Origin of the sequence: Sporolactobacillus sp. STSJ-5 (genome assembly GCF_024385605.1) — a bacterium.
Taxonomy (GTDB): domain Bacteria; phylum Bacillota; class Bacilli; order Bacillales; family Sporolactobacillaceae; genus Sporolactobacillus.
Window position 1 is genome coordinate 1 of the sequence record NZ_JANFOJ010000001.1, and the last position, 444,538, is coordinate 444,538.

Annotated in this window: 422 protein-coding genes, 6 tRNA genes, 1 other RNA gene, 3 pseudogenes, 4 riboswitches and 3 other annotated features; of the genes and pseudogenes, 110 read left to right on the forward strand and 322 right to left on the reverse strand. The window is 43.5% G+C overall.

Translation table 11 applies throughout. From position 1 onward, the window contains the following. Positions 1-72: 72 nt before the first annotated feature. Together NOM01_RS00005 and NOM01_RS00010 are read right to left on the reverse strand one after the other, a co-directional pair. On the reverse strand, positions 73-531 hold the full coding sequence (locus NOM01_RS00005; protein WP_370645880.1) for a MarR family winged helix-turn-helix transcriptional regulator: 459 nt from the start codon (positions 529-531) through the stop codon (positions 73-75). Positions 532-690: 159 nt separating this feature from the next. Next, positions 691-2,103: an MFS transporter gene (locus tag NOM01_RS00010; protein ID WP_255745307.1), complete on the reverse strand. Its 1,413-nt coding sequence runs from the start codon at positions 2,101-2,103 to the stop codon at positions 691-693. Between the two features lie 650 nt (positions 2,104-2,753). On the opposite strand from NOM01_RS00010, the gene NOM01_RS00015 reads away from it, so the two are divergent. From NOM01_RS00015 to leuD, 5 genes are all read left to right on the forward strand, one after another. Continuing rightward, positions 2,754-2,888 carry a hypothetical protein gene (locus NOM01_RS00015; protein WP_255745308.1) on the forward strand — a complete coding sequence of 45 codons (135 nt, stop codon included), beginning with the start codon at positions 2,754-2,756 and terminating at the stop codon, positions 2,886-2,888. Between the two features lie 271 nt (positions 2,889-3,159). Further along, entirely contained in the window at positions 3,160-4,323 is a 1,164-nt protein-coding gene (locus NOM01_RS00020) for a 2-isopropylmalate synthase (protein ID WP_255745310.1), read from the forward strand. 38 nt (positions 4,324-4,361) lie between these two features. Then, positions 4,362-5,453: a 3-isopropylmalate dehydrogenase gene (gene leuB, locus NOM01_RS00025; protein WP_255745311.1), complete on the forward strand. Its 1,092-nt coding sequence runs from the start codon at positions 4,362-4,364 to the stop codon at positions 5,451-5,453. A gap of 31 nt (positions 5,454-5,484) precedes the next feature. Next, positions 5,485-6,894, forward strand: a complete 1,410-nt coding sequence (leuC, locus tag NOM01_RS00030) for a 3-isopropylmalate dehydratase large subunit (protein ID WP_255745312.1) — start codon at positions 5,485-5,487, stop codon at positions 6,892-6,894. Positions 6,895-6,926: 32 nt separating this feature from the next. After that, positions 6,927-7,517, forward strand: a complete 591-nt coding sequence (gene leuD / locus NOM01_RS00035) for a 3-isopropylmalate dehydratase small subunit (RefSeq protein ID WP_255745314.1) — start codon at positions 6,927-6,929, stop codon at positions 7,515-7,517. 207 nt (positions 7,518-7,724) lie between these two features. Here the strand turns inward: leuD and thiE are convergent, their stop codons facing one another. The 5 genes from thiE to NOM01_RS00060 form a co-directional block, all read right to left on the reverse strand. Further along, on the reverse strand, positions 7,725-8,381 hold the full coding sequence (thiE, locus tag NOM01_RS00040) for a thiamine phosphate synthase (RefSeq protein ID WP_255745316.1): 657 nt from the start codon (positions 8,379-8,381) through the stop codon (positions 7,725-7,727). Next, positions 8,374-9,186, reverse strand: a complete 813-nt coding sequence (thiD, locus tag NOM01_RS00045) for a bifunctional hydroxymethylpyrimidine kinase/phosphomethylpyrimidine kinase (RefSeq protein WP_255745317.1) — start codon at positions 9,184-9,186, stop codon at positions 8,374-8,376. The genes thiE and thiD overlap by 8 nt, the downstream gene beginning before the upstream one ends. After that, positions 9,183-9,995 (reverse strand): hydroxyethylthiazole kinase, encoded by an 813-nt coding sequence (thiM, locus tag NOM01_RS00050; protein WP_255745319.1) that lies wholly within the window; start codon positions 9,993-9,995, stop codon positions 9,183-9,185. The genes thiD and thiM overlap by 4 nt, the downstream gene beginning before the upstream one ends. Next, positions 9,970-10,680, reverse strand: coding sequence for a thiaminase II (gene tenA / locus NOM01_RS00055; protein WP_255745321.1), 711 nt, complete (start codon positions 10,678-10,680; stop codon positions 9,970-9,972). The genes thiM and tenA overlap by 26 nt, the downstream gene beginning before the upstream one ends. A 79-nt stretch (positions 10,681-10,759) precedes the next feature. Continuing rightward, positions 10,760-10,858, reverse strand: a riboswitch (TPP riboswitch). 76 nt (positions 10,859-10,934) lie between these two features. Next, positions 10,935-11,162 (reverse strand): DUF896 domain-containing protein, encoded by a 228-nt coding sequence (locus tag NOM01_RS00060; RefSeq protein WP_255745323.1) that lies wholly within the window; start codon positions 11,160-11,162, stop codon positions 10,935-10,937. 270 nt (positions 11,163-11,432) lie between these two features. Here NOM01_RS00060 and NOM01_RS00065 point away from each other — a divergent pair, with 270 nt between their 5' ends. Further along, positions 11,433-12,761: an IS1380 family transposase gene (locus tag NOM01_RS00065; RefSeq protein WP_255745324.1), complete on the forward strand. Its 1,329-nt coding sequence runs from the start codon at positions 11,433-11,435 to the stop codon at positions 12,759-12,761. A gap of 295 nt (positions 12,762-13,056) precedes the next feature. On the opposite strand, the gene NOM01_RS00070 is transcribed toward NOM01_RS00065, so the two are convergent. The 3 genes from NOM01_RS00070 to NOM01_RS00080 all read right to left on the reverse strand — a co-directional run bounded on the left by NOM01_RS00070 (position 13,057) and on the right by NOM01_RS00080 (position 15,432). Further along, a complete protein-coding gene (locus tag NOM01_RS00070; RefSeq protein WP_255745327.1) occupies positions 13,057-13,872 on the reverse strand; it encodes a lipid II flippase Amj family protein in 816 nt (271 codons plus the stop codon). Positions 13,873-13,915: 43 nt separating this feature from the next. Beyond that, positions 13,916-14,422, reverse strand: coding sequence for a hypothetical protein (locus NOM01_RS00075; RefSeq protein ID WP_255745328.1), 507 nt, complete (start codon positions 14,420-14,422; stop codon positions 13,916-13,918). A gap of 98 nt (positions 14,423-14,520) precedes the next feature. Then, positions 14,521-15,432 (reverse strand): proline-specific peptidase family protein, encoded by a 912-nt coding sequence (locus NOM01_RS00080; protein WP_255745330.1) that lies wholly within the window; start codon positions 15,430-15,432, stop codon positions 14,521-14,523. Between the two features lie 197 nt (positions 15,433-15,629). Here NOM01_RS00080 and NOM01_RS00085 point away from each other — a divergent pair, with 197 nt between their 5' ends. Both NOM01_RS00085 and NOM01_RS00090 read left to right on the forward strand, forming a co-directional pair. Next, a complete protein-coding gene (locus tag NOM01_RS00085) occupies positions 15,630-16,466 on the forward strand; it encodes a hypothetical protein (RefSeq protein ID WP_255745331.1) in 837 nt (278 codons plus the stop codon). A gap of 86 nt (positions 16,467-16,552) precedes the next feature. Further along, entirely contained in the window at positions 16,553-17,254 is a 702-nt protein-coding gene (locus NOM01_RS00090; RefSeq protein ID WP_255745333.1) for a hypothetical protein, read from the forward strand. 123 nt (positions 17,255-17,377) lie between these two features. On the opposite strand, the gene NOM01_RS00095 is transcribed toward NOM01_RS00090, so the two are convergent. Both NOM01_RS00095 and NOM01_RS00100 read right to left on the reverse strand, forming a co-directional pair. Next, complete coding sequence (locus NOM01_RS00095) at positions 17,378-17,680, reverse strand: rhodanese-like domain-containing protein (protein ID WP_255745336.1); 303 nt, start codon at positions 17,678-17,680, stop codon at positions 17,378-17,380. Between the two features lie 44 nt (positions 17,681-17,724). Continuing rightward, complete coding sequence (locus NOM01_RS00100) at positions 17,725-19,017, reverse strand: MDR family MFS transporter (protein ID WP_255745337.1); 1,293 nt, start codon at positions 19,015-19,017, stop codon at positions 17,725-17,727. 176 nt (positions 19,018-19,193) lie between these two features. Between NOM01_RS00100 and NOM01_RS00105 the strand changes: the two genes are divergently transcribed. Together NOM01_RS00105 and NOM01_RS00110 are read left to right on the forward strand one after the other, a co-directional pair. Next, a complete protein-coding gene (locus NOM01_RS00105) occupies positions 19,194-20,069 on the forward strand; it encodes a DMT family transporter (protein WP_255745989.1) in 876 nt (291 codons plus the stop codon). Positions 20,070-20,285: 216 nt separating this feature from the next. Continuing rightward, positions 20,286-21,470, forward strand: a complete 1,185-nt coding sequence (locus tag NOM01_RS00110; RefSeq protein WP_255745338.1) for a CDP-glycerol glycerophosphotransferase family protein — start codon at positions 20,286-20,288, stop codon at positions 21,468-21,470. A 31-nt stretch (positions 21,471-21,501) separates the two neighbouring features. On the opposite strand, the gene NOM01_RS00115 is transcribed toward NOM01_RS00110, so the two are convergent. After that, positions 21,502-22,068, reverse strand: coding sequence for an NAD(P)H-dependent oxidoreductase (locus NOM01_RS00115; RefSeq protein ID WP_255745340.1), 567 nt, complete (start codon positions 22,066-22,068; stop codon positions 21,502-21,504). A gap of 173 nt (positions 22,069-22,241) precedes the next feature. Continuing rightward, positions 22,242-23,492 carry a L,D-transpeptidase gene (locus NOM01_RS00120; protein ID WP_255745990.1) on the reverse strand — a complete coding sequence of 417 codons (1,251 nt, stop codon included), beginning with the start codon at positions 23,490-23,492 and terminating at the stop codon, positions 22,242-22,244. Positions 23,493-23,878: 386 nt separating this feature from the next. On the opposite strand from NOM01_RS00120, the gene NOM01_RS00125 reads away from it, so the two are divergent. Further along, the gene (locus NOM01_RS00125) at positions 23,879-24,181 is read left to right on the forward strand and encodes an iron-sulfur cluster assembly accessory protein (RefSeq protein WP_255745342.1); all 303 of its coding nucleotides are present in this window, start codon (positions 23,879-23,881) and stop codon (positions 24,179-24,181) included. A 79-nt stretch (positions 24,182-24,260) separates the two neighbouring features. Here NOM01_RS00125 and NOM01_RS00130 read toward each other — a convergent pair whose 3' ends face one another. Genes NOM01_RS00130 through NOM01_RS00140 form a run of 3 tightly spaced genes read right to left on the reverse strand, consistent with a single transcriptional unit; the run spans position 24,261 to position 27,062 of the window. Continuing rightward, positions 24,261-24,920 (reverse strand): DUF6320 domain-containing protein, encoded by a 660-nt coding sequence (locus tag NOM01_RS00130; protein WP_255745344.1) that lies wholly within the window; start codon positions 24,918-24,920, stop codon positions 24,261-24,263. A gap of 3 nt (positions 24,921-24,923) precedes the next feature. Further along, positions 24,924-26,192, reverse strand: a complete 1,269-nt coding sequence (locus NOM01_RS00135) for a condensation domain-containing protein (RefSeq protein ID WP_255745346.1) — start codon at positions 26,190-26,192, stop codon at positions 24,924-24,926. Next, complete coding sequence (locus NOM01_RS00140; protein ID WP_255745347.1) at positions 26,193-27,062, reverse strand: alpha/beta hydrolase; 870 nt, start codon at positions 27,060-27,062, stop codon at positions 26,193-26,195. A 194-nt stretch (positions 27,063-27,256) separates the two neighbouring features. Between NOM01_RS00140 and NOM01_RS00145 the strand changes: the two genes are divergently transcribed. After that, the gene (locus NOM01_RS00145; RefSeq protein ID WP_255745349.1) at positions 27,257-28,096 is read left to right on the forward strand and encodes an aldo/keto reductase; all 840 of its coding nucleotides are present in this window, start codon (positions 27,257-27,259) and stop codon (positions 28,094-28,096) included. Positions 28,097-28,222: 126 nt separating this feature from the next. Here NOM01_RS00145 and NOM01_RS00150 read toward each other — a convergent pair whose 3' ends face one another. After that, the gene (locus NOM01_RS00150) at positions 28,223-28,531 is read right to left on the reverse strand and encodes a DUF6506 family protein (RefSeq protein ID WP_255745351.1); all 309 of its coding nucleotides are present in this window, start codon (positions 28,529-28,531) and stop codon (positions 28,223-28,225) included. A 519-nt stretch (positions 28,532-29,050) separates the two neighbouring features. On the opposite strand from NOM01_RS00150, the gene comGC reads away from it, so the two are divergent. The 6 genes from comGC to NOM01_RS00180 all read left to right on the forward strand — a co-directional run bounded on the left by comGC (position 29,051) and on the right by NOM01_RS00180 (position 31,259). Further along, complete coding sequence (gene comGC, locus NOM01_RS00155) at positions 29,051-29,377, forward strand: competence type IV pilus major pilin ComGC (protein ID WP_255745352.1); 327 nt, start codon at positions 29,051-29,053, stop codon at positions 29,375-29,377. Then, on the forward strand, positions 29,358-29,816 hold the full coding sequence (gene comGD / locus NOM01_RS00160) for a competence type IV pilus minor pilin ComGD (protein WP_255745354.1): 459 nt from the start codon (positions 29,358-29,360) through the stop codon (positions 29,814-29,816). Before comGC ends, comGD begins: the two co-directional genes overlap by 20 nt. Beyond that, positions 29,800-30,129 carry a hypothetical protein gene (locus NOM01_RS00165; RefSeq protein ID WP_255745356.1) on the forward strand — a complete coding sequence of 110 codons (330 nt, stop codon included), beginning with the start codon at positions 29,800-29,802 and terminating at the stop codon, positions 30,127-30,129. The genes comGD and NOM01_RS00165 overlap by 17 nt, the downstream gene beginning before the upstream one ends. Continuing rightward, a complete protein-coding gene (comGF, locus tag NOM01_RS00170) occupies positions 30,126-30,566 on the forward strand; it encodes a competence type IV pilus minor pilin ComGF (RefSeq protein ID WP_255745357.1) in 441 nt (146 codons plus the stop codon). Before NOM01_RS00165 ends, comGF begins: the two co-directional genes overlap by 4 nt. After that, the gene (gene comGG / locus NOM01_RS00175; RefSeq protein ID WP_255745359.1) at positions 30,541-30,951 is read left to right on the forward strand and encodes a competence type IV pilus minor pilin ComGG; all 411 of its coding nucleotides are present in this window, start codon (positions 30,541-30,543) and stop codon (positions 30,949-30,951) included. Before comGF ends, comGG begins: the two co-directional genes overlap by 26 nt. A 104-nt stretch (positions 30,952-31,055) precedes the next feature. After that, positions 31,056-31,259: a YqzE family protein gene (locus NOM01_RS00180; RefSeq protein ID WP_255745361.1), complete on the forward strand. Its 204-nt coding sequence runs from the start codon at positions 31,056-31,058 to the stop codon at positions 31,257-31,259. Positions 31,260-31,302: 43 nt separating this feature from the next. On the opposite strand, the gene NOM01_RS00185 is transcribed toward NOM01_RS00180, so the two are convergent. The 3 genes from NOM01_RS00185 to NOM01_RS00195 all read right to left on the reverse strand — a co-directional run bounded on the left by NOM01_RS00185 (position 31,303) and on the right by NOM01_RS00195 (position 33,805). Further along, positions 31,303-32,025, reverse strand: coding sequence for a class I SAM-dependent methyltransferase (locus tag NOM01_RS00185; protein ID WP_255745362.1), 723 nt, complete (start codon positions 32,023-32,025; stop codon positions 31,303-31,305). Positions 32,026-32,161: 136 nt separating this feature from the next. Further along, a complete protein-coding gene (locus NOM01_RS00190; protein ID WP_255745363.1) occupies positions 32,162-32,794 on the reverse strand; it encodes an MBL fold metallo-hydrolase in 633 nt (210 codons plus the stop codon). 36 nt (positions 32,795-32,830) lie between these two features. Beyond that, positions 32,831-33,805: an ROK family glucokinase gene (locus NOM01_RS00195; protein WP_255745365.1), complete on the reverse strand. Its 975-nt coding sequence runs from the start codon at positions 33,803-33,805 to the stop codon at positions 32,831-32,833. Between the two features lie 200 nt (positions 33,806-34,005). Here NOM01_RS00195 and NOM01_RS00200 point away from each other — a divergent pair, with 200 nt between their 5' ends. After that, positions 34,006-34,854 carry a hypothetical protein gene (locus NOM01_RS00200; RefSeq protein WP_255745367.1) on the forward strand — a complete coding sequence of 283 codons (849 nt, stop codon included), beginning with the start codon at positions 34,006-34,008 and terminating at the stop codon, positions 34,852-34,854. A gap of 5 nt (positions 34,855-34,859) precedes the next feature. On the opposite strand, the gene NOM01_RS00205 is transcribed toward NOM01_RS00200, so the two are convergent. From NOM01_RS00205 to rpmG, 3 genes are all read right to left on the reverse strand, one after another. Beyond that, the gene (locus tag NOM01_RS00205) at positions 34,860-35,015 is read right to left on the reverse strand and encodes a hypothetical protein (protein WP_255745369.1); all 156 of its coding nucleotides are present in this window, start codon (positions 35,013-35,015) and stop codon (positions 34,860-34,862) included. A gap of 55 nt (positions 35,016-35,070) precedes the next feature. Beyond that, the gene (locus NOM01_RS00210) at positions 35,071-35,652 is read right to left on the reverse strand and encodes a 5-formyltetrahydrofolate cyclo-ligase (RefSeq protein ID WP_255745371.1); all 582 of its coding nucleotides are present in this window, start codon (positions 35,650-35,652) and stop codon (positions 35,071-35,073) included. 149 nt (positions 35,653-35,801) lie between these two features. Further along, positions 35,802-35,951 carry a 50S ribosomal protein L33 gene (gene rpmG, locus NOM01_RS00215; RefSeq protein WP_255745372.1) on the reverse strand — a complete coding sequence of 50 codons (150 nt, stop codon included), beginning with the start codon at positions 35,949-35,951 and terminating at the stop codon, positions 35,802-35,804. A 292-nt stretch (positions 35,952-36,243) separates the two neighbouring features. Between rpmG and NOM01_RS00220 the strand changes: the two genes are divergently transcribed. Both NOM01_RS00220 and NOM01_RS00225 read left to right on the forward strand, forming a co-directional pair. After that, entirely contained in the window at positions 36,244-36,450 is a 207-nt protein-coding gene (locus NOM01_RS00220) for a hypothetical protein (RefSeq protein ID WP_253065607.1), read from the forward strand. A gap of 5 nt (positions 36,451-36,455) precedes the next feature. Continuing rightward, entirely contained in the window at positions 36,456-36,995 is a 540-nt protein-coding gene (locus tag NOM01_RS00225) for a hypothetical protein (protein ID WP_255745375.1), read from the forward strand. A gap of 410 nt (positions 36,996-37,405) precedes the next feature. On the opposite strand, the gene NOM01_RS00230 is transcribed toward NOM01_RS00225, so the two are convergent. The 7 genes from NOM01_RS00230 to NOM01_RS00260 all read right to left on the reverse strand — a co-directional run bounded on the left by NOM01_RS00230 (position 37,406) and on the right by NOM01_RS00260 (position 41,241). Then, positions 37,406-39,475, reverse strand: a complete 2,070-nt coding sequence (locus NOM01_RS00230) for a peptidoglycan D,D-transpeptidase FtsI family protein (protein WP_255745377.1) — start codon at positions 39,473-39,475, stop codon at positions 37,406-37,408. A gap of 533 nt (positions 39,476-40,008) precedes the next feature. Then, a tRNA-Ser gene (locus tag NOM01_RS00235) sits at positions 40,009-40,098 on the reverse strand. Between the two features lie 8 nt (positions 40,099-40,106). Continuing rightward, positions 40,107-40,183 (reverse strand) — tRNA-Ile (locus NOM01_RS00240). A gap of 3 nt (positions 40,184-40,186) precedes the next feature. Then, a tRNA-His gene (locus NOM01_RS00245) sits at positions 40,187-40,259 on the reverse strand. A 23-nt stretch (positions 40,260-40,282) separates the two neighbouring features. Then, positions 40,283-40,356: transfer RNA gene (locus NOM01_RS00250), tRNA-Met, on the reverse strand. A 1-nt stretch (position 40,357) separates the two neighbouring features. Beyond that, positions 40,358-40,432, reverse strand: a tRNA-Asn gene (locus tag NOM01_RS00255). Positions 40,433-40,602: 170 nt separating this feature from the next. Continuing rightward, a complete protein-coding gene (locus NOM01_RS00260) occupies positions 40,603-41,241 on the reverse strand; it encodes an NfeD family protein (RefSeq protein WP_255745379.1) in 639 nt (212 codons plus the stop codon). Positions 41,242-41,469: 228 nt separating this feature from the next. On the opposite strand from NOM01_RS00260, the gene NOM01_RS00265 reads away from it, so the two are divergent. Together NOM01_RS00265 and ispG are read left to right on the forward strand one after the other, a co-directional pair. Further along, positions 41,470-41,820: a LysM peptidoglycan-binding domain-containing protein gene (locus tag NOM01_RS00265; RefSeq protein ID WP_255745380.1), complete on the forward strand. Its 351-nt coding sequence runs from the start codon at positions 41,470-41,472 to the stop codon at positions 41,818-41,820. Positions 41,821-41,951: 131 nt separating this feature from the next. After that, positions 41,952-43,061, forward strand: coding sequence for a flavodoxin-dependent (E)-4-hydroxy-3-methylbut-2-enyl-diphosphate synthase (ispG, locus tag NOM01_RS00270; protein ID WP_370645884.1), 1,110 nt, complete (start codon positions 41,952-41,954; stop codon positions 43,059-43,061). Positions 43,062-43,388: 327 nt separating this feature from the next. Here ispG and NOM01_RS00275 read toward each other — a convergent pair whose 3' ends face one another. The 4 genes from NOM01_RS00275 to NOM01_RS00290 form a co-directional block, all read right to left on the reverse strand. Next, on the reverse strand, positions 43,389-44,906 hold the full coding sequence (locus NOM01_RS00275) for a glycosyltransferase family 2 protein (RefSeq protein WP_255745381.1): 1,518 nt from the start codon (positions 44,904-44,906) through the stop codon (positions 43,389-43,391). A 164-nt stretch (positions 44,907-45,070) separates the two neighbouring features. Beyond that, positions 45,071-45,706: a nitroreductase family protein gene (locus NOM01_RS00280; RefSeq protein ID WP_255745382.1), complete on the reverse strand. Its 636-nt coding sequence runs from the start codon at positions 45,704-45,706 to the stop codon at positions 45,071-45,073. A gap of 71 nt (positions 45,707-45,777) precedes the next feature. Further along, a complete protein-coding gene (locus NOM01_RS00285; protein ID WP_255745383.1) occupies positions 45,778-46,140 on the reverse strand; it encodes a hypothetical protein in 363 nt (120 codons plus the stop codon). An 82-nt stretch (positions 46,141-46,222) separates the two neighbouring features. Continuing rightward, positions 46,223-47,212 (reverse strand): ATP-binding protein, encoded by a 990-nt coding sequence (locus tag NOM01_RS00290; RefSeq protein WP_255745384.1) that lies wholly within the window; start codon positions 47,210-47,212, stop codon positions 46,223-46,225. 320 nt (positions 47,213-47,532) lie between these two features. Between NOM01_RS00290 and NOM01_RS00295 the strand changes: the two genes are divergently transcribed. Next, entirely contained in the window at positions 47,533-47,796 is a 264-nt protein-coding gene (locus NOM01_RS00295) for a DUF2624 family protein (protein ID WP_255745385.1), read from the forward strand. A gap of 71 nt (positions 47,797-47,867) precedes the next feature. Here the strand turns inward: NOM01_RS00295 and NOM01_RS00300 are convergent, their stop codons facing one another. Continuing rightward, on the reverse strand, positions 47,868-48,764 hold the full coding sequence (locus tag NOM01_RS00300) for a deoxyribonuclease IV (protein WP_255745386.1): 897 nt from the start codon (positions 48,762-48,764) through the stop codon (positions 47,868-47,870). Between the two features lie 228 nt (positions 48,765-48,992). Between NOM01_RS00300 and NOM01_RS00305 the strand changes: the two genes are divergently transcribed. Further along, the gene (locus NOM01_RS00305; protein WP_255745387.1) at positions 48,993-49,595 is read left to right on the forward strand and encodes a YqfQ family protein; all 603 of its coding nucleotides are present in this window, start codon (positions 48,993-48,995) and stop codon (positions 49,593-49,595) included. 92 nt (positions 49,596-49,687) lie between these two features. Further along, positions 49,688-50,653, forward strand: a complete 966-nt coding sequence (locus tag NOM01_RS00310) for a 4-hydroxy-3-methylbut-2-enyl diphosphate reductase (RefSeq protein ID WP_255745388.1) — start codon at positions 49,688-49,690, stop codon at positions 50,651-50,653. Positions 50,654-50,748: 95 nt separating this feature from the next. On the opposite strand, the gene NOM01_RS00315 is transcribed toward NOM01_RS00310, so the two are convergent. The 20 genes from NOM01_RS00315 to rpsU form a co-directional block, all read right to left on the reverse strand. Next, a complete protein-coding gene (locus NOM01_RS00315) occupies positions 50,749-51,873 on the reverse strand; it encodes a Nif3-like dinuclear metal center hexameric protein (protein ID WP_255745390.1) in 1,125 nt (374 codons plus the stop codon). 26 nt (positions 51,874-51,899) lie between these two features. After that, positions 51,900-52,607: a tRNA (adenine(22)-N(1))-methyltransferase gene (locus NOM01_RS00320; protein WP_255745392.1), complete on the reverse strand. Its 708-nt coding sequence runs from the start codon at positions 52,605-52,607 to the stop codon at positions 51,900-51,902. Between the two features lie 290 nt (positions 52,608-52,897). Next, positions 52,898-54,004: an RNA polymerase sigma factor RpoD gene (gene rpoD / locus NOM01_RS00325; RefSeq protein WP_255745394.1), complete on the reverse strand. Its 1,107-nt coding sequence runs from the start codon at positions 54,002-54,004 to the stop codon at positions 52,898-52,900. Between the two features lie 21 nt (positions 54,005-54,025). Then, positions 54,026-55,834, reverse strand: coding sequence for a DNA primase (dnaG, locus tag NOM01_RS00330; RefSeq protein WP_255745396.1), 1,809 nt, complete (start codon positions 55,832-55,834; stop codon positions 54,026-54,028). 37 nt (positions 55,835-55,871) lie between these two features. Then, positions 55,872-56,321 carry a YaiI/YqxD family protein gene (locus NOM01_RS00335; protein ID WP_255745398.1) on the reverse strand — a complete coding sequence of 150 codons (450 nt, stop codon included), beginning with the start codon at positions 56,319-56,321 and terminating at the stop codon, positions 55,872-55,874. Between the two features lie 371 nt (positions 56,322-56,692). Continuing rightward, complete coding sequence (gene ccpN / locus NOM01_RS00340) at positions 56,693-57,328, reverse strand: transcriptional regulator CcpN (RefSeq protein WP_255745400.1); 636 nt, start codon at positions 57,326-57,328, stop codon at positions 56,693-56,695. Between the two features lie 42 nt (positions 57,329-57,370). Continuing rightward, positions 57,371-58,126 (reverse strand): DNA repair protein RecO, encoded by a 756-nt coding sequence (recO, locus tag NOM01_RS00345; RefSeq protein ID WP_255745402.1) that lies wholly within the window; start codon positions 58,124-58,126, stop codon positions 57,371-57,373. Positions 58,127-58,164: 38 nt separating this feature from the next. Further along, the gene (locus tag NOM01_RS00350) at positions 58,165-58,311 is read right to left on the reverse strand and encodes a YqzL family protein (RefSeq protein ID WP_255745404.1); all 147 of its coding nucleotides are present in this window, start codon (positions 58,309-58,311) and stop codon (positions 58,165-58,167) included. Between the two features lie 106 nt (positions 58,312-58,417). Continuing rightward, positions 58,418-59,323: a GTPase Era gene (gene era, locus NOM01_RS00355; RefSeq protein WP_255745406.1), complete on the reverse strand. Its 906-nt coding sequence runs from the start codon at positions 59,321-59,323 to the stop codon at positions 58,418-58,420. Further along, positions 59,320-59,715, reverse strand: coding sequence for a cytidine deaminase (locus NOM01_RS00360; protein ID WP_255745408.1), 396 nt, complete (start codon positions 59,713-59,715; stop codon positions 59,320-59,322). The genes era and NOM01_RS00360 overlap by 4 nt, the downstream gene beginning before the upstream one ends. A 23-nt stretch (positions 59,716-59,738) precedes the next feature. Next, positions 59,739-60,110 carry a diacylglycerol kinase family protein gene (locus NOM01_RS00365; RefSeq protein ID WP_255745410.1) on the reverse strand — a complete coding sequence of 124 codons (372 nt, stop codon included), beginning with the start codon at positions 60,108-60,110 and terminating at the stop codon, positions 59,739-59,741. Between the two features lies 1 nt (position 60,111). Next, positions 60,112-60,588 carry an rRNA maturation RNase YbeY gene (gene ybeY, locus NOM01_RS00370; RefSeq protein WP_255745411.1) on the reverse strand — a complete coding sequence of 159 codons (477 nt, stop codon included), beginning with the start codon at positions 60,586-60,588 and terminating at the stop codon, positions 60,112-60,114. Further along, the gene (locus tag NOM01_RS00375; protein ID WP_255745412.1) at positions 60,585-62,735 is read right to left on the reverse strand and encodes an HD family phosphohydrolase; all 2,151 of its coding nucleotides are present in this window, start codon (positions 62,733-62,735) and stop codon (positions 60,585-60,587) included. The genes ybeY and NOM01_RS00375 overlap by 4 nt, the downstream gene beginning before the upstream one ends. Positions 62,736-62,826: 91 nt before the next feature. Next, positions 62,827-63,786: a PhoH family protein gene (locus tag NOM01_RS00380; RefSeq protein WP_255745414.1), complete on the reverse strand. Its 960-nt coding sequence runs from the start codon at positions 63,784-63,786 to the stop codon at positions 62,827-62,829. Positions 63,787-63,912: 126 nt separating this feature from the next. Beyond that, complete coding sequence (gene yqfD / locus NOM01_RS00385; RefSeq protein ID WP_255745415.1) at positions 63,913-65,127, reverse strand: sporulation protein YqfD; 1,215 nt, start codon at positions 65,125-65,127, stop codon at positions 63,913-63,915. Positions 65,128-65,142: 15 nt separating this feature from the next. Continuing rightward, a complete protein-coding gene (gene yqfC, locus NOM01_RS00390; RefSeq protein ID WP_255745416.1) occupies positions 65,143-65,424 on the reverse strand; it encodes a sporulation protein YqfC in 282 nt (93 codons plus the stop codon). Positions 65,425-65,622: 198 nt separating this feature from the next. Next, a complete protein-coding gene (locus NOM01_RS00395) occupies positions 65,623-66,081 on the reverse strand; it encodes a hypothetical protein (RefSeq protein ID WP_255745417.1) in 459 nt (152 codons plus the stop codon). 29 nt (positions 66,082-66,110) lie between these two features. Continuing rightward, positions 66,111-67,115: a flotillin-like protein FloA gene (gene floA / locus NOM01_RS00400; protein WP_255745419.1), complete on the reverse strand. Its 1,005-nt coding sequence runs from the start codon at positions 67,113-67,115 to the stop codon at positions 66,111-66,113. 140 nt (positions 67,116-67,255) lie between these two features. After that, positions 67,256-67,699: a GatB/YqeY domain-containing protein gene (locus tag NOM01_RS00405; protein WP_255745420.1), complete on the reverse strand. Its 444-nt coding sequence runs from the start codon at positions 67,697-67,699 to the stop codon at positions 67,256-67,258. Positions 67,700-67,785: 86 nt separating this feature from the next. Beyond that, positions 67,786-67,965, reverse strand: a complete 180-nt coding sequence (gene rpsU / locus NOM01_RS00410) for a 30S ribosomal protein S21 (RefSeq protein ID WP_010025726.1) — start codon at positions 67,963-67,965, stop codon at positions 67,786-67,788. A gap of 279 nt (positions 67,966-68,244) precedes the next feature. Between rpsU and NOM01_RS00415 the strand changes: the two genes are divergently transcribed. Next, the gene (locus tag NOM01_RS00415; protein WP_255745422.1) at positions 68,245-69,165 is read left to right on the forward strand and encodes a Na/Pi symporter; all 921 of its coding nucleotides are present in this window, start codon (positions 68,245-68,247) and stop codon (positions 69,163-69,165) included. Positions 69,166-69,792: 627 nt separating this feature from the next. Here NOM01_RS00415 and mtaB read toward each other — a convergent pair. The 11 genes from mtaB to gpr form a co-directional block, all read right to left on the reverse strand. After that, positions 69,793-71,148, reverse strand: a complete 1,356-nt coding sequence (mtaB, locus tag NOM01_RS00420) for a tRNA (N(6)-L-threonylcarbamoyladenosine(37)-C(2))-methylthiotransferase MtaB (RefSeq protein WP_255745424.1) — start codon at positions 71,146-71,148, stop codon at positions 69,793-69,795. 2 nt (positions 71,149-71,150) lie between these two features. After that, entirely contained in the window at positions 71,151-71,918 is a 768-nt protein-coding gene (locus tag NOM01_RS00425; protein WP_255745426.1) for a 16S rRNA (uracil(1498)-N(3))-methyltransferase, read from the reverse strand. Position 71,919: 1 nt separating this feature from the next. After that, complete coding sequence (prmA, locus tag NOM01_RS00430; RefSeq protein ID WP_255745427.1) at positions 71,920-72,864, reverse strand: 50S ribosomal protein L11 methyltransferase; 945 nt, start codon at positions 72,862-72,864, stop codon at positions 71,920-71,922. Between the two features lie 62 nt (positions 72,865-72,926). Further along, positions 72,927-74,057, reverse strand: a complete 1,131-nt coding sequence (gene dnaJ / locus NOM01_RS00435; protein ID WP_255745428.1) for a molecular chaperone DnaJ — start codon at positions 74,055-74,057, stop codon at positions 72,927-72,929. Positions 74,058-74,243: 186 nt separating this feature from the next. Beyond that, positions 74,244-76,094 (reverse strand): molecular chaperone DnaK, encoded by a 1,851-nt coding sequence (gene dnaK / locus NOM01_RS00440; protein ID WP_255745430.1) that lies wholly within the window; start codon positions 76,092-76,094, stop codon positions 74,244-74,246. Between the two features lie 49 nt (positions 76,095-76,143). After that, positions 76,144-76,788 carry a nucleotide exchange factor GrpE gene (gene grpE / locus NOM01_RS00445; protein ID WP_255745432.1) on the reverse strand — a complete coding sequence of 215 codons (645 nt, stop codon included), beginning with the start codon at positions 76,786-76,788 and terminating at the stop codon, positions 76,144-76,146. A 29-nt stretch (positions 76,789-76,817) separates the two neighbouring features. After that, complete coding sequence (gene hrcA, locus NOM01_RS00450) at positions 76,818-77,852, reverse strand: heat-inducible transcriptional repressor HrcA (RefSeq protein ID WP_255745434.1); 1,035 nt, start codon at positions 77,850-77,852, stop codon at positions 76,818-76,820. Positions 77,853-77,952: 100 nt separating this feature from the next. Then, on the reverse strand, positions 77,953-79,095 hold the full coding sequence (hemW, locus tag NOM01_RS00455; protein WP_304654706.1) for a radical SAM family heme chaperone HemW: 1,143 nt from the start codon (positions 79,093-79,095) through the stop codon (positions 77,953-77,955). After that, a complete protein-coding gene (gene lepA / locus NOM01_RS00460) occupies positions 79,088-80,911 on the reverse strand; it encodes a translation elongation factor 4 (RefSeq protein ID WP_255745438.1) in 1,824 nt (607 codons plus the stop codon). The genes hemW and lepA overlap by 8 nt, the downstream gene beginning before the upstream one ends. Before the next feature lie 175 nt (positions 80,912-81,086). Continuing rightward, positions 81,087-81,404 (reverse strand): hypothetical protein, encoded by a 318-nt coding sequence (locus NOM01_RS00465; RefSeq protein WP_255745440.1) that lies wholly within the window; start codon positions 81,402-81,404, stop codon positions 81,087-81,089. A 79-nt stretch (positions 81,405-81,483) separates the two neighbouring features. Further along, positions 81,484-82,560 (reverse strand): GPR endopeptidase, encoded by a 1,077-nt coding sequence (gene gpr, locus NOM01_RS00470; protein ID WP_255745441.1) that lies wholly within the window; start codon positions 82,558-82,560, stop codon positions 81,484-81,486. A 276-nt stretch (positions 82,561-82,836) separates the two neighbouring features. Here gpr and rpsT point away from each other — a divergent pair, with 276 nt between their 5' ends. After that, positions 82,837-83,103, forward strand: coding sequence for a 30S ribosomal protein S20 (gene rpsT / locus NOM01_RS00475; protein ID WP_255745443.1), 267 nt, complete (start codon positions 82,837-82,839; stop codon positions 83,101-83,103). A 132-nt stretch (positions 83,104-83,235) separates the two neighbouring features. Here rpsT and holA read toward each other — a convergent pair whose 3' ends face one another. The 4 genes and pseudogenes from holA to NOM01_RS00495 form a co-directional block, all read right to left on the reverse strand. After that, on the reverse strand, positions 83,236-84,264 hold the full coding sequence (gene holA, locus NOM01_RS00480) for a DNA polymerase III subunit delta (RefSeq protein ID WP_255745444.1): 1,029 nt from the start codon (positions 84,262-84,264) through the stop codon (positions 83,236-83,238). Positions 84,265-84,594: 330 nt separating this feature from the next. Continuing rightward, entirely contained in the window at positions 84,595-86,913 is a 2,319-nt protein-coding gene (locus tag NOM01_RS00485; RefSeq protein WP_255745445.1) for a DNA internalization-related competence protein ComEC/Rec2, read from the reverse strand. Between the two features lie 74 nt (positions 86,914-86,987). Then, positions 86,988-87,449 (reverse strand): annotated as a pseudogene (locus NOM01_RS00490) (ComE operon protein 2); the annotation flags it as partial. 86 nt (positions 87,450-87,535) lie between these two features. After that, on the reverse strand, positions 87,536-88,180 hold the full coding sequence (locus NOM01_RS00495; RefSeq protein ID WP_255745447.1) for a helix-hairpin-helix domain-containing protein: 645 nt from the start codon (positions 88,178-88,180) through the stop codon (positions 87,536-87,538). A gap of 99 nt (positions 88,181-88,279) precedes the next feature. Here NOM01_RS00495 and comER point away from each other — a divergent pair, with 99 nt between their 5' ends. After that, positions 88,280-89,110: a late competence protein ComER gene (gene comER, locus NOM01_RS00500; RefSeq protein WP_255745448.1), complete on the forward strand. Its 831-nt coding sequence runs from the start codon at positions 88,280-88,282 to the stop codon at positions 89,108-89,110. Between the two features lie 175 nt (positions 89,111-89,285). Here comER and NOM01_RS00505 read toward each other — a convergent pair whose 3' ends face one another. From NOM01_RS00505 to NOM01_RS00540, 8 genes are all read right to left on the reverse strand, one after another. After that, complete coding sequence (locus NOM01_RS00505; protein WP_255745449.1) at positions 89,286-90,257, reverse strand: DMT family transporter; 972 nt, start codon at positions 90,255-90,257, stop codon at positions 89,286-89,288. A 112-nt stretch (positions 90,258-90,369) separates the two neighbouring features. After that, complete coding sequence (gene rsfS, locus NOM01_RS00510) at positions 90,370-90,723, reverse strand: ribosome silencing factor (RefSeq protein ID WP_255745451.1); 354 nt, start codon at positions 90,721-90,723, stop codon at positions 90,370-90,372. A gap of 19 nt (positions 90,724-90,742) precedes the next feature. Next, positions 90,743-91,312: a bis(5'-nucleosyl)-tetraphosphatase (symmetrical) YqeK gene (gene yqeK, locus NOM01_RS00515; protein ID WP_255745452.1), complete on the reverse strand. Its 570-nt coding sequence runs from the start codon at positions 91,310-91,312 to the stop codon at positions 90,743-90,745. Beyond that, a complete protein-coding gene (locus NOM01_RS00520; RefSeq protein ID WP_255745454.1) occupies positions 91,302-91,883 on the reverse strand; it encodes a nicotinate-nucleotide adenylyltransferase in 582 nt (193 codons plus the stop codon). The genes yqeK and NOM01_RS00520 overlap by 11 nt, the downstream gene beginning before the upstream one ends. Before the next feature lie 12 nt (positions 91,884-91,895). After that, a complete protein-coding gene (gene yhbY, locus NOM01_RS00525) occupies positions 91,896-92,192 on the reverse strand; it encodes a ribosome assembly RNA-binding protein YhbY (protein WP_255745456.1) in 297 nt (98 codons plus the stop codon). Between the two features lie 26 nt (positions 92,193-92,218). Continuing rightward, positions 92,219-93,055, reverse strand: coding sequence for a shikimate dehydrogenase (aroE, locus tag NOM01_RS00530; RefSeq protein WP_255745458.1), 837 nt, complete (start codon positions 93,053-93,055; stop codon positions 92,219-92,221). A gap of 6 nt (positions 93,056-93,061) precedes the next feature. Beyond that, positions 93,062-94,162 carry a ribosome biogenesis GTPase YqeH gene (gene yqeH, locus NOM01_RS00535; RefSeq protein WP_255745459.1) on the reverse strand — a complete coding sequence of 367 codons (1,101 nt, stop codon included), beginning with the start codon at positions 94,160-94,162 and terminating at the stop codon, positions 93,062-93,064. Positions 94,163-94,165: 3 nt separating this feature from the next. Next, positions 94,166-94,711 carry a YqeG family HAD IIIA-type phosphatase gene (locus tag NOM01_RS00540; RefSeq protein ID WP_255745461.1) on the reverse strand — a complete coding sequence of 182 codons (546 nt, stop codon included), beginning with the start codon at positions 94,709-94,711 and terminating at the stop codon, positions 94,166-94,168. A 547-nt stretch (positions 94,712-95,258) separates the two neighbouring features. Between NOM01_RS00540 and sda the strand changes: the two genes are divergently transcribed. The 3 genes from sda to NOM01_RS00555 all read left to right on the forward strand — a co-directional run bounded on the left by sda (position 95,259) and on the right by NOM01_RS00555 (position 96,713). Next, positions 95,259-95,399 (forward strand): sporulation histidine kinase inhibitor Sda, encoded by a 141-nt coding sequence (gene sda / locus NOM01_RS00545; RefSeq protein ID WP_255745992.1) that lies wholly within the window; start codon positions 95,259-95,261, stop codon positions 95,397-95,399. A 170-nt stretch (positions 95,400-95,569) separates the two neighbouring features. Then, positions 95,570-96,271: an RNA polymerase sporulation sigma factor SigK gene (gene sigK / locus NOM01_RS00550; protein ID WP_255745463.1), complete on the forward strand. Its 702-nt coding sequence runs from the start codon at positions 95,570-95,572 to the stop codon at positions 96,269-96,271. Between the two features lie 145 nt (positions 96,272-96,416). Beyond that, positions 96,417-96,713 (forward strand): acylphosphatase, encoded by a 297-nt coding sequence (locus tag NOM01_RS00555; protein ID WP_255745466.1) that lies wholly within the window; start codon positions 96,417-96,419, stop codon positions 96,711-96,713. A gap of 92 nt (positions 96,714-96,805) precedes the next feature. Here the strand turns inward: NOM01_RS00555 and NOM01_RS00560 are convergent, their stop codons facing one another. The 23 genes from NOM01_RS00560 to cymR all read right to left on the reverse strand — a co-directional run bounded on the left by NOM01_RS00560 (position 96,806) and on the right by cymR (position 117,329). Beyond that, positions 96,806-96,961, reverse strand: coding sequence for a hypothetical protein (locus NOM01_RS00560; protein WP_255745468.1), 156 nt, complete (start codon positions 96,959-96,961; stop codon positions 96,806-96,808). 206 nt (positions 96,962-97,167) lie between these two features. After that, positions 97,168-97,389, reverse strand: coding sequence for a YrhC family protein (locus NOM01_RS00565; RefSeq protein WP_255745469.1), 222 nt, complete (start codon positions 97,387-97,389; stop codon positions 97,168-97,170). Between the two features lie 125 nt (positions 97,390-97,514). Next, positions 97,515-98,648: a bifunctional cystathionine gamma-lyase/homocysteine desulfhydrase gene (locus NOM01_RS00570; protein ID WP_255745471.1), complete on the reverse strand. Its 1,134-nt coding sequence runs from the start codon at positions 98,646-98,648 to the stop codon at positions 97,515-97,517. A gap of 35 nt (positions 98,649-98,683) precedes the next feature. Then, entirely contained in the window at positions 98,684-99,598 is a 915-nt protein-coding gene (locus NOM01_RS00575) for a PLP-dependent cysteine synthase family protein (RefSeq protein ID WP_255745473.1), read from the reverse strand. Between the two features lie 54 nt (positions 99,599-99,652). Next, positions 99,653-99,823 carry a hypothetical protein gene (locus NOM01_RS00580; RefSeq protein ID WP_255745475.1) on the reverse strand — a complete coding sequence of 57 codons (171 nt, stop codon included), beginning with the start codon at positions 99,821-99,823 and terminating at the stop codon, positions 99,653-99,655. Position 99,824: 1 nt separating this feature from the next. Continuing rightward, positions 99,825-100,523: a 5'-methylthioadenosine/S-adenosylhomocysteine nucleosidase gene (gene mtnN, locus NOM01_RS00585; protein ID WP_255745476.1), complete on the reverse strand. Its 699-nt coding sequence runs from the start codon at positions 100,521-100,523 to the stop codon at positions 99,825-99,827. 19 nt (positions 100,524-100,542) lie between these two features. Continuing rightward, entirely contained in the window at positions 100,543-101,184 is a 642-nt protein-coding gene (locus tag NOM01_RS00590; protein ID WP_255745477.1) for a class I SAM-dependent DNA methyltransferase, read from the reverse strand. A gap of 267 nt (positions 101,185-101,451) precedes the next feature. Further along, positions 101,452-102,018, reverse strand: coding sequence for a YrrS family protein (locus NOM01_RS00595; protein ID WP_255745479.1), 567 nt, complete (start codon positions 102,016-102,018; stop codon positions 101,452-101,454). A gap of 377 nt (positions 102,019-102,395) precedes the next feature. Next, on the reverse strand, positions 102,396-102,866 hold the full coding sequence (greA, locus tag NOM01_RS00600; protein ID WP_304654708.1) for a transcription elongation factor GreA: 471 nt from the start codon (positions 102,864-102,866) through the stop codon (positions 102,396-102,398). 86 nt (positions 102,867-102,952) lie between these two features. Next, complete coding sequence (gene udk / locus NOM01_RS00605; RefSeq protein WP_255745481.1) at positions 102,953-103,594, reverse strand: uridine kinase; 642 nt, start codon at positions 103,592-103,594, stop codon at positions 102,953-102,955. Position 103,595: 1 nt separating this feature from the next. Further along, positions 103,596-104,264 carry an O-methyltransferase gene (locus NOM01_RS00610; RefSeq protein ID WP_255745483.1) on the reverse strand — a complete coding sequence of 223 codons (669 nt, stop codon included), beginning with the start codon at positions 104,262-104,264 and terminating at the stop codon, positions 103,596-103,598. A gap of 34 nt (positions 104,265-104,298) precedes the next feature. Then, positions 104,299-105,387 carry an endolytic transglycosylase MltG gene (gene mltG / locus NOM01_RS00615; RefSeq protein ID WP_255745485.1) on the reverse strand — a complete coding sequence of 363 codons (1,089 nt, stop codon included), beginning with the start codon at positions 105,385-105,387 and terminating at the stop codon, positions 104,299-104,301. A 137-nt stretch (positions 105,388-105,524) separates the two neighbouring features. Next, on the reverse strand, positions 105,525-105,845 hold the full coding sequence (locus NOM01_RS00620; protein WP_255745487.1) for a DUF1292 domain-containing protein: 321 nt from the start codon (positions 105,843-105,845) through the stop codon (positions 105,525-105,527). Then, positions 105,838-106,275 carry a Holliday junction resolvase RuvX gene (gene ruvX, locus NOM01_RS00625; RefSeq protein WP_255745490.1) on the reverse strand — a complete coding sequence of 146 codons (438 nt, stop codon included), beginning with the start codon at positions 106,273-106,275 and terminating at the stop codon, positions 105,838-105,840. Before ruvX ends, NOM01_RS00620 begins: the two co-directional genes overlap by 8 nt. Beyond that, positions 106,272-106,538, reverse strand: coding sequence for an IreB family regulatory phosphoprotein (locus NOM01_RS00630; RefSeq protein ID WP_255745491.1), 267 nt, complete (start codon positions 106,536-106,538; stop codon positions 106,272-106,274). The genes ruvX and NOM01_RS00630 overlap by 4 nt, the downstream gene beginning before the upstream one ends. 37 nt (positions 106,539-106,575) lie before the next feature. Then, positions 106,576-109,218, reverse strand: a complete 2,643-nt coding sequence (gene alaS / locus NOM01_RS00635; protein WP_255745493.1) for an alanine--tRNA ligase — start codon at positions 109,216-109,218, stop codon at positions 106,576-106,578. A gap of 330 nt (positions 109,219-109,548) precedes the next feature. Then, complete coding sequence (locus NOM01_RS00640; RefSeq protein ID WP_255745495.1) at positions 109,549-110,610, reverse strand: AI-2E family transporter; 1,062 nt, start codon at positions 110,608-110,610, stop codon at positions 109,549-109,551. 78 nt (positions 110,611-110,688) lie between these two features. Beyond that, positions 110,689-110,886 carry a hypothetical protein gene (locus NOM01_RS00645; RefSeq protein ID WP_255745496.1) on the reverse strand — a complete coding sequence of 66 codons (198 nt, stop codon included), beginning with the start codon at positions 110,884-110,886 and terminating at the stop codon, positions 110,689-110,691. A gap of 605 nt (positions 110,887-111,491) precedes the next feature. Beyond that, positions 111,492-113,813: an SF1B family DNA helicase RecD2 gene (recD2, locus tag NOM01_RS00650; protein ID WP_255745499.1), complete on the reverse strand. Its 2,322-nt coding sequence runs from the start codon at positions 113,811-113,813 to the stop codon at positions 111,492-111,494. 27 nt (positions 113,814-113,840) lie between these two features. Beyond that, complete coding sequence (locus NOM01_RS00655; RefSeq protein WP_255745501.1) at positions 113,841-114,497, reverse strand: tetratricopeptide repeat protein; 657 nt, start codon at positions 114,495-114,497, stop codon at positions 113,841-113,843. A gap of 39 nt (positions 114,498-114,536) precedes the next feature. Then, a complete protein-coding gene (mnmA, locus tag NOM01_RS00660) occupies positions 114,537-115,673 on the reverse strand; it encodes a tRNA 2-thiouridine(34) synthase MnmA (protein ID WP_255745502.1) in 1,137 nt (378 codons plus the stop codon). Further along, on the reverse strand, positions 115,670-116,836 hold the full coding sequence (locus tag NOM01_RS00665; protein ID WP_255745504.1) for a cysteine desulfurase family protein: 1,167 nt from the start codon (positions 116,834-116,836) through the stop codon (positions 115,670-115,672). Before NOM01_RS00665 ends, mnmA begins: the two co-directional genes overlap by 4 nt. Before the next feature lie 70 nt (positions 116,837-116,906). Then, on the reverse strand, positions 116,907-117,329 hold the full coding sequence (gene cymR / locus NOM01_RS00670; protein ID WP_255745505.1) for a cysteine metabolism transcriptional regulator CymR: 423 nt from the start codon (positions 117,327-117,329) through the stop codon (positions 116,907-116,909). A 496-nt stretch (positions 117,330-117,825) separates the two neighbouring features. Here cymR and NOM01_RS00675 point away from each other — a divergent pair, with 496 nt between their 5' ends. Together NOM01_RS00675 and NOM01_RS00680 are read left to right on the forward strand one after the other, a co-directional pair. Beyond that, positions 117,826-119,163: an AAA family ATPase gene (locus NOM01_RS00675; protein ID WP_255745507.1), complete on the forward strand. Its 1,338-nt coding sequence runs from the start codon at positions 117,826-117,828 to the stop codon at positions 119,161-119,163. 112 nt (positions 119,164-119,275) lie between these two features. Further along, entirely contained in the window at positions 119,276-119,974 is a 699-nt protein-coding gene (locus NOM01_RS00680) for an RsfA family transcriptional regulator (protein ID WP_255745510.1), read from the forward strand. 104 nt (positions 119,975-120,078) lie between these two features. Here NOM01_RS00680 and NOM01_RS00685 read toward each other — a convergent pair whose 3' ends face one another. The 3 genes from NOM01_RS00685 to NOM01_RS00695 are packed head-to-tail and all read right to left on the reverse strand — an operon-like array spanning position 120,079 to position 123,069. Beyond that, entirely contained in the window at positions 120,079-122,169 is a 2,091-nt protein-coding gene (locus NOM01_RS00685) for a type IV pilus modification PilV family protein (protein ID WP_255745511.1), read from the reverse strand. Further along, positions 122,166-122,639, reverse strand: a complete 474-nt coding sequence (locus tag NOM01_RS00690; protein ID WP_255745512.1) for a type II secretion system protein — start codon at positions 122,637-122,639, stop codon at positions 122,166-122,168. Before NOM01_RS00690 ends, NOM01_RS00685 begins: the two co-directional genes overlap by 4 nt. Before the next feature lie 13 nt (positions 122,640-122,652). Continuing rightward, the gene (locus tag NOM01_RS00695) at positions 122,653-123,069 is read right to left on the reverse strand and encodes a type IV pilus modification PilV family protein (RefSeq protein ID WP_255745514.1); all 417 of its coding nucleotides are present in this window, start codon (positions 123,067-123,069) and stop codon (positions 122,653-122,655) included. A 106-nt stretch (positions 123,070-123,175) separates the two neighbouring features. Between NOM01_RS00695 and NOM01_RS00700 the strand changes: the two genes are divergently transcribed. Genes NOM01_RS00700 through NOM01_RS00735 form a run of 8 tightly spaced genes read left to right on the forward strand, consistent with a single transcriptional unit; the run spans position 123,176 to position 130,699 of the window. Beyond that, positions 123,176-124,834, forward strand: a complete 1,659-nt coding sequence (locus NOM01_RS00700; protein ID WP_255745516.1) for a GspE/PulE family protein — start codon at positions 123,176-123,178, stop codon at positions 124,832-124,834. A 28-nt stretch (positions 124,835-124,862) separates the two neighbouring features. Beyond that, a complete protein-coding gene (locus NOM01_RS00705) occupies positions 124,863-125,897 on the forward strand; it encodes a type IV pilus twitching motility protein PilT (RefSeq protein ID WP_255745518.1) in 1,035 nt (344 codons plus the stop codon). 4 nt (positions 125,898-125,901) lie between these two features. Beyond that, a complete protein-coding gene (locus tag NOM01_RS00710) occupies positions 125,902-127,110 on the forward strand; it encodes a type II secretion system F family protein (protein ID WP_255745520.1) in 1,209 nt (402 codons plus the stop codon). Positions 127,111-127,130: 20 nt separating this feature from the next. Beyond that, a complete protein-coding gene (locus NOM01_RS17085; RefSeq protein WP_304654709.1) occupies positions 127,131-127,559 on the forward strand; it encodes a type II secretion system protein in 429 nt (142 codons plus the stop codon). 5 nt (positions 127,560-127,564) lie between these two features. Further along, complete coding sequence (locus tag NOM01_RS00720) at positions 127,565-128,320, forward strand: prepilin peptidase (RefSeq protein WP_255745522.1); 756 nt, start codon at positions 127,565-127,567, stop codon at positions 128,318-128,320. A 17-nt stretch (positions 128,321-128,337) separates the two neighbouring features. Beyond that, the gene (gene pilM / locus NOM01_RS00725; protein WP_370645886.1) at positions 128,338-129,288 is read left to right on the forward strand and encodes a type IV pilus biogenesis protein PilM; all 951 of its coding nucleotides are present in this window, start codon (positions 128,338-128,340) and stop codon (positions 129,286-129,288) included. Beyond that, positions 129,285-129,857, forward strand: a complete 573-nt coding sequence (locus NOM01_RS00730; RefSeq protein WP_255745525.1) for a PilN domain-containing protein — start codon at positions 129,285-129,287, stop codon at positions 129,855-129,857. The genes pilM and NOM01_RS00730 overlap by 4 nt, the downstream gene beginning before the upstream one ends. Before the next feature lie 2 nt (positions 129,858-129,859). Then, a complete protein-coding gene (locus tag NOM01_RS00735) occupies positions 129,860-130,699 on the forward strand; it encodes a hypothetical protein (RefSeq protein ID WP_255745527.1) in 840 nt (279 codons plus the stop codon). Positions 130,700-131,243: 544 nt separating this feature from the next. Here the strand turns inward: NOM01_RS00735 and ssrS are convergent. The 11 genes and pseudogenes from ssrS to NOM01_RS00790 form a co-directional block, all read right to left on the reverse strand. Then, positions 131,244-131,428, reverse strand: a non-coding RNA gene (ssrS, locus tag NOM01_RS00740) — 6S RNA. 76 nt (positions 131,429-131,504) lie between these two features. Next, positions 131,505-133,277 (reverse strand): aspartate--tRNA ligase, encoded by a 1,773-nt coding sequence (aspS, locus tag NOM01_RS00745; protein WP_255745528.1) that lies wholly within the window; start codon positions 133,275-133,277, stop codon positions 131,505-131,507. 23 nt (positions 133,278-133,300) lie between these two features. Next, positions 133,301-134,563: a histidine--tRNA ligase gene (gene hisS / locus NOM01_RS00750; RefSeq protein ID WP_255745529.1), complete on the reverse strand. Its 1,263-nt coding sequence runs from the start codon at positions 134,561-134,563 to the stop codon at positions 133,301-133,303. A gap of 106 nt (positions 134,564-134,669) precedes the next feature. Further along, positions 134,670-134,942, reverse strand: coding sequence for a hypothetical protein (locus NOM01_RS00755; protein WP_255745531.1), 273 nt, complete (start codon positions 134,940-134,942; stop codon positions 134,670-134,672). A 102-nt stretch (positions 134,943-135,044) separates the two neighbouring features. Next, positions 135,045-135,491 carry a D-aminoacyl-tRNA deacylase gene (dtd, locus tag NOM01_RS00760; RefSeq protein WP_255745532.1) on the reverse strand — a complete coding sequence of 149 codons (447 nt, stop codon included), beginning with the start codon at positions 135,489-135,491 and terminating at the stop codon, positions 135,045-135,047. A gap of 17 nt (positions 135,492-135,508) precedes the next feature. Continuing rightward, positions 135,509-137,686 carry a RelA/SpoT family protein gene (locus NOM01_RS00765; protein WP_304654710.1) on the reverse strand — a complete coding sequence of 726 codons (2,178 nt, stop codon included), beginning with the start codon at positions 137,684-137,686 and terminating at the stop codon, positions 135,509-135,511. Positions 137,687-137,960: 274 nt separating this feature from the next. Next, positions 137,961-138,473 (reverse strand): adenine phosphoribosyltransferase, encoded by a 513-nt coding sequence (locus tag NOM01_RS00770; protein WP_255745536.1) that lies wholly within the window; start codon positions 138,471-138,473, stop codon positions 137,961-137,963. 78 nt (positions 138,474-138,551) lie between these two features. Further along, positions 138,552-140,885 (reverse strand): single-stranded-DNA-specific exonuclease RecJ, encoded by a 2,334-nt coding sequence (gene recJ, locus NOM01_RS00775; RefSeq protein ID WP_255745538.1) that lies wholly within the window; start codon positions 140,883-140,885, stop codon positions 138,552-138,554. Between the two features lie 47 nt (positions 140,886-140,932). After that, positions 140,933-141,277, reverse strand: a complete 345-nt coding sequence (locus tag NOM01_RS00780; RefSeq protein WP_255745540.1) for a LapA family protein — start codon at positions 141,275-141,277, stop codon at positions 140,933-140,935. A 30-nt stretch (positions 141,278-141,307) separates the two neighbouring features. Next, positions 141,308-143,549 (reverse strand): annotated as a pseudogene (gene secD, locus NOM01_RS00785) (protein translocase subunit SecD). 72 nt (positions 143,550-143,621) lie between these two features. Continuing rightward, a complete protein-coding gene (locus NOM01_RS00790; protein ID WP_255745541.1) occupies positions 143,622-143,909 on the reverse strand; it encodes a post-transcriptional regulator in 288 nt (95 codons plus the stop codon). Between the two features lie 246 nt (positions 143,910-144,155). On the opposite strand from NOM01_RS00790, the gene spoVB reads away from it, so the two are divergent. Then, positions 144,156-145,709, forward strand: coding sequence for a stage V sporulation protein B (spoVB, locus tag NOM01_RS00795; RefSeq protein ID WP_255745543.1), 1,554 nt, complete (start codon positions 144,156-144,158; stop codon positions 145,707-145,709). Here spoVB and NOM01_RS00800 read toward each other — a convergent pair. Then, positions 145,706-146,248 (reverse strand): DUF421 domain-containing protein, encoded by a 543-nt coding sequence (locus NOM01_RS00800; RefSeq protein WP_255745545.1) that lies wholly within the window; start codon positions 146,246-146,248, stop codon positions 145,706-145,708. The genes spoVB and NOM01_RS00800 overlap by 4 nt on opposite strands. 181 nt (positions 146,249-146,429) lie before the next feature. On the opposite strand from NOM01_RS00800, the gene NOM01_RS00805 reads away from it, so the two are divergent. After that, positions 146,430-146,807 (forward strand): TIGR04086 family membrane protein, encoded by a 378-nt coding sequence (locus tag NOM01_RS00805; protein WP_255745547.1) that lies wholly within the window; start codon positions 146,430-146,432, stop codon positions 146,805-146,807. A gap of 49 nt (positions 146,808-146,856) precedes the next feature. On the opposite strand, the gene yajC is transcribed toward NOM01_RS00805, so the two are convergent. The 9 genes from yajC to NOM01_RS00850 all read right to left on the reverse strand — a co-directional run bounded on the left by yajC (position 146,857) and on the right by NOM01_RS00850 (position 154,810). Further along, a complete protein-coding gene (gene yajC, locus NOM01_RS00810) occupies positions 146,857-147,144 on the reverse strand; it encodes a preprotein translocase subunit YajC (RefSeq protein WP_255745994.1) in 288 nt (95 codons plus the stop codon). Positions 147,145-147,174: 30 nt separating this feature from the next. Beyond that, positions 147,175-148,320, reverse strand: a complete 1,146-nt coding sequence (tgt, locus tag NOM01_RS00815; RefSeq protein ID WP_255745549.1) for a tRNA guanosine(34) transglycosylase Tgt — start codon at positions 148,318-148,320, stop codon at positions 147,175-147,177. Then, a complete protein-coding gene (queA, locus tag NOM01_RS00820) occupies positions 148,320-149,363 on the reverse strand; it encodes a tRNA preQ1(34) S-adenosylmethionine ribosyltransferase-isomerase QueA (protein ID WP_255745551.1) in 1,044 nt (347 codons plus the stop codon). Before queA ends, tgt begins: the two co-directional genes overlap by 1 nt. Positions 149,364-149,495: 132 nt before the next feature. After that, positions 149,496-149,705: a DUF2905 domain-containing protein gene (locus tag NOM01_RS00825; RefSeq protein WP_255745555.1), complete on the reverse strand. Its 210-nt coding sequence runs from the start codon at positions 149,703-149,705 to the stop codon at positions 149,496-149,498. Next, on the reverse strand, positions 149,702-150,712 hold the full coding sequence (ruvB, locus tag NOM01_RS00830; RefSeq protein WP_255745556.1) for a Holliday junction branch migration DNA helicase RuvB: 1,011 nt from the start codon (positions 150,710-150,712) through the stop codon (positions 149,702-149,704). Before ruvB ends, NOM01_RS00825 begins: the two co-directional genes overlap by 4 nt. 16 nt (positions 150,713-150,728) lie before the next feature. Further along, positions 150,729-151,331 carry a Holliday junction branch migration protein RuvA gene (gene ruvA, locus NOM01_RS00835; protein WP_255745557.1) on the reverse strand — a complete coding sequence of 201 codons (603 nt, stop codon included), beginning with the start codon at positions 151,329-151,331 and terminating at the stop codon, positions 150,729-150,731. Between the two features lie 197 nt (positions 151,332-151,528). Then, positions 151,529-152,257: a YebC/PmpR family DNA-binding transcriptional regulator gene (locus NOM01_RS00840; RefSeq protein WP_255745558.1), complete on the reverse strand. Its 729-nt coding sequence runs from the start codon at positions 152,255-152,257 to the stop codon at positions 151,529-151,531. Between the two features lie 247 nt (positions 152,258-152,504). After that, the gene (locus NOM01_RS00845) at positions 152,505-153,080 is read right to left on the reverse strand and encodes a YhcN/YlaJ family sporulation lipoprotein (protein ID WP_255745560.1); all 576 of its coding nucleotides are present in this window, start codon (positions 153,078-153,080) and stop codon (positions 152,505-152,507) included. Between the two features lie 143 nt (positions 153,081-153,223). Next, positions 153,224-154,810 carry a LysM peptidoglycan-binding domain-containing protein gene (locus NOM01_RS00850; protein ID WP_255745562.1) on the reverse strand — a complete coding sequence of 529 codons (1,587 nt, stop codon included), beginning with the start codon at positions 154,808-154,810 and terminating at the stop codon, positions 153,224-153,226. A gap of 234 nt (positions 154,811-155,044) precedes the next feature. Between NOM01_RS00850 and NOM01_RS00855 the strand changes: the two genes are divergently transcribed. Next, the gene (locus NOM01_RS00855) at positions 155,045-155,581 is read left to right on the forward strand and encodes a transcription repressor NadR (RefSeq protein WP_255745564.1); all 537 of its coding nucleotides are present in this window, start codon (positions 155,045-155,047) and stop codon (positions 155,579-155,581) included. Positions 155,582-155,590: 9 nt separating this feature from the next. Here NOM01_RS00855 and obgE read toward each other — a convergent pair whose 3' ends face one another. The 18 genes from obgE to NOM01_RS00945 all read right to left on the reverse strand — a co-directional run bounded on the left by obgE (position 155,591) and on the right by NOM01_RS00945 (position 174,697). Further along, positions 155,591-156,874 carry a GTPase ObgE gene (gene obgE / locus NOM01_RS00860; RefSeq protein WP_255745995.1) on the reverse strand — a complete coding sequence of 428 codons (1,284 nt, stop codon included), beginning with the start codon at positions 156,872-156,874 and terminating at the stop codon, positions 155,591-155,593. 10 nt (positions 156,875-156,884) lie between these two features. Then, positions 156,885-157,406, reverse strand: a complete 522-nt coding sequence (locus tag NOM01_RS00865) for a Spo0B domain-containing protein (RefSeq protein ID WP_255745566.1) — start codon at positions 157,404-157,406, stop codon at positions 156,885-156,887. Positions 157,407-157,728: 322 nt separating this feature from the next. Beyond that, positions 157,729-158,025: a 50S ribosomal protein L27 gene (rpmA, locus tag NOM01_RS00870; protein WP_255745568.1), complete on the reverse strand. Its 297-nt coding sequence runs from the start codon at positions 158,023-158,025 to the stop codon at positions 157,729-157,731. 14 nt (positions 158,026-158,039) lie between these two features. Beyond that, entirely contained in the window at positions 158,040-158,369 is a 330-nt protein-coding gene (locus tag NOM01_RS00875) for a ribosomal-processing cysteine protease Prp (RefSeq protein WP_255745570.1), read from the reverse strand. Between the two features lie 11 nt (positions 158,370-158,380). After that, positions 158,381-158,689, reverse strand: coding sequence for a 50S ribosomal protein L21 (gene rplU / locus NOM01_RS00880; protein WP_255745572.1), 309 nt, complete (start codon positions 158,687-158,689; stop codon positions 158,381-158,383). Positions 158,690-158,738: 49 nt separating this feature from the next. Further along, positions 158,739-158,815 (reverse strand) — a sequence feature (ribosomal protein L21 leader region). 78 nt (positions 158,816-158,893) lie between these two features. Then, a complete protein-coding gene (locus tag NOM01_RS00885; protein ID WP_255745574.1) occupies positions 158,894-160,036 on the reverse strand; it encodes a ribonuclease E/G in 1,143 nt (380 codons plus the stop codon). Positions 160,037-160,106: 70 nt separating this feature from the next. Further along, entirely contained in the window at positions 160,107-160,946 is an 840-nt protein-coding gene (locus NOM01_RS00890; protein ID WP_255745575.1) for a M50 family metallopeptidase, read from the reverse strand. Next, positions 160,939-161,724: a M23 family metallopeptidase gene (locus NOM01_RS00895; RefSeq protein ID WP_255745576.1), complete on the reverse strand. Its 786-nt coding sequence runs from the start codon at positions 161,722-161,724 to the stop codon at positions 160,939-160,941. The genes NOM01_RS00890 and NOM01_RS00895 overlap by 8 nt, the downstream gene beginning before the upstream one ends. A 742-nt stretch (positions 161,725-162,466) precedes the next feature. Beyond that, positions 162,467-163,264 (reverse strand): septum site-determining protein MinD, encoded by a 798-nt coding sequence (gene minD / locus NOM01_RS00900; protein ID WP_255745577.1) that lies wholly within the window; start codon positions 163,262-163,264, stop codon positions 162,467-162,469. 25 nt (positions 163,265-163,289) lie between these two features. Then, on the reverse strand, positions 163,290-163,982 hold the full coding sequence (gene minC / locus NOM01_RS00905) for a septum site-determining protein MinC (RefSeq protein ID WP_255745578.1): 693 nt from the start codon (positions 163,980-163,982) through the stop codon (positions 163,290-163,292). Between the two features lie 134 nt (positions 163,983-164,116). After that, the gene (gene mreD / locus NOM01_RS00910; RefSeq protein WP_255745579.1) at positions 164,117-164,632 is read right to left on the reverse strand and encodes a rod shape-determining protein MreD; all 516 of its coding nucleotides are present in this window, start codon (positions 164,630-164,632) and stop codon (positions 164,117-164,119) included. Then, positions 164,629-165,498, reverse strand: coding sequence for a rod shape-determining protein MreC (gene mreC / locus NOM01_RS00915; protein ID WP_255745581.1), 870 nt, complete (start codon positions 165,496-165,498; stop codon positions 164,629-164,631). The genes mreD and mreC overlap by 4 nt, the downstream gene beginning before the upstream one ends. Before the next feature lie 35 nt (positions 165,499-165,533). Further along, complete coding sequence (locus tag NOM01_RS00920; protein WP_255745582.1) at positions 165,534-166,577, reverse strand: rod shape-determining protein; 1,044 nt, start codon at positions 166,575-166,577, stop codon at positions 165,534-165,536. 114 nt (positions 166,578-166,691) lie between these two features. Beyond that, a complete protein-coding gene (gene radC, locus NOM01_RS00925; protein WP_304654712.1) occupies positions 166,692-167,378 on the reverse strand; it encodes a RadC family protein in 687 nt (228 codons plus the stop codon). A 187-nt stretch (positions 167,379-167,565) separates the two neighbouring features. Further along, on the reverse strand, positions 167,566-168,570 hold the full coding sequence (locus NOM01_RS00930) for an SPOR domain-containing protein (RefSeq protein WP_255745584.1): 1,005 nt from the start codon (positions 168,568-168,570) through the stop codon (positions 167,566-167,568). 173 nt (positions 168,571-168,743) lie between these two features. Continuing rightward, a complete protein-coding gene (locus NOM01_RS00935; RefSeq protein ID WP_255745586.1) occupies positions 168,744-170,441 on the reverse strand; it encodes a sensor domain-containing diguanylate cyclase in 1,698 nt (565 codons plus the stop codon). Between the two features lie 191 nt (positions 170,442-170,632). After that, positions 170,633-171,946, reverse strand: a complete 1,314-nt coding sequence (locus tag NOM01_RS00940; protein WP_255745588.1) for a bifunctional folylpolyglutamate synthase/dihydrofolate synthase — start codon at positions 171,944-171,946, stop codon at positions 170,633-170,635. A 117-nt stretch (positions 171,947-172,063) separates the two neighbouring features. Beyond that, entirely contained in the window at positions 172,064-174,697 is a 2,634-nt protein-coding gene (locus NOM01_RS00945) for a valine--tRNA ligase (RefSeq protein ID WP_255745590.1), read from the reverse strand. 499 nt (positions 174,698-175,196) lie between these two features. Here NOM01_RS00945 and NOM01_RS00950 point away from each other — a divergent pair, with 499 nt between their 5' ends. Continuing rightward, positions 175,197-175,379 (forward strand): hypothetical protein, encoded by a 183-nt coding sequence (locus NOM01_RS00950; protein WP_255745592.1) that lies wholly within the window; start codon positions 175,197-175,199, stop codon positions 175,377-175,379. Between the two features lie 4 nt (positions 175,380-175,383). Here the strand turns inward: NOM01_RS00950 and NOM01_RS00955 are convergent, their stop codons facing one another. From NOM01_RS00955 to NOM01_RS01005, 11 genes are all read right to left on the reverse strand, one after another. Next, on the reverse strand, positions 175,384-176,436 hold the full coding sequence (locus tag NOM01_RS00955) for a protein kinase family protein (RefSeq protein ID WP_255745594.1): 1,053 nt from the start codon (positions 176,434-176,436) through the stop codon (positions 175,384-175,386). Continuing rightward, a complete protein-coding gene (locus NOM01_RS00960) occupies positions 176,408-177,379 on the reverse strand; it encodes a hypothetical protein (protein WP_255745596.1) in 972 nt (323 codons plus the stop codon). The genes NOM01_RS00955 and NOM01_RS00960 overlap by 29 nt, the downstream gene beginning before the upstream one ends. After that, positions 177,369-178,643 carry a LysM peptidoglycan-binding domain-containing protein gene (locus NOM01_RS00965; RefSeq protein WP_255745598.1) on the reverse strand — a complete coding sequence of 425 codons (1,275 nt, stop codon included), beginning with the start codon at positions 178,641-178,643 and terminating at the stop codon, positions 177,369-177,371. Before NOM01_RS00965 ends, NOM01_RS00960 begins: the two co-directional genes overlap by 11 nt. 330 nt (positions 178,644-178,973) lie before the next feature. Beyond that, positions 178,974-179,648, reverse strand: a complete 675-nt coding sequence (locus NOM01_RS00970; protein ID WP_255745599.1) for a DUF421 domain-containing protein — start codon at positions 179,646-179,648, stop codon at positions 178,974-178,976. A gap of 122 nt (positions 179,649-179,770) precedes the next feature. Beyond that, positions 179,771-181,063: a glutamate-1-semialdehyde 2,1-aminomutase gene (gene hemL, locus NOM01_RS00975; protein WP_255745601.1), complete on the reverse strand. Its 1,293-nt coding sequence runs from the start codon at positions 181,061-181,063 to the stop codon at positions 179,771-179,773. Between the two features lie 254 nt (positions 181,064-181,317). Then, positions 181,318-181,908, reverse strand: a complete 591-nt coding sequence (gene yihA / locus NOM01_RS00980) for a ribosome biogenesis GTP-binding protein YihA/YsxC (protein ID WP_370645888.1) — start codon at positions 181,906-181,908, stop codon at positions 181,318-181,320. A gap of 289 nt (positions 181,909-182,197) precedes the next feature. Next, entirely contained in the window at positions 182,198-183,916 is a 1,719-nt protein-coding gene (gene lonB / locus NOM01_RS00985) for an ATP-dependent protease LonB (RefSeq protein WP_255745603.1), read from the reverse strand. A gap of 750 nt (positions 183,917-184,666) precedes the next feature. Beyond that, on the reverse strand, positions 184,667-185,935 hold the full coding sequence (clpX, locus tag NOM01_RS00990) for an ATP-dependent protease ATP-binding subunit ClpX (protein WP_255745604.1): 1,269 nt from the start codon (positions 185,933-185,935) through the stop codon (positions 184,667-184,669). Positions 185,936-186,497: 562 nt separating this feature from the next. Further along, a complete protein-coding gene (gene tig, locus NOM01_RS00995) occupies positions 186,498-187,805 on the reverse strand; it encodes a trigger factor (protein WP_255745606.1) in 1,308 nt (435 codons plus the stop codon). A gap of 218 nt (positions 187,806-188,023) precedes the next feature. Further along, positions 188,024-189,082 (reverse strand): tetratricopeptide repeat protein, encoded by a 1,059-nt coding sequence (locus tag NOM01_RS01000; RefSeq protein ID WP_255745607.1) that lies wholly within the window; start codon positions 189,080-189,082, stop codon positions 188,024-188,026. 90 nt (positions 189,083-189,172) lie between these two features. After that, positions 189,173-190,417, reverse strand: coding sequence for an aminopeptidase (locus NOM01_RS01005; protein ID WP_255745608.1), 1,245 nt, complete (start codon positions 190,415-190,417; stop codon positions 189,173-189,175). A 176-nt stretch (positions 190,418-190,593) separates the two neighbouring features. On the opposite strand from NOM01_RS01005, the gene NOM01_RS01010 reads away from it, so the two are divergent. Continuing rightward, positions 190,594-190,941, forward strand: a complete 348-nt coding sequence (locus NOM01_RS01010) for a YolD-like family protein (protein WP_255745610.1) — start codon at positions 190,594-190,596, stop codon at positions 190,939-190,941. Between the two features lie 39 nt (positions 190,942-190,980). Here the strand turns inward: NOM01_RS01010 and NOM01_RS01015 are convergent, their stop codons facing one another. Beyond that, positions 190,981-191,472 carry a hypothetical protein gene (locus NOM01_RS01015; protein WP_255745611.1) on the reverse strand — a complete coding sequence of 164 codons (492 nt, stop codon included), beginning with the start codon at positions 191,470-191,472 and terminating at the stop codon, positions 190,981-190,983. 124 nt (positions 191,473-191,596) lie between these two features. Between NOM01_RS01015 and NOM01_RS01020 the strand changes: the two genes are divergently transcribed. Then, positions 191,597-192,268, forward strand: coding sequence for an SOS response-associated peptidase (locus tag NOM01_RS01020; protein ID WP_255745612.1), 672 nt, complete (start codon positions 191,597-191,599; stop codon positions 192,266-192,268). Positions 192,269-192,355: 87 nt separating this feature from the next. After that, positions 192,356-192,457, forward strand: coding sequence for a YjcZ family sporulation protein (locus tag NOM01_RS01025; RefSeq protein WP_253064976.1), 102 nt, complete (start codon positions 192,356-192,358; stop codon positions 192,455-192,457). Positions 192,458-192,610: 153 nt separating this feature from the next. On the opposite strand, the gene NOM01_RS01030 is transcribed toward NOM01_RS01025, so the two are convergent. Then, positions 192,611-193,774: an iron-containing alcohol dehydrogenase gene (locus NOM01_RS01030; RefSeq protein ID WP_255745615.1), complete on the reverse strand. Its 1,164-nt coding sequence runs from the start codon at positions 193,772-193,774 to the stop codon at positions 192,611-192,613. A 113-nt stretch (positions 193,775-193,887) separates the two neighbouring features. After that, complete coding sequence (locus NOM01_RS01035; RefSeq protein WP_255745617.1) at positions 193,888-194,412, reverse strand: cyclophilin-like fold protein; 525 nt, start codon at positions 194,410-194,412, stop codon at positions 193,888-193,890. A 214-nt stretch (positions 194,413-194,626) separates the two neighbouring features. Here NOM01_RS01035 and NOM01_RS01040 point away from each other — a divergent pair, with 214 nt between their 5' ends. Both NOM01_RS01040 and NOM01_RS01045 read left to right on the forward strand, forming a co-directional pair. After that, positions 194,627-195,268 carry a TIGR01906 family membrane protein gene (locus NOM01_RS01040; RefSeq protein WP_255745619.1) on the forward strand — a complete coding sequence of 214 codons (642 nt, stop codon included), beginning with the start codon at positions 194,627-194,629 and terminating at the stop codon, positions 195,266-195,268. 178 nt (positions 195,269-195,446) lie between these two features. Continuing rightward, positions 195,447-196,238, forward strand: coding sequence for an SDR family NAD(P)-dependent oxidoreductase (locus NOM01_RS01045; protein ID WP_255745620.1), 792 nt, complete (start codon positions 195,447-195,449; stop codon positions 196,236-196,238). Positions 196,239-196,351: 113 nt separating this feature from the next. Here NOM01_RS01045 and NOM01_RS01050 read toward each other — a convergent pair whose 3' ends face one another. After that, entirely contained in the window at positions 196,352-198,292 is a 1,941-nt protein-coding gene (locus NOM01_RS01050; RefSeq protein ID WP_255745621.1) for a fructose-1,6-bisphosphatase, read from the reverse strand. A gap of 596 nt (positions 198,293-198,888) precedes the next feature. On the opposite strand from NOM01_RS01050, the gene NOM01_RS01055 reads away from it, so the two are divergent. Both NOM01_RS01055 and NOM01_RS01060 read left to right on the forward strand, forming a co-directional pair. Next, positions 198,889-199,815 carry a YczE/YyaS/YitT family protein gene (locus tag NOM01_RS01055; RefSeq protein ID WP_255745623.1) on the forward strand — a complete coding sequence of 309 codons (927 nt, stop codon included), beginning with the start codon at positions 198,889-198,891 and terminating at the stop codon, positions 199,813-199,815. A 71-nt stretch (positions 199,816-199,886) separates the two neighbouring features. Continuing rightward, the gene (locus NOM01_RS01060) at positions 199,887-200,891 is read left to right on the forward strand and encodes a zinc-dependent alcohol dehydrogenase family protein (protein WP_255745625.1); all 1,005 of its coding nucleotides are present in this window, start codon (positions 199,887-199,889) and stop codon (positions 200,889-200,891) included. 87 nt (positions 200,892-200,978) lie between these two features. On the opposite strand, the gene scfB is transcribed toward NOM01_RS01060, so the two are convergent. From scfB to NOM01_RS01075, 3 genes are all read right to left on the reverse strand, one after another. Continuing rightward, positions 200,979-202,385, reverse strand: a complete 1,407-nt coding sequence (scfB, locus tag NOM01_RS01065; RefSeq protein ID WP_255745626.1) for a thioether cross-link-forming SCIFF peptide maturase — start codon at positions 202,383-202,385, stop codon at positions 200,979-200,981. A 74-nt stretch (positions 202,386-202,459) separates the two neighbouring features. Continuing rightward, positions 202,460-202,609: a six-cysteine ranthipeptide SCIFF gene (gene scfA / locus NOM01_RS01070; RefSeq protein ID WP_255745628.1), complete on the reverse strand. Its 150-nt coding sequence runs from the start codon at positions 202,607-202,609 to the stop codon at positions 202,460-202,462. A 216-nt stretch (positions 202,610-202,825) separates the two neighbouring features. Next, positions 202,826-202,966 (reverse strand): hypothetical protein, encoded by a 141-nt coding sequence (locus NOM01_RS01075; RefSeq protein ID WP_255745630.1) that lies wholly within the window; start codon positions 202,964-202,966, stop codon positions 202,826-202,828. A 748-nt stretch (positions 202,967-203,714) separates the two neighbouring features. On the opposite strand from NOM01_RS01075, the gene NOM01_RS01080 reads away from it, so the two are divergent. Continuing rightward, positions 203,715-204,347 (forward strand): DUF3862 domain-containing protein, encoded by a 633-nt coding sequence (locus NOM01_RS01080; protein ID WP_255745632.1) that lies wholly within the window; start codon positions 203,715-203,717, stop codon positions 204,345-204,347. A gap of 54 nt (positions 204,348-204,401) precedes the next feature. Further along, positions 204,402-204,740 carry a DUF4064 domain-containing protein gene (locus NOM01_RS01085; protein WP_255745634.1) on the forward strand — a complete coding sequence of 113 codons (339 nt, stop codon included), beginning with the start codon at positions 204,402-204,404 and terminating at the stop codon, positions 204,738-204,740. 206 nt (positions 204,741-204,946) lie between these two features. Here NOM01_RS01085 and NOM01_RS01090 read toward each other — a convergent pair. Further along, positions 204,947-205,020 (reverse strand) — tRNA-Arg (locus NOM01_RS01090). Positions 205,021-205,183: 163 nt separating this feature from the next. Here NOM01_RS01090 and NOM01_RS01095 point away from each other — a divergent pair. After that, positions 205,184-205,543: a hypothetical protein gene (locus tag NOM01_RS01095; protein WP_255745637.1), complete on the forward strand. Its 360-nt coding sequence runs from the start codon at positions 205,184-205,186 to the stop codon at positions 205,541-205,543. Positions 205,544-205,690: 147 nt separating this feature from the next. Further along, the gene (locus tag NOM01_RS01100; protein WP_255745639.1) at positions 205,691-206,461 is read left to right on the forward strand and encodes a 2-keto-4-pentenoate hydratase; all 771 of its coding nucleotides are present in this window, start codon (positions 205,691-205,693) and stop codon (positions 206,459-206,461) included. A 277-nt stretch (positions 206,462-206,738) separates the two neighbouring features. Here the strand turns inward: NOM01_RS01100 and NOM01_RS01105 are convergent, their stop codons facing one another. The 5 genes from NOM01_RS01105 to NOM01_RS01125 form a co-directional block, all read right to left on the reverse strand. After that, positions 206,739-208,316, reverse strand: a complete 1,578-nt coding sequence (locus tag NOM01_RS01105) for a DUF4153 domain-containing protein (RefSeq protein ID WP_255745641.1) — start codon at positions 208,314-208,316, stop codon at positions 206,739-206,741. Between the two features lie 56 nt (positions 208,317-208,372). Next, positions 208,373-208,585 carry a helix-turn-helix domain-containing protein gene (locus tag NOM01_RS01110; protein WP_255745642.1) on the reverse strand — a complete coding sequence of 71 codons (213 nt, stop codon included), beginning with the start codon at positions 208,583-208,585 and terminating at the stop codon, positions 208,373-208,375. An 11-nt stretch (positions 208,586-208,596) separates the two neighbouring features. Beyond that, on the reverse strand, positions 208,597-209,058 hold the full coding sequence (locus tag NOM01_RS01115) for a DUF2975 domain-containing protein (RefSeq protein WP_255745643.1): 462 nt from the start codon (positions 209,056-209,058) through the stop codon (positions 208,597-208,599). 168 nt (positions 209,059-209,226) lie between these two features. Further along, positions 209,227-210,969, reverse strand: coding sequence for a DUF4153 domain-containing protein (locus NOM01_RS01120; protein WP_255745644.1), 1,743 nt, complete (start codon positions 210,967-210,969; stop codon positions 209,227-209,229). Between the two features lie 421 nt (positions 210,970-211,390). Continuing rightward, positions 211,391-211,753, reverse strand: coding sequence for a 3D domain-containing protein (locus NOM01_RS01125; protein WP_255745646.1), 363 nt, complete (start codon positions 211,751-211,753; stop codon positions 211,391-211,393). Between the two features lie 215 nt (positions 211,754-211,968). Between NOM01_RS01125 and NOM01_RS01130 the strand changes: the two genes are divergently transcribed. Both NOM01_RS01130 and NOM01_RS01135 read left to right on the forward strand, forming a co-directional pair. Beyond that, positions 211,969-212,316 carry a hypothetical protein gene (locus tag NOM01_RS01130; RefSeq protein WP_255745647.1) on the forward strand — a complete coding sequence of 116 codons (348 nt, stop codon included), beginning with the start codon at positions 211,969-211,971 and terminating at the stop codon, positions 212,314-212,316. Positions 212,317-212,527: 211 nt separating this feature from the next. Next, positions 212,528-212,956: a hypothetical protein gene (locus NOM01_RS01135; protein WP_255745648.1), complete on the forward strand. Its 429-nt coding sequence runs from the start codon at positions 212,528-212,530 to the stop codon at positions 212,954-212,956. 156 nt (positions 212,957-213,112) lie between these two features. Here the strand turns inward: NOM01_RS01135 and bsh are convergent, their stop codons facing one another. From bsh to NOM01_RS01175, 8 genes are all read right to left on the reverse strand, one after another. Next, positions 213,113-214,102 (reverse strand): choloylglycine hydrolase, encoded by a 990-nt coding sequence (gene bsh / locus NOM01_RS01140; protein WP_255745649.1) that lies wholly within the window; start codon positions 214,100-214,102, stop codon positions 213,113-213,115. 79 nt (positions 214,103-214,181) lie between these two features. Then, positions 214,182-215,081, reverse strand: coding sequence for a non-homologous end-joining DNA ligase (ligD, locus tag NOM01_RS01145; protein WP_255745650.1), 900 nt, complete (start codon positions 215,079-215,081; stop codon positions 214,182-214,184). Next, positions 215,078-216,031: an ATP-dependent DNA ligase gene (locus NOM01_RS01150; RefSeq protein WP_255745652.1), complete on the reverse strand. Its 954-nt coding sequence runs from the start codon at positions 216,029-216,031 to the stop codon at positions 215,078-215,080. The genes ligD and NOM01_RS01150 overlap by 4 nt, the downstream gene beginning before the upstream one ends. 3 nt (positions 216,032-216,034) lie before the next feature. After that, positions 216,035-216,850 carry a non-homologous end joining protein Ku gene (gene ku / locus NOM01_RS01155; RefSeq protein ID WP_255745653.1) on the reverse strand — a complete coding sequence of 272 codons (816 nt, stop codon included), beginning with the start codon at positions 216,848-216,850 and terminating at the stop codon, positions 216,035-216,037. An 861-nt stretch (positions 216,851-217,711) separates the two neighbouring features. Then, positions 217,712-218,236, reverse strand: coding sequence for a metallophosphoesterase family protein (locus NOM01_RS01160; protein ID WP_255745654.1), 525 nt, complete (start codon positions 218,234-218,236; stop codon positions 217,712-217,714). Beyond that, positions 218,233-218,838, reverse strand: coding sequence for an XTP/dITP diphosphatase (locus NOM01_RS01165; RefSeq protein ID WP_255745655.1), 606 nt, complete (start codon positions 218,836-218,838; stop codon positions 218,233-218,235). Before NOM01_RS01165 ends, NOM01_RS01160 begins: the two co-directional genes overlap by 4 nt. Beyond that, positions 218,835-219,587: a ribonuclease PH gene (gene rph / locus NOM01_RS01170; RefSeq protein WP_255745997.1), complete on the reverse strand. Its 753-nt coding sequence runs from the start codon at positions 219,585-219,587 to the stop codon at positions 218,835-218,837. Before rph ends, NOM01_RS01165 begins: the two co-directional genes overlap by 4 nt. Positions 219,588-219,787: 200 nt before the next feature. Further along, positions 219,788-220,807 (reverse strand): GerMN domain-containing protein, encoded by a 1,020-nt coding sequence (locus tag NOM01_RS01175; RefSeq protein WP_255745656.1) that lies wholly within the window; start codon positions 220,805-220,807, stop codon positions 219,788-219,790. A gap of 311 nt (positions 220,808-221,118) precedes the next feature. Between NOM01_RS01175 and NOM01_RS01180 the strand changes: the two genes are divergently transcribed. Then, complete coding sequence (locus tag NOM01_RS01180) at positions 221,119-222,402, forward strand: methyl-accepting chemotaxis protein (protein WP_255745658.1); 1,284 nt, start codon at positions 221,119-221,121, stop codon at positions 222,400-222,402. Between the two features lie 438 nt (positions 222,403-222,840). On the opposite strand, the gene NOM01_RS01185 is transcribed toward NOM01_RS01180, so the two are convergent. The 5 genes from NOM01_RS01185 to NOM01_RS01205 all read right to left on the reverse strand — a co-directional run bounded on the left by NOM01_RS01185 (position 222,841) and on the right by NOM01_RS01205 (position 229,781). After that, positions 222,841-223,821, reverse strand: a complete 981-nt coding sequence (locus tag NOM01_RS01185; protein WP_255745660.1) for a glycosyltransferase family 2 protein — start codon at positions 223,819-223,821, stop codon at positions 222,841-222,843. Positions 223,822-223,857: 36 nt separating this feature from the next. Further along, a complete protein-coding gene (locus NOM01_RS01190) occupies positions 223,858-226,020 on the reverse strand; it encodes an ArnT family glycosyltransferase (RefSeq protein ID WP_255745661.1) in 2,163 nt (720 codons plus the stop codon). A 557-nt stretch (positions 226,021-226,577) separates the two neighbouring features. Further along, positions 226,578-226,832 carry a hypothetical protein gene (locus NOM01_RS01195; protein ID WP_255745664.1) on the reverse strand — a complete coding sequence of 85 codons (255 nt, stop codon included), beginning with the start codon at positions 226,830-226,832 and terminating at the stop codon, positions 226,578-226,580. Positions 226,833-227,023: 191 nt separating this feature from the next. Continuing rightward, positions 227,024-227,677 (reverse strand): hypothetical protein, encoded by a 654-nt coding sequence (locus NOM01_RS01200; RefSeq protein WP_255745666.1) that lies wholly within the window; start codon positions 227,675-227,677, stop codon positions 227,024-227,026. 463 nt (positions 227,678-228,140) lie between these two features. After that, on the reverse strand, positions 228,141-229,781 hold the full coding sequence (locus tag NOM01_RS01205; protein ID WP_255745669.1) for an L-lactate permease: 1,641 nt from the start codon (positions 229,779-229,781) through the stop codon (positions 228,141-228,143). 667 nt (positions 229,782-230,448) lie between these two features. Here NOM01_RS01205 and NOM01_RS01210 point away from each other — a divergent pair. Together NOM01_RS01210 and NOM01_RS01215 are read left to right on the forward strand one after the other, a co-directional pair. Then, positions 230,449-230,820: a hypothetical protein gene (locus NOM01_RS01210; protein WP_255745671.1), complete on the forward strand. Its 372-nt coding sequence runs from the start codon at positions 230,449-230,451 to the stop codon at positions 230,818-230,820. A 133-nt stretch (positions 230,821-230,953) separates the two neighbouring features. Further along, positions 230,954-231,328, forward strand: coding sequence for a FlxA-like family protein (locus tag NOM01_RS01215; RefSeq protein WP_255745673.1), 375 nt, complete (start codon positions 230,954-230,956; stop codon positions 231,326-231,328). A gap of 71 nt (positions 231,329-231,399) precedes the next feature. Here NOM01_RS01215 and NOM01_RS01220 read toward each other — a convergent pair whose 3' ends face one another. The 3 genes from NOM01_RS01220 to NOM01_RS01230 are packed head-to-tail and all read right to left on the reverse strand — an operon-like array spanning position 231,400 to position 233,202. Beyond that, on the reverse strand, positions 231,400-231,855 hold the full coding sequence (locus tag NOM01_RS01220; protein ID WP_255745674.1) for a 2-thiouracil desulfurase family protein: 456 nt from the start codon (positions 231,853-231,855) through the stop codon (positions 231,400-231,402). A gap of 33 nt (positions 231,856-231,888) precedes the next feature. Then, positions 231,889-232,470, reverse strand: coding sequence for a GNAT family N-acetyltransferase (locus NOM01_RS01225; RefSeq protein WP_255745677.1), 582 nt, complete (start codon positions 232,468-232,470; stop codon positions 231,889-231,891). Positions 232,471-232,488: 18 nt separating this feature from the next. Then, positions 232,489-233,202, reverse strand: a complete 714-nt coding sequence (locus tag NOM01_RS01230; protein ID WP_255745680.1) for an AraC family transcriptional regulator — start codon at positions 233,200-233,202, stop codon at positions 232,489-232,491. 494 nt (positions 233,203-233,696) lie between these two features. Here NOM01_RS01230 and NOM01_RS01235 point away from each other — a divergent pair, with 494 nt between their 5' ends. Next, the gene (locus NOM01_RS01235) at positions 233,697-235,298 is read left to right on the forward strand and encodes an AMP-binding protein (protein ID WP_255745998.1); all 1,602 of its coding nucleotides are present in this window, start codon (positions 233,697-233,699) and stop codon (positions 235,296-235,298) included. Positions 235,299-235,467: 169 nt separating this feature from the next. On the opposite strand, the gene NOM01_RS01240 is transcribed toward NOM01_RS01235, so the two are convergent. Together NOM01_RS01240 and fumC are read right to left on the reverse strand one after the other, a co-directional pair. Next, the gene (locus NOM01_RS01240) at positions 235,468-235,692 is read right to left on the reverse strand and encodes a helix-turn-helix domain-containing protein (protein ID WP_010026148.1); all 225 of its coding nucleotides are present in this window, start codon (positions 235,690-235,692) and stop codon (positions 235,468-235,470) included. A 306-nt stretch (positions 235,693-235,998) separates the two neighbouring features. Continuing rightward, the gene (gene fumC / locus NOM01_RS01245; protein ID WP_255745684.1) at positions 235,999-237,387 is read right to left on the reverse strand and encodes a class II fumarate hydratase; all 1,389 of its coding nucleotides are present in this window, start codon (positions 237,385-237,387) and stop codon (positions 235,999-236,001) included. Positions 237,388-237,583: 196 nt separating this feature from the next. Between fumC and NOM01_RS01250 the strand changes: the two genes are divergently transcribed. Continuing rightward, positions 237,584-238,051: a YslB family protein gene (locus NOM01_RS01250; protein WP_255745687.1), complete on the forward strand. Its 468-nt coding sequence runs from the start codon at positions 237,584-237,586 to the stop codon at positions 238,049-238,051. A 448-nt stretch (positions 238,052-238,499) separates the two neighbouring features. Here NOM01_RS01250 and NOM01_RS01255 read toward each other — a convergent pair whose 3' ends face one another. From NOM01_RS01255 to NOM01_RS01300, 10 genes are all read right to left on the reverse strand, one after another. Next, on the reverse strand, positions 238,500-239,732 hold the full coding sequence (locus NOM01_RS01255; protein WP_255745690.1) for an aspartate kinase: 1,233 nt from the start codon (positions 239,730-239,732) through the stop codon (positions 238,500-238,502). A 174-nt stretch (positions 239,733-239,906) separates the two neighbouring features. Then, positions 239,907-240,100: riboswitch (Lysine riboswitch) on the reverse strand. Between the two features lie 60 nt (positions 240,101-240,160). Next, complete coding sequence (uvrC, locus tag NOM01_RS01260; protein ID WP_255745693.1) at positions 240,161-241,942, reverse strand: excinuclease ABC subunit UvrC; 1,782 nt, start codon at positions 241,940-241,942, stop codon at positions 240,161-240,163. A gap of 150 nt (positions 241,943-242,092) precedes the next feature. Next, positions 242,093-243,028 (reverse strand): AEC family transporter, encoded by a 936-nt coding sequence (locus NOM01_RS01265; protein WP_255745696.1) that lies wholly within the window; start codon positions 243,026-243,028, stop codon positions 242,093-242,095. Between the two features lie 255 nt (positions 243,029-243,283). Continuing rightward, positions 243,284-243,601, reverse strand: coding sequence for a thioredoxin (gene trxA, locus NOM01_RS01270; RefSeq protein WP_253058713.1), 318 nt, complete (start codon positions 243,599-243,601; stop codon positions 243,284-243,286). Between the two features lie 95 nt (positions 243,602-243,696). Next, the gene (locus tag NOM01_RS01275; RefSeq protein ID WP_255745698.1) at positions 243,697-246,054 is read right to left on the reverse strand and encodes an endonuclease MutS2; all 2,358 of its coding nucleotides are present in this window, start codon (positions 246,052-246,054) and stop codon (positions 243,697-243,699) included. Between the two features lie 36 nt (positions 246,055-246,090). Then, the gene (polX, locus tag NOM01_RS01280) at positions 246,091-247,818 is read right to left on the reverse strand and encodes a DNA polymerase/3'-5' exonuclease PolX (protein ID WP_255745701.1); all 1,728 of its coding nucleotides are present in this window, start codon (positions 247,816-247,818) and stop codon (positions 246,091-246,093) included. Positions 247,819-247,851: 33 nt separating this feature from the next. Then, on the reverse strand, positions 247,852-248,403 hold the full coding sequence (locus NOM01_RS01285) for a CvpA family protein (RefSeq protein WP_255745704.1): 552 nt from the start codon (positions 248,401-248,403) through the stop codon (positions 247,852-247,854). A 326-nt stretch (positions 248,404-248,729) separates the two neighbouring features. Then, positions 248,730-249,437: a fructose-6-phosphate aldolase gene (locus NOM01_RS01290; protein WP_255745706.1), complete on the reverse strand. Its 708-nt coding sequence runs from the start codon at positions 249,435-249,437 to the stop codon at positions 248,730-248,732. 201 nt (positions 249,438-249,638) lie between these two features. Next, a complete protein-coding gene (locus tag NOM01_RS01295) occupies positions 249,639-250,592 on the reverse strand; it encodes a sugar-binding transcriptional regulator (RefSeq protein ID WP_255745709.1) in 954 nt (317 codons plus the stop codon). A gap of 78 nt (positions 250,593-250,670) precedes the next feature. Further along, positions 250,671-251,438 (reverse strand): DeoR/GlpR family DNA-binding transcription regulator, encoded by a 768-nt coding sequence (locus NOM01_RS01300; protein WP_255745712.1) that lies wholly within the window; start codon positions 251,436-251,438, stop codon positions 250,671-250,673. A 501-nt stretch (positions 251,439-251,939) separates the two neighbouring features. Here NOM01_RS01300 and NOM01_RS01305 point away from each other — a divergent pair. After that, entirely contained in the window at positions 251,940-254,285 is a 2,346-nt protein-coding gene (locus NOM01_RS01305; RefSeq protein ID WP_255745714.1) for a formate C-acetyltransferase, read from the forward strand. A 15-nt stretch (positions 254,286-254,300) separates the two neighbouring features. Then, positions 254,301-255,080: a glycyl-radical enzyme activating protein gene (locus NOM01_RS01310; RefSeq protein WP_255745716.1), complete on the forward strand. Its 780-nt coding sequence runs from the start codon at positions 254,301-254,303 to the stop codon at positions 255,078-255,080. Between the two features lie 120 nt (positions 255,081-255,200). Here the strand turns inward: NOM01_RS01310 and NOM01_RS01315 are convergent, their stop codons facing one another. Together NOM01_RS01315 and NOM01_RS01320 are read right to left on the reverse strand one after the other, a co-directional pair. Continuing rightward, positions 255,201-257,645 carry a glycyl radical protein gene (locus NOM01_RS01315; protein ID WP_255745718.1) on the reverse strand — a complete coding sequence of 815 codons (2,445 nt, stop codon included), beginning with the start codon at positions 257,643-257,645 and terminating at the stop codon, positions 255,201-255,203. Between the two features lie 147 nt (positions 257,646-257,792). Further along, positions 257,793-258,551 (reverse strand): DeoR/GlpR family DNA-binding transcription regulator, encoded by a 759-nt coding sequence (locus NOM01_RS01320; RefSeq protein ID WP_255745720.1) that lies wholly within the window; start codon positions 258,549-258,551, stop codon positions 257,793-257,795. A 140-nt stretch (positions 258,552-258,691) separates the two neighbouring features. Here NOM01_RS01320 and NOM01_RS01325 point away from each other — a divergent pair, with 140 nt between their 5' ends. Next, positions 258,692-259,504 (forward strand): glycyl-radical enzyme activating protein, encoded by an 813-nt coding sequence (locus tag NOM01_RS01325; RefSeq protein ID WP_255745722.1) that lies wholly within the window; start codon positions 258,692-258,694, stop codon positions 259,502-259,504. Between the two features lie 93 nt (positions 259,505-259,597). Here the strand turns inward: NOM01_RS01325 and pheT are convergent, their stop codons facing one another. From pheT to NOM01_RS01340, 3 genes are all read right to left on the reverse strand, one after another. Then, positions 259,598-262,015 (reverse strand): phenylalanine--tRNA ligase subunit beta, encoded by a 2,418-nt coding sequence (gene pheT, locus NOM01_RS01330; RefSeq protein ID WP_255745725.1) that lies wholly within the window; start codon positions 262,013-262,015, stop codon positions 259,598-259,600. Between the two features lie 15 nt (positions 262,016-262,030). Continuing rightward, positions 262,031-263,068 carry a phenylalanine--tRNA ligase subunit alpha gene (gene pheS / locus NOM01_RS01335; RefSeq protein WP_255745727.1) on the reverse strand — a complete coding sequence of 346 codons (1,038 nt, stop codon included), beginning with the start codon at positions 263,066-263,068 and terminating at the stop codon, positions 262,031-262,033. 646 nt (positions 263,069-263,714) lie between these two features. Beyond that, positions 263,715-264,473: a TrmH family RNA methyltransferase gene (locus NOM01_RS01340; protein ID WP_255745999.1), complete on the reverse strand. Its 759-nt coding sequence runs from the start codon at positions 264,471-264,473 to the stop codon at positions 263,715-263,717. Positions 264,474-264,583: 110 nt separating this feature from the next. Between NOM01_RS01340 and sspI the strand changes: the two genes are divergently transcribed. Continuing rightward, entirely contained in the window at positions 264,584-264,787 is a 204-nt protein-coding gene (gene sspI / locus NOM01_RS01345; protein WP_253058754.1) for a small acid-soluble spore protein SspI, read from the forward strand. 80 nt (positions 264,788-264,867) lie between these two features. On the opposite strand, the gene NOM01_RS01350 is transcribed toward sspI, so the two are convergent. Then, entirely contained in the window at positions 264,868-266,034 is a 1,167-nt protein-coding gene (locus tag NOM01_RS01350; RefSeq protein ID WP_255745730.1) for a GNAT family N-acetyltransferase, read from the reverse strand. Between the two features lie 539 nt (positions 266,035-266,573). Here NOM01_RS01350 and NOM01_RS01355 point away from each other — a divergent pair. From NOM01_RS01355 to NOM01_RS01370, 4 genes are all read left to right on the forward strand, one after another. Next, positions 266,574-267,290, forward strand: coding sequence for a LytR/AlgR family response regulator transcription factor (locus NOM01_RS01355; protein ID WP_255745732.1), 717 nt, complete (start codon positions 266,574-266,576; stop codon positions 267,288-267,290). Then, positions 267,287-268,015 carry a sensor histidine kinase gene (locus NOM01_RS17175; RefSeq protein WP_255745734.1) on the forward strand — a complete coding sequence of 243 codons (729 nt, stop codon included), beginning with the start codon at positions 267,287-267,289 and terminating at the stop codon, positions 268,013-268,015. The genes NOM01_RS01355 and NOM01_RS17175 overlap by 4 nt, the downstream gene beginning before the upstream one ends. Before the next feature lie 236 nt (positions 268,016-268,251). Then, positions 268,252-270,096 (forward strand): ABC transporter ATP-binding protein, encoded by a 1,845-nt coding sequence (locus NOM01_RS17180; RefSeq protein WP_255745736.1) that lies wholly within the window; start codon positions 268,252-268,254, stop codon positions 270,094-270,096. After that, positions 270,093-271,976: an ABC transporter ATP-binding protein gene (locus tag NOM01_RS01370; protein WP_255745738.1), complete on the forward strand. Its 1,884-nt coding sequence runs from the start codon at positions 270,093-270,095 to the stop codon at positions 271,974-271,976. The genes NOM01_RS17180 and NOM01_RS01370 overlap by 4 nt, the downstream gene beginning before the upstream one ends. A gap of 164 nt (positions 271,977-272,140) precedes the next feature. Here the strand turns inward: NOM01_RS01370 and rplT are convergent, their stop codons facing one another. From rplT to citZ, 20 genes are all read right to left on the reverse strand, one after another. Further along, a complete protein-coding gene (gene rplT / locus NOM01_RS01375; protein ID WP_255745739.1) occupies positions 272,141-272,497 on the reverse strand; it encodes a 50S ribosomal protein L20 in 357 nt (118 codons plus the stop codon). Positions 272,498-272,574: 77 nt separating this feature from the next. Beyond that, a complete protein-coding gene (gene rpmI, locus NOM01_RS01380; protein WP_255745741.1) occupies positions 272,575-272,769 on the reverse strand; it encodes a 50S ribosomal protein L35 in 195 nt (64 codons plus the stop codon). Positions 272,770-272,847: 78 nt separating this feature from the next. Then, positions 272,848-273,351 (reverse strand): translation initiation factor IF-3, encoded by a 504-nt coding sequence (infC, locus tag NOM01_RS01385; protein ID WP_255745744.1) that lies wholly within the window; start codon positions 273,349-273,351, stop codon positions 272,848-272,850. A gap of 56 nt (positions 273,352-273,407) precedes the next feature. Then, positions 273,408-273,526: a sequence feature (ribosomal protein L20 leader region), on the reverse strand. 59 nt (positions 273,527-273,585) lie between these two features. Next, positions 273,586-274,167, reverse strand: coding sequence for a DJ-1 family glyoxalase III (locus NOM01_RS01390; RefSeq protein ID WP_255745745.1), 582 nt, complete (start codon positions 274,165-274,167; stop codon positions 273,586-273,588). Between the two features lie 159 nt (positions 274,168-274,326). Beyond that, positions 274,327-274,479 (reverse strand): YrzI family small protein, encoded by a 153-nt coding sequence (locus NOM01_RS01395; RefSeq protein ID WP_255745746.1) that lies wholly within the window; start codon positions 274,477-274,479, stop codon positions 274,327-274,329. Positions 274,480-275,011: 532 nt separating this feature from the next. Continuing rightward, positions 275,012-275,839 carry a putative sporulation protein YtxC gene (locus NOM01_RS01400; RefSeq protein WP_255745747.1) on the reverse strand — a complete coding sequence of 276 codons (828 nt, stop codon included), beginning with the start codon at positions 275,837-275,839 and terminating at the stop codon, positions 275,012-275,014. A 143-nt stretch (positions 275,840-275,982) separates the two neighbouring features. After that, positions 275,983-276,915: a primosomal protein DnaI gene (dnaI, locus tag NOM01_RS01405; RefSeq protein ID WP_255745748.1), complete on the reverse strand. Its 933-nt coding sequence runs from the start codon at positions 276,913-276,915 to the stop codon at positions 275,983-275,985. Between the two features lie 27 nt (positions 276,916-276,942). Next, positions 276,943-278,325, reverse strand: coding sequence for a replication initiation and membrane attachment family protein (locus NOM01_RS01410; protein ID WP_255745749.1), 1,383 nt, complete (start codon positions 278,323-278,325; stop codon positions 276,943-276,945). A 71-nt stretch (positions 278,326-278,396) separates the two neighbouring features. Then, positions 278,397-278,876, reverse strand: coding sequence for a transcriptional regulator NrdR (nrdR, locus tag NOM01_RS01415; RefSeq protein ID WP_255745750.1), 480 nt, complete (start codon positions 278,874-278,876; stop codon positions 278,397-278,399). Between the two features lie 82 nt (positions 278,877-278,958). Then, positions 278,959-279,564, reverse strand: a complete 606-nt coding sequence (gene coaE / locus NOM01_RS01420) for a dephospho-CoA kinase (RefSeq protein WP_255745751.1) — start codon at positions 279,562-279,564, stop codon at positions 278,959-278,961. Beyond that, on the reverse strand, positions 279,561-280,400 hold the full coding sequence (gene mutM, locus NOM01_RS01425; protein WP_255745752.1) for a DNA-formamidopyrimidine glycosylase: 840 nt from the start codon (positions 280,398-280,400) through the stop codon (positions 279,561-279,563). The genes coaE and mutM overlap by 4 nt, the downstream gene beginning before the upstream one ends. 32 nt (positions 280,401-280,432) lie before the next feature. Next, the gene (gene polA, locus NOM01_RS01430; protein ID WP_255745753.1) at positions 280,433-283,063 is read right to left on the reverse strand and encodes a DNA polymerase I; all 2,631 of its coding nucleotides are present in this window, start codon (positions 283,061-283,063) and stop codon (positions 280,433-280,435) included. A 69-nt stretch (positions 283,064-283,132) separates the two neighbouring features. Continuing rightward, positions 283,133-284,845, reverse strand: a complete 1,713-nt coding sequence (pnpS, locus tag NOM01_RS01435) for a two-component system histidine kinase PnpS (RefSeq protein ID WP_255745754.1) — start codon at positions 284,843-284,845, stop codon at positions 283,133-283,135. After that, positions 284,826-285,521, reverse strand: coding sequence for a response regulator transcription factor (locus NOM01_RS01440; protein WP_255745755.1), 696 nt, complete (start codon positions 285,519-285,521; stop codon positions 284,826-284,828). Before NOM01_RS01440 ends, pnpS begins: the two co-directional genes overlap by 20 nt. Before the next feature lie 71 nt (positions 285,522-285,592). Further along, positions 285,593-286,396, reverse strand: a complete 804-nt coding sequence (gene pstB / locus NOM01_RS01445; RefSeq protein ID WP_255746000.1) for a phosphate ABC transporter ATP-binding protein PstB — start codon at positions 286,394-286,396, stop codon at positions 285,593-285,595. A gap of 24 nt (positions 286,397-286,420) precedes the next feature. Continuing rightward, the gene (pstA, locus tag NOM01_RS01450) at positions 286,421-287,305 is read right to left on the reverse strand and encodes a phosphate ABC transporter permease PstA (RefSeq protein ID WP_255745756.1); all 885 of its coding nucleotides are present in this window, start codon (positions 287,303-287,305) and stop codon (positions 286,421-286,423) included. Beyond that, on the reverse strand, positions 287,302-288,267 hold the full coding sequence (pstC, locus tag NOM01_RS01455; protein ID WP_255745758.1) for a phosphate ABC transporter permease subunit PstC: 966 nt from the start codon (positions 288,265-288,267) through the stop codon (positions 287,302-287,304). The genes pstA and pstC overlap by 4 nt, the downstream gene beginning before the upstream one ends. Positions 288,268-288,396: 129 nt before the next feature. Further along, the gene (locus NOM01_RS01460; protein WP_255745760.1) at positions 288,397-289,332 is read right to left on the reverse strand and encodes a phosphate ABC transporter substrate-binding protein; all 936 of its coding nucleotides are present in this window, start codon (positions 289,330-289,332) and stop codon (positions 288,397-288,399) included. A gap of 262 nt (positions 289,333-289,594) precedes the next feature. Continuing rightward, positions 289,595-290,878 carry an NADP-dependent isocitrate dehydrogenase gene (icd, locus tag NOM01_RS01465; protein WP_255745762.1) on the reverse strand — a complete coding sequence of 428 codons (1,284 nt, stop codon included), beginning with the start codon at positions 290,876-290,878 and terminating at the stop codon, positions 289,595-289,597. Between the two features lie 72 nt (positions 290,879-290,950). Next, positions 290,951-292,066, reverse strand: coding sequence for a citrate synthase (gene citZ / locus NOM01_RS01470; protein WP_304654715.1), 1,116 nt, complete (start codon positions 292,064-292,066; stop codon positions 290,951-290,953). Positions 292,067-292,429: 363 nt separating this feature from the next. On the opposite strand from citZ, the gene ytvI reads away from it, so the two are divergent. Next, positions 292,430-293,569, forward strand: a complete 1,140-nt coding sequence (ytvI, locus tag NOM01_RS01475) for a sporulation integral membrane protein YtvI (RefSeq protein WP_255745765.1) — start codon at positions 292,430-292,432, stop codon at positions 293,567-293,569. Between the two features lie 5 nt (positions 293,570-293,574). On the opposite strand, the gene NOM01_RS01480 is transcribed toward ytvI, so the two are convergent. The 10 genes and pseudogenes from NOM01_RS01480 to NOM01_RS01525 all read right to left on the reverse strand — a co-directional run bounded on the left by NOM01_RS01480 (position 293,575) and on the right by NOM01_RS01525 (position 305,796). Then, positions 293,575-293,976, reverse strand: coding sequence for an FxsA family protein (locus NOM01_RS01480; protein WP_255745767.1), 402 nt, complete (start codon positions 293,974-293,976; stop codon positions 293,575-293,577). Positions 293,977-293,995: 19 nt separating this feature from the next. Beyond that, positions 293,996-294,418, reverse strand: a complete 423-nt coding sequence (locus NOM01_RS01485; RefSeq protein WP_255745769.1) for an acyl-CoA thioesterase — start codon at positions 294,416-294,418, stop codon at positions 293,996-293,998. Between the two features lie 277 nt (positions 294,419-294,695). Further along, positions 294,696-296,132: pseudogene (pyk, locus tag NOM01_RS01490) on the reverse strand (pyruvate kinase); the annotation flags it as partial. Between the two features lie 21 nt (positions 296,133-296,153). Further along, positions 296,154-297,113, reverse strand: coding sequence for a 6-phosphofructokinase (pfkA, locus tag NOM01_RS01495; RefSeq protein WP_255746003.1), 960 nt, complete (start codon positions 297,111-297,113; stop codon positions 296,154-296,156). Between the two features lie 30 nt (positions 297,114-297,143). Next, positions 297,144-298,151: an acetyl-CoA carboxylase carboxyl transferase subunit alpha gene (gene accA / locus NOM01_RS01500; protein WP_255745771.1), complete on the reverse strand. Its 1,008-nt coding sequence runs from the start codon at positions 298,149-298,151 to the stop codon at positions 297,144-297,146. Beyond that, positions 298,151-299,008, reverse strand: coding sequence for an acetyl-CoA carboxylase, carboxyltransferase subunit beta (gene accD, locus NOM01_RS01505; RefSeq protein WP_255745774.1), 858 nt, complete (start codon positions 299,006-299,008; stop codon positions 298,151-298,153). The genes accA and accD overlap by 1 nt, the downstream gene beginning before the upstream one ends. 324 nt (positions 299,009-299,332) lie before the next feature. Continuing rightward, positions 299,333-302,725 (reverse strand): DNA polymerase III subunit alpha, encoded by a 3,393-nt coding sequence (dnaE, locus tag NOM01_RS01510; RefSeq protein ID WP_255745776.1) that lies wholly within the window; start codon positions 302,723-302,725, stop codon positions 299,333-299,335. Between the two features lie 62 nt (positions 302,726-302,787). Further along, the gene (locus NOM01_RS01515; RefSeq protein WP_255745778.1) at positions 302,788-303,717 is read right to left on the reverse strand and encodes a DHH family phosphoesterase; all 930 of its coding nucleotides are present in this window, start codon (positions 303,715-303,717) and stop codon (positions 302,788-302,790) included. A gap of 60 nt (positions 303,718-303,777) precedes the next feature. Continuing rightward, a complete protein-coding gene (locus NOM01_RS01520; protein WP_255745780.1) occupies positions 303,778-305,091 on the reverse strand; it encodes a DRTGG domain-containing protein in 1,314 nt (437 codons plus the stop codon). A 21-nt stretch (positions 305,092-305,112) separates the two neighbouring features. After that, entirely contained in the window at positions 305,113-305,796 is a 684-nt protein-coding gene (locus NOM01_RS01525) for a metal-dependent hydrolase (RefSeq protein ID WP_255745782.1), read from the reverse strand. Between the two features lie 253 nt (positions 305,797-306,049). Here NOM01_RS01525 and NOM01_RS01530 point away from each other — a divergent pair, with 253 nt between their 5' ends. Then, positions 306,050-307,147 (forward strand): M24 family metallopeptidase, encoded by a 1,098-nt coding sequence (locus tag NOM01_RS01530; RefSeq protein ID WP_255745784.1) that lies wholly within the window; start codon positions 306,050-306,052, stop codon positions 307,145-307,147. A 260-nt stretch (positions 307,148-307,407) separates the two neighbouring features. Here the strand turns inward: NOM01_RS01530 and NOM01_RS01535 are convergent, their stop codons facing one another. From NOM01_RS01535 to refZ, 17 genes are all read right to left on the reverse strand, one after another. After that, positions 307,408-308,610, reverse strand: coding sequence for an acetate/propionate family kinase (locus tag NOM01_RS01535; RefSeq protein ID WP_255745786.1), 1,203 nt, complete (start codon positions 308,608-308,610; stop codon positions 307,408-307,410). A 22-nt stretch (positions 308,611-308,632) separates the two neighbouring features. Next, on the reverse strand, positions 308,633-309,607 hold the full coding sequence (locus tag NOM01_RS01540) for a class I SAM-dependent methyltransferase (protein ID WP_255745788.1): 975 nt from the start codon (positions 309,605-309,607) through the stop codon (positions 308,633-308,635). A 550-nt stretch (positions 309,608-310,157) separates the two neighbouring features. Next, a complete protein-coding gene (gene ytfJ / locus NOM01_RS01545) occupies positions 310,158-310,619 on the reverse strand; it encodes a GerW family sporulation protein (protein WP_255745789.1) in 462 nt (153 codons plus the stop codon). A 4-nt stretch (positions 310,620-310,623) separates the two neighbouring features. Further along, a complete protein-coding gene (locus NOM01_RS01550; RefSeq protein ID WP_255745791.1) occupies positions 310,624-311,214 on the reverse strand; it encodes a DUF2953 domain-containing protein in 591 nt (196 codons plus the stop codon). A gap of 98 nt (positions 311,215-311,312) precedes the next feature. Beyond that, complete coding sequence (gene hisIE, locus NOM01_RS01555; protein WP_255745793.1) at positions 311,313-311,984, reverse strand: bifunctional phosphoribosyl-AMP cyclohydrolase/phosphoribosyl-ATP diphosphatase HisIE; 672 nt, start codon at positions 311,982-311,984, stop codon at positions 311,313-311,315. Then, a complete protein-coding gene (gene hisF, locus NOM01_RS01560; RefSeq protein WP_255745795.1) occupies positions 311,981-312,739 on the reverse strand; it encodes an imidazole glycerol phosphate synthase subunit HisF in 759 nt (252 codons plus the stop codon). The genes hisIE and hisF overlap by 4 nt, the downstream gene beginning before the upstream one ends. After that, a complete protein-coding gene (hisA, locus tag NOM01_RS01565) occupies positions 312,739-313,461 on the reverse strand; it encodes a 1-(5-phosphoribosyl)-5-[(5-phosphoribosylamino)methylideneamino]imidazole-4-carboxamide isomerase (RefSeq protein ID WP_255745797.1) in 723 nt (240 codons plus the stop codon). The genes hisF and hisA overlap by 1 nt, the downstream gene beginning before the upstream one ends. Continuing rightward, on the reverse strand, positions 313,461-314,120 hold the full coding sequence (gene hisH, locus NOM01_RS01570) for an imidazole glycerol phosphate synthase subunit HisH (protein WP_255745799.1): 660 nt from the start codon (positions 314,118-314,120) through the stop codon (positions 313,461-313,463). The genes hisA and hisH overlap by 1 nt, the downstream gene beginning before the upstream one ends. Continuing rightward, on the reverse strand, positions 314,117-314,710 hold the full coding sequence (gene hisB, locus NOM01_RS01575; RefSeq protein ID WP_255745801.1) for an imidazoleglycerol-phosphate dehydratase HisB: 594 nt from the start codon (positions 314,708-314,710) through the stop codon (positions 314,117-314,119). Before hisB ends, hisH begins: the two co-directional genes overlap by 4 nt. Further along, entirely contained in the window at positions 314,703-315,986 is a 1,284-nt protein-coding gene (hisD, locus tag NOM01_RS01580; RefSeq protein ID WP_255745803.1) for a histidinol dehydrogenase, read from the reverse strand. The genes hisB and hisD overlap by 8 nt, the downstream gene beginning before the upstream one ends. After that, positions 315,973-316,623: an ATP phosphoribosyltransferase gene (hisG, locus tag NOM01_RS01585; RefSeq protein WP_255745805.1), complete on the reverse strand. Its 651-nt coding sequence runs from the start codon at positions 316,621-316,623 to the stop codon at positions 315,973-315,975. The genes hisD and hisG overlap by 14 nt, the downstream gene beginning before the upstream one ends. After that, a complete protein-coding gene (locus tag NOM01_RS01590) occupies positions 316,620-317,816 on the reverse strand; it encodes an ATP phosphoribosyltransferase regulatory subunit (protein WP_255745806.1) in 1,197 nt (398 codons plus the stop codon). The genes hisG and NOM01_RS01590 overlap by 4 nt, the downstream gene beginning before the upstream one ends. A gap of 326 nt (positions 317,817-318,142) precedes the next feature. After that, positions 318,143-318,334 (reverse strand): alpha/beta-type small acid-soluble spore protein, encoded by a 192-nt coding sequence (locus NOM01_RS01595; protein ID WP_093671926.1) that lies wholly within the window; start codon positions 318,332-318,334, stop codon positions 318,143-318,145. Positions 318,335-318,440: 106 nt separating this feature from the next. Next, positions 318,441-319,640, reverse strand: coding sequence for a tRNA uracil 4-sulfurtransferase ThiI (gene thiI, locus NOM01_RS01600; RefSeq protein WP_255745811.1), 1,200 nt, complete (start codon positions 319,638-319,640; stop codon positions 318,441-318,443). 5 nt (positions 319,641-319,645) lie between these two features. Beyond that, entirely contained in the window at positions 319,646-320,788 is a 1,143-nt protein-coding gene (locus tag NOM01_RS01605) for a cysteine desulfurase family protein (RefSeq protein WP_255745813.1), read from the reverse strand. A 110-nt stretch (positions 320,789-320,898) separates the two neighbouring features. Beyond that, complete coding sequence (locus tag NOM01_RS01610) at positions 320,899-322,587, reverse strand: septation ring formation regulator EzrA (RefSeq protein ID WP_255745815.1); 1,689 nt, start codon at positions 322,585-322,587, stop codon at positions 320,899-320,901. 357 nt (positions 322,588-322,944) lie between these two features. Then, positions 322,945-323,583: a forespore capture DNA-binding protein RefZ gene (refZ, locus tag NOM01_RS01615; RefSeq protein WP_255745817.1), complete on the reverse strand. Its 639-nt coding sequence runs from the start codon at positions 323,581-323,583 to the stop codon at positions 322,945-322,947. 172 nt (positions 323,584-323,755) lie between these two features. Between refZ and NOM01_RS01620 the strand changes: the two genes are divergently transcribed. The 3 genes from NOM01_RS01620 (at position 323,756) to NOM01_RS01630 (ending at position 327,981) form a co-directional block, all read left to right on the forward strand. Next, positions 323,756-324,205 carry a GAF domain-containing protein gene (locus tag NOM01_RS01620; protein WP_255745819.1) on the forward strand — a complete coding sequence of 150 codons (450 nt, stop codon included), beginning with the start codon at positions 323,756-323,758 and terminating at the stop codon, positions 324,203-324,205. Positions 324,206-324,471: 266 nt separating this feature from the next. After that, a complete protein-coding gene (gene rpsD, locus NOM01_RS01625) occupies positions 324,472-325,074 on the forward strand; it encodes a 30S ribosomal protein S4 (RefSeq protein ID WP_255745821.1) in 603 nt (200 codons plus the stop codon). Positions 325,075-325,350: 276 nt separating this feature from the next. Further along, positions 325,351-327,981, forward strand: a complete 2,631-nt coding sequence (locus NOM01_RS01630) for a transglycosylase domain-containing protein (RefSeq protein WP_255745823.1) — start codon at positions 325,351-325,353, stop codon at positions 327,979-327,981. Positions 327,982-328,115: 134 nt separating this feature from the next. Here NOM01_RS01630 and ccpA read toward each other — a convergent pair whose 3' ends face one another. The 8 genes from ccpA to NOM01_RS01670 all read right to left on the reverse strand — a co-directional run bounded on the left by ccpA (position 328,116) and on the right by NOM01_RS01670 (position 336,337). Then, positions 328,116-329,114 carry a catabolite control protein A gene (gene ccpA, locus NOM01_RS01635; protein ID WP_255745825.1) on the reverse strand — a complete coding sequence of 333 codons (999 nt, stop codon included), beginning with the start codon at positions 329,112-329,114 and terminating at the stop codon, positions 328,116-328,118. 256 nt (positions 329,115-329,370) lie between these two features. Then, entirely contained in the window at positions 329,371-329,658 is a 288-nt protein-coding gene (locus NOM01_RS01640; RefSeq protein ID WP_255745828.1) for a YtxH domain-containing protein, read from the reverse strand. Between the two features lie 17 nt (positions 329,659-329,675). Beyond that, positions 329,676-330,101 carry a DUF948 domain-containing protein gene (locus NOM01_RS01645; protein WP_255745830.1) on the reverse strand — a complete coding sequence of 142 codons (426 nt, stop codon included), beginning with the start codon at positions 330,099-330,101 and terminating at the stop codon, positions 329,676-329,678. Between the two features lie 156 nt (positions 330,102-330,257). Beyond that, a complete protein-coding gene (gene murC / locus NOM01_RS01650; RefSeq protein ID WP_255745832.1) occupies positions 330,258-331,565 on the reverse strand; it encodes a UDP-N-acetylmuramate--L-alanine ligase in 1,308 nt (435 codons plus the stop codon). Positions 331,566-331,868: 303 nt separating this feature from the next. After that, positions 331,869-334,163 (reverse strand): DNA translocase FtsK, encoded by a 2,295-nt coding sequence (locus NOM01_RS01655; protein ID WP_304654716.1) that lies wholly within the window; start codon positions 334,161-334,163, stop codon positions 331,869-331,871. Positions 334,164-334,201: 38 nt separating this feature from the next. Then, positions 334,202-334,825 (reverse strand): YtpR family tRNA-binding protein, encoded by a 624-nt coding sequence (ytpR, locus tag NOM01_RS01660; protein WP_255745834.1) that lies wholly within the window; start codon positions 334,823-334,825, stop codon positions 334,202-334,204. A gap of 65 nt (positions 334,826-334,890) precedes the next feature. Continuing rightward, positions 334,891-335,706 carry a DUF1444 family protein gene (locus tag NOM01_RS01665; protein WP_255745836.1) on the reverse strand — a complete coding sequence of 272 codons (816 nt, stop codon included), beginning with the start codon at positions 335,704-335,706 and terminating at the stop codon, positions 334,891-334,893. Positions 335,707-335,815: 109 nt separating this feature from the next. Then, the gene (locus NOM01_RS01670) at positions 335,816-336,337 is read right to left on the reverse strand and encodes a DUF84 family protein (protein WP_255745838.1); all 522 of its coding nucleotides are present in this window, start codon (positions 336,335-336,337) and stop codon (positions 335,816-335,818) included. 223 nt (positions 336,338-336,560) lie between these two features. On the opposite strand from NOM01_RS01670, the gene NOM01_RS01675 reads away from it, so the two are divergent. Continuing rightward, entirely contained in the window at positions 336,561-336,884 is a 324-nt protein-coding gene (locus tag NOM01_RS01675) for a hypothetical protein (protein WP_255745840.1), read from the forward strand. A 42-nt stretch (positions 336,885-336,926) separates the two neighbouring features. Here NOM01_RS01675 and trmB read toward each other — a convergent pair whose 3' ends face one another. From trmB to thpR, 4 genes are all read right to left on the reverse strand, one after another. Continuing rightward, positions 336,927-337,568 carry a tRNA (guanosine(46)-N7)-methyltransferase TrmB gene (gene trmB, locus NOM01_RS01680; protein WP_255745842.1) on the reverse strand — a complete coding sequence of 214 codons (642 nt, stop codon included), beginning with the start codon at positions 337,566-337,568 and terminating at the stop codon, positions 336,927-336,929. A gap of 234 nt (positions 337,569-337,802) precedes the next feature. Then, entirely contained in the window at positions 337,803-338,534 is a 732-nt protein-coding gene (locus NOM01_RS01685) for a phosphotransferase family protein (RefSeq protein WP_255745843.1), read from the reverse strand. A 193-nt stretch (positions 338,535-338,727) separates the two neighbouring features. Next, positions 338,728-339,513: a hypothetical protein gene (locus NOM01_RS01690; RefSeq protein ID WP_255745844.1), complete on the reverse strand. Its 786-nt coding sequence runs from the start codon at positions 339,511-339,513 to the stop codon at positions 338,728-338,730. 160 nt (positions 339,514-339,673) lie between these two features. Next, positions 339,674-340,231, reverse strand: a complete 558-nt coding sequence (gene thpR / locus NOM01_RS01695) for an RNA 2',3'-cyclic phosphodiesterase (RefSeq protein WP_255745846.1) — start codon at positions 340,229-340,231, stop codon at positions 339,674-339,676. A 344-nt stretch (positions 340,232-340,575) separates the two neighbouring features. Between thpR and cysK the strand changes: the two genes are divergently transcribed. The 3 genes from cysK to NOM01_RS01710 all read left to right on the forward strand — a co-directional run bounded on the left by cysK (position 340,576) and on the right by NOM01_RS01710 (position 342,709). Further along, the gene (cysK, locus tag NOM01_RS01700) at positions 340,576-341,508 is read left to right on the forward strand and encodes a cysteine synthase A (protein ID WP_255745848.1); all 933 of its coding nucleotides are present in this window, start codon (positions 340,576-340,578) and stop codon (positions 341,506-341,508) included. Between the two features lie 426 nt (positions 341,509-341,934). Next, complete coding sequence (locus NOM01_RS01705; RefSeq protein WP_253058988.1) at positions 341,935-342,153, forward strand: DeoR family transcriptional regulator; 219 nt, start codon at positions 341,935-341,937, stop codon at positions 342,151-342,153. A gap of 121 nt (positions 342,154-342,274) precedes the next feature. Beyond that, on the forward strand, positions 342,275-342,709 hold the full coding sequence (locus tag NOM01_RS01710) for a hypothetical protein (RefSeq protein WP_255745850.1): 435 nt from the start codon (positions 342,275-342,277) through the stop codon (positions 342,707-342,709). 129 nt (positions 342,710-342,838) lie between these two features. On the opposite strand, the gene NOM01_RS01715 is transcribed toward NOM01_RS01710, so the two are convergent. Together NOM01_RS01715 and leuS are read right to left on the reverse strand one after the other, a co-directional pair. Continuing rightward, the gene (locus NOM01_RS01715; RefSeq protein ID WP_255745851.1) at positions 342,839-344,431 is read right to left on the reverse strand and encodes a putative polysaccharide biosynthesis protein; all 1,593 of its coding nucleotides are present in this window, start codon (positions 344,429-344,431) and stop codon (positions 342,839-342,841) included. A gap of 669 nt (positions 344,432-345,100) precedes the next feature. Beyond that, positions 345,101-347,521 carry a leucine--tRNA ligase gene (leuS, locus tag NOM01_RS01720; RefSeq protein WP_255746008.1) on the reverse strand — a complete coding sequence of 807 codons (2,421 nt, stop codon included), beginning with the start codon at positions 347,519-347,521 and terminating at the stop codon, positions 345,101-345,103. Positions 347,522-347,686: 165 nt separating this feature from the next. Then, positions 347,687-347,923, reverse strand: a binding site (T-box leader). A 317-nt stretch (positions 347,924-348,240) separates the two neighbouring features. On the opposite strand from leuS, the gene mnmL reads away from it, so the two are divergent. Beyond that, a complete protein-coding gene (gene mnmL / locus NOM01_RS01725) occupies positions 348,241-349,215 on the forward strand; it encodes a tRNA modification radical SAM protein MnmL/YtqA (RefSeq protein WP_255745852.1) in 975 nt (324 codons plus the stop codon). Here the strand turns inward: mnmL and NOM01_RS01730 are convergent. Further along, entirely contained in the window at positions 349,212-350,279 is a 1,068-nt protein-coding gene (locus NOM01_RS01730; protein WP_255745853.1) for a tetraprenyl-beta-curcumene synthase family protein, read from the reverse strand. The two genes, mnmL and NOM01_RS01730, sit on opposite strands and share 4 nt — an antisense overlap. A 166-nt stretch (positions 350,280-350,445) precedes the next feature. Continuing rightward, positions 350,446-351,666 carry a methionine adenosyltransferase gene (metK, locus tag NOM01_RS01735; protein WP_255745854.1) on the reverse strand — a complete coding sequence of 407 codons (1,221 nt, stop codon included), beginning with the start codon at positions 351,664-351,666 and terminating at the stop codon, positions 350,446-350,448. Between the two features lie 129 nt (positions 351,667-351,795). Next, positions 351,796-351,914: riboswitch (SAM riboswitch) on the reverse strand. 254 nt (positions 351,915-352,168) lie between these two features. On the opposite strand from metK, the gene pckA reads away from it, so the two are divergent. Beyond that, a complete protein-coding gene (gene pckA / locus NOM01_RS01740; RefSeq protein WP_255745855.1) occupies positions 352,169-353,752 on the forward strand; it encodes a phosphoenolpyruvate carboxykinase (ATP) in 1,584 nt (527 codons plus the stop codon). Positions 353,753-353,804: 52 nt separating this feature from the next. Here pckA and ytkD read toward each other — a convergent pair whose 3' ends face one another. The 4 genes from ytkD to NOM01_RS01760 form a co-directional block, all read right to left on the reverse strand. Then, the gene (gene ytkD / locus NOM01_RS01745) at positions 353,805-354,308 is read right to left on the reverse strand and encodes an RNA deprotection pyrophosphohydrolase (protein WP_255745856.1); all 504 of its coding nucleotides are present in this window, start codon (positions 354,306-354,308) and stop codon (positions 353,805-353,807) included. Positions 354,309-354,395: 87 nt separating this feature from the next. Continuing rightward, positions 354,396-354,572: a Fur-regulated basic protein FbpA gene (gene fbpA / locus NOM01_RS01750; RefSeq protein WP_255745857.1), complete on the reverse strand. Its 177-nt coding sequence runs from the start codon at positions 354,570-354,572 to the stop codon at positions 354,396-354,398. A 414-nt stretch (positions 354,573-354,986) separates the two neighbouring features. Next, the gene (tagH, locus tag NOM01_RS01755) at positions 354,987-355,781 is read right to left on the reverse strand and encodes a teichoic acids export ABC transporter ATP-binding subunit TagH (protein WP_255745858.1); all 795 of its coding nucleotides are present in this window, start codon (positions 355,779-355,781) and stop codon (positions 354,987-354,989) included. A gap of 14 nt (positions 355,782-355,795) precedes the next feature. After that, entirely contained in the window at positions 355,796-356,632 is an 837-nt protein-coding gene (locus NOM01_RS01760) for an ABC transporter permease (protein WP_255745860.1), read from the reverse strand. A 216-nt stretch (positions 356,633-356,848) separates the two neighbouring features. On the opposite strand from NOM01_RS01760, the gene NOM01_RS01765 reads away from it, so the two are divergent. The 8 genes from NOM01_RS01765 to NOM01_RS01800 all read left to right on the forward strand — a co-directional run bounded on the left by NOM01_RS01765 (position 356,849) and on the right by NOM01_RS01800 (position 362,669). After that, a complete protein-coding gene (locus NOM01_RS01765; protein WP_255745861.1) occupies positions 356,849-357,052 on the forward strand; it encodes a hypothetical protein in 204 nt (67 codons plus the stop codon). A gap of 19 nt (positions 357,053-357,071) precedes the next feature. Next, positions 357,072-358,577 (forward strand): spore germination protein, encoded by a 1,506-nt coding sequence (locus tag NOM01_RS01770; protein ID WP_255745862.1) that lies wholly within the window; start codon positions 357,072-357,074, stop codon positions 358,575-358,577. A 32-nt stretch (positions 358,578-358,609) separates the two neighbouring features. Beyond that, entirely contained in the window at positions 358,610-359,719 is a 1,110-nt protein-coding gene (locus NOM01_RS01775) for a GerAB/ArcD/ProY family transporter (protein ID WP_255745863.1), read from the forward strand. Continuing rightward, positions 359,716-360,831 carry a Ger(x)C family spore germination protein gene (locus NOM01_RS01780; protein ID WP_255745864.1) on the forward strand — a complete coding sequence of 372 codons (1,116 nt, stop codon included), beginning with the start codon at positions 359,716-359,718 and terminating at the stop codon, positions 360,829-360,831. The genes NOM01_RS01775 and NOM01_RS01780 overlap by 4 nt, the downstream gene beginning before the upstream one ends. Positions 360,832-360,944: 113 nt before the next feature. Beyond that, positions 360,945-361,127, forward strand: a complete 183-nt coding sequence (locus NOM01_RS01785) for a cold-shock protein (RefSeq protein WP_255745865.1) — start codon at positions 360,945-360,947, stop codon at positions 361,125-361,127. 311 nt (positions 361,128-361,438) lie between these two features. Then, positions 361,439-361,990, forward strand: a complete 552-nt coding sequence (locus tag NOM01_RS01790) for a ribonuclease FAU-1 family protein (protein WP_255745866.1) — start codon at positions 361,439-361,441, stop codon at positions 361,988-361,990. A gap of 21 nt (positions 361,991-362,011) precedes the next feature. Further along, on the forward strand, positions 362,012-362,476 hold the full coding sequence (locus NOM01_RS01795; protein ID WP_255745868.1) for a GNAT family N-acetyltransferase: 465 nt from the start codon (positions 362,012-362,014) through the stop codon (positions 362,474-362,476). A 55-nt stretch (positions 362,477-362,531) separates the two neighbouring features. After that, the gene (locus NOM01_RS01800) at positions 362,532-362,669 is read left to right on the forward strand and encodes a hypothetical protein (RefSeq protein ID WP_255745870.1); all 138 of its coding nucleotides are present in this window, start codon (positions 362,532-362,534) and stop codon (positions 362,667-362,669) included. A gap of 54 nt (positions 362,670-362,723) precedes the next feature. Here NOM01_RS01800 and NOM01_RS01805 read toward each other — a convergent pair whose 3' ends face one another. The 9 genes from NOM01_RS01805 to NOM01_RS01845 all read right to left on the reverse strand — a co-directional run bounded on the left by NOM01_RS01805 (position 362,724) and on the right by NOM01_RS01845 (position 374,060). Continuing rightward, on the reverse strand, positions 362,724-364,049 hold the full coding sequence (locus tag NOM01_RS01805) for a (Fe-S)-binding protein (RefSeq protein WP_255745872.1): 1,326 nt from the start codon (positions 364,047-364,049) through the stop codon (positions 362,724-362,726). After that, positions 364,046-365,476 (reverse strand): glycolate oxidase subunit GlcD, encoded by a 1,431-nt coding sequence (gene glcD, locus NOM01_RS01810; RefSeq protein WP_255745874.1) that lies wholly within the window; start codon positions 365,474-365,476, stop codon positions 364,046-364,048. Before glcD ends, NOM01_RS01805 begins: the two co-directional genes overlap by 4 nt. A gap of 235 nt (positions 365,477-365,711) precedes the next feature. Beyond that, complete coding sequence (copZ, locus tag NOM01_RS01815) at positions 365,712-365,921, reverse strand: copper chaperone CopZ (protein WP_255745876.1); 210 nt, start codon at positions 365,919-365,921, stop codon at positions 365,712-365,714. A gap of 34 nt (positions 365,922-365,955) precedes the next feature. After that, positions 365,956-368,367 carry a heavy metal translocating P-type ATPase gene (locus NOM01_RS01820; protein WP_255745877.1) on the reverse strand — a complete coding sequence of 804 codons (2,412 nt, stop codon included), beginning with the start codon at positions 368,365-368,367 and terminating at the stop codon, positions 365,956-365,958. 3 nt (positions 368,368-368,370) lie between these two features. Beyond that, positions 368,371-368,721, reverse strand: coding sequence for a metal-sensitive transcriptional regulator (locus NOM01_RS01825; RefSeq protein ID WP_255745878.1), 351 nt, complete (start codon positions 368,719-368,721; stop codon positions 368,371-368,373). A 207-nt stretch (positions 368,722-368,928) separates the two neighbouring features. Further along, complete coding sequence (locus tag NOM01_RS01830) at positions 368,929-370,623, reverse strand: glycerol-3-phosphate dehydrogenase/oxidase (protein WP_255745880.1); 1,695 nt, start codon at positions 370,621-370,623, stop codon at positions 368,929-368,931. Between the two features lie 181 nt (positions 370,624-370,804). Then, positions 370,805-372,295: a glycerol kinase GlpK gene (glpK, locus tag NOM01_RS01835; protein WP_255745882.1), complete on the reverse strand. Its 1,491-nt coding sequence runs from the start codon at positions 372,293-372,295 to the stop codon at positions 370,805-370,807. Positions 372,296-372,394: 99 nt separating this feature from the next. Further along, positions 372,395-373,237 (reverse strand): MIP/aquaporin family protein, encoded by an 843-nt coding sequence (locus tag NOM01_RS01840; RefSeq protein WP_255745883.1) that lies wholly within the window; start codon positions 373,235-373,237, stop codon positions 372,395-372,397. Positions 373,238-373,490: 253 nt separating this feature from the next. Then, a complete protein-coding gene (locus NOM01_RS01845) occupies positions 373,491-374,060 on the reverse strand; it encodes a glycerol-3-phosphate responsive antiterminator (RefSeq protein WP_255745884.1) in 570 nt (189 codons plus the stop codon). Between the two features lie 727 nt (positions 374,061-374,787). Here NOM01_RS01845 and NOM01_RS01850 point away from each other — a divergent pair. From NOM01_RS01850 to NOM01_RS01865, 4 genes are all read left to right on the forward strand, one after another. Then, positions 374,788-375,288: a cation:proton antiporter regulatory subunit gene (locus NOM01_RS01850; protein WP_255745886.1), complete on the forward strand. Its 501-nt coding sequence runs from the start codon at positions 374,788-374,790 to the stop codon at positions 375,286-375,288. Next, positions 375,289-376,512 carry a cation:proton antiporter gene (locus tag NOM01_RS01855; RefSeq protein WP_255745888.1) on the forward strand — a complete coding sequence of 408 codons (1,224 nt, stop codon included), beginning with the start codon at positions 375,289-375,291 and terminating at the stop codon, positions 376,510-376,512. Between the two features lie 141 nt (positions 376,513-376,653). Continuing rightward, a complete protein-coding gene (locus NOM01_RS01860) occupies positions 376,654-377,649 on the forward strand; it encodes an aldo/keto reductase (RefSeq protein ID WP_255745890.1) in 996 nt (331 codons plus the stop codon). Positions 377,650-377,735: 86 nt separating this feature from the next. Then, positions 377,736-378,632 (forward strand): YitT family protein, encoded by an 897-nt coding sequence (locus NOM01_RS01865; protein ID WP_255745892.1) that lies wholly within the window; start codon positions 377,736-377,738, stop codon positions 378,630-378,632. A 40-nt stretch (positions 378,633-378,672) separates the two neighbouring features. Here the strand turns inward: NOM01_RS01865 and NOM01_RS01870 are convergent, their stop codons facing one another. Beyond that, positions 378,673-379,902, reverse strand: coding sequence for a multidrug efflux MFS transporter (locus NOM01_RS01870; RefSeq protein WP_255745894.1), 1,230 nt, complete (start codon positions 379,900-379,902; stop codon positions 378,673-378,675). 203 nt (positions 379,903-380,105) lie between these two features. On the opposite strand from NOM01_RS01870, the gene NOM01_RS01875 reads away from it, so the two are divergent. Then, positions 380,106-381,008 (forward strand): LysR family transcriptional regulator, encoded by a 903-nt coding sequence (locus NOM01_RS01875; protein WP_255745896.1) that lies wholly within the window; start codon positions 380,106-380,108, stop codon positions 381,006-381,008. Between the two features lie 11 nt (positions 381,009-381,019). Here NOM01_RS01875 and NOM01_RS01880 read toward each other — a convergent pair whose 3' ends face one another. The 5 genes from NOM01_RS01880 to liaF form a co-directional block, all read right to left on the reverse strand. After that, positions 381,020-381,724, reverse strand: a complete 705-nt coding sequence (locus tag NOM01_RS01880) for a TerC family protein (RefSeq protein ID WP_255745898.1) — start codon at positions 381,722-381,724, stop codon at positions 381,020-381,022. Between the two features lie 104 nt (positions 381,725-381,828). Then, positions 381,829-382,530, reverse strand: coding sequence for a TerC family protein (locus tag NOM01_RS01885; protein ID WP_255745900.1), 702 nt, complete (start codon positions 382,528-382,530; stop codon positions 381,829-381,831). Positions 382,531-382,810: 280 nt separating this feature from the next. Beyond that, positions 382,811-383,449, reverse strand: coding sequence for a response regulator (locus NOM01_RS01890; RefSeq protein WP_255745902.1), 639 nt, complete (start codon positions 383,447-383,449; stop codon positions 382,811-382,813). Next, positions 383,446-384,483, reverse strand: a complete 1,038-nt coding sequence (locus NOM01_RS01895) for a sensor histidine kinase (protein WP_255745904.1) — start codon at positions 384,481-384,483, stop codon at positions 383,446-383,448. The genes NOM01_RS01890 and NOM01_RS01895 overlap by 4 nt, the downstream gene beginning before the upstream one ends. A gap of 3 nt (positions 384,484-384,486) precedes the next feature. Then, on the reverse strand, positions 384,487-385,305 hold the full coding sequence (gene liaF / locus NOM01_RS01900) for a cell wall-active antibiotics response protein LiaF (RefSeq protein ID WP_255745905.1): 819 nt from the start codon (positions 385,303-385,305) through the stop codon (positions 384,487-384,489). Positions 385,306-385,566: 261 nt separating this feature from the next. Between liaF and NOM01_RS01905 the strand changes: the two genes are divergently transcribed. Beyond that, positions 385,567-386,001, forward strand: a complete 435-nt coding sequence (locus NOM01_RS01905; protein ID WP_255745907.1) for a ferritin-like domain-containing protein — start codon at positions 385,567-385,569, stop codon at positions 385,999-386,001. A 55-nt stretch (positions 386,002-386,056) separates the two neighbouring features. Here NOM01_RS01905 and NOM01_RS01910 read toward each other — a convergent pair whose 3' ends face one another. From NOM01_RS01910 to NOM01_RS01920, 3 genes are read right to left on the reverse strand one after another with little or no spacing between them, the layout of a single operon-like run. After that, positions 386,057-387,277: an ABC transporter permease gene (locus NOM01_RS01910; protein ID WP_255745908.1), complete on the reverse strand. Its 1,221-nt coding sequence runs from the start codon at positions 387,275-387,277 to the stop codon at positions 386,057-386,059. After that, positions 387,265-388,017: an ABC transporter ATP-binding protein gene (locus NOM01_RS01915; RefSeq protein ID WP_255745909.1), complete on the reverse strand. Its 753-nt coding sequence runs from the start codon at positions 388,015-388,017 to the stop codon at positions 387,265-387,267. Before NOM01_RS01915 ends, NOM01_RS01910 begins: the two co-directional genes overlap by 13 nt. Before the next feature lie 14 nt (positions 388,018-388,031). Continuing rightward, the gene (locus NOM01_RS01920) at positions 388,032-389,708 is read right to left on the reverse strand and encodes a hypothetical protein (RefSeq protein ID WP_255745911.1); all 1,677 of its coding nucleotides are present in this window, start codon (positions 389,706-389,708) and stop codon (positions 388,032-388,034) included. Positions 389,709-389,903: 195 nt separating this feature from the next. On the opposite strand from NOM01_RS01920, the gene NOM01_RS01925 reads away from it, so the two are divergent. From NOM01_RS01925 to NOM01_RS01935, 3 genes are all read left to right on the forward strand, one after another. Then, entirely contained in the window at positions 389,904-390,335 is a 432-nt protein-coding gene (locus tag NOM01_RS01925) for an HIT family protein (protein WP_255745913.1), read from the forward strand. Between the two features lie 128 nt (positions 390,336-390,463). Beyond that, positions 390,464-391,012 carry a tryptophan transporter gene (locus NOM01_RS01930; protein WP_255745915.1) on the forward strand — a complete coding sequence of 183 codons (549 nt, stop codon included), beginning with the start codon at positions 390,464-390,466 and terminating at the stop codon, positions 391,010-391,012. 140 nt (positions 391,013-391,152) lie between these two features. After that, positions 391,153-391,557 (forward strand): YtxH domain-containing protein, encoded by a 405-nt coding sequence (locus NOM01_RS01935; protein ID WP_255745917.1) that lies wholly within the window; start codon positions 391,153-391,155, stop codon positions 391,555-391,557. A 99-nt stretch (positions 391,558-391,656) separates the two neighbouring features. Here NOM01_RS01935 and NOM01_RS01940 read toward each other — a convergent pair whose 3' ends face one another. After that, the gene (locus NOM01_RS01940) at positions 391,657-392,889 is read right to left on the reverse strand and encodes an aminopeptidase (protein ID WP_255745919.1); all 1,233 of its coding nucleotides are present in this window, start codon (positions 392,887-392,889) and stop codon (positions 391,657-391,659) included. 112 nt (positions 392,890-393,001) lie between these two features. Beyond that, the gene (locus NOM01_RS01945) at positions 393,002-393,601 is read right to left on the reverse strand and encodes a YpmS family protein (protein WP_255745921.1); all 600 of its coding nucleotides are present in this window, start codon (positions 393,599-393,601) and stop codon (positions 393,002-393,004) included. A gap of 338 nt (positions 393,602-393,939) precedes the next feature. Here NOM01_RS01945 and NOM01_RS01950 point away from each other — a divergent pair, with 338 nt between their 5' ends. Beyond that, positions 393,940-394,821, forward strand: a complete 882-nt coding sequence (locus NOM01_RS01950) for a peptidylprolyl isomerase (RefSeq protein ID WP_255745924.1) — start codon at positions 393,940-393,942, stop codon at positions 394,819-394,821. A 93-nt stretch (positions 394,822-394,914) separates the two neighbouring features. Here the strand turns inward: NOM01_RS01950 and NOM01_RS01955 are convergent, their stop codons facing one another. The 19 genes from NOM01_RS01955 to NOM01_RS02045 all read right to left on the reverse strand — a co-directional run bounded on the left by NOM01_RS01955 (position 394,915) and on the right by NOM01_RS02045 (position 414,715). Next, positions 394,915-395,448, reverse strand: a complete 534-nt coding sequence (locus tag NOM01_RS01955; protein WP_255745925.1) for a hypothetical protein — start codon at positions 395,446-395,448, stop codon at positions 394,915-394,917. A gap of 185 nt (positions 395,449-395,633) precedes the next feature. Beyond that, the gene (locus NOM01_RS01960) at positions 395,634-395,927 is read right to left on the reverse strand and encodes a sporulation YhaL family protein (RefSeq protein ID WP_370645899.1); all 294 of its coding nucleotides are present in this window, start codon (positions 395,925-395,927) and stop codon (positions 395,634-395,636) included. Between the two features lie 85 nt (positions 395,928-396,012). Then, positions 396,013-397,005 (reverse strand): 3'-5' exoribonuclease YhaM, encoded by a 993-nt coding sequence (gene yhaM, locus NOM01_RS01965; protein ID WP_255745927.1) that lies wholly within the window; start codon positions 397,003-397,005, stop codon positions 396,013-396,015. A 68-nt stretch (positions 397,006-397,073) separates the two neighbouring features. Beyond that, positions 397,074-398,465 (reverse strand): HAMP domain-containing sensor histidine kinase, encoded by a 1,392-nt coding sequence (locus tag NOM01_RS01970; RefSeq protein ID WP_255745929.1) that lies wholly within the window; start codon positions 398,463-398,465, stop codon positions 397,074-397,076. Beyond that, a complete protein-coding gene (locus tag NOM01_RS01975; RefSeq protein ID WP_255745931.1) occupies positions 398,462-399,139 on the reverse strand; it encodes a response regulator transcription factor in 678 nt (225 codons plus the stop codon). Before NOM01_RS01975 ends, NOM01_RS01970 begins: the two co-directional genes overlap by 4 nt. A 97-nt stretch (positions 399,140-399,236) precedes the next feature. Then, positions 399,237-402,044: an ATP-binding protein gene (locus NOM01_RS01980; RefSeq protein ID WP_255745933.1), complete on the reverse strand. Its 2,808-nt coding sequence runs from the start codon at positions 402,042-402,044 to the stop codon at positions 399,237-399,239. Positions 402,045-402,089: 45 nt separating this feature from the next. Next, positions 402,090-403,331: a metallophosphoesterase family protein gene (locus tag NOM01_RS01985; protein WP_255745935.1), complete on the reverse strand. Its 1,242-nt coding sequence runs from the start codon at positions 403,329-403,331 to the stop codon at positions 402,090-402,092. 229 nt (positions 403,332-403,560) lie between these two features. Beyond that, a complete protein-coding gene (locus NOM01_RS01990; protein ID WP_255745936.1) occupies positions 403,561-404,397 on the reverse strand; it encodes an HAD family hydrolase in 837 nt (278 codons plus the stop codon). 178 nt (positions 404,398-404,575) lie between these two features. Continuing rightward, positions 404,576-404,770, reverse strand: a complete 195-nt coding sequence (locus NOM01_RS01995) for an alpha/beta-type small acid-soluble spore protein (protein WP_253059171.1) — start codon at positions 404,768-404,770, stop codon at positions 404,576-404,578. 111 nt (positions 404,771-404,881) lie between these two features. Then, on the reverse strand, positions 404,882-405,421 hold the full coding sequence (locus tag NOM01_RS02000) for a beta-class carbonic anhydrase (protein WP_255745939.1): 540 nt from the start codon (positions 405,419-405,421) through the stop codon (positions 404,882-404,884). Between the two features lie 134 nt (positions 405,422-405,555). After that, complete coding sequence (locus tag NOM01_RS02005) at positions 405,556-405,756, reverse strand: cold-shock protein (protein ID WP_023511572.1); 201 nt, start codon at positions 405,754-405,756, stop codon at positions 405,556-405,558. A 571-nt stretch (positions 405,757-406,327) separates the two neighbouring features. Beyond that, a complete protein-coding gene (locus NOM01_RS02010; protein WP_255745944.1) occupies positions 406,328-406,786 on the reverse strand; it encodes a DUF986 family protein in 459 nt (152 codons plus the stop codon). 227 nt (positions 406,787-407,013) lie between these two features. Next, positions 407,014-407,340: a bacteriocin immunity family protein gene (locus NOM01_RS02015; protein ID WP_255745946.1), complete on the reverse strand. Its 327-nt coding sequence runs from the start codon at positions 407,338-407,340 to the stop codon at positions 407,014-407,016. A gap of 272 nt (positions 407,341-407,612) precedes the next feature. Next, positions 407,613-407,996: a DUF956 family protein gene (locus NOM01_RS02020; RefSeq protein ID WP_255745948.1), complete on the reverse strand. Its 384-nt coding sequence runs from the start codon at positions 407,994-407,996 to the stop codon at positions 407,613-407,615. A 227-nt stretch (positions 407,997-408,223) separates the two neighbouring features. Further along, positions 408,224-409,135, reverse strand: a complete 912-nt coding sequence (locus NOM01_RS02025) for a PTS system mannose/fructose/sorbose family transporter subunit IID (protein ID WP_255745950.1) — start codon at positions 409,133-409,135, stop codon at positions 408,224-408,226. Between the two features lie 19 nt (positions 409,136-409,154). After that, positions 409,155-409,961, reverse strand: coding sequence for a PTS mannose/fructose/sorbose transporter subunit IIC (locus NOM01_RS02030; RefSeq protein WP_255745952.1), 807 nt, complete (start codon positions 409,959-409,961; stop codon positions 409,155-409,157). Between the two features lie 35 nt (positions 409,962-409,996). Beyond that, positions 409,997-410,968 carry a mannose/fructose/sorbose PTS transporter subunit IIA gene (locus NOM01_RS02035; RefSeq protein ID WP_255745953.1) on the reverse strand — a complete coding sequence of 324 codons (972 nt, stop codon included), beginning with the start codon at positions 410,966-410,968 and terminating at the stop codon, positions 409,997-409,999. A 189-nt stretch (positions 410,969-411,157) separates the two neighbouring features. Beyond that, positions 411,158-411,655, reverse strand: a complete 498-nt coding sequence (locus NOM01_RS02040; RefSeq protein WP_255745955.1) for a PTS sugar transporter subunit IIB — start codon at positions 411,653-411,655, stop codon at positions 411,158-411,160. A 207-nt stretch (positions 411,656-411,862) separates the two neighbouring features. After that, the gene (locus NOM01_RS02045) at positions 411,863-414,715 is read right to left on the reverse strand and encodes a sigma 54-interacting transcriptional regulator (protein ID WP_255745956.1); all 2,853 of its coding nucleotides are present in this window, start codon (positions 414,713-414,715) and stop codon (positions 411,863-411,865) included. Positions 414,716-415,054: 339 nt separating this feature from the next. Between NOM01_RS02045 and NOM01_RS02050 the strand changes: the two genes are divergently transcribed. Both NOM01_RS02050 and NOM01_RS02055 read left to right on the forward strand, forming a co-directional pair. Next, positions 415,055-415,828 (forward strand): DeoR/GlpR family DNA-binding transcription regulator, encoded by a 774-nt coding sequence (locus tag NOM01_RS02050; protein WP_255745958.1) that lies wholly within the window; start codon positions 415,055-415,057, stop codon positions 415,826-415,828. A gap of 36 nt (positions 415,829-415,864) precedes the next feature. Next, entirely contained in the window at positions 415,865-416,692 is an 828-nt protein-coding gene (locus NOM01_RS02055) for a Cof-type HAD-IIB family hydrolase (protein WP_255745960.1), read from the forward strand. Here the strand turns inward: NOM01_RS02055 and NOM01_RS02060 are convergent. Both NOM01_RS02060 and NOM01_RS02065 read right to left on the reverse strand, forming a co-directional pair. Next, positions 416,686-417,396: a type 1 glutamine amidotransferase gene (locus NOM01_RS02060; RefSeq protein WP_255745961.1), complete on the reverse strand. Its 711-nt coding sequence runs from the start codon at positions 417,394-417,396 to the stop codon at positions 416,686-416,688. The two genes, NOM01_RS02055 and NOM01_RS02060, sit on opposite strands and share 7 nt — an antisense overlap. 112 nt (positions 417,397-417,508) lie before the next feature. Then, positions 417,509-417,826, reverse strand: coding sequence for a TFIIB-type zinc ribbon-containing protein (locus NOM01_RS02065; protein ID WP_255745962.1), 318 nt, complete (start codon positions 417,824-417,826; stop codon positions 417,509-417,511). Positions 417,827-418,068: 242 nt separating this feature from the next. Here NOM01_RS02065 and pflB point away from each other — a divergent pair, with 242 nt between their 5' ends. Both pflB and pflA read left to right on the forward strand, forming a co-directional pair. Then, entirely contained in the window at positions 418,069-420,324 is a 2,256-nt protein-coding gene (pflB, locus tag NOM01_RS02070) for a formate C-acetyltransferase (RefSeq protein ID WP_255745963.1), read from the forward strand. A 43-nt stretch (positions 420,325-420,367) separates the two neighbouring features. Further along, positions 420,368-421,129 carry a pyruvate formate-lyase-activating protein gene (gene pflA, locus NOM01_RS02075; RefSeq protein WP_255745964.1) on the forward strand — a complete coding sequence of 254 codons (762 nt, stop codon included), beginning with the start codon at positions 420,368-420,370 and terminating at the stop codon, positions 421,127-421,129. A gap of 62 nt (positions 421,130-421,191) precedes the next feature. Here the strand turns inward: pflA and NOM01_RS02080 are convergent, their stop codons facing one another. Then, complete coding sequence (locus NOM01_RS02080; RefSeq protein ID WP_255745966.1) at positions 421,192-421,764, reverse strand: LOG family protein; 573 nt, start codon at positions 421,762-421,764, stop codon at positions 421,192-421,194. Between the two features lie 182 nt (positions 421,765-421,946). On the opposite strand from NOM01_RS02080, the gene NOM01_RS02085 reads away from it, so the two are divergent. From NOM01_RS02085 to NOM01_RS02100, 4 genes are all read left to right on the forward strand, one after another. Next, positions 421,947-422,795, forward strand: coding sequence for a MurR/RpiR family transcriptional regulator (locus NOM01_RS02085; RefSeq protein ID WP_255745967.1), 849 nt, complete (start codon positions 421,947-421,949; stop codon positions 422,793-422,795). A gap of 134 nt (positions 422,796-422,929) precedes the next feature. Further along, positions 422,930-423,823 carry an N-acetylmuramic acid 6-phosphate etherase gene (murQ, locus tag NOM01_RS02090; protein ID WP_255745968.1) on the forward strand — a complete coding sequence of 298 codons (894 nt, stop codon included), beginning with the start codon at positions 422,930-422,932 and terminating at the stop codon, positions 423,821-423,823. A 5-nt stretch (positions 423,824-423,828) separates the two neighbouring features. Continuing rightward, positions 423,829-425,208 carry a PTS transporter subunit EIIC gene (locus tag NOM01_RS02095; RefSeq protein ID WP_255745970.1) on the forward strand — a complete coding sequence of 460 codons (1,380 nt, stop codon included), beginning with the start codon at positions 423,829-423,831 and terminating at the stop codon, positions 425,206-425,208. Positions 425,209-425,374: 166 nt separating this feature from the next. Continuing rightward, positions 425,375-426,439, forward strand: a complete 1,065-nt coding sequence (locus NOM01_RS02100) for a DUF871 domain-containing protein (protein ID WP_255745972.1) — start codon at positions 425,375-425,377, stop codon at positions 426,437-426,439. An 87-nt stretch (positions 426,440-426,526) separates the two neighbouring features. On the opposite strand, the gene NOM01_RS02105 is transcribed toward NOM01_RS02100, so the two are convergent. From NOM01_RS02105 to NOM01_RS02135, 7 genes are all read right to left on the reverse strand, one after another. Then, positions 426,527-426,754, reverse strand: a complete 228-nt coding sequence (locus tag NOM01_RS02105) for a hypothetical protein (protein ID WP_255745974.1) — start codon at positions 426,752-426,754, stop codon at positions 426,527-426,529. 151 nt (positions 426,755-426,905) lie between these two features. Then, complete coding sequence (locus tag NOM01_RS02110; RefSeq protein WP_255745976.1) at positions 426,906-428,324, reverse strand: SpoVR family protein; 1,419 nt, start codon at positions 428,322-428,324, stop codon at positions 426,906-426,908. 169 nt (positions 428,325-428,493) lie between these two features. Further along, positions 428,494-430,800: a transglutaminase TgpA family protein gene (locus tag NOM01_RS02115; protein ID WP_255745977.1), complete on the reverse strand. Its 2,307-nt coding sequence runs from the start codon at positions 430,798-430,800 to the stop codon at positions 428,494-428,496. A gap of 5 nt (positions 430,801-430,805) precedes the next feature. Beyond that, complete coding sequence (locus tag NOM01_RS02120) at positions 430,806-431,936, reverse strand: DUF58 domain-containing protein (protein ID WP_255745978.1); 1,131 nt, start codon at positions 431,934-431,936, stop codon at positions 430,806-430,808. Positions 431,937-431,959: 23 nt separating this feature from the next. Next, positions 431,960-432,925 carry an AAA family ATPase gene (locus NOM01_RS02125; RefSeq protein WP_255745980.1) on the reverse strand — a complete coding sequence of 322 codons (966 nt, stop codon included), beginning with the start codon at positions 432,923-432,925 and terminating at the stop codon, positions 431,960-431,962. A gap of 286 nt (positions 432,926-433,211) precedes the next feature. After that, the gene (locus NOM01_RS02130) at positions 433,212-434,498 is read right to left on the reverse strand and encodes a globin-coupled sensor protein (RefSeq protein ID WP_255745981.1); all 1,287 of its coding nucleotides are present in this window, start codon (positions 434,496-434,498) and stop codon (positions 433,212-433,214) included. Between the two features lie 148 nt (positions 434,499-434,646). Next, a complete protein-coding gene (locus NOM01_RS02135) occupies positions 434,647-436,503 on the reverse strand; it encodes a putative bifunctional diguanylate cyclase/phosphodiesterase (RefSeq protein WP_255745982.1) in 1,857 nt (618 codons plus the stop codon). A 220-nt stretch (positions 436,504-436,723) separates the two neighbouring features. Beyond that, positions 436,724-436,836: riboswitch (SAM riboswitch) on the forward strand. A 95-nt stretch (positions 436,837-436,931) separates the two neighbouring features. Between NOM01_RS02135 and metE the strand changes: the two genes are divergently transcribed. Further along, complete coding sequence (metE, locus tag NOM01_RS02140; protein ID WP_255745984.1) at positions 436,932-439,238, forward strand: 5-methyltetrahydropteroyltriglutamate--homocysteine S-methyltransferase; 2,307 nt, start codon at positions 436,932-436,934, stop codon at positions 439,236-439,238. A gap of 110 nt (positions 439,239-439,348) precedes the next feature. Here metE and NOM01_RS02145 read toward each other — a convergent pair whose 3' ends face one another. The 4 genes from NOM01_RS02145 to NOM01_RS02160 form a co-directional block, all read right to left on the reverse strand. Beyond that, complete coding sequence (locus tag NOM01_RS02145) at positions 439,349-439,993, reverse strand: class I SAM-dependent methyltransferase (protein WP_255745985.1); 645 nt, start codon at positions 439,991-439,993, stop codon at positions 439,349-439,351. 51 nt (positions 439,994-440,044) lie between these two features. Further along, positions 440,045-441,622: a peptide chain release factor 3 gene (locus NOM01_RS02150; protein WP_255745986.1), complete on the reverse strand. Its 1,578-nt coding sequence runs from the start codon at positions 441,620-441,622 to the stop codon at positions 440,045-440,047. A 213-nt stretch (positions 441,623-441,835) separates the two neighbouring features. Then, positions 441,836-443,575, reverse strand: coding sequence for a phospho-sugar mutase (locus NOM01_RS02155; RefSeq protein ID WP_255745987.1), 1,740 nt, complete (start codon positions 443,573-443,575; stop codon positions 441,836-441,838). A 132-nt stretch (positions 443,576-443,707) separates the two neighbouring features. Continuing rightward, complete coding sequence (locus NOM01_RS02160) at positions 443,708-444,382, reverse strand: HAD family hydrolase (RefSeq protein WP_255745988.1); 675 nt, start codon at positions 444,380-444,382, stop codon at positions 443,708-443,710. Positions 444,383-444,538 lie beyond the last annotated feature (156 nt).

The window sequence follows — 444,538 nt, forward strand, 5'->3', positions numbered from 1 at the left end:
TTAATTTTTAGCAGGCAGCACCTCCTTAAATTTTGCGAAATATAATTTCGCGAAATTTTTATGTTAAAAAAATTATTCACTTGGTCTGTTTTCACTAAAATTAGCAACGTGGTTGGTCAATATTTTGATCTTCTCGTTTAGTTTTTGTATCTCTTCCATCGTCATTCCACTTGATTGTGCCAGTGCTAAAGGAATGCACACAGCCTCTTTTTGGAGTGCGGTACCCTGGTTCGTCAAATGGATGTTCACCACTCGCTCATCTTCTTGAGTACGCTCCCGTAGAATAAGTCCTTTCCCTTCCATTCGTTTGAGCAGCGGTGTTAAAGTCCCGGAATCGAGTTCCAGTTTCTCACCCAATTGTTTCACAGAACGTTCACTGTTTTCCCATAGTACGAGTAAAACAAGATATTGAGGATAAGTAATTCCTAACTTCTTTAAAAGTGGCTGGTACATGCGTGAGATTGCACGTGAGCAAGCATATATGGAAAAGCATAAATGATCTTGAAGAGAAAACACTGGTTCCAATGACATCCCGCCTTATTAATTTTTCACAATTAAATTGTACACAATATTAATAGTAACTTCAATTTTTTTGATTTTCCTTTCATTATTAAACACAAATAAGCATCCACCGCTTAAAACTTAAACGATGAATGCTCATAATCACAACGAATCATTACTGATTCCATGTTATTTAAGAATTTGCAGCTTTGTTTCTGGGCCCCACATAACTGTTAAAAATGCAACGATTGCAAGAAAAATACCGATAAGAATAAATACAGAGAGAATGCCTTGATTGATGAGCAGCCAAGCAACTGCATAAGGCGTCACGATGGTAAAAAGTCGTCCGACAGCCTGAGCAGTTCCATTCCCACGCATACGAATCTGCGTTGAAAACAGTTCAGGCACATAAATTGAAAGTCCGACAGCCATGAGAATATAGAGACATACCGTCATAAGAAATCCAACCGTCATGATTGCAATCGGTTGATGCTGGAAGGCGTAAATGTAACCTAAAACGGCCGTCATAACAAATGCGCAGACAATTATCCATTTCCGACCAATTCGATCAACCATCATACGGCCAATCAGCGCACCGATTGGAGCACCAATCATCATGAGTGCTGTATAGCCGAGCGATTTTGAAACGGTAATACCACTGTTTACGAGCAGCGTCGGCACCCATGTGACGAAAGTATACGCTGCGGTGTTGATCGCAGCCAAGATCAGACATCCGAGAATGGTACGCCTGATCATTGTTTTACCAAATAGTTCACGATATCGTCCCTGCTTTGTAACAATCTGATTAACTGAATTTGTATCTGAATGCGCAGCACATATTCCTTTTTCCGCAGCCTCCTTCTCAAATAATTCGACAATCTGTTCCGCCTTTCTAAATTTTCCTTGAGAAAAATACCATCTCGGAGACTCAGGGAGACTGCGTCTGAAATACCAGACAATAATTGAGAGAACACCGGCAATTGCAAACATCCATCGCCACCCAATTGATGGAATAATCATGAACCCGAGAAAGGTAGCGATCGGGGCGGAACAATTAGCAAATACAGATAATCCGCCAACCCATTTTCCACGTGAACCGGCAGGCACAAATTCTGCTAGTAAAGCGAATCCCGTGACGATTTCAGCACCGAGACCTATGCCGCTGATTCCTCGAAGCACGATGAGTGTGGTCATATTCGGTGCAAAAAAGCTTGCGAGCGAAGCCAATCCAAAGATTAATAGATTGATTTGATAGGCAAACTGGCGTCCTTTCCAGTCTCCGATAAAACCTGTAATTATTGATCCAATAAACAAGCCGATAAATGTTGTCGAAATAAAAGTCGCGTTCAGTGCAAGCGACGACCACCCGGTTTGCACGAGCTGCCCAAGAACACCTCCTGCCAGGTAAACGTCAAAACCATCAAGCACCATTCCTAAGGTGATTAATGTGAAAATGCGATACATCGTTTTGGTCACGGGAAGATTATTAATGCGCGCTTCTAGTTCCTGTCTCTGCTGCTCTGAATAATGATCCTGTTCCATTTCATTAGTCTTTTGTTTGCTTCGTACCTTTTGACTGATTACTGCACCTTCCGAATTCATAACCAAACATCCTCTCTTTTTTGATCATCCTGTTAAGCGATCATTCTCTCTCTGATTTTCTCTGAATTGTTCAATAAAACTAAATGAGTCTTCCTATTTGCGGTTTTTCTGCCGCATATCTCCCCTCTCTGCACATAAAAGACAAAAAAAGTGTAAAAAAATAACCCATTCATGAATGAATGGGTAGTAAATACTAATCTTTTGTCCCACACAGAACATGAACAGGACACGAATCCTCCCGCTGCGTTCCGTACGGTTGCTGTGTCCTACTAATGAATGAAGTTAGGCTGCGGCAAATCAACTAGCCCTTGCAACAATTCAGTTAGCAGGTTTTGCAATCGACGGAACATGCTCATTGGTAGGCTTCCTTTCACAACGTTTTTTCGAGTAGTGTCAGTCTACTCCTTGCAATTTACATTTGTCAACAGCATTCTGAAAAACAAGTGGTTAATATTTTTTAACACAAGAACAATTAATCTTTTATTTAATTTTACATTTGAATTGAAATGCATTCATGTCAACAGTTACAACCAACGTTCATGATTAAGCACGCTCTATTTTTCTAAAGAGACTGTTGACAAAAAAATATATCTCTGTATTATTGGGAGCACAAACATTTTTTACGACAACTTAAACGAATGAGTAAAGCAATGAAAAGGAAAAAGCGATCAGATGAGAAGCTTGCAGAGAGCCGGAGTATGGTGGAATCCGGCAGCCTCGCTGATTGCGTACTCGCCTTTGAGCGCCGATTTGAAATGCATCTTAGTAGAATCGGCCAAGTGTGACCGCACTTGTTATCAAAACAGACATTCCGAATCATCGGATTGCCGTTGAGTCGATATTCATGAGAATATCGAAAAGCCGGGTGGTACCGTGAAATGAGTCCATACAAGTCCTTTCACCCCTGCATCTGATCGTTTTTTGCGATTAGTGCGTGGAGTGAAGGGACTTTTTTATTTATTTCGATGCGCCGAGAATTCAGCATTTTCGGATTCTCTGACTATAAAAAAATGCGCAAAACCAAAACAGAAACAATTCAAGGAAAGGAGAACGAAAATGGAAAAGGTTGAAATTTACGACACAACACTCCGTGACGGAGAGCAATCCCCAGGCTGCAGCCTGAATGAACATGAAAAAGTGCAGGTGGCTCAGCAATTGGAACGCCTGAATGTGGATGTCATTGAAGCCGGGTTTCCCGCAGCATCGCCTGATGACTTCAAAGCAGTTCATAACATCTCGAATATCGTTAAAAACAGTACTGTTACCGGTCTTGCCCGATCAAAAAAGGCTGATATTGATGCGGCATGGGAAGCCCTGAAACAGACCGCAAATCCACGCATTCACGTGTTTATAGCAACATCACCGGTACACATGACCTATAAACTGCGCATGAAGCCTGAAGAAGTTATGGAAACGGCAGCCGCATCGGTCAGATATGCACGCCAATACTTTCCACAGGTTGAGTTTTCTTGTGAGGATGCCACCCGCAGTGATTATGCCTTTATGTCACGAGTCGTCCAAGCGGCAATTGAGGCAGGTGCTTCAATTATTAATCTACCGGATACGGTGGGCTACTGCTCTCCTCAGGAATACGCAACAATGTTTCAATATGTTAAAAAGCATGTGCCGAACATCGATGAAGTTCGTCTTTCCTGCCATTGCCATAATGACTTAGGTATGGCCACAGCAAATACGCTTGCCTCTGTTAACGCAGGCGTGCGACAAATTGAATGCACCGTCAATGGTGTCGGTGAACGCGCCGGTAATGTTGCACTTGAAGAAATCGGTGTCGCGCTTCATGTTCGCCAAGACTTTTACAAAGTGAAGACCCAACTGAAACTTGATGAAATTGCAAAAACGAGCAGAATGGTCAGTCAATTAATGAATAGCCCTGTATCAGCCACCAAAGCAGTTGTCGGTGCCAATGCCTTTGCTCATGAAGCTGGGATCCATCAAGACGGCGTATTAAAGAATCCCAAAACCTACGAAATCATTTCACCGTCCCTGATCGGCCTTGATTCCGGAACGCTCGTGCTCGGCAAACATTCCGGACGCCACGCTTTCAGAAACAAGGCGATCGAAATGGGTGTTCATTTAACAGATCAGCAGATTGATCAATCTTTTCGAGAGTTTAAAAACCTCGCAGATCAAAAAAAACAACTCACAGATCATGACTTTCGATCACTTTTTTCCAAATATGAGAAAACGATGGCGCGTTAATACAGCCAACAATTTCAAGATAGAGAGAGTTGATTCAAATGACAAAAACTATTACTGTTCTGCCCGGTGACGGCATTGGTCCGGAAGTTACTGGATCTGCAGTACGCGTCCTTCGTTCCGTCTTGGACAAGAGCAGGAATAAGATCCGATTCGTGGAAAAGAAAATAGGCGGAGCTGCCATTGATGCTTATGGAACACCGCTTCCTCAAGACACTATTGATCAATGCAAGCAGTGTGATGCGATCCTGTTGGGGGCCGTCGGAGGACCAAAATGGAATCAGCAGTCTATGAAGTTGAGACCGGAGCAAGGCCTGCTTGGCATCCGGAAAACAATGGGCTTATTTGCCAATCTTCGTCCGGTAAAGGCCTTTCAGGCATTGATTCATTCCTCACCGATCAAACGTTCATTCGTTGAAAATGTCGATTTAGTCATCGTACGCGAATTAACCGGCGGTCTCTATTTCGGTCGTCCAAGCGAACGTCGAGGGACAAATAAAGAACAAGTTGTTGATACACTCGCCTACAGCCAATTCGAGATTGAGAGGGTTGTCGAAAAGGCTTTTCAATTGGCGATGAAAAGACGTAAAAAGCTAACTTCGATTGATAAAGCAAATGTATTGGAATCCAGCCGAATGTGGCGTGAAGTCGTAAATGAAACGGCAAAATGCTACCCGGAAGTAGAAGTCTATCATCAGCTCGTTGATTCAATGGCGATGCAGCTGATCACCAATCCGGCCCAATTTGATGTACTCGTCACCGAGAATATGTTCGGCGATATATTAAGCGACGAAGCATCCGTGATTACCGGCTCCTTAGGCATGATGCCTTCTGCCAGTCTCAGATCCGATAAAGTCGGTTTGTACGAACCGGCTCATGGATCAGCACCGGATATTGCCGGACAAGGAAAAGCGAATCCACTGGCAACCATTTTGTCGGCAGCCTTACTCCTTCGCTATTCGTTAGACATGGAGCAAGAAGCAGCGCGAATTGAGGAGGCTGTTCGTGATGTTCTGAACCAGGGCTACCGTACGTGTGATCTGCAGACAGGGCAACAGGATGAGAAAGTGTTAAATACAGAGGAAATGACTGATCGAGTGATTAACGAGATAAATAAGGCAACGATTGCTTAATAAACCAACATTTTACGAGGAGGAACAACATATGCAGCCCCGCAATATTATTGAAAAAATATGGGATCAGCATCTGATTCATAAAGAAGCCGGAAAACCGGATTTACTTTATATCGATCTTCATCTTGTTCACGAGGTCACGTCTCCGCAAGCGTTTGAAGGTCTTCGTATGAATCATCGAACCGTTAGACGCCCGGATCGAACATTTGCAACCGTCGATCATAATGTCCCGACATCAGAAAACAGAGAAACAAAAGATTCAGTTTCAAAGATTCAAATTGAAACGCTGCAAAAAAACTGCAAGGAATTTGGGGTTGAACTGGCTGATATATACAGTCCTTATCAAGGCATTGTTCATGTCATCGGTCCGCAACTCGGTCTGACGCAGCCTGGGAAAACCATTGTCTGCGGAGACAGCCATACCTCAACTCATGGCGCATTCGGTGCCATCGCCTTTGGGATCGGCACGAGTGAAGTGGAGCATGTTCTTGCGACTCAGACCTTATGGCAGAAACGTCCGAAAACGATGCAGATCAAGGTCAATGGTAAATTGGGAATCGGTGTAGGTGCCAAAGATTTGATTCTCGCGATTATTGCTAAATACGGTATTTCAGTGGGAACCGGACATATCGTCGAATATACGGGAGAAGCAATTCGGGATCTGTCAATGGAGGAACGTATGACCGTTTGCAATATGTCTATTGAAGCAGGCGCAAAAGCTGGTTTAATCAGTCCCGACCAGACCACGATTGACTATTTACGTGGCAGACGTTTCTCACCAAAAGGAGCCAAGTTTGATAAAGCTGCTCAGAAATGGCTGGCGCTCGCAAGCGATGACGATGCAGCCTACGATCGTACCATTGAAATCAATGCTGCTGAAATCGAGCCTCAAGTCACATGGGGAACCAACCCCTCAATGGGCGCTTCAGTTAATGATACGGTTCCGGATCCGGAAAGCTTTGACACGGAAGACAAAAGGCAGGCGGCAAAAAAAGCGCTCGCTTATATGGATCTCAAGCCGGGAACACCAATACACGCTATTCCAATTGATGTTGTATTTATCGGCTCCTGTACCAATAGCCGGATCAGCGATCTGCGCCAGGCTGCAGAAGTCGCGCGAGGAAAGCATGTCCATGAAGGTGTACGTGCATTGATTGTACCGGGTTCCTATGCAATTAAAAAACAGGCTGAATCTGAAGGTTTAGATCAAATTTTTAAATCCGCCGGTTTTGAATGGCGTCAAGCCGGATGCAGCATGTGCCTGGCAATGAACGATGACATTGTACCGGCAGGAAAGCGCTGTGCATCGACATCGAATCGTAATTTTGAAGGACGTCAGGGTACCGGATCACGCACACATCTTGTAAGTCCGGCTATGGCAGCAGCAGCAGCAATCAGTGGCCATTTTGCTGATATCCGTTCGTTTGCTGTTGCCCAATAAAATAATGAAAAATAGATTTGGAGGAACTAAAAATGGAACCCTTTCAAACGTTTGAAGGACTCGTCTGTCCACTTGATCGTACGAATGTAGATACAGATCAAATTATTCCGAAACAATTTCTGAAACGTGTCGAACGAAAAGGCTTCGGCTCCTGTCTTTTCTATAATTGGCGCTTCGATGAAAATGGAAACAAAAAAACAGATTTTGTTCTCAATCAGCCAAAGTATACTCAATCATCCATTCTTGTTGCTCGTGACAATTTCGGTTGCGGTTCGTCGCGGGAACATGCGCCATGGGCACTTCAAGATTATGGATTCCGAGTGATCATCGCGCCAAGCTTCGCTGACATTTTTTATAATAACTGTCAAAAGAACGGTATTCTTGCCATTCGGCTTGGCGCTGATCTTGTGAACAAACTTATTCAACATGCGACTCAAGAAACATTCAGGCTCACAGTGGACTTGAAGCAACAGAAACTATCAGCACCGGGCTTCGATGAATCCTTTACTGTTGATCCTTATCAAAAAGAACTGTTGCTGAAGGGCTTGGACGAGATCGCAATCACCATGACCTATGAAAATGAGATCACTGCTTACGAAAAAGAACAAGAAGTCGCTCAATAATGAGATAATAATCTTCCACCTCCTAATTAGGAGGTTTTTTTAATTTAAGTCTGCCACTCAACACGGGCTCTCTACATGCATCAACTCATGCTCATTCTTGAATTCGTGGATAGAGTCCTTGGTTTCTCCTAGCGTCACACAGTAATAATAAAAGCAGAACATTCTTCTAAAACGAATGCTCTGCTCAAATTGACGCTTCAATTAGAATCAAAACACATTCAATTCCGATAAAAAGCGGTCCACTGCTTTAGCAGGATCGGCACTTTTTGAGATGGCTGATATCACGGCGACTCCTGCTGCACCTGCTGAAAGAATGGTGGGCACATCATCTGGTGTTACACCCCCGATTGCAACCATAGGCAACGGGTAGCCTCCTTTTGTGAGCTCTTTGAACAGTTCACTGCCTACAGGCGACTCCGCGTCGGCTTTTGATTGTGTCGGCTTATAAGGACCGATACCAATATAATCAGCACCGTCGGCGCGTGCACGCTCAGCCTCCTCAAAAGAATGGGCAGAAACACCCAGCCACATATCTGCTCCAATTCTGTCCCGGACTGATTGTGCACCCTCGTCCTTTTGCCCAACATGCACGCCATCGGCTTCAAGCTCCAAGGCCAGTTCCACGTCGTCATCAATAAAAAAAGGAACATGATAATGATCACAGAGCTGACGCGCATCATGAGCAAACGCTATCCGTTTCATTCCTTTCAATGAATGAGGTCCTTTTTCTCGCCATTGATAGCAGCTGATTCCGGATTTCAGTGCTATTTCCAGCGTCGTCAATGGATCATAAAGACCCACATCCTGCGATCCCATGACAAAATATAGCTTTAGTGCTTGATTTAAATGTGAATCATCACTCATTTTTGCCACCGTCCTCCCGTAATGACCAATGCGCAACCGGCCCATGACCATGGCCGATTTCGGGTGCTTGAGCAATTGCACGTGTCAGAAGCTGTTTTGCAGTGCGGATGCTTGCCTCTAAACTATTGCCTTTAGCCAATTCTGCCGTAATTAAAGAGGATAGCGTGCAACCGGTGCCATGGGTATGCGGTGTATGAATGCGCTTTGCTTCAAGCCAAATCGTCTGATCCTTTGTTACAAGACAATCACGTGCCGTATCCGGATTTGCCTCGTCATGGCCGCCTTTCAGCAGCACCGCTTTTGCTCCGCGTTTGATGATTTGTTTTGCTGCATGTTCACGGTCTAAATTCGAATGAATCGTCAGCTCGGACAAGACTTCAGCTTCCGGAGTATTCGGTGTAATTAAATCTGCAAGCGGCAGCAATTTTTGGCTGAGTGTTTCAATGGCTTCAGGAGCGACAAGATAGGCTCCGCCCTTTGCGACCATGACTGGATCAACAACAAGAGGATGCCAGCCATAACGGCAAATCCCCTCTGCAACAATCTCAATCCGTTCTGCATCGACAAGCATGCCTGTTTTAACAGCAGATATGCTAAAATCATCGGCTAATGATTCCATTTGCTGAGCAATTGCTTCAACAGGCAAGGGGTAGACCCCCTGAACACCCTTAGTATTTTGCGCCGTGACCGCCACCACCACCGACATGCCAAACACGTTCCGTTCTTCAAATGTTTTTAAGTCAGCCTGAATGCCTGCTCCTCCACCACTGTCTGTTCCGGCAATTGTTACTACCTGCGGTCTCATGAATGCATCACTTCTTCAAAAGCGGCATAGTGAAGAATTTTATCTTCGTTTAACAAATACAGTTCATCCATTAATTGCTGACGGAACGAGCCGGGGCCGACACATTTTTCACCGGCGAGTTGACCCGCAATTGCGTAGTTAATTGAGGCGGCAACCGATGCCTCTAGATAATCTGACGAAACGGCAGCATAGGCAGCTTGAATAACACCATTTAAACAGCCTGAACCGGTCATATAGGGAAACAGCGGATGACCGTTTTGTATACAATACGTCTGTTGCCCATCTGTGATTGTATCTACAGCTCCAGATACCGCTACAACGGTGGACCATTTGCTTGCAACGCGTTCTGCTATCGCCAATAGATCACCATCCCCTTCACCGGCATCGACCCCTTTTGCTCCCCACTTTTCACCGGCAAGTGCGGCGATTTCTCCAGCATTACCGCGGATAATTGCAATGTCCAGCTCAGTTAGCAGCTTTTGTACCGTTTGAAGTCTAAAATCAGTTGCACCGGCTCCAACCGGATCAAGAACGACAGGAACACCCGCCTGATTTGCGGCATGTCCGGAAAGAAGCATACTCTTAATGGAGTACGGAGTGAGGTTCCCTATATTCAGTTCGAGAGCTCCGCTGATTGATGCAATCGATTCTACTTCTTCATGGGCTTCGGCCATGATCGGCGATGCACCAACGGCAAGGGCACCGTTTGCTGAATCATTAATAGCCACACGGTTGGTAATAACATGTAATAAAGGTTTTTGTTCTCTTACTTTCTGCATCAAATCAATGAATCGCTGAATTGAGATCATTGGCACGTTCCTCCCCTTCTTGTTTCAACCAATCATTTAACGATGCACCCATTTCCCAGAATTTAAGTTCATAGTAGCTGCTTTGCATGAAAATATGAATCATATCATGACGTTCGGACTCCGTTGCATTCTTACTTACCTCATCCCATAGTTCCCGCTCAATGCCTACATTTTTTTCTATGTCCTCACTGCTATATTCAGCAATCCATTCTTGAAAAATCTTTGCCTGTGGTCGTGCATCTTTTAATTGCAGTCCGATTTCATAGTAGAGCCAAGGGCAAGGCATCAATGCGGCAAGCGTATACCCTAACTTTCCTTTGCTTACCACATGATAGAGATGGCTGATATAGGCGTAAGCATCTGGAGCAGGCTGAAACGCCCTCCATTCCTGGTCACTGATTCCAAGTTTCTGAAATACACTTTGATGAAGCTGCAGTTCTCCTTCAGCCAAACCCAGTCCGATTTTAAGCAGCTTTGCAACACTTTGTGCATCATCCGTCTGTGCTGCTGCCCTACCGTGAAGCTTGGCAAACTCGCGCACATAGTACGCATCTTGTTTGATGTAAAAGCGAAATTGATCAGAAGCTAACGTTCCATTCTTAATCCCCTGCACAAACGGATGATTGAAACTCCTATTCCATAAATCATCGCTAAACTTTCTTGCAGCATTTGAGATACCCTCCATACCATCACACTCCTTAATAAAGACAAAATTAAAACCGCTTTCGTAATGAAAGCGGTTGATCACCCTGAGTGAAAAGCTGGATTTCGATCAGCCACTTCCCTACGCCGGCATCACCCGGATCAGGTTCAAAGGGTCTTGACGAAGTCAATCTCAGCTTAACGCTCCCCTAGTGGATCACTTATTTAATTGATTTTATCATAGCATAAGCGCTTACATCATTCAAAGAATAACGTCCGAAAATTAAACACGGGTGCTTACTCTTGATCAAATGATTCACGCAACGCTCTCGCTTTTTTCGGTGTGATGTCCTTTCCTTTTGGATCAACCACCTTAATTTGAGAAAGTTGCTTTTTAAACCGTTGACGAAAATTTTTCAAATACTGTTGCCGAAGCTCCGTCTGTCGTTTTTTTTCTTGTATGGTTAACGGCCTCTCTCTTGAGAGACGCGCCAGTTGATTAATTTCGTCGATCAATGCACTCATTTTTCCGTGAGCCACTCCTTTTTAAATCTCTTGTAGCATTATCGCATACCTGTCGACACGATTTCAAACCATTTATTATTAAATCTTAGACACTACTTTTTCCTGGATTATTCACAGTACTACACCTGAGAGGCGATAAACGCTGAGAGAACAAGGGTAACTTGCAACTTTACTGTTCACCCATTAGGTGAAAAAAGTTAATGAAAAAGGAACCATTCCTTTGTATGATAATAGGTGACCAAACCAACACCATACAAGGAGGTTCCTCATATGCTCAGTGTAGAGGAAAAGTCGTGTCAATTCAATAAGAAGATCAAGATCAATTTTACCGGTGGTGCACTTTCCTCAGATTCCGGCTTGCTTCTCTACCGTGAATTTGATGAAAAAATAGGCCTCAGTCAGCTTATTCATGAGCAACTGAACATTAACGATTCCGTTTCACATACACGTCATACCAATGCTGATGCGATTATTCAAAAAATCTACCAACATTTAGCCGGCTATCACACGGATGATCAAGCCGATGAACTCGGTACCGAGCCTATTTTTACGACACTTCTTGGGAAAGATCGTCTCGCTTCTCAACCGACTCTTTCCCGAGTTAATCAAAAAGTAGATGCGCAAACGGTTGCGTCCCTGAAAAGCATCAATCAAGCTTATCTGGATCGGCTTTTTTCCTTACGGAACTGCCAGCAGATGGTGCTTGACGTCGATTCAGCCAATTTCGAAACAGCCGGGAAACAAGAAGGATCTGCCTACAATGCCCATTACCAGGACAACGGATTCCACCCTCTATTCCTGTTTGACTCATTGACGGGTGCTTGCCTAAAAGCTGACCTGCGCTCCGGTAATGTCTATACGTCTCGCGGCGTGGTAGACTTTATCCGACCTGTGCTGGAGCATTATCGTTCGCTTGTCCCCGGACAGGATCTGGTACTCCGTGGCGACAGCGGATTCACCGTTCCTGGATTGTATACCTTGTGTGAGGAAAAAGCTGTTTTTTATGCGATTCGTCTGAAAGCCAATCACAGACTGAATGAAAAGGCGCAGAACTTGGCAGAAAAACTTCAAGAAAAGAAGCATTGTCCAGTCGGTACCTCCGCCATATTTTACACTGAGTTTTCGTATCAGGCCGCTTCCTGGGACACCTCCCGTCGGGTGGTGGTAAAACTGGAGCGCCCCGAAGGGGAACTGTTTTTTCAGCCAACATTTATTGTCACGAACATGAGCCTTTCGGCTAAACGTGTGGTCAAGTTCTATCAGAACCGGGGCACAATGGAGAACTTGATCAAGGAAGGTAAGCAAGGCTTTGCCTTTGACCAGTTGAGCAGCACTCGTTTTGAAGCGAACGCAACCAAACTGCAGATCCGGGTGCTCGCTAATAATTTTCAAGTCGGCTTCCATTTACTTTGCCTACCCAAGTCAATGAGGAAGAAAGTGCTGCGCATGGACACGGTCCGCCTTCGACTCGTCAAGATTGCCGGGAGGTTGATTCACTCCGGTCGCTACTTGATCTTTCGACTCTGCAGTCACTGTCTCTATCAAAAAGAGTTTTGGCAGATACTCGAACAGATCCGACAATTACCCGCACGGGTGTAATATCGTAAGAAAATCGAATTTAAGTCCATGTTTTACAGAAACACGGGATCAGTCTGTCTACGAAACAGGCAAATGGCTGTCTAACCGTTCTTGAGTAGGTATATTTTCCCTTAGATCATCAGAACGTCCGACTATTGACTCAAATTAAAAAGCGATAAAGGACAAATCACTCGATTCTTCAAATAATCGCCCCTTAAAAAGCGGTGAAATTATGCTTTATGAATAATTCAGGTTTTTAATGATTTTGATCATCTGCACTTTTCTATCTATTTTTACCTGTTTGTTTCGAATTCAGTTACATTAACCTCGCAAACCAGGCGACATAGTATGCGGCCGGAATAAAGATTGCCTGAGCTGCCAAGGTTCCAATCAATTTTGAACTGATCATCGTCAATGAATAGCTTTTTAAATAGATGTATCTGCTCTCTTTCTTAGCAACGCGATCAGCCAGTACAGAAGCTTTAGGATCAATAAACAAGGTGAGCAAAATGGTTGCAATGCCGTTAATTATTCCTGAAGACAGAACTGCTGCCTGCCCGTAATCTTTAGGAACGAGTAATGACGCATATAAAGAGGCAAGAATACCTACCGAATAGACAGCTGTGATCACAACATTAATGACAAAAAGTCGTTTCGGGATTGTTTGATAAGTGATCCCTTTTAAATCTTTAAAATGAGGCAGACGTACATAACTAATGAGTCTCTTCATGCCTTTGACATTGCTCCACTTCGCAAACAATGAGACGATCGATCCTCTTTCATTTGCCAACTGAATAATTGCTCGGGAAAAGACACCGATAAATGTCGGAAACAGAACAATCCCTAATATGACACCAATAGAGACAACAATGAGGAGAATACGATATTGTTCCTCGATAAACATCAGCTTTGTTGCAGCCGGCGCATCAGCAATTAGCTTTGCCGTGAGCGGTTGTTGAAACATAGTTGAAAACCGGGAAATCAGAACGATCGTGCTGAAGAGTGAAATGGCAGTCGCCATCAGTTTAACTCGTACGCCAGAAATTCGTATCGAGTAAGCAAGCGTTTCGATCATTGTAACCACAAGTAAAAGCAGTGCGATAATCATCAGTCTGCCGGTGATAAGAGACATACAGGTCGCTCCTTAAGAAACACAAAATTATGCATTAATCATGTCACTGGTTCAACCATTTGACAACTTGTTTATTGATTTTTTTTTGTAATGCTTGGGCGGCCGCCTGTCGGTTGTTGACATTCAGCACTTGATCCGCGTACTCTTTTGGAAACATTTCCTTAATTGAGTCTGTATATTTGCTGCCGTCTTCAGCCTCTTTATAACCAACAGCTTTATAACCGCCCTCTACTTTTTTTAATTTGAGTCGTACAGGAACTGAGCCGCCGCTTACACTTTCAGTCTTTGTATCTCGATTGAATCCCTCATAAAGATAGTAGAGGTAAACGTCGATGATTCCGCTATCTTTTTTTCTCGCTCCGTATAGTTTATGTGCTTCAAATTGCTGCTCGGTTTTTTCAAAAAGCGTTTTGTTATGAGCTAGGATGTAATCTGATATAACTTGATCCATCGGTTTTGTTACCTTCACAGGTTTGCCTTGATCGGAACAGCCGGTAATTAATAAACTGCTGACGAGAAAAAAAATGAACCAATTGATTTTCTTTTTCACGTTTTCTCCTCCTTTTGGAAAATAATAACATAAAAACATTGCATATGTTGCAAAAAAATTGATCCGCCCTTTTACTGGCGGATCAAAATGTTTATCTCTCAATCATGAAAATGATCGTTCTCAACATCTTTAATAAAGGTGGCGAGATGATCGAAATAAACCGGGGCGTTATCAATCATATGATGGTGTCCGCCTTCTGGTGTAGTCGCAAGTCGTGCATGCGGAATCGTTTTCGCCATGCGCCTTGCAGCTGCCAGCGGCATTGTTTCATGTTCGCCAAACGTAATTAGCGTTGGCACGGTAATGTTCTTCAATTGATCACGTACATCCCATTCCTTTAGCTTCCCGGTAACAACAAATTCATTGTCTCCTTGGAACGCGTTATAGACAGGAACCGCCATCGTTGGGGACAGATGCGAAATGGCCTTCGGCTGCTTGCGATCAACGTAGCCGTCGTTTAAAATATCCACATAGCTTTGATAACGATCATTATCGTAGTCATTAGTTGCTTCACACTGTTTCATAAAAGCAACTGCGTCTGCAGGCAGCGTGTCCTCGCGGATTTTGTTGATATTGGCAACATATTCATCGATATTATCCGTCATGGAGGAAATGATGGCTCCTTTTAAGTGCTTACCGTATTTCAACGCGTACATTTGGACAAGCGCGCCACCCCAGCTCTGACCAATCAAATAGAAATGATCCAATCCCAATTTTTGCCGTACCTCTTCGACTTCATCAAGAAAATAGTCATAGGTTAAATACTTCTCAGCAATCTTAGGATTCGAGTAATCCGGTTGATCCGAATACAAGGAGCCAAGCTGATCGTACATATGAACCTGAATGCTCAACCCTTGCTCTGCAAGCTTCTCTGCAAAATTTTCATAGTACTCATGATTGCCGCCTGGTCCTCCATGCAAACAGAGTAAATGAATATCGCCGCTTCCTTGGGTATTGGTCCATAAATGGTAACCATTGTCGAGCGTTATAATTGTTGTTCCTTTTTTCATCAAATCACCTGATTTTTCCATTAATGATTTTATAATAGCATAATAGCACGAATAGACTTGATAAGCTAAAATTCCTTATTTTTCATTTCGACACGTTCTCTGGCAAACAATAATCAATTTTATTATTTTCAAGATTTGAATCCATTGTTTTTAACTTATCCATTTAGGGAATTAATTAAAGGAAAGAAGGGATAAACATGAAAAAGCTGACGTTTATTGCTGCATTCCTGCTCACAGTTTCATTGATAGCCGGTTGTACGCAAGACACTGGAGACGGAAGTGCATCAGTTCATCAATCTTCATCAAGTCAGGCAGACAGTTCTTCGTCAAAAGCAAGCAGCAGCTCTAGTGTGCAAGATAACGCGAACAGCAGCACCGCGACGAAAAATAAACCAGAAAAAAAGCAAGTATCCGAGAAAACAGGCACACTGCAAAAGACGATAATGGACGTTAAATCTCTATTAAAAGGTCAGGCCCAACCGCTCCTTCCGCAAAAATTGCCAATTGAAAATGGAAGCTATATTTCAGCTGTCGTGAAAAATCAAGCAAGTGGGTATACGGTCACATTTAAACAAACCAGCACCCCTTTAAAGGTCAATGATAAGAGACTGTCAACTGCAAAAACAATCGCAGTGATTACTAGACACACCTATTCAAATGAGGCTCAAGCTGCCAAACAGATGACGTATCATAAATATGGAAGTTCTGATGGTGAAGCTGTTCCTCTCGGACATCAGATTACAGGGTATGCCGATGCTGGGGCAGGCACTGCAGGAATCTCTTGGAATGAAGGACGATGGACACTTGCATCTTTATCGCCGACTTCTGAATCCGCAAAAGGAGAACAATTAGCGCGGTCTATCGTTGACTATTTAGAAGTTCATTCTCTGCCTGTTCCTCATCAATACGGCAGAGTTCAGACATATACAGATAATCGCCAGAGTATGATCCGATGGCAAGATCGAAGCTCAATTTATGAACTAACCGGCAACGATCCATTGGCGCTTCTAGCAATTGCCGTATCAATGAAATAATCATGAATTTCTAAAAGATGACCTACTGCTTCCTTGCAGCTATAATTGGTTTATCTTGCCTAATATGATCTTGGAGGCTGCCACTCATGGCTGTTGACGATTTATATGAAGAAAAGTTGAGAAACCTAAGATGTGATTTTGAACAGAACAAACCGCAATCTATTCTGGATCGAATCCGCATGCTGCCCAGCAGCAGAACCCTTATTGAAAACAACGGGTTCGCATTGCTGATGGCTGTCATCGCCGATCAATCGGTAAAGTCAGAAATCGCTTGGAATCTTCCTAATAATTTAAGTAAGCGAATTGGTGCTGATCACTTCAATCCGCAATGGATGATTGAAAATAACTCAGCCGTCCAAAGCGCTATTGCTCAAAAACCGGCTTTGCATCGCTTTCCGAAGAAAATTTCTGATTATATCTTATCTTTATCGTTTGTCATTAATGACCACTATCATTCAGCAGACCAGCTGCTGCATCATTCATCAGATTATCGCACATTTGTTGCGGCGATTAAAGAGGTATCCGGAATTAGTGATAAAAAGGCAAATTTCTTATTTTTGATTCTTTCTCTCGATTTTGATTATCCGTTTATTAACAAGGAGCAGAGTGAAGCTTTGTTCGACTCGCATTTGGAAAAATGGCTCACCGCTTATTTTAATCGAAAAATCAGCAAAACGGAGGCAAACCGAATCTGCAGAGAGGTTTCTCCGGATAATCCCGCATTGCTCTGCCCCTATCTATGGAAGTTACATCGAAACGAACAAAGACGGCTCACAAATTCAAAGTGAATTTGAGCCGTCTTTATATTATGGCTTGTACTCATTTATAAAATGAAAAGTTACAACTAGTGATTTAACCGGATAACGATTTTTTTAGCTAGTCAATCGGTTGGCTGAATTTTTCTGGATCAATTAATAGGTAACTTGGCCATCCCAAGCGACCATTCCGCCGATCATATTTTTCACGTTATAGCCGTTTGCGGATAGCAGCTCAGCAGCAAACGCACTTCTCACACCTGCATGACAAACGAGAACATGTTCTTTCGTTTTATCAATTTGATTCATCCGCGACTGAATAATGTTAACCGATATATTAACTGCGCCGGGAATGTGCCCCTCATTAAATTCATCAGGTTCGCGTACATCAATGATGCTGGCGATTTTACCTTGTAAGCGCAATTGTTCCACTTTCTCAGCAGTGATTTCATTATACATTATATAGTCCTCCCAATCGTTCATTTATTCATTAGCACTTAATTTTACATTTCAGCATTTTTTGGTTCAACCCGCCGCGAAATAGTCCGTTTATCGACATGCGGCAAAATGGCCATGTAAAGTACGGTTCCGGTAAGTCCAATAACAGTGATGATCAGTGCTGTTGCAAGGGTTGATAAATAGGTGCCGATCATGATTGTTGCAGACGCGATCAGCATAGCAAGATTATATTTCAAACCGTTAATAGCCATATATATGCTCCGTGCATTTTCCGGCGGAATGGCCGCGGCATAGGATTGTTCTACCGGCACTCGAAAGACTTCGCCTACTGTTAGGATAAGCATGAATGTGACCAAAAGCCAAATATTATCCGTGTAGGCAAGCACGCCATAACCAATCGAAAAAAGTGCACAGCTGCCAATTAATGCTGTTTTATCATTCAGACGTTTACTCACACCCGACACAAATAACATGAGCAGTGCAACAAGTATCGTATTTTCACTGCGTAAAAAGCCAAGCATCGTTAATCCGTTGACCCTCCAGAAAAGAAATGACTGTGTCGGCATCTCCTCACTTAGACGAATTCCGATATAATTGGTCAGCTGCAGCTCCATTGAAAAAACGAGAACTCCGGCAATGACAAAAACGATGAAAAGCCGGTCCTGAAATACCCTGTGATAGCTGGAAAAAATATGTAATAGATGCTTATTTAACGACATTTGACTAGATTGATGATGAACATGGCTCTCTTGAATAAAGAACGCAACGAGAAAAACAACCCCTAGTTCCACAATACACAGAGCAACAAAGAGTTCGAATAAATAGTGCTGGAACAGTAAAGCGCCTAGAATTCCGCCAATGGCAATGGACAAATTGTTCGCCCAATACGTAATTGAATACATCAATTTACGCTGCTCCGGTGTGCTGACGTCGATCAGCATCGCATCATTAGCCGGTCCGGCAAGTCCCCAAGAAATGCTATTAACAATCATCATCATGAAGGTAAGTCCTGCCGATTCAAAAAAAGGTGAATTACTGACCATCATAACGGCAAATGCTGCAAAACGAGCGCATTCTGCATAAAACATTACTTTTTTTCGACCGAATTGATCCGATAAATAACCACCAATGAACGAATTTGTGATACCAATAAAAATGTTAATGAGCAACAATAAACCCGTCGTTTTTGCACCAAAATGCTGTGCTAAATATATGGTCATAAAAGGAAAAATCATCCCGCCTACAAACCGGCTGGTAAATGTTTCAATGATTCTTATTTTAATATTTTTGTGGAAGTCACGGAATCGCAAATTATGCCTCTTTTCTCTTAGATGCATGGTTTGTATTGATCATACTGTTCATTTTTAGAAAATGTGCATCAGGTCAACCAGTATACCATTACTTGATATTTTTTGTAACAAAAACTCAATGGTTTGCTAAATTTTTATGATAGAATCAATTTATGCATCTTTTGTCCAAACATCAAGAACGGAAGTGATTTTTTTTGGAAACAATGAACCGCAAGTACCTATATATTATTCTTTTCTTTGCCGCTTTCTCGCTTTCTACATCAGCTATTTTCGTAAAATTATCTGACGCCCCGTCGACGATTATTGCCGGTTATCGCATGCTTATCTCAACAGTCGTACTTTTGCCCTTTCTCCTATTCAATAAATCAAATCGCTCAGCATTACGAAAACTGTCCAAAAAGCAATGGTCTCTCGGCATGCTTTCCGGATTCTTTCTTGCTGCTCACTATGCCCTGTGGTTTGAATCGCTCAGATTCACTTCTGTCGCAAGCTCAACTGTGCTTGTCACCCTGCAGCCTTTGTTCGCTTTTATCGGAGGCTATTTTCTTTTCGGGGAAAAACTAACTCGCCAATCACTATTTGGTGGGCTTCTAGCGATCACAGGCAGTGTAATCATTGGTTGGCAAGACTTTCAGATAAGCGGTGTCGCTCTTTTCGGTGACTTACTCGCATTTATTGCCGCCGGATTGATTACCGGATACTTTTTTCTCGGCCAAGAACTTCGCAAAAAACTGTCCCTGCTTCCCTATGCGATTATTGGCTATGGCAGCAGTGCACTCTTTCTCTTCACTTATTCCGTGATCAGTGGATTCTCACTTACTGACTATTCTGCAAACAATTGGTTATGGTTTGTATGTCTCGCTCTCATTTCAACTATTCTCGGACAGACAATTTTCAATTGGCTGCTGAGATGGCTCAGCACATCTACAATATCTATGAGTATCGTTGGCGAACCGGTTGGAACCTGTATCCTTGCTTACTTCTTCTTAAGGCAAAGCGTCACCTTGCAGCAAGCCATTGGCATCACCACCATACTTGCAGGTATCGCGATCTTTCTAATGAAAAAGAAGCAGGCATAAATTTAATAAATGTTATTTTTATCTAACTACTGTCACTTTATAAACTGCCCGTATTGCTGAAAATTCCTCGTTTAATCCCTTTTCCGATTAACTTTTTCACAGCTTAAAAATCAATCATCATGAGCAATCTGATTGACCTGAGTTCCTCGTAATGCCCATACTGAATTAAAACGAATATCTATTATCTGCAATCCTAAAAGGACGGAATCCAAAACGATGCTTGCCAAAAAATCATTTTTATCACGTAGAAAAGGGTTCTTACGCTACTTGCCGGCTATGCTCTTGGCGGTACTGCTGAAGCCATTATTCTTCATTTACTTTAAAAAGAAAAAAATCGTGTTGATTGGCGGACATTGTGGTGAAAAATACGCGGATAACGCAGCCGCATTACATCGCTTTCTAATCAAAAATCACCCGGAGTACACGGTTTACTTTGGTTTGACTGATCGTAATGATACGCTTATGCGTACCATCGGAGGACCGACTTATCAGTTGGGTTCTGTATGGAATTATCTTCTTTATGGCTATGCCGTCATCTGCTATTATTCGCATTCACTTGAGTCTGATGTAGCTCCGGAGATTGATTTCACTCCTTTCGCCCGTACAAAATTGATTAAAGTGTATTTAGGGCACGGAATCGATGGTCTAAAACGTAACCTGTTTATTTTCGATACCCGACACAGTAATTATTTTGTCTGCTCCTCAAAGCAGGAAAAACTGATCAAGAAAAATGAATGGGGAATTCCGGAAAATAAGTTAATCGTCACAGGACTGCCGAGATACGATGAACTGTATCTCAAACATGATCAACCATCGACACGGACTATTCTTTACATGCCGACGTGGAGAGAATGGTTGAATGCCGATCAAAGCTTTTTCTTCAGCGATTTCTATAAACATGTGTCTGCATTGCTAAATAACCAACTGTTAGAACAAACGCTGCTGCACTACGGCTATCACTTAAAAGTTATGCTGCATCCTTTCCTCCATTCTGTATTTAAAAAGTTTATGGAGCAAAATCATCGTCTTCATTCCGTGTATTTTTGCAATCCTGATGAAGAGATTCAGAAATTGATACTCAGAAGTGATGTGCTGATCACTGATTATTCCAGTGTCTCATGGGACTTCTACTACTTGGACAAGCCTGTGCTCTTCTATCAATTCGATCAATCCGAGTATTTGGAAAAACGGGGATCCTACTTGGATTTTTCAAAGGATCTGTTTGGCAGTGTCACGTATAACGCTGACGATACAGTAAAAATGCTGGGTGAAATCCTCTCACTCAGCAAACACTCAGATTATTATCAAAACAAGGTCAATCAGAAAAACCATTTTGATTTTTATGATACAAACAATTGCCAACGTGTCGTTCAGCAAACCTTGCCAAATCTTAGAACATAAGAAAGGAACAGTGATTTTTCACCGATCGAGTTTACCCTTTGAAAATTTGGATCAAGTGCTTTTTAAGCTGGTCCGCATAGACTGATGCGTTGGGATTCTTTATAACATCATGAAAAGATATACTTGGCAATTTCGTTAAGCCAACGAAATCTTGAGTATCATGAAATGCTGAGAGCGCGTCATCGACAGTGCGACCATTAAAAAATGTCCCTGGTGTATCAAATACATCGTTCGGTGCATTCCATGTCGTGGATACGGAATAGCTTTTGCCTTTCAGCAAACCGCCTCTTCCATATTCGAATGTGCTGGAGTAGAAAACACCATAAGTGTAAACATCTTCGATATACCGCTTCAAGACAGCAGGAGCAGCAAACCAATAAATCGGAAATTGAAAAAGAATAAAGTCGGCCTTCTTCCATTTATTCTCTTCTTCGTTTACATCATATCCGTCCGCAACAGTAGTTGCCAGTATAGTGAATCCCTTATCCTTCAAATAACCGGCAGCAGTGTCTGAAAGAAACGTGTTTAAGTCACCTTTTGCAACATCATTGTAACGAGTGTCCATACCATTAATAATGAGCACAGTCTGATTTGACAAGATATGTTCCCCCTAACCGTGTCGTTGTAACCATTTTATTATCTCTCTATTGACTAATTCAGTAAAGCGCTATCATCTCTTAAAAAGGATGTTATGCAGAACATAAGCAAAATGAAACAGAGACCGCCTCATCAAAAAGATAGATTGATGAGACAGTCTCTTCAGATTCAAGATTAATAGATAATTACCGGCTCGTTTTGTTCGAGATTATCATAGACGGTTTTCATTACGGACGGAGGTGTATTGACACAGCCGCCTGATCCCTGTGTTAAGTATGCATCCTTTTTCCAGTTTCTTCTCCAGCTGGCATCATGAAAGCCACAACCGCTGAGTGTAAACGGTGCCCAATAGTCAACTTTTACCGAATAATGTGCGTTGCCGGCTTCGCTTCCTTCCAAAGTAGAAGGAGATTCTTTGTACATGACGTACCAAAGACCCTTTGGTGTATCTTCATTTGTATCATGTCGACCGGTCACTACATCTGTAGTAATGACGAGTTTGCCATTTTTATAGATCCATATTTTTTGTTCGGCAATAGATACTTCTGCATAGCTTGTTCCAATTCCGTTATTCGTCGTGTTATGGTAACCGATGCCGTAGGTGCTGTACCCAACACCATAGACATTGTAGGCTTTCAGTGACGTTGTTCCATTTTCAAACGCCTTCTGAATCCGGTCGGTTTCTTTACTTACGTTCAGCGCCCATCCATAGGATTGGCCCTGAACAGAGATAATTTTGCCTGTATGCGTCTTAAATTGAAATTTCTTATTTAAGGTCGATTGATTATTATTGATTTCTTCGATCTTATTTTTCAGCTCACTTGGATCAATCGTCACTTTCATCTTTGATGTTGCTTTTGCATTTTTGATCAACTCACTTGCATTTAAAGCGTAGACTTTATTTTGAACCGAATAATTTACACTCTGATTCATGAGCGACTTAAGTACTTTAGTTTTATCTTTAACTATTTTGCTATCTTCCTTAATTGGGTGCAGACGCGATAACGTTAGATGGATTTCACTGTTATACTCCTGTTTGTCATAATCGCTCATGATTTTTTCTATATCATATTGCTCGCCGGCTTCACTTTTAGATACCTTTAGATCACCATCTTCTATGTAAGCATAGGCGTCTTTAGGTGCTTTCAATTTTTTATTTAATTGTTTTAGCCGGTCTTCCACTTGTTTCTTCAGTGTGCTTGATCGATAATCGTCTTTTTCTGCTGGATTTAGTGCATAATTATTTGTCTTGAATGATGGTACCCATGTCTGTTGCTTTTTAAAAACTCGATTTACGGCTGATAAATCTTGTTTCGTAAATTTAGCTACTGTGTTCTTACCGTTGATGATCTTCTCATCTCCAATAAAGACATCATTTTTTAGGGTTTGCGAAGCCAATTTACTCACTACCTGTTCGGGCTTCAGATGTCCGACTTTGACACCATTTATCGTTACATTCGCATTAAAATGTGTCGCCTGATAGTAACCCATAATTCCAAAAACTAATGCCGCGATAATCACGACACTGCTACTTATAATAATGACATTACGCTTCAGAATGATCGCTCACCTCAAAAAGTATCAATTTAACAATTAACGTTCCATGTTATGTTTTGGTTTCACAAGATATTCGTTATCTATAAGATATATGAGTGGAAGCAATTTAACAAGAATTTATTAATAGAGAAGTTTCAGATAAACAAATGATATTTCAGCATCCATTGGAAAATATGGCCTTTTTGCACGACTTTTTCTTTCCAATTATGGCATAATAAGACAGTGATCTAGAAAATAAAAGAGGCGAATCGATAATGAAATGCAAAGTCAATCGAAATGCAGCAAAAGTAATGAAAACAATGCTTGAGAATGAGGATGCGCAAGGACAAATGCTGCGTGTGATCGTGACAGAGAATCATGGAGATCATGCCCATTATGCATTGACTTATGGGGTACCGACTGAACACGATGAAATTGTTTCTACAGACAAAGGAATCGACGTCCTATTAGATAAACGTGAGGCGCTCCTTGATGGCGTTTGGATTCAATTTTTTTATGTCCCTGAACCAGGATTTGAAATCATTAATCCATCAAAAGGAGATTACAACCATTTCTAATGAGACCGCAAGCACATGATACATGCGATTGTAACCAATGCGGGAACTGATAAGAACTTTTTCCTCATTGAATCAATCCTTATACATGAAAATTTTTCGCAATCTCCTGTAGTACGTTCTTACCTTCAAACAAAATGAGTGCCGATAGAGACAGTACACTTAGCGAAATACAAATAACGGATGGAATGATAAATCCGACTTGCCCCGTGAAGTAGAGGATAAGCGGTACAATTCCAAATACAATGTCGATGATAAAATAGACGATGTAATCCTCAGCCGGCATTTTCGTGACCTTAGCAATAATTGCAAGTGAAATCATTGCAACGCTGCAGGCAATAGGTATCACATAATTCAGCGACCATCCTCGCCAACTGGTAAACCAGTCCCATCCGAGGCTTAAGGCTGATAGAATAAAGACCTGAGCAGTGATGTTATTTGGGATATTGTCTTTTTTTTGCAGTGCATAAATCAAGCTGATCCAGAAACATCCGATTCCCACGGCGACAAACAGCGACCAAAAACCGCTATCAGGAAGAATAAGGTTGACAGCAACACATAGGACGCCAATCATAATAGTCACGAAAATCAGCAGTTTAAAAAACAGTTCGTACTGTCTGTAAATGGTGGGAACGAAAGGATAAAGCTCTTCTTCATCAGTTCCTGACAGCCTGCTTTGACACAAAGGACAATTTGCGTCTTTTCCACGAATGCTTACTTTGCATTTTCCGCAATATTTCATGTCTTAGCTTTCCCCTTCCTTCATATTACCCGTGGGACTCGTTGTGATTTCAACTTCAGCGCCCATACTCGTTAAGGTTCGAAAAAATCGTCTCTGAATCTCCGAACTGACAAAAGGTGATGAAAAACTGATACTCAAGCGATCTTGAAAAGAGCACATGCAGACTTGAAGTTGATTGCTCCCGTAACAAATGTCAAAGGATCGGATAAAGGCCTCCAACTCCTTTGGCATAGAAACAATGCCAAGATTTGAAAAACCGGCCGTCTTCCTGCGTGCCGCGTAGTGATAAGCCACTTTTAATGCAGGATCCTTCACGATAAGTGGTGTGATACGAGCAAAAATATTATGTTCCACCGCCGAATACGTTTCAATCACCTGAGAAAGCTTCTCTTTGGATAACCCAACACGCAAGTCATCACTGATCTTCTTCACAACATCCTCAAATGTCCCGTCATGGTGCCAGTAATCGTATCCGATTAACAGGACACTGAAAAAATTCCGTGCTGAAGCGGAAGGGAAATGGCTGCGCAGATTAACAGGAATATCAAGAACAATCGGCCTTTTCTTTGCCCGTTCGGGAACCGTTTCACTAATGGCATTCATCAGGCAAGCAGCTAGAAAAACAGTAAGTGTCGTGTGATGACGATGTGCCGCATCAAGCAATGGCTGAATTTTGATCAAGCCAGTCATGATTTTCAACCGATCCTCAGGGTATTTGTGACCGCGCAGACGACAAGCAAATACTCGTCTTGTCTGTTTCTTTCTTGAAGAACCCCGATAGTATTTGCGAAAACTATCGTCACTCATCTGCGTTGCTGAGGCATCGAAGTCTAGGCTCGGTTCATCTATTTGATGGTATTGAGACAAATACTTGGTAATCAGCGTCCGAAGAAAGTGCATCGCTCCCGTTCCATCCGAGAGCACATGGTAAACCTCCAAATTGATTCGATTTTTAAAGTAGCTCACATCAAAAAGCAGATTTTTGCTGTTTTTTCTGTACAGTGCCGCACATGGTTGCGTATTTTCCTCATGAACAACCGGCTTTCTATTCGTATTTTCAAGATAATACCAAAAGAAGCCGCGTTTCAATACCGACTGATAAACACGAAAAATTTGTATGGTTTCATCGAGCGCACTCTGCAAGCTCACCGGATCAATTTGTTCGTATAATTCGCAGGAGATTCGGAAAACCTGCGTGTCCGCTTTTTGTGCGGCGGCAGGAAAAATAAGTGCCGCATTATCCAGACTGCTCCAATTATGGTCCGTGTTCATTCACTCCTTAAGAAATACATTGATCAGTTGATAACACTGCTCTACTTGAGCAGTTTGCAGTGAAAAAGAAAAAAAGCCATGCAGAGCGTCTTTTATTCGATAAACAGCAACATCATTGCCAAACTCTTTTAATTTCTCTGCATAAGCTTCTCCTTCGTCCCGAAGCGGATCCAGTTCAGCAGTAATTATTAATGTCTTAGGCTGACCTTTCAGGTGATCAGATAACAGCGGTGCGAAATACGGACTGTTCCGATCCTCCTTATTTTGAACATACAGATCTTGATAATCCTGTATCTTCTTGGATGTCAACAAATAATCTGTACCGTTTTCGGTGATCGAAGGAAATGGAGAAACCTCGCTATGATCATTATAGGTAGACGGATAAAGCAATATTTGCTTCTCAACCTGAAACTCCTCTCGATCGGCCGCCATGAGACTGACCGCCGCAGCGAGCGACGCGCCGGCACTGTCACCCATCAGTACGACCTTTTCACCAGATGCTTCGAGCGGCTTGTCGTATAAAAAAAGTTCTCGGGCAGCCTGGTAGCAATCCTCAACAGCGTAAGGAAAAGGGTACTCAGGCGCGCGCCGATAATCCACCGAGAGCACCCGACGACCCGTCCTATCAGCAATATGAGCACAAATTTTAGTATAGCTGTCTATCGTTCCGCTCACCCATCCGCCGCCATGAAAAAAAAGGATCATTTCTTCTGTCTGGAGTACTTTAGGTGCAAAGAGTCGAACCGGTAAATCATAGCCATCAATCGTTATTTTATGATCCCACATTTTAAATCGCGGGTTAAACGATAAATGCAGGAGATTATTAATCATCCGGTCAACCCGGTAATATTTTTTAACATTTAACTCCATACGAGAGATCACCTTCAGCATCGCTCGTATCATTGGATTGATTGCGATCCGAATCAGCACCTTTCAAATGCACAGATATAGTTATTGTATCATCCTGCTCATTCGTTTGACAGAAGGTCATTTAATATGCACTTTGTTAGACTTGGAAAAATGAGGATGTTAAACTTAATGTGATGAAGGAGGAGAACTATTCAATGACAACCATTCCACAAAGAACACTTAACGATGGATTAGTATTGCCCGCTGTTGGTTTCGGTACATACCAACTCAACGGCGCATCAGGCATTAATTCCATATTAAGCGCAATTGACACAGGTTACCGTTTACTTGATTCAGCATTTAATTATGAAAATGAAGGTGCGCTTGGTGAAGCTGTACGCCGCAGCTCCGTATCACGTGAAGAATTGATCATTACCTCCAAATTACCCGGACGTCATCATAAATATGATGAAGCAATAACGACAATCCAAGAATCTCTCTTTCGTGCAGGGCTGGACTACTACGATCTGTATCTGGTCCACTGGCCGAATCCAAGCAAGGACTTGTATGTGGAAGCATGGCAGGCATTAATTGATGCACAGAAATGGGGCTTGATCCGCTCAATCGGTGTCTGCAACTTCTTGCCTGAGCACTTGGATCGACTCATTAAAGAAACGGGTGTCACCCCAAGCGTCAACCAGGTCGAACTGCACCCTTATTTTTCACAGGAAAAGCAGAGAGCCTATGACAAGGAACACGGAATTGTAACTGAATCCTGGAGTCCATTGGGGCGGGCAAATAAGTTGCTTCAAGATCCAAGCATTAAAGCAATTGCGGATACACACGAAAAATCCGTGCCACAAATTATTCTGCGCTGGCATTTACAACTCGATGCGTTGCCGTTGCCAAAATCGTCTTCACCAAAACGCCAATTGGAAAATCTTTCTTTATTTGATTTCTCACTCAGCGATGAAGAGATGCAAACCATCGGCAGACTAAGTCATCCGGATGGACGAACCTTTGATCAAGATCCCGCTCGCTATGAAGAATTTTAATGAATTTCAAAAGAACGACTGAATGGGCTTTATGCTCGTCAGTCGTTTTTTTATAAAGAGTTAGAGGAATAGTGTAAGTGCGACGGCGACTTCGCCAGAGGTTTGGCAAAGCCAAGTTTTCTAATATTAACTGAATATCTCGTCACCGTTCTTAAATCCAAGGCCAGGATGGTGATCAAAACGCACAACGCCAACTGAAGCCCTTCCCCTTACTGCTGCAGCAACCCTGCCAACGCCTTCATTGCCAAATCCACCGCAAAGTTCGATTGCCTCTACTCCTATATCTGCTAATTCAACCGCCGCTTTTACCGCTTCATCATACGATTTTACTCCGACAACGTTCAGTTTGATCACCGGCGTGTCAATCAGTGCTTTCGCTTGTGCTGTATCAATTTTTGGTCCGATAAAAAGAAAAGCTGCTTTTACTTCTGCCATTTCTCTCATCCTCTCAAAATATTAATTTCCCTATTTAGCATAGCATTAATGTATACGTTTACAATGTGATCTAATTCATAATTTTTATCTTAATTAGGTCACTCAGTTACCATGACATTGTTCAACTATTTGCCACATAATTTCTGTTTATGGAAAAGGTAATTGTCAGATGGTGTCGAATATTTTACATAGTAAACTATCTTTTTTGAAATCAAATAAATATTATGGAGGTGTTCCCATCCTTAGCATTCATATTCCAAATTAGTGAAGGAGTTGATACAACGTTCAGATTCTCACTTTGCGAATACCATCATTTCTTTCTTCTCTGCTTCTGCTTTTCACCCAACCACTTTTGCAACGCTCTCACTTGAAAAAAATTCCACTTTTAAAGTCCAAAAATAGGTAACTGTTGCTGCTGCATCAAGCACATCTGTAAAACAATTTCAACGTTCCAATGAGCTTCCATAGAGATTTTCATATACACTCCACTTTACATCCCACTATAAAGGAGTTCTTCGCATGCTAAAAATCTTCCGTAAATTCATTTTTATGTCACAACGCGGATTCACACTAATTGAAATGATGATCGTATTGTTTATCATATCCATCTTGCTTTTAATTGCGGTTCCGAATATGACCAAATCAAATGATGTTGTGATGAATAAAAGTACTGATGCAACGGTTAAGCTTGTTCAAAGCCAAATCGCCGCCTATCAAATGGACCATGATGGAGCTCTGCCTGAAAGTCTTGATGACCTCATGCCCGACTACGTCAACAGTATCAAGTCCTCAGATGGTACACCACTGAATTATGATGCGTCGACCGGTGAAGTCAGTGTACCATAAAGCATCCTTGACACATGATTTTGGATACACGCTGATTGAGGTATTGATTGTCCTATCAATTGCCTGCATCATTACCCCTATATCTTTTCTTGCTTTTTCCCATCTATCTGATGAAGTCACGCTCAAACATTTTATGAGTGAACTTGACGAAAAAATTCATGATACACAGATTGCCGCAATAAGTGAATCTGACGTCCCTCGGATTGTCTTTAATAACCCTGAACATTTTTATTATGTTTCGTTTAAGAACCGAATCGAACGCATACAAATGAACCCTCGAATTACGATCTACAGCGGCTATCAAGAGAATTCGATCATGATTAATCAGTTGGGGCATTTTACAAATATAAAGACATTCACTATAACATTGGGAAGCATTCGTTATCGACTCGTATTGCTTCTTGGTCAGGGAAGATATTACTATGAAAAGACAACGTAATGAACGTGGACTTTTTCTCCCCGAAGCGATGACCGCACTCGCCATTTTCACTATACTGATCCTTACTGCCGTTCCTTTATTAGTACGCGTAGATCAAGAACGGCAGCTCATCAAACAGAGCCATGAAGCGATCAGTTTGCTAAGCTATCACTTAATGTCGTGGAAATCGAATGGAGCGCTGTCTGCTGAACCGGAAACCTCACTAGATTTCCACATTGAGTGGATCGAACAAAGCGAACACTCAGCATATTTGAGCATCAGTTGGGATTACGAAGGACGCAAGCATAAGATCACTGGGGAAGCCAAACGATGAAGAATCAAGCGGGATATACTTTGCTGTCTATGATGCTGGCCCTCTCTATTTTCCTAATTATTATTAGCCTTGCAATTGGTGTGACTCAATTTATGAATCAGCGATTTCAACTACGACTGGATACACAAAAGGAAACACGCGTATTTTTCATGCAAACGGCAACAGAATTACATTTCTCTCAACACGTATCTTGTTCAACTGATCATCAGACGCTGACTATGAAAAAAGGTACAGACCGTGTAAGTTACACATTTTTGTCAAACGGACGTATCATCCGTCAGGTGAACGGCGCGGGTTATGAAATTGTTCTTCAGCAGGTCAAACATGCAGCGTTTCATTCTGACGGTGAATTTGTTTCAATTCGCGTAACAGATAAAGCAAACCGAAATTATTATTGGGATGATCGACTCTATGTCAAGGATGATGCCGGTGATTAAAGGACGTCAAAGTGATCAGAACGGATTTGTTTTACCATTAACGATGATCTTGTCGCTCATACTGCTCGCTTTTGTATTCCATGCACTGCTGGTGCTGACAAGCGATCGGAAATTTTATCAGCATTCATATGCTCAATTTCAGCTTCAACAAATACGTGAATGCGCGCTTATTGATTTTGAACACGAACTAGAGCAGCGATCGTTATCCGGACAAGGAACACTCATTTATCGCAACGGCACTGTCGCGTTTAATGTTACAGAAAATAAAGAAACAGTGATCATTAAATTTAAAGTTATTACTGACGATCGTAAAGAGATCGATCAAATCACTTATTCCAAAAAAAGTGGAAAACCAATCAAGTGGTCGGAACAATTAAACCAATGAACTCCTGCCTTCGAACGTCAAAAAGTAATTATGCTTGTCGATCATGAATCATCCGTTCTCTTTTTGGGCAAAATGAAACTAAAAAAGAGAAGGGGCAAGTGCTCATGAAATCCGAAGATTATGTTCGTTTTTTAACCGAGCAGTTTGTTCGCTATATGGAAACGCCTCGTGAAGAAAGAGAGAAGGCGCGCATGGAACACAAGGCGAAACGCCCGCCATTACGCAACCAGCTTTTCGGACAAATTCCCAATGCGATTGAGAGTTACACGGCGCAGATCAGCGAACACTTAAAAAAAAGAAAAAAATGACCCGGATACGTTTTGTTCGTATGCCGGGCATTTTCCGTTCTATTTAGTCACTTGGCTTGCTCATCGTGAATACGCGGTACGTAAGCACATCTTTAAATTTCTGCATCATTTGCATATGTTCAAGCCAAACTTCAATTGCTCCTTCATCAATGATGCTTGTCAAATTATAGGTTGGAAGTACGTCCCCTGAATGTGTTTTAATTTCATTGGCATGAAAGGATTTCAGGTTAATGAATCCTGCACTCTTCCAAATAGACAGCCACTCGTTTTCAGTCCGAACATCGCTCACACCGTATACAGATTCGATCAACCGTTTATCTTGCTCATTAGGCTGCTTCTCGACAGTCATTTCTATTGCAGCAAGCTGACCCTCAGGCTTCAATACTCGATAATATTCAGGCACTGAAAGCGATACATCGGTAAATGCTGTTACGGATTCTGACAATAAATAATCAAAATAGTTGGATTCAAACGGCAGTTGTTCAGCAGAGGCTAGAACAATTTTTGGAGCGGAAGTACTCACTGCCGCACGAGCCTTTGCGCGTTTCACCATACCCGGATGCAGATCAATACCTGTTACATCAGCATGCAATTTCTCGGCGATGAATACCGTGGTCGCACCGGTACCGCATCCTACATCAAGCAGGCTGCTATTCTTCCTTATTGACAGCTGCTCAATAATCGCTTCGGTCAGGCCATGACCTCCTGGATGTGCATTATCGACAGCCAATTTCGCAAGGAAATCAATATATCGATGGTTTGGCACACTACATACCTCCTTCGCTGCTTCTCATACTGCCTATCTTATGAAAAGCAATGGTTAGGTGCGCCTGCACTATGAAAGAAAAACAACGGCCCAGCCAATTATTATGGCTGAGTCGCTGTTTTTTGTATGTTTATATTTATGTCAAAAATGGATTGTTCTCCGCTTCGTCTTCGATTGTTGTCGATGGTCCGTGACCAGGACAGACTACAATTTCATCAGGCAGCGTCATGAGTTGCATTCGGAGGCTCGTCAGTAGTTGGTCATAATCTCCGCCATATTGATCTGTGCGCCCAATACTTCCTTTAAAAAGTGCATCACCGCAAAAAACAACTTGATCTTTTTCAAAATAAAAAGATACGCCACCAGGGGAATGACCCGGAGTATGCAGAACGGTGAATGAGAACGGACCAATGATTATTTTTTGATGATCCGTCAGCAAATGATCCGCCTTACGTGCCGTAATTGAACCAGTCACAGGAAAATAAGCGGATCCATTCTTTTTCGGATCTTGCAGCCAATCCGCTTCATTCTCATGAACGGAAACAGAGAGGTTCCAATGATCCCGTACATCATCCAGCGCGCCAATATGATCAAAATGTGCATGCGTCAGTAGAATGGCAATAGGATGCAACTGTTCTCGTCCAATGATGGACTTAATCTTCTCAAATTCTCCTCCAGGATCTATGATCAAACATTCTCTTGTTGTCTGATCAAACACCAAATAACAATTTGCTTGAATCGGACCAACGGGACATACAATCCATTTCATAGAAACCGACCTTTCCATTCAGTTAACGCAGATCATTTAGTTTATGGCGTTCTGCTTAATTTTCTGAATGCAGAGCCAAGCTGCACCGATTACACCTGCATCATTGCCTAATTTTGCAAGGTTGATCGTGCAAGCGTCAAACACTCGCGGCAATGAAAAGCGCTTAAAATATTTAGTCAGCGGATCAATAAGTGTATCCCCTGCATGTGACACTCCGCCACCAATAACAATTTTTTCCGGATTAATGGTCACTGCAATCGATCCAAGGGCAAATCCGAGGTAATAAGCTGCTTTTTCGGCGACCGTTGAGGAGAGTGGATCCTTCTTTGCGGCACAGTTAAAGACATCCTCAGCAGTAATGTCTCCTTTACTTTCAAAAATATCGCGAAGAATACTCACTGAGTCATTATAGTCAAGAGCGTCTAAAGCCAGTCTTCGAATGCCAGTCGCCGAAGATACTGTTTCAAGACAGCCTGTTTTCCCGCAGTTGCATGATGCGCCATCAGTTGGCATAACCGTGATATGTCCGATTTCACCCGCCATGCCGCTCACACCGTGCAGAATCTCACCATCACAGATAATGCCCCCGCCAACGCCTGTACCCAGTGTCACACAAATCAGGTTTTTAGCGCCTTGTCCAGCGCCGAGCCACATTTCTCCAAGTGCTGCCATGTTTGCGTCGTTATCAATCACAACCGGCAGTCCTATTGACTGCTCCAGCTCTTCTTTAAGCGGATAATCCTTCCAGCCTATATTAACAGCTTGATAAATAAAACCAGTGTCCATATTGATAAAGCCTGGAGCACCAATTCCAACGCCTCTAACTGTTGAACGTTCTAAATTAAATTGCTGCATTTTTTTAAGAACGCTTTCACTAATGTCGGAAGCAATGTGTCTCCCATTATCAATCGTATTCGTAGCGATTGCCCATTTGTCGATCATTTTCCCATGATCATCAATCAGAGCCATTTTTATTGTTGTACCGCCTAAATCCACACCAATATTAATCATATAAACGCACCGCCTATCAGAATAAATTCATCTTTTCATTTTCTCGCAAAAATCGATGTTTGCCAATATGTAACTTGTTAAGATTTATAGAAAAATAGTACTTGCTGAATCCAATCAACGAAATCAGTCCTGTCTTGGTCATGAAACGGACAAGTTTTGAATAGAGTAGACTATAGGTCTTGTCCGGAGGTTGTCTGATTATGCGCCCTAAAAAAGTACAAATCCTTACCCTGCTTATCACGGCAGCTGCTGTATTTTCATTGCTTGTTTTTCCATTTCTGCTTCTAGATCGTCCAACCATTACTTATTTCCCTGATAATCCGCGCATCAGCTTTGTAACAGCAGCGACGCATCTGGAATTTATTCCCGAGAATCAGCTTTTACGTATGCGAACTGCATCTGAAACGAAAGAACGCAACGATCTAATGCAGGATTTTTCTTTATTGTATCGTAATAATCAATTGGTTGCCATCGTAAACCGCTGGCAAAAAAATGTGCGGCAATTGTCTTCTTCCAAAGAATTGGACATGCTGCCGGGATTTTATGTTGGACTAACTGTTCACCAAGCCGAACAGCACATTGATCAATCGATTTTCGGTAAGGAACAGCTCTCCCAAGATTATCTCATGGCCATTAAAACAAATGGATCATTCCATCTTTATCGCGAACCGAGAACGCCGGAGGAAGCGAATCGACTTAGTAAGTATACACGTGAACTTGGCGTAAGTAGAGAGCAAATGCTTCGTCGTGCGGCCGCACAGTATGGCTTTCAAGTATCCGATTATCGAGTTATCCCTTTGGACGCATTAACCGGCGATTCGCTCACACATATTTTCCCTTTTGGAAAGGAAAAAGCTGAACGAATCACCGGTCAATTATGGGAAGGCCTTTATAAAAATTATGTACGCGGCATTCAACTTACTCAAACGCAGGCTGAATCCCCGCTCGGGAGTACGATGCCGCTTTTATTAGTTGCGCAAGATCATATGCTGATTATATTTGAAACAGCAAATCAGCAAATCATGCTACTGAAACAAAATTTTTCTTGATCTCATCATTCAGATTCGTGCTGTTTCTGAATATGCTTAAAGAAAAGAAGATGTCCGGCAGCCAACAGGGCGAACTCAAACAAAATTTGCCTTCGCTTCATAAGAAATAAGGCTGTGAATGCCCATAGAATAGTCTCGATGATCACATTTCTTTTTGCCACACTAAGCACCCCGCTCTCAACTTACTCTGCTTAGTGTGGCTTATGAGCTTGGCTTTCATTCCGTTTCTTTGCTCGTATCATAAATATTCTTCTCGGTGATCATCCAATCCACACGCTGATCATGTGGTTCAATCGGTATGTCACCAATCATTTGACTTTCAAGTAATAAGGATACCGTGACCCCCTCATAGTCAGAGAGAAGCCGATCATAATAACCTCCGCCATAGCCGATTCGATACCCTTGATGATTAAACACAATCCCAGGCACAATAAGTAAATCAAGTGAGTCCTGAGTAATTGCCTCTGTTTTTGATGTATTCGGTTCCATTAAACCGAAAAAACCGGATTCCAGCTGGCTGAAGGTTTGCAGTTCATAAAACGACAAAGTGCGGTTGTTCGGATTACATTTTGGGACAGCGATACGTTTTGCTTCAGTCCAGGCCTTTGTAATAATTGCCATCGTTTCTATTTCTCGGCCAATCGATAAGGTTACCCCAATCGTCCCTGCTCCATGCCACAACGATGTTGCAAACAAACGATTTCTGATCTTCTTACATTTTTCCGTAAATACATATTCATCTATTCTATCCATCTCATGGAGTATTCGGTTGCGTACTGCTTTTTTTTGTTTGTTCATTCTGTCCTCCATAGTTGAGATCTGATGAATTTAGAGCGATTGTTCAAAGACTGCGTTTCTCAAGTACAAATGGGACAATTCAAGTCGTCCATACAAAAAGCCGCAAAAAACCCATAAGAGGTCCTTCACGGCTCTTTATTCAATCCATCTTACTTTGTTTCGCGATAAGTCACATATCTTCTCAGTTTTGGGCTGTACTTTTTCAGCTCAAGACGTTCTGGGTTCTTTTGTTTGTTCTTCGACGTGATGTAATCGCGATCACCGGTTTCGGTATTTTCCAAAATAACCTTAACTCGCATATTTATCCCTCCATTGCACTAAAAATCATCGTGTACAAAAACATACACTTTATCTTAACAAAAAATATTAAATGCTTCAACCTTTTATAAACGCATGTTCCCTTTTATTTTTAAATTGTTTATAGCCGTTCTTCTCAGTTTCCCCCAATTTTTACTATTTATTTTACAATCTTCTTTCTTTTTCGCCATAATTCTTCCGTAACCATAGGAGATGTGTTATAAATAACTATGGTGATTGTCATGTGATCGTTACATCGCATGAACCTCAGACAATGGTGAGGGGGGTAATGAATTGGGGTTTGTCATCTTGATACTCATGATTGTTGGGTTGACCGCGCTTGCTGTTTCTTACTATAAGCAGGACAGTATTAAACAGGTAGAAGGTCAGCTTGAAGAAAATTCCATAACAATGATGCAAGAACTGTACAAGGTAAAGAAAAAAATTCGTGTGCTCGAAGAGGAAATCATGCTCGGGGACCAAGATCATTCTAAAGGGTGAACGCATTGACAAAAAATGAAATACGCGGTTTTGCCGCCGGCATCTTGCTGACATGCGCCGTTTTTGCTTTCTTCTATTACCTGATTTTCAATCAGGGAGAGCAGAAACCGGTAAAGAACGTAGCAAAGCAAACGCCGTTGACAGAAGCAACCGTAACTCAATATCTTGCCAGCCATCACCGTAAAGCGATTGATCTTGATGCCTACAATCAATGGCTGAGTGATACCCAGAAAGCTACGGAGCAAGCAAGCAAAGAAAAACCGAAGACGGACAGTGACAGCAGCAAGAAAAGCAGCGATAACTCTTCATCAAAGGCTAAGAAAACAACGTATAAGCTTCAAATTAAAAGTGGCATGACTCCTGGAGATATTTCAAGTGAGCTCGTTCGTGCGAAGATTCTTAAGTCGAATCAAAAACAGAATTTTGACTCCTATCTCCATAAAAATAAGCTTGAAAAATATGTACAGCTTGGCTCTTTCAGCGTTTCAAGCGATATGTCCATACAAAAGCTCGCTCAAGTAATTACGAAGAACCATAGCAATTAATTGAATAGACATTGCAAGGCAGGTTGATCAATAAATGATCAACCTGCCTTTTTGCGTACATATAGGAAGTGTCACAATTTCAAAAGTTGTACCAGAACATCACAACAGTTAACCAAAACAAATAAGAAGAACCGGGCAAAAAGCGCCCGGTCCTTAAATCATGCCGGATTTTGACTACGCTCCGGTTGCTCGCATCAACTGAGCGCGACCGCGGGCAGTCCGGGAGCCTCCTCAAGCAAACTAATACCTGCGGGGTCTCCCCTGGCCTGCGATCAACAGAGCCGCTCCGCAGGAGTCTCGCACCTGCGCGTTTGGCTCACAACCTTTGGCTTTGGCGAAAATCATATACTTTCTTTCCTTGTAAAAAGAAACCGCTTTGCTGTTACTGCAGCGAAGCGGTCCTTCTATTTTTATTTACTTGTGTAATGATAATACTTGTCATATTCCTTATACATCTCAAGAGCAATTTCCTGGTTTTGATGACCTGTTCGTACCTTTGGCACAACAACCGAAATTGCGACTTGCGGATCATCATACGGTGCGTACGAAACTAAGGTTTCGTTATAGAGACTTTTATCATTTTCATTAATCTGAGCCGTACCGGTTTTTGCCGCGACTTTATACTTTTGTCCTTGTGTATAAAAAACACTACCTGTCCCACCGGTTCCGTGAGTAACAAGATATAATCCATGTTGAACACGAGCTAAGTCATGTTTATTATTACCGATCGTATTTAGCACGTTTGGTGTAAAGCTGTACACTGTATTGCCAAGCTTATCAGGATCGCTGCCCGGTTCATGAACCGATTCAAGCAAATGCGGCTGCATCCGATAGCCGCCATTGGCAATGGTCGAAATATATTGAGCCATTTCAATCGGTGTGTACGTATCATACTGACCGATCGCAAACTGATGAATCAGCCCTGAGTTATCCGGCATTCCGCCATTATATCCGGTGCCTTCGGTTGGCAGATCGACTCCGGTTTTAACGCCCATTCCAAATTGACTGTATCCATTTCTCAAATCATTTATTGCTTTTACAAACTTTGAACTATACGGCGAAGGAAATCTCGCATTATAATGTCCTCCTGCCGAGGTTAAAGAAATACCTGCCATATTCGAAACAATTGCTGCCATAAATATGTTCGATGAGTGCTGCAGCGCCGTTTCCGGAGTCTGCATCCCCAGTCCGCCTTGTTCCCATGAAGAAAAGGAATGATTGCCGCTTCCTGGATAGTCAATCTGCATGTCGTAAAAATGTTCCGGAACGGCGTGATGCTGAAAGCCAATGAGTTCAGTTGCCCCTTTGACCGCGGATCCCATTTCAAATTGTGAGGTAATCGCATCACTTGAAACATCTTCAAACTTACCGTTCACATATTTCTTCCCGCCGATTGCTAAAATTGCGCCGGTCTTCGGATTCATCATCACGGCATAGGCACTGTTGTTCTGACTATTTCCAGCCATTGATCGGGCTTCTGATATTTTCTGTTCCAATACTTGATCGAGCTTATTTTGCAGCCTTATATCAATGGTCAGCTGTAAGTCATCACCACGCTGGCCTTCCTTAACCGTAGGATTCCCGACCGGAAGCCCTTTTTCAGTCTTATAAGTCAGCGTCATCGGAACGCCACGCAAATAATTTTCATATTGGTTTTCAAGATAGCTGATACCAACATCCGTGTTACGGCTGTATCCTTGAGCCAAATAACCGGTAATCTTATCCTCAGGTATCGGCCCCATCTTGCCGACGTAGAACGGTTTGTCTTTGACATACGTTCTTGAGGAAACATCAGCGGTCTGAATCGTTCCATTAAAATCGTTCAGGTGATCCACTACATCGATATATTCCTTATCAGCAACATTCAAGCCTCTTTTAATAATGTAAGGATTCAAATTTGATGCTTGATTAAATTCATGCTGGATCGCCATAATTTGAACGTCTTTTTTAGAATAGCCCTTTAGTTCGGACTTTGGGACTTTGGATAGAAGCAGCTTGTACAATTGACCTTGCTTCTTTGCATATTTTTTCTGTTCTGCAGGCGTCAAGTATTTATTATACGCATCACTTAACTTCTTGAATTTGGTAAGGATATAATACTCGCGCTTATCCCTCGTTGAAATGCGGGAAATCGCTTTTCCATCCAAAGTTAAATAGTTGGAAAGCTTTCGAGCAAGTTTCAACCCCTTTTCCGCACTGATTCCGGCATTGCGTATATACACAACCGCCAGTTCAGCTTTATTATCCGCGAGCGTCACCCCGTTCGTATCAAAAATCTTTCCTCGTGCCGATTCAATTCGTGCCGATTGCGTATTGTTATCTTTTGCAAGTGCTTTGTAATAATCTCCTCTGACAATTTGAATGTAGCCAAGTCGGAGAATTAATCCGGCAAACGCCACAAACACGACAAGAAAGAGTATATTCAGCCTCATTGGCAAATTGTGCTTTGTTCCTTTATTTTTCACTGTTTCCTTAGCCACTTCTTCCCCTCCTTGGCGGCAAGTCCCAAGTACATCATCTCTTTTTGATGTGTCATGTACCAGCCATATGTATTCGTTACTCATTCCTATTTTTAGAACACGAAACTAAGATCATTCGGAAAAAAACACAGTGATTTCTGTTCATCAATAAAAATCCAATGTTTCAATAGTTCATGGCAAACCTATGTTTTATTTTAAAGTCGCACCGAAAGCCTGTCAAAGAAATATCGCCTGTATTCTGACGTGAAATCGTATTATTTACGTATTTACCATCTTCAAGGTGAATAGAAACTGAGACCTGTCCACCAGACATGAAAACATGATCACGATACCGCATTCCCTATAACCATTTAGCTGAACGTGTTCAATGATATGACGGTTGACTTTTATCATGATAAAAAAATGCAAAATTTGCGCAAAATGATTTGATTTTCTTTGCTTTTCTTTGACAATCGGAAAATAATAAAACACCCGGAAGTGCCTTTAAATGGCTACTTCCAGGTGTTTGCAGGATAATACTTATGTATAACCAACGGAGGAAGAGGGATTCGAACCCCCGCGAGCCGTGAAGCCCCTGTCGGTTTTCAAGACCGATCCCTTCAGCCAAACTTGGGTATTCCTCCATGTTAAGTGGTGGACCCTGTAGGACTCGAACCTACAACCGGACGGTTATGAGCCGTCAGCTCTAACCAATTGAGCTAAGGGTCCACGGGCGGTTAGTGGGGATCGAACCCACGCATGCCGGAACCACAATCCGGTGTGTTAACCACTTCACCATAACCGCCATTGTGAAGTGAGGTAAAAAAATAGCGGCGGGGGGGATCGAACCCTCGACCTCACGGGTATGAACCGTACGCTCTAGCCAGCTGAGCTACACCGCCATGGCTCCACAGGTAGGATTCGAACCTACGACCGATCGGTTAACAGCCGATTGCTCTACCACTGAGCTACTGTGGAACAAAATCAGAACAAGAATTAATTTATCACAAGCGCTGAAGCTTGTCAATAAAATCTTTTAATCATTAATGCCTGTCCCAACGACAAGAAATAATATACCATAATTGGTTGTAAATGACAACATCTTTTTTTATAAAAAATCCATACTGTTCAATCACGCTCATAATGCCTTAGCTCTCCCTGTCAACCTGATCAATAAATATACGTGTTCCATCAACAGAGATCACCTTAACGGCAATATCCTTCTCCAAAAAGATACCATCAGTAATTGCACTATAATTTTTTCCATCAATTTTCACCGTGCCAACCGGGTGGAAAGGAGTCATTGTCTTCCCTTCCTTACCAATCAGTTCGTGATAATCACTGTTTATGGAATTATAGCCTTTATCGCTGGAAAGCTTGTCATGCAGCATCAATTTGCCTAAATAATCGCGTTGAGGCAATATTTTTCGAAAGAAAAGCGAGCCGCAGGATCCAATAACAAAGGCAATTCCAACCAGCATGCCATAAAGAAGCGATGGGGTCGGAAGCGCACATCCAAGCACCATGAGTATAAAACCAAATATACCTATGATTCCGGTTGTAAACAACTTGCCGTCAATGATAATGAGGAGCAGACCGCCTACGAGCAATAAAAAGATCCAAGGCGATGCTTGATCCGTAAGAAAATGTAAAAAATAGAAAATAAAAAGTCCGCTACCGGTCAGTGCAAGCAGCCCTTTTGCCTTGACAAGCAATTCTGCGAATAAAAAGCACGCAGCAAGCAAAATGACAATAAACCCTCCCGCTGGGTATGTGAGCAGTTCCATTGCGTTCCTCCTCTTTTATAGAAACAAACCATTTTTCTCTCTTATCTATGTTATGCACATATGTCTTTTTCTTCTATTATCAATTAAACCATACACCATGATTGAGGAAAAGGTTTTAAAAAAAATGTTGGATTTATTTCAAAAAACAAGCATATTAAACAGCAGCCCGGCATATAGATGTTAATAACGCCTTCTTTGGCGTAAATACGTTTTGAACGGAGCAAAAAAGTGATAAAAAAAAGATTCTTCACCATCCTGTTTATTATGATGTGTTGGACAAGCTATGCAGATCTGAGCTCGGGCTCTCTTCCTGCAGGGCAAGCAGCAGCTGAGCCGGCAAAGCCCGCGGCATCTGAGAAAGCAGCGATTGCCTATCAAAGAGTCACTGTTGCTCCCGGAGATACATTGCTCTCAATTACTGAGCGAATCAATGAAAATCAGCAATCAATAGAAAAAGTGCTGAAAGATTTCGCTGTACTTAACCCCTCTGTTGATCCCAACCATCTTCAGATCGGAAAAACTTATGCTTTTCCTAGTTATGACCAGACAGATGATTCATCGGCAGCATCAACTCCTTAATGAATGGGAATCAGTTGTGTAAAGTCTTTCATACGGGTATTATTTCAGGCAAACCGAGCAGATTCATGGTATACTGACCATACTGAAAGATTCACAAATCATTCACTTATTTATAAAGGAGCGAATCGCTCGTGTCTGAAATTACACATCGTACGAAAACGAGAAAAGTTAAGGTTGGCAACCTGACCATTGGCGGATCCAACGAAGTCATTATACAGAGTATGACGACAACGAAAACAAGAGATGTTGCGGCAACGGTCGCACAAATTCACCGTTTGGAAGATGCCGGCTGCCAAATGGTTCGCGTTGCATGTCCAAACATGGAAGATGCACTCGCAATTCCGGAAATAAAAAAACAGATTCATATCCCGCTTGTTGTGGACATTCATTTTAACTATAGATTGGCATTAAAAGCGATCGAAGGCGGCGCGGATAAGATCCGGATCAATCCGGGCAATATCGGCAAACAAGAAAATGTTGAAGCCGTTGTACGTGCAGCAAAAGAGAAGCATATTCCGATCCGTATCGGTGTGAATGCCGGTTCGCTTGAGAAACATATTTTGGATAAGTACGGCTACCCTACCGCGGACGGAATGGTTGAGAGTGCCCTTCATCATATCAAAATCCTTGAGGATCTTGATTTTCACGATATTATTGTTTCCCTTAAGGCATCGAACATTGATCTGGCAGTTCAAGCCTACGAAAAAGCAGCGCGTACATTTGATTACCCGCTTCATTTAGGTATTACCGAATCAGGTACATTATTTTCTGGGACAATCAAAAGTGCGGCAGGACTCGGTATCTTGCTGAACAAAGGGATTGGCAATACGATGCGTATTTCCCTTTCCGCGGATCCCGTAGAGGAAATTAAGGTATGCCGTGAATTATTGAAGACATTCGGGCTGACTAATGCTGCCACGTTAATCTCCTGCCCGACATGCGGACGAATTCAAATCGACTTAATCAAAATCGCAAATCAGGTGGAACAGTATATTTCTAAGATTAATGCTCCAATCAAAGTTTCTGTACTCGGATGCGCAGTCAACGGTCCGGGCGAAGCGCGTGAAGCCGATATCGGCATCGCCGGCGGTAAAGGTGAAGGCCTTTTATTCCGCCATGGCGAAGTGATTCGGAAGGTTCCTGAGGATCGCATGGTCGAAGAATTGAAAATTGAAATTGATAAACTGGCAGAAGAGTATTTTGCAAAAAAGAAAGCTGAGCAAGAAGAGGTCAATATTTAAGTCAAAATTAACTTGTTGCTAGTAAAAAGCCCGTCAGAACTGTTAAAAGCAGCTTTGACGGGCTTTTCATTACAAGAAAAAAGTATACAATTTTCTGACGAATAAAAAGTTAGAAACCAAACACGAAAGTGTAAGACGCCTGTGGACTCAGCATACCAGCGTGGCCCCTCAGATTCCTGCCTGACTGAAGAGGCTCGCGGTGCGCCAGCGACAAGCAAGTAACTGAGGTGTCGCTCAAAAGGAACTTCGGCTAACCGCGAGGGAATTTTCGCTAAGTACGCGTATTCATGTATGCAACGTATATTTTATTTTTTGTCCGGTTTTTCTTTACGCTTTATAAGGTCCTCTGAGCTTCCATAATTGATTCAGCATCACCGCAAATTCAAAAATCGTTAAAATGGTAAGAAGTACAAATCCCTGCATCAAATATGGATTGAGTGCCTGTTGAATTGTTGGACTGGTCAATAAACCGTAATTTACTTTTACAAAATAGATTGCAGCTGCGGCAAACAAAAAAAATAAAACAAAATACATTAATGCGTGAGAATGTGTTTGTCCGGTTTCTGCTCGATATTGATTTTCCCATCCATCCTGTTTGTTGATTCTGATCTTAGAAAGCCATACATTAATATGAATGCTGATTGTAATCCAGAGATAGATTTCCGGGCTGATGAGTAACGTCGCCAAGACAACATCTAGGAAACGACTATTCGGTGTTTTCAGTGTCAGCACTAAATTGAGAAGCGATGCAACAATAACAGGTGTAATCCAGATCCAGTTCCAATAGAACTGATCGGTCAGCAAGGATAAACCGACTAAGAGAACAAAAAATAAACGAATGATCAAATTAATAAAGAGCCCGGCCTCTTGTATCCATAATCTCCTGGAATATTTTGTTTTGAGTCCATCCTGAAGCATATAATCGGTTGTTCCGGACACCCATTTATTTCGTTGGCTTGAGTAAGTGTGAAGAGTCTTCATGCTGTCTACATAGCAACGCGCACTCTTACTGATCAGGCATACCCATCCGCATGCTCTAATATATTGCGTTAGTAACAGATCTTCGGTATCTGACTTATCATCATAGAGCCCGTTTAATTTGTAATCATTTCGGACCTCAATAGCCGCTTCCGGGCGAAAGATGCTGCATTGTCCTCCGGCAATCTCAGCAAAATGTCCGCAATATTTTTGTTTCATGGTCCATTGAGCGAACTCACGATTCTGCTGTGCGACCCACCAACGATTCAATGCATTGCCGAATTTTCCTTTTCTGACCAAGCGTTCTCGATTCGGATCGTTTCTTAATATGTGCCGGACGCTTTCCGGCATCAGACAAGTGTAGTTGGCTGAAACCGCCCCCACTTTATGATTGTGGCTGAGCTCAGACCATAACGTTCGTATACAGTCCTTATCAAGATAAACATCCGCATCAATTCCGACAAAGGCGACAATGCTTTTAGCGTAGGATTTCTGCTGCTTTCCTACTTCTTTGTTGTCTGGATCGTTCGGATTACCCCAGAAGAGCTGGTAAAGCTGATTCAGAGCACCAACTTTTCTCTGCCTATTCTTGACCGTGTTCAGGAGATAGATGGATAAATGATAGTCCTCATTACAGCGCACAACAACTTTCTCCGTATTATCAGTACAGTGATCCAGCGCAATGTAAATGTCCATTTTTAAACCTTTGGGAACCGACTGTTCAGACAAACTTTTGAGGACATCAGCAATTGAGTCCTCCTCATTGTGTGCAGGAATCATCACGACAATTCTCGAGGTAAAATGACCGGTAGTAAAAAGACGATTATTAACTGCATCGTCATATGTGACCACATGAGTATCCGTCATCGATCGAATCCTTTCTCTTTACATGTACAAGCTGTTTGTTACCATGCTATGAACACGAGCATTCGTTTATGACCATTGACCCATTAATAATTGAGTTAATTTTGAAACACAAAAAAGACCGGGAGTATCCGGTCTGGTGTTTTTAAGCTTATTTTCTATATCCCTTATGCGTCCACCCATTCAGTAATTTCTGCCACTGATTGACGTTCCGGAACTTTAGGAACAACTCCTTCAGCCGGATAGCCGAGATAAACAAAGCCGATAATGTGTCCTTTTTCAGATACACCGAACTGTTCTTTCGCTTCTTTAGTATAAGCTGCCCCGCCGGTTCTCAGAATGGATCCAAGACCAAGCGCGTGTGCAGCCAGCATCAAATTCTGAGTTGCAATGGCAGTCGCTTCGATGTCTTCAATTTCAAACGCACGTGGATTATCACTCGGTTCCATCGTAACAACAATGATAACCGGTGCGCGCTTAGCGCTTGATAGCCCTTTTTCATATGCAGCTTCCAAGGCGGCTTGGTCAGCATTTTCAAGATTTTTCTGATTCACCTTGCCATAGACTTCGCCAAGTTTATTCCGTCCCTCACCGGTTAGCACGATAAAGTGCCATGGTTCTGTATTCATATGATTAGGCGCTCTTCGCGCCGCATCAAGAATTTGTTCAATTAATTCTTTAGATGGTTCTCTGTCTGACACTTTACGTACCGATCGCCTTGTCTTGATTGCTTCAATTGTATCCATCGCACTCATTCCTTTTTTAAAAAAGTCAATTTCCCTAATGATAAGTGTATCATGCATCACATACATATCTCCATAAATATGCTTACAAACAAAAGAACCCTTACCTAAGTAAGGATTCTCTTGTTTTTTTACCAAAAGAGCGGTGAGAGCAACTGAATCAATACTGCTAGGCATCCGATACCAATTGCCCATCCGCCTAAAGTACGGGCGCCTTCTCTAAGTGCAATATAACCGATAATGATTCCGGCTATACCCAAAACGACCGGCAAAAAGAACAGGGCAATCACAGAACAAATCAGTGCAAGCCAGCCCACACCCTTGCCGCCTTCAACGATACGTCGATGGGACGAGTGATCACCATCTGCACGCGCTCTTTCCGCCTCCGGATCATATTGATCGGCAGCCAATTCTCTTGCGTACTCCTCATTATGATATGCACTTTGCTTATCGTATAATGAGTCTTCATTGTGATAATGATCCTTATCAGCCACAATGACCCCTCGCTTTCATTTTAGGATCAGATATAGTGTGACTCAGAATGAGCATTTTCACAGATGCACATTATGGAAAAAATTATGGCGAGATAAATGGAAGAAAAAAACTGACGGTTGTCCCTTTTCCCACGACACTGCTCACACAAAATGTACCGCGATGATCAGCGATAATTTTTTTGCAAAGGGATAAGCCTATTCCTGTCCCTTTCGATTTCGTTGTATATAAAGGCTGTCCCATATTTTTTAAAACATCGGTTTCAACACCCGGACCATTATCAATCAGCGAAAAGCGGTAACCTTTATCTTCAACACTGCCACGAAACATGATCTTTTTTTCGTGAAGATGTCCTTCAAGGGCCTCCAATGCATTGCGAAGCAAATTAATCAAGACTTGTTTGATCTTATCAAGATCAACTTTGCAAACGTTCTCAGAATAGGAAATATCATAATCAAAAGCGACTTTATGGACAGCACATTCTGATGACAGAAACGACACGAGCTTTTTGCAGAGTTCATCAGGATTCATGCTGCGATATACATTTTTTCTCAAAGACATGGTTAGGAAATTTTCTAAAATCGTATACATTCGTTCCACTTCTGATAAAATAATTGGCTGGAATTTGTCGTACTCTTTCGTATGATCGCATAATTGCATAAAACCTTTAATTATGGTCAACGGATTTCTTAATTCATGGACAAATTCACCGGCAAGACGTGACATCATTTGTGTTCGATAACCGACCAATATTATTTTTCCATCTTTAAAAAAACCATTATATAAGATACCTAAATCTCTGTCGCTTAATTTATCAGTAAGCAAAGCAGAAACGATATCGTTGCTTTCAATAATTGTATTCAAATAAACTTTTGCCTCGCCTGCAATTTGTTCTGTAAAAAAGCGGAGAAAATTCGGGCCAAATTGATCAACCAACAGTTGTCCCTTTTTATTGCATTCTATAATTCGCCCGTCAGGTTCAATACAGAAACGCATTTCCAAGGATAATTGTTCTTCAAATTGATACTTTTCGGAAACAGAAAGTAAGGAATCTCGGTAAATAATGGTTATCACTCCCTCTGCAATAGTAACAACGTTTCACCATTCCCCCAAATGAAAGCATACGATAATGTATCGTGCCCTTTTCGACTCGGTAAGTCTGCTTCTCACTGTTATGAGAATAAAATTATACGGACACTTTTCTATATTTTTATCCTTCTTAATGTCCTTAATTATACTTTAATCACTTACATTGTGACACATTTATTGGCAATTATTGTTAGACAAGTTCCGACATTTTTCAGAAAAGTCAACCATAAATCATCAGCATCAATTAACGTTTCGATTCATAATCTATTCAGTAAATCCAATCCACGAGAACAGGAGTGAAACATTTGAATCCTTTTATTGAGCAGCTTGTCATTCAAAAGATGAATCATTTGACTTCCGAAGAACTTTATAGATATGCTGTGCAATATGGTATTGCGGTAACCAAGCAGCAAACGGAGAATATTGCTCGTCGTGTCCAAAATCAAAACATTAATCCATTTCAGCCGCAAGGACAAAAGAAGCTTAGAAAAATTTTAGATGAAGAAATCGGTGTCGCACTGGCGGCGCGCTTAGAGAAGCAGTTCGAGCAACTGGCAAAAAATTTATAACCTGTTTATTAAAAAAATTCCGGAGTTCCTTAGTAAGGACTCCGGAATTGTTTCTAAAAGGTTGGAGATCATTAGTTTCCTGCTTCAATATCCTGTATCAATGATTCATTAAATTTCTGGTTTTTAAACATGTCGATTTCATATTTATAAGGCGGTTTTTTGCTTTTCTTATCCACACCCACATAAGGTGTTTCCAAAATTTTCGGCAATGCTTCAAGCTGTGGGTGGTGCACAATATAATTGAGTGTATTAAAACCGATGGTACCTAGACCGATATTTTCATGACGGTCCTTATGCGATCCCTCAGCATTTTTGCTGTCATTCACATGTACGACTTTAATCCGGTTAACACCGATGATCTGATCAAACTCGCTAAGAACGCCGTCAAAATCCTCTGCAACCGGATAACCTGCATCATTGGTATGGCATGTATCAAAGCAAATGGAGAGTTTCTCGTTCAAACGGACTTCATCGATGATTCGAGCAAGATGTTCAAATCGAAATCCACATTCGCTGCCTTTGCCTGCCATTGTTTCTAAAGCGATTTGCACGGTGTCTCGTGCTTCAAGAACTTCGTTCAAACCTTCAACAATTTTATTAATTCCCGCATCCACACCAGCTCCAACATGTGCGCCAGGATGCAGAACAATTTGTTTTGCACCAAGCGCTTCCGCCCGATCAATTTCTTTGCGCAGGAATGAAACCCCTAGTGCGAATGTTTCCGGCTTTACCGTATTCGCTATATTAATGATATACGGAGCATGAACGACGACTTCTTCCACGCCGTTTTCCTCCATATGTTTTCTCCCCGCCTCAATATTTAATTTCTCGATCGGCTTTCTCACTGTATTCTGTGGTGCACCTGTATAAATCATCATTACATTTTCTCCGAATGACACTGCCTCTTCACTGGCACCAAGAAGCATCTTAGCACCGGACATATGAACATGCGATCCAATTTTCAGCACAGACAACCCCTCCTTTTTCCTTCGCTATTTTACCACATATGGCGATTCGAATGCTTTGCAAAGGATCCGCTGTAGAGGCTGTCACCGAATAGGCGGCACAACATAAACTAAATATCAGCTAGTATCTCGTCTTTTATCATTACATTAAATGGACAGATGTTTGAAACACCACAAATTTTTTGAGCTATCGGAACACTTAATACCTACTAAAGAAAGGAAGGAATCAATATGCCACCGTTTGAGCATGGGCACGAGCAGCCATTCTACTGGAATTCCCCAACAACCAGCACTCCACCCATGACTCCTACCCGCGGTTTCCCGCCAATTTTTCCAAGAATGCCCGCACAGGCACCGCCGGTTCCCGTACCTGCACCTCAAGGAACCGGTGGTCTAAGCGGATTAATCGCTTCATTTCTTTCCCCCAGCGCTGCCGGTACAACGGGAAGTCTGAATTTGCTGGGAATGATCACAAATGCTCAAAAAGCGATTCAGACCGCCCAAACCGTTCTGCCAATGATTCAACAGTTCGGGCCGCTCGTTAAGAACGCTCCAGCCATCTTAAGCGCGTTGAAGGGAATGCAGGGAGACACAGCAAGCACCGAAACGGACAAATCAGACACAACAGAACAATTGGATACGCCAACTGCTGCTTCCGATACGAAATTAGATAATCATTCGAACAGCACCATTCATAAAACAGAACAATTAAATCATGAAAACACAACAAATGAGCAGACAGCGGCCGGTTCAGTCAAAACCAATGCCCCTGATTCTTTATTGAATAGTGAAAGCCTGCCAACCAAGCCGTCCGTACCGCGGATGTATATCTAGCGACTGCGGATTCATTGTGTTCGCATCCCACCTCATTTATAATAATTGAGTAAATCCAATTATTGCATGTATTGCAGAACGGGGAGAATGGCATGAACGTTATAAAAGTCTCGCCGCGAGGCTATTGTTACGGCGTTGTCGACGCTCTGGTCATTGCGAGACAAGCTGCGATGAATCCAGACCTGCCGAGGCCGATATATATACTTGGGATGATTGTCCATAATCATCATGTTACCGAGGCGTTGAAAGAAGACGGAGTGATCACGCTGGATGTCCGTGGGAAGAAACGAATTGAACTACTGGATGAAATCGATCATGGTACGGTCATTTTTACGGCTCATGGAGTTTCACCGGAAGTACGGCAGGTAGCAGAAAAAAAAGGTCTTACATCAATCGATGCAACATGCCCTGATGTTACAAAGACACATGATTTGATCGAAGAAAAGAAAAAAGATGGATATCATGTGATTTATATCGGGAAAAAAGGACATCCGGAGCCGGAGGGAGCGATTGGTGTTGCTCCTGACTCTGTTCATCTCGTTGAAACGCTCGAGGATGTCGATCAGCTTCACCTGAATACGGACAAGATCCTGATCACAAATCAAACAACTATGAGCCAATGGGACGTAATGGATATCATGAATTATATCAAAACGAAATATCCGCAGGCGGAAAATTGCAACGAGATCTGCCGAGCAACACAAACACGTCAGGAAGCGGTTGCCTCTCAAGCAAAGGAAGCAGATTTGCTGATTGTCGTTGGCGATCCACGCAGCAATAATTCAAATCGACTTGCACAAGTTTCCAAAGAAATTGCTCATACACGTGCATTCCGTATTGCCGATCTCTCAGAACTTCAGCTCGACTGGCTGAAAGGCGTAGAAACAGTTGCGGTAACTGCCGGTGCATCAACACCGACACAGTTGACAAAAGAAGTCATCCTCTTTCTCGATCAGTACGATCCGGATAATCCCGATACATGGTCGACAGACAGCCAAGCAGCAAAAAACAAAAATATTTTACCAAAAGTCAAAGTGAAACACTTAAAAAAAAGATAAATTCGAAAAGCAGGGAATTCCGTTTTTAAACGGATCTCCCTGCTTTTTTTTGCAGTTTCAACTCAGATTCTATCTCTCAGTTCTTTTATTGCTGCTTATACAACAAAATGAAACGGGTTGGTGACCGATTCTGAAACAAGTACCTCTGTGTCGCATTTTTCTTCTGCAATCACTTTAGTTAAATAGTCATGAACACCTTGCTTCATTACAGATTCAATATAATGTCCGGCATCAATGACGTTCAAGCCGCACAGCAGCGCGTCATGGGCCGTATGGTAATAGATGTCACCTGTAATCAAAACATCTGCTCCGCGATACTTGGCATAGGGAATCAAGCTGTTTCCATCGCCTCCAGAAATTGCAATGGTTCTTACCTTAGCATCTGCAGGTCCGATTGCCCGGAGACCTTCGAGGCCAAGCTGCTTTTTCACAATTTGGCAATAGGTTTCAAAAGGCAAAGCTTCAGGAAGCTTTCCAATTCTTCCAAGTCCATATGCTTTCCCTTCATTTTTTAATGGAATGGCCTGATAGACCGGCTCCTCATATGGATGTGCTTTGATCATTTTAGAAATGATTGATTGCAGCAAATGATCTGGTGCGATTGCTTCAATTCGTTCTTCCTCCGCCTTCTCAGCTTGTCCTATCTTCCCTAGAAAAGGCTGTGCGCCTGATTGGGGCAGAAATGTGCCTGTTCCCTTCACACTGAAGCTACAGCTGCTGTAACAGCCGATCTCTCCGGCACCTGCATCGCCCAGAACTTGCCGAATCGCTTCAGCATGGCTTTCCGGGGCGTATACAGTGATTTGATAAAGAGGCTCATGATAAGTAGGCTGAAGTATCTCGGTATCCGTCAGTCCAAGCTGAGCAGCTAACATATCGTTCACTCCTCCCTCTGCAATATCGAGATTGGTGTGTGCTGCATAAACAGCAATATCGTGTTTTACACATTTGGTGACAATTTTTCCCTGTCCTTCGTCAGAACGAACATAGTTAAGCGGATGAAAGATGAGCGGGTGATGAGCAATGATCAGATCGACATGTTTTTCAGCCGCTTCATCCGCAACATTCTCTAGTACGTCGAGCGTAACCATGACACGTTTTACTTTTTTATGCAAGCTGCCGACCAAGACACCAATTTTATCTTTTTCATAGGCTAGCTTTTTAGGTGCCCATTCTTCAAAACGCTGAATCAGCCGCTCTCCGGATATCCATTTTTCCAACTCAACCGCTCCTTTTTCAAAAAAGTCTAATTCTCGCTCAGACACATTCGGATTAAATGCAGCTCGCGTTCGCTTTCTTTCTTTTTTCGAGCAAGTTCAGCCGTTTGTTCTGCCTGGCTGAGTGCCTGTAAAATTCCGATTAACCGTTGCTCCCGTTTTTTCCATTTCTTAAGAAAAACTGATTCTTTTCTTGAGGACAGAATCGGGCCCATTTTCAATTCAAGCTCGGAAAGCTTTCGTACAGCCGTCTCTTGCCTTGCCTTAATGATTTCATAGATATGCGGCGATTCATCAACAATCGTTTCATTTACAATTGTCCATCCATTTTCATTCAACCAATTTCGGACGCGTGCTTCCCGAATATTAGGCTGCAAAATTAAGACGGTTTCTTTACCGATTTTCTCTTTACCGCGTTCCAAAATATCCGTAATCAGTTCGCCGCCCATTCCGGCAATGACAATTGTATCTGCTTCGCCAGGTTCACGGATGACATCAAGACCGTCTCCAAGTCGGACATCAATGTACTTTTGAAAACCAAGAGCCGCGATATTTGATGTCGATTGATGAAGCGGTTCTGAACGCACCTCGCCGGCAATGGCTTTTGCCGCTCGGCCATCTTGAATGGCTCGGCAAGGTAAATGTGCGTGATCCGATCCGATGTCTGCTAAGCATGAAGACTTAGAAATAAATTGAAGTACTGCTTCCAATCGAGGAGATAAATGTATCGTATCCATAATCACAATCCTTATATTTTTCATCACTATACCAACAGTTATCGTATCACAAACGCTTAAAAACCCCAATTCAAGTTCATCTGAAAAAAAATATGATGTTGAATAAAATTTGATAACGTTTTCATTTTATATTAAAATAAAAGAAAAAGGTATATTTAACCGCTACCTTTTCCAAATTAATCCAATTACTATTTGCATCTTCCTGTTAAACTCTTTAAAATAAATGACAAAGAGATCGTTGAAATTCGTGATCTAGGCTAAAAAAAATGCCCCCCGATGGGAGCAACCGCTCAGTCAAGAAAATCCTTCAATTGTTTGCTTCTGCTTGGATGGCGGAGCTTGCGCAATGCTTTAGCTTCGATCTGACGGATACGTTCCCTTGTGACTCCGAACACCTTGCCGACTTCTTCCAATGTCCGTGTTCGTCCGTCATCAAGACCGAATCGCAGCCGCAGTACATTTTCCTCGCGATCTGTGAGTGTATCGAGAACGTCTTCTAATTGTTCTTTTAACAGCTCATAAGCAGCCGCGTCAGAAGGTGCTTTCGCATCCTGGTCTTCAATAAAATCACCTAAATGCGAGTCGTCTTCTTCGCCGATCGGCGTTTCAAGCGAAACCGGCTCCTGCGCAATTTTCAAAATTTCTCGCACTTTATCCGGTGACAGTTCCATTTCTTTGCCAATTTCTTCAGGTGTTGGTTCGCGCCCCAAATCCTGAAGCTGCTGCCTCTGAACCCGAATCAGTTTATTAATGGTTTCCACCATGTGCACCGGAATACGAATGGTTCGCGCTTGATCAGCGATCGCCCGAGTAATTGCTTGACGAATCCACCATGTAGCATACGTACTGAATTTAAAACCCTTTGTATAATCAAATTTTTCAACGGCTTTCATTAAGCCCATATTGCCTTCTTGAATAAGATCGAGAAAAAGCATTCCTCGGCCAACATAGCGTTTTGCAATACTGACTACAAGTCGAAGATTTGCTTCAGCTAGTCTCCGCTTTGCGCTTTCGTCGCCGTCATTGATACGTTTTGCCAGCGTAATCTCCTCATCCGCAGACAAAAGATCAACACGCCCGATTTCTTTTAGATACATTCTAACGGGGTCGTTAATTTTGACACCCGGGGGAACGCTGAGATCGTTCAGATCAAATTCCTCTTCTTTATGCTTTTCACCGGAAGCCGGTCCTTCAGATTCATCCGAGACATCAATACCTTGATCGGCAAGAGCCTCATAAAATTCATCCATTTGTTCCGGTTCCTGATCAAATGGAGCAAGTCGGGTCGTGATTTCCTGGTAGGTGAGAGAACCTCTTTTTTTGCCAAGTTCAAGTAGTTGTTCTTTCTCCTGGTCCACTGTTAATTCTTGATCCGTCTTGCTGACTTTTCCAGCCATTTGACCCCCTCCTTCCAAATCCTAATCATCTTCCGCTTGATAATGGCCTAACTTTTTCTTCACACTGATCATCTCGGACAGCAACCGGGCAGCAAGTTCATAATTTCCGCTTTGCTCGGCTTTTTTTCTCTGCTCTTCCTTATCCGCAACCAGTGACGATTTAGAATGCCTGATGACTTGACGAATACAATCTTCAATTTCCCTCTCATCCACCTGATCACTCATCGGCATCAAGGACAGCTCCGTAACCTTGCGTTGCAGCGCCGGATCTTCCAGCTTTTGCAGAAAAAGTCCTTCATCCGGTGGATTTCCTTGTGCATAGTAAGCATAAAGATACGCAGCCAGGGCTTGATGGATATCATTGGTAAAAGAACCGCCTATTGTATCCTGAACTTGATCGGAAATCTCCCTGCTTCTCATCATTCTTGCGAGCAGTCTTCGCTCCGCCATCTCATAGGCAGGTGGGATCCGATTGCTCCGGACAAGCGGTGCGGTATGCGCAATTTTCTTTTCCCGCCTTTGTACCATGACGCTCATCTGGTGCAGCTGTTTTTTCAAGGAATCAAGAGAAATTGAAAATTCCTCCGAAAGCAATCTAAGATAGTGATCGCGTTCGACTGCACGATGCTGAGCAGTCAATTCTCTCAATACATCTTCAATATAGAGGAGGCGATCTCCTTCATCACTTAGATTCCTTTTTCTCCGGAGATAGTTCATTTTGAAAGTCATCAGTGTTTGACTTGCCCCTATTACATCACTTTTAAATCGATCGCCGCCAAACTTGCGAATGTAGTCATCGGGGTCCATACCTTCCGGCATCGTTGCTATTTTTATGACTTTACCATTTTTCTGAAGCATCTCGGCTGCTCGAAAGCTGGCTTCAATACCTGCAGTATCTGAGTCATAGCAGATAATGATTGTATCAGCCATTCGCGTCAGTGCCGCTGCTTGTGCCTCCGTTAGAGAAGTCCCCATCGATGCAACGCTGCAGGTTACCCCTGCTTGATGTGCGCGCACAACATCAACATAGCCTTCAAGAAGCACTGCCAGACTGTTTTTACGAATTTCCTGCCTAGCCAAATGATAGCCATAAAGTATATTGCCTTTATGAAAGACATCAGATTCAGGCGAATTCAAATATTTGGGTTTATCCTCTCCGAGTGTCCGCCCACCAAAGGCAACCGTTTTGCCTCTCATATTGAAAATCGGAAAAATAATTCGGTTTCGAAACCGATCAAAATATTTGTTGTCGAAACCGCGTTTCTTAATCAAACCAACATGCTCCATCAATTCAAGGCGGATGCCTCTCTTCTGAAGCAGTTTCGTAACAGCATCCCAACTTTCAACTGCGTAGCCAATACGGAATCGTTCGATCATTTCAGACGTAAATCCACGTTCCTTAAGATATTTAATTCCCGGCGAGCCATACTTTGCAGTTGTAAGTAAATAATGATAAAATTTTGTTAACAGTTCCAATCCTTCGGTGATTTGTTTCTTCTTTTGATCGTTTGGATTCGGACGATCATTTTTCGCAAAAGAAGGCCCTAAATCAATATTCGCACGATCCGCAAGAGATTGGGCGGCTTCCGAGAAAGACATACCTTCGATTTCCATAATGAATGTGAACAAATTGCCTCCGGCTCCGCACCCGAAACAGTGATAAAGCTGCTTATCCGGCGATACGGAAAAAGAAGGTGTACGTTCAGAATGGAATGGGCAAAGACCGGTATAATTCGTTCCTTGCTTTTTTAACTGCACATAGCTGCCAATTACATCAACAATATCCAGAGATTTCCTAATCTTTTCAATTACATGTTCCTGAAGTTGCAAAAGGCATGCACCACCAGCATTCTTACTTATTTATATCCTAATGATCGAGTTGGCATAACAGTTTTGTTAAAGCTTCGGAAAAATATTTCCGGTTTTGACTCGTAAATGGTCGAGGTCCCCTCACTTTTTTTCCGGCATTTAATGCTTGATATGCCTGATACCTGCGTTCAAGCAGCATATTCACGTTGCGCTCATCAATCAATAGACCGCGTATGTTCAGAACAAAAACACGGCGTTTGGTAAGCAATCCGGCAAGCCCCATATCTTGGGTTATGACAACATCATTAGCAGATACATGATTCACAATATATAGATCGGCAGCTTCCTTTTCTTGATCGACAAATACCCATGTTCCCTCCCTGTCCAGTGAATAACTGGCATAGGAAGCGACAAAAACGGGTTCCAAACCAAACGAGCGCGCAATCATTATTGTTTCTTTTTTTACAGGACATGCATCTGCATCGACAAATAACATGATTTTTTTCATCATATTAAGCATTCTCTATTTCCTGCCAAAAATCCTGCATGTACTTTTATGTTTTTATATTTTAAATAATGTCACAAATTGTCGAATAAAGTAGAGGACAACAAGATATTATTATAAACTAAATTTGATTATTAAGACAGAGAAAACCATTTTCTTTTTTTCTTATTAATAAATTTCATTATAATAGACAAGGCGGCGGACTATTAATCAATTGCTCAGAAAACCTTGAATAACTATGTAATTAATTCTTCCTCACGCGGCAAAAATTGAGTGAGGATAGTGTAACGAAACAGCATTTAATCTTCAAAAAGAAAGTTTAAACATGAACCGGCGTCAAAAATTTAGCCCGCCAATCGGCGAGTTTTTTTTATTTATTTTTTGAGATTGCCATTATTCGCAAGGCTTACAAAAGCCTTTGTGATATTTGTTTTCGTCATGCGGCCGATAACCTCAAATCCATTCGCTTTTGGACGCACAACAGGAACAGCATCAATTTCTTTCGTAATCAGCAGCAAAGCAACATCCAAGACTGTATCGGTATGTTTACAGTAGGCAATGTTCGGCATTCGCGACATAATGACACTGACCGGAACCTGATTCATGTCCTGCGAACCAATTGCAGTTCTCAGTAAATCCTTTCTTGATAGGACCCCTGCTAATAATCCGTCATCATTAACCACAAACAATGATCCGACGTCCTCAACAAACATCTCACACACTGCTCTGTATGCAGATGCATTTTCAGTTATGACAACGGGGGAGGAATGAAAATTCTTGACTTTAAGCTTGGCAATTTCTTCAGAAAGAATGGTTTCTGACGTTTGGCCTGTGTAAAAGTAACCTACTCTCGGGCGTGCTTCAAGAAATCCGGACATCGTAAGAATAGCCAAATCCGGCCTAAGCGTTGCACGTGTTACTTTTAAATGTTCTGCAATTTGTTCTCCAGTAATTGGTGCCTGATTTTTGACAATGTCTATAATTTTATGTTGTCGATCAGATAGATCCAAAACAGTCCCCTCCCCAATTGTTTTCGAACCTCTGTTTAATCGTTAATCATTCATCTGATCAAATTTAGATAATTGTTCGATAAAACGTCTCGAACGAAGTTTAATGCCTGCGTTTTGCTCATAATAAGCATATATGATTGATACGATCTCGCCAATAGTTTTTGCTTTTAAAGAGACTTTTCCTAATCTGTCGAGAGGCACGGCGCGTATTAACGGCAGTAATTTTTGAACCGTCCGGCTCATAACAAGAGCGTATTCATCCAATTTCGCACAATCTGCACACAGAAAACCGCCTTCAGAAATAGAAAAAAGATAATGTTCTTTTTTATTGCCGCAATGTATGCAACGCCCCAACTCAGGATCAATTCCGGCAAGAGGCATCATTTTCAATGCATACATCGATGACAGCACAGCGGGATCAGTACCTTTTTCCATCAGAAGTAGTGTATCACGCAGTAGATGATAATGGCCTTGTGAAGGGCGGCCGTCTTCTGTGAGCCGGTCTGTGAGTTCTAAAATCACTGCAGCATGTCCCATCTTCTCAATATTCTCTCTTATTGATCGGAACGGATTCAGCGTTTCAGCTTGATAAAGCACGCCAAGGCCTCTGCTTTTACTAAAAAGGCAGAGGCCGTAGAAGAGAACTTGACTCACCGCGGAAAGCGGATTTTTCGGTTTTTTGGCTCCTCTCGCCATTAACCCGATTTTGCCGAACTCTTTTGTGTATAGCGTTACTATTTTATTGGTTTCTCCATAATCGGTAGTACGAATGATAATGCCTTCCGCTTTGGACATCATCGTGATCACATCTTCCCTATTACTGGCCGATTGCCTGCTTAAGCCCCGGCATGTTCCTTCATTTCATCCATCCTGCAGTCCGGCTGAGTTTGCTCTTCGCCTTTGTCCTTTTCTATTTCTTTAATCAAAAGGTAAGATCCAATCGTTCCTGTCATACAAAATAACTTCCAACTGAGATCCAACATGTTTCTCATCCTTCCCATCTTTTCTCCTCACTAATAGCGTGGACGAAAAGCGCAGAAACATGTGAAGAAATGATTGTCAATTAAGTTATGGATGAGTGGGTACCCATTAATCATCTTGAATTGTGTAGCCGAAGTTCTTGAGTTCCTCTTCTTTATCGCGCCAATTCTTATCCACCTTTACCCACAGCTCCAGGAAAACTTTGGATCCAATTAAGGCTTCAATCTCCTTACGTGCCAACGTTCCGATTTCCTTTAGCATACTGCCTGACCTTCCAATAATAATCCCTTTTTGAGAAGATCGTTCAACCATAATTGTTGCTTGAATTTCTGTAAGATGCCACTTCTCATCCACTTTCATTTTGTCAATGACAACAGCGATGGCATGCGGCACTTCATCACGGGTCAGATGCAGAATCTTCTCACGTATTAATTCCGCGACAATAAAACGTTCCGGATGATCGGTAACCTGATCATCGGGATAATACTTTGGACCTTCTGGAAGATAATGGCTGATTTGATCCATGAGTGTTGTGACATTTTGGCCTTGAAGCGCTGAGATCGGTATAATTTCTTTAAAAGAATAGAGCTGACGATAACGATCAATAAGGGGCAGCAACTCGTCCGGGTGCACTTTATCAATTTTATTGACAATTAGAAATACAGGTGCATCTGTCTTTTTCAAAAAATCAATAATAAACTGATCGCCTCGCCCATAGCCTTGCTCAGCATCAATAAGAAATAGTACAAGATCTACTTCATTCAATGTAGCAAGTGCAAGCGAGGTCATCATCTGTCCAAGCTTGTGCTTCGGTTTATGTATACCCGGTGTGTCGATAAATACAACTTGCTCGTCATCGGTCGTGTAAATACCGTGAATCTTATTTCGTGTTGTCTGCGCTTTATCACTCATAATTGCAATTTTCTGTCCGAGTACACGGTTCAGCAAGGTTGATTTCCCTACGTTCGGCCGACCGACAATGGCTGCAAATCCTGATTTAAATACCTTACTCATTTCATGTCCTCCGATACGAATGCACCTGGCAGCAGCTGAGCAACCGTGGTGATTTCTGTAATACCTTCTGTGTTCGCCAAAATAACACGCATGTCAGCTGGACACAATTCACTCATGACTTGTCTGCACGCGCCGCACGGAGGCACAGGGCGGCGACTTTCAGCAATCACTGCAATAGCCGTATAATCATGTTCCCCCTCTGAAAATGCTTTAAAGATTGCTGTTCGTTCGGCGCAATTGCATACCGAATATGCAGCATTTTCAATATTGCATCCGGTAAACACTCTACCCGATTTTGTGAGCAGAGCGGCGCCAACTTGATAATGAGAATATGGCACATAAGCCATCTGCATCGCCCCGCGGGCAAGTGAAACAAGCTTTTTGTCATCCATCTATTTACACACTCCTATTATTTTTACGTTAACTTATTCACAACAATAACGATAAATACGGCTACTGAAACAACCGAGAACCACCAGACAGCAGCGGCTGCTGCGTCCTTAGCAGCCTTAGCCATCGGATGCTGCTCTTGCGTAACCAAGTCGACAACCCGCTCAATAGCCGTGTTAACAAGCTCCAGGCTGATCACTCCGCCAATTAAGAGAAACACAATCATTAATTCAATTGGCGACACATGAATGATGATCGAAAAGATAACAACAGCAACCGCAGCGAAAATCTGAATATGAATATTCCGTTCCTGCACAAATGCAAGAATGAAACCGGATATTGCATCCTTAAAACTCTCAACAAGATGTTTGTGTCTCCGAGGATGATGGCCGTTCATCTTAATTCCTGCTTAATCCGAACGAGGAGAGAATAGTTTCCTGAATGCCAAACATTTCTTTCTCCTGTTCCTTAGTTTGATGATCATAGCCGAGTAAGTGAAGCAAGCCATGAATCACGAGAAAGCCAAGTTCACGTTCAAATGAATGATTATATTCAGCTGCCTGTTCATGAGTGCGCTCAACCGAAATAATAATATCTCCAAGTACTCTTGGTTCTCCTTCTTCAGGCAGAATCGGCACCTCATCCTCTCCCATTTCTTCAAGTGCAAATGAGATCACATCGGTTGGACGGTCAATTCCGCGATAGTCGCGGTTAATAACCTGAATTCGTTCATTATCAACAAACGTGAGCGAACACTCAATTTCGCCCTCTAAATCCAAATAATCTGCTGCGTGATCAAGAAGACCGATCACACTTTCTTGTACTTTTTCATTAATTTCTCCAGTTTCATCATGCATATCAATTGTCATTGTCATTTTGTGTTCACCTTTTTCATTTTGAGGTCTTTGGGATATTCAATACGGGAATGGTAAACACCTCTCAGTGTTTCATCGATCGATTTCTCCACACTTTTCAGCTCTTTCAATGTAATTTTGCATTCATCAAACTGACCGTCGCTCAATCGATCATTAAAAATGCTTTTCACAAGATTGTTTACCTTAACCGGATTTGGTTTTTTCATGGCACGAACAGCAGCCTCTATACTGTCGGCAAGTTCGACAACTGCAGCTTCCTTCGTCTGTACTTTAGGACCCGGATATCGAAATTCACTTTCATCTATCGGCTTATCACTTTGTTCCTGCGCTTTCACATAAAAATATTTCAGCAAAGTGGTTCCGTGATGCTGCTCAGCAATGTCAATGATTTCTTTGGGCATACGATATTGGCGCAAAATATCAGCCCCATCATAGGGATGAGAAATAATAATCGTGCGGCTGAGTTGCGGCGAAATTTTGTCATGGGGATTGACCCCGTCCATCTGATTTTCAACGAAAAATTTCGGCCGTTTCGTTTTGCCTACATCATGATAATACGCTGCAACACGGGCAAGCAAACCATTTGCTCCAATGACTTCGCACGCACGTTCCGCTAAATTAGCTACCATGAGACTGTGATGATAAGTTCCCGGTGCTTCAATCAATATCTTTCTGAGCAGCGGATGATTCGGATTTGACAACTCGATCAAACGAATCGGCGAGAGAATGCTGAATCCTGTTTCAAATAGAGGCATCAAACCATTCGTAAGGATTGCCGATAGAAAACCAGATAATGCAGCAAAACCAAGGCTGAGGCCGGTGTTTAGCGGTGAGAACGGTGTGTTTTGGAACATTAATAATGAAAGAACAACGAGCACATTCACGAGGGCTATGAGCCCGCCGGTTTGGATAATTTTCGGGCGGGCCTGGCGCTTCCGCAAAACCATTGCACCTGCCAGCGAAGAAAAGAATAAATAAATACCTAATGTCGAATCAAAAATTGCTGCCTTTGCACTGATTCCGAACAAGACACTGCCGACCACTGAAAGAAGAAAGCCTGAGACAATGGCTATTCGTTCATTGAGCAGAATTCGTATCATCAGTGACGCCATGGCCAGTGGCACAAGAAAGCTGATCCCCGTTAAATTGGTGAGTTTAAGATAGCTGCAAAGCTTTATGAGCGCGGCAGCTCCTGAAAAAATGATTGCATAGATATATAAAAATTTCACTGAATACTGCGGATGCTTCTCTTTAAAACGATAATATTCGAACCAAAAAATAAACATAATAAAGCCGGTGAAAAGGAGAAGTCCGACAAAAGGAATGATATTAAAATGATCATCAAGCAAGCCGACCAGCTTAAGCTGACGTATCATATCATTTGTAATCAGTTCACCCTTTTTTACGATAACCTCGCCTTGGTGAATCACCACGTTGTCAACGTTTCTTGCAGCTTCCTGTTTATTCTGTTTTGTCGCGTTAGCATCAAAAGAATAATTAGCCGTGATGTAAGAATGCAGCACATCGTTCAAAGCACCTCGTATACTGTCGTTCAATACTGAGGACGGCAAGGAGGCCGATGCTTTGTCCTGAACACGTTCCAGATCATTCCAACCGACTTTATCGTTCATTGCTTCATAGATACCGGTGCTTGCAATATCCTCAGCAATTTGCAGATTATGGTCCGATGCCGTAAGCAGAGCAGTCAGTGTATTGTCTGATAAATGGGAATCAGCTGAATCTGAAAGACGTTCCGATATCATTTTAATCGCTGTATTGATCTGATCCTGATCCGAATCAGCAGATATCTTTTGCTCCTTTTTTACTGACGCAATTGTGTCAAACAGATCGCCGACTTTTTCAACCTGCATAAGCCCGAGATTTTTATTATAAGCGTAGGCGGACGGTGTTGATCCGATCGCTTCCTGCCGTTTCGCATGCGTTGCTTGAGTATCTACTGTATCAATTGGCGACTGTATATCGGTGGTTGCTATTTCATGAAGCTTCACATTCGGATTTTTGGGCAGGACACTGCCGATCATCAGCCCGTACAAAATGAGACCGACAATGAGCAGAATACTCCAATCAGCTAGATACGTTAGAGCAAATCGTTTTATTTTTTGTTTGAATTGGATTTGTGATGTCATTGCTGCGCCTCCGCAACTTGTTTCCACTGCTTAGCCGGCAAACAAACCGGACGAGCCTTTCTCAATTGCGAATCAGACGTCCTTTCAACAGTCAGTCGCCATATGCTTCAATAATTTTTTGCACAAGCGGATGCCTTACAACATCAGTGCGATTTAAATTAATAAAAGATATACCATCGACATGTTCCAGTAATTCTTTAGCCGTCTTCAGTCCTGACTTTTTTCCCTTCGGTAGGTCCACTTGGGTCACATCACCTGTAATAATCATTTTCGAGCCGAATCCAAGACGTGTCAGGAACATTTTCATTTGCTCCTGAGTTGTATTCTGTGCCTCATCCAAGATGACATAGGCATCTTCCAAGGTCCGCCCTCGCATATAAGCAAGCGGTGCTACTTCAATTGTCCCACGTTCAATTAAGCGGAGTGTGTGTTCCGAACCCAGCACGTCGTGAAGCGCATCGTACAGAGGCCGCAGATACGGATCGACCTTCTCTTTTAAATCTCCGGGAAGGAATCCAAGACTTTCTCCGGCTTCCACTGCCGGCCTTGTTAAAACGAGACGTTTGATTTTTCCCGCTTTCATTGCGGTCACCGCCATAACGACCGCCAAATATGTTTTTCCTGTTCCTGCTGGACCAATAGCAAACACCATGTCGTGTTTTCTGATTGCCTCAACATATTGCTTTTGACCAAGTGTTTTGACACGAATAGGTTTTCCTTTGCTGTTGGTCGTGATTTCATTCTCATATAAGCCGCCAAAGGCTTCCAACTGGCCGTTATCAGCCATTTTGAGCGCATAGACCGCATCTCGCCCTGTAATGGAGATTCCTCTTCTTATCAGGCTCAGAAGCGCACTCAGCACTTGTTCAACTTTACGTGCATCTGCCTCGCTCTCTGCTGAGACACTAACTGATCCGCCTCGCGTTACAATTGAAATACCAAGTGTCTGTTCAATTATTTTTAAATGTGCATCTCCTGGTCCGAAAAGCATCAGCGCTTCGTTTCCATTTTCAAAATCCAGTGTAATTTTATATAAATGGCGTTCTGGCAAGCTCTATGTGTCCTCCTCAAAAATCAGTAGCGTTTCCATCATTTTACCATATCTCGATGTTTAAATTCCAATCCGTTTTGATGTACATCTCCGAAGGCTCGCAAAAGAAAAACGGATGCACGTTTGTCAATCCGTTTTCTGCTTCATTTTTTTCGTCTCTTTTTTTACATCAATTGCTTTAGATTCGGCAATGTTCTCATTCACGACTTGGTGCGTTCGGATATAAAGAGTGTTATTCACGACTTTTTTATAATCGACTGCAGAAGTTATTATTTTCGATTCTTTTGGAAGGCTGTCCAGTAATTTTTTATCGGAAGACTCAATAGCATCCTTGATTGCCTGTTTCTGCGTTAGTTTACGTTCGACTGTCTTCTTTTGTCTGTAGTCTTCCCGAATAAACGCAAAGGGGGTCTTCCAGATCAGAAAACGAATCGGCTTTTTAGTGGTTTCACGATCGTACTGCTTGAAGGGCTTAGACTTGATTCCCCATAGCGGTATCTGTGCCTGCCACATCTTTACTTTATATTTAAAATAAACGTTGCCGGAATAAAGCGTATAATGGCTGACAAGCGGAATTTGTGCTTCTGAATGATACCAAGTTTCCCCGACTACTTTTCCTTTTGCGGAAACAAATCGAGAGAATTTCTCATTTCCAATCTTGCCGCTGACTAATACTTGGCCTTTTTTCACAAATTGGTCGCTTTCAACAACAGGTTGTCCGGTTTCAACAAATAAACGCTGAACAACCGCTTGCTTGGTTGCGACAAGATTTCTTGGCCCTGCAACCGATTTCGGCTTCGGATATTTCTTTTGTACAACGCTGACCTTATAGGTGGTACCCTCCTTTGAAACGCCGATCCATGTCACTTTAGTCAATTTTGTCGACAAGGCGCTTTCAAGATGACCGGTATCTGGAATAAACAGGTCAAGTGATCCCTCATATAAATGATTCTGTTTCAGAATGCTGCGGATTTGCGTCTCCAATTTAACATCTGCGCCGTCAATTCGGATCGACCACACCATGTTCGAAAGGATGAGCAGCAGCAGAATAAAGAATATAAAACCCACTGTAATTCCCAACCGCAGCTTTATTTTCTTCATAAAAAAGGGCAGGCCTGCTTTTCTAAGAATACGAATTCGGCAATCCGAGGCCTTGAGCCACTTCTTTAAAGTATTCGAGTCGGCAAGTTCTATAAAACAAATGAGGGTTGTCTCATTTTTGCGCACAATATGCCATATTTTCACGTGTTCGCGCATACATAGGCGGATAAATTTTTCGGGATCTTTACCAATGATCTCTGCTTTTAAATAGCCCTCTGCACGATGAAAAGTATGCTTCAACCTGCCAGCCTCCCTTCAGTTATCCACAAATCGAACATCATTCACCTGTCCTTGAAGAACGATTTCTTTCTCTAAAATAGTCTCCAGAACAAAATCATCACCCGCAATATGAAGCTCGCCTTTGCTCAGTGCGAGTCTCAGTTCAGTTTTTGAAAACGCGAGAACACTTTCGTAGTTTTCTATGGAGAGACGGAACTGGCCGATTAAGGTTAGACGAGGCACACCCAATACAACATCTTCAGGAATGTCGGACACTTCGGCAAACCATTTTTTAAACTGAGCGCTCCATTTTCTCATGATCTCTCTCCACCTCTTTACAACCTTATGAGCAAAGAATGGCGGCTAGCACTATGAATCTGCCAAATTGCCGAGAAAGTCTGATGAGAGTGTGACCTGGCTACGCCTTATATTATTTTTTTGATCTTTATATTTTCTTAGCTTGTATAACTAAAAAGATCCGTCAGCCATTTCGGCTGCGGATCTTATCGTTATTGGTTAACGTATTCGTTTTTTCACAAAAAAAGGATGCGGTTGAACGGCTCGCGGTTTCCCAATGCATTCTGAAAAAATAAAGGCTTGGCGCAGCGCATCTTGATTCCGGCTCCATCCCGTTCCAGAATTTCCAGATATAGAAGTTCTCGGTGTATCTCGCATCCCGCCTGCTGCTTTTTTGCTAGAAGACTGGTCGATGCGTTTCTTAGTTTCATAATATTGCTTCATGAATTCATTTTCTGCGGGAATATCAGCAGATGCCTGTTCAGTTACCGAATCAGATTTCCGCTGTGCTGTTCTGCTGGGCTCAGAACGTTGTCGTACGGTCCGTTGAACCTGAGGCCGTGCAGTTCCTGACCTTCCGCGTTCCTGACGACGTTTTTGTTCTTCAGCATTTTGCTTTTCAACAGACTTCGCTACATAAAAAACTAACAATATGACGAGTCCGATAACCCAAACCATTGCCTCGCCTCCTTTACGAATCGCAACGGTTACTTATACTCATCGCCTGATGTATTGTCGCTGTTGTTCTCTTTGCCAAACGAGTGACGCATTTCCGTATCTGCTTTGATATTATTGTAATTCATGTAATCCATGACGCCTAATTTTCCCGATTTTAGTGCAGATGCCATGGCAAGCGGTACCTCAGACTCAGCCTCAACAACCTTAGCACGCATCTCTTCGACACGCGCGCGCATTTCCTGTTCATTGGCAACAGCCATCGCGCGACGTTCTTCAGCCTTTGCTTGGGCAATGTTTTTGTCTGCTTCAGCTTGTTCGGTCTGCAGAAAAGCACCAATATTCTTGCCGACATCAACATCGGCAATATCGATTGATAAAATTTCAAAAGCAGTTCCTGCGTCAAGACCCTTTTCAAGCACGGTCTTTGAAATCGTATCCGGATTTTTTAAAACGTCTTTATGAGTATGTGATGCACCAATTGTGCTGACAACGCCTTCGCCGACACGGGCAACAACCGTTTCCTCGCCTGCACCGCCGACTAGACGGTCAATATTGGCACGAACGGTAATTCGCGCCTTGACTTTAACTTCAATACCGTTAATGGCGACGCCGGCAATATACGGTGTTTCGATAACTTTTGGATTGACGCTCATCTGCACCGCTTCAAGAACATTTCGTCCGGCCAGATCAATTGCCGCCGCACGTTCAAAGGTCAGCGCAATATTCGCACGATGTGCAGCAATCAGTGCGTTGACGACACGGTCAACGTTGCCGCCGGCTAGATAATGACTTTCTAGTTGATTTGTATGCAAATCAAGGCCTGCTTTGGTCGCTTTGATCAGCGGATCGATGACGCGTCTTGGAACAACTCGCCTCAGCCTCATACCGATCAATGTAAAGATGCTGATACGAACCCCTGATGACAAAGCCGAGATCCACAGCATCACCGGTACAAAAGTGAAAAGAATGACAATCGCGATAATGATAAGTGCCGCAATAATTAATATCCCAACTGTTGAAGCATCTAATTGCATGTACTCATCCCCTAACTATTCATAATCTGGCACAGCCAGTCTTTACCTGTGTTCACCATACAAAGCGCTTCAAAAAAGAAGAGCTTATGTAAACAAAGCTCTGTTTGCATTTTTTAACAAACAGAGCTTCCTTTTTTCTTTTAACTTAATTTACTGCGCACGATTTTATTGATCATGCTGCCATCCGCCCGGCCTTTGACTTTCGGCATGACTGCTTTCATCACTTTGCCGATATCTGCCTTGGAGGCAGCGCCGACTTCCGAAATTGTTTCATCTATAATGGCCGCAACTTTCTCTTCAGAAAGCTGTTCAGGCATATAAGATTGGACAATTGCAATTTCATTGGTGACTTCATCAACTAGATCCTGTCGCCCTGCATTCTTAAACTCTTGGAGGGAGTCTTTCCTCTGCTTAAGTTCTCGGGCCAGAACCGCCAGTGCCTCGTCATCGGACAATGGTTTACCAAGCTTGATCGATTCGTTCTGCAGCGATGTCTTGATCATGCGAATAACCGAGAGACGAGCTTTCTCCCTCGCTTTCATCGCTTGTTTCATATCTGTAGTCAAACGATCAACAAGGCTCATTTGTAGTGCTCCTTTTTCGATAGTGTCCAAATCGCAGGGAAAATCGCAATCATTTATAAGCAAATTCCCTTTGTTGAACAAATCTCTTAATATCTGCGGCGTTTTTTACGCGCAGCCTCAGATTTCTTCTTACGCTTAACACTTGGTTTCTCGTAATTTCTCCGTTTCTTAACTTCTGCTAATGTACCGGATTTAGAGACCGACCGTTTAAAGCGTCGCAGCGCATCTTCAATCGATTCATTCTTCCGAACTCTTGTCTCGACCATCTTTGTTTCCCTCCCTCCAAAAACGAAAACAACTCAACTGACATCTTTTATGTCAATTGCCATTATATACGATAAAAAACAAATTATCAAATTTAGGAAAGCGTTTTTTCCATACTTCTCTAAAATTATACATTGATCTAATCAATAATTGAGGCTGTTCATTTATTTTTGCCAGTCGGTCTAACCAGCGATTCTTTTTTCAGGTCAATTATTTTGCATAGAAATTTTTTTGTCATTCCTGATTACCCTTGTCCATACAATAGGACGAGGTGATCGACCGTGGATCAGCAGGTTATTCTTTTTATTTTATATATTTTACTTTTTTTATTCGGTATGGGTGTCATGACAGGCGGAATGCATGCATTGGTAGGAAACCGAATGCGTCGAACACTTGAGCGTGCCGCAAGTACGCCATTAAAGGGGCTTGTGATCGGCACATTTGCGTCTATGCTGCTGCAGAGCAGCTCTGCCGTGACAATCATTACTGTCGGCTTAATCGGCGCACAGGCGATGCGCTTTTCGCAAAGTGTCGGTATTATTCTTGGCGCCAATATCGGCACAACCTTGACCGGAGAAATTGCTGCTTTGCCTGTTGGTTCCATTCATTATGTTTTTTTAGGAGCAGGATTGCTCACCATGTGTCTGCCGTTTCGCCGCTTTTTTTCGATTGGATCCTTCCTATTCGGCATCGGCTGTCTGTTTGCATCAATGAACGGCTTCAGTTCTTTATCTGAAACTCTTGTTCAATCGCCGTTTATTCGCGATCTACTTGTCGATGCCAACGAGAGTATGATTTACGCAGTCATTGTCGGCACACTATTTTCGGCGATCATACAATCCAGTTCCGCAACCCTGCTTGTTTGCATGGGCTTTTTAGACCACAATATTTTGTCACTTCCTGCTGCAATTGCAATCATGCTCGGCTCGAATGTAGGCACATGTCTCACAACTTATATTGCAAGTCTCGGAACCGGAAGGGAAGGACGATGGACCGCATATACTCATATTCTTTTCAATGTCCTGAGCGTTATCGTCTTCTTTCCGTTCATTCACTTTATGTCCGACTATTCCATGATGATCGGCGGCACCGGACGAGCAGCCCTCGCTCACGCCTCCGTTCTTTTCAACCTAATCACTGGTTTTATTGCTGTGCCTCTGGCAGGTCCGTTCGGTCGCTGGGTGGAGCGCACCCGATTATAAGAAAAACCGGGCACAAAAACGCCCGGTCCTTAAATCATGCCGGATTTTGATTACGCTCCGGTTGCTCGCATCAACTGAGCGCGACCGCGGGCAGTCCGGGAGCCTCCTCAAGCAAACTAATACCTGCGGGGTCTCCCCTGGCCTGCGATCAACAGAGCCGCTCCGCAGGAGTCTCGCACCTGCGCGTTTGGCTCACAACCTTTGGCTTTGGCGAAAATCATATACTTTCTTTCCTTGTAAGAAAAACCGCGCAAAAGCGCCCGGTCCTTACTTTCACAGGACGTGATGGCTTTCGCGTTGCATACAGGACGCATGCGTATTTAGCGAAAGCTCCTTTATTGAAAGCTCCTTTGCAAATATTGTTTTTGATCATTAACCTTGTGCTTGAAAAGACCGTTCTATTTTCATAAATTATTTTGGTCCTTCATTAAGTTAACGAGTAAAATAAGCAGAATTTTTCCGTCTATTTCTCAGATTGGGTGCTTGCTTGCCTGATCGCCCACCCGTATCCTATGACGTTGATCATCGTACCAGCAAGGAAGAACGATATACTTTCTTTTCTTGTAAGAAAAAAACCTGCCGATTGGCAAGTTTTGATTACAGCAGGTAAATAGATGTGCTTAAAAGTCAGCTTAAACCCATTGCTTCTGAGGGTTCATTTTCCGCAATGCGCACATATACACCTTCATTTATTGGATAGCCTGTTTTTATGAGCTTAACACGGACCAATTTTCCAACAATATCCTTAGATGGATATTTAAATTTCACTTTTAGATAGTTATCAGTAAATCCTACAAAATAACCATCAGGTTCGCGGTGATTCAAGGGTTCCTCCGGAATGACTTCCAGCACTTGATTAAGATACTTTTCTGCATAGTCCGCTGAAAGTTTGGTTGACAATTCAATCAAGCGGTTAACACGATCATGCTTGACTTCATCAGGGACTTGATCCGGCATGCCTGCTGCCGGCGTACCCGTTCTCTGCGAATATGGAAAAACATGGAGTTCTGAGAAATGAAGATCCCGAATGAAATCATAGGTTTCCTGAAACTCTTCATCTGTCTCTCCCGGAAAACCGACAATGACATCCGACGTCAGAGCAAAATCAGGCAGTGCTTCACGCAAGCGCGCAATTTTCTCCGCAAAAAAACCTGTTTTGTATTTGCGGTGCATGCGCTCGAGCACACTGTCCGAACCTGCTTGAAGCGGAATATGAAGATGTCTGGCCAGAATCTTTGATTTGCCCACAACATCAATCACTTCATCAGTGATTTGGCTCGCTTCAATTGAAGAGATTCTCAAACGCTTCAACCCGCGCACATTCTTCTCTAAATCGCGCAGCAGCTGCGCGAAATTGTAATTGTCCATGTCTTCGCCATAGCCTGCCGTATGTATTCCGGTCAGAACAATTTCCTTATAGCCGGCGTCGACCAGCTGCTGTGCCTGCTTCAACACATTCTCAGGTTCGCGGGAGCGTAAAAGTCCACGTGCCCAAGGAATCACGCAAAATGTGCAAAAGTTATTGCATCCTTCTTGAATCTTCAGTGATGCCCGTGTTCGATCCGTAAACTCGGGAACATCCAATTCTTCGTAAATTTTCGCTTTCATAATATCACTTACACCGTTAATCGGTTCCCGATCTTTCCGGTACTGATCAACGAACCCAAGCAAGCGATTACGGTCTTGCGTACCGACAACAATATCTACCCCGGGTATAGACATGACTTCAGCAGGTGAGGTCTGAGCATAACAGCCCGTCACGCAAATAACAGCATCCGGATTGTTGCGAATGGCACGACGAATCGTCTGTCGGCTTTTTTGGTCGCCCGTATTTGTTACCGTGCATGTATTAATGACATAAACATCTGCATGTCTTTCAAATTCAGCACGATCATAGCCGCTCTTCTTAAAAAGCTGCCAGATCGCTTCGGTTTCGTAATGATTGACTTTGCATCCTAAAGTGTGAAAAGCAACAGAGGGCATTTTTAATCATCCACCTCACAATTTAGTAATTCAAAATGATAGGAAATTGCTGACAACAGATAGATTGCTGCCGTCTCGGTTCTCAATATTCTTGGACCAAGTCCGCAAAGTAAAAAGCCATGATCTTCAAGTTTCTTTGCCTCATCGACAGTAATACCGCCTTCCGGGCCGATAACTGCCAGCAGTCGGTCACCTTTACTCATCTTTTTCAATAGAGTGGGAAATCCAGCCTGTGCACCGGATTTAGCCGTCTCCTCAAAAGCAACCATTTTAAAGGGGTAGGAGGTCCCAAGGGCGATCAATTGATCAAGGCCCATTGGTTCGCTCAGCTTTGGAATATACAGGCGATGAGATTGTTCTGCGGCTTCCTTGCTGATTTTCTCCAGACGAAGCCGTTTTTTGTCCTTTTTATCTTTTTTCCAAAGCGCTATTGATCGCTGGGCTTGAAAAGGGATAAAAAGGGAGGCGCCGCATTCCGTCCCCTTTTGAATGATTGTATCAAATTTATCGGCCTTGGGTATGCCTTGAGCAACGGTCACCTGAATGGGAAGCTCAGGATTGTTCGTCATTTTTTGCTTAATGATTGCGCAGACCTGTCCTTCATCAGTGCTCTCAATAGAACAAAGATAAGCTTCCCCTTTGTTATTGGCACAAATAAGCGGATCAGAAGGCTTCATGCGCATCACCTTTTGAATATGACGAGCATCATCACCGGTAATGACAACTTTATTTTCAGTAAAATGATCCTCAGGAATAAAGTAACGCTGCATTTCAATTCGCCTTCTCAGCGACGAGGGCAACCCAGTCACCGGAGTCCAATTCTTCGATCACGCGCAATCCGGATTTAATAAGTGCTTCTTCCACTTGATCTTTTTTCGGTCTGATGATGCCTGAAGCAATAAGTTTGCCATCTTTTTGCAATAGATTTGCGACTCCGCCTTCTGCCAACCGGATCACAAGTTCGGCAAGAAGATTGGCAACAACAATGGTATACTTGCCTTCGACATTGTCAGAAAGGTTGTTGCGGCTGACCGAAACAACATCTTGAACTTTATTCAATTTGACATTAATTTTGGCAGATTGAACAGCTACTTGATCCAAATCCACTGCAGTGACCCTCGCTGCCCCCAACTTTGCCGCCGCAATGGACAATACACCGGTGCCGGTTCCGACATCAAGCACCTCAGCATGTTCAGACAAATATTTTTCAAGTGCCTCAATACAGAGCACGGTTGTCGGATGTGTCCCTGTACCGAATGCCATTCCGGGGTCAAGCTCAATCACCTTTCGATTCGGATCATCCGGTTGAAATTCTTCCCATGTAGGAGCGATATAAAAATGTTCACCTACACGCACCGGTTTATAATACTTTTTCCAAGCGGTTGCCCACTCTTCCTCATTATGCTCGCTGAACGTAAGACGCCCATCACCCATGTCGATATCATACAAAAGAAGGTTGTTCAGCGATTGCTTAATTTCTTCAACCGTTTCTCCAAGAAAGCTGTTGACAGGCAAATACGCTTTTACGTTTACGCCTTCAATCGGATAGTCAGCGGGATCAAGTGAATATTCCGCACCGTCATCGGATTGAAATGTTTTTTGCAGATCCTGAGAATCTTCAATAACGACACCGCCTGCGCCGGCTTCATAGAGAACATTAGTCACCGACTCGATCGCTTCTTCAGTTGTATGAATACAAATTTCCGACCATCTCATCGCGTAAGTGGATTCGCTCCTTGTAGATGTTTCATTTTTTATTCATTGCTTAAAAAGAGTGATCAATCAGCCTTAAATACTTTTTTCATCTTGCCAAGGATGCCTTCATCATCTTCACTTAATTTATTTCCACTAAGTTCAGCAAGTTTCTTGAAAACTGCTTTTTCTTCAGTGGACAGATGCTTCGGTGTGACAACCTTAACGGTGACATGTTCATCGCCTTGACCATAGCCTCTGACATTCTTGATTCCCTTGCCTCTCAGGCGAAATTTGGTGCCGGTCTGAGTTCCTGCAGGAATACGCAGCTTCACGTTTCCATACAGAGTCGGTACTTCGATTTCATCGCCAAGTGCTGCTTGGGCAAAATTCAAAGGAACATCCAATAAGACATCATCACCGGCTCGTTGGTAATATTTATGCGGCTTGACACTGAATACAATGTACAGATCTCCTGACGGTCCTCCGTTCACTCCTGGTTCACCATGACCGGATAAACGAATCTGCTGGCCGTCGTCAATACCCGCAGGAATCTTGACTTCGATCTTTTTGTTCACTTTCATCTTGCCTGTGCCTGCACAAGTTCCGCATGGATTCTTAATAATCTTGCCGGTGCCGTGGCAGTACGGACAAACGCGTCGATTCACAATACGTCCAAACGGTGTATTCTGTTCCTGATTCAATTGCCCGGTACCGTGACAATGAGAACATTGTGCCGGCTTAGTACCCGGCTTCGCACCGGTTCCGTGACAAGTCGTACATGTTTCTTCCTTCGGTATCCGGATATCGGTAGTTTTGCCGAACGCGGCTTCTTCAAAGGTAATTGACATCTCGTATTGCAGATCCGATCCCTGACGCGGAGCATTAGGATCACGGCGTCTCGAACCGCCGCCATTAAAAATTTGATCAAAGATATCGCCGAACCCGCCAAAGTCGGCACCGCTGAACCCTTGAGCTCCGCCAAAGCCTCCTTGATTCGGGTCTGCCTCGCCAAATTGATCATACTGCGCTCTTTTTTGAGGGTCACTTAAAGTCTCGTAGGCCTTTGTGACCTCTTTAAATTTTTCCGGCGCATCCGCATCTTTATTTACATCGGGATGGTATTTTCGTGCCAGTTTTCGAAACGCTTTTTTAATTTCATCCTTCGAGGCGTCTTTATTTACGCCTAGGATTTCGTAATAATCCCGCTTACTCATCAAATCACTCCCGAAATGATTTCACATAGAGTTTATCATATCATTCGCTTGACTGCTTAAGCAAGAAAAAGCCAAAGCCAGAAACCATGTCCGACTTCGACTTTCTCACAAAAAATTGCTTTCAGGCTTAATCATGGAAGCTGCAAAGCGCTCCGTTGAACAGATCAATAACTAGCGTATGACTGATCAGTTCTTTTTGTTCTTGTCTTTGTCCTCATCATCGACTTCTTTGTAGTCAGCATCAACAACATTGTCGTCGTCCTTTTTACCGCTAGCTGAGCCTTGAGCACCTTGAGCTTGTTGTGCTTGCTGTGCCTGTTGGTACAACTTAACAGAGAGCTGTTGAACGATTTCATTCAGTTCATCTTTTGCAGCCTTGATTGCTTCATTATCTTTGCCGTCCAATGCTTTTTTCAGCTTATCCTTAGCTGCCTCTGCTTTTGATTTCTCAGAAGCATCAACCTTATCGCCAAGGTCTTTCAGTGTCTTTTCCGTCGCAAAAATTAATTGGTCTGCTTCATTACGGAGATCAACTTCCTCTTTACGCTGCTTATCTGCATCGGCATTTGCTTCAGCATCCTTAACCATCTTATCAATTTCTTCGTCGCTTAGACCTGAAGACGATTGAATCGTGATGGATTGTTCCTTATTCGTACCTTTGTCTTTTGCTTTAACATTTACAATACCGTTTGCATCAATTTCGAACGTTACTTCAATCTGCGGAATGCCGCGTGGAGCCGGCGGAATATCAGTCAATTGGAAACGTCCAAGCGTTTTATTATCCGCGGCCATCTGGCGTTCACCTTGAAGCACATGGATATCCACGGCCGTCTGGTTGTCCGCTGCCGTTGAGAACACTTGCGATTTGCTTGTCGGGATCGTTGTGTTGCGATCGATCAATTTCGTGAACACACCGCCCATTGTTTCAATACCAAGTGAAAGCGGAGTAACGTCAAGCAGTACGACATCCTTAACATCGCCGGTGAGAACGCCGCCTTGAATTGCCGCTCCGACGGCAACAACCTCGTCAGGGTTTACACCCTTGCTTGGTTCCTTGCCTGTCAGGTTCTTGATTGCTGCTTGAACAGCAGGAATACGAGTTGATCCACCGACGAGAACGATTTTGTGAATATCGTCCATCGTCATATCTGCGTCGGACAATGCCTGACGAACAGGACCCATCGTCGATTCAACGAGGTCTGCAGTCAATTCATCGAATTTCGCACGTGAGAGATTCATTTCCAAGTGTTTCGGACCGGTTGCGTCAGCAGAGATAAATGGCAGTGAGATTTGAGCCTGTGAAACACCGGAAAGCTCTTTCTTTGCTTTTTCAGACGCATCTTTCAAACGTTGCAGCGCCATTTTATCACCGGAGAGGTCAATACCGGTTTCCTTCTTAAATTCACTGACTAAATAATTGATAATGCGTTCGTCGAAATCGTCGCCGCCAAGTCTGTTGTTTCCGGCAGTTGCTTTAACTTCGAAAATGCCGTCGCCTAGTTCAAGAATAGATACGTCAAACGTACCACCGCCAAGGTCGAAAACAAGAATCGTCTGATCTTCGCCTTTGTCAAGACCATAAGCAAGCGATGCTGCCGTTGGTTCGTTGATAATTCTCAGAACTTCGAGTCCGGCAATCTTACCGGCATCTTTAGTTGCCTGACGTTGAGCGTCATTAAAGTAAGCCGGTACCGTGATAACTGCCTTTTCTACTTTTTCGCCAAGATATGCCTCAGCGTCTGATTTCAATTTTTGAAGAATAATTGCTGAGATTTCCTGCGGTGTATATTTTTTACCTTCCGCCTCAACCTTATAGTCCGTACCCATATGACGTTTGATCGAAAGAATCGTATTCGGGTTAGTTACTGCTTGGCGTTTTGCCACTTCACCGACCTGACGTTCGCCATTCTTAAAAGCAACAGCAGAAGGAGTAGTACGCGCACCTTCCGGGTTAGGAATAACGACCGGTTCGCCGCCTTCCATAACTGCCACACAAGAGTTTGTTGTTCCTAAGTCAATACCAATAATTTTACTCATGTTCATTTCCTCCTAATATTTAAAAAACATTAAGTTTGAACCGTCTAAATCAAGAGCTGACCTTCACCATTGCCGGACGTATCACTCGGCCATTAAGTGTATAGCCCGCTTGAAGCACCTGTATAACTGTGCCTGATTCATGCTCGCCGCTTTCTTCCTGCATCACGGCTTGATGTACGTTGGGATCAAACGGGTGATGCAAAGAAGGAATTTCTTCAACGCCTTCTTTTTTAAGCGCGCTTTCCAATTTCGACAAAACCATTTCCATTCCCTTTTTTAAAGCCTGAGCATCTTCAGACACAGCTTCGACTGCAAGTGCACGTTGAAAATTATCAAGCGTCTCAAGCATATCAGAGACAAGTTCCTGAGCCCTGAACTTGCGTGCATCTGCTTTTTCTTTGCTCGTGCGTTTACGAAAATTATCAAAGTCTGCTTGCGTTCTGAGCCGCTGATTCGTCGCTTCGTCTGCTTGCTTTTTCAGCTTATCAATTTCCGCTGTCTGCTCAGCAATTTTCTTCAAGAGCACATCAGTATCCGGAGTGGCTTTGTCAGTACTCTCGGCGTCAGCACTTTTCGGATCACCTGCGGAATTGGCCGCCGCAGCTTCGGCGGTTTCACCCTCAGTCTGCTTTTTTTTCATTTCTTCTGTTTCTTCGTTTGTTTTGTTTGTTTCTTTATTTGCCTGCTCTGTCATAGGCTCACCTCCTGAAAGTAATGAAAGAACTAGCGATCATGCCGCTCTTGTTTATTAAGATTCTCGGTCAGCAATTTGGAAACCATGTCAATCAGTGTGATAACACGCGGATATGCCATTCGTTTCGGGCCGATCACCGCGACCGTTCCTAGGTGCTCGCCTCCGACCGAATAGGTAGTCGTAATCAAGCTGCAGTCCTCAATGCCATTCAGTTTATTCTCGCGTCCTATGCGAATATGCAAGCCATTGGACGGCATACTCATTAATTCGCGAATGAGCTCTTTTCCTTCAAGCACGTCTAGAAGCGGTATGATTTTATCAACATCCTGAAATTCCGGCTGAGCCAGCATATTGTTTTTTCCGCTATAAAAAATCTGCTCCGGATCACTAATCGTAAGACTGTTATTCAACAAAGTCATGACGCGCTTGTAATCGCGAACATGCTCGCGAAGCACACCGGAAATCTCAGCATTCAAACGGCTTTGGAGTTGATATAGCGGCACCATGTTCAGCTTGTCATTCAAAATGTTGACTATTTTTTCAATATCATCCGCATTGATTGATTTGGGGATTGCAACGACTCGATTTTCCACATGGCCGGTATCGGTTACGATAATCAGAACAGCTTGATTCTGATTGAGCTTAACCATCTGAATGTGTTTCAGCTTCATTTCCAAAAGTTCGGGACCAAGCATGATCGCCGTGTAATTCGTGAATTCGGAAAGAATCTTAGCCGTCACACGAATCAGTTCCTCGGTCTCGGAAAGTCTCTCATGATAGGCATGACGTATATTTCCAAGCTCGTCATCGGAAAGCAAGGCCGGCGACAACAAATGATCAACATAAAAACGATAACCCTTTTCCGACGGCACTCTCCCGGAGGAGAGATGTGTTTTCTCAAGATAACCCATCTCTTCCAGATCTGCCAGTTCGTTTCTGATCGTTGCCGGGCTGAATGTGACATCTTCCCTCTTAGCAATGGATCGCGAACCGACCGGCTCTGCAGAGACAACATAGTCATTAACCAGTAATTGCAGCAAAAACAATTGACGATCAGTTAACATCTCATGGATCACCTCTGTTAGCACTCGTTCTTCCTGAGTGCTAATTCTACATTAAAATTTACCAACTTCGTTCCTGTTTGTCAAATGTTTTAGGACATTCTTAAGAAATTAAAAAGGCTTCAAAAACATTGTTTCCTAAAAAAACACCTTTTTGAGTCAATGCGAGCCGGTCGTCCCGCTCATGAAGCAGGCCCTGTGCCTTTAATTGTTCTATTTCTTTGCCATATATTTGCTCAATCGGTCGACCGAATTTTTCATTGAAGTGTTCGATACTGACGCCTCTCATAAGACGAAGTCCGAGAAACATTTCTTCCTCCATTTTCTCAGTAACTGTTACTTCATGCTCGGAGACTCTCGCGTTCCCTTGTTCACGAACATGCTCAATATACTTTTTCACCGGGCCGGCATTGGCATAGCGAACACCCTTCCAATACCCATGTGCACCCGCTCCAATACCGTAATATTCTTCATTGTGCCAGTACATTGAATTATGAATGCCTTCATAACCCGGCTTTGCAAAATTACTGATCTCATAATGATGAAGTCCATGTTTCTCAAGCTCCAAGATAATTTGACCGTACATGTCGGCTTCAATATCTTCTCCGGGCAGCTTCAGACTTCCGCTTTTCATTCGATTATAAAAAATAGTTTTCGGCTCAAGCTGGAGCGAATAAATCGATATATGCGGTGTTCCAAGGCTTAAAGCGCGTTCCAGTGACTCATGCAGAACGGTTTCAGTCTGTCCCGGCAGTGCAAACATCAAGTCAAGTGTAATATTATCAAATCCATGTTCTTGTGCAAGCCGAATTGCATTCTCCGCATCTTTTGCTTCATGCGCCCTGCCGATTTTCTTCAGCAGGTGATTGTCAAAGGTTTGGACACCGACACTGAGCCGAGTGACACCAAATCGTTTCATAATCTCCAGTTTCGCTTCATTTAAGCTCTCCGGATTCGCTTCAACCGTAAATTCTTTAATCGACGGACTCATTAAATAGTGTTTAATATCAATAAAAAGCCGTTCAAATTGTTTTTCATTAAGTGCGGTCGGTGTGCCACCGCCAATATAGATGGTCTCAGGCAGCCCGTCCGCTCCATAGCTCCGCATTTCCAAAGCGAGTGCGTCCAAGTAATCGTCAACCGGCTGATTTTTCATAAACACCTTATTAAAATCGCAGTAATAACAAATGTGGTCGCAAAAGGGGATATGGATATATGCCCCGCGTCGCACCTGGCGGTTAATCATCATGACTCATCCGGAACACAGACATGAACGCTTCCTGCGGTACTTCGACACTGCCGACCGCTTTCATCCGTTTCTTGCCTGCTTTTTGTTTCTCAAGCAGCTTGCGCTTACGTGACACATCGCCGCCGTAGCACTTAGCGAGCACATTTTTTCGAAGGGCTTTGATCGTTGATCGAGAAATGATCTTCTGACCAATCGCCGCCTGAATCGGCACTTCAAATTGCTGGCGCGGAATCAATTCTTTCAACTTTTCAACAATCGCTTTGCCGCGGTCATAAGCGAATTCTTGATGCACGACAACCGAGAGCGCATCCACTTTTTCACCGTTGAGCAAAATATCCATTTTCAACAAATCACTCACGCGATAGCCGTCCATCTCGTAATCCAGCGAGGCGTAGCCTTTCGTGCTTGATTTAAGGATATCAAAAAAGTCGTACATAATCTCAGAAAGCGGCAGATCATAAATCACATTCGTTCGATTGGCATCGAGATATTCCATTGTTTGGAATTCCCCACGTTTTCTTTGACAAAGCTCCATAATGGCACCAACGTAGTCATTCGGTGTCATTATTGTTGCCTTGACATAAGGTTCTTCAACCTCAGCGATGTATTTGCGCTCCGGCATTTCCGATGGATTACCCACGCGTACACTAGAGCCATCAGTTAATTTAACATTATAAATAACACTTGGTGCTGTCGCGATCAAATCAATGTTGAATTCGCGTTCCAATCGTTCCTGAACAATATCCATATGCAGCAATCCGAGAAATCCGCAACGGAAGCCAAAACCGAGTGCTTCTGATGTTTCCGGTTCGTACTGCAACGCGGAGTCGTTCAATTCAAGTCGACCGAGCGCCTCTCTCAGATCTTCATATCGAGCCGTATCAATCGGATACAGTCCGCAGTACACCATTGGGTTCATCTTACGATAGCCTGGCAGTGGCTTGTCCGCGGGGTGCTCAGCATGCGTCACCGTATCGCCCACTTGCGTATCATGAACGGACTTTATAGAAGCTGTAAGGAAGCCAACGTCTCCAACGGATAATTCTTCGCGATTTTCAATCTTCGGCGTCGAAACACCGACCTCCAGTACCTCGAATGTTTTTCCGTTCGCCATCATTTTAATTTGATCGCCGACACGAACGGTTCCTTCGACGACACGGATATACACGACAACACCGCGATACGCATCATAGAGCGAGTCAAAGATCAGCGCTTGAAGCGGCGCATCCGGATCACCGGCCGGCGCAGGAATTTTTTCAATAATTTGAGCGAGAATTTCATCTGTTCCAATCCCGGTTTTTGCTGACGCAAGGACCGCATCGGATGCATCGAGACCAATCACATCTTCTATTTCCTGTTTCACTCGGTCAGGGTCGGCATTCGGCAGATCAATTTTATTAATAACCGGGATAATCTCCAGGTTGTTTTCTAAAGCAAGATAGACATTCGCCAAGGTCTGCGCCTCAACGCCTTGCGCTGCATCCACAACAAGCAGCGCACCTTCGCATGCGGCAAGGCTTCGTGAGACTTCATAAGAAAAGTCGACATGCCCTGGCGTGTCGATTAAATGAAAGATGTACGTCTCGCCGTCTGGCGCTGTATAATTTAATTCAACCGCGTTCAGCTTGATTGTAATTCCGCGTTCACGTTCAAGATCCATCGCGTCTAGCGTCTGCGCCTTCATTTCTCTTTGCGTAAGCGCTTGTGTCGCTTCCAATATACGATCGGCCAATGTTGACTTGCCATGATCGATATGAGCGATGATTGAAAAATTACGGATCCGCGATTGACGCGTTCCTTGTTTCTCTGACATAATTGTTCCTCCTGCTTCCAAAAAACATCACTTAATCTCGATTATATCAATCCCGAAGGAACGTTTCAATGAAGAACCCAAAAGCTTACATCAGCTGAGTTTCTCTTGAGGCAAAGCTTCTGATAAAATGAAAAACCGGTCAGGATTCCCGACCGGTTCGGCATGCAGATGATTATCATGAAACAAAGATTTGGATCAAGCCGTCAACAAACGCTGCAAGCGCACTGACTCCCCACAAGAAAAACCGCTGCACTTTATCGGACAACGAATATCCTTTTTGTTCAGAGATACCATTGACCTCTTCACTTTTCGCAGGATTTGGTAAAGAATCCAATTTATTTTGAGGAATCACAATTTGTTGTTCATGGCTAGCCGTACTCGTTGTTTCAGCCGTCTGGGGCTGCTGCGCGTCGCGAACGGTTACCGCACCGTAAAGTCCGCATATGAGAAGCACCAACAATACGACAAAACATTCAATAACAAAGCGTTTCATTTGTTCGCCGCTCCCTTCGCCTTAGGGCTTGTCCTTTGTTCGTTGCTTCATCTTATGCCGGATCGCAGCAAATCATGTATTAATGTGTAAAATGTCCAACATTCTTTTGATTCACCTGATGATGCAGGGCTGCGTTCAATCCTTCAGCGATCACATTGCCCATTTTTTCAATAAAAAAGTCAACTTCTTTTGGTGTCACCATCATCTGAGTTCCGCTCGCCCCAAGCGCTTCGCGAATCAATTGTGCTTTTTCTTCTTCGCTCAGCGTGCCGACCATGCCAAGGAATGCCGCACGCTTCTCCTTACTTGGCAAATTTAATTTTTTGTAATCTACTTTTTCTCCAAAAGACATCCAAGAAGGCGCAAGCGACTTAGATGGCTTTGTATCGCTCATTTCCCGTTCAAAGTGGCGAAGAAGCAGATCAAGTGAATCGCTCGTTATCGTTACCGCATCAACGACAGTCGGTACGCCAATTGCGATCACCGGAATTCCTAAAGTCTGCATACTCAATTCTTTACGATTGTTGCCGACTCCCGAACCAGGATGAATTCCGCTGTCAGCAACTTGAATCGTCGTATTTACCCGCTCAATCGCGCGTGCCGCCAACGCATCAACTGCGATCACAAAGTCAGGTTTTGTTTTCTCAATGACGCCAAGAATAATATCGCTTGTCTCGATACCGGTCACGCCCATTACCCCAGGAGTTAAAGCACTGACAGGACGATAGCCGGGCTGGACATTTTCCGGCTGAAGATCAAACAGATGCTTGGTAACAAGGACATTCTGCACGACACTCGGCCCCAGTGCATCAGGGGTGACCTTCCCATTTCCTAAGCCGACAAGGAGGCAGCTTGCATCGTCCGCGATAGACAACTGCTTCAGAAATTGAGCAAAATACTTAGCGAACACTCGCTCCATCTTACCCTCAATTTCCGTATCCGCCGAGCGAAGCTCCTGGGCCTCAAAGGTCAAGTAAGTTCCCGGTTTTTTATTCATTGCCGCAGCAGCCTGCCGATCAATAGTCATCGAGGTGATTTTTATACCGGATTCCTTATTTTCTTCGCTGTGCAGACCTTGTATTGCCGGTCTCTTCTCGCTTTCTTCAATCGCAAGGTCAGTACGGACCGCAAACTGTTTGACGTCCAAATTACCCATAGGTTAAAGTCTCCTTTACTTTTGCTAAAATCAACGAGCAGATGATGAAGTCGCGTAGATCGACATTTAATATCTTTTAAAAGGATGTTCATTTGTGCTTTTTTCATTCATTCATTGCAAAAGGCTGTAGCCTTTGATACAATACAGTTTGTCAGAATGAATCTCTGCTCATAGGAATAGAGGCTTTATCAGCCTATCGTTTATTTATATAGGAACGTGATTATTTCGGCGGAGTTAGTATGATGACCGGGAATTCATGATTTGGAGGTGAATCGAATGCCAAATATTAAATCAGCAATTAAACGTGTAAAAACGAGCGAAGCGAACCGTCAGCACAATGTGCAGTACAGATCCGCAATGCGCACAGCGATTAAATCATTCAACACTAAGATTGAAGAAAAAGATGTTGAAGGCGCAAAGGTCGCTTTTGTTGCTGCAACGAAGAAGGTCGACAAAGCAGCAACTAAAGGCTTGATCCATAAAAATAAAGCTGCTCATGAAAAATCAAGACTGTCCAAGAAATTGAACGGTTTAGACGCCTGATTATTAAAACTCTTGCTCAGCAAGACTTTAGTGCAGACAGAAGAATTGGCGCAGGTGCACCTGCGCCAATTCTTCTGTCTCTTTATTTATTAAAACGGCTTGCTTGAAAAAGCAGGCCGTTTTTGTTGTTTATTAAGCTGTTTTCGTAGAGATATCGACGATTAACAGCTCAAGCGCCAGCACTTTATCTGCTTGTCCTGTCTTGATCTTAAAGTCCGTTTCCGAGCATTTTTCGAGCGCATGCTGCAGCACTAGGGCATCAAAAAGCCGTGTCTGCTCCAATGCCAATTTTACTGCGTAGGGATGAACACCAATTTTACCAGCAATATTATTCTGAGTATAACCTGCTTTCTGATAATATCCTGCCTGATAGACAATACGAAACTGCCGCTCCAAAAGGGCAAGAAGCTTCAAGGGTTCCTCTTTCATTCGCACAAGCTCATGAAGCAATTGCAATGCTTCGGCCGTTTTTCTATGCATGACTTGATTTACAAGCAGAAAGACATTTGTTTCAAGAGATTTTGACCCAATCTCCTCAACCACCTGTGCATCAATCGGTCGATCTGCTCCGCAATAAAGCGCGCATTTGCCAACCTCATTAGCAAGCTGGCCAAGGTGCGGACCAATCGCAGCCATTAACTGTTCATGTCCTGCCTTCGTATACCTTGCACCATGTTGAGCGGCAACATTTTCAAGAATGGCGAAGAGCGTCGTATCCGTTAAGTGAGACAGTTCATAAACAACTGCTGTTTTTTCAAGCTTCTTTACAATTTTTTTTCGCCGGTCCAATTTTTCATAAGGGGCGATAACCATCAACACCGTACTTTCAGCGGGATGTTCCATGTATTGTTCCAAACGGTCAATTTTTTGTTCCATCTTCGTTTTTGTTCGTTCACCGGTCAAAAAGTAGGCATTATCCATGATTACGACTTTCTTTTCGCCGAAAAACGGAATCGTTTCCGCATCTTCTACTGCATGTTCAAGCGGGACCTCAGTCATATCATATCTTGAATAGTTGAAATCACGTTCCTCGTCGTTTAGTGCCTCTTTTGTAATGTTGCTCTTCATCAATTGGATGAGAAAATCCTGTGTCCCGAACAACAGATATACCGGTGCAAGGGGCTTGCTGATTGATAAGTTTGCTGATTTAGGCACTGCCATCTATGTAATCATCCTTTGTCTGCGAATTATCCGGAGCTTGAGAAGTGACGCTCGCATATCTTTACTTTACCGTCCGGTTGCCCTATTGACAAGCTTCTTCTTTTACACGACCTTTGATTGAAAGACCGCGATACGCATTGTTTTCTTTCCGAACGTAAAAAGAAAGCGGCTGAAAGCCGCTTTCTAAATATATATGAACGCCGACAAACGAAACCTAGGACAACGCTTGTCAGGCGATATACATTACTCTCTCTAGGTTATCCTATGAGCGAAAAAAGTATAGGTGACAGCGGACAACTTTCAAATAAAAAAGGTGGTAATCAGGGTAAATTATGGTGAACCGGCATGTTCCCAAATGATCACTTGTTGTTGATTAAACCAGAACCGGATTGCCCCCAATTGATCTGTACGCAGTACACGGACACTGTGTTCACTCAGCTTCTCAATGACCTCTTGGTGAGGATGTCCATAACGATTCCCTTTTCCGCTTGAAATAATTCCGACCGTCGGACTAAGATGAGTGAGCCATTCCTCAGATGTCGACGTTCGGCTGCCATGATGACCGAGCTTGAGCACATCAGCATCTATATGCGGATAACGTTCAAGCAGCTCTTTTTCACCAGTTTGGCTTAGGTCACCGGTAAATATCCACTCCTTGCCTCCTAACGTTACATGAAAAACAACTGAATTATCATTGCTCTCCTTTGATTGTCTACTTGGCGAAAGCACATGAAACGCGGCATTCCCCATTTTCATTGTCATACCCGAATGAAGATCATTAATCGTCGTCCCATCATGTACCATCAATTCGAAAAGGGCACGATCCTTGGCGTTTGGATTATGATACGGACTGATCAGCAATTGATGAATCGCTATTTTCCCAGCGATTCCTTTCAATCCTTCGACATGGTCGGCATCGCGATGTGTTAATACGAGAGCCTCAAGGTGAGTGGCTCTCAAAGCGAGCAGTTCGCGCAAAACGACATCTCTTCCGACTTCGAACGGTCGGTTGCGCTCACGCCATTTTTCTTGTCCAAATTCAATCGTTCCTCCGGTATCAATCAGTACATTGCCTCCGTTATGAGGCAATCGAATCAAAATACTATCCCCTTGCCCGACATCAAGAAAGGTGACGGAACCGCGGGTATCCAGCTGATCGGTAGTCCATACCATTCCATAAATAAGAAAAAATGGAACAAGCAGTGCGAAAACCGATTGAATCGAGCGAAAATACTCCCAGACAATGAGGGATATGAAAATTAAAACCACGGATATTCCGATTTGCCAGCCGGATAATGCGCCATAGGTTAATTGCATAGGCATATGACGTGACAAATAGAGTAAAAATTGGTGAGGAACAAAAAGAAGAGTATCTACAGTATATGAAAAAAATCCGGAAAGATCGGAGAACAATAATGTGATGAAATAACCAACGGCACAGAGAGGCAAAATAACAAAGGTAATGAATGGAACGAAAAAGATGCTGAGCAGAATGCCCGCAAGAGAAAGCTGATAGAAGTTCGGCACAATAATCGGAAAAGTCGCGAGTTCGCAAATCAACGAGAGAACAATCATGCGCAGCATAGGCGATTGATACGATCGGATAACCATTGGACCGGCAATTAAAACGACAAAGGTAACTGTGAAAGAAAGCTGAAAGCCTAAATCATACACGACCCTTGGATCATAGAAAACCATCAGCAAACATGCAATGGAGATCGAGTCGGAAACGGGCAGTTTCCGCTTCTTCATTAATGTGAAAAGCAGTACACAGCCAGCCGTTATTCCGGAACGCACGATTGACGGCTCAGCACCTGTGATCACAACATACATGGGAAGCAGTATAAGAATCAGCAATGAAGCATGTTCGCGTACCATGCCTATTCGCCTGAGCAGATAGAATAAAGTGCCGAACACCACGGCGACATGCATACCTGAAACAACAAGCAGATGAACGAGACCAAACATCCTATAAGCATCCGACAAATCGGCATCCATCTGATCATCTGTTCCCAGCAGCAAGGCATTCATCATCTCTGCAGTTGTTGATGTAAAGTGTGCAGAAATAAATGTGACCTGATTTTGACGAATGCGTCGAAGCCAATCGAGAATCGACAGATCAGTATCACTGTAGCTGGGAATCTGAGCAGCCTTCATCCGCCAAAAAATGTGATGCCTCTCAAGGTACAAACGCTGATTAAAGGCATGAAAATTACTGGGCTGTTCAGGTCTTTCAAGTTTTCCCGTCACTCGGCACTTCATGCCGGTTTTCAATTCACGTATCAATAAACGCTTTTGTTCCTTCGTCGCAAGCCTTACATCAACCATAATAGACTCGCCTTGATTCGTCTTCATCTTGAAATGAAGGCGATCACCATCAAATTGAGGAAGGTCAGTAATCCTGCCATGCAAAACTTGCTGGCGATCCGACAAAACGGTATCATTCTTTTGAAAAAAGACGAGATCAATTTTTATGATCAAAAAGATGAGCAGAAGAATACCGAAAAGTTGATACTTTCTCAAAGCAATTAGGTAAAGTTCATATGCGATAAACAGAGCTGCTGGAACGATTGGATTCGCACTTAGAAATGTCCATGCTGCCAGACATCCCGACACCGCAAGTAAATGCCATTTACCGGAAACCGGCATCTCGACCCAGCTTTCTCAAGATTACGATATAAAGTTCAACACTGAACAAAGTCAGATCCCTCCGATCATCGGATTTCTTCTTTCTTTGCCACCTTCAGTTCAATAAAATTGTCAAAAGGCACTTTTTTAACCGTTACATGAGCTGCCTCAAACAGTTCCTTCGCATAAGGATGATTTTTGTAATCCTTTGCAAAGTAAACGCTTTTTATTCCTGCTTGAATAATCGCTTTACAGCACTGGACACATGGATAATGCGTCACATAAATTTCCGCATCTTCTGTCCGTTCACCGAATTTCGCGCACTGTAAAATCGCGTTCATTTCCGCGTGAATGGTACGTGCACAATGCCCGTCGATCATATAACATCCCTCATCCGTACAATGCGCGCCGCCGGCAATCGAGCCATTATAACCGCCGGCAATAATTCTCTTGTCGCGTACAATGGTCGCTCCGACAACCAGCCTCGTGCATGTACTCCGCGACGCAAGCAAATGGCTTTGTGCCATAAAATATTGATCCCAAGAAAGTCTCTCCATCCGTTAACATCCTCCTGAATTAATAGCCTGTCCCTATTGTATCAGAATCTGCCCATTCTCCGCTGAGACATTTATCAAATGTTTGTTCATTGAAGCGATATATTCGGTTTCATTTTTTCAAGCGACTTGTCGCCAATACCGGAAACATTGGTCAATTCATCAACACTCTTAAAAGGACCATGTTCCTCGCGATAGTGAATAATTGCTTTAGCTTTTGCTGGTCCCACTCCCGGGAGATTCTGCATCGTCTGTTCATCAGCTGTATTCACATGAACCATTTCCCCGCTTTCCTGCTTTTCCGTCACATTCCCGGTCGATTCCACCAAGACATTCGGCTCTTTTTCTCCTTGCTTCGGAACATAAATGACCATCTCGTCAGTGAGCTTCTGAGCCAGATTAACTTTGTCACGGTCCGCCTGCTTACTGAATCCTCCTGCCTGCTCAATTGCATCGATCACTCGGTCCGTCGTTTGGACATGGTAGATGCCTGGTTCGCGCACTGCCCCTTTTACATCAATAATGAATTCTTCAACCCGTTCAGGCTCTTGCTTGGTTTTTTCGACGGCCTGACTCTTTGAATCCGCCGATCCGGATAATAATTGTTCGCTTTTCTCTAGCTCCGCTTCAGTTTCGTTTTTTGCTTGGTGCTGGTAAAAAAACCAAAGTACAAGCAGTACCGCAACGGCTAAGACGATCAGTCCTATTTTCTTTTTCATCCATCGTATACTCAAACCAATTCCTCCCAGTTATAGTTGGTGTCAGTCATATTCCGTCGGCTCAATACATAGGTTCAATAAGGATACACTGAAGAGATATTGGGGTGGAGAAAAATGAGGATCGGCATGATTGGAACAGGGAATATGGGCGCGCTGCTTGTCGACGCGCTGGTAAAAAGCAAGGCGATAAAGCCTAAATTTATTACCGTGATGAATCGAACAAAAAAGAAAGCCTTAGATCTGGCAGAAAAGCACCACCGATTGTCGGTCAGCGAATCGCCAATTAACGTTCTCCAAAATGCAGATATTGTGTTCCTTTGTGTAAAACCCGGCCAGTTTTACACCTTACTGGAATCATTACGCGGATCTTGGCATCCGGGTCAGATCGCCGTCTCAATCACGAGCCCGATTTCCGTGAATCAGCTCGAACAGATGATTCCCTGCCAAGTAGCACGTGTTATTCCCAGCATTGTCAATCAAAGCCTTTCGGGCAGTTCACTTGTCACGTTCGGATCAAGTATGACCGATCTTTCGAAAAACAAACTTTGGGCTATTCTCTCTCAATTTTCTCATCCGATCGAAATTGATGAAGAGAATATACGAGCTGCTTCAGACCTGTCCAGCTGCGGACCTGCGTTTCTTTCTTTTTTACTGCAAAAAATGATCGACGGAGCCGTAAGTGCGACATCACTCTCCAGAAAGCAGGCGACGCAGCTAACGACAGAAATGATTGAAGGGCTGGGCAAACTTTTTGAGGAGCAAACCTATACGCTTGAAGAATTGCAGAAAAAAGTGACGGTAAAAGGTGGTGTAACGGGTGTTGGCTTAGATATTTTAGAACAAGGGTATCAGGATGTTTTTGAAAAGCTGTTCACAGAAACGCAGAAAAAATTTATTGAAGATAAAGCAGCAGTGAATGAAACATTTGAGGGAGAGAAGAGCTAACTTGAGACCAATAATAATTACTTCTCCACTGCGATCACATTTCCTTCTTTTAAAAAAAATTAAGTTAGGCCAACATGTTCCGTACTTTTGAGCAGCTCTTTGATTCATCAGCAGTCACAGCAAAAAAGATCCAAACCAACGTTCAGCGATGAATGATCGGTTCAGATCTTTTCGTTTATTCATGTGCCTCTGCCGCCTGCATCGGCACATCCGAAGGCCTTGAAAATAGGCTGTGCAGGATCATACCTGCCATAATAACCAGCATACCAAGCCATGAAATAAGCGACGGCAAAGGTGCTGATAAAAGGACAAGTTCACCGAGTACGGTAAACAATACCTCCATTGATTGTGTCGCTTCAACGGCCGCTAATTGCTGCATGTTCCCGCGTACAAGATCAGTTGCTGAAAAGAAAAGGATCGTCGCGATAACTCCTGAACTGATCGCAACAATTAATGATTGAATAACTTGAGTTTGGCTTGGTCTGCCAACTGATACCGCGCCATATACCGCAAGGATCAGCCAAAACGGCATGCTCGCCAGTGTCATACCGAAAACACGCTGATAAGTATCAAGCCGATCGCCGCACACATCCATCATTTTTCGATTGCCAAGAGGATAAGCAAAAGCAGCAATGACAACCGGAACAACAGCCAAAAGCGCAGTACTTGCAGAAAGACCGCTCGTCTGCTCCACTTGAAGAAGCATAATACCAATTAAAATAATCAGAGACAAAAAAAGACCTTTAATCGGAATGCGTCCTCTTACACGGATCACTCCTGCTGTCGTCTGTACCGTCTCATAAAACAAAGGAGCAAGCAAAGAACCGGCAATAATCGTAAACTGCCAGGTTCCGGCGATCAGCCATCCTGGCGCAAAGCTTGCCGAAAAACAAAGCGGTGCATAAAACATACCAAAACCAACAGAGCTCCATACGACCCAGCGCACCCAATCTGATTTCATCTCACGCAGCACTTGCATAAAGTTGCCGCGCAAAAGGACAAGCAGTGCAAGGAATGGAAGCATGAAAAAATAACGCAAGGCGCCGCTCCATATCCAGCTTCCCCCGGACAGCTCCATCGAATGGTTGAAAATAAAGGCGGCTGCGAAGAAAAAAGCAGCAGACACGCCGAGCAGTATCGCTTTCAATGCTCTCCTCCTCATTCCAATTCATGTGGTCATTTTAGCTTTGAACAACATGCTTCTTTAAATAATTATGTAAAAGAAAATGTGGAGACAGTATCTCCACGTTAATTTTAGTTTACGAAGGCTTTTTTTCTAATGTATATAACGGGGCGTCTCCCCATAATTTTTCCAATTGATAGTAATCGCGTTCATCTCTATGGAAGACATGAGCAATGACGTCACCAAGATCAATCAGTACCCATCGAGCCTGATCATAACCCTCCATTCGGTGAACCTCAATGCCGTTTTCCAGTGCAGCTTTTCGAAGCGCCATTGAAATGGCTTGTACTTGTTTGTCAGAATCACCATGACAGATAATAAAGTAATCCGCCATAATTGAGATTCCCTGCATTTTTAAAATGACAAGATCCTGAGCCTTTTTGTCATCCGCTGTTTCCGCGAGATATTTAACCCATTCTTCACTATTCATTCAGTCACCTCATTGATTTTTAGTTTATTTGTTCCTGTACGAGATCATTATATGCTTCAAAGGTCTTCGGATAGACACTTTGCTGTTTACTCAGTAGATGTGTAATGGTCTTCTGTAATTCCAGGAGAACAGCATGATCCAAGTCTTGTTTTGCAGCTTCCCTAACCTCATCGACTCCTGGAAAATCACGATTCGGTTCAATGTAATCGGCCAGAAAGATAATTTTCTCCAAAAGGGTCATCTGCTTGCGCCCCGTCGTATGATAAATCATCGCATTTAAAAGATCGGAATCGTTAACGCCATACTGTTCTTGTACATAAATGGCTCCGGCTGGCGCGTGCCACAATTTGTCCGAATACTTGAGACAATCGCTCCACGTTCCTGGTTTGCGCAAAATCATTGATTTCAATTCATCATCCGAGAAATATTTGACAATGTCGTGCAACATTCCGGCTAAACGCGCTTTCTCCTCATCACCGCCGTATTTTTTTGCAAGTTCTCCTGCTGTTTGCGAAACACCAACGGAATGTATATAGCGTTTTTCGGGAAGAATCTCTTTAATTGTCTTCTTTGCCTCATCAATCTTCATAAAGTCCTCGCTCCTTTATGTAGTTTATGACTGCATCCTTAATAAAGTAGCGGCATGACCGCCCTGACTTCAATCGTTCGCGTAAGAAACTCGAGGATAAGTCCACTTTCGGCATATCAATGTAGTGTACATCGGCAAAATCAGGATGGGCCTCAGGATAGCCTGGCCGCTTAAAAGCAATAAAAGAGGTCAGTCTGCACAATTCATCAACTTGATGCCACGTCGGAAGATCATCCACCATATCTGCACCGAGAATGAAGTAAAAATCATCATCAGGATAAGTTTTCTTCAAACCGCGAAATGTATCCACGGTATAAGACTTTCCCTTTCGCTCAAGTTCTGCTGTGCAAACAGCAAATTGTTCGTTATCCATGATTGACAGCCGCACCATATCTGCCCGCTGCTTAGCACTGGCACGCGCCTTTTTCTCATGAACATGCGGCGGTTGATAGCTTGGTAAAAACCAAACCTGATCCAGTTCGCATGCTTCGAGTGCCTCCTCGGCAATCAATAAGTGCATTAGATGCGGCGGATCGAATGTGCCGCCGAATATACCAATTCTTTTATTCATCTGGGCGGCATCCTACTTGTTCGGAATGTCGATCCGCTTGTGCTCTTTAGACGGCCGATAAAGAACCGCCGTATGGCCGATCACCTGAACAAGTTCTGAATCGGTGCGCTGGCTTATTTCGCTGCCTGCTTCAGCAGGATCTTCAAATGTATTTTGCAAAAATTGTACTTTAATGAGTTCGCGTTTCTCAAGTACATGATCAATTTCATCTATGAATTGATCATGTACACCAGTTTTCCCAACTTGAAAAATCGGTTTAAGCGGGTGGGCAAGCTTTTTTAAAAACTTTCGTTGACTATTGCTCAGCATACTTTTTTTATTCCTCCATTATTCACTCAGTTCAAATACTTATGAATGAGATGTTCTTCCATTTTTTTCGTCTCAGGGACGAATCCGTTCCATTTTTCAAAGGCAAGTGCACCTTGATAGACCAGCATTGGCAAGCCGTTCATCACAGGGTAGCCGCGGTGTTCTGCATCTTGAAGAAACGCTGTCCTTCTCGGCTGATAGATGAGATCCGTGAAAAGCGTATCGCTTCGTACTCCATCTAAGCAAATGAACGGATGATTCTCATGTATATCGAAACCAATCGGTGTTGTATTGATCACCACTTTATAGCGATCCAGTTGCAGCTCAGCCTGTTTAAAGGTCAGCGGCACGGATTGCGCATATACGCTACACGCAGTGCTCAGCTTAACCGCCTTATCAAATGTTCGATTAGCGATATCAACACGCGTGCCGATTGCCCTTGCTAGTGTCAAAGCGACTGACCGTGCAGCTCCTCCAGCACCAATTATGAGAATGGACGGATGCTGACCGGACAATTCCGGAAAGTGCTGTTTCAATCCCTCAAGAAAACCGGCTCCATCTGTATTATACCCGATTAGCCGATCATCTGAGCAAACAACGGTGTTCACCGCCCCGATCTCCTTGGCAGCCTCATCCACAGTGTCAAGCAGAGGCAGAATCGCTGTTTTTAACGGGTATGTGACGTTAAATCCCTTAACACCTGATTTTTTTAGTCGAGAAACCGCCTGATCCAAGTTTTCCAGTTCAACCAAATGTGTCTGATAATGCGCGGAAATATCATATTGCTTGAACCAATAGTTATGCATGGCCGGTGAAAGGCTGTGCGCAACCGGTGCTCCGATCAGACCATACGTATCATTCATGTTCACTTACCCCTTTATGACCGACTCACGCAAGGATACGCCAATCCCTTTCGGAGCGTAGGCAGAGACTCTGGCTCCTTTGCCCTTAATCGTAATCCACCCTAGTCCGGAAAAAACGACATCGGAATCAAAGTCGTCGGTACGAAAATCATAACGTGTCATGGCTGGAAGCTCTGTTCCCTCACTAGGCGGAGCCAGCAGATGTCCAAATTGTCTTTCATATAAATCATCTGCTTGCTCTGTCTTTGTCCGATGGATAGGAAGTGAACCGGCGCAATAGACAATCAGAGATCTTCTGCCCGGAGCAATGTAATCAATACGCGCAATGCCGCCTAGGAATAGGGTCTGATTTTCGTTGAGCTGATAGACCTTCGGCTTCACTTCTTTAGCCGGCATCACATTCTTATAATCACGCGCGTCCACAAAATGTGCGACTTGATGATCGTTAACAACTCCAGGGGTATCGTAGAGACTGCAGCCGTCATCCAGCGGAATCTCTATAAAGTCCAAGGTTGTTCCAGGAAATCTCGATGTCGTAATCGCCGAATCCCCGGAACCAAGATTTTGAATCAAGTGATTAATAAAAGTCGACTTGCCTACATTTGTCGCACCGACAACGTAAACGTCACGCCCGTTGCGATAGTAGTCAATGTTTGAAGCGACTTCGTCCAGTCCATGATTCTTTCCTGCGCTCATTAAAAGTACATCCACCGGCTTTAATCCTTGCTCATGCGCAGAACGCCGCATCCAGCTGGTTAATTTATTCGGATTCGTTGATTTTGGAAATAAATCATGCTTATTTCCGACAAGAAGTACCGGATTATGGCCGACAAAGCGCTGCAGACCAGTGACCCAGCTTCCGGCAATATCGAAGAGATCAACCAAATAAACGACAAGTGCATCCTTCTCAGCAATGCGAGAAAGCATGTTCAAAAAGTCGTCTCCATTCAATGAAACATCTTGAATTTCATTATAATGAGTTAACCGAAAGCAGCGCTGACAGACAACTGGTTCATGCTGAAGTGCACTGCTCGGTGCATAGCCGAGTTCATTTGGCTCTGTTGTTTGAATCTTCACACCGCAACCTGCACAAAAAAGTTCACTCACGTCTCATTCCTCCCATTTGAGCCAGCCTTTGCGCCTCATTAGCGAAAAAATAAAGCGCTCCAAATGACGATTCATTTTGGTTGCCCAACCATCAGTAGAAGCAATAGGCGTTACTAAAATTGTGTGTGCACCCACTTGATTGCCGCCCCAAACATCCGTCATCAATTGATCCCCGACAACAACCATCTGGTCTCTTGTCACATTCATGATTTTCATCGCGCGTCTGAATGCAAAAGGAAGCGGTTTTCGCGCCCTGTAAATATACGAAACGCCGGCGGAATTTGAGAACAGCTTGACCCGTTTCTCACTATTGTTTGACAGAATCATAACCGAAATTCCCGCTTTTTCCAGTGATGAAAACCAACGTACCAGTTGCGGAGTTACGTCGCTTTCATTCCAGGCAATAAGTGTATTGTCCAGATCCGTGACTAGTGCTTTGATTCCTCTTTGTTTCAGCTTATCCGGCTTGATATCTAAAATTGTTTCTACATGTTCCTCAGGCAAAAATTTTCTCAACACTGAATTAGCCACCTCATATTCTGATCTCATTTTCCCACAAGTTGCCGATTTTACCAAGTCCTAAATCATAAATGTTCCATTCATAAGCAACTTATTCATGTGTTTTCCATTCACTCACTTATCATTTGGAATATTATTCTAATAAAAATAGGATAATTGATCATTCTATGACTAACATCGGCAAATTAGATCCTAAATATTTCGACAAAAGCTGACAACAATTATTTTGTGGATAATTTTGTCCACATTATTCACCGACTAATGCCTACATTTTCATCATGTTACCCACACGAAATGCACAGCTTATCCACTATTGTTGTGGATAAAGATCGAATTGTTACGGAACAAGGAACATGTTAGAGTGAACTTATGAATTTTAATCGACTCATTAAAGCCATCAAATGATCTGGTAACGGTTGACATACAGATTAAGTTTGCGGTGAGCTGTTGATCTCGGTCATTTGATAACCGACAATCAATACCGAAACATAATCCCTTATTTATCAATGATTTGAGTTAAATCTTATGAGACTAATGGTCGAACGGAAAGGAGATGAGAAACCGGTAACGGTTGACAATGGACAAACTTTCTGATGCTTTACTTATCGAATCTTATACAAAGGCAAAGCAATATAAATTAAGCGAGGATTTTATTCAATTAATTGAGGCAGAGATCGATCGCCGCAGCTTGAGCAAACATACGAAGCAGACAAGCTGAGCTCGTGATAGCCATAATCTGCACAATCTTTTAATATGGCCCCATATTTATTAACGAAATGAAAAATTCCTTTGGCCTTTTTTCCAGTCGGACAGACACAGGACATGGCAACTGCCCATAGACTAAAAGACAGCGAAGAAAAATCACATCTCCCGGAGGAGTGAAAAGTCATGCTGTCAATTGTCGGTGGCGTTGCCTATTTATTTAAGAATGTCTGGTTGCTCGTATCTTATGTAAAAAACAATGCCTTTCCACAACCGCTTTCTGAGGAAGAGGAGGCCAAATGCCTTGAGCTGATGGCCCAAGGTGATGAGGAGGCACGCAATAAGCTGATTGAGCACAATCTACGGCTTGTCGCACATATTGTAAAAAAATTTGATAATACCAAAGAAGACACAGATGACTTGATATCCATTGGTTCGATTGGATTAATAAAAGCCATCAATAGCTATTCAAGCGGTAAAGGAACCAAATTGGCAACATATGCCGCCCGCTGTATCGAAAATCAGATACTCATGCATCTTCGAGGATTAAAGAAGACGAAAAAAGATGTATCGTTAAATGATCCGATTGGGCAAGACAAGGAAGGAAACACAATCAGCTTAATTGATATTTTGAAATCCAGAAATAAAGATGTTGTTGATGAAATATCACTTAATCTTGAAACGAAAAAGATCTATGGGGCTTTGCATATTCTCGATCCTCGTGAACGCGAAGTCATCATTGATCGATTTGGACTTAATAACCAGGATGAACTGACGCAAAGGGAAATTGCAAAAAAATTAGCGATCTCCCGCAGCTATGTATCACGTATAGAAAAACGTGCGTTAATGAAGCTGTTCCACGAAATCTATCGAAACCCGAACCATTGACTCAACACAAAACAAATAAACAAAGAGCATTCACACACACGAATACTCGATTCAATGGTACACTTAAACTAGGATAGTTCAGAATAAGGATCAGAATCGAGGAATTATGATGAACGAATCGCATAAAACAAGAGGCTTGCACCTGATGGGAGAGCCGGAAGAAATCAAAAGCGTACACATGATGGTCAAGGGAAGAGTACAAGCTGTCGGCTTCCGCTATTTCACGTGGCAGACTGCCAATGTTTATCGAATATCCGGTTGGGTGCGCAATCGTGACGATGGCAGTGTCGAAATTGCTGCTGAAGGTGAAAAATCAGATATTCAGCAATTTGTGAAAACGATAAAAAAGGGAAGTCCTTTCTCACGTATTAAAGACGTGGACATATATGAATATGAAACACCGAAAAATTACATGCAATTTGAAATTAAAAATTCCGATTGATAAATCCAATCATCAATCAAATCAGCAGTAAGGAGATCATCCTGCGTCCTCTCCTTGCTGTTTTTTTATCGCCAGCAGGTCATTTAGAATCCTCAGAGTAGAAAGGTGCCGCCGCACTGCCGATCCAGAATGATCTCGTGTGCTTTGTCCATACGCAGACAATGTCTTGCTGCCTTCACCGCATGATCAACCTTCAGCGACTTCCATTCCAGAGTTACAGCCAATTTATGAATATGAAAACGGATCATTTCATTGCCCCCCTAAGCATTTCTTATCAATAACCTTATTTTATCTTTTACTTTGATCCGTTTCGCCAGACTGCTGAATGGTATCTGTCTCCTGCCAAGGTCTGAATTTATCTCAGTCTGAACGTAAAACTCCTCCTGACTCCCTATAAGAAAAAACCGCTGAGCGATCAAATTAGATCGTTCAGCAGTTCGAATAGTGCACTGCATTATAATTGTTCTTTCAGTTTAGACGATCTCCAGTAGAAAAAGAATGAGAATACCAAGAATAGAAAACTAGAGCCGGCGAGAAGTTCAAGCTTCCATTCAATCTCGCTGTAGCTCGGAATCAATGTTCCGCTATAGAGAAACGTGCTGAGAAACAAGCACAGCATGCCGATCCTCCGGCAATCGATCATTTTGTCTTGAATCATTTTCTGCTGTTCTTCCATGTTCATCCCTCCGTCACTAGATTACTATAACATGAGATGAAAACGAGAAGTTCAGGTAGTTTCTGACAAAAGCAAGACAATGTTCTGCGAAGAATAGAGAGCATTGCTTTGGAGCAAATGTGCTCTCAGTTTAGTGCTTGCTCTAAATCCTCGATCAGATCCTCAATATCCTCGATGCCGACGGAGAGACGGATTAATCCATCGGTAATACCCAGTTCATCACGACGCGGCTTAGGAATCGAAGCGTGCGTCATTTTTGCCGGAACAGAAATTAAGCTTTCGACCGCGCCTAAACTTTCCGCCAATGTAAAGTAATGCGTTTTAGCAAGTATTTGATTTACCGCTGCCTCATCTCCAACATCAAATGAAATCATGCCACCAAACCCTGACGCCTGCTTTGCAGCAAGTGCATGACCCGGATGAGTCTCAAGTCCCGGATAATAAACCTTTTTGACTTTCGGATGTGATTGAAGAAACTTTGCAATCTGATTTGCATTCTTTTCAATCTGCTCCATCCTCAGGCCAAGTGTTTTAATCCCTCTTACGAGCAGCCAGGCATCTTGTGGACCGGGTACAGCACCAACTGAGTTTTGAACAAAATAGAGTCGTTCAGCCAGTTCGTCAGACGCCACTGCAACCAATCCCGCAACAACATCACTATGACCGCCAATGTATTTTGTAGCGCTGTGCAGAACAACATCGGCTCCGAGGTCCAAAGGATGCTGCCAATAGGGTGTTGCAAAGGTATTGTCAACAATTAATAACAGATCATGCTGATGAGCGATTTCCGCTGCTTTGCGAATATCCGTCACCTTCAGCAATGGATTAGTAGGCGTTTCAAGATAAAGGGCTTTTGTCTTATCAGTAATTGCTTTTTCAATGTTTTCCGGGATGCTCGTATCAACGAATGTTGCAGAAATACCTAACCTTTTAAATACCTTATCAATGACGCGGAATGTCCCGCCATATACATCATCCGTAATTATGAGATGGTCACCGCTGTTTAAAAGCATGAGTACTGAAGATATAGCTGCCATACCTGATCCGAACGCAAATCCTGCTTTCCCATGCTCCAACTCTTGAATCAAGACTTCAAGTGCATGCCGTGTCGGGTTTCCGGAACGCGAATAATCATAACCTTTTGTTTTTCCTACTTCTTCTTGTTTATAAGTACTTGTTTGGTAAATCGGGACAGTAACACTGCCCGTAGACTCATCTCCAAAAATGCCTGCGTGAATCACTTGTGTCTTTGGTCTCATACGTAAACCCTCCGGTTTCTTTTCTAAGTATATGATTAATCGTAAATGTGTTCGCTGAAATAACGTTCGCTGGAGTCGGGAAAAATGACGACAATGTTTGTTCCTGATTCTGATTTTTCGGCCTCCAGCAAAGCTGCGTGTAATGCTGATCCTGAGGAACTTCCAATCAGTAAACCTTCCAGTTGTGCCGCTTCCTTAAGTCGTCGAAAAGCATCCTCATCGCTAACTGTATAAATTTCATCAAAATACTTGGTTTTAACGAAAGAAGGAATAAACTCCATTCCAATGCCCTCCGTACGATGCGCTGCAGGCTTGCCTCCGTTCAAAATGGATCCCTCGGGTTCGACGACGATTGTTTTCACATCAGGATTTTTCATTTTCAAATAGTCCGCTGTTCCTGTAAATGTCCCACCGGTTCCTGCTCCGGCAACAAGCACATCCACTTTCCCATTCAGGTCGTTCCAAATCTCAGGTCCAAGCGTTTCGAAGTAAGCACTCGGGTTGTCTGGATTGGCAAACTGATTTGGGCAATAGCCTCCTGCAATTGAGCGCTCAAGCTCACGTGCCTTTGCGACAGCACCGGTCATTCCCTGATCGGTCGGTGTCTGAACAATACGCGCACCGAGCGCTTTCATCAGAATCTGTTTTTCCGCACTGAACTTTTCAGGAACGCAGAAAATGACGTTAATTCCTTTCCCCACAGCAGCAAGCGCCAGACCGATACCTGTATTTCCTGCCGTAGGTTCAATCAAGGTTCCGCCCGGTTTAAGTTTCCCGGTCCGTAACGCTTCTCGGATCAGCTTTTCGCCTAAACGATCCTTCACGCTGCCCCCGGGATTAAAATACTCGCATTTTGCATAGAGCCGCACCCCGTCCGGTAACGGAAATGCATGCAGTCCGACCAGCGGCGTCTTGCCTACCAGTTCATGAACACTTTCGAACACTGCCATAACCTACTCTCCCTATCTTCGGGTCACAAGGTCAGGATCAAGCACAGATTTCTTTCAACCAGCCTTGTAAACCAACATTTTTTTTACCATTTTCTTTGCTTCGACACGGTCGTTCTTTACATCCCAGCCGCACGGACAACAGTTGGCAGCCGGAGCATATGATGTATTTACTTCGGTAGGCCAAGAGTGAATGCTCTGTGCATTTATCTTCTTGCTAACAGTCATATTATGCCAGCTCCTTAATAATTGAAAGCGTGAATTCAGCCGAATGCTTCGCGGCGGTCTTTAAAAATTGGTCAAACGAGAGATTAGAATCCTTGCCGGCAATATCCGAGAGTGATCGAATGATTAGAAACGGTACACCGAACTGATAGCACACTTGAGCAATTGCTGCTGCCTCCATCTCGACAGCTTTTAATTGCGGAAAGGTTGCTTTAACATTGTGAATGCGCTCAGGATCAGCCATAAATGAGTCTCCAGAACCGATCTGCCCCTCAACAATCTGATGCCCTAAACGAACAGCAGCAGAAGCGGCAAGCGCTGCCTTGACTAATTTACTATTCGGTTGAAATTCAGGCGGCATGCCTGGAATTTGTCCCGCCGCATAGCCGAAGGCAGTTGCATCAGCATCATGATGAACGACTGATGAGGAGATCACGACATCGCCAATGTTAAGGTTAATATCCGTTCCGCCCGCCGATCCTGTATTGATGACTGCGGTCGGATGATAGTGATCAATGAGCAGTGTTGTGCCGAGTGCTGCACTCACCTTGCCAATACCGGACTGCAGCAGAACTGCCTCCGTTCCGTTAAGTAGTCCTTTATAAAAACGACAGCCGGCAATTTCATTCTGCTCGACTCCGTCCATGCGTTCTTTAAGTAGTGCGACTTCTTCTTCCATCGCTCCGATGATTCCTAATGTCACAACTGGATCCTCCTGAGACTCATTCTTTTTTTTCGGCGACAATCAGCCATGCGAATCGGTTTAATTGCTTAAAATAGGGCACAAAGTGGTGCTTGCGAAATGCAGTGTAGAGCGTTCCGCGCAGCGGATAATATTCTGTGCGCAAATCCTTAAGCAGGTGGGTATATCCATTCATATTTGCCCAGCGATGCACCTTTTTCTTCTCAAGTTCACTGTCAAAAAGTGTATCTGCAAACACTATTCTACCATTAAACGGGAGCAGACGGCTATAGCTCTCAATGGCCTGATCTTTCTCGTCATCGGTCAAGTGATGAAATGCAAATGAACTTACAATCGTATTAATCGTATGCTTTGGAATTGGAAAATCGAGAAAGTCACCATCTGATACATTAAGCTGTGGAATCTTTTCAATGGCCTTTTGCCGCATCTTCTCAGAAGGTTCAATTCCAGTCACGTCCAATCCTCGTTTTATTAATTTCTGTGTTAAATTACCGGTACCAACGCCAAATTCAAGTACTGAACCACGGGCATGCTCAGCGACCTCTTCAAGAATCCGATCATAATCTTTGAAAACTTCCTGGTACTCTAGATCTCCTCCTGAAACAGAACGATCGTAATCATCTGCCCAATCCTCAAATGTATGAATAAATTCGCGTCCCATGCGCTATTACCTCCCATACTGTTTGAAAACATTATATTCATATAACATTAGTATGGATTATAAAAGTCAATGTCACTAAACTAGCACAAATCGTTAAAATCTTCAACAATAAAACATTATATAACAAGGCAATCTGTTGATTGAATCAACAGGACTTCTATCGCAGGGATCTCAAACCTGCCCGCTTGATTCCCATTTAATGTTTCTAAAAAAAGGATGTCTCAAAGTCAGAAACGGACTTTTGAGACATCCTCTGTTTTAATGAATTCATGGTTTTTTTACATTATCCGCTTGCCAATGACCGCCCTTATAGATGAGGTGAACAACGTAGATTGCACTCTGATTATTCTTCGGAGCAACCCGGGCAAGGGAACTGTTCGGCGTTCCGCCATTTCCGAGCCAACGAACAGTCATGTTTGCTTCATCAATTCCCGTTGCTTCGGAAATCGCCTGAACCTGTGCGTTCCAATCCGCTGAACCCATTTCATATGATGCTTGATGGTTCTCATCCGACTCAGTCGGTGATTCAGCACTTGAGCTTGATGATTCAGATTCAGTGCTGCTTGATTCATCGTTCGAAGCCTGACTCGATTCGGAAGATGAAGACTGGTCCTCTTTGCTTTCTTGAGATTGAGTGCTGCTGCTTGATTGCGATGATGACGCCGCTGGCTTTGAATCCGGCGATGTGTGAAAAACTGAAATGAGAATGATACAGCCTATTGCTAAAATAAGCAGTGAGACAATTCCGATCGTCCAACTCAGCAGCCGATCCGTCTTGCTTTTGCGCTGTTCAATGCGAGACGACGAATAACCATTCCCTCTCTGACTTCTCATAAGACATCCTCCTTTTGACCGACGACAATAACTTATGAATAAGCGATCTTTACTGGACCGATCATTTGTTTGTTTCATTCATCTCAGATACAAATGAATGGGTATGTCACTAATTCAAGAAACATGGGCCCGAAACCTGTGATTTAAGCTATTTTTCACAAAATCTGTATTAATAAATTCGAATAGGGCATGTCCTTACTGTCTGTCTCAACAAAAAGCTGTATCAAATGATTCACTGATAAACGTATGCACACACCTATAAATTATGTCATTTGGAAGCAAAGCACCAGCAATTTGTTTCATCGATTCAAAAAAAAACGCAAAACTGCCGGAATGCACCGCATCCGAGCAGAATTGCATCTTCATAAAAAGTGAATTTACTCAACCTTTAAAATTTTGACACGAATGTCACCGCCAGGCGTGCTGACGCTGACTTCTTCACCGACAGAAAGACCAATCAGTCCCTTAGCCATTGGAGAATCATTTGAAATTTTGCCTTTAAAAGGATCGGATTCGGCACTGCCGACGATCTGATAGGTTTCTTCATCACCGTCAGGAAGCTCACGGAAGGTTACCGATTTACCGATTTTGACAACATCAGTTGTTTCATCGTCTTCAATGATCACGGAATTACGAATCATGAGTTCCAATTGTTGAATACGTGCCTCGACAAATGCTTGCTCATCTTTCGCTGCGTCATATTCCGAGTTTTCAGAGAGGTCGCCGAAACCTCGAGCGATCTTAATTCTTTCAACAACTTCTTTTCTTTTTTCTGTCTTCAAGTAGTCCAGTTCATGTTCGAGCTTTTCTTTACCTTCAGCGGTCATATAGTGAAGTTTTTCTGCCATTATTTGCCACACTCCTGAATAGATTTATGATCAACTGTTCATTTTTACCCATTCGGCTGAATTGGGATTGCGTTTACGCGTTCAAGTCACAGTGATTTATTCTTTCCTTCCAGAACGGTACGGATCTTCGTCGCCATCAAATCGATCGCTACCGAATTCTTTCCGCCTTCGGGAATGATAATATCCGCATAGCGCTTCGTTGGTTCGACGAATTGAAGATGCATCGGCCGAACCGCTGTCAAATATTGATTGATCACCGATTCAACACTTCTGCCACGCTCCTCGGTATCTCGAAGCAATCTGCGAATAATACGAAGATCGGAATCTGTATCCACAAAAACTTTAATGTCCATTAAATCGCGAAGACGTTCATCCTCTAGAATCAAAATGCCTTCCAGAATAATTACGTCTTTTGGTTCGACGGGTACAATTTTAGCAGATCTTGTATGTACTGTATAGTCATACACCGGTTTTTTTATCGGGTGGAACTGAAGCAGCTCACTGATTTGAGAAATTAACAAGTCGGTATCGAACGCGAGCGGATGATCATAGTTCGTCAGCAGTCTTTTTTCAAATGGTTTGTCATCCTGAGCCTTATAGTAAGAATCCTGTTGGATGACTGCAATTGATTTGTCCGGAAAGCTGCGATAGATCTCCCGCGTAACCGTGGTTTTCCCCGATCCGGAACCTCCGGCGACACCAATGACAATAGGCTTGTTTCTTTCCATTTCAACGCTCCCCCTCTGCGCGTGATTTTTTTGTACTTACAGCCATGCCGTCTCCTACTGTAAGAAAAATAGTGTCAAAATCATCGCGTTCACTCAGAAAATGATTAAACTCATCAACCTTTTTAACAAGTCGGTGCAGTTGTTTCTTGTGCACTGCGTCAATATCACAAACCAGTCCGTGAAAAAAGACGTTGTCAGTAACGATTACTCCTTGATCGGTCAGCAGTTCGGAGCACTTTTCAAAAAGATGTTCATATTGAGCTTTCGCAGCGTCAATTAATATAAGGTCATATGGAGCCGCGGCTGCAACTTCCGGCAAGTCATCAGTCGCATCACCGTCAACGATATGAATCTTACTTTGAAGATTGAGGGTCTCAATATTTTGCGAGGCTTCTTCAATCATTGCCTCATCCCGCTCGATCGTTACAATCATCGCATCATTCCCGGCTGCCAAGGCCATCCGAATCGACGAGTAACCGATCGCCGTACCGAGTTCAAGAATTTTCCGCGCATTTCTCCAGCGAATTAACTGTTGCAGAAACGCCATTGCTGAAGGCTGCATGATCGGAATGTAAATTTCCGCAGCTTTCTTCTCCATTTGGCGAAGCAGATCATTTTCCGAATGGGTAAAAGCAGCTGCGTAATCCGACAGCACTTTAAAATCAACCAACCTGATCTTCCTTTCTGTAACATGTGAAAACAGTTTACGATTTTTCAGACCACTCATGTCGATACTTCGCTACAATTGCCTGGTGCTCTTGATAGGTTTTCGAATAATAAATTTTACCGTTTGGTCTTGCATAGAAAAACAAGTTCTTCGATGCTGTCGGGTTCAATACCGATTGAATCGCATCCTTTGCAGGAGCCCCTATCGGTCCTATCGGCAAGCCTGTCCGTGTATACGTGTTGTATGGCGTGTCCTTGCGGATATCTTTCAGTGTATAATCGCGATTCCTTTTTTGCCTGCTGTAAATAACCGTAGTGTCCGATTCAAGCCGTTTCTTTTGTTCCAGCCTGTTATAGAATACACCGGCAATCAGCCGACGATCCTTATCCTTTGGGGCTTCCTGTTCAACAAGAGAAGCCATTGCCAGGATTTTATGAAATGAGCCAAGCTTGTTCGCCTTGATCTGCGTTTCATAAGATTTGAATGTATGTTCTGTTTGATCGAGCATTTGATCGATCATTCGGTCAAGTGTCAAAGGATCCTTCTTGGTTACCTTAAAGCGGTAGTTTCCCGGAGCCAGATAACCCTCCAATGGGTATTTGATCCCCTTTGCGAACACTTCATCCGTAAGGAACGTGTATTTTCCGGCATAGTGCGTCTTGACATACGCATGGTCGCTCAGCTTTTTCAAAATGTCCGTTTTATCTAAATTAGCAACAGTAGCCATTTGCTGGGCAATCTCGCTGACCCACATTCCCTGACGAACGTCTACGAGTAAAATCCGCTCGTGGCGTTTGCCATTTTCCAGATCGCTCATTAATTGACCGGTTGACATGGTTTGATTAAACACGTAGGTGCCGGATCGGTAGTTATTCAGATGATTCCATCGTGCGTAAAATTCAAATGCCCATGCCTTTCGAACCAAGCCTTTATTTTCTAAAATATGTCCAATATCCTTAACAGAAGCTCCGGACGGTATATTTACCGAAATTGGTTGATTGTTCTTCTGATTAACCGGTGACAAAAGACTTGCATAATAACGATTGAATCCCCATGCAGCCCCTGCAATCATCGCAATCAGAATAATTGTGATGGCAGTCAGCAGCCGCCAGTGTTTTTTTATCATAAAAATGAGCCGCTCCCTTCAAGAGTACTCACCAATTATACACTAAAAGATACTTTTTTCTTTCAATAAAAGACATGATTCGCCATGATTTTCCATCAGTAGCGATGCATTGAAAAAGCCCCTGTTCGGGGGCTCATTTATTCTTCGCTTTCATCACTGAACGTATTGATCATTTCTTCAACGATGTCCCATTCTTCGTCGGTCTCGATCGGGAACAGCCTGAAATCATCATCGTCGCCTTCATAACGGAAAGCAAATACTTCCTGTTCTTCATCATCCTCTTGATCCTGTTCTGCCGGTACAACAACAACATAAGACTTGTCCGTTTCCGGAACATCAAAATAGAACAGGACGTCAAATAGATTTTCATCACCGTTTTCTTCGGGAATGACAATGCGTTCTTTCTCTTCGGAATCCGGAAGGAAAATCGGATAATGATTGTGTTCGTGTTCACTCATCGTTTTTTTGCTCCAATCGTTTTTTATCAAGGTAGCTCTGCAGAATAAGAACCGCTGCTTCCTTATCAATCACTTGTTTTCGTTTCTTGCGGCTGAGATCGGCAGCAATCAAGATTCGCTCTGCTGCCACGGTCGTCAGCCGTTCATCCCACAGTTCCACCGGGATCTTGAACTTGCGCCGAACACTTTTTGCGAACCCACGGGAAGCTTCAGCACGCTGCGTTTCCGTCCCGATCAAATCCTTCGGGAGACCGACCACAGCCAGTTCAACTTCATATTCTTTAATTAATTCGCCGATGCGGTCAAACAGAAGATTTTTCTTATGTTCGACATAATGCACAGTTTCAATACCTTGAGCAGTCCAGCCGAGCGGATCGCTGATTGCGACGCCGACCGTAACCGAACCGAAATCCAGACCCATAATTCTCATTCTTTGTCCCATTTCTCTTTGAGATATGCAGTAACCAGTGCTTCAATAATTTCATCACGTTCGAGCCTGCGAATAAGTTTTCGTGCATCCTTATGTCTCGGGATATAGGCGGGGTCCCCCGATAATAGATAGCCAACGATCTGATTAATCGGGTTGTACCCCTTCTCATCAAGCGCATCATAGACTTGAAACAAGACTTCACGCGGATTATGATCCCCTTGATCACCGAAACTGAATTTCATTGTCTTATCCATGATACTCATCCCCCAACAGGAATAATCTCGTGCTCGTTACTGATACTCAGCGAACTGCCGCCTTTTCAATTAAATCGGTAACTGCGTTCAATGCGTCACGTACTTTTTCCGGACGTTTGCCACCGGCTTGAGCCATATCCGGACGTCCGCCTCCGCCTCCGCCACAGATGGTCGCCACTTCCTTGACAATTTTCCCGGCATGGAAACCTTTCTGAATCAAATCCTTTGTCACACCGGCAACAAGATGGACCTTTTCACCGTCAACGGACGCGAGCACAACAACAACCGACTTAAGTTTGTTTTTCAGTTCGTCGGCCATTGAACGTAGCTGGTTCATGTCCATCGTATCAACTTTTGCAGCAATATAAGCGACATCGCCGCTCTTTTTCACAGACTGTTCCAGCTCGCCGGACTTTGCGCTTCCCAGTTTATTCATCAAGGCAGTATTTTCTTTTTCCAGCGCCTTAATCTGCTGCTGCAGGGTATCGATGCGTTCGGCGAGCTGTTCCGGCGCAACCTTAAGCGAAGCAGAAATGGTCTTGACCTGAAGCTTGACTTGATTCAATTTTTCAAATGCCTTTTCCCCGGTTAATGCTTCGATTCGGCGCGTTCCGGCACCGATGCCGCCTTCGCTGACAAGTGTGAACAGCCCGAGTTCAGCCGTATTGCTTACATGGCAGCCGCCGCACAGTTCAATGCTGTAGTCTCCGGCGCTGACGACACGCACGATCTTGCCGTATTTTTCGCCGAAAAGCGCGATCGCGCCTAGTTTTTTCGCATCGTCAATCGGCATCTCTTTCGTTGTGACCGGAAGCTGTTGCCAAATCTTTTCATTCACAATCTTTTCAACCTGCTGCAGTTCTTCCTCAGTCACCTGACCAAAATGTGAGAAGTCAAAACGAAGCCGATCGGCAGATACATAGGATCCGGCTTGGTTTACATGCGTACCAAGTACATCCTTGAGTGCTTGATCCAAAAGATGAGTTGCTGTGTGGTTCTTTTGAATAGCAAGTCGCGCCTTCTCGTCGATCGCAGCGTTCAATGCATCGCCAACCGCAATCTTGCCGCTTTTAACAATACATGTATGCAGGTTTTGACCGTTCGGCGCCTTCTGCACATCATTAACCTCGAGCACAGCCGCCGCGTTCGTCAGAGTCCCTTGATCGGCGACTTGACCGCCCATTTCCGCATAGAAAGGCGTGCGGTCCAAGATCAATTGAACAGTGTCCCCTTCAGAAGCACGGTCAACCGCTTCATTATCTTTGACAAGTGCAATCACCTTGACACCGTCAACAGCGAATTGGTCATAGCCGATAAATTCGCTCGGATCGGTAATATTACGGAGCGTGCCGCTCTGAACCTGCATCGACTTTTGATCTTTTCTGGCCGACCGTGCGCGGTCTCTCTGAGCGTCAAGTTCTTCTTCAAAGCCCGCCTGATCAATTGCCAACCCTTCCTGCTGTGCATATTCCTCTGTCAATTCAACAGGAAAACCGAATGTATCATAGAGCTTGAACACATTCTTGCCTGACAGTTCTTTTTTGCCTTGCGCCTTTGCTTCTGCAATCTGTTCTTTAAGAATCGACACACCTTCATGGATAGTTTCCTGAAAGCGTTCTTCCTCACCGCGAATGACTTTTTGAACAAACGGCGCTTTCTCCAAAACTTCTTTGTAGTAGTCCTTCATTATATCGGCAACAACCGGTACTAATTCAAATAGGAACGGCTTGTCAAGCCCGAGATCCATCGCATAGCGTACCGCACGGCGAATCAGTCGGCGAAGCACATAACCGCGGCCTTCATTTGATGGAAGCGCTCCATCAGCTATTGCAAATGTGACCGTTCGTGCATGATCTGCGATTACTTTGAATGCCGTATTCTTCTTGCCAGCTTGATATTTAGCGCCGGAAAGTTCTTCGATTTTATGAATGATCGGTAGGAACAAATCGGTGTCGAAGTTGGTCTCAGCATCTTGAATCACGCTGACCATTCGTTCCAGTCCCATACCGGTATCAATGTTTTTCTTCGGAAGCGGTGTATGCGTGCCGTCCGGGTTATGATTAAATTGCGAGAACACGAGATTCCAGACTTCCAAATAACGTTCATTTTCCCCGCCCGGAAAAAGTTCGGGATCGTTCGGATCATTGCCGAATGCTTCGCCGCGATCATAGAATATTTCCGTATTCGGACCGCTCGGGCCTTCGCCGATGTCCCAGAAATTGTGTTCCAGTTTAATGATCCGATTTTCAGGAAGCCCAATCTTCTCATGCCATAGTTTATAAGCATCTTGATCATCCGGATAAATGGTCACGGAAAGCTTGTCCGGATCAAAGGCGATCCATTCCGGACTCGTCAGGAATTCCCATGCCCAAGTGATTGCATCTTCCTTGAAGTAATCACCGACGGAAAAGTTGCCCAGCATTTCGAAAAATGTATGGTGGCGTGCGGTGTACCCGACATTTTCAATATCGTTGGTCCGAATCGCCTTCTGTGCGTTACAGATACGCGGATTTTTCGGCACAACACGTCCGTCAAAATATTTCTTCAGTGTTGCAACACCACTGTTGATCCAAAGCAGAGACGGGTCATCAACCGGAATCAATGACGCACTCGGCTCGACCGTGTGTCCCTTTCCTTTAAAAAAGTCCAAAAACATTTGCCTGACTTCCGATGAACTAAGCTGTTTCATCACAAGAACCTCCACTCAATTTACTGCATCATTCATTATGTAAACCACGAGGGCGCTCAACGAAAAAAGCTCTCATCCCATCACCAGGAAGGACGAAAGCTTTCAAGCTTACTCTGCGCCGCAAAATGAAAAGAAACTCCGCGGCATATGTATCACAGCACTCGGTACAACAATCCGCCGGGCGATTGCCCAAGTGAACTGCCGCAGCCGCGGTTAAACTGCGGAAAAGCCGTTCCCGCAAGATTCGACCGGTCATTTGGCTGCTTGCGCTGTCGCTATTCTTTTCGTCTCGGTTTCACTATTCTGCCGTAATTATAGATGAGTCTGCCCTTATTTGTCAATGATTCGGAACCGTTCGTTCACGTGGCGCAGGCAGGTACGGATAATGATAAAACAAGGAATGGCAAGGAGCATGCCAACAATTCCTGCAAGCTCACCGCCGACCCCGACTGCAAGCATAATGTAGAGTGGATGAATCTCCGCGCTCTTGCCAACAACAAGCGGCTCAATGACACTTCCCTCAAGAAACTGAATCAAAATGATCATCAGTACGACGCCTGCCATCGAATAAAAGGACTTCGTTGCGGCGACAAGAACGGCCGGAGCAGCACCGATAAACGGTCCGAAATAGGGAATCAGATCCGTCGAACCGATAAACAATCCGAACACAATCGGATACGGAACCTTAAGAATCCACAATCCGATCGTCGCCATCACCGCCAAAATCGCACATACGGTCAGCTGTCCTCGTATATACTTGCCGATTGATTGATCCATTTCTCCGCATATTTCCGCGGTTTGCCGTCGCCATTTACGCGGTACAAGCAGCAATGCATGCTTTTTGATCGATCCCGCGTCTTTTAAAATATAGAAAGAGAGAAACGGAATGATTAAAAGGGTGAAGAAAGACTGAACAACACCTGAACACCAATCCATAATCCGCTCTCCGGTATGCGTCAGACTGCTTCGTATTCGCGACAGAGCCTCATTCACCTGATCATGCACTGCTTCAGGCGTTGATCCATAAACATGATCCAGATTCGTTTGATACAACTTTTCGTAGTTTGAAATGTCATCATCAAGACCTCTGAGTTCATGCAGCAAAACCGGTCCGCCTTTGTAAATTGTTAAGCCAACCACTCCAAAAAAGATCGCATAAATGGCAAGGATTGCGACTGTTCGCGGAAGTCCCATCCGCTGAACACGGCCGACGAGCGGATGAAGCAAATAGGCAATAATTGCTGCAGCAAAGAACGGAACAGCTACATGCAGCAGAAAATGCGCCACCGTACCAATGAGCGGCAGCAGCCTGTAAAATAAATAACCATTCAAAAAAAGCAGCAACGCAATTGATAAGCCCTTCATCCACTGCAAAGCAGTCCATTTCCGCATCATGATCCCTCCAAGCCTAGCATTGCCCAATTAAAGACAAAACATGATGCTTTTTGGGAATCCCTAATGAACGGATCATCAGAATCCGTTTGCTTTCGCCTCAAGATCCGAAGACTGAAACAAGTCATCCAATCCGGTTAAACTACCATCTTCTTCCACCTGGCTCAGCGATAATTTTCCATCTTCAAGGGTCAATTCAATAAAGCAATCCCAGCAATAATATTGGTTGACGCCAATTTTTCCAATGTTCTTACTTGAACAATTCGGACATTTCATTTGTTTTCACCTCAAAATTCAGCGGAGCAACTGCTCTGCCAGTGCTACTCGCATCAATGCCCACTTTTCCAAAAAAGTATACCTAATGTGAAAAATGTGAAGCAGAAACGTTAAAGCTAATTTGAGAAAAGTGACAGCGAACTATGGAAAACTTAAAGCCAATGTATCAAAAATGAAAGTGAACTACGGAGGTTAAAGCTACTTTGAGGAAGTTAAAGCGAACTGTGGAAAACTTAAAGCCAATATACTAAAAGTTAATCATTTGGTCCTTCATTAAGTATCGAGCAAAATAAGCGGAAATTTTCCGCTTATTTGCACCGTGGAGCTAATTTCGCCGGTAAATAAGGGTAATTTCTCCGCTTATGCAAAGCAAAGCCCTCCATTTTCATGTTTTTCGATTCGATAAGGGTAATTTTTCCGTCTATCAAAGCTTTTTTTTCGTTCATTTTCTAAATAAGGGTAATTTCTCCGTCTATTTCTCAGATTAGGCGCTTACCTGATCGCGCCAAACCAAATCTTATGACCTTATCATCGTATTTGGAAAAAACACAGCCGATCAAAAATCCAATCGGCTGTGTTTCATATTTTTACGCACATGCATTTTCTTACTTTTCCACTTTTTCATCTTTAACCGTTTCCGGATCCTCTGCCGGATCCGGAATGAGATGAAGCCGTTCGCGTATTTTCTCCGCCAAGCTGGAATTGCGCCGGTCGACATCATTGCGGCTGACTGCTTGGTTAAACGCCTGTTCATCGCCGCACAAAACGAGTGAGTCCTTGCTTCGCGTCACAGCAGTATAAATCAGATTACGCTTCAACATCCGATGGTAGCCCTTGACGATCGGCAAAATCACGATTGGGAATTCACTGCCTTGCGCTTTATGAATCGAACAGCAATACGCCAGAGTTAGCTGATTCAAATCATGCTTCAGATATTTGACCTCGATTGAATCAAACGTCACGATGACGGTATCTTCCTTGTCCGTTGTTTCTTTTGCTTTAAAAATAGCAGAAATCTCGCCAATGTCACCATTAAAGACCTGTTCATCGGGATTATTCACCAGTTGAAGCACCTTATCATGGACGCGAAACAAGTGATCGCCATAGGTAAGTTCACGTTTCTGTTCATCCGCAGGATTGAAAAGTTCCTGAAGCGCCACGTTGATCCGCTCAATTCCTGCGTTGCCGCGATAAATCGGTGCGAGCACCTGGATGTCCTTCGGGTGATAGCCCTTCTTTTCAGCACCTGCCGAGACCTTGCAAATAAGATCGACAACCTGATTCTGGTGACACTTGAAGAATCGACGATCATTCTTTGGATCCGTGACATCGGAGAGTTTCCCCTCTTTTATCTCATGAGCAAGTTCAATAATTGATGAGCCTTTTGCCTGACGAAAAATATCGGTTAGACGGATCACCGGAATCGCCTCTGACTGGATCAAATCGCTCAGTACTTGACCGGGTCCGACCGACGGCAACTGGTCTTCGTCACCAACAATCACCATTTTCATTTCTTCCGGCAATGATTTCAACAGCTGATTAGCAAGCCAGATATCAACCATCGACATTTCATCTACAATAAGCAGCTTGCCCTCAATCGGATTATCCTCATCATGCGCGTAGCCCGCACCGCCGTTCCATCCAAGAAGGCGGTGAATGGTTACGGCAGGAAGACCGGTCGATTCCTTCATCCGCTTCGCCGCTCGCCCGGTCGGAGCCACCAGCAGAATCGGATACGGATGATCTTCATCATAATCCTTTGGGTCAAGCGAATAGCTGTTCAGCTCTGCGTAAACCTCAACAATACCTCGAATGACCGTCGTCTTTCCGGTACCCGGCCCGCCTGTCAAAATCATGATCGAGGATTTGATTGCTTCACGAATGGCGACCTGCTGACTCTCCGCATACTGCATCGTCAGCTTGTCCTCCACTTTTCCAAGCGCCTCGAGAAACTCGCTCTCCGAGTATTCATCATCAGCCTCTTGTTCAATCAGCTTCTGAATGCCCGTGACAATCCCCTTTTCCGCAAAAAACAACTGTGGTAAATAGAGATGGTCACCGTCACGCACCAATTTTCCATCCTCTTCAAGCGTATCCAGCTCCCGAGTCAAGTCATCCTCGCTGATCTCTTCTGTTGAAGTCAATAATTTATGTACCTCAGCAATCGTTTCTTCCTCAGGCATGAACACATGACCATCGTTCATTGCCCGCTCATTCAACCAATACAAATATGCGGCCTGAATACGATCAGGGTGATTACCCGATATGCCAAGCCCGGCGGCAAGCTCGTCGGCACGCTGAAAACCAATGCCCTCAATATCTTGAATCAGCTGATACGGATTGTCCTGAATTACTTCTAAACTTTCATTACCGTATGCCTGATAGATTTTCATTGCCAGCTGCGACCCGAAACCCAGATCCGACAGACCGATCAATATTTTTTCCAAGCCTTCATTCTTCAATAAAGTATCTGTAATCATCGTACTTTTCTCTTCATCAAGCTTCGGTACACGACTGAGGCAAGAAGGATCATTAAGAATCTCGGAAATGGCATTTTCCCCGAGCTCGCCGACAATCGCTTCCGCAGTCTTCTTGCCAATGCCGGGGAATAGATCACCAGAGAGGTAGCTGATCACACCCGACTTGGATTTAGGCAGCAGTTTGCGGTAATTTTCTACTTCGTACTGCTGCCCGTAGCGAGGATGCGTTTTCAGCTTTCCAGCAAATTGATAGGTTTCATAGAGGTGGACGGCGGGAAAGAAACCAACCATCGTAATCTCTTTTTCATTGATGGGCTCATTCGTTTCATCAATTTTGACAATCATCACTGTGTAGCCGTTCTCACTGTTTTGGAAAACAATCCGAACTGGTTCGCCTTTAACTGAGGTCTCGTGATCTGGAAAGAGATCCATCGTGCTTTGTTCCATCGTTCCCGTCGTCCTTTCTCTCCATTTTTACCGTTTCTTGTCTAGGTTTTTCAACGCGTTTGAAGCAAGAATATGCTGAGGATTCAGCTCCAGCGCCCGTTCGAATGATTGGCGCGCGCTTTCTGTCTGATCTCTGAACGCCGCAATCACACCAAGATTATAATAAGCATCCGCATGTGACGAATTAGCGTCAACGACGGTTAAAAATTGTTTTTCAGCATGATCCAAATCGCCTAGCTTCGCCAACGTAAGCGCGTATTGAAAACGAGCCTCAACATCGGCGCCGTTCAATTCAACAGCACGCTGAAAAGCAGCGAGCGCCTGACCGCTATGCCCTAATTCAAGCGCAGAACGTCCGATCATATAGAAAAGATCACTGTCATTAATTCCTGCTTGCTGCGCATCCGAATAGCAAGTCATCGCTTCCTGATAGTTTCCAAGTTCAAACAAGGCATTTCCACAGCCAAAGGCGGCAGGCCCATTAGATGCGTCCAAAGACAATGCTTTTTTAAAAAAGTTGATTGCGCGTCCGCTGTCGCCCATCGCAATCAACAGGTTGCCGAAATTCGTATACCCTGTCGGATCATCCGGATGTGCAGAGATTGCCTCATCAAGTGCCTTTGCTGCTTGTTCATATTTTCTTGCAGCAATTAAGTGCTGCACCTGTTCCATTGTATCTGCCATATCATTCACCACCATAATAAGAGGAAAAAGACTCGGGCTTCAAAGCGAAGCCGAGTCCGTAAAATCAAGTGCTGTATCTGTTCCTTGGTTCAAAATCGTTGCAATCGTTCCTCCACCGAGACATTCGTCAAAGTCATAAAGAACAACGGACTGCCCCGGTGTTACGGCCCACTCAAGCTCGTCAAAAACAACTTCGATCCGACCGTCGTCAAGCACATGTACCGTGACCGGACGATCCTTTTGACGATAACGGAACTTGGCCGTGCAGTGGAATACACGCTCCTCGGGACTGCCTGAGATCCAATTCACATGGTCGGCAATCAAGCCCTGCGAGTAAAGGGCAGGATGATCAGCACCCGGTGCCACATACAGGATATTTTTTTTCAAATCCTTGCCGCACACAAACCATGGTCCGCCCGGCCCGCCAATGCCGAGTCCTTGACGCTGACCGTTGGTATAGTACATTAATCCGTCATGGTAACCTTTTAACTCACCGTCAATTGTTCGAATCTCACCGCGGTTAGCAGGAAGATAATTGCTTAAGAACTGCTTGAAATTCCGTTCACCAATAAAACAGATGCCCGTGCTGTCCTTTTTCTCGGCCGTTGCCAAATGGTGCTCACGCGCAATTTCGCGGACTTCCGGCTTTTCCAGATCGCCAAGTGGGAACATTACCTTTGAAATCTGTTCCTGAGACAGTTGATTCAGAAAATAAGTCTGATCCTTATTCTGATCCTGAGCACGAATCATCGCTGTTTTTCCGTCGCGTTCTTCAACGCGCGCATAGTGCCCGGTCGCCACATAATCCGCTCCGAGTGCCATGGCATGATCAAGGAATGCTTTGAATTTGATCTCTTTATTACACATAACATCCGGATTCGGCGTGCGACCTAATTTATATTCATCCAGGAAGTACGTAAACACGCGATCCCAGTACTGTTTTTCAAAATTCACCGCATAATACGGAATGCCGATTTGATTGGAGACACGAACAACATCCTCGTAATCTTCGGTAGCCGTGCAGACTCCGTTTTCATCGGTATCGTCCCAATTTTTCATAAAAATGCCAACCACATCATAGCCCTGCTGCTTCAGCAGCAATGCGGCAACGGTTGAATCCACGCCTCCGGACATACCGACAACCACTCTGGTCTGACTGGGGGATTTCTTCGTCACTTTAATTCACTCGCCTTTCCTAGGCTTACGAGATCGCGGACTGATGCCGCGATAATCTTCCCCGCTTCCCGAAGCCTCTCTTCCTGCATGCCTTCGCCGAAACTAATACGGATTGAGCTTCCCGTCTCCGGAGCATCTTTTCCAAACATCGCCGTCAACACATGCGACGGTTCAACAGAGCCCGCCGTACAAGCAGATCCGCTTGACACGGCGACACCGGCTAAATCAAGTTTCGTCAATAACGTCTCCACACGTGTGCCTGGAAAATAGAGGTTTAAGACCTGGGGCAGAAAATGTTCCGAATTGCCGTTGACTTTATAATCGACTTGTTCCGCGTCAAGTGTCTCAAGAATGATCTGACGAGCGCGCAGACTCTCCTGAATTCGCTCATGGAGATGTTCGCCAACTTTTTCAACCGCACGTGCAAGGCCGGCGATTGCCGGCACATTTTCCGTACCTGCCCGGCGCTTGCGCTCCTGATCGCCGCCATGCGTGTAGGCTTGAAGCGAAAGCCCGTCGCGTACATAAATGAAGCCGATTCCTTTGGGGCCGCCGATCTTGTGGCCCGCCATTGAGAGCAGATCAATCGGTGTATCCTTGACATCCATATCAGCGGTGCCGAACGCCTGCACGACATCAGTATGAAAATAAGCCTGATGATTGGCTAAGAGATGGGCGATTTCCCGTATCGGCTGAATCGTTCCCACTTCATTATTGCCGAACATGATGGTCACAAGAATCGTGTCGTTTCTTAACTTACTTTTCAAATCGTCAAAGGAAATCCTTCCCGTTCGGTCGACATCCAAATAGTCGACCTCAAATCCCTGACTTTCCAAATAAGCGCATGTTTTGAGTACGCCGTGATGTTCAATTTTCGTTGTAATGATATGTTTTCCTTTATGACTATTGGCAAGCGCCGTACCGAGAATAGCAATATTATCGCCTTCGGTACCGCCGCTTGTAAACACAATTTCTCGACTGCGCGCGCCAATGTACTTCGCAATCTCATGACGGGAATCGTCAACGATCTTGCGCGCCTGTCTTCCGAACGAGTGGATGCTCGATGGATTGCCCACTACATTTTGGTATGTGTCCACCATGATCTGCAAAACTTCCGGATCAATAGGCGTCGTCGCGGCATGATCAAGATAAATCGGATCCACCCTAAACACTCCTTTTAATATCCTGAAACCAAGTTCAGGTCGGATTAATTCAGTTGTACCCATTAATCCTTTAAATATAGAACATATCCGGGTCTTGGACCTGCGGATCAGAATCATAATGAATCAAATCGTCCAGTGTTGTCCCTTGAAGGACATCGCGGACCGCATCACGGATCTTCACCCAAAGCTCACGCTTTGCTGGATCGTCATCATCCATGACTTCGACCGGCTGAATCGGTCCCTCCAAGACGCGGATCACATCTGCCGCCGTGATTTCACTCGGTGTCTTCGACAGAACATAGCCGCCATACGCGCCGCGAATACTGCTGACCAGTCCGGCATTGCGAAGCGGGGCAATCAGCTGTTCCAAATAGTGTTCCGACAGATCGTGTTCATTAGCGATCGCTTTTAAGGAGAGCGGGCCGCGACCTTTATTTTTCGCAAGCGCCATCATAATCGTTAGACCATAGCGGCCTTTCGTTGAGATTTTCATAACGTTCACACCTCTTCATTCATCCTAAAACAACTGAGTATTCTAGTACATTTATAGTCAATCATTTGTTCCCGTGATTATAAAAACAAGGCATAGTCCGGGCTTAAACCATGCTGAATATTGAATACGCTCCGGTTGCTCGCATCAACAGAGCACAACCGCGGGCGATCCGGGAGCCTCCTTGGCTCATGTCATAATTGCCTGCGGGGTCTCCCCTGGCTCGCTGGTCCCGCAGGAGTCTCGCACCTGCGCGTTCGATTCACAATCTTTTACCTTGGGCATAAATCATATAATACACTTTTACTTCTAAGCAAGGCACGCCTGTCCGTGCCCTTGTATGCTGTCTCGCATTCCGATCAATGGATCAATGCGAACATAGGCACTGATCTATGGTAAACTAAGTTCAGACCTTCAATCATTATAGACGAAAATGATTGACGTTGCACGTAATCGAGAACGATTCATGCAAATACTTATAAACGAGAGGATGATCGGGATGGATCTTTTTGATTTTCCAACCGATGACCAATCCAATTTAAACGGACGGCCGCTTGCCGACCGCATGCGTCCACAGACATTAGACGAATTTGTCGGGCAAGAACAGATTGTCGGTAAAGGACGGTTGCTCCGCCGTGCTATTCAGGCAGACAAGCTGACACCGATGATTTTCTTCGGTCCTCCGGGAACAGGAAAAACGACGCTTGCTCACATCATTGCCCGCACCACATCGGCATACTATGAACAATTAAACGCCGTTACTTCCGGAGTCGGCGATTTGCGAAAAATAATCGCCGCTGCCGAAGAGCGTCTTAAATTTGATCAGCAAAGAACCATACTTTTCATTGATGAAATCCATCGTTTTAATAAAGGACAACAGGATGCGCTCCTGCCTTCTGTCGAAAAGGGAACCATCATCCTGATCGGCGCGACAACCGAAAGTCCGATGTTCGAGATCAACGCCGCGCTTTTATCACGTTCGCGGCTGTTTCGATTTGAACCGCTATCCGACGATGCCATTCGAACGATTATCGAAAACGCTTTACAAGATAAGCAGCGCGGATACGGCGAAGTTAACATAATGCTTGATGCTGACGCACTTGATCATCTCGTCCGCGTTGCAAGTGGTGACAGCCGCACGGCCCTGCATGCTTTGGAGCTTGCCGCACTGACAACCGATCCTGATAAGGAAGGCGTCATTCACATCGACCGAAGTGTTGCGGAGGAATCTATTCAGGAAAAAGTGCTGCAGTATGACAAGAACGGCGACAACCATTATGATACGGTTTCCGCTTTCATTAAGAGCATGCGCGGCTCCGATCCGAATGCTACCCTTTACTGGCTGGCGAAAATGATCACTGCTGGCGAAGATCCGAAATTCATTGCCCGGCGCATTTTCATTCACGCAGCCGAAGACGTTGGTCTCGCAGATCCCAATGCTATTCTTGTCGCCAACGCTGCGGTTACTGCCGTAACTTTCATTGGCTTGCCTGAAGCGCGCATTCCGCTCGCCGAAGCGGCACTCTACGTCGCTACCGCGCCAAAAAGCAACGCTGCGGTCGTCGGGATCGACCAAGCACTCGATACGGTTAAAAACGAAAAAACCGGCGAAGTGCCGATTCATCTGCGTGATGCCCATTATAAAGGAGCTGCCAAGCTCGGCCATGGAAAAGATTATCTCTATCCCCATGACTTCGAGGGCGGCTACGTCTCGCAAAATTATCTGCCCGAGTCACTACGTGACAAAGTCTTCTATCATCCATCACCACGTGGCTACGAGCGAACCGTACAGAAACGGCTCGACTACTTCGCCGAGCGAGATCAAGAGAAACAGTGAGCAACTTCAGTCAATTGGTATCTTTACCATAAAATGGCGATCGTGTATAAAAGTCTCGCAAGTTGTCAATCCTTTTTACAAATCAACAAGAATGCAAGAAGGAGCATATACCATGACAAAAGTGAGACAAGATGCATGGTCGCACGAAGACGATCTTCTGCTCGCAGAAACCGTCCTGCGCCATATCAGAGAAGGAAGTACACAGCTTGATGCCTTTGAAGAGGTGGGCGACCGGCTGAATCGGACAGGAGCGGCGTGTGGATTCCGCTGGAACGCGATTGTCCGTAGAAAATATGAACAGGCAATTGAAATCGCCAAGAAACAGCGCAAGCAGAAGAAACGCGCCGAGCAGCACGGACGGATCATACGTCCCGTGGCTGCTGCCGCATTCCCTGTGATGGAAACTGCTTCACTCACGGATCCTTCCGAACTCACCTATGCGGCGCAGCCTGCACAGCCCGAGCAAAACGTTACAGTAGAAGCTCCCGCCGCAAAGCAGTCATTCAGCATGACCGATGTCATCCACTACTTGCAGAGCATGCAAAAAGGCAGTGCAACCAGCGACCGGCTTGACCAAGAGAACGCGCACCTTAAGGAAGAAAACAGCAAGCTGCAGACACGTGTGAAAGAGCTTGAACAAGAAGTCGTCACACTTACCAAGCGGCAGCAGAGCGTTGAAGATGACTACCAAGCCCTCATCGGCATCATGGACCGCGCGCGCCGCATGGTCGCTTTCCAAGATCAAACCGACAGCTCCGCACCCGCCTTCAAGATGGATGAGAACGGAAATCTGGAGAAGATTGCGAAGTAAACATCAAAAAAGTGAAAAGAAAATACATATGCCCCCGAGGAACAATGGCTCGAGGGCGTATTTTTTATTCTATTCAATATATGCGAGTGGGAGTCCAACTCTACTCATTGATAATTCGTTTTCGTGTCAACAATTGTTATTGGTGATTGCCCGCTATTACCGCTACTTCCTCCAGATCCACTGCTATTATCTCCACCGTGTTGCTGCAATCCAAAATAGATTTCGCCATCACCTGTGGTTGAATAGCCAGCTGTGTTCTTAATAACAGCTCCTTGTTTAAATTCTAATATTTTTGGGCCGTCATTTGCAGTTACTTTTTGTTGATTTACATAAGTTGAATTTTCGATATAAACCGTTCGATTAAACTGCGGTGCTGGTTCATTACCGTTATATTGAATATTCATGCTATTATCATAACCAATGGAATAGACATATCCATTAAATATTGTGGATTTTGTTATCCCAAGATACCCACCTGAGTATACATTGCCTTCCACAAGACATCTTGCATCAAAATTTAAAGCAGTCCAGTTCTTATCCAAATAAAGATTGCCATTAAAAGTAGTCGGACTATTTATGGTTAATGCTCCACCTGAATAAACATAGCCATCATGCGGCAGTAATTTATCGTCTTTATATCCAAATGTAACCGGCGCACTAATTGTAATAGCATCGGCTGAATAGGTATTACCTTTTACATTAAATGGTTTGGAAATAGTTAGTGCCCCAGCTGTATACGCATTTCCGTTAATGATTGTATTAGAATCAACGTTAAGTGCTTGTGCTGTGTATACATTGCCAAAAATATTTGTCGGACTATTTTGTTTTATGTTAAAGGATCCTCTAACATAAATCTCCCGCTTAACAGTTGGAGTTATACTTTGATTTAGAGGACCAATATCTGTCGATCCATTAATGTTAAAGGCTTGTTCACTGTACACATTACCATTGATTAATGTTTTAGCACTATTATTAATGTTTAATGAACCATTCACATAAACATTTCCTGTATCAATACTATCAGTGCTACTAGTTGTACCAATAGATGTATTATTATTAATATTGAATGCACTGTTAGTATATACGTTTCCCCTAACATCAAGATTAGCATTTACATCAATAGAACCTTGCACATATAGATTTCCATAAACAATAGTATTTTTATTTATACTAAAAGATCCATTAATATAGGCATCTCCGTGTATTTCTGTAGGAACTGAGATACCAACGCCGCCTTGTACTGATAAGCTATGATCGAAAACTGTGCCACCAGAATCGTTCACATTTACATATTGGGTAAAATTAATATTTCTAGTATAGTGCCCGTTGACTTTTGAAGACACAGGGTCGCTACTTGTTTCCCAACGATTGCTTGTATCAGCATCATTTAAAGTCCATTTTGAAGGTGCCGTTGGAATATTATTTATGGTTTTTTTTGGCATGCTACTTAAATCTGACGGAATAGCTAGAGCATCTTGAAAACTTTTTTTTATTGATGAAAAAGTTTCATTAAAATCATTAATATTTTTTGTCAATACTGCTCCAATACATTTTTCTTCATTAGGCTCAATGTATATATTATAAAGTTCATTTTCATTATGATCTTTAGGGTGTACTAAATAATCAGTATTTGAATTGCCCATAATTAATGCACCATCCATATATGGCAGTTTCAGCCCCATGTATTCAGGTGTGTAATTTGGATCTCCTGTATTTCCACTACTAACTACTTGATATTTAAATGTCTTGATCTGCGTAATCGTCTGAGTATCTCCACCTGAAATTCCTTGGCTGGTTATGGTGAGAGTAATTTTATTATCTGTTGGATTACCGACTTCTCCGTGAGTTACTGTATAACTTGGGTTTCCTTGCATTGAATTCAATGACGAATCTGAACTTGAATTAAGCGGTTCAGGTAATACATCGTCATTCAATTTTTGTTTGAAATTAGACTCTGTAACTCCAGAAACAGTTGCAATCTTCGTTCCAAGTTCTTTATTGTAGGCCTTCAACCCCATCTCAGCGACGTTCAATGCTTGAGTTTGTGTGGTTTCTTTGCTGAATTGCTTTGTATTGTTAAAGGATACCGATATGACGGTGAGACCAAGCACAGAGAAAACGGTGATCACGAGCAGAACGATGATGAGCGCATAACCTTGTTCCTTTTTTTTCAATAATTGTTTGTTTCGAATCATTGGCTGCTGCTCCCCTCATCCCATGGGTAATTAAATGTTGTGTTTAGATGGAATTTTGGCCCATCGCTACTCACTCCTGAAGTTGTCCGTACCGCAATATCATAATCAACCTCGAGGCTTGATCCGTTTTTTACCGGCTCAGAAGTCGTATCTCCGGATCCGTTTTTGCTATAAAACAAATCTGGATCAGAAATCAATTCATGCTGTGAAGTATCGCTATCATAAGTAAGCTCAACTTTTCCATCGTTAAGCGCAATTGAAAAAGGTTTATCTGTTTGATCATAAAATGCTCTCGTGATTCTTGCCTGTACGAGATGTGCGTCCGCCTGGAGATCATTTTGTGTCATTGTATTCTGAGCTGATTTTTCTCCTGAAAGCCAGATGCTGAAGATTAATGTAAAACAAATCGTTGCGATAACGATCACCGCAAGCATCTCAACCAGCGTCACACCTCTCGAATTATGTATCATCTTCTTGTACCTCTCAATTGCCGGATGTCGTATAATAGTTGTAAAGTTCTACATAGTTCGTATTGTTGTAGTACGTTCTGACAACAATCGGCTGGTTTTCGTCGCTATCTTTATTTAATACATAGACATAGGTTTCATACGTTGCGTTGCCGACTGTACTGCTCGAACTATGAATTGTATATTTTGTATTGCTTGGCACAGCTGTCGGCGATGATTGTGAAGATCCCGGATCTGCCGGAAGACTGCTGCCATCCAATATATCTGATAATTTTTTCTGCGCCAGTTGCAACGCGGTCAGCTTGCTGCCGTTGCCGGTGGTCACCTGCTGGCTCTGGATAAAGACATAGGCAAAGGATAGAATGACAATACTCAGTAAAGTGATTGCCGCGATGACTTCAATCAATGTCATGCCGTCTTGTTTTCGGTTCATCAGTCGCAGTCCTTTCGCATCTGTCTCTATATCTATTCTAATTGGTTTTCTGATAGAATGAAAGTGTCGTTTTTTGATGAAATTGATCATATCAGGAGGAAGTCACATGCAACGTACACATCGAAGATTAGGCGACTTGCTCGTTGATTCAGGAATGATTACTCAAGAACATCTTGCTTCAACCCTTGAACAGAAAGAATCATCGCAAAAACTAGGCCATGCACTGATTGAGCGCGGCTATATTTCCGAGCAGCAATTAATCGATGCCCTTTCCATTCAATTGAGCATCCCACAGGTGCATTTGGCAAATATTGTGATCGATCATCAGACCGTAAATCTCGTTGACCAATCCTTTTCGAGACAAAATGAATTAATTTGCTATAAAAAAGTAGACAACACGCTCTTCGTTGCGATGTCGAACCCGCTTAACTTTTATGCGATCGATGATCTGCAGATGATGACCGGATTTCAGGTGAAAGTTGCACTTGCACTCCCGAGTGAGATTACGAGTACAATCAATCGCCTTTATAACGAAGAGGATTCCGTCAATGAAATTCTGACATCAATGAATAGTCTACCCGTTGATGAAGGCGATCTAACGACGTCGGAAGACACGCCAATTTTAAAAATTATTAATAAATGTTTGCTCAGCGCTGTCGAGGAACGTGCCAGTGACATTCATATTGATCCTCATGAATTCAGCGTTGTCGTCCGCTTCCGTATCGACGGAGAACTGCACACATATCGGACTTTTCCAAGAGAGATTCTAAGTGTTCTGGTCACGCGTATTAAAGTCATGAGTCAGCTCGATATTACTGAAAAGAGGCTGCCGCAAGATGGTCGTGTAAAGGTGACAATTGGAAAAGATCGGCTTGATCTGCGAGTGTCGACGCTCCCAACCTTGTTCGGTGAACGAATTGTGCTTCGGCTCTTAAATACAAAGGATTTGCTGCTAAAAATTCCTAATGTCGGCTTTACCGAATCGCAGCAGAAATCATTCACAAAAATGATTACCAAGCCAACCGGACTGATGCTGATCACTGGGCCAACAGGTTCTGGTAAGACATCAACACTCTATGCGGCCCTAAATTATTTGAACAACGAAACGCAGAACATCATTACCATTGAGGATCCGGTTGAATACCAAATAGAAGGAATCAACCAGATTCAAACAAACGCACCGGTTGGACTAACCTTTGCTGCCGGACTCCGTGCCATCTTGCGGCAGGATCCGAACGTGATCATGGTCGGAGAGATTCGTGACTCGGAAACTGCGGAAATCGCCATACGTGCGTCACTTACGGGGCACCTAGTCCTGAGTACCTTGCACACAAATGATGTGCCGACAACGATTTACCGTTTGATTGATATGGGCGTCGATCCATTTCTTGTTGCGGCGGCACTCACCGGAGTCGTTGCCCAGCGGTTAGTGCGCCGTGTCTGCCGTGACTGCGCGCATAGTTTTAAACCGACGGCAATTGAGCAGGGATTGTTTGAAAAAGCCGGGCTTGAATGTCCCCCGATGCTGTCTAAGGGGATCGGCTGCAAATCCTGTCATCAAACCGGCTATTTAGGCCGAACGGCGGTTCATGAAATTCTTGAATTGTCGGAAGAAACAGCCGAAATGCTGATTACACACCACTCGTTCAAAGACATTCAAAACCTTGTCAAAGACTCCGGCGGTGTGTCCATGCTTGAAAATGGTCTAGCAAAAGTTTCCGAAGGCATTACCACAGTTGATGAACTACTTAAGATTATCAGTTAACAATTTCGAGTAGAAGAGGTATTGGATCATGATCGATTTTCTAAAGGAATGTCTTTCCATCGCCTGCACACGCGGTGCCTCAGATTTGCACATTTCCGTCGGCATTCCGCCGACCATCCGCCTGAACGGTGAATTAATGGCACTTGATAAACCCAATGTCAAACCGGCCGATACGGAAGAAATGGTGCGTGCCATCCTATCCAAGCCGCAAATGGACAAGCTTGAGGAACATGGTGAACTCGATTTTTCGTTCAGCATTCCGAGATTATCTCGTTTCAGAGTCAATGCGTTCAGACAGCGTTCATGCTACAGTCTCGCATTCCGTGTCATTCCGCAGACAGTGCCGAATCTAGCATCCTTACAGCTTCCTGAAGTGCTGACCTCGCTGTGCCAACGTCCGCATGGTTTGTTCTTGGTCACCGGACCGACCGGCAGCGGGAAATCAACAACGCTGGCCGCGCTTGTCGATGATATGAACCGCACCATGCGGCGGCACATCATCACCTTGGAAGATCCGATTGAGTATTTACACCGACATGATCGCTGCATCATTCAGCAACGGGAAATTGGTAATGACACGCATTCGTTTGCGCTCGGGTTACGCTCCGCATTGCGTGAAGATCCAGACGTCATTCTGGTCGGTGAAATGCGTGATCTCGAAACCATTCGCACAGCATTGACAGCTGCAGAAACCGGTCACCTAGTGCTCGCGACCCTGCACACCAATGACGCAGTGTCCACAATCGACCGAATCATTGACGTCTTCCCTGCCGAACAGCAAGGACAGATTCGCATCCAGCTAGCTGCTGAACTCGTATCTGTCGTTTCACAGCGTCTGTTCCCAACACCGGATCATAGCGGGCGGCGTGTCGCAACCGAAGTAATGATCAATAATAAAGCGATCAGTCATTTGATTCGTGAAAAGAAAATCTATCAGATTCCGAGTGTGATTCAAGTCAACCGTGCGCAAGGAATGCAAACGATGGCATCGTGCGTTCAAGATATGCTGACACGCCGCGAAATCGCAAGTGAATCTGTGGAAACATTTCTATTAAGGGGGTGAGCACATGCCGCTCTTTGATTATGTCGGTTCGAATTCGCAAGGCAAATCAAAAAAAGGACGCATCACAGCATCAACAAGGCAGGATGCTTTGCTTGAAATTGCCAAACAGGGCTTGGTGATCCGTTCCATTCATGAACACAACGACTCCATTTGGTACAAAGAACTGTCGGTTGGCCAGCGCGTCAAACTGCAGGATAAAGTTGTGTTTCTAAGACAATTTGCGACGATTATCAAAGCCGGTGTTACCGTATCCGATGCGCTTGATATTCTGACTGACCAGGAAGAGAAGAACAAATACTTTAAACAAGTGATCATGGAAATGGCCACTAATTTGCGTGAAGGACAGACGCTTTCTCAAGCGTTTGAAAATCAATCGAAAATTTTCAGCCCGATGATCATCCATATGATTCGTGCCGGCGAAGGCAGTGGCCGTTTGGAAGAAAGCTTGGATCACCTCGCCACCTACTATGAACGTCAGCACAAATCGAAGCAGAAAATGTCAACAGCAATGGTTTACCCTGCGTTTGTTTTCATCATGTCCATTGGCGTCGTTCTCTTTCTCTTAACATCGATTATTCCAATGTTTCGTTCGATGTTCGCCAGTCTGCATACCGAGCTTCCGCTGATCACACGCGTCATTTTGACAATAAGCGACTGGCTCCGCTCCTATTGGTATGTACTATTTGTTTTGCTTATCGGATTGGTGATATTTGTCATAGCTGCATTTAAAAATAAATCTAGTAAATTAAGACTAGATTATGCTATAATCAAACTGCCTTTAATAGGTACTATAGTCTATAAAGGTGAGCTTTCGCGGTTGCTGTGGATGCTGGCTCTGCTGCTATCAAGCTCAGTCCCTGTCATCGATGCATTACACTCAATCGAGAAGATTACGTCTAATCTTGCCATTCGGCAGGCGATACATAATGTCGCTCAGGCACTCGATTTCGGTCGGCCATTGTCGGAAGCTTTTCAGGAAGAAAAGATCTTTCCTTCCATGGTTCATCACATGACCGCCATCGGCGAAAAAACCGGTATGCTTGATCAAATGCTGAACAGCGTCGCTAAGTATTATGAGGACGATGTGGAACAGATGACCGAACGTATGAAAGTGCTCATTGAACCTCTTGTGATCCTGTTCCTTGCCGTTGTCGTTGGTTTCATTGTCCTTGCGATCATCATACCTATGTTCCAAATTTATCAAAACGTTTAACTCAAACTGGGGGAAAAACTATGCTGAAAAAGATTATGCAAAAAGCAAATGCAAAAAAGAACCAAAAAGGTTTCACCTTGATCGAACTCTTGGCCGTTATCGTTATCTTGGCTATTTTAGCAGCCATCGCAATTCCAAGTGTAATTTCGATTGTTGGTAAGCAGAACAATAAAGCGGCTGTACAAGATGCTTTAACAGCTATTCATGCTGCCAAGCTTTATATAGCTGATCATAACGCAACAGGAGATCAAACATTAGCAGAAAGTGCTTTAAAACCATATTTAGACTCATCTAGTGCCAGCAAACTACCTGCAACTTTTACTGTAAAATATGATAGCACAGCAAAGACTTATACAATTACGGATGCTTCGCTACCATCAGATGTTGTAAGCAGTTATAAATCAGGTGACTACGTTGCGGAATCAGTATTGATTGATTATAACAATTAACGGTTATGTATATTATAATTATTTCTTATATAATAATCTTTGGTATCATCTTAGGATCCTTCTACAACGTCGTCGGTTTGCGTGTTCCTGCAAACCAGTCAATTATTACGCCGCCTTCGCACTGTCCGTCGTGCGGGCGGCGTTTGACTATACTGGATTTGGTACCTGTGTTTTCCTACATCTTTTTAGGTGGAAAATGCCGGACATGCCATAGTAAGATTTCGCCAATTTATCCGATCATAGAAGCGGCAACAGGCTTTTTGTTCCTAATCAGTTTTTTGCGTGCAACTTCGATTGAAGAGATGCTTTGTGGCTGGTTGCTTGTCTCATTGCTGATGATCGTGCTTGTATCCGATCTGGAATACATGTTGATTCCGGATAAGATCTTGATGTTTTTCTTGCCGTTGTTTGCGGCATTCCGCATCCTTTACCATACGGATCCATGGTGGGACGCGCTTGCCGGAATGGCTGCCGGATTCGCTCTGCTCGCGCTGATTGCTTTGATCAGCCGCGGCGGAATGGGTGGCGGCGATGTGAAGCTCTTTGCGGTTATGGGGCTGCTCGTCGGAATGAAACTGGTAATTCTCGGTTTCTTTCTTTCAACCTTTTTCGGTGCAGTGATTGGAATCGGTGGTATGCTTCTCGGTTTCATTAAACGCCGTCAGCCGGTGCCCTTTGTCCCTTTTATTGTCTTAGGCATGCTGACAAGCTTCTTCTTTGGTGACCAATTGATCGCCTTTTATCTGAATCTAATCTTCTAACATTAGGAATGATGTCTGTGTTTGAAAAATGGTTGCAAATTTTCCAATCTCACTCAAGCGTCGGTTTGACGGTCACGGATTACTCCATCCGCATGGTCGTTTTTCACGGCTCAACGGATGACCCCTCTCGTCTCGATTACTGGGAGGAATGGCTTCAACCCGGCGTTGTTGAAAACGGCCGCGTGAAGGATGAACAAGCGTTCACAGACCAGCTTAAAGATATCGTTCATGCGCTGAAAGCAAAGGGAAAGAAAACGTATTTCGCGATTCCTTCTTCTCAGCTCATTCTGAGACAACTTGATTTTCCGGGAATAAAATCGGATTCCGAGTTGCAGAATTACTTTTTTATCGAAATCGGCAACAAGATTCAGCTTCCATTTGAACAGGCGGTTTTTGACTTTCATGTCATCAGCCGAGCAGCAACCGGAACAAAGGTGCTGCTCATTGCAGCTCCTGAGGCCGTCGTTCTGCAGTATCGCAAGCTGCAATCAAGTGCCGGATTGAACCCGGTAAATGCCGAATTCAGCGCACTCGGAACCGATCGCTGGACGCAGCATTACTATCCGCAAATCGCAGAAAAGCAACGGATGTACGTGCAGCTTGAAAAAGAGGCACTTTACGTGTCGATTTTCCAGGAGGATATCCCAATGTTCGTCCGCCAAGTAAGCCTAAAAGGTCCGGACATTCAATCAACTGACGATACATTCTTCCTTAATGCTGCTACTGAAATTGAGCGGATGCTGAATTTCTATCAATACAGCGTCCGTAAGGGAGAAGACGAAGTCGCGTTCATTTATCTTCTCGGTGAAAGTGAACGTACCGACAAGCTGCTGTCCGTGTTATCGGGAATGGTGTCTCAAGAAGTGAAGTCGCTACATTTTGATCGTGAAAAGTTCAATTATCCGGAAAACATTGATGCTGCGTGCATTCCTGCGATTGGCCTTGCCATGAAGGAGGACATGAAATGATTGATATCAACCTCCTTCCTTATGAACAAAAGGCCTCCCGAGGCATGATTTGGTTTGCCATCATTTTCGGAGCTTTTTGCCTGGCCGGACTAATCATATTAGGTGTGTACAGCTGGCAGCTCAATGGCGAGCTTCAGAATGTCCAGAAACAGGAAGCCACCTGGAAGGCACGTGCGGAAAAGAAAGCTGCACTTAAAGAAACCGAAGTAAGCACCAAGCCGACTCCTGCAGATGCGGTCAATGAGATTCAATTGAGCAGATTTGCCGTTTTTCCATCCTGGGTATTGATGGAAAAACAGCTTCCCAAGAACGGTACGATTACCAACATTGACTATGATTCAACCGGGAACATGGAGATTACCGGTGAATTTGCTCATTTTGCTGATATTCAGCCGTTTATTGAGAAGCTCAGGAAACAAAACTACTTCTCAAATGTTGTAACGACCAAAATCAATCAATTGGATTCATCAAGCAATGTTTTGGTTTACACACAGCGTAATGCCTATCAGCTCACGTTTACCATGCGTACGGATGCAAATCTTTCAATTAACCAGAAAAAGGATCAATGACTATGAATAAAACAGCGTTCATCAGCATCCTATCGGTAATCATTGTCCTAAGCGGTTTTACCTTCTTTTATTTCTTGAAAATAATGCCTGCTCAGGACAAAATCAGCTTCGCAAAAACCAACATCCATATGTACCAGGAGACGGTTGCGGCCAATCAGAAGAAGCTTGCCGAGCAAAAAAAAGCATTAGCAGATAAAAAGAAGCAGGCGGAAAAAGAGGAGAAGCTTGGCCAAAAAGTCGATAACTCCATTCTTCCGAAGAATCCGGATGTAGAGCCCTTCTTTACAACAGCGCAAAAAAAAGCAGCTTCTATGGGAGTTACCTTTATATCTGTTGAGAAAAGTAATGATGATACAGGAGATAGTTCTTCGGACAGCTCCTCTTCTTCAGATCAATCAGGCAGCTCCGACAGCAGCAGTAGTACTTCTGCAAGTAGCGGCAGTAAAAGCAGTGCAGAAAAAGAGTCCAATGATAAAATTGATCCGGATAAACTATTAAAGTCGAATACATACCAAGTGAGCTTACAATCACTAAGCGACTTCCAGCTCTACGTCTTTGTCGGTTATTTGGAGACACAGAAGCGATTAGTCGTTATTAATAAGGTAACCTCCAGTCGCATTAACAATGACAGCAGCTCAAGTGATGCTTCGTCTTCAACTGACAGCCAAACAAACGTACAGGCGAGCACTGATGGTTCAGATGATCAAACAAGCAGTGCTGATGCAAGCAGTCAGACGGATGCATCATCAGCACAGTCCGACAGCAGCAGTTCCAGTATCCCAACCATCGAAGCAAACTATCAAATGGTACTATCAATTACGATCTACTCTGCAAAGAAATAAAATTAACCAGATTTAATACGGAAGGAAGGCTAAATATAATTATTTAGCCTTCCTTCCTTCTATTTATTAGCATCCAATTGCAGCTATATATCAGATTACTGCATCATAGTGACGCACTGCACAGCAACTTTTAGCGTATTGTTCGGTAATGTTTTCTCTCTCTTAGGTTGAACTTTCCTGGGATTAGGTTCAACTTTTCATTCATTAGGTTTAACTTCTATTCTTCGGTTTAACTTTTCCTCTCTTGGGTTGAACTTTCCTGAGATTGGGTTCAACTTTTCATTCGTTAGGTTGAACTTCTATTCTTCGGTTTAACTTTTTGTCCATTGGGTTGAACTTCTTCTCACTTCGGTTGAACTTTGCAGGAATTTGGTCTAACTTTTCGACATTTGGTCTAATTCCTTCTTTCTGATTCGATTTTCCCTGTTCTATCATGGTTTCTCATCGATTTATGAATATCCCTTTTTAAGTTATTTAAAACGGCAAAAAAGCCGAAACCTAGACATTGCTGCCCATGGTTCCAGCTTATTTTTTCGCAAATAAAAAAAATCCCAAACGTGCCGTTGCAAAGCCGCAGTTTTGAAACCCGCACTTATAGGCAGGTGGGTGCCCTGTTCCACAGTTTGCGAGTCCCTACTAGGGCATGCGCTCCGAGTGAAAACATCGGACTCCCGATCAAAATATGTTCGGTCAAAACATAACGACATAAGACTAACACTTCAGGATCTTTTCTTAACTTGTGTAATCATTGTAGCATATCTGTAAGCGCTTATCAAGGCAAATTAGCCTGGATCGTGTTGGCAGCTTATTTAAGAATTGCCGCAACATCAAGGTGCAGCTCACTCAATTGCGCCTGACTGACTTCGCTTGGTGCTTTAGTCAGCACGTCGCTTGCGCTCGCCGTTTTAGGGAACGCAATGGTATCGCGCAGACTTGTACGGCCGGCGAGCAGCATAACAATACGGTCGATGCCGAGCGCCATGCCGCCATGTGGCGGAACGCCGTATTCGAAGGCATCGAGCAAGAAGCCGAATTGCTTTCTTGCACGTTCCTCAGTGAAGCCGAGCAGTTTGAACATGCGTTCCTGCATCTCAGGGTCGCTGATACGCTGTGAACCGCTGCCGAGTTCGAATCCGTTCAAGACCATATCGAAGGACTGGGCACGAACACTGCCCGGATCACTGTCAATGTGGTCAAGATCCTCAATGACAGGCATTGTAAACGGATGGTGTTCTGCTACATAACGATGCTCTTCTTCGCTGTATGCGAGCAGCGGGAAGTGTGTGACCCACAGGAAGTTGAATGCCGATTCGTCAATCAAGCCGAGTGTCTTGCCGAGATGCAGGCGCAATGCCCCAAGGCTGTCGGCTACAATTTTTTTCTTGTCGGCAACGAATAACAGCAAGTCACCTGGTTCTGCATTCGTGCGTTCAATGATCCGCGCATTTAATGCTTCGTCAAAGAATTTCGCAATTGGACCTTTCATGCCGCCCTCTTCAACCTTCAGCCAAGCAAGGCCTTTGGCGCCGTATGGCGAAACGATACCGCGCAGATCCTCATCGACTTGCTTGCGTGAGAACTGAGAAGCCGCACCCTTCGCATTAATCGCTTTGACCAGCCCGCCCTTTTCCTGAACTTCCTTGAATACCTTCAGCGTGCTGTCGGCTGCAATGTCAGTCAGGTCGATCAAGTTCATGTCGAAACGCGTGTCCGGCTTGTCACTGCCGTAAAGATCAATCGCTTCTGCGTAAGTAAAACGCTTGAAAGGACGTGGAATATCAATACCTTTAACGTCCTTCATGATGCGAACAATCATTTCTTCAACCATCGCTTGAAATTTGTCCACTTCAAAAAAGGACATCTCCATGTCAACTTGTGTGAATTCAGGCTGGCGGTCAGCACGCAAGTCTTCATCGCGGAAGCAGCGAGCAATCTGATAATACTTTTCAATGCCTGAAGCCATCAGCAGCTGTTTAAACAGCTGAGGCGACTGAGGAAGCGCATAAAATTCACCGGGATGAACGCGGCTTGGCACAAGATAATCACGTGCGCCTTCCGGAGTGCTCTTCGTCAAGATCGGTGTTTCAATATCCATAAAATCCTGTTCATCAAGAAAGTCGCGCATAGTATGCGTAATTTTATTACGCATTTTAAATGTTTCCAGCATTTCCGGACGTCTGAGATCTAGGTAGCGGTATTTCAGACGGATATCTTCGGAAGCTTCAATGTTATCTTCAATAGGAAACGGCGGTGTCTTTGATTTGTTCAGCAACGTGATTTCACTGATCATGACTTCGATCGTTCCTGTTTTAATTTTTTCATTGACCGCTTCAGGATCACGCTTAACAACTTCACCTGTGACGGTGACGCAATATTCACTGCGCAGTTTATCTCCCTTTTTCCAGGCTTCTTGATCCACTTGAGGATTGAACACAATCTGGACAAAGCCGGATCTATCACGCAGATCGATAAAAATGACACCGCCTAAGTCCCTTCGTTTTTGCACCCATCCGGCGAGTGTGACTGTTTTTCCAGCGGATGCTTCGGTTAATTCACCGCAATTTGCGTTGCGATACATGGTATGACCTCCATCACTATGAATCAATTTTTTTCCTTAAGATAATCAGTTAAAGCGGCGAACGCAACTTCATCCTGTGAGCCGTCAGCCATGTTCTTGACAACGGCTTTTTGTGCCTCCAGTTCTTCGTCGCCTATAACGACAACAAATTTTGCTTTGTCGCGATCCGCCTGTTTAAACTGGCCTTTGACCTTGCGCTCCATATAATCTTTGTCGGCCTGCAGACCGGCCTGACGCAGCTGATTCAACAGTACCGGCGCCTTTTGTTCGGCTTTCTCGCCGATAGCAACGACAAAACAGTCAAGTGATGGTTCAGAATCGAGCGACACGCCTTCGACTTCAAGTGCAAGCAGAAGCCGTTCGATGCTCAATGCGAAACCGATACCCGGTGTTTCCGGACCGCCAAGTTCGCTCACGAGTCCATTGTAACGGCCGCCGCCCATGAGTGTCGTAATGGCTCCCTGACTCGCGCCCATGATCTCGAACGTCGTATGGTTGTAATAATCAAGACCGCGGACAAGAGTCGGATCCAGATCATACTCAATACCCATCTCGCCCAGAATCGCCTTGACCTTGGAAAAATAATCGCGAGAAGCATCATTCAAATAGTCAATGATCGATGGTGCAGTCGCCATCAGCGGGTGATTGTGATCCGCCTTGCAGTCAAGAATACGCAGCGGATTCTTCTCTAAGCGTTTCTGGCAATCTTCACAAAACTCGCCGATTGACGGCTTAAAGTGAGCAATCAGTGCTTCATGGTGCGCTTCACGGCTTTCCGGATCACCTAAACTATTCAGAACAAGCTTCAAATTTTTCAATCCGAGCTTCCGGTAAAAAGTCAGAGCAAGTGCAATGATTTCAGCATCAATTGACGGATCCGCTGATCCAAGCGCTTCACAGCCAAACTGAGTAAATTGACGGTTGCGCCCCGCCTGCGGACGTTCGTAGCGGAACATTGGCCCGATATAATACAATTTTTGCGGCTGACTCGGTTGTCCGTAAAGCTTGTTCTCCACATAGGAGCGGACAATAGAAGCCGTTCCTTCAGGTCTCAAGGTTAATTCACGATCGCCGCGATCTTTAAATGTGTACATTTCCTTCTGCACAATGTCGGTTGTGTCACCGACACCGCGCTGAAAGAGATCGGTGGATTCAAAGATAGGCGTGCGCAATTCTTTATAATTAAAAAGAGCGCAGACTTCTCTTGCTGTTGCTTCGATTTTCTGCCACTTAAAAGCATCTTCCGGCAGAACGTCATAGGTTCCGCGGGGAATTTGAATAGTCACAAGTAATCCTCCTTCAACTGTTTTCGCAATGTCCGCAGCTGATCATCTGCTGCGGCTCCGTATCACCCTTAATTTCTCTCTGACAAAAGTGAATGGATGAGTACTATTAAATGATAATAAAACAAAAGCCCTTGTCCATCGGCGAGCCGACAGACAAGGGACGAATAAACTTCGTGGTGCCACCCTCATTTGAAGCATAGACATGCTTCCTCTGAATACCGGTTAACGCCCGGGCACGGCTTTTCCTACTGACCGCATCAATGCTGATGTTCAGAAAAACGCCTAAGGAGTGTCCGTTTTCGGGAATCTCTGCCGGCGCGCTTCCAGCCCAAGGCGCGCATTCTCTTTTGGCTGATCGATCCGAAAACCTCTCCATCACTGGCTTTGTTCGTTCTTCTATACTACGTATCTTCTCATAAATTGTCAAGGTTTAGCGAAAATTTATGAATGCCGCTGCAAATCAGGGTTCGTCGAGCATCAGTTAATGATTTTTGCTCTCAATAATCAGCGTAACGGGACCGTCGTTCACGAGAGAAACAGCCATATCTGCGCCGAAAACGCCGGTTTCGACATGAAGACCAAGTGCCCGCAATTTTTCGTTAAATGCTTCATATAACGGCTCAGCGATTTCCGGACGTGCCGCTTCCATGAAGCTCGGGCGCCTGCCCTTCGACGCATCGCCATAGAGCGTGAACTGAGATACAGATAGAATGGATCCTTCAGTATCCATGATCGACCGATTCATTTTACCCCCATCGTCCTCAAAAATACGCAAGCCGGACAGTTTGTCAGCGACGTACTGAAGATCATCCTCCGTATCACCGGTCTTAATGCCGACGAGGAGGAGCAGACCGGCGTCGATTCGTCCTACCGTTTTCCCGTCAATGTCGACTTGAGCGCGCGTGACACGCTGCAAAACAACTCTCATTCAGAATCCGTCCTTTTCTATTGCATCACACGGCGAACCGAATAGATATCCGGAATCCGTTTGATTTTCTCAACCACTCGATACAAATGATCAATGTTGGTGATCGCAATTGTCATATTGATCGTCGCGACCTTGTTCTTATCAGCACGGCCGGAGATGCCGTTGATCGCTGTATGCGAATCAGAAACGCATTGAAGCACTTCATTGAGCAAGCCGTTCCGGTCAAAGGCGGTTACCTCAATATCGACATTGTATTCCTTCGATCGTGATTCATTGCTCTCCCATTCAACTTTCATCAGGCGCTGTTCCTCTTCATTTTTGATATTCGGACAGTCTACCCGATGAATGGTAACACCTCGGCCACGTGTGATATAGCCGACAATGGCGTCACCCGGCACCGGATTGCAACAGCGTGCGAGGCGTACAAGCAAATTATCGACACCTTTAACACGCACACCAAGCGACGTCTTCCGGTGTTGATTCGTGTTCGGCTTTTGTTCGGACAGCTGTTTCATCCGTTCCTCTGCGTCTGTTGATTCGGGAGCCTTGTGCTCATCCTCTGTGAGACGAGTAACGACCTGTTTCGCTGTAATCCCGTTGTAGCCGATCGCGGCAAACAGCTCGTTTTCATGCGAAAAATTAAACTTTTTCGCCACAGCAGTGATTTTATCTTCAGTCAGATTATCCTTTATGCTGACATTCTGACTGCGGCATTCTTTTTCAAGCATCTCACGTCCCTTCGCCACATTTTCCTGGCGTTGCTGACGCTTGAACCACTGTCTGATCTTATTCTTTACAGCGGAGCTTTGAGCGATCTTCAGCCAATCGCGGCTTGGTCCGTAGGAATGATTCGAAGTCATGACTTCGACAATATCACCGGTTTTCAGTCTGTAATCCAGCGGAACCATCTTGCCATTGACACGCGCGCCAACCGTTTTGTTCCCAATCTCAGTATGAATTCGATATGCGAAATCAATCGGCACCGATCCGACCGGAAGCTCGATCACATCACCCTTAGGTGTGAACACAAATACAGTGTCTGAAAATAAGTCCATTTTCAGAGACTCCATAAATTCCTTAGCATCATCGGTTTCATTCTGGTATTCGAGTATTTCACGGAACCAAGTGAGCTTGTCCTCAAACTTGTTATTGATGTTTCGAACCTTGCCCTCTTTATACGCCCAGTGCGCCGCAATTCCGTATTCCGCAACGTCGTGCATTTCCTCAGTTCGGATCTGAACCTCAAGCGGATCGCCTTTTGGCCCGATTACGGTCGTATGGAGCGACTGATACATATTGGTTTTCGGCATGGCTATATAATCCTTGAAGCGACCGGGCATCGGCTTCCAATGGGTGTGGATAATGCCAAGGATCGCGTAGCAGTCTTTAATGCTTTTGACAATGATCCGAACCGCAAACAGATCATAAATTTCATTAAACTGTTTATGTTGATTGACCATTTTGCGATAGATGCTGTAAATATGTTTCGGGCGGCCGGATACCTCAGCATCAATATGTACAGATTTTACATACGATCTCAATCCTTCAACGACCTGAGCGATATAGGCTTCCCGTTCTTCGCGTTTTTGTTTCATCAAATTAACAATTTTATAATATTGCTGCGGTTTCAAATAACGAAGTGAAATATCCTCAAGCTCCCATTTAATTGCGGAAATACCGAGTCGATTGGCGAGCGGCGCATAGATCTCCAAGGTTTCATTCGCTTTTTGAATCTGCTTCTCTGGGCTCATATATTTCAATGTACGCATATTGTGCAGCCGGTCGGCAAGCTTCACGATGACGCAGCGCAAATCACGTGCCATAGCAACAAACATTTTGCGGTGGTTCTCCGCCTGCTGATCTCCTTTTGAGGTATATTCAAAATTTCTTAACTTTGTTACTCCGTCTACAAGCTCGGCTACGTTATCTCCGAATGCTTCACGGATGTCCACCAGCGTGACCGGCGTATCTTCTACGACGTCGTGAAGAAAGCCGCTGATTATGGTTGTGACATCCATATTTAATTGCACAAGAATACCGGCAACCTCGATCGGATGCATAATATAGGGTTCGCCCGACCGGCGGACTTGTCCCTTATGCGCACGATCGGCAAAACGATAAGCCTCACGAATTAGTTCAATATCTTTTTTATCTAAGTAGGTCGAAGCCTGCTGTATAAGTTCTTCCATCGTCATCATATCATCACCCGTATGCAGGACCATTGTCGGTTCTGCGATCTGAATCTTTCAAACCACTAAATTTAGTAATTTCAGACGAATAAGTAAAAAAAGATGCAAGGCAGCCATTCGCCGGAGACTATGGTCCCGCGCAATTGGCACCTACTAGGACTATTATCAAAGATATATTGATTAAAGTAAAGAGTTTACATCCATTCTGTCCATCCTGACAGCGGACAAAACACAGTGAGAAAAAGAGAGTGCCTGATTCCAGGCACTCCGGATCATCTGTTTAGTATTTAATTAAAGACAGGACATCATAATCTTTAAGCAGCTTGGAGCCATTGAGTTCGGTTAATTCAATTAAGAAGGCCACACCGGCAACGACACCGCCCAATTGTTTGACCAATTTAATTGTTGCTTCAATCGTACCACCGGTCGCAAGCAAATCATCGGTAACGAGCACACGCTGTCCCGATTTAATCGAATCCTTATGCACGCATAAAGTATCGACACCATACTCCTTTTCATAGGAAACAGTTGCAACCGGGCGCGGCAATTTTCCAGGTTTACGGACAGGTACAAAGCCGAGTCCTAAAGAATAGGCAAGCGGTCCTCCGATAACGAATCCGCGCGCTTCCGGTCCGATAATCACTTCCGCATTCTTGCTTTTCGCGAAGACTGCTAGTTCATCAATGGCAGATCGATAGACCGGCCCTTCCTCAAGTAGTGACGTAATATCTCTGAAATTAATACCTGCGGTTGGAAAATCCATAACCGACTTAATATACTTTGCATAATCCATTCTGTGCGCTCTCTCCATTTCAAAAAATAAGGTCTCTCTATTCGTTGACCGTAACTACATGAAAAAATATCATTGGAATTACTTCAAAACATGCTCATCCTCGTGCTTGATTTGTCCGGCGATCCACTGCTTCAGCTCGCCGATCGGCGAGTAGCAGAAGCGAGCCTCCAGTTCACGTTGCATCCTCTCTTTACAATACGTTTCGGAGGACGTCAGCGGTGCTTTAACCGGAGAAGGATTCTCGGTTAGGAAACCCTTCTCTATTTTAACAAAACCAAGTTCAAAAAACACCTGGGTCATCAAAGAAATCGACTGCTCGCTCCAACCTTTATATCCTGCGATCTGTCGCATCATCGCCCGAACATCAAAAGAATGTCTTTTGCGAATCAACGCGTAATACCACACAAAGTGATCGCGTTCCGGAAATACTGAAAAGTAGTGATCTTCCGAATGATAAAAGATGCAATAAAAGCGATTAAGCTGCGGATTTTCTCCGATCACTTCTTCAAGTTGAGCTTCCTCGTTTGGAAGATCAAGAAGTGCAACAGCATCCGTTGAAATGGATATGCCGGGTTCGTATATCTTTGCTACACCTTCAAGCTGAAAATGTGCAGCGGTTTCCGGCTGAAAGGCAAGCAGTGTTACAGAATCATCAGCAAGCTGTGCCATTTTTTCATGAATGTCGCGGACGGAACGCCAATCATACACTTGAATACCCTCTACACGAAGATCACGAATCAGCAGCTGTGCTTTTCTAAAACCGTTCCATTCATTAATCCCTAACTCGCCGACTGCAGCTAAGTGATCGTTCGGTGATAGACGCGGAAGCCAGTTGCCAAATCCGAATCCGATTGCCTCAAGCTCTTTTTCGTTGCCCTTAAGCGTCACTTTCAAATGATTATTATTACGTCCAACAGCGCCCATCTTCGCCAACGGTGCCTGCTCAATTTGAAACAGCGGACGTGGATTGTCCGTGCCGAATGGAGCAAGCTTCGCCAATTCCTCAATCAGCTCTACAGACAGATCGTCGACTGTGGAAATACCGTCTATGGTCAATTGAGGTACAAGGTCTTCGGGCTGAAGCACTTGATCTGCCACAGCGGCAAAAGCCTGCCGAAACGCTCCAATCTCGCTTTTCGCAACCGTCATACCCGCCGCCATCTGATGCCCGCCAAATTGAATCAGGTGACTCGATGTGTCCTTCAATCCCTGATAAAGATTGAAACCATCGATACTGCGCCCTGATCCTTTAGCAATACCGGTTTCTTTATCAATACTGAGGATGATCACAGGGCGGTAATATTTGCCGACAATTTTCGATGCCGCAATGCCGATGACACCTTGATGCCAGTTTGTTCCGGCAAGGACAAGTGCTTTATCGCCACGACTGATATATTCGGCTGCCTGTGCATCAGCCTCTTTGGCTATTCTATCTACGATTGCGCGCCGGTCCTGATTTAATGAATCAAGCTGTTCGGCAAGCGCCACCGCTTCGCTCTTATCATCAGTCAGCAGCAGTTCAAGCGCAACCCGTGCATCATCCATGCGTCCCGCGGCATTCAGCCTTGGCGCCATTTGAAAGCCGATCACATCACTGTCAACCGCGCTCGCTCCGGATGCTTTCATCTTGAGTGCGTCAATTCCCGGCAGCGATCCCTCATTCATCGTTTTTAATCCAAGATAAGCAATCAAACGATTCTCATCAACGAGAGGTACAAGGTCGGCAATGGTTCCGATGGCTGCTAATGCAATCAGTTTCTCATTAAATGCATCCGCCGGACAGATCTCTTGGGCAAGTTTAAGTGCGACTCCTGCACCGGACAACCCTTTAAAGGGATAAGGACAGTCTTTCTGCTTTGGATTGAGAATCGCAAAAGCTTCCGGAAGCTGTTCCGGCGGCTCATGATGATCGGTGATCACATAATCAATCCCCATACGCTTCGCGCATTCGGCTGGATCGCTTGCTGCGATGCCGGAATCAACAGTTATAATGAGTGTTACGCCGTCCTTCTTTGCCTGTTCAACCGCGCCTACATTAGGTCCGTAACCATCTCTGAACCGATTCGGAATATAAAATGAAACCTGTGCACCGATTGCTGTCAGCGCACGAATCAGAATCGCTGTCGATGTGACTCCGTCTGCATCATAGTCGCCAAAGACGCGGATCTGTTCACCATGAGCGACCGCTTCGGTAATACGGGCAGCGGCGTCATTCATGCCTTTCATTTTCATAGAATCATAGAATTTCATGCGCTCACAATGCAAAAAGCGCTTTGCGCGTTCAGCATCGTCAAATCCTCTGGCAACCAGTAAACGAGCTGTAATCACAGAAATATGCAGCGACTCTGAGAGCCGCTGCACCTTTTCTTCATCCACTTTTTTTATTTTCCAATGATTTTTCGATTTCAGCATCCGCCTTCGCGCTCCCTCAACAACCGGTTCCCCGCTTAGGCCGGATTTTATTTTTTCGACCGACGCCTCGCAGTCCGTGATTCACTTGATGACGTTTCACTGCCTATATCTACTTTCAAACGATCGGTATCCTCAGGGTGCAGTTCAATCATTCTTCGCAACTCACGTTCCAGCTTGCCGATTCGATGCCGCTGTTTGTAAATTGTGGAATAAGTGAACAGACCAATGAGAAGCGCCCCGATCAACACCGATCCGATGATCACAAGAATAAGTGGCAGCCGGACAACGCCGAACAGAAAGCTGAACCCCACGGTCTCCACATTAGCAATTGAAAAAAGAACAATGATCAATGTGAAAATGAGTACGAGGAGTATTCTCCACTGTTTTTTCATTTACCGGTACCTCCATTTCTCCACTGAAAATTACGCCTGAGTTTGTACGGTTCTCTTTTTCTTTCGTTGATCAAGATACTTAACCTTCATCACTGCCCATAGTGGACATGCAATACAGATTGACGAATAGACGCCGCAAATCAGTCCGACGAAGAGTGCCATCGTAAAGTTGCGGATCGATTCGCTGCCGAAGATCAGCAACAGAACAACCGGAATTAACACAGTCAGAACCGTATTTAATGATCGCGTCAGCGTTTCGCGAATACTCAAGTTAACAATCGACGAATATTCTTCAATTGTTGTGAGCCTTTTTCTGCTTAACTTGATGTTTTCACGGACACGGTCAAACGTCACAATAGTATCGTTGATCGAATAACCGACAATCGTCAGTATAGCAGGAATGATCAAGATATCGACTTCGAGGTGAAACAGGCTGAATACGGTCACGATGAAAAAGGCATCATGGATCAGCGCGAGCACCGCCGTCAGACCCTGAAGAAATTCAAAGCGGATCCACACATAGATGATGATACCGATAGAAGCCAAAATCAACGCAAACAAACCGTTCTTCGCAAGATCGCGTCCGACCTGTGGAGATACTGAGCTGACGTTCGGCTCAATACCGAATTGCGATTTGATTTTACTTTTTATTTCCGCAATCTGGTGCTGATTCAGTTCTTTATTAATTCGAACGGTCGCGATATTCTTATGCGTTCCTGAAACGACCGGACGTTCCGGATCATAGTTCATCGCGCGAAATGCCTGATCAACTTTTTCAATCGATATCGCCTGTGTACTTTGAACATCGACTCGCGTTCCGCTCGAAAAATCAATACCCAAATTAAGCTTAAAGACAAAGAGTGAAAGGATACCTACTATAATCAACGCAGAAGAAATGATAAAGAATACATTTCTATGCTTCATAAAATCAAAGTGATCGTAAAATTTATTGTAATGCTTGTAATTCATTTTCTCATTTAATTCCACGAATATCACTCCTCTTTACGCCAAACAGCCACGGATGATCATTTAGTGCACGGCTATGAACCAAGAGACCGAGCAGCAGACGGGCACCGTAAACCGACGTCAGGAAGGTAACCACGTTACTGATCAGTAGCATGACGGCAAATCCTTTGACTGCGCTGGTTCCTAAGGCGAACAGCACAGCTGCGGCAATGATCGTCGTCAGGTTGGCATCGACAACAGTCGGCAACGCACGTTGGTTCCCGGCTTTAAATGCGGAGAGTATGGATTTTCCGCCGCGCAGCTCGTCTTTAATTCGTTCAAGCGTGATGATGTTGGCATCGACTGCCATTCCTACGCCGAGGATCATCGCGGCAATGCCCGGCAGCGTGAGCACTGCTTGCAGTCCGACGAACACAGCCATAACAATGACACTGTAGAAAATCAGAGTTAAATCCGCAATCAGTCCGCCTAAACGGTAGAACAAAAGCATGAACAGCATGATGGCCGCAACGGCAAGTGCTCCGGCATAAATTGTTTCTTTCATGGAGTCTTGTCCGAATTGTGCACCGACAGAGGTCGAATATTTCTCAACCATCCGAACCGGAAGTGATCCAGAGTTCAATAGATCCTTCAGATTCGTAGCCTCTTTAGCTGTAAAGCTCCCGGTGATTTCAACATCAGAAGTATTTAGTTCTTGAGACACACTAGGAGCTGAAATGAACTTCGGTTTGCTTTTCTTCGCTTCTTTTGCGTATGAATCACCTTTTTGATAATCCATCCAGATGACCAGTTGATTGTTCGGAGCGTAACCAGCGATTTTCTTCGTCACACTGGCAAATTTCTTCGGATCCTTCAGCTGCAAAGTAACCATCGGCTTGTTCATTTCATCGAAAGCGACCTTCGCCTTGCCCGGTTTCAAATCCGATCCGTCCAACATCAGCCTGTCTTTATAATCGCGGAATTCCAGCTTCGCCGTTGTTGACAGCAGCTGGCGCGCGCGTTGCTCATTTTTCACGCCTGGAAGTTGAACACGAATTCGATGTCCGTTTTCAATCGAAATATTCGGTTCACTGACGCCGAGCACGTTGATTCGTTTATTGATTGCAGCAACCGCGTTGCTCATTGTGTCACTGTCAATTTTTTGACCTGCCTTCAGCGGTTCGACCTGATACAGCACTTCAAACCCGCCTTTAAGGTCAAGTCCCAAATTCACCCTATGTATGATGGGATTTACTGCAAAACCAATGATAATTCCCAGCACAATTAAAAGCGCAAAAAAGGAAAAAATCGGTCCTTTTTTTACCATGTTCTAAGCCTGCTCCCTTCTCTTTATCGACTCTCGTTAACTACGAAAGCTCCCCCCGCTTGCGAATCGCATTTATCTGAACAGTGAGCTGTCCATTTCATTTGAGCTGTTTTTAAATAGATCCAAGCGCAACTTGTTCATGTAATCATTCACAGTCAGCGCCATGACCGCAGCCACCACTTCATGTATTCGTTCGGGTTTGTCCTCTTTCTTTTTTTCCAGAGATTCTTTAACAAATTGCCAGAATTCATCCATTTTCAAGTGATTAAGACCGAGCAATTGAAACTCATTTAATTTACTTTGCAGAAACGGCTCAATGATCGTCCGCCACTTATCCATATCATTCAATTCATCCGGCATTTCGATTCCTCCCATAAAGCCTATAATAGCATATTTGTGATTGAATACGAAACACAAAAAAACAAATGAGGCCATGCCCCTTCTCTAATAGTTCGGTCATGATGCTTATTAAATGAGCATGGCTTGTCATGCTTGGACCCTTTTGATGCATATACTCCACTATGGCCGCGAACTTTCCTTTCCAGCCGTGGTCTCTAGCCACATCATTTACTTATTTATTAATTTGCAAACAAAGGCGGGCCGCTCATGACACGACAATCTTTTTTAAAAGGCTCTTTTATATTAATGACAGCGGGTTTGATTACCCGCATTCTCGGTATGATTAACGGAATGGTTCTTGCTCGTGTAATTGGTGACGAAGGGGTCGGCCTCTTTATGATGGCGTTTCCGGCCATGCTCTTGGTCGTAACGCTTACCGAACTTGGTTTGCCGGTTGCTATATCGAAACTTGTTGCAGAGGCGCAGACATTCGGCAACTTCCGCAAAGTTAAATTGGTACTTGCCTGGTCGCTTGCCATTGTCGGATTCGTCAGCATCGTACTCACCGCAATTATGCTGATCATCATTCCGCTGTCGGCAAACTACTTATTTGCTGATACGCGCGTTATCTACCCTCTGCTTGCCATAACACCGGTGATCCCAATCGTCGCCGTAAGCTCGGTTCTGCGCGGCTATTTCCAAGGAATTCGCAACATGAAGCCGTATGCCTATTCTGGAATAGTTGAGCAAGTGGTTCGTATTTCGCTCGTCGCGACACTAGCCAACCTGTTAATGCCTTACGGAGTCGCCTATGCCGCAGCCGGTGCAATGATTGCCGGATCGGCAGGAGAATGTGCCTCGCTTCTTTATATGCTCTATGTCTTCAAACACGGCGAAGGAATAAAGATGAAAGGGCCGAAGCGAAAATCATTAAAGGGAACTCGTGAAGTTCTGCGCGACTTGCTCCGAATCGGTTTGCCGACGATGGGCAGCCGGCTCATCTCATCGCTCGGTAATTTCTTCGAACCAATGATCGTCTCACATGCGCTCGTCATCGCCGGTTACTCCATTGCCTCGTCCACACAACTTTACGGACAGCTGACCGGATACGCGATGACACTTCTGCTGCTGCCAAGCTTCATCACGCATGCCCTGCATGTTTCGCTTGTTCCTGCGATCAGCGAAGCCTATGCGCGGAAATCCTTTAATCTGATTCACTATCGTTTGAATCAAGCATTGCGCATTGCTATGCTCACCGGTGGTCTTTCCATTGTTGTCACCTACTCATTCGCCAAACCGCTGATGAGCATTATTTACGACTCACCCGAGTCAGCTCAATTTCTCTACATTATGACGCCGTTTTTCATGATCTTTTATTTTCAAGCACCCATGCATGCCGTTCTTCAGGCACTGGATTTAGCAAAGGCGGCCATGTATAACACCTTAACAGGAGCGGTTGTCAAAACCATTATGTTGTTTGTACTCACCTGCCGGCCGGAATTCGGTATTAAAGGTACTGCACTTGCTATCTGCACTAATGTTGTTCTCGTCACCGTCCTGCACGCCGCAGTCATGTTTAAAGCCATCGGATTTTCGTTGATTATTCGGGACTACATCCGCACCTTTCTCTTAATCGCATTCTCAGGTTTCGTCGCACATCTGCTTATTCAGCGTACATTTACTGCCTGGTCGCTTTTCCCGAGAACGTTGATGTTGATCTCATTGGTAGCCGCACTCTATCTAGTACTCGCGTCTTTTCTCGGTTTGCTGCAAAAAGAACAACTGAGCCAGCTCCCGATCATCGGAAAGTGGCTCAGTTAATCATTACGCATGTATTTGTTAAGATCCATGTAGAAATTTCCCAGAGGATCCATTCTTAAATAGTTGACTTGGCGAATATTGCGATAGCCGAATTTTCTCAGCTCCTGTCTAAGCCAGAGCTGTGTCTTTCCGATTTGTTCCAGATTATCGCTCCGTACTTTTCCATTTTCAATGAGTGAGAGCCCGGGGCGAGGATGTTCATGATCGGATTGCAACGAATGATCCGGTTTCTTTTTCGGTAAGCGGAAATCAGCAGCCTTAAAATATTGAATGAGATGTTCATGAATCGACCATTTAGCGGCGAACCGATAGAGCCAAAAGCGTGATCGATAAATGAGGATCAAAATCAGAAAGGGCATGAGCAGCGGGAGCAGCGGCTTTTCCGGCATAATTACAGCCGCAACGATTAATTCGACCGCAGAGAATACAAGCGCGATTTCAAAACCCGATTGATCTGAAACTTTTTCATTCAATGACTTTCTGAATCCCATAAACATGAGCAGCGCCAAGCAAAGCATTCGAATCATCGATGTTCCCATTCTGCTCCTCCTCTCTGTATTTAGTATGAGCAAACTGAACGATTTCATGAATGGGACAGGTGTCATGTTTTTGATCTTGTCCGAATAAGATGGACTATCAGGAATCTCGATTTGTCGGGTTTCATGCGGCAATCCCAAATCCTTTATCCATAAATTCACTTATTATGTCGGAGGTGGTAAAATGTCCCGAAATTGGCTTAGTGCTGTCACATACGGAATGATTGCTGCGATCCTCATCGTCCTTGCTTCCGCGTTTCTGCTTGCTTCACTGCTACGTTTCACAACGTTTGCAGAATCGAATGGCTCCATTCTTCCCATCGTGATCTCAATTGTCGCGCTTTTTATCGGCGGCGTGATTTCCGGATCAAAGACAAAAGAAAAAGGGCTTTTGATCGGTGCCATTACCGGACTCGCTTACTGTTTGTTCAGTCTCTTCTTTCAGTATCTTGGTCTTAATCAGAGCCCAAGCCTGAATCAGTACTTATTCTTTGTCGCTAATATTGCCTCTGCTTCGCTTGGAGGCGCAATTGGCGTCAACCTTTTTGCCGGAAAGCATTAATTTGCGGATTTAAAAAAAGCGGCCATAAGCGGCCGCTTTTTTTGATTTATTATTTTTCTGTACTTTCTTCAACAGCAGGTTCCGGTGCATTGGCCTTTTTAAGGACCGCACGGATCGCATTGCGTTCAAAAGTCAGTTTCGTACCGCCGCAGCGAAGCACTGCTGCCTGATCGTCGATCGAATCGATCGTTCCTTGAAGTCCGCCGACCGTAATCACCTTGTCGCCTTTGGACAGAGCAGATTGCATTGCTCTTGTTTCTTTAGATCTCTTTTGTTGCGGGCGAATGAGCAAAAAATAAAAAATCGCTACAAACACCAACAATGGTAACAACTGCATTAGATTCAATGAACTTCTTCCCTTCTATACTCAAAAGTTTTTAGCACCCGGTTTATTAAAACCATACGATTCAAAGAATTCCTCTCTGAATTCAAGCAGCCGGTCTTCTTTGATCGCAGATCGGACACGCTTCATTAATTTTATCAGAAAATAAAGGTTATGGTAAGTAGTTAAGCGAAATCCGAATGTTTCATTTGCTTTTACCAGATGACGGATGTACGCGCGCGAATAATTTCGGCATACCTTGCAGTCGCATGATTCATCGATCGGACCAAAGTCATGGGCAAATTTCGCATTGCGAATAACAAGCCGCCCATGCTCGGTCATGCATGTACCATTGCGCGCAATCCGAGTCGGAAGCACGCAATCGAACATGTCGATGCCACGAATGGCACCGTCAATCAGTGAATCAGGCGAACCGACGCCCATTAGATAGCGTGGCTTATCAGCAGGGAGCAGCGGAGTCGTGTAGGTAAGCATTTCATTCATTTTATCCTTCGGTTCTCCAACCGACAGCCCGCCGATTGCGTAGCCTGGAAAATCAAGCGAAGTCAGTGCACGCGCCGACAGTTCGCGGAGCTCTTTATAGCCGCCGCCTTGCACGATGCCGAACAGCGCTTGACGATCGGGATTGACGTTAGCTGCCAGACAACGCTCCGCCCAACGGCTCGTACGTTCTACGGATGTCCTCATGTACTCATAGGTTGAATCAAACGGAGGACACTCGTCAAACGCCATGATAATATCCGAACCAAGCGCATTTTGGATCGCTATCGACTTTTCGGGAGACAGAAAAAGTTTCTCACCATTCAGGTGGTTGCGAAAATGCACACCTTCCTCAGAGATATCACGAAGCTTGCTTAGACTGAATACCTGGTAACCACCGGAATCAGTCAATATTCCCTGATCCCAATTCATAAAATGATGGAGGCCGCCGGCTTCCTGTACTATATCTTCACCCGGGCGAAGCCAGAGATGATAGGTATTACTCAGGATGACACCTGCACCCATCTCCTTTAGTTCTTCCGGGCTCATCGTCTTGACCGTTGCTTGTGTTCCGACCGGCATGAACATTGGCGTATCAAACGTTCCGTGTGGCGTATGGAGCTTCCCAAGTCGCGCTCCCGTTTTCTTATCTGTCTTAATTAATTCATAGGTAACTGCAGCTTGATTCATTAATGGTTAATTCCTTCCTCAATAAACATAGCATCGCCAAAGCTGAAGAAACGATACCGTTCCTTTACCGCTTCGCGATAGGCTTTCATAATGAACTCACGGCCTGTGAATGCGCTGACCAGCATGATGAGTGTCGACTTAGGTAAATGGAAATTGGTGATCATTCCGTCAATAGCGCGATATTTAAATCCTGGATAAATAAAAATATCAGTCCAGCCGGATGCTTCTTCAAACTTGCCGTCAAATTTCGCTGTTATTGTCTCTAATGTACGGATAACCGTTGTGCCGCACGCAATAATCCGTTTGCCTTCGGCGCGTGTTTTCGTCAGCCGTTCAGCGGCCTGGGCAGACATCTGATAGAATTCCGAATGCATGGTGTGTTCCTCAATCTTGTCCACCTTAACCGGGCGAAATGTGCCTAGTCCGACATGTAAGGTAATAAAAACGATGTGTATCCCTTTTTTTTCAATTTCTGCAAGCAATTCCTTCGTGAAATGCAGTCCCGCAGTCGGTGCTGCCGCAGATCCGCGATGCTTTGCATAGACAGTTTGATACAGATCAGGATCATCGAGCTGCTCTTTTATGTAAGGCGGCAGCGGCATTTTGCCAAGTGCGTCCAAGACTTCATAAAAAATTCCCTGGTAGTGAAAGGTCACAAGTCGGCGTCCCTCATCCAGCTCTTCAGTACACTCTCCGACCAGCATCCCGTCGCCGAATGAAATGCGTGCCCCTTGATGCACGCGCTTTGCCGGCTTGGCTAAGCATTCCCATGTATCTCCTTCTTTTTGTTTCAGAAGCAGCAATTCAATTTTTGCGCCGGTCTCTTCTTTATGGCCGATCAACCGTGCCGGGAGCACCTTCGTATCATTCAGAACAAGGCAGTCGCCCGGATTTAGATAATCGATAATTTCGCTAAACGTATGGTGTGCAATTCGATCCTTGTTCGGATTCAGCACCATGAGCCGCGATGCCGCGCGATCCTTCAGTGGGGTCTGCGCAATCAATTCTTCAGGTAATTCATAATCAAAATCAGATAATTCCATTTCAGCACTCTCTTTCTTTTTATAGGAACTTCAACTCATTGCAAGGGATCCTGGATGTTACTCACATCCTGTGAGTAACATCCAGGCCACCGCATCCTGCGGAAGTACGTCCTGTGAGCAACGTTGAAATCATCACATCCTGTGAAAGAAGTGATTTATTACATACATTATTAGTGATAAAACTAAGCTTATTATAATACAAGTCACAATAGGGAAGAAAAAAGTGGTATTTCCCTTTTTAAACATTATATCTCCAGGAAGCCGTCCTATCAGAGGCCAGCACAGGCCGACTAAAAACAGAACGGCACCGGCAATCATGAGTGTTCTGCTTATACCGCTCATGACTTCCGATCTCCTCGTTCAAGATTAAAGTGGCTGTATACCTGATCGGTAACCATCCGTCCGCGCGGCGTGCGCTGAATATAACCGATTTGAAGCAAATACGGCTCATGCACGTCTTCAATTGTATGCCGTTCTTCGCCAATAGCAGCTGCTAGGGTATCTAATCCTACCGGACCACCGTGAAACTGGTCAATGATTCCCATCAGCAGCTGATGATCGACACGATCTAACCCCGCTTCGTCAACATGGAGACGGCTCAGCCCGTTCCTCGCCGTTGCGCGGTCAATAAGGCCATTGCTCTCTACCTGGGCAAAGTCGCGAATGCGCTTGAGCAGGCGGTTCGCGATTCGAGGCGTTCCCCGTGAGCGTCGTGCGATTTCAAAGCAGGCATCCTCTTCAATTTCTGTTTGCAGTACGGATGCCGTTCTTTTTATAATCATTGACAACTCTTCCGGGCTGTAAAACTGAAGACGGCTGATCACGCCGAAACGGTCACGAAGCGGAGGAGACAAATAACCGGCCCTCGTGGTTGCACCGACGAGCGTAAACGGCGGCAGATTGATCCGTACCGAATGTGCGGTTTCGTCCTTTCCGATCACAATATCCATGCAGAAATCTTCCATTGCCGGATAAAGAATTTCTTCAACATGGCGAGGAAGGCGGTGAATCTCGTCAATAAAAAGCACATCGCCAGGTTCAAGTGATGAGAGCACAGCAGCAAGATCGCCCGGCCGCTCAAGTGCCGGTCCGGATGTTGTTCGAATATTTGCGCCCATTTCCGATGCGATAATCATCGATAAAGTTGTTTTGCCTAGTCCGGGTGGGCCGTAAAGAAGCACATGATCGAGCGGTTCATGACGTGCCTTTGCTGCACAAATAAAAATTTTCAGGTTCTGCTTTATTTCTTCTTGACCAATGTAGTGGTCTAAATCAGAAGGGCGAATGGATTGGTCCAGCCCTTGATCCTCAAGTGTCGAGTCACTAGACAGCAAATGATCCTCTTCCAAATCGGGCGCCCTCCTTTTACACTTTGGATAATCGCTTCAAAGCTTCTTTCACATAGTTCTCCGCACTTAAGTCAAGTTTGCTTAACTGCGGCACAACTTTACGGATTTCTCTTTCTGAATAACCAAGCATCGACAGAACATCCGTCGCTTCCGCCAGCGCGTTTTCCAGCCTGCTGTCTGCATTTTCCTCTAATTGCATGTCCGCAGGCCGTACAGCAAATTCTTGCAGCTTGCCCTTCAAATCAAGAACTATTTGTCCCGCTGTTTTTTTGCCGATTCCCGGAAAACGGGTGAGAAACTTATCGTCCTCCGCCTCAATTGCTTGAATAACCTCATCAGGATCCCCCGAAGCAAGAATGGCAAGCGCATTTTTCGGTCCAATCCCGGAAACAGAGAGCAACCGGACAAACAATTCCCGTTCCTCTCTCGTCTGAAATCCATATAAAACGTTCGCTTCCTCGCGCACATACTGGTAAAGATAAATCTTCGTTTCTTTATTCAGCTGCGGTTGATAGCTGAACGGATTCGGACATATGATCTTGTAGCCGAATCCGCCCTGCTCAATGACAATACCGCTGCCGGACAGATAGGTCAAAATTCCTTTAATATAATCAAACACTAAGCTTGCTCCTCGTCCATCGTTTCTAAGCTAAGATCTTTGTCTATCATATCACATGGCAAGCATTTGTCCCAAGAAAAGCTAATAGGTACCATCATGCTGCTCATAGGCGTTTCACATGCAAGTAAGGGACTGAGCACAGTAAAAAATGAGGAGACATTCATGTCGAATGTCCCCTCATTCACACTCATCTGAAATCATGCTTCTTCAAGATTGCTGTAAATATCCTGTACATCGTCGTTGTCTTCCAAAGCCTCGATCAATGCTTCCATTTTTTCGAGGTCTGTTCCGCTCAACGGAGTTTTAGTCGTCGGGATCATAGCGACCTCAGCACGATCAATTTCATAGCCTTTTTCTTCGTCCAACGTTTTTCGGACATCCTCAAAAACGTCAGGTGTCGTCACGATAATAAACCGATCTTCCTCAGTTCTCATATCATCTGCCCCTGCGTCGATGGCATCCATCATAACCGTGTCCTCATCTAGGCCGTCTTTTTTTTCAATTTCAATGATGCCCTGCTTTTCGAACAGGAAGCCGACACTTCCCGATTCGCCTAAATTGCCGCCGCTCTTTGTAAATGCGTGACGGATATCAGAAGCTGATCGGTTACGATTGTCGGTCAGAACATCAACCATGACTGCAACACCGCCTGGACCGTATCCTTCATAAGTAATTTCTTCATAGGTCACGCCGTCCAAATTTCCGGTCGCTTTCTTGATTGCCCGGGAAATATTGTCATTTGGCATATTGGCAGCTTTTGCTTTTTCGATCGCATGCCTTAATCCGGCATTCATACTTGGATCACCGCCACCGTGACGCGCTTCAAGGAAAATATCCTTGGATAGCTTCATAAACATTTTACCACGTACGGCATCCAACGCATTTTTCTTATGCTGTATGTTATTCCATTTTGAATGTCCAGACATAATTCTTCTCCTCCCCAAAAAATGCGGTAAACAAAAGATTAATGCGTCCGTCTGATAAACATAAGGTCAAAAAAAGAACTAGCCAAAGCCGTTCTCTACTTACTAATGTTTTTCTGACCCTAAGTTCTTCACACGCTGCTTTAATGTACTCCGCAAATTTCATTCCGTTCCCATTATACCCATTTTTTATCCCGAAAAAAAGAGCAAAGGCTTAATGCCCTTGCTCTTTCTCTCAGAATAATTCTTTTTATTTGCTGTTGTTTTCAAACGGACGTTTAACAGCATTGGTTAAATCGTCGATAATACCAACAATATCTGAGCGAACTTCTCGAGTCGCCTTGCCAGCATTAAACGTGGCTTCTGTTGCCGTAATTCGTTTCACATAACGGCTGTCGGTTGATACCAGCACTTCACGACCGCCTGCAAGCGGAAGAACTGCAAGCCTGATTTTCTTTCTTAAATTTGCACGATCATTTTGTCCTTTATCTGGAACAGCGCCAATGGCAACGCTATTCCCCGAAACCAGTACATGAGCCTCATCCACTCCATCAACAGAAGCTGCTCGATCTGCAATACGGTTTGCTAATTTCTTCTGATCTCCATAACTCAATTGGTTTACCTGATTATTGGTGTCACCGCTCAGATTGCTGTAATCAGGTGAAGTCGGCGGAACCGCATTTGAGTTTGGATTATTGTAGCCGGTGCGGTAATTTACATCACGCGGCGCATTGGGACGGTTATACGCAGCGTTGTCCGCCTGACAACCTGCCAACAAGGCGCTTAACGTTAATACTGTCCCTAATTTTGCTATTGCTTTTTTCACTTTTACTCCCCCTTTCGCACTTATCATGTGTGAAGAAGGAGCATTTTACGCTTAAGAATTTTTACCGTTAAATTAGCAAAAAATAGAAGACGTATGCAGGGACTGCATCCATGCTGAAGATCAGCATTTACCCATAAAATTTTTTATTTTTTAGGCGTTCCGGATTGTCCTCCTTGGTAAATCGGCGCGGATGCATTGGGCATTGCCCAATACGGCATCGGCTGAGGACGCGGCGGTTGATTTCCGCCGTAATACCCGGCAACTGGTGCATTCCCATATGGCGAATAGGGTGCGGGGCCGCCGCAATTACATGGTTTACCTGTTTGTGATTTATTTGGCACAAACGGATATGGATAGCCTCCCATTGGATCTGTCTGCACAGGAGCCATTTTGCCGCTGCCGGCAGGTGCGGTTTGCGGTTGCTGTGGTTTAGCCGCAGTACCCGCTACTTGTGGATTCGTCCACGGCATCGTTTTCTTACTGCCTGCTGTTTGACCGCCTACATAAGCTTTATCAAGCTGCACTTTTCCATGACCAATCGGAAATTGCGGTTGCTGACCGGCCCAAGGCTGCAGTTGCGGATAATATGGACTCTTTGCCCCCATCTGATCGTTTGGATGATAAACCGGCTTCTGAGAAGCAGCACCGCCTACTGCATTTGGATAATAAGGATTGGCACCGCTTCCCTGAACGGATGGACTTGTCATACTTCCTTGGTTCGAATCTTGGGTTGCCGGACTGACTACACTGCCGGCATTCGGGCCCTGTGTCCACGGACTTACCATACTTCCTTGATTCGAACCTTGAGTTGACGGACTGATGGTGCTGCCGGCATTCGGGCCTTGTGTCCACGGACTTACCATACTTCCTTGGTTTGAACCTTGCGCTGCCGGACTGACTACACTGCCAGCATTCGGGCCCTGTGTCCACGGACTTACCATACTTCCTTGGTTTGAACCTTGCGCTGCCGGACTGACTACACTGCCAGCATTCGGGCCCTGCGTCCACGGACTCGTCACATTTCCTTGATTTGACCCTTGTGTCCATGGACTTACCATACTTCCCTGATTTGGTCCCTGCGTCCATGGACTTGTCACATTCCCTTGGTTTCCCATTGGAAAGTAAGGCATTGTTCCTTGGCTTGCCGGGCTCATTGCGGTTCCCGCATTTCCTTGCGAAGCAGGGCTGACTGCTGTTGGGGCTTGTGGTGTTGAAAAGTTTGGATACGATCCAGAACCTGTCGGTGCCCAGCTCGTCGACTCGGGATTTTTTGGATACATTACTTTTGCGTAATCAGAAGTTGATTGTCCTGCTGTTTGTGTACCGGCCGATGCATTTGGTTTTTGTTCAGCGGCTTCGATCTTTACCTTCGGTTGAGCAGGTGCAGGTGCCGTCTGTTGTACCGGCGCTTGTTGAACCGGTGCTTGCTGTACGGGCGCTTGCTGTACAGGTGCTTGCTGTACAGGTGCTTGCTGTACAGGTGCCGGTTGGGCCGGAGCCTGATGGACAGGTGCCTGCGGTGCTTGGTGATGGACAATTTCAGAGCGTTGATTTGTTGAAAGGGCCCTCTTCAATGGCTGCTTGCCGATCGCTACCTTCACCTTCATTCCCTGGGTTAATGAATTTTCGTCTAAATTTGTATTCATCTTCCTGAATTCGTCAATAGTCATTCCGTGTTTACTTGCGATATTTTCCATAGTATCGCCATTTTGGACAACATATAGTTTCACGGTTCTCCATCCCTCCTGTGAAAGTCATTTTATATATATGGCTGCATTGGGCTTTTTGCCACTCTTTGCACAGGAAACTTGCTTTGCTGCTGTCCCAATTTTTTTCGAGCGAAATGGCTAATAATGCACAGGCACCTATTTTTGTTTTATACTTAAAACATCAAAATTTGCGAAACAAGCTGCTGCTCGGAAGATTTAAATGGCCGACGCAAAATAAACAATGGAGTGTTAACGATGAAGCAGAAGAAAGAGAAACGAAGATCCGCTGTTGAACGCAGAACGTCAATTATGGAACGGCTTAAGAAGGCTGCGGATCCAATCAAAGGTAACGATCTTGCTGATGAAATGCAGGTGAGCAGGCAGGTTATTGTTCAGGATATCTCACTGCTCAAAGCTGAAGGTAAGCAGATCATTGCCACATCCCAAGGCTATCTTCTGCTACAAAAGGCTCAGTCTAACACAATAAAAAGAATCGTCGCGTGTAATCACACGATCAGCGAAACCGAAGATGAACTTACACGCATTGTCACATGCGGTGTGACCGTGCTTAATGTAACGGTGGAGCATCCATTGTACGGAGAGATTACGCGCTCTTTAATGATTCGGAATCGTTCCGATGTCACTAAATTTGTTGAAAATCTTGAAAAAACAGGTGCTTCTCTGCTTTCTTCATTGACCGACGGTGTTCATTTGCATGAGCTTGAAGCGGATACTTCAGAAAAGATTGAGCATGCTGTTCATGCATTAAAACAGGCAGGTTATCTGCTGTAACCTGCCTGTTTAATCCGTGTATTCAAATTCAAAATCCATGATCCGTACAGTATCGCCTTCAGTCACACCTTTTGCGCGCAATGCGTCATCAACACCCATGCCTCGCAGTTGGCGTGCAAACCGCCGAATCGCTTCATCATGCTGAAAATTAGTCATTTTGAATAAAAGTTCCACTTTCGGCCCGGACACATTAAAGATTCCATCTTCATCTTCAGTGATCGTAAATGGAATTTCCTCTTTTTCAAATGTGTACAACGCCTTGCCGTCCTCTTGTTCTGGTTGTTCCATCGGAAATTCAGGTGTCGTCAGTATTAGTTCATAGGCTTCCCCGACTAACTCTTTCAGTCCGGCTTGCGTCAATGAGGAAATTGGGAATATCTTTATATTTGGATCAATTTTTTTCTTAAATGCCTCTAGATTCTTCTCGGCGTCCGGCATATCCATTTTGGAAGCTGCAATGATTTGCGGACGCTCAAGAAGACGCAGTTGATAGCTTTTTAGCTCTTCATTAATCTTGGTATAATCATCAAAGGGATCTCTTCCCTCACTCCCGGACATATCTACGACGTGAATAATGACACGTGTCCGTTCAATATGGCGCAAAAATTGATAACCAAGTCCCGCTCCGCTGCTCGCACCTTCGATCAATCCGGGAAGATCTGCAAGCACAAAGCTTCGGCCTTCGTCCACAGCCACTACTCCAAGGTTCGGAGCCAGTGTCGTAAAGTGGTACTCGGCAATTTTAGGCTTAGCCGACGTCACAACAGATAGGAGTGTTGACTTTCCTACACTCGGAAATCCGACGAGACCGGCATCGGCAAGCAGCTTCAACTCAAGTTGGACCTCAAGTTCTTGACCCGGTTCTCCATTTTCGGAAATATAGGGAGCCGGGTTTGCAGGTGTTGAGAAGCGGGTATTCCCGCGTCCGCCGCGTCCGCCGGCAGCAATCACTGCTCTTTGATTGTTCTCCGTTAGATCAGCAATCACTTGTCCGGTCGCATTATCCTTAACCACCGTTCCCGGCGGAACCTGAACAACGAGCGGTTGCGCGCTTTTCCCATGCTGATTCTTGGTTTTGCCATTTTCGCCTTTTTGGCCCTTAAAATGCCTTTTGTAGCGAAAATCCATCAATGTCCGAAGACCTTCGTTCACTTCAAAAATGACATCTGAACCTTTACCGCCGTCCCCTCCAGCCGGGCCGCCGTCAGGCACATATTTTTCACGTCTGAAGGCAACCATGCCGTTTCCGCCATCGCCGCCTTTGACAAATACTTTCACTTGATCAACAAACAAATAGACCACCTCATCTTGTATCACATTCATTATTTATCTTATAGTGTTCAACCCATTGAAAAGAACGATTCACATTCTGCTTGTTTAATTGTTCCGTCGCAGTCCTTTGGTTAACCATTTCACCTTCAAAATAGAGATGAATCCGTAGCACAGGCTCAGTTTCAATAACGACGCGAACCGTATTATCTACAATCGGAGCAGAATAGCGTTCGATAATCGTGAAATATTCACGGAAAGTCTCCATCAGTTCTGTATCATAAACTGACAGATCCCTCTCAGGTCCGTCCACCTCGAAAATCAGACTGAACGCATGAGACGACCATCTGAACTGCATCAAAAAAGCAGCACACTCCGGAATATGCAGATGAGCAAGCCGCGATTGATTGTTCAGCTTTTCTGTCACTCGGTCAATAATCTGCTCGACTTTTTGCTTTTTATTTAAGAAAAGATATCCTTTGATCAACTGAAGGTCGTTCAAATACTCATGTCGCGCCGAATTCAGTAATTCGATACTTTTTTCCGTATTGAACATCATTGCCATCCTTTCCCAATCATCTACATCTCAAGTATAACAGATACACATGATCGGATTGTGAACAATGACTTACAAGTACTACACCTTTATTATCTTTAATTTGGTCTTTGGCCGCCGGAATCCGTTCTTCATAATTTTCGATATTAGAAAACTTGGCTTCGCCAAGCCTCTGCCGAAGGTGAAGCCTTAGTTGCACTTATACTATTTTCCTTAAAATTATAAACTCTCTTATAGTATAAAAAGAAGCGGCAGATGCTATTTTTTGCTTGCGCAAAAAATCATCTGCCGCCTCAGTTCGTTCATCGCAATGAAAGAATCATCAAGCTTCTTTAACTGCATCTACCGGATAGACACTTACTCTTTTGCGGTTGTGACCGAACTTTTCAAACTTAACAACACCATCAGCTTTTGCGAACAGCGTATCATCGCCACCGCGGCCAACGTTCGTTCCAGGATAAATCTTCGTTCCGCGTTGACGATACAGAATCGAGCCGCCTGTCACCAATTGTCCGTCTGCTCTTTTAGCGCCCAGACGTTTCGAAATGGAATCACGGCCGTTTTTTGTACTACCTACACCTTTTTTCGATGAGAAAAACTGAAGATCTAATTTCAACATGCCGAAGCACCTCCTTAATCGCTAATTCGGATATATTGCCCGTAGGACTTTTCAATCGTTCGCATTGAGACCAGCATCGCTTCCAAAATCAATTGAGCTTTTTCCAGATTGGCATCGGCTGGGCAATCGGAAATTCCGCATTCAAGATAACCGCCGTCATTCTTTTGCCGTACATCCATTTTCAGGTTGGCAAGTGATTCCACGGCATTGACTGATCCAAATGCAACAGCCGAAACCGCCGCACAGACCAAGTCTTGCCCATGAGGACCGCTGTCCGCATGACCGGTTAATTTAAAAGCAAAAATTTTTCCATAATGATCGCGCCGAACAGTTAAAACAACCACCGGAGTTCACCTCAAGCATTGATCTTTTCAATCACAACTTTCGTGAACGGTTGTCTGTGCCCTTGTTTACGACGATAATTCTTTCTCTTCTTAAACTTGAAAACGACAATTTTCTTGTCGCGTCCTTGTTCAACGACCTTCGCAGTAACACTAGCGCCTTCAACAGTCGGAGCACCGACCTTAACGTCTTCACCGCCAACAAAAAGCACCTTGTCGAAAGTAACCGTATCGCCTGCTTCTGCAGCAAGCTTTTCAACAACAATCGACTTTCCTTCTTCTACCTTCAGCTGCTTGCCTCCGGTTTCAATAATTGCATACATTCTGATGCACCTCCTTTAGGATCGTGTTCGGAAAAAGATTGTCCGAACCTGTCATTCTCAGACTCGCCAGAGAAAGGCTGTCCTATCATAGACATTAAGGCCAGTTCTGAGCGGTTGGAGCGAGATGCTCCTAAGTCCTCTAACAACACAATAACAGGAGTATGATAACACAACGCTGGTTTACCTGTCAATAAACCATCCCACTTAATTCTCTTCCTGAATGAATCGATCACGAAGACCGCAGCGCTGTCTTCTGCGAACCAATTCAACTAGTCCCAATCGAGTAAATCCGAATACTTGTACAGCATTCGGATCATTTTTCGTTAAACAGTCAAGTTCATGGAGCAATTGGTACCGATTTTCATCCTTTTCCATACGAAGAAAATCGATGACGACCATACCGCCGATTTGTCGCAGCCGCAGTTGCTTGGCAATTTCCTTAGCTGCTGACTGATTAATACGAAAAGCTGTCTCCTCCCAATTGTTATGAATAGCTGTCGAACCTGAGTTCACATCAATTGCTGTGAGTGCCTCTGTATATTCGATCATTAATGATGCTCCGGATTCAAGGGGCACATAGGGCCGCAGTGCAGCCTTATAGGCTGATTCAAGATTAAGGTAACTGAAAAGATCTTGATGTTCTTTATATATGAATTTCGTATTTGGCGGGAGTGCGTCTTGATTGATTAAAAAATTAGCGATTACCGTGCTCGTTTGCGGAAAATGATTTTCATTCAAAAGTGCCGTGGCAAATGAAAATTGGCGCAGGACTCTTTTCTCTGAAGAAACATTTTTTGCAGTGCAAATTAAAGTGGACGCGATGCCTTTTAAGGACTTAAATTCCTCTAGAATTGCGGCAAGATCCTGTTCGCCAGCTTGCGTACGAATTATAGCGCCTTCACCCGGAGCGCACCACTCCGACACCTTTTTTTTAAAATGCTCGCGCAGATTTTCCGGTAGACGTCTTGAGACGGCAACATAGGGACTAAAAGGTAGAAAAATCAAGTTTTTTCCTTTGATTTGGACTTGCTCCGTCAGCTCCGGAACCTTTCCATCCCGTTCTTCCTTATCTACCTGTACAATAATCCGCTCATCTGGTTCCACTGTGTGATCCGGACGCTGTTTATGGTTCGGCAGAAAGCCGCTTTGTCCGTCGCCAAGGTCAACGAACCAGCCTACTTGGCTAAAACGATTTTTCAGAATCCGTCCGATGAAAAGATCGCCGACCCGGACGTCGTTTGCATCTGATTGATAATAAAAAGAAACAACCGACCCATTCTCAAGAAGAGCAGCACGCACACCTTTGTTTTCTTTTTCCAATACTACAGTCATGGGCTCTTTGGACATAACATCACCAGCTTTCCACATTCGTTTCCATTATCGCAAATGCGGACAAACGGTGCAAATCATGCGCCATTCAGCGGCAGTCATTGATTGTATCACCTTCACAGCTACCTTTGAAATAGTCGTTTGCAAGCCTTCTTCCATCGATATCAGAATTCTTTTCTCCAACAATATGAATGCGGTGCTCCGCATTTTTGTAATATAGAGAGAAAACTGCGGAAAGTGGTGCATCCCCCGTTACTTTCAGCCGTTTTAATCGAACAAATCGATACTTGGTATTTGAAAGGGCAAGCAGGAAGCGAATAAATCGAAGCGGCAAGACACGCCGCTCTTTATAGAGTGCAATAAGAATAAAGAGTACGATCACCCAAAGATTAATTGAAAAAGGATAGCGCCAAAATGTCAGGATACTGAAGAGCAGTAAGGCAGCCGCAGAAAAATACAGCATTTTTTTATATGCAGGTTTAAATGGATAGACAATTTCCAACAGCACATGCAAAAGGCGTCCGCCGTCTAAAGGCCAAATGGGCAACAGGTTGAAAAGAAGCAATGCACTGTTTTGTGCCAAAAACAGATGATGCTGGTCTGTTCCCCAGAACGGCAAGCCAAGCATTGCATAGGAAAGCAGCGGCAGCCAAACATTTTGGAGCGGTCCAGCAAGAAGGACGATAATTTCTTGATAAAAAGGATGGGCTTCATGCTCATCCAGTTTTGCGACACCGCCGAAAGGCAGCAGCTCGATTTCAATGACATTCCAGCCGAACCCTTTTGCCGCAATGGCGTGGCCGAGTTCATGAATAAGGACAATCAGAAATGCGATCGCCGTCTCCCATAAATGGCCGGTCAGCGTTCCAGCGGCGATAACCAACCAAAATACAGGATGTATTCTAATTTTCGGCAGTAAACTAGTCAAAGGACATCACCTGAATGGGGTCGATAAATTTTTCACCCTTTTTCAATGCGAAATAGAAAGTTCCTTTTTTGTTTTTTTCGGAGGTAATGCCGATTTTCTGACCTTTTTTCACCTCCTGGTACACCTTTACATTTGCCTTGTCTAGTTTTCCATACCATGATTCATCACTGTCTTTATGCTGAATGACGACCGTCTCGCCAATGTTTTTCTTTTTTCCGACAAACACAACAAGACCGTCTTTTGCTGCCTTGACTTCAGAATGTGACGTGGTTTCGACGGTAACACCCTTGGATTGACTGCTGTAGGGTAATTTCACTTCGCCGACGACCGGGTCAGCAAAAGAAGACGTCTTACTTTTCTCTTTCGTACTCGTGCTTCCTCCATTTGCGGTGTTGACTGAGTCACTTTTGAAACTAGGCAGAAAGCTGATCGGATCACCTAAATTCTTCTCATACCAATTCGAAACGGCAGCAAATTGGAATTCTTGTGTCATCGCCGTATTAATTGAGCTTTTGATGGCCTGAAATTGACTTCCTGCAGCATTATTTACCCAATAAGCAGAACCAACAAGTAATGCAGAAAGAACACATTGAAGCAAGAATCGACGCCCATGATGCACGGGCGGCTGTCTTTGTTCATCAAACGGTTCAAAGTAGGGAGATTGGTCATCACGCCTGCCTCCGCTACCATGCTTATATTCCATAAAAGGCTTAGGCGAGGTCTGCAACATCATTAATTTTCTTTGTTTTCGTTGCTCATGTCTTCGTTTATAATCCATAAAGTCCCTCATCGTCGGCTTCCTTTCTGCCCTTGTCCGTTTTTCTTTTAATCCATACGTTCGGGTACGGCTATGTGCAGGTCAATAGATTTTAATTCTTTGGACTTGCCTTCTAAAAGGACTGTATGCCGACAAAGCGAAAATTATGAGTGATAAGAAAAACCGGGCACAAAAACGCCCGGTTCTTACTTCCGCGGGATGCGGTGGCTTTCGCGTTGCGTTCAGAACACATGCGCATTAAGCGAAAGTTCTTCCATTTCACTTCTGTTCATAAAGCATTCCGGTCCTAAATATGTAATGAGTAAAATAAGCGGAAATTTTCCGGTTATATGCATCATGGAGATTTTTTCATGGGTATATAAGGGGAATTTCTCCAGTTATGCAAAGCAAAACCTTCTATTTTCCATGTTTTTCGACTCGATAAGCGGAATTTATCCGTCTATTTAAGCTATATTTTTATTCATTTTCTAAATAGGGGGAATTTCTCCGTCTATTTATCAGATTGGGCGATTTCCCTGATCGCTCAACCGATAAGTGCAGATTAAAACTCAGCATCTTATAACCATATCGTCGTACCAGCAAGGAAAAGCGATGTAAATACATGGCACTTTATCACAATGGTGTTTTCATTCAAACGGTGTTCCGCGCCCCTCAAGCGGGTCATGAATGTTTCTTTACCCTGTTAAAAAAAGCGGCTGCCGCGCAGATATACATCCGCGTGCAGCCGCCTTTTTAAACCAATTTATCGCATGCCGAGCAACGACTTAAAACGATGGAAAAATCCGTTTTTCTCATCAAGTACCATCAGCGGTACCGTCTCGCCCAGGATGCGCCTGCCGATGTTTCGGTAAGCTTGGGCAGCCTTTGATGATGGATTGAGTGCAACCGGCTCACCTTTATTTGAAGATGAGATCACACCATCGTCATCGACAACAATTCCGAGCAGATCGATCGCCAGGATATTCATGATCTCATCAATTTCCAGCATTTCTCCGCTTTTCAGCAAATGCTGCCGTATGCGATTGATGATTAATCGAGGCGGCGTAATTTGTTTCTCCTGCTCCAGCAACCCGATAATTCGGTCTGCATCACGCACTGAAGATATTTCCGGTGTTGTCACAACGATTGCGTGATCTGCACCCGCAACTGCGTTTCTGAATCCGCGTTCGATTCCTGCCGGGCAATCAATAATCACATAATCAAAGTCTGATTTCAATTCGTCAACCATTTTCTTCATCTCAGAAGGCTTGACAGCTGTTTTGTCCGTTGTCTGTGCTGCAGGAAGCATGCTGAGACACTCGAAGCGTTTATCTTTAACCAGCGCCTGATTCAGCTTGCACCGACCTTGTGCCACATCCACAAGATCATAAATAATACGGTTCTCCAGCCCCATAACAACGTCTAAATTACGCAAACCGATGTCCGTATCCACCAGACAGACTTTCTTCCCCTGTAAGGCCAGTACCGTGCCGACATTCGCGGACGTCGTCGTTTTTCCGACACCGCCTTTGCCTGAAGTCACAACGATTGCTTCCCCCATCGTTTACACCCCTTTTCCATAAATCTTACAACTTCTCAAGCACTAGTGACAGATTCCGTTTCTTTAATGCTGCATGCACTCGATCGATAACAATCTTTCCGATTTTTTCATCCAAATAGGCACATTCAAGTAAGTGATCTTCTTTCATTTCTTCCACCGAGCCATTCTCATTTCGACTGATGACTTGTCCGATTTTGAGCTGTGTCGGTTTCATTATTGAAGCGACAATCACCGCATCTTTACCGTCGCCGTCTGAACCTGCCGCAGCAACACCTCGAAGCGCTCCAAATATATAGATGTTTCCGGTTGCCGAAACCGTTCCTCCCGGGTTAACGTCACCGACAAGAAGCAAATCACCTTCAACTGAGAGCACCTGTCCGGAACGAATGATTCGAGCGATCGGTACAATCTTCTCCTGTGCCTTTTTCTTTGCAATATCTTCAAGAGTCATCACGTTCGATTGAATATCTTCAACTTTCAAATGATCAAAAGAATGGATAATTTCTTTTAGCTGATCGCGTTGAACCTCGCTTATATAGCGGTTTCCCGCTTGAACTTTAACTGAGATAACGGGACCCTCTTTATATAGGTTAGTATTCGCCGCTAGTTTTTCTTTAAGTTCACGCACCAAATCACGATAAGCACAAGCTTCGTCCATAACGAGTACAAGGCCGTCCTTCCTGCCTTTCATCGTTACAAGTGGCTGAGTGGCTGACATCGGGATTTTCACCTCGATATGTTTGATATTCAATATGAGAAGGGAAAAATCCTTCATAGAAACGAAACAGATTCAAAACATTTGAAACAAAAAGTGTAAAAGCTCCAACGATACATTTATCGGCTTGATCGGATTTATTTTTCAATCCCGTCCGAGAGCCTTTCAAAAAAACGTCTGAACGGATAGTAAATAAGCATAGTAAAAACCGCATTTAAGCATACTGTAGGTAGAAGACGAAATTGAAAGAAAAACCCGAGTTGCTGATCGGTCACGCCGATCATCAGATAAATCACATAAACCTCAAACTGCTGCATACAGACACCAACCGCAACAAGCAGAATGGTCATAGCGGTGTTCATGTTCACCCATTTGGATATCGAATACACCAAATATACAGTAAGTGTCAGAGAAAAAGCATAAACACCTAGAACAGATGCATAAATAATATCAATTAAAAACCCAAACAAAATAGCATACTTCAATCCCCAACTCAGTGATCCGAAGAAAGCAAGCATGAGCAACGCTACTAAAACAAATTCAGAAATGATCTGAACGTTGTTTCCAACAGAATAAAAGGGGATAAGCGGCATCACTGTGCCCTGAATGAGAAAGAGAAAGAAGAGAAGGATGAAGATTTTACTCTGCTTCAATTTCCCTTCCCCCCCACTTGCTTCTTTTTCTCAATAACAAGCACGTAGTTTAAATGATTCAAATCAGCCGCCGGTTTTATCTGAGCCGCTTTTGTGAGTCCGTACTGGTCCGTTGACACACTTGTTACGGTGCCAATCACGAGCCCCTTTGAATATTTACCGCTCAAGCCCGAAGTGGTAACCGTCTGTCCCTTTTTAACTTTTGCCTTAATTGGTATTTTGCCAAAAAGAAGTGTTCCTTTGTTCTGGTTATAACCTTCAATCATGCCATAGATGGTGTCACCATTCTTCGGTTCAATCATGGCGGATATCTGGTTAACATTTTGATCATCGGAAATAAGCGAAACTTTACTTGTAAAGTTGCCAACCTTAGTCACACTTCCAACCAAGCGCTTCCCCGAAGTAATGACCGGCATTCCATTCTTTATTCCATTTACTTTTCCTTTATCAAGCGTAAGAAGCTGGTTCCACTGATCATACGAACGACTGATTAATGTCGCCGAATACTTTGTGTACTCAGAGAGAGAAGGATCATTCTTCATACCCAGCTGTGCCTTCAGTTCCTTATTTTGCGAAGTCAGATCTCTATTCTCTTGTTCGACACTTGCATAATTTGTTAAATTTTCTTTTAAACGTTTATTTTCTTTATAGGCATTTTCAATATCGCTGACATTCTCAAAGAAACCCGCTACATAGCGAGCGGGCACATTGACAACATATTGAAACCCTCCAACAACGTCCTGAACGAATTGTTCGGTCCATGTTGCGCGCGTACCTTCTTTTAATGAATAGCTGATAAGCGCAATAAGAACAATCAGACTGGTCAAGAGGACAATTAATTTTTTATTTGAAAAGAATGAAGGCATACGGACACCTGCTTAATTATTAACTTTGAACTGAATTATTTTCTTTTGGCAGCGGAAATCGAATTCGCCTTTGAACGAATTAAAGGCAAATTTTCTAATGAACGGCCCGTACCGATTGCGACGCAATCGAGTGGACTTTCCGCTACAATAACCGGCATTTTAGTCTCATCGCTGAGCACATGATCCAAATTATTCAGAAGCGCTCCGCCTCCGGTCAGCACAATTCCCCGATCCATAATATCCGCTGCAAGTTCTGGCGGCGTTTTTTCAAGGGTTACCTTTACTGCTTCAACAATTTGATTGACTGAGTCATGCAGTGCTGAGGCTATTTCCTTACCCGACACTTCGATCGTTTTAGGAAGACCAGACAGAAGATCCCTGCCGCGCACTTCCATCTTTGCATTTTCCATTTCTTCCGATCCTCCGGCAGAACCAATTTCAATTTTTAACGATTCCGCCGAACGTTCGCCAATCATCAGATTGTAGGTTTTCTTTACGTACTGAATGATCGCTTCATCCATATCGTCTCCGGCAATTCGGATGGACTGACTGGTTACAATTCCGCCAAGCGAAATAATAGCAACCTCAGTTGTTCCTCCGCCTATATCGACTACCATGCTTCCTGTCGGTTCCCAGACCGGAAGATCTGCTCCGACAGCAGCTGCAAAAGGTTCCTCAATCGTATATGCTTCGCGTGCACCAGCCTGCTTTGTTGCGTCTTCAACCGCACGTTTTTCAACGGCCGTAATTCCGGATGGAACACAGACCATCACATTAGGTTTGCGTGAAAATATTGAGCGCTGCTTTTGCGCTTGATTTATAAAATATTTCATCATGGTCGCTGTTGTTTCAAAATCCGCAATGACACCATTTTTCATTGGCCGAACGGCTACGATATTGCCAGGCGTACGTCCGATCATATTCTTAGCCGGAGTTCCTACCGCTTCAATCAAGCCGGTATCCGTGTGCAGAGCAACGACAGATGGTTCTCTGACGACAACACCTTTTCCTTTTACGTACACTAAAGTGTTCGCCGTACCAAGGTCTATGCCCATATCTCTAGAAAATCCGCCAAACATCTATGTAATCTCCCTTCAGGTTGCAAAACTCATACACTTGATTATATCTTAATTGATCTTGAATTTATAGGGGCTGAGCGAAATGACCGTAAAATCTCTGCCTAGTCCCACTCATTAAAGTAAGCCTTTCTGCTTCAAACTGATAAAACGCCGATCACCAATCACAATATGGTCCAAAACATCAACACCGAGCATCTTCCCGCATGAAGCAAGACGCTTGGTAACGTCGATATCTTCTCGGCTGGGCGTCGGATCACCGCTTGGGTGATTATGAAAACAAATAATGGACGCAGCAGATTGCCTGACCGCTTCCTTGAATACCTCACGCGGATGAACAATGGACGCATTCAAACTTCCGACAAAGATTGTTTTCTTGTGCAGCACTTGATTCTTTGTATTCAGGAACAACACGACAAAGTGTTCCTGCTTCAAGACACGCAGCTCTTCCATGACATAGTCTGCCCCGTCTTCAGGTGAGCGGATCGCGTAGCGGGAATCATGAACCATTCTCGCCATCCGCTGCCCAATTTCGAATCCCGCCAGAAGCTGAACTGCCTTTGCTGTGCCAATACCCTTGACCTGTTTCAATTCTTCGATACTCGCTTCCTTGAGGAGATCCAGTCCCTCAAAACGGCAGACAAGGCGTTCGGCAAGCTGCATAACAGATTCATTTCTGGTGCCCGAATGTAAAAGAATAGCCAGCAGCTCCTGACTGGAAAGAGCAGATGCACCTTCGCGAATCAAACGTTCTCTCGGGCGATCCTCCTGGGGTACATCCTTCATCATAATATTCTTGACCATTTTCAATTCCTCCATTCTGCATGGCAATACCTGTTAAAATACAGCATATCTTGTTTCAGAAAACTCTGCAGAATGGAAAACAGTGAAAACGTGAAGGTTTTGCAGGCTGTTGCTCATTATTTTCGACATAGATCTCATGTTTATGTCACAAAAATAGAAAATCCGGCTAAATTAAATTTTTCTAACATTATGGATGGACGAGATCATTATAATCAGCAAGTGTATTCAAAAGTTCCTGCTGCAGAGCAAGAAATTGAGCACTATAATTCTCATTCGACACTTTTCCGATCACTTGGCGTGCCATCCTCGCATGATTCAGTAAAGATTTCGCTTTTGTATTTTCAGCACTTTTTGCCGCATTCTGATAAAGCTTGTCCACTGTTTTCAAAGAACTGGCATTTGCCGCATGTGTGCCGTTCTTCGATTGTTCCATTAATGAAAGCAATCCTTGAATCAATTTTTTATAGGCCAGTGCAGCGTCGGACTGCGATTGTTTCTTTAAGATCGTCTGACTAGCTTTAATGGGTATTTTCTTTTTGAACACAGTCATCCCTAGGCCTTTGAAATGGGCGAGCAATTGAGTCGCTCCTGCATCCGTCTGGGCAACACCGACAAAGATTGCTGTTCCCCCTGTAACCGGCATCACTGCTGCCGGTCCATGGCTTCGGAGCTCACTTGCGATCTGCTCCGCTTTGTCTGCTGAGCCAAAAAGTCCTGCCTGAATGACATATACGGACAAATTCAGATCATTTTTCGACACCGCTTCTGATCTTTCTTTACCCGATTGAGCTGACTCATTGTTACTCGTCCATGTATCATTAGATTTCGGATTCTGCTCATTGAAAATCATAAGCATCGTCAGACCAATCGCGAGGCCGACAACTAAAGCAGCAGCTGCCGGAAGCCAAATGAACCGAATTGTCGCTAACGGACCGAATGATTTGCTCGAAGACGAGTGCCATTTCTTTCTTCGATTTAAAATAAAATGCTTCGGTTTAACAAATGCATCCTCATCGACAATCGTTTGCGTTTGACGGTCCGTTGGTACATGCTCTTCGGAGAACGCGGCATTCCAGTCCAAAGACTTATCCTTATCTGCCGCTGTCTCACGCCTTGTCCATTCTTCCATCGTGTGCTTTTTCCCATTGAATGTAATCGTTACTTGAGGCATTTTTTTGTTTTTTTCGGGCATATCGACCATCGATCCCCCTTACACGAAACGAAACTCTGCTTCCGAATAGCTTAGCATAGCAGAAATAAAAAAGGACGAGACATTTGTCGTCTCGTCCACAATTTTTTTCGCTGTTTTTTTCACAAATTCATGTATTTAAGCGATCAGGCGGAATCAGTACAAGATCCTTTCAATTAAATATAACGAGCAACGCGGTTTTTCCCTTGCTGCTTGGCTCCTTTATACATAGCGTGATCCGCATTGTAAATCAGTTCAGAAGGATCTGTCGCATCAACCGGCGCAGTCGATGTACCCAAACTTATGGTGACAAGAATCTTGTCATAGCGGTTCTCCGATTCGTTGAAAATCATAAATGCTTCTGCAGCAACTGCCAGTCGAATCGTTTCTGCAATTGCAAAGCACATATTTCGATCCATTCCCGGTAAAAGTACTGTGAACTCTTCGCCTCCATACCGGGCAACCGTGCCCTTATGACCGACTGTTTTTCGCAGACGATTGGCGACACCGATCAAAATAGCATTGCCGTTCTGATGTCCGTACGTATCGTTAATCTGTTTAAAATTGTCAATGTCCATCATAATAATCGAAAAGACCTCTAATGATGGATTATTATACATTTTATTGATTGCTTTCATCATATATCGATAGTTAAACAAGTCGGTGAGCGGACAGCGCTCGCTTTCTTTCTTGCGAATTTCAAAATTCTTCGCGTTTTCAAGGCTGATTGCGAGGAAATCGCCGACAATCTCGATACCAATTCTGCTGGTGTTCGTATAAGATTTCGACATGTGGGATGCCAGTGTCATCACACCGATCACCTGCCCGCGATGCATCATGGGGACAGAAAGATATGATTTTGCTTGTCCATTCGAAAGCGCATCGAGAAAAGGGTACAGATCACCCGCATTCCCTGATCCGATAATCGCCTTTGCTTGCCTGAAAACACTCAGGCTGATATCTGCTTCTTGCTGAAAGGGTACAAAGAATTCACCTTGGTCCTTTCTGTACATCCGGACAAGCTTCGGCCGTTCAGGCTGAGTGTACAAAACCACATAGAGATAATCAACTGGAAGCATGGTCGGCATTTTTTCAAAAAGCAGATCGAAGACGTGACTGACAGACAGTTCTTCTGTTAGTTGCTGGCCAAAATGATTGACACTTTGCAAGAAACGAATTAATTCTTGGTTATTGTTGATTTGACGCATGATAATTGAAAGTGTAACCATTGGTATCGCAATCATCAGCATCCCCAGCCAGGCCCAGGACGCATACATCAGGTAAAAAGCAATACCCAGCGGCATCATCAATAAGGTAATTGTGATTTCCCACACAGAATCTCGGTCAAACATCTTAACCTTAATAGGCGTACTTAAAAGCCATTTGCGAATGAACATAAGTGCAACCGTATTTGCCAAATATGCTGAGAAATAAAAACCGAAAATCGGGAGCAAACTCAGTTCAAGCACATTAACTGTAACTTCCGTCGCTTTTCCACCCAGGGCAAAATAAGTTGAACCAGATGAAATGGAGACAAATAGAAACATAGTCAAATTAATTGGAATGCGGTAGGCATCCGTTTTTCCGATTTTCTGAGTGAGCAAATAAACAATAATACAAAATTGCGTCATTAACGTTTCAACAAAGAATCCGAAAATCAAGAATGTAGCGAGTCCAATACCTTGGAGAACAATAATATCCGTTCCTTTTACTTTAAAACTAAAGAGTCCGGTAAGTACAAAAACAATCGTCACAGTTAATAAAGAAGCAGGTGTAATGTTCCGCGGCGGATCGATCGTATAAATGATCGGCAGAGAAAAAAAGAATGTCAGGATCCAAATAGCAGTAATTACCCGTTGTTTTATTATGGACAATCGCACTTCCTCCTTTATGCTAGCCTGTGCGATTTTGGAGATTGATCATCTATTATCCTAATACTATTTTACTACTAATAATAATGTTAATTGTAGCAAAACAAAAACAAGTTGAAAATGGTTTTTCAAAACCTTCTCAACTTTTTGTAATAATGTACTATTTAAGAACCGGTTTCGTAAAATTCAACTCCTTAGCGCAACCGTTCGCCTGTGAGTAATTCGTCGCGGACAACCGCAATAAAATAAAGTGAGCCGCAAATCAGTAAAAGTTCGTCTTCACCAGTCTCACCAATCATTCGATGAAGTGCCGCTTTCCAATTCGAATTCTGTCTTTTTTTCGCATGCAGTGAAGCGTTATACAGCAAATCACTGCTTGCAGCACGAGGAAAATCAAATGTAGTGAACGTAATGTCGTCAGCTGCTTTTTCAATCAACTGAACCATTTTCTTATATTCCTTATCCTGAAGTGCAGCATACAGAAGGTGAATGGTTTTACCTCCGTAATACCTTTTCACGGTTCGAACTAGTGCCTCTGTCCCTTGAACGTTATGAGCGCCGTCAATGACAATCTGCGGATGATTCATCATCCGTTCAAACCTCCCCGGCCATGCCGCCCTTTTCAACCCGATGCGGATCGCCTCCACACTCACAGCAATGCCGCAATACGTCGATAGATAGCAAACGGTCATTAAAGCCGCGGAAGCATTTTTCAGCTGATGCTCGCCTTTCATATGTATCGTCAGTTGGCAAAATTGCCTCAAACCTGCATCAAAATTGAAATGTTCTCCTTCGCTGTCATGACCAAGCGGACTGAAAGTAAATGCATCGTTCAGAATAAATAATTTTGATTCTTTTTCCGCTGCTTTCTCACGAATTACTTCAAGGGCTTCCGGATGTTCCGCTGTTGTCACAATACCGGTATTCTGCTTGATAATGCCCGCTTTTTCAAAGGCAATCTGTTTAATTGTATTACCAAGAACCTTCATATGATCCATGGCGACATTCGTAATCACAGATACAAGCGGGTGAATGACATTTGTCGAATCCAAGCGTCCGCCTAGACCGACCTCATAAATGACGAGATCACATGGATTGAGCAAGCCGAAATAAACGAAACTAATCATTGTCACCGCTTCAAATTCAGTTGGGCTGCCAAAATCAGTCTCATGGTCTACGGCAATCGTCAAGGGGTACACCATGTTTGCCGCTTTAATTAGGTCTTCGTCGCTGATCGACTGACCGTTCACCATCATCCGCTCATTAAAAGAAGTGATGTAAGGGGATGTGTAGGTCCCGACTTTCATACCGGCAGCCTCGTAAATGTGCCAAAGGAAACAAACAGTTGAGCCCTTTCCGTTCGTACCGCCTACGTGAACTGCTTGGATTCGGCGTTCCGGATTTCCCAGCTTGTCCAGCATCCATTCCATCCTCTCAATGCCCGGCTTGATTCCAAAAGGAATAAGACTTCGAATCCATTGCAAGGCTTCGTTACATGTTTCAAACATTTTCCAACCCTCCGAATAGCAATTCTGAACCTTAAAAATAATTAAGAAAACGGCGGCGGATCAGTCGAATCCCGCCACCGTCGCATCTCAGTGATAGTAATCTCTATTTTATCCTAATCAGGCGTTCAATTCAGCAATTCTTGCTTGTAATTTATCACGTTTCTGCATATAATCTGCTTGCTTTTCGCGTTCTTTGGCAACAACTTGTTCCGGTGCCTTGTCAACGAATCGTGAATTGCCCAATTTTTTCTCAACACGCTCAACTTCGGCGTTCATCTTGTCCAGTTCTTTATTCAAACGGCTAATCTCATCTTCAATATTAATCAGACCGGACAGCGGCAGATAAATATCAGCGCCGGAAATAACGGCGGAAACCGATTTATCCGGAGCTTGAACATCCGTTCCAATCTGCAGAGTCGCAGGGTTACAGAATCGTTCAATATAGTTCTTATTTGCTTCATAAATTTTCGTTTCTCGCTCTGAAGCCGTTTTGATCAGCATATCGACTGGTTTCTTTGGTGCGACGTTCATTTCCGCACGAATGTTGCGAACAGAACGAATGACCGTTTGCAGAGCACTCATTTCTCTGTCAGCTTCAGCATCATTCCATTCCGATTTCACCGTTGGCCAGTCACTGTGCATAATCGTTTCGCCTTCATGGGGAATATGCTGCCAAATTTCTTCAGTAACAAATGGCATGATTGGATGAAGCATTTTAAGAATCTTATCCAACACATAAGTCAAGATCGACTTTGTAGTTTGCTTTGCAGCTTCGTCCTCGCCATAGAGTGGCAGCTTCGCCATTTCAATGTACCAATCGCAGAAATCATCCCAAATGAACTGGTAGAGGTAGTGTCCAGCTTCACCAAAATCGTAGCTTTCATAAAGCGCTGTGACTTTTTCAATGGTTTCATTCAAACGAGTCAAAATCCAGCGGTCGGCAACAGACTGTTTTCCGGACAAATCGATATCGTTTAGAGAGAATCCTTCAAGGTTCATAATGACGAACCGCGAAGCGTTCCAAATTTTATTTGCAAAGTTCCAATTCGCTTCGACCTTCGACCATTGGAAAGTCAGATCCTGGCCCGGGGTCGTGCCTGTCGCCAAAGTATAGCGAAGTGCATCAGCACCGTATTTTGCAATGACATCCATCGGATCGATGCCGTTGCCGAGCGATTTGCTCATCTTCCGTCCTTGTTCATCACGTACAAGGCCATGTATGAGAACATCTCTAAAAGGACTCTTACCGGTAAATTCTGTTGACTGGAACATCATACGTGCGACCCAGAAAAAGATTATATCATACCCGGTCACAAGTGCGTTTGTTGGAAAATAGCGTTTAAAATCCGCTGCCTTTTCATCCGGCCAGCCCATTGTTGAAAATGGCCAGAGTGCCGAGCTGAACCAAGTATCCAGCACATCTTCATCCTGTTTCCAGTTTTCAATATCCTTTGGCGCTTCCAAGCCGACATAAACTTCTCCCGTTTGTTTGTTATACCACGCCGGAATGCGGTGGCCCCACCACAGCTGTCTGGAGATACACCAGTCACGAATGTTTTCCATCCAGTGCCTATAGGTACCTTCGAAACGTTCAGGAACAAAATTCACTTGATCATCAGTCTCTTGCATCTTCAGCGACGCCTCAGCGAGCGGCTTCATTTTGACAAACCATTGTGTTGACAAAATCGGCTCGACAACAACACCGGTCCGCTCGGAATGTCCGACAGCATGTGTATGCTCTTCAACATAGGCAAGGTCACCGGATGCCTCAAGATCCTTCACAATCTGCTTACGGCATTCGTCACGATCGAGGCCCTGATATTTACCAGCAAATTCATTCATTTTTCCGGTTTCATCGATAACCAGAATTCGTGGCAGATCATGTCTTTTGCCGACTTCGAAGTCATTCGGGTCATGTGCCGGTGTAATTTTTACAGCACCGGTTCCAAATGATTGATCCACATAGCTGTCGGCAACAATCGGAATTTCGCGTCCCACAAGCGGCAGAATCGCCTTTTTGCCGACGATGTCTTTATAGCGTTCATCGTCAGGGTGTACGGCAATGGCCGTATCGCCCAGCATCGTTTCCGGACGAGTCGTCGCAATTTGGATTGACCCTGAACCATCGGCAAGCGGGTAATTTACGTGCCACAGGAAGCCCGGTACTTCTTTATAAATTACCTCAATATCAGACAATGCGGTGCGCGCAGCCGGATCCCAGTTGATAATATACGCGCCGCGGTAAATCAGTCCTTTTTCATAAAGCTGAACAAAGACTTTGCGTACCGCTTTGGACAATCCCTCATCAAGGGTAAAGCGTTCTCTTGAATAATCGAGGGACAAACCAAGCTTTGCCCACTGCTTCCTGATAAACGTCGAATACTCTTTTTTCCATTCCCAAGCGACTTCAAGAAACTTCTCACGTCCTAAATCATAACGCGATTTTCCTTCCTCGCGCAGCTTTGCATCGACCTTAGCCTGAGTTGCAATACCGGCATGATCCATACCCGGTAGATAAAGTGCGTCATAACCCTGCATTCTTTTAAAACGGATCAGCAAATCCTGCATCGTCGTATCCCAAGCGTGGCCAAGGTGCAGCTTGCCCGTTACATTCGGAGGCGGAATAACAATCGAATACGGCTTCTTTTCCGGATCTCCTTCCGCTTTAAAATAATCTTTTTCCAGCCAAGTCTTATACCACTTTTCCTCAGTCAGGCTCGGATCATATTTCGTTGCCAATTCTTTATCCATCATTTACCGCTCCCTTGAATCTCTATTTTCATGCTCACTTCAATGAGCCGGATGAACGCAAAAAAGAGTTTTCTTCGTCACAAGGACGAAGAAAACTCCGTGGTACCACCTATATTCACGCGTACATGTCGCGTCTCATTCATTCGATAACGGATTCCCGGAATTTCCTAATTGACCCATTAGAGTCGTTCAGAAAGACTGCTCAAGGGCTACTTCCACATCTTTGGCTAAAGAAGCTTTTCAGCGCAACAGCTTCTCTCTCTTATAGAGGAAGTTCAAAAACTCTGCATTCCTCTTCTAGCTTAACAATGTGTACTACTCCCTGTCCCAGCATTTTCACTCTGACACAGAACTTGATGTGTTTTGTATTTATTATATATAGTTACTGTTCTGCTCGTCAATGCTCATTGGAAAAAAATTCGATCACATAGGCAAAACAGTTTTCATAAACTATAGCATAGCCAGTCTGGATTCTTTATAAACGAAAGGAGCTATGCATATGTTCAAAAATAATCGATTTCAACCCTTTTTAAAAAAATGTCGTGAAGGACTCAGTGTTGTTGTGCTTCCACTTGCCCTTTTCCAACTCATTCGTACCATTTTTCTGCCGACATCCATGGATGTGATGCTTACCGCTCTTCTTTTTTTTCTTTACGTCGGTTATTTAAAAAAGTGGCTTTGACACATCATTGATGTTCTTTTTCATCCTTTTCATTCGCAGCCTTTTCTTTCGCTTTTCGCTCTTCTTCTCTTTTTTGTTCCTCATCCATTCTCTCTTTTATCGATGTGAACATGTTCATGTGCGTTCGGCAAAGATCGATCCAGCGCTTAACAAACCATTGCTCATCGATTTGTCCTGAATAGAGATATCTGCTGAGTAATTCAGCATGCGCGCTCGGAAATAAAAGAAAATGAGTAAGAAAATTTTTCTCTTCATCGTTCAACGGACAAGCAGCACGATACGATTCATAAAATCCTTGCCAATCCGTTTGTTCCGATCCAAGCATGGCATTTGCCTGTTCAAAAAGCATGGCGGTTTCCACAACAAAAAAGCCGTCTTCGCTATTTTCGAAATTCGTCAGACAGCTTCTTTCATTTTCAATCAGCAAATGAAGCGGACTCAGGCGCCCATGGCAGAGTGCACGCCGCATCGTCTTGTTTTTGCCTTCCTCATCTTTCTCATGCGAAAAGAAATCGCGCGCACGCTGCATATTCTCGAGATAAATAAACGCAGACTTGAGCACAGCTTGCTCAAACGGGGACGGATAGACATGATGCTCCGCTTTGTAAAGAAATTGCTCCCAGATCATTTGCCGCTGGTTCAGCACACGCACCATACCCTGATAGAGACTGGTACTGTCCGCTTTTTTTTCAAGTGTTTTTCGATGTAGCTGACCCGCCTTGATAAAAAGGTGGCGGTATCGTTCCTGAAGATTCGAAGGATCAACGGTTTCAGTGAACCAGGGCAGCAAATAATAACTCGTTTCCGTTCCGCGAATCACCAAGTCGCCATATTTAGACGGAAGCGGACAAACCGCATCGATAACCATGCGGCGTGTCAACGTATAAACAGTTTGAAGACTGCGGATTTGCTGATCGTTCAATACTTTCTGCTTTAACGCAAATGAACCGACCGGAGTGTCGACACGGATCAAACTGCCTCGAACGGCAAGATTGTAAGGCACGAGATCATAATGAAAAAGTATTCGATTAATCCGATTGTTGTCCGTCTGCTCCACGTGCCGCACCCCCACCCGCATCTCCGGATTGCGCAAAAACGGATTTGAATAAATGGATCAGCTTAATTTTCTGATCCCATATTTGCTTAAACTCCTCGATTGAAAATGGATCGCTTTGCATTTGTTCCCTATTGATTCCAGATTCAAGCAGTCGCATCCATTCACCGGGTTCAAGCCACTCTGCCTGCAACAAATCGGCGGTTTCACGATCAAAAAGCTTTTGATCCTTCAATGCCTGAAAGAGGTTGTTCATGGATTGCTTCCTATGATCCATGCTCTCTGCCAAAAAGAAGCGTGCTAATAATCTGCACCCGTCAACGGGCCGTGACTGACCGAGTTCAAGGAATAAGGTATCAAAAATGGCTGTACATGACTGAAGGGAAAAGTCCTCCGGCAGAATGAATGCCGAACGTCGATTTTGATATGGCTCTCTCAATCGATCTGCTTCCTCAGCACGTGCACAGGCCGATGAAAAGCAGGAAGATACCATTTTCCAAGTATCGTGATCTTGAAATCCGATCTGTTTCGCCTGCTCATACAAGCTGCGCACACGGACTGAAGCAGAGTTCGGCACTTCTTCAGCTGGAACATCACGACTATATTGGACAAGTCGAGTCAATGCAGTTGCCAAGAGTGCTTCATTTCCATCCAATTGGACTGGTTCTAAAGGTGCGTCATGACATGTTACTGAAAGGCTGCCCATGCGGACCGATGGCAGTCCTGAACGAGTCACATACATACGGTCAATGAAAAAGTCGTCATTGATCAAGCGCTCACGCCACTTCAGATGCAGCTTCAACAAGGCTTCATTCTGCCAAATTCTTATCTTCTTTCTGCCTCTTTCTGTTTCTACAAGAAGCGGCCGCTCTTGCACGACTCTTAATTGTCCAAAATAATAATTAGCTTGTAAGGCAGACAAAAGGACACCTTGCTCATTTGTCATCCTGTGCCGCCTTAGCAGTCTTTGGAATATAAAGAAGTTCGCCCGCTTCAATGTCTCCTGAAGTCAAATCATTTTTCCGCAGCAGACTAGTCACCGGAACATGGTACCGTTCCGAAATTTTTTCTAACGAATCACCGGACTGGACAATACAGATTTTCACCCGAGTCTTTTGCTCTGCTTCATCACCAGCCAGCATTTTGGTCAAAAAGAGACTGGTCGCGTCAGCCTTCTTCTCTTTACCTGTGCTCTCATCCTGCGCACTTTCTGTCTCAGAAATCTTTTCTTCATTTTGAGCTGCAGGAGTCGGGGCTGGTGAAGCTGGTTGCGCACTTGGAGCGGCTGCTTCTGACCGGCCTGAGGACTGTCCTTTAAAAGCAACAAGCGGTGCACCGCTTTCTTGAGGTTCGTCTTCCGGTTTTCTAAAGGCCTCATATTGAAAATCCGCATCTGCTTCATCATTCAATTGATCTGTCGGCATTTCCTCAAATTCACCGGTCAGATCATCACCCAGTGTTCTTTTACTCTTAGTTGCCGGATTCAAAGGTTTTTTCGCAGCATCTTTCTGAGCAGGCTTTTCCTCGGCTTTAGATGATGGTGTTTTGTCAGCTGCAGATTTTTTCGTCTCAGGCTTTGTTTCTGCTGCTTTCTTTTCTGCTTTAGCAGGTTTTTCTTCTTTTTTTGCAGGAGCCTTTGCTTCGGGCTTTTTCGTCGGTGCTTTCGCTTCAGGCTTTTTCGTTGGCACCGTTTCCTTCGGCGCTTCAGGCTGAGGGGCAACAGGCTGCTCGATCGGTGCTTGTGCCTTTGGTTTCTCAGTACGATCGCCCGGGTTCGTGTTCGTTAAACCGGTGATTGCGATATCCGCTTGGAGCTGAATATGCCGATGCTCGGACAGTTCGTAATCAAACGAATCAATGACGACAAACAAATCCTCCAGGTTCGGCACGCGATCTGCCGGGATGGTAATGTCTATTGGAAAATGGTGTTCCAGCGTATCGGTGCCATTACCCGTATCCATAATTTCGTCAATGGTTCGAAAAGGTGCTGAATTATGATCTGCATCACCGGTCGTATTCGAGACCTCAGCCGGTTTGTATTCCCCCGTAAGACGGAGAAAACCTTTAATGGTAACATCATTCCAATTTTCTTCCACTGTGATGTCCGGCTCTAGAGCCATGGATAATATTTCTTCAGCAGGTGCGTCATTTCTTAGCCACACCGATTCATTTATTGAAAATTGCAAGCGATCATTCGAAGATTGAGACATCCCTTCCACCCTCTCATCCGTTCTTAATACTGTTCTATGCGTGAAGTATGGAAATATGCCCAATCATTTCTGATCATATATAGGACCGATGGGGTTTGTTCAAACAAATGACGGCAGTCGCCTATCGTCTTAAGACATACAAAACCATGAATTTAAAAAAAGAAAGCCGGGCAAAAGTGCCTAAGCTTCCTTGAGGACCATTTTTCGCTTTTATTGTGCTCGTTGAAATGTAACAGGCAAGATTGCATAAAGTAAAGCCAATTCTCATCAACTCAGTAATTTACGGAATAAAAATCATGATCCCCTTTTCAAGCCACAAAAAAAGGCTTCTCACATTTTTTCAATGTATACCCCTTCATCCTTTTTCCATTCACAATAAAAGATTTCTTTGTAGCTGTGAATGTGGTGTGATCGAAGGTTCTTCAATAACCAATCCTCATTAAGGCCCGCTGCCTTCAAATTACCCCAGTCTACTTCGCCGTCATCAATAATGGTCACAGGCAAATAAACCGGTTTTCTCGGCTTTTGCAAATCCTCCATTGTCGGCGTGGCATATTGCGACTTTTTCAATACACTCACCGTTCCGTCGGTCTCCAGAACCGCATATTCCACTTCACGAATGGAGAAGACATCTTTCCTTCTTAAAAGATTCTGAAGCATGTCAATATCCAGTTTTTCTTTCTTCATCATCTCTCGATCCAAATGGCCATTTCGAATGATTATCGATGGCTGTCCTTCAAGAAATCCGCGTGAGCCGCGAAACTTTTGCGTGCACCATTCAACGACATAGATCAGCAGCCCCCACAAAGCAACCGCAAATAAAATGGAGCCTATTCCGATCTGCTTGTCATACAGAGCATTTCCGACTAATTCGCCAAGAACGATTGCGGAAATAAAATCAAAAGCTGTGATCTGGGCAAGCGTTGCCTTCCCCAATATTTTGGTCATGAAAAAAAGAGCTGTGAACCCAACGACCAACTCAATCGCAATACGAACAAAATGCATGACTCGACCACCCTCAAATCGTACGATCTCAAACTCATGCATAGTGTTTCTCAGGTTTTTACTTTTTATTAGCTCTAAATAAGAAAAAAGCCGGAATACATGCATTCCGGCCACTCATCTGTTTAGTTTAATTCTGCAATCTTCTTGAATGCATACTCTGCGGCACGAACCGTTTTATCAATGTCTTCCATGGAATGTTTTGTTGACAAGAAAACGCCTTCGAACTGAGACGGAGGCAGTGAAATTCCCTGTTCGATCATTTCCGCAAAATACGTTTTAAAATGTTCAAGATTCGACGATTTCGAACGTTGATAATTAATGACCTTTTGATCTGTAAAGAAAATCCCCATCATTGCGCCTGCCTGATTAACAGTAAGAGGAATGCCGTATTTTGCGGCAGCAGCTTTATAGCCCTCCGCCAGTCGGTCCGCTTTCTTGCGGAATTCCGGATAGTCTTCCGGTGTCAGCTGACTGAGTGTCATATATCCAGCCGCCATCGCAATCGGATTGCCCGACAGAGTCCCCGCCTGATATACCGGTCCTTCCGGAGCAATCTGGCTCATAATATCCATACGGCCGCCATAAGCACCCACAGGCATTCCGCCTCCGATTACTTTCCCAAGCGTCGTCAAATCTGGTGTAATTCCAAAATAGCCTTGTGCGCAGTCATAAGCAACTCGAAAACCGGTCATCACCTCATCAAAAATCAGTAAAGATCCGTATTCCTGTGTTATTTCTCTAAGTGCCTGCAAAAATCCCTCGACCGGCGGAACAACACCCATATTTCCTGCGACCGGTTCGACAATCACACAAGCAATCTCATGGCCATATTGTTTAAAGACCTCAGTGACCCGTTCAGCATCGTTATAAGGAACGGTTAAGGTGTCTTTGGCTAGCTGTGCCGGAACACCGGGACTGTCGGGAAGTCCAAGTGTTGCAACCCCAGAGCCTGCCTTTATAAGCAGCGAGTCGGCACTGCCGTGATAGCTGCCTTCAAATTTTAAGATCTTATCACGGCCCGTGTACCCGCGTGCAAGCCGAATTGCGCTCATCGTCGCCTCTGTTCCTGAGTTGACAAAACGCACTTTTTCTACTGATGGAACGCGATCAACGACAAGCTCGGCAAGTTTGGTTTCGAGCAGTGTTGGTGAACCGAAACTCGTCCCTTTTTCAACAGTTTCTTTGATATAATCAATCACTTTCTCATCAGCATGGCCGAGAATGAGCGGTCCCCAGCTTAATACATAGTCAATGTATTCATTCCCATCTATATCATAAATTTTCGATCCTTTCCCGTGGTCCATGAAAATCGGACTCAAATCAACAGACGGAAAGGAACGCACCGGACTGTTGACTCCGCCGGGCATAAGCGGTTTCGCCTTTTCATAAGCGGCAATCGATTTACTAAAGTTCATGTTCTTTTCTCCTCCCAATCATTTCACACTTCCGTATCTTCTGATCACATTCCCCTAACAGACAAAAAGCGCTGAATGATGAACTGTTTATTCGAAAAAACGCCTGTATTGATCAACAACTGCTCTTTCAAACTTAATCTGATTAAAAAAGCGTGCATCAAAACCTGGATGCACGCTCGATGTCATTCATATTGACTACAAAAATTCCGATTCATTCATCAAAATGCGCCGCATACAACTTTACCACGTTTATTTTAATTCAAAAAAGGATCAAGTGCACGCCAAGCCTCTTCTTTTCCGGTTCCATTAAATGAAGAGAACAGGATGAGCGGATCATCTGCTTTCAGTCCCAGATCACGCACAATGATTTGTTTATGCTTTTGAAATTTGCTTTTGGGAATCTTGTCCGCCTTTGTTGCAACGGTGATCACCGGATGTCCATAATAAGAGAGAAATTCATGCATTTGAATATCTTCTTTGGATGGCGGATGGCGCAAATCCACCAGGTGGACGACAGCACTCAATGCCTCGCGTTCTGCAAAGTAAGCCTCAAGCATCCGGCCCCATGCCTCTTTGTCCTTTTTCGATACCTTCGCGTATCCATAACCGGGCACGTCGACAAAATAAAATTCATTGTTGATAATAAAATAGTTCAGCTTCTGAGTTTTGCCGGGCTTCTCAGAGGTTCGGACAAGATTCCTTCTGTTCAACATTTTATTAATAAACGATGATTTGCCGACATTCGAACGCCCGGCAAGTGCTATTTCAGGCAAGCCGTTCGTCGGATACTGTGCCGGTCCTACGGCACTAATCAAGTAATCTGCTTGTATAATTTTCAACGTCATCTCTCCTCAGGTCACCATTCAGGTGATCTGCTCATGTATACACATTCTATCTTAATTTTATTGGTGCTGTCCAATATGAGACGATTCAAGTTCGCAAATCAATCATGGATATCATCCATTTTTGAAAACGTTTGGGTCCTGCGTGAAATTCCTGATCTACGCATAGATCCTAGTAATCATGCATGAAAAATTAATTTAATGCATGAGTAAAATTCAACGTGCCATTAGCAAATTGCTTCAGAAAAAAACTGCCGGCTTTTAAAGTCGGCAGTTTTTATAATGCGTTTAGTTACCCTTGCTTCTCCACTCCCGCGTCGATTGGTCGCGCAGAGAGTGGATGATTTCCCAGCATGTCAGTAAGCGTGGTGTGCACATCTTTTTTGATTGGCACTTCTTCAGGGTGCAGACAAAGTTCGAGTACTTGGTGCAGCGAATTAACCGGAATGATTTCCGCCTTGTCGTATTGCTTTAAGGTCTCCTGCATATTCTCGACCGGTATGATCACACGCTTTGCCCCTGCCTCTACTGCCGCATCAATCTTGGCCATCACACCGCCAATCGGCTTAACTTGTCCATGAAGACCGAGCTCGCCCGTCATTGCGATGTCCGGGTAGACTTTTCGACGCAGAATTGCTGAACTGATGGCTACCGCCATAGAGATTCCTGCAGACGGTCCATCAACAAGTGCACCTCCGGGGAAGTTCACATGAATATGATAGCGGTACGCCGCCAAACCCATTCGGTTGAGCACCGTAAGCACATTCTCCACTGATGCCCGTGCCATGCTTTTTCTCGTAATTGTTCGTGATGAAGAGCCGAGTGACTCCTCTTCTGCAATTCCGGTAATTGTCAGACTGCCTTCATGCCGGCTTTTCACCGCAGACGCTTCAACCTCAAGCAGGACGCCTAATCCCGGCCCGTAAACAGCCAGTCCATTAACGAGACCGATTTCAGGTGCAGAAGGGACCTTGCGATTTGGCTTCGGCGTGAGCCTGCTGGAACGCACGACCCATTCGATTTGTTCCAGACCAATAGTGCCCGGCTTGGAATTTTTCGATGCGGCTACACCTGCAGCAATCTGAATCATGTTCACGGCCTCTCTCCCGCTCTTCGCGTAATCAGCAATTTTCTCTAAGCATCCATCTGCCACATCAAGATTTAATTTCGTTGCAGCTCGCTTAGCAATCATACGAATATCCGAGCGGCTCAAATCAGAGAAGAAAATTTCAAGACAGCGTGAGCGGATAGCCGGAGGAATTTCTTCGGGGCGACGCGTTGTCGCGCCAATTAAGCGAAAATCCGCAGGTAATCCATTCTTAAAAATATCATGGATGTAGGCCGGAATTTGACGATTTTCTTCATTGTAATAAGCACTCTCCAGGAATACTTTGCGATCCTCCAATACTTTCAAAAGCTTGTTTAATTGAATCGGATGTAATTCACCAATTTCGTCAATAAAAAGAACACCGCCATGCGCATGTGTCACAGCGCCTTCTTTCGGCTGCGGAATACCTGCCTGGCCCATTGCTCCTGCCCCTTGGTAGATTGGATCATGAACGGAGCCAATCAATGGATCAGCAATTCCGCGTTCGTCAAAACGCGCAGTTGCTCCATCCAATTCCACAAATGGTGCCGACGGCTTAAACGGCGATTCCGTATTCTTTTTCGCCTCTTCAAGAACAAGTCGTGCTGCCGCTGTCTTGCCGATACCTGGCGGCCCGTAAATAATCACATGCTGCGGGTTTTTGCCGCATAAAGCAGCTCGTAAAGCGATAATTCCGTCGTGCTGTCCGATCACATCTTCAAGCTTTTTTGGGCGAATACGCTCAGAGAGCGGTTCAGACAGTGATTGACGACGCATCCTATTCAATTCATCCATTTCCTTTTTTGATTCCTTATCAATTGAAATTTTTTGCACATGCTGATTGCGCAGTAAACTCCAAAAATACAGACCAATAATCGCGCCAAAAAATATTTGTGTGAAAATCAGCAATACCATCCAATTCATAAACTTCTGCCTCCCATTTCAGCTGCGCTTTAACGCCTGCTTGCCGTATCATCATTCTTATAAGGCATTATTTCCAAGGCTGAAGCGAGTTAAACAGAAGGCAATAAGAAAAAAATCCAACTGCTCTCTTCAATTATGTGTTTATAAATCGTTTACCATTTCCGAGTAATACGTTTCCGCTAACCATGTTTTTGTACCTTTTCTTCATGTTTCGTAACAGATCCGAGCTCCAATTAGGTAAGGACTGTCACTTCTTTTCATTTACACATTAGAAAACTTGGCTTAGCCAAGCCTCTGACGAAGGCGAAGACTTAGTTGCACTTACACTAAATTCCTCTAAATCTTTATACTTTCTTATTTGTGTAAGAAAAACCGAGCAAAAAGCGCCCGGTCTTTAATCTCCAGCCATGTGTGATTGGTTTGTGTCTTTACAGTGTTGAATCATCACTACGATTGCTCGCATCAACTGAGCGCGACTGCGGGCGCACCGCGAGCCTCCTCAGACAAGCAGAAATCTGCGGGGTCTCGCTGGCACCTGATCCCGCAGGCGTCTCGCACCTCTGCTTTGATTCTCGGCCAAGACACTGGTTTATTTGTATAATTATGGGGCAATATCTTATACTTCTGTACGTAAATACATCACACTTTCTAACAATGGTATTTTCATTCAAGTGGGTCATGAATGTTTCTTTTCTTGCAAAAAAGCGCCCCTAATTTAGGGACGCTTGTGTTTTCAATGATTCAATTGGCTTAAGCACTTTCCTTCGGCGTTTCAACGTTGACCTCAGTTCCATCCGTCAAAATCAAGGTCGGTCGCGCTTTGCCTTCAACAGTCTCTTTTGTAATGACACACTTTTCAATATCATCACGTGAAGGGAGTTCATACATCACGTCGAGCATCATACCTTCAATGATCGAACGCAAACCACGAGCACCGGTCTTGCGCTCAATGGCCAGTTTAGCAATGGATTCAAGCGCATCGTCTGTAAATTCCAGATCGACATCGTCAAGTTCAAGCAATTTCTTATACTGCTTTACCAATGCATTCTTCGGCTTGGTTAAAATATCAACAAGCGCTTTTTCATCGAGCTGTTTCAATGTGCTGATTACCGGAAGACGCCCAATGAATTCAGGAATCAAGCCGAATTTCAACAAGTCTTCAGGAAGCACATTTTTCAGTGCATCATCGCGATGCATTTCTTGACTCTTGCTGCCCGCTCCAAATCCGATGACCTTCTTGCCGAGACGGCGTTTGATGATCTGTTCTACACCGTCAAACGCGCCGCCGCAGATGAACAGGATATTCGTTGTATCGATTTGAATAAATTCCTGATGCGGATGCTTGCGGCCACCTTGAGGCGGAACACTCGCCACTGTTCCTTCAAGAATCTTAAGCAGAGCCTGCTGCACGCCTTCGCCGGAAACATCACGCGTAATTGAAGGGTTTTCCGACTTACGCGCAATTTTATCAATTTCATCAATGTAGATAATACCTTTTTCTGCCTTCTCGACATCATAATCAGCCGCTTGAATTAATTTCAGCAGGATATTTTCCACATCTTCACCGACATAGCCGGCTTCAGTGAGTGAAGTCGCGTCCGCAATTGCGAACGGTACGTTCAAAATGCGTGCCAAGGTTTGCGCGAGCAACGTTTTCCCGCTGCCGGTCGGTCCGATCATCATAATGTTACTTTTTGACAGTTCGACATCATCCGGCTTCTGTTTGCTGTTGATACGTTTGTAATGATTATATACGGCTACAGACAAACTCTTCTTCGCGTCATTTTGGCCGATCACATAATCTTCCAAGATGGAGCAAATTTCCTGCGGCTTCGGAATATCTTTAAATTCAACTTCTTCGTCCGTGCCTAATTCTTCTTCCACGATTTCCGTGCACAGTTCAATACATTCATCACAAATATAGACGCCCGGTCCGGCTACAAGCTTGCGTACCTGATCCTGGGTTTTTCCACAAAATGAGCACTTTAATTGCCCTTTTTCTTCATTAAATTTAAACATTCTTTCACCCCTATTCATGCTTTCATTACCGAAGTTTCAGACAAGAGCGAAACCTTGACCAATTGAACCAATCAGCCATCGAAAGCCGTATTCTATAGCTTTCCCTCTTTCTCACAAATCGTATTACCGATGGAAAAGCATTTCATGCCGAAGCAAATGTCGTCTCAGCCGCCTTCAACATTAGTTTAAGGCTAACCAGCCGACCAAAAAAACGAGCAATCAGACCATGGTAAGTTTTCACAACCCTGTCAAAATGCCGATCGTTCATGCACCTGACTTCTCGCCAATCAGCAAGTTTTCTATGTAGGCATTGTAACATAAAAAAATGCTTCCGATAAGCCATATGCCTTATCCTGTAAATTATGTATGATAAAGAAAAACTTAGCGAGGCCAAGTCTTCGACGCCGGCCAAGCTTTAGTTTTTCTTATACTAATACCGCTAATCCCTTATCTTATATATGTTCTTTTTGTGCAAAGAAAAAAGCATTGGTTTCTTTGTCTGTAAAAAAATAATCATTGGGGACGAGACCGGTCGCCCGCCAACGATTTATTATGTCTTGCCTTATTTTTCTTCAGCTGCTGCTTTCGGCTTGCTGTTTTCAACAAGGAAATCAACTGCTTTACGTAGTTGAAGATCACCCTTAATGAAATCGGTGCCGCCCATTGCTGCTTTAATCTGATCAGCACTGATCTTGTATTGTTCAGCCATCTTCTTCAGTTCTTCTTCAACTTCTTCGTCCGTTGCTTCGATTGATTCCGCTTTGGCAATGGCTTCAAGTGTCAGATTGGCACGTACACGTTTTTCTGCATCGTCCTTCATCTGATCGCGAAGTGCGTCTTTGTCATTACCGGAAAACGAAGTATACATATCGAGCGTCATGCCTTGACCCTTCAGACGCTGTTCGAATTCCTTAAGGATATTGTCCTGTTCATTGGAAATCATAATTTCAGGAATATCAATTTCAGCATTTTCGGCAGCTTGTTGAACAACGCTGTCACGTTTGCTGTTCACTGCATCTGCTTCTTTATGCTCTTTTTCATGATTCTTGATTTTTTCCTTCAGTGCGGCAAGCGTTTCAACTTCTTCATCGACATCTTTGGCGAATTCATCGTCAAGTTCAGGCAATTGTTTCTGCTTGATTTCATGAACGGTCACTTTGAAGGTCGCTTCTTTGCCTTTCAATTCTTCAGCGTGATAATCTTCCGGGAAGGTTACAACAACATCTTTTTCCGCGCCGGCTTTAACACCGATCAGTTGGTCTTCAAAACCTGGGATAAAAGATCCGGAGCCGATTTCGAGCGAATAGTTTTCTGCTTTTCCGCCTTCAAATTGCTTTCCGTCGACATAGCCGTCAAAATCAATAACAACTGTATCGCCTTTTTCTACTTCACCGTCTTCTTTAACAACGAGTTCTGCATAGCGTTCTTGAAGATGCTTGATTTCGTGGTCAACGTCTTCGTCGGTCACTTCTGCGCTTTTTTCCTCAACTTCAAGCCCTTTGTAGTCGCCGAGCTTTACTTCAGGCTTAACCGTTACGTCTGCCTTAAGCACTAATTTCTTGCCTTTGCCGATTTCTTCGACATCAACTTGCGGCTTGTCTACAGGTTCGATACCCGTTTTGTCAATCGCTTCAGAATATGCGTCTGGAAGGACAAAATCAATGGCGTCCTCATAAAGAGCTTCTACACCGAACCGTTGTTCAAAGAGCACACGCGGTACTCTGCCCTTACGGAACCCGGGTACATTAACTTTCTTAACTACCTTTTTGAAGGCTTTATCCAATGCTTGGTTAAAACTTTCGGCATCCACTTCAAAAGTCAGAGTGCCGACATTGCCTTCTTTTTTTTCCCATTTTGCTTCTACAGTCATTTATTTTTTACCTCCAACATCTATCTTCATGCTTTTTCAGCATATTGGCTTTCTGCCTGAATTGCGCGCAAACATCCGCCATTTGTTATGCCGACTCGAGAGCGCCGCAAGCAGTGCTCTTCAGCAAAGCAATGACAACCCTGTTATTATAACATAAGAGTTTCCTATGAAAAACTTATTTGTAACAAATTATCGACATAAGTGCCCGTTTCAATACCTTAGGACCAAATGCCATGCGCCTCCGCCTCGCGCAGTAATTGCTCAGCCAGCTGATAGTCATCATCATTCACTTGAAAACGTTCAAGCACCCTGCTTATCTCACGTTTTGATTCTGCAGCCATTGCACGTATGCAGAACAACGCTGCCCAAACCTTTGACGAATCCGGTCTGAGCGGCTTCGGATAGAGATTCATAGTAAACGTCCGTTCCATTTCAACCGCCAGATCCGCAAGTGTTGGATTATCCGAATCCATTTCCATCCTGATTTCTTTTTCGATTTGATCGGCAAACTTCTTATGAAGAAATTCTTCGCTCTCCAATTTAGCTTTATAAATGTGTCCAAACTTTCGAACCGAAATCTCCTTTGCAAGATCGCCTTCTTTAATCGCGCAGAGAAGCATTGTCTTTATTTCAGAGTGCTGCTTCTCATCAAGAAGAAATCGTTTGATTTCCGGAAGGTGAGATGCTCTTAATTGGTTTGCCAAATTATGAAGCAGCAGCATCTGATTTTTTGAATCTGCTTTTTCAAGTGCTGGCCAATCCACCGATTGTACTTCATCATGTTCCGAGTACTCCCGATTTGGCTCATCTTCCACCTGATCGCCCAAATCATCATTGCTCCATTCAGGTTCATGAAGACGAATTTGACAGAATTTCTTCATGTGACGAAGAAATTCCTTAAGTTCCGGAGGAATCGGTCTCTTTTTGCTCACGGCCATAATTTTATGGAGTGCAGTTGTATAATCTTTACGTTCAATAAGAATCGTCAAGTAGAGACGAAACACGTCATAATAGTAAGATGTATTCTCTTCCAGCAGCATAATGACCGCTTCTTCTGCTTCACGGTAATCGCCAAGTTCAACGGAGCACACAGCCCATCCGTACAGTGCACGAATGTCATGGATGTCTTGACCAAGCAATTCCCCAAACAGCTCGCGCGCATTGCCGTATTTTTTCTCTTCAACCAGTGACATCGCCTTACTGAGCAAATGATCCTCCAAATTAGGAAACATGATCAGCTTATTATTGTCGCCGTTTCGCTTACCTTTATTTTTCATCTTGCCCGTCCCGCTTCCATTACCTTTTTTTTAGAATATCAGTTTCCTTTCAGCTTAGCAATGAGTAACTTGGAAGCGATCCGTCTCTTTTCATTCAAATGAAAATGCCCATGCACCTTTTCGGAATACCGGCACTCGGGAACCATCTTCCATTATTCCATCAATATCGAGTTCACCTGACCCAACCATGAAGTCTTCATGGATCAAACTGTCATTGACGCCTGCCTTATCCAAGCCTTCTTCGTCTAAGTCATTTCCGCCTTCGATACAGGTTGGATATGCCTTCCCAAGAGCTAAATGACAGGATGCATTTTCATCAAATAGTGTATTGTAAAACACGAGCCCCGACTCAGATACCGGGGAGTGATGCGGTACAAGTGCAACCTCGCCGAGACGCCGCGCATTCGGATCTGAATCCAGCAAATGCTTCAGTGCTTCTTCACCTTTTTCTGCCTTGAAATCAACAACTTCGCCATCTTTAAAAGTCAATGAAAAATGATCAATGACACGTCCATCAGCATTCAGCGGCATTGTGCTGGAAACCGTGCCGTTTACGCCTCGCTTATCAGGCAGGGTAAAAACCTCTTCAGTTGGAATATTAGCATTAAAAGGAATTCCTGATGTTGAAGGACCTGAACCGCCGCTCCAAATATGTCCGACCGGCAAGTTGATGGTCAGGTCAGTACCCGGTGCATGATAGATCAATTGTTTGAACCTTTTGCTGTTCATAAAATCGCTCGCCTTATGTATGGTTTCATTATGAGTATCCCATGCAGCAATAGGATCGTCATTTCCGCTCACTCTGCTGATGCGAAGAATTTCTTCCATTAGAAGTGTCTGTGCTTCCGCCAGCGCTTTATCAGGGAAAACCTTTTTTGCCCATGCCTTTGTCGGATAAGCGATGATTGACCACTGTGTCTCATCCTTCATAATGCATGCCATATATGATTTGAGTCCGTTGCTGGTCGCTTTCATAAATGCGCCGACACGTGCTCCGTCCATTTGATCCAGCAAATCGGGATTTGGTCCGTAAATATGCAATACCGCATAGTTATCCTTAACCGCTGAATTCTGCGCAACGAATTTCCATTCAGGAATTTGTTTCAGGGCCTCTTCCGGTGCATATTCCAAACGAAGACGTTCGATTTCGTCATCACCCCACCGCAATGTCACATCTTTTGCGCCCGCTTTATATGCTTCTTCAGCCACAAGATGTGCAAATGGAGCTGCTTCAATCGGACAAGTAAGATAAAGTCCTTGCCCTGGTTGCAGATTAACACCTGTTTTAATTGCCAATTTCGCAAATTTTTCTAATGCTTCCTTGAATTGATCCATGTCATTACCTCCGCTTCTATTGTTTTATTATAGCGAACTTGCCGCGTATGGAAAACATTGGACACTAAAGGTGGCCAGTACAGCATGACAAGAACGTATATTCGTGTATAATAATCGTAAGGAATCTTGCTGTACCGCAATAGAAAACAAATGATTACGGAAAGGGAAGGCAAGGTATGAAAAATAATAAACTGACAAACGGATCGAACATGCGCTGGGAATCAAGCCGCATGATGCTGCCCGAGCATGTACAAGCGCTCCGCGAATTAGCACGTGAAGAGTCAAAAAGAGAACGTCCTTACTTAGATGAACAGAGACTCGAGGAGATCGAGCAGATTGTTCGTGAAGCAGCTCTCACCAAAAAGTCAGTGAATATCGACTCCTTTCATAACGGAGTCATTCAAAAGATCCCCCAATGCCACTTATCGATTGATGAAAATAAGCGATGTCTTCATATCAGCGATCAATGGGGTATGCTCCATAACATATCTCCTCGTGATATCATCGACATTCGGTTCAACTAAAAAAACCGGCATACATGAATTGCCGGTTTAAACAGACATTCAATTGTTGCGGTCGCGGTGACGCATCATTCGCAAATGGAGCGGAATGACCAGCCAATATACGAGTACGAAGACAATGAGCGAGCCAATGCCGCTCCATCCTTTATCTCTAAAATAGCCGACCCATTCAATGCCCCAGTAGGAAAGCATTGAAATCATTGTGAACAGAACAACCATAAGCCATCTATTCTTCTCCGTTCTAAAATTCGAGAAGATAACGGCTAATGAAGAAGGAATAAAAGAAAAAGCCATGAAGTCGCCCAAGCCTGTAATATGTGCACTGCCTACATCGTAGAAATCGAGCACATTCCCGGTGATCGTATCCAGCATCCATGTAATGAACCCGAATACACCATAGGTCAAATAAATTTCTCTCCACGTCAATTGCTTTTTTTTCATAAAAAGCGCAAACAAAAGGAGCAAAATTGAAAGTGTAATTGGAAACCATGAACCTTTAGATGTTAAATCCAGATTTTTCACAATCGTATTCATTTTGTTTTCTCCTCAGCAAGGATCTGCACGATTCACTTACGATTAAAGAATAGTATTTCCGTAATGAAAGGTTTCAATTCACATCAATGGATTTGTTATACTTAGAACAAGGTGAGGTGATTCCATGTGCGGTCGATTTACGCTGATTGCGCCCTATGAATACATTGTTCATCGTTTTCAAATACAACATGCTGCTGAAAAAGAAGACTATACAGCTAATTATAATATTGCACCTGGTCAAAAGATTCTTTCTGTTGTTAAAGGGAGTAAAGGAAACCGCATGGGCTATCTTCACTGGGGGTTGATTCCATCCTGGGCGATGGATGACAAAATCGGCTATAAGCTGATTAACGCTCGAGCCGAGAGCCTCTTGCAGAAGCCAAGCTTTCGAGAGCCTTTTCTCAGAAAGCGCTGCCTTATTATCGCCGATTCGTTCTATGAATGGGACCATCATGCTTCAAAGCAAAGAATTCCCTACCGGTTTACCATGAAGTCCAACGAACTCTTTGCTATGGCGGGCTTATGGGATTCATGGACGACAAAGGACCATCAATTGGTTTACAGTTGCACAATTATTACTACAGAAGCAAATGCATTAATGCAACCCATTCATGACCGTATGCCGGTTATTTTAACCAAAGAGGACGAAGACAAATGGCTGAACCCCGATACGGAAACAAAAGAACTGATGCGCATGCTTAAGCCCTTCGATCCTGAACACATGCAATCCTATGAAGTCTCGCAAGATGTAAATGCAGTGCGCAACAATGCGCCTTACCTTATCAAGAAGATGTAAGGCTACATCGGTAAATGGGCATCCGCTCAATCACGAAAACCCATCTCTTCATATAATAAATTATCAAGTGATGAGGAGGTGTCTGCCATGGGTTGCGAAACGAGCGGATGGGGCTATGGCAACGGTTTTGCGCTGCTGATTGTTCTATTTATCTTGCTTGTCATCATCGGTGCTGCTTATTGCTATTGATTCTGAAACGCCGCCCTGGCTTTACCTGTAAACTCTTTCTTTAGAGCTGCCACATGAACTAAGCCGTCTTTTAGAACTATGTGACACATACAAGTCAAAAAAAATCCGCCGTTCATCTTGAGCGGGCGGACTTTTTGATCTTGTTATTTAGTATTAAAGAGATGCCTTGTAAATAGCAAGTACATCCTCACGATTTAATTTCTTGAACTGACCAAATATACCTCTGGCCATCGCGCGATCTGCAAGCAGGTCCAGTTTGCTGTCATCAATTTCGTAATCTGCTAGCCTGCTTGGTGCACCGATCTTCGACCAGAACGAACGCAGTGACTCAATACCCTCAAGTGCAACCTCGCGATCCGTCTTACCTTCCGATTGAACATGGAAAACACGCTCAGCCATCTGTTTGAAACGGCCGACATTGACATCAAGATTATGTTTCATCCAATTTGGAAATAAAATAGCTAATCCGCCGCCATGAGGGATGTCATACACTGCAGAAACAGCATGCTCCAAATTGTGTGAAGCCCAATCTCCATTGAATCCCATCGAGACCATACCGTTCAGTGCCATCGTCCCGCAGTAAAGGATCGTTTCGCGAAGATCATAATTTTCAAGATCATCGACAAGTTTCGGAGCAGCCTCTATAACGGTTTGAAGGATGGATTCGCACAGCCTGTCTTGCAGCGGCGTATGTTCTGTCGGATGAAAATAATGTTCAAAGACATGTGCCATCATATCCACCATGCCATAAATTGTTTGATTTTTAGGCACAGAAAAGGTAAACGTCGGATCCAAGATTGAGAAAGCCGGATACGAATTGGCACAGCTCCACCCATACTTTTCATGTGTTTCCCAGTTAGTAATCACTGAGCTAGGATTCATTTCCGATCCCGTTGCGGCCAATGTTAGGACTGTACCAAACGGCAGTGCATCTGTAGGCAGTTTCTTACGGGTAATAAATTGCCATGGGTCACCGTCAAACTTTGCACCAACAGCAATCGCTTTGGTACAATCAATGACGCTCCCGCCGCCGACAGCAAGCAGAAATTCGATTCCATTATCTGCGCATAGAGCAATTCCCTTCTTAACCGTGGAAAGCCGTGGATTCGGTTCTACACCTTGCAGCTCATAAACCTCCGCATCAATTCCATTCAAGATGTCCTTGACTTGGTCATATAAACCTGAGCGTTTAATGCTGCCTCCGCCATAAACAAGCAAAACGCGCGTTCCGTATTTAGGCAGCTCGTCCTTTAATTTTTCCAGTTGACCCTTACCAAAGATCAATTTCGTCGGATTGTGAAAAATAAAGTTATCCATGATTCTACCGCCTCACTGTTCAATGTACACACGAAGAAATGTGCAGTTACGTTTCTATTATATACGCAAAACTGATCGAATCGCACCATGGAAGCCCATGCTTTGAGCTAAGATTACTTCAACTTTACAGTTACATCGACCGATCCGTCCATTGAACTGAGAGCAGAAACATCGGAGGTTATTTTTCCGAGAGGTATACCTGGGGAGTCCATCTTCGGCTGATTACCTTTGCTAACCGGTGTCGGGCCGAAGAAAACGCAGAAGGAATTTCCTTCCGGCCATAGTCCGACTTCGCCAACATCAAATTGATCTGTTTTCTTGCCTTCAGAAGGAATGGATTTTGGAATTTCACCATAGTATTCACCTTCACCCCAACGGCTGGCTTTGATTTTCATTGGCATCGTCTTGATTAGCGCCTGTGCCGAGGGGTTGTCATAGAGATCCATTTCAAACGTTTTGCCGTCAATAGTCACAATGGCCGTTTTTCCACTCCGTTTTTGGGTTGTACTAGTGCTGGTGTCACTTTTCGCCGATACCGTTGAATGCTCCGTATCCGATTTTGGACTCGAGGAAGTGTTTGATCCGCATGCAGAAAGGAGCAAAAAAAATAAGAGCATTGCTATGGCTAACTGCTTCATGAAAAAGTCTCCTTCATTCTGACTTTAACATTAATTATAACAGTAAATTTTTTATTGACTAAATATTCTGCTTATATGTGATTTAAAGTCATCATCCTGTCACAATTTTTCAAACATCCGTATCCTGATTTTTGAATTCTTGTTCCCAAAGGCGGATAATGATTGTACAAAATAGTGACAATTAATGAACATAAGCTTAAGGATGTGTTTCTGCTTGTTTTTGACCAACTATCGATTTCTCCAATGGAGTATTGCAATCAGTGTCGCCGTATTCGTTATTTGCTTTGCCATTATCGCTACGCTCGGCTTTACACCGCTGTATTATTTTGATGTCCGGCATTTAAATATTGCCGAACAAACCGGCATCGGCAATGCACGTATTGCTGAAAATTATAATTACACGATTTTATATTTGTTAAATCCGTTTTCACAGTCATTTGACCTTCCCTCACTTGCCTCTTCGACTGGCGGGCGCATTCATTTTCAGGATGTGAAAAGAATTTTTACGGCAATCGAAGTCCTGTTTGTTTTATCGGCAGTCATCAGTGCCATCGGTATCAGAAAGAATATAAGATATCGCGACTATTCTTTTTTAAAGCCGGCGGCTATCGTGCTCACTTTATTTACCATCATACCGCTGCTCATGTTCGCTATCGATTTTAATCGTACATTCATCATGTTCCATAAACTATTTTTTAGGAACAATTATTGGATTTTCGATCCAAGTACAGACCCGATCATTAACATCCTTCCGGAAACATTCTTTCTACACGCAGCCCTGCTTATTCTTGGTATTATCGCGATTTGCATTACGGCAATGGTTTTAATCAATCGAAGACTGGCAGTAAACAACTAAATCTTTGGATCTGATCGCTGTTTCAGCACGAAATCCCACTTCTCCATTTTCCATTGACACGGATCGGATACGTACTTATTCTTCGTCTCATGTCCCAGAGCGACAGCCGCTCATGTTTCAAATTCCTCAAAAAAGGAATAAGAATAAAGAGCACGACATCAAGGAGGCATTTTTTTATATGGATTTAGGCTTGGAAGATAAAGTAGTACTTGTTACCGGCGCCAACAATGGAATGGGACTTGCGATTTCAAAAGCTTTTCTAGATGAGGGAGCAAAGGTAGCGGGAGGGGACTTAAGTGGTGAACACTTAAAGGACCTTGAACCTGCAGATTCGATCTACCCCATAATTGCTGACCTAAGCACAAAGGAAGGCACTGAAAAACTTGTTCAGGAATGTGTTGATCATTTTGGCAAGATTGATATTCTGGTGAACAATGTTGGTATTGCGAACTATAAAAGCAGCTTTCTGGATTTGACTGATGACGATTGGAATCGAACGCTGCAGACAAACCTGTATGCGATGATTCGAACCTCACGAGCCGCGTTGCCGCACTTGAAAAAGCAGAGCCATTCGGCGATTATTTCAATCGGTTCTGAAAGCGGACATGTTCCGGATGAATTCGCTATCGACTACAGTGTCAGTAAAGCAGGTGTGATCAATCTGACAAGTGCTTTAGCTCATGAATTCGGCAATGACGGCATCCGTGTAAATTGTGTCTCACCCGGACCAACGCGAACAAACATGTGGGAGCAGCCTGGCGGGATGATTGATATGCTTGCCGAAAAATTTTCAATGGACGGCGAGGATGCAGTTAAGCATTTTGCTGCAAATGTTCGTCAAATACCGCGCGGCGAGATTGGAAAACCGGATGAAATTGCGCAGACAGTACTTTTTCTTGCATCAGAAAAAGCATCGTATGTTAATGGCGCTGAATTTGCCGTTAATGGCGGCTCAGTAAAATATCACTAACACACAAAAATCAATTAAAAGAAACGTTCTGAATCTTGTTGATGGATAAAGAAGAACCGGGAAACGAATCAATCATTCGATTCCCGGTTCTTTTCCGGAACATATTCGCATGATCAGCCAGACAAACCGTTTCGATATTTATAGGTCAACAGATCATTCAAAACCGCAATCTGCTCTAATATATTTTTACCGATGTTCGTCTCGCGTACCTTTTTTCTTCGCAGTTCACGATCCACAAGTCGGCGAACGGAGAGCACATCCGTTCCATTTTCCAGGACATCCTCCTTAGAATGAAACCGTTGATGCGCCACGAGCTGCATGCCATAAGAATTGTATAAGAGTGTATAGCCTGCAATGCCCGTTTTCGACTGATATGCCTTTGAAAATCCGCCGTCAATGACAATCATTTTGCCGTTCGCTTTAATCGGATTCTCTCCATTAATTTCTTCTACCGGCGTGTGTCCGTTAATGATGTGTCCTTCTTCAGCATCCAGATCAAATTCTGTGAGCATTCGGCGACATATTTCCTCTTTTTCACGAAGCTTGTAATATGGGTTTTTCTGTTCTGCATGAGTTTCCTTATCCTTAATAAAATAGCGTTCGAAGGTCGTCATATCCTTCTTTCCGAATAAAGATGAATTTTCTCCGGTCCATAGATACCAAACCATATCCGTCGCAAAGTCATCGGTTTCCGGACGGTGTGCACAGCTGTACCGCAGATAATATTCAAATACATCGAGAAGCTGCTTTCCCGAATAATCCTTGCCCTTAATGACCATATGCTTCATACTTCCGTCTTCATTAAGCGGCAGGCAGCCATGAATCAGCAAATTACCATTGTATTTTAAATAGAGACTGCCTTTCCCAATCAGAAAATTCATATGTCTCGCTAATTTTTCAGAATGGCGAATGGAAAACAACAGTTTCTCAATAACCTGTTCTTCCTCAGGCAGCAACTGCTCCGGATGATCAGAATTTACCGTCGCAAAACATGTATTCGACAGTTTGTACACCTTACCGTTAAGTCGAATGGTCTGATTGTCATAGTCAATTTTATCAAGGAGCAAGCGGTGCTCCATTTGGAATTCTGGTCGCCTTTTAATTATTGGCATTTCAAGTTTGAATTGAATCATTGAGATCGCTTGATGCATCTTCGTAATTTGCAACCGCTCACTCTCTGAAATTTGACAATCAGTGCCCATCTTCGGACGGAATGCAGGGTTATCATCGTAGTATTTTTCCGCAAGATTAAGAAGCGGAATGAGATTAATGCCATAGATATCTTCAATAATATCGAGATTGTTATAACGCGCGCAAATTCGGATGATATTGGCAAGACAAACCTTTGATCCCGCATAGGCGCCGATCCACAAGACGTCATGATTTCCCCATTGAATGTCTACAGAATGATAATTCATTAAAGTATCCATAATGCGCTCCGGATGCGGTCCACGATCATAAATATCACCAACGACATGGAGGTGATCAACAACCAGCCTCTGAATCGTGTAAGCAATCCCGATAATCAGTTTGCTCGCCTGACCCAATGCGATAATACGATTAATTATTTTTGAGTAGTACTCTTTTTTGTTGGCAAATTCATCTGTTTTATATAAAAGTTCTTCAATGATGTACACAAACTGCTCAGGCAAAGCCTTTCTCAGCTTGGAACGTGTATATTTTGATGAAGCAAAAGCTGCTAATTTGATCATTCGGCCGATTGTCGTTACATACCAGTGGTTCAATTGTTCAACAGTGAGTGATCTTTTTATCAATTGCAGCTTATCTTCAGGATAATACACGAGCACTGCGAATGAATTCACTTCTTCTGTAGAAAGTTCGTCCTTAAATAAATCGTGAATTTTCTGCTTCACATTTCCCGAACCATTTCGCAGAACATGCTGAAACGCGTAGTACTCCCCATGCAGATCACTGACAAAATGTTCTGTTCCCTTCGGCAAGTTCAAGATTGCTTCCAGGTTAATAATTTCTGTCGCCACTTTCTCTTCACAATCATACTTCTCAGCGAGTAAATCCAGATACTTTGTCTCCATCGATATCCCCTTAACCCTATGAATAATGAGTGATCGTTCACATTGCAATTGATGCTATTTTTTAGATTTCAGCCAGATTTCAACTTAAATAAATCCATTAAATCACAGTTTATAGTATAACATATTAGTTTGAATTCCGATCAATATGACATTTTATTCAATCATATATTACATACTATTAAACATTTCAAATAAATAACTCATTTTTGTCACTTCTTCCAGTTTTACTTCTAAAGAATACCAACCAATCATCAATTTCGGAATGCGCTTTCATTAAGATGATCAAGGTAAATTTGCCGCCGAACCATCGTGGATGATATTCAGTAAAAAGAGCATCCTAATTCAATGAAAAATGAAACACAATCATTTTGAAAAATTTTTTCACCCACCAAAAATACAAATGCTGTAACGAAGGAACTAATAGCGCCTTGACAAAGGAAAAATTTATTGAAACAATAAATATAAAGTTAATTATGTGAAAATTGTTTTCTTAATAGGGAGAATAAACGACAGCTTCTGCCAGTCGTATATTCAATTAATTAGTCCGCTCTTGTCATGAATTCAGCGTACTAAAAGAAGAATTGGGGGATTAACTTGTGAATGAAGATGGAACTAATCCGCATCGAAAATTTGAACTCGTAATTAAATCAATGGTTTCGCTTATTGGCGTCGCAATCCTTGCCGCCGGTGCAACATTATGCAAAATGGGTAATGTCGGCCTCGATCCGTTCACAGCGCTTAATATTGGGGTATCAAACAAATTACATATGAGTCTGGGCTTATATCAGCTGCTCACGAATATCGTTATCATCATCTTCGTACTCTTGCTTGACCGAAAGAAAATCGGTATTGGTACTGTTTTTAACATGGTTTTTGCCGGTTTTATGATTGATTGGTTTTCAACACTCTACGGAACACTCTTCCACTACCAGCCAACCCTTCTGACCGCAATTGTCAATGGACTGCTCGGGTTGCTTTTATTTACACTTGGAACATCACTTTATATGACTGCAGATCTTGGTGTTGCTCCCTATGATGCGTTGGCGCCGATCGCTTCAACTCGTTTGCATATTAAATATAAATACTGCCGAATTGTTCAGGACCTTGCATTCATGATTGCAGCTTTAATCATGGCTGGACCGATTGGTCTCGCAACCATCATCATTTCATTCTTCGCCGGTCCGCTGATTACGTTCTGGGACCACAAATTCAGCGAAAAATTGATTGATTCAGTTGCTGATTTCAGCAGGGAGCCGTCCAGCAAGAAAATTGGACATGGGTTCGATGTTGCCGGAAAATCCACCTATAACTTTGTTAAAGACAGCTATTTCCATACGGTGGAAATTCAAAAGAAGCTTTCGCACTACTCCGACCAGGAACTGGAACAGAAACAAAAACAAGTGCGACAAACCGTCAGTCAAGCGCGAAGCATTCTGAAGGATTCTGTTATTCAGTTAGGTCTTCTGAGAAAAGAACAGCATCGGCGAAAACAAGAGGAAAAAAGCAGTGAACATGAAAAGTAATTGACGACACGCATGTTTGCTCTAACGAATTATTTTTTTTCGTTTTTGATTAAGAAAGGAGTTTGCTTTTAATGAACGCACTCGTTTTAACGGAAAAAGAATGTCTGGAGCTTCAAAATCTTCCCGATGTTCCGCTCAAAAATCATGAAATCAAAGTTAAGGTAAGCTATGTCGGCATTTGCGGTACTGACAAGCACCTTTATAAAGGACTCCCAGGATCCGGGGATGCAAATATGCCGGTCGTGCTTGGCCATGAGATTTCCGGTGTGGTCGCTGATTTAGGTCCAGAGGTGCACAGCGCGCTGAAAATTGGCGACAGAGTTGCCATTGATCCGAATATTCCTTGCGGATTCTGTCACTATTGTCACGAAGGCCGTCCGCAGCTTTGTGAACATAATCAAGCAGTCGGCGTGACACGCCACGGTGGCATGGCCGAATTCGTGAATGTACCGGAAACGAATGTCTACCAAATTCCGGACAGTCTCAGCTTGAAGGCTGCAGCAATGGTTGAGCCGGTTAGTTGCGCTGTGCACGGACTCGATGAACTGGAGATTAAGTCTCATCAAACCGCACTGGTTATTGGCGACGGTTTTATTGGTCAGATTTTCACTGCGATGCTGGCAGCAAAAGGTTTGAAGAAAATTGCAGTCAGCGGCCGCAACCCCAAAAAAGTAGAATTGCTGAAACGGATCGGCGCCGACGAAGTTTTTAATCCGGAAAAAGTGGAGCACACTGAAACCTATGATGTTGTGATCGAATGTGTCGGTTTGCCGAAAACACAGGAGCAAGCGATTGCTTCAGCAAACCGAGGCGGTCAAGTCCTTATGTTTGGTGTTTCCGGACCCGACGATACCATCAACGTTAACTCCTATGACATCTTTTTTAAGGAATTGACCATTAAGGGTGCTTTTATCAATCCTCACGCCATGCAGGACGCGATTGAACTTATGGCAAGTGGGCAACTTGATGTTGAATCTCTGATTACCCATGACATGGAGCTTAAAGATATCCCGGATGTCCTAAGCGGCCGTATCCAGGAAAAAATCACTAAGGCTGTTGTGCAAATCAATAAATAATCGACAAGTGCGGATTCAGTCGTTTAAAAAAACGGATCAAAAAAAGCTGTCCATCGAATTGATGGGCAGCTTTTCCTACATTGTCACTTAATTATTGACCGCTTCTTTATCTTGATCCGTCACTCTCATTGATTGAGCAACCTTGATCATCATCGCGCATTCAATACGTTTGCGGAAAATGTCGCAGCTGAACTCGAAATTTCCGGTCAGTGATCCCGTCGCGTGAAGTGAGTTTGCCGGGCATCCGCCACTGCAATAGAGCTTCGCCCAACAGTCTTGGCATTCCGGTTTGGAATAGCAATTTGTTTCCTTAAATTCATCTTGAATTTCCGGAGTCTTCACGCCGTCCCAGATGTTGCCCATACTGTAGGCTTCATCGCCGACAAATTGATGGCAAGGGAACAATTCGCCCCATGGCGTGACTGCCATGTATTCCGTACCTGAACCGCAACCTGAAATACGCTTATGGATACATGGCCCTTCTGACAGATCAAGCATGTAATGGTAGAATATGAAGCCTCTGCCCTCTTCTTCGCGTTTAAGCATTTCTTTTGCGAGAAGTTCATATTGATCATAGATGACTGGGAGATCCTCTTCTTTAAGCGCATAGGGTTCTTTCGGATCACAAATCACCGGTTCCATCGACAGACGATCAAACCCAAGATCCGCCATATGGAAAAGATCATTAGTGAAATCAATGTTATTATGTGTAAACGTTCCACGCACATAATATTCCTTATCCCCGCGTTTCTTGACGAAATTCTGGAATTTAGGAACGATATAATCATAGCTTCCTTTTCCAGTGATCGTTTTGCGCAGCCGGTCATGTACTTCTTTGCGTCCGTCAAGGCTGAGAACGACATTGTGCATTTCCTTATTCAGAAAGTCAATGACTTCATCTTTGAGCAGCAAGCCGTTCGTAGTCAGCGTGAAACGGAAATGCTTGTTGCATTCCTCTTCTTTACTGCGCGCGTATGCGACAATCTGTTTCACAACTTTCCAGTTCATCAGGGGTTCGCCGCCGAAGAAATCCACGTCCAGATTGCGGTGAAAGCCGCAATTCTCAAGCAGAAAATCAATCGCCCGTTTACCGACTTCATAACTCATGATTGCCCGTGCACCATGATACTTTCCCTGGCTTGCGAAGCAATATTCACAAGTCAGATTGCAGGTGTGTGCAACGTTTAAGCACAACGCTTTGACATAGGTTTTTCTCTTCTTTAAATTAAAGGACAGATCCTTAAACTCATCTTCAGAGTATAGCTGACCATCTTTTTTGAGCTTCGCAACATCACTGATTGTTTCGCGAATGCTATCTTCCGTTACATCATCATGATCTGCATACTTATTCAGCATCCGAGCAACTATGGTTTCAGGTTTCGTATCCTCATAAAGTGCAATCACATCGTAAGCCAGATCATCGACAACATGCACCGATCCACTGTATGTGTCAAGGACAATATTGTATCCATTTAATTTATATTGATGAATCATGCAATCAGACTCCTTCTTGCAAAAAATTGCCGCCCATCTGCATAGAGCAGTTGGGCGGTACACAGTTTTCTTACTTATCGATTAGACGGTTCAGCACATTGCTGATTTGCAACACCGCAAGATGTTTTACATGCGGATTGGCAAGAAGTTTGGCATTCGCCGTGTCCGCCATGATTTGCTGATTCTCTCAGATTCATCGTGTTCAACGTTACGATTCTTTTCATCATAAATGACCCCTTTTCGTTGTCTTTTAAATAACCCGGATCCATGAGTTTCTGCTTGCATCATTACCCGATCTAGTCGCCACAGCACGGTTTCCACATCATCAACGTTCACAATCAAAAGTCAGTGAAAACCTACTTTTTTCAGTATACAAAAAGAAAATTAACTTTACTGTGATGTTTGACATTGAAAAGGAAGAAAGATGAAAAAAATAATGATTATTTTATACATTCCATAGGTTTCCGACGCTCAATCTGTTCACAGACTTCATTGACATGAATTAAGTCCCGCTCTACCCGATCCAACCGATCATGTGCATCCTTCAGCAATTCGATAAATGAACGATACTCCTGACTCATGAGTTAACCGCTCCTCTGCCATAATATTTTTCCCGTATTGAGAACTAGTCTTTTTTCCTTATTCGATAATCCAATCGTAACATTCATGCGTCCAAAGGACCTATTATGTCCATTATATTCACTTTATTAGGATAAAAGGCCTATAATTATTTACCGTTAAATAATAGTTATTATTAATAATCCGGAATCAATGACAGTTAATGGGAGTACGTTGGGAAAAGCCTCGAAAAAAACAAAATTTTAACGATTTATTTATACAATAAATGGAATAAAAGAACTATTGATATTGATAAATTGTACCGATCACTTTAAAATAAACACAATGGCATGGTTCTCAATACATCTTTAATGAATCTATGATGACAGCCCTGAGTTTCCACAGACCATACTGTATACGCAATGTATAGGTACTACAATCTAATCTTTTAATCTGAGCTATCCTATTTTTATTCCTAACGAAAAATACAATGTACTATATTCCGTGTAAGGTTTTGTCGTTTTTGAATGAGAATATAGTTTATTAAGTTCAACATAGAATAAACCCACCATGAACAACTACATTTCTAAGGCACATATCGAGACAAGTGAATCAATACCTCAAGTGCCGTTTTAATTCCAAAAGTACCCTTTATGCACAAATTGGCAAGACATACGTTTACACCTTAAATTGGACTGTATATTTCATGTCATAGGCTGATTTCTTTCTATTAGGGAATGACCAATTTAAATCAAACAGGAGGAGTTTAATGTGAAAAAAGGAATGATATGTTCACTATTAGCTGCTGTTATGCTGATTGCGGGTTTTTTAAGTGCGTGTTCAGATGGAGGTTCTACCAGTTCAAACATCTCAAAAGATTTATCATCCACTTCGACATCGACAGGTGCTTCACACTCACAAAAAAGCTCTGATCGGTCATCAATTACAAAAACAGAATTCAATAAAATTAAAGATGGGATGACTTATAAAGAGGTTGCCACCATTGTAGGCAGCAATGGTGAAGTCATGAGTGAAGCTGGAGAAAAAGGTGATCCTGCACATACAGTCATTTACTCATGGAACGGAGATAAAGGATGGGGTGCCAATGCCAATGTAACTTTTCAAAACAATAAAGTAATAAACAAAGCGCAATTTGGTGTCGATTCCGGATCCAGTGCAAAAATAACAATGAAAAAATTTGATCAAGTAAAAAATGGTATGACATACGATCAAATTAAATCAATTATTGGTGGGGACGGGGCAAAAGATTCTGAAAGTGGTACAGAGGGATCTGCTGATTATACGGTTATTTACAGCTTTCAAGGATCTAATTTAGGAAGCAATGCCACATTCATGTTTCAAGGTGGAAAACTAATTAATAAGGCGCAAGCAGGATTAAAGTAAGATGTTTACTCATTTTTGAGTTTACATATAAAAAAGTTACTGGGGGAATTTATTATGGCAATAAAAAGCACTACCGGACGTGTACCGGAGATGGTCTTGGGGATTATCGGGGGTGTATTTGGAATTATCGCTGGTATATTAGCCATGTCTATAGGTTCATTAGCAGGAGCATTTGGACAAGGTGGATCCGATGTTATTGGATTGGGTCTTGGATGTATGTTTGTTTCCGTTCTTGCAATTATATTTTCATGTATCATCAACAAAAATCGCATCCTATTTGGTGTGCTTATTTTGGTTTGTGGAATTTTGAATATCATATTCGTCAGCATGTTTGGCATTCTGAGCGGCCTATTGATTATTATCGCCGGCATACTTGCCCTAGTTAGAAAATAATTTGTTGAAAAGCCGCTTCAGCGGCTTTTCTTTTACACATTATCAGCAGGCGAGCGTTTGGGATAAGCAGGATAAGATTATTTGAGATAATATTAAGCTATTGAGAGGTCTTTTTGTCAGCACACAAAGTGAATTTGAGTCTGAATGTCTGCATTATAAAATTAAAAATATACAAAAAAAGCCTTAACTATCAAGACTTTTCGGTATGTCCCAGAAGGGATTCGAACCCATGACCCACGGCTTAGAAGGCCGTTGCTCTATCCAGCTGAGCTACTGGGACAAAATTAAGTTTTTTTAATGACGACCTATATTATTTTAGAGAATATGACAGGATCTGTCAATGGCTGATGAAAAATAATTAAAACTCGACTTTTCTACTGTTTATCAGTTTACCATTTTTTGAATCACCTGCAAAAAAGTAAAAGTTAAAGGAGCGTTTTAGAGTGAAACGGAATGCTGAGTTTATTCTATCTTTAATTGGTTCAATACTGTCAACCATTGTTTGGCTCTTTCTGTGCATTGTTATTATCGCAACAGCAGCGGCTTATACCGGCTCAGCAGATGATGATGCGTCAATTACCATTTTTTTAATAGGCAATATCATTAGCTTACCTATAATTGTTTTTGCCTGGTTATCTACATTTAAAGTAAGAGAGGCCTCATCCGGGTGGAGCATTTATTTAATAGTCGGCGGTTCAATTTTTATCTTCTCTCCATTCTTTGTTTCTGGTGTTTTATTTCTCATCGCCGGTATTTTGTCCGTCACACATAAGACACCTACAACTCATTCAATTTCCGAATAACGATTTGTCCGTTTGTGTCCAAAATAATTCACTTTTTCTTTTTCTGATTTTTTCATCAATATGGGTTGACTCTCTTCCTGTTGGTATTATAATGGGCATTACAAAAAAGATAAAGATACAAACAAAACAGAAAAGAAGGCGTTTAGGATGTTGTTTACGAAAGATGATTTATCAGAAAAGCTGTACAATGCATTGAGCAAAAATCAACCGCTTGCGTGGAAGGATGTCGATCATTCCGATTTGACGCTTGAGCGCGCCTATGACGTGCAGCACGCATTTAACGAAAAAAAAGGTGAGCCGGTCAAGGGGTACAAAATCAGCTTGACAAGCAAACAGACACAAGATATGTTCCATTCGGACTCTCCGCTCTATGGACAAATCGTTGCCTCCAGCGTCTTGAAGGATGGTGCAGAGGTTGATCTTAGTACATTGAATGAACCGTTGCTCGAACTTGAATTGGAATTCACCGCTCTGGACGATTTGTCTCCTGAAGATGATGAGCAAGCCTTGCTCGATAAAACCGAAGTTGCGCCTGGTATCGAAGTCCCCGATTCACGCTTCAAAGATTGGTTTCCTGTATTGCCTCTCGAACTCGTTATCTCAGACAGCGCCGTTTGCGGTCGGGTTGTTGTTGGCAAAGCTGCATCGAAACCGTCCGTTGAAGCATTGGCAGATGTAAAATCGACAGTTACCTTGAACGGAAAACCATTGACGTCAGGCGTTTCCTCAGAAGTGCTGGGTAATCCGCTGCACGCTTTGAAATGGCTGGTGCAGAAATTAGATCAAGAAAGTAAGAAGATAACTAAAGGCACGACCGTTTCAACCGGCACCTTCTGTTTGCCGAAGAAATTGGAAAAAGGAACTTATGTTGCGACGTTCGACCATAACCTTGGCAGCGTCACACTACATGTAAAATAAGTTGATATATTGTTAAAAAACGGTCGGATCCTGTGCTTAGGACTCGGCCGTTTTATTTTTTTGATGCGCAGTACTATATGAACCGCACATTATCTCTATTTTCGTCCTTTTGAATTTTGAAAGTTATGTTAAAACATTTGCTCTGTTCGGTTGAACTTTTTATTCGTTAGGTAGAACTTCTTTTCTTCGGTTCAACTTTCGCTCTCTTAGGTTGAACTTTCCATCCCATCCGTTAGGTGGAACTTTAGTCGTACTTTTTCTGAATCATTCCTTCGTTTTAGTCATTAGATAGATCCGGTGTATGATAATCATCATTTTTATTAAGGTGCAGTTCAAAATTTGCGAGCACCTTTTTCGCATGCAAACTGGACAGGTTGAACGCTTGCCATGAACGATCCTCGTTCAATTCCTTTTTGCGTTCGTATAAATAGTTTTCTGTCTTAGCACGCACCGCCTCATCCTTTGCCTGAAGCAATTCGGTAAACTGAGGAAGAGCACTGTCAGAAAGTGAAGATAAGTAACCCACATCAATTTTTCCTGTCTGCTCATAGCGTTCTATGTTCCATTTAGTGATCAGCACGTCACTATTGATGTAGTTGATCGATACGAAAGCGGCAATCGCAGTAAGCAAATAGTATTTAAATAGCTTGACGCGCGTATTCCAGATTCTGTACAGCGTAAAAATGAACAGGATAAAGAGTACTATCATAAACGCATGAGTCAGTACGCGAAGATAAGTAAATCCATACATCTGCTCATATAAATACATGCGGATAAACGCAGAGCCGAGCATAATCAACGTACAGCCGACAAGCAATGATTCAAGAACCTGAAGCGTTCGATCCATGATTTTGCCACTTTTTTTCGTCCAATAAACGAGCGCGAGCAAGATGCTGAAATTGATCAATGTTACAAGGACAAGCTCAAAGAATCCGCGGCGCGCGTATTCCGCATAGGTAAATAGTTTGGGGAGTTCAAGCGAAAAGCCGCCGAACAGATATGAAAATTGAATCAACGTGAAAAATACATAGATTGCGTTAATAATGCTCAAGATTGTGGCAGCAATAACTTGGTCAAAACTATTTGTTAAACTTACATAGTCCTCGGGTTGCCGGAACGTGGTTAACGGCCTTTGTTTCGTGATTAAGCTCCAAATATAGCTGAATGAACACAATGCGATCACTGTCGCAAAAATAAATCGAGGCATAAATTGATCAAGATTAATCGCTGCGAATACCTCTGGAATCGACCCTAGAAAATAGCTGAATACCTCATCTGCAGAAGCAAGCAGAGTAACAACGATAACAACGAGCGGAACCGCAATCAGCACCCCGATAAATACTTTGGTCAACGGACTGCTTTTCCTAGCGGACAATCCTCTGTTCAAACGTCTCGCAACCAAGCGGAACGGCAGAAAAAGAAAAGCAAACGGCCGATAAAAGAATCCAAGAAATACATCGCCGATGAACTTAGCAGAGTCCCAAGCGAATTTGGAGCGTCCTGCGGCGAGAGTGGTTTGCATTACAATCAATACCGATATCGCCAACATATTTAATGCATTGAAAACCATATTTGAGAAAATCAAGTAAGTTAGTGACAGTAGAATAATCGGTATCATTAAGAACCAGGCGAAATCCCTGCGTACCGTCACAAGGTTGCGCGTATTCCATAGAAATACGCTGTAAAATGCAAAAACGAATAATGGAATTGAAATACCGGGAAGCTGTTCAAAGAAGAACCAGTTGGCCAAAATGCCTAGCAGCACAGTACAAAGTAAAAGTCTGCTGCTCCTATTATGTAGCATGGGACGATCACTTCGTTCATATAGTCTATTTGCTGTTGAAAAGTCTTCCATTACCTGACACCTCTTTTAATTAGTAATCAAAGCTGTTACGCGCGATACGTCTTTTTTTACGTTTCGTCCGCTTCATAAGCCAGCAGCTCGCCGGGCTGACAGTCGAGCGCTTTGCAGATCGCCTCAAGCGTGGAAAAACGGATCGCCTTTGCTTTATTGTTTTTCAAAATAGATAGATTTGCAGGTGTGATCTGTACCTTTGCTGCAAGTTCGGTCGCGCTCATTTTTTTCTTTGCCATAACGACATCAAGATTTACAACTATAGCCATCCTTCGCACCTCTATACTGTTAAATCATTTTCTTCTTTGACAACCACGGCCTGCCTGAAAACCTCTGCAAGGATGATGGAGAAGAATCCCGCGATAATAAAAATCATTGCAATGATAATTGTGAAAAAAGAATTGAAGCACACAACCTTAACCACATAGCAGAATGAAATAATAAAAGAAGCCATCGCGATTCGTCTCAGGCTGTGTACATTATCCATCATGAACGGATTGTGTCTGTTTAATGTCTTAAAAATCCGTCCGACTTCATACACAATCTGCAGAGCAAAAATACCCGTGACATAAAGAAAAATAAGTAAAAACCAATAATTGCGGTTCGTCTCATAGTTCAATTGATTCATATACCAATTGACCGACCATGGAAGACTTAAGAGTATGCCGATCCCTCCAAGAAAAATCAGATCAAGCATGTGCTTGACATAACCCGAAAGCCCTTTTTCATCAAGAATAACCATTCTCATTCACCTCTCATCTGATTCCCAAAATGATTATAGCATAAAAATTATTGAATAACAGCACTTATTTATTGTTTTTCGATAATTATTTTTCGTTTAAAGATAACCAACACAACTTAGGCAAAAAAAAACGGTGCAGCTAAAGTTCGCACCGATCGAAATTCATGATTATTTTATTGTAATGAGAACATAAATAGTGGCATCAAATGAGGTATTAGCTGATGCTCCCTCAATTGTGAGATTTTGAAAAACCACCTTTATTTTTGCCTTATCGTTCTCTTTTTCAAAAGACATCTGATCAACAGCTATCGTATCTGTTCCCTCAATTTTTTTACTTTTTTCTACGTGATTAATCATTGGGGCAAGCGGTACGGATAGAATAACTCGTTCTTTCGAATCAGTAATTTGAATGGCACCGTATTTCGCATTAGGATCAAAGGACACCTGATAGGTCGATCCGCCTTCCGACATCCTGCTTATCGAAAAGTCGCTCTTTCTCCCCGATTTACTGATTGAAAGACTCGCTAAATGATCATAACCGGTAATACCCACTGCATGATTCGTGCCGATGTCATAGCTTTGGTAATCGCTCTTAGCATAGGGCGAGAATCCAAAGGTTTTTTCAAAATCAGTTGAGAAGTCGAAGTTCTTCGGTAAATAGGACAAGCGTTGGAGTGCGCCAATCTGATCAAGATAGTTGATCGAACGAGCAATGGCTTCCTGATCCTTTCGATCTATATTTGGATTCGAATGAATTTGTTGATTCCGAATCATTTGATTGTGCTCAAGAACCGTGTAAAGTTGAGAAGTCTGACTGATCCGGCTGACCGTAAACGCGTCAATTGGCGGCGTCACTGCGATTACGGAGCAAACAATCGCGAGAACGGCGATATATCCCTTATTTTTCAGCGATGAGATACTTAAAAGGACGCCGCTTACTGCCGCATAAAGACAGAAAAGCAAGACAAGGTAACGCGTATGCGTCATTCCTTGATTTAAAACAATGATCAAAGTCGACACAAACTGGAAAAGGGCTACAGGAATCAGTAGTTTAGGGGCCAAGTTGCGAAAAAGCACTGTAAACCGATTCAGTAAGCTATTCGATAAAATATAGATCATCAGCACCGCGATACAGTAAGACAAGATGAGCGGTTCGAGCAAATTTTCATTCCAATCGCTGAGCACCATGGTTTTAATCATATAGATGAGCAGTACAAGACTGTATATTGCCGCTACTGGGATCATGACATAAGAAATCAGCACATCAAGGAATTTGGGAACTTTTGCTACACGTTCGATTTCCGCTGAGTTCTCACGAAATACGGGAATCAGAGATAGAAAGAGTGTCGGTGCCCCCACCGTCCACAGAATGACCCCCGTATATGAATACGGTCGTGATCCGATTTGAACGAGCAGCGTATCCACGGCAACAAGAATCAGCAAGATGCCGCCATAAAGGATTGTGGAGAAAAAGAGTGAAATAAATACGGATTTAAATAAAATCATAAAGTTTGCATAGTAAGAACTGCCTCCTCTAAGTGAGGGAAGCCAAGCAAAAGCAATAAAAAGTCCAAAAACAACGATACTCGTTCGCGTCATCACGATTGTGCTGAAAGCCGGATCATGGCGAATCAAAAGAAAATTAAGAAAAGTGAGCAACGCTGCTCCTGCCATTGGCAATATGCATGTCCGCCATGAATGCGCATATCGCTCGACAGATACTTGAGCTGCACTAAATGCAAGCGCAGCAAAAATCAACGTAACAATCACGCTACCATATTCATGACCGGACTCAATGGTCATGCACTGCATCACTGCAAGAACAATAAGCAGCAGAAAGGTTATCGGAAATCTTACAATCGTTGCATTCAAACCTGTCAGTCGCCTTGTCATCGCAACGAGCATTTTCATAATGATCACCCCTGTGGGCTATTCTGTGTTCCAACGTTCTATTTACGAAAACAAACGCTGAGCAGCTTCATTTAAACACGATTATCTGCAAAGATAAGCAAGGTTTGATCGAAAAAATGGACACCTTCCGGCTTGCATTGGACAAAATAAAGGGTGTAAACTATATATATGAAAGCGCTAACATCTTAACTTAGGGAGCGTGACAGAGATATGATGATACTAGGTGTGTTTGGAACGGTTTGCGTTATTATTCCGGTCGTTGGTGCTGTAATTTGGGATCGCTATCATACCCGTGTTCAATAAAAATGGGTTATCCCAAACCAGATAGAGATTTTCCCCAATAAAAACGAATCGCTCATGCCTGCTTCCTGCAGACATGAGCTTTTATTTATTCGAGCAAATGTGTTGTTTATTGGTTCAATTAATTGTGATAAACCCTAACCTTAATCTTCTTTCTTCCCCACTTAATCGCTTGTTTTCTTGTTTTATAGTGAACATCGATGACTTTTCCTTTAATTCGTCCGCCTACATCTCTTGCGATCGCATATCCATAGCCTGGTACATATACTTTTGATCCAAGCGGAATGACGCGAGGATCAACGGCAATTGCTTTTGCCGTCGGATATTTTTTATAATTAAAACCTGTTGCGGTTCGTCCAAGCTCACAGTATGAAGTCGCGCTGACCGTAATATTTTTATATTTTGATTTTGCTGTCGCAGCATTCTCCGGAATTCCGGCCAACAGAACAGCGATCATGGCGATTAACAAAATGATTTTTTTCATGTTCAACATCCTTTGTTTTCCGTCTGACTATAAATTTACCAATTTTATATAACAGCCATGTATCATAACTGTTCTCATTTGATTACAGCCACATAACAAATTGATTGCTCTTTTTAGGAAGGTATATAACAAATTCTGTTTACTTACTGATAGCTGTCAGAAAAACGGCGATATAGTCATATACTCTCCTTATGGGAATCATGGGAGGCATGAACATGTTGGCTCAACTTGAGAAACTGGTAGGCAACACATTTAAACCGCATGAGCTTGATGAACTTTGTGCACGGATCACCGGTGGACAGCGAGAATTTCGACGCTTATATTGGGAAGATATTGTTGGCTTGGAAAATATGTCCTATCAAACAAAATCCGGAATTACCTATGTCATTGAATTTAATCTGTATAAAGATGACGGGGAGTTCGATAGTGTTCTTGAGGTCAGTGATGTTGAAGAGCTGGATCGTACAGCACCTCCTGCGAATTACCATAAGCTGTACATAATTCTTTTCGGCATTATCATTATTTCTGTAGCTGTTTACTACTTATTCTCCCTATTTCATTAGATGATGATTTAACGTAATTTGCACAAACAAGCAAACAGTGTCTTAAATGAGCGAAGGTTGCTTCCTGCGCTTGCTTGGTTCATAATAATTAACAACATGATCTGCTGGAAACTATTGCTGATTGACAAGCTGTTATTAGTCCAATCATTTTTGCCGAGCTGCCAATCTTAAAGATACGGCAGCATTTTGTTTATCTTCTGTGATTGATTATTTGGAGGTTTTTAAAATTCAACTGGAACCAACACGTATTGTAAGGCTCCCTTTTGTCACTGACTTGAAGTGTGATCAATTAATTCCCTCAAAAATAAATGATCGGAATCATTTTTATCCCTATGCCATTCATGATAACGAACGTATTTTTTCAGGAACGTTCGCTCTCAATAACCGTGACGTTGCTCTTGTCGATTACATTGGCATTAAGAACTTCAACATATGGATTATCGAACCGCGCCGCATGTTTATCGAGGGAGACCGTGTCATCGTACAAATGAACGATCGACGTCTTTTTGCCGGAAAGTCGAAACTTCTGACCGATCGTTCATTGATTTTAAGGGATAATGAAGACATTAATTGTGACGTGCTTGATTTTGCTGATGTCCTTTTCATCGGGCGATTTGCTCGCGGCATCAGTACACTGTGAACCGCATCTCGCATCTCTGTCTGCTCGAAAATGAAAAAAATATTCTTTCAATCATTAGATAAACCAAAGCCTCCAAAAGTTAGCATTGTGGTCCAACTTTTGGAGGTCAGTTCATTCTAGAGCTTTCAGTTTATATTAATGAACGAAACGATGTGATTAATTTTCGTAATGGAAGGCTTGCTCACGTATGAATGGATAGGTTTTAATCGAATGAGCGTCCAAGTCTTCATGAAACAAATGAATGGCTGTAATCTGCCGGTTATCATATCCATGATAATAGAAAGTACCCGATTCAATGCACATTGCAGAAGTATAGATGGTCACATCCTCTAAACCGTCCGGAGTCACAACAGCTCCCTTTGGAAGATCGCATGTTGATAAAATGTGAAAGAGTCCGTTGATACCATCACGTTCCGTTTCGATACCAGTAATATTATTTTTCCAGTAGGCGGCACGCACAAATCGAGACGGTGGTGTGAAATCTCCGGGCAAACCGACTGATCCAGAACCTTGGCCGAATGCAGACAATTCCAATCCTTCCCATCGAACAGGTTGCAGCTGGTTCGTCTGTAATCCGATATATTGTCTCAGATTGGTTAAATGCCACGAAAAATCAGGACTGTTTGTCATGACACCAGCCGGATTGTCATAGACTTTAATCGTCTTTTCCAGTGGCTCGACAACAATACTTTTGCCCGTCTTGTCAGATAGAATCCAGTGAAGCGGCGGGATAACACCCATCTGTTCAACCAGAAAGTCTACAAATGTGACATGAGCAAGTGCCTCTTTTAGTTCTGTAATGCTGCCGAATTGGGACAAGCTCCAGAGCACAAAATCATGAGGGGCAACTGCCTCCATTCCCTGACCACGCACAGCATTGTAAGATGCAAAACCCGAGAAATAGAGTGTTGCGCAAGTCAAGCCGGCCTCATTCATACCGTCTGCGTACACAACAAAATCGTCTGAAACCGATGCCATTCCGATTATTCCGTACTTAGTTTTTATACGATTTCCAGAAGCTGCAGACATCCAAGAATAATTTCTCGGCATAATGGTGACCGTCTGACCCAGATCCATTGCAAAGTCCATCGTTCTGCCAAACAGGTGATGCCCATCCGTTGTTTCAAGTGTCAAACTTGTACACATTTCAAGCTCCCCCTCACAATGCTATTGATTTTTTCAGTATAGCATACCATTATGGTCATTTGGGAACCTTGAAATCCTATCATCTAACACTTTTCAGATGCTTAATGATCGGAAGCAACGACTCATTTCTTTGTTCAAAATAACCACGCATCGGATTGATCCCTTTAGAAATACGTTCCAGTACCGTCGCAATCGTAAATAATTCAATACGGAGCGCATCATTTACTTCATCCCAAAACAATGGAGCTGCTACGGTTGCGCCTTCCTTGCCTCTGGGAGAGTAGGGACAGATGATTGTCTTTCCTTCTGCATGCTGAACATAATCGATATAAAGCCGACCGCCCCGATACTTTTTCAATCGCTCGGTTGTAAAGTGTTCCGGTGACTGACTCACGAGAAGATCGGAAATGAATTTAGTGAACAATCGCGTGTCTGAATAGCTGAGCCCAAGTCCTGAAATGGGAATATGGATCTGAATCCCTCTGCTTCCTGACAATTTTGGGAAGCTGACAATGGAAAGACGCTCGAAAAGCACGGACATCGCTACTGCTGCCTTAATTGCCAGCGGGAACGCCGAGCGATCAGGTGGATCTAGGTCAAAAATAATTTCTTTCGGTTGTTCCTCTCCTGCCTGTTGAAAAGGAATATGATATTCAACAGCGAGTTGATTGCCAAGCCAGACCAGAGTTGTCGCGTCGTGACACACAATGTAGCGAGTCCCGTCCTCTTCATAAGTACGAATGAATTCGGGTGCATAATCCGGACAATTTTTTTGAAAAAAAGACGTTCCGGGAACACCATGCGGAAAGCGGATAACGGTTAACGCACGATCAGATAAAAACGGCAACATCATCGGCGCCGCTCTATTTAAATAGTCGATGAATTGTTGTTTATTTATTAATGGATGCTGCCATATCGGCTTCTCCGGATGGGTAATCTGGATGCTGCGATCCAACAAAATCGATTCCGCTGTTTTCATTCATTCATCTCCTCAATCCTGCATTGTTCGGGACTTACATGAACAAAAGCCTGTATGCTCGGCTGTCTGAGTACCCCGCTAGCTGTCCATTCCTGAAACGCAACCTTGACAGTAAGCTGAGGCTGCATCCATTGTGCTTCCGCACTTCGATCCACTCGATTAACAAACGGATTCTCTTCTCGTCTCAATCGGTTGGCGAGCACAGTAACCAATTTCCAATCTTCTTCTGTTAATTTACCTGTCCCCACATGTCCAATATAAACAAAATGTCTTCCTGAATCATACAATCCGAGAAGCAGAGCATTAACTGTACCCGATCTTTTGGTCACTCCTCCAACAATTGCGATTAAATCACGTGTCACTTTAATTTTTCGCCAATTTTCATTTTTACCGTTAATAAGGTATGTGCTGTTTTGTTCTTTTGAAACAATGCCTTCCATGTGCCGTGCCTTTACAGATGCAAACAGTGACTCACCATCTTTAAACATCGGCACAAGTTGAACTTGATCACTCACCGGCAGCCATTTCTTCAACAGTTCTATGCGTTCACAAAGTGATCGCTCATTAACCCATTCTCCATTACAGAAAATCAAATCGAAGACCATATAAAAGACAGGAACGGCATGCATCAGCATTGGAATACGTGACTGATTGTGCACGCTGTCCCTCTTCATGACCTCGTGAAAAGATGGCTTTCCATGAGAATCCAACGCAATAACTTCCCCATCCAGGATGAATGAATTCGCCTTCGTGTTTTGACGAATGATATCAAGTTCAGGATAGTTTTTCGTTCGTTCATTTTTTCTTCGGTTAAACAGTCGCAGTTCATGTCCATCGTAATAAGTTAAGATGCGTATGCCGTCCCATTTCACTTGATGAATCCAATTCACTCCGGTTGGAATTTCCGTTTCACGAATCGGTTCGAAGGGTACAATTGGTTGAAGATTCATCGTTTAGACCGTCTTTTTCCGGCGTGCGGTTGTTTTTCTTTTTGGTTTGGTTTCCTTTACACTTGCTTCAAGTGCGGAAAGCAAGTCGACGACATTCGGTTGTTGCGCACGACCTTTCTTCTGTTTTGCAGGCATCCCTGAAACCTTGTCTTCAATTAATTTTTCCAGCTTTAATCGGTAGTCGTCTTTATAATGCTCCGGTTGAAAAACAGTTGTCAGCTGATCAATCAACTGATTCGCAATCATCATTTCTTTCGGTGCATTATCTGTCTTCAGGTCACCGAGGCCGGGAACCTCACTGACACTGCGGACCTCATCCGGGTAATACAATGTTTCAAGCAGCATTCCGTTCTCAAAGCTGCGGATTGCAGCAAGATGCTGTTTTGAGCGAATGATAATATTAGCAATCGCGATTTTATTTGAATCCTGAATAGCCTGCTTCAATAAAGAAAACGCGCGCAAACCATTACCACTGTCCGGACCAATGAAATAGGATTTTTCGTAATATATGGGGTCAATTTCATCTAATTTCACAAAATTAATTATTTCTACATGCTTGTCTCCGTCCTCTTGGAGATCATTTAGTTCCTGTTCGCTGATTGGTACAAACTGCCCCGGCGAATATTCGTATCCTTTAACTATTGCTTCATTCTCGACTGCTTTTCCGCATTTCGAACAGGTACGTGTATAATTAATCGGTGCCATACACTCCTTATGCAGCATTCGTAAGCGAACGTCTTTATTTTCGGTCGCAGTATATAATTTGACGGGAATATAGACGAGCCCAAACTGTATGGAGCCTTTCCACATTGTTCGCATCTTGTTCACCTCGGCATTAGTATGTGCGCGTGAGCAATCCAATAACTGCGAACTGACTATTTTCATTATTTTTACAGAAAAAGGGCAGAAAAAAAGCCTCTCAAATTATTGAGAAGCGAAAAAAGGATGTTACATATCAGAAACAGAAGGCAATTCATATTATATAACTTGGAATAAAATAAGCACAAGTTTTTTGTTTTTAAAAAATCACCCCAAAATTTTTAAATGAACAGCAACCAAGTGCAGAAACAAAAAAAAGGATCTTTCTCAAGATCCTAAAAGGGGGGTTATTACTTTCACGAGTTACAAGTTTAGCATAACAGAGAATGAACAAAAATTCTACAAATTTGCAAATATTTTATTATAATAATGTTTTTTCTTTATTATTTGTTTTTTCCCAATGCTGTAGCTCTTGCTGCACTCCTGCCTTTTCTCTAATTGTTACAATCAAACAAATAGAGCTTACCAGAACGCAATCATCAGGCTGATGACAATGACCCAAAATGGTATGCAGATCACCATTGCCCATAACGCACCTTTAAAAAAATTACCCTCCATGTCCATCACCTCGTTACTCCGAATCAAGAATGACCTTCATCGGCAGTATGTCCGTAACGACAACATGAGATACGATTTTACCTAATTTATTCAAAAGGTGCAAAAAAGGCGATTTGGCTCGTTCATATCCCCATTCAAAAGACTTGAACCAACATAATATGTATTATCAGGCAAAAAGTTCATGATGTCTGATAACCGCCATATGAGTGCCCCTCCTCATCACTCCCTAAACGCAGCGGTGTCGCTTTCGCGACAAAAAGAGAGCCGGACTGGATATCCGGCTCTCTTTTCTATTGATCACATTTATTTCTTCAGCTTAAACGATTGGGAAAATGCGTCAACCGGCTTGCCGTCAAACGTATAATAAGTGACTTGAGCAGTCTTTTGTTCATTATCATAATCAAAAATAACGAATGTTCCTTCTTGATAATTACGCGGAAGCCGCAAACTTCCGGGATTAATCACAATCATACCGTCCTTTTGGAATGCACCGGCAAAATGTGTGTGACCAAAACAAACAACATTCGCCTTCACTTCAAGTCCACGGTAGCATAGTCGTGCGGGAGATTGGCGGACGCCGAGCAAATGCCCATGCGCAACAAGAAAGGTCAATCCACCAATCTTTTTCACACATTCATTAGGATAAGCACCAGGATAATCACAGTTTCCTTCAACAGCTGCTGCAAAGCCTTCCATTTCCGGACAATCCGGCTGCAGTTCGGAATCGCCGCAATGGATCATAAAATCGACCTTGCTTGCATAGCGTTGCTTCAACTCAGCTAATTCATGAGTAAAACCGTGGGTATCACTGACAATTAAACACTTCATTCAGTGTCACCAACCCAGCTTGTCCATCGTTCTTGCAACTGCTTCAATGCACGAGCACGATGGCTGATCTTGTTCTTCTCATCATCGCCCATTTGTGCAAAGGTCAAATGCCGTTCCGGAATCAGGAATAGCGGATCATAACCGAACCCATCTTCTCCGCGTCGTTCCATTGTGATGAATCCGTCACAGCGGCCTTCGGCAAAGTGAGTCGGTTGGCCGGGCTTGCTGATTGCGAGTACACAGACAAAATGTGCTGTTCGCTCGCTTTCAGGCACGCCTGCAAGTTTTTTCAACAACAGATCAATATTATGCTCACTGTTCTTATCCAGACCTGCGTAGCGTGCGGAAAAAATCCCCGGTTCGCCGTTTAACGCATCGACACACAGCCCTGAATCATCTGCCAAGGTGATCATGCCTGTCTCTTGAGATAATGCTTCCGCTTTTAATGCAGCATTCTCACGAAATGTTGTTCCAGTTTCCGGTACATCCGTGTGAATATCCATATCTTTTAAAGAAAAAACTTCTGCATCGAATTCAGCAAGCAGTGCTTTAAATTCTTTTATTTTTCCTGGATTATTTGAGGCAATCAATACTTTAATCACTTATTTGTTCCCACCTTTTGTTCGACAACTAAATCGCCAAGAATGGTTTTTTCTGCTTCAATCAATTCATGGATTCCTTTTTTTGCAAGTGAAAGCAGTTTCGCCAATTCCTCTTCACTAAAGGTCGCTTCCTCGCCGGTTCCTTGAATTTCAATAAATTCGTCGCGACCGTTCATGACAATGTTCATATCAACATCAGTAGTCGAATCTTCTTTATAACAGAGATCCAATAACGGACCATAGATCGGATGGATGCCCACCGAGGTCGCTGCAAGATAGGATCTGATCGGCATATGGCTGATCTGCTTCCGTTCAAGTGCATGTCTGAATGCCAGTACCGCCGCGACAAAAGCACCTGTAATGGACGCGGTACGCGTACCTCCGTCCGCTTGGATGACATCGCAATCAATCCACAATGTGCGTTCGCCCATCGCCTCAAGATCGACAACGGAACGCAGCGCGCGGCCAATCAAACGCTGAATTTCCATGGTTCTGCCGGTCACTTTTCCTTTAGTAGATTCACGCATATTGCGCTCAGGCGTGGCGCGAGGAAGCATCGCATACTCTGCGGTAACCCACCCTTTTTTATGCCCACGCAAAAAAGGCGGCACGCGGTCTTCAATGCTCGCATTGCAAATCACTTTTGTTTTGCCTACCGAAATAAGTACCGAACCTTCTGGATGAATAATAAAATCCGGTTGAATTTGAATAGACCTTAGTTCGTCGCTTGCTCTGCCGTCTGGTCTCATTACTTCAATTGCCCCCGTGTCCATTATTAGGGCTCCTTTTTTAGCAATCAGCTTTGTTAAAGGATCTCGTTGTTCATACTATTATTGACTCATTCAGTGCAAATGAGCCAATAAACAACCTCATCGTTTAATCACCTAGTGCAAAAAAGAAGAGAAGCCCTGTCTGCTCCTCTTACTATACCATATTTTCATTAATTAAATTACAGGCCGGTCGCATCAACCCAATCGCGAGAAACCGCTCCGGATAATGTTTTCCCGGATTCCAAAGTCATCTTTGTCGCATGCCCTACTTGTATCGACACCTTTTGAATCGCTGGGTCCCCTGTAAGTGTGAGAACAAGACTGCGAACGACTTGATCATTGATTGTCTTCGCCTTTTTATTATCATAAATAGCACTGTTAAAATGGAGATATACCGTTCCATTCTTGATTTGCGGTTTTTCAGTCAACTGAATATCGGGGTTCATCGGTGAAATGAGTGCCCCTGCCGCCGGTTCGTGAATGAGTGCATTGACGAGGCCGGTTACGCGATCCGAACCGACAGTCCCACGAACTGTTACCGGAACATCGTAGGTTTTTCCTTTGTTGGCAGCCATATAATAGACCGTAAGCGGTTCACTGCCGCTGACATCAGCCACATCGCCGGTGACTTGATTAATCCCGTCCGCACGTGTAAGTCCTCTGCCAACTACATTTTTAGTTGACGGCCATGCTTCCATTGCTTTGCCGTCAACTGTGATTGTCACTGATTTTACAGCCTGAAATTGAGTGAGCGTCCAGACAATAGACTGAATGGCTTGCCTCTGACTCGCTGCGGGTGTATCAAGCAGGTCCTTAGAAAAATCAGCTGTTGCATTACCCCTTTGATCTGTAGATACATTCTTTACTTCCGTCCCCGAAGGCAGTGTTGCCTGAAATCCGTTTGGTAACAAGTTGGAGACCGGTCCGTCAGCAACCAAATAGTTTAATACCTGCTTTGTCACCGCATTTGTTTTCGGCAAACCGACCATTTGTGGGACAACAAATCCATTGGCATCAGTTAAATACAAGACTCTTTCAGTAAATTCCTGATGCTTGCTGGTTTTAACCAAATCGGACTTGCTGTTTACATACTTAACGCTATCCGGTTCACGATCAGCCATGCCGCCGCAACCTGCAAGCAGCGCCATCGATACTGCAAGACAAGCGCCAGCCAAAACGAATGATGTTCGACGATACATAATGTACCCTCCTCGTAAATCCCTATGGGTTGTACTAACATGTATACGAGCCATCCAATCGAATAGACCTTTGTTTTTTTGAAAAGCTGTTTTTCTTAATTCTGAAACTAAGGTTTCATTCTTATTATTTAAACAATGAGAAAATTACACCAAATAATGATATACTTTTGTATAAAATAGTGATTTTTTTACATACCTGCTTGTATCACGTGGAGGTGTTTCCCCTGATCCTTTTTAAAAGAAAGCAGCAGCACAATGAAATCCATTCACAAAATCATTCAAACAACCGTAATTCAATGGGCAGAATACAAGTGGCTGCCGATCAGCTGAAAGGCGTTGTCGAACAGCTGAAGCTCGCTGCAGAGGCTTTGAACGAGTCCTCTAGTTCAAGCCAAACCAGTGTTTCAGAGTTCAAAAGACATACAACGCATACTGCTGAAAGCGCAGCGCAAGTTAATGAACAAATGCATGTAATTCAAAACTCCGCACAAACAATACTTTCAATTGTGAGCAGTGTGCAAGCAGACAGCGAGCAGGCTTATCAAGATCTTGGTTCTTCTTTAGAAGCGGTCAGCGGATTAGAAAAGACCATGTCAGGCATCTTAAATGGTCATCGCGAGCTTATGAGTCAAATGAATGAGCTTGTCGCACATTCAAGAAAAATAGACCAAGTCTTCCAATTGATCGGTTCCATCTCCGAAGAAACGAATATTCTTTCGCTAAACGCTGCTATTGAGGCTGCCCGGGCAGGCGAAGCAGGAAAAGGATTTTCCGTTGTCGCGTCTGAAATTCGCAAACTTTCTTCTGAAACGCAGCAAGCGGTGCACGACACAAAACAGACCACACAACTGATACAGAAGGAAATCAGTCGATCGACTGAACGTGTCAATAAGGAAACAGCCGAAATTGACAAAGGATCAGAAAAATTGCAGCACATTGTCGCAAACTTAAGCGACTTTAAAGAAAAATTGGAGACGATCATGCTCGGCAGCAAGGAATCTGCAGCTTCTGTTAATGAACAAACAGGAAGCATCTCCACAATTTCTGATCTAATTAATCAAATTTCAGCAATGACACAGACGAATCAAGCGCTTGCAGAAACAGTTGAACAAGACGTGTCGAACCAATTCACCAGCATTGATCAAATGCTGGCATTGAACAAACTGCTAATTGGCACCTCAAATGAGCTTCATAACTCGATTCAACAGGATGAACGTATGGCCATTCAAATCAACGCAAATCAACTGAAATCGATGAAGCAGTCAATCCTGCAATTCAGTGAGGAACACCCGCTCGCGCCTATTGAACCTGCACAGCATAAAAGGATCCTGAGCATTCTTAAGGAAAGTTATCCCGAACTTGAAGCGGTCTGGTCGAATTTTCCCGACGGTTCGTTTGTTTATTCAGAGCCGGCAGCTGCTCTTGCAAACGCAGGTGCGCGAACTTGGTTTGTGGAGGCAATGAAGGGTTCGCCATATGTGTCAAAACCTTATTATTCTGCGATTACAAAGCAGCCTTGCGTTACGTTGTCCTTTCCTATTTTCCAATCCGGACAAGTAATCGGTGTTTTTGGAACAGATTTAACGGTTCATTGAAATGGTGTAACATAAGAAAAACCGAGCAAAAAGCGCCCGGTCTTTAATCTCCAGCCATGTGTGATTGGTTTGTGTCTTTACGGTGCTGAATCATCGCTCCGGTTGCTCGCATCAACTGAGCGCGACCGCGGGCGCACCGCGAGCCTCCTCAGACAAGCAGAGAAATCTGCGGGGTCTCGCTGGCACCTGATCCTGCAGGCGTCTCGCACCTTTGCTTTGATTCTCGGCCAAGACACTGGTTTATTCGTTTAAATACGGGGCAAATTCTTATACTTTCTTTACTTGTTAGAAAACTCGGCTTCGCCAAGCCTCTGGAAGGTGCGAAGCCTTAGTTGCACTTACACTAAAGTCCTCTAGATCTTTATATCTTATTTGTGCAAAAAGTCCGAACAGACTATGCGTCTATTCGGACTTTTTATTTCTATACATTGGTAATGGTCAGCCATGCTTGACACTGGATATGGAACGCACGCGATTGGCGGCACCGAATCCTTTGGCTTCTTTAATAATATACAACGGACGATCTTTTGTTTCGTCATAAATTCGACCGATATACTCTCCGATCACGCCTAGAATGAACAATGTGAACCCGCTAAACAAGAGTTGAATAACGATGAGCGAGGTCCATCCAGGCACGGTGCTTGATGTGAACAGCTTTAACGATAAGGCAACGATCATATAGACAAATCCTGCCAAAGAAAGAAATGCGCCGCCATAAGTGGCTAATTTCAGTGGTTTATATGAGAACGAAGTCAAACCATCGATTGAAAGCTTCAGCATTTTCTTCAATGGATACTTTGTCTCGCCGGCCAGCCGTTCATCACGAACATACTCAATCGCCGTTTGCTTAAACCCGACCCAGCTGACAAGCCCGCGTATAAACCGATTTTTCTCGGGTATGCGCTTCATTTCATCACATACGCGCCGATCAATCAAGCGGAAGTCACCTGTATCAAGAGGAATATCGATGTCTGTTGACATTTTCAGTGTTCGGTAGAAAAGCGATGCCGTGAGTTTCTTAAAAAAGGTTTCACCTTTTCGTTCTACTCGCTTTCCGTAAACAACATCATAACCTTCCTCCCATTTTTCAATCATTTTCAGGATCAATTCAGGTGGATCTTGAAGATCCGCATCGATGACAACGACAGCCTGGCCAGTCGCGTAATCCATGCCTGCCGTTATCGCAATTTGATGTCCGAAATTACGTGAGAACTCGATAACTTTTACGTTCGTGTCTCCTTCGGAAATATAATTCAGCAGCTCCGAAGTTCGGTCACGGCTTCCATCATTGACAAACAGCAACTCATAGGATTCATAAGTTCGATCCATGACTGTTTTCAATCGCTTATAGGATTCGTAGATCACTTTTTCTTCATTGAATACCGGCACCACTATTGAATATTTAACTGTCATGGCCATGCCTCCTTTTTCTTTTATACCGCACTGCACCATTTTTTATTTGTTATAGACATAGAGCGTCGATTGCCCTCCTGATCCGTTTTGACTGCTTGAACTCGAATCCGAACTCGACCATTCACTTGCCTTGACCTCTGTGCAGTTCTTCTTAATCCAGTTGGTTACGGATGCGTTCTGTGCACCGCCTTGATTTCCTGAGATCAGGAAGTATTTAATCTCTCCAGCCTTCACCATCTTTTCCAATTTGCTTACGGTTAATGCAGGATCACTGCCTGCGAATCCGCCCATTGCCATAACCGCATAGTTTGTTTTCATCATGATGGAATATGCGGATTGAGCGCTTGGCACGGCAAGAATAAACTTTTCACCCGTGTAATGCTTGCGCAGATAAGTAAGCAGTTTAGTACTGACTTGTTGACGCATTCCGCCACCGCGATTCATGCTTCGATCCGAAGTGCTGGTTGACGATTGGTCGGTTTGATTTTGTGACCATTCATTTGGACCTTGTGAAGCCCCTGAGGCACCAGATTCGCCATCGATCGATGGTGCCTCTCCTTGACTGCCGCCAGGTCCTCCGGTTCCGCCTCCAGGGAAGCCTTTCCCATCTGAACGTTGGCCGCCCATACCTGACTGTGTTGAACTCGGCCCGGCAATAGGAGTCGAACTATCCGTCTGATTAAACGTTGATGGAAGTGTCCAATACAATGGAGCAAACAGCATTAATAGTACACTTGATCCGGCAATTGCTCCTTGAACTTTCCGATCGGCCGTTCGCCAGACAATTCCAAAACCAATTGCTAGTATACCGGCTACAATAAGCAACACAGTCCAGATCGTTTCAATACTATTCTGGTAAAAGATAATTGCCTCAAAAAGAAGCGTTACACCAAAAGCGATCGGGAGAAGATAACCGCGCCAAGAGCTCTTTGCATCACTGAAGTCTCGCCACAGATACGAAAATCCGATACCGACCAACGCCGCAATCGGTGGTGCCATCAAACTTAAATAATATTGGTGGAAGAAACCGGCGATGCTGAAGAAGACCATTGCCGGAGCAAGCCATGCAAGCCAGAAAATTGCAAAACTATGTTTTTCATTCAGCTTTCTGCGACGGAACCAGTCAGCCACAATCGCAATAACTCCGAAGAGGGCAAAAGGTAGAAGCCAGCTTGCTTGTCCGGATAATTCTTTTGAAAAGAGGCGCAACGGTCCTGCGCTCCCGGTGCCGAACATCGACCCCTGATTTCCGCCGCGATTGCCACCCATTCCGCCTGGCGGTGTTCCGCCCATCTCGCCTCCGAAACTATTTTCTCCGGAAGAAGAATTTGGATTCTGTAAATTCTCTGATGCATTCGTTCCGGTTTGCGTTCTCGCTCCACTTGGCATTGTTCCCGTTTTTTGCCCTCCGGCACCCTGTTGACCGGTCAATCGTGATACGCCGTTATAGCCGAGGGCTAGTTCAAGAACCGAATTGGTCTGACTCCCGCCGACGTAAGGACGCTTACTGGCTGGAGTAGAATCAACAACAATCGCCCACGAAAGAGAGACTCCTGCCAAAACAACGGTTGCAGCGAGAAGATGGAGTATTTTTTTCTTCCAATTGATCTTCATAGCCATCCAATAAAAAAGATAAATCGCAGGAACAATCATAAATGCTTCAAACATTTTTACATTAAAACCAACGCCGATCATGGCAACACTGAGTAAGAGCCAGCGAAATTTAGTCGTCGATGCCGCTTTCACCACTGCCCATGCCGCAATGACCAGACAAAGAATCAGAATACTGTCCATGTTATTTGTTCGTGTTACGGCTATAAAGATCGGCGTGACCGACATGACAATACCTGAAATAAATGCAGCAAGTTTGCCAGCCTTATGCTTCACCATTTGGTATACAATCACTGTGGACACAACCGCCGCAGCGGCTCCGGGAAGCAGAACACTGAAATTGCTGAATCCGAATAATTTGGCGCTTATTGTTTGCAACCAAAGCGCAACGGGGGGCTTGTCAACCGTAATAAAACCTGCAGGGTCGAATGATGCATAGAAAAAGTTATGGAAACTTTTCATCATACTCTTTACAGCTACTGTGTAGTACTCATTTGTATCTGCTTTATTAAGCAGAAAGAAATTCATGAATCCTGAAAAAAGAATGACACCGATTAAATAAAAATCAATTCGTTTACTTTTAAATAAGTTCATCTTGAACTCCTCCTCAGGCAACAATAGATCTGAAATAAACACCTGTACTCGTCAGCACGAGCTTTTTGCTTAACAATATTATGACAAGCCAATCTTAAAGAATGCTTAACTCAAATCAATTTTTTGTGTAAAGGAATTGCCATAAAAATTAAGAAAAACCGAGCAAAAAGCGCCCGGTCTTTAATCTCCAGCCATGTGTGATTGGTTTGTGTCTTTACAGTGTTGAATCATCGCTTCGGTTGCTCGCATCAACAGAGCACGACCGCGGGCGCACCGCGAGCCTCCTCAGACAAGCAGAAATCTGCGGGGTCTCGCTGGCACGCGATCAACAGGGCCGCACCCGCAGGCGTCTCGCACCTCCGCTTTGATTCTCGGTCAAGACACTGGTTTATTCGTTTAAATATGGGGTAAAATCTTATACTTTCTTTACTTGGAACAAAATCGCTAACGCGATCTCACCACGCTCCAGATATACCTAAATTACCTGGAGTTTTTTCTTACATGTTCCATTGTGCCTCTACAGAATGGACACACAATTTCAACTTCTTCGCCTTTGTTCAGGTCATAACCAAATTCTTCGACGACAAAGTCAGGCACCTCATCTTCTTTCCCACACTCCACTCAAAGGCAATGACCGGCATTTCTTCATTTAGACCTAATGGGTCTTCTTCTAACCAGTCCAAACCTAACTCTTGATTAGCTCGTTTTTCTTTTCGTTCATTTTCTTTCCTCCATCTCTGAATCCAGGGGACATCTTCCAAATAGTGATAAAAATAACCGTAATTGGCATGCCAGATTTCCGTTAGCTCCATTTCTCGCTCGCAGCAGGGACATAGGAATGAATTTTGATGAAGAGATTCAATCATCAATTCACGGTAGGTTTTTCTTTTCTTCTTTATCTAGAATAAATGAAAGCTGTTTCGTTCTTTTCTTACAAATGAAAAAGAACGAGATGAAGTTGCTCATCTCGTCATTTATCCTAGTTAATTTTTTTTAGTGCTAATTAACGCGCGTTTTCGTCAATGACTGCTGCAGAAAGCGAGTAGCCAGTAACACCGATTGTAAATAGTGTTGGCAAATCAATAATGGCACCGCCAACCGTAACCGTGTCAATCGTATAGGTAAGAAAATATTGGTTTTCTCCGAGTGGCGGATTTTCATCAACAGCATGGAACGATGTCGTGACTGTGCTGAATGCAGTGGCAAGCAGAGTAGCTGCTGCCGCTGTCAATGCAGGGCTTGAATCTGTAGTCGCAAAAATCGGCACCGGACCATTTCCGCATTCATTAACACGCAAAATTTGGAAAGTTACAGGTACACCGAGAACAATTGCAACAAGTGCAACTACTACTGCTGGTGTCCATTCAATTGTAGCATTAAGTTCCACGCGTTCGTCTCGATCAGCCACGCAAACCTGAGTTTGTGCAATGTTTGTTCCAAATACAGTCGGGTCAACTACTGGTCCCGGTATTACTGGTAAGGATGATGTTTGACTGTTGTTAAATTCCCGCAATAATCCCTGTTCATCATCGTCTCTTTTGCATTTGTTGCAACCGCACTTTTTTTCGCATGGATCATAGCAACCACAATCATCGTGCCTGCGGTTGGAATAATTCTTTTTTCTGTCTCTATCTTCATCAAAAAAATCATAACTCACTTCAATCACTCCTTTTGTTTTGATACTATATCCTATTAATCTGCACACGCTTTGCATGGATAGTTGACGGAGTCTTTTCGCACATTTTTGTCCAAATGACTGTTTTTAGACGAATCTCATATGGTAAAGGTCCAGCAAATCCTCTGAAATAACGGATAGAGGTCTAACAAATAATAGGAGTTGATTAGAAGTGAGGGCAAGAACCCAAGTAATGAAAAATGATGCAGAAATCCTAACGATGAATTCTGTAAGAGAAACGATTATTCAGCATATTCATTATTTATTTAATCGTCGATTCACATGAAAATTGAGATCAAAAAAGTCAAGATTAACCGTAGAGGCTAAAAAATTTTTCTGCCTATTCCTATACAATAGACTTATATAGCCGTTTAATTTCCTAGACAACAAAAAGAGATGCGGCGCACCCGCATCTCTTTCTTAATTAATCTCACGAGGAACTTATTTATGGAATCATCCACTGCAGCACGTAAGCCTGAATAAGTGTAATGATGCCGGTAATCGCGACGAAAAGCAGACTATGCTTAATTGTAAATCGGAATAAGCTGCCTTCCTTACCGACCAATCCGGTTGCCGCTGTCGCAACAGCAATGGATTGTGGTGAAATCATTTTTGCAGCAACACCGCCGGTTGAGTTGGCCGCGACAAGCAAAGTCGGATCGACACCAATTTGCTGTGCGGACACCTTCTGCAGATTAGAAAACAATGCATTTGACGAAGTATCCGAACCGGTGAGAAATACGCCGATCCAGCCGATAAACGGTGACAAGAATGGGAAAATGGTGCCCGTCGAGGCGAGCCCAAGTCCAAGTGTCGCGCTCATGCCCGAATAGTTCTCAATGTAAGCAAAGCCGAGAACAGATACAATCATTACCAAGGGAAGAGCCAGCTTTTTTAATGTTAGGCCAAAGGTTAGTGCCCACTTCTTCCAACTGATACCAATTAAAAATTTACTTAGTATACAGGTCACTAAAATAGCCGTTCCGGTAGCTGCAATCACATCAAATTTATAAATGGCACCATAAGCCGTCGTCTTGGCAACAATCGGCTTCACTTGTTCGATCATCTGATCCAGTCCGGGTATTGGAATCATTAACGTTGCTTTGCTCAGAAGCGCCTTAATGCTTGCGGATCCGCCCCATACACAAATGACAACAACGAGCAAAACGAATGGTGACCATGCTTGCACGATTCTGCCAAAAGAAAAGCTGTTTTTATTTTGCAGTTGTGCCGGAATTGGCTCTTCTTTTTCATCCTTGAATCGGAAAATGGATGTCGGTTGCCAGAATTTAAGCAGAAGGATAAGACATACCATACTGACAATTGATGAAGTCACATCCGGTAATTCCGGTCCTAAGAAGTTCGATGTTACGTATTGCGTACCGGCAAAGGAAATCCCGCATACAAGAATTGCCGGCAGCACTTCAATTGTCCGTTTCCAACCTGCCATAATAAACACCAGCCAGAATGGAACAAACAAGGATAAAAAAGGGACCTGCCGACCAACCATTTGGCTGATTGAAAGTACATCAATGCCAGTGACTTGCCCGGAGGTAAGAATCGGAATACCGACACCGCCAAACGCAACCGGCGCCGTGTTGGCAATTAAGCACAACCCTGCTGCATAAAAGGGATTGAAGCCAAGTCCGGCAAGCAATCCCCCTGCAATCGCTACCGGCGTGCCATAGCCCGCCGTTCCTTCAAGAAATGCGCCGAATGAAAATGCAATCAATAATGCCTGAAGACGGCGATCCTGAGTGATCGATGCAATCGAATCACTAATAATTTGGAACTTGCCTGATGCCACTGTTAATTCATACAGAAACACTGCCGTGACAATAATCCATCCAATCGGCCATAGACCCTGCAATCCGCCTAATGCAGTTGCTTCAATGGCTAAATGGACCGGCATCTTATAGACTACAATTGCTTCGACCACAGCAATTGCAACCGTTAATAAGCCCGCCTTATACCCCTTCATCTTCTTAATTGCTAAACACCAGAAAAAGAAGACAAGTGGAATACAGGCTGCCACAAACGACAGAAACATATTACCCATTGGGTTGTAATTCTGGGCCCATTGCATTGATTCATTCCCCTTCCGCACGTTAAATTAGCTTGATCAGGAAAAATAAATAAAGCGCTTACATTTATTGATTTTACATGTGCACATTCAAATATGCAATTTCGGCGGCCATTTTTTGAACATTACGTGAACAAGAAAAGACAGGCTGGATCAACCTATTCGAGTAATTTGTCGAACGAATAATACTTTAGTCACATATCAGTTTTTATTAAAATCAACGATAATAAGAGGTGAAAAAATTGCTAAAGGAATGACTATTTTGAACTTTGAGTACCGGTTGACATTATTTTATAAGAAACTTTCAGTCTGGAATCTCGTATTTCGGCATATGAAAAGCCATCTCTGCATCTTTTTGGGATTAACCTTTTGCCCTACGATTGGCGTATCACTTATTGCAGCTTACATCGTCCCAATTTTTGTACAGCTTTCCTGGTTTGTCAATTCTCTTTTTTGTCTTGTCACTTTTGAAATCGCCTTCTTGATAAATCTCAACTATTTCTTATTTCCTCTAGCTGTGAAAAAAAGCAAACAGTTATATCACACATCTTTTCATTTAGAGGAATGGCGTGTTCTTATTTATGCAGCCGTCAAAGATTTTTTGAAAACGAATAATTCCATTAAAGATTTATTTTTTTTAATCAAGGATTTCAATGAACAAAAAAAGGAAATGACAAAGTCATTTAAGAAAAAAGCTTTTTATCACTTATCGTTAAGCGTGTTCATTCTTTTTACCTGCATCTGGCTTTCGTTCAATTTTTGGTTTTTTGATCATATTGTCGCTAATCGTGTCCCTGACGCTTTTCTTTATCTCGTTCTTTCTTTCATCTGTTTTCTCCTATTTGTTCTCATTTTGTGGTGTATTCATAATGAACTAGATAGTTTGTTCCATTTTCCTGTACCAACTCTGTCCAATCTCATCCGGATTCTGGAAAATATAGAACTTGCGCAAAACAATGAAAGAGTCGCTGACATCATCGATAAAAAAACAGCAACCGTTGATACAGAGATTGTCAGACGCATTATTGCTGAAAACACATGACATTGCAGTATTATTTAGGAGCATCACGCCGTCAAAAGAAAGATAGAATCAAAAATTAAGGATTTATTAATAATTAACTACTATTATTAAAAATGTGTATCTTTGTTCAATAAATGAAGGGAAGCGACTCTGTATGAACATTCAATCCATTGGGTCTTCAAGCAGTACATATCAAACCGGAGGAACCTCCGATTCAAGCACAAAAATTGAAGCGCTTGAAAAGCAAGAAGAAACATTAGAAACTCAATTAAAGCAATTGGAATCCCAGAAATCGGATCAAGAGGATCAACAAAAACAAGTTCAAGTGATTCAAGCACAAATTCAACAAATTGAGGCGCAGATCCAGCAGTTAAAATCCCGTTCTTCACAAAATGGGAATACAAGCGGCGCGCAGGCACAGTCGCAGGTTGCTTCAAATCAAATTGAAGCCGGCGCTGCTGTTTCCGAGCAGTCACAGGACGGCGATCAGCTGACGATTAGTCAAAACAGTCTTGCACAAAGTGAATGAGTGAAATGAAACAGCGAGCATCCTTTAGGGGATGCCCGTTTTGTTTTATTTACTTTTTAAATGGGCAGTTATTAGAAAATCTCAGCTAACTTTTCTTCCGAAACAACCTTTATCCCATTCTTTTCTAACAGGGCAGCTGTAACACCGCTGCCTTCAATTTTTTGTCCATTAAATGCACCATTATATATTTTTTTGCTCCCGCACGAAGGACTATTTTCCTTGAGAACAACCGTCGTCGCATGAAGCTCCGTGACTTTTTTCAAAGTCAGATTGGCACCTTTAATATACTGCTCTGTTACATCCGTACCCGATTTGGTGACTACTCGGGCAGTTCCGTTAAGGACATCCTTCCCGTCACCGCCTACAATTTCTGCCGGTTCCCTGGGAATTAAAAATCCTCCAAGCAATTCTGGACATACAGAAACAGCCTCTCCACGATCAATCAGCTGCATGATTCGATTATCCAAACAATGCGATCCATTGTACCTTACCGCGAGTCCTGCAAGGCAGGAACTTACAACAATCATTAAGACACCTCATTTTTTAATTTCAACCATGACTCATATGTTTTTTCGATAACATCGGCATTCATGGACCCGGTTGAATTTGTCTTTAATCATTTCCTCTTCTTCTCCTGCATAATGCGCAAAACAACTAATGGGTCTCACTTTTTTTAAAGATGATTTAATAACACCATTCAACTCATTGTTCTCCATAATGACATGCAGATAGTGATTCACTTGGTGAAAACCGTTTTTCCGATACCAGTGATTCACCCATTCATCATCACGTGTATAGGCTTCCAGCTGATCAATATTCCGTGCTTTGAGTCTTTTTTCTGCTTCATGCAGCAATTGCTGCCCAATTCCTAGACGCTGAAAATCGGGATGGACAGCCAAGTTCCAGATCATCCCGCCTAATGATGAGCATTCTGTGCAAACTGTCTTGCTTGCTTTTTCACATTCGATGTCAATCAGGCCGACAATCTTTCCATCTTCAACCGCAACAAGTTCAATTGAGGGGTGATCATAAGTTTCCTTTTCCTGTAAAACATTATCATAATAGGCTGTATGTAAAAAGGACAGAACGCGGCAGCGCAGCCAGCCTTCTTCATCATCTGTCTGGTATTCTCTAATTAACAATTGAGAAGCTCCTTTTTATTAGGCATTTTTTATCGTGTTTATGATTTTTATGTATTGCAGATCTCCCAAACCATATTGAGGAAAAACACGAAATAATTCGTTTACGAGTTCATCTTGAGAACGATCTCTATTTTTTTTTATAAACGCCGTGATCTCGTTATCTTTCTTTAGATACTCTAAATAGAGCTTGATTCCCTGGTACATAACAGGCATTAATTGAAGATTTGGCAAACAATGATGGATTAATACCTGCACATAAATTTTTTTATAACCATCCGGAACAAGTTCCGTTTCTTCAACCTCATAAGTCGTTTCGTTCACTTTCTGGAAGAATACCTTTCCTTTGTACTCGATTTGATCCAAATAGGCCAATACAGTTAAAAAATTCATTTGACAAAACATGTCATCCCCGAACCACAAAACAATACACTCATAATGTTTTTCAAAAAGAGGTTTTAAAGGAGCAATTGTGAGCTTCTCATATTTTGCTAATGATACTTGATGTCCGAACGCTCTCATTTTATTAAAAGGTTCACTAAAAATTGTTTGATGTGTGTCGTTTGAACACATGGCTTCATTGAAGGGAGCAAAATCACCCCTGCCCATTAACCCTTGTGTAGAAAATTCTTTATACATCATTTCGCCGTTTAAGATATTCAATATGCTCTGATCAAACTGATCCGAAATTTGATCCTGCAACGCTTCAATCGCTAGCTTCCGAGAAACATCCACCAAAACACCGCCTCCCGTATCCTGCATAGTTATTCACTATTGAACGAAGAAACCGTTCTTCTCGCAATAACTTTGACATTTTCCATATATCACAGTATCAGTTTACTTGTAGACTTAATGATTAGGATAATTTAATCTTATCGCATTTCAGAACAAAATAAAGCCGCAAAACTGCCTGTTTTCTAAAGCTAAACTTTTCACTGCCGAATCACGATACTTCACTGATTTAATTCAAATGAATCAACAGAAGCACCTGTGAAAATAATCAGTAATTCCTCTTGTAATAAATTGAAACTATCCGCAAAAAATAACGTATTTAGAAGGGATATTAAAAACTAAAAAATTATGCTCTCAATCCATTGCCATTTGGCAACTGGATGAAAAATTGACTTAGATAAATTGCTGAATATTCATACATGACAAACAGGCGAAGGGGCAATAATTTGAGAACAAAACAGTTCAACAAAGCCACACGGTATACTGATTTTCGGGAAATGATTTACGCAAGCGCAAAGAAGTTCAGGAAAAAGTCTGCCTTCCAGATAAAGATTGGGAGCGGGAGCTACCGATATGTGAGTTATTCTCAATTTAAAGAGGGGTACAGGGCAGTAGGCACGCTTTTTCTAGATCTTGGCTTGTCCGGTAAGCGAATCGCAGTCATCGGTAAAAACAGCTATGCATGGGTGCTGCACTATGCGTGCGCCGCTTCAGTCGGTGTGGCAGTTCCAATCGATCGCGAACTGTCGCCGGAAGATATGCATCAATTCATTGTCAGTGCTGATTGTGCCGCGGTATGTGCGGACAAAGAGATACTCGAGCAATTGCAACCGATCATCAGCAGCAAACGATTACTTCTGCCTTTGCAGGACACCATGTCACCGATCCCTGCGGATGACACGCGAATTGACACGATTCCGATTGATGAAAATGAAATGAGTGTGCTTATTTTCACTTCAGGCACGTCCGGAAATCCAAAAGGTGTGTGCCTTTCTCAAAAGAATATTTGCGCTAATATTTTTGCGACTTCGCAAATCGTAAAGATCACGTCGCGCGACAAAACGCTTTCCATTCTGCCCCTTTGTCATACGTACGAATGCACTTTGGATTGCTTGCTTATTCTGTCACGCGGAGCCTGCATTGCTTACGCCGACAGTCTGAATGCCATACGCCGCAACATTCTTGAATACAGCCCAACGATTCTCGTCGTCGTTCCCGCGCTGCTTCAGCTTTTAGACAAGCGCATTCAAGCGGCTATTGTAAAGAATAGTCCGGTAAAATATCAAACCATGCTCAAAGCATCTTCAATCTCGATGACGCTTCCCAATTTGCCTGCGCTTGTAAGGATGGCGATCCGGCGAAAAGTGAAGAAATCACTTGGGGGAAAAATTCATACATGCATTGTCGGCGGAGCAGATCTTCCCTCTGCTGTGGTCGAAGATTTTCTGGCGTTTGGTATTCGAGCGTTGCAAGGCTATGGGCTCACTGAAACCGCACCTCTTTTGGCAGGAAACAATGATTTTTATTTCAATGCCAAATCGACAGGCGTTGCTGTTCCCGGCGTCGAATTGATGATCGACAGCCCCAATGATGCCGGTGTCGGCGAAATTTTGGCCAAAGGCGATAACATCATGCTTGGTTACTATAACGATCCGGTGGCCACGGCAAACACATTCCGCAACGGCTATTTTCGGACAGGTGATTTGGGATGCATTGATAAGGACGGGGCTTTATATATCAAAGGACGCATGAAGAATGTGATTGTAACAGCTAATGGCAAAAATATTTATCCTGAGGAATTAGAAGCGCGGCTCTTGGAAAAAGAGACGATTAGCGAAGCGCTTATTCTTTCTGGAAATGACCATAATGGAAGCATCTGTGTGAAGGCCAAGATATTCCCGAATTTAGATTCCATGACCGAACTAATCGGTCATCTGCCTGCAAAAGAAGAACTTCAAGCCATGATCAAATCAATTATTGATGAAGTAAACAACAAAATACCGGATTATAAACACATCCGTGTGTTCGAAATTCTAGAAAAAGAATTTGAAAAAACAACAACAAGGAAAATCAGGCGATGCGGGATAAATCTCGTTTGATAGAATTCGTCAAACAAAAACGTTCTAAAAAGACTGCACGGCTCTTACAGAACAGCCGGCCTAACGGCTACATTTAATAGGTAAACCATCTTTTTTCAGAGGAATTTTTAACTTTCTCGAATTACGATAAAAAAACAACAGCCGGCCCTTTAACAGGAACCGGCTGATGCTATAATTTGAGTTCTCCGAGCCTGAGCAGTTCAACGACTGCCTGGGAGCGTCCTTTCACACCTAATTTTTGCATGGTGTTTGAAATGTGATTACGAACAGTCTTTTCACTTATGAAGAGTTCTTTAGCTATGTCTCGGGTCGTCTTGTCTTGGACAAGCAGTTCGAAAACTTCTCTTTCCCTCTTCGTCAGCAAAGGCTTTGGACGGTGATATTCTTCCTTCAAAAATTCCCCCTCCTTGCTCAGCAAAAGAACGGTTGGGGAAGGCTTTTAGTCATTTACATTTTATGAAAACAAGGTCGATGCGTGCCAAGAATAAGTATTTTACGCAAACGCCCGTACAATGATTGCACATTGAAGATATATAGCGTTCGAAACCGCATTCAACTGCTCGATGTCGAATGTAATTCCAATCATTTAAAGCTTTCTGAGTGATTCTGCTAGGCATGGTATCACAGAACATTTTGTGACAAAAAGACCGTTCATCCGCGAATTACTGCGAATAAACGGTCGATTTAACAATCAGTGTATTTATTGATGCGGGTGCACCATTTCTTCAGGCTTAACATAGGCATCGAACTCTTCACTGGTGAGCAGGCCAAGTTTCAGAGCTGCTTCTTTTAAGCTGATGCCCTCCTGATGGGCGAGCTTTGATATTTTCGCTGATTTTTCATAGCCAATTTTGGGATTCAAGGCAGTAACCAGCATCAATGAATGATGAAGGAAATAGTCGATTTTTTCCTGATTTACTTTCATCCCTACAGTACAATGAATCGTAAACGACTGCATGACATCAGTCAATAACTTGGCAGATTGAAGAAAATTGTACCCGATAACGGGCTTGAATACGTTTAATTCAAAATTACCCTGGCTCGCTGCAAATCCAATCGCTGCATCATTCCCCATAACCTGGACGGCAACCATTGTAACGGCCTCGGCCTGGGTAGGATTTACCTTGCCGGGCATAATGGAGCTGCCCGGTTCATTTGCCGGGATCTCTAATTCGCCGAATCCGCAGCGCGGTCCGCTCGCAAGCCAGCGCACATCGTTGGCAATTTTCATTAGATCTGCCGCGAGTGCCTTTAATGCACCATGTGCCGCCACCAACGCGTCATGGCTGGTCAGCGCATGAAACTTATTATCCGATGCATAAAACTCTTTGCCAGTCATAATGCTGATTTCTTTCGCGGCCTGATCACCAAATTCCGCAGGTGCATTTAAGCCGGTTCCAACAGCAGTCCCGCCGATTGCTAAGCTCTTTAAATGATTTAGGGTTCCTTCGATGAGTGCCTTCGATTCTTTAAGCATGAACGCCCATCCGCTGATCTCTTGACCTACGGTGAGCGGAACCGCATCCTGCAAATGTGTACGACCGATTTTAACCACCTCGGCGAACTCCTGCGATTTTGCGTCAAGTGTAGCCTTCAGCTCGTCCAATGCCGGCAACAGTTGATTTTCAATCGCTTGTACGGCAGCAATATGGAGCGCAGTAGGGAACGTGTCGTTTGAGCTTTGCGCTTTATTAACATCGTCATTGGGATGAACGCGTAGGTCACTGTCTTTATCCTTCAACAGTTGATTTGCGCGATTGGCAAGCACTTCATTCATATTCATATTTGATTGCGTGCCGCTACCGGTTTGCCAAACGACAAGAGGAAACTCATCATTCCATTGTCCTGCAATTACTTCATCAGCGGCAGCTGCAATTGCCTCTGCTTTCGCTGTATTCAATGTTCCCAGTTTTTGATTTGCCAATGCTGCACTTTTTTTTAAAATTGCGAACGCATGAACAATTTCCAATGGCATCCTTTCCCAGCCTATTTTAAAATTATCCTTACTTCTTTGTGTCTGAGCTGCCCATAAGCGATCAGCCGGCACCTTAACTTCGCCGAGTGTGTCATGCTCCAGTCTATATTCCATGAATTTGTCTCTTCCCTTCCATTAATTCTATACTCAGTGTCACATAAATTACCTGATTTGTGAAATACCAATTATTAATCATTCACATTTCTGTTCATTAAGTAAAGCAGTATCGAAAAAATAAAACACATATTACGTTTATCTGTCGTAGTGAAACAGAGAAAAGACAGTTATAATAGTCAATGGAGGGATGAAGATGACGAGAAACAATACCTGTCCGCAGCCGGAACACTATGGAGACGCGACCGTACCGGCTTTCGGTTATGAACTCATAAGAAATTTACTAATTCCCGAACTGCTCGGCAAGGAAACGGCATCGATCCTGTATTGGTCGGGACGTAAAATAGCACGTCAATATCCGCTCGACAATGAGCAGCAGATTATTGACTTTTTTGATCAAGCCGGATGGGGCGTTTTGGAGCAAGTGAATAAGGAAAAAAATAAAATGACTTTTGAATGTAGTTCTCCGCTCGTTGAATCGAGAATCAAAGATTATTCGGATTCAAGCAGTTTTGCATTAGAATCAGGGTTTATTGCCGAACAGATACAGCGGCAGACCGGCTGCGTTGCTGAGAGTTATATGGAAACAAAGACCGGACGTCAAAAGAAGGTAATCTTTCTCATTAAATGGGATGTAAAGGATCCGGTTGGTACAGAAAATTAATGGTTGGCAATGATCTCAAATAAACAGCACCTCAGGGAATGAAACCCTTGAGGTGCTGTTTGATTAACTTCTAGCAAAACAGTTTACTTATATGCAGTCCACATCTTCAAACGAAAGTATCTAAGAAAAACCGGGCGAAAAGCGCCCGGTCTTTAATCTCCAGCCATGTGTGATTGGTTTGTGTCATTACAGTGTTGAATCATCGCTTCGGTTGCTCGCATCAACTGAGCGCGACCGCGGGCGCACCGCGAGCCTCCTCAGACAAGCAGAAATCTGCGGGGTCTCGCTGGCACGCGATCAACAGGGCCGCACCCGCAGGCGTCTCGCACCTCCGCTTTGATTCTCGGTCAAGGCACTGGTTTATTCGTTTAAATATGGGGTAAAATCTTATACTTTCTTTACTTGTAAAAAAAGCAGGCGGGCTGCCTGCTTTTAAAAGCCGTAATTTTTATAAACTCATGGATTCCTCTTCTGCCAAATGAAAGGTTTCATGAAGGGTATCGAGCGCCAGCATCAGTTTATTTTCATCAATAATCGTTGAGACTTTGATTTCCGACGTACTGATCATCTTGACCTTAATATCCTTTTCAGCTAAGGCATGAAACATTTCTGCCGCGACACCTGGATTTGATGCCATACCCGATCCGACAATCGAAACCTTGGCAAGTTCGGACTCAAAGATCATTTTATGATATTCAAGTTCTGCTTCCTGAGCGCGCAGCACGTCAAGTGTTTCATTGAGTACATCATGATCAACAGTGAACGAAAGACTTGTTCTTGCTTCATCGAGGACGTTCTGAACAATGACGTCAATGTTAATATGTTTCGCCGCAATTGCATCGAACACGCGCGATACCGCTGCTACATTATTTGGAAGTCCAAGCAGCGTCACCTTCGTCACATTTTTCTCAAAAGCAAGTCCTCTAACCGACTTTGTCTTCTCCATTGACACTTCCTCCTTAATTACCGTACCCTCTTCTTCGGAGAATGATGAGCATACGACCAGCTCAAGATGGCTGTTCTTCGCATACTCAACAGCGCGCGGATGTAGCACACCAGCTCCAAGATAGGCCATTTCAAGCATTTCGTCATAACTGATTTCCTTCAGCTTTCGCGCCTTTTTCACGTAGCGCGGATCTGTTGTAAAGACCCCGGTCACATCCGTGTGGATCTCACATCGCTTCGCACCGAATGCCGCTGCAATCGCCACAGCTGAAGTATCCGAACCGCCTCTGCCCAGCGTTGTGATTTCGCCGTCCTCTGTCACACCTTGGAATCCGGCCACAATCACAATCGATCCTTTCTTCAACTGTGGACGGATCAATGAGGTGTCAATTGACGAGATCTTCGCACTTTCGTGAACTGCTTCCGTTTTGATCCCGGCTTGCCAACCGGTAAATGATATTGCATGATAGCCGCGTTCGTTCAGAACCATGGACAGCAATGCGATGGTTACCTGCTCTCCTGTCGACAAAAGCACATCCATTTCCCTCTTTGACGGCCGATCGGAAATCTCTCCGGCCATTGAAACAAGTGTGTCCGTTGTTTTCCCCATTGCTGAAACAACCACAATTACTTGATTACCGGCCTCTTTTTTCTTAATAACTTTATCCGCTACCTTCTGCAACCGTTCCACTGACGCAACTGATGTTCCGCCAAACTTCATTACCGTTAAAGCCACTGCACTCGCTCCTTTAAACTATGACCGGCATTATTATCTTCGCTCTTTCCGGATCCTCTGTAATGAAGACACGGGATCACTTGATAAGAACGTGCTCCTCATTATTCGTTATCGTCAGTGACAAAAAGAACAGCGAGAGATCCCCGCTGTTGAACAGTCAATCGTTTTTCAACATGCTGAGATAGTTCTCCACACTTTTAAAAGTAATTTTAAAAAAGTATGACAGCCCTGCACTTGTTCAGTGCAGATCCAGCCCGGAACGATGATGAAGTCGTTCCGGCTTCGGCAGGTTTCCCTTTCCGCCGCGGTCAATGAATTCCATCTTTCTCGCGCGGCTTACTAATGAAGACTGCTCCTCTATCACTTCAGATATTTGAAAATTAAGTTACGGAAATTATAACAAACCTAGCGAACCGAGACAATACCCTTTATTGCTCCGTGTCCAAATAGTTTCTCATTGATTCAGCCACTTTTTCAGGTAATCCGGCTTCTTGCAATTCTTCTCGGCTTGCTTCGCGTATTTTTTTCATCGAACCGAATTTGCGTAGCAGCATTTGCTTACGCTGCCTGCCGATTCCCGGAATGTCGTCCAGCAGAGAGTGAATCATCGATTTCGCGCGGACCTGTCGATGGAAAGTAATAGCGAATCGATGCACCTCATCTTGGATACGCTGCAACAAGTAAAATGCTTGACTGTTTCGCGCCAGTGAGACGAGCTGAGGAGGTTCGCCGATGACAAGCTGTGATGTTCGATGCTTATCGTCCTTCACAAGTCCGGCAACAGGAACATAGAGGCCAAACTCATTTTCGAGCACGTCAATCGCTGCGGAAAGCTGCCCTTTACCCCCGTCAATCAGAATCAAATCGGGCAGCGGTTTGCCTTCTTTCAAAATGCGTGCGTAACGCCTGCGCACAACCTCGCGCATCGTCGCATAATCGTCCGGTCCATTTACTGTCTTCACACGATATTTCCGGTAGTCATTTTTCTTTGGGCGCCCATCCTCGAACACAACCATTGCTGAAACCGGATCGGCCCCTTGGATATTCGAGTTATCGAACGTTTCAATGCGGCGCGGTGCCGGCATGTCCAAGGCTTCTCCAAGCTGTTCAACTGCTCCGATCGTCCGCTTCTCATCACGCTCGATCAGGGCAAATTTTTCCTTAAGTGCGATGCCGGCATTTTTGACCGCCATCGCAACAAGATCTTTTTTTCGTCCGCGCTGAGGTTGAAGGACTTCGGTTTCCAACATCTGTTCAATCAGGCTCTGATCGACCGAATTCGGGATCAGAACTTCTTTCGGCTTAATGTGATTTTGATGGCTATAAAATTGACCGATAAAAGTCAGGAAGTCTTCCTCAGGCTCTTGATAAAATGGGAACAGTGACACCTTACGCTCAATCAATTTTCCTTGGCGCATGAAGAACACCTGGACACACATCCATCCTTTGTCAAAGGCGTAGCCAAAGACGTCGCGATCATCCAAATCATTAAAAATAATTTTTTGTTTCTCCATTACCGTTTCAATATTGCTAATCTGGTCACGCAGTTCCTTCGCCTTTTCAAAATTGAGCTGTTCGGAGGCTTCAAGCATTTCTTCTTTCAGGCGTTTTTTCACATCCTGGTAACCGCCATTGAGAAAACGCGTAATGTCATCGGCCATTGACTCATAGGTTTCTTTCGGAATATCGTAAACGCATGGTGCCAAACACTGCCCGATATGATAGTACAAGCAGACTCGGTTTGGCAAAGTGCGGCATTTGCGCAATGGATAGAGATGATCGAGCAGCCGCTTCGTCTCGTTTGCGGCAGTAACGTTTGGATAGGGACCGAAATACTTGCCGCTCTTTCGATTCACCTTGCGCGTAATAATCAGCCGTGGGTACTTCTCAGTCGTCAGCTTAATAAATGGATAGCTCTTATCATCCTTCAGCATGATGTTGTATCTCGGCTCATACTTCTTGATTAAATTGATCTCGAGCAGCAGTGACTCGATTTCTGATGAAACAACAATATACTCAAAATCAGCGATATCCGCAACGAGCCGCTGCGTCTTCGCATCATGGGAACCGCTGAAGTAGGAATGGACGCGATTGAACAGATTCTTCGCTTTCCCTACATATATAATCTCTCCTTGAGTGTTCTTCATTTGATAGCAGCCAGGCTGCTTCGGAAGCAAGCTCAGCTTTTCTTTTATTTTCTGATTGACCATCAGTTATCGATCATCCTTTGTTTCTTGATTCTTGCATACTATCTTTTATTATCTAAGAGATCAGAAAAACATTCAACTTTTTAGAGTCCGGAACAAAAAAGGACAGTGGCGAAAAAATAAGCGCCTCTGTCCAAGCTTAGATCTATTCGTTTAAAAAATAGTCATCAGAATAGGAATTTCAATCATACTGAGGAGCGTTGTTTCCGTCACCATTACGGCCGCATAGTCCGAATCTGCATGATACAATTCTGAGACAACCGGGGCATTCGTCATGACCGGCATCGCCGACTGCAAAATAAAGACCTCCTTCATGAGTGCGGGCATCGGTGCCGGCAGCACCAACAAGGTCATAATTGCAGGTGCTGCAACAAAACGGCCGATCAGGACACCAATATTGTCCTTATTAAGACGGAGTTTGCTCAGACCCGCCTGATGAATCGCAATACCAATAAAAATCATCGATAACGGAATGGTGAGCCCGCCGATATAGTTAAAATCGGACATTAAAAAAGCGGGCAGCTTCACATGCAGAAGAACCAGAATAACACCTACTATAAAGCCAAGCAGCGGCGGTGAAAAAATTTTACCGAGCGTTTGCTTCCAACTGATTTTGCTTAGATAGTTTCCATCACGTTGAATCAGGTAGACACCCAGTGTCCAGAAAAAAGTCGTATTGGCCATATAAAATACAAGAACATAGGGAAGACTTTGCTCACCGAACAGAGCAAGATTAACAGGCAGACCGATGAAAACCGTATTCGAGTTGCAAAACATTGATTTGAACAATCCGCTATGATTTTTCTGAACAGAAAAGATCTTAACTGCCCAAAATGAGATGGCGAACAAAATCAGCATCGACAGAATCGGAAAGCGCAGATTCGGCAGTAATTCAATTAATTCTTTACTTGTAAAATGGTTGGTAATTGTGCTAATCATATAAGCAGGAAGCGCAATTTGCGTTACCAATTTAGCAATTAATTTACTTGTTTTTTTATCAAACCAGCCGCGATGAGCCAATACATAACCCACGCTGATCATTATAATTATGACTAAAATCCCTTGAATGCCTTGAAAAAAGGTGCCCACCTGAGTGCCTCCACAACTGACATGCGTCAACTATTCACTGTCATTTTTTACTTTCTTGTATCAATGAGCATACCTCTTAGCCAGAATCATAGTCAATAACTATTTTAAAAATTAAAACAATAATTTGTGACAGTATATTGTCAATGCTTTACAAGCCGGCATGCTGATCAGCGCACGAAAAAACCGGGCGTCGCCGCATATAAATGCGATACGTCCCGGTTTTCCATGGATTTCACTATATTTTTTACTAATCAATCAGCCGATATGCTGTTTGATGCGTTCAGCAAGGGCTTCTTTCGGTTGGAAGCCGACAACTTTGTCAACCACTTCGCCGTCTTTGAACAAGAACATGGTAGGAATACTCATAACTCCGTACTTGCTTGCTGTCGCTTGATTTTCATCAACATCCAGCTTTACGATTTTAAGATTATCTGCTAATTCGGAATTCACTTCTTCCAAAACAGGTGCCATCATTTTGCATGGTCCGCACCAAGTAGCCCAAAAATCGGCTAAAACAAGTCCCTTTGAAGTTTCATCCGCAAAATTTGCATCGTTTACCTGACTAATTGCCATTACAGAAAGACCTCCTCAAATAGTTCAATATGCTCTATGTCACACAGTATAGCATGTGCCAACACGAGATTCCATTATTCAGCTTGGCGCACACATTACTTGAATTCAACGACCGTCACGCCGCTGCCGCCTTCACCCTGGGCACCGAGACGCGACGCCTTCACACGCGGGTGGCGATCGATTAATTGAGTGACACCCTTGCGCAGTGCACCGGTACCCTTACCATGAATGATCGAGACGCGTGCATAGCCTGCAAGCAGCGCTTCATCCAAGTATTTCTCAACCTTCAGCATCGCATCTTCATAGCGTTCGCCGCGGAGGTCAAGTTCCGGACGCACCGTTTGTCCTGAAGTACGCACATTAACGACCGGTTTAACCTTCTTCTCTTCTTTAACTTTTTTCAAATCGCTTGCTTTGACATTCATTTTCAAGATACCGGCTTGTACCAGATATTCTTGATCACCGATTTTATTGACAATGTATCCGGTCTGACCGAAACTGATAATCTTTACCGCGTCGCCAGGCTGAAACCCAGATACCACTTTTTGAACAGGCTTCGACGTATTGGACGAATCTTTTTGTTCAAGAGAATCCAGCGCATGCGCCAATTTGGTCTTTGCGTCAATGAGTTGATGCTCCTTGACCAAGCCGTTATTTTTAAATTGGTGCAGCTCATTTATAATTTCCTCTGCCTCGCGCCGTGCATCTTTAAGCGCCTGCTCCGCTTTCTCGCGCGCTTTCTTCAGAATGTCCTCTTTTGAGCGTTCCAATTCATTCAAGCGCTTAGACAAATCTGCTTCTTTTGCTTCTACTTCAAGCTTCAGATGACGTGCTTTTTCTTCCTCCATCTCGGCAGCTTTCCGATTCTTTTCCAATGAAGCGATCATCTTATCGACCTGGTTGGTCTCGCGGCTGATCTGGAGTCTGGCGCCGTCAATAATATCGGCCGGTAAGCCTAATTTCCGTGAAATTTCAAACGCGTTGCTTCGTCCCGGAACACCGAGAAGCAAGCGATAAGTCGGGCTCAGTGTTTCCACATCGAATTCAACACTAGCGTTCATGACACCCGGCCGTTCATATGCATATGCTTTTAGCTCGCTGTAATGGGTCGTACAGACAATTGTGGCTCCTTTACCATAAACGGCATCGAGAATCGACATAGACAAAGCTGCACCTTCCTGAGGGTCAGTTCCTGCACCCAGCTCATCGAAGAGAACAAGGCTGTTAAAATCGACCATCTTCAAGATTTTAACAATATTCGTCATGTGTGACGAAAAGGTACTGAGACTCTGCTCAATCGATTGTTCATCACCAATATCAGCAAAGACTTCGCGGAATACACTCGCTTCCGATTCTTCGTCAACCGGTATTTGAAGCCCGGATTGTGCCATGAGCGTAAGCAAACCAATCGTTTTCAACGATACCGTTTTGCCTCCGGTATTCGGTCCTGTGACAATTAGTGCATGTGTGTGCTCGTCAAATACAACATCAATCGGGACAACTTGGTCCTGATTAATCAATGGATGACGTGCTTTCTTCAGACGGATAATGCCGCTGTCATTCAGCTTTGGACGTGTCGCTTTCATCTGGTGTCCGTATGCGGCTTTGGCAAAAATAAAGTCGAGCTGTGCCAATCCCTCAACGTTTTCCAACATCGGTTCGGCAAATTCTGCTGTTTCTTCCGAAAGGACACGCAAGATCCGCTCAATTTCATGCCGTTCTTTTGCCCGTGCTTCACTGAGCTGATTATTTAAGTCAACGATCGCTTGTGGTTCAATAAATAAGGTTGCACCTGAAGCAGACTGATCATGGACAATACCGCCGAACGATCCGCGATATTCCTGTTTGACCGGAATTACCTGACGATCATTACGAATTGTAATAATCTGTTCGGAAAGCATTTTTGCTGTTCCACTCGAACGGACAATACTCTCCAGTTTCTGCTTCACCCTGCTGTCACAGGTTCGGATCTGGCTGCGAATATGACGCAAAGCCGGACTTGCCGAGTCCATAACACCGCCTTGATCGTCAATTGTGCTACGGATTTTCCGTTCCAGGCTGCCCGGAGGATCAATCGAATCTGCGAGTTCCATCAAAATTGGAAGTTCAAGTTCTCTTTCCTCGATCAAATCCGTAATAAAATTTTTCATCAGACGGGCGCCGCGAATGGTGTCGGCAATATCAATCAGTTCTTTTGCCTGAAGAATACCGCCTATTTTGGAACGTTTCAGCGCTTGACGCACATCAGTAATACCGCCAAAAGGTACAGATCCCCTTAATCGGAGTACCGTTGCTCCTTCATCAGTTTCCTCCTGCATTCGTTTAACTTCATTCAAGCTGTCTGCAGGCGTCAGATCCGCAATTCGGTTTTTTCCTAATGAAGAAGCTGTATAATGCATTAATTGCTGTTTGATTTTTTCATATTCTAGAATTCTCAGTGCATGTTCATTCACAAATAACATCTCCCTCTATCTGAGGATGGTCATCATTCAAAAGGCCTTTTTATTCTTAAAAAAGTCCATAAGCCGATCTGTCGGCCAAGTATTAATAACGTTCTGCGGCTCGATGCCGGCACGAATAGCCGTCTCAACACCCAATTTCATGTCTTCCATCATTTTCAGCGAGTGGCTGTCCGTATTAATCGCGATTTTCACGCCTGCCTCTTGCACCTTGCTGAGCCACTCTGAAGATAAATCCAATCGGAACCGACTGGCATTCAGTTCAAGAGCCGTTCCGGTTTCCTTAGCTAATTCAATCAACCGACTCACATCAACGGCATATCCGTGACGTTTTCCGAGCATTCGTCCGGTCGGGTGTGCAATCAGACGAACATAAGGATTTCGACAGGCGTTCTCCAAACGCTTCATAATTTGCTTCTTATCCTGCGAGAAAGAAGAATGGATGGATGCAATCACAAAGTCCAGTCTGCTCAGAACTTCATTTGGATAATCCAGTGATCCGTCAGGCAAAATATCCATCTCAATGCCCGAGAAAAGTGTAAAATCATCATAATGCTCATTAATCTTCTTTACTTTTTCATTTTGTTCTAATAAACGTTCTGAACTTAGCCCATTTGCAACACGAAGCGACTGAGAATGATCGGTCAGACATGCGTAGAGATAACCTCTTGAGCGCATTGCTTCGGCCATTTCAGAGATCGTATGCGATCCGTCGCTCCACGTTGAGTGCATATGAAGATCGCCTTTGATATCCGATAACTTTATTAAGTTCAACGGTCCCTTTTTCGCAAGATCCAATTCAGATTTTCCTTCTCGCGCTTGTGGAGGAATAAAAGACATGCCAAAGTAGCGGTAGATATCTTCTTCACTTTTAAAAGTTTGCACGGAACCGTCTTCCCGTTCAATCCCATATTCGCTGATTTTTTCGTTGCGTTCCTTTGCCAATCTACGTAAAAGAACATTGTGATCCTTGGATCCGGTAAAGTGTAGCAGCATCGATGCATAGATTTCCTGTGTCGCAAAGCGAAAGTCGATGGATACTTGATTCGGATCATCAAGTTGCACCGTCATTTTTGCATCACCTTGCCCGACAACCTCATGAATCGGCAGTTTCTCAATAAGCTGTCGCGACACAGCCTCAGGATCAGCAGTCTCAATCACAAAATCCAGATCCTTCATTTTCTCTTTTGCTCGTCTGAGGCTGCCTGCGTGCGCAAAACGGCTTACCGTTTCGATTGAACGTAATACCCGTTCGACTTTTTCAGCCAGATCAAGCATATAAGGGATTGGCAGTTCTTTCGGACGATGAAGCTGTTCATTCAGTGATTGCAACAGATGTTCTTCCGTTTTTTTCCCGAATCCTGCCAATTGGCTGACTTTCCCCTGCTCGCAGGCATCTTTCAATGTATCACGATCAACAACGCCGAGCTCTCGATACATTTTCCCAATCTTTTTCCCGCCGAGTCCAGGCAAGCGAAGAAGATCGAGCAAACTATGAGGTATGTCTTTTTCAAGTGCCAACAAGACAGACGACTCGCCTTGCGCCATTAATTCCTCAATGACCTGCGCCGTTGATTTACCGATTCCTTTAATTTTACTTAAATCACTCATTCCTGCCATCGAACGCGGATCATTCTCCAAGGCAAGACCTGCGCGATGATAAGCAGCGACTTTAAATGGGTTTTCACCCTTTATTTCCAGATACAGTGCAATGGTATCCAGCTGATTTATAATTTGCTTTTTATTCACAATCTTCACCTTTTATATCGTGCAAATGAAAGCCCTGTTTTCTTAGCCCACCCAACCTGCGAATGCGACCCACATCTCTTTTAACATATCTGAAAAGTAGGGGGTGCTCGTAATCATTGATTGTGCCAGCGAGGATTGATCAATCGCCGATTGAATTCCGCCGACCGGTGTCAGTGAACCGGCATACAGCAAGAAGAAAATAATCAAATAGGCTTCAACGAAACCAATCAGCGCTCCGCTCAAATGATTGACAGAACGAAGAATCGGCAGTTCAGCAAGGAAATTCAGCATTGAACCTAGGATTGTCAATACAATCTTTGTGGCGATAAATAATATAATAAAAGCGATCGCCCGATAATAAGCAGTCTGCAAATCCATATTTCCGAGGAATTGAAACAGATCACTTTGAGAAGCCGACGAAGGGAATGGAATCCAAAATTTCAACGTTCCCGCAAGCGGCTTAAAATAAATCATCGCAATGATATAGGCAACGACAAAGCCCGCAAGATGCACCAATTGCAAAATCAGACCGCGACGAAATCCATTAAAGAATCCGGATGCGAGTATGATCAATATAATGAGTGTGAGAAGCATAAGATCGATCCCAACTTTCTTTCCTATGTAAAATGAGCGCCGTCCCAATAAAACAAGGCAAACGTTGACACTTTTTAGTCTTATCATATCAGAAACGGCGGCAGATGAAAAATGTGAGTATCTGTCGATTCGCCGATACTAAGAACCGTTTTTGTGAGGTTTCATTGTTCTTGATTACAGACCATCAGGTATTCATCACAATGATTCCATTCATGATCAATGATCAGCCTGTCTTTGCACCAATCAAATATCTCCTGTAAGTAACCAAAAAGGATGACAAAATTGTCATCCTTTTTAATGCCATATAACCTTGTTTATTTCACAACTTATTTACCCGTAGTAATCGTATCCTTTGCCAAGGTATAAATCGTTTCCCCTTTTCCGAAAACGGATTCCCAATCGGCAGTGAAATCAGTGACCGCTTTATTGATGGCCGGCATGCCTAAAGCGGAAGCCAAAATATCCGCGCTCATGGTCGCTGCCTGAGCACCCACTTCAAACGCTGTATTGACCTGACCGACATTTTTAAAGCTGGCGGCAAGAATTTTTGTGCGGCTGCCTGTTCGTTCAATGGCTTTAGCCAGTTCTGCTATTGATGCTTTGGCATCAATGTTCATGTTTTCCATCCGGTTGAAATAAGGGGCAATATAATCAGCACCTGCCTGGATAGCCAGATAGCCTTGAAATTTCGTATAGATTGCTGTTGCGGTAACGTTTACATTTTCTTGTTTCAAACGTTTGATGGCAGCCAAACCCGCCTCGGTTACCGGAACCTTGATGTACACATTGCGATCCACATTTTCTAACACGGTATGTGCATCCTTGATCATGTCTTCCGTATCTTCCGAGACAACCTGTACATGAAGTGTTGCCTGATCGCCAATGATCGACCGAACCGTTTTTAAGTGCGTGAACAGATCAATTTTGCCTTCTTTTTTAACAATTGACGGATTAGAGGTCACCCCGGCAAGTGGAATCACCTTAACATATCTCTTAATTGCGTCCAAATGAATCGTATCAAGTAGAAACTCCATATCGAACACTCCCTTTTCAGTATTTGCACATTTGTGATCTTATTATCCATCTCTAATGATTACGCTTTCATCGTAGCATGAAATGAATTATGAATACATACTCTCACATATTTAATATTCTTCTGTGCATAATAAATCCTGATAATAAGCGATTTTTTGGAATAAAAAGCAGATATTCATGCACATATGTGCACAAGTCAATCATAATCGTGCTATTTTTATAATCGCTTGGGCAGTTTCACTATCCGTTATAAGCGTGTTCATATAGGGAGTCTTTAGCAAAGCATGAATAGACGGCACTTTGTTTAACGAACGTGCCACACCAATTGAGTAAGGTACTTTTGCCAACAATTCCGGATCAATTCCGATCGTACGATTATAGATGCTCTCCTTCAGAATGTGTCCATCCTCATCAAAGAATCTGCAGCAAAAGTCGCCAATTGCTTGATGATTTGCCAAGTTATGATTATCCACAACCGTTAAATAATCACGCCAGCTGCTTTCTTTACTGTTCAATGGTCCGCCAATGCCAAACATAGCGATGTCCAGTTGCTCCCAATAGGACTTAATCTCCTGAAAATCATGTCCATTCATGATCGCATCGCGCAGCATTTTGGAATCTTGAATGGCTCCCGCATTAATAAAAATGCTTTCTCCACCAAAATGCCTGGCAAGATCATAAATAATTGCGTTCACATGATAGCGTGAATTCACATGGCTCGGCCCACCAACAACAGGGACAAACGTCGCATTTGTTTTTTTGACTCCTTTCAGCTTGCCGATCATGCTTGCAAGTGAGGAACCCCAACTCAATCCGACCGTTTCTCCACCTTTGATCAGCTGCTTTAAATAAAAAGCCGCTTCTTCAGCCAGTTTTTCATCCTTTTCGGTTTCCGTATCATTCCGGCTCGTTGAAATGACCACAACCTCTTTCATGTGAAAAATCTTTTGCAGTTGAGACTCGAGTTCATAAATTTCAGGATCAAAATCGTGGATCTGAATAGCGACAATGCCCTCGGCTCTCGCCTGAGTCAACATGCGGCTGATGCTCGTCCGGTAAATGTTCAGTTCCTTCGAAATCTCGCTCTGCGTCTTGCTCTTAATATAATAAAGATAAGCGATTTTAGTTAACAGACGCTTTTTATTATTTTCCACAGTACCTCACCCTCAAATCACAGATCAACGTAATGCCAACTGATTTGGACTATACCAGTATTCGCCGATTTGCCCATCTCAATTTGCAATGATGACTTTTGTCTTTGTTGCGATTGGTTCAAGCACTTCTTCAGGTGCCCGCTTATCCGTAATCACACAATCAACGCTTCCCCAATCGGCTGCCTTTACAAATGAACTTTTAGAAAATTTCGAGTGATCAAGCAGAACAATTTTCGTCTGACATTTTGCAAGCAGTGCACGCTTCATTTCGGCATCTGCAAAACTCGATGTACAAAAACCATCTCGGTTCATGACACCGCTGGATCCGAAAAATCCGATATCAATGCGGATATCATTGAGTGCCTGACTTGTAAAGTTTCCTTGAAATGACATATCTGCCTTACTGTAATGACCGCCGACACAGTAAAAGTCATTGCTTCCATTCATTAACTCCATGATTGCGGTCAAAGAACTGGTGAGAACAGTCTTTCCCTGATAATGATTAAGATATCGTGCGAGAAGAGCAACCGTACTCCCTTGATCAAGTCCGATGACACAAGAGGTTTCAGGTAAAAATTCAAGCGCAGCTTTCACAATTTTTGTCTTGTCATCCAGAAATGTGGTCGTTCGATTGATTACCGGTTCGATTGCATCCGATTGATCAAGCACTGCTCCTCCATAAACCGTTTTAGAAATTCCTTGTTCTTCCAAGTATTTCAGATCTTTTCTAATTGTCTCATCAGACACATGGAAGTGTTCAACCAGTTGCCTAACCTTTATTTTTTTATTTTCAATGAGTAGTTGCGTCATCTGTTCGCGCCGTTGCTGAATTTCTGATGCCTTCACATGTAAACGCCCCGATCTTTTAACTGAACCAATTATACCATGAAATCGTTATAATTCATTATAAAATTTGGCACTTATGTGTTATATGCTATCAAATCCAAGTTTCTCATTGAATGTTTCTTTATATTCTTTATAATAGGGGATGTAGATAGATAAGAAAAACCGAGCAAAAAGCGCCCGGTCCTTAATCTCCAGCCATGTGTGATTGGTTTGTGTCTTTACAGTGTTGAATCATCGCTTCGGTTGCTCGCTTGCCGCGGGCGCACCGCGAGCCTCCTCAGACAAGCAGAAATCTGCGGGGTCTCGCTGGCACGCTGATCCCGCAGGCGTCTCGCACCTCCGCTTTGATTCTCGGTCAAGACACTGGTTTATTCGTTTAAATATGGGGTAAAATCTTATACTTTCTTTTCTTGTGAAAAAGGTTGCAACGGGTCTTAAACTCTGCACAAAATACTCAACTAAACACGATCTTCTTATTCAATTATGAAGGGGCGAACATCAATGGCTGAAATGTATGCGGTTTCAAATAATAACTTCATGAATATAAGAAAAAAAAGTCTTCTTGATGACATGAAAACCTTCCTGTTTCAAAACGAACGGCGTATTTCTCTTGAACGGGCAATTCTTTTTACGAAAAGCCATAAGCAAACGGAGGGAGAGCCGCAGATCATTCGACGTGCAAAAGCAACGGCTTATATCCTTGACCATGTAAAAATCAGCATTCGTCCCGGTGAACTATTGGTCGGCAATCGAACCGTCAGACCGAGAAGCGGCATTTTGTCTCCTGAGATGGATCCCTATTGGATTATGAAGGAAATGGACACCATCCATGACCGTCCGCAAGATGCATTCTATTTTACCGAAGCGGACAAACGTGTCTATCGTGAACAATTACTGCCCTATTGGTCCGGACGTTCCATGAAGGACTTTATAAATGGAAAAATCCCGAAGAATGCCCAAAAGGCCGTAGACGATCTTGTGATTAAACTGAACCAAACCGACAAGGGGCAAGGACATATTATTATGGATTTTCAAGCCATCTTGAACCATGGTGTCGGTTACTATATTGATTTATTAAGCAGAAAAAGCGCGGCGCAGCCTGAAAATAACTTTTTCATATCCGCTAAAGTTATTTTCGAAGCGATGGCCCGTCACTTCCTGCGTTACCGCAAGGAGGCACTCCAAAAAGCTAAGAGTACCGAAATTACTGAAGCACGGAAAGTGGAACTACTGGAAATGGCTGACATGTGTAAGCGACTGAGCAGTCAGAAGCCGCAAAGCTTCTATGAGGCGCTGCAGCTGCTCTGGATGACAAGCATCGTCGGTCAATACGAATCGAACGCTTCTTCCCTTTCACTCGGGCGGATGGACCAATACCTCTATCCTTTTTATAAAAAATCCGTTGAGGAAGGTGTTCCGGGAGCTTTCATTCGTGAAGTGCTTGGGGATTTCTATGTTAAAACCAATGATGTCGTGCTTTTAAGAAGTCGCGAAAGTGCCAAATGCTTCGCCGGGTTTCCAACCGGTTATACGGTGGCACTGGGCGGTCTCGATCAATACGGTCAGTCATCGGTAAATGAGCTCTCTTACCTGATGCTGGATCTGTATCATAGCATCCGCTTGCCGCAGCCGAATCTGTCTGTCCGAATCAATGAGTTGATTCCGCGTCGATTCCTGAACAAGACGTGCGAAACCATTCGTCTCGGCACCGGCATTCCGCAAATTTTCAATGATGAGGTCATTATTCCTGGGTTCCTCAGCAAAGGTGTTTCTCTGGATGATGCTCGCGATTATGCGGTTGTCGGTTGCGTGGAAACAACGATTCCTGGGAAAACCTACGGCTTGCACGACATTGCCCTATTTAACTTCTTGCGCATCATGGAAATCAGCCTTTACGAATTACGCGATCGTGATGACTTGACCTTTGACCAGCTTGTTGCGTATCTCTTAAAACGAATTGACGGTTACGTAAAAGATGTCACCATCGGATCTGACATTGTTGACCTTGCTCACCGCGAATTCGCACCGATTCCCTTTCTTTCAGCGCTTGTTGAAGATTGCATCGACAACGGTAAAGATATTACCGAGGGCGGCGCGCGCTACAATTTTTCCGGAGTTCAAGGCATCGGCGAAGCAAATCTGGCAGACTCACTTTTTGTCATTAAGAAGCTTGTTTTTGAACAGCACGAAATGAAATTCAGTGAATTAGTGGATGCACTGGAGGCTGACTTTGAGGGGAAATACAAGAATCTGCAAAACCATGTGATCCATGATTTCGATAAATACGGCAACGATAATCCTGAAATTGATATGATCGCCGCAAAAATTTTCCGTCATTATGCACTTGAGCTTGGAAAATACCGGAATATTCGAGGTGGTGAATTCAACGCAGGCGCATACACCGTTTCCGCACATATCCCGCTCGGCGAAGATGTCGGAGCAACGCCGGATGGAAGAAAGGCTCATGATCAGCTGGCTGACGGGGGACTCTCGCCAATGGTCGGACGCGACAGACTTGGTCCGACAGCCGTCCTAAAATCGGTCAGCAAGATTGACAATGTGCTCTGCGTTAACGGCAGTCTGCTCAATCTTAAATTTCAGCCAAGCACGCTGCAGGGTTCATCGGGAATTCATAAATTTGCCGATTTTCTCATGGCTTTTACCAAATTGAAAATCAGACATGTCCAGTTTAACGTTCAATCACGGGATACACTGTTCGACGCACAGAAGCATCCGGAAAACTATGCCGGGCTAATCGTCCGCGTGGCCGGTTATTCAGCGTTCTTCGTTGATCTGAACAAAAAGATTCAGGACGATATTATTGCTCGCTGCGAGCATGTCCTATAAGGAAGGAAATGCGTTATGACACGAGGCCTTGTATTCAACATCCAGCGCTACTCGATTCACGACGGAACCGGCATACGCACGATTGTCTTTCTCAAGGGCTGTCCGCTCAAATGTCCCTGGTGTTCAAACCCTGAATCACAAGGTCCTGTTCGCCCATCTGTCTGGATGAAAGACGGTGCGGAAGAACCTTTAGGCAAGTGGATGTCAGTCGATGAGGTACTCCATGAAGTGGAAAAAGATGAGATTTTTTACCGCACGTCAAATGGTGGCGTGACCTTGTCCGGTGGTGAAGTTCTGATGCAAGCCGATTTTGCGGCGGAACTCTTAAAGGAGGTAAAAGCGCTCGGGATTAGCACAGCGATTGAAACCACTGGCGCGCTTCCTCTGAAACAAATCCGCAAAGTGCTGCCCTACACCGACCAAGTCCTATTTGACTTAAAAATTATGGATCCGGACAAAGCCAGACAGATCATCGGTGAAAAGATCAGCACGATCAAACAAAATTTTGAAGAAGCATTGAATTCACCAGCGCACGTTATTCCCAGAATTCCGCTGATTCCCGGATATACGACACCGCCGGAAAACTTGAGGCAGATCAGAGATTACGTGACCGGCCTCGGAATTAAAGAGATTCATATTTTGCCCTTCCATCAATATGGAAGCGGCAAATATGAGTATTTGAAGCGCAGCTATCGCTTGAAGGACACACCACTCCTCAAGCAGGAAGAAGTCAACACAGTTAAAGCCTTCTTTGAAAGTGCTCAGATCAAAACAGTTGTCAGCGGCTTGGAGTAAAAAAATGTATCGACAATGACAATAATTAAAAGACATGAATCCTATTTTCGGGCAGGATTCATGTCTTTTATTTTATTTAATATGAGTTTCCAAAATTTTAAATTTTGTTCATCTCTGCTGTTACAAGGCCTGCTCCGTTCGAGCGATAATATCATCCTGTGTTTCTTTTGAAAGACCGGTGAAGAATGCAGAATAACCGGCGACGCGTACAATTAGATCACGATAGTTTTCCGGATGTTTTTGCGCATCAATTAGCGTTTCACGAGAGACGATATTATATTGAACATGGTACCCATGCAATCTGTTGAAAAAGGTTCTAATTAGCAATACCAGCTTCATGCAGTTTTCTTCATTCTGCAGAATCTGCGGCGACATTTTTTGGTTCAGTAGCACGCCGCCTGTAATATCTGCTGTCGGCAATTTTGATACGGATTTAAAAACGGCTGTCGGTCCGTCATGATCCATCGAATGCTCCGGCGAGCATCCTTCAGCAAGTGCCGTTCGGGCATGACGGCCATCCGGAGTGGCGAGTGTGCTGTGACCTTGCCCGACATTCGCAGAAATAGAGGATGTGCCGGCATAGCGAAGTCCGCCGATTGGTCCGCGCCCGTAACGTGTATTTTTATATTTTGAAATCTCATCAATATACGGCTGATAAGCATTCTGAATCAGTTCATCTACATAATCAACATCATTGCCGTATTTTGGTGCGTCATTGAGCAGTGTCTGACGGATTTTTTCCCCTTTTTCACCGGCAAAATCATTGGTAAGCGCATCCCAAAGCTCCTTGCGGCTGATCTTCTTTTCATCATAGACCAGTTTTTTAACGGCACTCAGCGAATCGGCAAGATTAGCGATTCCAACCTGCAAGCCGCTGATAAAATCGTAGACGGCACCGCCCTCTTTAATTGTTTTTCCGCGTCCGACGCAATCATCGGTCAGCGTGGAGCAGAGAATATCCGGACAATCCTGTTCAAGCACCAGATCGCATGAATTTTCAATGATTACACTCTGCCTTGTAATTTCGCGAAGCCCTTTGTCCCAAGCTTTTTCAAGCTCCTCATAGGATTTCATATCGACAAAGTGACCACTGCCTTCGAGCAGCTTCTTTCCCGTTTCCGGATCAACGCCGTTGTTCATGATAATGAGCAGTGTACGTGGAAAGTTAATGAAGCTCATACCCGTGCAACGATAACCCCATTTTCCCGGTACTGCCGTCTCCACACAGCCGATCGCACTGTAATTGTACGCATCCTCTTCTTTTACCCCGCGTTTGATAAACGATGAAATAATGATTTCATCGTTGTTAAACGCGGGCATGCCCATCCCCAGCTTAATGACCTCGATGCACTCACGCATGAATGCGTCACTTAAACCGCGGTGATAGCGAACGGTTAAATTCGGCTGCGTCAAATGTGCCTGAGCGACACTCCGCAAAATAAGATAGGACAGACCGTTTATCGCATCCTTCTTATCCGGAGTCTGACCGCCAATGGTAACGTTTTGATACAATGGACTTCCCGCACTGAATTCTGTGTGTCCCCATGAACGTACTTTGTTAATGGTCAGCGTCTTCATCCACAGGTTAGTCAGCAATTCCGTCGCCTGTTCATCTGTCAGAATTCTGCGATCAACATCACGCTGATAGAAAGGAAACAGGTACTGATCCATCCGTCCGTAAGATACCGAATGACCATTTGATTCAATCTGAAGGACAAGATGAATGAGCCAAATCGACTGCACAGCTTCATAGAAAGTATCAGCCGGTTCGTAAGGAACCTTATTCAATATCTGAGCCATATTCCTTAATTCTGTTTGACGCTGCGGGTCCTTTTCCGTCTCAGCTTTCTCTGCTGCCAAATTTGCATAGCGCTTTGCAAAATCCCGTACTGCCTTAATTACGTTCAGACTCGCTTCATAAAAATACAATTTCTTTTGATCTTCAATATCAGTCAGATTCAAATGATCCAATGCGTCTTTGACACGTTTTTCGTACGATTTCAGCCCGTAATTGATCACATTTTTATAGTCGACGGCAAGATGACCGTCACCTGAAGTAATGTTGCCGTCTGCTCCGATGATGCCCAGATCATAAAAAATTTTGCTATGCGGCGGAAAGGCCGCCAGTCCGCGATCTTCTAGTGTATTATGTTTCCAGAAAGGCGCAATCTCTTTTAATTGTTTCTTTGTTTCTTCAGTAATATAGAAGACGTCACCCGGACGTTTTTCAAACCGGTCCAGTTCATCAATCACCCAGTTCATTGAGTATTCTGGAAAAACAGGTGCCCAGCGATTTTTTCGTGCCTGATTTCCTGCAATCAATGTGTCGTCTTCGATGTAGATCGTCATGTGTTCCAATATATTCTCAAGCATATAAGCACGCTTAAGATCCAGCTGTTTATCTGCATGTTCTTTATAACTCTGTGTCACAAGAACTGCACGTTCAGCATCAATAAACGGTTTAGCATCAAGGATTGAATTACGGAATCGTTCCATTTTCGGTGTTAATTCTCCGAAATGCGCCGATCTTTTTGCTTGCGCTTGAATCATTGAGTCTGCTGTCATAATTAAAGCCCTCCTGATTATTTTCATAAGAATCAATATAAGCTTTCTTTCGAAACTATAATAGCATTCAATGTAAGCGTAAACAATGACTTTTGGCAATTTCATTCAACTTTAATATTAATGGTCATTTGTGCATTTTAAACTTTTTTATACAGTATGCAGACGAATGCCTTGATCTGAGAGAAAAACACTTGTTTCGTCGTCTAATCCACTGTCCGTATAAACTTCGTGAATGGCTTGCACATTAAATTGCTTTACGAAACTTTTCTCCTTAAATTTACTGGAATCCGTAAGAATAATGACATGCTTGCTTGATTTTGCCATGGTTTGGACCATCTCTGCTCTCATAATATCATTTCCAAAGAAACCGACATTTCGATCAAATCCATCCGTACCAATAAACAGTTTGTCAACAAAAAAATCAGCTAAATTCTGTTTTGCAATCGGCCCGACCGTTACTTGCGACTCACTTTGATAGGACCCGCCAAGCAGTTCAATGCGAACGCTGTTATATTTACCCACAAGAGACGCAATGAAAAATGAATTCGTTATGATTGTGACATTTTCTTTAACCATGGCAATTTCTTCTGCCAACAGGGCACAAGTTGAACCTGATTCGATCATAATTGTTTCATTATCTTGTATTGACTGAACTGCAAGTTGTGCGATTTTCTTTTTCACTTCGTAATGATTTGCTAGCCGATAGCTGATATCATCAACATTATTCATCATTGCGTAGCCATGTTTCCGTTGCAACAGACCTTTCGCTTCCAAGCGGTCTAAGTCTTTCCTAATCGTCACCTTGGATACGCTTAACAGCTCTGCTAATTCATTAACATCTATTTTCGTTCGATCAGTAACAATCGTTAACAAATCATTTTCACGTGTCGTTAATTCTGATGTCAAAATGACGGCCTCCTATACATTGTTTTCTTCAGTTTATCACAATTGATTGATCATCTTATTTCTTTCACAGCTTATTAACATTTCTTACGTAAATAATATGCTAAAATAAAAAAGATGAAAAGGAATTGAGGCGGTCTTAATTGAAAACGCTTACTAATAATGAAACGAGCCATTCAAAAGGACTCATCTTTAATATTCAGAAGTTCAGTATTAACGACGGACCCGGAATACGAACGGTCATCTTTTTTAAGGGCTGCCCGCTACGATGTCCTTGGTGTGCTAATCCAGAATCTCAACGAGCATGTCCTGAAAAAATGCACGATCATGCTAACGGCAATACTACGCTCGTTGGTGAATTCAAGAGTATCGCGGAAATTATCAAAGTGATTTTACAGGATCGTGATTACTATGAGGAATCAAATGGAGGTGTCACCTTTTCAGGCGGAGAAGTGCTTAATCAAGCACCCTTTGTGATTGAACTTGCGAAAGCAATTAAAAAAGAAAACATTCACATCATTTGTGAGACAACCGGATTTACCAGGCCTGCTGTCTTTCGAGAATTCATTAAGTACATGGATTTTATGTTCTATGATGTAAAGCATTGGAACGGCGAAGCACATCGCGCCGCCACCGGCGTGGATAATGAATTAATTATCCATAACCTTGAGTCCGCATTAAAAGCACAGAAGAAGCTTATGGTCAGAATTCCGATTATTCCTTGCTTTAATGACGCCTTGAGCGATGCCGCGCATTTCGGTCAATTGTTTAAACGTATCGGTGTCACAAAGGTTGAACTGCTCCCTTTCCATCAATTCGGCTTGAACAAGTACACAGAATTGGGGCGGGAATACGAAATGAAAGATGTCCGTCAATTACATGCGGAAGATCTCCTAGATTTTAAAAAAGTATTGAACGAAGCGGGAATCGCGGTCAAACTGAATGGATCTTTTTAATCCACGTCCTCGCAACAATTTATTTTCAGCTGTAATAAGTAAAAAGCCAATGTGACGAATCACATTGGCTTTTTACTTATATATATTTAGTCGTTATCCACGAAGCTCCGCGCCTAACTGCTCCGCACAGGCACTGACAATCTTTTCATGAACGACGTTCACTTCATCATCGGTCAAGGTCCGCTCCGGATCAAAATAGACAAGTGAGAATGCCATAGACTTCTCATCCGCCGCTACATGACTGCCTTCATAGACATCAAAGAGCTGTACCGATTTAAGAAGCGGAGTGCCATTCTCGCGGATGACCCGATCAAGATCAGCCGCAGCTACAGTCCGTTTCACAACAAGCGCAATATCACGTGTTGTCGATGGGAATCGCGGCAAGCCATGATACTCAATAGCAGCCTCTCCGTGACGGAGCAGCGACTCAATGGCAACTTCGAATACAAACGTTTCATTTAACCCGCAGTTCTTCTGAACTCTAGGGTGGAGTGCACCGATATAACCAATGACTTCACCGTTTAATAAAATATCTGCGGTTTGTCCCGGATGCATCCCCTCCCGTTTCGAAGGAGAATAAGTGATATGATTAGCGACACCCAGGGAATCGAACAGCGTTTCAACAATTCCTTTCACTGAGAAAAAGTCGACTGTATCCGGATCGCCTTCCCAATTTCTTTCCGTACGCTTCCCGGTAATGATTCCCGCTAAATGCTCTTCCTCAGCCGGTCTCGCTTCTCCTTTAACCGGAAGGAACACCTTGCCGATTTCATAGAATTTAATATCCGGCATCTGTCTGTTCAAGTGATATTGAGCAACGTTAATGAGTTGAGGAACAATACTCTGACGCAATGCTGCATGCTCTTCGCTCATCGGCCAAATGACTTGTGTCGGTTCTATTCCTTTATTGCTTACCGCGTAGGAAGAAGCACTTTCCTTCGATGTAAGCGAATAAGTATAAGCTTGGCTCAAGCCCATGCCGTTCATCAAGCCTTCTACTCTTCTGCGGATCTTTTGATAAGGTGTCAACGATGCATGTGAGGACGTGCCCTCAGGCAGCGTTGCCGGAATATGATTGTACCCATAAATACGTCCGACTTCTTCGACGAGATCCTCAGGAATGGTCACATCGAAGCGTCTGGCAGGTACGGATACCTGCATTATTTCGCCTTCCACGTTAACTTTAAAATTCAGCCGTTCAAGTATCCCGACGATCTGTTCGCGTGCGAATTCCGATCCTAAAACTTGATTGATTTTTTGCCAAGGCATCATAATCTGATGCTCTGCTACCGTTCGTTCACCGGCTTCGACAATACCTTTAAGTACCGTCGCATGGGCGTACTGTATTAACAGTTCAGCTGCTCGATCAGCGGCCAGAGCGACTCGATTACGATCAAGCCCTTTCTCATAGCGGCTGCTGGCATCCGAGCGCAATTGGAGCCTCGCCGCTGTTTTGCGGATTGAAATTGGATCGAAGACTGCTGCTTCAAGCAGAACATTTTCTGTATCGCTTGAAACCTCTGTATTTTCACCACCCATAACGCCTGCAACAGCGACACCCTTTTTGCCATTTGTTATGAGCAGATCCTCATCTGTCAATTTTCGAAGCTGGCCGTCAAGCGTAGTGATTTCTTCATGATCTCCGGCAAAACGAACGAGTACATGATTCGAACCGAATTGATCAAAATCAAATGTATGGAGCGGCTGTCCGTATTCGAGCATCACGTAATTTGAAACATCAACGACATTGCTGATCGGGCGAACACCGGCCGCAATCAGACGCAGCTGCATCCAGCGTGGTGCCGGAGCGACTTTAATGCCGTTCATGACGCGTGCGCCATAATAAGGAACCATTTGCTCGGCATCAACGGAGACACTTATTTTTTCGCTTGCCAACTGGTCTGATTCAGCTACTACCGGCTTTTTCAGTTGGATCGGACGATCAAGAATCGCACCGACTTCATAAGCGACGCCGATCATATTCATGCAATGCGCACTGTTCACCAAAATATCCAAATCAAGAATAGCGTCGTCAAGATTCAAATAAGGGAGTGCATCTGCACCGACCGGCACCTCATCATCAAAGACATAAATGCCGTCCGCATATTCCTTAGGTACAAAATTATGATCGAAGCCCAGTTCATCAAGTGAACAGATCATGCCGTTTGAAATCTCACCACGCAGTTTTGCTCGCTTGATTTTCACATTATTCGCGATTCTTGCACCGACAGTCGCAACCGGTACCTTTTGTCCGGCGGCAACATTTGGTGCACCGCATACAATCTGAACGGTTTCTGTTCCCAGATTAACTTGACACAAATGAAGCTTTTCCGCTTCCGGATGCTGCGCGCAAGACTCAACCTTGCCGACCACAATACCCTTCAATCCCTCTCCCGGATAAACAATGTGCTCCACTTCAATTCCCGAATTTGTTATTTTATCCGCTAATTCTTCCGGCGTGACACCGCCTAAATCTATATAGTCCTGCAACCAATTATAGGAAACCAGCATCGTTCATTCTCCTCCTTATGCCCGATCAAATTGTTTCAAGAAACGAATATCATCTGTATAAAAATGACGAATGTCTTCGATGCCGTACTTCAACATCGCAATACGTTCCGGCCCCATGCCGAATGCAAAGCCTGTGTACTCGCTTGGATCAAAGCCGGACATGCGCAGCACATTCGGATGAACCATGCCGGCACCAAGAATTTCAATCCAACCTGTGCCCTTGCAGACATTGCAACCATGACCGCCGCACCTAAAACAAGAAATGTCCATTTCTACTGACGGTTCGGTAAAAGGGAAGAAGCTTGGGCGAAGACGAATTTCACGGTCCGCACCGAACATATGCTTCGCGAATACGGTCAGAATCCCCTTCAAGTCGCTCAATCGTACATTGTGATCGACATAAAGACCTTCGATCTGCATGAATTGATGCGAATGAGTCGCGTCATCATTATCGCGGCGGTACACTTTTCCAGGGCAGATAACCTTAACCGGACCGACACCCTTATGCTTTTCCAAGGTGTGCGCCTGTACAGGAGATGTATGCGTACGCATCAGTATTTCATCAGTTATATAGAACGAATCCTGCATATCACGAGCAGGATGATCCTTCGGAAGATTTAACGCTTCAAAGTTGTAGTAATCCTGTTCGACTTCAGGGCCTTCTTCAATGGAAAAGCCAAGACCGATAAACAGATCCTCAACCTCCTGAATAATTGAAGCGAGCAGATGAGGACTGCCTGTCGCTATTTTTCTTCCCGGAAGCGTTACATCAATTTTCTCATGCTCAAGCTTCAGCTCAAGCAGCTTCGCTTCCAAGTCCGCTTTCTTTTCTTCAATTTTTGCGGCAATGAGTTTACGTACTTCATTCGCCAGTTGTCCGACAATCGGGCGTTCTTCAGCAGAAAGCTTGCCCATGCTTTTCATAACTTCTGTGATCGGTCCTTTTTTGCCTAAAAAACGGATCTGTGCTTCCTGGAGCGCCTTCAGACCATCTGCTGAACCAATGTTCGATAAAGCCTGTTCGCGCAGCTCAAGCAATTTCTCTTTTAACATGTTCTTCATCCCTTCACAAACTTTTTTAAATGAAGCTTTTCAAAAAGGAGGACAAAAAGGGCCGAGAAGATCAAGGAAGTGCAGTTTCGAGCACCGGAACGTACTGCTACAGGATGTAGTGACTTCGACGTTACTCACAGGACGTGAGTGTAATTAGTCGAAGATCTCCTGTAATACGTGAGGAGCAAAGAAACCAGCTGACACAGAACTTCCACAGGATGTGGTGACTTCTGCGTTGTGCACATGACGTGCACGTCATTAGCAGAAGATCCTCCTTACTTTTTTCCCGGACTTTTTGAACATCCTCTAAAAAAAACAAAAAAGCCCCGCCCCTAAAAAGGGACGAAGCGTCGCGTTACCACCCTTGTTGACCATTCAAAAAAAACAAATAGCCCACTCGAAAACATTTAACGGCGAATGCCGGCCAATCCTAGGCCGGCTGCCCGCCGGCGTTCAAACGGCAACTCAAGAGTGAATTCGTTCGGTCCGTATCATAAGCACGCTTTCAGTCGACGACGCACTCTCCCTGAACGGCGGATACCGAATTACTATTCTCCATCACGGTTTTTACATCTATTTGGATTCATATTACCCATGAATCTAATCATTCTTTAAGTCTTTTCCTAGTATAGTCAATTGCAATCCGTTATGCAAGTCCTCCCGACTCCAACCAATACAGTAAAATACCTGATGCCACAGCGACATTCAGCGATTCCGCACGACCTGCCATCGGAATTTTCACCTGTTGATCCATCTGTGCGAGTAATTCGGGTGATGCGCCATTGCCTTCATTGCCAACGACCAAGCCATAATGAGAGCTGGCTACTTTAACTTTATGAAGTTCATCGCCTTGCAGTGAAGAACCATATAAAGGAATATTCAGTGCTTTCATCTCATCGGCAAGACTGAATAAATTTTTGTGAATGACCGGCAGGTGAAAATGGGAACCTTGAGCAGAGCGCAGAGTCTTTGCATTGTATCCGTCAACACAACCGTCGCCAAGATAGATAGCATCCAAGCCAAAAGCATCTGCAGTTCGAATCAACGTTCCAAGATTTCCTGGATCCTGCACACCGTCAACGAGCAAGTAGCGGCCGGACCGCAGGGAAACTGCTGCCTGACTCATGTCGCACACGGCGATAATGCCTTGAGGTGTCTCTGTTTGTGACAGTTCCGTAAATATTTTATGTGTGACCTGAAAAACTTCAATCGAATCAAGCGGCCAATCCGTCGGCAAATGAAACGCTTCATCAATCAAGATCGCGTTAATCTGCTGTTTTGCGGAAAAAACCGCTTCCTGCACTAGATGCGGCCCTTCAAGCAAATATTTTTGCTCACGATCACGCCACTTTCTTATTTTTAACTTTTTCCATAGTTTTACTTTTTCATTTTGCAATGACACCATTCGTCTCACACATAAGAGCCCCTTTAAAATCGGTACATATTTGTCCGTTTACTACCCATACTATACCATATCACCAGCTTTAAATGCTCACAGAAAGGGGTCTCCTATTCATGGATTTAGACATTCGCCGCGCAGTCCTGCACAATCTGTCCGGTAACGACAAGAAACAGCTTCAAGACACAGTCGTTGACGCTATTCAGGACGGTCAAGAAAAGATGCTTCCCGGACTAGGCGTTCTATTCGAAGTTCTTTGGAACAAATCGGACAATGCCTTCCGCGATCAGATGCTCACGCGACTTGAACAAGGGGTGTAAAGAAATAATCGGGGGCTTCTGGCTCCCGATTTTTCATGCGGCAATTCCTTTATAGTGGACTTTCTTGCATAGAACACTACTTAAAATCGATCCGTTTTCCAAAAAGCGTAGTCATTCTTAGGAAACAGTGCTGCATAGGTTTCCGATTGCACAGAGGTGCCAAGCAGCACATCGCTCACCAATTCGCTTGGCCTCCGCTCAATTGACGTTTGGTATGTAACTGAATCTCCCGGAACTTCAATCTCCGCTTTCCCATTCATGAGATGAACGAGCAGCTCATTGTCTCCGCTTCTGAGCAATAGTGACGTCTTGTTCCCAGTGTAATGAATCAGTCGCTCTGAAAGAACCGGTTCAATCTTCTGAAAAAAATTATGGAAACGCAGAATTTTCCACATTGCACCGTTATAGTTCTCGATACGAGCACCACACTCTTGAAATAACTTCCAGAGCGCATGGTGTTCCGGCATCTGCACCATCAGACTGCATTCCGGTGCCAGATGTTCTTTTAAATGATACACGAGCGACGCAACTGCCGCCTCATGCTCCGGCAAATAACAGCATTCAACCAATCCGATTTTATTTTCACCGAATGCTTCCCACCTGAGATAAGCAACCAGTTCATCATGGTCAAAAGCATTCAAAAATGCGCCTTTGCGATTCTTATTCCATGCCAGCTGCCCTTTCCAGTACGCATCTGTTCGAATTCTAGAACCACAAAGCGGCCCAATAAAGTGCCGATACATCTCTTGTACAGCATTAAAGTCACATTCGTTAATAGGTCGAATATGACATTCCCGCCGCTCAGCCATCTCAGGAATCTGGCTAACATCCATGACCAGTTCGTCCATAGGCAGCGTTTGCCAGCCTTCTTTTTCATAGAACGAATTGATTCCGGTAAATAAAAGAGACAAATCGTAGCCATGTTCAGCCATCCACTTCGTCTGGTGGTTCAGAATGGTGCGAATCAAATGTCTCCCGCGATACTTAGGCAAAGCCGCAACGTTTCCAATCCCTCCGCATTTAAGCTCCACCCCATGATAAGAAAGAGGAAAAGGGAAAATCTGAACAGCTCCGGCCATTTGTCCGTTCACCTTAGCAATCCACGTATGATACGACTGACAATTTGGGTCAAGCCGGATTCTTTCTTCAAAAAATGCCCGATTTTTCGGGAAAACGTTCACCCATAAGTCAAGCGCTTCTTGCCATTCATGATCGTCATGAATCTGCCTAATTTCGATTGTGTCCATAGTAAAATCACCGCCCCGCCGCTGCTTAATTATGTTTCAAAAATACTTGTTATTTGATCAAGATTAACTTTTTTAACTAACCCATTCATTTCAACTATTGTGCTCTTTTTCTTCTAGAAATTATCCTTTTTCTTATTCATTAAATAGTGCAATGCGCGTGCTGCATCAATGGCATCCCGATAATTTTTAAAATCAAAATCAACACTCCAATCAAGGTGTTGGTAATTTCTTATTGATCTTGTGCTTCATCCTTTGACGTAAACTGTAAGATCTTTGCTTTATGAATTATTGCAACATAAATTAATTATATTGGGGAAACAAGAATGAGCACAATAGAATTTCCAAGTTTATTACATTGTTTTTTAAACCTGCCTTCAACTGATTGGAAACGCTCAAGGTAAAGCCTTCATTTTAGGCAGTCAAGCGTTAATCTGACTACTCCATCTCAAGGCGGATCTCATTTGCTTCCCACGCCTCTTGGCTGATTAAAATATAGTACTGTATAATCAAGTTAATTGATGATTCCGGAGTCGAAAAAAATGAAAATCGCAATCTGTGATGATGACAAAACGCAAAGAGAATACTTGGCAACTCTCGTAAAAGAATGGGCGAGAAAGAACAACAAGATTCTTATGCTCGAACTCTTTGAAAACGCACAGGGATTTCTCTTCTCTTGGAGTACCGATCAGAGCTATGACGCGCTGCTTCTGGACATTCAAATGCCCGTTTTAAATGGAATGGAACTCGCCAGGAAAATTCGCGAGCGTGATGAACTGCTGGCGATTATCTTCATTACCGGCTTCTCTGATTATATGGATGAAGGCTATGAAGTCTCCGCATTGCACTATCTGATCAAGCCAGTGAAAGAGGAAAGACTCTTTACTGTTCTCGATCGCGCTTCAAAAAAAGTCACTAAGCAGAAAAAAACGCTGCTGATTGAACAAAACGGAGAGATGATCCGAGTGAATCAAGAAGACATCCTTTGTCTTGAGGCTTTTGCTCATACGATTGACGTGACGACGGCGGAGCAGCACTATCAAGTCAAAGTGAGCATCGATCAGTTCGAACGACAGCTTGATCCCCATCTCTTTGTGCGTCCGCATCGCTCCTATCTTGTTGGATTAAAATACATCAGTCAGCTTCGCAAAACAGGCCTTACCTTGGACACCGGCAAGAAAATTCCGGTTAGCAGACGCCGTTATCAAGCAGTGAACCAGGCGTTTATCCGCTTTTTCAGAGGAGGTACCGAGCAGTGACCGATTATCTCATTTACGGACTGATTACTCTTGTTCTGATCGTTCTAACTGCAATCATCACACACCGCCAAACCCTGCGCGCAGGCGAACGCCAGCTTGATACCTACCAGAAAGATCTGCTTGCCAAACACTATGATGAAGTCCAGAATATCTACCACAAAATGCGCGGCTGGCGCCATGACTACCACAGCCACATCCAAACGATGAAAGCCCATCTTGCTCTTGATCAAATGGATGAACTCAAATCCTATTTAGACATGCTGGACAATGATCTAGAAACTGTTGATACAGTGATTAAGACCGGCAACATTAAGCTAGACGCGATTCTGAACAGCAAGCTTTCACTGATTGCAAGCAGTAATATTAAAGTAAATGCTAAAGCCCAAGTTCCGGAAAAGCTCTCTGTAAACGAAGTCGATCTGTGCATCATCATCGGCAATTTGCTCGATAACGCGCTTGAAGGTTGTCGAGAGCTGCACAACGAAGATCAACCGTTTATCCGCATCTATATCGGTGTGTTTAAAAAGCAGCTCTACCTTTCCGTTACAAACTCGGCCCCGGAAATGCTTAAGAAAATAAGCATTGGGCGCTACCTAACCACTAAAGGCGACGGCCATGGATTCGGTCTGATGCGCATCGACACTTTAGTTAAAAAATATGACGGCTACCTAAATCGCCAAAACGAGCCCGGTGTGTTTGCCACAGAGATCATGCTCCCCCTTTAGCTATGGAGGGGTCGCAGATGGAACTATGTTGTGCTTCCTTTGTAACAAGGGAGAGGAAGCAGATGGAACTAAGTTGTGCTCCCCTATAACTAGGGAGGGATCGCAGTAAGATCTAATGTGTTCGTTTCATGCAATAGTTTTTAACCATTCGTGTCTCATTTCGTGCCATTCGTGCACGATTTTATTTTTGAAACGATTTCTGTGCTAGTTTATAGCCATGAAGGAGTTGATGTGTTGTGAAAAAAACAGAGCAAAACCCGAGTTATTCGACAATACAAAATGTCGGCTTCGTTTTGAAAAATATGTGGCGTTGGAATAAAAAGCTGTTTTTCGCTTCGGTTGCGCGCGTTCCTTTTCTGGTACTTCTGCCTTTTCTCGGTATCTTGATGCCAAAGCTCGTGATTGACAGTTTGACCGAAAAAGTAAGCCCTTTGCATTTTGCCACAGTGATCGCTTTCATGACACTTGCCATCATGATCTGTAATGTTGTCGGACGTTCTCTTGACGCTTGGCTTCAATGGAATGTCACCAATAATCGAATCAACTACATTGTGCTTATGCAGTGGAAGATGATGGATACGGATTACAGCAACCTTGAAAGTCCTGAAGGTCAGAATAAGCTGGAAAAAGCGCATCAGGCAACTAATGATAATTGCAAGGGAACAGAAGCGATCATCATGGCATTAGTTAGCTTTGCCGCCAATATTTTCGGAATGCTCCTTTATGGCGGCGTACTTGCCGCCCTGAATCCGCTGGTTATTGCTTTTCTTCTTATCACCGCGGCCGTTGGATTCCTATTTTCTCGCCACGCACAAGTCTATGAACATGTACATAAAGACGATTGGACACCGATTGAAAACAAACTGGACTATCTGATTCGGGAATGCGACGACTATTCAACCGGAAAAGATTTGCGACTTTATCATATGACCTCTTGGTTCGGCGAACGATTTAATACGCTGATGCATGATCGAACAATTTGGCTCAAGCGAATTGCGCTGCGCCATTATTTTTCAGATGGTGCCGTCGGCATAATGGCACTTTGCCGCGATGGTGTTGCTTACGCTTATCTCATTTATCTCGTGCTGAATGGACATTTGACCGTTGCTAATTTCACTCTTTATTTTGGAACGATCGCCGGTTTTTCCACATGGCTGACCAGTTTGACTGAACAACTGGCAAAAGTGCAGCATATGAGTCTGGAAATCTGTGATGTCCGCAATTATCTGGATATGAAAGATACATCCAATCGTGATGAGGGGCTACCTCTGCCGCCAAAAAACAGCTGGCCCTGTTCGATCACCTTCGACCATGTATCCTTTTCCTATCCCGGTAACGATCGGAAAATTCTCGATGATGTCAGTCTTCATATCGATGCAGGAGAAAAAATTGCACTTGTTGGCTTGAACGGCGCCGGAAAAACAACCTGCATCAAATTACTGTGCGGATTCTACCGGCCGACATCCGGCCACATTTTGATCAACGGAAAAGATATGACTTGCTTTAATCGTGATGATTACTACAAACTGTTTACGGCTGTTTTTCAGGACATTCATATTCTACCGGTTTCGATTGCACGTAATATCGCGCCAAAGCTTGATGAAGCAGTTGATGAGGAGAAAATGGAACGTTGTTTGCAACTTGCGGGCTTCAAGGAGAAAATTGACAGTCTCGAACAAGGGTTAGACTCAATGATGGTTAAAGAGGTGCATGAACATGCGGTACAGTTCTCCGGCGGCGAACTACAAAAAATGCTGCTGGCACGCGCTCTGTATAAAGAATCGCCGATCCTGATTCTTGATGAACCAACCGCGGCGCTTGATCCAATCTCCGAAAATGAACTTTACGAGCGTTATGGGGCGTTAACTACAGGACGAACATCTCTGTTTATCTCCCACCGCCTGTCCAGCACACGCTTTTGCAATCGTATTATTTTCCTCTCCGAAGGAAAAATTGCCGAATCTGGCACACATGACGAACTGATAAAACAAAACGGAAAATATGCGGAACTATTCGCAATCCAAAGCCATTATTACCAAGATCAGCTTCATGAAGAAACTGTAGGAGGCGAGCTGCCTTGAAAACCAACACTCAGCAATCAAAATTCAGAATGAAATGGCACTATTTATGGCGCGGCATGGGATTTATTCAAAACAAAGTCCCTTCTCTGCTCCCGGCCGTTGCTTTTGGCGCGCTGCTGAAAGCGTTCGGTCCATTCATCACTATTTATTTAACCGCCCGGATCATTGATGAATTGTTTGGAGCGCGTTCCGTCATTCATCTTGCATGGCTAACTGGAGCAGCAATTGTATTAAACATGATCGTCTACCTCCTGCAAAAGGCAATGGAACGAATAAAGGATATGGGTAATTTCCGTCTTATCTATTATGGTCATTTTGAGATGGTTGACCTGATTCTTAAAACAGATTACGAAAATGTGGAGAAGCCAGAATTCCATTTAAAAAAACAAAAAATTGATGAAGGTTCAACATTAGCCAGAAGAGGCATTTGGAAGCTTCCAGAAATAACCGGACAGTTCATCTTTAATCTATGTACCGTTGTTTTTTCAATCACACTTGCCTTTCCACTGTTTCTAACCCATTCGATGCAATCAAGCTCCTTTATTAATTCGCCATGGCTTTCTATTATTTTGTTGGGTCTTATTCTTACCTCATCCATATACTCTGTTCTATCGAATTCGCAATTCAGTAAATGGATTTTTCATAAATTGGATGGCATGATGGCAATCAATCGCGCGTTTAGCTTTTACGGTAATCTGATGCAGGATCATCAATTGGGGAAAGATATTCGAATTTATCAGGAACAAAAATTAATTGGAAAAGCCTATGATGATTTTAACCGACGAGGGATGAAAGCTTTTGGTTCTGATGTATCCAAACGGCAAAGCCATTTTTGGGGAATCAGCGCTGCTATTTCTTCGCTGATCAGCGGTTTTGTCTATCTTTTCGTCGGTATGAAGGCTCTGGTGGGACTGATCAGCATTGGTTCAGTTGTTCAATATGTTGGCGCGATCAGCCAGTTCACCACTGGGTTCTCCGAATTGATCACTTCAGCAACCGACATTTGGCAGGATATTGATTATGTGGAGCTCTATTTCAATTTTCTCGACACGCCGAACCCAAAGTACCAAGGCAGCCTACCTGTTGAGAAGCGCAATGATAATGAATATGAGATTGAATTCCGCAATGTGTCCTTTAAATATCCGGGCTCTGAAACCTACGCTTTGAAAAATCTGTCACTCAAACTGAAAATAGGCGAGCATTTCGCTGTGGTTGGTCGCAACGGTTCAGGAAAAACAACTTTTATCAAGCTGCTTACCCGACTCTATGATCCGCAGGAAGGCGAGATTCTGCTCAACGGCATTAACATTCAGAAATACGACTACATCGAATATCTTCGGCTTTTCTCTGTGGTCTTCCAAGACTTTAAACTGTTTGCTTTTTCCGCCGGGCAAAACGTTGCAGCAGACGTGCATTACGACAAAGAACGCGCAATGGAATGTCTTGACAAGGCGGGCGTTGGCGATCGAATCCGTAAAATGAGCAAAGGTCTGGATACACCACTCTATAAAATAGACGCTGACGGTGTTGAGATTTCCGGTGGAGAAGCTCAGAAAATTGCCATTGCTCGCGCACTCTATAAAGACGCCCCGTTCGTTATTCTTGATGAGCCAACTGCAGCATTGGACCCTGTTGCTGAGTTTGAAGTCTATTCAAAATTCAAGGAAATTGCCAGTGATAAAACTGCGATCTATATCTCACATCGGCTCTCTTCATGCCGCTTCTGCGATCATATTCTTGTCTTCGATCAAGGCGAACTGATCCAAAACGGCAGCCATGACCAACTGATTCAAGACATAAACGGTCAGTATTATAAGCTGTGGAATGCCCAGGCGCAGTATTACCGAGAAGATCCTCGGAAATCGAGATTACTTGGGTAAGCTTATTCCCATTATTGAACGCTCTCATAAGTTTATCGAGCATTCTGGTTTTTTCTCATCGCTCAACAGATTAGATCAATCTCTCGTACCTATTTCCTATACAACAAACAACACCCCCGCATGCACCAATAGGCATGCGGGGGTGTTTATTCATTCAATCGCTCTTATTTAGCGACTGCTTTAGCTTTTTCTGCGAGTGTTGCAAATGCTGCTTCGTCATGAATGGCGAGATCAGCCAGCATCTTGCGGTTTACTTCAATGCCTGCTACCTTCAAGCCATTGATCAGCTTGCTGTAAGACAAGCCGTTGATACGTGCCGCAGCGTTGATACGCGCAATCCACAGTCTGCGGAAGTTACGCTTCGTTTGACGGCGGTCACGGTATGCATAAGACAGGGATTTGAAGACCTGTTGTTGTGCAACTTTGAATAATTTATGTTTTGCGCCGAAATAACCTTTTGCTAATTTAAGTACTCTTTTGCGTCTGCGACGAGTCACATATCCGCCTTTAACTCTTGCCATTGTAAAAACCTCCTGGAATAAACCGCCCGGCTGTACCGTGACGGCATAGAAAATAAATCTTAGTACATTGTTTAGAATCAGTTGTTGATGATTTTCTTGAGCTTCTTAGCTAGAGTTGATGTTGCAATCGTGCTCTTGTCGAGGTTGCGTTTCTGCTTATTCGACTTGTGGCTGAACATATGACTCGTGAAGCCGTGTTCCCGTTTGAACTTGCCGGTACCTGTCTTCTTGAAACGCTTTGCGGCACCTTTGTGTGTTTTCATTTTTGGCATAAAAAGAATCCTCCTAGTAAGATCAGCATCTAATAGCAGCCGAAATCGCTAATAGAGCTGTTCCGTTAAATTGCTGTATTACTTCTCGGCTTTTGGCGCAAGCACAAGAAACATGCTGCGTCCTTCCATTTTCGGCTTTGCCTCGACAACACTGATATCTGCACATTCCTCAGCGAGTTTTTCCAGCACCTGCCGTCCAAGATTAGAGTGCGTGATTGCACGACCCCTGAATCGTACGGAAGCTTTTACTTTATCGCCTTTTTCAAGAAATTTCTTGGCATTGCGCATTTTCGTATTAAAGTCATGTTCTTCAATACTCGGACTAAGCCGAATTTCTTTCAAACTGATGACTTTCTGGTTCTTTCGCGCTTCACGTTCTTTTTTCTGTTGTTCGAACCGGAATTTGCCGTAATCCATGATTCGGCAAACCGGAGGCTTAGCGCCGGGAGCAACCATCACCAAGTCAAGATTCACATTGTGAGCCATAGCTAGTGCTTCTGCTTTCGACTTAATGCCGACCTGTTCTCCGTTCTGACCAATCAGACGAACCTGCTGCGCACGAATACCTTCGTTGACAATCATATCTTTGCTAATATTGAGCCACCTCCAAATAAATTTGAGCAAATCGCTGGCTAAGTGAGCAAACAAAAATACGGGCGTGAAAACGCCCGTATTGACTATTTATTCCTTAATTCATACCTGGCAACAGCATTTCTGCGTCGAACAGGTGAGAAGCCGGGCGCCTCTGCTTTACTCATTGTCAATTCCTCAATTACTATATCATGTCTGAATCCTTATTGCAAGTTTTACTTTGCTTTAAGAATGAACTTTTTCACAATTTTTCATTAGAAAATCGAACAGCATGTCATGGCTGACTTTCTCTGCTTCTTTCTCCAATCCAAGCTGACGCAGTATTTCAAGACCGATTGGCAGCGTTGTTCCTGCAGCTCGAGATGTAATAACTTTTCCCGAAACAACCACAGGATCCTCGCTATATGTCGCATCTTTAATATGGTCCTTGAAGTCCGGATTGCTTGTTGCCGTTTCGCCTTTCAGCACTCCGGCACGTTCCAAAGCAATCGGAGCGGCGCAAATAGCAGCAACGAGTTTCCCATTCTTTTTGTAGGAACGAATCAGCTTCTGAGCACGTTCATCGTCGCGCAAAGTCGTCGCACCCTTAACGCCACCCGGAAGGTAGATCCCATCAAAATTGTGCAAACCATCACTATCAATGCTCACATCTGCTTTGACGACAATATTTCTTGAACCTTCAACGAGCAAGGTCGGGGCAAGTGAACAAAGAACAACCTTAACTCCGCCTCGACGAAGTACATCGACCGCTGTTACTGCTTCCGTCTCTTCAAATCCTTCTGCAAGCAATACGAGAAATTTCTTCATCAACACGCGCTCCCTTTTTCTTTCATCGTACCACATCAATTCGACCAATCAAAGCAGAGCGCAGTCAAAGGAATTGTGTACCCTTTCCGAAACGTCCGCGAACTGCTGAAGTCATGTTGATCATCATTTAAATCTCCTCCTCATTATTTTTTTGATTGATTATCGGATGTATCGTTCATATTCAAAACGTTTGTCAAGCATCTTATTTCTCAGCGCGTCAATACGCCTACGATCTTCATAGCGTTCACGCAACGGTCTTGGTCTTCTGACCGTAATCGTAAAGGTCAATGCAAATAAATTGAATTTCATCATGGTATGACCTCCCTCCCTATTTATTGGTCTTTCATTGAAAAATTCCTTTGCTTCAATCGGCATACTTAAATGTGCAGTTGCTGTTGACATAGTCTTCATCCTTTCATTTTAGTTGTTGGTTTAACCGCTCGGAGCCATGCTGCGCATGCCCGAGGGCAAGAATGGTTTATATAAAAGCGGAGCGCTAAGCGCTGAGCTTTACACCCAAAAGGCAAAAAAAAGACCGTAACGACAATGCCGGTACGGTCAAAAAAGAGCATAAAAAGACCGCAGTCATTCGAGACCTGCGGATCCGTTCTTATTTTATACTAATCATATACTCATCATTGTTAGCGCAATAAGGAATTCGTTAAGGTCACCCGGACAGTATATTCAATTGATGATACGGCAACGTTCATTCCAAGTGTCATCATGTCTTGATGACCTCCTTTCAATTCGTTTTTTGCTCTTTCATTATATATGGTAAATGTTTCATTGTAAACCTGAAAATGAAGAATAGGCAAACTAATTCTTTAATCAATACTCATTCTCATTATTGGGACACTCGATTTTCACTGCTCAGATGCAGCGTTGAGTGAACAAAACAGACACGATCCTCGAACACACGGTGCAATGTCTTCATCATCCCATGCTCCGGTCGGTCCGTATAAACAATCACCTGTTTCGGTGCAAGCGCAATTAAGGATAGCACGATGGAAGGCTCAGCCTCGATGCCCCATTGCTTCAACAGCGGATAAAAAGAGCGTACCGATTGTACATTGCGAATCAGTCGATGGTGATCGTCAAACAACCGAAACGGATGTTCATCATAAACTTCAATTTTTTCACAGAGCGGTTTGTATGCTCTGATAATGCGTCTCAGCTTGTCTATAAAAACCTGATATTCTTGCTCCAGCTTATATTCATCAATCGCAATTTCGACATATTGGCGCAATGCTTTTTTATAGGCAGTCAAACGAAAACGAATAATGGATTCGAAGGAAAAAGAATTGTGTTCCTTCAGAATACCTTCCAATGATTCCATAATCGTTTCGCGCCGATCCTGAAGGGCATCCATCTGAGGCAAGTCATTCTTCTCACCGGCAAAAATAGCCGAAACAATATTTAAAATAGCCACCTGTTCTTCCGGCTCGGTGAAATAATAATAGCGTTTAATAATGGTCATGATCCAATCTTTTTCATGTTCTTCGATAATATAACGCGTAATTAACTGGGCAAACTCTTTATAATCTACCGTTTTCTCCGGAAAAACGGCTAAACGGCTGTTAATCAGCAGCACACCGGTTACTTGTCTGAAGGAAGAAGGCAATCTGCGATAAAAATCTGCCGCCTCCTGCTGGGTATCAAAAACAATCTCCAATGGTTCATCCTCCCCGTCCCAACTTATATTATGACTATATGGGGGGAAGTCCTCATTCATGCTTTCAACTGAAAGATTATTTTTAATATCTAAATTTTAGTGCTGTTTTTCAAAGCAAATGTTCTGAACCCTGAACATAATTTTTATCGACGATTAGAGCCTTCCATTTTGACAAGCTTCGTAAAATGGCGAATCCGTTCCATCAGCCGCTTCGCTTTGACGTTCTCAATGCCGCTTTTCTGTGAATAAGAAAAATGGTCTTCCAATTCATCATAATTAAAGTTGGACGTGTATAGTGTCGGCAAATGATCCATCATTCGGTATTGAAGAATGCTGCCGAGCACCTCATCGCGCACCCATGGCGTAATGGTTTCAGCTCCGATATCATCAAGAATCAGAACCGGAGTTTTTTTCAGAACGTCAAGCTTAGCATCAACCGTATTATCTTGTATCGCACTTTTTATTTCTCTGAAAAAGTCGGGAACATAGACAATAAGCGAAGCAATATGGCGCCGTTCGGCCAATCGATTCATGATTGCACCCATTAGATATGTTTTCCCGATCCCGAACTGTCCGCATAGATAAAGTCCCTTAGTCTCGGCAGGATCAGCTAAATAGTCCTTAACGAACTCGCCCGCTGCAAGAATAGCCTCTTGGCGTCCGCCTTCTCCCTTGTCAAGCGTAGCAAATGTGGCGCTTAAAATATCTTTAGGCACGTAATAGCTTCGAATTAATTCGCTCTGATGCTCTTTTGATTCGCGTTCGTGAAGCAGAGGACAAGGTGAGAAGGTCAGCGAAGGTGTGCCCTTATCATTTACTAATTGCGGCCGATATCCCTTCATCATATTTGGACATTGGTCCAGTCCGGGACAATGCGCACAATGCTTCTGTTCCGAGACAAATTGATAAAGTCGCGACAAGCTTCTTGTCCACGCAGCCGAACTGATCTCCGGATTTTTTTCAGCGAATTGACGGATAGCCGGATTATTCTTAAGCGCACCCGAAAGCTGATCCCATTTTTCTTGCATCGCCTGCTGAGCGGCTAAATCTTTGAAAAAAGAATGAATCGGTTCCATCCAAACGCTCCTCCCTTATCTACATGTTCATATATTATTTAAGTAATCCTCAAGCCATTTTGCTCTCTGTTTTACAGCTTCGTCGTCATCCTTGGATTGTTGTTCAGGTTGTTTCGGATTCTTCATCCATTCTGGAACGACCTCATGATGCTCATTCTGAGATGATTTTCTTGTCCGTCGTGTACTTTGCGCTTGCCCTGATGCCTTGCCTTTCTTCTGTTGCTCTCGTTTCCTTTGCTCTTCGCGTGCGTAAGCCATTGCCTCGGGCACCGTCCGCACATTTGCCCTTGCCCATTGCGCAGCAACCTTCTCTACAAATGATTTATTAAGATTATGATCGTTCACCTGAGAAATGTAGTCAATTAATACATTGATTACTCCGGGATTCAGTTTTGTATCGAACATCAGGTTTTCAATTAAACGTAAATCGGGTGCTGCCGGCTTGCTTCCCTGTCCAAGCGCTTCAAGCAATTGATAGGGCGAGTTCCGTTCATACCATGCAATCAGCTGTTCCTCTGCGTTCTGCGGCTCTCTGTCCACAATCTTCCGCTCTTCATGTGGCTGTGTTCGCTCATAAAGAGCAGGCATCTCGTCCGAGCCATGCTCAAGCAAATAAAAGTCGCGTACTTCTTTTCGCAATGCGGAGATGTCAACCGTGCCTGTATGCAGTGCTGCGGACTGCACCGCACGGCTCATATCATAGGGCTCAGTCTGATAGACGAACGCCAGCTTATCAATGGCGAGCCGCACCTCATCAGTCAGCGCATCTTCGCTAAGGATCGCATCAGAGAGATACGTCAGCATTTTCTTAAAATCAAAGTGATTGCTGAAACGGACCTTAGGGGTTTCCGACCGCATGACCCAAGATCCGTTTGAGGCCGTATTTAGCCTTTCATCTGTTGTTTCTGCAGACGGCAATGACTGAAACACTTCGTCAAAATGAGCGGATACATCTTCATAGTCATCCGTGCTGATCGATTTACTTTCAAAAAGGCTGCTCAATCGTTTATACTCTCTCGGACCAACCTGACGATATAAAAATAAATTTAAAAAACCGTCTTTAAAAAATAAATCCGGTGTCAGAGGCGGCTCAAGATAATAGGCAAATCGGCCGGGGGTTGCTCCCTTTTTCTTCAAGGTTTGCAGCAGCCCGACGGCCTCTAATTTTTTTCTTGCTTTAAGTATTCGATCCAATGGCAGGTTCATCGATCCCATGAGATGATGATGCGTCAAAAATTCCTCCGTATCATCAATTTCCTGCCAAAATGTAAAGTACATACTCGCCGCATCGATGCCGATCAGAGGCTGGTAAAGGCATGTAATAATCCTCTGGTCAAAAGGATGAAGCAGTCCATTCGTCAGTACATGATAATGATCTCCGGGCAGCACTTCTTTCCATGACTGCATCATGTTCATTCCCCCATTCTGCGTCTGTTGCGCAGAAATCAAGGATCCGTTCTTCGTCGGCCTTCCTCAATCTCTTACTTCTTGCTTTTCTTTTCTTTCTCTAATTGATCTTTCAATTCCTGGATCTTCTTGGCGAATACATTAATATCCGTAAACTGTCTATACACTGAAGCAAACCGGACATAAGCAACCTCGTCCACTTTTGCTAATTCATTCATCACAAGTTCGCCGATCTCATGGCTGTTCACTTCCGAACGTCCATCATCGCGAAGCTTCTTTTCCACATGATTTGCGAGCTGTTCGAGCCGTTCAAGGGGAACCGGGCGTTTTTCGCAGGCTTTTATAAGTCCGCGCAGCATTTTTTCATGACTGAAGGCTTCTCTCGTTTCTCCCTTTTTTACGACCACTAAAGGAGTTTCCTCCACCTTTTCAAAGGTCGTAAAACGGTGATGACATAGCTCACATTCTCTACGTCTGCGTATCGCCCGTCCATTGTCAACGGGACGGGAGTCAAGCACTTTCGTCGCCATTTGTTTACAGCTTGGACAGCGCATTTTTCTTTTCACTCCATTCGCTGTTTTCGATAAATCTATTGTATCCTACATGGCAACTTATGAAAAGGCAGGCAAGTTATGCTCATGTCTCATCCAAAATAGACCAGCGGCGCAGCAAACGGCGAAGCTGAGCTTCAGACTCCTGAATCGAACCATTATTGTCAATCACTGCATCTGCTCTTTTCACTTTATCAAGCAGCGGGATTTGCGAAGCGATACGTGCACGCGCCTGATGCTCAGTCAATTTATTTCTGGACATGAGCCGATGCAACTGATTTTCTTCAGTCACAGCTACAACCAAAGTCTGATCAACCCAAGATTCCAAGCCGTTTTCATACAGGAGCGGAATATCCAAAAAAACAACACGGGCACCTTGTTTCTCAAGTTGATCCAGTGTTTCGTTCATCCGACAACGAATGATGGGATGTAGAAGTTCATCTAATTGATGACGTTTAATGCTGTCCTGAAAGACAAGAGCACCCAATTTTCTCCGATCCAGTTCACCTGTCGGCAAAATCATCGTTTCTCCAAAATGTTCAGCGATTTTTGCAAGCGCTGGTTCTCCCGGAACAACGATCTCACGCGAGATTTTATCGGCATCAATAACCGGGTAGCCGTGTTGTATCAGCCAGTGTGAAATGGTGCTTTTCCCGCTTGCGATCCCGCCTGTCACTCCGATTTTCTTCATTTTTTCGAACCTCTTGGTTGGCAAACCGGGCAAAAATGTGTCCCGCGTCCGCCAACTTTTATTTTTTCAATTGGCGTGCCGCAACGTATGCAAGGCTCACCCGTTCTTCCGTACACATTTAATTGCTGTTGAAAAAGTCCCATATGACCTTGACTGTTCACAAACGTGCGGATTGTGCTGCCGCCCTGCTTAACGGCTTCACTCAATGTCTCAACAATTGCCTTTATAATTCGACTCAATTGATCGCCAGTTAGTGTGCAAGCGACAGTCGTCGGGTGAACACCAGCCTTAAATAAGGATTCATCAACATAAATATTCCCAAGTCCGACAAGAACGGTCTGATCAAGTAGCACTTGTTTTATCGTTCTCTTTGTATTTCGGCAGGCAGCCGCAAGATACTCTTCGGTCAGATCTGAGGACAGCGGCTCGGGACCAAGCTTTGAAAGCGGCAGATGATTCCATTCATCACCTTTATCAAAAAGATGCATGGTGCCGAATTTGCGAACATCCCGATAACGAAGTGCAGTATTATCGGTAAAGTGAAAGATCACATGAGTATAAGCATCAAGTGGCTCACTTTCCGGATCCAAGCGATATCGCCCTTCCATCCTCAGATGTGATACAAGGACAAGATCATCGAAATCAAGCAGCAAAAATTTTCCGCGACGCTGCACATCCGTCAGCGTTTCCCCAATCAATTGAGCTTTGAATTGATTAATGTCTATTGGTCGACGGATAATATTCGGCCAGCGTACGTCAACACTTTTCACCGTTTTTCCAATAACAAGCTCATTCAACGTTCTCTTCACAGTTTCCACTTCTGGTAATTCCGGCAAACGACTTCCCCCTCAACACCTGTGCTGCGACTTTATTTTGCATCATACCAAGTTGGTCCATAGGAACGCTCAACCTTTAGCGGAACGCTCAATTGAATCGCATGTTCCATGACTTCGGGCACAAGTTTGCTCATCGTTTCTAGTTCTTGCTCTGGCACCTCAAAGATCAACTCATCGTGTACCTGAAGCAGCATTCGCGATTTGAGTTTTTCTTCTTTAAGCCGTTGATCCATGACGATCATTGCCTTCTTAATTACATCGGCCGCGCTGCCCTGAATCGGCGTGTTCATCGCTGTGCGTTCAGCAAAGCTTCGGCTGTTAAAATTGCGACTGTTGATGTCGGGCAAATAGCGACGACGGTTGAGCAGTGTTGTCACATATCCTTCTGATCTCGCCTGCTTCACAATATTCTCCATATATTGGTGAACACCCGGATAGCTTTGCAGGTATTTTTCAATAAATCGAGCAGCATCTTTTCGAGTGATTCCAAGGTTTTGCGAAAGCCCATAATCGCTGATTCCGTAAATAATGCCGAAGTTGACTGCTTTCGCATGACGGCGCATTAGTGAGGTAACCTCGTCCTTTTCGACGCCGAATACGTCCATCGCCGTTTTCGTATGGATATCCATACCATCAATAAATGCCTGTTTCAAGTTTTCGTCATCAGCAATATGTGCCAAGACGCGCAGTTCAATTTGTGAATAGTCTGCAGAGAAAATCTGCCAGCCGTCTTCGCTTGGAAGAAATGCTTTGCGGATTTTTCTGCCTTCCTCAAGTCGAATCGGGATGTTCTGCAAGTTCGGATCGGTCGAACTGAGTCTTCCGGTTTGTGTTAACGCCTGGTTATAACACGTGTGCACTCGTCCCGTTTCCGGATTGATGACCTTGAGCAGGCCCACTACATACGTTGATTTTAATTTGCCTAACTGACGAAAATCCAGAATTTTGTCAATAATTTCATGTCGGCCGCGCAGCTTTTCAAGAACATCTGCTGCAGTTGAATAGCCTGTTTTCGTTTTCTTGACCGGCGGAAGCATCAGTTTCTCAAATAAAATTTCACCCAGCTGTTTCGGTGAATTAATATTGAAGGTTACACCTGCCATCGAATAGATATCCTGTTCAATAATATTCAGCGTTCGGTCAAGCTCATCGCCCATAGCTTTCAAGGTTTCACTGCTTGCTCGGATCCCTGTAAATTCCATCTGTGCAAGTACTCGTGCAAGCGGCAGCTCTAGATCAAAAAGCAATTTTTTCTGCTTATTCTCATTCAGTTCCTGAATCAATTTCGGTTCCAACTGCAGCAGCGCCGCTGCCTTTCTGCCAAGATGCTGCGCTTGCCCATCTCCTTCAGGTATCTTTCTTTTCGCACCTTTTCCATAGAAAGCATCGTCGGTTTCAATATTAGAAATACCGCGTTTTGTGGCAAGAAGTGCCAAGTCTTGTCCTGCTTCTGATGAATCAATCAAATAGGTGGCTAAACGGACATCAAAAGCAATGCCCTTTAGCGAAATACCGCGCCATTTCAAGGCAACTTCGGCCTGTTTGCTGTCAAGAAGCACCTTTTTCTGTTTGGGATCTTCCAGCCACTTGCGGAAGCATTCGTCTTTCAGTGCGTCTTCGGTATCAATAAAATATGTACCTGTGTCGTTTGCGACAGCAAAACCATTGATTTCGCCGTAATGATAGTTTTCCTCAAGCATTTGAACGATCAGCGCACTTGGTGAAACAAGTTGCTCTGATGAAAATTCGGTCACGGTGTGAACAGAAATAGCCACAGCCTCTGTTTCACTTTGATCCGATCCATTTGCATCTAATTTATCAAGAAGAGATTGGAAGCCTAACTCACGGAATAAATCTTTCAATTGATCGTTAAATTCATGTGTATATGCGCATGAATCGGTCGTCACTTCTATAGGCGAATCATTGTCAATCGTTGCAATTCGTTTACTCAGCAATGCCTGATCTTTATTTAATTCCAACTTTTCTTTTAGCTTTTTACCTGACACTTCATCAATATGATCATAAACGCCCTCAACGGTTTTAAACTGCTTAAGAAGTTTGATTGCTGTTTTTTCTCCGACACCGGGAACACCGGGAATATTGTCTGATGCATCGCCCATGAGCCCCTTTAGGTCAATAACTTCCCGCGGGTCGATTCCATAGCGTTCGCGTACTTTGTCTGCATCATAATCAACGGTATCAGTAATACCTTTGCGTATCAATGACACCCGAACATCTTCATCAACAAGCTGAAGGTAGTCTTTGTCCCCTGTCACAATTCGAACTTCGAATCCATCATGATGGGCTTTTCTGGCAAGCGTCCCGACAATATCATCTGCTTCGTAATTGTCAAGTTCATAGCGTTTGATTGCCATTGCATCGAGCAATTGATGTACAAGCGGAAATTGCTGTGATAATTCCGGTGGCGTCTTCTGACGACCGCCTTTATATTCTTTATAGGTTTCATGACGGAACGTCGTCTTGCCTGCGTCAAAAGCAACAAGCAAATGAGTGGGCTGTTCTTCCTCAATAACTTTCATTAACATCATCGTGAAACCGTAGACTGCGTTGGTGTACATGCCTTGATTATTGCTAAGCAGCGGCAAAGCAAAAAAAGCGCGGTATACAACATTATTTCCGTCAATTAAAACTAATTTTTTCATCATGTTCCTCCTGAAAGCAAAAGAAAACCTGTGTTGCTTATTCTTATATTCTAAAGCAACACAGGTTATTTATCCAATTAGATATGGGGATTTTTTAAAGGTGATCGTGAACGTCGACCCTTTCCCAAGTTCGCTGTCCACATGGATTTGTCCTCCATGTGCCTCAACGAGATGCTTGACTATCGCAAGTCCCAGACCTGTACCTCCCGAGTCTCTGCTCCTAGCTTTATCTACACGATAAAAGCGTTCAAAAATACGAGGTATCTGATCTTTTTCGATTCCCATTCCTGTATCAGCGACGATGAAATCTGTCTCCTGATCACGTTCGTGAATCGAAACGGAAACATCGCCATTTTCCGGTGTATATGAAATCGCGTTGGAAATGAGGTTAATCATAATCTCACGAATACGAAATGAGTCGCCCATAATAATACCTTCATCGCCTTGCTCATGTCTCAGGTGAATATCTTTAGCGTCCGCCTTTTCTTTAAGCATGAACAACACACTATCCAGCACATTACTTAATGAAACTTGACTCATTTGAAGCTTGAAATGTTCTCGCTCAATCTTCGACAGTTCAAGTAAATCAGTGATCAAGCTCTGCAGGCGCCGTCCTTCATGGAGCATAATATGCAAAAATTGGTCTTCCAATTCCTTATCGTCTCTTGCTCCGTCAATCAGCGTTTCTGCAAACCCGATCAGCGATGTGACTGGTGTTCTTAGTTCATGAGAGACATTGGCAACAAAATCTTTACGCGTATTCTCCAGTTTTTTGATCGCAGTGATGTCGTGAAAAACAACTACGATTCCTCTTACCTTATTGTGCTTATTCAGAACAGGTGCACATGAAACATCAAAATGTTTCCGTTCGATGTGGACGGAAAGATGCAGCTGACGCTTTAACTTTTCTTTTGTCTCGAAAGCCTCATCGATAAGTTCCCGAACTTCCTCATAAGGAACCACCTCATGATAATCGGCGAGTTCCCAATGTGATGCACTCGTCTGAAAGTCTTCTTTAAATGTTTGGTTGACATAATTTATACGCCCGACACCGTCAATGAATAGCAAACCGTTTCCTATATTTTCAATCAAAGTGGACATACTGTCTTGTTGGCGAGTATAGGATCGATTAAGCTCGTGCATCGCATCTGAGATACGATTCATTGCTAAGTTAAGACGAAGTATACTTTCACGTTTTGCTTGATCCGAAGCAATCATATTATAAGAACCTTCGAGAAGGTTCTCAGCCATTCTGGCGGCAAACCGTATTGGCATTGAATAAGATCGCACTAAATGATCTCGATAGGCAAGTACCGCGATACCGGCCACAACAAAAAAGAAATAGACTAAATCAAGACCGACGATCACAGTTTTAAGTCCGGTAATTTTTAAATAACCGATAGCTTCACTATCTGATTTCATTTTTTTTATGTACACTAAAGAATCGCCCGATTGATGCATACCATCCATCAGATCAAGCGTATTCTTCTCTTTGCCTGCTGTAGCAAAGATCAGCTTCCGGTCTTCGTTATAAAGTGAAATCTTTATCTGTTCCTTTTTGGCAAATTGAGAAATAGCCGATTCATATTCAGCCGGCGGAACCTGCCCACGAAGAACAGCGATCGATTCGATCGAATTGGCGCGGGCGTTCATTGTTCGCTGATCGTCGTGAAGAAGAGCCACTTGTATGACTTCGTTTGAAACATAGACGATAAAAAACAAACAAGCGAGAACAAATCCCCACCGCATCCAAATTCTTGTATCAAATCTTTGGCTCTTCAAATTTATAACCCAACCCTCGAACTGTTTTAATATATAGCGGTTTTCGCGTTACATCTTCAATTTTTTCGCGGAGATGGCTGACATGAACATCAACAATCCGGGTATCACCAGCAAAATCATAGTTCCATACTGCATTAAGTAGTTGTTCACGCGTCAGAACTCTGCCTTTATGCTCCATCATATAGACCAAGAGTTCAAACTCCTTAGGTGTCAGAACCATTTCATCGCCCTTAAAAACCGCTTCAAAATTATTCGGATATACTTTTAAGTCACCGATTGCAAGTACTTCATTTTGTTCTTGTTTGCCAAGTTCAGTACGCCTTAAGATGGCCTTAACACGAGCCACTACTTCACGCGGGCTGAATGGTTTGGTCATATAGTCATCGGCCCCTAATTCCAAACCAAGTATTTTATCAAATTCATCGTCTTTGGCAGTTAGCATCAGTATCGGAATAAATTGTTTCTCTTGGCGTAGCTGTTTGCACACATCCATACCGTCCATACCTGGAAGCATCAAGTCAAGCACGATCAAATCCGGTCGTGTATCTCTTGCAAGCTGCAAAGCATCCGTACCGTTTGTTGCAGTAAGAACATCATATCCTGATTTTTTCAGATTAAAGGATAGAAGCGTCACAATTGACGGCTCATCATCCACAACCATAATTTTCTTTGCCAAACACACCACTCCTTGCTACTCTCTTTATCATAACAATTTTGAACGAAAGATTCAGCAATGAGCTTGACGAATCAACCAAAGCGTCCGGAAATATAGTCGGACGTGCTCTGTTTTTCCGGATTGGTAAATAAAGTTCTCGTTTGACCGAATTCAATCAGCTCGCCTTGGTAGAAGAATGCCGTATAGTCCGCAATACGAGCAGCCTGCTGCATATTATGTGTCACGATAATAATTGTATAGCTGTTCTTAAGTTCAAGCAGTAGTTCTTCAATTTTCGAACTGGAAACTGGGTCCAGCGCAGATGTTGGTTCGTCGAGCAAAATGACATCTGGTTTAAGTGCGAGTGCCCGTGCAATACAGAGACGCTGCTGCTGACCACCCGAAAGACTCGTTGCTGAACGATCCAACCGATCCTTTACCTCATCCCAAAGTCCAACCTGTTTCAGGCAATCTTCCGTAGCTTCCTTCAATATTTTCTTACTGCGTACTCCGGCAAATCGAAGCGGAAGCTGAATATTCTCGCTGATCGATTTTGGGAACGGGTTAGGCTGCTGAAACACCATGCCTATTTCTTTGCGCAACTGAACAACATCTATCTTAGGATTGAGAATATTGACGTCCTTATAACCGATCGTTCCTTCACATCGCGCAGAAGGAATCAAATCATTCATTCGATTAATCGTTCGGAGAAATGTTGATTTTCCGCATCCAGACGGTCCAATCAAAGCAGTGATTGATTTCTCATGAATGGGAAGATTGACATCTTTAACTGCATGATTATCACCATAAAAAATATTGACATTCTCCACTTTGATCTGAATCGGAAGTTCCTTAGTCACTGTATTATTTGTAAAAGAAACAATATTTTTCTCCATTTGAATCATATCCATTCCTCCCGCTTATTTTCCTGAAAATTTTTGATTAATTACTTTTCCGAGCATACGTGCAAATAAGTTAAAGAGCAGAACACAGATAACTAGAACCGCAGCCGATCCATTGGCAATCGTCTGTACGTCCGGCATGATTCCCCCTGTATTTACAGACCAAATATGAACCGAAAGCGTCTCTGCTGAACGAAACAGATTCAGAGGCGAGTTTGGTGATGCAGGGTTCCAATTACCAAAATCAAGATCCGGCGTCGAAAGACCAGCGGTAAACAGTAATGCTGCTGATTCCCCAAAAACGCGTCCTGCTGACAGAATGATGCCAGTCAAAATACTTGGAAAAGCTGCAGGAAGAAGAATTGTTTTAATTGTGTGCCAGTGAGTCAGTCCAAGTGCCAGCCCACCTTCTTTTTGATGACGTGATAGTGCATGAAAGCCGTCTTCCGTAACACGTACAATGACTGGAAGGTTGAAAACAGTCAATGCGAGTGCACCGGAGAAGACCGAATATTTAAATCCAAAATAATTAACGAATACTAGCATACCGAACATACCTACAACGATTGATGGAAGAGAAGCCAGTACTTCAACGCATGTTCTGATAAAAGATGTTAATCTGCCCGGTTTGGCATATTCAGCAAGATAGATTCCCCCGCACACGCCAATAGGAACGGTCAGCAGCATCGTAATAACTAACACGTAAAATGAGTTCCATAGTTGATCTTTAATACCGCCTCCAGCTAAAAACGGGCTTGCGGATGTCGTAAGAAAATGCCAAGAAATGCTTGAGACACCCTGTACTAAAATATAACCCAGCATCGAAACCAGTATGGCTGCCATTGCCGCAGCACATGCAATAATAACAGAGAGGGCAATTCGATTCGTCATTTTACTGTTCATCGTTTTTCTCCCCTCTTTCCTATGAAACGAATGATGACGATAAACACATAGGAAATCAGCAGCAGGATTAATCCAAGTGACCATAGTGCATCATTGAGCAAACTTCCTGTCGTTGTATGACCCATACTTAAAGTAATAATTGTCGTTAGCGTTGCTGATGGATCAAGAATCGACGTAGGAATTTTTCCCACGTTACCAATAACCATCTGTACGGCAAGTGCTTCACCGAAGGCTCGTGACATGCCTAAGATAATCGCAGTAAGCAAACTAGATCCCGCTGCAGGTATCACGACACGCCAGATTGTCTGCCATTTTGTTGCACCGATGGCGTAAGAAGCTTGGCGCAGGGAATCAGGTACTGCACGGATGCTGTCTGCCGCTATACTCGCTACAGTCGGTAAAATCATGATGCCGACAACAATTGCTCCGGTGATCAGATTAAATCCGGTTCCGCCGAAATGCTGACGCATAAACGGAACTATGATCGACAAGCCAATTAAACCATAGACAACAGAAGGTATGCCAACTAATATTTCAATAACGGGCTGCATAATTTTTGCGCCCCATTTTTTTGCAATTTCAGCCATAAATATAGCAGTACCGATCGCAATCGGTGTCGCAATGAGCGCAGCCAAAAATGTTACAGCCATTGATCCGAAAATGAAAGGAAACGCGCCGAAGGAGGGGTTTTCTGCGCGATCTGGAAACCATTCTGTTCCCGTAATAAACGTCCAAAAATTAAGGCGATCAACAACAAAAGAACGAAGACCTTGTACTGTTAAAAACAATGTGATTGCTGTTACCGCAACGATCATAAGCAATGCACTGCCATAAATGAGCAGTTTTCCCCTGCTCTCGCTCGTGCGGTCGGTCAACCGTGAAAAAAAACCTTTTTCATTAATCAGCTTTGATCTGCTGCTAGATGCAGGTGCCGCATCCGTAACCATTTTGCCGATTTTCATCCTCACACCTCATTTACAATTATTCAAGAGACGCCCATATGACGACAAGCGGGACGTCACAGACCTTCCCGCTTAAGCCGCCATTGGACTTTACTTTGTATTTAATTTGTCCTGCAATATCTTGGACAATTATTTATCTGTTTGTTTACCTTCAGCATCGCGCTGTACTTTCATATTCTTAACGGAGAGATAACCTTGAGCCGGAACATCTTTAGTCTGTACAGCATCGCTCATCATGAAGTCAAGGAATGCTTTAACCAATTTCGATGGTTCGCCTTTTGTGTACATATGTTCATAAGCCCATACAGGGAATTTGCCAGAAGCAACATTGTCATCAGAAGCTTCAACGCCGTCAATAGAAAGCTTCGTTACTGAAGTATCATTTGCTGTGAAATATGAGAGTGCCATGTAGCCCACTGCGCCAGGAGTTTCAGAGATAATTTTCTTCACAGTGTTTGTTGAGTCCTGAGTAATACCTTCGGCAGGAGTCTTGTTATCAAGAGCAAATTGGTCGAATGTTGCGCGAGTACCAGAACCGTCAGGACGGTTAACCAATGTGATCTTCAGATCTTTTCCGCCGACTTCTTTCCAGTTCTTAACTTGGCCAGTAAATACTTTTTGGAGATCTGCTTTTGACAGGTTCTTAACGCCAGCTTTAGGATTTACTGCTGCTGTCATACCAACTACTGCAACTTGATAATCTTTGAGAGCTTTTGCATCGATGTTTGATTTGCTTTCTGCGAACACATCAGACATACCAATGTCAAAGTTGCCATCTTGTGCTTCGCTTAGGCCTGTACCACTGCCTCCGCCTTGCACTTCGATCTGAACATCAGGATTTTTTTCCATGAATTCCTTAGCAACTTGTGCTGCCAGCGGTTGAAGAGCTGTTGAACCGCCGATTGTGATTTTACCTGATAGTGCTGCAGATGAAGAACTTGAATCTTTAGAAGAACTGCTGCTGTCTGACGAACTGCTTCCGCTTCCGTTTCCGCAACCACTAAGAATGAGTGTTAAAGAAAGAACGAAAACCAGTGCAATCGCGAGCAAGTTTTTCTTTTTCATTTGAATATTTCCCCCTCAGAATGTTGAGTCACCTTATTGCACTTCTTATAATAAGGCTTGACTTTTAAACGAATATAAACGAATTGTAAAGGTTTTGTAAAGACGAATAATGTCGAACAAAATCCTTTGTCTATAGCATGGCCAGCACCAGATCAATAATGCACGAGAAATAGGTTTATTATGATACAAATTCACACTAAAAAAGAGAGAAGACGTTTGCCTTCTCTCTTTACCTAAGTTAAATGAAGCTATATATTGCTTTTTATAAATGATTGATTAATGCATCGGCAAACTGCGAGCACTTTACTTCAGTCGCATTTTCCATAAGCTGAGCAAAATCAAAGGTTACAATTCTGCTTGCAATCGTCTTTTCAATTGCACTGACAATTAATTCAGCCGGCTCATACCAGCCCAGATACTCAAACATCATGACCCCGGAGAGAATCACAGATGATGGATTGACTTTATCCTGGCCCGCAAATGTCGGTGCAGTACCATGAGTCGCTTCAAATAAAGCCGTGCCTGTCTCATAATTAATATTCGCACCGGGGGCAATTCCGATACCGCCGACTTGTGCTGCAAGTGCATCAGAAATGTAGTCGCCATCCAAATTCATGGTCGCAACGACATCATATTCACTCGGATGCAGCAAGATCTGTTGCAGAAAATTGTCAGCAATTGCATCTTTAATTAAAATACGTCCGCTGCTTAGTGCATCTCTCTGGGCTTTATCTGCTGCTTCTTTACCTTGTTCTGCAGAAATTGCTCCATATTGCTTCCACGTAAAGGTCTGTTCCGAAAATTCACGTTCCGCAAGCGCATAGCCCCAATTTTTGAACGCACCTTCCGTAAATTTCATGATATTTCCTTTATGGACAAGTGTTACACTCTTTCGTCCTTCTTTGATTGCATAGCGGATTGCCGCACGGACCAGACGCTCAGTTCCTTCTTTAGATACAGGCTTAACGCCGATTCCCGATGTCTTTGGGAAACGAATATTTGTTACATCCATTTCATTTTGGAGGAACTGGATGATCTTCTTTGCCTTAGGAGATTCAGATTCAAATTCAATTCCGGCATAAATGTCTTCTGTATTTTCTCGAAAAATTACCATGTCAACACGTTCCGGATGCTTTACTGGTGAAGGAACACCTTCAAAGTGACGTACCGGACGCAGACAGGTGAATAGATCAAGCTGCTGGCGCAATGTGACGTTTAGTGAGCGAATGCCGCCGCCTACTGGTGTTGTAAGTGGGCCTTTAATCGCAACGACATACTTTTTCATTGCGTCAACTGTTTCCTGAGGAAGCCATTCGCCTGTTTGATCGAACGCTTTCTGACCGGCCAGCACTTCCTTCCAAATTATTTTTCGATCGCCTTGATAAGCCTTTTCTACAGCAGCGTTAAAAACGCGCGATGCCGCCGCCCAGATTTCCGGGCCAATACCGTCACCTTCCACATAAGGAATAAGCGGATTATTTGGTACGTTCAATATGCCGTTTTGTACGAAAATTTGTTGTTCATGTGTCACAGTATGTACCTCCATACATTTTTGTCATTGTCTGTTAAAGCCACATTTTCTTCTAGACTTTATGAGTTCTCCATCATCAACACCTATTTAGCGCTGATCAATCGGCACAACTTTTCTTAGATGCTCACCATTATATTCGGCACGCGGTCGGATGAGCCGGTTGTCATTGTATTGTTCCATAATGTGCGCCGCCCACCCGGATGTTCTGCTAATCGCAAAGACCGGTGTAAACAAGTCGTGATCAATACCCAAGTCATGGTAGAGGGTCGCTGAATAAAAGTCGGTATTCGGTAGTAACCCTTTTTTCTCTTTGATTAGATTCTCAATTTTAACCGACATATCATATAGCCGCGAGTCTCCTTTAAGATCACTCACTTTTTTCGCCATTGTTTTCAATATTTTGGCACGAGGATCGCCGTTTTTATAAACACGGTGACCGAACCCCATTATTTTTTTCTTATTTTGAAGTGCATTCGAAATGTAATCATTTACCCACTCAATGGAACCGATTTTCTCCAACATATGCATAACCTGTTCATTCGCACCACCATGAAGCGGTCCCTTCAAGGCACCAATCGCCGATGTAATTCCAGAGTACATATCTGATAGTGTCGCCACACATACACGTGCCGTAAACGTTGAGGCATTCAGTTCATGATCGGCATGAAGAATCAGCGCTTTATCGAACATCTTCGCCTCAGTCTCAGATGGCACTTGGTCTTTAAGCATATAGAGAAAGTTGGCTGCGAACCCCAATGACTTATTTGGAGCTATAGGATCGAGTCCTTTCCTGATTCTGGAAAATCCGGCAACAAGTGTCGCAATTTTCGCCTGAATGCGTAGTGCTTTATTCTTATTCGATTGCTGATCCATCAACTCAGCATCAGGATCATACATGGCCAAATTCGAAACTGCAGTTCTTAAGACGGCCATAGGGTGTACATGGTCAAACGGATACATCTTCATGATCGTAAACAAGTCATCTGGCACCGCTGCATTCTCTGCAAGGGCTAATTTGAATTGACTGAGCTGTTCAGCAGTAGGGAGTTCGCCATTCCAAAGCATATAAACGACTTCTTCAAAAGTAGACAATTCAGCTAAATCCTGAATACTGTACCCTCGATACATGAGCACATCATCTTTAATTGAACTAATTGCTGAAGTTGTTGCAACAATACCTTCCAAACCTCTTGTCATCACCAAATTAATCCCCTCCTTGAATGTAGCACCTAGCTCTCGGAATGCGAACAATGAATCTATTGTTGCTTCCTTTATTTGATAAATATCTAGAGTCAAAAAATCAGCACTTCATTGCAACCTATTATTTAATAGTAGTACAGTTTTCTGAACTCTTCATGAACAGATGCAAAAATAATGATGAAAAATATGATTTTTCAATTAAATATCACTGAATGTTATGGTTCTTATGCAAAATTGTTATCTTGATTATATCTGCTTAAGCAGACTTTGTGAACAATAACCACGATAAATCTTTACGCACACCTTTTTTCAAGTGTATATTAGCCGCTTGTCCGCATATGTATAAAATTGAGGTGGGGATGAGACATGAACTCTCGGGAATCACAACCGTTCATAGCCGGTCTATTCATAATTTTACGTACCCTTGTTGTCGCAGCCGCAACCGCAGTAACTGTCGCGGTCTTGATGCTCGCCTTCCGCTATGCATTGCCCTTTCTCATCGCATGTGCGCTTGCATTCTTAATCAATCCTATAGTGGTATTCATCGAAAAAAAAACGGGGCTGCCCAGGGGAGCAGCCTCATTTGTTGTTCTTTTTCTCTTCTTTTCGCTATCTATTGGTGTCCTATTGTTTTTTGCAATTGCTCTGATCAAAGGCGTATCTTCATTTTCTCGTTCAGTCCCAAATGAAATTCAAGTGCTCATCGGAGATATGCAGACATTTTTTTTCTCTAATCTGCTTCCCTCATGGGAACAGGCGCTGCATATTTTTTCTGGACTACCAAGCGTGCAGCAAAAAGCGATACAGCTTAATGTAGAGAGTATGGCGGGAACACTTGTCGAGATGCTTAATGATCTTGCAGGACAATTACTCGCGAATCTGACACAATTTGTTGCGACGATTCCAGATACAATCATTTCTGCTGTTTTTATCTTTCTCGCTTCATTTTTCTTATCAAAGGATTCTGAACGGATCAAGGTACGTTTCCATGCATTCAGTGCTCATTCTTCAATTGGAAGGCCTATTGACAAAGTTTTGACTGAGTTAAAAAAAACATGCATTGGTTTTGTACGAGCCCAATTTTTACTCGTGTTCATGACCGTTGTTATTGTCTATGCGGGACTTCTTATTCTAAGAGTACCTCACCCACTGACCATTGCGTTAATCACCGGCATCGTCGATCTCATTCCCTATCTAGGAACCGGCGCAGTCTTTATCCCATGGATTCTTTATCAGTTTTTCATGCACCATTACTTTTTCACGATCAGCCTGACTAGTCTTTACATTGCCGCCATCATTCAGAGACAACTCGTGGAACCCAAAATATTGTCAGTGAACATCGGTATCGATCCGCTTGCTTCACTCGTTTCTATTTACTTCGGCTTTCGTTGGGTCGGTATTGCCGGCATTATTATTGGACCGCTTGTCCTCGTCGTGATTAAAACATTATATTATGCCGGTACCTGGCAGGCAATATGGAGATACATTCTTGGCAAGAAAGCATGAGTAAATTATCGTTTTCTAAATGAGATGAACGTAATGCCCCCCTGATTGATCCGTTCGCGAATCCATCTTTTTAAACGCTTGATCAATAGGATTCTAAATGCAGGAATCAGGAGTAAAAGACCTGTGACATCACTAATGAGACCTGGCGCGCACAACAGTATACCGCCGAAGAGCAGGCAAGCACCATCCAGCAGCGGTTCATTGGGCATCCGTCTCTGATTTATATCATCGCTGATCTTCTGCAAAATGATAAAACCTTGTCTTCTTACAGTCCAGACACCAAGCATAATGGACAATATAAGAATCATAATTAAGTTGAATCCGCCGATCAGCTGTCCGACATAAATTAGCACGCATACCTCAGCAAGTGCATAAAGCATTAAGACAAGCAGTATTTTTTTCAGCACCAACAAGACTCCTTTAGTTTTATGCTTGCTTTGAAGCTTTGACAATTAACGCATGAAGATCCGGATTTTTTCGTCGTATCGAAACGGGACGCAGAGATAGATCTGTCCAGCAGTGGGAACTCGATCCGTCAACGAGCAATTTTCGGTCTTTTTCTCTGTAGATTTTATAATCAAACGTTAATTTAATACTGTCGTAAGCGCCAATTGTTGTTTCGACAAGGAGTGTATCGTCATATTGAGCCGGCTTATGATAGTGTACCTCAACGCCAAGAACCGGCATCATAAAGCCCTTTTCCTCAATTTCTCGATACGAAATGCCTAACTGCTGAATAAAATCTGTTCGTGCAATTTCAAAATAATTCACATATTGACTGTGATGAACAATACCCATTTTGTCCGTTTCGTTATACCGAACGACGATTTTTGTCTCATTTCCGTTCATAATAAAAACACTCCTGTTTCAAAATTTGCTTTACCCTCATAACTTCCGCAGGATGCGGTGGCTTTCGCTTTGCTCACAGAAGTGAGCCGCTGTTAATCAAAGCACTTTTTTCCTGGGCCGCTTACACTTAAATCTTTATGCTTTCTTAGTTTTGTAAAAAATTTAAGAGAAGGCACATAAATGTGCCTTCTCTTATCATAAATGATTGGTGGTACGAATAAAAATGAAACGTTGCTGGGTTTGATCATTGACCGTCCCCATAGCCATTAAATTATGCTTGTGTCAGATTTTCTCCAACAGTGTGCACACGCATAACGTTTGTTTTGCCTGATGCTGCAACTGGAAGTCCTGCAGTGATGACAACAAGATCGCCGTCTTTTACAAGATCAGTTTTCTTGCCGCTGTCAACAGCAATTTCAAACATTTGATCGGTCGTTTTTGCAATTTCGCTCAATACTGGAGTTACGCCCCAAGCAAGGCACATTTTGTGAGCAACACGTTCAGAGCTTGTTACCGCAATAACTGGAGCTTTTGGACGGTAGTGAGAAACAACACGTGCAGTATAGCCGCTCACCGTTGCTGTAATAATTGCGCCAACATTAAGGTTCAGTGCCGTATGAGCAACTGCTTCACCAATTGCAGCGGTGACAGTCGGTTCGCTTGAATCACTCAATTTCTTGAGAATGCTCTTATAGTCTAAAGCAGATTCAGCCTTCAACGCAATGTTATTCATCGTTGTAACGGCTTCTACCGGCCATTTACCGGATGCAGACTCACCAGAAAGCATGATTGCATCTGTTCCGTCAAAAATTGCGTTTGCAACGTCGCTGGCTTCAGCGCGTGTACAACGCGGGTTGCGGATCATAGAATCAAGCATCTGTGTTGCAGTGATAACCGTCTTACCGACTTTGTTGCACATTTTAATGAGTCGTTTTTGAACGAGCGGAACATCTTCCGGCGGAATTTCAACGCCAAGGTCGCCACGTGCGATCATGAGGCCGTCAGACACTTCAAGAATTTCTTCAATATTGTCGACTGCTTCTTGGCTTTCGATTTTAGGGAAGATGTGCACGTCATCAGCACCGTGTTCTTTACACAGATTACGGATGTCATTAACATCTGAAGCATGCCGAACAAATGAAGCTGCAATGAAATCGATACCTTCGCCGATGCCAAAGACAATATCGTCTGCATCTTTTTCAGTCATACCAGGAAGGTTGATGCTGACATTAGGTACGATGATACCTTTTTTGCTCTTCAAAACACCTGTGTTTAAAATCTTGTTATGAATAAGTCCGGCTTCTTTATCGATACCTGTAACTTCGAGTTCAACCAAGCCGTCATCAATCAAAATTTTAGAACCTACATTAACATCATCGATCAATTCTGCATAAGTAATGGAGAATTTGTCGGCAGTTCCGGCAACTTCGGTCGTTGAAATATCAACGGATTTGCCTTCTTCAAGAAGAACTTCCTTAGTAGCCATATCATGAGTTCTGATTTCAGGACCCTTTGTATCAAGCAGAATACCGATCGTCTTACCAGTAATCTGCATTGCCTTTCTAAGGTTAAGTACTTTTTGATGGTGTTCTTCATGATCACCGTGTGAAAAATTGAAACGCGCAACGTTCATGCCGGCGTTGATCATCTTTACAAGTGTTTCAACCGTATCGCTTGATGGTCCCAGTGTACAAACAATCTTTGTCTTTTTCATTAATTAATTCCCTCCAACAATTTATATGGATAGTACTTTTGCTAACTTATACAGATCTTCGTTAAACTCATGTTTTTTTGTAAGTAGATCAAGTATGTCATGAGCTACGATTTGATTATTCTGAATGGCGATCATCTTTCCTTTATCGCCGCTCAGAAGCAGATCGACAGCCTTATTGCCCATTCGTGCTGCCAATACACGGTCAAAAGCAGTCGGCGCACCGCCGCGTTGAACATGACCAAGAACCGTAACCCTGGTATCCATATTCGTTTTGGCTTTGATTGCCTTGGCTACTTCGTCCGCACTGCCTACACCTTCAGCTACAATAATAATACTGTGTTTCTTGCCGCGTTCAATACCACGATTTAATCGTTCAACGATGTTATCAAGATCTTCTTTTGTTTCCGGAATCAGAATTGATTCAGCTCCATCGGCAAGACCTGACCACATAGCAAGATCACCGCAGCCGCGACCCATAACTTCAATGATAAAGCGGCGCTCGTGCGATGTCGCTGTATCGCGAATTTTATCAATGGCATCGATAATCGTGTTCAATGCCGTATCAAAACCAAGGGTGAAGTCCGTTCCCGGAATATCATTGTCAATCGTTCCGGGGATCCCGATCGTAGGAAAGCCGAGCTGAGTCAATTTAACTCCGCCCATAAAAGAACCATCGCCGCCGATAACAACCAAGCCCTCAATGCCAAACTTTTTCAATTGTTCAATGGCAATGGCACGGCCTTCTTCTGTTTTAAATTCTTCACATCGCGCAGTATAGAGAACGGTTCCTCCTCGCTGTACAATATCGCCAACATCGGAGACTTCAAGCTTCTTGATATTCCCTGTAATCAAGCCTTTGTAACCATGATAAATACCGTAAACCTCAACACCGCGATAAATAGCAGACCTTACAACTGCTCGGACTGCTGCGTTCATCCCCGGCGCATCGCCGCCGCTTGTCAGAACGCCAATCTTTTTCATCACAACAATCACCTCATTTTAGTGTCAATGCTATTGCCTATCTGATGAATAAGAAAAAATTGAATGATTGGTTTGATTTTCCTGGACTGTCTCATAATTGCCGATTGCCCGGTACTTGGCTAAGCGCTGGTTGCGAATCTGGTCAGCGGTTAACTGGCTTAATTCCTCAAAGGACTCAATAAGCGCTTGATCAATGAATGCTGCCTGCTTCTTCGGATCATGATGAGCACCGCCCAAAACCTCCGGAATCAGTTTATCAATAATACCAAGTTTTTTCAAATCGGATCCGGTAATTTTCATCGTTTTCGCTGCTTCTTCTGCTTTGCCCGCATCTTTCCACAATAATGCGGCAGCTCCTTCAGGCGATATGACCGAATACCAAGCATTCTCCAACATTAAAATTTGGTTGCCAACTCCGATTGCGAGAGCGCCGCCGCTTGCACCTTCGCCAATCACCACACTAATAACCGGAACTGAAAGTCCGGACATTTCAAAAAGATTTCGAGCGATAGCTTCGCTTTGTCCTCGTTCTTCGGCAGCTTTACCGGGAAAAGCACCTTTTGTGTCAATAAACGTAATAATCGGGCGGTGAAACTTGTCCGCTTGTTTCATCAGACGCAATGCTTTGCGGTAGCCCTCCGGATGCGGACTTCCAAAATTGCGCATAATGTTTTCTTTTGTATCTCGTCCGCGCTGCTCTCCGATCACCGTAACAGGACGCCCATGAAACTTTGCAATCCCGGAGACGATCGCAGAATCATCTCCATATAGGCGGTCACCATGACATTCAATGAAATCTGTGAATAAGAGCGGAATGTAATCTAACGTCGTCGGGCGATTAAGCTTTCTCGCGACGCGAACACGTTCCCAAGGGGTCATGCTGCCATAAGTATCTTTTTCAAGATCCGCAAGGCGCTCCTGCAGATGATTCAGCTCGTCAGAAAGATCAATGCCTTTCTCATTCATGAACTTCTTTAATTCCGAAATCTTTTCTTGGAGCTCAAGAATCGGTTTTTCAAAATCTAATTCCGGTCCCATTATTCGGCACCTCCTTCAGCGTGGATCGACAAGACCTGCCCAAGAACAGTTCTCAATTCGGAACGAGGGATGACTTGGTCAAGCTGCCCGTGTTTCAGCAAAAATTCCGCAGTTTGGAAGTCATCCGGCAGTTCCTCGCCAATCGTCTGTTCAATAATGCGTCGCCCGGCAAATCCAATTAAAGCACCGGGTTCAGCAAAATTGTAATCGCCAAGGGAAGCAAAGCTTGCCGAAACCCCACCGGTTGTCGGGTGGGTCATAATGGAAATATAAAGCCCGCCGTTCTCACTGAAAGCCTTCAATGCACCGCTTGTCTTAGCCATCTGCATTAGGCTGAGAACGCCTTCCTGCATGCGAGCGCCGCCTGATGCAGAAAAGATAATGACAGGAATACCATTCTTACCGGCATATTCAATCAAACGAGTAATTTTCTCACCGACGACCGATCCCATGCTCCCCATTCGAAATCCCTTGTCCATAATGGCAACAGCTGCCTCGAAACCTTCAATCGTACCTTTACCGGTCCAAACAGCCTCGTTCAGTCCGGTTTTCTTTCGATCAGACTCCAGCTTGTTCATATAATTTGGAAACTGGAGAGGATTCAATGACACCATCTTCTCATCGAACGCTACATATGAATCTTGGTCGAAGAGCATCTCTGCACGATCATGGGCACCTATTGGATAATGATACCCGCAAGATTGGCAAACAAACAAATGCTTGCTCAACTCTTTGACATACATGATCTTTTTACATTTTGGACATTTACGGACAATGCCCTCTGGAACATCCTGCCTTGCCTTTGCGGATGGGACTGTTGCATACTTTTTTTTCTTGGTAAAAAAGTCCTTCATCAAGTATATCACCCTCTTACTTTGTCAAAGCTGAAATTTCATCTTACAATACAACATGTCACTTTTTCTTCACGCATAATTCATGAAATCGTCGATTACTTACAGAAAACGGATTGCGGAACAATGAAAAATGAAGATATAAGTAAATAAAAAAAATAAATAGTGACGTATTCCATGATCTTTCGGATATCCGTGAAAAAAATCCTAAACTTCATCATTATAACAAAGGTTCGGCAAAAAAATAAGCAACATGCAGAAGGAGCAGGCTCCTGACTGTATTTGAACATGACAGCATGTATTTTTTCTTTCTTTCTCATCCATGATGAATTAATCCGGAATTGTACCGCTTTTAATCATCACATTTTTCTCTCCAAGAAGCAACCGCATCGTTTTAACAAACGAACTGTCTAATTGAACCGCGTATTTTGGATCAAGTGCAACTGTTTTTTTATTGGACTCATAATAGAGAAAGATACGATGCTCACCAGGCTGCTTGGCAATTGATGATTTTACTTGTTCAAGTAACTGCGGATGATAATGCGCATGATCTATTCTCAAGAAAAGCACTTTCTGAAGGTCAGAGAGATAGTCTTGCAAACGCAGAGCCCGCATAAGTACCAGTTGCGGCTTATCATTTTTTCCTTTCGAATGTTTTGCACGGATCACAGCCATTTGCCCATCACGCAGGATCCCCTCAACCTTTTCATACGATGCGGGGAAACAAACGGTGTCAATCAATCCCGTTTCATCGCCGGCAGAAAAAAATGCCATTGGCTGTCCTGACTTGGTACGAATGCGTTTCACTTGTTCAATCATAACAGCTAAGTTTATGATTTGCCCTTCAGGTGCAATTTCTGCCGCACTGACCGTCACAAATGATTTGGGCAGACGGGATTTGTATTCACTGATCGGGTGAGCAGAAAGATAAAAGCCGAGCGCTTCGCTTTCATAGTGCATTTTTTCCGCTGCACTCAGCGGCGGCACATCGATATAATCCGCTTCATTCTCCACGGAGATAGGAAAAGAAGCTTGTCCTCCAGCCAGTTTCTGCTCTTCTTCGCCTAAACTGATTGCACGATCCAATGTTGCAAGCAATACGGCGCGATCAATGCCGAATGAATCAAACGCTCCTGCAAAAATCATTGATTCAATTGCCTTTCGATTTACTTTTCGTGTCGGCACACGGCGGCAAAAATCGTACAGACTTTTATAGGCTCCGCTTTGATTTCGCTCGGCTATGATTACATCAACCGCTCCGTTGCCGACATTTTTAATCCCGGCCAAACCGAAACGTATGGCATCTCCTGACGGTTCAAAACTGTTCATACTTTCATTTATTGAAGGCGGAAGCAGACTGATGCCGCGATTTCGCAACTCACGGATCGTCGCTTCAGTCTTATCAGGGTTGCCAACAATTCCGGTAAGATGCGCAGCCATAAATGCCTGGGGATAATGTGCCTTCAAATAGGCGAGCCGATACGAAACATAGCTGTAGGCAACAGCGTGTGATCGATTAAATCCATAGTTCGCAAATCGGACAATTAAATCAAAAATTTGATTAGCTGCCGCTTCCGAGTAGTGATTCTGCACGCATCCGGACATAAAGCTCTTTTTTTGATTCTCCAGAAGTCCAAGCTTCTTCTTTCCAACCGCACGCCGGAGAATGTCTGCCTGACCAAGTGAGTAGCCTGCCATTTTAACGGCAATTTGCATGATTTGCTCTTGATAAACAAGCACACCGTATGTTTGACGGAGGATCGGTTCCAGATCAGGATGTGGATAAACCACTTTTTCCTCTCCATGTTTCCGCCGCACATAATGGTCAATAAATTGAGATGGTCCCGGACGATAAAGCGAGTTAACAGCAACAATATCTTCAAATTCAGTGGGCTGAAGTTTGCGGAGCACTTGCCTCATACCATCCGACTCCAATTGAAAGATACCCATTGTATCGCCACTGCTTAGTAACTGGAATGTTTCAGAGTCATCCAAAGGGATTGAATTAATTGCAAGGGCTCCGTCTCTGTATGCAGCCGTCCTTTGAAGAATTTCTCTCATAAATGTCAGGTTGCGCAAACCAAGGAAGTCGATCTTCAATAACCCTAAAGCTTCCAAAACATCCATCGGGTATTGCGTCACAGAGACATTATCATGACCTCTTTGAACCGGGACAGTGTCCGTCAAAGGCTGATTGCTGAAGATGACACCCGCAGCATGAATGGATGAGTGTCGAGGCAGCCCCTCAATGCGACGTGCAAGCGCAAAAAGATCGCCTGCCGCAGCGGATGACTGTACAAGGCTTCGCAATTTATCCGAATCCTTAAGTGCCTTTTCCAATGTCATTTTCGGAACACCGGGGATGAGACGTGCGATACGATCGACAAGCCGCGGTTCGCTCCCGAGCACCCTGCCAACGTCGCGGATCGCCGCACGCGCAGCCAATGTGCCAAACGTGATGATCTGCGCGACATGCGCACGTCCATACTTTTCACATGCATAGTCAATCATTTTGTCACGATCGACGTCTGGAAAATCCAAATCAATATCCGGCATGGTTACTCGTTCCGGATTTAAAAAGCGTTCAAACAGAAGTTGATACTTAATGGGATCAACTTCTGTAATTTTCAATACATAAGCCACCAGTGAACCTGCAGCAGAGCCGCGACCAGGTCCCGGCATATATCCCGCTGATCGGGCATGCGCGACAAGGTCGGCGACAATGAGAAAGTAATCATTAAAGCCCATTTCATTAATGACGGATAATTCATAGTAAAGACGCTGCTTAGTCTGTTCTGATATGCTCCTATATCGTTCCTTCAATCCATTTTCGCATAATGAACGCAACCGTTGTTCAGCGGACTGGCCACTGGGAAGCGGGAAGTCCGGAAAGCGGGCTTGATTAAATGAAAAGGTAACGTTGCATGCTGCAGCAATTTCTCCCGTCAATGAAACCGCCTCTGGCAAATCCTTAAACCTGCGCGTCATTTCATCCGTTGACTTGAAATCAAAATCATAACTGCTTTGCTGGCGGTCCGCTAACTTCATACCATCTCGTATGCATGTGAGACAAGCATGTGCTCTCTCGTCTTCCTTATTGAGATAGTGAATACTGTTGGCGGCAATTAGACGAATCGAATATCGTTTTCCAAGTTCACGGAGCTGCCGTTCGACTTTTTGTTGTTCATTTAAATTTCCGTTACGCTGAATTTCAAGAAAAAAACGGTTGCCAAAAAGAGCATGCAGATTTTCCGCAAGCTGGTTTGCACGCGTCACATCCCCTGAAACAAGGAAACGGTCAATCGGTCCGCTGGGTCCCCCGGATAAAGCGATCAAACCTTCTGTGTATTTTTTTAACTGCGGTAAAGAAATACTTCCGACATTACTGAACTGTACAAGTGAAGCCAGTTTGACGAGATGCTGATAGCCCGAATTGTTTTGTGCCAATAGGATGATTGCCGGCATCTCTTCTGAGTGTTTTGAACGTGTCGCATTTTCTCCATTTGCTTTCTCATCAATCACCAGCTCCATGCCAATCAGCGGATGAATGCCTTCCCGTTCACATGCACGGTAAAAGGGGATGACGCCGTACATCACATTTCGATCAGTCAGCGCGAGCGCCTTTTGTCCGGCACGTTTAGCCAGATCAACTAAATCGTTGATCCGGCAGGTGCTGTCCAGAAGACTGTATTCACTATGTACATGAAGATGCACAAACGGCATGCGCCTTTACCCCTTTTTTTAACATATTCCTCAGTTTTTCATTTAAGTATCCTGCACTCTGTTCATTGTGTACAAAGCGCGCGTAAGTCTGCAATGAGCTGATCGGCCTCTTCCCAGCTTCCGACCGTTGCACCGGAAGCCATCGGATGTCCCCCACCATGGTATTTTGCGGCCAATTGATTGATGACGGGGGCTTTTGATCTGACTCGTGCTCGAATAACCTCGTCTTCTTCCGAAAACAGAACCCATGCTTTGAGATGCGCAACATTTGAAAAGCAATTAACAAGTGCAGATGCATCGGACGAAGTCAAATGATAGGAGCGAATAACCTCTTGCGTCAGCTTCACATAACCCACGCCTTCTTCAGTCAATGTGAAATGTTCCAACACATAGCCGTTTAAGCGGGCCTGCTCCAAACTGCGTTCATACAGCTGATCAAAGAACGCTTGACGATTAAATGGCCGCTTGACAAGTTCTGACGCTGCGAGAAAGGTTTCCGAAGTAACGTTACTGTATTGGAATCGTCCGGTGTCTCCGACAATGCCTGCATAAAGCAAACGTGCTGCCTCTGTTGACAGCGTCAGTTCCGGATGACTTCGAAAAATGGAGCAAAGCATTTCGCTTGTTGAACTCGATTCTGTATTGACCCATTCCGGATCTCCATAAGAATCAACAACCGGATGATGGTCAATCTTTATCAGATGTGCACCGTTATTGTATCGCTCATCGGAAATACGCTCCCGATTTGCTGTGTCACAGACAATTACCAAAGCATTTCTATAAATCGAGTCATCAATTTGATCCATTTTTATAAGGAACTGCAGCGATTCGGATTCTTCGCCTACACTATAAACGTTTTTTCCGGGAAAATTATCTCTGATCAGACAAGCCAAACCTCCCTGAGAGCCCAATGCATCCGGATCAGGTCGGACATGTCTATGTATAATGATTGTGTCGTACTGTCTAATCAAATCCACTATTTTGTCAATCAATGAAAATCCTCCTTTTTAATCGGACAAGCAATCCACTTATCCGCACTGCATTAATCAGAGTTAGTAACGGTCAATAAATTGAGCATTCAACAATGCCTTCCCGCAAAGCTGACCCTCAACAAACAATTCAATATCCATTTTTCCGTTTCTTCTCGTCATTTCGAGAATTTTCGGACGTACCGTTACGGTCTGCTCCAATTGTACCGGTTTGAAAAAGTAAAACGAGAGGTTGTCCACGACTAAATCGCTTCGACGCAGATGATTCAGTACGCGACGGGATACTGTCGTTACCATCGAAGTCATAACGCCGTGTGACACAGAACCCAAGTAATCGCTCATTTGCGGTGTGACATTGAATTGAAACATATAGTGATTATCCTCTGAATAATCCTTGAGCTGAGACGATACAATATCTTCAATCGTCTCCCCCATCTGCGGCTGCTGCTGAATCATCTGCAGTGCCTTAAGCACATCACGACGCGTGATCATTCCCAAGAGATGATGCTCTGTATCAACAACCGGCAGACCGTCGATTCCTTCCCAAATCATACGATGTGCAGCTGCCGCAACAGAGGTCGTTGGGTTGACAATAAGCGGCATCGGAGTCATCACTTCTTCAATGGTCCGAACTTTTTGATCCTTCAAAATGTCCTTCATGGCCACAATGCCGACCACTTTCATCTGCTGATCCACAACCGGGAAACCACTATGTGATGTTCGATGATTTAATTCATACCACCGTTTCGGCGAATCATAAGTGAAAACAAACTGCGTCTGAGCAAAGGGAATCATAATATCCGAAACATGAACGATCTCTTTTTTAATCAATTGATCATAGATCGCACGATTAATTTTGGCAGCTACGGTAAAGGTATCATATGATGTTGAAATCACCGGAAGCTGTGTTTGATCCGCAAGTTGCTTAACCCATTCGCTTGTATTGAAACCGCCGGTAATCAATACCGCTGCCCCTTCTCTAAGCGCATATTCGTGGACGGACTCGCGATTTCCGACAATCATCAGGTCATTTGCGCCAATGTAGCGTTTCATTGCGTCCATTTCCATCGCGCCGATGACAAAGTGATTCAGCATTCGCGAAAGACCCGCTTTGCCCCCAAGTACTTGTCCGTCTACGATATTGACGACCGAGTCGAATGTCAGCTTTTCGATGCTTTCTTGTGTTTTCTGCTCAATCCGAATTGTCCCGACACGTTCAACTGTGCTGACCATTCCTTGGATCTCCGCATCTTTAATTGCCCGATATGCTGTTCCTTCGCTCACTTGAAGCACTTTAGCAGTCTGCCGAACAGAGATCTTGCTTCCGATCTCAAGATCAGCGATGTATTTTAAGATTTGGTCATGTTTTGTCTCCATCTCAATCGCTCCAAACGGCTCTTACAGGTTTAGTGTTTGACCAGGCGACAAGACATATCCATGTCCATCAAGCTGATCTACAAACTTCTTAGCATCCTGAGTGATGACAGGAAATGTATTGTAATGAATCGGAACCACAGCCTTCGCCTTAAGCCATTTTGCTGCCTGCAGCGCATCGGCCGGTCCCATTGTAAAATTATCACCGATTGGCAAAAATGCGAGATCAAGATTATTTTGTTCGCCAATTAATTTCATGTCAGAAAAAAGCGCGGTATCTCCTGCATGATAGATCGTCTTGCCTTCAATAGTTAATAAAAGTCCGGCAGGCATGCCCGCATAAATAATCTGTCGACGTGCGCTATCCGTAATGCTCGATCCGTGAAATGCCTGTGTCATCTTGACCGTTCCAAATGAAAATTCATGAGCGCCGCCGATGGACATCCCGTGGACGTTCAATCCTTTCCATTTAAAATAGGTAGCAAGTTCAGCAATGGCAACAATCAGAGAGCCATCGCGTTCAGCTATCGGCTGAGTATCCTCAATATGATCACCATGACCATGTGTCAAAAGGATCGCATCGATTTTCGGCAAATCATCAATACTTAAAGGTGTGTTTTGATTTCCAGTGATGAAAGGATCAATTAATAAATTACCTTTCACCGTTTCAATTAGAACCGTTGAATGACCGACATATGTAATTCTCATTCATTTCACTCCTTATTATAGAACGTTAGTTCGCTTTTTGACAATGTAAACTTTTTGACTCTCCATTCATCCGTACTGATTGGTTTAAAATTTATTATACACTACATAGGACTAGGTTCGCATGAAACAGGCGGGTACAGAAAGCAGATCCAAACACGTTTTTAAATTTCCAATGAAATTATGACGAACGGCCCCGATGCTTCTATTTTGTGATACATTATACATATTACGAATGAAACTGGAGTGACCCTAATTGTCAGAGAAAATGAAGCAAATTGAAAAGTGGCTGCGTGAGCAAGAAGGCAGGTTCGCCTATATCGCAGATCCGACCAACGTCTTCTATCTTACTCATTTTAAATGTGATCCTCATGAACGTTTTCTTGGTTTATTTCTCTTCCCAGATGATGAACCTTTCTTAATTTGCCCTGAACTCGAAGTTGGTCAAGCACGAGCTTCTGCTTTCGGCCATGAAGTAATCGGCTATCGCGATGATCAAGATCCGTGGGATTCTGTTAAAAAAGCATTGAGCGGCCGACATGCTGAGTTCAGTAAAGTATTTATTGAACCAAGCACTCTGCCATACAACAAAGCTTTGGCTTTAACAGCTATTGACGCGCAGATTGTGTTTCAATCCATTGAAGATTATCTCGCCGACATGCGTAATATTAAAGATGCAGGCGAGCTTGCTGCAATGAAAAAAGCAGGTGAAATCGCAGATTATGCCGTTAAATTAGGCATTGATGCAATTAAAAAGGGCCGAACAGAAACGGCAATCATTGCTGAAATTGAGCACGAACTAGCCAAACAAGGCTACTCAGAGATGGCATTTGATACGATGGTCCTTGCCGGAGAGAATACCGCAAAACCTCATGGCTATCCGGGAACACGTCAGATCCGTGAAGGTGATTTCGTTCTTTTCGATCTTGGTGTCGTGATTGACGGTTATTGCTCCGATATCACACGGACCGTATGTTACAAGCATATATCCGACGAGCAGTACAAAATTTATGAAACAACGCTGCAAGCAAATTTGGCCGCGATCAAAGCAGTCCGCCAGGGACTCAGAATCGGTGATCTTGACGGAGTAGCCCGAAAAGTCATTGCTGATGCCGGTTACGGTGACTATTTTACCCACCGTCTTGGACATGGTTTGGGCCTCGGTGAACATGAACAGCCATCAATGAGCGCTGCGAATAATAGAACCTTGACTACCGGCATGGTGTTCACGATTGAACCAGGCATTTACGTCCCTGAAGTCGGCGGAGTCCGGATTGAAGACGATGTTTACCTAAGCGAGAACGGTCCGGAAACATTGACGCATTATCCAAAGAAGCTCCAAATTATCGATTGATTTTAAAGCAAATAGACAGGTCAGAGATGTGATTCTGTCCGAACACATTTTGATAGATTTCATCCGGTCTTTGACTCAAAAATGCGTTGCAGGTTTGAACCTGCAGCGCATTTTTTGTACAAGTAATGATATAGAATTGAAGAGTAGTTAGTGTGGACGGCCTTGGCAAAATACCGCAATCAACAGTTCAAGAGAAATCCGGCTGCTTATGATCATCACAACTAAGATTTGCCGAAACTAAGTTTTCTTAGAACATAACTTCAGATTTCCTGATGTTTCTTCGAAAGACGGACCGTGTCACGCGCGATCATCACTTCTTCGTTGGTCGGGATGACAAGAATATTAATTTTCGATTGATCCGTACTGATCGAGATTTCCTTGCCATTAATCTTGTTTTTTTCTGCATCCCAGTCAATACCCATAAATCCGAGTCCATCAAGTACATGTGCGCGAACCATCGAACTATGTTCACCAATGCCCGCAGTAAATACAATTGCATCAACACCGTTCATCTTCGCCGCAAATGATCCGATATACTTTTGAATCCGTTCAACGAATACCTCAATTGCGAGCTTTGCGCGTTTGTTCCCTCTTTTTGCTTCCTTCTCAATATCTCTTAAATCGCTTGAAAATCCGGACAGTCCAAGCAATCCGCTCTTTTTATTAAGCACGTTGATCACTTCATTTGCATTCATGCCAGTTTTATCCATAATAAAAGGAATCAGTGCCGGATCAATGTCGCCTGAACGCGTACCCATCGTCAAGCCGGCAAGCGGCGTAAAACCCATCGATGTATCAATGGATTTGCCGCCCTTGACAGCGGTGATACTGGCACCGTTTCCTAAGTGACAGGAAATCAAGCGAAGATTCTCAATGGGGCGCTTAAGCAGCTCTGCCGCCCGATAGGCAACATATTTGTGACTCGTACCATGAAAACCGTATTTTCGAATGCCGAATTGTTTGTAGTAGTCATAGGGAAGGCTGTACAAATACGCTTCACTGCCCATGCTTTGATGAAAGGCCGTATCGAATACGACAACTTCAGGAACATCGGGGAGCACTTCTCGAAACGCACGTATGCCGACTAAGTTAGCCGGGTTGTGCAATGGTGCAAGATCAGAAAGATCTTCTATTTTCTTAATCACATCGTCGGTCACCAGTGCAGAATCATCAAACTCTTCTCCGCCATGGACGACACGATGGCCGATTCCTTCAATTTCCTTCAAGGAATGGACAATTTTCAATTCAGTCAATCGATCAAGCAAAATCCGTACCGCCACTTCATGATCTGAAATCGAGGCGATTTCCTGCTTCTTCTCACCATTGACACTAATTGTAAAAATGGAATCCGACAAACCAATACGTTCAACAGAACCCTTGGTTACCAAATGCTCAGCAGGCATATCAAGAAGTTGAAACTTCAGTGATGAGCTGCCAGCGTTGATCGCGAGAATTAATGCCATTGTAGATCACCCTCTCGTCTTCTTAAACCGAACGGTGCAGAAACCAATGATCTAGTTGCTGCATGAACTTGCGCATCTTTACTTCGTTTGAGAAATCAGGCATCTCACCGAGAAGCGCTTGTTTTGCGAGTGCCGCGCTTCCTGATTTCTTCTGCATCAAAAGAATGCTCTTCGCTTGATCCGACTTCGCAAATAAAGAAGCAGGAAGTTGGATCAATGCAAGGATGGTTGCATTTTTTTGAAGAAAATCATGAAAAACATGATTGCGATCATTAGAAAAGAGATGATTCGGAACAAGCGAAAGAAAATAACCTTCCGGCTTCAGCTTGCGCAGCCCCTGCTCCATAAATAAAAAATGAGTCAGTGGTTTTTCAGCGACCTCTTTGAGTGCATATGCTTCTGCTGAGTCTTGATCAGGGTAAATACCGACAGGAACATCGCAAACGACAACGTCAACAGGATCAATCAGTATTGGTTTCAATCCATCTTGATGAAAAAGCTGTATTTCTTTTTGCTGCAAATTTGCGTTTGCAGCTGCAAGGCGGATTAATAAGGGATCCGCATCAATACCAAAAGCATTTATATCGTCGGTTTCCGACTGATTCATAATGCCGGTCAATAGATTTGCCGCACCAACTGCCGGATCGAGAATTGAAAATGGCTTTTTTCCTTCTAGCATGGCAATCATATGGCCCATTAAAAGCACCAAAGTATCCGGAGTCAGTTCATGATTCGGCTGCGGTGAAGCTTTCATTCCCTTTAGAATAGCAAGCTGCAGAGCACGTCTGACGTCTTCAGAAGTCATTGTCTGGCTGTAATAGCGATCATATAACGGCTTTAATTTATCCGTTAATTCATCATCATGGATCACGTCTTGAGCCAATCCTTCAGCTGCATCACATAAACCTGTTAAATAATCCGTTTGCTTATTCTTTTTAATGAAAAGTGCTGCTTGGTCGTATACTGAAAAAAGTTCACTAACTGTTGTTGTCTGCAAAACGATATCCTCCAAATGTATAAAGCGCTTACAATGTATATTATACAGCTAAGCTGAAAAGATTACCCGCTTAATTCTTGAAATCATTACATAAATTTGTCCATAAAATGGCGAATGCTGACTTGTTTGATAGAAATTATGTATACTTTTTAATGATAGGTTGCCCATATCTCTTAACGTAAATACCTGAAACATGCACACCTGTCCGACTTTCATTCTTCTATCTCCAGTCATGATCACACTCACTCCTAGGTTCACTATAGCCTAAAAACGTACACAGAGCAATTGTCGCACAAAAGCGACAAATTTACGAAAACCATCAACTATTTACGTAAAGATTGATCCATCTGTTTCATTTAACGGTGAAAAAGTTTTTCGTACAGCTTTATTATAACCCAAACTTTTACGATGAACCTATTAATTTGGATCTCAAACCTTCTCATTTTAATAGTTATTGGACAGCGCATTTCGACTGGAGAATCCATTCGCCAAAAATAAAAAAACAGAATGATCGTTGAAGGTCATTCTGCATCAGAAAAAGCTATTTGATTTAATCATCATCGTCCTGCCAATCGCTTCTGCGTTTTTTCCTTCTTGAAGTACTGGCCCCTCCGTTCTTCTCAATAACTTCTTTAATCTTTTCAATCGTTTGCGGGGCAAGATCAATTAATCGTTCGTATAAATGGGTATTGTTGTCCAAATGAATGGTCTTAACACCTTCACGCCCGATAATAAGAAAGGCAATCGGCGTAATGGAAACGCCTCCGCCCGTTCCTCCACCAAAAGGCAAATAAGCCTCGGTATCTTCAGCCGGATCTTCATCCTGATTTTCATTTTTTGTTGTGAACTCGCTGCCGCCGGCAACAAAACCAAAGCCTACTTTTGACAAAGTAATTATTGTATGCCCATCTTCAGTTTCAATCGGATCCCCGACAATTGTGCCGACATCGACCATAGCCTGCAAGCTCTCAAGTGCTGTTTTCATTAATCCCTGTATTGGATGATCAGCCATATGTTTAACCTTCTTTCCAATGGCGTCTGATTTTCTTGATCATAGCTATAGCGTCTCCGATCTTGACTTGAAACATGCACGACAGATCTGAATTCAGAGTTTTTCTTTGAAAAGTCGGTACAACATTTATTCTCGGACGATCACTGCAGAATCGTGAAACCCATGGCAAAATGGATGCCTTAATAGACCAAATGATTCCGCTAAGCAACGCTGTTTCCACAGCATCACCAGTCCCGCATGTCGTCACCCAAACCATATGTCTGACCACTACGCACTCCCCAAGATTCAATGAACGCAGCAATTTGAGTCCATTGTCCAAACGCTCATTCCATAATTTGAGACTGTCTTCCTGATCATTGTCTGAATCGTTACCCCCCGCTTTCCCGCCTGTTGTCTTTTTCTTCGCTTCTGACCTTTTCCTCGACTTAATCGTCCAAACTTGCCTTCCCCATAAATAAACTTCTGCACTCCAATGAAAATGATGCGCTCCGATCAGGAATTTGACGCGTATCGTGAGCGTGCTTCTCACAGCGATAAAACAAATAAGCAACAAGATACTCGCAAATAGTCCCGACAAAATGATGAACAGGCGCACCACAAACGCTCCTTTTTCATGCTTTTGTAAATAGTATCCGGTAAATAAGCCAAAAAAATACAAAAACCCGAGAGGACAAGCCTCCCGGGAATTAATAGTTAGTCAACATCTTTCGCTTTTTCACGTTGAAATTCACTTTTATCACGGTGGCGCTTTTCAAGAACGCGCAGCACTCGATCAAAGCCAACTCCCTGCTCGCGCAGCATGACTAAGGTATGATAGATCACATCGGAAACTTCCCACTCCAATTCAGCAACGGATCGATTCTTGGCAGCGATAATCACTTCGGAAGTTTCTTCTCCAATTTTCTTAAGGATCTTGTCAATTCCTTCGTTGAACAAGTAAGTCGTATACGTACCTTCCGGACGTTCTGCTTCACGCTCGGCTATCACATGCTCCAATTCGGCAAGAATTTCAAATCGGTCTGCTCCAGCAGCAACAGCTTCCTGCTTGTCGCTCTTTTCCGGAACAAAGCAGCTGTATTTTCCTGTATGACATGCCGGACCGGCTGGGTTTACTTTGATAAGCAAAGTATCAGCATCGCAATCCACCGACCAGTCTACAATTGTTTGCGTATTTCCTGAAGTCGCACCTTTGTGCCACAGTTCCTGGCGCTCGCGGCTAAAGAACCACGTCTCACCACTCTCCTGCGATTTTGCAATCGATTCTTTGTTCATATAAGCCATCATGAGGATTTCCTTACTTTGCGCATCCTGAATAATTGCAGGAATGAGTCCGTTATTATCAAATTTTAGTGTTTCAACATTCATCGAATGGCCACTCCTTTTTGTTTTAAAAACGTCTTTACACTTGCGACTGACGTTTCTTTGTAATGAAAAATTGAGGCAGCAAGCGCAGCATCGGCTTTGCCTTCTTCAAAAGCATTGAGAAAATCAGCAGCTTTCCCGGCGCCTCCTGAGGCAATAACAGGAACATCAACCGCTTCGCTTATCTTCTTTGTCAGATTCAGTTCAAAGCCCTTCTTTTCCCCATCCTGATCCATACTCGTCAGCAATATTTCTCCTGCGCCGAGCGCAACCGCCTTCTTCGCCCACTCAACGGCATCAAGCGGCGTCTCTTTTTGTCCGCCATGGGTATAAACCTTATATGTACCTGTTTTCGGGCTCCATTTGGCATCTATGGCACACACGATGCATTGATTACCGAAAAAGTCGGCACCTTCTGCAATCAGCTGGGGATTTGCCACTGCTGAGCTGTTCAGAGATACCTTATCGGCACCTGCGCGCAACAGTGTTTTAATATTCTCCAGTGAATGGATGCCCCCGCCAACTGTGAATGGAATGTTGAGTTTTGCCGCAACCTGCTTCACGACTTCAACCATTGTATTTCGTCCTTCATTCGATGCCGATATATCAAGAAAAACAAGCTCATCCGCACCTTCATGATTGTAGAACATGGCAAGTTCCACGGGATCGCCGGCGTCGCGTAATTGAACGAATTGTTTTCCTTTAACGACACGCCCGTCTTTCACATCCAAGCAGGGAATGATTCGTTTTGCAAGCATCAGTGTTTCACCGCCTTGATCACATCGCTGAGCTCGATTTGTTTCGTATAGAGTGCTTTGCCAATAATCGCGCCGCTTACTCTTCGATTATTAATCATCTGCTTGACTTCTTCAAGTGTCGTCACGCCACCGGAGACAACAACAGGCTTGCCAATTTCGTCGGCAAGCTGTTCGGCAGCTGCAACATTGGCGCCTTGAAGCGCGCCGTCCCTTGAGATATCCGTATAAATGAATTGCTCGGCACCCTCTTGAATCAATCGATTGGCGAGTTCGGCAGCGCTCAAATCAGAAACATCAAGCCAGCCTCGAACCGCAACCTTGCCATTCTTCACATCCAGTCCGATAACGACAGCTTCCGGGTAACAGTTTAACGCTAGTTTGCAAAATTCCGGATCACTGATTGCCGAGCTGCCCAAAATGACACGTTTAATCCCTTGATTTAAATAGCTTTCCACCGTCTCAATTGAACGGATACCGCCTCCGACCTCGATATTGATCGGCACCTCTGCAGCCATTCGAGCGATTAAACCTTGATTGATCGGACGTCCGGCTTTAGCTCCGTCAAGATCGACAACATGAAGCCATTGGGCGCCTTGTTCAAAAAAAGAGCGCGCAATAGCGACTGGATCGTCACCATAAATCGTGGATTGATCATAATCACCTTGAAACAGCCGCACACATTTGCCATCGATTAAATCAATCGCAGGATATATTGTGAACATCAGCACTTCTCCTCTCCGCATGAACAGGTATCGCCTTTTTGAGACACCAGTCGCAAATAATTTTTTAACAAGGCCTGACCGAACGTACCACTTTTTTCCGGGTGGAACTGGGTCCCGAACACATGTCCCATGCCGACAATGGCAGGTACTTCACCGTAGTAATCTGCGGCAGCAATCAATGTATCGCGGTTTTTCAGTTCTGCATAGTAAGAATGAACAAAGTACGCATAATCCGGTTTTAACCCAAGCAGCAAAGGTGATTGGGCATCGACAAAAGTCAACGTATTCCAGCCCATGTGGGGCACTTTATAGCGAACTCCGTTATCGGATACACCGGCGAAACGAACGACACGACCGGGTATCAGACCAAGCCCTCCCGTTAGAACACCTTCTTCACTTTCATCAAACAGAAGCTGCATGCCGAGACAGATACCGAGTAATGGTTTTGTTTGTGCGTAACGTTTCAAATAGTCACTTAAATGCTTCTCATTAAGTAAGCCCATGGCATCCTTAAAAGCGCCGACCCCCGGCAGAATCAATCCATCTGTCGTGTCCAGTTCACTCGGGTCATCACTGATGATATAAGATTGTTCGAGCCTTTTCAATGCCTGACTGAGACTATACAGGTTGCCCATGCCATAATCTACAATTCCGATCATCCCAGCGTTCCTTTCGTCGACAGAACCCCTTGAATTCTTGGATTTTGAACAGTCGCCGCGTCAAGGGCACGACCGAGTGCCTTAAATACCGATTCAATCATGTGGTGGGTATTTTCTCCATAACGGATGGTGACATGAAGATTCATCTGTGCCTCGATACATAGTTTATCAAGGAATTCTTTTACAAGCTCTGTATCGAATGTCCCGACCCTCTGCGAAGGAAGCTCTCCGTTAAAAACAAAATAGGGTCTCCCGCTTAAATCAATGGCAACCTCTGACAGTGCCTCATCCATCGGAACAACCGCATAGCCGTAGCGATTGATGCCCTTTTTATCGCCAATTGCCTCACGAATCGCTTTTCCGAGGCAAATTCCGATATCTTCAGTCGTATGGTGATCATCGACCTCAGTATCGCCTTGCGCATCCACATCAAGTGAAAACAGCCCGTGCTTGGTAAACAACGTAAGCATATGAGTCAGAAAAGGCACACCCGTCTCAAGATGTGATTCGCCATTTCCGTCAATGGAAAATTTTAGTTTAATTTGTGTCTCAAAAGTATCACGTTCCACGTAACCCGTTCGCTTATCCATGAATGACCGCACCTTTCATTCTTTTTTCTACCGCACGCGCGTGCCCTTCCAATCCTTCAAATCGGGCAAATGCGGCAATTGCCTGTCCGTTCGCCTGAAGCGCCTCATCACTGTATTCAATGATACTTGAATGCTTGATAAAGCTTTCAACGCCAAGAGGACTGGCATAGCGTGCCGAACCATTGGTTGGGATAATATGATTCGGACCCGCGAAATAATCGCCAACCGGTTCCGAACTGTACTTGCCCAAGAAAATAGCGCCTGCATTATGGATCAATTCAAGAATTTCATGCGGATCATGCGTCGCAAGCTCCAGATGTTCAGGTGCAATCCTGTTAATGACTGTCGCTGCTCCTCGAATATCCTTTACCAAAATAATTTTCCCCTGTTTGTTCACCGAAGCGGAGGCGATGTCAACACGTGGCAGATCCTGAAGCTGTTTTTCAATTTCTTTTTCTACATCCATTCCGAATGATTCGGAAGTCGTCACGAGCACCGGCATCGAGAGACGGTCGTGTTCAGCCTGGGACAAGAGATCCGCTGCAATCCATGCAGCATCAGCCGTCTCATCGGCCACAACAGCAATTTCACTTGGTCCTGCAAGACTGTCAATCGCAACATCGCCAAACACATGCTTTTTTGCGAGCATAACATAGAGGTTGCCGGGTCCGACAATCTTGTCCACTGGTTTTATTGATTCGGTTCCGTAAGCAAGCGCCGCTATGGCCTGCGCACCGCCAACTTGGTAAATTTCATGAATGCCGATCTCACGTGCCGCAGCAAGTACACCATCCGCAATCCGTCCGTTTTTTTGAGGAGGAGAAACGAGTACAACACGTTTTACTCCTGCCACAAGTGCCGGAATAGCGCCCATAAGAACTGATGATGGGTAGCAGGCCGTACCGCCGGGAACGTATACTCCGACCGAATCAAGTGCGGTTACTTTTTGACCAAGTACGACTCCCATATCCACGGTTTCTGTCCAAGACTTCGGTACTTGTTTTTCGTGAAAAGCGCGAATATTCTTTGCTGCTTGTTTGATTGCTTCTAACACCTGTTCCGGAACACGAGATGCGGCCTCACGTTTCTCTTCCTCAGTCACACGAATGGATTCTAGATCAATCCCGTCAAACTGTTTCGTGTAGCTCTTCAATGCATTGTCTCCATCAGATTTCACGGTTGCGATGATGGATGCGACGGATTTTTGTGCCTCTTCCTTGGCTTCCACTTTTCTTTTGTTTAAGAAATCCAAATTTCCATCCTTAATCCATTCCAATCTTGGTCCCCTCCGTTGCTCTGATCATTTTTTCCACAATTTGATCGATCTGTGTTTTTTTCAATCGATAGCTGACCGGATTAACAATCAACCTTGAACTGATATCGAGGAGCCGGTCATACTCTACAAGTCCGTTTTCTTTCAGTGTCTGCCCCGAAGAAACGATATCAACGATGGCATCGGCAAGTCCTACAATTGGCGCCAATTCAATGGAACCGTTCAATGCAATCAAATCCACCTGTTCTCCGCGCCTGCGGTAAAAATCAGATGCGATCTTCGGATACTTTGTTGCGATCTTAAGAAAAGGATTACGGCTTTGATGACCCGGCAGCCCTGCGACCGCCATGTGACATTTGCTGATTCCCAAGTCAACCATTTCATACACATCTCTTCCACTTTCAAGCAATACATCTTTTCCGGAAATGCCAAGGTCTGCCGCCCCGTACTCAACGTAGGTCGGAACATCAACCGGCTTCGCGAGAATAAAGCGAAACGGTTCGGATTCCAAATCAAGAATCAGCTTCCGTGTTGTTTCGAAAGTATCCGGCAGCCGAAACCCGGCATTTCTTAGGAGCTTGCATGCATCACCGAAAATTCGTCCCTTAGGCATTGCTATTGTTATTACTGATTGATTCATTCTCCAGTCTCCGTTCTATCCAAAAAATAGTTGACCGATTCGAATTGTTGTTCGAATGTATCCGGGTTATCGATCCCATCCGCGTGTTGCAGAACAACGGCGTGGCCTTTTTCTCGTTCTTCAGCAGCAAATCGCATCGCAATTCCTGCGTTTTCGCGGTTATAAATGACTGCACTTTTGCGCTTGGATCTTTTATCATCAGGAATTTTAATGGCGCTCATCAGCCGGTCAAGCCGAATTCCGAATCCGGTGGCAGGACATGGGCGGTTAAATTTCGCAAGCAGATCATCATATCTTCCTCCGCTCGCAACCGGAAATCCGAGATTACCACCGAATCCTTGAAAAACGAATCCGGTGTAATAACTTAAATGAGGTACAAGAGTGATATCCAAATCGATCTGCGATTCTAAATGATCCAGTTTGAGCAAGTGAATCAATTTTAAAATATTTCGATAATAAGAATGCACCGGAGTTGCGGAACCCGACACCAAGGTTTCAATGTACGCCAATGTTTCTTCATTGTTCATTCTTCTGGAGTCAACAAATGCGTTCAGTCGTTTTGCTGCATCGATCGGCAGATTCAGTGATGCTACATATTCATGAAAGCCGACATCGTTTTTATTGTACAGCAGGTTTCGCAGCTGTTTTACAATTTCTTTATCCTTAACAAGATCATAGAAAAAGGCGTTCACAAAACCGACATGACCAACGGCAAGCCTCACTGACGCAAGTCCGCTTTTCTCAAGAAGGCTCATCATTAATGAAATCACTTCTACATCTGCATATGGCGTTGCATCGCCAATGAGTTCTGCCCCCGTCTGTTCGAATTCGCTTGGGTGGCCGCCTTCCTTACGCTGACTACGATAAAGATCTGCCGTGTACGACAGGCGAAGAGGAAGCGGTGCATTTCTCAAGCTCGATGCCGCTATTCTGGCAATCGGCGTCGTCATATCGGGCCGCAAAACCACAGGATGCCCTTCAGCATCTAGAAATTTAAAGAGACGATTGTCGGCAATTGCCGATGCCCGACCAATCGTTTCCGCATATTCCAAAGCGGGAGTCTTAATAAAATCGTACCCCCAGCGCTGCAGCTCACGCTGAAAGATAAGTTCTAATCGTGAAATTTCCTGTTGTGCTCGCGGTAATGTATCACGCAGTCCGAGCGGCTTTTCAAACATATAGGGTTGTGACATCAATCTTTTCTCCCTCTCAAAATTCATTCTCTTTATTTTATTATGTATGAAATGGATAATAAAAGAAATCCCGTTACTTTATCTCATTAGCATAGTAAAGCATGTAATGTGTATTTTAGAGGAAATACTGGAAATAGTCAATAGGTTCTATTCTTTTTCCGAATTCATTCAGTCGTATAAATATAATAAAGGTACCTGTTTCTGCAGCCCCATCGCTGCATAAGTGCGTGTACATTTTGACACCCATACAATCCAATAACAGAACAAATTGAAAAAGAGCGGCCGAAGCCGCTCTTTAAAGATCTTTTTTGAAGGTTCATTCAAGATTAGAACTTGCCGCTGCTCAATGCAGTTGCTACGAGGCGTTTCGTAATTTCACCACCAACAGAACCGTTGGCACGTGAAGTTGTATCAGGGCCAAGTTGTACACCAAATTCAGAAGCGATTTCCGTTTTCATTTGTTCAAGTGCTTTTTCTGCACCTGGAACAAGGATCTGATTGCTATTATTTTCTGCCATGTCTCTCACCTCCTTGTGCCATTATATTGTGCAGAGTCTAAGTTCTACATGCACAAGGAGGAATGGTAATTATTGCAATTCAATGATCAGATCAAAAATTCTCCGATTATAAGAGCTCGCTCACAGCATCCTGATTTGAATCGTTATCAATCACAATCGTTTCAATACCTTCTACTGCTTCATTTACTAATGCATCAACTGCAAGCTTGCGTTCAAAACGCTCCGCATGAATTCGATCCGGGCGCGTTCTCGGTGCCTTAGGCAGAAAAATGGTACAGCAATCTTCGTACGGACGAATGGAAATTTCATACGTATCAATCTGTTTTGCGATCTTAGCAATATCAATCTTATCCATTGTAATTAACGGACGAAGGATCGGAAGATTGGTTACAGCATTGATTGTATTCATGCTCTCCAGAGTCTGACTTGCCACCTGTCCCAAGCTTTCTCCAGTTGCGAGAGCCAAAGCTCCCCGTTTAACAGCCGTTTTTTCTGCAATACGAAACATCAGACGACGCATAATCGTAATTCGATAATCCTCAGGTACCGCATCGCGAATCGCGACTTGAGCATTCGTGAAAGGTACAAGATGCAAAACAAACTTGCCACCGAACTCACGCAGTTTATTTGATAAATCCATCACTTTTTGTTTGGCACGATCACTTGTATAAGGAGGACTTTGAAAATGAATGGCTTCAATCAAAGCTCCTCGTTTCGCTGTTAAATAGGCGGCAACCGGGCTGTCAATTCCACCGGACAAGAGCAGCATGACCTTTCCACTGGTGCCTACCGGAAGACCGCCGACACCGATGACTTCTTTACCATAGATACGTGCTTCATGGTAGCCCACTTCAACGCGTATCATTAAGTCAGGATTGTGCACATCAACACTCAGCCAATCGCAATGCTTTAAAACATCTCCGCCCAGTTCCTGATTTAACTCGCTTCCATGAATTGGATAACGCTTATCTTTTCGACGCGCGGCAATTTTAAATGTTTGAGCACCTTTTTCCTGCTCAGCTACTCTAAGAACGCCTGCACGGATCTCATTAAGATCAGTACCTACTTTAATCGCCGGCGAGATATTCTGAATGCCAAAAACCTTCTTCAGAACAGCAAGCACATCAGCCGATTTTTCATTATTTAGTTTAATTTCCAAATCATCAAAATGGCGTTTAATCTCAGCCTGAGGAAATCGGCGCAGCTTTTCACGTACATCATTTTCCAACTTGACAACAAATTGTTTTTTGTTCTTGCCCTTCAAGGTGATTTCTCCGAAACGAACCACCAAATAGTCATAAATCACTCAGTTCACCTCATTACCGTCTTTAACTGACCAACTTTTTCGGTCAGCGTTTGTAAAAATACATCAAGGTCCGATTCTGTTGTCTCGTAAGCCATACTGATTCGTATTGCCTGTTCGGCTTCCTGATCTGATATGCCCATAGCCGTTAGTATCCCACTTGCACCGCTTTCTTTTGATGAGCAAGCAGATTTGGTCGACACATAAATTTCATTCTTTTCTAAGGCATGCACCAGCACTTCGGATTTAATTCCAAGAAGCGACACATTGACAATACTCGGAGCAGACAATTGTTGCGGTGTATGAATAACGGCCCCATCGATATGCGCCAATCCATCAAACAATTGCTTTTGCAGCTTCGTTAAATGATCGATACCTTCGCGTTCATTCTCCAATGTCATGCGAAGTGCCTTGACCATCCCGCAAATGCCTGGCAAATTTTCAGTACCTGACCGGAGCTGGTGCTCTTGACCGCCGCCTGCGAACAATGGAGAAAGCTGTGTCCCTTTACGTACGTAAAGTATCCCGGTACCTTTTGGTCCATGAATTTTATGTCCGGAGATCGTACACAGATCAATACCGCTTTCCATTAAATGCAGCGGAACCTTTGAAAAGCCTTGAACATTATCAACATGAAAGACAGTCTTCGGCTTCTGCTTCAAAAATTCACCGATTTGTTTAATCGGCTGAATCGTGCCCACTTCGTTATTTACATGCATCATGGACACTAGAATTGTATCCTCGCGATATGCATTTACAAATTCATTAAATGATACCCGACCGTCGGTGTTAACCGGCAAATAAGTGACTTCAAACCCAAGCTCTTCCAATTGAGCAAATGCATTGCCGGCCGAGGCATGCTCAATAGCAGTTGTGATTAAATGCCTGCCCCGGTTCCGATAGGCGAATGCTGCACCTTTAATCGCAAGATTGTTTCCCTCCGTACCTCCGGAAGTAAACACGATTTCATTCGGTTCGATACCAAGCAATGCAGCTGCCTGCTCGCGCGAGCGCGTGAGGAGATGCTCGCTCTTTCCGCCTAAGCTATGGAGCGAGGACGGATTAGCAAAATATTGTTCAGAAACCGTTTGATAGGTGTCCATAACTTCCGGATACGGTTTCGTTGTTGCACTGTTGTCTAAATAAATCATGAAAATAGGTGACTCCTTTCAGAAAATCTCAAGGTTCGGCATAAAGACTTTTATTCATTACTGCCCACCTTGCCTGAATCTTAACATGAGTTTTTCATTTTTGTCATCATTCAGGCTTGGCGGCCGGCAAATAGTTCAGCACGCTTTAATATCTTCGGTTCTTTCTTTTCGATTGCACGGACTGCAGTTTCTACCGACGCTTGATAGTCGTAATTTCTAAAATACTGTTCTGCTGTTTTTAAGGCCTGTTCAATTTCAGGATTATCTGTTCGATAACGGTTGCCATATTGAATCATTTCCTCAGCAAAGTTTGCCGTATCAACCAGTTTTTCCGCTTGTTGGAATACGTCATCGATGTCTTCGCCTGCTTGGGCAAGCAATGTCTGAACGGTTGACATATTTAATGGCTTTTCATCCAGCTTCTGATACACAGACTTAAGCTGTTCACCAGCCTTTTGCAATGCTGTTGCGAACGAGCCGGGTACTCCCGGCAGATTACTCTTAAGGACTACTTGTTTTGTTTCAAATAAATGGCGTTTTAACTGTTGAATCTGATTGCGCGCATTCATTTCATCTTTGCGCAGTGCTTTAATTTTTTCATTGAATTCGTCTGCCACCGTCTCCATGTCCGTCAATTCCGTTTTTAAGCGTTCAAGCTTAACAAAGATTGAGCTGAATGCCTCCTCGTTGCCATCTTCCTGCGTTTCAGTGAATACACTTTCCAGCTTTTGAAACGATTTGCTCAGATCACGCTGCATTTTCAAATCATCATCGGTTATATGATAGCTGTCCCTGATGTTTTCGGTCTCATCATTCAGCTGCTTAATTTTTTCCTCGACACGATTCAAATTATCTTCAAGAGGCGGCGTTATTTCTTTAAGTCTGCGCCTGCTGACCACTTCTTTTTCAAGCTGTGTATAGAGCCAGTCCAGCTGCTCATGAACACCTTTCAATCCTTCGCTTGTTTCATCTAGCTCAAGATGGTCAACTGCTGTTACAAGCAGTTGGCGGTGTTTCTCAGCCTCTTCCAGCTGACTGTCCATTTGCAGATGTGCCAATAAGTAGCCTTGTTCAGTCATCTCTTGCTCACCTTGACGAAGCTCACGCATCTGATCCGGAATGTTCTTTTCAAGATCGTGATACAATTCCGGAACACGTTTGATTTGATCGCCAAGCTGATCGGCATATTGCCTGACACTGATTAATATTTGCCGTGCGTCTAAATAATTTCCGTTCTCTGTCTCCGACTCATATTTCTTCAGTTTGTCTTCAGTTTCTTTAATGGAACTTTCGAGTGCGGGGAGTGTCCGGCCAAATTGGCTTCGTTTTGTGATAATGTCCTTCTTTATCTGATGAACAATCTCTTTAATCGGTGTAACGTCTTCGCGATTTTTCGTTTCACTCTCCACAATGATATTGAGCTCGTTTAAGATTTCCTCAATATGCTTCTCAATCGTGTCCATCTTTTTGTTCACGTCTTTTATAAGAAGCTCTGCTTTATGAAAACGATACTTTTCCGTCAGTTCTTCCGCATTGAAAAGTGTCTCTTCGATCCCGGGCAGTGACTGACTCATAATCGTGTCCCAGTCCTTATGCCATTTATCAAATTTTGTTTCCGTATCTCCAGCCATATTCAGCTGTTTAATTTTCGAAAGCTCTTTAGCCATCGGACGATTCATGAGCTCCACTCGGCGCCTCTCCGACTGATCAATTTCGCCAAATGTTCTCTTTCTCATCCAAGTGCCGTAAGCAATAATAAAGACAATAATTAAGATTAGACCGACTAAAACAAACAACATACGGAATTTCCCCCATTCTCGCATGGAACGCACACATTGTTGTAATGATTATATTGTAACAAAATAAAGTGATTTAAGGTCAATAAATTAAAGAAACTGTCGATTTTAATGTGATAAGATTACAGGTAAAATTAAACTCGCCAGCTCCGAATGATCTCTGACGAGTGCTTTAACATTTCGACATCTGTATAAATGATCTTCGGTTAGCAATAAAATTTCTCCTGATTGATGGCCATCGCAATAAATAATACACTCAAGGAATCGGGACGGAAACAATCAAAACTCTTCATATGTAGAAGTGTAGAAGCACATTGAATCATAACTCTTCTGCTTCTTATCAAGAACACCATTAGTGACTTATTCCGATTGATTAAACAGGCGGTATGCCCAGTCATGAATGTGACGGGTATATTGTTCAAGAAAGCTGCGCCCACTTGGCTGCATGAAATAAACTTCTCTTAAATATTGCGGCTGAAGAAACGGCATGATGATCATGTCTCGATACTCAATGACCACAAACTCCGCTTGCAATTGATTCGTCCGGCTATCACTTAATACTTGCTTAAAAATGCGTTCAAAAAGAAACTTTTCCTTCACTAAATAGCTGGACATCAGTTCCCGCACCAGTTGATTGTCCAGTGTCATTTCACGATGGACAAAGCGTGAAAGATAAAAATAACGCTGCTGATAACGGATTAATTGTTCTGCGATGGTGGTCAATCGTTCTGCAGGCGATGCCTGCTCCTTCGAATCTTGTTCTGATTTTTCCAACGTGCTGAGATAACCTTCAAAAAACGCAGCCATTAAATGTTCTAATAACCCCTGTTTTCCACCAAAATAATAAGAGACAAGCGCGATATTTACCCCGGCATCCGATGCAATCGCACGCACAGATACTCCGTCATAGCCGCTCATATTAAATAATTTTAGCGCTGAGTGAATGACCGCGTCTTTCGATTTTTTTCCGCTTGCTGGATCCACGCTCTTAGTCGGCATCCCGTGATCCCCTCTCTTTTATTGACTGGGCCGGCTTCCATTGACCTCTTTACTATAAACGTTCGTCTTAAATGGCGTCTACCCTTTTAAAACCATTCGACATATATGCTGAAAAATTCGATTCATTCTGCTAAAATTAAGGTACTTTCTCTTTTGATCGGGGTGAAAAGAAATGAATTCTGTCAATATAACAAGAATTCAAGTGCTTGAATCACTAATTAAGGACGAATCAAACCAAATAGCGAACCTGGCGAATGCTTCAGCATGGCTGAACGAATGCCTCGATACAATAAATTGGGTCGGCTTCTATCTTACCGATGACAATGAGCTTGTCCTCGGTCCTTTTCAAGGGAAAACAGCTTGTGTGCGTATCACCATGGGAAAAGGTGTATGCGGAACTGCTGCCCAAAAACGAGAAATTCTTCGCGTACCTGATGTTCATGAATTTCCCGGTCACATTGCCTGTGATGCGGCATCACGCTCAGAAATTGTGATTCCCCTAATCAAAGACGGTGAACTGCTCGGCGTGCTTGATATTGATAGTCCGGTTTGCGACCGTTTTTCCGAGGACGACCAGCAATTTCTTGAGGCATATGCGGAAACCTTGGTTGCTTATTTATAAGCTTGACAAATCATTCTTGAAAAAGGTATAATTGCGTTCGTGTAAAATGAGGCAGCACTGTATGGGTCTAAAGCCTTTCTATTTTGTTCCTCTTGTTAGAAAGAGGTGTACTGCGTAACCTAGACTGCCTGGGCGAAGGTGCAAGATAGCAAAATATCTTTAGCTCGCATGCAGAGGTGTCATTTTATACCGACCAGAGTGTGTTAATGGCGGAATGATCTGTCTTGCAACACATTCGAATAAAATGACGAAGGAGGAGTCATTCAATGGCTCGCTATACTGGTCCGGTTTGGAAAAAATCACGTCGTTTGGGTATTTCACTCAGCGGCACAGGTAAAGAACTTGAAAGGCGCCCATATGCTCCGGGACAACACGGTCCGACTCAACGTATTAAGTTGTCTGAATATGGTCGTCAACAACAAGAAAAACAGAAGCTGCGTTTCATGTATGGAATTAACGAACGTCAATTCCGCCGCATTTTTGACGATGCTGCAAAAATGAAAGGCGTTCACGGTGAAAACTTCATGATTCTGCTTGAATCTCGTCTCGATAATCTTGTTTATCGTCTCGGTCTTGCAAGAACACGCAGACAGTCACGCCAGCTTGTCAATCACGGACATATCACCGTTAACGGCAAACGCGTTGACATTCCGTCTTATCGTGTAAAACCAGGCGAAACAATCGGCGTTCGCGAAAAATCACGTAACCTCGTGATTATCAAGGATTCTTTGGAAACGAACACATTCGTTCCGGAATACTTGACTTTTGACGAAAAAACGCTGGAAGGTACCTATGCACGACTTCCAGAACGTTCAGAGCTCCCTGCGGAAATCACAGAAGCGATGATCGTCGAATTCTATTCAAAATAATCGATCTTGTTGTGAAGAACCTTTCCGCTTCGGCAGAAAGGTTTTTTATTTTACAAAATGAAAACAGTATAATGAACTTTTGATGAATGGCTTTCGTATATATGGATCTTCTGCTCACTGCGTGCACATCCTTTACACAACGCGGGAGTCGTTTGTTCGCTTTTTCCTTTTCAACCTTTGCCATTTACGCTAATATATAAGGAGCTTTAATTAAATTTTTCAGAATGTTGCATCCTAAAAACGATTATATTCTAGATTTTTAGAGGAGATTTGCGAATGCATGCCCCATTGAAAAACATTTCCGATTTTTTCGACCGATTGGCGGAAAAGTGGGCTTCAAGCTCAATTATTCAAACGTTACAATCCATAGCCGGTATTATTTGGAACTCACTGCTGCTTACCTTATCCATTGTCATTATTGGATTATTTTTTGCGGCTGGCACTGTTTCTGGCTATTTCGCTGCACTTGTACGTGATCAGCCCGTGCTCAGCTATAAGACACTAAAGAAAGATATTACCAATTATTCAGAGAGTAGTGTCAGTTATTTTGCAGGAAACATCCCCATAGGTAAAATGAACAGTGATCTCGTACGTACAAAGACAAAATTGAGTGATATGTCTCCTTATTTGATTCATGCTGTAGTCGCAACAGAGGACGAGCTTTTTTATCAGCACCATGGCGTTGTGCCCAAAGCTGTCCTTCGTGCCAGTGCTGAAGAGTTACTCAATAAGCCGCAAGTTACCGGCGGCAGCTCGATCACTCAGCAGCTCGTAAAGAATCAAATTCTGACTAATGAAGTGTCACTTGACCGCAAGTTTAAAGAAATATTGCTTGCGTTGCGCGTCGAACGATTTTTCACAAAAGATGAAATTCTTGAATCCTATCTCAACATGGCTTCATTCGGACGGGATGCCTCCGGTAAAAATGTCGCCGGTGCTTCGGCAGCTGCCGAAGGAATTTTCGGTGTCAAACCAAATAAGCTTTCGCTGCCTCAAGCAGCGTTTATCGCCGGTATGCCAAAGAATCCCTTTACATACTCCCCATTTCAGAATCACGGCGGTTTAAAAAAAGATCTGTCTGCCGGGATCAATCGGGCTCATACGGTACTTAACCGCATGTACGCCGCAGGTTACATTAACAAAGAACAATTGGACAAGGCATTGACCTACGATTATAAAAAACATTTTGCTAAAGCAGGTAAATCAATTAACAGCGATTACCCCTACCTGTCAAAAGAAGTGCAGAACCGTTCGAGCATTATCCTGGCAAAGCTAATGGCGCAAAAACAAGGCTACAGCAGTGATACGCTGTACGATGATTATACAAACTATAAAAAAGTGGTCTACGAGCATAGTCATGTGTATCCAAAGCGAAGTCTGGAAGAAATTGCTAAAATGCATAAATATAACTATACTTCAATTAAAAATCATTACTCGCTATTTACTGAATTTATGAGAAACGCATCACTTGATTTAGAGAACGGCGGTTACCGCATTTACACAACCATTAACAAACCAATCTATGACGATATGGAATCATTTGCCCGTAATTATTCTGGTTACAGTCCTGACCAGTACGCAAAAAATAACAATGGGCAAATCATGGAAGTGAAAAACAAGAATGGCAAAATGGAAAAAGTCATAGATCCGATGCAGGTCGGTTCTGTTCTTATTGATAACAAAACCGGACAGATTGTCAGCTTTGTCGGAGGACGCGGCTTTGACAGCTCACAGTTAAATTATGCAACTGAAGTGCCTCGCCAGAACGGCTCGACTATGAAACCATTGCTTGTCTATGCACCAGCAATGGAACTAGGATTGATCCAACCAGGCTCAATCGTTCCCGACCTTCCCTATAAGCGGATTGTCAATGGCGTAACGTATACGCCTACCGATTATGGTTCAACCACGTCGACTTCTTCGTTTCACGGCTTTGAGACTGCTCGCGCGGCATTGGCAGCATCGCACAACGTACCAGCTGTCAGTGTCTTTACGCGATTAAGTGCTGCTACTAACAAGGCGCCGGACTATCTGAAAAAGATGGGCATCACCTCGCTGGTCGGATCAGACGGATATAATGTCTCTGCAGCGCTTGGCGGCATTACAAAGGGCATAACCATAGAGGAAAACACGAATGCGTATACAACATTCGCAAACGACGGAAAATTTATTGATGCCTACATGATTGATAAAATTACAGACAGCAGTGGAACGATCATTTATCAGCACAAAACAAAGTCCGTAAAAGTTTTCTCAGAACAAACAAATTATCTCATGCTGGACATGATGCGCGATGTCTTTAAATACGGAACAGGTGCTTCTCTGCCCCGTATGCTCAATTTTTCGGCTGATTGGGCAGGAAAAACGGGAACGTCACAGGACTGGCGTGACGGCTGGCTTGTCGCATCTAATCCCAATATTACTATGGGGGTTTGGATCGGCTACGCTCATAATCAACAGCTTAACCGGAGCACCTATTCGAATCAGAGCAAACAGCTCTTTGCCGGGTTTGCCAACAGTGCTTATAATATAGACCCAGATTTAATGGCTCCTAAGGAACACTTCAAGCAACCCCAGGGGGTAAAAAAGGAAACCTATTGCGGACTGACAGATGGCAAGCCGACCGCCTATTGCAAAGCTGCGGGCTTTGAGGTTAACGATTTAATCAATGAAAAATATACACCGACGGAAGCAATTGAAGCGCTCGAGCCTTTCAACCAGATGCAGCAGCAGAATGATCAGCCGGTTGTCGATCAAGATCAACCTGATGAAAACCAGCCGCAGGATGAAAATAAAACGGATGAGAGCGGCCTCTTTAGAATTAAACCGGATTTCTTAAAATCACGTTTCCCATACACAGACTTAAGTGCGGCTAATCCGGGAGTTCTCGGCAAAATCCGTCCTTAAAGGCACCTTTAATCAATCCAAAAAGCCCTCTGGCTAAGGTATATAACCTTAGCCAGAGGGCTTTTCTTACTCAATTAAAACGTATATATCAGAAAAATTTAGTGGTTTCTAATACTTCACTATTGATCCGTTCTTTACTTCGTTGATTTTCTTTCATCAATTCGGTGTGGAAGAACGACCGTAATCGATTCCACTTTTTCATTATTCATTAATTTAGTTAGTAAGCGCATTGCAACTGCACCAATATCGTATGTCGGTTCAGCAATGCTGGTTAGCGTCGGACGCACCATTTGGACGAGACGCGTATTTTCACTGCTGACAACCTCAATATCTTCCGGAACCTTCAAACCCTCATCCTGAATCTCGTGAATCGCTCCAATCGCCATTTCGTCTGAATCAACGAAGATTGCCGTTGGTTTGATTTCCTGGCTCAGAAACTGCGACGTTGCTTCCTTACCGGATTCATAAGTATAATCCCCCTCAGTCACAAGCGTTTCTTCAAACGGAATATGATGTGATTTAAGGGCAGCCTTATAACCATTCAGCTTATACTTACCGTTAATCGGTACATCAACCGGTCCGTTAATAAAACCGACATGCTGGTTGCCTGATTCAATCAATTTTGAAATGACTTCAAAAACAGCCTGTTCATAATCAATATTTACCGACGGGATTTCGTGCTGCTCGTCCACTGTCGATGCAAGAACAAAAGGTACATTGGATTGTTTAAATTCTTCAATATGCTCCGGATCGATTTTGCCGCCCATAAAAACGATACCGTCAACCTGCTTGCCGAGAAGTGTTTGGATCAGATGAATTTCCTTGTCCTTATTTTGATCAGAGTTGCACAGGATAATATTGTACTTGTACATGGTTGCAATATCCTCAATACCTCGTGCAAGCTCGGAAAAATAAACACTGGATATATCAGGAATAATTACGCCTACCGTCGTCGTTTTTTTGCTTGCGAGCCCGCGTGCAACGGCATTTGGACGATACCCCAGTCTTTTTATCGCTTCGGAAACCTTTTTTCTAGTTGTTGGCTTCACATTTGGATTACCGTTCACTACTCGAGAAACGGTCGCCATCGATACGCCAGCTTCTCTGGCTACATCATAAATCGTTGCGCTCAATGCTCTTTTCCTCCTCAAAATCAACCAATTTTTCTATAGTCAGCTTGAACACCGGTTCACGCTCTATACCGTTTTCATTTTATCGTAACCAAAATACGCATCAATTACTTATTGATGCCTATTTCCAATACTATCAAAACTTTACTTATTTCGCTATAATTTCTTGTTCAAGCTGCGAAAAAGTGGGGATTTCTGCAATCTATTGTCTCATTGCAGACCATGAGCTCGGAACAGTAGTGCATTGGAGCTTAGCGAATCAGTAATCCTTCGGAATCGGAATCATCTGTTCCTTTTCTTCTCTTTTTTCGCTGTTGACAGCCGAAATTTTATGGGTTAAATCAATCGATTTGCGTTTTGCTGTTTGAAGCAGCTCAGCGCTTTTACCTCCCAGCACAATGCTCTCTTGCTGCAGCTGACGCACAACCTTTTTCCCCGAAGGTGCCATAAACAAATAAATAGCCAATGCGCTAAGCGCGCTTCCGGCGACAAGCCCAGAGAAAAAGGCGATACCTTTTCCAGAACAGCCTGCTCTGTCCTGTCCCATTGGAAAGCCCCCTAAATTTAGTCTTGATTCGATTTGCGAGCACTTTGCCAGCGATGAATTAAATCAATGGCTGCTTTACTCCACTGCATGGTTTGTGCGATCTTGCCTGAATTTTCAAAGCCTTTACTTTCAATATTGCTCGCAACACGCTTAACCGAAGTATTAATTGAACCTAAAGACTCTCCAAACCCTTCAACAGCATCAAATACACTATTCAAACTTTTAGATTTCCTCTGAAGGTCGACCGCGAGCAGGTTCGTCCGGTGTAAAAGTTCTGTTGTCTCTTCACTCAAGCCCTTAACTTGCACTTGAACATCTTCAAGTGTTGATGCAACGTCTTCCATCGTTTTCTGTGCAGCACGTAATGTTTGTGACAGGAAATAAACAAGAACGGCAAACGCAACGGCTATAACCGCAACGGCTAAATACAAGATAATGATCACCGTAGATCCTCCCTTTCAATCGATTCTTTATTAGTTTGATGAATCATCGCATTTCTATACCTGTGCGTGATTGAAATCACGAATTACTTGTCCACTCTTATATCTTACCATTTAAAAACCGGTAAAAAAAGGCAGAAAGCATTCGGCAAGAAGGATTTACAACGTTTCTTTATAAGCGTTCTGATATTTTTGAATGTCACCGGCACCCATGAATAGCAGGACACTGTGTCGATACTGCTTCAGGTCTTCAATGTTGCTGTTATGCAAAATATGAGATCCATTAATGCGATCTTGAAGATCATGAATAGACGTTTTGCCGCTCTTCTCTCGTGCAGAGCCGAAAATATCACAAAGATAGACTTCATCGGCTGTTGCGAGAGAAGCAGCGAATTCATCCATAAACGTCATTGTCCTGGAGTACGTATGCGGCTGGAAAATGGCAACCAGCTTACGGTCCGGATACTTTTCACGAGCCGCTTCGATTGTTACACGAATTTCAGTCGGATGGTGCGCATAATCGTCAATTAGTATTTGATCCTCTTGTTCGAGTTTCGTTTCAGAAAATCTGCGTTTAACACCGTGAAATTGAGCAAGACGTTCCTTCACAAGTTCGATCGGCACATTCATATAATTGCAGAAGGAAATAACACCAAGCGCGTTGAGCACATTATGGTTGCCATACCCGGTGATTTTGAAATGTCCATAGAGATCATTACGTACATAGACATCAAATTCAGTTCCAGAGTCATCAGGCAGGAAGGTCACATTTCTTGCCTGAAAATCATTTTCTTCATTGAAACCATAATAAATAATCGGGACATTTGATTTAATCATTTGCAACTTTTCATTATCGCCACATGCAAAGACTGCTTTATTCACCTTTAGGGCCAATTCCTGAAAAGCGCTGACAACATCATCCAAATCCCTGTAATAATCCGAATGATCAAATTCAATATTGGTAATCAAGCAATAGTCCGGATCTGAATGGAGAAAATGCCGTTTATATTCACAAGACTCCCAAATGAAATATTTACTCTTATCATTGCCTGAACCGGTACCATCGCCAATCAAGTATGAGGTCGGCGCGAACGCTTCAAAGACAAAAGAAAGCAAACCTGTCGTTGATGTTTTGCCATGTGTTCCGGTAACCGCGACACTCGTATATTTCTTTGCTAAATCGCCCAAAAAGTCGTAGTAGCGATACACAGGTACGCCGATTTCTTTTGCCTTGACAATTTCTTCGTGCTGATCTGGAAATGCATTCCCAGCAATTACGACTTCATCAGAAGTAATATTCTTTTCAGTAAAGGGCAATATCTTAATTTTTTTATCCTCAAGCGCTTTCTGTGTAAAAAAACGTTTGTCATAATCCGATCCCTGAACTTCATGATGCAGATCTTGAAGGATTTGAGCAAGTGCGCTCATTCCAGTACCCTTTATGCCAACAAAATGGTATTTCGTCATACAATGACCTCCATAAATTGCTTCGTGCATGACTAAATCGCTGCAATATGAATAGTATACTCAATTATTGACTATTCTGTGTGCTGCAGGATCGTCATCATCAATAAAAACAGAAACTGATCGACAAGTGCGGATGTGCAATCATTCTCCTTAGAGTGAATGCACAAAATTCGGGCGTGATTTAGGCGTTCAATGTGAATGCCCGCCATGCCCGACACTTATTTTAACCTTTATTTAATGTATTGTAAAAGTATATTTTTCCACCGGATGCACCATTTGAGAAATGGTTCCTGCTGCATTCATTCAAAATTGTTCCAACTCGTTTTCAGACATACGTTCTTTGAGTGCTTCCTTAGAGACCAGAACCTGACGTGGTTTGCTGCCATTATTCGCAGATATAATGCTGCGCAGTTCCAGTTCATCGACAAGACGAGCCGCGCGATTGTAGCCGACTCGAAAATGGCGTTGAATGGCAGACACTGAAGCCTGCCCCTGGTCCACAACGAACTCAGCAGCTTCACCGAGCAGTTCGTCTTCCTGTTCGGATCGCTCATAATCGGTCCGAACCGTCTCCGGTGAAAAGAGATAATCCGGCTTTGGATCATTCCGGAATGCATGAGCTACCCGATTAATTTCTTCATCAGATACATAACAAGCCTGAAGCCTGCGCAAGCTTCTGGATCCGTTTTCCGCAAACAGCAAGTCACCGCGACCCAGTAATCGTTCAGCACCGCCACAGTCCAAAATGGTTCTGGAATCTGTTTGCGAGGAAACGCTGAAGGCAATTCTGGTTGGAATATTGGATTTAATTAATCCAGTAATAACATCCACAGATGGTCTCTGAGTAGCGACAAGTAAATGAATACCTGCTGCCCTTGCTTTTTGAGCGATGCGGCAAACGGACTCTTCAACGTCCTGCGGTGCCACCATCATTAAATCAGCGAGTTCATCAATAATAATCACTATGTAAGGAATTTTCTCGCCGCTTGCATCCCCAGAACGAACTTTTCGATTATAGCCCTCCATGTCACGAACAGCATTTTCAGCAAATAACCGATATCTTTGCTCCATTTCTTCCACAGCCCATTTAAGTGCCGCTGCCGCTTCTTTCGGCTCTGTAATCACTGGAGCTGCTAAATGCGGTATTTCTTGATAAGGCGCCAGTTCTACGACCTTCGGATCGATCAGTAAGAAGCGAAGATCTTCAGGTGATGTTCTATAGATCAAACTTAAGATCAAGGAATGAATACAGACACTTTTTCCCGAACCCGTCGCCCCGGCAATTAAACCGTGCGGCATTTTAGCCAGATCTGTAAACACCTGATTGCCGGAAACGTCCTGACCGAGCGCTGCCGTCAACGGTGCCTGACTTTTTATATATTCTGTGGATGCAAGCAGTTCTTTGAGCAATACCGATTTGCGCACCTTATTCGGTATTTCAATACCCACTGCACTTGTACCAGGAACCGGCGCAATACGGATTTGTCTTGCAGCAAGACTCAATTTAATATCTTCATTTAAACTGAGCACCTTGTTGATTTTCACACCCGGTTGCAGATGAAGGTCAAATCGTGTCACACTCGGTCCTTGGACGTAACCAATGACATCAGCGTCGACATGGAAATTTTCTAAGGTTTCACTAAGTGTTTCTTGTTTATCCTCAATCCATGAATTGCTCTCCTCTTCCGAATGGCTCGGATCATTGAGTAGATTGAGGGGCAGCTGCAATCCACCTGATTTCGGCGACTCGCCGGCAGGTACAGCTACAGCCGTTTGTTTCGGTTTGCGATCCGAATGAAACATCAGAACATTGAAAGGAACCTTTGATTGTGATTCATGACGATGCGGTGAGCGAGGCAGTCTGCTGCTCACTCGAAGTGTTTCATGACGACTTTGATCTGGCTCGGTTCGTCTGAGCTCTTGAAATGAACCGTGTTCTTCCCGAACTTCATCTTTCACAGCTTCTGATTGATCAGTGTGACTTGTTTCCGACAACGTTGAGTGAACTGCACTCTCCTTTGACAGTACATGTTCATCCTCACCGATCACTTTCTTATTTGAAGATATGTTTTCAGTAAAATCATCACGGCGTACTTCTTTTTTCCTAGTCATGGCCGGTTGATCAGTAATTTGCCGATCAAGTATCGGCTGATCTGCAGAATGAGGCAATTCAACCGGATGCAACTGTTCTTCCTTTTTCCGATCATGTATCTGCCGTTTCTCTTGCTCCTCTTTATCGTTATTTAGATAAAAAGATGGATCTGGTTTCTTCGATTTGATTGTTTCTGAAGGCTGTCGGTAGCCAAAAACAGGGGAAGGCACCTTAGTTAGTCGAAAAGGAGCCTTTTTCCTCAAATGAGCCGCATGCTGCGCTTGATAAGCTATCAATTCATCTGCATTTTTTTTCTTCGCTGATTTTCTCTCGGGCTGCGGGCTATGCTCAGGATATTTGGCAAGCATCTTCACTTCAACATGCCTATTGGCATCCTTGAATCGCCCAACCGGAGCCGCAGCAGTCGTCTCTTCATGCTCGCTGCCCTGAATCTGTGTTTCATCATTATCCGAACTAAACAATCGGCGCCACCATTTATCAGCCATTTTCATTCACCTCACCTTCACACAACGCTCTCTAATGATTAAACGCGCACTTTCTTTGCTACGAGCGCATAAAAATCCTGCCCGATTTGAGTGGCGGAATCGAGTACTAATATTCCCCTCTTTTGAGGCGCATTCGGCAGTGCTAATTCTCGAGCAGAACAAATCATTCCGTCAGATGCTACTCCTCGAAGCACGGTTGGCCTTATAATCGTTCCGTTCGGCATTAAAGCCCCAAGTCTAGCAACAACCACTTTCTGGCCTTGGTCAATGTTTGGCGCACCGCAGACAATCTGCAGTGTATCTTCCCCGCATTCCACGTGACACACATGCATATGATCCGAATTCGGATGTTCTTTCAAATCACGCACATATCCTGTCACGATCAATGGTTTTGGTGTTTCGGGTAGAGAATAATCCAGTTTTTCATCTGCAAGTTTCTGATTTAAGTGCTCGATCAGTGATGCATCTGCTTTGACTTCTCCAGCCAATTCATTTTTTACAAAATGTGAAGCATGGGAAATATTAAAACCCAATGTCTCATTTGTTGTTTCATCGAAAATTCGTGTCACGTCGCCTTTTGTCTGAAACGTTTCTTTCTCTCCATCTTTCAAATAAATGATTAAAATATCGCCAATGCCCTCACGATTATAGTAAAGAATCATTCAATTAAACCCCTTCCAACCCATTATGCTGCTGCACACGACCCTGAGTATGCACCATTTTCCTGTTACTTTTTCGGTCTGCCTGTCATCGGCCGTTTATTCGCCATGATGAATATCGGTTCGAGCTCACCTTTTTCATCAAAAATGAACGGCAGCATGGTGATTCTTAAATTACCTGTCGTATAAAATTTCATGGTCATCTGTGCAAGAATATCATAACCCTCAGGATTAACAATATCGCCGAAAATCAATACATCCTGATGCGGCACAGCCACAGTCAAATCGCCCTTCGCCTTGGAACGCATCGTCTCAATCAGTTTTCGATTCAGAATTCTGCTAGCGTCAAAGCCATCATTCATCGTGATAAAGTAAAACGTATTGTGTCGGACAACATCCTTTTTAAAAGTCGTCGGAAGTGCGCTCAAATTAAACATGGCAAGTTCTGTTAGCGTTTGCTTGTCCAGGCCTTCGCGAGCAAGAAACTGCTCGTCGATGAGTCGGCATGCATTTCCAAGATCCAGCGCATAAAAAATCTTCGTTTCAGCCGTATGTTCTCTGGAAATCAACAGACGGCCGTCATGCGTATGGTTCGGAAAAGACGCAGAACGGATGACCGGAAAGATCCGATCTTCTTTTCCATTTAAATGAGGCGAGACAGCCATCGCTTCGATTCCGCGATCAATGGCGATCAATGTCTGCTCCAGTGCTTCACTTCCATCTTCCTGTACCCGGCGCTGCAACTCGGCAAGCGACAAAGTAACGCCTTTGCCATTTGCTGCTTGCTCAATACGCACTGTTTCATTCTTATGATCAAAACGAATCGTTCGATCTTTCGTATTAAATCTCTGCTCAAGAATCTTTATCAGTTCGGCGCGATCCATAATCAATCAGCCCCTTATTAATTTCATTCACCATCTACCTAACGGTACATCCGTCATAGAAAGAACATGCTCTTAGTTTAGCATAGACCGGATACATGATGGTAGACAGTTAGTTCTTGTTATGCGCGTACATGCCTTCAATCAGTTTTAAAATATGTAAAAACATTTCGGTACGCGTGATGCGTCCTTCCGTTAGAATACCAATTGTTCCGCCATGAGTGCTCACATCTTTTTGATGCGCATACGCATCAGCAATGTCGCCAAGTTCGCTGCCGGAACGAATACCTTCAGCAAGTGCTTCTGGGAGAAGAATTCGAGCGCCGCCTGCGCTGATCACCTTGCCGTCTCGATCAGCTCCTGCCGCCCAGTTGCATAAATACATCTCGCCTCCGATATCCGATACCCCTCCTTCCATTCCGATACCGAAATCAATTGCGGGATTTTGACTCAATACGGTCTTTGCACGGTTGATCGCTCCCTGCCTTGTTTCAAGGTCGGACATCGGCATTGCGGAAACGCCTGATGGAACATCAAAACTACGGATCTCTGCATCGATTGATCCGTCTTGCAGTAATTGTCTTACTGCATCTATTTTCGCCGGGTTCTTGGTCCCGACCCCAATAATGGTCATGAACTTTCCTTCTTTCCTTACTGAATTATTTCGTGATTCATTCTATTGAATCGTATTGCCCCAGATTCACCGGACCGCTTTCCCATTTCTAATCTTTACGGTTATTCTTGGTAAAATCGTTCGGATTCATTATACTTTTAGATAAGAAAGAAAATACAGGGAGTCCCACACAGCCCGGCAGAGCTGCTTGGAACACTCCTGTAAGAAGGGATGCGGAGATAGCATGAGCAGACGCTTTGCTGCAGCTCTTGTGGTCGGAACAATCACCGGTTATTTCGCCGGAATCGCCACGTGCCGCCTTATAAGTAAAAAAGAAACATTGAGTTCGGAACATGTGCTGGAACACGTCAAGTCCGCGATAAATAACCAGTTGCCGATCGAAGGTGCCTGGATTTACCTTTCCCCGCACATTTGGTCAAGAGACGACTTGAACTATATGGTCTACAAGGGGGGCTTGATCTCAAATGAACATGGAACCAGCCGCTATTTCGATTTTGTTGCCGATGCACATAGTGGAACGGTCCTTGAATTAACTGCACAACACTAACAACGTGTATCTCACTGCCGCTTCTCGTGCAGTGAGATTTTATTATTCACTGGATATGGCTTCACAGCGATAAATTCTTTGACCCTTTCCAGAAAATTTTTCTTCATATTCAGTCACTACATTATCCTTTGTCCCTGAATGGTGCAGATCAAGACTGATATTCTGAAGGACAAATCCATATTTAGAAAAGCTTTCAAGCGAATATTCGAATAAGCCTTGGTTATCTGTTTTGAAATTCAAGATTCCGCCTTTTTTTAACACATACTCATATTGAGCGAGAAAAGCAGAATAGGTCAGTCTTCTTTTTTCATGACGATTTTTAGGCCAAGGATCACAGAAATTCAGGTAAAGTGCATCTACTTCATCCTCAGCAAAGAACTCCGTTAAACCTCTTGCGTCCTCGTTAATCAACCGTACGTTTTCAAGGTTCTCATTCAAGCAATTATCAAGAGCAGTGACAATCACGCTTTCATGCAGTTCTATGCCAATAAAATTAATCATTGGGTATTTTTTGGCCATTCCCGTAATGAAACGGCCTTTACCGGATCCTATTTCTACGTGAAGCGGCGCATCCCTTTTAAATAAATCACGCCATTCGCCGTTATACTCTTTAGGCGATTGAATCACAATATCCGAATACTGATCAAGTTTTCCTTTTGCCCAAGGTTTATGGCGTACTCTCATGAATAACTCTCCCTTATTTTCACTTGAATCACTAATTAAAGTACCGCTTGAAGACTTGCGGTAAACTTATTCTATTGCTTTTCTTTCTATTCTACCATGGCAGTCATTAATTCCACATCGGCTGTTTCAATCAAATGCTCAAGTCCGCAACAAAGTGCATCCTCCCTCTTTTATGGGAAGATGCTTCATACGACTATTTTACAGCGGGCATCCGAATAAACAAGCGGTACAAAATTAAGGCAGGATATCTGCAGCATACTCATTAAGCCAAAGCAAATCTTTCTCAAATAAGATCATTTTTTTCATTTCGGCATGCTCTTGGTGCCAGAACATAAATCTTAAGGTCATAGCCACCATATGCCATACAAGCCGCAGCTGCAGTGACCGCGTAAGCTTAAGTCCATAGAGACCAAGCCAGTTTTCCCACTGATCCTCTTCGACGTACCAGTAGAGCAGCATCGCCAAATCCATGGCCGGATCAGCGATTACCGCCTGATCCCAATCGACAAGATATAAACTTTTTTCATCGTGACTAAGCAGCCAATTATTATGATTAATATCCGAGTGGCATACCATTTTGTTTGGAAATTCAGCGAGTTCAGCCATGTCTTTCAAGAGATTAAGCGATTGTCTAAGCGCCCGAGTCTCATTCCGCCCCTGTGCCCGGCTCTCCAATTGATTAAGTATTTGTGTGGTCGTCATCGGCTTCTTGCCCAAACGCCTCATCATATTCAGCAGAGGCTCAGACGTATGAATTTTTTTCAGCAGATCCGCAACCTGCTCTGAGGACATTTCTCTCGGCAGCAGCACTCGCCCTTTCATCCACTTCTGTGCAGTCAACACATCGCCGTTATCCATGCGCCGCGTCCACAGCAGTTTCGGGACGATGCCCTCAGCAGATAGGACAGCAAGAAATGGGGAAGAATTTCGCTTTATAAAAAGCTTATTTTCCCCTGAGCTTGCCATAAAGGCTTCTCCTGTTAATCCTCCTGCGGGAGATATCTTCCAATTATCGCCATCGAAAAATCGAATCAAAGCATTCCACCATTGCCTTTCCAGATCTGCTTTTTTTATGAAAAAAACAGACTATGCCTAAAAATATACCACGTTCGCGTTCAATCAACAATCAAAAAGATGAGAAGAATCCAAATGATTTTAATCAGATTGTCCTGGGTTCAGATACGGTTTCACTATTGTTGAGCAGGGCTTCAGCACATTCAATCTGTCCCCGCTTCATAAGTAAGGAATGCTGATCCATTTTTTGGAACCATTCAGCTTCGTTTCTCAAATCAATAAAACGCGCCTCAAACTCGCCTGCTTTAGACTCAATGTAACCATCAGGGGCATACACAACTGCTTCCACTTCCATAGACCGCAGCCCTTTGCTCTGCAGAAAGGCTGAAACAACTGCTTTGGTCCGCCGCAGTGAGATCAAAGGATTTAAGAGCGGACGCTGTGCTCCATTCGTAATGACATTCCAATTTCTTTGTGAAACGGGTTGAAACACATCGCCGGGATTACCCAATAGAGGATGAACACAACAAATGACATCATTCGCGATTAACAGAGAATCGAGCTGAACGGGGCCAGACCGGGTAAGTAGCACCGGCAGGTACATGAAAAATGAGACATCGTTTATTTCTTTAATTAAATGCCTTAACCAATGCTCCGAATAAATCGTGTCTGGAAAGGATGACCATTCAAATGCGGTTCGCGTCGACCATTCCAATTGCTTGTCAAAAAGCCAATCCTCAAATTCATGTTTCAATTGGTTTTTATATATATCGGCACCATCATCTGATTGTTGAATGCCATGAACATGTTCCCAGTCTTCTTTCCACTCCGCAAACCGCCTTTTCTTCAGCCAATTATAACGATTAGCGTAACTGCGGAAGTTCATCTGATAGCGGGAAATACATTGATTTATTTTAATGAGTTGAGCCATACTCGTTCCCCTTCTCTTGAACAAATCGTGCTGTTAAAAATAGATGTGAAGTGATGCGTATGAGAAAGTCTGAGCGCTGTCGGCATTCAAAGTTGACTTCATTAATCTTTTCTTCACCATAACTATTATTTTAATTCAAAACTCTAATTAGGCGAAGTATTTATTCACCTAAAAAAGGAAATTCAAAAACCGGCAGATAATGCGGCAGAGTCTCAGGCTGAACTTTAAAAAGCATCATGCTGCATACCTCCCATGATTTTCCTGTTATGGCGCAATCAGTTATTGGCAGATCCACACGCATTTCACCGTCAATCCAACGCTTTGCTAATGTAATATGTGGATGGAACGGACGTTTTTCTATATTAAAACCGATAATGGATAATGCTTGTCCAAGATCACTTCTTAACTGGTGCAGTTCCTGATTTGGAAAGAGCGAAGCAAACAAAACGCGCGGCCGATGTTTCTCTCCAAATCCGTCAATTCCTGACAGTTTCAAATGGAATGAATGATGCCGGCGCGAAATTTGAGAAACAGTCTGAACGACCGCTGCTCTTTTTTCTTCATCAAGTGCACCAAAGAATAGAAGTGTACAGTGAAGATCTGCCGGATTCGTCCTCCGTTTATAGTGAATGTTATTCATAAATGGCGTGGCCGCTTGACAGGTCATGATTCTTAATTCGTCAGCAAGCGGAATCGCCAAAAAATAGTGATCAGTCATCAGATATACACCTCAATTTGAGCAAAAGCCTTCACATGATAAAATTACGCTTTCTTTAATCGTTAGCATTGCTGTAATGTTTTTTAAAAATCAATTACTTCGTATCATCACTCATTAATCAATACGGTATTATTGAAATTATCTCTATAACTGAAAAATCATACGACATCGGTCGACTCAACCCCTGTAAATCCTGTATAATGTAACTAATTCAATTGGAATAGTGCGTGCTGACTGTATCCCTGTCCGTGAAACCATCACGGATCATTAGGTCACATGTTTTTTTCTTGATTTAGATACATTAAAAAAGTGTTTTACAGCGATTAAAGAAAAGAGAGATCATTATGACAAAAATTGTCCAATCCATTGATGAACTTGTCGGCGAAACACCGATGGTTCGATTGAATCGGCTGCCCGATCCGAACGGTGCAGACATCTATGCAAAATTAGAATACTTCAATCCCACAAAAAGTGTAAAAGATCGTGCAGCATTGTATATGATCCTCGATGCTGAAAACCGAGGTATTATTGCGAAGGGCGCAACCATTATCGAACCAACATCAGGAAATATGGGCATCGGTCTTGCGATGGTCGCCGTTGCCCGCGGCTATAAAGCAATTATAGTGATGCCTGATACGATGACGCAAGAACGAATTAATTTATTAAGAGCCCTGGGAGCGGAGGTTGTGCTGACTCCGGGTAAAGATAAGATGCCCGGTGCAATAAAAAAAGCGCGTCAACTTGCCGAAATGATGCCAAACAGCTATATGCCGATGCAATTTGAAAATCAGGCAAATCCCAAGGCACACCAAAAAACTACAGGTACAGAAATTATAAAAGATATTCAGCAACTCAATCGTCCGTTTCGTGCATTTGTGGGAGCTGCCGGAACAGGGGGCACAGTCTCTGGAGCTGGAAAAGCTTTGAAGGAGGCGTTTCCTGAATTGACTGTACATATTTGCGAGCCTGCAGGATCGCCGGTCTATACCGGCGGAAAACCAGGGCGGCATAAAATCGTCGGCACGAGCCCCGGATTTATTCCGAACACAATGGATATGTCAATCATTGATGAGGTTATTGAAGTCAGCGATGAAGACGCTTATGAATTAACACGCAGATTAGCGAGCGAAGAAGGCATTCTGTGCGGTCCTTCTTCAGGCGCATCTGTTTATGTTGCCCTTCAGGTCGCTAAGCGATATAAACCAGGTGATGTGGTGGTCTGTATCATTAATGACACCGGTGAGCGCTATTTGTCCGGAGATATTTTTCCACGATAATTCAATGAATCATTCCCCTCCGTTTGCATAAAAATCGGAGGTTTTTTTATTTCCGCATACTGTGATTTTAAAGTTTAAGTTAATGATTGTTATGGCTCCGGCGTCATTTATCAAACCGGCGTCTTAAATGAACGATTAAAGAACATCTAAATTTAACATTATCTAAATAATAAAAAAAGCATTTGACTTTTTCATTGAATGAGTTATATTTAATTTGTTAACAGAAAATTATGTGACTTCTCAACTTAAAAGAAACCATTTGCTCAGTGATTTTTTTTGTTTGCTCGCAACGCGAACGACCAAATGGCAAACGTATTTTACTTGAGACGTTTCGGCATTTTCAAAACTCTGTGTCGAAGCTTGCTTGAATATTTCGCTCAATAAGAGATCTGTCTTTTATTGATAAATAATCTAGGGAGTGATGATTTGAGTCCTTCAACTGATCGAATGCTAAATCGCGTTAGATCCGTATATTTGTTCATTCGCAAACAAGGTGTGGTTACGACGAAAGAGCTGGTTGAAGAATTTGACATGACACAGAGAACAATGCAAAGAGACTTGAATATTTTAACCTATAACGATTTGGTTCAAAGTCCTCGAAAAGGTCAATGGGCCGTGACAAAGAAGCGAGTTAAGGTTTCGTGAGCTGTTTAAAACAGCTCTTTTTTATTTGTTTTTTTAATTTTGGGACCCATAACAAAGTCCTTTCTTAAACATAGACTATAGGTGAATGACACGATTTATCAAATTAAGGAGGAACCTATCTATGTTTTCAAACGGCAATACTTTCCCACAAGACGCCAATGCTTTCCAGCCTTCTTCCGCGCCAAGAGGACGGATTGACAGCCAGAATCAAGAAGCCTTTCAAAACACTTCATCAATACCCCAAAATCATCCTGAATTAAATCCCGGCTACCCGCTCTCTGCACGTCAACAAGCCGGAAATTCCTATGCCGAAAATGGTTTTATATGGGATGGTCCTTCTGAAAACAGCAGGCAGATGCAGCAGCCCCCTCGTCCGCCTCAGCCGCCTTTCAATCCTCAGCAATTCGAACGCAGGCTTAGACAGATTGAACGGCAACAGGATCTCTTCCAGCGCGAGCTCCAAAGTCTTGATCGAAGAGTTCGTTCCATTGAACGAAGGCTTGGATTTCCTATTCCGCCAGTCGGCGTTCCGGGATTCCCTCCGAGACAACAATAAAAAAGGAAATTCGGAGTCGATTCCGAATTTCCTTTTTTACTTTACACAAATAAGAAATTATCAAGATTTAGAGAAATTAAACGTTAATGATCCGTGACTGTTGCAACGACGAATTCATCGGTGACTCGATTAAGCCTTTCGTCTTCTGAATCCACCGGTAATCCGCCTGAGCAGACCGGTCCATCGTGCAAGAACTAAATATGCTGCAGCGCCTAAGAAAACGCTTAGAATGACCACAATAAACGCGATGCTGCGTCTGCTTGGTACATTCCCGCCAAAGAGCAGGAAAATGAGTTGAATTACCAAACACATGATGATCGTATAACCAACGATATGAATCGTTTGCCGCACGATTTGTGAATAATGATAATCGGTCGCTCTCTTTATCGCAATCAGATTAATTAAAATGCAAACCGTATAGCCGATATTTGTCGCAAGTACAGGTCCCACCATACCGAAAAATTTCATGAATGCAGGGTTCAATAATATTTTGACAATCACCCCTGCCACAAGGCTGATCAGTGTTACTCGTTGATGGTTGATGCCTTGCAATACAGAAGCGGAAACTTGAAACAGTGCAAAGAAGACGGCTGTCGGCGCATACCACTGAAGCACCCTTCCGCCAATTTGCAGCGCTTCCGGACTCATTTCGAAAAGCAGTCCGTGGATCATATATCCTAAAATAGATAGCCCAATGGCTGCCGGAACAGTCAAGAAAAGGACTAATTCAAATGCTTGAGTAATTTTACTATTGACTTCCGCGATTTTTCCATTGGAATAGGACTTTATTATCGCCGGTACTGCGCTGACCGCAAGCGAAGTTGCCAGAGTGACCGGTATCATGACCATTTTTTGATCATTCATGGTTAAATCTGTAATGACGATCTTCGTTATTTTATCAGAATAGTCAAGATAATGGTACGCCATGACCTGATCAATGAGCTGATAAAGCTGCATTGAGATTCCGACAGCTACAAAAGGAACTGCGTACGTCACAAGCTCTTTATACATGGACAGATAGGAGATTCTGTAACGCTGCACCCTCTGCTGCTGCATATTATCCAAATATTTCCGTCTTCGTACCCAATAATGCAGCATAACGTACAGACCGGCAACAGCACCGACAAATGCCGCAAAAGTGGCGAGTGCCGCCGCAGTAACGGCTGAGCCGTTGAAGACATTCATAACTAGAAAAGCTCCAATTAAAATAAAGGCCACACGCATAATTTGTTCGACAACCTGAGATACAGCAGTCGGCCCCATCGATTGAAACCCTTGAAAATATCCACGCATGAGGCTCATCACAGGCACGACAAGAATGGCAATGCTGACGACACGGGTAACCATGATCACATTGGCTAGTTCATTCTTCGGAACGCCATAAGTAGCTGCAATATGAGGTGCTCCTAAAAAGAGGATGAGAAAGCCGACGAGACCTGTCACAGACATCAAGAGAATTCCTGATTTGAAAAGACGTTTTCCGGATTCATAATCGCCAAGCGAATTATACTTGGATACAAATTTTGAAACCGCAAGCGGCAAGCCCATGGTCGAAATACTCAGCATAATTCCATAGGGTGTATAAGCATACTGATAAAGGAACGCACCTTCCGTTCCGGTCATCGCATTATAGGGAATAACAAATAGAATACCTAACAATCTTGATACAAAGGAGGCAACTGTAAGAATCACAGCCCCACGGACCATAGTTGATGCGGACATCTGTCAACGCTCCTAAATCTTCAATTGGGCGAACTGCCCACAACTCTTAGTATTTTACCACATTCTGCCGTTCATACGAGTTCACTTGGCGATCTATTGCATGTTTTGTCACATTTTGTTGAGAAGCCAAGACGCTGCGTCCAACCTATGTAATCTTATTGATTGAGAAAATCTACTAAGAAGAACCGGGCAAAAAGCGCCCGGTCCTTAAATCATGCCGGATTTTGATTACGCTCCGGTTGCTCGCATCAACTGAGCGCGACCGCGGGCAGTCCGGGAGCCTCCTCAAGCAAACTAATACCTGCGGGGTCTCCCCTGGCCTGCACTCCCGCAGGAGTCTCGCACCTGCGCGTTTGGCTCACAACCTTTGGCTTTGGCGAAAATCATATACTTTCTTTCCTTGTTAAAAAAATTGAACTTCACAAATCCAAGAAACTGCGGACAGTATTTATCAGCCTATTTTCCATTAATTCTTGTAGGCTCGAGCATCTTGTTTCTCGCATACTCTGACAAATGCAGAGGTTATAGATGACTTAGTGTTCAGCACGCGGCAGCATGCGGTATTCTTCCTAATCTTAGTTTTCCCTCTTTTCGAAAAATCTCTAATGGTGTTAAAAAACCGCTCCTATGCTTTCGCATCAAGAGCGGTTTTTATGCTGGTGCTGTGATTTACTTGGCAACAATATTAACAAGTTTATCAGGAACTGCTATGACTTTCTTAACCGTTTTGCCATCAAGCTGTGCTTTCACGTTCGTATCGCTCATGGCCTTATTTTGGAGTTCTTCTCTAGATGTTCCTTTTTCAGCTTGGAAACGTGCACGAATCTTGCCGTTGACCTGGACGATGATTTCGATCTGATCTTCAACGAGCTTTTGTGCATCATAGGTTGGCCATGCTGATTTTTCAACGGATTGGTCATGACCGAGCAGCGACCAGATCTCTTCACTGATATGCGGTGCAACCGGCGAGAGCAGTTGAATGAAACCTTCTGCCATGTAAGTCGGAATTTGATCTTGTTTATTAGCTTCATTGATGAAGGTCATCATCTGAGCAATACCGGTATTAAAGTGCATGATCGCAAAGTCTTCGGTTACCTTCTTCACAGTCTGATGGTAGACCTTTTCAAAAGCTTCGCTTGCCGTTGCTGTCTCAGTAACCGCTGCGGTAAGGCTTCCTTCTGCAGTGACAAACAGCCTCCAAACTCGATCGAGGAACCGTCGTGATCCGTCAATCCCTTTTTCGGACCAAGGCTTTGCGGCATCAATTGGTCCCATAAACATTTCATACAGTCGAAGTGTATCCGCGCCGTGAGAAGCAACAATATCATCCGGATTGATCACATTGCCTTTCGATTTACTCATTTTCTCATGGTTCGTTCCGAGAATCATACCTTGATTAACCAGCTTTTGGAACGGCTCTTTTGTCGGCACGACACCGAGATCATAAAGTGCCTTATGCCAGAACCGTGCGTACAGCAGGTGAAGCACGGCGTGTTCGGCACCGCCAACGTACAGGTCGACTGACATCCAGCGTTTCAGTTTCTCCGGATCCGCTAGATTTTCTTTATTATGCGGGTCAACATAACGAAGGAAGTACCAGCTGCTGCCTGCCCACTGAGGCATGGTGTTCGTTTCACGGCGACCCTTCATACCACTCTCAGGATCAACGATATTAATCCAGTCTGTGTCATTTGCCAGTGGCGATTCTCCGGTACCGGACGGTTTGATATTCTCCGTTTTCGGCAGACGCAGCGGAAGTTCTTCTTCAGGAACCGCTTTAAGCGATCCGTCTTCCATATGAATAATGGGAATCGGTTCGCCCCAATAACGCTGGCGACTGAACAGCCAATCACGCAGCCGATACGTGATTTTGCGGTTGCCGACCTTGTGCGTCTCCAGCCAATCGATCATTTTAGTCATTGCTTCTTTTTTGCCAAGTCCGTCAAGAAAGCCTGAGTTTACATGCTTGCCGTCACCGGTATATGCTTCTTTCGACAGGTCGCCGCCTGCAACAACTTCGATAATCGGCAGATCAAATTTGGTCGCAAATTCATAGTCGCGATCATCATGGCCCGGAACCGCCATGATTGCTCCTGATCCATAAGTAATCAGGACGTAATCAGCAATCCAAACAGGTACTTTCTTGCCATTAACAGGATTGACGGCATAAGCTCCGGTAAATGCACCGGTTTTCGTTTTGTTGAGATCAGTACGTTCGAGATCGCTTTTAGCCGCCACTTCCTTGCGATATTGATCAACCTCTGCCTTTTGTTCAGGCGTTACAATTGTATCAACAAGTTTATGTTCCGGGGCGAGCACCATATAGGTCGCGCCGAACAGTGTATCAGGGCGTGTGGTAAAGACGGTAACATGTTCTTCATGTCCGTCAATCTTAAATTGAACCTCGGCGCCTTCCGAACGGCCGATCCAGTGACGCTGCATTTCTTTAACGCTTTCCGGCCAGTCCACATCGTCAAGATCATCAATCAGACGATCCGCATATGCAGTAATCTTCAGCATCCACTGACGCATCGGCCTGCGGATAACCGGGTGGCCGCCGCGTTCGCTTTTTCCATCAATGACTTCTTCATTTGCCAGAACGGTTCCAAGCGCCGGGCACCAGTTCACCGGAACTTCTGCGATATACGCAAGTCCCTTTTTGTAGAGCTGAAGGAAGATCCATTGTGTCCATTTGTAGTATTCCGGGTCCGTTGTATTGATTTCACGATTCCAGTCGTATGAGAAGCCAAGTGATTTAATCTGTCTCTTGAAAGTAGCAATATTTTGCTTCGTGAAATCTGCCGGATCATGACCGGTATCAAGTGCATATTGTTCCGCAGGAAGCCCAAACGCATCCCAGCCCATCGGATGAAGCACTTCAAAGCCTTGCATCCGTTTCATACGCGCCATAATATCGGTTGCCGTATAGCCCTCAGGATGACCGACATGCAGCCCTTTTCCTGAGGGATACGGGAACATATCGAGCACATAATATTTTGGTTTGTCGGAATGATCATCAGTTTTGAATGTTTGATGATCATCCCAATATTTTTGCCATTTCGCTTCAATTTTTTGATGATCAAAAGCCATTGCCATGGCGAGTTCCTCCTTTATAATACAAATAAACTAGCGGTTATCTGGTATAAGAAATACTAAGCAATGGCCGGCGTCTAGGACTTGACCACACCGAGCATTTCTTTGAAAAACGGGCAAACTATTCAAAAAATATAAAAACCTCCCGCCCTTAACATGTTTGTTAGGGACGAGAGGTTGATTACTGAATTAAATTCCCGCGGTACCACCCAAATTAACGACGGCATATTGCCATTCGCTCGCTTGTTTAGCCTATAACGCAGGTTTACGGCGAGGTGCCCAGTTAAGGGCTGCACTCGCAACTCAGGAGCGAGTTCACTTTTTTCCGTACCGGCTTGCACCAAACGTCGGCTCTCTGAAAGCGGATCACAAGCTACTTTTCTCCGTCATTGTCGTTTCATTGATAAGGTTGTGTTTCCATTTTATTGATATTAGTAGGAGATGTCAACTCAGGTTTAAATATAAAGGCGATTTATGATGAAGAAAGCCAGAAATCAGGTTGATTTGCATCTTGAAGTCCTTCTCAAATACAAGAGGACAACTTCAATGTATTTTTTATAAAGGAAAACATTCTAATAGCCTCAAATTCATTCATAAATGACGCACGATACACAGTTACTGTTTATTCAACAACTGCTCTGTGCCCAGTCATCTGCTTTATATTTCACTAAATGTTTGCTAAAATGTGCGATAGGTTAACGAGAGGAGCCTGGGATTTGGCTGAACAAAAATGGCCGGTTCATTATGGACCGGATAAACGCTACTATACTTGGAATACTTACCTGAGGCATACATTTGGGAGCAAGGTCTTCAAGGTTCCGTTGGACGGAGGCTTTGACTGTCCGAATCGAGACGGCAAAGTTGCCTGGGGCGGATGCACCTTTTGTAGTCAGAAAGGCTCTGGCGATTTCGCAGGCAGTCGCCGAGATGACTTAACGACTCAATTTACCACGATTAAAGAACAGATGAAAAAGAAGTGGCCGCACGCCGACAAATACATCGGCTATTTTCAAGCTTTTACGAACACATACGCACCTGTTGACGTGCTTCGCGAAAGCTATGAAGTGATCTTGGAACAAGAAGGTGTCGTCGGACTTTCAATTGCAACTCGCCCGGACTGCCTTCCTGATGACGTCGTCGACTATCTTGCCGAATTAAACAAGCGCACATTCCTATGGCTTGAACTCGGACTGCAAACGGTACACGATGAAACCGGCCGCCTCATCAATCGAGCGCATGATTATGACTGTTTTGTCGAAGGAGTTGAGAAGCTCCGTAAGCACAATATTCCGGTATGCGTTCATATTATCGACGGACTGCCGCGTGAAACGCCGGAAATGATGCTTGAGACAGCAAAAGCTGTTGCAAGACTTGACGTTCAAGGAATTAAAATACATTTGCTCCATCTGTTAAAAAAAACAGCTATGGTCAAGCAATATGAAAAAGGCTTGCTTCAATTCCTTGATTTTAAAACGTACGTCAATCTTGTCTGTGATCAGCTGGAAATTCTTCCGCCCGATATGATCATTCATAGATTAACAGGCGACGGACCCGCTGATTTAATGGTCGGACCAATGTGGAGTCTGAATAAATGGGAAGTCCTAGACGCGATTGATGATGAGCTGGCAAGGCGAGACAGCTGGCAAGGCAAACTTGCCCACTCAGTTGCTGAACAATCAGCTAGGGACTAAATACTCTGGCTGATTCTGCGATAAAGCCACCCATTAACAAAGAAGAACAAGCCGCTGGCTCCTGATCTGCAGATCAGTTTTCGTGCAAGCACGCGAACATTACGCTGCCGTGCGACTTTTCGATCAGCAAGATAGATACCAAGCAAGCCGCGGTTAATCATTTTGTGAAAATTTTTATCCGGCATATTCTCAATTGCCGTATCTGCTTCTTCAATGAAGTGCTTGAAGCGACTGATCATTTCCTCATTGCTGCAATAATAGGAGCAGAAATTCAAATCGCCTTCAATCCGGTCTTCTTCTTGATCGACAAAATAATCCATTAAAATATGGAGCCCTTGAACCCAAGGAAAATAACTGTCCTTGATCTGAACCACAAGCTGCGCCATTTCACTCCCGCGTGATGCTGCATAGGAAACGATGCAGAAGATGCCCAGTGTTGATCCGGAGCACGCGGCGAATTCATACCAGCTCATCTCAGGGAGATGGGCTTTATTTTTTTGAAACCATTCGACGAGCCGAGGGACACGCTGATCTTTTTTCACGTGTTTATGCACTTGAAGATCACAATAAAAACCGGCTAACTCATGGAGCGCAGGCTGAATAAGTTTCAGCGCCGATAATTGGCCAAGTACATTTTGGCATTCAGACACAAGTCCTTGAAGATACCCTCCATCATCGCAGCTGCCGCGGTGTTTATAATAGTCCTCTGGCTCGGCACCCGGAGTCAATGCGTTCAGCATTGAGTGATGCAAACAACGAAAGTCAACCGGATCAAGCGAAATACTTCGATCACATAAGTTATCCAAATAATCGCTGATCGTTTGATAAGCGACAATGAATGAAATGATCTCCTTCATTTGTCCCTCAGCTAGAAGGCTGTAAATGGATCCGCCTTCACAGTGAAATGTTTTCGCTTCAATACTTGCGAGTGCCTGTCTGCGCAATTCTGCATCGGGAATTTCTTCAGCTCGCTTCTTCCATTTTGCAAGATCGCGATGTACTTCGGGAAGCACTTTTCTATATATTTGTGCCATTAATTTAATCGGTCTGGACGGTACAGTCATCGTTTTGCCTCCCTGTAGAGACGCTCTTCTACTTGATTTCGTTCGGGCAATCTCCTTACTTACCATCTATTATAGCAAACGATCATTCTGCTTATGCGATCTTGTCTATAAAAAAAACGCTTTTCACAGCCGGTAGGCGTAAAAAACGTTTTTTGGGTATACATGCTCAATGAGTCTGGAAATCTGAAAGAATCTGCTTTTTCAGCAAATCTGCTTTGTCCGTCTTCTCCCAAGGAAGTTCGACATCTGTACGTCCAAAATGTCCGTACGCCGCCGTCTGGCGATAAATCGGCCTGCGCAAGTCAAGCATTTTAATGATGCCGGCCGGGCGGAGATCAAAATTACGGCGAATCAGCTGAACGAGCTGTTCTTCAGTTGCCTGCCCTGTACCGAACGTATCAACCGAAATAGATACCGGCTCTGCAACACCGATGGCATAGGCAAACTGCACTTCGCACTTTTCTGCGAGATCTGCCGCGACAATATTCTTCGCCACATATCTTGCCGCGTAAGAAGCGGAGCGGTCGACCTTCGTCGCGTCTTTTCCTGAGAAAGCGCCGCCTCCATGCCGTGCGTATCCGCCGTACGTGTCAACAATAATTTTTCGTCCGGTCAAGCCGGCATCCCCTTGAGGCCCGCCGATGACAAAGCGTCCGGTCGGATTGATAAAGAATTTCGTCTTCTCGTCAATCAATTTCTCCGGAACAGTCGGATCAATGACAAACTCATGAATGTCCTTCTTGATTTGCGCTTCAGTCGCTTCTGGATCATGCTGTGCCGAAATCACAATCGTATCGATACGCTCCGGATGGCCCTCTTCATCGTATTCAACCGTGACCTGGGTCTTTCCATCCGGGCGAAGATAGCCGATCGTTTTGTCTTTCCGGACATCAGCCAGTCTCTTCGCTAATTTATGAGCAAGTGATACGGGAAGAGGCATCAGTTCCGGTGTTTCATTGACAGCAAATCCAAACATCAGTCCTTGATCCCCGGCACCAATCGCTTCAATTTCATCTTCCGACATCGTTCCCTCACGCGCTTCAAGCGCCTTATCGACGCCTTGAGCAATATCAGCCGACTGTTCCTCGATTGAAGTCATGACCGCACAGTTCGATGCGTCAAAACCATATTTCGCGTTGTCATAGCCGATCTCTTTAATCGTCTGACGAACGACTTTCGGAATATCCACGTAGGTGGAAGTGGATATTTCACCAGTCACAAGGACAAGTCCGGTATTAACGACTGTTTCGCATGCGACCCTGGCGTTAGGATCCCCCTTCAGCAGTTCATCAAGAATCGCGTCTGAAATCTGGTCACAAATTTTATCCGGATGACCCTCAGTTACCGATTCGGAAGTGAATAATCTTCTTGAATACTTCTTCGTCATTTTCCTTCACCCTGCCTTTCAAACATTATATACAAAATGGTGTCAACGGTACCCGATCCCTCTGCTTTTGTTTTCAAGGCATGAAAAAAGCCCGCTCCAATTATGGATAGGCCGATTCTTATCGCGCGCCTCTTATTATCAGGGGAAAGAGATCATTCTCTCTTTTCTCTGCAGGTTAGCACCGTACCGTTATTCGGCCGGTTGCCGGGCTTCATCGGGCCTGTCCCTCTGCCTACTCGGAATAAGAGCAGCCGTGTATAATCCCCATCTTAACGCAGGGAATTAAAATTGTCAATGAAAGTTCCTTTGTTTTCAAGCGTGTAAATCAATTCATTTAAAGATACTCAAAACGAAACAAAACCATATGGAAATTTCGAATTATTATCTCTTTATGATTGCGGAATATCTGAACCATCTTTACAATATTAGTAGGTAACAATATTTACAATGTGTTATACAATAAAGAATGAGTGATCAATTTCACAAAGAAAGGGATGTTCTCATGAATCGTACTTTTTTGGAAACCCCAATCTCTGAATTGCTCAGTACCGGAACTCCATTCATTAATTTATCTGTTCCTGAACTTATTGAACATGCATTGAGAAAAAATGAAGGCATTTTAGTAAATAACGGAGCACTAGCCGTAACGACCGGGAAATATACGGGACGGTCTCCAAAAGACAGATTTATTGTCAAAGATGATGTTACACGTAACACGGTTGACTGGGACAGAAATCAGCACATAAATGAAAACGCTTTTTTAAATCTTTACGAAAAGCTTGCTACCTATTTAAGTAAACAGCAAGAGAAATATGTGTTTCGAGGTTTTGCCGGGGCTGACCCAAATTACCGTCTGGCGATTCAAGTTATTAATGAGTATGCGTGGCAAAATCTCTTCTGCCGCCAATTGTTTATTGAACCCTCTGATTTGGAGCTTGGACATCATCAAGCAGAATTCACTGTTTTATCTGCACCCGGTTTTAAAGCAAATCCATTGACTGATGGTACGCGTTCCGAAGCATTTATTATTATTTCCATGAAATACCGTATTGTATTAATCGGGGGCACCGAATATGGCGGAGAAATCAAGAAATCCGTATTTACTGTAATGAATTATTTATTGCCGCAAAAAGGAGTGATGCCGATGCATTGCTCTGCAAATCAAGACGAAAATGGTAGCACCGCTCTTTTTTTCGGTTTGTCCGGCACCGGAAAGACAACGCTCTCCAATGTGCCTGACCGACAGTTGATTGGGGACGATGAACACGGCTGGTCAAGTAACAGTGTGTTTAACTTTGAAGGAGGATGCTATGCAAAAACGATTCGGCTGACTCAAGAGAATGAACCGCAAATTTATGACAGCATCCAATTCGGTACAGTACTTGAAAACGTCGTCATTTCTCAGGATCAGCGCAAACCCGATTATTTCAGTACCGCACTTACGGAAAACACGCGTGCCGCCTATTCACTGCAAAAGGTTGCAAATGCAGTTCTTCCAAGCGTCGGAGGGCATCCAAACGCGATTATTTTTCTGACAGCCGATGCATCCGGCGTTCTCCCGCCAATTAGTATACTGTCACCGGATCAGGCAATGTATCAGTTTCTCTCAGGTTACACGAGTAAATTGGCCGGCACCGAGCGCGGAATTGTAACTCCTGAACCAACTTTTTCCACATGCTTCGGAGCCCCGTTTATGCCGCTTCCGGCAGTCACCTATGCTGAACTTTTGGGAAAATTTATAAAACAAAACAATGTAAGCGCTTATCTGATTAACACCGGATGGACTGGTGGACCCTACGATCTCGGTAAACGAATGAAGCTCAGTTATACAAGGCAAATGGTTTATGCAGCTTTAAATGAACATCTTGACAAGAAAAATATAGTCACTGATCCGATTTTCGGATTGCATATTCCACAAACATGTCCCGGTGTACCTGATCAAATGCTTATGCCATGGAAAACATGGACTAATCCAGCTGCGTATGAGCATGCTGCAATACAGCTGGCTCAAAAATTCCAAACGAACTTCCAGCAATTCCGTCAAGCACCTGAGAACATCCGCAACGCCGGGCCTAATGTCCACTAAAAACAGCTGGCTCCCTCCAAATTTGGAGGGAGCCTTTTTTAGTGCCAAAGTCTTAAATGTGTACTTCGGACACGAGCGTCCATTGCTTCTGCCTGATTGCCTTCATCGACAGCTCAAGCACTTGGTCTTTCATCAAAAAACTATACTGTCTCCGATCCTTAATTGAGTGAGGCAGATTGCTGATCAGTCTCGGTCCGTCTGTCTCTAAATAATCCTTTTTCAGGGTTATTTGATCAATTTCCGCAAAGTAGATATTCTTAACTATTGGTTCGTCTCGCCCATCTACTTGGTATTGTCCAATAAAATAGAGATTCGCTACATGCGCGCCAGTTTCTTCAAAGATCTCTCTTTTCGCCGCTTCCTCCGGGCGTTCTCCAGACTCTACTTTGCCTCCGGGAAATTCAAGTCCCCTCCTTGAATGCATGGTAAGCAGCCATTGACAGTGAAATTTACAAATAACCCAAACATGTCTTGGATCGGCCGAAAAGGGAGTTGATGAAAGAGCTAGGGTTACTTTATTTCCATAAAAATCCGGAAAACTAGGATATTGATTCATTCGGTCATTACCTCCGCACCTGCGTTCTGCGAGCTTCAAACCTATTTTAACAAATAATGGTTCACATTCCCCAAAAGATTTTTATTTTTAACCAATTTCTTCTTCGCATCTTTTTTTATAATTTTTCCATTCGTTTTCCAGATCGGACAGTGTCCATTCATTTAATTGATCGGACTCTTTTGTCACGAAATTTTTTCTTAACTCGCGAATCAAGTATTGCTTTCGGTTTTCAACAGCCCTTCTCAACAAATTGATACGATTCATGAATGAACGAAATCACAATTAAGCAAGCGTTTACATTTTGTTTGTTCAATCATGATTTCTGCCCCCTTTCCACGTGAACACGTCTTATTTCAGACGAATGATTTGTTTGATTTAATCCATAGCCCATTCATCATGCCCAGCACTGATATTTTTAAACACTATTATACAATAAAAGCGCTTACAATATATCTTTACGTATCTAAAAAAATTTAATCGAGTACTTGCAATCATTTTTTCAAAAAAATGTTTAGCAACAGAAAAATATGGCAATAGTATGAATAACCCTAACCCCAATTCACTTTTAGTTAAATCCGCATCGATTTGCGGATTTTTTTTGCTTGAAACGATAAAAATCTGTATTAAAAAAAGCTGTGCTTTGTCGTTGTAACGGCAAAGCACAGCTTCCTTTCCTACTCACGCATTCACTATTCGGCTTTTTCGCACATTTTCTTGAAAAGCTTTCTTTTCTTTCTTAGTCATCTTTTTGTACTTCTTAATAAATGCCTCATATTCAGGCATTACTTCTGACATCAGACCATATTGTTCCACATGTCCGTATTGAACCCAGAGCGCCTTTTCACAAAATTTCTTCATCTGGCTGATTGAATGGCTGATGAAGAAAATGGTTTTACCCTTCTCTTTAAATTCATTCATCTTATCAAGGCATTTATCCGCAAACGTTTGGTCTCCGACAGATAACGCTTCGTCAATAACCAGTATATCCGGGTCGATATGGATGGAGATTGCGAAGCCAAGCCGCGAACGCATTCCACTCGAATAGGTCTTAACAGGTTGGTCTATAAAATCACCGATATCGGCAAAGTCAATAATCTGCGGCGTCAGTTCGATAATCTGCTTTTTGTCAAAGCCGAGCATCAGACATTTTAATTCAATATTTTCCCGACCGGTCAGCTCTTTCTTCAAGCCCGACTGAATCGCGATCAGTGCAGCCTCACCTTTAATCTCAACTGATCCAGATGTGGGAGGAATAATTCCGGCAATAATATTAGACAGCGTTGATTTTCCCGATCCGTTCACACCGATGATTCCGATAACGTCGCCTTTATTCGCTTCAAAGCTGATATCGTGAAGCGCATAAAACGATTTTCCGTAACCTTTAGGAGAAATCAAATCTAAAATTTTTTCGGAATTTTTCGCGTACATTTTATATTTTTTCGATACATTTTTTACAATGACTGATTTTTCCATGAATGGAGATCTCCTTACAAATAATCTACAAAATGATCTCTGAATTTCAAATGCACAAATGAACCGAACAGCAGGGTCACGAGTACAAAGCCCCAAAAGTAAGCGGTGTAGCCAATGTGATCAATCCCGTACCAAGAAGCACCAAGCAGTGCAGAACGGTAGCCTTGTACAAGATAATACATCGGATTCATCAATAAAACTTTTTGGAAAAAGTCCGGCAACCCTGCATCTGCAAGTCGCGCAGGCTCCCATAGAAAAGGCGTTAGATAAAACAACATACGCATGAGCGAAATCAAGACTTGATGCACATCCCGAACGATCGTTGAGAATGTGGATGTGACGAGTGATACGGAAAACAGAAAAGCCAGCGCAGCAAACATAAAATAAGGAAGCTGGATCATATAAATACTGATTTTGAACTCTGTGAATTGCAGGATTACAATAACAATTCCTGTGATCATTAGATGCTGATAAAATTTTTCAAGAATGACATAGCTTGGAATCGCGCTCATCGGAAAATTCATTTTGGCGATAAAGCGAATGCGTGAATAAATCGATTTCGATCCTTGAATAATGGACGGCTGTACAAAAAACCAAACAATGATTCCTGAGATTAACCAGACAATGTAGGGCGCTTCGACCGCGTTATCAACCGGAATTTTACTGCTTCTGCCCAATATTTCGCCAAAGACCAGCCAATAAATTAAGATCTGGATCAACGGATTAATGACTACCCATGCCATGCCCAGATAGTTGTTCGTATTCTCGCTTTTTAACTCGTATAGGGACAAGCGCCTAATTAAATACAGGCTTTTCATTTGTTCCCGAATGACTTTCCATGCCGATTTCATATCAAGTTCCTTCCAATACTATCAAGTATCAATGCTCCAATCCATACTTTAACACAGCTTATTTAAAAAAGAAAATGAATCCTTGGACTTGCCGGACATGAATGAATCACTTCGAATTATTGATTTATTCATGATGTGAAATCTTTTTCTAGAATAAGAAACACTGTCTTGGAGAACATACTCATAGTACTAATTACCTGCCAAAAGGAGTCGGCTATGTGTACACTTCTTTATCTCAGTTATTTTGTTTTCCTTTTTATTTTTTTCATTTTTGTTTTACTCCGCATCCCGATTGGTGCAAATGTCTTATTGTATCTGCTCATTTTTTTTCCAAGTGTCATGCCTTTTATCATCATCTACTTAGATCAGAGCAAAGAAGAGAAAAAGAAAGCGGAAAAAATGGAAAAAGAAGCAAATTAAGGTGGAATGGGTGGGAAAAATGTTCTGGATAAAGAAAAATAATGATCCCGCACAATCGAAAAAATCGATAGCCAAATTTATCGATCAGATGAAAACAAATCCGGACTTCAGTCACTTTCATCACGAAGGAAAGCAATTTTCCTGCTGGATTTCATTTATCGTAACCTTGGTTGATCTCGAATATGTTCATCGTGATCTATTGCCTGCGCTCTATTCGGATCGTGTTCACAGCATCGAAGATATTGCTAAGGTCCTTCCCGCCGACAAGTTGATCAGGACAAAAAATCTGTCTGAAATACAGTCCGGAATTCTCGATGGTTCACTCATGATTCGAGAATCAGCGCATTCAAAAGAGTGCCTGCTTATTCCTTGTATGAAAAAGCAGTCGCGGCCGGTTGAACAATCGGAAACGGAAACAAGTATTCTCGGCCCACATGAATCTTTTGTTGAATCACTTGAAACCAATATCAATCTTATCCGTTCTCGGATTCCCATTCCTCAGCTCAAGGTCGAAGAGCTTCGTGTTGGGAAAATATCACGAACGAGGGTATCTGTTCTTTACGTTGAAGGAATTGCCAATAAAGAAAATATAAATACGGTTATACAACGGATCTCCGACCTTGAAACCATCAGTTTGATCAGCTCGAACATGCTTTATTTAATGATCTCTGATAACAATCATTCGATATTTCCGCAATTTATTGATACGGAACGTCCGGATCGAGTGAGCGGGGCACTCTATGAAGGAAAAATCGCGGTTATTGTTGACGGGTCGCCTAATGCACTGATTCTGCCAAGTACCATTGTTGAATTTTTCTCCGCATTCGATGACTATTCCTTAGTTTGGATGCTTGCATCGGCCTATCGCTTATTACGGTTATTCGCGATCGGATTTTCTGTCATTTCATCACCGCTTTATGTCGCTTTGCTCACGTATCATTATCAACTCGTGCCCAAAGATCTACTGGCGACATTAATTGTCTCACGAAGTTCAGTGCCTTATGATCCGATTATTGAGGTCCTGCTGCTGGAAATCATGATTGAATTGCTTCGAGAAGCAGGAGCCAGGCTTCCAACAAAGGTCGGCCAGACCATTGGTATTGTGGGTGGTATTGTTATTGGGACTGCCTCTGTTCAAGCGGGTATTACAAGTAATATTCTTTTAATTATCATTGCGATGTCAGCTCTTGCTGCCTTTATTACACCAAATTACCGAATGGCTACAACTATTCGTCTGATTCGATTTCCCTTTATTATTTCAGCGCAACTGCTCGGAATTTTAGGTATTGCACTATGTTTTATGATTTGTGTCTGCCATTTGCTTAAACTGACTTCTCTTGGACATCCGTACATTGAACCCATTTATCCATTGCGTGTGACTGATCTAAAAGACAGTTTTGTACGGTTACCGCTTAATTTACAAACCCAACGGCCATTATTCTTGCGTACCGGTGACAAAAATCGGGCTAATCCACAGCGTGTGAATAAAAAGGAGGGTAAACATTCTCCTGATATTGATGAATAGCACGTTTTTTAGCGAGGAGGCAATTGACGCGTATGTACAATAAAATCAATCCAACACACACAATCGGTCCTTTATCCGCCTTTTTCCTTCCGCAGGTCATGCAAATCGGTATTGGATTTCTGTCCTTTCAGCAAATCATTACAAAATTTTCCGAACAAGACGGATGGCTTGCTACACTGATTTCCGGTTTATCAACACTCTTCGTTATGTGGATTATTTTGCGTCTTCTTGAGAATGAGCGTCATTTTGGACGTCCTGATATTTTTTCCATTCACCGCCGAATTTTTGGTCCATGGATTGGAAACGTGCTCACTTTTATTCTGATGTCTCATGTACTGCTGTTTTCCTTCGCATTCTTGCGCAGCTATATTGAAATTCTTCAAGTATGGATTTTCCCTCAACTTAATAGTTTTACTTTCTCAATCATCTTCTGCTGTATTGTCTGGTACATCGTGATGGGGGGGTTGCGGACAATCAGTGGTGTTTGTCTGCTCAGCTTTATCTATCTGATCCCTTTATTCATCCTAAGCATTTTTATTGTCCCACATGCGCATTATGAAAATTTAATGCCTCTCTTTGACCATACACCGCTATCGATCATGAGATCTTGCTATGAAACAACTCATGACTATCTCGGTTTTGAATTAATTTTGTATTTCTACCCGTTTATCAGTCAACCAGAAAAAGCGAGAAAGTGGGCATTTCGAGGGGTTCTTACGACTATTTATATTTACACCACGATTCTCCTGCTGGGAATCATCTATTTCAGCCAAGGTGAGATGCAGAACACCATTTGGCCCACCATAACGTATTGGAAAAGCGTTCGATTTCCATTATTTGAACATGTTGACATTATTGCGATTGTCATTTTACTTTGGGTACTCATTCCAAATATCTGCCTTTGCTCCTGGATCCTGGCCCGCGGTATCAAATTCACATTTCCTGCCATAAAAATGAAGCATTCACTCATTGGCATATTAGTGGTATTGATTACGATTACATGCATGGTTAAAAACGGACTTCAAGTACGAACAATAAATAATATTTACAATGGTTTTGGTTTTATTATCATCTACTTTTATCTACCATTACTACTTTTTTGCCAATGGATTAAGAAAAAAATAGGGAGGCAATCTGCATGAAACATTTCATGCACCTTATTGCATCGATCACTGTACTCATTATTCTAAGCGGTTGCTTACCGACCAGCGTTATTGATGACGTGCTCATCATCGAAGCAGAAGGCGTAGATTATATTGGGGGCAACAAGGTCATTGGTACGGTCACGATGCCCAACTATGTGCAAAGCTCCAATCCCGGCAGTTCTGGCGCGGGTCTGCCGACAACGGCCTCGATGATACGCTATCTGAGCGGCACCACCTACGACGGCAAATCCTTGGTCGACCGCTTTCAAGAGAACGGGCAAAGGGCACTTCGGGCTGGTAAACTCAGAGTTATGCTTTTTAATAAGGGCTTAGCCAAACACGGTCTTAGGAAACAAATTGATCTGCGAAATCGTGATCCTGAAGCACCGCGAGAGATGAATTTGGCTATCGTAGACGGAAGCTGTAAGAAACTGCTGACAGCAATCGATTATCAGACGCAGATCCCCATTGCACGCTATATTCAGGATATGATTGAACAAAACAATAAGCAGAATTATCCGGAAAGTACTTTGGAATCATTTCTCTATGCGTACTATGGCGATTATATGGATCCTTTTCTCCCGGTAATACGGAAATCTGGTGATCATCTTGAAACGATCGGACTCGCCCTGTTTAAAAGCGATAAATACGTCATGGAACTTCCATCCAATAAAGTATTTATTTTTAAAATGCTCTTTCAGAAATTTGATCAAGGCGTTTATGATTTTGAATTTGCGTCGCAAAAACATATCGCTTTAAAAAACGTGCATACAAAGGTCAGTTACAAAGTAAAAAACGGTAACAGCACGTCTCCGGACATCTATGCCCATGTTTCGATTAACGCTCAAATTATACAAGCCTATCCGAAGAGCATCAACAAAACGATGGGTCCGAAGATCGAGAAAAAAATTGAAAAACATATGGCTGCTCAAGCGGAAAAGCTTGTTCATATGCTGCAAAAAAAGCAAATTGATCCGCTTCAATTAGGTCAGCATGTACGCAGTCATACGCGTCATTTCGATGGCAAATCATGGTATGATCGTTATCCGAACGCACATTTTCATTGCACCGTTGATACGACGATTATTCAAACCGGAATTTCAGATTAAACGGCAGATGGTTAACCTGCAAACAACCCAAAATGGATAAATAGTCTGCTGTATTGATAAATTTCTGAAAAAAGCATATAATAAAAGGATTAACAGGAAAGGGGATTTAATCAATGGGATTTAATCGAGGCCCGCAAGAACCGGTTCCTGAAGCAGAGACAGCAATTTGGACATGTACGAGCGACTCATGTTCGGGGTGGATGCGCGATGCATTCTCCTTCGATGAGACTCCAAAATGTCCGCTTTGCCATTCGGAAATGAAAAAAGAAACAAAAATGTTACCGGTCATAGACTGATCGACGAGACAATCCTTAAAAAATTAATAACTAAGCTTTGAATAGTTTATAGAGCAGGACGGTTTTTCTGACATGGTTCAGAAAAATCGTCCTGTGTTTCTTTTTTTAGGGGGTATCGATAAGACGGAAACGTAAAAGATAAAGATGATGGTTACAAAAGAATGGAAAATCCTTAGGATAAGTTTTCAAAGATACAAAAAAAACATAGTTTGTATAGAGGAACCTAGTGGTAGATCACGTATAATTTAACCCAAATCTCCATTATTTGGTGTTTTACGTTACAATAGACAGGTAGGACAGAAGGTGAACATGTGAAACTTACGAAAATGAAAAGAAAATATGCCGATCGTCGTGGATGGCGTCGAATTATTTCAAGCCACACACGAAAAAAACAGTTTATGTGGCCAAATTTTCATGGCGAAGCCGTTCTGATTCAATTCAATGAAATCAAAGCACCGCTGTCGGTTGTTTATGGCGGGGTTCGCACCAAGACAGTCGATCAAAATTATTCCTGGCTGCAACTCTTTCCTGCGGAAACGCCGCAATTCGTTCTAACGGCGATGTTCAACGCGAAACATCGCCTCGTTCAATGTTACTTTGATGTCATTCATCAAGTCGGCCGCGATGAACAGGGAACACCCTGGTTTGATGATCTGTATCTCGATTTAATCCTTTTTCCAAATCACAAACTTTATTTAGTCGACGAAGATGAGTTGAATGAAGCACTTGAAAACGATATTATCACTCCTGAAATGTACGAAAAGGCGTGGCGGACCGCTCATCGTCTGATGCAATTCATAAAAAAAGATCCTGAGCATTTTCTTGCACTCGTACGTGAAGTCCGGGCCACGTTTCCACACTAAATTATAGGGGGCTAAGATGTCATGAGCATCCTGATTACCGATATGTCGGAAAATGATTTCGCTCCTTATCTTGAGTATTCAACTAAGGAGTACGCCAAAGAAAAACAGCAGTCCGGCACATGGACTCCCGAGCGCGCGTTAATGAACGCACGTGCTGAGATCAGTCGTCTTCTCCCGCAAGGATATCAGACAGTAAATCACCGCTTTCTTTCTCTCGTTGACGAAGCTGGAAGAAAAGTGGGTATCTTTTGGCTGCATCTTTCGCCCGAACGTAAAGAGATCTTTATTTATGATTTTGAAATTTTCGAATCGTTCCGAGGCCACGGATTAGGACAGCTTGCCATGCAAACACTCTTTGCTTACAGCCGCACTCTCGGATTCAAAAAAATTAGTCTTCATGTGTTTGCGCATAACGCGCGCGCCTATCATGTGTATCAGAAACTCGGATATCAAGCGACAGATATTAACATGAGCAAATGGTTATAATCTTGCATAACAAATGATTTGAAATCGCATACTAAGTTTCGGGAGGTGTGCGATCATGTCTGAAGCAAGAAAAAAGGAGTACCGGTCCAATAAAGGAGCGACTGCGTCAAGCGTCTCTCCAGCCGGACGTGCCAAAGATGACCATCAATCATCTGTTTCTAAATTAGAAGAACGCGCACGTAAAAATAAGTAAACAGAAGGCAGCCGGAGATAACATTCCCCGGCTGCCAATTTCTTATGATGATCATTAATCAGCAAGTGCTTCGACCAGAATATCGGCAATGTGCATGGCGCGCACTTCGCCGGTTCTATGAGCACGTTCAACTCCAAGCTTCATTTCCAGAAGACATCCGGGATTGGCTGTCACAATCGTTTGAGCATGTGTACCAGCAACCTTCTCCATCTTGTGGTCGAGAATCTGTATGGCCATATCCGGCTGCACAATGTTATAATCTCCTGCCGATCCGCAACACGTATCAGCACCTTCCATTTCTACGAATTGCGCACCTTCGATCGCGTTAAGAAGAATTCTGGGTTCATCGAAAGTTTTCATTACATTACGCAGATGACAAGAATCCTGATACGTAATGATTTGTTCCGGTAGACGCAGACGATGTGTTTTCTGAAAATCCAAGTCAACCAATAGAGCAGAAATATCCTTTAACTTAGCAACAAAATGCTTTGCCCGATCCGCCCACTCCGGCTCGTTTTTAAGCAAATGGTCGTATTCAATCAGAAACGCGCTGCATCCTCCGGCATTGGTAATAATATAATCTGCTTCTGCAGCCTCAAAGGCTTCAATATTTCGTTTTGCCATCTCTTTCGATTTTTCCAGTTCGCCATTATGTCCATGAAGTGCACCGCAGCATAATTGATTTTCAGGAATCTCAACATCGCATCCCGCTTTACGAAGCAGTTTTATAGTCGCATTGTTGGTGTCAAAAAACATGGTATCCATAAGACAGCCGGCAAACAGAGCAACCGTCGCCTTCTTCTCACCTTCATGTTCAAAGTAACGTGGGCGCTGTTTCATCTCGCTTCGTCTCGGAACTTCCGGCAAAACCTTTTCCATGGTAGCCATGCTCTCCGGGAACAAATTCATAAATCCGACTTTTCGAGCCACCTTGGACAAACCGCTGCGCTGATAAAAACCAATTAATCCGGTCACTTTCTCCATTCGATCCTGTCGCGGAAAAAGCTGCTCGAAAACACCTTTACGGATCATTTTGACACGTACGGTTTGTTTTTTATTACGCTGAAGAATTGCCCTTGCATCCTCAAGAAGATGTCCGTACTGCACGCCCGACGGACACACAGGTTCACAGGCTCGGCAGCCTAAACACAAATCAAGCGAATGAGCAAAATCATCGTCCGGTTCGATAATGCCATCGGTTACGCCTTTCATCAAGGCGATTCGTCCTCGAGGCGAATGCTTCTCTTGATGCCCCGTTTCGATATAGGTTGGGCACGAAGGCAGACAAAAACCGCAACGCATACAATTCAGCAATTCATCGTAGTCCATTTCTTCTTTAAATTCCTTTTGAATCCGCTGTTTTTCTGCCGGTGTCATCATTTGACCGTCACCATCCTTTCCTTTCCCGTTTCCGCGAATACTTTCCCGGGATTCATGATTCCTTGAGGATCAATCGATTGTTTGATTCCGCGCATCACGTCAAGACCAGCTTTTCCAAGTTTCCATTCCAAATAAGGAGCCTTGGTCGCGCCAACACCATGTTCGCCGGTTAAGGTTCCGCCCAGCTCAATTGCACGCTCAAAGATCTCCGCAAAAGCCTCCTCCACTCGCTTCATTTCTTCCTCATCTCGGGCATCGGTAAGACAAGTCGGATGAAGATTTCCATCACCGGCATGGCCGAATGTTGAAATACGCACCCTATACTTTTGAGCAACTTCAGTAATTGCACGCACCATTGCAGCGATCTCAGATCGTGGAACCGTAGCATCCTCCAGAATTGTTGTCGGCTTTAATCGGGCAAGTGCACTTAATGCCGAACGCCGTGCCGTCGCAAGCTCTTCCGCCTCTTCATCAGAAGTAGCAAGCCGGACATCGACTGCTTGCTCTTCTCGGCAGATTTCTGCTATTTTATGAATATCACGATCTACAATTTCCTTTGGACCGTCTTGCACAATAAGTAAAATCGCTTTAACATTCGTCGGCAGTCCAATGTGAGCAAATTCCTCCACAGCTCGAATGGTATCCTGGTCAAGAAATTCCAAAGTCACCGGAATCATCTTGTTCGATATAATGGCTGAAACAGATCGCCCGGCAGCTTCAATATCTTGATACAAGGCCAGAATTGTCTTTTGCGACTCCGGCTTCGGAATCAATTTTAGCGTTGCTTCCGTGATGACACCCAGCGTTCCTTCTGATCCGACAAACAGATGCGTCAAATCATAGCCTGCTACATCCTTGGTCAGCTTACCGCCCGTGCGAATCAATTCTCCGTTCGGAAGCGCAACTTGGAGCGCCATGACATAATCCTTTGTAACGCCGTACTTCAAGCCGCGCAGTCCGCCGGAATTTTCTGCAAGGTTACCGCCAATCGTCGAAATCTTCATTGAACTCGGATCTGGCGGATAAAAAAGATCTTCTTTTTCGACGAGATCGGATATCGTTTTCGTAATTGTACCCGGCTGAACGGTAATCGTTAAATTTTCTTTATCAAGTTCAAGAATGTTATTCAGATACTTCATGAGCAGGACGACTCCGCCTTTTAACGGACAGGTATCGGCACATAGATTCGTCCCGGATCCACGCGTATACACGGGTGTCGACGTCTCACTGCAGAGTTTCAGAATCTCTGCAATTTCTTCAGCTGTGCGCGGAGAAACAACAAAATCCGGAAGCGCTTGAAAATTAGGCGTTGCATCATAAGAATAGACCAGTCTCCCGCTCGTCGAATCATCCACATTTTCACTGCCCGTAATTTCCATCAGCTGTTCCTTTAATTTGTTGAGTTTCTTTTCTAGCTTTGACGTCATCTTCGACCCCCGATCTATTAATCACAGTCCAAAAAAGTAAACGCTTTCTTATTATCTATTATAATTATTTAATGGACATTATTCTATTATTAGCATTTAAAATTATGCCACAGCCTTTGTACTGAAAAAAAAGACAGTTTGAAAATTCATATTTGAACTTTCGAACCGTCTTTGGCTAATACAGCTATTCAATTATTGATTAAGTAATCTCTCGAAGTTTATGCACCAAATGACATTATTTTGCAACATCGTAGCCCTGGTCTTCAACAGCATCTTTCATTTCCGTGAACCCGACTTTTGCCTCGTCATAAGTGACATCTACTTTTCCGCTTGTCAAATCTACGTCTACTGCAGAAACACCATCGAGCTGCTTCAATGCACCGGTTACTGCCATTTTACAGTGACCACAGCTCATTCCTTTAACTTCCAATACACGTTCTGCCATTCTGTATTCACCTCCTTAAAAAGTAAGTATCAAATCAGATTTTCACCCGTTTCAAGCGCAGGCTGTTCGACACGACTGATACAGAACTGAACGCCATCGCTGCTCCGGCAACCCAGGGAGCAAGCAGACCGAGCGCGGCAACCGGAATGCCGATTGTATTGTAGAAAAGCGCCCAGAATAGGTTTTGTCTGATATTGCGCATCGTCTTCTTGCTCAGATCCAGCGCTTTTGCTACGTGAGTCAATTCGCCGCCGACCAAAGTAATGTCTGCTGCCTCAATGGCAACATCCGTACCGCTCCCGATCGCCATGCCGATATCAGCTAAAGCAAGAGCAGGTGCGTCATTTATTCCGTCGCCAACCATTGCCACACGCAGTCCTTGTTTTTGCAGTTCACGCACTTTTTTTGCCTTATCCTCGGGAAGTACTTCAGCGAATACGTGATCAATTCCAACCTTCTTTGCGATCGCTTCAGCCGTTCGCTGATTATCGCCGGTAACCATATAAACGCTTAATCCGCGCGCCTTCAGTCCTTGAATAGCCGAGACTGATGATTCCTTAATGGTATCTGCAACAGCAACCAATGCTTGTAGTTTTCCGTCAACCGCAACGAACATAACTGTCTTACCGTCCGACTCTAATCGAAGTGTGTCATCCAAAGCTTGGTGATACTCAATTTTATTTTGATTCATCAAACGACGTGTACCAATTACGACCGACTTGCCATCTGCTGACGCAGTGACTCCGGATCCGGTATGTGCCTCAAAATGAGTTACGATCGGCCATTGTTCACTTTGATAAGCGGCGACAACTGCATTGGCTAAAGGATGCTCGCTTGTTTTCTCGGCCGCTGCAGCAAGCATAAGTACGTCTTCTTTTTCTAAGTCACCGAAAAGAACAACATCGGTTACCTCTGGTTTTCCTTTTGTGATCGTTCCTGTCTTATCAAAGATTACAGACTGCAAATTTTGCGTGGTTTCCAAATATTCGCCACCCTTAAAAAGAATGCCCTGTTCTGCAGCTTTTCCGGTACCGACCATAATGGACGTTGGCGTTGCAAGTCCCAAAGCACACGGGCAAGCAATCACAAGCACACTGATCGCAGCTGCCAGTGCAGTATCCCATTGACCGGGCTGAATGGCAGCGATCCATACAACGAAAACAAATAAGGCAATGACCAGAACAATCGGTACGAAAATACCGGAAATATTGTCGGCCAGCCGCTGAATCGGTGCTTTAGAGCCCTGGGCCTCCTCGACAATGCGTACGATTCCTGCAAGTGCCGTGTCCTTGCCGACTTTTTCAGCTTTCATGACAAATGAACCGGTTGTATTCACTGTAGCACCGATTAATTGATCACCGGAACGTTTCATGATTGGCAGAGATTCACCGGTAATCATTGATTCGTCAACCGCGGATTCTCCGTCAACAAGGACTCCGTCAACCGGAATCTTTTCACCCGGTCGAACGCGAAGCAAATCTCCGCTTTTAACCTGATCAATTGGCACACGTTCTTCCGCACCGTCCACAATTTTCGCAGCATCCTTAGCCTGCAGATCCATCAGCTCCGTAATCGCCGCAGTCGTCTGCCGCTTCGCGAGCGTCTCCATGTATTTGCCAAGCAGTACCAACGTTATAAGGACAGCGCTTGTCTCAAAGTAGAGCTGCGGATGATGCAGTCCCGCAAATTGATAGCGGAACGTCTGAACAACGCTGTAAAAATAGGCGGCACTGGTTCCAAGTACAACGAGTACATCCATATTCGCACTTCGATTCAATAACGCGCGTGCTCCTCCGTTATAAAACGGCCAGCCAATGTAAAATTGGACGATACTTGCAAGCACAAATTGAGTCCATGGATTCATAAACAGCATCGGAAACGGTCCGTGATAAAACGGAAGGTGGCTCACCATCGTCAAGAGCAAAGGCAAGGACAAGACCGAAGACAAGATCAGCCGATTTCTTTTCCTTCGTATTTCTTTAGCTTTCCCATCATTTTCAACCTCTTGTTTTAATACCGCTTTATAACCAAGCTTGCGAATCTTCTCAAACATATTCTCAGGCTCAATAAAACCGGGCTGATAGTAAACAGTGGCGGATTCCGTTGCCAGGTTTACCGCAGCAGAAATAATGCCCGGCAGACGTTTCAAGCCTTTCTCAATACGTGCTGCGCAAGCCGCACACGTCATACCCGTAATCGCCAGATCAACACGCTCGCTCGCAACCCCGTAACCAAGCTTCTCAATTTTCTCAGCGATTTCGACCGGTTTGATCTGTTGATCATCATAATCAACTTTCGCCTTCTCCAATGCTAAATTCACATTTGCAGCAACGCCGTTCATCCGGTTCAGACCACGCTCGATCCTGTTGGCGCAGGCGGCACATGTCATACCGTAATTCCTATATGTGCTACTTTCTTCATCGCTGTCTCCCCTTTCTTCCGACATGACTTATTTAAAATGCTTCAATACTTTTAACAATTCATTGATCTGTTCATCGCCATGCCCTTCTTCAATAGCCTTGGCGACACATGATTTCGTGTGGCGCTCAAGTATTGAAAAACCGATTTTTTGCAGAGCAGCCTGTACTGCGGAAAGTTGGATGAGAATGTCGACACAATACCGATCGTCTTCTACCATCTTTTCGATGCCGCGTACCTGCCCTTCCACACGTTTCAGTCGATTGGCAATCTTGCGTTTCTCGTCGGAGGTTCTTGGAACAAGCGGTACGCGTTCTTCTGAATGGTTTGCATGTTTCAAGGAATCATCCGCGCATGTACAGTGTTTCTTATATTCTTCCATGAAAGATCCCCTCCAAAATCCATTATACCCTTAGGGGGTATTTAATCAAGAAATTAATCCGAGCAATGGCAATCTGACTCGCTAACTTCTTCAAAGCGAACAAACTGTTGTCATGTATGTTCGAGTATTAAACGGCCAAATCATTATGTAAAAAGACGCCTCAAATTCAAAAGGATTTGAGACGCCTTTGTCATGTGTTTTTATTCTTCAAACGATCTTCGTTTCGGAACCATCAGCAGTTACATTATATTGTGATGCTTCATTAAAAGATTTATTAAGTTCTTGAGCATACGCATTTTTTTGTTCATCCGACCAGTTAAGCTGATCTGACATAAAATTAATAATCGGTTGGGCTAATTGTTGTGCCATTTTAATAGAAAATAGGGTCATGCCGGAACGTCTTGTGAAATAATCCACGGGTGACAGGATCATTTCATATTGCAGCGCATATTGAACCGTTGCCAAAAGTGCGGGACTCACTCCGTATTGCAGGGCGGCATCCCGATTTGACCGTATATAATCAAAGATCGTATCAATGTTCGTGCCGTATTTTTTCGCAAGTCTCTCTGCTTCTCGTTCGGTCAAACCAAGGGTGATTCCGTTCTTTGTTTGTTCCTGTGCATACTTTTTGTAGTGTGCGCCTCCGCCGAAATGACCACCGGACAACGCAACATGAGTGGTCTGGCATTGTGGATAAATTGTTCCGTTTTCGCGATGTAGCTGGCTGGTTACTTCATCAACCACGCGTTCAGCCATCTTACGGTAGCCGGTCAATTTGCCTCCCGCAATCGAAATCAATCCTGAATCTGAAATAAAAATTTCGTCTTTTCTCGAAATTTCCGAAGGTGACTTTCCCTCTTCCTGGATCAATGGGCGAACCCCTGCCCAACTGGATTCCACATCGTCTGCAGTGAGATGTACGGAAGGGAACATGCCGTTAATGGCGGCAAGAATATAATCGCGATCCTCGGCTGTTGGTTTCGGATCAATTGGCCAACGTGAGTAAGTTGTATCGGTCGTTCCCGCATAAACTTTGCCTTCTCGAGGGATGACAAAAATCATCCGTTTATCGCCATTGGTTGTATCGAAATACACGGACTGTTTCATTGGAAAACGTTTGCCGTCAATAACGATATGAACACCTTTTGTCAAATGCAGGTGCTTGCCCTGCTTGGAATGATCCTGTTCACGAATGGTATCCACCCATGGACCCGCCGCATTAACGATTTTCTTTGCAAAAATGCGGTAATCTTTCTTCGTCAGTTGATCAACGATACGAACTCCGATCAGCTTCTTATCATGATCATAGATTAACTTTTCTACTTTCGCATAGTTAACGGCAAGCGCGCCGCGCTCTGATGCTTCCTTCATTGTCTCAATCGTCAGCCGTGCGTCATCGGTACGATATTCCACATAGTAGCCACTCCCTTTTAACCCCTCTTTTTTCAAAAGCGGTTCTTTCTTCAACGTTTCATTACGGCTGAGCATGACGCGGCGTTCTTCGCGTTTCACTCCGGCTAGAAAATCATAAACCTTCAGACCAAGTGATGTGGAAAAGCGTCCGAATGTCCCATTTTTATAGATTGGCAGCATCATCTTTTCCGGAGCAGTCACATGGGGGGCGTTCTCATAAACGATTGCCCGTTCTTTTCCTACTTCAGCAACAATCTTTACCTCAAACTGTTTTAAATAGCGCAGTCCGCCGTGCACGAGCTTCGTTGAACGGCTGGACGTTCCGCCGGCAAAGTCCTGCATATCGGTTAAGCCTACTTTTAAACCGCGAACCGTTGCGTCAAGCGCAATACCCGCACCTGTAATCCCCCCGCCGATAATGAACAGATCCAGAACTTCACCAGCCATTTGATCCAGGATTTCATTTCTGTTAAATGATGATAACTTCATTTTATATTCCCTCCAATTATAATTTTTTATCTCACAATGAATCCGATGAGCTATAAGTAATTGAAAAGACCACAAATACACCTCCAAATCATCTGAACACGACTAATGCTTCGGCTGTGTACTGTGGTCTTATGCCCTTTTCATGACCTGTTATTAACTTTTATTATGCAGTACTCAAAAATTATTTGAATGCTCGCGCGGCGTTTACTGCTTTTTTCCACCCATTGTATAAATCATGCCGATTGACTTCTTGCATCTTGACAGCAAACTTTTTGCCTACTTTCCAGGCATCTGAAAGCTCAGATTCATTTTTCCAAATCCCGACGGCGAGTCCGGCAAGGTATGCAGCGCCAAGTGCTGTTGTTTCACTGCTCGTCGGCCGCTCCACTTCAACACCGAGAATGTCGCTTTGGAACTGCATGAGAAAATTATTCATTGACGCACCGCCATCGACACGAAGCTTCTTCAGATCAATTCCGGAATCCTCTTTCATCGCGTCCAGTACATCCTTCGTTCGATAAGCCAGTGATTCAAGCGTCGCACGAATAAAGTGTTCCTTGGTCGTGCCACGCGTAATCCCAAAAGCTGCTCCACGAACATCAGAATCCCAGTATGGTGTGCCTAGCCCGACGAAAGCCGGCACAAAATACATCCCGTCCGTTGATTCTACACGACGTGCATATTCTTCGCTTTCCTGTGAATAACGAAACATACGTAGCCCGTCACGCAACCACTGAATAGCAGAGCCAGCAACAAAAACGCTTCCTTCAAGTGCATAGGTAATCTTACCGTTGATGCCCCAAGCAATGGTTGTCAGCAAGCCGCTTTTCGAGCGTACCGCCTGCTCACCGGTATTCATCAGCATGAAGCAGCCGGTTCCGTACGTATTCTTTACCATTCCTGTTTCGTAGCATGCCTGACCGAATAGCGCAGACTGCTGGTCACCCGCGATCCCGGCAATCGGCACCTCCTGACCAAAAAAGTGATAGTCAATTGTTTTTGCATAGACCTCTGAAGACGATTTAACTTCCGGCAGCATTGATTTCGGTATATCTAATAGATCGAGCAGTTCTTCATCCCATTTCAAATCATAAATGTTATACATGAGCGTTCGCGAAGCATTTGAGTAGTCTGTGACGTGGACCTTTCCTCCTGACAGCTTCCAAACAAGCCAGGTATCAATCGTTCCAAACAGAAGATCACCTTTTTCTGCCTTTTCGCGTGCACCTTCCACATGATCCAGAATCCATTTGACCTTAGTTCCGGCAAAATACGGATCGAGGACGAGTCCTGTCTTATTACGGAAGGTGTCTTCATAACCGGCTTCTTTAAGGGCTCGGCATATATCTGCAGTTTGTCTCGACTGCCAAACAATTGCATGATAAATCGGGTGGCCGGTGTGGCGATCCCAAATGACCGTTGTCTCACGTTGATTAGTAATTCCGATTCCGGCAATATCCTTTGCGTCAATTTCTCCTGTAAGCAGTGAATCAGCAATCACCGACAAAATGGATCCCCAGATTTCGTTCGCATCCTGCTCAACCCAGCCCGGCTGCGGAAAAAATTGAGTAAACTCCTTTTGTGCTACTTGCACGACCCTTGCCTGCTCGTCAAAAATCATTGAACGTACACTCGTTGTTCCCTCATCAAGTGCCAAAATATATTTTCCCATGAATGAAATCCCCTCTCAATTGTTAATCATTCTTCTCTGTTAATGGGCCGTCATGTGTCGCAAATCTATCCGCTAAATGTTGGTCCATCATGATAAACATTAGAAATTATTTTCTAATGAAGTATTAATTATCTCATTCGAATTAAGCAGTCGATGGCGCTTCTCAGCGATCAGCGAACCGGCAATGACGACGAGGATGATAGCTGCACCGATCCAAAAGGCAAGAGTTTGATGTCCAAGAAAGAAGGCTTGATAGAATAACGCGCCGAAAACACCGCCGATTACTGGCCCAACAATCGGTATCCATGCGTATCCCCAATTTGATCCGCCTTTCCCTTGAATCGGAAGAAGCGCGTGAGCAAGCCGCGGAGCAAAGTCTCTGGCAGGATTAATAGCATAACCGGTCGTGCCTCCAAGTGCCATGCCAATAACCACAATCAGAAATCCAACAATTAATGGATTCAAACCATGCGCAAATTGATTCGCACCAATCGATAGAATGGCGACAACAAGAAGAAACGTACCGATGATTTCGCTAAGCAGGTTTGCCCAACTTTGTCTGATTGCCGGACCCGTGCAAAAAACTCCGAGTTTAACTGCCGGATCCTTCGTTCCTCCCCAATGGGGCAAATAGTGCAAATAAACAACACATGCCCCGAGAAAACCTCCGATCATCTGAGCGCTGATATACACAGGCACTTCCTTCCATGGGAATTCGCCAATTGCCGCAAGTCCAAGTGTCAGTGCAGGATTCAAATGTGCGCCGCTGAATTGACCGACCGAGTAAGCGCCGATGGCAACAGCAAGCCCCCACCCGAATGTGATGACAATCCACCCGGAATTTTTTGCATAAGATTTCGTCAGATTGACACCCGCACAGACACCGTCCCCGAGAATAATTAAGATCATCGTGCCAATTAACTCGCCAAGAAAACCGGACATGCCAACGACCACCTTTTAGCTGAAATTCAAGTCAAAAGTTACGATTTCCGCCACCATAAGACAATAAAAATCCACGACAAGCAATTACGGGCAAACGAAAACCCGCGTTCCTGCGTGGATGATCCAATCTCATATCCGTGGCTTTACATTAACTTGATAGCTCTATGGTAATCGCTAATGTAAGCGCTGTCAATAAATTGTCACAAAAAATATAAATTTTGTTCACAATTATCTTGGTGAAATGATAATTCAATTAATGTATTTTGTTGATTTCCGTGGAATGCCACAGTTCTGATCTTGAGGTTGAAATCGCCGCAGCTCCCGCTTTAAATGCTCTCTGTGCATCTTGAGCCGTGCGGATCAGCCCGCCGGCAATGACAGGCACGTGCACCTTCTGAATGACTTCGTGGATTAATTCTGGAATGATGCCCGGCAACAGTTCTACCATGTCCGGCTTAACGTGTTCGAACAGACGATAACCGGTCTCCATGGAACGCGAATCAAGCAGAAACATGCGCTGGATTGTAATCAATCCACGTTTTTTCCCCATTTCGAGCATATTACTCCGTGTTGAAATGATGCCGTAGGGACGAATCTGTTGACAGACGAATTCAGCTGCCGCCAAATCATTTTTTAACCCTTGAATTAAATCTGCGTGAACAAATAGTTGCTTGTTTGCCTGTTTCCCCATCCGAACCATTGTGCTGATTAATGATATATGACTGTCCAAAACAATGATCTGACGAAAAGGGAGACTCAATAATTTTTCAAAACTTTTCATGTTATTTGCCGCCGGTACTACTAATTGACCTTCAAGTGCCAAAATAATCCTCTCCTTGATCGCAGTTCCGCGCCATAGCTCCCTATGTACACTCCATACTAATCTTCCATTTTTACAGCACGCAAAAAAGCAGCATTTGCTGCTTTTTGCGGATTGTGAGGAGGTTGGGGGAATGGGAAAAAGCTGCCAATTCATGAATTGGTTAGATTGCATGGTGCAGGGAGCAGCCACACGTTGGGACTGTACTCAAACCCTGTGATGTCCGGAAAACAAGCCTGTTCATAACGAATACTGTCAGTGCGATCGTTTGTAGACTAAGATCAGATCTTGTCCTCTTAACGGATCATTTGTTTTATAAACAAAGACAGCGTTAACTTATTTGTAAGCGCGCGACTGACAATGAATCGACATGAATGCTTACATTCTTCCCTAAGCAAGCCCCGTTGCGCCTGACTTCTCTCTGCAAAAATAATCATAACCTGATTTCATAATCCGTGCAAAAGCATGTTTTACATATTTTAACCTTTCATGGAATCAATTTCATGATTAAAACAAGTTATTCGTAATGAAAAATGGCGTTTTTCATTATTTTTTGCTAATTTAATAGTTTTTGAAAAAGCCTGAAGATTGACCATTAGGTGTTCGTTTCGATACAATTAAATTAAGCGCTTGCTGAATTGAACGTTTTTTAATGGTTTCTTTTTTAGTTGTTCAGCTACTTGGACACACTGAAGAGTGGAACCAACTACATTGCAAGAGGAGCGAATAAATGAACATTAAAGAAACAGATCTTCCAGGAATCGGAAAAAAGTTTGTCCTGACAACGGATCAAGATGAGCGTGTTGTTGTCGTCCTTCACGATGACGGACGAAGAGATGTTTACCATTATGATGCATCTGACCCGGATGAATGTATTTCGTCAGTCAGCTTTACGGACTCAGAGGCTCGCCAGTTTGCCTCAATTATTGGCGGCATGGCGTATAAGCCAAAAGCAATGGAAAATGTTGAGGTTGCTTTAAGTGACTTGATTATCGAATGGTTTAAAGTCACCGCTGACGCGCCGATTATAGGAAAAACGATTGGCGGAGTTGGCATGCGACATAATTACAAAATTAACGTGATCGGGATCATCCGAAAAGATCAGACCAAGCAATTAAATCCCGGTGTGGACTCAGAGTTTCGTGCCGGAGACACCATTGTTGTATCGGGCGAACGTGTTGATTTAAAACGCGCGTACAAGGAACTGTTCACTCGAGGAAAGGAGGAATAAATGGATCATTTAGTCTTTGAAGTCGGTACCGCTCTTGTTCTTGTTGCGATTGCGGCATTGATCGCAAACAGGCTCAACTTTTCCATTATTCCATTCCTCATCCTTGCCGGTATGATCGTCGGACCGCACGCACCGCATTTTTGGGTTATCAATTTGAAATTTATTCATAGTGCGGAGCTTATTGAATTTCTCGGACGTATCGGTATCCTGTTTCTCCTTTTCTACCTCGGATTGGAATTTTCGACCAGCAAACTGATTCGTTCCGGAAAGTCGATACTTGTCGGAGGGTCTGTGTATATTGGAATCAACTTGACGCTTGGACTTCTTTATCCAATTCTGCTCGGTTTTCCTCTAAAAGAAACTTTGATTATTGCCGGAATAATCACCGTATCTTCCAGCGCAATTGTTGCAAAGGTCTTGGTTGATCTGCGTAGAACAGGTAATTCGGAAACGGAATTAATTCTCGGCATCATCATGTTCGAAGATATTTTCCTTGCCGTTTATTTGTCAGCGGTCTCCGGACTTGTGCTTGGCAAGTCACAATCCTTGATGGGCACCCTGCTCTCTATTTTACTTTCGCTCGGCTACATGCTGCTGTTTTTCATCATTGCACGAAAGGCAGCACCGCTGCTCAACAAGCTTCTCAAAATTACATCTGATGAAATTTTTATCATTGTGATTTTTGCCTCATTGTTTTTCGTTGCAGGATTTTCAGAAACCATTCATGTAGCGGAAGCAATCGGAGCGCTTCTGCTGGGACTCGTTTACTCGGAAACCGATCAAGCCGATCGGATGGAACATCTCGTCATTCCATTCCGTAATTTTTTCGGCGCTATCTTTTTCTTCAGTTTCGGTCTCAGCATCGATCCGACAAAGCTTGGGGGAGCGGTTTGGATGACCCTTGGAGCAGTTCTGATCACCATTATTGGAAATTTTGTAGCCGGCCTTGTTGCAGGGAAGCTCGCCGGACTTTCGTATAAAGCATCCACGAATATCGGCTTGACGATCGTTTCACGCGGCGAATTTTCCATCATTATGGCGAATCTTGGGATCGCCGGCTCACTCATGCCGATTCTGCAGCCGTTCTCTGCTTTGTATGTATTGATCCTTGCAATAATGGGACCAATTATGACTAAAGAATCAAAACGGATCTACACAATAATGAACAAGCTATTTCGATGGTCGGCACCTAAACAGATGGTCAAAAAAAATCAAAATGATTGAATTAGGCTCAATAATGAATGGTAGGTTCTGGTTCAACTAAAGGTTCGCTCTGCTTTTGCAAATCAAAATCTTTTGCTTCTTTCTTGCTGTTTCTTATAATTAAAGAGACCAGTACTAAAAAAGAATACGAGGCGATACTTTGTGGAAGTGACACATATTCAAGGATTAGCCATTAATCCAACACGAATCGCTCTTGGGACATGGGCAATTGGCGGATGGATGTGGGGAGGTTCTGATGATCAAGAGTCCATACGCACGATTCATCAGGCGCTTGATCGTGGTATAAATACGATTGATACCGCCCCGGCGTATGGACAGGGACATGCTGAGACTGTTGTTGGCGAGGCATTGCATGAACACGGCAAACGTGAAAATGTGGTATTGGCAACAAAGGTATGCTTGGACTGGGTTGGGACAAACGTATTTCGAAATGGCTCTGAGAAAAGAATTATGAAAGAAATTGATGACTCACTTAAACGTCTTCAAACTGATTATATTGATCTTTATCAAATCCATTGGCCCGACCCGCTAGTACCTATCGAGGAAACCGCTGAAGCACTGGGAGAGTTGTACAAGCAAGGAAAAATAAGAGCCATTGGGGTCAGCAATTTTACCGTTGAGCAAATGAAAACGTTTATGACCGTTGCACCGATTCACGCTGTTCAGCCGCCCTATAATTTGTTTGAGCGCGATATTGAGCACGACCTCTTGCCATTCGCAAAAGTAAATAACATGGTTCCGCTGTGTTACGGAAGTCTCTGCCGAGGTCTCCTCGGCGGCAAGATGAGTCTGGAACGTAAGTTTACCGGTGACGATCTGCGTTTATCCGATCCTAAGTTTCAGGCACCGCACTTCGCACATTATCTTGAAGCGGTTCACGAGCTTGCGCAACTGGCTAAGGAACGTTTTGGCAAATCAGTTCGCGCCTTAGCTGTACGCTGGATCCTTGATCAAACGGAGAATGGAATTGCACTCTGGGGGGCGCGGCATCCGGAGCAAATCACTGATGTTTCCGAAATAGACGGATTTCATTTGGACCAGCAAACCTTAACAGACATTGACGAGATTCTGCAACATCATATACCGAAACCAATTGGAACTGAGTTCATGGCACCACCTGTTCGTGATCAAATATAATTACTTTTTATCTTGCCCGGCATTTGTTCTTTGCCGGACTACATAATTGAAATTCAATGCACATAAATCGAAGGGATGGTGCGCCGTTGGAAGCAGCAGAACAAATCGGGATTCCACCTAAGCAGAAGCATAAAGGATTAAGATTTTATCAATACGTTATTCGTGCCTTACTTATTGCAATTGGTGTCACATTTGAAGCAATCGCACTTGAAGCATTTCTCGTACCGAATAAAATTATCGATGGCGGGGTTGTCGGTATCTCCATCATGATGGAGCATCTGTCGGGCTGGCCGATCGGTGTATTTCTAATCATCATAAACATACCTTTCTTCATCATTGGCTACAAGCAAATGGGCAAAACATTCACAATTACTTCTGCTTGCGGCGTCACGCTTCTGGCATTTCTTACAACTTTATTTACACCGATACCTCGGTTTACCAATGATTTGCTTCTTGCCGCAGTTTTTGGCGGAATTATCATGGGGATCGGCGTAGGACTTGTCATTCGAAATGGAGGTTCCTCAGACGGAACGGAAATTTTGGCTGTGCTTTTTAATCAAAAGACTCCTTTTTCGGTCGGTGAAGTCGTTCTGTTCATGAATATCTTTATTCTTGGATCTGCAGGATTCGTATTTGGCTGGAACTATGCTATGTATTCTTTAATCGCTTACTTCGTAGCGTTCAAGATGATTGATATTACGAGTGAAGGTCTCGAGTCCTCCAAAGCCGTATGGATCATCAGTGATCAGCACGAAGAAATCGGCGATGCCCTCAATGACCGGCTCGGACGCGGTGTCACTTATCTGAATGGTGAAGGCGCATATACCGGAAATAATAAAAATGTTATTTTTACAGTCATTAGCCGTCTTGAAGAAGCTAAAGTAAAGAACATTGTGGATTCAATTGACAAAAGTGCATTTCTTGCAATCAGTGATATTCATGACGTCAAGGGCGGTCGATTCAAAAAAAGAAGCATCCACTAATTGTAGATGCCATCACTCCTTATCTATTTGGTTTTATCCATTATCGAAGCATGCTACGCGCGGCTTCGATTTTTCTTTCCCTTTTTTTCACCAACAACTCTGAAGCGACAACCCATCCGGCATTAATGAACAGGAGCATGCTCGTGGAAAAGAAGACATATTTTATTCCGAATGCTGCTGCCATATGTCCGCCAAGCAGGGAACCTCCAAGCGTTCCAAGAAACTGTGCGGACTGATTATAGCCAAAGAGCTGACCGGTGATTTGCGACGGCGCCATTTTCTTTACAATGGTATTAATCGAAGGCAGAATGCCTGCAGTCGCAAGACCGAGAAGGAAACGCAGGACAGTCAGTTGCCAAGCGTTCGTCACGAATGCCTGCGGTATAAAAATTACTCCGGTAAAAAGCAGTGCATAAAGCAGTACACGACGGGGACCGATCCGATCGGACAACTTTCCGAGAAACGGTGCGGCAATAACGCTCGCCAAACCTGCCGCCGCCACGACGATGCCCGACATAAGTTCGAGATGTGCTGAACCTGGCGATAGAATTTTTACATAAATGGTGATAATCGGCTGAATCGACATATTCGCCAGTTGCACCATAAATGTTGTGATAAACATGGCAAAAAATAAACCTACATGAGGTGTCATTGCGCACACTTGCTTGATTGACGGTGCTTTTTTTTCAGATACAACCACTTTTTCTTTCACCAAGAAATAAGACGCGAGAAAAGCACCGAACAACAAAACACTTGTGTCGATAAAAACAAGACGCATCCCCATATATTCTGAGAGCAAACCGCCGACAAGCGGCCCAACGAGTGAACCGCTAATTCCTCCCGTTGACAGCATACCGAGTGCCCAGCCGGAGTGTGTTTTCGGTGTTTGTGTCGCGACAAGAATAATCGATGCCGGGATATAACCGGAAACAAGCCCCATTATTAGTCGCAGACCAAAGAGCTGATAAACATTCTGAGCAAAGGACATTAGGAATACAACAAGGCACATGCCCAAACTTGCGCGAAGCAGCATGGGTTTTCGACCATATTTATCAGCTAAGCGCCCCCATAGCGGGGAGACAAGAGCGGACACAAAGAATGTTGCACCAAAGATAAGACCTGCCCAGCTCTCAATTTCAGCCGTGTCTGTGACACCGAGCTTCTCAATATAAAGCGGTAAAAACGGGATAATCTGACTCATTCCTGCAGCAGTAGCGAAGGAACCGAACCAGACAACGTACAAATTTTTCTTCCATAAAGGTAAAGACAACAACTACACCTTACTTTTTTATTTATTTCCGATAGAAAAAGCGCCTTTAAGTTGGCGCCTGCTTAACAGTTACTATAATAATCTGTATTGCTCATTAATACCAATATATATATTATTATAAATGTATAGTTTTAAAACTATTAATGAATCATTATAACCCGTCAGTTTATGGAACGAACATCACCCTTTAGGAGGTCTTAGCAATGGAACTTCTACAATTAAAGTATTTTCAAACTGTTGCGCGAATCGAACACATGACAAAGGCTGCTCAAGAATTGTCCATTGCTCAGCCTTCGCTCAGTCAAACCATTAAACGGCTTGAAGATGAGATCGGCGTTCCCCTCTTTGACCGTAAAGGGCGAAGAATCAGGCTCAATCGTTATGGAAAAATCTTTCTTGAGAAGGCCGAGCTCGCCTTTTCGGCGCTCCAAGAAGGTAAGCAGGAAGTCATCGATTTGGCCAAAATTAATGAAGACAGCATTTCAATGGCTGTGATGCGGACGCCGATCGTACCTGATCTACTCGGCAGTTTTCGTAAAGAGCATCCCTTTGTTCGTTTTCGTGTCAAACAGATTTCAAGGGCAACCATACAGCATCAGCTCGAGAACGGAGAAATTGATTTATGCATCACTCCTTATCAATTGGAGCAAGACAGACCACTTCATTCGCGCTTGCTCATGCATGATGAAATTTATCTTGTCGTTCCGAAGACGCATCCGCTTGCAACTAAAAAAAGTGTCGATCTGCACGATATCGCTCATGAACCGTTTGTCCTTAAAGCAAACGGAGCCTTTCGTGAGACAACAGATACCTATTGCCGTATGGCAGGATTTCAGCCGGATATCGCTTTTGAAGTTGATGATTCCTTGTCCATTCGCGGACTGGTTTCAGAAGGCTTAGGTGTCGCTTTTTTCTCTTCACTCACTTTGCGGACGGTAAGAGACAGTTCTATTGTTCCGCTCCGAATAAGCCATCCGCATTGCAATCGATCAATCAGTCTCGTCTGGAATGAGGATCGCTATCATTCATCAATCATCACGGATTTCTACCAATTCATCATCGACTATTTCCAGCACTTCGATCAGGATACTCCACTCATTGACTAATTGAGATTATTTTAAACAGCCTGATTTTGATGATGCTCATGTGTGTTCTTTCTTTGGTTGTGCCAGCCAAGGTAGAGGACAGAAACGATAGTAACAACAACAACCGGCCATTCTGCCCATACAGCAACATCACCAAGCCATTTGAGAACGAGCGGTTCGGCGAACAGCATTCTTGCAGCCGTCATCGCTAGAATTCCGGAACCAACATAAATAAGCCAGGAAAAGCGATCCATTAGTTTTAATATTATTGCACTCCCGCCCATTAAAAGCGGAATACTGATTAACAATCCGAAAATGACAAGCAACGGATCATTTTGCGCTGCGCCTGCAACCGCAAGTACATTATCGAGTCCCATTAACGCGTCGGCAACGACAATCGTTTGAACGGCTCCCCAAAGACTCGTGCTGGCTTTGACTTCCTTCTTTGATTTCGAAGAATCGGCAGGACTAAGCAAACGATATGCGATCCAAATGAGCAACAGGCCACCGATAAAATGCAGGCCCGGAACCATGAGCAGGTAAACAACCAGAATCGTGCAAATCGCGCGCAAAACGACCGCGCCAGCCGTTCCATAAAGGATCGCGCGTCCGCGCTGATGATTGGGAAGCCGGCGTGCAGCCAGGGCAATAACGACTGCATTATCTCCCGCCAAGAACAAATCAATACCAACAATAATAATTAAGGACGACCAAAATGCCGTTGTAAATAATTCCATGAATCAACATCCTCCTATTAACCTGATATAACGAAATTCATTATGATTTAGCTGTTAAAAAACGCAAAAAGCCTTGGCCGACTACGCCAAGGCTGAAGGTTTCATTAAACGGATTTTTCAGCGGTGACTGCTTTCTTCACATGCTGGCTGCCGTGCTGGCTTCTCCATCCGAAGTAAAGCACACCTAGGATTATGAAAAGCAGCACCGGCCACTTGATCCAGGAAAAGCCAGCAACTGCATCATACACAAAATGATCGGCAAAGATCATCTTTCCCGCCGTAAACGCGAGAATTCCGGAGCCGGCATAGGTAATCCATGCATAACGGTCAACCAGCTTCAGAAACAGTGCACTGCCGCCCATGACAAGCGGGATACTGATCAGCAGACCGATAATAACGAGCAAGTAGTTTCCTGAAGCCGCTCCGCCGATGGCAAGCACATTATCCAGACCCATGAGCGCATCAGCCATAATTATGGTGCGAATAGCCGCTCCAAGACTAGTCTTCGCCACGATCTTCTTATCTTGCCCGTGATCCTTTAGCAGACTGTAGGCAATCCAGACAAGCAGAACGCCGCCGACAAGATGCAGGCCCGGCACCTTAAGCAGCCAAACAACAGCAAGTGTAGCAATTGCACGAATGGCGACCGCACCAAGTGTTCCATAAAGAATTGCACGTTTTCGTTGATGATCCTGAAGTCGTGCAGCTGCCAAGGCGATGACAATGGCATTATCACCAGCCAAAATCAAGTCAATGCCTACAATAAGCAGCAGCGCGGTCAAGAATTCCAGCGAAAAAAAATCCATTCATTCATCCTCCTCAATAATTCTTATCTGTTTGCACAATAAAAAGCAGCCGCTCCGACGTTGATCAGAAAGGCTGCATGTGCAGAAAAAAACCTTTGCCTTTTTCATCCGTCCGAGGCAAAGGTCTCGCCAACAGCCTAACGGCTGCCAGAGAAGCCGGGGATCACTCCCGTAATGACGACTTTACTCTGATGGCTACTCCCCTTTTACGAGGCTGATTCACTTGTTATATTAATTATATTATGAGGCTATAAATATGTCAACGCGGATGATCACCCGATTATTTCGTAAATAAATGATTTTGGTAGGCATAGACAGCTGCCTGAGTGCGATCAGCGACATCCAGTTTGCTGAAAATACTGCTGACATGTGTTTTCACTGTCTTGATGCCGATAAATAGCTTTTCGGCGATCTCCGCGTTATTTCTCCCGTCCGCAATTAACCGCAAGACCTCCTTTTCTCGAGCAGTCAGCTGATCAAAAGGTTGCGGACTCCTGTGCAGTCCCGCCACAAGTTTTTGTGCGACCTTACCGTCAATGACCGTTTTTCCGCGATGTGCTTTATGGATCGCCTGAATGATTTCATCGGATGACGATGTTTTCAGCAAGTAACTCATTGCACCTGCTTCAATCGCAGGAAATACCTGTTCATCATCATAGAAGCTCGTGAGAATGATGATTTTCTTTGAAGGATCTTTGGCTAAGATTTGCTTCGTTGCGTCAATTCCATTACCGTCTTCCATAATCAAATCCATTAAAATGATTTCAGGCTTCAACGCTTCAAACGATTTGACAGCCGCGTCCCCATTCGATGCCTCTCCGACAAGTTCAATATCTTCTTCTGTTGAAAGATAAGCCTTCAACCCTTTTCTGACCATATCGTGATCGTCGACGATCATCACCTTAATTTTATCTGTCATACTCCCTTTTCCTCCCTGTGAATCGGCACACGGATATGGATGGATGTACCTTCTCCTTCATGTGTCGTCAGCATAAAATGACCGCCAATCTCTTCCGCGCGTTCTTTCATCGTCTTCAACCCATACGAAGCAACTTTTTCTCGCTTCGGATCAAATCCCTGACCGTTGTCAAAAATGGTGAGTGTAACGAGCTGGTCCTTTTCATGAAGAGACAAGACGACTCTTGTTGCCTCAGAATGACGAAGTGCGTTAGAAAGTGCCTCTTGGCTGAGTCGAAACAAATGATTCTCCACGCCTTTAGTCAATCCGAGAACCGGATCAATTGCTGCCTCAAAATGAATTGTTGTCTTGCCATCCAGTTCATGGATCAAACGCCCTAACCCTTTATCAAGTGATTCGTTATTGAGACGTACCGGTCGAAGATGCAGCAGTAGAGCTCTCATTTCACCTTGAGCTTTACGGGCAATATCCGAAACATCGGCAATATTTTCAGCCGCAAGATCCGGATTGCTGTGAATCGTTTTTTCAGCGGCGGATGCAAGCATGGACAAGGCAAACAACTGCTGACTGACCGCATCATGCAGATCTCTTGCCAAACGCTGCCGTTCTGCTGTTACCGCCTCGTTTTTTACTTTTACATTCATTTGTACATTTTCATCGACCAGACGCTGCAGTGATTTCACTTGTGTGTCGATTTTATCGGCAAGTTCATTTAAAGATTGCGCCACATGACTGATCGCCCCGCCGTTCTCGATCTTCATTCTAGCCGAAAGTTTTCCGGAAGACAGTGTCTTGACAAACAGATCAACATTGTCCAAATGATCAAGCAGCAGCCGATAATCCTTTGTTAAAGCGTTTGTCTCTAAAATAAATTGGATTAGGAAGCTAAAGAAGAAGATCAAAGCACTGATAAGCAGAGCATGATCTGACGGCACAAACCAGAAGAAAATTTGCATTGCCGCAAAAAGCATGAGCGATGAAAAAAAGCTGATAATTAATTGAAATCTTGCCGTACGAATTCGATAATTTTGCATCGGTTACACCTGCGCAATACTTAAATCAATAACTTGAAAATCAAAGTTAAAGTCTAATTTTCGCGTTGCTTCATCGTAGTTCGGTGTCTGATAGCTGACATTGCGCAGCACGCCGCTCTGTTTGTTTTTTCCAATTTTCGCATCGCCTACTTTTGCTCGGAGATGGATCCGGTATGCAAGATCATCCGGTAAGGTAATTCGAATATTCCCCACCCATCCGCTCAAGGTAATCGGGATCGTTTCTTCCGGAATAAAGGCTTTAGTAAAGTCAAATGTGTAATCTCCGATGCGTACACGTTCGTTCATCGGTTTAACCATCCAATTATCGTGTTTGAAGGTAGCATCATTCACAAAGGTATAAGAATCACGCGCGTTCTTTGAAGATGCCTCACCATCTTTGTCTTCATGATCCCAAGAGAAATCAACATGATGATTGTGATGCCCTTTTCTGTGCTTCTTGTGTTCACCCGTTACGGAAACAGTGATGAAATTTTTTCCGAAGAGCATGCCTAACCCACAGTAAATAATCAGATACGGCCACAGTTTCCAGAAATCTGTCCATTTGAAGACAATGAACCCCGACTGATCAGCATACAGCAATCCGCCATAAATCAAAAAGAAAAATCCCCAGAAGAAATGCGGCCTTTTTCGGTCAAAGAGCGGAACGATGAGCAGCAGTGCTCCGAATATCATGACCAAGAATGGGAGATAAGCACTAAACATCGGCATCATTCCCTGGGAAATAAGATTAAGACTGTCAAGCAGCCAATAAACACCAAGCAAAACGACAGCAAGCGCAGCCAATAGTTTTCCAAAAGACATTTGCCTCATCCTTTCTTCTCTATCACAAGCCGTATCTCAACGGCACTTGTACAAAGTTTATAGTTTAACTATACAGAGTGACGCGCATCTTTTCCATAGACTGTGAACGGTTTTTTTCTCCGACCCAGGTCGGAACAATCTATTTAAAAATGTGAACGGATCGTGACAATAAGCATTATGTTCATCGTTTTCTGCTGAATAGGTTTATTATTAGGGCTGTGAGGGTAATTTGAAGATATGTTAAGTGAAAGGGTGAATGATATGGACAAGAAAGTCCTAGCATTAATTGATGGTTTGAACAAAGATCTTGCAGGTGAATATTCTGCAGTGATTCAGTACAATTATTACGCGACAACAGTATCCGGGCTGAATTACCAGATTCTCAAGCCTTTTTTTGAGGAAGAAATTCCTGACGAATTAGGCCATGCCGCTTATCTTTCTGAAAAAATTGCGAACCTCGGCGGTGAACCGACGACTGTTCCTGCACCGGTTGCCACGGTGAGTGATGCCAAAGCAATGCTCGAAGGAGCACGTCAGGCAGAAGCGGACACATTGGAAAACTATCGCGAACGTCGCAGTCAGGCACAAGAACTCGGCATGATCGAACTGGTTGTTAAACTGGAAGATATGATCGCTGATGAACAAAACCATTTGGAAAAATTGACAAAAACATTGACCGATCCTGTTTTTGCCTGAAAAAGAGATTTAAAAAACCGGAACGGGGGATTTCTTCCCCGTTCCGGTTTTTTATTTATTCTGCAAGCTGAATACGATGTTTTGTGTAGGCATAAGCGAAAATCAAGCTGACAGCAAAGCCTATACAAAGGAAAAAGAGAAAATCAATAAACGAGTGTGCACCAACCCCCGCTGCAGCACTGAGTACTACAACCTGTCCAATGAGAAGACGTGCGATCATTTGAACGAACGGATCCTGTTTCAGGCGCTCACCAATCGGATATAACCCAGCGAGTGCCTGTGGAAAAGGTTGACTCCAAATAGGCAAGAGCTGCAGTCCGGTTAAATAGACGACCGACACAACAATGAAAACAGAATACCAGCCTATATTAAGAAAATAGCCAAGCAGCGCGCCAATGACCGTCAAACGCATATACATGCCTAAATACTCATCAGAACGAAGGAATGTCTTAATAAATAGCTGTTCAAACACCTCTTTTTCTTCGAAATGTCGAATCGGGAATAATCTGCTGAGCACTCGGCGAGGGCGGGTACGTCTCCTCAATTGCGGCACGTCCGTAAACAGATTGGCAAAGCGAAGGAAGACCATAGCTTGACGATGATCGCTCTCAAGCATACTGTTCCAGCGCAGCAGCGCACCAGACGCTTGGCGGCGGAACAAAAAAAACAGTGTGAACAGCATAATGGCAACACATGCCGCAATAACATAAAGCGGCTGATGACTGAGTACAAAATAGAAGAGACAAAAGGTAAGAACAGTCCTAAGGAAACGGAGCGGAACTGTATCCTCAATAAATTGCTCCTGCCAGCTGCAATCAATAGTCCAAGCTTTCGCAGCGAGCGAGACAACCGCTCCAAGCAAGAGCGAGCTGCCTCCATAAGCTGCTGATCCATGAGTGTAAAGCGGTATGCTAATGATCAATACAAGCAGTAAAGTGATGCTTTGGATCAAGAAGCTGTACCATTTGCTTCTGCGAAAATAACCGTCAAGTTCTGATTCAGCTGGTAATAAAAAGACCAAATCTGCGCGTTGAATGAATGTACGAATCGGTGCATGAGAGCAGACAAGGCTTAACACTATACTGACGATAAGCGTGCCAGGGAAGTGTTCCGGCAATAGATCCAGCCATTTTTTGTAGTAGAAACCGCCGATCAGGATCATGGCATAAATAAAAAACATTAATCCGCTGTTGCGACCGATCAGATTCCAATAGCGCAGCTGCATCTGAAAATTGTCCCGACAGCGCTTTTTCCAGAGCGTATTCATTTCATCCATTGTGTCTCGCCCCTTGCTACGGCCAGATAGATTTCATGAAGGCTTGCCTTTGGATCTCCGAACTGATTGCGTATCTTATCCAAAGTGCCCTGCACGGCGATATGCCCTTCATGCAGAATGATAAACCGATCGCAGTATTGCTCCGCAGTCGACAATATATGTGTGGACATTAAAATGGAAGCTCCTGAGCGTTTCATATCACTCATTAAGTCAAGCAGCGATTGAATGCCAATCGGGTCCAAGCCGACAAACGGCTCGTCTACAATATAGAGATCAGGTCGAATAAGAAAAGCACACATGATCATCACTTTCTGGCGCATCCCTTTTGAAAAATGAATGGGAAACCAGTGTTTCTTTTTTTCCATATGAAAAAGCTGCAGCAGCTTCTCACTTCGTTCCTCATAAGTTTTTTTGTCTAAGTGATACGCCATCGCAGTCGTCTGCAAATGTTCTTCTAAAGTGAGCTGTTCATAGAGCTCCGGCATCTCGGGGACGTAGGCAATGCTTTTTCTGTAAGAACTCTTGTCCTCGCGAAGTGATTTCCCGTTTACACGTATCTCTCCGGAAAAAGGTTGTAAAAGTCCGAGAATATGTTTAATTGTCGTACTCTTGCCGGCTCCATTCAAACCGACAAGACCGACCAGTTCACCCGCGTTCATCTCAAATGACACATCATGGAGCACCGGGCGCTGCCGTGAGTAGCCGCCGCTTAATTGTTTTACAGTTAATACTGGATTCATAATTCTAGCCTCTTTCATTTTTTGCCATCAAGAGCGAATGTTTTAACTGCAGAAACGATTTCATCCGTTTCAATATAGTCTACCGAAACTTTGTCCCCAACCTTCATAAAGACGCTGTATGGATTTTGACCAGAGGTTACAGTGAAAATCTTTTCGCTGCCGTCAATCATAAATTGGATCACGGTCTGATGTGAATCGTTATCCTGATATTTGTAGACTTGTGTAACTTCGCCACTCAATTTCTTAATCAGTGCTTTGTTTGTCGGTGTTGCGCTGTCGCCGCCTAATTTTGTAGCAACAGCATATTTATAGTTATCAAATAGGCTGCGCTTATCGGTCTCCGCACTGTAGACATTCTCATTTTTCGCATGAATCAGCATCAGTTCACGCAGAACATTGTTGCTATCCATCAAAGGGACCACCCATGTTTCCTGTCCGTAAATCGTATAGAGATTTGGAATACCCGCCTCATACTTATTCTGTTTAAACGTCTTCTCCGCAACATTCATCGCGGATTTCCCATTTAGCAAGCCGTTCGCACTTGAATAATAAGTAATTCTTCCGGTCCGTGTATTCAGCATGGAATAACCGACCATCGCGCCGCTTCCGGACTTTGGTCGTGTAAAATCGGTGAACCAGTTCAATTGAAGCGCGTGATCGAACACGCCGTTCACTTCATCAGAATGCGACCATTCTGTCGGCCGCTTGATATCTTCCTGCGCAAACAGCTTATTCCAGAAGCCATGCACATTCTCTCCATACCAGTCGTTCCATTGTTCAGCAACATTTGAAGGGATTGCCTGATCAATGAACAAAGGCAGTTTGTCAATCGAATAGTGACGCATGTTCCCTGTTTTCGGATCAACAACAATGACTCCTTTAATATCCGGTATTTGTCGCAATTTTTCATAATAGCCATAGGCAACGACATAATAAGGTTTACCTGTTTCATCCGGTTCGAAACTTGGACGGAATAAAATCGGCTCTGCATACTTGCTGCGCACGAGTCGCTTCAAATTCTCAGAAAAGTAGGCGGACGGTACAAATTTCATCTCTTTTTTAATCAGCGAAGCATTCGCATTTTCATCCTCAGCACTCATCCGAATGTATCCGGGAACGCGATGACTCTTCATCCATTTAAAAAATCCGCTGTACTCAATTGGTGTGACCCAATAAAGATGTCCGTCTATTTTTTGCAACGATGTATGACCGAGCTCATAATAGGAAACATGTGCGAGCTCGCCTAACACTTTTTCACTTTTATAACGTGCATATTTTTCCGGAACGACAGGAATATGCTGCTCATTCATTGATGGCGCCGCGTGGTTTACCACCGTTGTTTTTGCAGCAGCAAAATCATATTTCGCCTTGGTTACGGTGAACGGATAAATAAAGTGCAGGAAGCAGAAAAACAAAAGCATCAGTATTCCTGCAAATACATTGATTGAGATCAGACGCTCCTTTGAATAGACAAGATCAAAAACCAGAAATAGCCCCCAAAAAAGCGATCCGTAGCTTAAGAACGCCTGCCACGTATGATCAATCAGCCCGAAGTAGGAAAGAATGAATAAAATGATCAAACTCGCCATCACCCGAGCCGCTTGAATCGACAGAAATACTTTGCTTTTAATTTTTTTCTTCCACACAAATGGATTTAAGGTTAATGCAAGTAAACTGAATAAGTAAATCATAAGTTCCCCCGTCTCTGATCTGTATCAGTCGACCGCTCATTCACCGGCGACCCTTCGTTACATTTATTGTAACGTACTTAAAGGACCACATGCCATATCTGATTTTATATTCATCATGATGCTGCCTAATCCCTTTATGAAACCGCTAAAAAATGTGCTAAAATAAGTAAAAAAACATAGATAAGGATGATATTAATGTGTGAGGCATCAGATTGCATTTTCTGCAAAATCATTAATGGAGAAATTCCAAGTGCAAAGGTATACGAAGATGATGATGTATTTGCATTCCTCGATTTGGGGCAAGTAACTAAGGGCCATACGCTGATCATTCCTAAAGAACATCGAAAGGATATTTTTCATTTGGAACCTGAAATTGCTGAGAAGTTATTCAGCAAAGTACCGATCATTGCTAAAGCCATTCAAAATGCCTTTCATCCGGTCGGTATGAATGTATTGAATAATAATAGCGAGCTTGCCGGTCAAAGCGTGTTTCACTACCATCTGCATCTCATCCCTCGTTACGGAAAAGATGATACATTCTCATTCAGCTTCCAGTCGCACATGGATGACTATTCAAATGAAGCGCGTGCAGAAATTGCTCAAGCGATTGCAAAAGAAATTAATTAATTTATGTAAAAATTTCAGTATTTAAATTGCATTTTCCTGACATTACGTGTATATTATTGAATACACCTTGCAGCAGGCCGTTGGGGCACTGCTGAAGGAAACATCAGCTCAGTTGAGGAGAGATCAGCGTGAAACTTAAGAATTTGATTATTGTTGCTCTATTGCTTGCCATTGGAACGGTATTACATGCAGTATTCCCGGGAATTATCTTTGGAATGAAATCCGATTTGGGACTTGTAATGCTTTTCTTATCTCTTTTTCTTTTCGCCGATATCAAAACCTTTGTCATTATCGGACTTGTCGACGGTATTTTAGCAGGATTGACTACATCGATGCCTGGAGGATTCTTTCCAAACGTGATTGATAAATTAGTGACTTCAACCGTTGTATTTTTAGTCATTTATTTATTTGCTCATTACTTTCAAGCAAAGGGCAAATACGTCTTTGGTGTCGTCTTAGCAGGTCTTGGTACTGTGCTCAGTGGAACTATATTCTTGACTATGGCTATTCTTGTTGCAGGTATGAATTCGGCAGCATTCGGTGCATTGTTTATCACTATGGTGCTCCCGACTGCACTTGCCAACTTGGTTCTGTTCGCTGTCCTCTATCCAATTATCGTCAAAATTGGCGAACGGAGCGGATTTCTAAAAACGTTACCAAAACCGACGCTTCATTAAAAAATATTGAAAACTCCGATTCTGTTTAGAATTGGAGTTTTTTTGTTCTTTGAATATATGCTTTCAAGTGATAAGCAGCGACAGCTGGGGTATAATAGAAGTAATCACGAACGTATACTTTAATTGAAGAGGTGAATAAAATGGGAAAATTTTTCTCGTACACGATTGGAGCAATTGTCGGTGGAGTAGTCGGCGGCACGATTGTTCTCCTGACAACGCCTAAAAAAGGTGAAGAAATTCGAAGCGACATAAAAGAAAAGGCAGCCTCTATTCAGCAGCCGTTAAAAGACGCGGCAAATAACTTAAGCTTAGTTAAAGATCGCGTTATTGCTTTGAAGGATGACAGCGTTCCGGTTCTTAAATCGGCAGTCTCGGATATTGGCAATCTTTTGCAAGAATGGAAAGACGATGTCCAACCTTATCTAACGAAAATCAAGAACAACGTCGTTCAATTGGAAGCAGCAAAAGAAAAGCTGACTAACAAATTGACGGAGCATTCTCCGGAGAAAAAACCGGGTGAAGAAGAGACACCGCCATCACTGTAATGGCCATTTATTTTTGAACTCTAAACGAGGATTAATGCTAAAAAGGCTGGTGCAAATAGCACCAGCCTTTTTTCTGATCTGTAGATTAATTTTTGTATGTCAAAACGCCCAGACACCATTTCGGAAAACCGGCTCCCATTCGCCTTCTGCATTTTCGCCATCAATATCTAATTGATCGGAGCCGACCATAAAATCAACATGAATCAAGCTGTCATTCGCTCCATGCTTTTTCAATTCTTCCGCCGACATTTCCGTTCCACCATCGAGGCAAGTCGGATAGGCTTTTCCAATTGCCAAATGGCAGGATGCATTTTCGTCATAAAGTGTCGTAAAGAAAACAAGACCTGACTTTGAGATCGGCGAATCATTAGGAACAAGCGCAACTTCCCCTAAAAAATGTGAGCCTTCATCTGTGTCAATCATGTGATTGATCAGCTCCTCGCCCTCTTTGGCATTCACGCGCGTAATACGTCCATTCTCAAAAGTGACCGATAACTTCTCAATCAATTTACCGCCGTAAACAAGCGGACGAGTCGCCATAACTGTACCATTAACTCCATTTTTTACAGGCAATGTATAAACTTCTTCAGTTGGAATATTAGGAACAAAAGGAGTTCCCGAACTGTTCACTGCTGCTCCCCCGTCCCAGTGATAATCAGGATCGAACTCGATCTCTAAATCTGTGCCTGGAGCTTTATAATGCAGCCTTTTATATTTTTTCTTATTTAGAAAAGAAACCTTATTAGCAAGTGTCTTCTTGTGATCCTCCCAAGCTTGTACCGGATCATCACAATCCACACGTGTCATTTTGAAAATAACTTCCCATAAGTCGGCAACCGCAAGCTCTCTGATTTTGCCGGGGAACAGTTTCTTCGCCCATTCAACGGTTGGAAAGATTAAAATGGTCCAGCTGACACGGTCGGACATACGATAATCATAATAGGTGTTTAATGCGCGCCACATCGTTTCTTGGTCAAGCGCCGCCTTTTTCGGATCAATACCGTCCATCATACCAATTCCTGTTGTCCGGATGTCAATACAAGCAGCCCCCCTCTTGACCAAGTCCTCAAGCTTGTTGGCTTTCCAAACCGGATATTCGCTGATCACTGTCTCCGATGCATGCTTGAGCCGCAAATGATCCAGTTTATCGTCCGTCCAGTTAAAGAACACGCGTTTCGCTCCGGCCTCATATGCTTTTTCCGTTACAATGCGTACAAGCTCGCCTGCATCAATTGGTGCCTTGATCAGTACTTCCTGTCCTTTCTGAACATTTGCGCCTACTTTTACAGCCAATTCCGCATATTTTTCGAGTTTTTGAGCAAAGGTTTTCAAATCGAGTGCCCCCCGTCTAATTTGCAATGAACAAATTTTTCTTACCAAGTCTATTCTAACACTTGGCAAGGGTATAAATGCAAACGTTACCAATAATTGAAGAAAACTTTTCTTAGTTCATCTGGTGAACACTGAATGTTACATCATTTTTAGCTAAATTAATCGTCTGTGCACGCAGGTAGAGACCCTTCTGCACTTGAACATCCGTTAAATTAATATAAATTTGCCGCTTGTTCGGTTGAATAGCTACCCATTTTGGAAATTTTGATCCGCTTTTCAAAAAGCTGAGCACCTGCTTGTCCGGAAGAGGAATACTGCCCAATTTAACATCAGTTTCTTTCAGCACAATATCACCATTAGATACTGAAGGTGTGAAGGTCAAGGAAAACGGAATCGCAGTAAATAAGAGCTTATACTTACCGTTCAAAACAACCTGATCGCCAATATCAATATGATAGGTGAGCCTGTTATTTCCATTAGAATCAATTTGATCATTGATCATATTCTCCAGCTGCTGCTTGTTCGCCTGCACGGAAAAAATAGCTTTTCCTTCGGTGCGATCCGTTTGCGGTGTCGGACTGTCTGTTGCAGAAAAACCATTTGTCAGCATGCCAAGTACAGCAATCACCAAGGCTAATTCAATCACAAGTAATGATAATAAAGCGATTTTCCATAAATTTTTCTTTTTCTTGGGATAAGTTGCAGCGTTCACGTTTCTTTTCCCTCTCCTTTACACACCTATATAGGTACCAGTACATGCAAGATTTTTTACCTATTTAAACAAGCCAATAGTTTATTTATTATAACGCAATTTTCGACTCATGCGAAATATGCTGAAACAAGTACATAATTTCGGCACGCTGCAACCAGTGAATTCATGTAGAAGGAATCATCAATAACTCGACAATGGGGGCAAGTTTCAGTTAGAATGAACAGTGTCGCAAACAGATGGTAACCGTATTTGATAAAATTGCCGATTGCGACGGATAACCGCGCGCAACTACGAAATACTGTTGTAATGTGGAACAATATAAAATAGGAGTGGACGTAGTGAAGAAATTAATGATGATTCTGGCCGCTGTTATCGTTCTCGCAAGTCTCGCAGCCTGCGGGAACGGCGGAGATAACGCCGCAGTAGTGAAAACGAAAAGCGGTAATATTACAAAAGAAGAATTTTACAATGAATTGAAAAAGACCAATGGAGAAGCTGTCCTTCAAAATATGGTTTACGAAAAGCTCTTGGAAAAGAAATATAATGTATCCAAGAAGGCTGTTGACGCGAAATATGATCAAGTTCGCAAGACGTTCTCATCGGAAGACCAATTCAAGCAGGCGCTAACACAGAACAGTCTGACTGAAACTACGTTCAGACGCCAAATTAAAGACTCCCTAATGATGACGAAGGCTCAGCAGGACGGCATCAAGGTTACAGACAAAGCACTTAAGGATTACTATAATAAGAACAAGACAACATTGACAGAACTTAAAGCGAGCCACATTCTCGTTAAATCAAAGAAAACCGCACAATCCATTCAAAAGAAATTAAAGGATGGAGCAGATTTTGCTAAATTGGCGAAACAATATTCAACGGATACAGGCTCTAAAGATAAGGGCGGCGAGCTTGGCTGGTTCAAACAATCAACTATGGTTGCCGAATTCAGCAATGCAGCAATGAAACTGAAAGTCGGCGAAATCAGCCCGCTTGTATATTCGAGCACGGACGGCGGCTATCACATTATCAAGCTTGAGGGCAAAAAAGATTCGTATAACGATCTGAAATCCTCAGTAAAAGAAGCTTACCTTGCAAGCAAAGAAAAATCTCAAGATACGGTAATCAAGAACTTGATTAAGAATGCTGATGTTCAAGTGAAGGACAAGGCTTTCAAAGATCTTTTCAATTCAACCTCAACCTCAACGACAACGCAGCAATAACACGAACAGAGAAGAACACGAATCGGAGCACCTATCCGATTCGTGTTTTTTTTGCCTTGAGTCACTAATTTTCAAGGATCGAAGCTAGGAAAATCAATTGTCCATCTTCAATAAGGTTGCAAATAATTGATAACTGGTCACTTTTGATTGATCAAGATGAATTCCTGCAGGAGTTTCTTGATTTGCTGTAAAAGTTACGACATATTCGTTTTCCTTATTGGGTGCAATATGATCTTCAATGAGAATTGTGGTGATCACCCGATTAAATAAAATGAATCCTCCAGGACCATTCCATATGACAATAGCCGAACTGGAATCTGCTTTCTCAGTGATAAGTGTATTGCCCGAAGCGTCTTTCCTCCAAATTTGAATAAGAGCAGGTACGCATATGGAAATAGAAGCGGACAAACTGCTCATCCTATTTAATGGTATTGTGCCTGTAGGACGCCACTCAATAACCGCATTAAGCCAAACTGTTTCTTCATCAGTTGTACCGTCCACCCTAAGTTCACTAATCACATGATCGTCACAAAACGGAACAGCATCCGGTTTTTTGTATTGTCTTCTTTTTTTATCGCCATCTTTGTCCGATCCGAAGCCTGCCCCCTTATTATTAGAATCATCCATATCAGTCACTTCCTTATCTGTTTACTGCCTCTCTTATATTCTATTTTTCTGCAGTATCGTTGCATGGACCGATAACGGAAGTAATTCACACATTTTTTTCCAATAGTTTTTTGTTCTATTATGGTTGGCCGGTTCAGAGTAATTTTAGGCATTCTTAGTTATGCAAAAAAAATCCGAAAGCCTGTTCAAGACATGGCTCTCGGATCTTTACGGTTGCGGCGCCGCTCTTTCTCGGCGTCCATTCGTTTCATGTACACATTACCTTGCTCTTCGACCCACTCTTCATCGACTTCTTTATCCTGCTTGGATAAATTAAATGCTTGATAACCGCTGAATATTATACCGGCTACAACCAGATATACCCACCAAGCTACGCTTTCCAGCATGTTGATCACGGGATCAATCATTCCGAACTGCTGCATTAAAAAAAGGATGAATAGCGCAGCAACGATAAATAATGAACGTTTAGCCTGCTTCATGTTTCCGCCTCCCAGCTAGCTACTCGAGCGTTGTCCCAATTTTTACTTGCAATGTAGCCTATGCGAAGAAACGGAAAATTAGACCTTAGCTGTTCTCTTGAAATGGAGGCTGCAATTCATCTTCAGTATCGCTGGTATCAAATGACGGTCTGTAAAGCGTTCGATTGTTCATGGCAAAGATACGTTCTGAAAATTCGCCAGGACGTGTTTTACGTACAGCACGGGTCATCACGTTTATTTTAGCGTCCATGTCATCAAGGATATGGAGAATTTCAGCTTCCTTGAACATCGGCGGTTTTGGACTGCCCCATTCCGGATTTTCATGATGACTCAGCACCATATGCTTAAGAAGCAAAACCTCTTCCTTATCACCAATACCGAGTTCATCTGCTGTTTCGCCAATATTGGCGACCATAATCGAGATATGACCAAGCAGATTTCCAGGGAGTGTGTAGCTGGTCGCAGTCACTCCGGACAACTCCTCAAGCTTCCCCATATCATGGATGATAATGCCCGCGTACAATAAATCTTTATCAATTTCAGGATAGAGATTGACAACCGCCTTCGCCATATCCAGCATGCAGCACACATGGTAGGCAAGCCCTGAAAGAAAATTATGATGGATACTTACTGCAGCAGGATATTCGAAAAAGTCATGATGATGTTTCTTTAAAAGAGCTCGTGTCAGGCGCTGTATTACCGGATTCTTGATTTCAAATAAGTATTGTGTAATCTTCTCATTAAGTTCCTCAATCGATAACGGAGCCGACATCACAAGTTCTGCCTTGTTCACCTGATCATGTTCTGTAGCTGGACGGATTGTACGGATTTTGAATTGATTTCTGCCTCTGAATGTCGTGATGTCTCCTTCAGCCAGCACCACAGCGCCAGTAACGTAGTTCGCTTCATCTTCCGCCGTGCTGCCCCACAGCTTGGATTCGATATCTCCTGTTTTGTCCTGCAAGTATATCGTAAGAAAAGGTTTGCCGTTGCTGGCCAATCCCTTGGTCACGCTCTTTATCAACAGGAATTCATGAACATGCTCGCCTTCTTTATAAAACGCGATTCCCTTCACCATGAACCCTTCCCTTCAAATAACCTTAGTTTAAAATGTCCTTTTAAAATAAGGTAAGTATAAGACAATAATCAATCTTTCTCATTCAATGTATCTGATCCATTGTCCGGTTTTTCCTTAGGCGGAGCCGGTAAAGTCATTTCAAATACGACGCCGTCCTCAGTATTAGCAACATGAATGACTCCATGATGATTATGAATGATTCGTTTAACAATTGCCAGCCCTAATCCAAATTGTCCTTTTTCTCCCTTTTGGAAAGGCTGGAACATAGCCTTACGTTCATGCTCCGGAATTTCCGGCCCATCATTCTTAACATTGATCAGAGACCTGTATCTGCTGCTTCCGTCAGCATCAATCCATATATTATTCTTCGCATAACGCAGTGCATTTTCTACTAAGTTTTCCAGTACGGTCTGCATTTGCTCTTGATCAGCGTAGATCAGTGTATCCTCGCCGCCAACATGGATTTCAATATCTGCCCGCTGAGTAATGAATCGCTCACGCACTAAATCTGCCAAATCACCAAAGCGAATAAGTGAATAGCGCATTTGCTTATCTCCGAGTGAATCAAATCGGGTAAAATAGAGCAGCTTGCGCACCCGTTTCTCCATCTGCTGAGATTCTTTGATAATAATATCCATCGAATCATTTAGACCGCCATTGGGGTAGATACCGTCTTTAACAGATTGCGCGTAACTTTGAACTATCATGATTGGCGTTTTCAATTCGTGAGATGCCTGCTGAAGAAATACTTTCTGGGATTGATCATACTTAATCAGGTTGAGCCGCATTTCTTCAAATTGAGCAGAAAGGCGTTCATATTCCACATCGCCTTTCCATTCGAACGGCTTTTCCCAATTTAAACGTGAAATTTCTTTAAATCGTCTGCCTAGTATATCAAGCGGCCGTTTGATATAACGTGCCAGCCAAAATGCAAGAAATAGGCTGAGGATACTCGCCATCGCAAACGTAAAGATCAAGCGGCTCCATAAATTGTTTCTTAATTCATTGTTGTAGGTATCTCGCATATAGGAAATCAGATAACTGTCAGATGATCGTCTGACGACTATATAAAATGTCGAATCATTTTGCTTCAACTCATATCGGGCTAACACACTTTTCTGATGTCTAATTTGCCCTTTCATTTGCTTCAAAATGCTACCGTCAGATGGGAGAATTCCAACCAAGGTTTGAAATTTTTTATTGACCAACACGGTCCAAACAGATCTTGTCGAGTCGTAATTATGAATACTTGTGCCAGGATTATCTACTCCATAGCCTCCGACAATCCCTTGAAAATTAAGCAATTGCTGCACTTCAATGGTTCGGAACGTATTTTCCTTGAGCGTATTTTGTATGGTATAGGGGTAGACACTGAGAATAATCAGTCCGATCACGCACTCAAGAAACGCGAATGAGAGCCAGATCCGTTTTGTCAACGTCATTTTAAATGGCAATCTCATGAGACAATCCTATACCCGGAACCATAGACCGTTTCAAGTGACAAACGCCCCATCTTTCGGCGGATGCGGCGTACCACATCATCTACCGCACGATCCGATCCGACATAATCGCCGCCCCATACCTCGGTCAGAATATCTTGACGTGATTTGGCGACATTGACGTTCTCCACTAAATAGAGCAGCACATCAAATTCTTTCGTCGTGAGCTCAATCATCTGATTCTCCTCATCAAACACTTTGCGACGAACAACATCGAGCTGATATTTAGAGATCACCATCCGATTCTCATGGATACCTGCGCCGTACACACGATGCAGCAATTTTTTAACACGAATAACCAGTTCTTTTGGCAAAAATGGCTTTGCTAAATAGTCGTCGCTGCCAAGCTCCAGTCCCAGAATTTTGTCTAGATCCTGATCCCTTGCCGAAATAAAAATAACCGGCTGTTCCGAATGGTTTTCTTTTATTTTTTTTATCAAATCATACCCTGACATACCGGGCAGCATGATGTCCAAAATCCAGAGATGGACACCGTTATGCATATAGTCCAATGCCTCTTCAGCCGTATGGAAAACAGATACATTCCAGCCTTCATTTTCCATGTAAGCTTTGAGAATGGACGCTAAGCTTTCTTCATCTTCAACAAGATTAATTTTAAAGAGTGTTTCATTCATTGTGAAATCATCCTTATACGATTCATATTGTATCTCTTAAATTATAGCATGCACGAATTGCCATAAAGATAAATGAAACAAATTCCATAATGTTTGATTATTTTTGCGAAGCAGATATCCGCTCCTGCTGATCCGACAGATTAAGTACTGCTTCAGGATGCTTATGAAGATAGACACTGTCATGACAGGTCAGCACAATAACCTGTCGTTCCTGGGCAACTTTATTAAGTAGAGTGTACACCGTTTCTGAACGCTTTCGATCAAAATTTACAAATCCGTCATCAATAATCATTGGCAAGGTTTCATAACCGCTAAAGATCCGCATCAGAGCAAGCCGTAATGAAAGATAGAGCTGTTCTGCTGTTCCACGGCTCAACTGAGAGGCAAGAAGCGTAAGACCGTCTGAGTCTTCAACGATGAATCCATCGTCACTGAGCAAAATTTTCTTATATCGCCCTGCGGTTACTGAACAGAAATAGTCCGCAGCCTCTCGGAGCACGCGCGGTAGACGTTGTTCACGATATTGTTCCTTTGCCTCACGAATCGCCCATAGTGCCGTTTGATACGCTGACCATTCCTTAGCTTTAATACCGGTTTCTGTCAAAAGTTCATGATACCGATCAAGAGTATCTCGATAGGAATCATTTTTTTCCAAGACCAAACATTGCGCTCGATCATCTGCCAGCTGGTCGCGAACACGTTTCAATTCGGATTCATACGCAGCAATACGATCTTTGAACTCCTGTTCGGTCAATCCTTCCCATTTATGATTTTCCACATAAGACACATAAACCTCAATTTGCTCGTCCGAACCGGTCAGCTCAAGCAACTGCATTCTGCTCGTCTCCAGCTGTTTATTAATGGACTTGCGGCGTTCTTCTTTTTCTACTGCCTCATAAAACTGTTTTTCATTGTCAACATGTGTCTCTGTAAACAATGCCTTTTGATCATTTTCGAGTGCCGTAATTCGGCTTACATAGCGTTCTCGTTGCTTCTTATAAATCTGGCGCTGTTTCTCTAAATCTTCCCAGCGTCGCTTCTGCTCCATCTGCTCTTGGCAGCAATGCTCTAAATAATTTGCATCAGCACCAGCACTGCCCATTTTCTCTGCCAACAGTCCGGTCTCCCGTTCGAAGCCCTCGTGAAGAACAATCAATCGCTGCAGTTTAGCTTCGAGCACATCGAGTTTTTGACAAAGCTCTTGTGCGGTGTTCACCAGCCTGACTTTATCCTCAACGCCTGTCAAATCATCCACGAAATAGCCGCGTTCCTGTAACCATGACTTGATGCCGTCCTCTTGTACATCACATGACTGCGTACATGCCTTCTGCTGATCGGTTAACTGTCCAACATCTGCTTTTGCCAGACTGAGTTGTTGTTCCAGCAATGCACGTTCAGCGGAGAGTCTGTCGTCTTCTGCATAAGTCCGTCTATCTGCTTCCCCATCATGGATACGAGGAGCAAAGAAAATGCTTCCAATGGCGATCGCCCCTAATAAAAGTACCGGTACTCCCGCAAACGGTGTTATTGCAATTGAAGAAAAAACAGCAAATATAACGGACAGAATGATTAATCCAATGATCAGCACTCGCGATTGCAAGGGATGGGCCGCAACCTTAGCGCTTGATTTTCTTTCTGAAAAAGCATGTTTCACATCAATTGTTCTCAGCTGTTTTTCCAAGGTTTCTTTTTTCTCTAGTGCTGCTTTCAAATCACGTGCCAAGTCGCGACGCTCATCTACGAGCTTTTTCCAAATACTGAGCTTTTCTTTTAATTGTTCGCCAAGCGTTGCTTCAGACGATGCTTTGCGAATGACGCCCAGTGTCCATCCCGCACCCAGAAGGTCACAGATTCGTCGTATAGCAACTCGTTGCTGGTCGATCTCGTCTTCAATACGATGTCTTTCTTTTTCATTTTGTTGATCATCGGCAGCTTTGCTAAATAACCGTTGAAGCGCCGGCTCTTGCTCCTTCCACCGCTCATCCACATGAATGAATTTGCCTGATTCAACCAACTTTCCGAGTTGTTCGTCCAGCTCACTAATCTCATTTTTAAGTGATCGAAGCAGTTTACACGAATCATCATAATGTTCTTTCACATTTTGCGGGAAAGACTGCTCAGGTCCCATGCATTGGCGCTCATGATTCAGTGCACGATACGTATTAATCAGCGGAAGAGCAGCCGAAAATGATGTCCACAATTGGTATTCGTGCTGCACCTTTTTCTTTTTAAGTTCCAACTGCTTCAATTGTTCTTTTCCATCATGCACGCTGTTTTGAAGCTGCTGATAGCTGTCCAGCTTCTTCTCCCATTCCCTTAGCTGGGCGGAACAATTATTCAATTCAGCGAACAGGCGATTGATTTGTGGTTTTTTACCGCTCTTCTTAAACAAATCGGCGCACTGTTTTTCCAATTTTTGTTCCAGTTTTCCCAATGTCCCGCTGCCAATCATCCCTGCTCCAAGCAGCAGATCATTCATATCTGCGGGATTCATCTTATCAATGTTTCGGAGTCCATCCAAATCAAAACAAAAAACACTCTCGTAAAGGAGTCTGTTTGTGCTATGCAAAAATTCGTTTAGATCCGCAGACTCACCGTTTTCCGTACTAAAGCTCAGCTCTTCTTGACCGTCAAGGGTCCGTTCAAGCCGATACGTTTTGCCGTTGTCCGCCGTAAATGCTAATGAACCGCCGATCGATCCGGAACGATTTTTTCCGTTCCATTTCTCGAGTAGCTTCTTTGAAGGAAAGCCAAATAACTGGCTCAAAATAAACGCCATAATCGTTGACTTTCCTGATTCATTTTCTCCATAAATCATCGTAATCGGTGCTTGCGGCAATTCTATTTTCTTTTCTTCAAAACGGCCGAAGTGATGAACGGTCAGCGTCTTCAATTTCATCGTCATGGCGAGATCTCTCTGGAAAACTCGCCGCACCTCCCCCCAGAGCCGTCATTCGTTTTTTTCCAAGCTTGCTCCCGTTAATGCATCTGCAAGCAATTGTTCACTTTTTCTGCGAATCCATTCTTGATCTTCCTCAGACAGGCGTTCAAGATAACGTCGCCCTGAGTGGTGACCGTAAAGTACCTCGGTCGCTTGCTGTACACTGTCCCCTTCTTCTATATAACGAAATAAATCGCCAAGAAAGTGAGGACTGCTCAAAATCTGCTGCTTGTCCCAATGACTGCGGAACTCACAAGCATCCGGAACGAGCCAGATAAAGTCCCTTAATTCCTTCTCATCCTCGTTAAGTGCGTCAATGAGCTCATGAAGCAGTTCTTCTGTCTCACTGCTTTGCATTTCAGGACCTGTAAAAGAAAAACGCAGACGGATAAACGCTCCTGCTTGCTTCTTTCGTTCCTTTTCTTTGAGCGCATTTATGGTCGTTTCCAATTGATCGGCTGTCACTGTTCCTGAAAAATTGAGTTCACTGCGTCGCCATTCTATATCCGAAGTGGGGAGAAATCGGACCTGCACACCGTGCGGATCCAATTCAACCATTGACGCGCCTTTAGGACCAAGTTCAGATTCTTTGAAGGATAGTCCTTGGATATCGCCTGGATACCAAGCCGGTACCGGGGATAATAATTGCTGCCTCTTATGAATATGTCCAAGCGCCCAATACTGAAATCCTTGTTTTTCCAGCTCGCTTATTGAAAAAGGCGCGTAGTTGCTGTCATCCGTCCCTGAGTGCGGCTCTCCATGGAGAATAGCAATGTGATAATCCGCATTCCCGCTTCTTTCATAATACGGAATCATGTCTTGTTTAATCCAGCGCTGATGATAGCTGAACCCGTACAGTTTGACCGTTTGTCCGCCTGCGCATGTCACCGACATGGCGGAAGGAGTCTCGGGAAAAACATGCACATTATCTGGAAGGCTCAGATGACCCCATGCTTTATTAACAAAATCGTGATTGCCATAAATAAGGTAAACAGGAATCGATGCTTCATTTAATCGTTTCATTTCACGTACAAATGCACGCTGTGCTTTAATACTGCGATGACTGTTATCGAAAATATCTCCGGCGATGATCATAAAGTCAGGCCGTTCATGGAGTGCGGTACTCGTGAGGTGATTGAGCGCGGTAAATGTACTCTCAGCTGAGCGACGGCGAAGCGGCTCAGGGAGCTGCGTTAAACCGTCGAAGGGGCGGTCAAGATGCAAATCAGCCGCATGAATAAATCGAATCATAGGATTCCTCCTTCCAGACACGTTTATTAATTTTATTTTACCATAACCGATCACACGTTCTCAATCATCAGAACGATCAATTGAACATTGCGCCAAAAAATCAAAAAAAAATCAAAAAGCAGCCTATTCAGGCTGCTTTGTAAAAAACATTTGTTAATTTAGGTATGTTGAAACTTCAGTGTTGTTTATTCGTTCATTTATTGCAACACAAATGTCCACAAAGCAAACTTTAATGGACACGAATTTGTTTACGTAATACTTCTTTTACCATGTACGCCACACCGTCCATGTCGTTCGAACGGGTAACCCAATCTGCTTTATTCTTTACTTCAGCCGGTGCATTTCTCATCGCCACGCCAAGACCGCATTTCTCAATCATCTCGGCATCATCGAAACCGTCGCCCACGGCGACGATTTCATTAAGCGGAATACCGAGCTGCCCGGCAAAGAACAAAAGCCCATTAAACTTGGAAGTGCCTTGTCGAACCAGTGTCAGACTGTCCTGCTCAGTTCTCTGCACTTCCAGCGATGGGAAGTAGTCGTTCATTGCCTTTTCAAGGTCATCCATGACCTTCTTATCATCCAATTTTACTTTAACGTCTGTCGCCCCTTCATAATTTTCAAGCAAATATTGACTGAGCGAATCAACATAAGTTACTGGATAAAAAAGCGGTTCGTTCATCCCAATTGTCATTTTTGCGATCAAATTTTTTTGATTAGGACGATTACTGATCGATAATCGCTCATGTGACATCTGAATTTGACAAGGGTAGGTTTCGAGAAATTCAGCGAGCTGCATCAGCACACTATGATCAATTTTACTTGTGTAGACCGGGTCATCAATAGATGACGATACAAAAGCACCGTTATGTGTGATGATCGGCTGCGAGAGCCGCAATGCCCTTGCGACTTTTGCTGCAGAATGAAAATGGCGTTCAGATACTAACGTGACAACAACACCTTTTTTTTGCGCATACTGAATGGCATCCTTTGTTTGACGATCAAGCCTATTGTTGCTGCTCAATAGGGTACCATCGATGTCCAGTGCAAGTAAGCGATATACCAAGGTTATCCCCCTCTTCGGAATCCAAATCAGTACTTATTCCTTTGAAAAGCTTATGAAAGGAGAATACAAAATAGAACCAGGCATTAGACCGTGCACAAGCCAAAGTCAAGCTAACCAAACGAAGAAAAGAGAACGGCAGAAGCCGTTCCCTTTTTATCATCTATTCATTTCATTCAAATTACTTTTGATAGCCGCCAAATTGAGACTGGGCTTGTTGTACCAAACGTTTTGTAATTTCTCCACCTACGGAACCATTTGCTCTTGATGTTGTGTCTGGTCCAAGGTTTACGCCGAATTCGCGTGCAATTTCTTCTTTCATTTGATTAACTGCTTGCTGTACACCTGGCACTACTAACTGATTTGAATTTGCCATGTGTTTCACCTCCCTTATAAGCCTATTGTGCTCTGCGATGGATTTCTATATTCGAAAAGCGGCATGGAAATTTTTAGGCAAATAAAGTGATGAGGAAGCACGCAGAACAAATCAAACGACTTGAGTCAGTTTTCCGGTCTTCGGGTCCATGACTAGGCCAACAACCGGTGTATGTTCAGGTAGGAGCGGATGATTCTTAACAATCGATACACTCTTCTTCACTTCATCTTCTACGGATTGAAAACCATTCAGCCACTGATTTAAGTCAATCGCAACTTCATTAAATTTCTGATCAGCGACTCCGCGCTGCTTGATATCGTTAATCATCTTTTCTGCATGCAAGCCATGCATGCCGCAGTCCGTATGTCCGATAATATAGACAGCTTCCGATTCAAGCTCATACAGTGAAACAAGGATGCTTTTCATTGTATTGCTATATGGAGATTCCACCATTCCGCCTGCAGACTTCAGCATAATCGCATCGCCATTTTTCACATTCAACGCCTTTGGCAGCAATTCAATGAGCCTGCAATCCATGCAGGACACAATGGTCATCTTCTTTATTGGGCGACTCGGTGCTTCAAAAGGCCGATACGCTTCATCTTTAACAAATTGTTGGTTAAAATCAAGCATTTCTTTCAGCTGCGACATAATTCATTTCCCCCAAGTCAAGTATAAATGTCACAGTTAATCATAAAAGAAAATGATCTATGAATCCAATATTGTGACTTGAAAAAGCAAAAAAACCGTCTCCCTCAATGGGAAACGGTTTTTTTAATGGTTAATCACAGCTTAGTAACGTTAGCTGCTTGAGGTCCACGGTTGCCTTCGACAACTTCGAATTCAACGGCTTGACCTTCGTCAAGAGTCTTGAATCCGTCAGTTTGGATCGCGCTGAAGTGCACGAATACGTCGTTTTCGCCTGGAACTTCGATGAAACCGAAGCCTTTGTCGCTGTTAAACCATTTAACTGTACCTGTTTTCAAAAAGAAAACCTCCTAATAATAAGTGGATGTTCAATGTACTTGAACGCACTTTAAAAAATTTAATATATGCGTATGTTTTATCCGGCGTACCTTATCCTTGCAGCTGCAGATATTAAATCATTCACCAACAAGGGTCTTCCCGCAAAAATAAAAAATTCACATATTATAAAAAGTATCAATAAAAAAGTACAAACACATTGATAATCCTTTTATAACACGTGAATTATAAATGTTACCTTTTATCATACATACATAATCATAAAATTAGACCTAACAAAAAGAGTAAAAACATCAATCGGCTTTTCCGACGCCGAAACAACGAAAGCCCTACCTCTCTTCCATCCTTACGGTTCCTCTGACCGAGCCAGTATGATTCAGCGCAAGATCAATCTGCTTTTCATACAATCTGTTGCACAGTATTGACAAGAACACAATCCTATATTCAAAAAAACAATCAGTAATTTTGTCATTCACATTAGGTCTACTTTAGTATAGAGCCCAAAAGTAGAAATGTCAACTAATGAAAAGCCGAAACCTTAATTAATGAATGACAAAGGTGTCAGCCAGTTTATTAATGAACAACAAAAACGTTTAGGATCTTTTCTAAGTCCTCAATCTTACGTGCGTAGAGCAGCATTCTGCGACGATTGGTATCGACGACCAGAACGCCGTCCTCGGACAAATTCATTTTTTTTACTTGATCATACTTTATAAATCCCAATCCATAAAAGAAACCATCTTTCTTAAATCGTGCCATTGGTGCTTTAACAAATGTATTGTAAAGCAGTGTCAGCACCAAGAGGATCAATGCAATATTGAGAAATATGCTGTTATCACCTCTGACCGTATTTGAAACGTAGATAATCACAAGCAATGCCGCTAAAATAAGCTGATCCAAATAGTTACGTTTTCTTAGGCGCACAGATAAAATTGTTTTTCCTTTCAGCAAGCGAACGAGCAGGTCATCATAAAGAATATAAGCCAACAGCCCAGCGAAAATAAGATACATAACAACAATGGTAAGTGTCATCTGCAGTCCCCTCTTTCAATCACGACCTATTAATAAGTACATTTTAAATCATTCAACTGGTTTATGAGACGCCTATGTGCTCTTTAATCATAATAAAACTGAAAAATAGCCGTGACAGCTTCCAACTTAGTTCGGTTGATCATAATAGAAAACAGTAAGTCGATCCTTTAAAATTTCTATATAACTCAATTTTCGCAGCTTGTTCGGCTTAGAAAATAGCCTTTCCTTTAACGAAAAGTAATTCCCATTGCGGCGAGGCCAGTACCTAGATTTTTTTTAAGCAATCCCGTGGCTGAAATTTCCATGTAAAATCCACCAACCTGAGGGCTTAGTTTCGATTGAACGGTTAATCGTTTAACTGCTATTTGCCGCAGTCCTTCAGCTAAATACATTACTCGCCTTTCAAAATCTTTGTCTTTTTCAACATTATTTTTAAAAGTGATGAACACGTTGCGTTCATCATCTTGTATTTGTTCATCAAGAATAAGATCGTAGACTTTTTCTAGAATTGCCTCTTCTTGTTCTTTCCGACTCAATTTCTTGTTTTTAGACATAAAACTTTATCCCTCTTTTTATGGAACGATATAGCTACCGGCAGCTGAACTCACCCAAACGGTGGCAATAACTTGAAGGTGTTTGAAAGCAAAGTAATTATATTTTTTCCCTTTTTCTAACTCACGAGCATAATCCACAATGATTTTTGATCATTAACTTTTACTTCTTCATCAGAGTATGCTTCATTAAGGACTATGTAAAGAAAAAAACAGCCGTTTGCAAAGCGGCTGTTGATTCAAGTGAGAAGCAAATAATTCAAAAATACAGGATATTAATTACTTCTTTTTCGACCAAACAAGGCTTTCAGACCACGTTTAACAACTTGAAAGAACGTCAGCGATCGAACCATTTGTTCCGGGTTAACGTATTTTCGTATCGCACGCAAAGCGTTCTTCGGATGCTTGGAAGAAAAAGTGTATGTTCCATTTTTCTTCGTTCGTATTGCATAGCGTGGAATCCACTTTCCCTTGAACATCACTGAGGCAACGACGTAATCAACGTCAGCCCAAGGAATTCGAATGTATTTTTGAGCATTTCGGTCGTTATAAAACTCAAACCCCTTGTCTCCAATCATAATTTTACCGTAATCAGTCAGCCCAATATAAGAAGTGGCATCGGTTACAAAATCGACTTTGGTGTTAATTGATTGAACCATTTTCTTGCTTCACTTCCTTTCGCTATACTCGTTTATTATACTTTTTCCCCAGTGATCAAACAATTTTGATCGGGTAGGTTTGGGCAGAATAAACACTTGTAAATAAAGCCTGACATCCTTGACTTAAGAGGAATCAGGCTCAATTTATTGGTATACAACTCCTGGAATGCAGGATTGATACTCAACTTAATAACTCAATGAATAAACAATAATTTAAATTTTCACTGTTACATCACGTTTAGTAAGTGCAAGACGATACCAACCACGAACAACCCAAGAATCATAACGATTGGTGAAACTTTCTTCTTAAGCAGCCACATGCAAAGAAGCGTTAATGCCAATCCGGCTAAACCAGGAATTAAGCTGTCCAAGTTGTTTTGTAACGTTGTTATTTTATGCGCGTCTAATGAAAGACCGGCTGCCTGCTGCTCCAACGCAGCTTTGATTCCTTGTGCTCCGGAAGGTAAGTGACTCCAATCAATGAATGCGCCTTTATCCAGTTTAACTGAAGATACAATAGGCGTGAACTTTACCGATACCCAACGGTTAACTAATGAACCCAGGATGAACATACCAAGAATGGATGCGCCTTTAGTAATGTCCTGAAGTAATCCGCCGGATAAGTCGTCTGTGATTTTAGAACCCGCTTTATAGCCGAATTCCTGCGTATACCACATGAACGCCATACGAATAATATTCCATCCAAAGAAATACAGAATAGGTCCCAAAATGTTACCGGTCATCGCAAGAGAAGCTGCTAACGCACCAAGGATTGGTTTTACCGTAAACCAGAAAGCCGGATCACCAATACCTGCCAGCGGCCCCATCATGCCTATTTTAACCCCTTGAATGGCGACGTCATCAACAGGTGCGCCATTCGCACGCTCCTCTTCCAGAGCAAGGGTCACACCGATAATTGGTGAAGCGACATAAGGGTGCGTATTAAAGAATTCCAAGTGACGTTTGAGTGCAGCCGCACGATCTTCCTTAGATTTGTATAATTTTTTGATTGCCGGAATCATTGTATACGCCCAACCGCCATTTTGCATCCGTTCATAGTTCCAAGAGCCTTGAAGGAACGTTGAGCGCCACCAAACAGAAATACGATCTTTTTTTGATAATCTCACTTCTTGTGCCATTTTTATTTCTCCCTCCTTTTTAGTAATTATCAATAATGTCGCCTAGTGGATCACCGGTGTTTGAGTTTCCGCCATTACCTGAGCCGCCTTGCTTGGAAAGCACTAAATAGATAAGGGCAAGAGATACACCGATCGCACCAAGACCGATAAGAGTGATCTGTGTCACCGTCGCGAGTACGAAACCGATCGCGAAGAATGGCCATACTTCTTTGGTAGCCATCATGTTGATAACCATGGCATAACCTACGGCAACGACCATGCCGCCACCGATGGCTAAACCAGCTGTCAGCCAAGTTGGCATGGATGCAAGCAAACCTCGCACCGGACCGGCACCAACAGCTAAAATTAATGCTGCCGGAATGGCGATACGTACGCCTTGCATACAGATCGCGCTGATGTGCCAGAGTTCAACTTTTTTGAAGTTTCCCTCATTAGCTGCAGCATCCATAAAGTGTACGAAAGCGGTTGCAATTGTACGGCAGATGATGGTTAATAATAAACCGGCAACGGCAAGCGGGATGGCAATCGCGATGGCTGACGATACACCGGCATTGCCTTGCCCACTGAGAACTAAAATAATGGCAGAGGCAACGGATGCCAGCGCTGCATCAGGCGCTACTGCGGCACCGATATTCGCCCAGCCTAGAGCAATCATTTGCAGCGTACCGCCAAGGATAAGACATGGGATTAAGTTTCCTGTCACAAGTCCGATTAACGTACAGGCGATGACTGGTTGGTGAAAATGAAATTCATCCAGGATTCCTTCCATACCCGCTAAAAATGCGACGATAACAACTAATATAATTTGAATAATGTTCAAATCCATAATGGTTAATCCTCCCTTTCTCCTGATCGTTTAGATTATCTTAATCTGTTTAATTCCTCTTGCGCTTTCCTGAGAATTTCGTTCATGTCACCTTTTGAATCGTTTGGCACTTTGCGCACATCGAATTTTAAACCGGCTTCTTTTAACTGAGCGAAAGCATCAATATCATCTTGGCTAAAGGCAAGCACCTTGTTCGGTTGAACTTTACCCGGTGAGTGGGCCATAGAACCCACATTGATGGTCGTCAATGAAACGCCGCCCTTAACCGCTCTGACTACGTCCTGCGGATTTTCGAAAAGAAGCAGCGCGCGTTCACCGCCGAAATGTTGATCATCTTTCGCAATTTTGATCATTTGGCTGACAGGAACGACGTGTGCTTTCACGCCTGGCGGAGCAGCTTGTTGGATCAATTTCTTTCGCAAATCATCCTGAGCTACCGCATCGGATACAACAATAATCCGTGTCGGTTGAGTCGTTTTAGCCCAAGCAGTTGCGACCTGACCGTGAAGTAAACGAGAGTCGACACGTGCCAGCACGTATTTAAATTTACCGGGAATGCCTTTCTTTGTCTGCTGTGCAGGAGCTGCACCAGTTGCCTTTGCCGGTTCTAATTCTTCAGGTCTGATTTTGACCCCTTCTTTAGCTGTACGTGAAATATGCGCAGCGACTTCACGCGCGGTGTTCATGGATAAGCGTGAAGCATAGGCCTCAATCAACATCGGCAAGTTCATACCCGCAACAATCGCCCATTTGTCTTTGTGTTCTTCAAACAAGCTGTTGACTTGATTAAAAGGTGTCCCGCCCCAAAGGTCGACTAAAAACAGTACTTCTTCTTGATCATTTAATGATGCAATTGCTTTTTTCATTTTTGCCTTAACGTCATTAGGGCCTTCGTTGGGCATTAAGGTAACCGTTTTGACATTCTCCTGCTCTCCAAAAATCATTGAGCCGGATTGGAAAATGCCTTCAGCAAAATTGCCGTGGCTTGCCAGAATAATACCTACCATTCTTTTATACCTCCTACTTTATAAATTTTGTTACTTTTGCACATTACTCACGCATCCAGCTCTGTTATCGCTTTCATTAATTTAAAACAATAAACTGATCGATTTGCAGTGCTGAGACGCATCTCACCCCCCTTCATGAATAGGGAAGGACACAATAAGGTAAATCAGAAAATGTAAAAATGATTTATTCTACACCAAACCTTTTTCGGAAAGCGACTTCCAAAGATTTTTCGAGCTATCATTGGAAACCTTGCGGACATCAAGCTTAATCCCATGATTGTGAAACCACTTGAAAGCCTCTACATCGGCTGCACTAACAGCAATCGCATCGGTAACCATGACGCGCGTGCTGTCAAAACTAATTGCACCAATATTGATAGAATCAACCTTTATGCCGCCTTCGACAATATATCTTGCGTCAACTGCGTTTTCAACCAGAATCATAGGCTTTAAAACGCCAAAACGCGGATCATGATACAGTCTTACCATCTTCTCCAATGTGAGGACATGCGTCCTGATCCCAGGAGGTGCAGCGTGTACAATCAATGTCTTGCGTGTCCGATCGCGTGCCACACGATCCGACACTACTAAGATGCGATTAACGTTGATGGCTTTTGCCCAATTCGTAGTCACTTGCCCATGTAACAAACGACTATCAATACGTAATAAACGAACATCCATCGTCATGACAATCCACCATCATTTCTCGTGTGACTAAAATACCTACGATCACTCCCCCACCTCTGCCGAGTATACAATCCACATTCATGACCACGAATGCATACACAACAGTATAAGCAATTTACATGCCACTTTTTGTGTATCACATAAAGGGGTTGCTATCATAGGCTTTTTTCCAAAGCAAAAAAATAATTGACACATTTAAATTGTGTATCAATTATTTTGTGTATCATTTTTTTCTTTTTCTGTATTAAATAATTCGACGATATAAAACACTTCTGCATCTGAAAGATTAATATTAAGTGTTTCACGCAGAACCTCATTCGCTTGTTTAACGATCGGATACATTTTTTCCATTTTGATGCTCGATAGTCTTTGCTCATCAACACTCATTTCTGAGCGTATTAAATAACGTTCAATCGCTCCTGCCATATGCATGATCAAACTAATTTTGAACGCATTGGACATTTTAAACTCACTTCTCAATTGAATAAAATTGCAATAGTCCCACAATATTTTCACAATTTTCGCAGGATTAATGAATGTAAAGTACTGTTCCAAATAGTTCTGACTCATTTCTTCCGTTAATAATTCCGAATCATCCAGAGCCTCTGCTTCATCTGCTGCATGATTGTTTATTTCTTCAACCAGGCTGACAAAACTCTCTCCGCCACCCTGCAATAAATTCTCTAATGATACAAATGGAGCAGCAACTTGGGGTTTCACAACGCCAGTCGTGGCTACGATTAGATAGTTTTGCTGGATCTTTGCAATTTGTTCTTTCATAGTCACAACTGAAACTGTGATCACTGTGATATCGTCAATCAAGTTGTCAACTAATATTTTATCCAACAGGTCCTTAATTTTGCTGGCTGTCCCTTCACCAGTCGAACAAATCGCAATAATAGCCTTCTCTCTTCGATCTGATCTTTTCTGAACATTATTTTTCTTTTGATGGCCCTTTTCGATCGTTCGTGAATAGCCGTCAAATTCACGTAATTCTCGATATACCGTTTCAAGGTCACTATCGATCAGTGCTGTTTTACGAGCTGCTTCAAGCACCATCGCTGTAGTGACCATATCGATCGTTTTGACATGAACATCTGTTTTCTCTGTCAGTTTGCTGCTAAATGTACTAAGAGACCCCATATCGACCAAGAGTAAAACACCGTTGCCCTGATCGATCGTTTTAACTTGCGCGGCAATGCCATCCAATGCGATTTTAGGACTCATTTCCAGCGGCATATCATATGCGGCGATGTTGTCGACAGACAGCAGTTGTGAAACAACTTGCACCATTGAGGATGCAGTACTGTTACCATGTGCTGCCACAACAATGCCAACTTTTCCGGTTTTAGGTTCTGATTTTAAAGATACCAAAAGAATGGCCATGTAATAAACTTCAGATTCAGGTATAGGAAAATGATAATGATCCTCAATCAACTCTTTAACGCGTTCAGCGAGTTTGAGCTCATCTGGATAGTCATGGACCATTGAAATCAAATCTGCTGAAATAGTTCGCAACGGTTTCCCTGACTGAACCCGTTTAATAAAAGAACTGATGTGTAAACTCATCGCATAAATGAAATTATCCCTGGCTGGATAATTCTCTCTTTCCTGAAGCATCTGCTGGATCTGCATGGTTAAATCAATAATTTCTTGATCAACGATCTCATTCAGACTACTGACTGTTTTATCCAACTTTCCCTGACGATAAAAAGATTTCAAATGCAAATTGATATCGGTCATAATGAAGTTATTGATCGCCGCTTGATCCAATCCTTCGTCTTTTAACAGCGCAGCTTTATCGCCTATGATTTCATACAAATTATACGGCAATTCGTAACTGTCACTATCCGGAAGACCGCGCTTTGCATCGGGCTTGATCACCATCGTCGGTTCGAGCAATCGACTCAGATTCCCCAATTCTTGCCGATTGTTAGCCAAGTTGGAAAGTCCGTCTTTGATATTAGGCGGCAAGCGGCTAAAAAGCAGGGTTATTTCATTTTTATTTTGCATGCTGTTCAGAAAGCCTTGGGCACACACTAATTGAATATTAGATTTCAACTGCCCAACATTACCGTAGGTTACACTTCCCAGCAAAGCTTGAACAACATCTTCGCTTAAACGAATATTTTTATGAATCCGATTCGCTTCAAGCGTTAATAATTGCTCTAATAGTTGCAATCGTTCACGAGCGCTTCTTTGGTTGAAATCCGGCAGCTGAATGATGATAGGGATTCGACGCACAAAAGTCTGCAATAATGAGCTTTTCGGGTCTTCAGTTGTTGCATAAACAAGCCGGACGTCCGCATGATGAATTTTGGCAGTTTCACCTAAACGGCTGTATGTCCCATGATCCATAAAATAAAAAATCATTTCTTGCCCTTCAGGCGGCAGACGATGTACTTCATCAAGAAAAAGCATTCCGCCGTCTGCTTCCTGAATCAGACCATCCTTATCAGCGTTAGCGCCGGTAAAAGCTCCCTTGACGTAGCCAAACAGATGCGACATCAACAACTGCGGATTGTGTGCATAATCCGCACAATTAAATGTGGTAAATCCCTTTTGGGAAATGATCTCTTTATCCAAAGCAAAACGGTACATTTTATGAGCAAAATACGTCTTACCGGATCCCGTTGGTCCAATGATCAGTGTATTCAGTCCGTGCGGCGGATAAAGCAATGCTGCCTTGGCCTGTTCGACTTGATTCTTCAGGCTGTCGCGGCTGCCGATCATGTGCTCAAAAACATCCGTTTCGTTCTTATTCGCAGTATCTTCCTTTTCAAGGTTATGATCAATGATACGAGCATTCCCAGCAAACCCAATGTTGGGTTTCTGCTGCATCTTTATTTTGTGTTTACCGACTGCATGATCCACGAAATAGTGAACGGGTCGACCATTTGTCTTCTTCACCCTTCCCTCTCTGACAAGCAGATTTAACTCCTTGCTGACATTCGGGCGAAGCACACCAATCGCTTCGGATATTTCGCTGGTTGTCACACCGTGAGCCATACCAAGTGCAAACTTTTCTAAATAAGTTAAGACTTTTTCACGCCGAGTCATTATTGCCCTCCTTTTTATTAAATTGTGTATCGCTAGTGTATCACAAGTCACAAATGTAAGCGAGTTCATTGTCTAAACTACAGGATTTTTTATATGATCAGCTATCCTGTATGTATCCTTTTATTAACCTTTGCATAGCACATTCATTTACTTGTAACTACTTGTAATTTTATTATTTTTACTTATAATTACTTATAAAAGGATACCATTTAACTATAATCCTGTATTTTCGATCACGGGCACATCTCTCTTAACTTTTATACGTAAAAACATGGATAATGCACAAATGTATTGATTACCGGAACAAGAAGACAAACGAATGCTAAAAAAAGAAAGGAGATGAGTATCATTTATCAAGAAGAACGACTGTCAGCAATCCTCGATAATCTGCAAGAAGCACGCAGCCTATCTGTGGCAGATATCTGCCGGCTTTACAATGTCTCACGTGACACGGCTCGTCGTGATATTGTCAAGCTCACAGAGCAAGGCGCCGCAATCCGAACGCATGGGGGCATCGCTCTACAGGATTTTCAAAACAAAATATTAGCGTACCGCGATCGTTTGCAGGCCTATTCCGACATCAAAATGCGCATAGGGAAAAAAGCGCTCACCTTTCTGAAGCCTAATGGCTATTATTTTTTCAATGCTTCAACAACCATTTCCTGTATGGTGCGTCAGATTGATATGCCCATTCACGTCTTTACACAATCGCTGGATGTTGCTGAATTGTCATCTCAGAAAGAAGGCGCAGCAGTTCATGTGTTTGGCGGGAAGCTAAATCTCGAAAATCGATTCTTCTTTTCTGCGGAAAGTATGAAGCAAATGGAGAGTATCCACTTTGATGCAGCATTTCTCGGGGCGGCGGCGGTCGCCGATGACGGGGTCTATTATGAGGATGAAGAAGATGCCTGGATCAGCAGGATCATATCAGAGCATTCCAATCAGATGGTTATCCTTACAGATCATAAAAAATTCAATCAGAAAAGCAGATTTAAAGCATTCGATTGGAGTCATGCAGATGTTCTGATTACCGATCGTGCACTTACCGAACGATTTCAAACTTCACTAGAAGCGCAAGGCGTTCATCTCATTCTCACCGATGAAACAAAATGAAAGGCGTTTATTTATTTTCAAAGGGAGTGGATTTATATGCCGATTCAGTTGATTTTCAGTGATATCGATGGTACGTTGATCAATTCAGAGCATGTCATTACGAAGAAAACCGTCCAGGCAATTAAACAATGTGCAAGCCAAGACATTCCCTTTATTCTCATTTCAGCGCGAATGCCGAGCGGAATTATTCCCTTACAACGACAGCTCGGCTCGCTTGACCCAATTATTTGTTACAGCGGGGCGCTTATCGTCGATCAGAATGATACTTCAAGTGAGCCTTTGCTCTCTGTCACAATGAATCCGCAAAGTGTACAGTTTGTCTATCAGCAGATTTGTAACCGTTTCCCTAAAATTAGCTTTTCTGCATACAGTTTCAATCGATGGCTTGTCCCAGAGAAAACGGATGCTTGGATCGCTCAAGAAGAGGCCATTGCACGCACCCCTTCATCTACTTATGCATTCCAAGATCAGGTACCGGAAAGTCTGCCGCCGATTCATAAACTATTGTGTATGGGTGATCCGGAAGATATTGACCAATTACAGACTGTTCTTTCTGAAGCAACTATTGATGCCGTATTTTATAAATCAAAACCGACCTATCTGGAAATCATGGCAAAAGATGTCAGTAAGGCAAACGCGATGCGCGAAATAATGATTCGTTATCATATAGCTCAAGAACATACACTCGCCTTTGGCGATAACTTTAATGATGTACCCATGCTTCGATTCGCTGGGATCGGTGTAGCGATGGGTAATGCCCCGGAACAGGTAAAAGGATCGGCTGATTTTGTGACGCTCTCTAATGATCAAGACGGTATTAAAGCTGCCCTTGAGCGATTAGGCGTGCTTACATTGAATTATTGAATCGATTCGTTTGCAAGCTGATTCATCCAGCGATCCAAGAAGTCAAACAAGATCGATTTATTCTGCTGAATCAATCCGAATCGGCCGCATAAGTCTGGAATCCCCTGGATATACTTTCCGGCAACCAGTTCATTGCGCGAATGTTCAATAATTTCACGAATGTTTTCCTCGCCAACTTCCAAATGAAATTGCAGACCCACCACCCGTTTGCCGTATAGAAACGCCTGATTTCGGCAGCCTTTGCTGAAGGCCGCATGCGACGCTCCTTGCGGAAGATCGAAGGTATCTCCGTGCCAATGAAAGACTATTATCTGCTTGGGCATGCCTAAAAATGGCAGCTCCGGCTTATTCACAAGCGAGATCGGAAACCAGCCGATCTCTTTTTCTTTTCCAGGATAAACATTCGCCCCGAGACATTCGGCCAGAAGTTGCGCGCCAAGACAAATGCCCAAAACAGGAATATTCTTCTGAATCGCTGTTTTGGTCCATTCCTTTTCTCGCTTAAGCCACGGATAGACCTGTTCGTCGTCACAATTCATGGGTCCCCCCATAACAATCAGCAAGTCGATTTTTTCAAAATCAGGCTCGACAAAGTTATTTTCATAAAAACAGGTTCCTGTCAATTCATAGTGGCGCTGCCTGCACCATTCAGAAATAAATCCCGGTTTCTCAAACGAAACATGCTGAAAAAAATGTACACGCATCTTGCCCATCCTCTCATTACAATACGATTTGTGCACGCGATTGCGTGTTGAAAATACGACAAAGTCCGAAAAGGAGTTCGTTCTCCCCTTTCCGGACTTAAATAATCTTACGTCAATCGAAAAGATCCCCGAGCATATCCATCACTGATTTCTTTTTCTTTCTGCGCGGCTCATAATCTCTGCCTTTTCTCTTATCATAATATGAATCTTCCTTATAGTCACGGTCTCTGTAGCTTTTCTGTTTCTTTTCGTCATCATCTTGTTCGTACCAGTCATTGAATGGACGACGTACTTCCTTCACTCGAGTGGATAATTTATCTAACTCTCCTCGATCCAGCCAAACACCTTTGCAATTTGGGCAAGTGTCTATCAGCACACCGTCTTTTTCAACTTCTTTCATGCGGACATCATCGCATACCGGACAAAACATGGCTTCACTCCTCTTTTAGGCTTCATCATTATTTTATCAAAAATCTGATTAAAACGCGCTTACTAAACTTCTTCTTTGCGTGCCCTCATTTAAGTCACCGAATCGACACGATCTTTTGAATAAATGTTAACAAAAAAGTCACAACTAATGTGTAAGCGTTTACATCTGTTATTATATAATTAACATGTGCTCAAGGATAATATGTTCAATTAGTCGACCATTTAAATGAGGAGATGAACGGCATGGAAGCAGTAGTAGAAGAAAGCAAGTACGGATCTGCGTGGGACGGATTTGTTGAAGGTATTTGGAAAAATGAGATTGATGTACGCGATTTCATCATGAAAAATATACATGCATATAAAAATGATGAATCTTTTCTGGCAGGACCAACAAAGAATACAGAACTTCTATGGAAACAGGTAATGGAGCTTTCCGAACAGGAACGGAAAAATGGTGGTGTTCTGGACATGGACACCGAAATTGTTTCAACGATCACCTCTCATCAACCAGGATACTTAAACAAACAGTTGGAGAAAATCGTTGGCGTGCAGACCGACGCACCGTTCAAACGTGCGCTGATGCCTTTCGGCGGCATTCGTATGGCGAAGCAAGCCTGTGAATCCTATGGATATAAGTTAAATGATGAAGTAAATCATGTCTTTACCGAATACAGAAAAACGCATAATCAAGGTGTTTTCGACGCATACACGGACGAAATGAAGTTGGCTCGCCATGTCGGTATTATCACCGGACTTCCGGATGCCTATGGCCGTGGGCGTATTATCGGTGATTATCGCCGCATCGCTCTGTACGGCATTGATTTTCTGATTGAACAAAAGAAAATTGATAAACAAAGCACTGGCGGTAAAATGAGCGAAGAAGTCATTCGTCTGCGTGAAGAACTGACGGAACAAATTCGTGCGTTGCAGGATATTAAGAAAATGGCTGCAAGCTACGGGTTTGATATTTCTAAACCTGCAGCAAATGCACGTGAAGCATTCCAGTGGCTGTATTTCGGCTATCTGGCTGCTGTTAAAGAACAAAATGGCGCAGCAATGAGCCTAGGCAGAACGTCATCATTTCTTGACATTTACATTGAACGTGATCTTGCAAATGATGTGCTTACTGAAGAAGAGGCACAAGAACTGGTTGACCACTTTGTCATGAAGCTGCGTCTCGTTAAGTTCGCCCGTACGCCTGAGTATAACGAACTGTTCAGTGGCGACCCGACCTGGGTTACCGAATCAATTGGCGGCATGTCGGTTGACGGGCGTACGCTCGTGACGAAAAATTCATTCCGATTCCTTCATACACTGGAGAATCTCGGACCTGCTCCGGAACCAAACCTGACTGTACTTTGGTCAAAGCAGCTGCCTAAGCAATTCAAAGAATATTGTGCGAAAATATCAATCAAGACAAGTGCCATTCAGTATGAAAATGATGATTTGATGCGCGTACAATACGGCGATGATTATGGCATTGCCTGCTGCGTATCGGCAATGCGTATCGGGAAACAAATGCAATTCTTCGGTGCTCGTGCCAATTTGGCAAAAACACTGCTCTATTCGATTAACGGCGGCGTTGATGAAATCAAAAAAGTGCAGGTAGCGCCTGCTCTCGCACCGATTACAAGTGATGTATTGGATTACGATGAAGTGATGCAAAAATTTGATCGTATGATGGATTGGCTTTCGGAACTTTATATCAATACACTGAACGTTATTCACTTCATGCATGACAAGTATTCCTATGAACGAAGCGAAATGGCCCTGCACGATACCCATATTCTGCGCACGATGGCGACAGGTATCGCCGGTCTCAGTGTTGCGGCAGATTCACTTAGTGCGATCAAATATGCAAAAGTTCACGTACAGCGCGATGAAGACGGCTTGGCAGTCGGCTTTAACATTGAAGGAGATTTCCCTAAATACGGCAACAACGATGATCGTGTTGATACAATTGCTGTGGATCTCGTTGAACGCTTCATGAATAAATTAAGAAAAGTCGGCACATACCGTGATTCTGTTCCAACCTTATCAATTCTTACGATCACATCAAATGTCGTTTACGGCAAGAAAACCGGCAGCACTCCGGATGGACGCTTACGCGGCGAAGCATTTGCTCCAGGAGCGAACCCGATGCACGGACGTGACAGCAAAGGCGCCCTTGCCTCCCTGTCATCCGTTGCAAAACTGCCTTACCGCTACTCACTTGACGGCATTTCAAACACATTCTCCATTGTGCCGCAAGCACTTGGAAAAGATGATGTCGCTCGTGAAGCAAACCTTGACGCTATGCTAGACGGATATGCAGTCAAAGGGGGTCATCACATTAATATCAATGTGTTTAACCGCGAAACACTGATTGATGCCATGGATCATCCTGAAAAATATCCTCAGCTGACGATCCGCGTTTCAGGATATGCGGTCAACTTTATTAAACTGACTCGTGAACAACAATTGGAAGTCCTTCACCGGACCTTCCACAAGTCGATCTAAAAGAGAACGGATCGGTTTCTGTTTGAGAAAGGAGGTGCCGTACATGGTTCTTGGCTCTATTCACTCCATTGAATCGTTCGGTACGGTTGACGGACCCGGCATTCGGTTTGTCGTTTTTACCCAAGGATGTCCGCTCCGATGCAAATATTGCCATAATGTCGACACACGAGCGATCGGCACCGGCAAACAAATAAGCGTTGATGAGATCATTAATGAGCTGAAGGATTACCTGCCGTTTATTCAATCATCGGGTGGGGGAATTACCGTCAGCGGAGGCGAAGCCATGCTTCAAATTCCGTTCCTCACTGAATTGTTTAAGGCGTGCCAAGCAATCGGTGTGCACACGGCACTCGATACATCCGGATGCTGTTATGTCGATGCTCCGTTCTTTCATAAAAAGTTCGATGAGCTGGCTAAATACACTGATCTCGTGCTGCTCGATATCAAAGAGATAAACTCCGAACGTCATAAGTGGCTGACCGGACAGCCGAACGAACATATTTTGGCATTCGCCCGGTTGTTATCTGAAAAGCGGATTCCGGTATGGATTCGGCATGTGCTCGTACCAACGATTACCGACTCCGAAGAGGATCTGACAGAGCTCGGAACGTTTATCAACACACTGCAGAATGTGGAGCGCGTGGAAATTCTGCCCTACCATCAATTAGGAGTCTATAAATGGGAAGCAATGGGAATTGACTATCCGCTCAAAGGCATTGAATCGCCAACAGATGCAGAAGTGACACGTGCCGCGCAATTAATTCAAAAGAACATGACAAAACAGCTCGTTGCCATGCCTCAGTGATCAATAAAATAATAATGACCTTGCAGAATTTACCGCAAGGTCATTTTTTATTGCATACATTTTCACTGTTTCGTGTACTGCCTAATTTTCGGCGGAACGTAATCAGCTATAAATGCATGAATCTTCTCAATTGAATCCGTTATGAGTACTTTTGAACGATCCGCTTGTGACAGAAAACCTTCTTCGACCATCTGATCAAAAAAGCGCTGCATCAGATCGTAATAACCATTCACATTGAAAAAGATGCACGGAGAATCATTCTCCCCTACCCTTGCCCAAGAAACTGCCTCGGAAATCTCCTCAAGTGTTCCAGGTCCGCCGGGAAGCGCGATACAACAATCAGCCAGATCCATCATTTTTTTCTTTCGTTCATCCATGTCATGAGTCACAATAAGCTGATTCAGACGATCATGAGCAATTTCCCGATCCACAAGAAATTGCGGAATTACACCGATCACGTTGCCACCGTTTTCCAGCACCGTATCGGCCACAATGCCCATCAGTCCAACTTTTCCACCGCCGTACACAAGTTCATAACCATTATCGGCAATCCACTTTGCCAGTTTCACCGCATTTTTTTCATAAACAGGATTTGTCCCCTTGCTTGCCCCGCAGTAGATTGCTATTTTTTTCATTTGGGTTCACCTTCTACTATAAAAATGATATACGTTCACTATATCATAATGAAAGATGGGCTTATGCACAATTAAGAATCAATACTCATTCACTCTAAGTTTCTTGCAACACGTCTAAATCAATAATATGATTAAGAAAATATGATGAATAGACAAATGCAAATCCGTTGGAGGACGATTGTTTGAGCACATTATTACAACAAATAAAAAACAGATTAGATCATTTATCAGAAGCCGAAAAAAGCGTTGGCCGCTACATCGCACAATATCCTGAACTAGTACCAAGTATGACTTCAAAGGACCTTTCCATCAAAGCGAATGTTAGTGAGGCAAGCGTCGTTCGCTTTTGCAAATCAATTGGTGCTGCAAACTTCAAGACTTTTAAATTAGAGCTTGCCAAGGAGCTTACTGTCTCAAGGGAAGATCTCACAGATTTCTCAAGCCTTCAAAAAGCGGATGCTCCATACGATCTTTTTTGCAAGGTTACACAATTGAACAAGCAAGCCATTGAATCCATTTTACTGTCACTTGACCGTAAGAATTTTGAAAAAGCAGTCACTCGTCTGAAAACGGCTGATCGAATTATTTTTTATGGTGTTGGAGGTTCGTCAATTGCAGCAATGGATGGAAGTTACAAATTTTCTCGTCTTGGATATCAGTCAACGATGATTTCAGATTTCCATCAAGTCGCAGCAACAACCCCATTTCTTACCTCTTCTTCCGTTTTTGTAGCTGTCAGCATGTCTGGAAAAACGAAGGATGTGCTTCAGCTTGCACAACTCACAAAAAATAAAGGTGCAAGTGTTATAGCTATTACTAACGCCGACCATTCTCCCTTATTTAAAGTTTCAGATATTCAATTGTGCACACCGCCTGTCGAGCAGGATTTCCGTATTGGGAGCATTGCTTCCACGATGACCCAACTGAATATAATCGGAGCACTCTATCTGAGTGTTTTTCACTTATCAAGCGAACGGCTTGTGAATCAATATAAGGAGGCCCGTGAAGCCATTATCAGATTTCGCAGGTGACCTCAATGTTATATTTTTTTACATTGTTTGAAAGTTTATTTCACTTTTTTTCTAATTTATATTGACTTTTTGTTTCAATTTAATAGAATATTATTAATAAACATAATAAAGAGAACAGAAAAGGTGTGTATACAGTGACTGAAAAACTCACGACTGAACGCCGCAATCAGAACACGATGAACCTGGATACCATGTCACTTCATGAACTCTTAGCATTAATGAATCATGAAGATCAAACAGTTCCTCTCGCGATAAAGAATGCACTGACGCCGATTGAAGAAGCCGTTGGTCTTGTCGTTGCTTCTTTTGAGTCTGGAGGGCGGTTAATTTACATGGGTGCAGGAACCAGCGGAAGACTGGGAGTCCTCGATGCTTCGGAATGCCTGCCAACATTCAGTGTCTCCCCAAGCATGGTGAAAGGCCTCATTGCCGGGGGAGAAAGAGCACTGACAAGAGCTGTTGAGGGTGCGGAAGATAGTGAACAACTTGGAGGTGAAGATCTTAAGAATCAATCGGTTGGACCGGCGGACACGATCATCGGTATTGCAGCGAGTGGAAGGACCCCTTATGTAATCGGAGGACTTAAGTATGCACGAAGCAAAGGGGCGAAAACGGTTAGTCTCTCATGCAATACAAACGCGGCAATCAGTCGTTACGCCGATATTGCTATTGAAATTGCAACCGGGCCAGAGGTTCTGACCGGATCAACCCGTCTGAAAGCGGGAACTGCACAGAAACTGGTCCTCAATATGATTTCGACAGCTTCTATGGTCCGGATCGGGAAAGTGTATGGGAATTTAATGGTGGATGTCCAACCATCGAATCAAAAGCTGATTGCACGTGCCAAACGGATCATCATGGAAGCAACAGGTGCTGATCTTGAAACAGCTGAAAAACAATTTGAAAAAGCAAAGCACAATGTTAAAACAGCGATCGTCATGACTTTACTTCAGTGTTCATATGATGAAGCCATAGATCGACTGAATCGTGCAAAGGGATTTGTTCGCACAACTTTGAAGGAGGAATGAACGGTATGAAAAAGGAACAGCAGATGGCCACTTCTATTTTGGAAAACATTGGAGGAAAAGATAATCTTCAGAAAATCATGTTTTGCCAAACACGTTTACGCCTCTCAATAAACAAGAAAGACAATGCGGACTTAGCAGAGTTAAAAAAAATTAATGGTGTCATGGGTGTCGTTGATGATGATACGTTGCAAATCGTTGTCGGACCGGGAACGGTTAACAAAGTAGCGGATGAACTCAGTGCATTGACAGGACTTGCTATCGGCGAAGAAAAGAATCCAGATGATCTTACACTTGAAGAGCAGGCTGCAATTAATAAGCAAAAGATTAAAAGCAAAACTAAAAAGACACCAATTAAGCAATTACTAAGAAAGATCGGCAATATTTTTATTCCGCTCATTCCCGGACTCGTTGCTTCCGGATTAATTAATGGAATTGCAAACTTTGCAATTAATGCAGGGGCTGACCCTAAATCAACATTGTTGTCTATTCTTGTTTTAATAGGAAGCAGCCTCTTTACCTTTCTCGCCATTCTCGTTGGCTGGAATACTGCAAAAGAATTTAACGGAACACCTGTACTCGGTGCAATAATGGGCATGATTCTCTTCAATCCTGCACTCGCGAACATTACTATTTATGGAGAAGCACTGACACCTGGGCGCGGAGGATTATTCGGAGTCATCTTTGCTGCATGGCTAATCACTGTAGTTGAAAAGCAGGTACGTAAAGGTGTGCCAAACAGTGTTGATATCATTATTACTCCTTTGATTTCATTGCTTGTTGTCGGACTTCTTTCTCTATACGCCATTCAGCCATTATTCGGAGTCTTTACAGACGGCATTACAAATGGTATTCAGGCAATACTGAATGTTGGCGGTGTTGTTGCAGGTGCCGTTCTCGCCGGTTTCTTCCTGCCTCTCGTTATGGTTGGACTGCACCAAGGGCTGACACCAATCCATCTCGATTTGATTCACCAGTTTGGATATACTAGCCTTCTTCCAGTGCTTGCAATGGCCGGAGCTGGTCAGGTTGGTGCAGCGATTGCCATTTATGTGAAAACGAAAAATCAAAAGCTTCGCAACAACATCAAAGGCGGTTTACCAGTTGGATTTCTGGGAATCGGCGAACCACTCTTATACGGGGTCACGTTGCCTCTTGGCCGTCCGTTTGTAACAGCATGTATCGGTGCTGCATTTGGCGGAGCATTCCAGGCAGTCATGCATACAGGAGCAGTCGGCATCGGTGTATCAGGGCTGTCACTCATTCCACTGATTGCTCAAAATAAATACGTTTACTATTTTATCGGCCTTGTGATTGCTTATGCCGCAGGTTTTATCTTCACCTACTTGTTCGGATACAACGAAAAAATGGCGGAAAACATTAAATAATTCCAACGGTACAATAATATGAGAAATGGAGCGGCTAACCTGCACGCTTCATTTTTTATTTAGATTATAATTGAAGGATCGGGCAAATTATCATCTTAACAGATAAGTTAGCACAATGACTGAACAACAATTTCTCTAATTAAATCAACGATGGGAAGTGAACAGAATGCTCGGTTTTTCCGTTTATTTAAGCAAGTCAATTAAAGAGCAGGAAGAAAAAATCACACGGTACAACACGTATGGCTTTGAAATGATCTTTTCATCACTGCACATACCCGAAGAAAACGCGAACGTATATCGGGAGAGACTCTATAAACTAGGTGCGCTCGCAAAAAAATTGAAGATGAATTTAACGATTGACGTCGCCGCAGATTCTTTAAACGTTCTTCAGCTGAGTCTCCATGAAGTTTATCGATTAAAAGAACTGGGCATAAGCGCGCTTCGTTTAGATGACGGATTTAGTGAACAAACGACCGCTCAACTGTCCAAGCAAATTCCAATCGTATTGAATGCAAGTACCCTAACTTCTTCCATGCTGCAAACCATGAAAGATAAAGGTATGAATGTGGAACAAGTAACAGCTTGTCATAATTTTTACCCGCGTCCGGAGACGGGACTTTCGCGTCGTGCTTTTCGAGAATGTAATCATGTGCTGCGGAGTGCCGGGCTGTCTATTGCCGCTTTTTTCCCCGGTGATAAAGAAAAACGCGGTCCGATTTATCAAGGATTGCCGACACTTGAAGATCATCGTACACTGACTCCATTTGCTTCTCTATTAGATTTAGATCACGAATCAGTGGATGATCTTATTCTTGGTGATCCTGACATGAGCAATTGCAGCCTTAAGCAAATCGCAGCATGGAAGAACGGTATTTTTCTGTTGCATGCCCGTCGTCAAGTGGACGATCTTCCTTTACTTCGGGCTATTGCTGCACCTCAATCCAACCGTCCTGATGAAGCACGAGACTGTATTCGATCGCAGGAATCCAGAACATTGCACCTTGTAGAGACACCTGTTCTTCCAAATCATCATTTCACGCCAAGAGCCCTCGGTTCGATTACGATCGATAACAAGCTTTACGGAAGATATCAAGGCGAGATTCAGATCACAAGACGCGACCTCCCTGCGGATCCAAAAGTAAATGTCGTTGGCAAGATCATTGACGAGGACCTGCCAGTGCTTCCATTTATCCGTGGAGGTGCAAAATTCCAAATTGAATGGCTTGCATAGATCGATGTCTCGATAGAGACTCCTATCAAATTATTTAACAAGCAGATTAAGACAATAAATCATTTTGTACGCTTATATTCTCTGCATCTATTTAATAATCGGAGCATAGACAAAGTTTTTTCGTTCGCTTTGAATGATTACGTTGCTGTCATTGAAGTCTGAGTCCTGATCCAGTTTTTCACTAGCAATCAATGGCTTTTCATTCTTCGTTATTTGAGGTGTTACCGGAGGATGGATCATCATTGGGATATAAAGCATGGATACAATAAAAAGAAGACTGACTAATCTAATGCTGTGTTTTCGGACGAAACTCAATTCGCTCAGCTCCTTAGCATGATTGGCTTCCTATAATCAAGTTTAGGAGAGAAATGTGAAGAGGGTTTTAAGCGGTAATAAAGATTGAGTCATCAAAAAACAGTTTCCTCTTTATGGGGAAACTGTTTTTAACTGTGCAATCAAATTGTATTTAAGAATCTAATCTTTTTCGTCTCATTTCACCATTTTCAAAGCTGAACAGGACGGGATGATCTTCAATATAGGTTTCCAGATGAACGGTACGCCCCCACAGCTGCACAAGATACTTGAGAACGCCTTCAAGATCTCGAACATCGAGCTCCGTTCCCTCATAGCGATGTTTTAGAAGTAATTCACCGTTGTTTCTGTAATCGCCGTTCTCAACAACGATATAAGGAAATCCGCCGTTAATACGCATGGATACAAGCTGATCACGAACGTTTTTCCAATCTTTGTCTGTTATGGCGTATTTGTCGCCTTTCTTCTCAAATAAAAACAAGTCTTCTCGTTGTACGAGCCCTTTAGTTAAATAATTTCGGATGAATGACTGGTCAGATTCAAGTTCCCTTACTTCAAAAATTTTCTCCCGACCGGAGCCTTCCTGCACGCCGAATGAAGCCATCTCCTCATTCGGATGATTATAACGTTCTTCAATATCCTCAAAAATTTTCAATCCGAGATAATAAGGATTCAGACTTTGCTGTGAAGGCTGAACGACCTGCGCGTTCAACTTGGCAAACTCAACGGCCTCGTCGGATGTCAGATCAAGTTCTCGCATGATACGCGCGTGCCAATAGGAGGCCCAGCCTTCGTTCATGATTTTTGTCTCCAGCTGTGGCCAGAAATACAGCATCTCTTCTCGAAGCATCGTCAAAATGTCCCGCTGCCAGTCCTCCAGCACCTTGCTGTATTCTTCAATAAAAAACAACAGATCCTTTTCCGGACGATTTGGAAATTTGGTGTCTTCCGTTTCTTCTTCAACACGATTATCCGTGTCATCCAAATTGAGCAGATCCTGATACTGTGACAATGGTTTTTTCCTCTTCTTCACAGGCTTACCCGGTTTGCTGTCCAGCCAGTCGCCTTTACGTATAATACGCGGGTCCACATGCTCCTGAATTGCCAGTACTGCATCAATAAATTTCTCTACGTTCTTGCTTCCGTATTGCTCTTCATAGTTATGAATTCGTTCCGCAGTTGCACTCATACTTTCAACCATATCGCGTCTCGTGTTGATGAATCGGACATTATTTTTAAAGAAATCACAATGTGCCAGCACATGGGCAACAATCATTTTGTTTTGAACCAGGCTGTTGGTATTGAGCAGGAAAGCGTAGCATGGATCGGAATTGATGACTAATTCATAGATCTTGCTCAATCCCAAGTCATATTGCAGCTTCATTTTGTAAAACTGTTTACCGAAACTCCAGTGAGAAAATCGAGTCGGCATGCCATAGGCACCAAATGTATAAATAATTTCCGCGGGGCAAATTTCATACCGCATTGGATAAAAGTCAAGTCCGAATCCTTCTGCAATCTCCGTAATCTCATCAATCGATCGCTCAAGCTCTTTATGATCATCTTTTTTCATCGGATCGCAGCATCCTTTCTGTGCCATAACCGCTAGCTAGGCGCAATGACTTTATTCTTCATCATATGAACCTAGCCTGCCGGATTATACCCGGCAAATGCCTAGAAAAGCATCACCGAATGAATGATACAGAAAAAGCGTGACGTAAAAAAAGAATAAGCCGGTTGACTTATCCCTTTTTGCGTTTGACTACTGAAGTTGCATGTTTTCTCTTTGATTGACTGAGAAGCCAGCGATTTAAAAGTGAGCGAATGTGTTCTGAATCATTCGATGTTAATTGGTGATCGTTCGAATAAATGATTTGTTCATAACGCTCCGTGAGCCGCAACAGTTCTGCTCCGGCATTCGTTCCCACACGTTCTGCATATTCACGCAAAGTTTCAGATTCTGAACGTTTCATCCCATCAAACTGGAGTAATAGGAGCAGCATCCGGTACATTTTCTGGAAATCCTGGGTACTGCTGAGCGGATTCTTTTGAACTTTCCTTATATAAATGGCACGAAGCCACTTTTTTCGTGTCAACCAGGCAGCAATGGCACCGATAAGCAGGACAATCATTGTCATCCAGCCAACGTACTGCCAGTGAATCATGAGACCGGATGTTTTCTTCGCTGAATGACTTTTCGTCTGAGCATTCTCTGCTTGCTGATCCGTCTTATTCTTTGTCTGCTGATTTGTTTGTTCGTCTTGCTGTGATGAAGCATCTTGCTGATCTTCAGTTGTTTCCGACTCTCCGGATGACTGATCAGCATTTGATTGCGATGATCCGCTGTTTGACGAATTGGCGGCAAATTGACTCGGATCATTGAATGAAGGTGTAGGCTCAAATGTCACCCAGCCACTCCCTGGAAAATAAACCTCTCCCCACGAATGTGCATCTGCGTTGGTAATTTGATATTGGGTCAAATTGACCGTTTTGCCGTTGACCTTTTCTTGAAGCTGTTGCTGATAATCGCCCGAAGTAAACCCTTTTACCCAACGGGCAGGAATTCCTGCCGATCGAAGCAGGACAACCATCGCCGTTGAAAAATTATCGCAGTATCCTACCTTCGATTCGAAAAGAAACTGGTCAACATAATCCTGATTACGAGATGGTCGAGGAATATTGTCCGTCGAATATCTGAATCGTGACGACCTTAAATAATTAACGACCGCTTTCACCTGATCGTACCGATTGCTTTTCCCCGCTGTCAAACGTTGTCCAAGTTCGCGCACGCGAACCGGCAAATCCTGTGGTACTTGAAGATAGCGATCCCGGATCACCTCAGGATCACGTTCGGTAGTCGTCCTCCTCAGAACGTCCGTTTGATAAACAGGTTCTGCATAATCCAAGATTTCTGAAGTCGCCTTTTTTTCATCGATAGTCTGCAGCTGACCGGTCAGCTGTTCGACTTTCAGACGTTGTCCGGGCACTTCAACCCACTGTGGTTCACCGGTATAGGGCAAGATTGCCGGACTCGAATTTTCAAAGTGAAGAACTGCCGTCTGATTATTTGTTTTCGTTTGCGTTCCATACAAGGACAGCATCGTAGAAAATGCAGTCCGATCAGATGCCGGTAAATAAAAGTGATCGCTGTCACTCCAGCCGCGGCCGGTGTAATGATCCTTGTGCGCTACTCGCCAATAGCCCGGATTTCCGCTCACCGCCGCTGTAAACAGAGGGGTTTGATCCATACTAATGGATCCGCCGAGACTTGTGTCATCTTCATCATAACCGATTCGTTGATTTCCCGAAAAAAAAGAGCCGTTTTGAAAAAACGTAAATCCCAATCCGCTCAAATAGCTTGATGGAGCAGTCCATTGGCTGTTTGGCTTTGGAATAAGTAAACCCGCAATTAACAGAACAGCAATAGCAACACCCGATATAGCAAACCAAGGCAAAGTATTCTTCAGCTTTTTTTCTCCGAAATGATTTAATGAGAAAAGCTGCCATCTGTAAATACTGAGCATAGAAAGTGCAGTCGCAAGGATTGCTACAATTGACTTATTGCCATTATAAAACGTCAATGTGTCGATGAGCACACTGCTTATAATCGCAAGGATTACAAAAAAAACAAGCTTGCCTCTTCGCAGCCAATGCCTGACAGCAAAGGTTATCATGCCGAAAAGAATATAGAACATAAAGGCACTAAATAAATCCGTCAACTGCCCCATCTCACCTTGCCAGAGATGCCCTATATTCGCCCCTATATCAGTACTAAGCTGAATAAGCCAATCGAAACTCAGCAATGGATCATTAGGAAAGAAATAAAAGTGCACGGCATGCAGAATCATCAGCCCGCATACCGACGCGCAAAGCCATCCCGGAAGCTTCAGATAAAACATCAGCACCATCACTGCGATAAAAAGAATGAGCAGTGCTCTTGAATTCAGGATGGTCAGTTCGATGAGCGGTTTCGCACACAGCCACAAGAGAAAACCAGCAAACGCGTAAATGATTGCATTTGTCAATTTTATAAATAGTCGCTCACTCAAAGTATTCACCTGCCTTCATTTACCTCAATGATTCTGAACCTAAACCAAGAGGATTTAAAACGGTTCAGGCCACTTTCGTCAGTTTTATCAGAAATGTAGTACATGACTTGCTGTTGTTTGTTGCTTGACGCAAAGGTACCGATCGCTTCAGCAAGCCGTGCATCGGTAGTGACAGCATAGCCTAAATAACGTCTCTTTCCAGACATACGCACATCTTCAATTTCCAGCGCCTGATCCTTGGTAAGCTTTGCTAAAGCCGCATAGGCAGCATTCAAACTCTGCGATGTGTTACTTTGAAGGACTAATGGCACTTCTCCTGCACGATACGTGAGCCGGACGGTAAATCCATGCCCAAGCAATGATTTAACAAGAGATGCAGTATAAGAAATTGCTGTTTCAAAGCGTTCATCATCCTCTTGCCTTTGCGAAACCAAAACAACAGAAGCTTTTCGTTCGTGCTCGGGTTCAAACTGTTTAGTGACAAGGGCATTGGTTCTGGCCGCCGACTTCCAGTCCAGCCAAGAAGGACGATCATTAGGCCGGTAAGCACGAACGCCTGAAAAGTTTGCCGAGTCCGTCTCTTGAGATGAGGCATATCCACCTTGTCGCGGCATTTCTAATTCCGCCATTGAAAGCTGCCGCACCCTTGGGTAGACATAGACGACCGTTGCCTTCTTAAGCAGAACCGTACGTCTGAATAATCCAAAAGGATCTCCAAGCTCCAAGATGATTGTATTTAAATGATACGTTCCTCTCTGCATATGCTCTGCCGCAAGTGGAAAGCTCTTCTCTCGTGTGAACCAAGTAAGTAATTCTGCCTTATTCGTTGAAATAATTGAGGACGTTTGATCCGAGCGTTCGTAAATAGTCATGAGAAAAAAAGGAACAGCCCAGCGTCTTTTCAAACGAACAGTCAAATAGAGTGTATCTCCAGCAAATAAGCGCTGGTCGTTAATTATGCGTTCGGTCTTAATTGACTGAAATGGGTACAAGAAAAGCAAATAGTGATAAAGGACAAGGGGAACATATGTGTAGAAAAGAAACCAGCTAAGGAACCCTCCCTGTGTGAATGCAAACAGGAATAGGAAAACAGCGATAATTGATCCAACGGCTACAGACAAAATTGATCGCAACATTCTTTTGTTCAACCAAAGACCAATCATTTAACGAATTCCTTTATATCCACCGGAACCTTCGTTTTGCGGACAATCTCTTGAATCACTGAAAATGCATCCGTATTTTCATAAACAGCTTCTTGATTAAGAATGATGCGATGAGCGAGAACATAAGGTGCCACTGTCTTGACATCGTCAGGAATCGCATAATCACGCTGTTCAATAAATGCACAGGCCTGAACTGCCCGAAGCAAGCCGATGGTTCCCCGAGGGCTCACACCGAGTGCGATCATTGAGTGTTCGCGAGTCGTCTGAACAATGTCCATTAAGTAATTTTTCATATCCTCGGAAACATAGACGGAAGCGGCACGGTGACGCAGTTGAAGAACTTCGTCCACAGTCAGAATTGGGGTTAAACTGTTAACCGGGTTTTGATCGGGCGTCCGATTCAACAGCGAGAGCTCGTCCCTTCGAGAAGGATAGCCAATGGATAATTTTAATAAGAAGCGATCCAGCTGAGCCTCCGGTAATGCATACGTTCCTTCATATTCAATCGGATTTTGTGTTGCCATGACAAAAAAGAGTTTGGGGAGCTGCCTTGTGATCCCATCAACGGTAACACGTCTCTCTGCCATACCTTCGAGCAATGCCGATTGGGTCTTAGGCGATGTGCGGTTAATTTCATCAGCTAGAATGATGTTACCCATTAATGGTCCCGGACGAAATTCAAACCGTGCCTCTTTTTGATTGTAAATAGATAAACCAGTGATATCCGACGGCAGCAAATCCGGTGTGAACTGAATTCGTTTAAAATCTGCTCCGATTGATTTCGCAATGGCACGAACCAACACGGTTTTTCCAACCCCGGGTATATCCTCAATTAATACATGACCACCGGCAACGAGTGCAATCGTCATCAACTTTACAATTTTTCTTTTTCCGACAACAACTGTTTCCACATGGTCAATGAGTTCTGAAATCATTTGATGTGCTTCACTATTCGAATTCATAAGTTACCTCGATTCCACAGTTTTCCGATTTGTTCAATCATTAATTCTATTGTACAGAAAATAATTTTCGAATTCCAAAAATCAGCATTACAATAGCCTAACTCTTACGTTTTCAAAGCAAACCTTTCCACAAGTGAAAAGGTGTGAAAATCTTATGTTTTTTTACGAATGAGCCAATAAATTATGAGGATTAACATCTTTTTTAACAGAGCCTAGAAAAAAAAGAACACACGATAGATTTCGTATGTTCTCTCTCTTTTATGAGATTAACTTGTTCTATTTTGAATTACAACTGGCTTTTTAATTGTTCAGCCGAAACGATCAAGGTCTCCACACCTGTACTTAATTGTTCTGTAATTAACGCAAGCTCGTCAATGCTGTTGTCCGTAACTCCGGATAGTGAATTGTTTTGATCTGCAGATTCAATAACAAATTCAAATTTCTCCCCAGTATGCATGGATTCTTCCATGCTTTTTTTAATAATCGATGTCGTTTTATCGAGAGAAACAACAACTTGACCGGTTACCGTCGTTGATTTCTTAATTAACTCGGAAATTTGAATCATCGCGTGATTCGTTTCCTCCGCCAATTTTTGAATTTCCTGGGCAACCACAGTGAACCCTTTGCCGTATTCACCTGCCCGTGCCGCTTCAATTGCTGAATTAATCGCCAAAATATGGGTCTGTTCGGAAATGTCCTTAACCAATAAGGTTACCTGACCAATTTGCTTTGACGAGTTTTCCAGCTCACCGACCATTTTCCCCATTTCCTGAACGGAGCTGCTCGCAGCCATCACTTCAACAAAAAGTTGTTCTAACTGATTCTGTCCCTCAGAAGCATGCTTCTTTGCGTCTTGGGACATCTGATTCCGCTTTTTAGAGTTCTCACGGACAACTTCAAACTGTTCGAGCAAATGATGGACCAACTGATCACTTTGTTCAGACAAATGAGTCAGCTGGTTGCTGACCTGCAGGATCGCAGTGCGCAGATCTTCACGCCCGGTTTCATATTCCCGCTTCAATGTCTTTTCATATTCCTCATCGTAGGCTTCGAGAACAATTTGCTGTTCAAAGCTGATCATTTTATTAATGGAACGAATTACACGATCCGCTTCTTTTGTCTCTGGGACATGAGTCAAGACAATGGTAATCAGATTCGAGAGCAGATTTTGAAAGGTTCCCATGTAATAGGGAGGGGTCAACCCAATGCGATAATGCATGATGCCGACACGATACCTGCGATCAAGAAATGCTTCATCTATGACACCTGAAAAAAGTTCCATGACGTGCGTCGCAAGTGTTTTGCTCAGTTTCTCTACAGTGCTGTATTTTTCAATGATCTTCCTCAATGACTCAATTTTGGTAAAGCTGGAGTAAAATTCATAGGCCATTCGATCAATTTCTTCTTCTACAAAAGGCCTCATCATTTTCATAATTTGAAGGTCATATTCTTTAATATCCAGCATCTCAAGCTTCTCAGCCACATGCGCATCCGAGATGTCGATGAGGACATCTTCCGATTCCGCCTTCTTTAGCCACGACCCTTTATTCTCGCTTCTTTTTAACAAAGGCATTCAAGCCCCTCCAATCCCTCTCGTGGTTCATTCACGACAGAAAATCGATCTCAATCTTTATAAATAACTCTTTTAGTAGAAATAACCCTGTAACTAGTTTACCAACTCTGTCTTTTAAAAAGGGCCAGTTCACACTTTAGTCAATATTTCAGGCTAAATATTTATCTGAAAAATCATTTTCAGCGAGCGGACGGCTGTAATAGTAGCCCTGAATTGCTCGGCATCGGCACGATTCAATCGCACGCAATTGTTCCTTCGTCTCAATTCCCTCAACAATAACATCGATCCATAGATGTTCAGCCATCGAAACAATTGCGGTCACAATCGCTTGATCTTGATTGCTTTGTGCAATATCCAGCACAAAAGAACGATCAATCTTTAACTGATTGATCGGCAAGCTCTTCAAATAGCTGAGCGAACTGTATCCAGTACCGAAGTCGTCAAGACTGACGCCGACTCCCAGTGCCCGAATTTCTTTTAATAGCCTAATCGATCGTTCCAAATCCTCTGCCATCGTTGATTCAGTAATCTCCAGCTCAAGATACTCAGGTTGAAGACCACTTGCTTCTAACGCGAAGCAGACCCGTTTGACTAACGAATCATCGTGAAATTGATTAAACGAGAGATTCACAGAAATCGGTACTTTGGGAGTACCGCGATCCTGCCACTTTTTCATTTGCCGACAGGCCTCATCAAGCACCCACCAGCCAATGTCACGAATAATTCCTGTTTCTTCAGCAACCGAAATAAATGCGCTCGGAGGAACGATGCCGCGTTCCGGATGTTCCCACCGAACCAAAGCCTCTACACCAATTAATGCCCCGGTACATGCATCAACCTGAGGTTGATAATATAACAGAAATTGATGATTATACAATGCGGATTGCAATTCATTTTCCGTATTCAGCTTCATTAGCAGCTTCTGGTGAAGCGCATTATTATAAAAGAAAAAACTTTCTCTGCTGCTTTTCTTTGCCTCTCTTAGCGCTGCTTCAGCACTCGCCATTATTTGAATACTCGAACTTCCATCGTACGGAAATTGTGAGATGCCGATACTGAATGTTGCATAGATCTCTTTTCCATCGATATGGTAGGGTTGTTCGGTTGTTCGCAATAATGTTTCGATGAGATGTGTCAAGCCGCGCTTATTCAAGCAGTCTCTGCAGATAATCATGAATTCATCACTGCTGATCCGATATAATTCTGCGTTGAAGTCTTTAAGAGCTCCCTTCATTCTCCCGGATAAAGCGACCAACAGCTCATTTCCTATTTGCCGACCGAAAATCTCATTAATAATTTTTAATCGATCGACATTTATTTTCAGTAATGAGAACGACCGATTGTTATTTTTGTATCCTTTGACCAAATCGACAACCGATTCTTCAGCAACCAAATTATTTGGTAGCCCGGTCAGTGCATCGTGATAAGCTCTGAAGCGAATAACTTCTTCTTTTTCAAGTTCACGTTTATGCTTCAACTGCTGATAACGTTCCAGAATCAATTGCTGCTCCAGACTTAGAAATTTATCTAAAGATTCGGATAGAAATAACATCTGTTCAGGGTGATTGACCTCATGCGCGATTGCTTCGATAAGCGCTCGACGGTACAAACTAAAAAGAGCAATTTGATTTGCAATGCTTAGCTCATGGTCTAGAAAAAAAACTGCGCTTTGCTCGCAATGTACTAAAACACTCTGATCAAGAGATCCCTTGAAAAGAAGCCGAGTTTGTTCTGCATACATATTTTTCAAGTATTCTTTTGCCTTTTGAGACGGAATCTTGCTCAGTATTTTATATAAATCGAGTATTTGTTGGCTCATTTGATTGACAATGTTAGCGCGATCATTCATAAGATATGGACGCATCCATTTCAACAGTTGCAGATCCAGTTTATGAATTTGTGCCAGTCGAATCCGTTTTAGAACAGAATGATCTGTGATCGATTGATCAGTGATCTGCTTCTTCACTTCCTCCAGCCATCTGTCTCGATTAAATTGCTCACTCATTTCGTATTCACCCTCATCGTGTCTTCGCTGCTGTTCGTTCATGTTTGAGAGACATACTCACTCTTTTTATCGTCAGATGAAGATAAAATGTGAATACGTTTTGCATGCAGATCTTGCTGATTTTAAACTATTTTTAAATGATTCAACCCTTTTGCGTTTGCGAAGTAAAGCATTGACGAATCCCAAATTCCATGTTAGTATTCAAATTAACTTAATTAAACTCTTATTAAGAGCGGCGGAGGGACTGGCCCTGTGAAGCCCGGCAACCTTTCATTTTATGAAAAGGTGCTAATTCCAGCAAGATTGGTATTTTAGAATCTTGGAAGATAAGAGGGTGCGGATGATCATTCAGGCCTCTCTAAAATAGAGAGGCCTTTTGTTTTTCCCCCTCGAAAAATTTGTTATGCAGATTACAGGAGGATGAAGACATGGGTAAAGTATTAAGTGCGAATCTCGGATACCCGAGAATCGGCGAAAAAAGAGAATGGAAAAAGGCACTTGAGCAATTTTGGGCCGGTAAAATTTCGAAAGAAACGTTTCTAGATACGGTTAAAACACTGCGCTTAAGCTATTTGAAAAAACAAAAAGACATTGGAGTTGATCTGATTCCCGTTGGAGATTTCAGCCTTTATGATCATGTCCTTGATACGGCTGTTCTTTTCGGTTTAATTCCCGACCGCTTTAAATCAAATGAAAAAGAACTATCGCTTGAAACATACTTCTCAATTGCTCGTGGAAACAAAAATTCAGAAGCATCGGAAATGACCAAATGGTTTAATACAAATTATCACTACATTGTTCCGGAAATCAGCAATGAAACCAAACCTTATCTGACGGAAAACCGCCTTCTTAATTTGTTTAATGAAGCAAAGAATGAGCTCGGTATCGTCGCCAAGCCCGTTATTGTCGGACCGGTGACGCTGTTAAAGCTGTCAAAGGGTTATGATCCAGATCATTTTAATACACTGCTTGACGCACTGCTTCCATTGTACGTACAGGTGTTTCAAGAACTGAAAGAAGCCGGGGCTGAATGGGTGCAGATCGATGAACCTATTCTTGTCAAGGAACAGAGCAAAGAAGATCTTGCTGCGTTCGCGAAAGCCTACCATTTTATTAAAAATGGTGTGCCTGAACTGAAGCTTCTTCTGCAAACCTACTTTGAGGCGATTGATGATTACGAAGCTGTCGTTCAATTGCCCGTTGACGGTATCGGTCTTGATTTTGTTTACGGCAAAGAAGAAAATTTGGCATCGATCAAAGCCTATGGATTCCCTGAAGGCAAGGTACTGGCTGCAGGCGTTGTAGACGGTCGAAATATTTGGAAGACAGATTTAAAGGCGACACTTACTGAACTGCAGACACTGCTCTCATCAGTTAAGTATCACGAGAATCTGTGGGTCACACCGTCATCAAGCCTGCTCCATGTACCGGTCACGATCTCAAATGAAACCAATCTTGATCCTGTGCTTCTGAACGGTCTTTCCTTCGCCGATGAAAAGTTGACCGAGGTCGTTTACCTTACGAAAGGGCTTAATGAAAGCGAAGCCGCCATCTATGGTGCCCTTCAGAAAAACAGTGCAGATCTGCAGACACTACAGCAATCCGAACACCGCAACAATAAAGAAGTTCAAAAAGAAATTGATCAATTAGACGAGGAACTGCCGTCACGCCCCGGCTCTTATAAACTTCGTCAGCAAGTGCAAGCCGATGCCTTCAATCTGCCACCACTGCCGACGACAACAATCGGGAGCTTCCCTCAGACGAAAGAAGTTCGTCAGGCCCGACGTAATTGGAGACGCGGCGAATGGTCCGAAGAACGCTATGAGCAATTTATTAAAGATGAAACGGCGAAATGGATCGAAATTCAGGAAGATCTCGGAATTGATGTCCTCGTCCATGGTGAATTCGAACGAAACGACATGGTTGAGTACTTCGGAGAAAAGCTGAACGGATTTGCCTTTACGCGTTTCGGATGGGTTCAGTCCTATGGCTCACGTTGTGTTAAACCACCGCTGATCTTCGGAGATGTATCATGGCAAGATCCAATGACGGTGAAGGAAAGCGCCTATGCTCAGTCACTGACAAATAAGCCGGTAAAAGGTATGCTTACCGGACCGGTCACGATCTACAACTGGTCGTTCGTCCGCGACGACATCAGTCAAGGAGCTGTTTTCAACCAAATCGCGCTCGCTTTAAAGAAAGAAGTGCACGCACTTGAAGAAGCGGATATCCGCATGATTCAAGTTGACGAACCAGCACTTCGAGAAGGTCTTCCGCTTAAGGAAGATAAGAAACCAGGCTATCTGCATGATGCCGTCTATTCATTCCGGCTGGCAACATCATTTGTTAATAATGACACACAAATTCATACGCATATGTGCTACTCGGAATTTGATGAAATCATCGACACCATCGACGCGCTGGATACCGATGTGATTTCAATTGAGGCAGCACGCAGCCATGGTGAAATCATTTCTGCCTTTGAAGATTTCGAATACAAAAAAGGCATCGGTCTAGGCGTCTATGACATTCACAGCCCACGTATCCCTAGCGTAGAAGAAATGAAGTCCTACGCAGAACGCGCGCTTAAGGTGCTTGATCCTAAAATCGTCTGGATCAACCCGGACTGCGGCCTCAAAACACGCCGTCCCGAAGAAACGATCCCCGCGCTTAAGAACATGGTGGAAGCAGCCAACGAGGTTCGCAAAGAACTCAGCAATACAGTAGGAAAATAAAAAGCTATAAATAATCAAAGAGGCTCACCTCAAAGTCGAAAAATGACTTTAGAGGGGGCCTCTTTTTTTACTTGCTAAAAATTAATCGTGACATACACAGGTTTGATCGTTCAGTCATTCACCAATTCTCCAATGTAAACCAATCCATTTGAACGATGTCCATTCATTGTTGTATAGACGGCCTTCTCGTACTCCAGACGTTCAAAAGAATTGCTCCATTCTTTCACACGCTCATCACTATGATGTCTCAAGACTGCACCATCTGAGAGTTCAAACACTCCATAGGTTTGATATTTATTCTCATAGTTCTTATAGCGGCATAAATTTCGTTCATCATTATTTAATAGGAAGTCATTAATATAAATGATACCGTTGGGCTTTAGAACTCTCTTTATCTCATCTAGAATGGCATCCTGTTCTTGATTTTTATAAACACAAGTAAGAACAGCAAATAATAGCACAGCATCAAAGGTATGATCTTCGAAAGGTAATTGACCGCTTGTAATTAAAGCGACGTTTATATCATTGCTGCCATTTGATTGGGCACGTTTAACCATTGCTTCCGAGAAATCAACACCAAATAAATGAGTGAACTGATGCTCCTTTAACTCAAGCAAAGTTCTACCGTAACCACAACCATAGTCAAGTATCTTCGCGCCTTTATCTACATATTTAGAAAAAAGATCAATTTGAAATGGAGTCGTAAATTGTTTTTCGTCTGCAATACTGTTCCAATAGTCTTCTTGATTTAGCATGCTCTTCCTCCTTTTTCTATAATTTAAAAGAGCCCAACGGCTCTTTTTTTCTTACATATTATGACTGGAATCGCGAAGCTCGATTTTCGGATGCTTCTGCTGAAACCAGCGCAGAGAAAAGTCATTTTCAAAAATGATAACTGGGCGGTCCTTATAATCAGAAACGACCAGATTATTGGAATTACGACGAAGCGCATCTGCTTCCTCTTGATTAGCAATCCATTTCGCCACTTGATGCGGCATACGTTCAATATCAAGATCAACGCCGTATTCAGCCTGCATTCGATAGACAAAAACGTCGAATTGCAGTGTCCCGACCACACCTAGGATCGTCTCTTCATATTGCGTTTTATACACCTGAATGGCGCCTTCTTGAGCGAGCTGGCTGACGCCTTTCAAGAAGTGCTTTTGCTTCATCGCATTTTTCGCGCGCACCTTAGCAAAGTGTTCAGGGGAGAATTGCGGGAGTGCGCCGAAATTAAATGTATCCTTCGACCGGCACACGGTGTCACCGATTTGATAAAATCCGGTATCATAGAGTCCGACAATATCACCCGGATACGCATCATCAATCAATTCACGACTGTCAGCAAAGAATTGCTGCGGCTGCGCAAGCTTTAACTGTTTGCCGGTCCGATCGAGATATACGCCCATCCCTTTTTCGAATTTACCGGAAACAATACGCAAAAATGCAATTCGATCGCGGTGTGCCGGATTCATGTTCGCTTGAATTTTAAACACGAATCCGGAAAAATTAGGATCGTCCGGCTGAATAATGCCTTCACTTGACTGACGCGGCTGCGGTTGCGGTGCCAGCTTCAAATAATGTTCCAGAAAGGTCGGTACACCGAAACTTGAAATCGCACTCCCGAAAAATACCGGTGTCTGCTTGCCTGCTTTGACAGCTTCCAGATCAAAATCGTTTCCTGCCTCATCCAACAGCATCAAATTTTCTTCAAGCTGATTGAGTGTATAATCGTCGACCGTGTCCTTTAATAGTTCAGACAGTTCATCCACTTCACTTAACGCTTGAACCTGACGTTCTCTCTTATCGTTATACCATTCAATTTTATGTTCCTGCCTGTCATAGACTCCACGGAATGACTGGCCCATGCCAATCGGGTAGTTAACCGGGTACGAATCAATACCGAGCACATTCTCGATCTCTTCGAACAACTCAAGTGGTTCTTTGCCCTGTCGATCAAGCTTATTAATAAATGTAAAAATCGGAATTCCCCGGTCGCGGCAGACCTTAAATAATTTGATGGTCTGTGGTTCGACACCCTTTGCCGCATCGATAATCATAACTACACTGTCGACAGCCATCAGTGTTCGGTACGTATCTTCACTGAAATCCTGGTGCCCGGGCGTATCAAGAATATTAATTTTGTAGCCACCGTATTCAAATTGCATGACACTGGAGGTCACCGAGATGCCCCTCTTCTTCTCCAATTCCATCCAGTCTGAAGTCGCGAATTTTTCGGCTTTGCGTGATTTGACCGCGCCTGCCGTTCGAATGGCACCGCCAAGCACCAGCAGCTTTTCAGTCAGCGTCGTTTTACCGGCATCTGGATGAGATATGATAGCGAATGTACGACGCCTTTTTAATTCCTGCTGTAACTGATTCATTTTTTCCTCCTATAAATTTCACTCTTAACATTCGAATCATTAATTAAGGCAAAAGAAATCCCTCCGTAAAAAAGGCACTCGCATGCAGAATAAAATGGCTTTAACCATTTTATTCCGTCACTTCTGCTGCGAATGCTTTTCATCCATTCTATGTTAATTATATACATAATTCTTGTGAATCATAAATGCTTAGTGCTCATCTCAATAGACACATTATCCAACCAGATTGTGTACCCGGTCCATAACTGCCTTCTTCACTGCATTAAATTTCTTGTCACGATCAGCGGCATCACTGCCCTTGACCCCAAAATAGAATTTAATTTTCGGTTCTGTTCCGGACGGACGCAGACAGAACCATGCACCGTCGCTCAGTTTATATTTCAGAACATTGGATACGGGGAGTTCAATCGTCGATGTTGTACCGGCTGCCACATCCACCGCTTCGGATTTCTTATAATCCTCGATCACTGCCACCGGAACACCAGCCACTTCAACAGGCGGCTGATTGCGGAAATCATTCATGATCGAGTTGATTTCTTCTTTACCGCTGATTCCTTTTAGCGTAAGTGATTCAAGTCCTTCTTCAAAATAGCCGTATTTCTTAAATACATCTTGAAGCGCGTCATAGAATGACTTGCCTTGCGACTTGAAATAGGCTGCAGCTTCGCAAGCAAACAGTGCCGCTTGAACTGCATCTTTATCGCGTACAAAGGAGCCGATCAGATAACCGTAACTTTCCTCATAGCCGAACAAGAAACTGTATTTGCCGCTTAATTCGTACTCGTGGATCTTCTCGCCGATGAACTTGAATCCGGTCAATGTATCAATCGTTGGAATGCCGAAAGCCTCCGCAATTGTCCGTCCGATTTCAGAAGTAACAATCGTCTTGACAACAACGCCGTTCTTCGGCAACAATCCTTTTTCCTGCTTCTGTGTAAGCAAATAGTTTAATAGGACGGCACCGGTTTGGTTACCCGTCAGAACAACGTATTCACCTTGATCATCTTTGACTGCAACACCCAGTCGGTCGGAATCCGGATCAGTACCGATCAGAAGATCCGCATCCAGTTTCTTGCCATATTCAATAGCGATTTTGAATGCTGCATGCTCTTCAGGATTCAGTGATTTTACCGTTGAAAATTCCGGATCTGGTTCTGCCTGTTCCTTCACAACCGTTACATTGGTAAAGCCCCAGTTCTTTAAACCATTAACAATCGGATGATAGCTTGTTCCATGAAGCGGCGTGTAGACAATCTTCAAGTCGGAGCCGACCTTTTGAATGACATCCGGATTAAGCGACAGCGTCTTTACCTTTTCTTGGTAAGCCTGATCAACTCTCTCTCCGACTACTTCCAGAACACCGTTTTTCTTCAGTTCATCAACATCCGCGACTTGCACCGCCAATTCATCCTCCACGGATGCGACAAAGCGGATCACTTCATCAGCCTCTGCCGGCGGAAGCTGACCGCCGAATTCATTGTATACTTTATAGCCATTGTATTGAGGCGGATTATGGCTTGCCGTAATCACAATACCTGAGAAAGCGTTTAAGAAACGCACGGCAAAGGATAAAACCGGTGTCGGGCGCAGTGCATCAAATATAAACGTCTTGATTCCATGAGCACCAAGCGTCCTCGCTGCTTCCAATGTGAATTCAGCAGAAAAATGACGCGGATCATGTGCAATTACAACGCCTCTTTTTACTGCTTCTTCCCCAGCATTAAGAATATAACGTGCCAAGCCTTCCGATGCTTTGCGGATCGTATAGATATTTAAGCGGTTTGTGCCCGGTCCGATTTCCCCACGCATACCGCCTGTTCCAAATTCAAGATTTGTATAAAAGCAATCCTCGAGCTTCGCAGAATCCTCAGCAATTGCATCCAGTTGTTTTCTCAAATCCTGATCCAAAGCCGCATCGGAATTCCATTTCTCATATACCGTTTTCCAACCCATGTGTTCACCCCATTTTAAGTTAAAGCTTTTCAGTTGATCATAAATAATTCCACTTACATTATATATCAAAACAGAAAAAAACGCTGTCATACCTTTTAAGCGGGAAAACAGAGCCTTCCCGTAAAAAATTTTTTATGCTTTTTTTCTTAATTCAGGCGAAAAATAACGAATAAGTTTCTCCAAAGAAACATCCTGGAGTGAATTGAAGCTGCCGTCGACATGGCCGAATGGCATTTGCTTGGTGACGGCATTCGGGACGACAATGCAGTACATACCGGCTCGTTTTGCGGCAAGCGAGCCGTTGAAGGAGTCCTCAATCGCAATGGCTTCTTTCGGATTCACGCCAAGGCTGGTCAAAGATTTATTATATAATGCGGGGTCCGGCTTCACCTTTTGCACATCATCCGAAGATTTAATGCTCATGAAATAATCGGAGAGCCCCAGCCGGCTGAGATGCTTACGCGGCCAGTCGCCCTTTGAACTCGTTGCAAGCCCGATTTTCAAACCAAGCTCTTGCGCTTGATTCAGTACTGATTTAACTCCGGGAAGCACCTCTTCTCTGTCCACCAATTGATTAAATAAAGCGTAACGTTCTTCTTGAAAAGCTTCCCTATCTATCTTCACGTGGGCATGTTCTTCAAGGTAGGACAGGGAGTCAAACCCGTGCTGTGTTCCGATTGCCTGGCTCCAAATGCTGAGCGGAAGCTCCACTCTGTATCGATGAAACATGTTCTGCATAACCAAATACATGAGTCGTTCACTATCTAAAATCACTCCGTCAAAATCAAACACAATTGCTTTAATCATCAAATACAACCCTTCTCAGTGGTCTCGTTTTCCATTTTAACATGTGCACCGTTTATTTCTATATTTGTCACAAATATTTATTAGAAAACTTGGCTTCGCCTAGCCTCTGACGAAGGCGAAGACTTAGTTGCATTTATACTATTTTCCTTAAAATCT

Coding starts and splice junctions, on each gene's coding strand:
- NOM01_RS00005 (WP_370645880.1), bottom strand. CDS start 531: ATGTCATTGGAACCAGTGTTTTCTCTTCAAGATCATTTATGCTTTTCC.
- NOM01_RS00010 (WP_255745307.1), bottom strand. CDS start 2,103: ATGAATTCGGAAGGTGCAGTAATCAGTCAAAAGGTACGAAGCAAACAA.
- NOM01_RS00015 (WP_255745308.1), top strand. CDS start 2,754: ATGAAAAGGAAAAAGCGATCAGATGAGAAGCTTGCAGAGAGCCGGAGT.
- NOM01_RS00020 (WP_255745310.1), top strand. CDS start 3,160: ATGGAAAAGGTTGAAATTTACGACACAACACTCCGTGACGGAGAGCAA.
- leuB (WP_255745311.1), top strand. CDS start 4,362: ATGACAAAAACTATTACTGTTCTGCCCGGTGACGGCATTGGTCCGGAA.
- leuC (WP_255745312.1), top strand. CDS start 5,485: ATGCAGCCCCGCAATATTATTGAAAAAATATGGGATCAGCATCTGATT.
- leuD (WP_255745314.1), top strand. CDS start 6,927: ATGGAACCCTTTCAAACGTTTGAAGGACTCGTCTGTCCACTTGATCGT.
- thiE (WP_255745316.1), bottom strand. CDS start 8,381: ATGAGTGATGATTCACATTTAAATCAAGCACTAAAGCTATATTTTGTC.
- thiD (WP_255745317.1), bottom strand. CDS start 9,186: ATGAGACCGCAGGTAGTAACAATTGCCGGAACAGACAGTGGTGGAGGA.
- thiM (WP_255745319.1), bottom strand. CDS start 9,995: ATGATCTCAATTCAGCGATTCATTGATTTGATGCAGAAAGTAAGAGAA.
- tenA (WP_255745321.1), bottom strand. CDS start 10,680: ATGGAGGGTATCTCAAATGCTGCAAGAAAGTTTAGCGATGATTTATGG.
- NOM01_RS00060 (WP_255745323.1), bottom strand. CDS start 11,162: ATGAGTGCATTGATCGACGAAATTAATCAACTGGCGCGTCTCTCAAGA.
- NOM01_RS00065 (WP_255745324.1), top strand. CDS start 11,433: ATGCTCAGTGTAGAGGAAAAGTCGTGTCAATTCAATAAGAAGATCAAG.
- NOM01_RS00070 (WP_255745327.1), bottom strand. CDS start 13,872: ATGTCTCTTATCACCGGCAGACTGATGATTATCGCACTGCTTTTACTT.
- NOM01_RS00080 (WP_255745330.1), bottom strand. CDS start 15,432: ATGAAAAAAGGAACAACAATTATAACGCTCGACAATGGTTACCATTTA.
- NOM01_RS00085 (WP_255745331.1), top strand. CDS start 15,630: ATGAAAAAGCTGACGTTTATTGCTGCATTCCTGCTCACAGTTTCATTG.
- NOM01_RS00090 (WP_255745333.1), top strand. CDS start 16,553: ATGGCTGTTGACGATTTATATGAAGAAAAGTTGAGAAACCTAAGATGT.
- NOM01_RS00095 (WP_255745336.1), bottom strand. CDS start 17,680: ATGTATAATGAAATCACTGCTGAGAAAGTGGAACAATTGCGCTTACAA.
- NOM01_RS00100 (WP_255745337.1), bottom strand. CDS start 19,017: ATGCATCTAAGAGAAAAGAGGCATAATTTGCGATTCCGTGACTTCCAC.
- NOM01_RS00105 (WP_255745989.1), top strand. CDS start 19,194: ATGAACCGCAAGTACCTATATATTATTCTTTTCTTTGCCGCTTTCTCG.
- NOM01_RS00110 (WP_255745338.1), top strand. CDS start 20,286: ATGCTTGCCAAAAAATCATTTTTATCACGTAGAAAAGGGTTCTTACGC.
- NOM01_RS00125 (WP_255745342.1), top strand. CDS start 23,879: ATGAAATGCAAAGTCAATCGAAATGCAGCAAAAGTAATGAAAACAATG.
- NOM01_RS00130 (WP_255745344.1), bottom strand. CDS start 24,920: ATGAAATATTGCGGAAAATGCAAAGTAAGCATTCGTGGAAAAGACGCA.
- NOM01_RS00135 (WP_255745346.1), bottom strand. CDS start 26,192: ATGAACACGGACCATAATTGGAGCAGTCTGGATAATGCGGCACTTATT.
- NOM01_RS00140 (WP_255745347.1), bottom strand. CDS start 27,062: ATGGAGTTAAATGTTAAAAAATATTACCGGGTTGACCGGATGATTAAT.
- NOM01_RS00145 (WP_255745349.1), top strand. CDS start 27,257: ATGACAACCATTCCACAAAGAACACTTAACGATGGATTAGTATTGCCC.
- NOM01_RS00150 (WP_255745351.1), bottom strand. CDS start 28,531: ATGGCAGAAGTAAAAGCAGCTTTTCTTTTTATCGGACCAAAAATTGAT.
- comGC (WP_255745352.1), top strand. CDS start 29,051: ATGCTAAAAATCTTCCGTAAATTCATTTTTATGTCACAACGCGGATTC.
- NOM01_RS00165 (WP_255745356.1), top strand. CDS start 29,800: ATGAAAAGACAACGTAATGAACGTGGACTTTTTCTCCCCGAAGCGATG.
- comGF (WP_255745357.1), top strand. CDS start 30,126: ATGAAGAATCAAGCGGGATATACTTTGCTGTCTATGATGCTGGCCCTC.
- comGG (WP_255745359.1), top strand. CDS start 30,541: ATGTCAAGGATGATGCCGGTGATTAAAGGACGTCAAAGTGATCAGAAC.
- NOM01_RS00180 (WP_255745361.1), top strand. CDS start 31,056: ATGAAATCCGAAGATTATGTTCGTTTTTTAACCGAGCAGTTTGTTCGC.
- NOM01_RS00190 (WP_255745363.1), bottom strand. CDS start 32,794: ATGAAATGGATTGTATGTCCCGTTGGTCCGATTCAAGCAAATTGTTAT.
- NOM01_RS00195 (WP_255745365.1), bottom strand. CDS start 33,805: ATGATTAATATTGGTGTGGATTTAGGCGGTACAACAATAAAAATGGCT.
- NOM01_RS00200 (WP_255745367.1), top strand. CDS start 34,006: ATGCGCCCTAAAAAAGTACAAATCCTTACCCTGCTTATCACGGCAGCT.
- NOM01_RS00210 (WP_255745371.1), bottom strand. CDS start 35,652: ATGAACAAACAAAAAAAAGCAGTACGCAACCGAATACTCCATGAGATG.
- rpmG (WP_255745372.1), bottom strand. CDS start 35,951: ATGCGAGTTAAGGTTATTTTGGAAAATACCGAAACCGGTGATCGCGAT.
- NOM01_RS00260 (WP_255745379.1), bottom strand. CDS start 41,241: ATGGAACTGCTCACATACCCAGCGGGAGGGTTTATTGTCATTTTGCTT.
- NOM01_RS00275 (WP_255745381.1), bottom strand. CDS start 44,906: ATGACGGATACTCATGTGGTCACATATGACGATGCAGTTAATAATCGT.
- NOM01_RS00280 (WP_255745382.1), bottom strand. CDS start 45,706: ATGCATGATACACTTATCATTAGGGAAATTGACTTTTTTAAAAAAGGA.
- NOM01_RS00305 (WP_255745387.1), top strand. CDS start 48,993: ATGCCACCGTTTGAGCATGGGCACGAGCAGCCATTCTACTGGAATTCC.
- NOM01_RS00310 (WP_255745388.1), top strand. CDS start 49,688: ATGAACGTTATAAAAGTCTCGCCGCGAGGCTATTGTTACGGCGTTGTC.
- NOM01_RS00320 (WP_255745392.1), bottom strand. CDS start 52,607: ATGGATACGATACATTTATCTCCTCGATTGGAAGCAGTACTTCAATTT.
- rpoD (WP_255745394.1), bottom strand. CDS start 54,004: ATGGCTGGAAAAGTCAGCAAGACGGATCAAGAATTAACAGTGGACCAG.
- NOM01_RS00335 (WP_255745398.1), bottom strand. CDS start 56,321: ATGAAAAAAATCATGTTATTTGTCGATGCAGATGCATGTCCTGTAAAA.
- recO (WP_255745402.1), bottom strand. CDS start 58,126: ATGATGTCCAAAGCGGAAGGCATTATCATTCGTACTACCGATTATGGA.
- NOM01_RS00350 (WP_255745404.1), bottom strand. CDS start 58,311: ATGTTGGATCTCAGTTGGAAGTTATTTTGTATGACAGGAACGATTGGA.
- era (WP_255745406.1), bottom strand. CDS start 59,323: ATGAGTAAGGTATTTAAATCAGGATTTGCAGCCATTGTCGGTCGGCCG.
- NOM01_RS00360 (WP_255745408.1), bottom strand. CDS start 59,715: ATGGATGACAAAAAGCTTGTTTCACTTGCCCGCGGGGCGATGCAGATG.
- NOM01_RS00365 (WP_255745410.1), bottom strand. CDS start 60,110: ATGAACGGCCATCATCCTCGGAGACACAAACATCTTGTTGAGAGTTTT.
- ybeY (WP_255745411.1), bottom strand. CDS start 60,588: ATGACAATGACAATTGATATGCATGATGAAACTGGAGAAATTAATGAA.
- NOM01_RS00375 (WP_255745412.1), bottom strand. CDS start 62,735: ATGACATCACAAATCCAATTCAAACAAAAAATAAAACGATTTGCTCTA.
- yqfC (WP_255745416.1), bottom strand. CDS start 65,424: ATGAGAAAATGGAGCGCTCAGTTTAAAAAATGGTTTGCCGAAGTGTCC.
- NOM01_RS00395 (WP_255745417.1), bottom strand. CDS start 66,081: ATGGTTTGGGTTATCGGACTCGTCATATTGTTAGTTTTTTATGTAGCG.
- floA (WP_255745419.1), bottom strand. CDS start 67,115: ATGCAATTAGATGCTTCAACAGTTGGGATATTAATTATTGCGGCACTT.
- NOM01_RS00405 (WP_255745420.1), bottom strand. CDS start 67,699: ATGAGCCTTGTTGATCGTTTGACTACAGATATGAAACAAGCGATGAAA.
- rpsU (WP_010025726.1), bottom strand. CDS start 67,965: ATGGTCGAGACAAGAGTTCGGAAGAATGAATCGATTGAAGATGCGCTG.
- mtaB (WP_255745424.1), bottom strand. CDS start 71,148: ATGCCCTCTGTTGCTTTTCACACTTTAGGATGCAAAGTCAATCATTAC.
- NOM01_RS00425 (WP_255745426.1), bottom strand. CDS start 71,918: ATGCAGCGTTACTTTATTCCTGAGGATCATTTTACTGAAAATAAAGTT.
- prmA (WP_255745427.1), bottom strand. CDS start 72,864: ATGAGATGGTCGGAAATTTGTATTCATACAACTGAAGAAGCGATCGAG.
- dnaJ (WP_255745428.1), bottom strand. CDS start 74,057: ATGAGTAAGCGGGATTATTACGAAATCCTAGGCGTAAATAAAGACGCC.
- dnaK (WP_255745430.1), bottom strand. CDS start 76,094: ATGAGTAAAATTATTGGTATTGACTTAGGAACAACAAACTCTTGTGTG.
- grpE (WP_255745432.1), bottom strand. CDS start 76,788: ATGACAGAGCAGGCAAATAAAGAAACAAACAAAACAAACGAAGAAACA.
- hrcA (WP_255745434.1), bottom strand. CDS start 77,852: ATGTTAACTGATCGTCAATTGTTTTTGCTGCAATTACTGGTTAATGAC.
- hemW (WP_304654706.1), bottom strand. CDS start 79,095: ATGATTAACCGCCAGGTGCGACGCGGGGCATATATCCATATCCCCTTT.
- lepA (WP_255745438.1), bottom strand. CDS start 80,911: ATGTCAGAGAAACAAGGAACGCGTCAATCGCGGATCCGTAATTTTTCA.
- NOM01_RS00465 (WP_255745440.1), bottom strand. CDS start 81,404: ATGAAACGCTTTGTTATTGAATGTTTTGTCGTATTGTTGGTGCTTCTC.
- gpr (WP_255745441.1), bottom strand. CDS start 82,560: ATGGGTAATTTGGACGTCAAACAGTTTGCGGTCCGTACTGACCTTGCG.
- rpsT (WP_255745443.1), top strand. CDS start 82,837: ATGCCAAATATTAAATCAGCAATTAAACGTGTAAAAACGAGCGAAGCG.
- holA (WP_255745444.1), bottom strand. CDS start 84,264: ATGGCAGTGCCTAAATCAGCAAACTTATCAATCAGCAAGCCCCTTGCA.
- NOM01_RS00485 (WP_255745445.1), bottom strand. CDS start 86,913: ATGCCGGTTTCCGGTAAATGGCATTTACTTGCGGTGTCGGGATGTCTG.
- comER (WP_255745448.1), top strand. CDS start 88,280: ATGAGGATCGGCATGATTGGAACAGGGAATATGGGCGCGCTGCTTGTC.
- rsfS (WP_255745451.1), bottom strand. CDS start 90,723: ATGAATAGTGAAGAATGGGTTAAATATCTCGCGGAAACAGCGGATGAC.
- yqeK (WP_255745452.1), bottom strand. CDS start 91,312: ATGAAGATTGATGAGGCAAAGAAGACAATTAAAGAGATTCTTCCCGAA.
- NOM01_RS00520 (WP_255745454.1), bottom strand. CDS start 91,883: ATGAATAAAAGAATTGGTATATTCGGCGGCACATTCGATCCGCCGCAT.
- yhbY (WP_255745456.1), bottom strand. CDS start 92,192: ATGCTGAGCAATAGTCAACGAAAGTTTTTAAAAAAGCTTGCCCACCCG.
- aroE (WP_255745458.1), bottom strand. CDS start 93,055: ATGAATGATACGTATGGTCTGATCGGAGCACCGGTTGCGCACAGCCTT.
- NOM01_RS00540 (WP_255745461.1), bottom strand. CDS start 94,711: ATGAGATCAGAATATGAGGTGGCTAATTCAGTGTTGAGAAAATTTTTG.
- sda (WP_255745992.1), top strand. CDS start 95,259: ATGGACAAACTTTCTGATGCTTTACTTATCGAATCTTATACAAAGGCA.
- sigK (WP_255745463.1), top strand. CDS start 95,570: ATGCTGTCAATTGTCGGTGGCGTTGCCTATTTATTTAAGAATGTCTGG.
- NOM01_RS00555 (WP_255745466.1), top strand. CDS start 96,417: ATGGGAGAGCCGGAAGAAATCAAAAGCGTACACATGATGGTCAAGGGA.
- NOM01_RS00560 (WP_255745468.1), bottom strand. CDS start 96,961: ATGATCCGTTTTCATATTCATAAATTGGCTGTAACTCTGGAATGGAAG.
- NOM01_RS00565 (WP_255745469.1), bottom strand. CDS start 97,389: ATGGAAGAACAGCAGAAAATGATTCAAGACAAAATGATCGATTGCCGG.
- NOM01_RS00570 (WP_255745471.1), bottom strand. CDS start 98,648: ATGAGACCAAAGACACAAGTGATTCACGCAGGCATTTTTGGAGATGAG.
- NOM01_RS00575 (WP_255745473.1), bottom strand. CDS start 99,598: ATGGCAGTGTTCGAAAGTGTTCATGAACTGGTAGGCAAGACGCCGCTG.
- NOM01_RS00580 (WP_255745475.1), bottom strand. CDS start 99,823: ATGACTGTTAGCAAGAAGATAAATGCACAGAGCATTCACTCTTGGCCT.
- NOM01_RS00590 (WP_255745477.1), bottom strand. CDS start 101,184: ATGGGACGCGAATTTATTCATACATTTGAGGATTGGGCAGATGATTAC.
- NOM01_RS00595 (WP_255745479.1), bottom strand. CDS start 102,018: ATGAGAAGTCAGAGAGGGAATGGTTATTCGTCGTCTCGCATTGAACAG.
- greA (WP_304654708.1), bottom strand. CDS start 102,866: ATGGCAGAAAAACTTCACTATATGACCGCTGAAGGTAAAGAAAAGCTC.
- udk (WP_255745481.1), bottom strand. CDS start 103,594: ATGGAAAGAAACAAGCCTATTGTCATTGGTGTCGCCGGAGGTTCCGGA.
- mltG (WP_255745485.1), bottom strand. CDS start 105,387: ATGATAAAAAAACACTGGCGGCTGCTGACTGCCATCACAATTATTCTG.
- NOM01_RS00620 (WP_255745487.1), bottom strand. CDS start 105,845: ATGAGTGAACACGAACACAATCATTATCCGATTTTCCTTCCGGATTCC.
- ruvX (WP_255745490.1), bottom strand. CDS start 106,275: ATGAGAATTATGGGTCTGGATTTCGGTTCGGTTACGGTCGGCGTCGCA.
- NOM01_RS00630 (WP_255745491.1), bottom strand. CDS start 106,538: ATGAGTATCATGGATAAGACAATGAAATTCAGTTTCGGTGATCAAGGG.
- alaS (WP_255745493.1), bottom strand. CDS start 109,218: ATGAAACAGCTTAGTTCATCGGAAGTCAGGCAAATGTTTTTGGACTTT.
- NOM01_RS00640 (WP_255745495.1), bottom strand. CDS start 110,610: ATGCGGAAATGGACTGCTTTGCAGTGGATGAAGGGCTTATCAATTGCG.
- NOM01_RS00645 (WP_255745496.1), bottom strand. CDS start 110,886: ATGAAATGTCCGAATTGTTCAAGTAAGAACATTGGAAAAATTGGCGTC.
- recD2 (WP_255745499.1), bottom strand. CDS start 113,813: ATGGAACAAAGCACGATGGATCTCTTTCCAGATCACGAGACCTCAGTT.
- NOM01_RS00655 (WP_255745501.1), bottom strand. CDS start 114,497: ATGGCAGATACAATGGAACAGGTGCAGCACTTAATTGCTGCAAGAAAA.
- cymR (WP_255745505.1), bottom strand. CDS start 117,329: ATGAAAATCTCAACGAAAGGCCGCTATGGTCTAACGATTATGATGGCG.
- NOM01_RS00675 (WP_255745507.1), top strand. CDS start 117,826: ATGGATCTTTTTGATTTTCCAACCGATGACCAATCCAATTTAAACGGA.
- NOM01_RS00680 (WP_255745510.1), top strand. CDS start 119,276: ATGACAAAAGTGAGACAAGATGCATGGTCGCACGAAGACGATCTTCTG.
- NOM01_RS00685 (WP_255745511.1), bottom strand. CDS start 122,169: ATGATTCGAAACAAACAATTATTGAAAAAAAAGGAACAAGGTTATGCG.
- NOM01_RS00690 (WP_255745512.1), bottom strand. CDS start 122,639: ATGATACATAATTCGAGAGGTGTGACGCTGGTTGAGATGCTTGCGGTG.
- NOM01_RS00695 (WP_255745514.1), bottom strand. CDS start 123,069: ATGAACCGAAAACAAGACGGCATGACATTGATTGAAGTCATCGCGGCA.
- NOM01_RS00700 (WP_255745516.1), top strand. CDS start 123,176: ATGCAACGTACACATCGAAGATTAGGCGACTTGCTCGTTGATTCAGGA.
- NOM01_RS00705 (WP_255745518.1), top strand. CDS start 124,863: ATGATCGATTTTCTAAAGGAATGTCTTTCCATCGCCTGCACACGCGGT.
- NOM01_RS00710 (WP_255745520.1), top strand. CDS start 125,902: ATGCCGCTCTTTGATTATGTCGGTTCGAATTCGCAAGGCAAATCAAAA.
- NOM01_RS17085 (WP_304654709.1), top strand. CDS start 127,131: ATGCTGAAAAAGATTATGCAAAAAGCAAATGCAAAAAAGAACCAAAAA.
- NOM01_RS00720 (WP_255745522.1), top strand. CDS start 127,565: ATGTATATTATAATTATTTCTTATATAATAATCTTTGGTATCATCTTA.
- NOM01_RS00730 (WP_255745525.1), top strand. CDS start 129,285: ATGATTGATATCAACCTCCTTCCTTATGAACAAAAGGCCTCCCGAGGC.
- NOM01_RS00735 (WP_255745527.1), top strand. CDS start 129,860: ATGAATAAAACAGCGTTCATCAGCATCCTATCGGTAATCATTGTCCTA.
- aspS (WP_255745528.1), bottom strand. CDS start 133,277: ATGTATCGCAACGCAAATTGCGGTGAATTAACCGAAGCATCCGCTGGA.
- dtd (WP_255745532.1), bottom strand. CDS start 135,491: ATGAGAGTTGTTTTGCAGCGTGTCACGCGCGCTCAAGTCGACATTGAC.
- NOM01_RS00765 (WP_304654710.1), bottom strand. CDS start 137,686: ATGACGATGGAAGAACTTATACAGCAGGCTTCGACCTACTTAGATAAA.
- NOM01_RS00770 (WP_255745536.1), bottom strand. CDS start 138,473: ATGGATTATGCAAAGTATATTAAGTCGGTTATGGATTTTCCAACCGCA.
- recJ (WP_255745538.1), bottom strand. CDS start 140,885: ATGCTGAAATCGAAAAATCATTGGAAAATAAAAAAAGTGGATGAAGAA.
- NOM01_RS00780 (WP_255745540.1), bottom strand. CDS start 141,277: ATGAAAAAACAGTGGAGAATACTCCTCGTACTCATTTTCACATTGATC.
- NOM01_RS00790 (WP_255745541.1), bottom strand. CDS start 143,909: ATGCCGGATGAATTGAATGATATGGATAAGTGGCGGACGATCATTGAG.
- spoVB (WP_255745543.1), top strand. CDS start 144,156: ATGACACGACAATCTTTTTTAAAAGGCTCTTTTATATTAATGACAGCG.
- NOM01_RS00800 (WP_255745545.1), bottom strand. CDS start 146,248: ATGGGAACATCGATGATTCGAATGCTTTGCTTGGCGCTGCTCATGTTT.
- NOM01_RS00805 (WP_255745547.1), top strand. CDS start 146,430: ATGTCCCGAAATTGGCTTAGTGCTGTCACATACGGAATGATTGCTGCG.
- yajC (WP_255745994.1), bottom strand. CDS start 147,144: ATGCAGTTGTTACCATTGTTGGTGTTTGTAGCGATTTTTTATTTTTTG.
- tgt (WP_255745549.1), bottom strand. CDS start 148,320: ATGAATCAAGCTGCAGTTACCTATGAATTAATTAAGACAGATAAGAAA.
- queA (WP_255745551.1), bottom strand. CDS start 149,363: ATGGAATTATCTGATTTTGATTATGAATTACCTGAAGAATTGATTGCG.
- NOM01_RS00825 (WP_255745555.1), bottom strand. CDS start 149,705: ATGAGCGGTATAAGCAGAACACTCATGATTGCCGGTGCCGTTCTGTTT.
- NOM01_RS00840 (WP_255745558.1), bottom strand. CDS start 152,257: ATGTCTGGACATTCAAAATGGAATAACATACAGCATAAGAAAAATGCG.
- NOM01_RS00855 (WP_255745564.1), top strand. CDS start 155,045: ATGAAGCAGAAGAAAGAGAAACGAAGATCCGCTGTTGAACGCAGAACG.
- NOM01_RS00865 (WP_255745566.1), bottom strand. CDS start 157,406: ATGTTCAATACGGAAAAAAGTATCGAATTACTGAATTCGGCGCGACAT.
- rpmA (WP_255745568.1), bottom strand. CDS start 158,025: ATGTTGAAATTAGATCTTCAGTTTTTCTCATCGAAAAAAGGTGTAGGT.
- rplU (WP_255745572.1), bottom strand. CDS start 158,689: ATGTATGCAATTATTGAAACCGGAGGCAAGCAGCTGAAGGTAGAAGAA.
- NOM01_RS00885 (WP_255745574.1), bottom strand. CDS start 160,036: ATGTCCAAAGAGCCCATGACTGTAGTATTGGAAAAAGAAAACAAAGGT.
- NOM01_RS00895 (WP_255745576.1), bottom strand. CDS start 161,724: ATGGATTATAAACGAAGACATGAGCAACGAAAACAAAGAAAATTAATG.
- minD (WP_255745577.1), bottom strand. CDS start 163,264: ATGGGGGAAGCAATCGTTGTGACTTCAGGCAAAGGCGGTGTCGGAAAA.
- minC (WP_255745578.1), bottom strand. CDS start 163,982: ATGTCAGCCACTCAGCCACTTGTAACGATGAAAGGCAGGAAGGACGGC.
- mreC (WP_255745581.1), bottom strand. CDS start 165,498: ATGCCTTCATTCTTTTCAAATAAAAAATTAATTGTCCTCTTGACCAGT.
- NOM01_RS00920 (WP_255745582.1), bottom strand. CDS start 166,577: ATGTTTGGCGGATTTTCTAGAGATATGGGCATAGACCTTGGTACGGCG.
- radC (WP_304654712.1), bottom strand. CDS start 167,378: ATGGTCAAGAATATTATGATGAAGGATGTACCCCAGGAGGATCGCCCG.
- NOM01_RS00930 (WP_255745584.1), bottom strand. CDS start 168,570: ATGCCCGAAAAAAACAAAAAAATGCCTCAAGTAACGATTACATTCAAT.
- NOM01_RS00940 (WP_255745588.1), bottom strand. CDS start 171,946: ATGTTTGAAACATGTAACGAAGCCTTGCAATGGATTCGAAGTCTTATT.
- NOM01_RS00945 (WP_255745590.1), bottom strand. CDS start 174,697: ATGGATAAAGAATTGGCAACGAAATATGATCCGAGCCTGACTGAGGAA.
- NOM01_RS00950 (WP_255745592.1), top strand. CDS start 175,197: ATGTTCAAAAATAATCGATTTCAACCCTTTTTAAAAAAATGTCGTGAA.
- NOM01_RS00960 (WP_255745596.1), bottom strand. CDS start 177,379: ATGACAAATGAGCAAGGTGTCCTTTTGTCTGCCTTACAAGCTAATTAT.
- NOM01_RS00965 (WP_255745598.1), bottom strand. CDS start 178,643: ATGTCTCAATCTTCGAATGATCGCTTGCAATTTTCAATAAATGAATCG.
- NOM01_RS00970 (WP_255745599.1), bottom strand. CDS start 179,648: ATGCATTTTGTTCGTATTGCGATTGAGTTGGTCGTTGGGTTCACAGCT.
- hemL (WP_255745601.1), bottom strand. CDS start 181,063: ATGAACTTTAGTAAATCGATTGCCGCTTATGAAAAGGCGAAACCGCTT.
- yihA (WP_370645888.1), bottom strand. CDS start 181,908: ATGACGTTGAAAATTATACAAGCAGATTACTTGATTAGTGCCGTAGGA.
- lonB (WP_255745603.1), bottom strand. CDS start 183,916: ATGAATTGGATGGTATTGCTGATTTTCACACAAATATTTTTTGGCGCG.
- clpX (WP_255745604.1), bottom strand. CDS start 185,935: ATGTTTAAATTTAATGAAGAAAAAGGGCAATTAAAGTGCTCATTTTGT.
- tig (WP_255745606.1), bottom strand. CDS start 187,805: ATGACTGTAGAAGCAAAATGGGAAAAAAAAGAAGGCAATGTCGGCACT.
- NOM01_RS01000 (WP_255745607.1), bottom strand. CDS start 189,082: ATGAAAAATAAAGGTAAGCGAAACGGCGACAATAATAAGCTGATCATG.
- NOM01_RS01005 (WP_255745608.1), bottom strand. CDS start 190,417: ATGGATCAATTCAAGGAAGCATTAGAAAAATTTGCGAAATTGGCAATT.
- NOM01_RS01010 (WP_255745610.1), top strand. CDS start 190,594: ATGAAAAATAATAAACTGACAAACGGATCGAACATGCGCTGGGAATCA.
- NOM01_RS01015 (WP_255745611.1), bottom strand. CDS start 191,472: ATGAATACGATTGTGAAAAATCTGGATTTAACATCTAAAGGTTCATGG.
- NOM01_RS01020 (WP_255745612.1), top strand. CDS start 191,597: ATGTGCGGTCGATTTACGCTGATTGCGCCCTATGAATACATTGTTCAT.
- NOM01_RS01025 (WP_253064976.1), top strand. CDS start 192,356: ATGGGTTGCGAAACGAGCGGATGGGGCTATGGCAACGGTTTTGCGCTG.
- NOM01_RS01030 (WP_255745615.1), bottom strand. CDS start 193,774: ATGGATAACTTTATTTTTCACAATCCGACGAAATTGATCTTTGGTAAG.
- NOM01_RS01035 (WP_255745617.1), bottom strand. CDS start 194,412: ATGAAGCAGTTAGCCATAGCAATGCTCTTATTTTTTTTGCTCCTTTCT.
- NOM01_RS01045 (WP_255745620.1), top strand. CDS start 195,447: ATGGATTTAGGCTTGGAAGATAAAGTAGTACTTGTTACCGGCGCCAAC.
- NOM01_RS01050 (WP_255745621.1), bottom strand. CDS start 198,292: ATGGAGACAAAGTATCTGGATTTACTCGCTGAGAAGTATGATTGTGAA.
- NOM01_RS01060 (WP_255745625.1), top strand. CDS start 199,887: ATGAACGCACTCGTTTTAACGGAAAAAGAATGTCTGGAGCTTCAAAAT.
- scfB (WP_255745626.1), bottom strand. CDS start 202,385: ATGATTCATCAATATAAATTAAATGGATACAATATTGTCCTTGACACA.
- scfA (WP_255745628.1), bottom strand. CDS start 202,609: ATGAAAAGAATCGTAACGTTGAACACGATGAATCTGAGAGAATCAGCA.
- NOM01_RS01075 (WP_255745630.1), bottom strand. CDS start 202,966: ATGAGTCAGGAGTATCGTTCATTTATCGAATTGCTGAAGGATGCACAT.
- NOM01_RS01085 (WP_255745634.1), top strand. CDS start 204,402: ATGGCAATAAAAAGCACTACCGGACGTGTACCGGAGATGGTCTTGGGG.
- NOM01_RS01100 (WP_255745639.1), top strand. CDS start 205,691: ATGTTGTTTACGAAAGATGATTTATCAGAAAAGCTGTACAATGCATTG.
- NOM01_RS01105 (WP_255745641.1), bottom strand. CDS start 208,316: ATGGAAGACTTTTCAACAGCAAATAGACTATATGAACGAAGTGATCGT.
- NOM01_RS01110 (WP_255745642.1), bottom strand. CDS start 208,585: ATGGCTATAGTTGTAAATCTTGATGTCGTTATGGCAAAGAAAAAAATG.
- NOM01_RS01115 (WP_255745643.1), bottom strand. CDS start 209,058: ATGGTTATTCTTGATGAAAAAGGGCTTTCGGGTTATGTCAAGCACATG.
- NOM01_RS01120 (WP_255745644.1), bottom strand. CDS start 210,969: ATGAAAATGCTCGTTGCGATGACAAGGCGACTGACAGGTTTGAATGCA.
- NOM01_RS01125 (WP_255745646.1), bottom strand. CDS start 211,753: ATGAAAAAAATCATTTTGTTAATCGCCATGATCGCTGTTCTGTTGGCC.
- NOM01_RS01130 (WP_255745647.1), top strand. CDS start 211,969: ATGTTGGCTCAACTTGAGAAACTGGTAGGCAACACATTTAAACCGCAT.
- bsh (WP_255745649.1), bottom strand. CDS start 214,102: ATGTGTACAAGTTTGACACTTGAAACAACGGATGGGCATCACCTGTTT.
- ligD (WP_255745650.1), bottom strand. CDS start 215,081: ATGAAAACAGCGGAATCGATTTTGTTGGATCGCAGCATCCAGATTACC.
- NOM01_RS01150 (WP_255745652.1), bottom strand. CDS start 216,031: ATGAATCTTCAACCAATTGTACCCTTCGAACCGATTCGTGAAACGGAA.
- ku (WP_255745653.1), bottom strand. CDS start 216,850: ATGCGAACAATGTGGAAAGGCTCCATACAGTTTGGGCTCGTCTATATT.
- NOM01_RS01160 (WP_255745654.1), bottom strand. CDS start 218,236: ATGAAGTGTTTAATTGTCAGTGATACCCACGGTTTTACTCATGAATTA.
- rph (WP_255745997.1), bottom strand. CDS start 219,587: ATGAGACCAGACGGCAGAGCAAGCGACGAACTAAGGTCTATTCAAATT.
- NOM01_RS01175 (WP_255745656.1), bottom strand. CDS start 220,807: ATGTATCGTCGAACATCATTCGTTTTGGCTGGCGCTTGTCTTGCAGTA.
- NOM01_RS01185 (WP_255745660.1), bottom strand. CDS start 223,821: ATGGCCATGACAGTTAAATATTCAATAGTGGTGCCGGTATTCAATGAA.
- NOM01_RS01190 (WP_255745661.1), bottom strand. CDS start 226,020: ATGAACTTATTTAAAAGTAAACGAATTGATTTTTATTTAATCGGTGTC.
- NOM01_RS01195 (WP_255745664.1), bottom strand. CDS start 226,832: ATGGAGCTAACGGAAATCTGGCATGCCAATTACGGTTATTTTTATCAC.
- NOM01_RS01205 (WP_255745669.1), bottom strand. CDS start 229,781: ATGCAATGGGCCCAGAATTACAACCCAATGGGTAATATGTTTCTGTCG.
- NOM01_RS01210 (WP_255745671.1), top strand. CDS start 230,449: ATGACAAAGTCATTTAAGAAAAAAGCTTTTTATCACTTATCGTTAAGC.
- NOM01_RS01215 (WP_255745673.1), top strand. CDS start 230,954: ATGAACATTCAATCCATTGGGTCTTCAAGCAGTACATATCAAACCGGA.
- NOM01_RS01220 (WP_255745674.1), bottom strand. CDS start 231,855: ATGATTGTTGTAAGTTCCTGCCTTGCAGGACTCGCGGTAAGGTACAAT.
- NOM01_RS01235 (WP_255745998.1), top strand. CDS start 233,697: ATGATTTACGCAAGCGCAAAGAAGTTCAGGAAAAAGTCTGCCTTCCAG.
- fumC (WP_255745684.1), bottom strand. CDS start 237,387: ATGGAATATAGACTGGAGCATGACACACTCGGCGAAGTTAAGGTGCCG.
- NOM01_RS01250 (WP_255745687.1), top strand. CDS start 237,584: ATGACGAGAAACAATACCTGTCCGCAGCCGGAACACTATGGAGACGCG.
- uvrC (WP_255745693.1), bottom strand. CDS start 241,942: ATGGTCAATCAGAAAATAAAAGAAAAGCTGAGCTTGCTTCCGAAGCAG.
- trxA (WP_253058713.1), bottom strand. CDS start 243,601: ATGGCAATTAGTCAGGTAAACGATGCAAATTTTGCGGATGAAACTTCA.
- NOM01_RS01285 (WP_255745704.1), bottom strand. CDS start 248,403: ATGCTTCTCACACTCATTATATTGATCATACTCGCATCCGGATTCTTT.
- NOM01_RS01290 (WP_255745706.1), bottom strand. CDS start 249,437: ATGGAGTTTCTACTTGATACGATTCATTTGGACGCAATTAAGAGATAT.
- NOM01_RS01305 (WP_255745714.1), top strand. CDS start 251,940: ATGGCTGAAATGTATGCGGTTTCAAATAATAACTTCATGAATATAAGA.
- NOM01_RS01310 (WP_255745716.1), top strand. CDS start 254,301: ATGACACGAGGCCTTGTATTCAACATCCAGCGCTACTCGATTCACGAC.
- NOM01_RS01315 (WP_255745718.1), bottom strand. CDS start 257,645: ATGACAGCAGACTCAATGATTCAAGCGCAAGCAAAAAGATCGGCGCAT.
- pheT (WP_255745725.1), bottom strand. CDS start 262,015: ATGCTGGTTTCCTATAATTGGTTGCAGGACTATATAGATTTAGGCGGT.
- pheS (WP_255745727.1), bottom strand. CDS start 263,068: ATGTTAAAAGAGAAATTGCTTGAGCTGCGCGAACAGGCTTTATCGAAC.
- NOM01_RS01340 (WP_255745999.1), bottom strand. CDS start 264,473: ATGGTGTCATTGCAAAATGAAAAAGTAAAACTATGGAAAAAGTTAAAA.
- sspI (WP_253058754.1), top strand. CDS start 264,584: ATGGATTTAGACATTCGCCGCGCAGTCCTGCACAATCTGTCCGGTAAC.
- NOM01_RS01350 (WP_255745730.1), bottom strand. CDS start 266,034: ATGGACACAATCGAAATTAGGCAGATTCATGACGATCATGAATGGCAA.
- NOM01_RS01355 (WP_255745732.1), top strand. CDS start 266,574: ATGAAAATCGCAATCTGTGATGATGACAAAACGCAAAGAGAATACTTG.
- rplT (WP_255745739.1), bottom strand. CDS start 272,497: ATGGCAAGAGTTAAAGGCGGATATGTGACTCGTCGCAGACGCAAAAGA.
- rpmI (WP_255745741.1), bottom strand. CDS start 272,769: ATGCCAAAAATGAAAACACACAAAGGTGCCGCAAAGCGTTTCAAGAAG.
- infC (WP_255745744.1), bottom strand. CDS start 273,351: ATGATTGTCAACGAAGGTATTCGTGCGCAGCAGGTTCGTCTGATTGGT.
- NOM01_RS01390 (WP_255745745.1), bottom strand. CDS start 274,167: ATGAAGAAATTTCTCGTATTGCTTGCAGAAGGATTTGAAGAGACGGAA.
- NOM01_RS01395 (WP_255745746.1), bottom strand. CDS start 274,479: ATGATGAAATTCAATTTATTTGCATTGACCTTTACGATTACGGTCAGA.
- dnaI (WP_255745748.1), bottom strand. CDS start 276,915: ATGGAACCGATTCATTCTTTTTTCAAAGATTTAGCCGCTCAGCAGGCG.
- NOM01_RS01410 (WP_255745749.1), bottom strand. CDS start 278,325: ATGATGCAGTCATGGAAAGAAGTGCTGCCCGGAGATCATTATCATGTA.
- nrdR (WP_255745750.1), bottom strand. CDS start 278,876: ATGCGCTGTCCAAGCTGTAAACAAATGGCGACGAAAGTGCTTGACTCC.
- coaE (WP_255745751.1), bottom strand. CDS start 279,564: ATGAAGAAAATCGGAGTGACAGGCGGGATCGCAAGCGGGAAAAGCACC.
- polA (WP_255745753.1), bottom strand. CDS start 283,063: ATGAAAAAATTAGTTTTAATTGACGGAAATAATGTTGTATACCGCGCT.
- pstB (WP_255746000.1), bottom strand. CDS start 286,396: ATGGAGAAAAATATTGTTTCTTTTACAAATAATACAGTGACTAAGGAA.
- pstA (WP_255745756.1), bottom strand. CDS start 287,305: ATGAACAGTAAAATGACGAATCGAATTGCCCTCTCTGTTATTATTGCA.
- pstC (WP_255745758.1), bottom strand. CDS start 288,267: ATGAAAATCGGCAAAATGGTTACGGATGCGGCACCTGCATCTAGCAGC.
- NOM01_RS01460 (WP_255745760.1), bottom strand. CDS start 289,332: ATGAAAAAGAAAAACTTGCTCGCGATTGCACTGGTTTTCGTTCTTTCT.
- icd (WP_255745762.1), bottom strand. CDS start 290,878: ATGGAGGTACATACTGTGACACATGAACAACAAATTTTCGTACAAAAC.
- ytvI (WP_255745765.1), top strand. CDS start 292,430: ATGAACTCTCGGGAATCACAACCGTTCATAGCCGGTCTATTCATAATT.
- NOM01_RS01485 (WP_255745769.1), bottom strand. CDS start 294,418: ATGAACGGAAATGAGACAAAAATCGTCGTTCGGTATAACGAAACGGAC.
- pfkA (WP_255746003.1), bottom strand. CDS start 297,113: ATGAAAAAGATTGGCGTTCTGACAAGCGGCGGCGATGCGCCGGGGATG.
- accA (WP_255745771.1), bottom strand. CDS start 298,151: ATGGGACCGGAATTAGATTTTGAAAAACCGATTCTTGAGCTCCAAGAA.
- dnaE (WP_255745776.1), bottom strand. CDS start 302,725: ATGCCGTTTGTGCATCTTCATGTACATAGTGAATACAGTCTTCTGGAC.
- NOM01_RS01520 (WP_255745780.1), bottom strand. CDS start 305,091: ATGGAGACAAAACATGACCAAATCTTAAAATACATCGCTGATCTTGAG.
- NOM01_RS01525 (WP_255745782.1), bottom strand. CDS start 305,796: ATGAGAATTACATATGTCGGTCATTCAACGGTTCTAATTGAAACGGTG.
- NOM01_RS01535 (WP_255745786.1), bottom strand. CDS start 308,610: ATGGCATTAATTCTCGCGATCAACGCTGGCAGCTCATCACTGAAGTTT.
- ytfJ (WP_255745789.1), bottom strand. CDS start 310,619: ATGGCTGATCATCCAATACAGGGATTAATGAAAACAGCACTTGAGAGC.
- hisIE (WP_255745793.1), bottom strand. CDS start 311,984: ATGAATGTTGAAACACTAAAATTTGATAATAACGGACTCATTCCTGCA.
- hisF (WP_255745795.1), bottom strand. CDS start 312,739: ATGCTTGCAAAACGAATCATTCCCTGCTTGGATGTGAAAGACGGGCGT.
- hisA (WP_255745797.1), bottom strand. CDS start 313,461: ATGTTCACAATATATCCTGCGATTGATTTAATCGATGGCAAATGTGTG.
- hisH (WP_255745799.1), bottom strand. CDS start 314,120: ATGATCGGAATTGTAGATTATGGCATGGGCAACCTGTATAGTCTCAGT.
- hisB (WP_255745801.1), bottom strand. CDS start 314,710: ATGGATAAGCGAACGGGTTACGTGGAACGTGATACTTTTGAGACACAA.
- hisG (WP_255745805.1), bottom strand. CDS start 316,623: ATGAATCAATCAGTAATAACAATAGCAATGCCTAAGGGACGAATTTTC.
- NOM01_RS01590 (WP_255745806.1), bottom strand. CDS start 317,816: ATGTCACAACCCTATATGTTTGAAAAGCCGCTCGGACTGCGTGATACA.
- NOM01_RS01595 (WP_093671926.1), bottom strand. CDS start 318,334: ATGGCAGAAAATAATAGCAATCAGATCCTTGTTCCAGGTGCAGAAAAA.
- NOM01_RS01605 (WP_255745813.1), bottom strand. CDS start 320,788: ATGATTTATTTAGACAACAGTGCAACAACGAAACCGTATCCGGAAGTT.
- NOM01_RS01610 (WP_255745815.1), bottom strand. CDS start 322,587: ATGTTGTTTGTTTTAGTCGGTCTAATCTTAATTATTGTCTTTATTATT.
- refZ (WP_255745817.1), bottom strand. CDS start 323,583: ATGCCGACTAAGAGCGTGGATCCAGCAAGCGGAAAAAAATCGAAAGAC.
- NOM01_RS01620 (WP_255745819.1), top strand. CDS start 323,756: ATGAATTCTGTCAATATAACAAGAATTCAAGTGCTTGAATCACTAATT.
- rpsD (WP_255745821.1), top strand. CDS start 324,472: ATGGCTCGCTATACTGGTCCGGTTTGGAAAAAATCACGTCGTTTGGGT.
- NOM01_RS01630 (WP_255745823.1), top strand. CDS start 325,351: ATGCATGCCCCATTGAAAAACATTTCCGATTTTTTCGACCGATTGGCG.
- NOM01_RS01640 (WP_255745828.1), bottom strand. CDS start 329,658: ATGGGACAGGACAGAGCAGGCTGTTCTGGAAAAGGTATCGCCTTTTTC.
- murC (WP_255745832.1), bottom strand. CDS start 331,565: ATGACGAAATACCATTTTGTTGGCATAAAGGGTACTGGAATGAGCGCA.
- NOM01_RS01655 (WP_304654716.1), bottom strand. CDS start 334,163: ATGGCTGATAAATGGTGGCGCCGATTGTTTAGTTCGGATAATGATGAA.
- ytpR (WP_255745834.1), bottom strand. CDS start 334,825: ATGATTCTTTACTATAATCGTGAGGGCATTGGCGATATTTTAATCATT.
- NOM01_RS01665 (WP_255745836.1), bottom strand. CDS start 335,706: ATGGATCGCGCCGAACTGATAAAGATTCTTGAGCAGAGATTTAATACG.
- NOM01_RS01670 (WP_255745838.1), bottom strand. CDS start 336,337: ATGACCATTATTGGGGTCGGGACCAAGAACCCGGCGAAAATAGATGCA.
- NOM01_RS01675 (WP_255745840.1), top strand. CDS start 336,561: ATGAGCAGACGCTTTGCTGCAGCTCTTGTGGTCGGAACAATCACCGGT.
- trmB (WP_255745842.1), bottom strand. CDS start 337,568: ATGAGAGTACGCCATAAACCTTGGGCAAAAGGAAAACTTGATCAGTAT.
- NOM01_RS01685 (WP_255745843.1), bottom strand. CDS start 338,534: ATGGCAAGCTCAGGGGAAAATAAGCTTTTTATAAAGCGAAATTCTTCC.
- NOM01_RS01690 (WP_255745844.1), bottom strand. CDS start 339,513: ATGGCTCAACTCATTAAAATAAATCAATGTATTTCCCGCTATCAGATG.
- thpR (WP_255745846.1), bottom strand. CDS start 340,231: ATGACTGATCACTATTTTTTGGCGATTCCGCTTGCTGACGAATTAAGA.
- cysK (WP_255745848.1), top strand. CDS start 340,576: ATGACAAAAATTGTCCAATCCATTGATGAACTTGTCGGCGAAACACCG.
- NOM01_RS01710 (WP_255745850.1), top strand. CDS start 342,275: ATGTTTTCAAACGGCAATACTTTCCCACAAGACGCCAATGCTTTCCAG.
- NOM01_RS01715 (WP_255745851.1), bottom strand. CDS start 344,431: ATGTCCGCATCAACTATGGTCCGTGGGGCTGTGATTCTTACAGTTGCC.
- leuS (WP_255746008.1), bottom strand. CDS start 347,521: ATGGCTTTTGATCATCAAAAAATTGAAGCGAAATGGCAAAAATATTGG.
- NOM01_RS01730 (WP_255745853.1), bottom strand. CDS start 350,279: ATGACTGTACCGTCCAGACCGATTAAATTAATGGCACAAATATATAGA.
- metK (WP_255745854.1), bottom strand. CDS start 351,666: ATGACGAAGAAGTATTCAAGAAGATTATTCACTTCCGAATCGGTAACT.
- pckA (WP_255745855.1), top strand. CDS start 352,169: ATGAATCGTACTTTTTTGGAAACCCCAATCTCTGAATTGCTCAGTACC.
- ytkD (WP_255745856.1), bottom strand. CDS start 354,308: ATGAATCAATATCCTAGTTTTCCGGATTTTTATGGAAATAAAGTAACC.
- fbpA (WP_255745857.1), bottom strand. CDS start 354,572: ATGAATCGTATCAATTTGTTGAGAAGGGCTGTTGAAAACCGAAAGCAA.
- tagH (WP_255745858.1), bottom strand. CDS start 355,781: ATGGAAAAATCAGTCATTGTAAAAAATGTATCGAAAAAATATAAAATG.
- NOM01_RS01760 (WP_255745860.1), bottom strand. CDS start 356,632: ATGAAATCGGCATGGAAAGTCATTCGGGAACAAATGAAAAGCCTGTAT.
- NOM01_RS01765 (WP_255745861.1), top strand. CDS start 356,849: ATGTGTACACTTCTTTATCTCAGTTATTTTGTTTTCCTTTTTATTTTT.
- NOM01_RS01770 (WP_255745862.1), top strand. CDS start 357,072: ATGTTCTGGATAAAGAAAAATAATGATCCCGCACAATCGAAAAAATCG.
- NOM01_RS01775 (WP_255745863.1), top strand. CDS start 358,610: ATGTACAATAAAATCAATCCAACACACACAATCGGTCCTTTATCCGCC.
- NOM01_RS01780 (WP_255745864.1), top strand. CDS start 359,716: ATGAAACATTTCATGCACCTTATTGCATCGATCACTGTACTCATTATT.
- NOM01_RS01785 (WP_255745865.1), top strand. CDS start 360,945: ATGGGATTTAATCGAGGCCCGCAAGAACCGGTTCCTGAAGCAGAGACA.
- NOM01_RS01795 (WP_255745868.1), top strand. CDS start 362,012: ATGAGCATCCTGATTACCGATATGTCGGAAAATGATTTCGCTCCTTAT.
- NOM01_RS01800 (WP_255745870.1), top strand. CDS start 362,532: ATGTCTGAAGCAAGAAAAAAGGAGTACCGGTCCAATAAAGGAGCGACT.
- NOM01_RS01805 (WP_255745872.1), bottom strand. CDS start 364,049: ATGATGACACCGGCAGAAAAACAGCGGATTCAAAAGGAATTTAAAGAA.
- glcD (WP_255745874.1), bottom strand. CDS start 365,476: ATGACGTCAAAGCTAGAAAAGAAACTCAACAAATTAAAGGAACAGCTG.
- copZ (WP_255745876.1), bottom strand. CDS start 365,921: ATGGCAGAACGTGTATTGGAAGTTAAAGGAATGAGCTGTGGTCACTGT.
- NOM01_RS01820 (WP_255745877.1), bottom strand. CDS start 368,367: ATGTCGGAAGAAAGGGGAGACAGCGATGAAGAAAGTAGCACATATAGG.
- NOM01_RS01825 (WP_255745878.1), bottom strand. CDS start 368,721: ATGGAAGAATATAAGAAACACTGTACATGCGCGGATGATTCCTTGAAA.
- NOM01_RS01830 (WP_255745880.1), bottom strand. CDS start 370,623: ATGAAGTTATCATCATTTAACAGAAATGAAATCCTGGATCAAATGGCT.
- glpK (WP_255745882.1), bottom strand. CDS start 372,295: ATGGGAAAATATATTTTGGCACTTGATGAGGGAACAACGAGTGTACGT.
- NOM01_RS01840 (WP_255745883.1), bottom strand. CDS start 373,237: ATGTCCGGTTTTCTTGGCGAGTTAATTGGCACGATGATCTTAATTATT.
- NOM01_RS01850 (WP_255745886.1), top strand. CDS start 374,788: ATGAACATTAAAGAAACAGATCTTCCAGGAATCGGAAAAAAGTTTGTC.
- NOM01_RS01855 (WP_255745888.1), top strand. CDS start 375,289: ATGGATCATTTAGTCTTTGAAGTCGGTACCGCTCTTGTTCTTGTTGCG.
- NOM01_RS01875 (WP_255745896.1), top strand. CDS start 380,106: ATGGAACTTCTACAATTAAAGTATTTTCAAACTGTTGCGCGAATCGAA.
- NOM01_RS01880 (WP_255745898.1), bottom strand. CDS start 381,724: ATGGAATTATTTACAACGGCATTTTGGTCGTCCTTAATTATTATTGTT.
- NOM01_RS01885 (WP_255745900.1), bottom strand. CDS start 382,530: ATGGATTTTTTTTCGCTGGAATTCTTGACCGCGCTGCTGCTTATTGTA.
- NOM01_RS01890 (WP_255745902.1), bottom strand. CDS start 383,449: ATGACAGATAAAATTAAGGTGATGATCGTCGACGATCACGATATGGTC.
- NOM01_RS01895 (WP_255745904.1), bottom strand. CDS start 384,483: ATGCAAAATTATCGAATTCGTACGGCAAGATTTCAATTAATTATCAGC.
- liaF (WP_255745905.1), bottom strand. CDS start 385,305: ATGTCTTTTGGAAAACTATTGGCTGCGCTTGCTGTCGTTTTGCTTGGT.
- NOM01_RS01905 (WP_255745907.1), top strand. CDS start 385,567: ATGGACAAGAAAGTCCTAGCATTAATTGATGGTTTGAACAAAGATCTT.
- NOM01_RS01910 (WP_255745908.1), bottom strand. CDS start 387,277: ATGGATGAAATGAATACGCTCTGGAAAAAGCGCTGTCGGGACAATTTT.
- NOM01_RS01915 (WP_255745909.1), bottom strand. CDS start 388,017: ATGAATCCAGTATTAACTGTAAAACAATTAAGCGGCGGCTACTCACGG.
- NOM01_RS01920 (WP_255745911.1), bottom strand. CDS start 389,708: ATGATTTACTTATTCAGTTTACTTGCATTAACCTTAAATCCATTTGTG.
- NOM01_RS01925 (WP_255745913.1), top strand. CDS start 389,904: ATGTGTGAGGCATCAGATTGCATTTTCTGCAAAATCATTAATGGAGAA.
- NOM01_RS01935 (WP_255745917.1), top strand. CDS start 391,153: ATGGGAAAATTTTTCTCGTACACGATTGGAGCAATTGTCGGTGGAGTA.
- NOM01_RS01955 (WP_255745925.1), bottom strand. CDS start 395,448: ATGGATGATTCTAATAATAAGGGGGCAGGCTTCGGATCGGACAAAGAT.
- NOM01_RS01960 (WP_370645899.1), bottom strand. CDS start 395,927: ATGAAGCAGGCTAAACGTTCATTATTTATCGTTGCTGCGCTATTCATC.
- yhaM (WP_255745927.1), bottom strand. CDS start 397,005: ATGGTGAAGGGAATCGCGTTTTATAAAGAAGGCGAGCATGTTCATGAA.
- NOM01_RS01970 (WP_255745929.1), bottom strand. CDS start 398,465: ATGAGATTGCCATTTAAAATGACGTTGACAAAACGGATCTGGCTCTCA.
- NOM01_RS01975 (WP_255745931.1), bottom strand. CDS start 399,139: ATGAATGAAACACTCTTTAAAATTAATCTTGTTGAAGATGAAGAAAGC.
- NOM01_RS01980 (WP_255745933.1), bottom strand. CDS start 402,044: ATGACGATGAAATTGAAGACGCTGACCGTTCATCACTTCGGCCGTTTT.
- NOM01_RS01985 (WP_255745935.1), bottom strand. CDS start 403,331: ATGATTCGATTTATTCATGCGGCTGATTTGCATCTTGACCGCCCCTTC.
- NOM01_RS01995 (WP_253059171.1), bottom strand. CDS start 404,770: ATGGCAAATTCAAATCAGTTAGTAGTGCCAGGTGTACAGCAAGCAGTT.
- NOM01_RS02000 (WP_255745939.1), bottom strand. CDS start 405,421: ATGTCGCAGCTGAAAGAAATGCTTGATTTTAACCAACAATTTGTTAAA.
- NOM01_RS02010 (WP_255745944.1), bottom strand. CDS start 406,786: ATGACACTTACCATTGTTGTTATGTATCTTATTTTCGCTGGGCTGTTG.
- NOM01_RS02015 (WP_255745946.1), bottom strand. CDS start 407,340: ATGTCTAAAAACAAGAAATTGAGTCGGAAAGAACAAGAAGAGGCAATT.
- NOM01_RS02020 (WP_255745948.1), bottom strand. CDS start 407,996: ATGGTTCAATCAATTAACACCAAAGTCGATTTTGTAACCGATGCCACT.
- NOM01_RS02025 (WP_255745950.1), bottom strand. CDS start 409,135: ATGGCACAAGAAGTGAGATTATCAAAAAAAGATCGTATTTCTGTTTGG.
- NOM01_RS02030 (WP_255745952.1), bottom strand. CDS start 409,961: ATGGATTTGAACATTATTCAAATTATATTAGTTGTTATCGTCGCATTT.
- NOM01_RS02035 (WP_255745953.1), bottom strand. CDS start 410,968: ATGGTAGGTATTATTCTGGCAAGCCACGGCAATTTTGCTGAAGGCATT.
- NOM01_RS02040 (WP_255745955.1), bottom strand. CDS start 411,655: ATGACGATGGATGTTCGTTTATTACGTATTGATAGTCGTTTGTTACAT.
- NOM01_RS02045 (WP_255745956.1), bottom strand. CDS start 414,715: ATGACTCGGCGTGAAAAAGTCTTAACTTATTTAGAAAAGTTTGCACTT.
- NOM01_RS02050 (WP_255745958.1), top strand. CDS start 415,055: ATGAGTATCATTTATCAAGAAGAACGACTGTCAGCAATCCTCGATAAT.
- NOM01_RS02055 (WP_255745960.1), top strand. CDS start 415,865: ATGCCGATTCAGTTGATTTTCAGTGATATCGATGGTACGTTGATCAAT.
- NOM01_RS02060 (WP_255745961.1), bottom strand. CDS start 417,396: ATGCGTGTACATTTTTTTCAGCATGTTTCGTTTGAGAAACCGGGATTT.
- NOM01_RS02065 (WP_255745962.1), bottom strand. CDS start 417,826: ATGTTTTGTCCGGTATGCGATGATGTCCGCATGAAAGAAGTTGAAAAA.
- pflB (WP_255745963.1), top strand. CDS start 418,069: ATGGAAGCAGTAGTAGAAGAAAGCAAGTACGGATCTGCGTGGGACGGA.
- pflA (WP_255745964.1), top strand. CDS start 420,368: ATGGTTCTTGGCTCTATTCACTCCATTGAATCGTTCGGTACGGTTGAC.
- NOM01_RS02080 (WP_255745966.1), bottom strand. CDS start 421,764: ATGAAAAAAATAGCAATCTACTGCGGGGCAAGCAAGGGGACAAATCCT.
- NOM01_RS02095 (WP_255745970.1), top strand. CDS start 423,829: ATGAAAAAGGAACAGCAGATGGCCACTTCTATTTTGGAAAACATTGGA.
- NOM01_RS02100 (WP_255745972.1), top strand. CDS start 425,375: ATGCTCGGTTTTTCCGTTTATTTAAGCAAGTCAATTAAAGAGCAGGAA.
- NOM01_RS02110 (WP_255745976.1), bottom strand. CDS start 428,324: ATGAAAAAAGATGATCATAAAGAGCTTGAGCGATCGATTGATGAGATT.
- NOM01_RS02120 (WP_255745978.1), bottom strand. CDS start 431,936: ATGTTGCGATCAATTTTGTCTGTAGCCGTTGGATCAATTATCGCTGTT.
- NOM01_RS02125 (WP_255745980.1), bottom strand. CDS start 432,925: ATGAATTCGAATAGTGAAGCACATCAAATGATTTCAGAACTCATTGAC.
- NOM01_RS02130 (WP_255745981.1), bottom strand. CDS start 434,498: ATGCCTTTGTTAAAAAGAAGCGAGAATAAAGGGTCGTGGCTAAAGAAG.
- NOM01_RS02135 (WP_255745982.1), bottom strand. CDS start 436,503: ATGAGTGAGCAATTTAATCGAGACAGATGGCTGGAGGAAGTGAAGAAG.
- metE (WP_255745984.1), top strand. CDS start 436,932: ATGGGTAAAGTATTAAGTGCGAATCTCGGATACCCGAGAATCGGCGAA.
- NOM01_RS02145 (WP_255745985.1), bottom strand. CDS start 439,993: ATGCTAAATCAAGAAGACTATTGGAACAGTATTGCAGACGAAAAACAA.
- NOM01_RS02150 (WP_255745986.1), bottom strand. CDS start 441,622: ATGAATCAGTTACAGCAGGAATTAAAAAGGCGTCGTACATTCGCTATC.
- NOM01_RS02155 (WP_255745987.1), bottom strand. CDS start 443,575: ATGGGTTGGAAAACGGTATATGAGAAATGGAATTCCGATGCGGCTTTG.
- NOM01_RS02160 (WP_255745988.1), bottom strand. CDS start 444,382: ATGATTAAAGCAATTGTGTTTGATTTTGACGGAGTGATTTTAGATAGT.